The following is a 461,373-nucleotide window of genomic DNA, read 5'->3' as shown; positions in this document are numbered from 1 at the left end:
GGATAAAGAAGCGTTGCCGGAAGATTTTCAAGCAAGAGAAATTCCGTCTAGCCGCCGTCCGTTAGAGGAATCGATTTTGCAAGGTAAATATAAAAAATAAATAAGGAAAACAGACGCTTTGTATCATACAGGCGTCTGTTTTTTCTAATGTAAACAAATATTATGTTCGCTTAATAAATCTATAAGAGCAGGTCGTTCATTCCCGTCTCGTCCAATTACATGGGTTGCAGTTATCAAGGAATTTAGCACAGCTTCTTCTGTAGCTTCTCCAACGGCTCTAAATGCAACATCGATATCCTCTTCATGAATGGTTGAAATAGGGACACTGGAATAAGGATTTTCATGTGGAATTTTTGTTGCCGTAGAAAAACCAATGACTACTTCACCGCTTCCAGTTGTAATAATCGAACCTGTTCGTGATAATCCTGTTACTGCGCGCTTAATAATTCGATTTAATTGTCTTTCCGAAACGGGAAGATCAGTAGCTACGATGATGATGACAGAGCCCTTATCTTTATCTTCATTTGCTTGTGTAAGCTTTTTTTTGAGCTGTTGTCCGATTGGATTCCCTGCTATTACTAGATCACTCAGCGTACCAAAGTTGGTCAGAGCCAGTACTCCTATTGTATAGCTACCATGTTCCATATGTATTATTCGGGAAGAGGTTCCAATTCCACCTTTTAAAGAATAGCACAGCATGCCGCGGCCAGCACCAACTGATCCTTCATCAAATTCCGCAGAAGCATTAGCGATTGCCCCGAAAACATGGTCTTTCTTAATCTTTCTTGCTCTCACATCATTAAGAAACATATCGTTACACTCACACACAATGGGATTAACAGTACCTGTTGTTCGACCAATATCCTCGTTATGCTCTAGCATATATTCAATTAATGCATCAGCTGTCACACCGATACTTAATGTATTGGTTAAAAGAATAGGTGTTTCAATTGTTCCTAATTCTGTTATTTGCATTAAACCCATTGTTTTACCAAACCCATTAATTACATGGCTTGCAGCGATTACCTTTTCTTTAAATATATTGCCTGGATGGGGCATTATTGCGGTAACACCTGTCTGAGTGTCCCTATTATTTAAAGTAGCATGGCCAACTGTGACACCTTCTACATCTGTAATGGCGTTTCTTTTACCTGTTTCTAATTTTCCAATTGTTATTCCATAATCTCGAAGCCTCTTTTGTCCATTCACTTAAAAAAACCGCCTCTCCTTTTTATTATTTTTATTTTTTCAAAAATCAGTCAGTTAATCAAGTTTAAGATAATTTATCTCTCTATGATGAAATTCTTAAGTATAATAATAATAAGTAACTAGCTAGAATATGGCTTTAACGAAGGAGAGAGATAAAATGCAAACCGACCAATGGAAAATAGGGATATTTCTATTCAATGATGTGGAGGTATTAGATTTTGCTGGCCCGTTTGAAGTGTTTTCTGTTACAGCAAGAGAGGATGGGTCTAAACCGTTTATCGTGCAGACTATTTCGGAAACGGGACAAATGATTCGAGCGAGAAATGGATTAAAGGTATATCCGGATTATAGTTTCCAAACAATGCCTAAGTTCGATCTTTTAATCATCCCAGGGGGACTAGGTGCAAGAGAACGAGAAGTACATAATAAAACGGTGATTAATTGGATTAAGGAACAAATGGGAGAGGTTCAATGGATGGCTTCTGTATGTACGGGAGCGTTATTGCTTGCTGAAGCAGGGCTGCTTGATGGATTGAACGCGACAACACATTGGGCGAGCCTCACAAGGCTTAAGGAGGAATACCCACAAGTGAATGTGGTAAAGAAGGTGAAGTTTGTCGATGAAGGGCGCATTATTACTTCAGGTGGCATCTCGGCAGGTATTAATATGTCCTTTCATCTTGTCAAACGTTTAGCGGGTGTGAAAATAGCGAAAGAAACAGCAAAAAGAATGGAATATGATGTGGAACTTTCATAAAAAACTGCTTATATAGCAATTTTTTTATGAAACGAAAGATGAGAAATAAACTAACAAGAAAAAACAATTGTAGAACAGATGTTCTGTGGTGGTAAAAAAGGCATAATACGGAATGAAACAGAAGGAAAACGAAAAAATATTTGACAAAACTTAATGAAACGGAATAAGATGAATTTAGATTTTAATGGGAAAGGGAATAGTATGCTAGCGGAGGAAAGAAGAAAATTAATTTTAGAAATAATTTCTAGAGATGGGAAAGTTATTGCTAAAGATCTAGCAAGTAAATTTGAGATGTCTCTTGATTCCATTAGAAGAGACTTAACAATCATGGAAGAACAAGGGTTGCTGCAAAAAACATATGGTGGTGCCATTCTCTCTGAACCAATACCTAAAGTAAGAACAATGCCGCCGCCGTCATCTATTCGATATGGAACGGCTGCCCAACACGAAAATGCTATTTCAAAATTAGCAGTATCATTTATTAAAGAAAATGATACGGTTTTTATTGGAGGAGCAGGTATCCATTATGGAATGGTAAAATATTTGCCAACTGATTTCCCTTATACAATCGTTACAAATTCATTGAAAATTGCCGACCTTATTAGAATGAAAGAAAACATAAGTTCTTATTTAATCGGAGGGAAATTAAGAGGAGCTTCATCAAGCAGTATAATTGATTGTATTGCAATGGAAATGATGCGCAAATTTTCCTTAGACATTTGTTTTTTAACTGGTGGAGGAATTAATGCCAAAGGTATAAGTACCTCTACTCCTGAAGCAGCTGCATTTGCTCAGACAGTTGCCAGTGTTGCTCAAAAAGTGGTCTGTTTAGCACCCCATGAAAAAATCGGTCGTGAAATGTTTATGCAATCCGTACCAATCGAAGAAATTGATATCCTTCTAACAGATCTTGGTGCACCGCAAAAAACGATTGATGAAATGAAAAAGAAACAACTAAAAATAAAATTTGCTGATTTACGTTGATTAGATAGATTGGAATAGGAGATTTAAAATGAGATGGATGAATATAGAGGGACCTTCTAAACTAGAAGGATCCTTATCAGTACCAGGTTCGAAAAATAGTTCTTTGGCAATTCTAGCTGCTGCATGCTTAGCTAGTGAGCCTGTAACATTAAAGAACATCCCAAACATTGCTGATTTCAAAGTACTTCGTCAAATTGGAGAAGAAATAGGATGTATCATGGAGCGAGATAGCCGCGGGGATGTTTATATTGACCCGACTAAAATATATAATCCGATAATTGAACCTGAAAAGTCAAGGAAGTTTAGAACAGCTTATTATTTCATTGGAGCATTACTTGCTAAATTCGGAAAAGTATCACTTGGCTATCCTGGCGGGGATGATTTTGTAAGCAGACCAATTGATCAGCATATAAAGGCGTTTGAGAAAATGGGCGCAACTTTTACTTTTCATGAAGATTATTATGTGGTGGAGGCCAAAAAATTAAAAGGGGCAACAATCTATTTTGATACGATTACATCAGGTGCCACTATTAATAGCATGCTAGCAGCTGTATTAGCTGAGGGAGAAACAATTTTATTAAATGCTGCAAGAGATCCAGAAGTAACAGATACGGCATTATTTTTGAATAAAATGGGTGCGAGAATTAAAGGTGCTGGTACGGATACAATCAAAATTAAAGGTATAAAAAGCTTGAATGGTTGTAGTTATACCGTAATTCCTGACAGGCTAATTGCTGGAGCTTTCCTGATTTCATCAGGGATTACAGGTGGAACGATTACAGTGAATGATATTATCCCAGAACACCTAACATCTTGTCTCACGAAACTGGAAGAGATCGGTGTCGGTTTGGAAATAAAAGAGAATAATATTACGTCTTTTCTAGATGGTAGTTTAAAAGCATCGAGGGTAAGAACTGCTATGTTCCCTGGATTTCCAACGGATTTGCAACAGCCATTAACCGTTTTGTTAACACAAGCACAAGGGAAAAGTATACTTCGCGAAACTGTTTATCCGAACCGATTTAATCATGTATACCAATTAAACAAAATGGGTGCATCTATTGAAGTATCAAATGGGATTGCCCATATAAAAGGAAAGTCAGCTTTACACGGAGCCTTAGTGCATGCTTCAGATGTCCGTGCAGGTATTTGTCTAATGTTAGCTGGAGTAATAGCAGAAGGGACGACAACAATTACTGGAATTGAACATATTGAACGAGGATATGATGAGGCAGTTGCAGCTTTTAACAGCCTTGGTGCGAAAGTCTCTTTACATCATTCTGATGAAATTACAAATGATCTATTAATGATGCAAGAATTCGAAAAAATAATGAGATAGATAATATATTTTTCCTAAATTGATAGATAACTAGGGGAGAATTAACTGACCAAAAAACCAAAGATGTTCTTTGTATAGACGTCTTTGGTTTTTTGAATGATTTTAGCTATAATATATTTCAACTTGCAGTATAAAGACATTTCATCCTTTTAAAAGTATAGAATATTTATCAATATACGTGAGTGGCGGATTTATGATTTTTTATAGATCAAAAAAAACTAGTTTTAATCGTTTTTTTTGACGAAAGATGAAATTAATTTTTAGTAGTTTTCAATGAAAAATTATATAGAGCATATAAAAAACTAATAATAATTTTTAATAAGCTAACTAAATAAATTTCAAATGTCCATATAGATACGATGCAGTTAGTTAATAATAGATTGTAAGAGATAACAATTTTTTAATTTTGTCTCACTATCTAGAGTATACTTTGGAATGAGATGTGATTTATTAAAATTTTAATCACTGTGTATAATATATATTATGTAAACTAGAATAAAAAATAATTAAAGTCCTTATAATCCAATTAGTAATCATTCCCCTTTTTTTACGATAAAGATGATCCTAATAAAGAATCATCTTTATTAAATATTAAATAATTTTAACAATCATTTGTACCATCAATGCACTTATGATAATTAACAAAAGAGTTTTTGCTGCTTTTTGAGAAACTTTTGGCAATACGAGCAATCCAATTTGTGATCCAATAATGGAACCAACTGCCATGCAAATGGCATAATACCAATTAATAAAACCGTTCTGGTAATAAATAATAAATCCTCCCATACAGCTGCCAAGAATAATAACTCTTGTCATTTGCACAGCTTTCATATAGGTGAAATTACTTTTTAAATAAAATAAAATACTAAATGTGGCGGATCCTGGTCCAAATCCCCCATCATATGCTGCAATAAAGAAAGGAATGTATAATCTTTTCTTTATTGTTTTTTGTTGTTTTTGCTTTTTATCTTGTTGTATAGTAGCAGTCCATTGTTTATTTTTCATTGTCACTATTAAGGCAAAACAAAGTAATGCAAATGCAATGATATTCATCGTTTCTTCCTGTATATTAGTAGTTACTAGTGCTCCCCCTATTCCACCTAAAACAGCGATTAGGATAGTAATTAATAGAAAGTGGACACTTAGCTGTTTATTTCTTATTAAATAGAAAACACTAGAAAGTGCCGCAATTCCTGAGGAAAACTTATTTGTAGCGATACTTGTTTGAATAGGAATACCTGTTAACATCATACCAGGAACGGTAATTAAGCCACCCCCTCCTGCTAATGTTCCAATAAAAGAAGCTCCTAAGCCAATTAGCATTAATGTAAAAAGTTGATAATTCCCCTCCCTTCTTCCTAAAAATGCTGTTGTTAGTCCGATTGATACTAGTATGATTAGAATAATACAGAAAAAGATTTTTTGACGTTTTATTTGTATTTGTTGTTCGCTTTCTTCTTTTATCATTGGTAAGTTCATGATTATAGGCTCCTTTTTACCATTTCTAATAAAAAGGTTATATAATTATAATAGATAAGTCTAATATATATTTCTTGTGTATATATAAATAATATTTATAGGAGTGAAGATTAGTGAACCTTCATGCTCTGCGTATATTTATCACCGTTGCCTCTGCAAAAAGTGTTACAGATGCAGCAAGAGTTCTTTCTATTAGTCAGCCTGCGGTAACTATGCAAATCCGAAATTTAGAAAAAGAAACAGGATTGACATTAATTGAGTCAGCGGGAAGAGGAATTAAATTAACAAAGGAAGGAGATTTTTTATATAAGCAAGGGGAACGTTTATTTGATTTAGAAAGAGATATTGAGGGGAAAATAAACAAACTGAAAGCTGGAATACTAGATAATATCAAAATAGCATCCACGCATTTACCGGCTAATTTTTTATTACCATCTCTATTAGCAAAATTGAAAATAGATAATCCTTTACTCCATATAGAGTTATATAGTGGTAATTCAAACGAAGCGATTGAGAAATTACTCCGCTATAAAGTAGATTTAGCACTTGTTGTAAAAGAACGGTGGGAGCAACCGGAATTGCATGTCACACACATAATGGATGTTGATTTTTGGTTCATCGTGCCGCGAAAGCATAAATTTGCTGGTGAAGAAGTTTCGTTTTCACAGTTGGTTCAAGAGCCTTTTTTAGTAAGAGAAAATGGAAGCTCAACAAGAGACATGTTATTTTCTTTGTGTAAAATTCATGGTGTGAACCACCCTCCTATTGGATTGCAATTTCATGGCTTAAACGAATCTATTCATTCAGTTATTGCTGGTTATGGAGTCATGTTAGCTCCTTCACTTGCAGTTAAGGAACATGTGCTTCGTAAGGAAGTAGGTGTGGTTAAAGTGAAAGGAGTTGAAATTAAACGGCCGATATTCCTTTGTAGACGCAATGAAAACGTAGAGCTTTCTCCTCTCGTTAATCAATTACTGGATACAATAAGAAATATGGATTATATGAAATAAAATGGGGGTTTTTAGATTTTCAATGAAGTTAAGGATTTTAGCTGTCGTTTTTTAATTCTTATTGTTTTCCAAGGAACGACTGGTGAAATTCGTCTATTTAATCTCACCAGTCCCGCTAATCCTTAGGAAGTCTAAAAGACAAAATCATTAATAGAAAATTAGGGGTTATTCGATATATTACTCCTTATCTTTTATATCCCTCTCTCTATTCAGGTCTCTAATTAATTTGTGTTTCTACTTTCTCAAAGTGATAAATCAATGTTTTGTAATCTTCTTTTACCCGTGGGATGGTTACTCCTGCATAGTTAAGTTCACTGCCGGAATATAGTCTTCCGGTTGCTACATCCTTATAGATTGCAAGATCTTCCAGATAATAAACAGGGAGATAGTTAACTGGCACAGCAGGCCGTGCTATCCCGTTAAAATAAACAACGATCGCTTCTTTTTCATTTTTAAACATCCATGCACTTTCGAAATATTCTCCTGGCGCTTTCAATCGGTAAAATTTTCCGAACTGAAAAAGCTTTCTCTGTTGTTTATAAAAAGATATTTGGTTTTCTATTTCTAGTAGTTCCTCTTCCTCTGCTTCTGTTAAATCTAACTCGTATCCAAGATTGCCACTCATTGCAACCCTTCCCCTTGTTTCAAGTGAAGTGATTCTTCCCACCTGATGGTTAGGTACGCTAGAAACATGTGCTCCCATCATAATCGGAGGATAAAGCAAACTGTAGCCATATTGAATCTTTGTCCTGCATAATGCATCTGTATTATCGCTTGTCCAAGTCTGGGCCATATAACGCATCATTCCAGGGTCAAATCTCCCCCTCCGCTTGAACAATTTTCAAATAGTACATTTGGAAATTGATTCACTAATGTATCTAGGATTCGATATAAGCCTAGTATATATCGATGGGAAATCTCTCCTTGCTGATCTATAGGAAAAGAGGTACTGCCAATATCGGTTATATGTCGGTTCATATCCCATTTAATATAATCAATTTTGCCTGTTACTAAATATTCCGATAATACGCTTATTAAAAAGTCTTGTACTTCTGCATTAGATAAATCTAGGACTAACTGTCTTCTTCCTTCTATGGGCTTATATCCATGGGTATGGATAATCCAGTCTGGGTGTGCTTTAAATAGCTCACTATTGGGGGAAGTCATTTCTGGTTCGAACCATAAACCAAACTTCATTCCTTTATTTTTCACCATCTCAGCTAAACCAGCTATTCCGTTTGGCAGTTTATCTTTGTTCTCGATCCAATCACCAAGTGAGGAAGTATCGTCATTTCGGTTTCCGAACCAGCCATCATCTAATACAAACATTTCTATGCCTATTTGTGCTGCTGTCTCCGCTAATTTCCAACTTTTTTCTTCTGATATATCAAAATAATTGGCTTCCCATGTATTCAATACGATTGGCCGTTCTTGATTTCGAAATGACTTAGGGCATAGATATTGTTGATAAAGTGTATGGAAAGTATGACTCATCTCATTTAACCCAAGATTAGAATAAACCATCACAGCTTCTGGGGTATCAAAGCTGCCTCCAGGTGAAAGCTTCCATGAAAATCCTTCCGCATTTATGCCAAGTTGTACACGTGATGAACCATATTGTTCTACTTCAACTTGTGCTTGGAAATTCCCACTATAAATAAGATGGAATGCACGTACTTCTCCGCTGAATTCATCTGTATTCGGATTTAAAAGGGCTAAAAATGGTTGATGCTGCGGACTGCTTGCACCACGAGTACTTTCTATTTTTTGAATTCCGTTATGCAATTTCCTTCTACTTATATTAGCCTCATTTGTGTGAGACCCGTAAAGAGTTAATAAATCAAAAGTAGCTGCCGCGATATCTACTTGAAGACTTCCGGCATTATCAAGGAATACCTCTTGTTCCCCATGATTGAGAAAAGCAACATGTCTTGTTATAACCGGTAGTTGTTCATAAAGATGATAGTAAAGCTTCATTTCCAGCTGCTGAATATCATCATATAGGGTTATAATTAATGTCGTAACATTGGTATCTTCTCCTTCTAATGTAGGTAAACCTTCCAGTGGCTGTTTCCCAGTTATGATATCAAATTTCTTAAAAATAAAATCAGTGCGTGTTTGATTGGTATGCGAACGTATTGTATAATTCGAGATTCGATGATCACCGCTTTGTTGCGTACTTGTTTCCAGAGGGAGTGCATTTAAGCTAAACACTCTCTCCTCAGGAAACGGATTAGTGGCAAAGCCGCGATCTATCATTTGAATCTGAGTGCTTCCATTAAAACTTTCTAGTCTTCTTCCCCAATATCGATGACAGACATATTTATCTTTTTCTATGGAGAGAACATAACTTATTTTCTTGTTTTGTAAATGAAGTGTCTTGCCATCTTTTTCAAGAAATATAGGCAATGAAGTACCTCCTTGCATACGTTTTTCTTTCTATACCAGTCTATTTCACTAATTAAGAATTAAGGGACGAACATTAGTTCCTTTCTGATTGTATTAAGGTTAAAGCTTTCTCTCCTACCTTAATATCTGTATCCTTAATGCTACTAATCTCTAAGTATTCACTAGAATTGGTGATAATCATCATCACAGTAGAATCAAACCCTGCTTCTTTGATTTTCGCCATATCAAATTCTCCTAGCAAATCACCTTTTTTCAACTTTTGACCTTGCTTAATATAGGTTTTAAACCCATCTCCTGCCATTTTTACTGTATCTATACCGATATGCAGAAGAATTTCTGCACCTTTTTCCGATTGAATTCCATATGCGTGGTTAGAATCACTAGTAACTGTCACAACTCCATCAATAGGAGCATAAATCTTCCCTAAACGCGGAATAATGGCAATTCCTTTTCCCATTGTACCAGAAGCGAAAACCGGATCATTTACACTCGTTAAATCAACAGCGTTCCCCTCGACTGGTGCCGCAATCTCTTCACTTAATGCTATTTGTCTATTAATCGTAGAATCTTTTTCTGTTGTTTCAGTACCTTGAGAATTAGTAGATGGAACATTCAATTTTTTTCGTCCATAAAGCATTGTAGCTGCAAAGGCGAGCACAAAACTAATAACAACTCCAATCAAAAACATGGGAATTGCTTTAGGGCTTATAGCGATAAAGCCAATTATTCCGGCAGGACCTAAAGATACATTGCGCACTCCAGTGAATCCCATAAATGCTGCTCCTACACCTGCTGCAACAAGGCCGATAAAAAATGGGAATTTAAGTTTTAAATTAACCCCAAATAATGCTGGCTCTGTTATTCCTAACATAGCTGAGAAAGAAGCTGAGGATGCTAATCCCTTTTGCTTTTGGTTTTTTGATAAGAAGAAGATCGCTAAACATGCCGCTCCTTGTGCTACGTTAGCTGCTGATGCAATTGGAAATAGAAAGCTTCCTCCAGTTTTTGCAATATCCGCTAACAATTGTGTTTCTATCGCTGGGAAGGATTGATGCAAACCTGTTAATACAACTGCAGAGTAGCCCAATCCAAATAAACCATAACCAACTCCACCAAGTGTATCAATTAACCACAGTAATCCATCTGTTAATTGATTGGAAACACCACGTAATAATGGACCAACAAATGCAAATGTGACAAAACCAGTAATAATTACGGAAAACAATGGTGTAAAAGTAAAATCAACTGCATTGTTTAAATGCTTATGAAAGAACTTTTCAAGTGTTGCCAAAATCCAAGCTACTCCAATTACAGGTAAAACTTGTCCTTGATAGCCGGCTTGAGCGATATGTAAGCCGAATACATCCCAATGCGGCATCTGCCCTGAAGCAACAGCTTCTGCTACTCCATAGCCATTTACCAGTTCGGGCATAACAAGCATCATCCCTGCCGCTGCTCCAAGATAAGGATTTCCGCCAAAACGTTTTGTTGCAGAAAAACCAATTAAAATTGGTAAGAAGGCAAATGGTGCAGAGGCCATTAAGTTGACAATTTCTGCGAAGCCTTTAATACCTGGGACCATTTCAACAATAGATTTTGGCCCAAATAAACCCTCTCCTGTTAAGACATTATTTAAAGCCATTAGTAGCCCGCCGGCAACTAAAGCTGGAATTAGCGGAACGAAGATATCGGATAAGAGCTTTACTAATTTCATGACAGGATTCGTTTCTTTTTGTGCCGTTACTTCTTTTAAATCATCTTTTGTTGCTTCCCCAACACCTGTGATGCTAATTAATTCTTTATACACTTCATTTACGTCACCAGGACCAACGATAATTTGAAATTGACCATTCGCTTCAAATGTTCCTTTTAAATCTGGATCATCATCTAAAGCTGCTTGGTCAATTTTTTTTGTTTCTTTTAAAACAAGTCTTAATCTAGTTGCACAGTGTGTAGCAGCAATTAAGTTATCTTCACCCAACGCTTTGGCTACACGTTCAGCTACTTCTCTGTGTTTCATGTAAATTCCCCTTTCTATTAAATCGCTTTCAAATCCTTTTGCACGATTAATTTAACATCGTTTTCATTTTATGTCAAACGTTTATCATAAAATTTTATTTTATTTAGATAAATGTAATAATTGAACTGATAGTAAGTGAGAAAACGTTTGACATATTTTTGAGAACGTTTTAAAATTCCCTTAAGTACACTTATGAACTACAATGAAGGAGTTTTAATTACATGACAGATATTGTTAGCAATTGGACACGAGATCTTAGATATAAACCCTATTCAGAATGGGACATTGACTATAAGAATGCTTTAAATAAATCAGTGGAAAACTCCAAGTGGCGTACCGGATATCATATTGAGCCCAAAACAGGTTTGTTAAATGATCCAAATGGCTTCTCATTCTTCAATGGAAAATGGCAGCTCTTTTTTCAGTACTATCCATTCGGCGCTGTCCATGGTTTAAAAAGCTGGTACCATTTAGAAAGCAAGGATTTAGTACATTGGCAAGAAAATGGGATTGCCCTACAATCGGACAATAATTTTGATTCACATGGGGTTTATTCAGGTTCAGCATATCCCATTGATGAAGACAAGCTCTTCCTCTTTTACACTGGTAATGTTAGGGATAAAGATTGGAATCGTTATAGCTTCCAAAATGGGGCCTTTATGTATAAAGACGGAACCATTCATAAATTTCCTAAACCATTGATTAACCAGCCAAATGAAACAACAGATCATTTTAGAGATCCGCAAATTTTTTGTTATCAAGATCAACTGTATATGATTATTGGTGCCCAAAAACAGTCAGATAAAAAAGGGGCTATCTTTCTCTACAAAGCATTAGAAAATGATATTAAAAATTGGACATTGGTTAGTGAATTAGCATTTTCTGATCAAGAACTTGGCTTTATGATTGAATGTCCGAATCTTATCTTTATTGAGGATGTGCCTGTTCTCTTATTCTGCCCACAAGGCTTATCTAAGAAAATTCAATCCTATGAAAATATTTATCCAAATATGTATACCATTGGAGATACGTTTGACCCTGTTAAGGCGGCGATCACTAAAACTACAAATTTGCAAAATCTTGATGAAGGCTTCGATGTCTATGCAACACAAGCATTTAATGCTCCTGATGGCAGGGCCCTTGCGATTAGCTGGATTGGATTACCGGAAGTTAATTATCCGACAGATCAAGAAGGTTATCAAGGTGTATTAAGTTTAGTGAAGGAACTTACATTACAAGATGGGAAACTGAAACAATATCCAGTAATAGAAACAAAAAAATTGCGGGAAATGGAGACGTCTTTTCATGAGTCATTTGACACGAAGACCAATCGATTTGAACTTGAAGTAATCATACCTGAAAATGAAATTGTGAAAATATTGCTCTTTTCAAATGTGGATAAAACGCGTTATTTAGCCTTTACACTCGATTCGGTAAATGGTAAAGTTTCTGTAGACAGAGAATATGCAGGCGAACGCTTTGCACAAGAATATGGTTTCCAGCGGGAAGCATATGTTTCGAAAAATACAGATATAAAAGTAAATATATTTGCTGATACCTCCGTTTTTGAGTGCTTTGTAAATGAAGGAGAACGAGTTATTACAGGACGTGTTTTTCCAGATGATTCACAAACATTAATTTACCTGCATTCTAAACGTAATGTCAGCGGTACAATATGGAGACTAAATAATCAGAAGAGGTAAATTAAAATGGTTGCAAAATTAACCGATGTAGCCAAATTAGCTGGGGTGAGTCCTACAACGGTCAGCCGTGTTATTAATAAAAAAGGCTATCTATCAGAAAAAACAATTGCTAAGGTTCATGATGCAATGAGAGAGCTTCATTACCAACCAAATAATCTTGCTCGCAGTTTGCAGGGGAAGTCCACAAAGCTAGTGGGATTAATTTTTCCTGCTTTAAATAATGTCTTCTATGCGGAATTGATTGATCATTTAGAACGAGAACTTTTCCGTGCAGGGTATAAAACAATCCAATGTAATAGTGAACATAATTCAGATAAAGAACGAGAGTACATTCAAATGCTCCAAGCAAATCAAGTAGAAGGAATCATTGCAGGTGCGCATAACTTAAACCATGATGATTACACGAATATCAAGGCACCTATTATAAGCTTTGACCGTTTCCTTGCTCCTAATATTCCAATTGTAAGCAGTGACAATTATCAGGGCGGTGTTTTAGCAACACGCTCCTTGCTCAACCATGGTATCCAAAAAATAATCATGTTAACTGGAAGCAATGATGTTAAATCACCAACCTATTTACGAACAAAGGGCTATATAGATGAAATGAACAATGCTGGTTTACAACCAAGAGTATTTTCTATAAATGGAAGCTTTACTCCCTTGAGAAAATCAGTTGAAATCGCTAAAATACTTAAAACAGAGCAGCCAGAGGGAATCTTTTGTTCAGATGATATGAAAGCACTTTTAGTAATAAATGAAGCGGAAAAACTTGGTTTAACACCCCCGCAAGATTTTAAACTAGTTGGATATGATGGGACTTCCTTTATAGAGGATTACTTCCCTAAACTAACTACAGTGAAGCAGCCTCTTGGAGAATTGGCTAAGCTTTGTGTAGAACTTCTTATTCAAAAAATAGACGGAGTAAATGATCAGGAAGACCGCTATGAAATCCCCGTAAAACTAATAAGCGGACAAACAAGTTGATTTTATCCTTGTTTGTCCGCTTATTTTTTCAAGTCTAGAAATCCCCTTCCTTTTCTACTGACTTTTCTCTGAAACAGTTGGCAACTTTATTCTCTAAATTGCCCACTTGGTATTGGTAATGAGAAAGACAAGAATCTAGCTAATGCTGAGTTACATTCTCTTGTTTTTTACTTCTTAAAATTCCTCATTAATTAAGTCAGCTATTACTCCTGAAGCAGCTCTGCTGCCTTGGCTTGCAGCGTTTATTAACTGTGGTGGTGTTAGTAGAGTATTATCTCCACTTGCGTATACTCCTTCTATATTAGTTCGCCCAAGAGCATCGGTTTCCACTCCACCCATCTTATTTAATGTACATCCAAGTGCTTCAGCAAAGGGAACGGCTTGTTGAAGTTCGGCTGTGACAAAGCCTCCTTCTCTATCAACCTCTTCCCCATTTTTAAAGATAATCTTTTGCAATTGTCCCTTATCACCGTACAGCCTGTCTATTTCATGTTCGATTACTTTAATATTTTTGTTATTTAGCATGTCAAGTTGCTCTTTTGTAAGTATCTTCTTGCCGTTTGTGCAAACGATAAGGTTTTTACTCCAATTAAAAAGCAATTTAGTTAAATGAAAAGCATGATCATTTTCTGCCAATACTGCTAAAGCTCGATCTTTAAGTTCCCACCCATCACAAAATGGACAACTATATATGCTTTTTCCATAAAAATGATGCAAGCCAGCAATATCGGGCAGAATATCAATCAGTCCAGTAGATAATATAATTTTCTTTGCCTGATATGATTCATTTTGATCAGTGAAAATGATGAAGTATTTATTTACCTTTTTAATCTCTGTAACTTGTTGGTGTTTAAAGAATACATCGGGATATTTTTTTAATTCTTCTTTCCCAAGTTGCTTAAATTGGGAAGGCTTAATACCGTCTCTTGTTATGAAACCATGGGATTCTTGGGTAACGGAATTTCTAGGTTTATCGTCGTCGAATAAGATCGTTTTCATTCGTGCTCTTCCAAGAACAAGTGATGCATTTAAACCGGCTGGGCCTCCACCTATTACAATACAATCTAACAATACTTTTTCCTCCTCAATAAGAATAACATATATTAAAGACTCTTAATATCCGTAATTAGACTAAAAATAAAGATGAGTTATCACCTTTATGTTTTACTTAGCATTATGTTCAATTTGATTAGCAATATCGCGTATATATTTTTGGCTTAAATGTTCACGCATCTTTGTTTCAGCCTCTAACATGACATTTTCAATTAAGCATTCGCCGTTTTTTCTATCATCATGTTCCAATGAACAGGTAAACAAAGATGTCTTTCCCTCAATAGCTGTAATAACATCTAAAAAAGAAATTTCCTCGGCCTGTTTTATAATACGATAACCGCCATTAACACCTGGTGTTGACTCAATTAAGCCTGCTTTAACAAGTTTGGTTAATATTTTCGATAGATATGTTGGTGATAAATCTTGGATTTTGGCTAATTGATCTACTCCTACCGTTTTCCCTTTTGTTGCAAGGGTTAAATAGACCATTGTGTGTAATGCATAATTCGTTGCTCTTGAATATTTCATCATACTACCTCTTTACGGATATATTAAAGACCTTTAATGTCTATAATTGATTATATAGAAAGAGAGTGAAGAAAACAAGTTTTAGAGGGAATTTCCTTTTATTAAGGAGAACTCCCTTCCTATTTACTGGTATGCCTCTATCCCTAGTAATTCATCCAGTCCGACTATTTGAAAGTCTCTTTCCTGAATAGCTTCAATTATTTTCGGTAATGCCTTTGCTGTTTCTGTTTTTTCTGAATCTGAATGCATTAAAATAATATCGCCGTTTCGCAAATGGTTGGTGACATTTCTAATAATATTGTCTGCCTCCATTTGTGACCAATCAAGTGTATCGATGGACCAAATGATAATAGAATATCCTTTTAGTTCAGCATTTTTCATTAGCGTTTCATTTGTTTCTCCATATGGTGGGCGAATCATTGCAGGTTCTTTTCCAATAAGCGATTGAAGAGCGCTACCTGCTCGTGTTATTTCCTCTAATTGCTGTTCCTTATCTAAAACAGATAAGTCAACATGATGATAGCTATGACTCAAAACTAAATTCCCATTTTTATAAGCATTTTTTACAACTTGCGGATGTTTTTCTGCTTCACTGCCGATAAAGAAAAAATTCCCTTTCACTTTATATTGCTGTAATATTTCAATGATTCTTGGTGTAATGCTATCATCAGGTCCATCATCAAAGGTTAAAGAAATTTTCTTTTCATTCCGCCCATTGAGGTATACATTTGCTTTATTCTCTTGGAATTTCACGATCTCCCTCCTCCAGTTTTGCATCATTTCCCATTGTTTATTGGTAAGTTGATTAGATTCGCCTTGGATAGTTAAGGTATATTCCTCTTGTATACTTCTAGGTTTGTGATAGACAGATAAATGTTCTACCCTATTGGTTTTATTTAATATAATAAACTTAAGCTGAATATCTTCACTAAGGTTATAGACAATTATTTGTTCGCCGTCCCCTATTCTAATTTCTGCTGGGTCCCCTATTTTCTTTTTTAAATCTGATAGAGATAATCTATTTAATCGCTTTTTATTGGAACGAACATCATAAATATCGCCTTTGGCAGTATAGCCAAACACGGTATCCTTTTCCTTATAGATGGCATAGTATCCATCTCCTACTTGATCTGTTTGATCCGGTTCTCCCCATTGGCTAATTACTTGTTCGATGGTACTGGTAAAGACATTAAAGGAACTTGTATCCGTCATGCCTTTTTTTGCAGCTTCTACTAGAACAGTTATAAAGTCAGAAGATAACTGCCAATTCTTTTGTTCTGGATTTATATGACTCTGTTTAAGATTTACTGGGTCTTCTGGTAACGGAGCACTACATGCCACAATGAAAACAGATTGTGATAGTGCGACCAAATAGAGCAAAAGCTTTCTCTTCAGCTTTTTTCACTTCCTTCCTGCTTTCCTACTATTTAATGTAAAGGTTCGTGTATTCGTTTGCAATACATAATTATCATTTGTTGTGATTCTCTTTTATTTTCATCTGATTTTAATAAATCTTCTTTATAATGATGACTTTCTGATTTTTACCAAAAAAGTAGGTGTTTAAAAAATGAATATGGAAACCTTATTACAATTAAATACGATTTTTATCAGTATTATCATTGAGGCATTGCCCTTTATTCTAATTGGGGTTCTTATTTCGGGAATAATCGAAATTTTTGTCTCAGAGGAACTTATTGCAAAAATGATGCCGAAAAATCCAATACTGGCCATTTTATTTGCTTCTTTAGTTGGAAGCATTATCCCAGCATGCGAATGTGGAATTATTCCTATTACAAGGCGGTTAATTTTAAAAGGAGTACCGGTTCCTGCCAGTATTGCCTTTATGCTTACCGGACCGATTATTAATCCAGTAGTTATGTTCTCGACATATGTTGCTTTCGGGAATAGCTGGAGAATGGTAATTCTTCGTTCTGTATTGGCGCTTGTTTGTTCCATTCTTGTTGGACTTGCTCTGCATAAATCAGTAAAGCAATCTCCGTTGAAAAGTCATGTGATTGAACATGTGCACTTTCATTCTTTTAAAGACCGAATCGAAGCAATGTTCAAACATTCGATCGATGAATTTTTCTCTGTTGGAAAATACTTAGTTATCGGCTCGTTTATTGCTGCAGCAGTACAAACTTTAGTCAAGACTTCCACCCTAGTCTCAATAGGAACCGGACAGGCTTCCTCTCATCTTGTGATGATGGGACTTGCGTACATACTAAGTCTTTGTTCCCAAGCAGATGCTTTTGTTGCAGCGAGCTTTAGAAACAGCTTCTCTGAAGGTTCTATTCTTGCTTTCCTAGTGTTTGGTCCTATGTTGGATATCAAAAATACATTGATGATGCTAAGCACTTTTAAAGCCAAGTTTGTCATTCTATTAACAGGCCTTATTACAGTTTGCGTGTTTCTCGTAACAATTTTTCTATAAAGAGGTGAAAAAAACATGTTTCGAATATTTGTATTAATAGGCTTTACTTATTTATTTCTACATTTACATGCAACTGGCGATATTTCAAAATATATTAATATGAAATATGCTTATATTTCAGAGTCTGCTATCTATATATTTGTTCTCTTTACAATTATATGTGTCTATAACTATGTAAAAAAAGATAAACATACACATGATGAATCGTGTAATCATTGTGGACATGATCATGCTCATGAAGAAAATAGTTGGTGGAAACGTGGATTAACGATTATAACCTTGCTTATTCCTATTCTTACTGGTTTAATCCTTCCAGTGGCTACTCTTGATTCGAATATTGTGGAGAAAAAAGGACTCTACTTCCCTGCATATGATGAAGGAGATGAATATAGTCAGCATCAATTCCTGCAGCCGAATACGAGTAGCTATTATGGCAAAGAAGGCTATGCAGAAGTGATGGATAAAGGCTTAGATAAAATAAAGAATCTCCCTGAAATTAAATTAGGGGAAGATAATTTTTTAAATGATTTGGAAACAATTTATAATTACCCAGGACAATTTATGGATAGAAAAATTACATTGACAGGCTTTACTTACAAGGAAGAGGATTTAACCAATAATCAGCTGTTCCTCCTGCGTTTTGGTATTATCCATTGTATTGCAGATGCGGGTGTTTTTGGAATGCTTCTTGATATTCCGGATGAATTGAAAAGAGAGAATGACCAATGGCTTCAAGTAACAGGTAAGCTTGAAACAGTGTACTATCAACCATTTAAGAAAACCATTCCGATTCTTAAAGTTACAGATTGGAAGTCCATTAATCAGCCAGATGATCCTTATGTATATAGACAGTATTAAAAAAAAGGAGAGAATGTTTGCATATATGCAGCATTTCTCTCCTTTTTTTCATATATATTTTTCCATGCGAATATCATCCCACATTCTATCTTGATAATAAGTGAAGAATTTATTTTTGCCGATTTCTTGGTATCCAAGCTTTTTATATAATTTATATGCGTTTTTATTAAATTCAAATACGCCTAATTCAATCCTGTTAAATCCTTGTTTTTTGATCTGCTCTTCTAAGTAGATTAATGATGTTGAGCCGATCCCTTTTCCTCTTGCAACTTCTTCGCCGATTGTAATAGCGATCCAGGCGGTCCCCTGTTCTTTTTTATATAAATGGACGGGATCAATCGTATAATTCATTTCTCCAACAAGTATATCATCTAAATAAATAGCATACATATGGTAATTGGTTAAACGTTTTGTTATATCCTCTATTGTGACAAGTACGCGGTTTTCTGCATCCTCTTTATCTCTGCAAGGATGAATGAATGGGATAAGTCTTGGATCATTTTCCCACTTATTTAAACAAGAAACTAATTGATCAGTTGGATTATCTATTTTTTTAAAGGAAATGTTCATATATGGTTCCCTCACCTTTGTTTATTCTTTTCTTATTATAAGCGAAGATCAAGTAAGTTTGTTTGAAAATATTTTTAAATGAATGGAAGTTTGTCTTTCCAATGCCTAGCATGTTTATCGTTCTAAATTATTTCCTTTATCCATATTAATTTTAATATCCGAAAAAACTTCCTTTAAAGGAGCGATAATGAATGATTACTGTCCATTATTTTGAAAATAGTACCAATGTATTAACCCAATTACGGCAAGACATACCGAATATTGATGAACCAGTAAAAATAAAGGGACGAAAAGGCAAGATCCTTTCCGTGAATCAACTAAAAGAAGAAGTATATCAAGTAAATGTGGAATTTGAAAAGGTGGTAAAAAAAGCCGTACTTGCAACAGATAATAAAAAAAGAAAGCGTTAGATATTGTAAAGGAGATATCATATGCATGATGTCTTCTTTTTTATGATTTCAGTCCACTTTGTATAAAATACATAATTCACAAGTGATAGACAAACGCTATTTAATAAATGGTTTAAAAGGAGAGTAGAAAATGTTAAGTAATAAAGTTAGTCGTGTAGCATTAATCGGCACTGGGTTTGTTGGATCTAGCTATGCATTTGCTTTAATGAATCAAGGAATTGTCGATGAACTATTATTAATTGATCTAAATAAGAACAAAGCATTTGGCGATGTAATGGATTTGAATCACGGCAAGGTATTTGCCCCTAATCCAATCAGTATTAAATATGGGGAATATAAAGACTGTGCTGAAATGGATTTAGTTGTCATATGTGCAGGAGCCAATCAAAAACCAGGAGAAACACGTCTTGATTTAGTGGAAAAAAATTTAAAAATCTTTAAATCCATTGTCGAACAAGTAATGGCAAGTGGATTTAATGGAATATTTTTAGTTGCCACAAACCCAGTAGATATTTTAACCTATGCTACTTGGCGCTATAGTGGTTTACCGAAAAATCAAGTCATTGGCTCTGGTACGATATTAGATACCGCAAGATTTCGCTATTTACTAGGAGATTATTTTAAAGTTGCCCCAACTAGTGTACATGCCTATATTATTGGTGAACATGGGGATAGTGAACTACCTGCCTACAGCTCGGCAGATGTTGCTGGTATCCCGGTTTATAAGTTAATGAAAAGAGCTGCTCATTATAAAATGGAAGATTTAGATAATATTTTTGTGAATGTACGGGATGCGGCATACAAAATCATTGAAGGAAAAGGGGCAACCTATTACGGAATTGCGATGGGACTTGTACGGATAACAAAAGCAATCTTAAGTAATGAAAATAGTGTATTAACGGTTTCTGCCTATTTGGATGGTCAATATGGGGAAAAGGATGTCTATATAGGTGTTCCTGCTGTTATAAATAGAGAGGGAATACGAGAAGTTGTTGAGTTGGAATTAGCTTCAGATGAACAAGAAAAATTTCATCAAAGCGCTGCTGTTTTAAAAGATATTCTCAAACCGCACTTTAGCTAATAATCTAATTCCTCTGTTAGCTGTAGCTGCAATGATAAGATATTCTCTCCAAAAATAGCCCACACCCAAATTCCCTAATTTACATACTTTATAAAGTAAGTAAATTAGGAAAGGTGTGACAGAATGGATTGGAAGAAATACCTTCTTATAGCAGCTGCTACTTTCTTGATTCTTTTTTCTGGAATTGTTACTGTTTTGCTTTTTCAAGCAAATAAAGTGGAAGCGGACAAAGAAAAAGGCAATTCAGTTAATTCCGAAAGTAATGTCACAACGGAAAGCGGTCAAGGCAATGTTAATATTTCTGTAACAAACAATATACAAAATATAGTGAGTGGCGAATCTAAAGCAACAATAGAAAATAAGGTGAAAAATGATTTAGAAGATAAAGAAGCAACAATTGATAATAGTATTGAAAATAAGACAGAAAACGAAGCATCTGTTACTATTAATAATGCTATTGAAAACTTGTTAAAAGGACAGGTAAATGGTACGACCAATAATAATATTACGAATAATATTCTCTCTAGTAATAAAGCAGAGCTAGCGAATAATATATTGAATGATTTAGATTTAAATGTGGACGTTAATGTCTCCAATGAAGTTAATACAAATGGGAAGAAAGAATCTTCCAATAATGATAATGGAGATACAAACGACAACGGAAATAATAAAGAAGATAATGGTAAGGAGGAAAACGACGGGAAAGAAACAAACGGAAATGAGGAAAACAAGGAAAAAACATCCTATTTATGGGGAATTGATTCTGCAAGTGAAACAACACAGGATTTTCTTGCTTGTGTAAGAGATAACTTTGGAAATCCTAAAGTGATTGCACGCTATCTAGGAACAAATGAAGGTGTTTCTCATGGCTTGACGGCAGATCAAGTCGATTTAATTCATTCCAATGAAGCGGATATCTTACTAATATATAATGGGTTTACAGACGCAACAGGGTATGATAATGGTGTAAGTGAAGCGAAGAAGGCAATTGAGTTGGCTAAGGAGCTTGGAGCCCCAGATGGTGTAGCCATTTTTGCGGATATAGAACCCAATTATCCTGTGGATGCCGCCTTTATAGAAGGTTGGTATGCCGAAGTTAGTAAATCTATCTATAAGCCTGCTATTTATGGTATTTTTGATAAAGATGAAGCGTTAACTGTTTCCTTTAATGAAGCTGTAAAAAACAAAGAGGAAATAAAAGATAATACATTTCTATGGTCTGCCTCTCCTAATATTGGGATAACTACAGAAGAAGATGCTCCCAAATTTAAAGTGGATGCACCGGAAGAGTCGCTTGCCTATGGCTGGCAATATGGTATTAATGATCAGACATGTAATATAGATACTAATCTATTCGACAGCAAACTGACAAATGTATTATGGAAACAATAAAAAATGGACATCTTACTAACGAATAATTCGAAAAGTAAGATGTCCATTTTTTAAATCTAGAAATGAAAATCACCGATGCCGCGTTATAGGAACTTATAAGCGTCTGCCTCTCCATCCGCCATTGATTTCCAGTCGAAATCGCATGAAGTCAGAGATCAGTCTGGCTGTCTTCCCTTCTTGAGTTCGTTCTCTAGATTTTGATTGGACACAATGGAGTAATTTTTCGTCACAATAGCGACAAGAACCATATGTCTCTACACATTGATCATGCCTTCGACAACAGGAGTCAACATAATTGATCGGTGCACCAGGGCCACTGCAGCCGGGTCCGCAATATCGATATCCGCCAGGCAAGCATAGTTTAATCGGATTTCTTTTCCTTCTTTTTTTGGCATTTTCTGATTCTCCCTTCTGTATAGATTATGATGCTTGTATGAAATAGCTTGGGGAATCAATCTAAAAAGGAAAACTTCCATATGAAAAATTGTTTCATAAAAAATAAAAGCTTGTCCAAAGGAAAACTTCGGACAAGCTTTTATAAGTTAACTTCTTTTTTTGAAGATAGTGGAAATAATTTCGTCGGTTGACATATCGCTTTTAATTTTAAACGATCCTAGTTTTAAGTATTCTGCTACGCCTTTTTTATCTACTTTTTGCGAGAATTCTAAGGCACTTTCTTTAATGATTTTTTCATCATGTAAAATGCTTCCTACATCATAACTAGTCATACCACTTGAAACTTTAACAGTAACTGTTTTAACTTCCTCTTTTTTCTTATCTTCTTCTTTTTTGTCTTTGTCATCTTTCTTTTCTTCAGAAGTATTAGATTTAGATGCTTGTTTCTTCACATCATCTTCTTTTTTCTTTGCTTCATCAGAAGTTTGAACGACATAGCCACTGCTTGTTAAGATATCTTTCATTTCTTCAACAGTTGGCGTATTTGCTGCATCACTTGCTACTTTATCTACTTTTTGGACATTATTGTTTGTTTTAGCATTCGCTGTATCATCCTTCGTAGAAAAATAGACAATGCCACTAACAGAAGTCGCTAAAAGAACCCCCGCTGCGAAGCTGGTAATTATTGATGGCTTCATTGTAAAACACTTCTCCTTTCCTCTTTTCCAGTTAAGTAAGGAGCTAACATTTCTTCTACTTCAGCTTGAGTAAGCTTTTTTTGAGCTGCAATTGTTTCAACTGAATACTTACGTCTATGCAAGTCAAGCACTTCTCGTAAAACCATTCGGTCTTTAGAAGCTAGCTGAACGCCTGTTTGTTTTTCTAATATTTCTATGTCCAACTCAAGATGGCGTATTTGTTTTTGCAACTGTGCTATTTCTTCCATCACAGAAAGGTGAATTACATCTATTTCACGTTGCTCTGATTTTGACGTTTGTTTTGCTTTAATTACGGAAGTAATGAGCAAAATGGCTGCTGCAATAAACAATATGGCTAGTGTCCATTCCATTTTAAAGATCCTCCCTCTTTCAGAATCTACTTTCCTAAGTACCTATTATACATTCTTTTTCATTATTTTTCGATGATATTCTACAAAATCCTTCAATAGTTAGATAAGTTGGGATAATTATGCAACTTTTATTATATGAAAATAGTTGCAAACAGCCCTTCTGCCAATTGAATTTTCCAAGAATCATCGAAAGTATTTAAAGATAGATTTTAATAGCGGGTCCTTGTACCTATGAACAAAAAGACCCAAAGACATTTGCCTTTGAATCAAATTTTTTATTGTTTAGTTATTTGATATCCGTTTTTCCCTGATTTTTTCATATGATACATAATTTTATCAGCATTTTGCATTAATGTTTCGATATCTTTCCCATGATATGGATAGATACTGATACCGATACTGCAAGATATAGAATAAAGTTTATTGTCCATTCGAAGAGGATGATTAAAGATAGCAAGTATTCTCTTGGCGTAATTTTCTAATTCATGTTCTGTATTCATATCCTTAATGAGAAGAATAAATTCATCTCCACCCAAACGACATAAAAAATCTGTTTCTCTGATTGATCCTTTCATCCTAGCTGCAATCAGCTTCAATGCTCGATCACCGTATTTGTGTCCTAATGAATCATTTATTTGTTTAAAGTCATCAATGTCTATAAACAGTAAAGCAAATGAATGGCTTTCATTCTGGACTTCTATTAATTCAGTCATGGTTTTATATAAATAGCGTCTATTAGGCAGTTCTGTTAATGTATCGTATAGTGCTTGGCGTTTAATAATTGCTTCATATGCCTTTCTTTCTGATATATCTCTTGCAATGGTGGAAAGAAAATGAACATTTTGATAGGTAGCTTTATGACTGACAATAGTTTGCGATACAGGAACTTGTTTCCCGAGTGCGTTGCATAGGACATTTTCTCCTTGCCATATACTTTTTTCGTTTGAAATGCCGTTTTCATTTAATTCAACAAATTTATTTGTCCAAAGTTGTGCATTCACAGATTGCAAGTCTTCCGTACTTTCAGAAATGCCAAGAAAGAATCGAGCAGAAGGATTTAAATAAGTGGTATTTCCTTTACTGTCTGCCGTCGCTATAAAATCTGGAGAAGCCTCAATTATATCTAGTAATTGTTGCTGACGCTCTTGATTTTTCTTCCATAAGGTAATATCTCGATTGATTCCTCTATATCCGATTGCTTTGTTTTGACTATTTATTATAGGCTTCGCATTTGTTTCGATCAATACATCATAGCCATTTCGGTGTATCATGGTGAAGTCCATATTATGGAGAATTTTGCTATGTTCCTTAGCGGTTGAAAATATTGTTTTTAATGTTGGAATTTCATCTGCTTTAATATAAGAAAACAGAGATTGCCCAAGTATTTCAGCAGATGAATAACCTAATATGTCTTCAACGATTGAATTGGAATACGTAAATTGCCAATGTTCGTTTAATTGCCATATCCAGTCACTTACATGTTCAACAACCATGCGAAAAAAATCAAGAGATGGCGTATCATTTTCATTCATAGTTATGTCTCCTACTAAAAAATAATTATAGGCAAATAGGTATTTTCTTTTTTAATATTATATCATTGTCAGTCTATTATTAAAAGATGTCCTCTCTTTCAATAGAAGTACTTACTATTCGATTTTGCTTTTGCAAAATATAGACAATCCAATTATGAATGGAAAAAGTTTTCTAAAAATGTGGTACATGCTCTCCTTATTGAATACGTTAATTATAGACGTTTATATTAGGAGGATCTTTATGGACAGTATTTTATATTATATTGCCTTGGGTTTATCATTAGCAGCCCCGATAGGGCCAGTAAATGCGGCGGTTATAAACAGAGGACTTAGGTATGGATTTCACCATGCTTGGGTTCTGTCGCTAGGTTCTCTCTTAGGTGATGTATTCTTTATCATTCTCGTATACTTTGGCGTGGCAAAATTGGCTAATATCCCAATTGTTCAAACCTTTCTTTGGTTGTTCGGTGCATTTGTCCTCATCTACACAGGAATAGAAGGAGTCATGACTAAAACTAGCACTATATCAAGTAGGGGTAAAGACAATAATTCTATGCTTCGGTCATTTGTTACAGGATTGCTGATGAGTATTATGAATCCGTTATCGATTATCTTCTGGTTAGGAATATATGGATCTATTTTAGCCTCTACTATACATAATTTTAGTACAAGCACGGTACTTCTATATACGGGATGCATGTTATTTGGCGTAGCAATCTGGGATATTACCGTATCGGTGCTGTCCAGTTTTTTCCGAAATGTCGTATCTGAACAGCTAATCACTTTTGTTAGTAGAATTTCTGGCCTGATTCTTGTTTTGTTTGGAGGTTATTTTGGGATTCGCGGAATTCAGTTCTTTTTATAATGTCGGCTGTTTCTTTTATTCTCCAGTAGAATCCCTTTTCCTTGTCTACATGGAGAAGCAAAACCTTTGTGGTTTAAATAATAGACTAAGTGAAAGGGAAAGTGACTATTAGAAATATCTCCTAAAAGTATGTAAAGCATTTTTAGGATTATTTCTAATAGTGCACTATTTTTAAAGAGTTTTCGTTTGAACCAAACCTTCTAATTGCTCTTGGATATTTTCTGTAACCATTCCTCCATGAAAGCAAACGACTTGTTTAATTGGATAAGCTAAAAACTTTTTGAGGGATTGAATCGCTAGCTTCATATTTGGTGTATGTACTGGATTTGGGTGCTGCAAGCGACCATTGGCAGCTATTAAGGCATCTCCAGCAATTAAAGTACCAGATCTTTTATGAAACAGGCTAATATGTCCTGGTGTATGGCCAGGTGTATGAATTATCTCTATACCTCCATCTATGTCTAATAGTTGATTATTCTGTAGAGAAGCAGTAACTTTTGCTTTAGGTGGATGGAGATAAATAAATTTTAATGAATCAGGAAGTGATTTCCATTCTTTTTCGTTAAAATTATCAGGATTTGCTTTTAATAAAGGTATATCCCCTTCTATAAAAGGTATATCTCCTTCATGTGCGTAAATCGTTAAATGCTGCGTACATGCGGTTAATATTTCTGGTAAGCTACCTATATGATCAATGTCTTGGTGTGTTAACAAAATTCCCGTTAAGTCCTCCAAGGATTTATTTGCTTTGGCCATCGCTAAATTTATATCTTCCATATACCCCGGCATTCCTGTATCTATTAATAAGGTTTGTTTTTCATCCCATATAAGGGTTGGGTGAATGACAAAGGAATTTTTTTCAATCGTCAAGATCTCTATTCCTTTTAATTCTGCCATAATATTGTTCCCCATCTCTGATAGTTTTTTTTATAAGTATAGCGTTTTCGTTTTAATTAGTAAAACATAAATTTATAAGAATAGGGATGATGTATAGTTTGAAATAGGGGCAGATGTTTTCTCCCCCATTTTCTTCTTAAAATAAAGATAACTCGAACAATTATCCGAAAATTCTCTTAGGATCTCCGTATAATCGTTCGAGTTTATATTGGTTGGAAAACTTAGTCCCAGCCAATTTCTTTTCTTATTTCATTAATTTACAAATATTATTCGTAAATTCGACAGGATCTTCAATAGACAAACCTTCAATCAATAGGGCTTGATTATATAAAAGGTTTGTATAAAGAGCCACTTTGTCTTTGTCTTTTTCATAAGCCTCTTTTAATGATTGGAAAATTTCATGATTTTTATTAATTTCTAACACTTTGTCTGCTTTGATATTTTGATTGTCTGGCATCATACTTAACACTTTTTCCATTTCAATCGAAACTTCCCCTTCTGCCGTTAAACATACAGGATGTGATTTTAAGCGGGTAGACACTTTTACGTTTTTGACTTTGCCAGAGAGAATCTCCTTCATGTAATCAAACAACGCTTTGTTCTCTTCTGTTACTTCTTTTTCCTCTTTTTCTTCCTCTTGATCAAGGCCTAAATCTCCGCTTGATACGGATTTAAATTCCTTCTCTTTATATGTTGCAATCATTTTTATTGCAAATTCATCAATATCATCTGTTAAATAAAGAATTTCATAGCCCTTATCTGCTACTAATTCTGTTTGTGGAAGTTTTTCGATACGATCAATCGAGTCACCAGCTGCATAATAAATGAATTTTTGATCCTTTGGCATTCTCTCTACATATTCGTCTAATGATACTAGTTTTTTCTCTTTAGATGAATAGAATAAGAGAAGATCCTGTAACATTTCTTTATTCATCCCGAAATCATTGTAGACACCGAATTTGATTTGTCTTCCAAAGGATTCATAGAAGGATTCATACTTTTCTCTTTCATCCTTTAAAAGGCTGAGGAGCTGGCTCTTAATTTTCTTTGTTAAGTTCTTTTCAATCCGTTTTAATTGACGATCATGCTGCAGCATTTCTCTTGAAATGTTAAGGGATAAATCTTCAGAATCAACCATCCCTTTGACAAAACTAAAGTAGTCTGGCAGCAAGTCTGCGCATTTTTCCATAATTAAGACACCATTTGAATAGAGCTCTAGTCCTTTTTCATACTCTTTAGAATAATAATCAAACGGTGTTTTTTCAGGAATGTAAAGTATTGCATTATAACGAATTGCTCCATCTACGCTAACATGAATATGCTTCAATGGCTTATCATAGCCATAACGTTTTTCTTCATAGAAATTTTGATAGTCTTCTTCTGTTAACTCGTTTTTATTCTTTTTCCAAATGGGAACCATACTGTTAATGACTTGTTCTTCGCTAACTTCTTCATACTCATTTTCTGTGCCTTCTTTTAGCTTACTTGTCGTTACATCCATTTTAATTGGGTAACGGATAAAGTCAGAGTATTTTTTAATAATCGATTTTAAACGATAATCTTCTAAAAATTCATCATACTGCTCTTCTTCTGCATTTTCTTTAATTGTAAGGATGATATCAGTACCGATTGTTGATTTCTCCGTTTCTTCAATGGTATAACCATCAGCACCTTTTGACATCCATTTATAAGCTGTATCACTGTTCAGTGATTTAGTAATAACGGTTACTTCATCTGCCACCATAAACGCTGCATAGAAACCTACACCGAATTGCCCAATAATATCATGGCCATCCTTCGCTTCATTTTCCATTTTGAAAGCAAGGGAACCACTTTTAGCAATTGTACCTAAATTTGCTTCTAATTCTTCCTTTGTCATTCCAATACCAGTATCAGAAATGGTTAACGTACGGTTTTCTTTATTAGCAGTAATTTTAATAAAATAATTATCCTTTTCAAAATTAATAGAGTCATCTGTTAAAGCTTTATAATAAATTTTATCAATTGCATCACTAGCATTTGAAATTAACTCACGTAAGAATACTTCCCGCTGCGAATAGATGGAGTTGATCATCATTTCTAATAAACGTTTCGATTCGGCTTTAAATTCTTTCGTTTCGATCAATTTTCATACACCCTTTCTTCATTGTCTTATGTAATAATATTAGCACTTAAATGTGATGAGTGCTAATCTATTAATTAAATATCATATTTCATAAGGGATGTCAATAATTGTTATATAAAGGAAAGGAATGCACGGAATTGTCGTTAGCACAAAAAAATTCCCCGCTAAAGTCACGGTGAATGGATGGTTAATAGGTCTAATAATCCTAAAAAGGAGACACAACTTTAAATGTGTCTCCCATTAATATTATGAACTTTTAGTAGCTGTTTTTTCTATCTACCATTCCACTTATTAATAAGGATCAGCTTCATGGCTTTTCTTCACGGCATCTTTTGTAGCTTCATTGGCATCTATTGTTCCTTGCCCATATTTTGATTGACCTGCTTCACGCCCTGGAACATTTTCTTTGGCCATTTCTTTCATCTCTTTCATTTTCGTTTCGATGCCCTCTTTTACACGGCGGCCATAATCTTCATCTGCTTGTGTAAAGTGTTCAATCATTGCATTTTGAATTTTTTCATCACAGATTGCCAGTGCTTCCGATAGGTTTTTTATTAATTCTTCGCGCTCCCAATCTTCAAAGCTTCTGTATGTGTGACCAGCTTGTCCATAGTTATTAGGTCGGTCTATTGGTGCACTCATCGCCGCAGCATTATAGGTCGGCTGATGAGGCACCCGCTCTTCTTTCCCTGCCTCCTTAAAACCACCAAGCATAGATGGTTCATAGTTGATATGTGGGTTGTCCCCAGATTCTTTCGGATCACGTACATCCATTTGCCCACGATGTTGATTTGTGCGCACAGGTGCTTTTGGAGCGTTTACTGGTACTTTCAGATAATTTGCACCAACACGATAGCGTTGAGTATCAGAGTAAGAGAAGGTGCGCCCTTGTAACATCTTATCGTCAGAAAAATCCATTCCATCTACAAGTACACCAGTACCGAAAGCGGCTTGCTCAATTTCGGTATGAAAATCGACCGGATTACGATCGAGGACCATACGCCCAACTGGCAACCATGGGAATTTATCTTCTGGCCAAAGCTTCGTATCATCAAGAGGATCAAAATCTAGTTCTGGATGATAATCATCCTCCATGATTTGCACGTAAAGCTCCCATTCAGGATAATCCCCACGCTCGATTGCTTCATATAAATCTTGTGTAGCGTGGCCAACGTTCTTGGCTTGAATAGATTCTGCTTCCTCTTGCGTCAAATTGCGAATGCCTTGTTTTGGTTCCCAATGGTATTTTACTAATACTGCTTCACCTTGTTCATTTACCCATTTATAAGTGTTCACCCCAGAACCCTGCATATGACGATATGTAGCTGGAATTCCCCATGGTGAGAAAAGGAAGGTTATCATATGTGTAGCCTCAGGAGTGCGGGAAACAAAATCAAACATACGTTGTGGGTTTGGTACGTTTGAAACTGGATCTGCTTTAAAGGCATGTATCATATCTGGAAACTTCATGGCATCACGAATAAAGAATATCTTAAGGTTATTTCCAACCAAATCCCAGTTTCCGTCTTCGGTATACATTTTTACAGCAAATCCACGTGGATCGCGTGCTGTTTCAGGTGAATCCTTCGCCCCAGCAACAGTAGAAAAACGAACCATCAATGGTGTCTTCTTCCCTGCTCCGGAAAACACTTTTGCACGAGTATACTTTTCAACCGGTTCATTTCCTACTTTTCCGTAAGTTTCAAAATACCCAAATGCTCCAGACCCACGTGCATGTACGACACGCTCTGGTACTTCTTCCCGATCAAAATGGGAGATCTTTTCAATAAAATGGTAATTTTCGAGTGTGGCAGGACCGCGGTTCCCAATAGTACGGATGTTTTGATTATCTAATACAGGATGTCCTTGTCGCGTTGTTAACGTTTCGCGATCTTGATCTTGTCCCTTATTATTATTCATATCTTTTTTCTCTGTCAAATAAATAACCTCCTAGTAATTAGTCATTATTAGTTGTATCCAATAAATGTTAATTCATGCTGTTGGAAGTAAAGGATGGAGTAAAACCATTTAAATATTGGGGTTACGGTATTTTTTTTACTCTCATTCTCAAAGAACTTGCATAATACTAATAAAAGGAATGAAATAGTAAATGGATTACATACCTTTTCTTTATTTACTTTTACCCATTAAATTCTTGGTTAACCTATTTCTATACATGCAAATTCTGGTATAAAATGAAACAGATTTTTAAAGCAGTTAATAGAAAAAAGTTAAAAAAACTATGTAACATATTAAAAGCAACAATGAAAGTAAATTAGATCAATAGTAATAAAGGCTCTTCGATTTGCTGGTTATTAATCGAGTAGATGACCTAATCTATTGGTTCAGACTTTTCCTAGATGTTAAATAGTCATTTCCTTCTTCTTTACACTCCTCCTCTTTAAGTACGTAAATAGTGTTACCAGAATAAGGATGGATATGCACAAGAAAAAATAAAAAAACCACATACAAAATGCAGTTTTTAAAGATGGAGAGACATGCCAGGAGCATCTTGTTCTCTTTCTATGAATCCTAATTTTTTATAAAAGGGATGTTTTCCTTTGGCTGAAAATAATTGAATGGATTGAATACCTGATTGCTGGCATTTAGATACGAGCTTTTCAATTATTTGCTTTCCTAATCCTTTGCCCTGCTCATCAGGATGAACCATTACGTCGCAAATTAATGCTTGATATACTCCATCTGATATCATGCGACCAAAGGCGATAAGTTTTTGATCATTATAAATAGAAACAGAGTACCAGCTGTTTTTTGCTGCTTTATACAATTGTTCCCGGGTATAGTTTCCTTTTTTATTTTTTAATAAACCGCTGTCCTCATGTAATCGGGCAAACTTTATGAATGGTGGGAGCTCTTCTGTTATAATGTAATCCATGCTTCTTTTCCCCTTTAATCTTCGAATTCTTATAATTATATTTATACATTATTATGAATTAATATTCAATTATTTTTTACAAAAAAGCATATCTTTTTCAGATATGCTTTAAGAGGTTATTAAGTAGATTTTTGCGCCTTTTTTCCTTGCCAAATTATCCAGATAAAATACCCGAACAAGAATACAAAGAAAATAATGGATGATGTTATAGTCTTCATTTCTTCTGACATAGGTAAAGGTTTTACTAGAAGGTTTGGAAGATAGAGAATAACAGGGAAAAAGACAACCCATGATTTACTCCACCAAGCAAACCAGCATAAATAAACAAAAGGAATAAGAAAGAATAGTAGTTGTTTAGTTACCGTATCAATCATATATACTGGTCCATAATTATTCCCGTAGAACATTAACACAATAAACATTCCTATAATTAATAATTGTAAGGGGAATATTATGGCAAATGCTTTTTTATTAGAGACATTTCTTGATGAAATGAAACGGAATATGACAACGTACATACCAAGCATGACAACACTAATCAATAGAGAACCTAATCCAACTAATAAAGATATTTGATTTTCGCCTAAAATAACTTTTCCAATTAAGGTATAGGCAATCAAACTAATAAATACATGTGGTAATAGTTTCCCCCATTCGATTAAATCTGTCTGCATTTCTTTTGCTAAACTTTCCATATATGCTTTTGGGGAATCTCCCGTTATTTCTGATATATTCTTTCCATTTGCTTCTGCTTCTTGTAAATGATCGGTCAATTCTTCGACAATCTCTTTGATTTCTTTTTCCTTTTTTCCTGTTGTTAATAAATATAGATATAAATTTTCCACAAAAGCTTCTGCTTCTTTCGATAATTTCACTTACTTCTCCTCCCTTATATCTTTTAATAACCAATGTACACTTGTTGCCAGTTCTGTCCACGTATCAGCAAATTCATCTAGGACTTTAGTTCCTTTATCCGCAAGAGAATAATATTTGCGCTTTGGACCAGATGGAGATGCTTTTGTTTCTACTGTAACAAGCTCTTCCTTTTTCATTCGTAAAAGTACAGGATAAATACTTCCTTCACTAATCATGGTAAATCCATAAGCTTCTAATTTTTCAATCATTTCATAACCATAAATCTCTCCTTTGGATATAATTGCAAGTAAACATCCTTCCAAAACTCCCTTTAACATCTGACTTTTTGACATGGACATATATCCTTTCTATTCAGACTATATTGTATAGCAAGATAGACGCTATATTGTATAGCAACATTCTATCTTTAAACTTATCTTACCATATGGTATTTTGCATTGCAAGATACTTGTAGAAAATTAGGCTCATCTTTTTCCAATTAGCTTTCATAGTGGACTTCCACTCCCTCATACAGTAAGGAGAAGGAGGTGGAGTAGTGAAAAAAGTTATTAAAATCTTGTTTTTACCCTTTCTGTTTTTAATTACAGCTTGTTCAACGGATCCAGTTCGAGAGGATTTACTTGAATATGTAAATGAAGATATGAAAACAGCGTTTGAATTAGAAGTAAAGGCTGTTTCTGCATACGATTCTGTTTCGGGTATTAATTATACGGATGATTGGACCATGTATGATACAATCCAAACTACGGTTATACCCAATTATAATGAATTTATTAAAGAGTTGAATTCAGTACAAGTGGAAACAGAGGAATTAAGAGAAATTCATGAAATATATATTGAAGGTGCTGACACACAATACAATGCATTTGTGAAAATACTTACAGCGCTAGAAACACAGGATATCGCGCTAATAGAAGAGGCAAATGCTATGCTGGAGGAAGCTCGTAAACTGATTCGACAATATATGAATGAATTAGATAAACTTGCGAAAGAGCATGAAGTGGAATGGGATGATAATACAGTGAGTGAATCACTTTAATCCGTTATAAGAAAAAATCCGAGAGGTAAAAACAAAGTTTTTACCTCTCGGACAATTGTGTTATTCGGGTTTAGTTCCTTTATTCAATTGGTTATAGAAAAAAATTCCACTTAATAGTAAAAGTACTCCGAAGCTAAATGTTTTAATATCTGCAGTTCCTGCAATAATTACCCATATAGAATATATCGTTGCAATGATACCAATAACAAAGTCTACTCTTCTCGATTTCATGGAAGTATACGTTTCTCCTGACATAACTAATTTTAATTGGAAAATAGACGAAATTAAATAAGGAACAAGATAGCTTAATGTCGCAATATAAATGATAAAGTCAAATGCCTGCGAAATACTCTTTGAAACGGTGGAGAAAATAAACAATTGCCCTAAAATATTGGTCACGACTAAAGAAAAGGTTGGAATACCCTTTTTATTTTCCTTTAAGAAAGCAGGAATAAAAATTCCTTGTTTAGCAGCAGCATAAGGTACTTCTGCGCTTAACATAATCCATCCGATCGTAGAGCCAAATAAGCTGATTAACCCGATAGCTGCTAGTACTTTACCGGCAATTGGTCCCAGTACAGTTTCGATCGCATCGATTAAAGGTTTCTGCGAAGCAATTAGTTCATTTTGGGAAAGAATTCCCATAACAAGTGTGCTTATACCAATATAGATTGCTAATGCAATTAATAGTCCAATAATGGTTGCTTTTTTAACATCTGACTGTTTTTTTGCGCGAGAGGCAAAAACGACGGCCGACTCTACCCCGATAAATGCCCATAATGTGGTGATAGCTGCACTGTTGATTTGTCCGAACAGACCAACCGAATGACCTGATGCATTTACTTTAGGTTCAGCAAATGGAAGGATATTGCTTGTTTCAAATGCAAATAAAGCAATAATAATAAATAGCATAAAACCGATTACTTTTGCTGAAGTAGCGAGTATATTTAATTTTCCTGCATTCTCTAGACCGTTTAAAATGATCCAATGGGTTCCCCATAATAAAATGGTACAAACAAGAAAGGTTAACGCATTTCCCACGTAAAGGGTAAAAGAGCCAATATTTATTAATGCTGCTTCACTTGTTAGAATAGGGAAAAAAGTGGATAAATAGCCTGCAAAAGTAGTGATAATGGCAACATTACCCGCTAAATTTCCAATCCAATATCCCCATGTTGACATAAAACCAGATAAAGTAGATTTTTTGGACCCTCGTTTAAATAACTCTTTCGCATAAATTTGTGGACCACCTGTTAATTTTGGTTTGCGTATAGCTAAATTTCCAAATACTAAGGCTGTAACTAACACACCAAATCCGGTTAATAACCATGCAAGAATAACCCCAGCTGGACTTGCGACTTCCGCTAATGAGCGTGGCAGCATAAATATTCCCGAGCCAACCATATTTCCAACGACTAAGGATATTAATATCCCCAATCCTAATTTTCCTTTTGTGTTCATATTTGTCTCCTTTATGATGTATTTTGCTCATGCTAGGACATAGGAGATTTACTTGAAGCCTTATATCTGTATACAATCAATTGTATTTTTATTATTTCTAAGGCATAAAAAAAACACACCTTTAAATGGTGTGAAACGCTAAAACACCATCAGATAAACAGGATAGTTCATCATAGTAAGATCCTATGACAGTTCTGCACCTATTCGTATGCAGACCCAGCTACTATTATCAGAGAATAATAGTGCTTCGGCGATATTTCCTTTCAAAAGCAATCAATAAGCTCTCTGGCTTTCCCTCTTTTTACTAATAAAAATCGCGACCTCTACCTCATCTCGAGCTGATAAGGATTTTGTTATGAAATTACATGTACTAGGTTACGGGATCTGACCATCAATGTCAATGGATATATAAATAGAGGGAAATGTCGCTAAATTCACAATTATAGATTCTTTTATCGTTTATTCGTTTTAAGAACTTTCTAAAAAGCACTGTCAATTGCTTTATTATGTTTTTCCCAATTTTAAATTTTTCTAAACAAATAAGCTCTGCTTTAAAACAGAGCTTAAGTTTACTGTGAAATCGATGGAGTTCAATTGTTTAATGAATCGTGAAAGTATCCTCATATGTCTCTCCCTCTTTCTGCCATTTTACAGCCATTTTATAAATATGCCCTCTTTTCGGACTATTTCCTAAATAAAATTCTGTAGCAAAAGGATGCAGAGTAGTGACTGACCCATCTATGTCTGTTCCTTCCACAAAGGAATCAGTTTGTGCTAATATCTCATCGTTGTCTGTAAATGTTAATTCTTTTACTTCCACTTTTTGTTTATCTAATTGTTTTAATTTACCCTGCCAGCCTGTAGGCTCACTTAGATCTAAATTTTTCTTATAGGTATACTTCCACATGCCATTGTCTGACTTACCAGAAATGGACAGAGTTGAAGCATATGCATAGAAACTTGAAAAAATAACTATAAATAAGACTAAGCCGGTGATTAGAAACTTCTTCTTCAAAAAAATTCTCTCCTTTTCAAGCGGTAAAGCAATTCTCTACTTTGAATTTAGCACCTCACTACTCCTAATTCGAACTATTAATTTACAAATATTTGTCTGCGTGAACACATAAATACATTGTATCACCAGTTTTTCATAAATGAACATAGAATAGGGATATCTTACAATCTCAAATTGAACTTTTTCAGTGTCTTCCCTGTAGCAAAGTAGTCATCCTTGTCCTTGTCATAGTGAACAGTTGTCGCAAAAAGGAATAAAAAAAGACCATAGGCGAAGACCTTGAATTGTAAGGTGTTTGTCTATGGTCTGGTACTTTATTTTGGTACAGAGCTTGCATCTTTATATTTATAAAGTTGTTATAATTGGTTTATCTTTTGTAATAATTACAGTGTGCTCATACTGGGCAACATAGCTTTTATCTTTAGTAGTAAATGTCCAGCCATCATTTCCTTCATCTACTTCCTCTGAACCGGTTGATATAAATGGTTCAAAAGCGATTACCATTCCATCTCGAAGCAGTTCTGTATCCCATGAATCAAAATAATTTAGAATATGATCTGGTTTCTCGTGAAGAGATGTTCCAATTCCATGTCCTGTCAGGTTTTTAATTACCGTAAATCCGTTCTTTTTTGCTGTGTTGTATACAAACTTTCCAATACGATTCTTCTTCGCTCCTGGTTTGAAGCATTTAAGCCCTTCCTCAAAAGCTTCTTGTGCTACTTCACAGAGTTTAATAAGCTTAGGATCGCCATTTCCTACTACAATCGATTTTCCAGTATCAGCGAAATATCCATTTTTGCTTGCAGAAACGTCAATATTAACTAAATCTCCTTCTTGAATGACACGATCTCCTGGGATTCCGTGAGCGACCTCTTCATTTACAGATATACAAGTATATCCTGGGAAATCGTACATTTCTTGAGGGGCAGAAACCGCACCATGTTCGGCAAATAACTTTCCAGCCAGATTATCTAATTCTTTTGTCGTCACTCCCGGTACTGTATTTTTTATTAATTCCTCTCTGATAATGCTTACGATTTTCCCGATTTCTTTTAAACCGTTAATGTCTTGTTCACTTTTTACTATCATGTAAATTCTCCTTGTTTATATCAGTTCTCGAATCTTTTTCGCGTATACTATTATATGCTAAATAAAGCACTAAGTAAAAGAAATTCCATTATTATCGCCAAATAAAAAAGAAGAACAGAGAGATGGCTTATTCTTTTTTAACGTTCTCAATTATGTTGGTTTAAATATTTAGTGAAGTTATTTTGCTAATAAAGCGTTGTTATCCATTGGTTATAAATAAGTTTTCATTTTTCTAATTAAAATCACATATCATCTATTTTTTTTACATAGCATGTACAAGAAAGGATGTGGGAGAAACGAATGTTCAGTATGACCATCTTACTTAGCTATATCTTATTAGGATTAACATTAGCTGCTCCGATTGGTCCAGTAAATTCCGCTAGAATTGATAAAGGAATTAAAAATGGCTTTTGGCATGCTTGGATTGTTGGTTTTGGATCCATGCTTGCAGATGGTATTTTTATGATAATGGTATACATAGGAATGGTTCATTTTCTTGAAATAGAAATCATTCAAATATTTCTTTGGCTATTTGGGGGCTTTATTTTGATTTATACGGGGATGGAAAGTATTGTAGGTGCCCAGCATCTTAAATTGGATTCCCTTCGAGGAAAAGATTCTTTGTTTAAATGTTTTTTAACAGGTTTTATCATGTCTATAACAAGTCCATTATCCATTTTATTTTGGTTAGGCATATATGGCTCGATATTAGCAAAAACGGCCCAAGAAAATGGGACTAGTTCTTTATTGATATATAGCAGTATGATTTTTCTTGGTCTTACTTTATGGGATTTGATTGTAGCTGCTTTAACAAACGGCTTTAGACGTTTTCTTACACTTAGAACTTTAAGAGGCATTTCCATTATTTCTGGTGCTTCCTTAGTTATATTTGGCGTGTACTTTGGTTATCAAGGAATGATGAAATTATTCTTTTCCTCATAAAAAGTGTGGGGATGTTGTTTTTCGCAATATCCCCACACTTTTTTAATCAGCTAATCCCCATACGGAAACACTCTTCGCATTAACAGGAAATTCGCCGTATCCATCTTCATCAATTGTCACGCGATCTTTTCTTGTATTTGTAAAATCGATCCATTCTTCACCACTTCGTGATTCACCAACAAACATTTTTTTGTTTCCATCATCCTTATTGGATATAACAACAGCACATCCGGATTTTTCCATTTCAGCTTCTCCATGGCGAACCCAACCAATTATATTTGGATTATCAAAATAGTCATCCTGTTTGCCGTAAGCCTTTTTCTTGCGAACATATAATAAGGGGTCGATGGCTGCCTTTTTTCCATCTATTGGCTCGTCCCCGCTAATTCCAAAATAATCTCCATAAAATATGGTTGGGTAGCCGTCTTTTCGAAGTAAAATAAGGCTGTAGGCAATTTGCTTAAACCAATCTTCTACCCATGATTCTAATGATTCATTTGGCTGTGTATCATGATTATCAACAAATGTTACACAATTAAGAGGATTTTCTTTTACTAACGTTCCCTCGAAAATTGTTGTTAAATCAAAGTTACTTCCTTCCATGGAGGCAGTATGCAATTTATAGTGTAGTGGGACATCAAATAAATCGATTTTGTAATCCATTTGCTCTAAAAATTCCTGACATTCTTGCAGATCAGCTTTCCAAAATTCACCTACGAAATAAAAATCGTCTTTTTCTTTCAGCAAGGAAGTGGCGAATTTTTTTATAAAATCGTGGTTTATATGTTTAATGGCATCTAATCGATAGCCATCACAATTTAGTGTTTCGTAAAGCCATTTTCCCCATGAAATCATTTCATTTTGGACTAGCTCATTATTATAGTCAATGTTTGCAAACATTAAATAGTCATAATTTCCAAATTCATCATCGACGTTTGAATTCCACATTTTATTATCGCCTACAATGCGGAATACCCCTTCTTTTTTTGTCTTATTATCATAATCGGTTCCGTTAAAATGCTGGAAGTTCCACTTAAAGGATGAATAAGTATCTCCTCTTCCTGGAAAAGTGAATTTTGTCCATGCTTCGATATCATGTGGTTCTGATATCTCTTCTTCTCTATTTTCAGGATTTACTTCAATTGCTTTAAATGTTTCTTTCTCATCTGCTGCTGCTTTGTGATTCATTACCACATCCACATAGACTTGAATTCCGACATTATGACATGCCTCAATAGCTTCCAGTAATTCCTTTTTCGTTCCATATTTTGTACGAATACTGCCCTTTTGATCAAATTCCCCTAAATCATATACATCGTAAACGCCATATCCATTGTCTTCATTGGAGGCAGCTTTCGTCACAGGTGGAATCCAAATGGAATCAATACCAGCTTCCTTTAATTCTCCAGCTTTTTCTTTCAATCGGTTCCAATGTTGACCATCGGCGTCTAAATGCCATTCGAAAAATTGCATCAATGTCTGATTTTCCATCTATCATTTCTCCTACTCCATATAATTTGTAGCTTTTCTCACAATAAAAATTATTGAGAAGCTTTCATATGAAGTAATACTACCCAAAAATACTATATTTCAAGCCTACTTGAAATATAGTATTTAAAGAAGTAATTTTATTTAATGGATAGGAAGACATTTCTTATTATTAATAATGAAATTGACTGATTAGATTTTTTAAATGATCAGCTGTTTCAGCAAGTGTAATGGCAGAAGCAGATACTTCCTCAAAGGATGCGAGCTGCTCTTCAGAAGCTGCTGAAATTTCTTCTGATAATTCAGCATTTTGTTTGCTAAATAAAAGTAATGTATCAAAGGTTTCAGAAAGCAATTTAATGTGTTGATACACCTCTTCAGAAGAGATAGTTACTCGATTAATAATCGGCGTCGTTTCATTCATACTAGTGGAAATAGAGTGAAATGCTGATTTGACCGAAGACATAATGGATAGTCCCCCATCTACTTGCTGATGAACACTTTTCATTCGATCTACTGTTGAATGTGTATCCGTTTGAATCCCTTTTATTAGGTGCTCAATTTCTGTGGCAGAGTGTTGCGTAGTTTCCGCTAATGTTCTAATCTCCTCTGCTACTACCGAAAAACCTTTTCCGCTTTCCCCTGCTCTTGCTGCTTCTATTGCAGCATTAAGAGCCAATAAATTCGTTTGGTTTGCAATGGAACTTATCAATTGAATAATTGATTCCACTTCTTTTGAACGCTTATTCAGATCATCAATTTGTTTATCAGACTTATTGACTGATTCCACAATTAGCTGCATTTGTTCTTCTGCTTGATAGATGGCGCGTTCTCCTTCTTTCGCTTTTTCAACTGTCATTGTGCTTAAATTGGACATGGACAACGAGTTTTCTCTAATAAATCCCGTTCTCTCGGTGATCTCTTTCAGCTTAGTAGAATTTGCTTCTATCTGTTGTTTTTGATAATCAGCTTTAGATGCTATTTCTTGGGTAACAGACACTAAATCTTCAACAACCTTCGTTGATGAAGTAGAGCTGATGGTAAGATTCTCACTAGAGGCAGCAACTTGGCTGATACTTTTTTCCATATAGATAATAATGTGCCTTAAACTATCTTGCATTTTCTGAAAGGAAGAAGTTAAATGACCAATTTCGTCTTTCCTTTTAACAATTAGTTTTTGTGTTAAATCACCTTTCCCAACTAGTCCTGCTTTTTCTTTTAATTGATTTAGTGGCTTAAGGATAGATTGGGTATTGAAATAAATAAGAATGGAACCAATGAAAACAAAAAGAATGATGGCCCAAAATGATGCTTTTAAGATTGGAGATGAAGCCTCTGATACTTCTTTTGCATACATGGACCCTGCTATTTTCCAGCCTGTAAGCTTATTGGTGAGATAAGTAAGTTTTTTTTCTTTGTTATCCAAACTATATGTAAAAGTCCCGTATTCTTTCCTATTCATCTGCTCGATATAGTTTTCTGTACCGATTTCTCCAATTTTTTCACTAGGATGTGCCATATAAGCATTATTTTCATCAATAAGGAAAGCATATCCTTTTTTACCTATTGTGACATTGCTCACAATAGATTGTATGGCACTAAGTTTAATCTTTAAACCAATTACTTTATCGCTATCTTTGGTGCTTCCAGCAATCGTAACAACCATTTCATTTGTACTTGCAGATATGTATGGATCAGAAATATAAATTTCTTCAGGGTTCTCTTCTGCTTTAATAAACCATTCACTTGCGGTTGGATCGTAATTATCTGCCATTTGCCTATCTGGCTTTTGTATATATTGTCCTTGCTTTGTAGCATAAAATATGCTGTCAATGTCATCATAAAAATAATAATAGTCTTCTAGTGTAGCAAGTATTTGCTCGTTTGATACAGGTTTACTTTCTTCTCCCCAATCTTTTCGAAGTTTATCCACTTGCTTTATTTTAGTGGATAATTCGCTGTTGATATTTTCGTCTAACCGTTTAACTTGCTGGGAAGCATTGTCCATTATTTCTTCCTCTAGCTGATTTTTGGAATTGAAGTAGGAAAAGCTCCCAATAAAGATAGTTGGAATAAATAATAGAACAAAAAAGCTTGCATAAAGTTTCTTTTTAATCGTCATGCTGTAATGAAATCGCTTTAGTATTTTTCTCATTTTGATTAATAGCTCCTTTACGATTGAGAATAGGACCTATTTATTATAAATGAATCTTTTTCTTCTATATCGAAAGAAGGATAAATGTCATAAAAATGCCTTAATTTAACAAAAAAAACCTTACATTCAAATTAGGTTATCATTTGAATGTAAGGGAAAAGTACTAGTTTTTATTTTTTATAAATTCGGCTTTTATTTCTGCGAGTAATTCTTTATTCGTAAGAATTTCTAAACCTGTAAGAGCCATTGATTTTGCACCTAAAATCATGGCATCTCTACCTTGATCAGACATAGCAGCTTCTCTAAATTCATGAGTATGACAAGCGTATGCCTCATTACAGATTTTTACATAGGGATGAATAGATGGAACTACTTGGCTGACATTGCCCATATCAAGGGATCCTGAACCATCCCGCTGCTCCTGTATTTCAGATGCATCTACGCCTAAATCAACAAGCTGTTTTGTAAATAAATCAGATAAAGTTTGGTTGGTAATCATATCATCATAGGAGAATTCATAGAAACTAGATTTAACTGTAGCACCTGTTTGCAGGGCAGCTCCCTCTGCACATTGTTTTACTTTTTCTACTAATTTATTAACTTCTTCTCTTTTTCCTGCTCGGACATAAAACTGTGCAACAGCATAGTCAGGGACAATATTTGCCGCTTTTCCACCTTCTGTGATTACTCCATGGATACGCGCATCTGACTTTATATGCTGTCTTAGAGCATTGATACTATTAAAGGTCTGTAATACAGCATCTAGTGCATTAATGCCTAAATGCGGGCTTGCTGCAGCATGAGCAGCTTTGCCGAAAAATTCAAATTGGATAGCGTCCATTGCAAGTGAATCGGCGCTCGTCATATAATTATCTAATGGATGGACCATCATTGCCACATCTAGCTCCTCAAAAATTCCTGCTTCTGCCATTGTTACTTTCCCGCCTTTTGTTTCCTCAGCAGGCGTACCGTAAACAATCACTTTTCCTCCTGTTTCGCTTAAAACTTTACTAAGACCAATTCCAGCAGCAATTCCCATAGTCCCGATTAAATTATGTCCACATGCATGACCAAGCTCAGGAAGTGCATCATATTCTGCCATATAGCCGATAACGGGACCATCATTGCCGCTGTCAAAGGTTGCTTTAAAGGCAGTAGGTAAATCACAGATCCCTATTTCAACGTTAAAACCATGCTGTTTTAAGGTATCAGTTAAAATTTCACAAGCTTTAAATTCTTCATGGCCTAACTCAGGATTTTCTCCAATATAAATACTTATATCTTTAAATTTTGCTTCGTTTTCATTAATTGTATCTAGGATGATTTGTTTCATCATTTTCGCACCTTTCTATCTTTCTACAATAATAGTTTACCAATTTTTTATAAAAAAGCTAGAAAAATATGTTTAAAAATAATATCGTTAGTATATTTATACATTAGATTTATAAATATCTTACGATAAATGAAGAAACTGGCTTCGCTTTATTTAAAAGTTGTCGCCAGTTTTGTAATAGATCACTTTATATTTTTCCCATAAAAAATTTCATTCATTTCCTGTGTGAGTTTTGCTGTTATCATCATACGATCATCTTCAGTCAGTTCTTCTTCTTTACAGGCAAATAAATAATTATTTAAATGGAATTGTTTTAACTTGCATTTTGTATGAAATATATTTTCTTGATAGATATTAGCATCAATCATATCAAATTGTGATTTTGCTTCTTCGGGAATATAGTTTTGAATGGAATTGATATCATGATCGATAAATAGTTTATGCCCAAGTATATCACGGGTAAATCCCCTTACACGATAATCTATAATCATTATATCTGTATCAAAAGAGTGGATTAAATAGTTTAGTGCTTTTAATGGCGAAATTTCTCCACACGTCGAAACATCAATATCGGCACGAAATGTACTGATTCCTTCATCTGGATGATATTCAGGATATGTATGGACCGTTATATGGCTTTTGTCGAGATGCATAACAACGGAGCCTGGAAGTGGTCCAGGTGATTCCTTAAATACTTCTTTTGAAGTATCAGCAACTGGTCCCTCAGATACGAGCAGTGTTACACTTGCTCCTTGTGGTTCATAGTCTTGCTTTGCAATATTTAGAACATGTGCGTCAATAATATCGGAAACATTTTTCAAGATTTTTGTCAGCCGCTCAGCGTTATACTGCTCATCGATATATTGAAGATAAGCTTCTCTCTCGCTTTTTGTTCGAGTATAACAGATATCATACATATTAAAGCTCAATGACTTAGTTAAATTGTTAAAACCATGTAATTCTATACGCTGCTGAGGTGTTAAACTCATGTTTATCCCCCTTTTAAACAATTGGTACAGTTATGTTACCCGAACAGATTGGGGAATAACCAAAAAATCACTAATCCTCATTTTTAATAGAAAAGATTAGTGATAAGCTTTATTATTAGAACATACTTAAATCATATTTTTTTGCAAGAATTTCTAATAGTTTTAAGCCCGCAACACTATTGCCTTTGTCATCTAGTGCGGGACCAGAAATGCCAATTCCAAAGCGAGAAGGTACTGCGCCTAAAATTCCGCCGGAAACACCACTTTTTGCAGGGATTCCGACCCGAACAGCGAATTCTCCAGATGCATTATACATGCCGCATGTAACCATAAATGTTTTGCAAATACGAGCTACATGTGCTGGCATTAACTGTTTGTTTGTGACAGGTTCCTTACCATCTAAAGCAAATACGATCCCGATTCGTGCTAAATCTAAACAATTTACTTCGATTGAACATTGCTTTGTATATAAATCCAATAATTCTTCCACATCTTCATTAATGATGCCATGTTGTTTCATAAAGAAACAAAGTGCTCTATTCAAATGCGATGTATCAAATTCTGATTTAGCCACCTCTGCTGAATAACCTATATCACTATTTCCTGATAAGAGCTTAACAAATTCAATGATCTTCTGGAATCGTTCATCGACTGTGTTCCCTTCAATCATATGAGTAACAGCAAGAGCGCCTGCGTTTATCATCGGATTTAATGGCTTCGATGGGTTACTCATTTCTAGTTTTACAATAGAATTAAATGGATCGCCAGTAGGCTCATAGCCAACTTTACTAAAAACATACTCTTCTCCTGATTCAATTAGTGCTAATGCTAAAGTAATGACTTTTGAAATGCTTTGTAAAGTAATTTTCTCATGAATGCAGCCTGCTGAATAACATGTACCATCAGAGTGATAAATAGCTACAGATAAATCATCTGGGTTTGCTTTGCTAAGTGCTGGGATATAATCAGCAACTTTCCCATTATGTGTATATTGTTTTGCTTCTAACAAGATACTTTCTAATTCTTCATTAGATTGACAAGGCATTTTTTCACCAACTTTACGAAAAATTTTTGCATCCCTTTTTATAAAATATAAAAAAGAATTTCTTTATGATAATAGTATATCCTTAGAAACAAAAAATGAAAAAGATTTCTCGTTTATAAATAGTACTTTTCTAACTCAGATGAGGTCAATGGTTTGCTAAAGTAATAACCTTGTACGATATCGCATTGATGTTTAATGAGAAAATCGATTTGATTTTCTGTCTCTACTCCTTCTGCAATGACAAAAAAATTCATATTATGTCCCATATCAATAATGACTTTAGCTAAAGAGCCTTTGTGGATAGGATGGCCTATATCATCAATAAAAGTTTTATCAATTTTAATGGTATCAATAGGCAGTGATGTTAAATAACTTAACGAAGAATAGCCTTTGCCAAAATCATCAATCGATATTTGAAAGCCAAGGTTTTTAATATTAGCTAATTCGATTTGGGCTAATTCAATATTTTGCATAATGCTTTCCGTTATCTCTAACTCGAATTTTTCTGGATTTATTTCTAATCTTGTTATTTCTTTTTGTAGAAAAGGTATGAAATCAGTGTATTGAATTTGACGAGCCGAAATATTGATAGCAAGTTTTAAATCTTTTTTTCCTTCTCTTTCCCATTTCTTTTTCTGCGCAAATGCCTCCGTTATGACCCATTCTCCAATCGATAGTATTAGATTAGATTCCTCAGCAATTGGGATAAATTCATCTGGAGACAAATAGCCGTATACCGGGTGTTTCCAACGTAGCAGAGCTTCGACACCAAATATGCTGCCAGTATAGATATTGATTTGCGGCTGATAGTACAACTCTAGTTCTTTATTGCTAATAGCTCTTCTTAGTGCCATCTCCAATTCCATTTTTCGCGCTCCTTTTTCTGCAATGGAAGCGGAGTAAAATTGAAAATTATTTTTTCCCTGGTCTTTGGCAACATACATCGCTGTATCGGCATTTTTTATTAATGATTCTTGATCTTTTCCGTCTAATGGATACATACTGATACCGATACTTGGTGTCACGAAAAATTCGTCATCTTTCACTACAATAGGATAAGAAAAGTGGTTTATTATTTTTTGGGCAGTCTCAGCTGTTTCTAATTTTGTTTTATTCTCTAATAGGATTAAAAATTCATCTCCCCCCAGGCGAGCAACAAAATCATTTTTTTCGATAGCTGATTGCAAAATAGTAGATACTTCTTGTAAAATGATATCTCCTATCCCATGTCCTTTCGTATCATTTATTCGTTTAAATTGATCCAAGTCTAAAAACAATATAGACATTCTTTCCACTTCTTGGTTATAGAGTCGATCATTTAAATGATGCATACAACTGTTTCGATTTGGTAATTTTGTTAGCGTATCTGTGAAAGCTAGTTCTTTAATTTTTAATTCCGCCTGTTTCCGGGATGTAATATCTCTTCCAACAACCAAAACAGCTTCTTGTCCGCCAAAAAGAATTGGCATGCAATTGATTTCCAAAAATACGTTTTTCGTTAATTCTTTCGTCAATTCAATTTCCATCTCAACGACATTTTGGTTTAACTTTTTGCTTTTCTTATATTGTTGCACAATATTTTGATAAGTATCTGCAAAAAGTAAATCGCTTATGGCTAGTCCCTGTAAAGAACTATAGTCTTTACCTAACATTTTGGTGCCAGCCTTATTTATATATTGAAACTTGTAATCAACTACTACTGCAATAATATCTGGTGAAATATCGACCAGTTTACTGAATTTATCTTCGTTTTCTTTGCTATCCGTTATATCAATTAACACGCTTGTAAACTCGGTCATTTCCCCAGTTGTTTTATCAAATACAGCGATTCCTCTATCTTTTATCCAGCGGATTTTTCCATCTGGTTTAATAATACGATAAGTGCTGACAACGACATCTTGATGGGTTAAAAGCTCTGCTCGTTCCGTCAAAACTTCTTGATCAGCTGGGTGGATTACATCTTTCCACAAATTGTAATTTTTATAAAATGCCTCTGCTGAATAACCATAAATAGCTTCAATTCCAGCTGTTACCATTAATTTATTTGTTTTCAAATCATGAAACCAAATCGCAATGTCCAGTGTGTCAAAAATAGACTGTAATTTTTTATTGCTTTGAGCAAATTCGCCAAGTACATAGGTGAACTTTTTTATTAATTGATAAAAAACATATAGTAAGCCACTAGTAATAATTAATTGCAGTAGAATAAAAAGCTCTTTATTTATAGAAGCAGCAAAGATATTTAAAATTACAGATAAAAGTACAAAAAAACAAATGGCTACCATCCATTTTGTTTCACTGTGTTTATAATCCATAGAAGAACTCCTTACGTTTATTTATGTCAAGAAAATTTTTATTAAAATTATTACTAGGTAATATAACAAAAATACTTCTCCCTTACTATCCATAATTCCATAAAGTTAAACTATTGACAATAAGTTTTTAAGTATACGTATACATAGAATACACTTATTAGGATTCGTTTATAATTTTTATTTGAGAAATCTATTTATTGGGGAAAGATAGTGTGGATATATGCAAAATGGGAATGGACATGGGAATAAGAACAAATCTAAATCTTTTTATAGTCACTTCCATTTTTAAAATATAAGTCAGATGGAAAATCAATTTTCAAATGAATAAAAAACCCAAACAATCATACGAAATAACACAGCAAGATTCGTAGATTATTTGGGTATAGCTTTGACAGGAAAATTAGTTTAAACCATTCTATCTTAATTTAGATTCGGTGCTTCCACATGAACGCGGGGCGTATTCCAGGTGTCAAACCATTTTTTGGTTGCAGCTATAATTATGATAACCCCTAATATTAGCATGATGATTGATAGTACGGCATTAAGCACATTATAACCTGACGCTTCTGGGTTTAAATAAACGTTTTTAACCATCCACACCCCAGCATAATTTACTGTTACAAATAAATATGCCATCGGTATAAGACAAGTCAGCATATATCTACGTTTATCAGCCACTTTTAAAATAACGGTTGCTCCAACAATCAGCCCGATCGTTGCCATGAGCTGATTTGAGACACCGAATAGTGCCCATACCGAGCTAATATCTCCTGAAAATAAGAGATATCCCCACATTAAACATGCTAATGCACTTGCGAAAATAGAACCAGGCAGCCAATCCACTCTTTTTAGTGGTTTGTAGAACTCACCAAGAAAATCTTGAATTAAATAGCGTGCAGTTCTCGTCCCTGCATCAATGGCTGTTAATATAAAGACCGCTTCAAACATAATCACAAATTGGAAGAAATAAGATGCTAGATGGGAGAACCAAGAAATTTCTGTGAAAATATAAGACATTCCAACTGCTAATGTAACTGCCCCTCCCGTTCTTCCTTCTAAATCAATGCCGATTTCACGACTTAATTCTGGTAAGTTTGATACACTCATGCCAAGTGTTCGAAATACTTCTGGGCTAGAATTGATCGCGAAATAATCTCCGGGATGAAGAGCAGTTGCAGCAATAAGTGCCATAATCCCTACTAAACATTCGACGAGCATCGCACCAAAACCAACTACTTTAATATCAGTCCACTTATCAAGCATCTTTGGTGTTGTGCCAGAGCCGACAAAGGCATGAAATCCGGAAATAGCACCACATGCAATCGTAATGGAAATAAACGGCCATACTGGTCCTGCGATAACTGGTCCCCCTCCATTTACAAATTCCGTAAATGCAGGAAATTCAATAGCAGGGTTAATAATAAATACACCAATAATAAGGGCGATAAATACACCGATTTTCATAAAGCTACTTAAATAATCTCGCGGTGCCAATAACAGCCATACAGGTAGAGCAGCTGCAAAGAATGCATAAATAGGAAGAATAATAGCTAATGTTTTTGTATCAAGAGTTAACCAATCTCCCATTACGGTGTCTTGGATCATCGGTCCTACAAATACACCTATCATTAACAGAATAAATCCAATGGTTGTGCATAGTTTGAGATTACCTGTTTTTTTATAAAATATGCCTACACCCATTGCAATTGGGATAGTAATTCCTACCGAGAATGTCCCCCATGGATTTCTTTCTAAAGCATGTAGAACTACCATCGATAAACCAGCCATGGTAATGGTGATAATAAATAACATAGCAAGTCCTGTGCAAAAACCTGCAACGGGGCCAAGTTCTTCCTTTGCTACTTCAGATAATGATTTTCCTTTTTTTCTCATACTCGCAAATAATACGACCGCATCATGTACAGCCCCTCCGATAACAGCCCCAATCAACAGCCAAATCAATCCAGGCAAATAACCAAACTGTGCAGCAAGAATAGGTCCTACAAGGGGACCAGCTGCCGCTATTGCTGCGAAATGGTGTCCAAAGGTCACCCATTTATTGGTCGGTACATAGTCTTTTCCGTCATTAAGTTCATGTGCTGGAGTTTTTTCTTTATCGTTAAGCTTTAATACTTTTACAGCCATAAAAGTCCCATATAACCGATAAGCAATCATTAAAATACAAGCAGATGCAATAACGATTGTAACCGCATTCATTTTATCTACCTCCTTTAATGGTTTTATTATAAAAAATGAAAAGGATAAAAAAGCGTTTTCAAGGTAAAATGCATAGAAAACTAGCTGAAATGCAAAAATGACTGGATAAAATACAATATCCAGTCTGTATATATAACAATTAAAATTACTTAAAATCCGAATAATTGTTTAATCTCTTTTGTATAGTTTCTACTTAAAGGCACTTTTTCGCCATTATTCATGCATAGTAAATACGTAGAATTAAACCATGGTTCGATTTCACAAATTTTTTCTTTATTAACTAAAAAAGACCGATGTACTTTCATAATGGGACTATTTACTAACTTTTGCTCTAATTGCGTTAATGTAAAAGTAATGACCAATTCCTCTTCTTCTGTAATTAGCAATGTTTTGCCATTTTGTGCACTTATATAGACGATTTTATCTAAATCAATAATCTTTATTTTGTCATTGGCTGTGACGGCTAACTTATTACTTTGAAGAGACGGTTTGCTTGGCGCTTTTCCTTGTGTTTCTTCTTTAGTTTCGCTCCGCTGATTCTGGATCTTTAAAATCGTTTGATTAATTCGTTCTTCTTCAAACGGTTTTAATATATAATCGACAGCATTTACGTCAAAAGCTTGAAGTGCATATTCATCATATGCAGTTGCAAAGACAATTTCCGGGCGATTTGCGGTATGCTTTAACTGTTCCGCTAAATTCATTCCATTATCTTCCCCAAGTTGAATATCTAAGAAAATAACGTCTATTTTTTGATTATCAATTATGTACAGAGCTGTTTCCAAATCATCACATTCGGCCACTATCTCTATTTTGCTGCTTCTTTTCAAGAGATATTTTAATTCATCTCTTGCTAATGGTTCGTCTTCGACAATTAATGCTTTAATCATCTACTTCCCTCCATATGCTTGGTTCCTTAGAAGGCAATGTAATCATCACCTTTGTTCCTCTATTCCATTCACTTTCAATGGTGAATTTGCCTTTCTCCGCATATAACTTTTTCACTCGTTCCTGAATATTCCAAAGTGCCGTACCTGTTCCTGTACTGGAGGATATATTTTTTTGCCCAATCATGTATAGAGTGTCCTCACTCATGCCTTTCCCATCGTCTTCTGTAATTAATACCATCCTATCTTTCTCTCTATATGCACATATCGTGATGGTCCCAACTGTACCCTTGGAAAAACCGTGACGAATGGAGTTTTCTACTAGAGGTTGTAATGTAAACGGCGGAATAAGGACTTTTTTTAATTCCGGCTCTATGGACTCTTTTATAATAAACTTATTGGGAAATCTCGCTTCTTCTAATGCTAAAAAGGCATGAACATGCTCTAATTCTTGACTTAAAGGGATCAGCATATTTTTAGCCCCTTGTATGTTGCTGCGGAAATAAGTAGATAATCTTTGGATCATCTGCCGCGCTTTTTCTCCATCTGTACGAATTAGCGCAGATATGGTGTTCATACTGTTAAAAAGAAAATGAGGATGAACTTGTGCTTGCAATGCTTTAATTTCTGCATCCTTCCATAATTTTTGTTGTAATTCTGCTTCTGCTAATTCAAGCTGTAAAGAAAATAACTTGCTTAACCCTTCTGCCAAAGTATATTCTACTAATTGAATATTTTTGGGATTGGCAAAATATAATTTAAGAGTGCCGACAGTTTTATTATTTGCTTTCAATGGTAACAAAATGGCAGCGTGCAACGGACATGCTTGATTGCTGCATTGAATCTCGTCTTTCTTTTTCGCTATAAGAATATTTCCTTCCCTTAACACTTTTTCTGTTAGTTTGGTAGAAGTTTTCTCTAATGGGATATGATGATCTCCGCCGAGCCCCTCATGTGCCAAAACAATGGATCGATTCGTTATGGATACTGCATCAGCATTAGTAGCTTTTAGCATAATTTTAGCAACTTGCTTGCTAGATTCAGGATTTAGTCCTTGACGAAAGTAAGCAAGCGTAGATTGAGCAATATTTAAAGCAATATTCGTTTGTGCTGCTTTCGTTTTTTCTTCCTCTAACAGAATATTTTGAATGATATAGATGAAAATCAGCATTCCAAACCCATTAATGACAATCATTGGAAAAGCAATGATTTTGACAAGTTCGAATGCAAGCTCAAAAGGGACAGCAATTAAAAGGATAAATAGCATTTGAATAATTTCCATGGTGATGCCGATAATCACTGCTTTGCTTGCGGAATCCTGTTTAATGGAGTATTTCCTCCCAAGCAGTCCAGTCAATAATCCAGCAGCAATGGTAGATAATCCACAAGCTAGTGCAGTGAATCCACCTAAAGTTAATCGGTGAAGGCCAGCTATTAATCCTACTCCCAGGCCAACTAATGGGCCACCAATCATTCCACCAATGGCTACCCCCATAATTCTTGTGTTAGCAATAGCACTTGAAACATCTAATTCATGCTGCCATGTATGGGTGCTAATACTTCCTTTTAATATTTCGACTCCAGTATAATTACTAATTATTCCGAAGACGCCAAAGATAAGAATTAACGATAGTTTATCGTGCCATTGTGACTCATGATGAATAATCGATCGGAAAATCTTTATTCTCGATAATAAGAAGGCAAAAATAACTAAAATACCGACTCGTTCAATCATTAGTGGAAGTAATTGCAGCAATTTATTTCCCCTCCCTATTTTACTCAACATCATTATAGTAAATTCCTAGATTTATAGAAAGCCTTTTCAAACATATTGTGGAGATCTGTCAGCATTTTCGTTTCGATCCCTTCCTGTGATATGATTATTTAATAGTTGTGAAAGGTTGGATGAAAATATGGCAGCAAAAAAATATTATGTAGTATGGAATGGTAGAAAAACAGGGATTTTCTCTACTTGGGCGGAATGTGAAAAGCAAACAAAAGGTTTTAAAGGAGCTTCTTTTAAGTCATTTCCTACTTTGGAGGAAGCAGAAAAAGCCTTTAAGCAAGATGGAAATATATCAAAATCAGCATCCAAAAGTTCTTCCGCTCAAAAACAATCTAATCAAACATTGGCGGCGATTGAGGAAAATAGCATTTCTGTTGATGCGGCATGTAGTGGTAATCCTGGAATGATGGAATATCAAGGCGTTGATACGAAAACAGGAGAAGTTCTTTTCCATTATGGTCCAGTATTCGGTACGAATAATATTGGCGAATTTTTAGGAATTGTACATGCATTAAGTCTTTTGCAAAAACAAGGCAAGAACACCACCATATACAGTGATAGTATGACGGCGTTAGCTTGGGTACGTAATAAAAAGGCTAATACAACATTAGTAAGAGATAAGCGTACAGAAGAATTGTGGCAATTAATTGAGCGTGCCGAAAAATGGCTGAAGCAAAATAACTATTCAAATAAAATTCTAAAATGGGATACGAATAAGTATGGTGAAATCAAAGCAGACTTCGGTCGTAAGTAAGGCTGTTGTTAATAATTATATTGTTTTGAGAACTTGGAGGTTTTCCAAGTTCTTTTTCTTCATTAAACATTCTTGTCACTTAAAGCTTAAATTGAATATTATTAATAAATAGATATTTTATTTAATTTACTAATTATTCACATTGATCTGATAGTATTATAGAATAGGTATAGAAAATAACTAGTTTATAAGTTTATTTACATAGGAGTGAATTTTTTGAAAAAGAAAGTATATTTTAATCATGATGCCGGAATTGATGATTTAGTTTCTCTGTTTCTTCTCTTACAAATGGATGAAGTAGACTTAATTGGTGTATCAGTTATCCCAGCAGATGGCTATTTAGAACCAGGCATCAGTGCAAGTAGAAAGATTATTGATCGATTTGGTCAAGGACCAGTAGAAGTTGCTAGATCTAATTCTCGCGGGGTTAATCCATTTCCGAAAGAATGGAGAATGCACACGTTTTATGTGGATGCCTTGCCGATTTTAAATGAAAGCGGTGAAATAAATACCCCTGAAAGTGAACTTCCAGCACATGAACATTTAATTAAAACAGTAAGGGGAAATCCCGATAAAACAACACTCTTATTTACTGGACCGCTGACAGATTTAGCAAGAGCACTTGAAATCGCTCCAGATATTCAAGAAAAAATTGAAAAATTAGTCTGGATGGGTGGAACATTTTTAGAGGTTGGTAATGTACAGGAACCAGAACATGATGGAACTGCTGAATGGAATGCTTTTTGGGATCCTTGGGCAGTTGCAGCTGTTTGGGCTAGTGATTTACAGATTGAAATGGTAGCGCTAGAAAGTACGAATCAAGTTCCACTAACCCTCTCTGTCCGCAATCATTGGGCATCATTAAGAAAATTTACAGGGATTGATTTTGTTGGTCAATGCTATGCTGCATGTCCTCCTCTTGTTCATGTAGAAACGAACTCTACCTATTATCTTTGGGATGTACTAACAACAGCAACGATTGGAAAAAAAGAACTAGTTAAAATGAAAGAAGTTAAATCAATTGCTTTAACAGAAGCGCCGTCCCAAGGGAGAACCTTAATAAGTGACAATGGCCGGGCTGTTTCTGTTGTATATGATGTAAAGAGAGATGACTTTTTCGCATACATTACCGACTTAGCAAAAATGGCGAAAAATAATTTATAAAAAATATCCGTTCCTATTTGAAAAAATAGGAACGGATATTTCAAAGCAGCCACCTCAATATTCTGCCAATGTTTCCATTATCTTATCCTCAATCTTTTTTCCCTTATCTTCATCCGTTAGATGGTTCAATAAAATAGAAAAAATATATTTCTTGCCTGTTTTGCTTTCCATGTAGCCAGATAATGAACTTACAGAGGTAAGTGTCCCCGTTTTTGCGAGGATTTTTCCTTTAGTATTCTCAGAATTCAATCGATGGCGCAGTGTTCCGCCAATCATTTTTTCCTCGTGACCTGATACAGGTAATGATTGACTAAATGAGGGAAACCATGGTTGTGCTTGTACTTCATATAAAAACAAACTTAAGTCGTTTGCTGAAATAAAATCTATAGGCGATATACCGGACCCATCTCGAATAACCATCTTAGTTGGATCAAGATGAAAAGCCACTAATTCTTCTTCTAAGGCCTCGAGTCCTTTTGCAAAGCTACCTTCTCCTTTTTTGACTACTCCCAATTCCTTGATTAATGTCTCAGCAATTGTATTATTACTTAATTTCAGCAATGGAAGTAGCAATTCACGGAGAGGAATCGAAGAATGAGTGGTAAGGATAGAAGCAATTTGTGGTGTTCTTCCTTTTTTGACCACCCCTTTCCACTGTATTCCTTCTTTCTTTAAAGCTTGTTGAAACACATCTAATGTATAGCTTGTAGGATCATGAACAGATACCCACTCTTTTTTTAAGGAATCGTCAATTGGAAGGCTTCCTGTTATTGTTACTACTTTACTGTTATGTTCTCTGTTAACTTTTAAACTTGCAGCAGATTCTTTATCTGCTGTTATACCATTATTGACAATTTTAATTTCGCTTGTTCTTGGCAAAGTATTGATTATGACGGGTTCATTTTTTTTCTTACCAGGTTTTATTTCAAGCAATACAGTACCTGCGTCATATTCTTTATCTGGTGATAGTGTTAAAGCGGAAATTGGGGCCCCGTAATAGGTAGATTCATCACTCCATGCCAAATCACTTGAAAAAGGAATGTTGTCATACCAGGAGTCATCGCCTATTATATCTCCATCTATATAGCTAATCCCTTTCCTTTTAATTTCTTTCGAGAGTTTTGCTAAATCAGAGGCTAAAAGGCTTGTATCCCCATTTCCTTTTATGTATAAGTTTCCTTTTAAATGAGCATCTTCTACTCTTCCATCTCCATAAATTTCTGTAATAAATTGATAGTCTTCTCCTAAAATGTTCAATGCTGCTGCTGAAGTTAGTAACTTCATATTAGAAGCTGGCGTTAGTCGTAAATCGGCCATATGTTCATAAACAATTTTCCCTGTTTCTTGTTCGCGAATGCTAATTCCTGCTAAACTTCCTTTTAGTTCTGGTTCTATATTTAACAGTGATTCAAGTGCCGTGGACAATGTAGCTTTTTTATGATCTTCTGCTGCGAATACTTTCGGTGAAAATGTGTTAGGTGTGCTTCCAGACAAGAATATAGAGAATAACATTACTACTATTATTCCCTTTTTCCATAAAGTCATCTTCTCACTCCTTATACTTCTCCTTGATAAAAGTGCGTTGAGTTGTTAAAAGTATATTATGTCCAGGAATTGCAGAATTATCCGCATGAATAATTAAAACTGACAACCTGGACAATAAAAACACTTTTTAGAAGATACTTTTATAAATACTATTTTGTGCTGACACCTTGGACATATTTCTCCTTCTCTGTCATATACTTTGCAAAGCTTATCATATCCTCCGGTTTTTTTATCCCCTATATAAAGGGGATGCTCCATATAACCACCCATATGAGTTGCCGCTCTTAATATTTTCAGTATGGAATTATAGAGCTTATTTAGCTCCATTTCTTTTAAATCCTCTAGTTTCCGAGTCGGTAAGATTTGCGCATCAAAGCAGATTTCATCGGAGTAACAATTGCCAATACCTGAGATAAAATGTTGATCGACTAATTTAAGCTTTATTGTCCCCTTCCTAGAGTTAATGATGTTTTGAAAGCTGTTTTCAGTAAAATGAGGTTCAATAGGATCTGGACCTAAGTCGTTCAGCCTTTCTTTACATTCTTCAAGAGTTAGTAAATGTAGATAACCTAATCGGAGTCCAATAAAATACAAGTGATTTTCTCCAAATGTTAGTTGGATTTGAATGGTTCTATTTGGTTTTTCTTTTTCGGTTCCAAAAAACATCCATCCACCTAACATTAAATGCAATAGAAGAACCTTTTGATTGTTTAAGTAAAAGAGTAGATGTTTCGCACGCCTTTCCACGCGAAGAATAGTAGTATTCACTAATTGATTCTCAAATGATTGTTTCGTAATATTAATGGACTTTTCTCGGTTAACGGCTATCGAGGTAATGGGTTGAGTGGTAATCAATTTATTTAATAAGATTTTATAGTTTTCCATTTCTGGCAATTCCGGCATTTATTCATTCTCTCCTTTTTATTTCCTCCCTTATTTTTGCCAAAACCATGAAAAACTATTTATGACACTTTATGATCAATATGTAAAGTTTGTAAATCCTTTATTTAGATGAGAAACTTGCTCGTATTCAACATCCAGACTAACTACTGGGTTCGTTGTTTCTCTTCCTCTTATAAATTACTCACCTGTAACCCCTATTCTTTCTTGAAGTATCATATATTCGCAGTTATACAAGATTTACGTCCCAACCAGTCTCAAACACTTTCTGCAAGCAGGGGGGCTGACAGTTTAGTTGAGGGTTCAATGGCTCATGCCCCCGTACGTCCTGCTATGGCTACTGATATAAAAGATTTTGTTAATAAAAGGTCAACCATTAAAACTGGTTAACCTTATAATACGTACGCACCCATTTCTTTAAGTACATTTTTTCAGAAACGTTGTCTTTTCCGTCCATTCTACTTTAAATTTCTTGGGTTATTTCTCTTAAAAATTGCTTCCTCTTCTCATCTGTTGTTAAGTTAACTCTAGAAAAATGAATCCATTTAGTGTATTCGTTTTTAACTCCCAGGTCAGCTAAAGTTCGGTTAATGAAAACTCCTTGAATAGCATTGCCTCCTTCAGATTCAATATAATCTTTATCCGTTGTAGAAGTTGAAATCACAGTTGTTTTTTCTATATTTGTCAATAACCCTTTCAAAGCACCTGTTGTTTTATCCTCTAGAAAAGCGAATCCGCTCAACATCACTTTATCAATAAACCCTTTTAGAATAGCAGGTAAGTCCCACCACCAGACAGGAAATATAAAAATCAACTCAGTTGCCTGACTCAATTTTTTTTGATAGTCCTTAACTAATTCGTAAGGTGTTTCTCCTCTATTAAATTGCGCCAATTCTGCTGCTGTAAATACGGGATTAAACCCGTCTTTATAAAGATCGATCACTTGAAATGTTTCTTTCTTAGCTTCTAAGTCTTTCATGATAGAAGTTAAGATTGCATGATTATAGCTTCCTTCCCATGGATGTGCATAGACAATTGTTTTCATTACTAGTTCACCCTTCTCCCTTTTTTGCATTATATTTTGATGTACATTCATCTTATTGTATGCTATATATTTTTACAAGTACGGTAATTAAAGTGCGATACTAACCTAAAGGAGAGTGCATAATGGAAAGAGAATCTTATCTATTTGAAGGGAATTTGAAGGATACTGGTTTTGGATATACTTTGTCATTAATTGGTGGAAAATACAAAATGACAGTTTTATATGCTTTATATTTAAACAATAACCCTATTCGCTATAACCAGTTGAAACGGAGGCTTGGCAATATTTCTTTTAAAACACTAACCAATACATTAAAGGAACTAGAGAGTGATCAACTAATTAATCGGAAGGAATATCCTCAAGTGCCTCCAAAAGTAGAATATTCTTTATCAGATAAGGGTTTGTCACTGATTCCTGTATTAGATGCAATTTGCTATTGGGGGGAAGAACAATTGGATAAAAGGAAGGAAGTCACGATGAAAGGGAACAATAACTAAATAAAGCTGTCTGGTCAGCAGCTGTAGATTTATTTTGCATAGTCTTAAACAATAAACATACTCAGGATTATGAAAAAGAATTGATCATTTACAAGCTGCTGTTTATTGTTTAATAACAAGCAAACAACAGTGCCTTTTACTAGAGTATTAATAAATTGAATATATGAAGTTATTTTAGGTGAAAATACCAATGTTTATAATGTAGAAAGTATATTTTCGGAGGTTGTTTTACGAAAGGAAATGGAAAATGTATGTTTAAGTGTTGTTTAAACCAGGGGTTTCTTCTATTGTCTCAGCCACACAAAGAATGCAAATTATGTTAACCTAATCTTTCGCGTTAATATCTGAGCAAAAAGGTAGCTTGGCTACCTTTTTGATTAACACTCATTAATAAAATAAGTTAGTCTCTTATAACTGTAAACTCATAGTAATTGTCCTGATGTTAAATCCCAATTTCTCATACAGTTTAATTGCGTGATTCCCTGAAAATGCACTTAGACGGATTTCTGAATATCCATCTTGTTTTAGATGGTCAATACCTGCTCTCATTAACAGTTTGGAGATTCCTTTCCCTCTGAATTCTTCTATAACAAATAGCTCGTAAATAAATCCATTCATCCTATCAGTAAATTGGTCTTTGCTTGTCCCTATAAAAATCCAGCCCATTATTTTGTTGTTTTTTGTGGCTATTAAATAGTAGCTTCCTTTTTCCAAAAGTGGTTTAACAAGCTGGTCAATTTTTTCCTTCGTAGTTTCAACTTGTCCTAAAGTACCATCAAAAATAGCTTGTGGCGAAAGAGATAATACCATTTTTAATTCAAGATCATTAGGTTTTCTAATATCCATTAATTGCATCAGTCCTTTCATTTTCTTTTATTCAAGTGTAGCATAAATATTCTTAAGGCTATTATGCTACACTTGAATTCTAATTGAGCTTACCTGTCATATTTGTGCATATGAAATCTTCTCTTCACTTATTACAGGAATGAGCCTGTTAGTAATAGTGCAAAAATAGCATATTACTCGAGCTCCCCAGACTTCTCTTTTTCTGCAATTATTGAATATTTAAGAATCCTAACATGATTGAAAAAGATAATATGCTGCAACTCTTTTTATTAATCCGTTATAAACTTGTTAACTAATTCATAACATCGTTCTTTGGTTAATTCGTAAGATGATATATAATAAGCAACCCACTCATTGGTTTTTCCAGCATATTTTTGTCTCTCTTTATCTGCCTCAGCTTCTTTCTGTTCTATCCATTTGATTTCTTCCATTTGTAAACTCTCCAATGTCTTAGGAGATAACTCTTTCTTTAGTAAATCATATATCCTATTTAAAGCAATGTCATACTTCTCATCAGAAATTCCATAATAGTTTTTCATGGCATTAGTTGTACCTGTATCTGAATATTTTTTATCTGGTAAGGAATCCAGTTCTCTCTGGATGCTATCTAGTCTCTCTAAAAACTCTTGTCTACTTCCCTCTATTTTGTCGGGTAAGGCAGTAAGTTCTTTTTGAATATTATCTAAAACCTCTTCCCTTTTTTTGTTCATTTTATCTGGTGTGCTTGTTTCTGGCTTAATTTCATTTTCCTTTACTTCACTAATTGAATTTGTCGAAAATTCTTTGTCTGAATTATTATTTGGTTCAATATGATCTTCTTTCTCCGGATTGTTAATACTATTTTCATCAGTTTCTGAATCATTAAATGTATCCGTATTACTTGATGTATTATTTGGTTCAGACTTATTATTGTTTGAATCATCAATAGATGATTTGCTACAAGCTGTTATGCCTAGTAAAAAAACGATGAATAGGGTTATTGAAATTTTCTTCATACTTCCAACTCCATTTTCTGTTTAAAATAAATCACACTAAGTATTGGGCTTTCTCTCTACTTAATAGGCAAATAGCCACTTCTTTAGGTCTACCTCTATAAATAACAGATTATCAACAATGATTTGCCTTCTTCAACACGACTGCGCATGATAACAGAAATGCTTTTCTTTAATTTAAGAAAGCACCCGATAGTTTTTTGTTTTTTAAATTATAGAAAAACTAACAGATAGATTAAATTGTGTTAGTTTTTCTATTTTTTGTTAAAACGAGCCTTGTAATATATATAATAGGAATCAATAGAAATGCCAGTGACATTATGTTTGATTTACTATAAAACCATAAATAAAAATTACTGTACAAATAGCTAGGATAATAAGAGTGATTCTTTCTAATAAAGATAACTTCATGGTTTACACGCCGCCCTTGCCTATTTTAGATGTAAATATGGTGAAATAGGATAAATATATATGCTTAGTACTACTAAGATTGTTTTTTAAAAAGTTCCCGTTATTTATTAGTTAATATATGTATTGTGCTCCAACGCAAGTTTCTTAAGGTTAGAAATAGTTTCTTCCAATGTTTTAACTGGCATATATCCTAATCCTTTGATTTTTTTATTAGAATAAATTGGACGTTCTAATCTGCGCTCTGGTAGTATATATTTTTTACCTATAGCATTTATTAATTCTAATCTATATTCTTTATCAGGATAGTTTCCATCAATTGCATTATAAATTTCACCACTAATACCCTTTAATATAGCGACAAAAATCATTTCAATCAAATTATCTCTATGTACCCATGGTATAAGGTCATCTGGATTTACCCAGTTAACAATGTCGGTATTTATCATCCGTTCAACTTGTCTATCACCCCAATAGGAGTTTTTCTCTGCACAAATCGCTCCAGGTCTTAAAATGATTAAGCCGAGTCCATTATTTTTATACTTATTAAGAATTCTTTCAGAATGAGCTTTAGTCTTAATATATACTTCCGGATGACTTTCTGTAATTGGTAAATTTTCATCAAAATATCCCTCTGTTGGCTCGCCATAAACGGATAAAGTTGATATATGTACAAATCTCTTTATACCTAATTCTATTGCTACGCTCGCTAAATTTTCCACACCAATTACATTTGAATTCATCGCTTTCTCTAAATCCTCGCCTAAATAAGCCGCACAATGAATAATAATATCAATATCTTTAGCTGCTTCTACTAATGAACCTCGATTAGTAAGTTCTCCTATAATTGGTTCTATGCCGATTTCTTTCATTTCTTTATAACTCTTTTCGTCTCTTACTAACCCTTTGACCATTGCACCTTCCTTTAAATATCTTTTTGCAACCTCACCACCTAAAGTCCCTGTTACTCCTGTAATCAATATCTTTATATCAATTATTGACATTCAAATCTTCCTTCCTATTTTAATATTTACCTGTAAGAAGAAAAAGCTTCTTCACTAACCAGTAGTACAAAAAAATATATCTAAACTCAAAGCAGAACTATCTTCTAAGCTATAGCTCTTTAACTATTTCTAACTAAATATAACAAAATATTCTAATTTGAGTAGTAAGTATAAAGCAAGTTTATTTCCTATGGTAGTATAAATTAACTGTTTTCATTATTTCTTGTGGTGAATCAGCTAAATTAATGATTAATGATTGCTTTACAATTGCAAGAAATCTCCAAAGTATTCATAAACATAAAGAAGATTGCTAAAACCTAAAAGTAAATAATTCTCCACAAGCGAAACGGGACCAATTGTTTTATACCACCTAGGAAAATTAGAGACTATGAAGAAGAGAGAGGAATATTACCCTTAAAATTGAAACTTATCTATCCTATTATTCGTAGATAGATTACAAATAGAAAATGAGGGAGATTGTCTTGAAAATGACACTATGGATTACAATAGGTATTATCGTTTTGCTAAGTTTCATGATCGGAATGGGAATTTATATGTTTAAGAAGGAAATTAACAAGGAAGATCCTGATTATATTTTTCAATTTATTAAGGAAAATGCAAAAAGTGAAAGAGTTGCGCTTTCGATCAACTATAATAAACAAAAGTGGGTAAAAGTTAATCAAAATAAACAGTTACCTTTAGCAAGCACCGTTAAAATTATTATCGCCATGGAATATGCACGACAGGCAGCAGAGGGGAAAATTGATCCGTTGCAGGAAGTTAGTTTAGAGGAACTAAACAGCTTTTATATTCCTAAAACAGATGGTGGAGCACATGAAGCTTGGATTGCTAACCTAAACGATGGTAAAGAGACAGATAAAGTTCATTTAAGTGAAGTAGCTAAGGGAATGATTGCTTACAGCTCAAATGCAAATACCGAATACTTAATTCATGTGCTAGGGCTTGAAAATATTAATACTTCTCTAGAAAGCCTAGGGATTTCAAATCATGAACCTTTGTATCCGATAGTAAGTGCGTTGTTTATCCCTACCCAGCTAATGAAGGAGCAAAATATAACTAAACAAGAAATGCTCGAAGTAATGAAAAGTATGGATATTTCTGAATATCGTAAAAGAGCGATGGATATACACAATAAATGGCTGAACCACCCTCCAGCTGCTGAAGAAAAAAAACAAATAGTGAATACTTTAGACATGGATGTTCAAAGAATATGGTCTAATCGTTTACCGCGATCAACTTCAGAGGATTATGTCTATATTATGGAAAAACTAAATAACAAAACATATTTTGATGAAAACACCTATAAATATCTTGATCCAGTAATGGAACAGTTAATGGAAAATCCAAACAATCGAAAATGGCTTGTTCATGCAGGGCAAAAGGGTGGATCTACTGCATTTATTATTACAACGGCAATGTATGCTACAGATAAAGACGGTAACCAGACTGAGTTGGCCTTTTTTGCAAATGATTTGACTTCATTTGAACAAACAAAACTATCTCGAAATTTGAATGGCTTTAAACTGAAATTTTTAAAAGACGCTGAATTCCGAGCACTAATACAAAAAGAATTATCTGCTCTAGAAAGTCGAATTCCTTAATGTTGATAGGAATTCGACTTTCTAGATTGTAACTTACTTCGTATGATATCCTCATTTAGTCGGCAGATCCCATTATGTTCTTAAAATATTAATTACTCCTGCCAAATCTAGATAAGAGAGTTTAGTGTTTTTCTTTAACATATTCTACAAGAAGTTTAGAATCTTCTTAAGTTAAATTCTCTCAGATTCAATCTGTTTAAGAGAATCCATAGCCTGTGGGGATAAGACATTTGGAGAATAATTCTAAATGATGCATGAATGTAATTGCAGGCACTCTCTTAATCGGATAAACCAAAACCCATAGTTTAGCAGGAAGGTTAATTCTCTTAAGCTATGGGGATGGATACTATTTTATTTCGTTAACTCAGGGTTGTTTCTCAATCCGATAACCAAGAGCTTCAATTGCATATTCAATGCCTTGTTCTAATGTCGCAAAGGTATGGATATATTTTAAATCAACGCCTGATTGAATAATTTGCACACTTAAATGTGGATTAATCCCTACGAGGATGCATTCCCCGCCAATTAATTCAATTGCTTTTACCAATTCCTGCAGTCGAAAAATAATAAACTGATCGAATTCGCTTATTCCAGTTAAATCAAGAAGTAAATAACTTGCTCGACGCTCGGAAAATTCCTGCAAACCTTTTTGCAGTAAATCTTCAAAACGCTCTTCATTAAATTTCCCAATTAGCGGTATAGCGAGGATGCCTTTCATGACAGGCATGACTGGTGTAGATAAATGCCTGATCAAAGTGGATAGCTCTTTCGTGCGGTCCTCAACTATTGTTTCTAATTCTGTAATGTATTTTGTTTCTTTCCCTCTTACTAGTTCATGGACACTTTGATGGGGAGTGTGGTTAGAAACGAATATGTTTAATTCATCATATTCATCTCCCCTCGTTTGACTTTTAGTTAACTCATACCACATCTTTTCTTTAAATAGTCCGCTAAAAACACCTGCCCAATGACTCGGTAATAATACAGCAGATTGGCTTGGATTTAAAGATTGGAAGATTCGGTGCTCCCATGAATTTTTCAAACGTACCGTTACCGTTTGCTTGTCTTTGTTAAACGATGTTATCGTTACATTTCCCCAGCCCGCACTTGAATATATTTCACTATATTTCTTGATAATTTCTTCAATGGAAAAGCGATTTTGATAATAATCATTTACTAGCAGTCCCATCCGGAAACCAGTTGTCTCAAAAACGGCATTAGATGCATCAGGACCGGAAATTTCCATAATGGTGCTTAAAAAAATCTCAAATGCATTATCCCAAAATAATAGTGCTGGAGCGCCGTCAAAGTGGAATACACCGTTTTCGCTATTCCATGAAAATTCGCTAGATTTGATCTGTATTTTTTGATTTGATTCTTTTGTCAAGTCTCTCCCTCGCTTCCAAACATTCGAAATGTATCTAATTTTATCCGGTTTCAAAACAAAAAAGTGCTATGCTGATAATTTTTCATTTAAAGAGAATAAAAATAAATAAGCTAATTTTAACGCATCCCCGATTTGCATTTCTTTATCGAAGCCGTTGATTTTTTCTAACGGGAAATTGACATCCCAAACGCCATCGTTACCATTGAACATTAATTGGTAAGGCGTGTCATCACCTATTAGTTGATTCTCCATAAATGCTCGAATTTCTTTTTCTGTTTTTTTAGGACTCTTTAATCCACATAAAACTTCATAGGTACCAAAAACAGAATCAACTTCTATGGACATAGAATCGATAGAGACAATGTCAAATGCTTTTGTCTCTACATAGAGATAAATGTCTATATTTCTCTCTAAATAGTCTACAGTATCCTCAAGAATCCTCTCTTGAGCATTTTCCTGCACCACTTCGTCTGTTTCTTTATTGGCAAGCTCCATATATAAATCAGAAAAACGCTCAGCTGTCTGTTCCATCACCATATGATCGTCTGCAAGGCCTTCTTTTCTAACATAATTCATTTCCTCTTCGAAAAGAACTACTTTTCCTGAATTTAGTGATTTGCACTCTTCTATATACTTATTTATTTCTTTTTTTAACAATGGAATGAACTCCCTTCATTATACAATCGTTTTTTCTGGTAGAAAATTAGGATAGCTAAGCCTAAAATTCTCCCTTTAAATCCTCAAAAGGAACCTAAAGCAAAGGGGAACCTTCTTTATCTTTTTCCATCTCGTTTTTTAGGTTTCGCCCATTTTTTTGTTGGGGATTGACTTGAATTACCCCTATGTTTATTGTTTGTTGAAAATGACTTACGCTTATTGTCACTTCCCTTTTTATCTGATTGAGACGAACGAATAACTTCGTCCTTCTTTTTTGTATGGCTTTGTTTTTTGTATGGCTTTTTCGCTGGTTTAGATTCTTCGCTTTGTTTAGTTGAATCTGTCTTTTTGGGTTGCTGTATTTTTTCTATTTTTATATCTAATTGATTCTCTATTGAATCTAACAATGGTCTATCATCAGATGAATAAAAGGTAACTGCATATCCTTCTGTACCAGCTCTTCCTGTTCTGCCGATTCGGTGGACATAAGACTCCGCATCTTGCGGAATATCATAATTATATACATGTGTAATTCCATCAATATCTAAGCCTCTTGCTGCTACATCTGTCGCAATTAACAATTGGAATTTTCCATCACGAAATGCTTTCATTACTTGCTCTCTTTTTGTCTGCGATAAATCCCCATGTAATTGACCACAGCTAAATTTATTTGCGAGCAATACTTCATATAATTTAGTTACTCGACGTTTCGTCCTGCAGAAAATGACTGCCATATACGGATTTGCTTCCTTCACTAAGGTCATTAATGTACCTTGCTTGGCACGATCAGTTGTATGTATACTTACTTGCTTAACGGTTTTTGCTGGTCCTTGTTTTGCTTCAACAGTAAAATAGTCGGCGTTTTTCGTATATTTCTTCGCAAGTTTTTCGACTTCCCTTGAAATAGTCGCGGAAAATAGCATTGTTTGTCTTGACTTAGGGATACGTCGCATAATATAGCTAATTTCTTCTAAAAAGCCAATATGAAGCATTTGATCTGCTTCATCTAAAACAAAATAGGAGATTTTGCTTAAATCAATTGTTCCTCGTTTTATATGGTCAATTAATCTTCCTGGTGTCGCTACGACAATGGAAACGTCTTTTTGTAAGACTTTCAACTGTTTGTCGACATCTTGTCCCCCGTATACAGCAAGAACATTTACTGCTTCCTGTTTCATTTTCATGATTTCATTCGTTATCTGAATAGCAAGTTCTCTAGTTGGGGTTAAAATTAGTGTTTGTATATGATTTGCATCGATAATCATTTTTTCTAAAATCGGCAATATAAAAGCAAAAGTCTTTCCTGTACCTGTTTGTGCTTGCGCAATTACATCGCTTCCTTTAAGGAGTGGTGCAATAACCTTTGCTTGAATAGGGGTTGGCTGTTTTATTCCTTGTTTATGAAGTTTTTCAATAATTGTTGAAGACAATCCAATGTCTGTAAATGATTGCATGGATTTTACCTACTTTCCGTTCAAATATACGAATTCCATTTTCTTATTTTGGCTTTTTCTATCAAAATTATCAAGTGAAATCATCTTCTGCATAATGAAAAAGACTACAAGTAGAGAGGAAGATGCAAACTCTACCTATAGCCTGATACATGTATATTAATAGCGATTTAATTCTTTTATAATTTCTTCTAAAGCATTTTTGCTTTTGTTCTTTTCCATCTTTTCTGCCATACCTTGCTTATTTTCTTGCATTTGTTTTAAGGTATGAAGAAAATGCTCTTTTGTTAATGCTTCCTCTTCTATCATATAGGAGTAACCATTTTCCGTAAAGACTTTCCCATTTAATATTTGATCTCCTCTGCTTTGCTGTTTGGTTAATGGAATAATAAGCATAGGAATTTTTAAGGCAAGAAATTCAAAAATAGAATTAGATCCGCCTCTCGTAATAACGAATTCTGTCGCTGCTAGGATATCAGCTAATTCATTATAGACATACTCAAATTGTTTGTATCCATTTATCCCTGCATGATCTTCTGAAAGATTTCCTTTCCCACATAGATGCACAATTTGATAGGATTGTAATAATGTATCTAAATTATCACGAACGATTTCATTTATTTTCTTGGCCCCTAAACTCCCCCCCATAATTGTAAGAATCGGCTTATGACTAGTAAAACCAAGGAAGAACTTCCCTTTAGAGGCAGATCCAGTTAGTATTTCCTTTCGAATCGGAGAACCGATTGCTTTACTTTTTTCTTTTGGCAGATAATGTAAGGTTTCTTCAAAAGATGTAAAAATTTTTGAAGCAAAACGGACAGACAATTTATTGGCTAAACCTGGTGTTAGATCACTCTCATGCAGAATGACAGGAATTTTCAACTGGCGGGCTGCGATGACAACAGGTACAGATACAAATCCACCTTTTGAGAAAACAACATTTGGTTTGATTTTCTTTAAAATTTTTCTTGCGTCATAACAGCCTTTCATTACTTTGAATATATCTTTTATATTTTCTTTTGATAAATATCTTCTTAATTTACCACTCGAAATAGAATAATATGGAATGTCAATCTTTGCGATTAAGTCCTTTTCAATCCCCGCTTTACTGCCAATATACAAAATATCCCAGTACTGTTTATTTAATTCATTTATGATAGCGATATTAGGGGTAACATGGCCGGCAGATCCCCGCCTGTAAACACAATTTTCTTCAAAGTAGATTCGACTCCTATTCTTCGTATCGATTTTCACAGCGAAAAAGCCAGAAGTTAGTATAGAGATCCCGGCTTTAACTAGTCTAATATATGATGGTTACACTAATTTCAGAATCTTTTCAATGGCGTATGCAAACCCATCCTCATTATTACTTTTCGTAACGTCGCTTGCTCTTTTTTTGATTTCTTCAGGAGCATTTTCCATGGCAAAAGATCTTGTTGATACTTCAAATTGTGTAATATCATTACCTCCGTCACCAAATGAGTAAATCTCATTAAAAGTAAGGTTCCGAAGATTTTCATACCGTCTAATCGCTTTCCCTTTTTGTGCATCAGTTGATGTGATTTCACAGTTGTTAGGAAAAGAAGAGGAAAACGAAATAGCCTCATATTTTCTAAGCATTTCTTTAACGTGGTCGATTTTATCTAGCTGTGTTTCATCGACAACGGCGATTAACTTATAAATTTTTACATCCTTTAAATGCAGGATCGCCTCATAATCTTGTTGATCAAAGAGTGTTTGAATCTCATCCCATGATTTGCCGCGAAGCATTGGCAATGTTCCTGGAAATCCACCTTGATTCGTATAAACTAGAACTCCTACTTCCAAGTTTTGTAATACTTTAAGTAAAGTTTGATATAAATCAATGGAAATTTGTGTTTCATATAGTAGCTTTCCTTTTTCGTCGTACATCATGCTGCCATTTAAACAAAAAATGGGAAGTTCTAATTCTTTTACGCCGTCTACTTTAATAACATCTGCGTATTGACGTCCTGTATTTAAAATTACTTCTATATGTTGATCCTTTAATTTCTGAATAATCATTCGGTTTGCTTCAGATATTTGATGATGGTCATCTAGCAAGGTACCATCTAAATCTATTGATACGCATTTCATTATTCATTTTCCCCCTAGTAATTCCAACAATTGTTTCTTTCAATATTGTAGCATATTTGCATACTACTTTGTTTTTTCGTTTATCGTTTCGGTTAGCTATTACTTTTCTTTTCTATTTGTGTCTAATGGTTCTAGGATTGCCTCAATATCTGACCGCTTAGACTCTAAAAATGGTGGAAGTGCAAGAGATTCCCCTAAATGTTTTAGATCTTCGTCTGTTGCAAAACCAGGGCCATCTGTAGCAATTTCAAACAAGATTCCATTCGGATCTCTAAAATACAGTGATTTAAAATAAAAACGATCTACATATCCTGAGTTTTGGAAGCGAGCTTCATTCACCTTTTCAATCCAATAATAAAGTTCTTCCTCATTATCCGCTCGTAAAGCTACATGATGAACACCGCCTCTACCAAGGCGCTGCACTTTCAAATCGTTTCGCTCCTCTAGATGTACCTCCGCCCCAGAGCCACCCTCCCCTGTTTCGAATACCAGAATAGGGGGTTGATTCTCCATAGTGGATGGATACGAAGTTTTTAAGCGGAATCCAAGTAAATCAGTTAAAACGCTAATAGTCGCTTCTGGGCGTCTTACCGTTAATTGTACTGGTCCAAGACCTGTAATCGCAAACTCTGCTGGTATAGGACTTTTTTCCCAAGGAATACCAGCCTTCACTCCATTATCGTTTTCATCAGATACTAAAAAGAACCGTTGTGTTTCAAAATCTCTAAATTCTAATGTTAATCTGCCTGCTCCCTCTAAGATTTCTCCGTGTTTAACATTATATTCTTCGAAACGTTTTAGCCAAAATTCTAATGCTTTATCACTTGGAACACGTAAAGAAGTAGCAGAAATGCTGCTTACTCCTTCTCTGTTAAGAGCCATATGGGGAATTTCAAAAAATGTTAGTTCTGTTCCTGGGCTGCCTTGCTCATCCCCATAAAACAAATGATAGACAGAGGGGTTATCTTGATTGACTGTTTTCTTTATCAGCCGTAGACCTAAAATATTTGTATAAAATGAGTAATTTTCTTTTGCTTTTGCCGTCATCGCAGAAACGTGATGAATTCCTTTTAAATTCATTTGCGGTTCGCTCCTTCTAAATATGTATAATGAAACGATATAAATTTATTTTAAATGGATTGATATCTGCACAACAAAACAGGGCATCTGTACCATATTTGTTTTCTAACATGATAGCATGATAAAAATGCCCTGTTTATTAAATTATATTTCTATATCAAGTTGTACAGGGCAATGATCGCTTCCCATTATATCACAATGAATAGTTGCATCTTGGATGCGCTCTTTTAATTGATTAGAAACGATAAAATAGTCAATACGCCAGCCAATATTTCTCTCTCTTACTTTCGCCATATAGCTCCACCATGTGTAGACATCGGTTCGCTCTGGGTATAGATATCGAAAGCTATCAACAAATCCTAATTCAAGTAAGCTTGTCATTTCGTTTCTTTCTTCAGTTGTGAATCCCGAATTTCCAATATTCGGCTTCGGATTTTTCAAATCTATCTCTTGGTGAGCCACATTTAAATCCCCACAATAAATAACAGGTTTAATAGCTTCTAATGATAATATATAGTTTTTTAGTTGTTTTTCCCATTCAACTCGATAAGATAATCTGCTTAAATCTCGCTTTGAATTAGGGGTATATACATTCAGTAGGAAAAAGTCTTTAAATTCTAAGGTAATGGCTCTCCCTTCCAATTCCTCAAAGTCTTCTCCAATGCCATATTGAACAGAAAGTGGCTTCTCCTTTGTAAAAACGGCTGTTCCTGAATACCCCTTTCTTTCTGCATAATTCCAAAACTGATGATAGCCTTCTAATTCTAGTTTAATTTGTCCTTCTTGTAGTTTTGTCTCTTGAAGACAAAAGATATCTGCATCTATTTGCTGGAAAAAATCTAGAAAGCCCTTTTTCACACAAGCTCTAATTCCATTAACATTCCAAGTTACTAATTTCATAAAAATACTCCTAACTATATCAATCTTCTAATTATTAAGGGTATCATGAAATAGCTATTCGTTAAAGGATTATATCTTGGCAGAAAATGACGCTATAGCCATATCAAAATGATAGAGAAAAATAAAAAGACAAATCGTTTTTTTCCAAACACCTATAAATATGGGATGGCAAAATAATGATTTGTCTACTTTTAGTTTACATAACTATATTATGATTAATTAAATTTCTTTTACTAAATTCTCTGTATTATACTGATAAAGAAGTTCCCTAATTCCCTCCCTTATTTCAGCTCCGTACATTGGCATACCATGTCCTGTATATAAAATTTGCGGATCTAGTGCTAATAGCTTTTCTATCGATTGGAAGCTGGTGTTTATATCTGGTGTAAAATATGCGGGTGGACCATGAATCTTTTTTTTCTGGGTTAAAACGGCAAATAATGACTCTTGTTTGACTGTAATCAGCGCATCCCCTGCTAGAAGCAACCGATCCTTTTCTCTAAATAAGGAAATATGTCCTTCCGTGTGTCCTGGCGTATGAATCCATTTCCAGTCATCTAAATATGGTAAAGAACCATCCCATGGAATAGGCTTGATACTGGAATGAAAATCAATGCCATCTCGCGGGTAAAATGGTGAAAGAAAGGACATCATCCCTTTTTCCCTTAATGGCGTAGGTGGCGGATATTTCTTCTTACTTTCCAAATAGGGAATTTCTTGTTCATGTATATACACAGGTACATTCCATTTCTTAACAAGTGTTTGTAATGCACCGATATGATCAAAATGAGCGTGTGTTAGAATGATTGCTAATGGTTTCTTTCCCTTGAAAAGTTGGTCTGTGTTTTTCAAAATAAATGGAGCAGAATAAGGAACGCCTGTATCGATAAGTACCCATTCCTCTTTCCTATTTCCTAGTCCTGCTATATATGCTATATTCGCAATTGCTGTACGATAGCCAAAAACATTTTCTGTAATTTTCATTCTTGTGCCACCCCTTTTTCTTTTAGTGTGACCAATTCGATAAAAGAAACACCTTATTGAGATTATTTTTCCCTTTACTCGAAGTGCAAAGATGGTGCTTGAAAGAAAATATTTGATAATTAAAAGGAAAAGGTGTACGATACAGTTAATTAAATAGTTATGATTACACACTATGTGTGATCGCCTTCGGGGTCGGGTGAAATTCCCAACCGGCGGTGATGAGTGGACGTAAAACTCTAAGCCCGTGACCCGTTTTGTAAGATTTAAATTTATAAAACGGTGGATTTGGTGAGAAACCAAAGCCGACAGTAAAGTCTGGATGGGAGAAGGCAAATAACAATAAACAAAATGGTATGATTGATAGAATGAAAAGAATGAGTCTCCTTTCTTTTTCTGTTTCTGTTTTTCTATAGAGATGTTTTGTTGTATTTGAGATGCAGTAATAAGGGCGCTCACAGTTGAAGTGATCACTGCTAAATATACTGAAGCTTAGAGTGGTCTTTTTTGAAAAGAATGGTGAAATGCCCATTGACAGCGTTAAGTACAAACAACAATCCATAAAAAACAGCTATTCTATCGTCCACATGTTTATTTAAGTATGTATTTGACCCCGTATAAATTTATTATACGGGGTTTTATTTTGTATTTTTATGGACTTTAAGGAGTGTTTTTTTCTATCCATATAATGTTTGACCCCCTGCTATTTAAGAGCTATAAATACACTCTGCAGAAAGGAGGAATTTCCATTGTTTACTGGATTAGTCGAAGAATTAGGTGTTGTAAAGCATAGTAAAAAGACGGGGCACACTATTTCTATAACGATTCAAGCAGAACAGATTCTCGAGGATATGAAAATTGGTGACAGCATTGCCGTAAATGGGGTTTGTCTAACAGTTACTGCCTTCCGTGATTGTTTGTTTACAGTCGATGTTATGCCAAACACGTTTAACGATACGACTTTAAGGCTTCTAAATAGCGGCACAATTGTTAATTTAGAACGAGCAATGGCTGCCAATGGAAGGTTTGGCGGGCACTTTGTGTCTGGGCATGTTGATTGTACGGGCATGATTATATCAACAAAAAAAATAGAAAATAGTACATTAGTTGAAATTCAGATGCCAGAGGAGCAAATACACTTAGTAATGGATAAAGGTTCTATTACCATTGATGGAACGAGTTTAACGGTTTTCCAAACGACTCCAACCTCTATTTTTGTATCACTCATCCCGTATACTTCTAAGGTAAGCGTGATTGGGAATAAGCGAAAAGGTGAACTAGTGAATATTGAATTTGATCTTTTAGCTAAGTACTTTTATTCCTTTATGAATAGAGACAAAAATCCAGCTATAAAAAAAGATTCAACATTAACTGCTTCATTTTTAAGAGAAAATGGTTTTTAATCATAAATTTATTAAACGAAAGGAAGAAAACGATGTTTGATTCCATAGAAGATGCATTAAACGATTTAAAAAATGGCAAAGTGGTAATTGTTTGCGATGACGAAGATCGTGAAAATGAAGGAGATTTTATCGGCTTGGCAGATCACGTTACACCAGAAATGATCAATTTCATGGCAAAAGAGGGTCGCGGTCTAATCTGTGTCCCTATTCAACAAAATTTAGCAGAAAAACTACACCTTCCTGCAATGGTTACTAATAGTACAGATCCGAGAAGCACTGCATTTACAATTAGTATCGACCATAAAGAGACAACAACAGGGATTAGTGCATATGAACGAGCTTTTACTATAAGCAAAATGGTTGATTCAGACGCTAAAGCCGATGACTTTACAAGACCTGGTCACATCTTTCCTCTCATTGCAAAGGATGGCGGTGTGCTAAATCGCAATGGACATACTGAAGCTGCTGTTGACTTAGCGATACTAGCTGGTGCTAATCCAGTTGGAGTGATCGTGGAAGTATTAAAGGAAGATGGAACAATGGCAAGAGTGGATGATTTAAAGCAAATCGCTGAAGAATTTGCTTTGAAAATGATTACGATTCAAGATTTAATTCAATACCGACAAAATTTATTACAAAAGGTGGAATAAAGAATGAAACAAGTATTTGAAGGAAATTTAATTGGGACTGATTTAAAAATCGGGATTGTTGTATCCCGTTTTAATGAATTTATTACAACAAGGCTTTTATCTGGAGCAGAAGATGCATTAAACCGACATGGAGTAAACGAGGATAATATTTCTGTTATGTGGGTGCCTGGTGTATATGAAATTCCCTTAGCAGCCAAAAAAATGGCCGCGTCTGGTAATTATGATGCTATTATTACATTAGGTACTGTTATTCGGGGTGCAACACCTCATTTTGACTACGTAAGCAATGAAGTAGCAAAAGGCGTAGCAAACGTTTCGTTAAGTACAGAAATACCTGTTATCTTTGGAGTTCTTACAACAGAAAACATCGAGCAAGCAATTGAACGAGCAGGTACAAAAGCTGGAAATAAAGGCTGGGAAGCTGCCGTTAATGCCATTGAAATGGGAAATTTATATAACCAATTAACACAAGCTTAAAACACCAAAAAACCTATAAACGAGGCTCTCTCGTTTATAGGTTTTTTTAGAAAAGTTATAACTACAAATAAGGAAGCAGCATCCCGCCCAATGCACCCGTTATAACAACAATCCATGGCGACAGTTTCCAATAGACTAACATCGAAAATAAAATGGCTGCAAAAGCAAAATCACTCGCATCTGAGATACTGCTTGTCCAAATAGGCTGGTAAAAAGATGAGACTAGAATACCAACAACCGCAGCATTTACACCCATTAAGACTCCTTGGATTTTTGGATTTTTTCTGACAAAATTCCAGAATGGCAGTGTTCCCACAATTAATAAAAAAGCTGGCAGAAAGATGGCGAATGTCGCGAGTAGTCCCCCACCCCATCCATTTAAGACGGTTCCAATATAGGCAGCAAAGGTAAACAAAGGACCAGGAACTGCCTGGGTTGCACCATATCCAGCTAGGAATGATGCTTCACTCAACCATCCACCTGGGACAAATTCGCGCTCTAAAAGTGGCAATACTACATGTCCTCCTCCAAACACTAAAGACCCAGAACGATAAAAACTATCAAACATAGCAATCCATTGGTATGAAAATACCTCGCGAATTATCGGTAAAAGAAACAGAAGGGAAAAAAATAAGACTAAAGAAACACTTGCTACTTGTTTTGAAATTGGAAAAGAAATATCCACCTGATTTTGTTGTCTCACTTGCTGCTTATAAAGAAAATAACCAATGATAGCTGATAAAATAATTACTCCTACCTGGGAAAAGACACTTTGCCATAAAAGTGTGAGTATTAATGCAAAAAGTGCAATGGTCTTCCTTTTTAGGTCTGGTGTTAAGTTCTTTGCCATACCAAATATCGCATGGGCAACAATGGCTGTCGCAACTATTTTTAGACCGTGTATCCAACCCGCATTCCCTATGTCTAAGAAATCTATCATCCTAGCAAAGATTATTAGAGCAATAACAGAAGGAAATGTAAATCCTAAAAAAGAAATAATCCCACCGAGGAGTCCTCCCCGTAAAATTCCTATCCCTATCCCAACCTGACTGCTTGCTGGACCAGGCAAGAATTGACAAAGGGCAACTAAATCAGCATAGCTTTTCTCATCCAGCCATTTCCTTCGACTTACGTACTCATCGTAAAAATAGCCTAAATGTGCAACGGGGCCACCAAATGATGTCAATCCTAGCTTTGTGGAAATAAGGAAAATTTCTAAAAAATTTGTCCTATTCTTCAATTGTTGTCCTTTTTTCAATGACAAACCTCCAAAATAATTAGTAATCTTTATCATAATGGACAATGCCTATTTAACCAAGTATAGGAAAGGGAAATTTACATAAAATTTAGAAAAGCATTAAATGATTAAAAGAATATTCCTTTATCACTTAATGCTTTAAGTTAACATAATCATATTATTGCAAATCCTCAATAGCCTTACTAACTGCAATTGTCAATTCTTCTGCGATTTCTTCTAGCTTGGGCTCCATAAGATTATTTGTTATAGTAGGAAAAGTACCAGTTGAATTAATTTCTAAATAGCCTGTCATTTTCGTATAATTAGCATCCTTTACCTCTACCATAAAATAGCCATTTCCTTTAAAATGATCATTAATTCCTTCTAAGTCAAAGGTAACCTTTGTAGGTTCTTTCCACTCTAATATCGTTACCTTCATTTCTATTTTTTTCTTAAAAAGCCCCATATCAATTTTAAATTCCCAAGTTGATACTGTGTCGTTGATGATTTCATGGTTCACATATCCTGGCACTAATGGTGCCCAGTTGTTCATAGAGCGAACAAAATCCCAAACCTTTTTTGCATTTGCATGGACGATAATTGAATGCTTTTTACTTGGCATCAAAACACTTCCCTTATCTTTCATTGACAAACTAATCTTACTTTTATCGTCATTCTTTTTCTGTTCTAGCAAATAAAAGAGATTGCTTTTTAACATACATCATGGATATATATATGCTGTCAAATGTCCGATTATGAATAAGAAAGTCATTTAGTTTACATAATAAAGTTATGATAAACTTATATGTATTCTGAAATTTCCAAGTCCATTGCTTGCTCTTTTTGTAAATCAGATACATGCGTATATTTCTGTGTTGTATTTAAATTAGTATGACCGAGTAGCTCTTGTACTGTTCGGATATCTCGTCCTTCTCTAACTAAATGTGTCGCAAAACTATGTCGTAATTTATGACTAGAAATCCCTTTTTCCTTCCATTTTAGCTCCGGATATTCTTTTCGCATTTGATCAATGATCCGCTCCGTTATTTCTTGAATACGTCTTCTAGATATTCGCTTCCCTCTCCTTGAAATAAAGAGTGCATCTTCCTGTCCTTTCATGGGGAAAATCCTGTTTTCTTCTATATATAATTGTAATTCTTCCATCAACTTTTTCGGTAACGGAATATAACGAGTTTTATTTCCCTTTCCCAGTACGTGAATCCCCCTGTTTTGATTAATGGACGACAGATTAAGAGAGTGTATTTCCATTACCCGTAATCCTGCAAATGCCATGAGTCCAAGGATGACTTTGTTCCGTCTTTGATGCTGCTTTTGGGATACCTTGCCAATCATCTCAAAAAAAGATTTTAATTCGTCTTTTTCCAAATAACTTGGTAGTTTTCCTTTTTGTTCTTTCGCGCTCTCCAAATCAATAGCGGGATTTTTTAGGACAAGCTCATAATCCACTAAACATTTATAAAAGGATCGAATGGCTGTCAATCTTCTATTTCTCGAACTAGCAGAATTTGCGCGCTTAGTTTTTAGTTCGTTCATAAAAAGGGTAACCTGTAATTTTTTTACTGAATTTAAGTCCATATATACTTCTTTTTTTCGTGTAATAAATTCGAGGAATAAATAGATGTCCCGTAAATAATTATCGATCGTAAATATACTGTAGTCCTTATTATCCATTTCTGTTCGAAAGAGCGTTAACTCTTCTTCATACCAAGAAAATAATGTTTCTTTTGTGATCATATGTATTGCCACCTAATCTATATAGTAATAATTCTAGTATACAATAATTCTTAAAAAACCGCACATAAGAGATATTATGCGCGGTAATGATGAGAAATTAATTAGAAGAGATTTAAAACTTTAATGACAGGTATACATTTAGATAGCGGAGTGGCAAATAAAAAAAGAACAGTACCTTTAAATGTACATGTTCTTTCTTTTCACTATATTTAAAATTCTCGCTTACTATAAAAGCTCAGTGAGATAAAATAGGATACTAGAAGAAGAAGAAGAAGTGGAATTATCAGGATTAATCCCAGTTCTGCTTTTGATAATGTCGATAAACGAATCATCGTTTCTTGGATAAATTGATTATCTAGTTTTGCAAAATACTTCATTATACCAGTTGTTCCAAACACTATTACGAAAAGAAGAATAAAGTTAGCCATTTTGGCTTTTAAATAGCCAAATTTAAAAATCATAGGTAAAGAAATAGAAAAACATATTGTTACCATTATTGCTCCCCCTATGAGAATGATATAACTAAAAGGAACATCCAACGGAATGTGAAATAGTTTCACAAGAACATGGATCAGATAAAAGCCAATTGCTGCAAAAGCTGCATAAACATAGATGGACACATATTTTGATAATACTATGGTAGATAGTTTTATCGGAAGACTAATAAGAACTTTATCACTGTTATTTTTATCTTCTAATGCACTTGCTCCCAGAAGGAGTTGATAAGTAATTGCTAGTATTCCAACCATTAGTCCAACTTCTCCAAGACTGGAAAGAGAAACAGAGAAGAAACAAATTAACAATAGTGATAAGGCTATTGATCTTTTTTGGATAAGAATGTCTTTTTTAATTAGATGATACATGACCACCACTCCTTCTTGTGTAAAACACCATAATATCTTCTAAAGTTGGCTTTTCATAGAAATAAGAATTTCCAAATTGCTTTCTTACCTCTTCTTTGTTTTTACATAATGCTTCAAAACCAAAATCATTACTCTTTAAACCGATTAAATTTTTATCATTGATAATCTGTGTGCTATCTTTGCCTTTAACCATAGTATATTCTTCTAACAGCTCATCCTTCGTTTTATTTAAAATGATTTGTCCATTATTAATTAAAGTAATATAATCGGCTATCTTATCTAAATCTGAGGTTATATGAGTCGAAAAAAAGATTGCCTTATTTTCGTCTTGTATTAATGTTTGCAGTACATCTAGCAATTCAGTCCGAACCAGTGGATCTAAACCAGAAGTTGGTTCATCCATAATCAAGAGTTCAGCTTGATGAGAAAGAGCGATAGCTAATGAGAATTTCATTTTCATCCCTTTTGACAGCTCGTTGATTTTTTTATCCATTGGTAGAGAAAAATCCTTAACATATTTAAGGAATGTGCTTTCTTCCCATTGTGAATAAAATGGGCGGATGATGTTCTTCATTTCTTTTATTGTTAACTCTTCATAAAAGTGATTATCATCATAAACAAAGCCAATTCTCTCTTTAATTTTCATACTATGCTTTTCATTATCTAATCCAAAGACTTTAATCATGCCGCTATCTTTTTTGATTAAATTCATAATTAGTTTGATTGTTGTGCTTTTTCCAGCTCCATTTGGACCAATAAAGCCCATTATAAATCCTTTTTTTAAGGTAATATTAATCTTGTCTAAAGAAAAACCTTGTCGGCTCTTCGATACATTGATAAGTTCTAATGTGTTTTCCACTGTGCTCATCCTTTATAAATAATTTTTAATATTTCTTGTAATTCTTCTAATGTTAACCCGATTAGCTTAGCTGTACTGCTGGCTTCTGTTAAATGTTCCTCGATTGTTGTCAATTTGTTTTCACGAAGTATTTCTTTGTTTATTGCTGCAACATATGAGCCCTTTCCAGCGACTGTAACAATAAAACCGTCTTTTTCAAGTTCATCATAGGCTCTTTTAGTTGTAATAACGCTAATTTTAAGTTCTTTTGCAAGACTTCTAATAGAAGGAAGAGATTGTGTTTCTTTTAGTTCACCTGCTACTATTTGCTCTTTTATTTGCTTTACTATTTGCAAATAAATAGGCTCCTCTGAGGAATTGGAGATAAAAATATTCATTAGAAACACCTTTCAACTGTTATATCTGTATATAGTCAGTATATACAGATATAACAGTTGTGTCAACCCTCATAATTAGACAAGTTTTTAATTCATCATAATAATATTATGTAAACAAACAGTTTCTTCTATTTTTATCATTAGTATCTAAAATAATATACAAAACATGCAGGAAGAACTAAATGGGGAAAAAATAAATTCACGCATGAATCAATTTAAACAATTAGACCAAAGTCGCGAGTCTCTTATTGAAGAGGCAATTATACTTTGCAAAACTGGAGAGACACAAATAAATGAAGTTACAGAGCGAATAAACGAATTGGCAAGACATGGTGTCATTCAATTAGAGAAAATGTTACATAAGCAATGGTATGTGAATTTGTAAATCGTTCTAAATAAAAAAACAGTTCTGGACGTGAGCTCCTATCCAAGACTGTTTTTTTATTAATTAATAATTTTCCATAACAGGATAAAATCGAAAAACAGCTTTCCCGACAACAGCATCCTCTGATATACAACCAAGCTGTCTACTATCCATACTATTTTGCCTATTATCCCCTAATACAAATAGATGCCCCTTAGGTACTGTAACTTTAAGATTTTCCGTCAATCTCTGATTAGGAAGTAAATGCTTCTTTTTCTCTTGAAGATATGGTTCGTCATATTTTTCGCCATTAATATAAAGTGTATCATCATAAATTTCAATCGTATCATCAGGTAAGCCGATTACTCTTTTTATATAATCTTCTTTTTCTATTGGTGAATGAAAGACGATGGTATCAAAATGCTTGATTTGGCCAACTTTAGAGACAATCACTCTATCTTGATTTTCATATGTTGGCTGCATGGATTGTCCTATTACCTTAACAGGGGCAAAAATAAAGTTACGGCAAATAAACACAAATAGTAATGCGCAAATAAGTGCAATAATCCACGACTTTAGCTCTCTTTGAAAAGCTGATTTCTTATTAATATTGCTTCCCTCTTTTCTCTTTAAAAATTAGTTGGTTCTATTTAGATCACCATTTTATACATTAAAATATCATCTATATATTCATTTTCTGACAGTTTGATTTCTTTTATTTTACGACCTTCTTCTATAAATCCCATACAAGTATATAAAGAAATAGCCCTAGTATTTGTTGAGAAAACACCTAAGCTAACTTTTTCAATCAGCGGGTTTTCTTTGGCCCATGCTAGTAGTGCTTTTATAAGTAATTTTCCTATTCCTTTACTTCTATGCTTTTTACTTATCATCATCCCAAGTGATCCTGTGTGATTAAGTCTTTGTCTATTTTTTGTTTGAAAGACAATAAAGCCAATTACTTTATTGGTTTCTTCCGCAATTAGGATAGTTTCTCTCTCATTATGATGCAAAATTTTAGCGACCCATGCCTGTTGATCTTCCAGTGTTTGATTAAACTCTTCGATAGTAGTTATCAGATAATCTTCTTCGGCAATCACAGATTGCTGAATAGCAAAAATTGCTTCTGCATCTTCTAGTTTCGCATGGCGGATAAGATATTGATCAGCTGATTTCAATTTCTTTAGCCACTCCTTAATAAATATGAATGTGATGATATTAATAGATTAAACTCCCACTGGAGGAATTTAATTCCATTATAGCATAGCCACGATAAAATTACTCTGACCTGTTTTTCTTTTTTCTATATATAATCCAAGCTATTACAATAACTACAACAGGAATTAAAATTGGTGATAATCCAACAATCATCACGATGACACTTGAAAGGAAGGAAATTAACCCGTTAATCGTGCTCACGAATTGACTTTTTGCTTTTTCCCATGTATTTAAAGACTCTTTATCTTGAATAGAACCCACTTTTACTAACTCTTCTTCCAGTTGGATCGTGACAGTCGAATAGTCTACGTTATTTTTTAAGTATTTCATTCTACCTAATATTTGTTCTTTTTCTGCCTGCACAGTTGCAAGATCATTTGAAATTTTAAGAAGGTCTTCTGTTTTTTCTGCTTGTTCCATTAAAGCTAGTAGCCTTTTTTCCACTGCTTCCTTAGCTTTTAGCCGTGATTGCAAATCCACATATTCTTCAGTCACATCGTTGCCGGTGATACTCTTCTCTGTAACCTTTATACTTTTCTTTTCGATATCGTTTAGGTAAGTTTGGAAATGCTTTTGAGGTATTTTTACGATAATAGTTCCGTTTATATAATCAGTACCACTATCATGAATGGATGATTCCACTATATACCCGCCTAGCTCTGCTGCTTTTGATTGGATATGCTTCTCTACGTTGTGATAGTCTTTCACCTTTAAGGATAGATTCCCATTATAAATAACTAATCGGTCATTATTACTAATTGCTTGACCGTTATTTTCTTTTACCGTTTTACTATCTGTTGCGGGTAGTTCTCCTATTTCATTCTGGGCATCGATGACATTGGAATCAGCCTTTTCATAATCTCTGCTATCAGCTGCTTTATCTTCGGAATTTTGTGAGCATCCAGTTAATAATAATAGAAATAATAACGACCAATTAAATATAATTAGAAATTTTTTCATTTTTTTCCTCCTGCGTTTTGTTAATGATTAGACGGATAAGAAGAAATTAAGTTTCAGTTTAATTCCATTTTTTATTATAAAACTCATTATTATGTTCATCTAAATAAAGACCATTTTTTACACCAATTCAGTATTCTTTGTATACGATAATACAAATTTAGTTACAGGGATAAATCCATTTGATTATCATACAATGTTATAAAAGTGGTGGAAATAACGTTTATACGGAGGGATTCTTTGTGGAGTTAGACAGGCATATGGAAATGACTTTTCAAAACTTACAAGAGAAAAATATGACCTTTGATATCGTTTTTCAGCGTATCCTTGCTTTTATGTCTAGAAGTCCTTCGGGAAATTATCAATTAATGATTGGTACAGATTCACAAGTGCATTCCAAACATACGAAGTTTATTACAGGAATAGTCATTATGAATAAAGGAAAAGGTGCTTGGGCATGTATTAGAAAAGTGATCATACCAAGGAAGATTCTAAGACTTCATGAGAAAATCTCCTATGAGACAACACTTACAGAAGAGGTAGTTAGTCTGTTCACAGAGGATAGGAAAAACCAACTAATTGATGTTGTCCTCCCCTTTGTTTATCAAGGAGCAACTTTCTCGATAGAGGGACATATAGATATTGGAGCAGGCAGAAGAAATAAAACAAGAGAATTTGTCAATGAAATGGTAGCAAGAATGGAGTCAATAGGTATCGAACCAAAAATTAAGCCTGATTCATTTGTTGCTTCATCCTATGCTAATAAGTATACGAAATAATTAAATAAAAAAAACCTGTCCACAAACGGAACAGGCAAAATACATTTATTTTTCTTTTGAAGAAGCAACTTCTTCAGAAACCTTTTTATTTTTGTTAATAAAATGAATGATAAATGTGATAATAAACGCAGCAATTAGAATCCCAAAAAATACATAGTGATCTAATTCATATCCAAAAATGCTAGCAAACATCTTTACCGCGATTATCCCAATTAATACAAAGGCGGTATTCTCTAATTCTGGAACTTTTTCAATGAGAACTAAGAATAATTTGGCAACAGTTCTCATCATTAAAATACCGAGCATTCCACCAATCAGTAGAATCCAGATTTCATTTGAAACAGCCAAAGATGCTAATATGCTGTCAACCGAAAAGGCTAAATCCATTAATTCTACGGAGATAACAGTTGCCCAGAATACGCCGAACAATCTTATTGTCCAACTGTCTTTCTTCATCGCTGAGGCATCTTCATCTTCCTCACCAAGCCAGAAATGCTTAATTACAATCCATGCTAAGTATGCTGCTCCAATTACTTTTATCCAGGTAAAATGGATTAAGTAAACACCAATTCCAATAAAGAAGAAACGGAAAAAATAGGCTCCGAATAAACCATATGTCAATGCTTTTTTTTGTTTATCTGGCGGTAAATGTTTTACCATTACTGCTAATACGAGCGCATTATCTGCTGATAATAAGCCTTCTAAAATGACTAACGATCCGATTAATCCCCATGATACTGGATCTGTTAATACTTCTGCCCACATCTTCCAATCAAAAAATGAAGCATAGGTTGATAATATCTGATGTAAAACGTCCACTTAATGAGCCTCCATTATTATATGTAATCATATGGAAGCTATTATACTCCTATCATTTTCAGATAGCAACTGTAATAAAGGAAAGAAGAAAAAATACCTTCTATTATTCTTCATAAATCATTTTTACTGTCATACCACCGTCTACCATAAGATTCGTTCCTGTAATAAAATCATTTTGCGGATTTGTGAGGAAAAGACATGCTCTCGCAATATCCTCAGGTTTACCTACTCTTTGTGATAGATGCTGTTCATGATCGCTTTCTCGCAGATTTTCATAATCTTTCGTTTCGATCCAGCCTGGTGATATGCTGTTAACTGTTATATGTGCATCAGCTAAACTATTTGCCAAAGCATGAGTAATAGCCATAATTCCACCTTTGCTAGCACTATAGCTTTCTGTATTAGGTTCCGACATATAGGCTCTGCTAGATGACATGTTAATAATCGACCCTTTTGCGCCTTGAGTTCGCATGATTTTTGCGACTTCTCTTGAACAAAGAAACACGCTGCGGAGATTCGTATTTATCACATCATCCCATTCTTCTATCGTTAAATCGTAAAATGATTTAAAAATGCCTTTACCGGCGTTATTAATTAAGATATCAATCTTTCCAAATTTCGCTTGTGTTGTCTCAACCATTTGAATGATATCTGCTTCGTTTCGAACATCGGTTTTTATAAAAATTGCTCTCTCTTTTTGCTCTATAGAATCAAGTACATGTTTTCCTTGCTCTTCATCTATATCAGCTAGGATAACATAGGCATCTTCTTGCAAATAAGCTTTTGCAATTGCTTTGCCAATACCATTACTAGCCCCAGTTACAATGACAACTTTATCTTTGTACATTCTAATCACCAACCATTCATATAAAAAAGCAAGCCAATTTCTCAGCCTGCCTTGTTGTATTTATTCTTCAGTGATTTCCACTTTTTCCATAACATCGCCATTTTTCATTGCTTTTACAGCAGCAATACCGGACGTAACTTGTCCAAATACTGTATGAACACCATCTAAATGCGGTTGTGGCTCATGTACGATAAAGAATTGGCTTCCGCCTGTATCACGGCCAGCGTGTGCCATAGAAAGAGCTCCTTCCACATGTTTGTGAGGGTTTCCTTCTGTTTCACATTTGATTGTGTATCCAGGTCCTCCTGTTCCATTTCCATTTGGGTCGCCGCCTTGGCTGACGAAACCAGGAATTACACGGTGGAATGTTAAACCATTATAGAAACCTTTTTTAATAAGTTCCACAAAGTTAGCTACTGTTCCAGGAGCTTCGTTTGGATATAATTCGAATTCAATTTTTTCACCATTTTGCATTAATATGTATCCTTTAGTTGCCATGATCAACATCTCCTTATTTCAAAATCAGCTTTTATCATATCATCTTTTCGGAAAGAAAGAAAATATTACGTTCCTTTTATCCATTATTCTTTTATTTTCTTTGGTTCTTCATAATCGATACCTTTTGTATCTACAGTAACTTGTTTCATTTTTATCTCTTCTACTGGTTTGTCATTCTTATCTCTTTTTGAAGAGACTATTTTATCGACGACATCCATGCCTTCTATCACTTTCCCGAACGGAGCGTATTCTCCATCCAAATGAGGGGCGTCTGCAACCATAATGAAGAATTGTGACCCAGCAGAATCAGGCAGTTGAGACCTTGCCATGCTAATTACGCCTCTTTCATGCTTTAAGTCATTTTCAAACCCATTCTCTGAAAATTCTCCTTTAATCGAATAGCCTGGCCCGCCTGTTCCATTCCCATTGGGATCGCCGCCTTGGATCATAAAATCAGGAATAATCCGATGAAAAATTAATCCATCATAAAAACCTTTATTCACTAATGATACGAAATTATTGACTGTATTAGGGGCTTTATCAGGATAAAGTTCTAATGTAATGGTCGAATTATCTTCCATCGTAATCGTTACAATAGGATAGTCGTCTGGTGAAATCACTTTTGCTTGTGTTGTATTTTCTTCATTTGATGGCTCACTTTTCGTTGTGCCACAGCCTGACAGTAGTAAAAGAAGGACTAAACTCAAGAAAAATACTATACCACCTCTTTGTTTTCTACTCAAATAACATCATCTCCTCTGTATGGATTCTTTCCTATTTTAACGAAAACGTTTTTATTTGTACAATGAATAACTGATAATAGCTAAAGAAAGAGCATTATCCCAAATCTTCGGATAATGCTTTTTGTTCATGATATATATTTTAATAGATAACTAGCTAAATAAGGAGAATGTATACGCACTGCTAGTGACGGTGGAGTACTGCCATTCACTAATTCCGACGGCAAACCAAACCAAATAACTTTTTCATCAATAATAATGAAAGGAAACGGTATACCAGGAGCTGAACCTATACTCCCTCTATTAAGAAGCTGTTTCCATTGTTGTTTTAATATCTCGTTCTGTTTTGGAAAAGAGGCTATTATTGTATGGTTGGATCGTTTGATATCTTTTTCTAGTAATTCTACTCTTTGTGCGTGCGTCCAAAATAGCTTAGGATTCTTCTTTTGAATCCACTCGCCAATTTGTTGGTTGGTTACCACTTTATTAAAACTTTCTTGATGATTGACAAGCTGTCGGATCGTTTTCTTCCTATCTATTTTTGTTTTTATATAGTTCCTGTTTGCTATATGAATAAATTTTCCTTTTGCCCTGCTGATCGCCACATTTATTAACCGACCGCTTTCTTTACCAGTTAAAAGCATTCCAGGCTTTAAAAATGCCTGTCCTTCTACACTATCAAAGATGATTATATCTCTTTCGCTTCCTTGAAAACGATGAACTGTAGCCACAATTAGTCGTTTTTCCATGATGGCTTCCGGGAAAAATTCTGCTGCCATTGCTTCCATTATTTCTGCCTGCGCTCGATATGGAGTAACATAGCCGATACTCGTTGTTCCTTTTTCACTTAAAGCCTCATTTATAACTTGCAGAGCTAATAATAGATGGATATAATTCATACGGGACTTCGAAGCTCTCTCAAAGGTGGCATATGCGCCAAATTGACTTGAATCTAATAAAATATTGGCATCTCCTTGGAAAGGTAGTTTTTCTGCGATTGCTTTTCTGTTTCTTTCCACCCTCTTATGATCTCCTACAAGGGAATGATAGATATATTTATTGGTAAATTGAGAGATGCTTGGATGCATCCTTCTTTGTTCGTTTAATAACAAAAGCTGAGGATGAAGCGATGAACTATGAACCGTTTTGGCAACGCCTGTCGCGTGGAATACGTCTTCTCTTAACCATTTATCTACTAAAGCATGACGGCTAGTTGCGATAGGAGGTAACTGTTTAAAATCTCCACAAATAATGATTCTTTTTGCTAGTGATGCAGAAAAAGCGACTTGTGGAATATATGCCATGCTCGCCTCATCTACTATTACTAAATCGTATTCATCTTCATAGATGGCTGGATCTGTGGCAGCTTTTACTATTGTCGTGCCAACAATTTTTGCTTTTTGTACAAATTGCAGTTCCCTTTTTCTGATTTTTTCCATCACATTTGCTAATTTCTCTTCCATCTCTAATAACTGAGCAGAATCTCTTGTTGTAAACGAATAAGAAAGGTCTTGTTTAAGTTTTAGTTTTTCTTCAAAAAAATACTGTTTTTGCTTGGCAAGATCCATATCCTTTTTATCTAATAAGGAACTTGTTGTAATTTTTTCTTGTTCAAGTGATGCATTATTGCTATTTCCCCCATAGCGAAGGATATCCCCTATTTTAAATCGGTCCTTTTCTTTAATCGTTGTCGTTATTTCCGTGAGTAGAACATCTACAGCCTGGTTACTTTGTGCTAAGAGTAAAATCCTCTTACCTTTCCAATAACGTTGTAGAGCAACTCTAGCTAATGTATATGTTTTGCCTGTTCCAGGCGGCCCCCACACAAAGGAGACGGGGTTATATTTGCATCTTAAAGAGAGCTCATGAACATGATTTTTCAGTTGCTCACTTGGGTGCTTTGTTTCTTCACTAGGTTGCATTAATTTAACGATTCTACTAAGCTTACGTTTATTTTTTTTAATAGTATCAAAACGGATTTGCAGCTGTTCTAATAGCTCCCAAGGATCATGGGATAAATATGCTTCTGAGACATCCTCCCCAATCTCCTTTTCCAAAATAATAAGAAGGCTCTTGCCATCTGCCGACAATACTCTCCCCCTTACAGCCTGACTTCCCCAGTGGATCATTACATTTGATCCAATTGGAACCTTTAGATTGCTGATGCTTTCAAAATAATACGTAAAGTCATTTTCTGTGTTTAGGAGAATTCCATTATATAAAGCAACTTTCGATTGCCCGTATTTTTTTAAATGATTGATCTCGATTTGTAGTGCTTGCTGCCATTGTTTAATGGTAGTGATAATGTTTGTCATTTTCCCCTTTAATTCCTTTTCTAAAAAAGTCGATTTTTCTATTATAGCATTTAAAAGAAAAGAAGAATAGAAACAGGGAAATCCAGTTCTATCCTTCTAGTTCTTTGCTATTCTTCGTTTGTTGTTCTATATATTCATCAATTTTTGCATCTAATCGTTCTAAACTCTTTATTGCCCGTTCCTTTGTTATCGTACGATAGTGATGATGTCCCCCAGGCTCCTCGTCCTTTTCATCAGCTAGTTTAACAATTTTTTGTAAGGGGGTTAAAATCACGGAACCACCAGGAATGAAACTATCTGTATGGAAAAGAACGGCTAAAGCTATTTCTTTTGCTTTAATTGGATTTTCTCCTAAACGGATTAATAATTTATGTGCTCTTTCTGCCCCTTTTATTGGATGAATGTCATTTTGTCTATATAATTTATAATCCCATTTTCCATCTTTATACCATGTATAGTGTCCCATATCATGTAAAAATCCGGCTTTAGCTGCATTATCGACATCGACATTTGATTCTTTTGCCATTTCAAAAGCATGATAAGCAACTGCCAGAGCATGAGCTAAACCTGAACGTGTAATATATTTTTGTGCAATATGATGATTATATATATCGAGAAGTTTAACGTCTCTCATCTCCGACACTTCCTTTCTTTATATACAATAACACTCGATATTGAGAGAGTGTCTGATAAACTTTATTTGCTTTATCCTACCCGTATTAATCCGTTTAAAAAAGTATTTTTCCTATTATATTATATTTTTTGTAAAATGATAATAAAAAACACTTGAAATAGCTAAATGGCTTAGATTATAAGTTGATTATTAATTGTTTTAAGGAAAGCGTTTATTTGGAATTTTATTAATATTTTGAATGCGTAAAATTTTCTTCCTTTGTAAAAGAGATTTTATAGGTTAGATATTAACGGATATAGAAAAAAGATGTGATATCTCATTAATCACATCTTTTTTCTCGTTTTATGCATTTACAGTGGGTAAAATCGAGGTTCCCATTAAGTATTCATCAACTTTTCTGGCAACTTCTCTGCCTTCGTTAATTGCCCATACGATTAAGCTTTGCCCTCTGCGTGCATCACCAGCAGCAAATACACCTTCCAAATTCGTTGTGAAATCGCCATATACCGCAGCAACTTTACGACTTGTTGTTTCTAGTCCAAAATGTTTCAGTACTGGTTGTTCTGGACCTTCAAAGCCGATTGCAATAAATACTAACTGTGCTGGCCATACTTTTTCCGTACCAGGAATTTCTCTGAAAATAAACGTTCCGTCTGCTTGCTTTATTTTTTCCATCGAAACAGTATGAAGCTCTTTTAGCTTTCCGTCGCTATCTTTTACCATTCTTTTTGTTTGAATACCATATTGTCTTGGATCTTCACCAAACTTTTGTTCAGCTTCTTCGTAAGCATATTCTAATGTGAATACATTAGGCGCTGCTGGCCACATATTTTCACTTGAACGCATTATCCCAAGCTTTGGATGCTTCCCAAATTGAACTACACTTTTACAGTTCTGACGTAATGCAGTTGCTACACAATCTGCACCTGTATCGCCGCCACCGATGACGATCACATCTTTTCCAGCAGCATCAATGAAGTTTTTATCTTGAAAATTGGAATCTAGTAAACTTTTGGTTACACCAGATAGATAGTCTATGGCAAAATGCACACCTTCAGCATCTCTGCCTTCCATTACTAAATCTCTTTGTTTCTGCGCGCCAGTACATAGAATAACAGCATCATACTGTTCTCTTAATTCTGAAGCTGTTATATCTTTCCCTACTTCTGTATTAGTAATAAAATCAATACCTTCTTGTGTAAGTAGTTTCACTCTTCTTTCCACATCTTTTTTTTCAATTTTCATGTTAGGTATCCCATACATTAATAATCCGCCTGGTCTATCTGCACGTTCATACACAGTTACGGAATGCCCTGCTTGATTTAACTGATCTGCACTAGCTAGCCCTGCTGGTCCTGAACCAATAACGGCTACTTTTTTCCCTGTTCTCTTTGCCGGTATCCGCGGCTGGATCCAGCCCTGTTCAAATCCTTTATCAATAATAGTCCGTTCGATATTTTTAATCGCCACAGCAGGATCTGAAATCGCTACAGTACAGGAACCTTCACAAGGAGCTGGACAAGCACTACCAGTGAATTCAGGGAAATTATTTGTTTTCAATAAACGATCTAATGCCTCTTTCCATCTTCCTCTATAAACTAAATCGTTCCATTCAGGGATTAAGTTATGGATTGGACAGCCGGATGTACTTCCCGCAATTTCCATCCCGATATGACAGAATGGTGTTGCACAGTCCATACATCTTGCCCCTTGTCTTTGAAGTACATCATCAGAGAAAGGAGCAGAATATTTCTTGAAATCTTTTAGACGGGAAAGCGGATTTCTTTCTTCCGCTTCCTCCCGATTATATTCGATAAATCCAGTTGCTTTTCCCATTCTGTTCTCTCCTTTCTACTGCACTAATACGCTAATTTTATTTGCTTGTTTTTTTTTGTCTTGTTTGGAATTATTCGCAAAAGCTTCCATTGCGGCATCTTCTTCCGATAAACCATTTTCAAGTCCCTTTTGAATGTTGGCGATCATTCGTTTGTAATCTTTTGGAATAACTTTGACAAACTGTTGAACGTATTTATCCCAATTAGCAAGTACTTGTTGACCTGCTAAACTACCTGTTAATTCAATGTGCTTTTTAATAAGCCCTTTTATTCTCTCTATTTCTGCTTGTTCTTCTAATTGTTCAAAGATTATCATTTCTTTATTACACATTGCTTTAAATTTGTCCGCGTCTTTCGATAAAACATAGGCAACTCCACCTGACATACCTGCAGCAAAGTTTTTTCCGACATCACCTAAAATAATGACTTCTCCGCCAGTCATATATTCTAAGCCATGATCACCGATACCCTCTACTACAACACTCGCTCCACTGTTACGAACCGCAAATCTTTCTCCTGCTTTTCCGTTAATAAACGCTTCCCCACTTGTAGCACCGTAAAATGCAACATTTCCGATAATAACATTATCTTGCGCAATAAATGAATTGTCTGCTGGTGCCTTTGCCACAATTCTTCCTCCAGAAAGCCCTTTGCCAATATAGTCGTTTGCATCACCTGTTAAGTACATGCTCATGCCTTTGGGAATAAAAGCACCAAAGCTTTGACCCGCTGAACCTGTGAAATGTAAATTGATTGTATTGTCAGGAAGTCCTTCCTCTCCATATAATTTTGATACTTCACTGCCAACAATTGTACCTGTTACACGATTAGTATTTTGGATAGTATAATGCAAGTGGAGCGCTTCTTTATTGACAATAGCTTTTTGAACTGCTGGAAGTATTTTTTGAATATCTAAACTTTCATCAATTTTATGGTTTTGTGGTGTTTCGAATGTTCTTGGTCCATCGACTTGATACAATAGTTTCGATAAGTTTAAATCTTTTGCTTTCCAATGCGATTGCGCCTGTTCACTTACCTTTAATACATCTGTTCTTCCAACCATTTCTTCTATTGTGCGGAATCCTAATTGTGCCATTAGTTCACGTACTTCTTCTGCAACAAAACGCATGAAATGGACAATATGATCTGGATCTCCAGCAAATTTATAGCGTAATTCTGGATTTTGGGTAGCGATCCCCACTGGGCATGTATCCAAATGACAAGCTCGCATCATCACACATCCCATTACAATAAGTGGTGCTGTAGCAAAGCCGAATTCTTCGGCTCCCATAAGGGCTGCAAGTACTACGTCTTTTCCTGTCATCAGTTTACCATCTGTTTCTAAAACAACACGATTTCGTAAACCATTTAGCATCAACGTTTGATGCGCTTCTGCTAAACCTAATTCCCACGGAAGCCCAGTGTGTTTAATACTTGTTTTCGGTGAAGCCCCTGTACCTCCATCGTATCCACTTACAACAATTACATCGGCAGCACCCTTTGCAACACCAGCAGCGATGGTACCAATTCCGCCTTTTGAAACTAATTTTACTGAAATACGTGCGTCTCTATTGGCGTTTTTCAGGTCATGAATGAGCTGAGCTAAATCCTCGATAGAATAAATATCGTGATGCGGGGGTGGGGAAATTAATCCAACGCCTGGTGTAGAACCGCGAACTTCAGCAACCCACGGATATACTTTATTCCCTGGCAATTGACCTCCTTCACCGGGCTTTGCTCCTTGAGCCATTTTAATTTGCAATTCTTTTGCGTTTATTAAATAATGGCTCTTAACCCCAAAACGTCCAGAAGCTATCTGCTTAATATTACTTCTTCTGTTATCGCCATTTTCATCTATCATATATCGAGAAGGATCTTCTCCGCCTTCCCCACTGTTACTGCTGGCACCTAATCTATTCATGGCAATTGCTAATGTTTCATGTGCTTCTTTACTTAAAGAACCGAAGGACATTGCACCAGTCTTAAATCGTTTTACGATAGATTCTACTGATTCCACTTCCTTCATATCGATAGGCTGTCGTGCTGAATCAAACGCAAATAAATTTCGTAAAAAACTCATGCTTTCTTCATTTGCAGCCTCAGAAAACTGTTTAAATAAGGAATAATCTCCTTTGCGGCATGCCCATTGTAAGGTGTGGATTGTTTTCGGATTAAAAGCGTGATGTTCCCCGCCTTTTCTCCATTGAAAATCGCTCCCCGAATCTAATGTTTCGTCCATCCCATCTTGATAACCCCATTCATGTCTTTTCGTTGCTTCTTCGGCAATTATATCTAATCCAATACCGCCAAGCTGTGAAACAGTACCAGTAAAATAACGGTCGATAACTTCTTCGCCGATACCGACAGCTTCAAAAATTTGAGCTCCTCGGTAGCTTTGGACAGTAGATATACCCATTTTAGACATTACTTTTACAACACCTTCTGTAATGACTGTATTATATCTTGTTACCGCCTCTTCATAGGAAAGGGACAGCATCCCATCTTTGATTGCTTGATTGTAGGTTGCGTATACTAAATAGGGATTAATTGCATCGGCTCCAAAGCCTATTAAACTTGCAAAATGATGAACCTCTCTTACTTCACCAGATTCTACGATAATACTTGCTTTCGTCCGCAGACCTTTTTTAATTAAATCCTGATGTAAAGCACTGACAGCTAATAAAACGGGAATCGCTTTTTCTTCTCGTTTCATTGCACGGTCTGAAAGAATAAGCAAGGACACACCTTGTGCAATTGCTTCTTCTGCCTTTTGCATGAGCTGATTTAAACTGCTTTCTAAATCATCTGTAAACAAACTATCTAGTGTTCGGGCTGTAAATTCAGTAAATGTATGAGATCGTAATTGTTCTACATCACTATTTGATAATATTGGTGTTTTCAATTGGATTCTATGACAATTACTTGCATCAGGATGTAACAAATCACCTTCAGCACCTAACCAAGTTAAAGTAGATGTAACCAAATGTTCCCGAATAGCATCAATTGGCGGATTAGTTACTTGTGCAAATAGCTGTTTAAAATAATTAAATAAAGATTGCGGCTTATTAGACAAGACAGCAAGCGGCGTATCATTTCCCATCGATCCAATCGGGTCTTTGCCCTCCAAAACAACTGGAAGTAGATTTTTTTGGACATCTTCATACGTATAGCCAAATGCTTTCTGCCTTGCAAGTAAATCCGTAAAGTCTTCTGCTTTTTCTTCTACATTCTCCTCTAGTCGAATAACTTCATCTAACCACTCATCATAAGGATGTGCCGAAGCAATGGTATTTTTTAATTCCTCGTCTGAAACAATACGACCTTCTTCAAGATCAATTAATAGCATTTTCCCAGGACTTAAACGCTCTTTATAAAGAATATTCTCTTCTTCGACTGGAACAACTCCCACTTCTGAAGAAAAAACAATATAATTATCTTTCGTTACATAATATCTTGCTGGACGCAAACCATTACGATCCAATATAGCACCGATTTGTTTACCGTCCGTAAAAGTGATTGCCATAGGGCCATCCCATGGTTCCATTAAGCTACTATGATATTCATAAAAATCTCTTTTCGCCTTTGAAATATGGGGATTCTCAGTCCAAGGCTCTGGGATCATCATCATAGCTGCATGAGCAGGTGTGCGTCCAGAGAGGATAAAGAATTCAAGTGCATTATCGAATACAGAAGAATCACTACCATTTGCATCTAATATCGGCAGTACCTTTTGCAAATCCTCTCCAAAAACTTCTGATACAAATTGCTGCTCTCTTGCTTTCATCCAGTTGAAATTTCCTCGTAAAGTATTAATTTCTCCGTTATGAATTAAGTAACGGTTTGGATGTGCTCTTTCCCAGCTAGGAAAAGTATTTGTGCTAAAGCGGGAATGAACAATAGCAAACGCGGATACAAAAGCCGGATCCTGCACATCTAAATAAAAGCTTTCGACTTGGTCTGATGTGAGAAGTCCTTTATAAACAATGGTGCTAGATGACAAACTTGCGAAATAAAATTCTTTTTCTTCTGCTCTTCCCCAATTTTCAGCAAGTTTACGGATAATATATAATTTTCGCTCAAAAGCTAATTTATCTTTGTTTTCTATGCTTGATTGAATGAATACTTGGCGGACAATCGGACAACTTCCTTGTGCGACTTTTCCGATTTTTCTGAAATCTGTTGGTGCAGTTCTCCAGCCAATAAGTTCTTGACCCATTTCTTTAATATATTCGTTAATTTTTGCTTCGATTATTTCTCTGTGAGGATCATCTTTAGAAAAAAAGATCATTCCTACTGCGTATTTTCCGCTTTCGGGAAGATTGAATTCCTTAAGTTCTTTTCGAAAAAAGGTATCAGGTATTTGAACCATTAATCCAGCTCCGTCTCCTGTTAAAGGATCGCTCCCTTGACCGCCGCGATGATCCAATTTACAAAGCATACTTAAACCTTTTTTCACAATGTCATGCGTCGCTTCCCCTTTTATATGAGCGTACAGTCCGATTCCACATGCATCATGTTCAAATTCCGGTCTATATAAGCCCTGTGCCTTTTCCATTTGGTTGTACGTCATTTCAACCACCCCTGTCAGATTTTCTAACAAATTTTTTTATTCAGATAATTTAATTATACTATACAAATTCATATGTACAATATATCATTTAGATAGAACTAATCTAAAAAAGAGATTATTATAAAGAAGGTCGGTAAAAATGGAACTTAGACAACTAAAATACTTTATTGAAGTAGCTGAAAGAGAGCACGTCTCAGAAGCTGCTGAGCATCTTCATGTTGCTCAATCTGCTGTTAGTCGTCAAATTGCAAATTTGGAGGATGAATTAGGTGTTCAATTATTTGAACGAGAAGGAAGAAATGTTAAATTAACTCCAATTGGAAAAATTTTTTTAACCCACTCCCAATCAATCCTGAAATCAGTTGATCGAGCTGTAGAACAAGTTAATGCCTATCTGGACCCAGAAAGAGGTTCGATTAAAATTGGCTTTCCAACTAGTCTTGCAAGCCACTTACTGCCTACTGTCATATCAGCATTTAAAGAAAAGCATCCACATGTAAAGTTTCAATTAAGGCAAGGCTCTTATCACTTTTTAACCGAAGGTGTAAAAAATAGAGATATAGATTTAGCATTTTTAGGACCTGTACCAACAGATGACTTCTTATTAACAGGAAATATTCTATTTACAGAGAAAATCTTCGCACTATTACCAAGCAATCATATTTTGAGTGAAAGAAAATCACTACGCTTACGGGATCTGCGAAATGATGAATTTGTTTTATTTCCCGAAGGATATATATTGCAAAAAATCGCGATTGATGCATGTAAACAAGAAGGATTTTTACCTAATATTAATGCTGAGGGGGAGGATTTAGATGCAATCAAAGGGTTAGTTTCCGCAGGAATGGGTGTAACTCTTCTTCCAGAGAGTACATTTTATGATACTGTTCCCAAATTTACAGTGAAGGTTCCTATTGAGGATCCAATTATTAGTCGTACAGTTGGTATCATCGTACCAAGTAATCGAGAATTGCCACCATCTGTACAAACATTTCGTCGATTTATCATCGACTTTTTCACGATTCTAGAAAAATATCAGTAACAAAGAAGCAATAAGGGCCACACCTTTGCAAAAGGCAATGGACCCTTATTTTTTTGTGAAAACTTTTTTATTTTTTTAATACTTCCTTCACTAAAGAATGAAAAATTGTTAATGCATGATTAATTGGTTCAGGACTGGTCAAATCGACACCGGTTTTCTTTAGAAGTTCAAGAGGATAATCCGAACTTCCGCTTTTTAAAAACTCTAAATAGTTCTCTACATCTTCTTTCTTTCCTTCGAGAAGTTTATCAGCAATATTAATCGCAGAAGCAAAGCCAGTCGCATATTTATATACATAAAATGGACGATAGAAATGCGGAATTCTTGCCCATCCATATTTCACTTGTTCGTCTATTACTAAAGCACTGCCATTGTATGCTTTAAATAATTCTTCATAGGTTTGATTGAAAAAATCCAAAGACAGTGGCAACCCTTTTTCTGCTTGTTCATGAACCGCTTTTTCAAACTCACCAAACATAACTTGTGTAAAGAAGGTTCCTTTAAAGCTATCAATAAAATGATGCAATAAATGCTCGCGTTTTGTTTCGTCATCTTCTGTTTTTAACAAATGACGAATTAATAAGACTTCATTAACAGTAGATGCTACTTCCGCAACAAAAATACTATATCCTGCACTTATTTGCGGCTGATGCTTACTACTAAAATAAGAGTGCATACCATGTCCGCATTCGTGAGCTAAGGTGAATAAGCTATCTAAATCATCTCGATGGTTCAGTAAAATATACGGATGGACGCCATATAAGCCTAAATTGTAAGCACCTGAACGTTTCCCAGGAGTTTCACGTACATCTATATATCGTTTTTCTTTAAATGTTTTTAACACACTTAAATATTCTTCACCAAGAGGCTTCAGCGCCTCCAGCATAATCTGAAAAGCATCATCATAGCTGATCTCTTCTTTAGCGGCCTCGCCAACTAGTGGAACGCTTAAGTCATAAGCATGAAGTTCATCAAGTTGCAGCCGTTTCTTACGAAAATTCATATAGTCATCCATATAAGGTAAATTTTTTCTCGTCGTACTAATTAAATTATCGTAAACCTCAACAGGTACTTGATCACCAAATAAACTTTTTTCTAAAGCAGAAGGATAATTTCGAAGTTTTGCTGTTTTTACATTGTTTTTAACGGCGGCGCTAAAGGTCGCAGCAATTGTGTTCTTAAGACCAATATATGGCTTATAATACGCCAAATAAGCTTCTTTTCTAACATCTCGGTCCTCATCTTCTATTCTTTTTGCATACATTCCTCTTGTTAATTCAATCTTTTCACCATTATCAGTTGTTACTTCCCCAAAGGTTATATCTGCATTATTTATCATACCGAACACATTACTAGGAACAGATAACGATTCTCCAAGTTCAGATAGTACCTCTTCTTTCTCTTTGCTTAATACATGTTTTTTATAGCGGAAAGATTCCAAGAGATCTTTTTCAAAATACGCTAAGCCCTCTTCTTCTTGTATGTAAGTATTCAATTCCTGCTCATCTAAGGATAATAAATATGGCATAAAAAAGGCAGTGGCACTACTATATTTTTGGCCTACTAACCGAGCTTTTTCAATAAGACTTTGAGCATGTGTATTCCGTGTATCTAGGTCTAAAAGAAGCATGCCATATGCGTAGACTTTCCTATATAAATAACTAACTTTCTCTGATAATGTTAGATATGCTAATAAGGTTGTTCCGTTTGTAATTTTTCCGTTGAATCCTGAAAGAGTCGTTATTTTTTCTTTTACCGCTTCTAAATCGTTATCCCACGCAGCCTCTGATTCGTATATATCACGTAAATTCCATTTTTCACAATCAGCAACTTCTTCCCTTGTTTTATATGTTTGCATAAACTTCCTCCCATTCTTTCTGTTTCTATTTTACCCTTATTTATAAAAGTCTTATCATTTTGTTTAAAATAGAAGAGATTTTATGTATATGCAATAATGATACATAGCAGAATGCTTTTATGTAAAGCAGAAAAGACTAATACTACTCTTTCTTCTATTTTGGAATGACGATCAATATCTAATTTAGTTTTGTGACAATTAATAAGCTCCATTGGCAGTTTTTTAACATGTTCAAAAGCAATGCTAATTTTTCGGAAAACAATGCAGTCCGTATGCTCAATTGGACAATAAAACTACTATTCTTTTAAAAAGCTTGTCAGCATCATTTATATGTGATATATTTATCAAGCGATGAGCTATATTGAATAAGTCAATGAACGTTATTGCGCTATGTGGAGCGTAGTTTATTGCCTCAATACGTAGGACACACTTAAGTGTCCCTTAAACTGCTGATAAACATATTGTTTATCAGCAGTTTTTATTTGTTCTGAAATTAGGTAATGGAATAAAAAAACTATCCTTTTTCAGGCGAAAACCTCGCTTGAATTTCTTCTCAGAAATATAGCGAGGTTTTTCTCCTCAAGGATAGCGAATATGAGTATATTATATATTTTACGGTAGTTATTTTGCAGTTAATTGATTTAATTCTTTTGTTAAACGATAAAATAATTCTTTGTCACCAGCAATTAATGTTTCATCGATTTGTTTTTTTAGTGCAGCTTTTTGAAAGTCATAAAGGGCCTTTTCCAATACCATTTCTGCAAATAAAGAATCCACAACATTTCCTACAGACTGTTTTGGTGCATTTAATAAATATTTTTCCATTTGAATCAACCCCTTGTTCTTTTTTATAGTATAGCAGTAATATTCTGATAATTCAAATACTTTTTTGAGGTAATTTATTCCATTTTATTTTTTTATTTAACTCCTAATTAGTAACTGTATTTAATTACTTCCCACTAGAGAAATTTATAAACATAAAATGGTGAAATTCGAAGTTTTGTTTCGCTCTTTTATCACCAATTTGATATTGGCTATTTCTCTATTTTCATGTATTCTGTAAAGAGGTTATGAAAGGGGAAATACAGATGAGCTATAAAATGATCGTATTAGATATGGATGATACTTTATTAACAGATGACCATATTATTTCAGAAGCAACCAAAACTGCTTTAATGCTTGCACAAGAAAAAGGTGTAAAAGTAGTTCTCGCTTCTGGAAGACCAACATATGCAATGCTGGACGCGGCAAAAGAATTAAGACTTGCGGAATATGGCAGTTTTATTCTTTCATTCAATGGAGCAAAAATAACTAACTGTCAAACAAACGAAGAATTATTCAGCAGTACACTTTCTCCCGAAACTGTTCACCAGCTATTTGATTTGAGCCAGAGAGAAAACATTTGGATTCATACTTATATGAATGACGAAATTATTACGCAAGAAAATAATCCTTTTACTGAAATCGAAGGAAAACTTACAGGCTTGCCGATAAAAACAGTTGCGGATTTTAAGCAGACCGTTTCTTCTCCTGTTGTAAAAGTATTAATGGTGAAAGAAGAAAATTATCTTAAAGAGGTAGAAGCAAGACTACAAAAAGAATTGGCTAATGATTTAAGTGTCATGCGCTCTAAGCCATACTTCCTTGAATTTACTGAATTAGGTGTTACTAAAGGGACAAGCTTAGCGATACTTATTGAAAAACTTGGTATCTCTAGAGAAGAAGTGATTGCAATAGGTGATAGTTATAACGATGTTGCCATGATTGAATTTGCTGGCCTTGGAGTTGCTATGGGCAATGCGCCAGATGATGTAAAGCAGCTTGCAGATTACGTAACTGATACAAATAACAACGATGGTATAGCAAAGGTAATCGATATGTTTATTTTAGAACCCTTGGTTACGAAATCTGTTTAATGATTTATTTTATTCGCATATAAAAGAGATAAAGCTTCGATTATAAATCGAAGCTTTATCTCTTTTAAGATTTCCGTTATTCTTCTTTTAAAAATTTACTGGTTCATTCTTCTTCATCAGGCTCATTAAACACCTTGATTGTTTTAAAAGCTAAATTTACTTTAAAATGAAGATTCCAATTACTACGAAGGATTTCAATCTCATGGTCTTGAACAGAAACACATAAGACAACGTCCCCATCCCAATCCATTAAAACATATTCATTTTGATTAGAGAAAAGTTTATAATCTTTATGTGCTATTAAATTCCATCCAAAATTTAGCGTGTGGCTTTTATTCACCATTAAGATACTCCTTTATTTTCCTCGCAAAAGGAATTATTTCACTTCAACAGCCCATCCAAATGGATCTTCTTGTCTTCCATTTTGAATATCTGTAATTGTATTATATAATTTGGATGCTAACTCCCCTGTTTCTCCATTATTTAAAACGATTTTTTCCTCGTTCCAGAAGAACTCACCAATCGGGGAGATAACAGCAGCTGTTCCTGTACCAAATGCTTCTTCTAATTGACCATTTTTATGTGCTTCAAAGATTTCAGCAATAGTTATTTTTCTTTCTGTTACAGGAATATTCCAATATTTCAGCAACTCCATAACACTGCTTCTGGTTACCCCTTCTAGTATGCTTCCATTTAATTCAGGGGTATATACTTCCCCATTAATTTTAAAGAAAACATTCATCGCTCCAACTTCTTCAATATATTTCTTTTCTACGCCATCTAGCCAAAGAACTTGGGAATATCCTCTTTCATTTGCAATTTGCTGCGCTTTTAAGCTTGCTGCATAGTTTCCAGCAGTTTTAGCAGATCCTGTACCACCAGCAACTGCACGAACATATTCATTTTCCACAAAAATTTTAACCGGTTTAACTCCTTCTTTATAATACGAACCAACAGGAGATAAAATGATCATAAATTTATAGCTAATTGATGCAGCAACTCCTAAGAACGGCTGTGTGGAAATGATAAATGGTCTTATGTATAAAGAAGTACCTTCCCCTTTCGGAATCCACTCTCTATCAATATTAATTAATTGTGTTAAGGCATTTAGGGCAAACTCTTCATCTATTTCTGGAATACAAAGTCTGTCATTTGATTTATTTAAACGCTCCATATTTTTCTTTGGTCTGAATAATAGCACTTTACCTTCTTCCGTTAAGTATGCCTTCATGCCTTCAAAAACTGCTTGGCCATAGTGGAAAATAACAGAAGCAGGATCTAAAGTTATTGGTTGATATGGCAAAATTTGAGCATCATGCCAACCTTTGTCTACTGTATAATCCATCATAAACATATGGTCTGTAAATACTTTACCAAATACTAATGTAGAAGGATCTGGTTTCGGTTTTTTATCTTTTGCTAAAGTCACAGTAATTGTTTGATCTGTCACGTTTCCATTCTCCTCATCTTAAATATTATTTCTATTTATTATAACGCAAACTTACTGTAGTGAAAGTAATTTCGAAAAAAAGATGTAAAAATTTTTACTAATAGTTATTTACAGCACAAAAAAAGCAACCAATATCTACAAAATTTGTACATTTGGTTGCAACAATTAATTCCAATGCTTTGTGTCTTCTAAAAGTTCATCAATTTCTATGTCGATTAAATTCCATGTGGATATTTCCTGCTCTAAATCGGCTGTGTTTGTTAAAATCTCATCGATGTCGGTTCTAATTAAATGCATAGTAGCCTCCTTTAAAACCGTCTTAAATCTGTCTAGAGTGCTTATAACTAAAATTTCCCAAATGGGAACGGTTATATTCATTATAGCAGTTTATACTGTTTACATATAATAAAGATGCTTTACAAATTGATTACACAGTCTAGACAAACCAATTAGGACGTAATGACATGGTATAATAATTAAATAGGATAAAAAGTGAAAAACAATCTATCTCAATATACCCAGATAAAATAGTTTTAAACCTAATTTTTTTGGTTATAATTAGAAGACTATTGGAGGTTACTATCAATGATTAGACTATTAAAATGGGTTATTACCATTCTCCTTATATATGGGGCATATAATTTTTATCTTAAAGACAATGGACATAATGCTGAAGAAAGCAAACCTTCTGGTTCCATGGAAAATCGCATAAATCAAGATTCGATCACTTCCTTTTTCCAATCTTTTACTGATGAGTTTGAAAAAATAAAATCCTTTTTTAAAGATGCAGAGGATATGTTACCAGACTGGAATTTTGAAGAAAATACTGAAGATACAGAAGAAATTGATAAACCAGAATTAGTTACACCGCAAGACCATCCTTTTTCGATTCATAATATATCTCTCGGCGATGATAAAAAGTCGGTTGAAAAGTCACTGGGATCACCAAAGCGTGAAACAATTAATGAATACGGCATCTCTTGGTATGCCTATCATCAAAATTATCACAATTTTGTTATGGTAGGCTATGATGAACATAATCAAGTAGAAGCTTTATATACCAATCAAGATTTAATTGCTTCAACAAACGGGATAAAAAAAGGAACAAAGAAAGAAGTTGTCTTAAAAACATTAGGAAAACCATTAACAGAGATAAGAAAAGGACTTGTTTTTTATAAAATGGCAGAGGACAGGGATTACGAAGTGTTCGCACTTGATGATTCATATGTAACGGTATTCTTTGATAAGCATGAAAATAACACCGTAACTGCTCTGCAAATTATCAGCTCTTCCTTAGAAGAAAATCGCAAGGATTTTTATGTGGAAGGAAATGAAAAATTAAAAGAAGGCTTTGAATACCAATTATTTGATTTAACTAATGCCAGTCGTGTCAATAACCATTTAAAGCCGCTGACTTGGAATGAGGCAGTTCGTGATACGGCTCAAAAACATAGTTTAGATATGGCAGAAAATAATTATTTCAGCCATACTAATCTGGAGGGTGAATCTCCATTTGATCGCATGCTTAACGATGGTATCCGTTACACGATAGCAGGGGAAAATTTGGCTTATGGCCAAAACAGCAGTATATTTGCTCACGAAGGCTTAATGAATTCGAGCGGCCATCGAGAAAATATTCTTCAAAAAGATTTCGCCTCTCTCGGCGTAGGAGTTGCCTTTAACAATAAGTCTCAACCATATTATACCGAAAACTTCCTGACAGAATAAAAAACGAGGCTGGAAAATTGATTCCAGCCTCGTTTTTACGATTAACAAACTTTCTATTTATACAATTAAATTACCAATCATCCAAATTAAAAAAAAACTAATGACTATCGATAAATTAGCAGCAGTTCCTACAAATCGTTGGTTATATTTAAACTCCACACTATACGGTAAAACACTTGATGCCATCGGCAAGATTAAGCAGATTAAAATGGTATAACGAAACATATCTTCTGCTGGCCATAAAAAATATGCTAGTACGCCTAAAAAAAGCCCTGTCCCGTACCGAATCCCTAGTACCCTTCCAATTCCTTTCCAGTGACTCTTTTCAAAAGAAAAGTTCAAATAAATACCGAGAAGCAGCAAAGAGAGTGGCATATTAGCCTTCGAAATGGTAGATGTCACATCAATTATCTGATGGGGTATCTCGATACCTACAATACTGATGAAGAAAATAAGTACATAGGTCATCAGCGGGATCGATCGTCCCAGCTTCCCTACCACTTGCTTCGCTGAAAGTTCGGATCCTTCTTGTGAATAATAGCTGCCAATTAAATAACTAATTCCGAAAGTGACAAGGGCATTCCCAATATCGAACATACCAAAATATTTTATCCCTTCAGCCCCCCATATACCCTGCACCAAAGGATATGCAAAAATACCAATGTTAAATCCGGGTATCAACATACCTAACATCCCTTTTTGCTTATTCGCTTCATTTCGGAACAGAAATAGTCCAATTATGGAAATAAGAACACCATAGAATAAACCAAGAAATACCAATATTAACAAAGATTTTTCAATTATGACATTATGTAAGGTGGTGATGATTAAACAAGGTAAAGTAATATTGAAAATGATCCTTGCAAGCCCTTCTCCATCTTTTTCTTTAATAATATTTCTTTGTTTAAAGAAATACCCCATGCCAATAATAATCACGGAATACAAAAATTGCGTATTAAAATTTTCCATTTTCTAATTTCCCCTAACTAAGCTGCAAATTTCCAATGAACCTACTATACTACTAATCCGTATACTTGCAAAGACTTAGATAGAAAAAGACTTATTACGTTTGAGAAAATTTTAGATGCATCAAACGTGATAAGTCTTTTTTAAATACTATTAGAAGCTATTACTTTCTGTCACTGATTTATTCAATTCTTTTAATCTGCGAATATCTAAACGAATAAGTAAAGAAACAGCCAGAGATACAATAAACATACAAGAGAAAACAAGTAATGTTCCTTGATAGCTTCCTGTTGTGTCACGAATCCATGATACAATGCTAGGTCCAGCAACACCTGCAGCTGACCAAGCTGTAAGAATATAACCATGAATAGCTCCTAGCTGTTTTGTGCCAAAAATATCACCAATATAAGCTGGAATGGACGCGAAACCTCCACCATAGCAAGACATAATTATAAAAATAATGATGGAAAAGGCAATATAATGATGTAAATGTGGCAGTGCAAAGAATGCAACTACTTGAACAGCAAAAAACAAAGTATATACATTGGGTCTGCCGATATAGTCAGAAATTGTAGCCCATGCAATTCTTCCAACTCCATTAAATACACCCATAATCCCAACTAGGGTCGCAGCACCCGCAACTGACATGCCTGCCAATTCCTGTCCCATGGGCGAAGCAACGGCAAGAATAGCAATACCACATGTGATGTTGATAAATAGCATAATCCATAACGCCCAAAATCTTTTTGTTTTAACTGCTTCATTTGCTGTTAATTGTGATAAATCTTCCTTTACTATTACATTACCAGCTTCAACTGATTGCTGAAAACCTTTCGGCAAATAGCCTTTTGGAGGTGCTTCTAAATATTGTGCTGAAACAAATATAATAACAAAATAAACAGCTGCAAGAATATAAAAAGTATTAGATATACCAACTGTATTAATTAAATGATTCATAACTGGGCTACTGATCATTGCAGCAAAACCAAATCCCATAATAGCTAATCCAGTTGCCAATCCTCTGCGGTCCGGAAACCACTTAACTAATGTGGATACAGGAGTAATATACCCAACCCCTAAGCCAATCCCCCCAAACATTCCATAAGTAATGTAGAGAAGTGGTAAAGATTCGATACTTGTAGCAAATCCAGCACCAGCCATCCCTAAACCGAACATACAAGCAGACAACATGCCGGAAGTTCGTGGTCCGTATTTTTCAACAAAATGTCCTAAAAACGCCGCTGATAATCCTAAAAATAAGATCGCAATACTAAAAGTCCAGGAAATACTCGTTAATGTCCAATTATACTGTGATTCAAGCGGCTTTGTAAATACACTCCATGCGTATACAGATCCGATTGAAATATGAATACCAACTGCAGATAAAGCAATAAGCCAACGATTTTTTGTTTTCATTGTAATACCCCTATTGTGTTTATTTGTAAATTATCTTAAATTACATTTTCTAGTCAGCTAGAATAGGTGATGGAAAGTGGCGCGGAAGCTTTCCTTACCCCTTCTAACGCTAAATCCACCGTTTCATTTGTATGCAATACTACTGCCATTCTCCGCCCTTTTGTGGTCTTTGGTTTTCCAAAAATGCGTATTTGGGTATTTTCAAATGATAGCGTTTCTTCTATCCCCTGAATGAAATAGCTGTTACTTTCTTCAGTTGCTTTTAATGTTTTACTAGCACCTGGGCTATGTAGTTTCACTCCTGAAACTGGATACCCTAAAATCGCTCTAACATGTAACGCAAACTCAGAAAGGTCTTGAGTAATCATTGTTACCATTCCAGTATCATGTGGACGTGGTGAGACTTCACTAAAATAAACATCATTTTCCGTTAAAAATAACTCCACACCAAAAATTCCATATCCACCCAGACTATCCGTGATTTTCTTAGCAATCATTTCTGCCTCATCTAATTGTTCAGCCGACATGAAATGAGGCTGCCATGATTCTATATAATCTCCGTCTTTTTGGGTATGCCCAATTGGAGGACAAAAGGTAGTGCCATTAACTGAACGTACGGTTAAAAGCGTAATCTCTGATTCAAATTCAATAAACTCTTCCACTATGACTCTTGTTTTCTTTCCTCTTCCGCCATCAACAGCTTCTTTCCAGGAAAATTCAATTTCATCTATGCTCCGGCAAATACTTTGCCCTTTTCCAGAAGAGCTCATGACTGGCTTTATTACACAAGGAAAACCTATATTATGTACGGCATCTTTCAATTCTGTTATGTTATTGGCAAAGGCATATTTTGCAGTCGGTATGTTCAACGTTTCACTTGCTAATCTTCTTATACCTTCACGATCCATCGTTAAATAGGTAGCTTTAGCAGTTGGAACTACCGAATACCCCTCTTCTTCTAGCTCCATAAGCGCACTCGTTGCAATCGCCTCAATTTCAGGAACAATATAATCTGGTTTTTCTTTTTCAATTATTGCTTTTAATTGGTTAACATCAAGCATATCTACTGTATATGCGCGGTGGGCAACATGACTTGCTGGTGCTTGTTCATAACGATCGACTGCGATTGTTTCTAGTCCCAGTCGCTGCGCTTCGATAATAACCTCTTTACCCAATTCTCCAGAACCTAATAACATAATCTTTCTTGCTTGTGAAGTATTTGGTGCTCCTAACACGATTGCCAATCCCCCTAAACAATTAATTATTCCTTTATTCTGCATAATATCGTAAAAATCTCTTCTATTCAAGTATTTTTTTCTCCATTTCCGAACGTTTTTATAATTTAGTTATTAATAATTCGTATTTTGTTATAATGATGGAAAAATTAATTGTTGATAAGTGTTAGTGCATTTAGGGAAGAGGAACGCTGCTTTTCGTGGAAAGGATGGCGTAAGTGGATTTCATTCAACAAATGAACGCTTTTTTTTGCGAAAAAGATAGCATAATTGGTTTTCATTCAACAAATGAACGCCACTTTTTGCGGAAAAGATAATATAAGTGGTTTTCATTCTCCAGATGAACGCCACTTTTTGCGATAAAGATGGCGTAAGTGGTTTTCATTCAACAAATGAACGCCACTTTTTGCGAAAAAGATAGCGTAAGTGGTTTTCATTCTCCAGTTGAACACCACTTTTTGCGGAAAAGATGGCATAAGTGGTTTTCATTCAACAAATGAACGCCATTTTTTGCGGAATAGATAATATAAGTGGTTTTCATTCTCCAGATGAACGCCACTTTTTGCGGAAAAGATGGCATAAGTGGTTTTCATTCAACAAATGAACGCCACTTTTTGCGAAAAAGATAGCGTAAGTGGTTTTCATTCTCCAGTTGAACACCACTTTTTGCGGAAAAGATGGCATAAGTGGTTTTCATTCAACAAATGAACGCCACTTTTTGCGAAAAAGATAGCGTAAGTGGTTTTCATTCTCCAGTTGAACACCACTTTTTGCGATAAAGATGGCGTAAGTGGTTTTCATCGGCCAAATAAATACTTTCTATAAAAGAGGAAACAAAACAATCCATGATTAGAGGTTTTTCCTCCTCAATCATGGTTAATTACAGACACTAAACACTCCTGTATCCTTATTAATAAATTGTGAAAGTCTTGCTATCCATTAAGAGTTGAATAAACTATTTCTCCTTTGCAAATAGTTGCTTTCACTTTACCCCTAAACGTTTTGCCTATATAAGGGCTTATTTTATGCTTATAATACAGATCTTCCTTTTGGAGTGTATAGGTTTCATTTAAATCAACAATAGCTATATCTGCATCACTTCCATTTGCGAAACTTCCTTTTTGTGGATAGAGACCGAAGCGTTTAGCTGGGTTCGTACTTGTTATTTTTGCGATAAGCGGAAGAGAAATTCCTCGTTTCCAATAGCCTTCTTCTAATAAAACAGACAGGGTTGTTTGACAGCCGGCAATTCCACCCCACGCTTCTAATAAATTGCCATTTTTCATCGATGGCAGAGATGGTGAATGATCAGATCCAATCATATCAATTTCCTCTCGTTTGATTGCTTTCCACAAGTCATCTACTTCCTTATCAGAACGCAGGGGTGGAGCACATTTTGCGACTGCTCCTAATTCTTCTAAGTCATCGATTGTTAATGACAAATAATGAGGACATGTTTCGACGCTTATGTCCAGCCCTCGCTTCTTTGCGGAAACTATTGGTTCCAATACTTTCGAACTGCTAATGTGAACAATATGCAGTTTACACTTTGTGGATTCGGCATAAGCAATGATGCGTTGAACAGCCTCCACTTCCGAAAATATCGGTCTTGCATTGGAAAAAGCAAGTCCAAGATTCGTCTGTTGATGGATGATTTCTTTGCTTAAAAACTCTGTAATCGTATCACTTTCTGCATGTACAGCCAAGATACTATGTAAGGCTGCGATTTTTTGCATCGCTTGATATAAAGTGCGGTCATCAGCGCTTTGGAAATCTTCTATCCCGCTATTCGACATAAATGCTTTAAAACCAATGACACCACATTTTACTAATTTTTCAATCTCATCATAATTTCCTGGAACAATTCCGCCCCATAAACGGTAATCAATAATTGATTTTTCCTTTGCTAGCCTTTCTTTTTGCTGGAAACCATATTCTGTTGTTGTAGGTGGATGACTATTTAGAGGCATATCAAAAAATAATGTTGCACCACCAGCAGCTAAGCTTTTGCTGCCTGATTCAAGCCCTTCCCAGTCGCTTCTTCCTGGCTCGTTAAAATGGACATGTGAATCAATAACACCGGGAAATAGATATAGTCCATCCGCATTGAAGATTTTTGTAGCGTTATTTCCGTTAATTTCCGAACCAACCAGGACTATTTTCCCACCCTTTACTCCGACATCAGCTTTATATAATGTTTCCTCATTTACAAGGATTCCATTTTGAATGATTAAATCTAAATCCACCAAGTCATCAGCTCCCCCGATAGGTTTGATATCCCCAGCCAGATAATAATAAAGGAATATGATAATGCGGCTGGGTTTCATCTGTATAAAAACGGATAGGAATCGTGGTGAAAAATGGGTGTTGTTCTTCTAAATGACGATAATACTCTTGTATATGAAATACTAATTCGAATTCTCCAGTCTCTACTTTTTCTAATAGGATAGTGTCGACTCTGCCGTCTTGGTTGGTTATTCCGCTTGCTAAAAAAATTCTTTCAGAATCTAGTAATCTCCACAGCTCAACTTTTATCCCTTTTCCTGGTTTCCCCTTGGATAAATCTAATACATGAGTTGTTATGCCCATTTTCATAATCTATGCACCTTGTCCTTCTGTTTCTAGTTTGACTATTTCCTCTAATCGGAATTTCGATATAGAAAATATCTCGGTTAATGCAGTTTGAAATTCCTCTTCCTTTGTGTGGTTTACACGTTCTTTCATGGACTGATAAACGGAATCCTTGGTATGACCTTTGACAGCTAAGATAAACGGAAAGCCGAATTTCTCGGAATAGGTCTTATTTAAGGCTGCAAATTGCATGTATTCTTGCTCCGATAATTGATTCAAGCCAGCACCTTTTTGTTCCTTACTAGAAGAGGAGGTCATTTTTAACTTCCCGCCTAAATCAGGATGTGCCCGGATTAAATCAAGCTGATCTCCAATTGGCGCTTCCATTACTGCCTGTACCATTAGTTGATAGAGTGTATTTAAGCTTGGAAAGGGGCGATAATTCCAAGTTTTATTGGCAATCCACGGACTATGCTCGAACACCCAGCCAATCTTTTCGATGAATTCCTGTCGATTCATTTGATTAATTTCTGCTATCGTATACATATATTCATCCCTTTTCATCCCGTTTATTAGTTAACAACGTAACAGCTCTTAAAATTCCTTCATATCCTGTACAGCGACAAAGGTTTCCAGATAAAGCAGTCAGTACTTCCGCTCTAGAGGGATGCTCGTTTTCATCTAGTAAACTTTTTAATGCCATTACCATCCCAGGAGTACAGTAACCACACTGTAGTGCGCCCGCCTGTAAAAATGCTTCTTGGATGGGATGAAGATTTTTTTCTGCTAAGCTTTCAATCGTTAAAATTTCTGCATTTTCTAATTGATATGCCATTACTAAACAGGAATTCACCAGCTTTCCGTTCATGATGACTGAGCAAGCACCACACCTACCAGCTTCGCAAGCTATTTTCGTCCCAGTAAAAGTTAAAACCTCCCTAAGAATATCAACAAGGCGAAATGTTGGAGGAAGACTTAGCGTTAAAGATTCTCCATTCACCTTAAAAGTGGTTGTTTCCGTGATTTCATTTGTATCCATTTGCCCCCTCCTAATCTAGTAAACCTTGTTGTTTTTCCAATGCTTGTAATAGTATATCCGCACGCACTGGTAGTTGATTAAGCCATATGCCTGTTGCGTCATGAATGGCGGAAATGATAGCAGGAGCAACAGCAACTGTGCCGATTTCCCCCACACCTCTTGGCCCATAGTCATCTCCGGGGACTAATTCTTCTATGGCTGTTACCGTTGTCTCTATCGGAATATCGAGTATCGTTGGAATAAGATAGGTATCAAAATTTTCATTCATGTATCGGCCATTTTCCATTACTGCATCCTCCATAATCGTAAATCCTAACCCCATATTAGCTCCCCCTTCAATTTGCCCTAAATATCCCATTGGGTTCACTACAGGTCCAGCTGAAATAACATGGTCCATCCTAGTTACTGCAACGATCCCGGTTAAAATATCTATTTCGACCTCTGCTGCTACTCCAGCAAAAGTATATAGGAAGTGACCGCCGTCAATCGAGTTTGGCGTAGTAGGAAAGTGATAGCTTGCTGAAACAGTTGGTAGCTCTTCACATGAATCTGCTAACTGTTTATAGGAAAGAATAAGCGCTGGTCCCTTGTTTTCTTCTTCCTTTTTCCAAATGCCGTTTTTACCAAGGTATAAGCTTTCTTTTGAGCATTTAGTTTGTTTTTCTGCTAATGTAAGGAGTTTTTCGCTAAATGGAGCTTTTAATTTACTGATCCCTAGCCACACCATATTTGTTGCTCGTGAGGCAGTAGAAGATCCAGAATGAGGAACTTTAGCTGTATCACCAATAATAATTTCAATATCACTAGACACGCAAAAAAAGGTATCTGTCATAATCATTTCAATGGTTGAGATTAATCCTTGCCCACATTCTTCGAAACCAAAAGACACCTCTATTTTTCCTGCACTGTTTAAAGCCAATCGGGCACCAGAAGCATCTGCTCTTCCATATCCCAACCCCCCTCCATGCATGGTAATACTATATCCCCTTCCTTTTATTTTCCCATCTCCATCCATCGCATTGGTGTCCAAGTTTTTTTGAAGTATTGCTGACTTGGTAATTTCAGCAAGGACAGCATAAGCACCAGTTGTTGCAACAATAGGCTGATCTACCGGGCCAAAATCTTCTGTCTTGCGTAAATTAGTGAAGCGTAATTTAGTTGAATCTATTTTTGCTTTTTCCGCTAAGCGTTCAATTTGCGTTTCTAATGCAAAGGTGATTTGATTGCCGCCAAATCCTCTGAATTCACCGGCAACGCCGTTATTCGTATAAACGGAATAGCCATTAACATCTACATTTTCGATTATATATGGACCAGTACTATGCTCTACAGCAAAGTCAAGTACTGCCGGTCCTAAAGTCGCATAAGCACCAGTATCTGCCGTAATCTTCACTTGGTGGGCAATTATTTTTCCAGATGCATCGGCACCTGTCTTCATATAGATTTTCATTGGATGTCTTTTTAAACCAGCCTTAATCGATATTCTTCTTGATTGATGGATTTTCACCGGTCGCTGTGTTTTTAATGCCAGCAAGCTGATATAGGGCTGAACATTTAATTCGTCCTTCCCTCCAAATGAGCCCCCAATCGGGCTAGAGATAATCCGGATTTTTTCCAGCGGGAGTGTTAAAATTCGAGAAAGCTGCAGCTGATCTTTAAAACCATGCTGGGTTGGTGCATAAATGGTAATGCCTCCTGCTTCATCTGGTACAGCCACACCACCTTCCGTTTCCATATAAGCATGCATTTGTCTTGGTGTCTGATACGTTTCTTCTATGATCCATTCACACTTATTAAAAGCTTCCTCTATATTGCTTTTTCCCTTCTTAAAAGCAGCATGGTGAAGGAGATTTCCTTCTTTATGCAGCCTGATTGCAGTGTCTTTTAAGGCTTCATCTGGATCTGTTATTGTCTGCAACGGCTGATACTTTACTTTAATTAAGGAAATGGCTTTTTGTGCTATTTCCTTTGTTCTAGCCGCAACAGCGGCAATTGCGTCGCCTACATATCTGACTTTCTCTTCACAAAAGACAGGTTGATCCTGTATAACAATCCCAAAGCCATTTAAGCCTGGTACATCCTTATAGGTGATAACAGCAAAAACCCCAGCAAGCTCTTCTGCTTCTTTAGTATCAATCGATTCAATTTCCGCATGAGGATATTCACTTCTTAGAACGGTTCCATAGAGCATATTAGGAAACGTTAAGTCTGTTAAATACTTAAGTTTTCCGGTCACTTTAGGCTCGCCGTCTCTTCTTATTTTCCAACGACTACCAGCGCTTTCGATATCAAGAACCATTTTAACAACTCCCTTCTTCTCTATTGGAGTAATTCTTTCATATTAGCAACAATTACGTTTGCTGCGACTTTTTTGCGATAAGCTTCTGATATAAAGGGATCTGTATAAGAAGAGAAATCTTCCTGAATTACTTTAAAGATGCGGGACCAATCAATAGCACTATGTGAGCGGGTAAACTCCCTTTCTGTGCTTATAAGACGAGTCGGAATGTGACTGCCGCCGCCAATTGCAATTCTTATTATTCTTATATTTTTTTCTTCAAACTCTAGATACCCTGCAATCGAGATAATAGCGGCAGTAAAACTGGCCCGTCTACCAATCTTTTTAAAAAAAGAATATGTTTCTGTCTTCGGTGCTGCTATTGGTATGAGCACTTTTGTTAACAATTCAGATGAGTGGCTTTTTTGTGATGCCAGCCAATCCTTTAATGTGACCAAGTAGGTCTCCTTGCCATTAAAAAATGTTAATTGTGCCTCCAAAACTAATAAAGCAGGAATGCAATCACCAATTTTGCTGCATATATTTCCGCCAATTGTTCCTCTGTTACGGATAGCAGGAGCTGCTATCTTTTCACATGCTGCTACTATAAGCGGAGCCTTTTTTTGTACCAATGGGTTGATTAAACAATCAGAAATAGACATGCCTGCACCAATCTGCAAGAAATATTGACCATTTCGCTCTACTTCTGAGATTCCTTTTAACTCTATTAATTTTTCTGTACTAATAAGATGGTTTGGCTTGTCATGACCTGCTTCCCAATTTACTTGAAGGATCGTTCCGCCAGAAATGAAGGCATAATCTGATTCATTCCATTTATTAATAGCAGCTAAGGTGGTAGGTATTTCCACAGTAGTCGGATAATTGAGTGTTGAAACATGCATGTTATTCCCTCCTTTTCAGCACTTTTTCATAATCATTTTTTGTATCAATATCAATAAAATATTCTTCTTCAGAAAATTCAATCTTTTCTCCTTGCAATATACCATCTTTTAATAATTTTCTAGCTCCTTTATCTCCTTCTAGCTGGTTTACATCTGATAATGCGCTCTGATGGAACAAAATCGGTGGTTTGTATACTCCATTATGCATGCTTGCTACATATTTATATGGAGGGTGTAATGGAGTAGTCACGATTTTATCAATCATATCATGGGTAATGAAAGGTTGATCTGCTAAACATACAAGAATCTTTTCAGCTTGTTGCTCGATAGCTGCTCTAAACCCTTTTTTTAAGGAATAAGATTGTCCTAGAGACGATTCGTCACAATTAATCACTTTCCCTTTTTTTCCATTTAATAAGAGTTTATTGACAGGAGTTATCCAGTTTAAGTCATCGTCTGGTTGGGTGATAACAATTACAAAATCAACAAATGGCGAGGTCAGCAACACGGATAATGCATGATTACCTACTGGTTCATTCCGAAGAGGAAGGGACAGTTTATGTTCACCCATCCTCTTGCTATTCCCTGCTGCTAAATATAGAGCTGCAATCATCCAATTTTCCCCATAACAGAATTCTTGCTATTTTTTATCTTAATTAATTGTGCTGTTATACTAATGGCGATTTCTTCTGGGCTTTCTGAATGAATAGATATCCCCACTGGATAGTGGACCCAATCTGGCTTTATTTTTTCTGCCAATAATTTTTCCGATCTCTTTTTGGAGCCTAATAAGCCTAAGAATTTCACCCTTCGTTCCAAAAGTAAATGTACGAATTCCTGATCTTTACTAAAGTTGTGTGTCATCAATAATAGATAATCATTTTCTGAGGGATTTATTGCGTCTAGTACCTGAGTCGGAGAACCTATTTGGTATTCTTTTGCATCAGGGAAATTATCTACTGAACAATTAGCTTCTCGCCAATCAGATAAAATGACATAAAACCCAGCTTTGCTTGCAAAATAAACAACTGGCCTAACATCAGGTCCTGCCCCATAGATAATTAATCTTGGTTGAGGAGAGAGAACTTGTGTAAATATATAATTATTTCCGGTATCCAAAAAAGAAGTTAATGCTGGATTTGTTTCTTCTTTTCCTAGTGGAATAACCGTATTAACAAGGAATTTATTTATTTTATGGAAACTCTTAATAAGTTTGACACTTTCTCCTTTTTGCATATATGATTTTAATTGCTGAAAAACAGCGCTTGTTGCTGGTGTGATCGGTTCAACCATAATATAAATTTTCCCATCACATCCAACGCCTTGCCCCATGTTAAGTCATCTTCAGATCGCAGATCGTATTCCATCAGAAAGGCTTTTGCTTCTTTCTGCATTTCGATTCGTGCGAGTAAATCCTGTTCTACACATCCGCCTGTTAGTAATCCCTCTTCTTTACCGGTCTCTGTGATGTACATCAAAGTTCCTTCTTTTCGGTAGGCTGTTCCTTCCACATTCACAATTGTCGCTAAATAATTGTTTTTTTCCATTGCAATAACCGCATCAATAACAGCATAATGATCGGAAGACATGCTAACTCCTCCATTCCAATCAAATTTTTAGTCGGATCGAAAATAATTGTTACCTTTTATTACATTGGATGTTATTACATCATATTAATTCCTTCCCTTTTATATGTCATTGGACTAATTAAATAATAATCAAAGAGGTAATTAGATAAATTGAACAAATTATCTAAAAATTACAAAAGAATTGTTGAGGTTTCAAAATATTTGTATTCATTTTTTACTAGCTTTATATATTTACATTTCCTTGATTATCAACTATAATTCTCATATCTTGGATTAAAAAATTCTTCTTTTCGTCTTTCTTATTTATTCTTTTATTTAATTAAATGAGGTGGACTATGAATAAAGAAATTATTAAATTTATTAGGAAAAATTACGAAATGACACAGAGAGATTTTGCCCGTGTTTTAAATTGCAGCTTTGCATTAATTGCTTTAGTGGAAGTCGGAAAGCGAAGAGTTAGTAAAGATTTAGAAAATAAGATTAGACAAACGTTTAACATTGACGATCAAGATATCGCCTCCATTACATCCATAATATCAGAAATTAGTAAAGGAATTCCTCCGTTTATGTAATTTCTAGAAGAAAATAGCAAGTACATACAGATCCCTCATGTTGTGTTTTATGTAGATACTTTCTATTTTCTTCTATTTAAAAATTATCCTCCCTGCACCCTTTTTTCTCTCTCCCAATAGGATAAAGAAGGAGAAAGGAGGGGAAAAATGCCTATTAATGAACATCACAGCAATTCTTCAAAAATTTATCTTCCCAAACTTTCTGCAGAAAGTTTAAATAATCAATCCCGTTACCACCATAATTATTTACAGGAATATCTTTTTAAACAGCACAAACAAAATGAGCAACTAATGACATTATGGAATAAATTTCAGGAAGATTCGATTGAGAAACAGAAGAAGCATCTTCAACAATTTAACGAAATCGATTCAAAATTAGAACTTAATGATTCAGCTACAAAGGAGCTTTTAACTAAATTTACTGCTTTGGATAATGAAACATCCAAAATAGAAGAACAACTTGACACTATTATCTTACTAGCGCAGGAGCAAAAAGATTTAACAGAGGAAGAATCTCTGCGGCAAACAGCTTTATTTGACCAGTTATCTTTTCAGGAGAAAGATATTGCGATGATTTCTAATAAAATGGAAGACTTTAATCAGCTTGCTACAGATGTGAAAACAAAAATCACGGAAACAGAAACGAACTATCAACATATTGCAGAAAAGCTGGATTTACAAGAAATATTTCAGCAAACCTTATTAGAAAGCATGAAGGAAACAACTGGGAGCGTCAATAAAATCAGTCGACAGCTCGACTATCTAAAAGAAGTTATCTTCGAAAGAATACACTATTTAGCGGAAAAAATAGAAAACAATATCAAAAGCATCTCACAGCCAATTCAGCGATTCTTCGTTTCTTCTGAAAAGGATGAAACGATAAAAAAATAAAATGGTAACTGGTTTATAACCAAATAAAAAAACCTAAACAATTATACGAAGATGCTAATAAAAACATTCGTATAATCGTCTAGGTTTATTTTTTGTTGGAATACTTTCCAGCACTATTTACTTAATCAAGAATTTTTACTGATACTTGTTTTCTTCCCCACTCTAATGCTTTCGCTTGAGATGGAACAAAAACATCGATTTTCTTCCCTTTAATTGCTCCACCTGTATCACCAGCAATTGCAGTACCATATCCTTCAACATAGACCTTAGAGCCAAGAGGAATTACGTTAGGATCAACTGAGATAACCTTTTTATCTGGATTATCCTTTAAATTAATTCCAGTTGCTGTAACACCAGAACAGCCTTCACAATTTGCTGTATATGCTGTTGCAGTGACTGTGATTTCTTTTGCTGCTGAATTTGTACTTTCAGCCTTTACTGTATTATCTGCTTTAACCGGCTTGTTAACTGGCTTTGATTCTGACGTTTTTTGTTCAGAACCTTCTTTGGAAACAATCAATACATCATCCTTATGTATTGTATCACTATTCAGCTTATTCCAATCCTTCAACTGATCTACAGTTGTATTATATTTTTTAGAGATTTTCCATAGATTATCTCCCGCTTTTACTTTGTATTTCTTTACCTCTTTAATAGTAAGTGTATCATCCACTTTAATGATATCACTATCTAAATCATTCCATCTTTTTATATCATCAACACTTACCTTTTTTTCTTGTGAAATAGACCAAAGGGTATCTCCTTTTTCAACTTTCATTTCTTCTGCACCTACAAACGGAGCAGCTGTAGTTAGTATTGACGCACAAGTTAGAATAGAAAAGATTTTTTTCATTTTATACCTCCTAAAATAGCTCCAGTTGAGCTAACAGGTATAATCTTAACATGAAAAACGTCAAAAAAAAGAACAGGCAGTTGTTAATTCGATTACGTATATGACAATCCAATAACAAACACAATACGAATCGTCAGAATAATCAACTAACTTACACCTGTTTTCTTTTTAAACATATTTTTTAATGAACGGAAGGTAAGGTTATATGGAAGCTTGTTCCTTTATTTAATTCACTGTCAACATATACTTTTCCATTTAAATTCTCAATTATTTTGAAACTGACCATTAGTCCAAGTCCATTGCCTTCTTTTTTAGTTGTAAAGAAGGGCTCACCTATTTTTTTTAGTTGCTCTTTTGACATGCCAATTCCGCTGTCTTTGATTAAAATGGAAATATTCCCCTTTTCTTTTTTTACATTTATATCAATAGATCCCCCATCAGGCATTGCTTCGACCGCGTTCTTTATAAAGTTCAAGAAAACCTGTTTTAATTTATTCTCGTCACATTCTACGAAAGGATTGGAATCTTCGTAGTAGCGATTCAATTGGATTTTATTTTTTCGCAGCTGGTAATCTAAAATCGAAAGAACATTATCTATAATAGGAAGTAGCGGTTTTTTCTCTAATACAGAAACAGTCGGCTTAGAAAGAAGCATGAATTCCTCGACAATAGAGTTTACTCTTTCAATTTCATCTAGAATAATCTCAAAGTATTCCTGTCGATCTTTCTCGGTTTCATCCATACTCAAAAATTCCGCATATCCTTTTATGGAAGTTAGAGGGTTGCGGATCTCATGAGCAACACCAGCTGCTAATTGACCAATCGCGGCTAATTTATCTTGTCGATGAAGAACTTCTTCTGTTCGTTTCTTTTCTGTAATATCATTTCTAATAGCTAAGTATTGATAAGGCTTATTGTTTTTATCTAAAAAAGGGACTATAGTTGTGTCCACCCAATAATAGGAGCCATCTTTCCTTTTATTTCGGATTTCCCCCTTCCAAATTTCTCCTTTTCCAATTGTTTGCCAAACATTTCGGAAAAAATCTTTTGAATGATAGCCAGAATTTACAATACGATGGGTCTTCCCGATTAATTCCTGTCTACTATATCCGGATATCTCACAAAATTTAGAATTAACATTTGTAATAATTCCTCTTTTATCTGTAAATGCAATAATACTTGATTGTTCTAATGCATAGGTAATGTCACTTACTTCACGTACAGACTCTTCCAGTTGATGCTGAACCATTTTTTGCTCTGTAATGTCACGTCTTATTGCTACATACTGATAAGGTGCCCCCTCCTTATTTAAAAAAGGGACTATTACGGTATCAACCCAATATAGCGTACCATCCTTTGCTTTATTGAGTATCTCCCCTTTCCATATCTCCCCTTTTTTAATCGTATTCCATAATTGTCGAAAAAACTCAGGCGAATGATGGCCAGAATTCAAAATACGATGATTTTGTCCTAACAATTCCTCACGACTATACTTCGATACTTCCACAAATTTATCGTTTACATATGTAATCATTCCATTATTATCAGTAAAAGCAACGATTGCAGACTCATCCAAAGCATGCTGCATATCTCTCACATTAATTGCTCCTACATCCATTCGTTCTCCAATTAAGGTACTTGTTCCAATTAACCCACCTAAAACTAAGACAGAAACAAATAATGCAATGTAAATAATGAAGCTGCTTTGATAGGAATCCCTCACAACGGAAACTTCTGGTGCACTTACATCACTTAAGAGAATGAAATGACTGATCATACACACTCCTGTCATTAGTAAACTACATACAGGACGTATCCATTTTTTAAAAACGGCAGAGATATTAACAGGATAAAATGATAGCCATATCGAAATAAAAAATACAAAAAATAACAATAAAAAACTGATAAATAATTGCGGAATTTGATAATATACTATACTGCCGATTGAATAAAAACCAATAATGGATACTGATAATAAAGAAAGACTAAAAAAGAAAGCAGATACATAAATCCTTCTCTTCTTTTTTTTCTTATCTAATAGCGCATAAAATGCCATACCACTAAAGCATATGCCTACTACCATTGATAAGATAGTGATAGGGATATTATAGTTAGCAGTTGCATACACATTTTTAATCATCATATCAATAAAACTTAAAATCCAAAATCCAAAACCTATCGTAAATGTGCTTGCTAAAAACAAAAATCTACTATTTTTCTCTCCATTTTTTACTAATTGAAATAAATCAAACGAAGAATAGCATGCCATATATACGATTAGGATACTAATGAAAATTAATATGGAGTTATACAACAAAAATCCTCCTAATCTATTTTTTGCATTCTATTTGATTGTAAATCAAATAAAACAGATAAGAAAGCATTTTTGTATAAATGATTCACAAAATAGCCACATAACCATTCGTCTGTGGAGAGATTTAATAGTGGGATATGAAAGGACTTGAATATTTTATGAAGAAAGTCGAAGAGTTTCCTAAATAAGGATATTGATTAGGAAATCTCGACGACTTGGCACAACAAAAATAAATATATTTATCAAGTTTTCGCGATTAATAATTAATTACTGATTTGAGGAAGCTCTCTCATTTCAGCTGTTGTCTGATCTCCGCATAAAGGACAAAGAAGATCGTCTGTAGCAAAATCCTTTCTCATCCACCCGTTACAGGAATTACATGCATATACTTCCATACTCATTAACACTTCTTCCGGTTTTTCTTCCACACCTTTCCGATTAAAAAACATATGAGCACGCCCCCTTTTTAAACTATTATTGCCAGCACTGCTAATAATTATGTATGTAAACCAAAACATTGAAAGAAATAAACCACCTATTACTACTTACAATCATAATGGGTAGTACCCATTTACCATCCATTTTCTTTAAAGCGAAAAAATGAACAAATATTTTTCAAAATCTGTAACTAAGTGTAATCGTTATGGTAATATGATGAAAACTCAACGTGAAGGAGCTAATAATGTCTACAAAGTTATTTTATTCAACTCCATATGAAACAAAATGGACAACCACCATAAAGGAAGTTATCGAAACGAAAAATCAAATTTATGTCCTTTTAAAAGAAACAGCGTTTTATCCAGAAGGTGGAGGTCAACCAGCAGATACTGGATTCATTGACGGGATTCGTGTCGTAGATGTACAGATGAAGGATAATCAAATTTATCACCTTATGGAAAGAAAACCAGAAAATAAACTCGTATCATGTGAATTAGATTGGGATAGACGATATGATCATATGCAGCAGCATACTGCTCAGCACATGTTATCAGCTGTTTTGGAAGAATTATATCAAATTCCAACAGTTAGCTTTCATTTAGGAAAAGAGTACACAACAATTGATATAGATACAGCTGATCTAACAAAGGAACAAATGACTCAACTAGAAAAATCCTGTAATTCCTATATTATGAAAAACTTAGAAATCAAAACGCATATTACAACCTATGAACAAGTGAGTAAATTTCCTTTAAGAAAGCTGCCAAAAGTAACTGGTGATATAAGAATCGTGGAAATCGATAATTGGGATTTTTCTGCATGTGCTGGAACACATGTAGGCAGAACTGGAGAATTAGGCGTCTTTAAAATATTGAAAACTGAAAAACATCGTGGTCAAACGAGGATTTTCTTTTTAAGTGGGTGGAGAGCCATTCGTGACTATCAAACAGCACAATCTATATTAGATAACTTAGGAACGTTTTTTAAAACAAATAAACTGCAGCTTGAAGATCGTGTAAATAAAGTGGAATTAGAGAAAAAGGCATTAACTAAAGAATTAGAAACACTAAAAAGAGAAAATATAGCGTTTTTAGCAGAACAAATTCTTTCGACACATACAGAAAAAGTAATTTTCCTTTCATTTGCAGACAAAACAATCAAGGATTTATCTATTCTTGCCAAATATCTATTGCAAAAACAATCTAGCAGCATTATTCTCCTGAGTTCGGAAACAGATAAAAAAATACTAATACAGCAGAATGGTGATTATCCTCTTCATTGTGGAAAGTTTCTTAAGGAAACAATCCAAGGATATGAAGGGAAAGGTGGTGGCAATGTACTGCAAGCACAAGGTACGTTCTCTTCCGTTTTACAATTAAATGCCTGCCTAAAGGAACTAAGACAAAGATTAGATGAGAGTATATAAAAAACTAAAAACGTCCTCGAGATAACGGCTCTGCCAAGATCTAGAGGTCGTTTTTGTTAATTTCGAATTTGTTGGTTTCTTTTTTCTAGCATTATCGCAACTTTAATCATAAAATAACTAATCTCTTCTGGAAGTTCTTCTTTAATGGGCTTTAATTTATCCATGCCCACTTTTTGAATTGCTTCCACTATCTTCGTTTTATTTTCTGGCTTTAGAAATTTTGTCCAATCAATCTCTATTTCTTCTTCTCCGCAGCGTAGCAGATGGTTTTCTACCGTTTGAACATTTAATTGTCTTTCTTTTGCGATTTCCTTAATGGATAATCCGCTTTTCCATAACTCAAAAGTATGGAGATGGGAATTTTCCACCTGTTTTTTTGCTCTTTTGTCTTTTTTGTCCTTACTTCGGAAGAATGAATATCTTCCCTGTCAGCTGAATAAGTCTCCTCTTTTTGAAACGCTAAAATATGATCAATGATTACATCTCCATATTTTTGTAACTTATGGTCTCCTATCCCTTTTATCTCTCTAAATTCTTCATGCGATGTTGGCATTAGCACTGAGATATTTCGCAATGTTTGATCGGAAAATACCACAAATGGAGGAACGTTTTCTTCCTCTGCCAATTGTTTGCGAACACCTCTCAAGTAATCAAATAATGCGTTATTTTCACTAACTTTTACTGTCTCTATTTGTTCTTTTCGGACCACCCTTATTTTTCCTAAAAGAACTTCTTTTCCTTTATTGGAAACTTTTAATATTGGCATCGTACCTGTACTTACATCTATATATTGTTCAGAAATAAGGAACTCGATAAAATCACTAATTTCTTTTGCTGATTGCTCTTTCATAAGGCCATATGTTTTAATTTGATTTAATTGAAAATCCATTAATTTTTTATTTTTTGAACCAGTTAATACTTGTGCAATCATTGTTTTTCCGAATCTTTCACCCATTCTTATCATGCACGACAATACTTTTTGGGCATCCACTGTAACATCGATTACCGTCCTTTCATCTGTACAGTTCGAACATTGGCCGCATTTCTCTGTATATTCTTCACCAAAATAATGCAAGATATATTCTTGAAGACAATCTTCTGTATGACAAAAATTTATCATGGATTGTAATTTATCGAGATCTTGCTTCTGTTTATCTGGATCGCTTATTGTCTGATCAATTAGAAAACGCTGAATCCGAATATCTTGTGCTGAATATAACAATATACACTTACTCTGTAGACCGTCACGTCCTGCCCTTCCCGCTTCTTGATAATAACCCTCCATATTTTTTGGAAGCTGATAATGAATGACATACCGAATATTACTTTTATCAATCCCCATACCAAATGCATTTGTGGCAATCATAATGGATACATCATCTTTTATAAACGCTTGCTGTTCAGCCTCTCTTTGCCCATCGTTCATACCGCCATGATATTTTGCAACTGAATAGCCTTTTTTTGCTAATCTTTCATACAGTTTTTCCACCTCTTGTCTAGTCGCTGCATAAATGATCCCAGATTCCTCTTTATTTTTCTTTAAAAAGGATTCGAGAAACTTCCCTTTATCTTGCCCTTTAATAATGGAAAAAGATAAATTATCACGAGCAAAACCTGTCTTAACTGTATTTTCCCAAGGAATATTTAATAATTGACAAATATCTTCATGAACTTTAGGTGTTGCCGTTGCTGTTAACGCAGCGACAAGTGGCCTTTCCACTAATTTATTGATGAGAAAGCCAATCTTTGCGTAGCTTGGACGAAAATCATGTCCCCATTGTGAAATACAATGAGCTTCATCTACAGCAATAAAAGATAGGGAAACTTCCTTTAATAAATCTGTAAAATAATCTGCTTCTAGTCGTTCTGGTGCAATATAAAGTAATTTATAATGACCGTTTTTTATATCATATATCCTTTCCTGCACTTCTTCATTATGTAACGTACTATTAATATAAGTCGCTGGAATGCCAACTTCTGTTAGTGCATCTACTTGATCTTTCATTAAAGAAATTAAAGGGGATATAACTATCGTCAATCCAGGGAAAATCATCGCGGGCACCTGATAACAAATAGATTTCCCCCCGCCAGTTGGCATAATTCCTGCAACATTTTCACCATTTAATAATAGGCGAATAATATCTTCTTGTCCTTTTCTAAAATGGTCATATCCAAAGTACTCTTTTAAAATACTACGTGCTTTATCCATCATTACCTAAATCTCCCCACTTTTATCCGAACATATCTTTAAAATATTGTAACATTAATTGGATGAATTTTGAATGAAGCTTTATCGCTACAAGTGCTTGTCCAAATAGAAGTGTTATAGCACTCCGACAAAAAATAATAAGCAGCTTGCTAATTCCCATATAGATGAATTAGCAAGCTATCAATTATGCTAAGCTACACCTCTCCTAACGGCATTAATCGAAAGTAGAGGATCAGCCTTTAATTTAAAATTATAGCCAAGCAGCTCCAACGATGATTAACAAAATGAACAGTACTACGATTAAAACAAAACCATTTCCGAATCCAAATCCTCCGCAACCCATTTTATGAAACACTCCCTTTTTCTATCTTTATTCCTATCAGAAACCGACGTAGCAAGAACCTACAATTATTAATAAAATGAATAGCACTACTAGTAGAGCAAAACCTCCACCAAAACCAGCTGTATGGCCACCACTCATTTATTCCACCTCCCTCATACACATAAGCATCATATGAGTCTAGAGTTTGTCCTGTTTGGGCGTTTGAAGAAAAAGCTGAAAATATATTATAGTATGTAGACAGATTCCTTTCAGAAAGAAATCTGTCTTTAATAATCGTTTAAAAGAAAGGAATAAAGGCCAATGCAGCGATTAACCCTAAAGATACTCCTACAGCGGCTGCACCAAATCCCCAGCCCCAACCCCAGCCCCAGCCGGGTCTATTACCACGTCTATAACCATATCCGAATCCACCATGGCTCCGACGATTTCCACCTATTGGTCGAATATACACTTTATTAGGAGTGACTCTTTCGATGATTCCGGTATGAACCTCACCACTATGGGTACGGATTCTTACACATCTTCCAACACCGTTTGAACACTGATTATAAAAATTCTTAGCAGACATTTATCACACCTCCAACCATTCATCCCTATTATCCTATGTACAAGTCTAAAAAAAGAATGGACAACTATCATAAAAGGAGAGCGGATATTTTGACTGATCATTTCATAAAATTAAATCTGAAAAATTTCCCTTCAATTACAATCAGCTTGAGGTGAACAGAATGAAAAATTGCATATTCCAAAATAGGAATACCCAATTTAAAGTAGCTTCTAAATGTGTAAATTTCAAAATAGTTGGGTAGGAATAAGAAAAAAGGAGATTTCATATGTTAGTTGCAGCAATGTGGGGGGCAATAGCAAGCCTTTCCTTACTCGTGGGATCTATCGCTGGTTTGTTTTTAATGATACCCAAAAGGATTATTGCTTATTTTATGGCTTTGGGTACTGGTATTTTAATAGGGGCCTCTTCTTTTGAGCTTTTAATTAAATCTGTACATAAAAGTGGAATCATTACAACAGCTATTACTTTTTTAACTGGTGCAGGTTTATTTACTTTAATTGAAATATTTCTCTATAAAAAGGGCGGATCCAATCGGAAACGATCACATAAAAATCCAGAAGGTCATTCCGGACTAGCTATTTATATTGGCACTCTGATGGACGCGATACCAGAATCAATGATTATAGGATTAAGTCTATTAATAACACAGAAGGTGGACATGCTCTTTTTGATCGCCATTTTCATCAGTAATTTTCCTGAATCCCTTTCTTCAACGGTGGGTCTAAAAAAAGACAACTATTCAAACAAGAAAATTTTATTTTTATGGAGCAGTGTCATCCTTATTTCCGCGATAAGCAGCTCAGTGGGATATTTATTTTTAGAGAACGCATCAGCAGTAATGCTTTCTGGAATTCAGTCATTTGGTGCCGGTGGATTAATTGCAATGGTTTGCTCCACTATGCTTCCCGAAGCTTTTGAGCAAGGAGGACCAACAGTTGGATTTGTTGCATGTATGGGATTAATCTTCTCTCTAAGCATGAGTCATCTAGGATAGAAACTGAAACTGTCGAAATAAGATTTCGACAGTTTTCTGGTCAATAAAAAATGGCTGTTACTTTGCTAATGATTTAGGTGTAGTAACACGTAAAGAGGATTCATTCGTTTTTCTTTTTTTCTTAGGAAAAATATAGAGGTTTAATGCGCCAACAAAGAATGCTCCGCCAACGATATTACCGATTGTAACAGGTATTAAGTTATGTAAAGCATTTGCCAATGTAATTGTCTCTGGATGTGGTACGATGAGGGCAATAGAGAAAAGCGCCATATTAGCGACACTATGCTCATAACCAGAAATCATAAAGGCAAAGACAATTAATAATGTGGCAATTATTTTTCCGACATCCCCCTTCACATTCATCGGTATCCAAATAGCCAAACAAACCAACCAGTTACAAAGGATGCCTCGAACAAATAATTCAACTGTTGTAGCACTCATTTTAGAATTAGCAACATCCATAAGCCAAGTTGTTTTAGGAACTAAGCTAAATAAGCCTGAGTAATAGATTAGTAAAGCAAAAAATAACGCTCCAACCAAGTTGCCAAAATATGTACTAACCCAATTATAAATAGTATCTTTCCAACTAGTTGCTCCTGACAAAGTACTCATAGCAAATGCCATTGTGTTTCCTGTAAATAACTCCCCACCACCATACGAAATAAGGACTAGCGCCAACCCGAAAAATAAACTAGTCATCATATAGGTGGCAGGCGAATGAATATCGAAAAATGGTTGTGCTAAACGATAACACAGCATTAAAGCAAAACCAATGTAGATTCCTGCTAAAATGGCTTTTACAAAATAACGAAAGAAAGAATCGTCGATTGTTTCTTTCTTTTTCAATGCATAATTAATAGCCTTATCAACTGGATGAATTTCCATTGCAATACCTTCCTTTCTGTATAACATTATTATACAAAAGGAAAAGCGAATTACCTTGTGAAAAAATGAACAATTTTTAACAATTTGGTTTATAGAAAAAAACATCTCATTTACAAAAACAAATATATATTATGTACTATTCAAATAGAAATAAGCTTATAAACTCACTGTGTCGTAGTCGATAATTTACTATTCTGTTGAATTGCTACCGAAAACTGCGATCTTGGCTTTGTAAAGCTAATTTTTATACCAGATTTTTTCATTTTATTAACTAAATCAACTAGCTGTTTTTTAGCCATCATATACGACTCCTTTTTTCTTAATAGTTTTAGTGTACTAGAAATTTATGAAAAAATTATGAACAAATCATAAATAATTTTAGACAATCGTTTATTAGTTTAGAGACATATTAAAACACTATCATCTCTTCTTAATAAATTCTCTTTATTAGAAGAAAACCCTTTATTTTATGATATTTTTTTACCCTTTGGTTCTATTATCGTAAACATTTTTTCATTTTTCTATCGGGCATTTTTCATATTTTTGGTTTTTTAAGCATAAATGAATCCATAAATACTAGATTCTTATCTTGCTAAAGCAAATTATTTATTTTGGAATGCGGATAACTTTCATCTGAAAAATTCATCTAAAGAAAGATTTATTTAAAATAATTCGCGCTCTGATAGGAAAAATGATATAATTTTAAGGATATTGGAGTTTGGAGGATTTTTAAATGATAACAGTTACGAATGTAGGTCTTCGATACGGCGATCGCAAATTATTTGAAGATGTTAATATTAAATTTACACCAGGTAATTGCTACGGTTTAATCGGAGCAAACGGTGCAGGAAAATCTACTTTCCTAAAAATACTATCTGGTGAAATAGAAGCTCAATCAGGGAATGTTTCTTTAGGACCTGGAGAAAGACTTGCTGTTTTAAAGCAGAATCACTTTGAATATGAAGAACATGAAGTATTAAAAGTGGTAATAATGGGGCATGCAAGATTATATGAAGTAATGCAAGAGAAAGATGCGATTTACATGAAAGAAAATTTCACAGATGAAGATGGCATGAAAGCCGCAGAGCTTGAAGGAGAATTCGCCGAATTAAACGGATGGGAAGCAGAATCTGAAGCTGCGATTCTTTTAAAAGGATTAGGCATTGGTGAGGAGCTTCATTATAAGACAATGGCGGAATTAAACGGTTCCGATAAAGTGAAAGTGTTATTAGCGCAAGCACTTTTCGGTGAACCTGATGTTCTTTTACTAGATGAGCCTACTAACCATTTGGATATTAATGCAATTAAGTGGTTAGAGGAATTTTTAATTAACTTTGACAATACTGTAATTGTTGTGTCCCATGACAGACATTTCTTAAACAAGGTTTGTACACATATTGCAGACTTAGACTATAGTAGAATCCAAATTTATGTGGGTAACTATGATTTTTGGTATGAATCAAGTCAATTAGCTTCTAGAATGGCAAACGATGCAAACAAAAAGAAAGAAGAAAAAATTAAAGAACTTCAAAACTTTATTGCTCGATTTAGTGCAAATGCTTCTAAGTCGAAACAGGCTACTTCTCGAAAAAAATTACTTGATAAAATTTCGTTAGATGACATTAAACCTTCATCACGAAAATATCCATATGTTGCATTTACTCCTGAGCGTGAAATTGGTAATGACTTATTAAGAGTTGAAAACCTAACAAAAATCATTGACGGGGTTAAAGTTCTTGATAATGTAAGCTTTATTATGAATAAAGATGATAAGATTGCCCTAGTTGGTCCAAATGAAATTGCTAAGACTACTCTATTCCGTATTTTAGCGGGCGAAATGGAGCCAGATAGTGGCACTTATAAATGGGGAGTTACTACTTCTCAAAGTTATTTTCCAGCTGAAAACTCGGAGTATTTTAATAACGATGACGAAACTCTAGTAGACTGGCTTCGCCAATATTCTCCCAATGATCAAACAGAAAGCTTTTTAAGAGGATTTTTAGGCCGCATGTTATTTTCTGGAGAAGAAGTATTGAAAAAACCTAGCGTTTTATCAGGTGGAGAAAAAGTTCGTTGTATGTTATCTAAAATGATGCTGAGTGGCGCAAATGTTCTACTTCTAGATGAACCTACTAACCATTTAGATTTAGAATCCATCACAGCTTTAAATAATGGATTAATCAACTTTAAAGGTTCATTAATTTTCACTTCTCATGACCATCAGTTTGTATCAACAATTGCAAATCGCATTCTTGAGATTACCCCACAAGGACTTGTTGATAAGCAAATGAATTACGATGAATATTTAGAAGATGAAGCATTACAAAAAAATATTGCAAATATGTATAAATAAAAAAACTGGGATTCCCCGTTTTTCAGACTGTCGACAAACTCCTAATTCAGTAATTAGGAGTTTGTCTTAGTTTATTAAATATACATTTTTTAAATAAGAGTTGATTTCCGTTGCAGGGGTTCGCTTTCCGTGGGGCTCGCGCTGAGCCGCTTCGACCTAAAGGTCTACAGGATCTCAGACTGTCTTCGCAGATCCCAGCGGAGTCTCACCCCTTCCACTAAAAACCGGGATTCCCCGTTTTTTTAACGTTTAATTGCCTTTTTTCTTATCACATAGATGAAATAAATGGCGAACGGAATAAGGAAAACTATTCCTGGAAACGAAGATTTCTTCTCGTCTCTTCCTGCTTCATCCGAAATATTCTTTTTAAACGTTTCCTCTGCTGGCTCAGCATTTGCTAATTGTACCGATTGAATAATATCATCGTTCTCATTTTTAATCATTAAAACACCGGAAGAGCTAACCTCTTCTTTTCCTTTTGTGCGTGGAACCGTTATGTTAACTTCATCTGAAGTTTCATAAGTTGTCCCCTTAGCAAAAAATGATTTTCCTCCTGGAACTAATTTATGCATATATTGACTAAAGCCATAATCCATTAGTTCTTCCGTATCATTATATACATCCTGCTTATATGTCCCTTTTAAAATAATAGCAATCAAACTTAGCTCCCCATTCTCAGCGGTAGTAGCCAAAGTCTGTTTTGATTCGTCTACAAAACCAGTTTTCCCGCCAGTCACTTTGTCGTATGGGCGACTACCGTTTACCATTTGATGATGGCTTACTAATGTAGTATCCCAAGACAGACCATCCCACTTTAATTCATCTGTGCCGAATATTTCTCTAAATGTTTCATTTTTCATGGCGTACTGGGTGATTAATGCTAAATCGTTTGCAGTTGTGTAATGATCTTTATCAAATAAACCATTTGGATTTTTGAAATGCGTGGAATGAACATTGACTTTTTCCTTTAAGTACTTGTTAATATTTGTCTCAAAATTACTAATAGAACCATCTAGGTATTCAGCAATAGCTATCGCTGCATCATTACCAGAGTTAATTAGCATTCCATCAAGTAAATGTCTCAGTGTTACTTGCTCGCCTTTCTCTAAATAAACTCTTGTCCCTTCCGCTGAATACGCGTTCTCACTTACTGTAACAATATCATCTAATTTTCCATGCTCAATCGCATAAATGGCAGTCGCTATTTTTGTTAAACTTGCCGGATACATTTTTTTATACCCATTCTTTTCATATAATACCGCTCCAGTATCACTATCTAATAAGAAAGCTGCCTCACTTATTAGTTCAGGTTCCTTATTATCTTTAGCATTACTTATAGCAGGAAAGCAAAATAATAATAATACGAAACAAAATACAATGGTCGTTTCCTTCATTTTCCCCCACCTATTATTTTCTATGTTTTAAATACCATGACTATTGTACCAAATAATTGAGAATAATAAAGGTCAATCGGGATTTTGTCACAAAAATGAAACGCTTCTGTATTTTTTTATCATTATTCAAGTATACTTTTATTGCTAAACATATAGATTATTCACTTGAAAAAGCCTTTAAATAGGCTGCCGCATTTTTCTTAATGTTTTTTCCAATTTCTATTATAAATAAAAAAGCTGCCAATAAAAATGGTAGAAGATAATATCCAATCCGATATAAAAATAGGACTATCAACATTTGTTCTGATTCAATCCCTAAAGATTCAATCCCCCATAAAAATACTAATTCAAAAGAACCCATCCCACCAGGTATCATACTGATTATTCCAGTACAAGCAGCAACTAAGAAAAGCAAGAAAAAATCCCCAATAGAAACTGGCAATACTATTATTCTAGCGATAGAATATAAATATGCAAATAAAAATATCCATTCCAACAGAGAAACAATTATCAAACCAACTATCTGATTTTGGTCAAAGACAAAGTTATGCTGCTTGGCTTTCTGATAACTTACGAGGAGCACTGGAAATATTAATCCTACTATAATAATGGCTGCAAATATCCAAAAATGATCTTCCATTAAATTCAGTCTTCTACTATAAAGAATAGCAATCCAAGACAATAAGCTAATACCAGATAAATAAAATATCGTTACTACCGCAATCCCTTTAAATAGTTTTTTTCGGTCTTTTTCATATCTTTTATAAAAGAAATTTCGTAAGGCAATACCAATTAAACCACCAAAACCAATTAAATTTGAAAAAGAATTACTAATAAATGAATATTTACCTACTTCTACAATTGGAACACGCTTCTTTAAATGCCTTACAAGAAAAAAATCATAAAAAAACATGGGAAGAGTCGCCATGAATCCGCCTATTGCAATGTAAAACAAACTATGAAATGGGATAGTCTGTAAATATTCATATAATTGGTTTATATCCGCTGATACAATCATGTTTTTAATTTCTCTTAAAACGATGATAAATATAACAATCGGCAGTAGTATCTTCGCTATATTAATCAAGATTTCTTTTTTTCTGATTGACATATTTACACCTCATACATTTCGCTTATGTTAATTCTAGTATTAGAGACCTAAAATTAATCTTACCTTATATATGGAAGAAAAGAAACGGAACTTTTTTCAAAAATTTTTATGTAAATAGCTTTATTACTTTCCAATAGTATGGACAAAATGAATAGCAATATTCTATTACAAGGAAAACATCTCCACTTCCTTTCTCTTTCCTCCACGATGAATACTTACCCTATTGTATAACAGAATAGAGAAAAAATCATAAATTTATATAACAGATATAAAAGATATTTTCCAACCTTCTTCTTTTACCCTTTTAAAACCACCTCTATAAACCCTTGGTATTATTAGAGTTCACATATACGACACAGAAAATTCGCAAGATGTACACAATTATTGTGATTGTTCTCACATATTATCTGTTATAGTTAAAACAGAAAGAAAAAAGCTTTCTGTTATATATTTTATTAAATCATGAGGTGATTATAATGGAAAAAGTTGAAACAACTAATTATTGGGAAGGCTTTAAAAATGGATCTTGGCAGAAAGAAGTAAATGTTCGTGATTTCATCCTGAAAAACTTTAAACCATATTATGGAGATTCTGCTTTCTTATCAGGTCCTACATTAGAAACTACACAATTATGGGAACAAGTAATGGAATTAAGTAAACTAGAAAGAGAACGAGGCGGTGTTTATGATTTAGATACTGATATCGTATCAACCATTACCTCTCACGGCCCTGGCTATTTAGATAAAACAAAAGAAAAAATCGTCGGTGTACAAACAGATGAACCTTTCAAACGCTCTTTCCAACCTAACGGCGGTATTAGAATGGCTGTTCAAGCTTGTGAATCATACGGCTATAAAGCGGATGAAGAATTAGTGAAATTCTTTACTGAACATCGTAAAACCCATAACGCAGGAGTTTTTGATGCTTATACAGATGAAATGAGATTAGCTAGAAAAGCTGCAATCATTACAGGTCTTCCTGATGCATATGGTCGTGGAAGAATTATTGGTGACTATCGTCGCGTTGCACTTTATGGTGTCGATTTCTTAATTAATGAAAAACAAAAAGACAAAAAAGCAACAAGTTCTGTTATGACAGAAGAAACAATCCGATTAAGAGAAGAACTTTCTGAACAAATTCGTGCTCTACATGAATTAAAAGAATTAGGTGCAAGCTATGGCTTTGATTTATCACGACCAGCAGCAAATGCCCAAGAAGCATTCCAATGGGTTTATCTTGCCTACCTTGCAGCAATAAAAGAACAAAACGGTGCTGCAATGAGCTTAGGGCGTGTATCTACCTTCTTAGATATTTATGTAGAAAGAGACTTAGAAAATGGCACATTAACAGAAAAAGAAGTACAAGAAATAGTGGATCACTTTATTATGAAGTTACGCCTGGTAAAATTTGCTCGTACACCTGACTATAATGAATTATTCAGCGGCGACCCTACTTGGGTAACCGAATCAATTGGCGGTATGGCTAATGACGGTAGACCTTTAGTAACAAAGAACTCTTTCCGTTTCCTTCATACTTTAGATAACTTAGGACCTGCACCGGAGCCAAACTTAACTGTTCTATGGTCTACACAGTTACCAGACAACTTTAAAAAATTCTGTGCGCAAATGTCGATTCAAACAAGTGCAATCCAATATGAAAATGATGATATTATGAAACCTCAATGGGGCGATGATTACGGAATCGCATGTTGTGTATCAGCAATGGAAATTGGTAAACAAATGCAGTTCTTTGGAGCTCGTGCCAACCTTGCTAAATGTTTATTATATGCAATTAATGGTGGTAAAGATGAGAAATTAAAAATCCAGGTTGGACCTAAATTTGAACCAATCACTTCTGAATACCTAGACTATAAAGAGGTTACCGAAAAATTTGATAATATGATGGAATGGTTAGCTGGCCTCTATATCAACACATTAAATGTTATCCATTATATGCATGACAAATACAGCTATGAAAGAATTGAAATGGCTCTTCATGACACAGAGATTCTTCGGACAATGGCTACAGGTATTGCAGGATTAAGCGTAGTTACAGACTCATTAAGTGCCATAAAACATGGAAAAGTTAAAGTTATTAGAGACGAAAACGGTCTTGCTGTAGATTTCGAAATGGAAGGAGATTTCCCTAAATACGGTAACAACGATGATGCAGTGGATAGTATTGCAGTTGAGATAGTTGAAAGCTTTATGAAAAAACTACGTAAACATCAAACATATCGCAATTCTATGCATACTATGTCTATCTTAACCATCACTTCTAACGTTGTATATGGTAAGAAAACAGGTAATACTCCAGACGGCCGTCGTGCAGGGGAACCTTTTGCTCCAGGAGCTAACCCTATGCATGGCCGTGATACAAAAGGAACTTTAGCATCTCTATCTTCTGTTGCTAAGTTACCTTACGATTATTCATTAGATGGTATTTCGAATACCTTCTCCATTGTGCCAAAAGCTTTAGGTAAAGAAGAAGATATTCGTGCAAATAACTTAGTATCAATTTTAGATGGCTATGCAACAAAAGCTGGGCACCACTTAAATGTTAACGTATTTAATAGAGAAACATTATTAGATGCTATGGAACATCCAGAATTATACCCGCAATTAACTATTCGTGTATCTGGATATGCAGTTAACTTTATCAAATTAACTCGTGAGCAACAACAAGACGTTATTAGTCGTACTTTCCATGAATCCATGTAATTCTTAAAGACTGGGCTGAGGGATTTTCTTATTCCCTCTCCCCCTCTTCTTACAGTGCTACTACTATACTGGATTGCGGGTTTATTATAAGGAGGAAAATAATCATGAACGGCAATATACATTCAATAGAAACATTTGGAACAGTAGATGGCCCAGGCATTCGCTATGTAGTGTTTACCCAAGGCTGCTTACTTCGCTGCCAATTTTGTCATAATGCAGACACTTGGGAAATTGGTACAGGAAAGCAAATGTCTGTTATGGACATTATCAATGATTTAAAAACATACCTTCCTTTTATCGAACCATCTGGTGGTGGTATTACTGTAAGTGGCGGGGAACCTTTATTACAAATACCATTTTTAATAGAATTATTTAAAGAGTGTAAAAAACTTGGTATTCATACAACGATTGACTCTTCTGGTGGTTGTTACTCAAAAGCCCCTTCTTTCCAAGCACAATTAGATGAATTAATGCAATATACTGATTTAGTCTTGCTTGATTTAAAACATATCGACCGTAAAAAACATATTAAATTAACTGGTATGGGAAATGATCATATTTTAGATTTTGCAACCTATTTATCAAATAAGAAAATCCCTATTTGGGTAAGACATGTTTTAGTACCTACAATTAATGATACAGAAGAAGATTTAACGAGACTAAGTGATTTCATTGCAAAACTTGAAAATGTAGAAAAAATTGATATACTCCCCTATCATAAGTTAGGTGTATATAAATGGGAGACGCTCGGATTAGAATATCCTTTAAAAGACATCGAACCACCTACACAAGAATCAGTTGATTTTGCGACTGCTATTTTAAATAGAATGATGTAAAGATTTAAAAACATAGATAAGAGGCATTAATTCACAATGTGATATCAATGCCTCTTACTAGCTATTCTCCTATTTAAGCATCACGATTAGCGTATGGGGGGTATGGCGGATATGGCGGTTTTGGTGGTTTTGGTGGTTTGTGTGGACAACATGACTTCTTCTTGCAGCCTACAGATAATTCAGATTCAAAGGATATAGGGATATTTAAGAGTGTAACTTCTACGTCTAAACCTAGAATTTTAATCATTTATTTCCCTCCTATAATTTTTTTCGTACAAAATATTGTTAAACAACATTTACATATTTTGTACTTACATTATAGAGTATGTTAATTATTGGTACATGTTTGTGCTGTGTCATTAATTTAAGAGAGAAAATTGCCAAGAAAAAGAGACCGACAATTAATTTATCGGTCTCTTTTTCTTTTCTACTATTCTTTCCACCATTCATCAAACATTGATGCAGGTACTTGTCTCTTATGCTCTGTCAATAAGTACCGAGCTTCAATCTTCTCTGCCACATCTTGTGTAACTTCTTTTCCTTCTAAATAATCATCTAATTGGTCATAAGTAATACCAAGTTCGGTTTCATCTGCTTGCCCTGGTTTATTATCTAATAAATCGGCAGTTGGCACTTTCAAATAAAGAGCCTCTTCTGCATTCAACTCTTTTAATAATTGTTTTCCTTGTCTTTTTGATAATCCTGTTAATGGTAGAACATCCGCACCGCCATCTCCATACTTTGTAAAGAATCCTGTAACAGCTTCGGCAGCATGATCAGTACCTATCACTAGTAAATTTTCTTGTCCGCCAATTGCATATTGTGCAATCATTCGCATTCTAGCTTTTACATTTCCCTTATGATAATCAGCTAATGGCGTGTCACTCATGTCATCATAAACAGTTTTCACGTCGTCAACAGGATTTTTAATATTAAATACATATTCCTTATCCGCTTTTATAAATTCCAATGCACGTTTTGCATCTACTTCATCTGCTTGAACTCCATATGGCAATCTTACAGCTACAAAAGTTGCATTATAGCCTTCTGCACGTAATTCTTCTACTGCTAATTGTGCCAGTCTTCCTGCTAAAGATGAATCTTGGCCACCACTAATTCCCAAAACAAATCCTTTTGCTTTCGCTTTTTTAGCGTAATCCTTTAAAAATTGAACTCTTTTTTCAATTTCTTGTTTTGGATTAATTTCAGGTTGTACATTTAAATCCTTCATAATTCTTTCTTGTAAATCTCGCATGCTATTTCCTCCTCATTTGCGATTTTGAATAGATACTTTGACCTTTTCTATATGACTCATTTTATTTTCCCAGCATAATGGGCTTAAATCTACAGGATATTCCTCAGGATTTAAGGAACGCTTATATTCATCCCAAAGTATTTCTAAGCTTTGCTCTGAGTACTTTTGAATGCTCATGATATCAGGGGTTGCATATATTAACTTACCATCCTTAAAAATATCTTGATGGATATCTACTGCAGTAAAATTAGTCACAAATTTGCTTATATACGTATGGGTTGGATGAAACATCTTTAAGCGTTCTTCGTTTTCAGGATGTTCGGATTCTAAACAAATATAATCCCCTTCTGATTTACCATTTATATCATTTATAATTCGATATACCCTTTTTAACCCAGGTGTAGTCACTTTTTCTGGATTCCCGCTAATTTTAATCGTATCTTGCATGTTGCCTTCTTCATCTTCAATAGATACAAGCTTATATACGCCCCCAAGTGCTGGCTGATCATATGCTGTAATTAATTTGGTTCCTATTCCCCAAATATCTATTTTTGCCCCTTGTGCTTTTAAGTTAATTATCGTGTATTCATCTAGATCATTACTTGCAACTATTTTTGTATCATAGAAACCTGCTTCATCTAGCATTTTTCTTGCTTCTTTTGATAAATAAGCTAAATCACCGCTATCCAAGCGAATCCCTCGAAAGTTTATGCTATCGCCTAATTCCTTTGCAACACGAATAGCATTAGGGACGCCTGATCGCAAAGTATCATATGTGTCTACCAAAAAAACGCACTCCTTATGTCTTCGCGCATATTTATGAAAAGCTATATACTCATCATGATAGGCTTGAATCATAGAATGAGCATGCGTTCCAGAAATCGGAATACCGAATAATTTACCCGCTCTGACATTTGAGGTGGAATTAAAACCACCGATAAAAGCAGCTCTTGTTCCCCATAGTGCTGCATCTAGTTCATGTGCACGTCTACTTCCAAACTCCATTACGATTCCATCACCAATAACATTTTTAATTCTGGAAGCTTTCGTTGCAATTAATGTTTGGTAATTCACAATGTTTAAGATGGCCGTTTCGACAATTTGTGCTTGCGCAAGTGGTGCTTCAATTCTCATTAATGGTTCATTTGCGAAAACCACTTCTCCTTCTGCTGCTGACCGTAGACTTCCAGTAAAATGCAGATCTTTCAAATAAGCTAGGAAGTCTTCTTTAAAGCCTTCTTGTCTTAAATACTCAATATCCCCTTCAGAAAATTGCAGATTCTCTAGATATTGAATCACTCGCTCTAAACCAGCGAAAACAGCATAGCCATTATTAAAAGGTAATTTTCTAAAATACACTTCAAAAACAGCATTCTTTTCAGCAATGCCATCCTCCCAGTAAGTTTCAGCCATATTAATTTGATATAAGTCCGTATGTAACATTAAACTGTCATCTTTAAAATTAAAACTCATTATAGTCCTCCTGCAACCCCTAAACGACTAAAGGATAGTAGCCCCTAGTACATTTTTAAAATGTTCCAATGCCCATTGATGGCCAATTTCATTAAATGAAGCAACGGCATTTTCATATATATGAATATTATAACCAAGATTATAAGCATCTACAGCAGTATGTAGCACACATATATCTGTACAAACGCCAACTAGATAAATATCTTTGATGGATCTCTCTTGCAATTTTATATGTAAATCGGTGCCTGCAAAAGCACTGTATCTAGTTTTATCCATCCAATACACATTGGTTAAATCTTTGTGATCTTCATAAGTCTTTTGAAGTGTTCCATATAAATCTCTTCCTCTTGATTCAGCAATATTATGAGGTGGAAATAGCCTTGATTCTGGATGATATGGATCATTTAATGTATGCAAATCAATTGCAAATACAGTTAAATCATCATTATCGATAAAATTCTTCGTAATTTTTACTATTTCATTCTCAATTGCAATGCCTGGTTCACCACATGGTAGATTGCCTTCTACGAAGTCAAAAGTGTAATCAATATTAATTAGAGCTTTCATTAAATCCCCCCTTAATTTTTACAGAACTTATTAAAAACATCCTATAAGAAAACACCTTGATTATATTAAAACTATCATTTATTATACCATTCATTTTATTTTTTCCTATTGTAAATACTTAATTATTCCTGATTTTATGCAAATAGTACCTCTTGAAGGGTAATATCTTTTATCATTCAGCATTAAAAAATGTCATAAAATATACTTAATATTTGTAATCTTGACCTTTATCTCTAGTTGTTAATTGCTTTTCAGCCCTAGTTTCGATATAATTTTATTTGTTCACTAATAATGAGGTGTATAAATGATTGATTTATTATTAGACTTAACGTTTTTTCCTAGTTATCAAACGGTTTACTATACATTTTTAGTAGGTCTAGTACTGAAATATTTATGGGATTGGAACATTAAGACAACGGTTCAGCAAGAATTCTTTGCAACAGATCAAAGGTTGTCATTAGATGTTTCCATTACAACGATAAATATGAATGTTCAAAAATATAATACTCCTATTTTGCACTGGATTGTTAAAAATATCCGTAAAAGAATAGAGAGTTCACATGATGATCCAGAGAAACCAATTACCTCCTTTGTTAGCTAGTATTTAATTAACAATTTGGAGGAATTACAATGAAAAAATTATCAAAAAATACATTACTAATCATGCTATTAGGTTTATCAACTATTCTACTGAGTGCTTGTTCCTCATCAGCAAGTGGAAATAATGATGGGTTTTTCCATAAAATATTTGTTGAACCATTCACGGCAATTATTCACGGAACAGCAGATGTATTTGCTGGAAGCTACGGCCTTGCGATTATTCTGATCACTTTAGTAATTCGACTTGTCTTAATGCCTTTAATGCTGAAGCAATATAAAAAACAACAATTAATGAAATCAAAAATGGATACAATTAAACCTGAAATGGAAGCAATTCAGAAAAAGATTAAGGCCACTAAAGATCAAAAAGAACAGCAAAAACTGCAAATGGAAATGATGGATCTTTACAAAAAAAATAATATTAACCCACTTAATATTGGATGTTTACCAATGCTGATTCAAATGCCGATTTTAATGGGATTCTATTATGCAATACGTGGTTCTCAAGAAATAGCTAGCCACTCCTTTTTATGGTTTAATTTAGGACAGTCAGATTTAATTCTAACCGCGTTAGCAGGTATTGTTTATTATTTACAATTTAGAGTATCGCAAAGTACCATGACACAAGAACAACAAAAGCAAATGAGTAAAATAGGATTGATTTCTCCTATTATGATTGTAATAGTGTCTTTAAATGCTCCAGCAGCTCTACCACTATATTGGACAGTCGGTGGAACTTTCCTTATCTTCCAGTCTTTAATCGGAAGAAAACTATATCCACCTCAACCTAGTAATACAAAGGTAGCTACAGACAAATAAGTAATAAAGGACAAATTTTACGTGATAAAGCATTAAGCCACGCGTGAAATTTGTCCTTTTTTTAGATAATAAATGTTTCTTTTATAAATGGAGACCAACGTTCCACCCTGCAAAACAGAATAAAATTCCCCCTAAGAATGTCCCTAATATATATATATATAACCCCATTCTTCTCTTTTCTCGATATAATGTTACTGCCTCAACAGCAAAAGTAGAGAAGGTTGTAAATGCTCCTAAAAAGCCAATTGCTAAAATAAAATAAACACTGGCGGTCACATCCATTCCAACGATTAATCCAAGTAGAAACGACCCGCCTATATTGACAATCATAGTCGGGATTGGGATAGAAGCTTCCATTATTTTTTTTAGTTCATTTATAAAAAAGTAACGAGAAATAGCGCCAATAAAACCGCCAACTCCAATCAATAAAAGATTACTAACCATTTGATTTGCTCCACTTTCTTTCTCCAATTTTCATTCCTACATACGCAAAGCTAATTCCGAAAACAGCACTACCAACAACGTAACAAATAGCGAGCAGATCACTACCATCAATTAACAAATGGACTGTATCCATACTGAAAGTTGATAAGGTAGTAAAAGAACCAATCATGCCTGTTCCAATGGCTGCGGCATACTCTGATTTTAGCTTTTGTCTTTTTATAATGGCACTTGTAAACCATCCTAGCATAAAGGAACCAGCAATATTTATTCCCAATGTTTGCAAGGGAAAATCATAGACAAAAGGAATTTGTCCTACAATATACCGCAAAATGCTCCCAATCACACCGCCAATCCCAACAAATATATAGTTCATTATTATTCATTCCCTTAACAATTCAATAATATCAAATCAGAATTATAATTATAATAAAAAAAGATGTCTAATGAAAAGAATCGTTATGATCATCAAAGGATTTCTATTAATCCATTCATCCACTAAAGATCCATAACTTTTCTATCATAAAAGACATCTTATATTCTTATATTGTTTGAAAATAGTCTTTGTAAAAACCGCCAATTTTACCAGAGTTATCTACAACAAAGTAAAATTCCTCTGTCTCGTTCTTTACTTCATACTCTTTCCCTACTGTTAACACTCTATTAACAATGTATTTGTTTGCATCGGTATGTATACATTTTACTTTTTTAACAGATGGTTTCTTTTCCCAGTTTTCATGTATCATTTTATTGCTCCTTTCATTCTAGTACTATCCTAGTATAAAGGGAAACCGATACATAGTGCAATAGATTCTCATTATGAAACTAAATTCTGTAGTTCCTTTTCCATCCACATTATCTTATTTCTTTCAAATGTAAACCATTTTCCTGTATCTACTTGTAAAAAAGTCATGTAGCATTTGCCATTAATCCAATCCAAGCGTTTGAAATCCAATGCATAATACGATGTATGATTATATTTGATGACATAAAAGTTTTTATGTTCTTGAATATACATTTTATGACCTTCTTTCTAAGATGTAGTTACTATTCTATACCACAGCTAAACTGTCCCTTAAACCCCAAAAAATATTATATTAGTGTAACATTATATTTAATTTTTGTTTCGATATGCTCTTCATCTGCCTCCTGTAATTTCCTTTTTGAGCATTTCTGGTTTATTGCAAACATAAGTAAATACCTCCCCAGTAATTTCTTTTTGATGAACAGTAACGATCTTTCGAACATATAAATTATCAATGCCGTTTTGGTAATGGTCAGCAAATCCATCTAAAATCAACAAATCCGCAAATGGTACAGCATATAGTTCTCCATACACTTTTTATGATCAGCTAATATTAAAAATGGATAATCAATGTTTCCATCGTATAATTTTCCATGTACCAAGCTTCTTCTGTCAGACACGGGAAATTTTCTACCATATAATGATTTATTTCTTCTTTTAGCAAAGCCTCCTAGACATGTTTCTCATCCAGAAAACTCCTTAGCTATTGGTTCGAATCAACACTTTTTGTGCGATTTCAAATACTATTCTATTATAAAAAGATACAGGGAGTTTCCGGTAGTAGAAACTCCCTGTATCTATATTTAGCAAAGTAATTAAGCTTCAAACAATAGGGACTCAGGATCTTCTAGTAGATCTTTTATTCTTGCTAGGAATGTAACTGCTTCTTTCCCATCAATGATACGGTGATCATAAGAAAGAGCCAAATACATCATTGGTCGATTTTCCATTTTCTCTGCATCGATCGCTACAGGTCGCAGCTGGATTTTATGCATTCCAAGTATACCGACCTGCGGTCCATTAAGAATTGGAGTAGATAACAAGGAGCCAAAAACACCGCCGTTTGTAATAGTAAATGTCCCACCCTGTAAATCGCTTAAAGATAGTTTGTTACTTCTTGCTTTACTTGCAAAGTCTAATATTTCACTTTCTATTTCAGCGAAGTTTTTACGGTCAGCATCTCTTAAGACTGGTACCACAAGCCCTTCATCTGTTGATACAGCAATACCAATATCATAATATTTTTTTAAGACAATTTGGTCACCTTGGATTTCAGCATTTAATAATGGTGCTTTCTTTAGAGCTGCTACGACAGCTTTTGTAAAGAAAGACATAAAGCCCAGCTTCACATCATTCTCTTTTTGAAATGCATCTTTTCTACGATTTCTTAATGCCATAATATTAGTCATATCAACTTCATTAAAAGTAGTTAGCATTGCCGTATTTTGTTTAACCTCTAATAATCGATTAGCGATCGTTTGTCTTCTTCTTGTCATTCTCACTCTTTCCACTCGATTATCTGATTCTACAGCAGGTGCTTCCTTTTCCACTTTCGGCGTTTGGGCTGACTGTGGTGAAACTGATGAAGCCGCCTTTTGATCATGTGCTGCAACATCTTGGGCTCTTACTCTTCCTAATGGATCATTCGTTTGGACTGCTGTTAAATCGATTCCTCGCTCTCTTGCCAGCTTGCGAGCAGCAGGTGAAGCAATTGGATGTTGTTTATTAACTAGTTCTTCTTTTTGTTCTTTTGGCTCTTCTGCACTTGGAGTTTCTGGTTCAACCTTTTCAACTTTTTTTTCTTCTGCTGTCTGTGGTTCTTCAGCAGCTCCTTCTGCATTTACTATCGCAATTGTTTCACCAACTTGAACAGTATCTCCTTCATTTGCTTTTAATTCTTGAATGATTCCACTTTCTTCTGATATAATTTCCACATTTACTTTATCTGTTTCCAATTCAACAATATAGTCGCCCTTTTCCACATATTCCCCTGTTTTCTTTAACCATTGCGCTACAGTTCCTTCGGTGATTGATTCAGCTAATTCTGGTACCTTAATCTCTGCCATTTTAATTTTCCCCCTCAATTCATTCCATAGTCAATGCTTCATTTATGATTCTTGCTTGATCTTTACGATGAACAATTGGATCCCCTTCAGCAGGACTAGATCTTCTTCTTCTACCAACATATTGTAAGGAAATAGAATTGGAAATTAGCTTTCTAATTCTTGGTTCCATAAAGCTCCATGCTCCCATATTCTTTGGTTCTTCTTGCACCCATACTACCTCTTTTAAATTTGGATAGCGTTGAATAATTTCTGTTAGCCTCTCTTCTGGGAAAGGATAAATTTCTTCAACTCTTGCAAGATGGATTGCTTCTCCATTTTCAAGCTTTTTGTGTGCTTGATATAAGTCAATCGAAATTTTACCTGTAGATAGAACTATGCGTGTAACAACATTGTCATTTTCACCAGTATTATCTACTTCCAAAACAGAATGAAAAGCACCTTCACTGAATTCTAATCCATTAGAAGCAACATCAGCATTACGCAGTAAGCTTTTTGGTGTCATAATAACTAAAGGTCGTACTTCTTCTTTGTTTAAAATTGCTGCCTGTCTTCTTAAAATATGAAAGTACTGAGCAGATGATGATAAGTTTGCAACAGTCCAGTTATTTTCAGCTGCTAAAATTAAGAATCGCTCCAATCTTGCACTTGAATGCTCTGGTCCCTGTCCTTCATAACCATGTGGCAAAAGCATAACTAAACCAGATTTTTGTCCCCATTTCGCTCTGCCAGCTGCAATAAATTGGTCAAACATTACTTGTGCTGCATTAGCAAAATCACCAAATTGCGCTTCCCATAACACAAGTGTTTCGGGAGCATGAACATTGTAACCGTACTCAAATCCTAATACAGAACCTTCAGACAACGGACTGTTATGAACAGCAAATGATGCTTTCGCTTTAGATAAGGTATGTAAAGGTGAATACTGGTTGCCAGTTACATAGTCATGTAAAATAATATTACGATGAGCAAACGTACCACGTTCCGAATCCTGCCCAGAAAGTCGGATTGGTGTTCCGTCTTCTAAAATCGTTGCAAAAGCCAATGTTTCCGCTAAAGACCAATCGATTTTACCTTCCCCTTCCAATGCAGCATTTCTCCGCTTTAAAACTTTTCCTAATTTATCAAAAACTTGAAATTGAGATGGATAGGAAAGCAACTCATTATTTATATGTTTTAATTGATCAATCGGAACAGCCGTATTAACATTCGGCAATTGTCGCTCCACAGAATTAGGCGGATTAGTAATAACCGGATCTTCATTTTTCTTCGGTACTCTATCATGTGCTTCTTTAAGTTTTCTTGTAACTTCTTCTTTCAAAGCTTGGATTTCTTCTTCTTTTATCACATCCTCCGCAACTAGCTTTTCCCCGTACAGCTTAGTAATGGTTGGATGTTCGTGAATTAACTTGTACATTAATGGATTTGTCGTCATTGGTTCATCCATTTCATTATGACCATATCTTCTATAGCCAATTAAATCGATTAAAAAGTCCTTCTTAAACTTCTCTCTGTATTCGATAGCTAGTTTTGCAGCTTTTATACATGCTTCTGGATCATCTGCATTAACATGGATTATTGGAATCTCAAATCCTTTTGCAAGATCACTAGCATATCTAGTAGATCTCGAATCACTAGATTCTGTTGTAAATCCAATTGTATTGTTAGCAATAATATGGATCGTTCCACCTGTTCGATAACCCTTTAATCCTGTTAAATTTAAAGTCTCCGAAACAATTCCTTGCCCAGGAAAAGCAGCATCTCCGTGGATTAGAATAGCTAGTGATTTAGTAGAATCTTCCTCTGGAAACCCAGGTTTTGTTCTGTCATCCTGTGACGCTCTAGTAAATCCTTCTACTACTGCACCTACAAACTCAAGATGACTTGGATTATTTGCAAGAGTCAGCCGAACATTTGAAACATTATTTGATTTAATTTGTCGATCTAAGCCTAAATGGTATTTTACATCCCCAGTCCAGCCAAAGCTAATACCTATGGACCCTTCAGATGGTACCAACTGTTTATTAGGAGCATGCTGAAATTCTGCAAATATCATTTCATAAGGCTTTTCTAATACATGTGCTAACACATTTAATCGCCCTCTATGCGCCATTCCTATATTAATATTTTGAGCACCATTTACTACTGATTCAGATATAATCTTATCTATCATCGGGACCATTGTATCAAGACCTTCAATCGAAAATCTCTTTTGACCGACATATGTTCTATGTAAAAAACTTTCAAATTCTTCTACTTCTATTACCCTTTTTAGAAGCTTTCTTTTTAACTCTCTATGACATGCTGGTTTTAAGCTCCCTGATTCTACTTTAGACTGCAGCCAGTTTTTTTCTTTAATATCATTAACATGATAGTATTCAAATGCAATGGTCTTTGTATAAATTTCTTTTAAATATTGAACCGCTTCATAGCCATTTGATATATGGTTAGGAGCATCTGGACAAATTAAACGGGCTGGAATCTTTTCTAAATCTTCTTTCGTTAAATCAAAACGAGCTAAATCAAATAACTCATACTCTCTCTTATGATCCTTTAATGGATAAATATCAGCCGCCAAATGTCCATAGGCTCTTATCTTATTCACTAATGTTACTGCTGCAATAATTTTTTCAACTTGAACTTCGGATTGTAGAGATAAATGATTCGTGTTAGTTTTCTCTTGATTATCAATCGGGGGTCCCCATTGATCAAAATGCCTTTTCATTTCTTCATCAACTGAATTTGGATCTTGAACGTATTTCTCATAAAGCTCCATTACAAGCCCTAAATTCGGCCCATAAAATCTTGGTTGGTATGAGACTGTACCATCAGATGGCTTCTCCATGAAAATTTCCCTCCACCACTTTAATTATCATTTTTATCTTCCCTTTGTTATTGCGCTTTACACCTTGTAGTGAAAAAACTTTTTTAAAACGTTTACATTTCTATTCTATCATGGTTTAATTACAGCTTCAAAAGTTTTACACATTTTTATGGTAAAAAAATTAAAAATATTTTTTATCGGCCTTATCTTCAGAAAAAAAACAATCTTACTAGTAATCTTATGCAGCATAAAATTTTACATGACAAAGGAAAAGAATGTGAAATATAATTAACTTGGATAAAAAAGCCAGACAAACATTGTTTCATCTGTTTGTCTGGCTTAGTTAGTTGCTCTTAATATGAATACTTCAAAAGAAATTGCAGGCGCTTCGCTCAGGCTATATTCGGCGCCCTGCTCATCTTCCCCCTTTTTCTTTAGTAGTAACTATATATTAAAGCGAACAATTACTTTTGTTCCTTGACCAACCTTACTTTTAATTTCAATTGACCCATTATATAAGCTTACAATTTGCTTTGCGATGGCTAATCCAAGTCCTGTTCCACCTTGTTCTCTACTCCTAGCTTTATCTACTCGATAAAACCGATCAAATACTTTTTCAAGATGTTCTTTCGGTATTCCAATTCCATGATCGGTAATTTCTAGGATAAAATGGTTGCCTGTTTCATACGTATGCAGAAAAATATTTTTTTCATGTACAGAATATTTCACCGCATTATCAAGTAATATAGTAGTTATTTGCTGCAAATGTTGTTCAGATACCTCATAAAGATGGAGAGAGTCAAGCTTTACCTCGAAAGTAAAATCATCATGAAGCATTACAAAATCACGAATAGTATGCTCAAAAATCCACTTTACCCTCTCTGGCGTTAAATCTGACTCCATTCTATTTTGCTCTAATTTGGATAAGTCTAATAAACTGATAATTAGTTTTTTTAGTCGAGCAACTTCTTCAGTTGATGTTTGGAGTGACTCTTCTAATATATCTTGATTATTCTTCCCCCATCTATTCAGCATGGAAAGATGACCCTCTAAGACAGAAACCGGTGTTCTCAATTCATGGGAAGCGTCTTCAATAAATTGTTTTTGCTGCTGAAAGGATTGTTCAATCACATCCATCATCTCATTGAAAATATGAGATAAATCAGCGATTTCGTCCTTTTGAGGATAGACTGGCATCCTTTCCTTAAAACCACTGTTTTTAATTTTTTTCATTGTTTTTGTCATCGAATTAATTGGTCGTAATAATAAATAGGAAATAAAATAACCAATAAGGGCACTGATAATTAGTGCAGCAATTGCAAACATTGTCATGGCAAACCATAAGTGTTCTCTCACTTTATCTAAGGATTCCAGGGAACGAATAATTTCTACTCTGCCATTAAATGCTTTTGTCTTAATTTCCTTACTATAAACTAATGAATTATGATCTCCAATTGAAATATAATGAAACTGTTCATCATTATATATTTGATTTGGCTCAATAATTGGGAAATCTCCATTCATATCTGCAAGGATGGCTTGTCCATTTTTATCTAAAATACGAATAAGCTGGTTATCGTTATTGAGTTTTTCTAATAAAGTGACATTTGCAGTGATTTCTTCGTCTGTAGGATGCTTTTCTTGCAGGTTCAATTGTTTAACAACTTGATTCATTGTTTGTTTTACATCTGTTTCTTCCTGATTTAATAACCAAGAAGAAACAGTGTGAAATTCAAAAAAGGAAAAAATAGAATAAGTTAAAAAAATACTAAATGATAATCCAAGCGTTAATTTCCATTTCCAAGGTAAAAGAGATATTTTTTTTATCCATTTCATCTCATCACATATCCTATCCCTCTGACCGTTTCGATATATACTTCTTGTCCAGATGGATCAAGCTTATTCCTTAAATACCTAACATATACATCGATTACGTTTGTTTCTACTTCTGATTCATAGCCCCAGATTTTTTCTAATAATATATCTCTTGATAAGACAATATTAATATTGGTCATGAACATATAAAGCAAATCATACTCTCTTTTGGTTAAGGACAGAATCTCTTCTCCTTTTTTGGCGATATGTGATTCCACCTCCAGTGTAATATCTTTATAAGTCAACTTTGTCATAATTTGATTGGAAGTATTTGTTTGTGGCTCTATACGGCGAAATAATGCACGTAATCTAGCAAGCAGTTCTTCAATCGCAAATGGCTTAACCAAATAATCGTCTGCGCCACTATCTAATCCAGAAACTCGATCTAAAACGCTATCCCGTGCAGTTATCATTAATATTGGGGTGTTTTTTGTTTGACGGAGTCTTCTACATACTTCAATGCCATTTAATTCAGGTAGCATTAAATCTAATAAGATAATATCCCAATCTTCCTCTAGTGCCTTTTGAAGACCGCTTCTACCATCTGAGCAAACCTCTGTTTTATATCCTTCATATGTTAATTCTAACTCGATAAATCTCGATAAATTTTTTTCGTCTTCTATAATCAAAATTTTTTTCATTATACCACGCTCTCTATTTTACATAAGCAATGTTACAAGCGGAATGTTGAAATTTGATTTATAATGAAAGGAAATTTCAACAAAACTGCTTTAACCTGCCTAAAGATATGATTATTTTATCATGTTAGAAGCTTGATATACAAAATTTACCCCGTAATCTTTAATTTTGCTTCGAAAACATTGAATCCATAATAGCATGTGCCATTTCTACAAATTGAAATCCGAATAAAGACGCTGCAGTTATGGAACTAAAAACAATCATCGCAATGCGAAGAAAATGCATGTTTCATCTCTCCTTTGAATTGAACTTTTGCATTAAAGTATGGAGAATTATTATTCCATTCCCCATTAATACATATAGTAAGCACTTTTTCTGTTAACTTTATAAGTTAAAAAACTTTTCTAATGTGCTTAAGTGAATAAAACTTATGGTATACCTCTTTTTGTAAAAAAGCATGAAAGTAACATTAAAATTTGATGAGAAGAAAAAAATAAGGCATATAATTGATGGAATGAGCCATTATAATGTTAGAAACCTTTCGGATAACTATCAGCCCTGACAACAGATTTAGTACATTCATACGAAAGAATCGAAGTGATCATGAAGATATAATTATCTATATGAACAATCGTTAATTACTTTTCATTAAATAGAGAGTTTTTGGTAAGTTTAGGAGGTCGATCAATGAATATTGGACGTGCGATTGAAATTATGAATGCTGCAGATATGGTAGATGTTAGTTATCAAGGAGAAAAGATCATTATCCAGAATGTAAATGAAAAAACAAAAAAAGCAACTATCTATACGAAAACAAATCCAGATTACGAGTTAGATGTTGATGTGTACCAGCTTATCGAAGAAATGTGATGATATATTCACCTTTATTACAATAGGTAGAATATAGTTTCTTTTCAGAAATAACAAAATATTTCTTGCCAACAAACGAAATATATAGTAAATTAATAGTCAATTACATAAGTAATTCTTATCAAGAGAGGTAGAGGGAATGGCCCAGCGAAACCTCAGCAACCTTCAGTATTTTTACATACTGAAAAGGTGCTAATTCCATCAAGCATTTAAGCTTGAAAGATAAGAAGAATGACCATTAATAATCAAAGTCTTCTTCTTATAACGAAGAAGACTTTTTTCATGTCATTTTTCTTGACCACTTCTTGATTTGTTTTGATTACATAAAAATTCCAAATATGAGAATAGGAGAGTTATAGAATGTATAGTTTAGAAACAAAGTTAGCGCAAATTGGTAATAGAAGTGAAACAACTACTGGTGCAGTTAATCCGCCCGTTTATTTTTCCACTGCCTATCGTCACACAGGTATTGGAGAGTCGACTGGCTATGATTATACACGGACAGGAAATCCTACACGAGAAATATTAGAAAATGCAATTGCCGAATTAGAAGAAGGCGACCGCGGCTTTGCGTGTAGTTCAGGAATGGCAGCAATTCAAACAATCCTTTCCCTTTTTCAAAGCGGTGATGAATGGATTATTTCTAAAGATTTATATGGCGGCACATACCGTCTATTAGAACAAGGTTATAAAAAATGGGGCCTTCGATGTACGTACGTTAATACTTCAGATACAGATGCTGTGCGTGCGGCCATCTCCTCAAAAACAAAAGCAATCTTCCTTGAAACTCCTACGAATCCTTTAATGGAACAAACGGATATTTCTGTGATTGCTTCCATCGCAAAAGAACACAATATTCTGCTTATTGTTGACAATACATTTTATACTCCTATTATCCAACAGCCGATCCGTTTAGGTGCTGATATCGTTATCCACAGTGCAACAAAATATTTAGGTGGGCATAATGACGTTCTTGCTGGTCTTATTGTTGCAAAAGGAGAAGAGCTTTGTAATGAGCTCGCCTTACACCATAATTCTGCTGGAGCTGTTTTAAGTCCCTTTGATTCTTGGTTATTGATGAGAGGAATGAAAACACTGGCGTTAAGAATGGAAAAACATGAAGAGAATGCGAAAATACTGTCTACTTTTCTGCAAAAACATGAGGCTGTTGTAGATGTCCTCTACCCTGGTCGTGGCGGAATGATCTCGTTTAGAATCCAAAGTGAATCTTGGGTAAATCCATTTTTGCAAAGCTTAACGTTAATCTCATTTGCCGAAAGTCTTGGAGGGGTGGAAAGTTTTATTACATATCCTGCCACTCAAACTCATGCAGATATTCCATTAGAAGTCAGATTAGAAACTGGTGTCGATAATCGACTATTACGTTTTTCAGTTGGTATTGAAAATGCAAATGATTTAATCAAAGATCTAGATAAAGCTTTCTCTATTGCAAAGGGAATTGCACAGGAGGTAACAATATGACAACATCATATACATTTGAAACAAAATTGCTTCATAATAAACATAAATTCGATCCAGACACTGGAGCTGTCAGCGTGCCAATTCAGCACGCTTCCACCTTTCACCAAAAGGATATTGATGAATTTGGAAAATATGATTATAGCAGAAGCTTAAATCCGACAAGAGAAGCACTAGAAGAAGTGGTGGCAGAATTAGAAGAAGGAACGCATGGCTTTGCCTTCTCTTCTGGAATGGCTGCAATTTCAACTGCTTTTCTATTATTATCACAAGGTGATCATGTCGTTATTTCTGAAGATGTATATGGTGGAACATATCGTATGGTGACGACCGTATTGAACCGATTTGGAATCGATCATACCTTTGTAGATATGACGAATCTAGAAGAAGTTGAAGCAGCTATTTTACCAAACACAAAAGTGCTTTATGTAGAAACTCCTTCCAATCCTTTATTAAAAGTAACAGATATTGAAACAATTAGCTTACTTGCCAAAAAATACAGTGCACTTACTTTCGTGGATAATACGTTTTTAACACCAGCCTTACAAAAACCATTAACGCTAGGTGCGGATGTTGTACTTCATAGTGCTACTAAGTTCTTATCTGGTCATAGCGATGTAATCGCTGGAGTAGCAGTAGTTAAAGATGCAGAGCTCGCAAAGCAAATTGGTTATTTACAAAATTCGTTTGGCGCAGTTCTTGGTGTTCAGGATTGCTGGCTACTCCTTAGAGGAATAAAGACCTTGCATGTTCGGATGAAGCATTCAAGTGAAGGGGCAAGAGTGATCGCAGAGCATTTGCAAAACCACCCATTAATAAAAAAAGTGCATTATCCAGGATTCGAAGACCACCCTCAATATGCGATCCAAAGAAAACAAGCGCTAAATCCAGGCGCGGTTTTCTCCTTTGAGTTATATTCAGAAGAAGCAATGCGTACTTTTGTAGAGAATGTAAAACTGCCTGTATTCGCCGTTAGTCTTGGTGCGGTTGAATCGATTCTATCCTATCCAGCAAAAATGTCTCATGCTGCGATGAATCCTTTAGCTAGAGCAGAACGGGGAATTACAGATTCCCTTCTACGTTTATCCGTTGGATTAGAAAATCCACTAGATTTAATCAATGACTTTGATATAGCTCTTAAGAAGACAGCAGAGTTACATTTTATTTAACTGGAGGCTTACAATGAACTTTCTCGATAGGCTAAAAAATGAAATCTTAATTGGTGATGGTGCTATGGGCACCCTCCTCTATTCTTATGGAAAAGATACATGCTTTGAATCTTTAAACCTTTCTCACCCTGAACAGATTGAGCAGGTTCATCAAGCATATATCCATGCCGGCGCAGATATTATCCAAACCAATACATATGCTGCCAACTATTTAAAATTACAAAGATACGGATTAGAAGATAACGTGAAGGAAATAAACAGCGCAGCCGTAAAAATTGCCAAAAAAGCCGTGGAAAATAAAAATGTAAATGTACTTGGTACAATTGGTGGAAATAGAGGAATGAAGCCTCAAGCTATTAGTTTAGAAGAGTTGAAGCGCAGTTTCCGTGAACAGCTTTACTGCTTGTTATTAGAAGATGTCGACGGCATTCTTTTGGAAACATTTTATGATTTGGAGGAACTCGAAACAGTCCTGGAAATTACGAAAAAAGAAACAGATATTCCAGTCCTAGCCCAGCTTTCCATACACGAAATAGGGATTTTACAAAACCAAATATCCCTTGCTTCTGCTTTCGATAGATTAGAGAATTTAGGTGCTGATATTATTGGGTTGAATTGCAGATTGGGACCACACCATATGATTGCTTCACTTGAACAAATACCATTACCGAGGAATGCATACTTATCTGCCTTTCCAAATGCTAGTTTACCAAGTTATATTGACGGAAAATTCGAATATAAAGACAATGCGGAATATTTCCAAAGATCAGCAGAAGAATTTAGAAAGCAAGGCGTTCGACTTTTAGGAGGCTGCTGTGGAACAACACCTGAACATATCAGAAATTTCGCAAAAGTGTTGAAGGATGCCTCTCCTATTACAGAAAAAACAATTGAAACTAATAAGGCTGTTGTTGATTCTATATTGGAGCATTCCCCTCCCCCTAGGGATTACACCCCTTTGGAGGAAATTGTAAAAACCAGAGCTTCTGTTATTGTGGAATTAGATCCTCCAAGAAAACTAGATACGACGCGCTTCTTTGAAGGTGCAAAAAAACTTAAAGAAGAAGGTATAGATGCATTAACACTTGCAGACAACAGTTTAGCCTCTGCACGGATTTCCAATACAGCAATTGCTACATTAGTAAAGCAAAACATTGGGCTTCGCCCTCTCGTTCATATTGCTTGTCGGGATCGTAATATAATTGGTTTACAGTCTCACTTAATGGGACTACATACATTAGGAATTCATGATGTCCTAGCTATTACAGGAGATCCAGCTCGAGTTGGGGATTTTCCTGGTGCTTCTTCTGTCTATGATATGACTTCATTTGACTTAATTTCGATGATTAAGCAATTAAATGAAGGTCTCTCTTTCTCTGGGAAAAATCTAGGACAAAAAACGACATTTTCTGTTTCAGCTGCATTTAATCCAAATGTACGTCAGGTAGAAAAAGCGGTAAAACGGTTAGAGAAAAAAATAGAATGCGGTGCTGATTACATTATAACCCAGCCTGTTTACTCCGAACAAAAAATAATCGAATTATATGAAGCGACAAAACACATTGACACACCTATCTATATTGGTTTAATGCCATTAACAAGCAGTAACAATGCGGAGTTTTTACACAACGAGGTTCCTGGCATAAAAATAGATGACTCCATTCGGCGCACCATGGCACAATTTAAAGACAACCCAGTACAAGCAGCACAGCAAGGTCTCAAAATCACCAAATCTTTAATCGACACTGCAGCCAATTATTTTAACGGTATTTACTTAATAACACCGTTTTTGCGGTATGAGCTTTCTGTAGAATTAGCTCGCTATACGAAATTACGAACTGCTGCACTTAGGAGGACAACTGATGCAACAAACTTCATTAGCTGAACAGCTTAAACGAAAAATTATCATTATGGATGGCGCAATGGGAACAATGCTCCAGCGAGAGAACTTAACGGCAGACGATTTTGGTGGAGAAGAATTAGAAGGATGCAATGAAAATCTTAATCTAACAAGACCAGATATTATCACGAAAATTCATGAATCCTATCTCCATGCCGGAGCAGATATTATTGAAACCAATACATTTGGTGCAACTAAAATTGTCCTAGATGAATATCATCTAGGACACATTGCTTACCAGCTAAATGTTAAAGCAGCAAAACTTGCCAAAGAAGCAGTCAGGAAATATTCTACACCTGATTGGCCAAGATTTATTGCTGGTGCAATGGGCCCAACAACGAAAACATTAAGTGTCACTGGCGGCACTACATTCGAAGAACTCATTTCTTCTTACGAAGAGCAAGCATTAGGATTAATCGACGGCGGTGTTGATCTTCTCCTTCTAGAAACAAGTCAGGATATGCTGAATGTTAAAGCTGGATTTTTAGGTATTAAACAAGCATTTACAAAAACTGGGAAAGAACTTCCGCTAATGATTTCTGGCACGATTGAACCAATGGGGACTACTCTTGCCGGACAGTCGATCGAAGCATTTTACATTTCCGTTGAACATATGCATCCTATCGCTATTGGCTTAAACTGTGCAACAGGCCCAGAGTTTATGCAGGATCATATTCGCTCACTTTCAAGTCTGTCTAAGTTTGCTGTTAGCTGTTATCCTAATGCTGGCTTGCCTGATGAAGAAGGAAACTATCACGAAACTGCCTCCTCTCTAGCCAATAAACTCGTTGGATTCGCAGAAGAAGGCTGGCTAAATATTGTTGGAGGCTGCTGTGGTACTACACCTGAGCATATTCGTGTAATTGCCGAAAAAATGAAAGAAATCTCCCCGCGAAAAGTTGCAGAAACTAATTTTCACATGGTTTCTGGAATTGAGCCCTTTATTTATGATGATCCTACATTAAGACCAATTATGGTTGGAGAACGGACAAATGTTATTGGTTCTAGAAAATTTAAAAGGTTGATAAAAGAAGGAAAATACGAAGAAGCATCAGAAATTGCCAGAGCTCAAGTCAAAGGCGGAGCCCATGTTATTGATATTTGCTTAGCAGATCCCGATAGAGATGAAATGCAAGACATGGAGCTTTTCATGAAAGAAGTTGTAAAAAAAGTCAAGGTACCACTTGTTATTGATTCAACTGATGAACAAGTAATAGAAAAGGCACTCTCCTACTCACAAGGAAAAGCAATCATTAATAGTATTAACCTGGAGGATGGCGAAGAAAGATTTCAAGCTATCGCCCCTCTCATCCATAAGTATGGAGCCGCTGTTGTTGTTGGAACTATTGATGAAGATGGCATGGGAGTTACTGTAGAGAAAAAACTACAAATAGCAAAGCGATCATATGATTTGTTAACGAAAAAATATCAAATTAATGGTCAAGACATAATATTTGATCCCCTTGTCTTTCCTGTAGGAACGGGAGATGAACAGTACATCGGCTCAGCATTAGCGACAGTTGAAGGAATTAAGGAAATAAAGCAAGCATGCCCGGACGTCCAAACTATTCTTGGCATAAGCAATGTTTCCTTTGGTCTCCCTCCTGTCGGTCGAGAAATATTAAATAGTGTCTTTCTTTATCACTGCACACAAGCAGGCCTTGACTACGCAATCGTTAATACAGAAAAATTGGAAAGATTTGCGTCCATTAGTAAAGAAGAAATTGAATTAGCTGAAAAGCTATTATTTGAAACAACAGATGAAACGTTGGCTATTTTTACGGACTTTTATCGAGATAAGAAAAAAGAAAAGATCAATTCACTTGAAAATTTAACATTAGATGAACGGTTAGCTTATTATGTTGTTGAAGGAACTAAAGAAGGATTAATAGCTGATTTAGCCATTGCACTTACTACATATAGTGCCCCACTAGATATTATTAATGGTCCTCTTATGGATGGAATGAAGGAAGTTGGCCGCTTATTTAATGATAATCAGCTAATTGTCGCAGAAGTGCTGCAAAGCGCAGAAGTAATGAAAACGGCTGTTTCCTTTTTAGAAGGATATATGGACAAAAATGTTTCTACCTCTACTAAAGGGAAAGTTATTTTAGCAACTGTTAAAGGAGATGTTCATGATATCGGCAAAAATCTCGTTGATATCATTCTCTCTAATAACGGATATGAAGTGATTGATCTCGGCATCAAAGTTCCCCCAGCAGATTTAGTTTCTGCTATTAAAAAGGAACAACCAAATATTGTTGGCTTGTCTGGCTTACTTGTCAAATCGGCACAACAGATGGTACTAACAGCTGCAGACATGAAACAAGCTGGCATAGAAGTTCCTATCTTAGTAGGCGGAGCAGCATTATCAAGAAAATTTACCGACACAAAAATTTCACGTGAATATGATGGATTAGTGTTATATGCAAAAGATGCTATGAATGGCTTATCTCTTGCAAATCAGCTGACTAATAAAGACGAATTCGATTTGCTTAAACAGGAACATGAAAAGAAAAAGCAATTACTTTCAGCTAGTCCTGTAAAAGAATATACAAAACCTGTTATCACTGGTATTAAAAGAAAAACTGTTAACACAGAGGCTCCCGTCTTTGTCCCGCAAGATATCAAAAGACATATATTAACGACTTATACGACTAGTCATATTAAACCATATATTAATAAACAAATGCTCTTAGGTCACCATTTAGGAGTTAAAGGAAAAATTGATGTTTTGCTAGAAAAGAAAGACGATAAAGCTGTCCAATTAAATAATATGATTGAACAACTGTTAAATGAGGCTGAACAAAATAATTGGATACTGCCAAAAGCGGTTTATCGCTTCTTCCCTGCTCAATCAGATGGCAACAAGATCTATATCTATGATTCAAAAGACAAAACGAAAATAATCGAAACCTTTGATTTTCCAAGACAAGAAAGAGAACCATTTTTATGCTTAGCAGACTATCTAAAATCAGTGGATAGTGGAGTGATGGACTATGTTGCTTTTTTTGCTGTAACAGCTGGTACTGGTATACGGGAAGCAGGAGAACAGCTAAAACGAGATGGAAGATTTCTTGAATCCCATGCCCTTCAATCCCTTGCACTAGAAACAGCTGAGGGGTTAGCAGAATTAATTCATCGTCAAATTAGAGATAGATGGGGATTCCCTGACCCGGCAACTTTTACAATGAAGGATCGCTTTACAGCAAAATATCAAGGACAAAGATTTTCATTTGGATATCCAGCTTGTCCTGAATTGGAAGACCAGAAAAAATTGTTCAGCTTATTGTCACCCGAAGATATTGGCATAACCTTGTCAGAAGAATGTATGATGGAGCCAGAGGCATCTGTTTCAGCAATGGTATTTGCCCATCCAGATGCACGTTACTTTAACGTCTTATCCAGCAATTCCTATTAATATTATTCTCTAGTAAGATGTTTACTAACTTCAAAAATCCAATCCAGCTGATAGCAAAGCTGGATTGGATTTTTCTTTCCTCTGTCTGTGTTCATTTTTTAACTGTAAAATACTATTTATAATTATCCTATTTTTATCCTTTTAGTTCTATATACATTCTTAATATTATGATAAACTTACAATTAACTATTTTCAGAAAGCAGAAAGAAGGTTATACAATGATTCGAGAACTTACAGAGCAAGATCATGCTGAGGTAATGAGATTTTTGCTTCAAGACCCTTCAATGAATCTTTTTATTATTGGCGATATTGAGGCATTCGGGTATCATTCTGCATTTCAAAAACTTTGGGGAGAATTCCATAGTGGAGAGATAAAAGCAGTACTTCTCAAATATTTTGAAAGCTATATATTTTACGCTGTCGATAAAGATCATTTTGATGTCCAAGCTTTTGCAGCTATAATGGAAACCAATACGAATCCAGTAACCTTATCAGGAAGAGCTGATTTAGTAGACAAATTTGAAAAGCTTCCCTCTTTAAATTTAGGAAAGAAAAAAGTGACTTATTTTGCTCAATGCGGCAAAAAGCGAGAGATCAAACAAATAGATATGATCAAAAAGGCTACCCTTGATGATATTGATCGCATTGTCACATTACGGAATTCTATTGCTGAATTTACTACTACAGAAGATTCGAAAAATATGCTCAAGAAAGCGATCGAGTCTCAAACTGGGCGGACATATTTTCTGGAAAACGATAAAGGAGAAATTATATCAACGGTCTCCACTACGGCCGAAAATTCCCATTCAGCAATGATTGTCGGCGTCTGTACACATAAAGGCTACAGAAATAAAGGATTGGCAAGTAAGCTAATGACGGCTCTTGTTAATGATATATTAGACGACAAACAGTTTGTCTGCTTATTTTACGATAATCCTGACGCTGGTAAAATTTATAAAAAAATCGGCTTTGAAGATATTGGATTATGGACTATGTATCGCTAAATCCTTCCGATATTTCCCAAATGATTCCTAAGATATTTTCCACCTAACACGTATGAAATAATCTAGAAAACGAACTATTTCTAATATGAAACAAAATAAAAAGCCAAACAATTATACGAAGTTGTGTATAATTGTTTGGCTTTGTTATCCCTATTATAAATGAATGGTTGCAGCTAGCCTCTTTACCTTATCAAGGGACAATAACTGCGTCTATTTATCACTCATACTTCCCAATCGATTAACTTATTTAAGCAATAATTCTAAATCAGTAAAAAGAGAAATCATTTTCTGCAGTTGTCTCCATTCCTTTGATTGCATATTCACTAAATCGACCGTATAAGTCGAGGTTACAGTAACCAATCGGGCAGTACATTTAACTGTTTCAATTCCTAGCATTTCTTCTTCCCAATCCCACATTTTCAAGCGATATAATTCCATCCTTAAAGCATCAAACTCTTCCGGTTCAATTTTATTAAAAACCGGAGGAATCACAATTGGAAACTGACTCCATTCTTGAATTAAGTAGTTGCGAAGATCAAAATCGATATGAATACTGAAAGAATGTTCTTGATTTACTTTATATTCAACAATTAGTTTTGTAATTTCTTTTTCTGGGTGAATGGATACTATATCATCGTAAACCTCAAACAAGTCTTTTTTTCGAGAAAGTACAGACTTTATGGAGGACATAGAAATAGGTGTTTCTTCCTCTCCTAAATAACTATTTAATTCATTAAAAATAGCGGAAAGGGTTGTCGGTCCTTTTTGTTGCAAAACATCAATTATTTTTTCGTACAATGTGCTCATCTGAATTTCCTCCACTATTTAAATCTACCTATTGATGACTGCTTGTCCCATTATCTTATCGCAAATTCCAAAAATATTCCATACCTAGTGTGTATAAAAACTATTTCCACTATTTTCTTACAAAAAAAGATAAGTTACGATAATTGTTCGTGTTGTCTGCCGGTTAATCGATTCATCTCCTCAAAAATGAAATAACTCATTTTCTTGTAACCTTCAGCATTTAAATGAATTCCATCATCACTGATAAAATCAGCAATATTCCCAGCCTTTTTAAGAGCTGAGCGAACATCAATACTTGGAAGATTTAATTGCTCAATTAATTTGTTTAAATGAAAATTATATAAACCATGCCAATGCTCTATCCCACCACAGCAGCTAATCCAATGACTAATAGTTGTCCCATATCTTTCTGCAATTGATTTATAATATCTTACTGGATCAAGTGGTGGCAAAGTTAACAATATTGGCGTGATATTAGATTGCTTCATTTTTGTGACCATTTGAGCAATGTTTTCGATATATTGATTTATCGGAACAATCGGCTCATGATTACTATCAGGATCTTCGGCTACTTCTTGCCATTGAAAATTGCAATCATTCCCACCAACGTTTAATAAAACATAATTCGGCTCCTCAGAAAGAACATCCTTCTCTAGTCGCTTCAGTAATAAATCAGAATTGTCATTAAATACACCTTTATTTAAGACAATCGTATCATCCGAATTATTTAAGGCAAATAATTTTCCAAGCAAAGCGGGATAATTATCTTTAATAATTCTTATCCTACCTTTTACAAATGAGACACCTCTAGTTAGGCTATCTCCAAAACAGATAATTTTCATTTAACATCCCTACTTTTTTCATTCTATTACTATAACTTATTATAACAGAAAAAAGGTTGTGCGAGAAAATTTCAGCTTTTTCCAAAAATAGGTTGCAATTTGTGTTCTTGTCATGAAATAAGCAAACAAAAGGCTGTCTCCAAAAATTTGGAGACAGCCAAATCGCATTCGTATTAAGATTTTTGTCTATCTAAAACGATATTTTCTTCCTTCTTTTCTTCAGGAGCTGCTTGATTAGATGTTCTTAAAGGAATTTCTTTTAAGAAGAATACTAATAAAAAGGCAACAACTAATACGATGGTTCCAGTTAAGAATACCGTTGATAATGTATCTCCTAATGCATCTCTGATTCCTTGAATCATTTGTGCAAATATCGGTTGTACATCTGCGGGTAAATTTGCTTCTGTCTGTTCAAGTAATGGTTTATTCATCAATGCTTGTGGATTGGCGAAACCAACCATTTGCTCTGTTACTTTCGGATCTAATGTTGCTAAATCTTTCACTACTGGCGAGTTTTGCATCGTATCTTGCAAGTTTGTCTTTAGATTATTTGCCATAACGGTACCCATGACAGCAATACCAATTGTACCACCTAGATTACGGAATAATTGAGTGGAAGCAGTTACTACTCCCAATTCTTTATGGGAAACGGCATTTTGGGTAGCAATTGAAAATACCGGCATACCAATACCTAATCCCAAACCAAACACAATCATACTTAAAATCGCCATTGGTACACTATTCATAAAGATCATAATGGCCATACCAGCGATCATTGTTGGAACTCCGATTAATGCAAAACGTTTATATTTCCCTGTTTTTGAAATTAACTGACCGATAATGGTACTGGAGATAACCATAACAATAGACATCGGCATTGTTACATAACCAGCATAAGTAGGAGAAATCCCTAATACCCCTTGAACAAAGAAAGATAGATAAATCATGGCACCCATCATTCCAAAGTTCATAATAAAACCAATTATATTAGAAACAGTCACAATATTATTTTTGAATAGATGTAATGGTAAAATTGGATTTTTTGCTTTCTTTTCCACCAATACAAACACAATAGCAAAAACAATACTAGCTGCAATCAATCCGAGAATTTGTACAGATCCCCATGCATACTCTGTTCCTGCCCATGAAAAGGCCAATAATAATGGAACAATAGCAACAGTCATAAATAAAGATCCAATATAATCAATACTTTGTTTTCCGTTTCCTTCAACTTTAGGGAATAGTGCCATAATCATACCGAAAGCAATAATACCAATTGGTAAGAAAATCCAGAATAACCAGTGCCAATCTAAATGATCAACTAAGTAGCCTCCTAATAGAGGTCCTAGAACACTGGAGAAACCAAATACAGCTGTTAATAATCCCATCCATTTTCCACGTTCACGAGGCGGGAATAAGTCACCAACTGCTGTAAAAGCGGAAGATTGAATAATACCAGCACCTATCCCTTGGATACCACGGTAGGCAATAAATTGAAATACGTCATTGGAAGTACCTGTTAAGAAAGCACCAACCATAAATAATAATATCCCGATTAATAAAAACGGCTTACGTCCATACATATCGGATAGCTTGCCTACAAGAACTGTGGCAATTGTGGATGTAAGCATATAAATATTAATGGTCCATGTATAATAGTCCATCCCATCTAGGATAGAAATAATTTTCGGCATTGCAGTACTAACGATTGTTTGGTTAATCGCTGCAAAAAACATAGCTGCCATGATAGCTATCATAATTGACAGTTTTTTCTTGTGTGTTAAATGTTCCATTGCATTCTCTCTTTTCTTATAAAATTTTAGAAATTTTCGTTTAATAATTTAAAGATACGTTTTAAATGTTGAATATCTTCCTCTGTTAGCTTATGAAAGTGTTCCTTCATTTTATTCTGCTGCTCTTTTTTCATATTATTAACGATACTTCTTCCTTTATCGGTAATGGTAATATTGACCACTCTTCGATCAGTTTTTGATCGATCTTTTGTAATATAGTCTTCCGCCAATAGCTGATCGGTTATAGTTGTTACAGCAGCATTTGTAATGTGTACGCTTTTAGCAAGATCTGAAACATTTAGGGATCCTTCCTTATCTAAATGAAAAAGCAGTTTATATTGAGTAATATTTAAATTACTGCTATTTTTATTAAAATCACTAGTTATATTTTTAATAAAGTTGCCAAACATCGCTGCAACTTCAAAAAGCTCTTCGCCATTATGCACCTATCCCCCGTCCTTTCTAAAATTACTTAATAAATAAATGTTTAACTTCTTAATTATTAACCATTTAATAATATATAACTTAATTAATTACATGTCAATTATTTTTGTTTTATTGTTTTTTCCTCATTATATAAAAAAAGACTTTATCCCAGTTTATGCTGCTTTTTTCGTACAAGAAGCTTTTAAATTATAGAAATTAAACTCTATTATGGTAATCGGAAAAGAATATAAAAAGAGGGTTAAATCTAATGGCTTCAAATGTGTAATCTCGAACAACGTCTTGATTAAACGATTCAAAGAATCGGTAAAGGCTTTGTAATTAGCACTTGTACCTTATTATTGGTAATGAGGAGAGGATAATAAAGTATTCTCTCCTCAGATATTTATAATCAGATTTACTCTCCTTCCTATCAAGAATCTTAGAGCATATTGGTGATCATTATTTCATTTCCTTTATTGTATTGGTTATATTCAATAAAAATCATTTATGAATTGCTTAAACAAGAAAAGAGGGTGGGGCAAAAGGATTTTACACAAAGAAAAACCGAACTATAATACAATAAAACATTGTAATAGTTCGATTTTTTCATTGATTTATCCTTTTTATAGCTAAAAAACAAGTTCGTTCCATTGCGCTCCAGTAACCAAATGATTATTCAGCTTTAAGCATAGCCTTTTTAGTTTTGTCCCAGCCCCTCATATAAAAAAAACGATTTAAGAAAACATTTCACAATTGTTTAGTATTTCCTCTGCACTAAGTAAGGTTGCTTCTCCTATCCCCACATTATTGGTTTTTATGAAGGACTGTACTGCATGATACCCAACTGCATATCCCGCAAACGGTGATAGGCCAACAGGTTGATATCCCTGTTCTATTGCAATGGTGTCACCAAACATATAACTGCTAACCTCCGCAAATCCCTTAACATTTAATGCATCTTTTATTACTTCGATTGAGTATTCTAAATCCTCTTTATGAAAAGAAGTAACCCAAGGACCTAAATGTTTTTCTCCGTATAACTCTTTTGCAAATGACTCTGCTAAACCTTCTATTATTAGGTAATCTCCAACCGTAACATTACCATGATCCCAATCAAAATAAGAGAAACGGAGATTATGATGAAATTCATGTGCAATGACAGCAGGGATTTTAGGTATATTATAAGAGTTGGGGAAAATTGCCACTTGAATAAACCCAGGAATTCCCCCAAAGCCACAATAACCTTTTTGTAATTCTAGCTTTTTAGGATCAGCTATATACATTCCAAATTTCAATTCATCAGTATTTAATTTTAAGTTGTTCTCTTGTATAAAATCAACACAGTGATTTAAGGTATCATATGCCGTTTGAAGTGCTTGAATCTTCTTTAGATTCTCTAACGCTATCTTTCCGATTTCGGTTTTCGTAACATCAAGATACCCAAGCATTTTTGTAGCCAATATTACGTCATATCCATTAGATTGATTAGCTTTTAAAGGAACATTAATAGTATTCCACATTTTTTCAAAAGGTTTCATCATGGAATACCGAAAGTAGTTTTCTTTTTCATCCTCCATAGAGAACAACTTTTCATATTGCTCGGTTGTATTTTCGATTACTATTTTCATTGCTACCACCTTTTTTGCTTATCTGAATACCATATTTATCAAAGTTTTTCGGTAAATCGTTAATATGGATTGTCTATCCATAAAGGGAACAGGATAGTATTTGGCAAGTTTTTCATTAAAAAAGTCATACCATTCTTTAATTTTACTTATATTTTTTTAGATTCGGGAGATAGATCACAAAGGGTGCAAGTTTATTGAAAATTATATCCCGCTTCAGCTACTCCTTTTACTCTCCTATCCATCTTTTTGTACCTCCTTCAACTGCTACTGTAAAGAATTACGCAACGTAAGTGTCAATAGTTAGAGGATATTTTTTATGAGATTTTCTATATGAATGGGGAAATTGTGACTATTATCCGATTAATGTTAGGTGTTTTCTTTTAAGTAGGAAATCTCAACCATAATCCGAATACCTTAAATAATAAAAAATGTCTCACTCGATCTTAAGAGGAGTAATCTATTCACTCCTCGAAGATCAAATAAGACATTCGCTGTTTTATATGTTTTGAAAGGGATTTTTCCATTCCATTAATACGGCATAATTTAAAGAATCTTCATCGTCCAAGTAGTTAGACAATATCGTTACTGGCGTTCTTCCGCATCGCAGTAAAAACGTTAGAACAGGGTCTTGCAATTTACCTGCCATCACATAGTCTAAATATTTTGCGGGAGAAAGTTTGTCGGCCACTTTTCTGTAACCTGGCATTCTTCCACCACCAAGCAATCGCTCTATGCCTAAGTGTATAACTAAATAATAGGCACTTTGTATTAGCACTTTACCTAAACCGAGCTTACGATATTTTGGCCGGATACTAATATCGACTACATATAAGGCATTTCCATTCTCATCATGTGTGGTAATATAGCCATTATCGGTTATTTTCCCCCATGTGTGCTGGGAATGTTCAGGATCATAAATTGTACGGAGACTTGTTAATGATCCAGCAAGTTCTCCCTCCACTTCCACACAGATTGCCCCTTGTGGGAAATAAGCAAGATGATTTGCTAATTGTTCATCGTTCCACCAGAGATCTTCTGGAAACGGGGCAGGAAAACATTCTGCTTGAATAGCCATTAGTTCGTTAAAATCCTTTTCTTGATAATTTCGGACCGTACATCGAATCGGTTTTTCCTCATCATAAAGAAAAAACTCACTAAAGATCATGCAGTAATCATCCTTCCACAGTCGAATTCCAGTCTGGATAAAGATCTGTTCTTCTATCTCTCCATGTTGTGACAGAACCTTTTTCTCTTACTTCATATAATAAGGAAAGATCTAAATCTGCTGTTACAATCATATCATTATTTAATTCCCCTTCAACGAGAATTCCTTGTGGGGGGAATGGGATATCATTAGGAGTAATGACTGCTGCCTGCCCAAAGTTGGCTCGCATAAAATCCACATTCGTTAAGCTTCCAATTGTTCCTGTTACAACTACATATACTTGATTTTCAATGGCTCTTGCATGACAAGTATAGCGAACACGATGAAAACCATGACGATCATCTGTACAAGAAGGACAAAAAATCACATCTGCTCCTGCTGCTTTTGCCATACGGACAATTTCTGGAAATTCAATATCATAACAAGTTAGAATGGCAATTTTTCCTTTCTCTGTATCAAAAATACGGAAGGAGTCTCCTTTTTCCATATTCCATTCATATTCCTCTGTAGGTGTGATATGAAGCTTTGCTTGTTCTTCTATTCTTCCATCTGGATAAAACAAATGCGCTACATTATATAATTTATCTTCTTTGCGAATGACATGAGTTCCACCGATAATATGCATTCCCGTTTGCACAGCAAATGATCTGAATAATTCCTGATATTGCTCCGTAAATCCTGGAAGCTCATTAATTGTTAAAGCGTTATTTTCATCTCCCATGGATAAAAGCTGTGTTGTAAAAAATTCAGGAAATAACACAAATTCTGCACCAAATTCAAGTGCTGTTCGAACATAATGCTCACATTGTTTAGCAAATTCTTCAAATGACTTAATGTTTTCTAATTTGTATTGTACGGCAGAAACTCTTATTTTCATCTTCCATCTCCCTTTATATGTTTATTTTATATCCTTATATAGGTAAAGCACTTTTTTATAAATGTGTTTAAAATTCTTAAAAACGATTATTCAAGATATGATTATGCGTTATTCTTCTATATTTTTCAATGGTTTCGCACTACTTTTTTATTGGAATTTACTATTTATATTTATGTTCTTAAAAAGATAGATGTTCATATTATTTTATGATAGTCCATTGTTTTGATTTTCGAAAAAAAAGGAATAGAAATAGAAGTTATAAGCTTGCTGAAGGAGGGATTTTTATTGAGTATTTTCATTTTTGCATTCCTTGGTTTAATTTTGATAGAGGAATTGGTAGTGATTGGATTAAAAAGATACATAAATGGTGCGTTTAAAATAGAAAATTATTTTCTACGCCTTTATCAGACGTATAGAATAAAGGTTGACAGGAAAAAAGTTAGCTAAACATATGTTTGTGGTGGCTGGGATAGTAGTATTCCAGCCACCATCTATTTCCAAAACAAACATCCGTTGTTTCCTAATACGCTCGACTCCGATGATAGATAAGTTTTTTTCAAAAATTCCTTTTGAAATATTATTTAATATTCATTAATAGACTTTTGCGCCAGCTGATCAAGTGTCATATCATCCATTGGTGGGTTATGTAAGCCTGCGCGTACATCTCGGTAATAGCGTTGAAGCGGACTTTTTGCAGAAAGACTGCGGGCGCCGACGATGCGCATTGCCATATCTACCACTTCAATGGCAGTATTCGTGGCTACTAACTTAACAGCACTTAATTCTGGCTGCATATGGGATTGTTGCTCTTTATTTGCTTCATCCCATTTTTTACTTACAGAATATAGAAAGTGTTTAGCCGTTTGCATTTTTAACTCTATGTCTCCTATTTTAGATCTTACACTCGGAATATCGCTGATTGTTCCTTTAATACTATTTGGAGAATAGTTTTTCGCAAAAGTAACTGCTTCTTTTTGTGCAGCACCGGCGATTCCTAAATAACATGCCGGAATATGCAGAAGCCATGGATTGATTTTTTTTCGACTATCTAATTTTTCAACAAAATAACGAGCTGGAATTTCCACATTTTCAAAATAAACATCATTGCTTCCTGTTCCTCTTAAAGCAATGCTATCCCATGTGTTTTCAATACGAATGCCTCTGCACTCTTTAGGTATTAAGAAATTCCCTACATTATCTGTATCTTTTATGGATGCTGTTACAAGAAAATAATCTAAAACAGGAGACATTGTTGTAAAGGTTTTATGACCATTTATAACCCAATCCTCGCCCTTTTTTTCAGCGGTTGTATGAGGTTTTCCACCTCTAGTGGGACTACCAGTTTGCGGTTCTGTCGCAGCTCCATTTATTAAGGAGCCAGTTAATAATTTCTCATATATCTCTCTTAATGTATCTTTATTCCAATTTGCTTCTTGGATATTTCTTACGATTCCCATGTGCCAACCGATGGATAAAGCAGTAGACCCATCACCTTGGGCAATCACTTCTTGTAGTCTTACCATTTCATATAAAGAAATTTCTTGACCGCCAAACTCTTTTGGTATGGTTAAACTTGTGTAACCTGATTCCTGTAATTCTTTAACATTATCAAAAGGAAAAGATGCACTTTCATCTATTTCCTTTGCTCTTTCTGAGAATCCCCTGCTCATTTCCTTAAGTTTATTTATTTTTTGTGCTAAATCTTTTTCCAAACTGAAAAATCCAGTCACTATAGCGCCATCTCCCTTTAACAAGATCATCTATATGGTATATCATAGCACTATTTCTATATACTGATAAGTAAAATGCCATTCCCTTTAAATAGGAAAGAACTATTTTCTGTTTATTAAATTTTGACGATTCTCCATTGCTGGCGGCTCTTCTGTATATCCTTTTTCAGCCATTAACTCCGCCCCTTGTACTCCATAATCATAAATCTTCGCAATAAGAGGAATAAAGGTTGCTGACAAATCTTTGCGCAAGCTAAAGGTCGTACCAATGGCATTGCTGCCAAGTCCAAAACTACAAAATAAACTTATACAATAAAGCATTAATTTATCGGAAAATGGAGCAATCGTAGAAAGCGTTGGACTACCAACCCACCCTAATGGAACTTGTATATCATCATCCGTTAATTTCTTTGAAAGTTTCGCAATTATTTTTTTGGAAAGTTCTTTACCTTGTGTAAAGAATTTTTTTAACTCAGGATCTTTTGTTACTTGAGCGAATCCAGTTATTAATTGTTGCCCAATACTATTGCTTTCAATTGATTGATAGAGAAAAGAAACCTCTACCGTATTTAAAACTCTTTTATCACCTAATATGTTTGTACCTTTCAAATATTCCGTACTAACAACCACTTCTACTTGTTCAGGCATTGCGACTTGAGGCGGGCGGCTTAAGGCTCCTTTATCTATTAGCAGTTCAGTACATTCTTCATAACAATGCTGGGTTGTAACAGATAAATCTTGGTATAAACGAATTATATCCTTTCGATAAGATCTTGCTAAATGTAAAGCGTGTAGTCCCATGCCTATTTCTGCGAGCATTCTTACGATTTGCAAGGCGAAAGTTGGCTGAAATAAAGGCGGTGCTTGTTTATTCACATCTTGGTCAGAAAACCCATGCGGAATAATAGCTCCTTCCGCTGTCAATATTGCTTCAATTTTCTTTATTTCTTTTGCTAACTTGGTGAGATGACTTTCATAGAAGTTCTTCTCTTTCTTGTCTTCATTAACAGCATGGAAATATTCAACAAATCGAAGAAACATTGTTTTTTCTTGATAAGTCATCCATAATGTTGCAAGCTCTGATGAGGTTAATATATCTTTTTTATTCATTATCTTTCCCTCCGTTTCCGTAATATTAGTATTTGAAAAGGATCAGAAATTATTAATTAATTTAATAAGTCGTAAAGCCTAGCATCCTTTGCAAACGATAAATAATATAGCGAAAAATGGGGAAGTTTTTTTGCCTATCAACTTCTTTTGTAAAATCAGCCTGCTCATTTTCCCATAATTTTTGGAAATACCTCTTTGTATCTCTCATAATTTTTTCTTTTTGTCTCGCGATAATTTTTATATCTGTCTCCAAATTAAAGTCATAAAGATTTCTTTGCGTAAGATTGGCTGAGCCGCTTATAATGGTGCTTTCTCTAGCTTTCAATCTTTCTATATATAAGAGTTTCGGGTGAAATTGCTCTTTTCCTGCGTTATACCATTTAATGTGAATGTTGTTTGCGGCTTTTGCTTTTCTTAGTTCAGCTACAACGGGGATATTGGGTAAGCCTGTTTTTTTATTGCCAAATGCATTTTGATTTGGGTCTAATATTATATATATCTTTACATCTCTTTTGGCAGCTGCCTTTATTTCCTTGATTACTTTTTGATCTGCTAAATAGAGCATGCCAATCCAAATAACTTCACTTTTTTGGGTATTTTTAATTTCTTGTAGTATATGCTTACCAATTTTTCCTTCTGTTAATAATTGAATTTTCACATTAGTATTTTTTGTTTCAGCTTGTTCTTTTATTCTCGGCAAATCAATCGGTTCACTTAATCTTGCTGCACTCTCCTCACTTTTCAGCAATTCGTTAAGGATATTCCCATGCAATTTAAAGGCAACATTTGAATGATAACCGCTTGCATTATGAATATTACCACTCGAGATAATTGCTGTATTTTCAGTAATCATAACTTTACGATGATTTGCTTTTATGTTTAGTAACTCTAAATAGGATATAGCTGAAACTTTTGGAGCGCTTTTTGCAAGAAAATTTGGCAGATGTCCATTTCCTCTTGTTTTTACCCACTGTCCAAACATACGCCAAAAGCCAGAGTAAAGTGGATTAGAATCTCGCAAATCGTTCAGCTCAGTTTCAATCACTTTCACTCCGTTTTCTTTTAATTGTTTAAATTCTTCTGACGGATACGAATCGTACACAGTATTAATTTTATCCGTTATAAAAATAATATTTATCATTGGGTTTTCTTGCTTTTTCTTAATTAACGCTTCTGTAAATTTTTCTACTATCTTTGGATATTGTTGGTCTTCATTTGTATCATTATTAAATAAAAACATATCAATTATGATAAATTCATTTGCCTTCTCTACTTCCTTTAACATAGAATTAATTATTTCATGTTGAACCATTCTGTTTTTTTTATTGTTTTTGTAGGTTATATCTATTAATAGTTCAACATCCTTTACCTGATGAATAACACCTTCTATAGACAACCCTTTAGGCAGTGGCTTTTTCAAATGATGATAAATGGTACCACTATAAAACATGATAAAAATAATAAATAGAAGAAAGAATATTCGTTTCATCTCTTCCCCTCTTCTCACCAAATTTCAGCTTGTATTCCTTTAGTTTTTACCTTTAATGGCAAGATATATAGATTATTTTTTTGAAAAAATGATGAGTTTTAGCAATTACATGGTACAATATAAAGGCAAATAGTATACATACGTGAAGGAGAATACGAAATTGATTATTGGACTTTTAATTATACTCGCTTATTTAATTGGATCTATTCCTTCTGGACTAATAATAGGCAAATCCTTTTACAATATAGATATACGAGAACATGGCAGTGGAAATTTAGGTGGTACAAATACATTTCGCGTTCTTGGAAAAAAAGCAGGCTTTGCTGTTACAATCTCCGATATACTGAAAGGAACGATTGCAACAGTCCTTCCACTGTTGGTCACACTTATTTGGAATGTGGAAATGGATATAAATCCACTTATAATTGGAGTATTTGCTGTTATTGGCCATATGTATCCCATTTTCGCAGGTTTTAAGGGAGGAAAAGCAGTTGCTACTTCAGCAGGAATTCTTCTTGGACACGAACCTATCTTATTCCTGATTATTGTTGCGGTCTTTTTTATTTCCCTCTATTTATCAAAATATGTTTCGCTGTCCTCTATGGTTGCTGGTTTGGCAGGTTTAATATATTCCTTTATTCTATGGGAAGATAAATTACTCATTATCATCTTGGCGATTCTTACTATTTTTGTTGTCTATAGACATCGAGCGAATATTAAAAGAATTATTAATAAAACAGAGCCAAAAGTAAACTGGTTATAAGAAAAAAAGACCGATTATGGTCTTTTTTTCTTGGTCGAATATTTATTTGACATAAAATGATTTATTTCGTCATACCTTTTACTATAATTGTTAAAGGAGCGAATGCGAAATGACCTTACCAACTACATCTTTTCATGAACCCGAGGCAACTTTTCAATGTTTTATCAATAAATGGAAGCGTGTGGAGGCAAAGCTGCAAGAACAATCAGCAACCATGGAAGCACTAACTGATAGTTTGCAATCACTGTCCCTTTCCACCACTTACAGTGAAAATATCGCTAAAATGGTTACTAGTATTACACATGAAGTGCGTAATCCATTAACTACTGTAAGTGGCTTCCTTCAATTAATAAAGCAAACAAATAATGTCGAACTTATTCACCAGTACACTGCTATCGCTCTGGGAGAATTAGCACGAGCAAATGAGCTAATCACAAACTTTTTAACACTTTCGAAAACACAAGGAGACGATATTACTCCATTATCTATAAACGAATTACTCCTAAATTTAATACCTATTTTTAAATGTGAAGCTAATTTAAAAGACATAAATCTAATAACGAAATTTTCTAGAGATGAACTTTTATGTAAAGGCACTAAACACCATTTCACACAGGTGTTTGTTAATATAGTGAAAAATGCTTTTGAAGCTACAGAAGCAAATCTTTCATCTGTTCCAAAAGAAGTAGCAATTGTCACAAGAAAACAAAAAAATCAATTAGTTATTGAGATTAAAGACAATGGCTGCGGAATACCGAAAGCACAATTAAACAACTTATTTACACCACTGCAAACAACTAAAAAAAACGGAACAGGCATGGGACTATATGTATGTAAACAACTAATTGAGAAATATGATGGAAAGATGAAAGTCTGGAGTTTACAGGACAAAGGTACAACTATGAGTATCTGTTTTCCGTTGTATATTTCTTAAAGAAAATATGAAACAAAAAAGTTACTGTTAGCCTATTTTATGTAAAAATCCCCTATTTTCCTTACAAACTAGTATTTTTTTGGTATGCTATTAATTGTAAAGAAACAAATAAAATTTAGATTAGTAAAGAGGCTAGTTATGCAGAAAAAAACATATCTACTATTCGTTTTCATCCTTCTTCTTTTTGGTATAATCGGCATAATACTTATAAATACAATCGACAACTCCTCTTCTACCTATAAAGAAGTACGTTCTAATTCAGGGAGAGACAAAGGAAATTTAGCAAAAGAAGAATCCAGCGAAATAACATTAGCTGCTATCGGCGATATTTTAATCCATGATCGTGTCTACAATGACGCACGAGAAGGAAATCGGTTTAATTTTGATAAAATGCTAGATAATATAGCAAGTGAATTAAAAAAACCTGATTTGCTAATAGCAAATCAAGAAACAATTGTTGCCGGAGAATCGATTGGTTTATCCGGATATCCTGCTTTCAATAGCCCTCATGAAATTGCCGATAGTTTAAAAAAAGCAGGCATCGATATTGTCACAACGGCTAATAATCATGCCCTCGATCGAGGAGTTGATGCACAAAAGCTCTCCCTTGATTATTTAAATCAAATTGGTCTCCCTCATGTTGGAACTTACTTGTCTAAGGATGATCAAGATAAAGTCGTTGTCTTAGAGAAAAAGGGCATTAAAGTTGCTTATTTAGCCTATACTTATGGGTTAAATGGAATCCCTATTCCTGAAGGAAAAGAGTATATTGTAAATATCTTGGATAAAAAAAGAATGAGCAATGAAATCCAAAAAGCAAAAAAAGAAGCAGATGTTGTCGTGATGATGATTCATTTGGGAAACGAATATCAACGGTTCCCATCTAATGAGCAAAAAGAATTGGCACAATTTTTTGTAGATGAAGGTGTGCATATTATATTCGGCAGTCATCCACATGTTTTGCAGCCAATCGAGTGGGTAAAAGGTCATAATGGACATAAAGGATTAGTAGTCTATTCATTAGGAAACTTTTTATCTGGTCAGGACGAAGAGTATCGGGATATTGGTGGAATGGTAACTGTTACAGTCAAGAAAAAGCAATTAGGAAAGCAGACATCTATTACGATGGAAGCACCTTCTTTCTATCCCACTTTTGTTTCTAGTAAGGCTGAAAAAGATTATAAAATGTATCCATTGCAAGATTCACAGCATGCAATCAATAAATACAGTCCTTCTATTTATAAAGAAATCATGGAGCATATGCAAAAAGAGGGACAGGCAGACTAAAATAAAACTTGCAGCTCTTTACAAACATTTTAAAATAATCTTAAATTCAAATATTAGATAATTCTCGTCCATTCCTTTATAATGAACATATAATTAGAATAGAATTAAAATGCTTCCAATGGTCGAAGCAAAATTCATAAGAGGTGTTAATATGAAAATTGTAATTAGTGATAAAGCAGCTGAATGGTATAAAGATGAAATGATGTTAAAAGACGGTGACTATGTACGCTTCTTTGCACGTTATGGTGGATGCAGTACTGTTCAGCAAGGATTTTCATTAGGAATCTCTAATGAGCAGCCGGTTAACATTGGAGTAGAAACAGAAAAAGATGGTATCCATTACTATATCGAAGAAAAGGATTTATGGTATTTTGATGATCATGATCTATTTGCAGATTTCAATGAAGTTGCAAATGAACCAGAATACCGTCATGCTCATTAAGCACTATTATTGTTTAGTGGTACGAATGTTAAAAAACAGTGAGATACATCTAGTGTCTCACTGTTTTTTTATAATAACATTTTTTCTAGCTTTATCTCGATCAAGTGTAAAAAAAGTTACCTTCCAATACCTAATCTCTATCGTAAAGGTTGGTCAATCCCTTCCTCTTTTAAAATCTTCTTTTGAGTATCGCCTAATAGGTCAAAATGGGAATAGCCGTCATGACGATAATGTATCCATTCCTCTTTTAAGCCATATTTCTTTCCCCAGGTTTTTAATTTCTCTAGATCCGCACAGCCAACTTTCGTAACAGTCTTACAGCCTGGAAAACGATCATCCAGCCAATAATGAGTTAAAAAAGCAATTTCTCCATTATCAATTTTTCTTTTCCATTCTCTTAGTTCGCTTTTCTTCAAACCAAAGGCCATATCGGCAACTCCCTTTTGCTATCCTTACTTGTCAGAAGGTTGCTTTTTAATTTCTTCATATTTATTAAACCATTCTGGAAACATCTTTTTAAACGATTTAGGACGAAATGTTTCTTTTGAAACGATAATATGCGTAGTAGTTCCCTCTACGCAAACTTCTTCGTCCTGATTAATTATCTGATATCCATAAACTGTTTTTATGCCATCGTTTGTTTCTACCCAGGTTTTCACCTTTGCCTGATCTCCATAGCGTAATGGCTTTTTATATTGGGCATACACATCATAAACAGGTGCAAAATACCCCTTGTTCTCCATTTCTAAATAGCTATACCCAAGATCTTCAATTAAACCAGTTCTTCCTCGTTCAAAAAATTTAAGATAATTCGCATGATAAATAACCCCCATCATATCGGTATCAGCATAATACAATTCAATATCCCTAGAACTCACATATACCACGGTTTCTAGCACTTCCTTTTTCTCAACTTTTTATAAAATAATCACCATTTTTATCACTCTGTGATAACGTTAAATTTCTTAACTGCATCAGATATGGCAATTGATGCATTATATGACCATAGGTTCTTAAAAAGATTTTTATTGTCCAACATTATATATAAGCTGTTTAATTTAATAACTCTTTCACCTAGTCTCATAAATTCATCAACTAAATTACTTATAATAGAGACTTACACTTTCTCTTTTTTATTTATTCAACAAATTCTTTTAATACAGTCATAATATTACTCATTTTATGTATGTAAATATGGTATCAACTAGAATTTAATTTTTCATTAGAAAGCATCTTAAGTAGTCCAATTCCCTGGTTATTACTGCTTCAAAACAGAAAAGACCAATGAATATTATCCATAATACTACATCTTTTAAATAAATCCAATCGCAATATAGTAAATAAAAGGTCAGGGCTATTATCACCCTAACCTTTATAAAGGAAATTGTCATATCTAATTCATTCACACAGATTGTAGTTTGAAGGAAGATATAACATAGCCTTAATTAAACAATCGGGGAATTTGCTCATCTAATTCAGGAAGATGGATATAGAAGGAAGACAAGCAATAGCCCAATTTTAACTTATAAATATTGTGACACAATTACATCCTGGTCAAAAGGAGTAACACCTTGATTTATAGAAAATACAATATCTGCCTCTTCTATATTATCACATTTTTCCCCTCTTGCCTTAATATTCAATTCTATTAACTCATAAAGATTAGGTTTAATTAAAGTAGTCATTGCTTTACCCATTAATACCATACCTATTTTATTACCTTCCACATTATTGTAATAATCAGGATTGTTTCTAAGTGCTATATCTGTCCATATCACTTTGTTTTCATGAAGATCGATTATCATAGGTATACTTACTCTAGCTTCAGAAGTTACATCCATTCTGTTCTCCACTGTTTTAGGTTCGTAAATTTCTCCAGAATTGGGATTTTCCCTGCTCATCCATCCCATAAAACATTCGGGTAACTCACTAAAAGTTTGACCTGTAAAGGATTGGATTGAAAGCACTATATATCTTCCTCCAAATTTTCTAACAGATTCAATTTCTAAATCGATAAATTCACTTGCTCCATGAGAAGCTGAAGTAATATCACCACTATGAAAAGCTTTATACTTTGATGATCTCAGATTTGTATAGGACACATGCTCTAAGTAATCCCAATTATCATCATACATTACTGCAGACAAATCTATATCGGCTCTATCCAAATTATTTTCTTTCCAATAAATAAAGGAGCGAATAGTACTGGTTGAATCGCTTATATCTAATTTTGAACCTCTTACTACTGATTTAAGTGACTTACTTGCTGAACGTTGCGAAAAAGGCACAAGATAATTTTTTAATGATTCATCTAGATAAACCTTACCAAGATAGTCCCTTTTCTTATATTCATTTACTAAACTATTTTCGCAGATTTGTACTATGCTATTGCATATATTCTCCTCAATCTCAGGAAGGTTATTATCAATGACAAATAATTTAGCAACATTACCTTTAGGGAAAAATGTTCTTTTCTCTTTTTGATTATTTCTATTTTTAAAGTGCTCCCTAACTTGCAATAGCACTGTAGTTTCAACACTATCCGCCACAATTTTAAATTCATTTAGTATTACATTTGGGTTAGTATGCAATCTTATTAAATGATCTAATTTACGTGCGAATTCCCCTGGTCTTTTCACTAATAAAGATAATGCTTGATCCATTCTATTATTTTCTAGCGCATTAGTTAACACACCATTAAAAGTTTGAATTGGTTGATTATTTCTCAGCTTAGTAAAAGCCTCTTTTACTTTTTCATATTTTTTAAATTCTGTAGGATGTAATCTTTCACCTAATCTAATCCATCTATTCTTATATCGTTTCATATCCTCTTCAATATTAGAACAATTTTCTAATAAGGACATTAATAAACGTCTTTGCTTACGTTTGAAACTTTTAAACTTTGTATTAGTTGCTAAACTAATATCGCCTTCTGACATAGCAACGGCAATTCTTAATACATCAGTAGCTGTCTTTACATAATCAAATAATACAGAAGTATTTATGTTATTATGCAGTAACAATATAGATAACAAAGCTACATTTTCTTTTGAAGGTATTTCTTTAGGTAAGATATTGTTAACTTTGTCAGGATATTCATTGAAAAACCAACTTAAATCCTCTTTATCAGTTTCAGAAATAGAAGTTTTAGAAGATAATAGATTTATAAAAATACTTTCAAATTCTTCCTCGGTACCCGTCTCTATTACTTTCTTGGTTGTTATATCATATAATGGTAATCTCTCTTCTTTGTTATAATTAGGAAGTAATGATCCAAAAGACCAGTAATGAAAAATAGCATTAATGAATAATTCTGAGGCATCTGCATCCATTACTTGGTGGGGAAAATTAGGATACATTGGATTGTATTGTTTGTTTGCTCCTACTAACTCTTTTAAATTTTTAACTAAAGCAATGTAGAAACTATTTAATTGACTTATGGAATATGTATATAGGATTTCAATAATATCATTTGATAATGTAAATCCCAAATTATCAATGTTTAATAATATTGTCGCAATGTATTTTTTCTGTGGAGTTTTTTCATTACCTTTATTCAATAGTAATTTGTTTTTTCTTCTTAGGTAAACATCATTTATAACCATTTAATCACTCCAATTGAAAATATTCCCTAAACCATACTTCTTTTAGTTTTACACTTCATTTTCACTCTGTTTCTATCGTACTATATCCATAATTTTCTTGCAGGCTCTGTAGATTTGTATTTGTTTTACTTTTTGTTGTAAATTCTATAAAAAGTACCAACATATAATAAAATTTAGCAAATGTCGTATTATGGAGCTATTATATACCTTTAAACTCATCAAGTTCGATTTTAATTCTGTTTCTTTTAAGTCTATGGCTAAGGAGTTCTAGGGTTAGGATGAGGATTCCTTATGTTTATTTCCTAATAATGCAAGTGCTAATATAAGTTATTTATTTTTTCTCTTTCAGCCTCAGTTTTTTTTTATACTTATAGGCAACAAATTCTTGCGCACGATTTCTAATGTTTAGTATATCGTTTATTTTTCTTTATTCACTTTCAAAAATCCCCCCCTTCTAACCTCTCCCTCCTACACTTACAACTAGGTCTCTTCTGGCAACTAAAATTCCATCATTAAACAAATGATGTATATTTTTTACCAACTTGTTGTCACGGTGATTATCTTGGATTGACTATAATCACCGCAATTTGTTAATTACAAGAATAATTCAGGATAAGTTAGGAAAAATCAGCAAGTTAAAAAACAAATAAAAAACTCCAATAAATCCCTATATATCAAGGTTTATGCTCTAATTCAACATTTGAAGCTTGACTTTTTTAGCAATTGTTTAACGAGCACCCTATCATATCGATATCAACATAATCCATTTCAATATCCCTTATTGAGAGAAAGTAATTGTCCATCTGTATTCGTCACCAGCCTATTCGTCGATTCTCCTTTTCTCTTTTAGTACACTTTCAATATCCTCAGCAGTTATCGTAGAAACATCTGCATCTATTCCTTGTTCTAATTGCTCAGATAGTCGTAAAGCCTGTAATTGAACTGCTTCATCGATTAAATTAGTTGCAAATCGTCCATTTCCATCCGTAGATACTGTCGGCAGCATATTTTGCAGTAATTGGATTGCATCTGTTGATAATAAATAATCGTATTTATCTGCATATAACTTCATGATTTCAACCAATTCTGCTGCAGAATAATCTTCAAAATGGATAAATTTTTTAAACCTTGAAGTTAATCCTGGGTTGCTTTGTAATAGAGTATTGGTTTCATTCGGATATCCTGCAAGAATAACAACTAAATTCTCATTATGCTTTGTCATTTCCATGACTAATGTATCAACAACCTCTTTCCCAAAATCCTGACCACTATTTCCTAACAATGAATAAGCTTCATCGATAAATAGCACCCCGCCAAGGGCTTCTCTTATTTTTTTTCTTGTCTTAATAGCTGATTGGCCAACATAGCCGGCGACAAAATCTGCCCTGCTTGTAACAACTAAGTGACCTCTTTTTAATATTCCGCAATCCTTAAGAAACTGGGCGTATAGTTTAGCTACCGTAGTTTTTCCGGTACCTGGATTTCCCGTAAAGACAGCATGCAGTTGAATAGGCAGATTCTTTTTGGCTTTAGTCTGTCTCAATTGCTGCACCTTAACAAGCGCAATAATTTTTTTTATTTCATCTTTTACTTTTGCTAATCCAATCAATTTATTAAGCTCTTTTGCAGGATCAAGTTGTTTGTCATCTTCTTCACAAACAAAATCAGCCTCTTGCAATAGAGTATATTTAAATATTTCTTGTTCGTTTGCTTTGCGAGAACCTTTGCTAAATATTGCATCCAGCACAATATTGCGAACAGCTCGAGCATTTCCGAAGCTCTCATCTACCTGTTCTCTCTCAAGCCTTTTTAGCAATGCTTTTTTTCCGTCCTCAGTCATGACATAGTCATTCGCTGAAGCAATTCTTTCTCCTATCACCAATAATTCCGTTGGTGTATAATCTGGCAAATGAATCATATTAGAAGCAGGAAAGCGACTTCTTAAACCATGGTTTCCGTCTAAAAATTGACGCATTTCTTCAGGATATCCTGCTAAAATGACAGCAAATTTACCACCAAATTCTGAACCTGTCATTAAAGATACAAGAGTATCTATTGCCGTTTGACCATAATCATTTCCAGACTGTCCTTCTCTTTTTAGGCTATAGGCTTCATCGATAAATAAGACACCGCCAACCGCTTGTTTTACCACAGAACGGACATTTTCCTCTGTTTGTCCCATAAAGCCGCCGATTAATTGAGACCGATCTGTCTCCACAACTTCAGCGCTTGGCAATACGCCCAATTCATGATAAATCTTTGCCATCAATCTTGCCAAAGTAGTTTTCCCAGTACCTGGATTTCCTGTAAATATCATATTTAAGCTTAATTCATCTTGAATATTATAGCCTAGCTTTTTCCGAGACTTTTGATAATGTAAAAATTGATAAAAATCATAAACTCTTTTTTTTACAGCATCCAATCCTACCATTTGCTCTAGTTCCTCTAAAGAGGAAAGAGACTTATTATCTTCCTCTACATCTTCTACAAAAAGGCTTGTCCATTCATCCTTTAATTCAGTCAATTCTTCAATTAATTCTTTTACACTCTCATAATAAATCGATGTGTGAAACACGCCGCTAATAGACTCTTCATATTCTTCTGCTGATTTTAATAACTGAGACGTTTTCTCCATTACCTTTTGTAATAATTCTTCAATTGCTTCATATTTTGCAACAGCATCCCTATTTTCATATAGGGATGCATTTTTCTTCTGATTTTGCAGATGGGTAGCTTCCTCATCCATCTGTTCTAAAAACGAGCGGCAATTATTAATATATTGCTCAGCAATTTTTCGTTTGGCGGTCCGATTATCCGTTTCGCGAATATTAGGAAAAACCAGTGAATCCAGTAAGCCGCTGAAATTTTTCCAATCGAATTGGGAAAGGTATTTTAGAGCTGTTTTATTCTCTTCATCCAGCTCAATCGCTTTATTCAACCAGGCAACCGCTATCGTATCTTCTTTATCGGTGTACATTCTTGATAAAGCAGCAATCGTTAATAACTGAGAGATTTCTTTTCCATTCTCACCCTCAGTTAATTTTTGTATTTCATCTAAAATCTTCTTTTCATCTTGCACAAATCCATGTTCTTCAAATTCCTTTTCTATCAGAAAAATTTCTGGATATTTTCTATTTGTAATTATTTTCTCGTTATTCAATATATTCACATCTCTTAATAAATTTAATTCCTTATTAATACTAACATATTCCTTCTTTTTCGTTAATGATTATGTACTTTTCACACTGTGAATATCTGATAACCATAATATATGCAGGATGCAAATTGCTATCCTTGAAAAATGTGTAACTCAATCATAGAAGGCAAAAAAAGCAATAGCCTCAATTAGAAAAGAAGCCATTGCTTTTTATTCATCTTCCTTTATTCGATAGGAAGGATTATTCGCCCTTTGTTTGTATTACTTGAGCATGTTGTCCTGATTTGTCCTGCATTTGCTTTCCTTTGTTCCCACCAAAGCTTCTAGATTTAGTTCCGATATGACTTGGAACAAAGTGTTTGCTGTCTTTTTTAGGATCACTCATCAAATCAACTCCTTCAACTATAGTTTGTACAAAAGAACAAGCAGAATTGATGGTAATTTCTTCATTAACGTGCTTTTTTCAAATGTTTTCTTTCTAACCGTTCTTCTATTTTTTCAATCGCTTCTCGATCCTTTAATAACTGCATTTTATTTTCTAATACGAGTTCTTGAAATGAACGTTTACGAGGTTTTCTCATCTTCATTCTCCTTTAATAAGTATTTTGTATTCACATATTTCCCAAAAAGTTAGATAATTATTACAATAAAAAGAAATAATCTTTAAATCTATTTGAAAAGTTTGTTTTTTCAGAAAATAAACAAGGTGTGCACTCCTTTGCTACATTTGTAATTATAGTATAGGTTGCTCCCTTTGTAAACCGCTTACATTGTTAATTTTTTGTGAACTTTACTCTGTTAATCTTGTGTCATTTTCATCATTTGTTGAAGTGTTAACATACTGAAACCCTTATTAATAATGATTCCCTCTTCATTAAGAAAAAACGTTGTGGGAATACTAAGAATGTGATATTGATTTGAAACCATATCGTTATTATCTATTAAGACAGGGAATGTTAAATTTCTTTCCTTTACAAACTGTCTAACTCCTCTTTCATTTCCACCATCCACATTAACCGCGAGAACAACCCAATGATCTTGCATTTTTTTAGAAAAAGTTTCTATATCAAGCATCTCTTTTTTACAAGGTGGACACCAAGTTGCCCAAAAATTTATCATGACAGATTTTCCTCTATAATCAGACAACCGCACTGTCTTTCCATTTAAATCGTTCAGTTTAAAATCTGGCGCTTCCTCACCAATATTTAAACCTGTTTTTGCTTCTACATTAGTGGACATAATAAGGAAAAAGCTAGAAAAAAACAGAAAGATAAATATTGTTTTTTTTAGTGACATATGCCCTCCTCCTCTTATTTGGTAAAGTATTTTTCTAAGTTCTACTGTTAACCTTCTTATAGATTAACCAATTAATTTATAATTATTAAATTGAGTGCGTAAAATTTGTTGAATTTTTAACAGGAAGATAATTTGCATTCTAGTTACAATGACGGCTTTTTTGACTCCCATTAAAAGTATAAGTAGTTCTTTGGAAATGAAATATATATAATTCAACTTACATATTATAGAAAAAACGTCGACAGAATCACTTCGCTTTCCATAGATTAAGCCACAACAACTTCAACGTTGCACTGCATCCCGATTATTTTAGTGTACAAAAAATGGAGTGCAGTTCACATGTATCTTCACCACAGCACCCTGTTAATGTAAAAACAATAAATATCCCTATAAACAATTTGAATATTACTTTCATATCACGCCCTCTTCATTTACTTTAAACGTATCATATATCCCAACAAAAATTCACCAATTAATTACATAACTAATAGGACAGCAGTATTTCAACCAATTACACTTAGACCAATAAAAAAGGCAGAACCGTTCACAATGCGAACAGACCTGCCTCTTATGCTCTAATTCACTTGTTTGCTTTCCCAATCAGCACCATTTATTAAAAGACCATTTGAACAAGTGATTATAGCGCTTCAAAAGTCTCTGTTAAAACTGGTACGATTTGTTTTTTACGAGATACGACACCTTTTAATAAGGCACTATTATTTTCTAATAATACATTAAATGCCTTCTCTACTGTTTCTGCTTTATTGCCTAAAGCAACAGCAACAGAATCGTTATTTAAAATATCCGTTACGACAAGCAAGAATAAATCTAATCCTTTTTTGTCGATAATTGCTTGAATAGACGTTTCTAATTCAGCTTGTTTGGAAATGACATCATTTGTATCAACTGCATTCACTTGCGCAATTTCTACTTTATATGTACCCATTGTAAATTCTTTTGCATCAATACTTAGTAATTGATCAACTGTTTTATCACTTAAATCAGCACCAGCTTTCAGCATGTCTAATCCATACTGTTCTGCATTTACACCAGCAATTTCCGCTAATTCCTTGGCAGCTTGTACATCTTGTTCTGTGCAAGTTGGTGACTTAAATAATAAGGAATCAGAAATAATAGCTGAAAGCATTAATCCAGCAACTTCTTTCTTAATTTCTACATTATTTTCTTTATACATTTTATTTAATATAGTTGCCGTACAACCTACTGGTTCAGCACGGTAGTATAAAGGATCACTTGTCTCGAAATTAGCGATACGATGGTGATCAATAACCTCTAAAATTGTAACATCTTTAATGTCTTCCACACTTTGTTGGAATTCATTGTGATCTACCAAGATAACTGAATTAGCTTCTGTAGCTGCCTTTTCAATAAAACGAGGAGCCTCTGTTTTAAAATAATCTAATGCGAATTTTGTTTCTCCACTAACGTCACCAAGACGAACAGCCTCTGCTTCTACTCCAAGTGCCTTTTTTAATTCTGCATACGCAATCGCAGAACAAATAGTATCCGTATCCGGATTTTTATGACCAAATATCAATACTTTTTCCATTTAGCAAATCTCCTTATTACAATAATCTGATGACGTATCCATTCTATTTCATACATCCTTCTTTATTTTATCATAACTTACCGGAAATTAAAGAAAAGAACATAAAAAAGAGAAGGAATTCCCCTAGAGGCATAGTGAATATTACGCTTATTGCTTGAATAAAAAGAAAAACTGCAAATCAGCAACCCGAAAAGGTGGTTATTTGCAGTTTATGGAATCTATTAACTTATAAATTAGAATTTATATTGATAGTTTTCAATTTCCCAAGTATGGATTGTTGTACGGTAGCTATCCCACTCTTCTTTCTTCGCAGCAACATACTCAGTGAATACATGCTCTCCAAGTGTTTTAAGACCAATTTCTCCTGCTTCTAGTTCAGCAATAGCAGCTTCTAAACCACCAGGTAAGCTGTCAATTCCAAGTTCTTCACGACGATCATCTGTCATATGGAAGATATCTTCGTTAATTGGTGCTGGTGCTCTTAAGCCTTTTTCCACTCCATCTAAACCTGCTGCAGCGATAACAGCAAATGTTAAATATGGATTAGATGATGGGTCTGGACAACGAAGCTCCACACGAGTAGCCATTCCGCGTTTGGCAGGAATACGGATTAAAGCAGAACGATTGGATGCAGACCATGCTAAGTAGCAAGGTGCTTCATATCCTGGTACTAAACGCTTATAAGAGTTTACTAGAGGATTTGTAACAGCTACGAAACTCTTAACATTTTCTAAAACACCCGCTATAAACGAATAGGCTGTTTCAGATAATTCTAAATCATCGTCCGCATCATAGAAGCAATTTTCTCCATCTTTAAAGAATGACATATTAACATGCATTCCTGAACCATTAATTCCGAATACTGGTTTTGGCATAAATGTTGCGTGTAAACCATATTGAGAAGCGATTGTTTTCACAACCCATTTATATGTTGTAGCCAAGTCAGCTGCAGTTAATGCATCTGCATATTTGAAGTTAATCTCATGTTGACCTTCTGCTACTTCATGGTGAAGTGCTTCGATAGTGAAGCCCATTGCTCTTAATGTTTTGAAAATTTCAACGCGGACTTTTTCTCCCAAATCCTTTGGTGATGGTTCAAAATAGCCGCCTCTATCTCCTAATTCTGTAGTTGGATATCCATTTTCGTCGGTTGCAAATAGGAAGAATTCTAACTCTGGTCCGACAGAAATACTATATCCATTTTCAGCAGCGCGCTCGACTGTTTTCTTGAGAACATTACGAGTATCACCTTCAAATAAAGATCCATCAGGATTTGTTACAGAACAAAGGAACCGCGCTTCTGAATATCCTTCTGTTTCAGTCCAAGGTAAAACTGCGAATGTGTTTAAGTCTGGTAATAAATAAGAATCTGATTTGTTAATAGGAGAAAATCCTTTAATGGATGAACCGTCAATCATGATTTTTCCTTCAACAGCATCATCTAATTGTTGAGCAGTAATTGTAATATTTTTTAAAATTCCTTCAATATCCACAAATTGTAGATGTAATAATTCTACATTTTTTTCTTTTACAATACTTTCAATTTTCTCTAATGTAATTTCACTCATGTTAACTTACCTCACAATTCATGTTCTATTATCTAACTTGATTTCATTATAAGAAAAAAATTCTGTTAAAACAATGTTTTTTTTTAATTTTTTAAAAATTTTATTAGGTAGCGTTTACATTTATTTCTTACCGTATTGTCCGTTTTTCCACCTATATCCTGTTAGATAGTTTTTGCAATTTTTGTCGAAAGATGGTCATATGTAAGATTATTGACCGAAACAGATATTTACCTATATGGATAGCAATAACAAATATTTATTATAAAAATAACAAAATTCCGAATATTCGTTATTTAACTGTGTTTTTATCGAGCTATCTCTTGTTTTCTCTCATTTTTAGGCATTTTTAATATTTCCCATCACGAAATAAATAGCTTATATTTATTAAAATCTATCTTTATAAAGCTTTTAAATAATCTTTGGACGGTGATACGCATGCAATTATTAAAACCTTTTTCCTATAGTAGAAGATTTCCTGACATCGAGGTAATCGGTTCCGCCTTCGCTCAAAATCAAGAAAATCTGATTCCCTTATCATTTGGTTTTCCAGCACCCGAATCACTTCCGGTTGATAAAATGACCGCCGCTACAGAAGCTGCCATGCAAACACAAGGAAGACATGCATTAGCTTATAGTGGCGGAACAGGAGTAAACGCTGTTATTAACTGGATTAAAGAAAGATCAAAGTTACGTGAGATAAAAGCCACAGAGAATGAAATACTTATAACTGCAGGCAGTTCACAAGCAATAGATTTAGTTACAAGAACCTTAACCGACCCTGGCGATGAAGTATGGGTAGAAGCCCCTACATTCTTCGGCGCATTGAAAACATTTCAATTAGCAGAAACAAAATTAGCTTCTTTTCCTATTGATGAAAATGGCTTAAGAGTCGATTTAGTGGAACAAGAATTAAGCGAAAGAGTAAAAAACAATTTACCGCTCCCCAAATTAATGTATGTAATACCGAATTATCAAAATCCTGGTGGGGTTAATCTATCAGTAGACAGAAGAAAACGACTTGCTGAATTAGCCTATGAGTATAATTTCTTTATTATCGAAGATGATGCTTATGTCGAGCTTTCTTTTGACGGAATATATAATCCTGCTATCTATTCGTACGGACCTGAACGAGTCGTTTACTTAAGTACTTTTTCCAAAATTATCGCCCCAGGTTTACGACTCGGCTGGGCTATTGGCTTAACAGAAATTATCGAAAAAATGAGAATTTTAAAAATAGATGGGTTAACAAGCGTCTATGTTCAAGAGGTTACAAAAAATTTACTTGATCAAATCGGTATGGATGAACATATTTGCTATTTAAATTCTCTTTATTTATCGCGTAAAAACGCCATGGTTTCCGCCATAAAGCAATATTTTGGTAATGATGTTACCTTTCATGAAGCAAATGGCGGATTTTTTCTTTGGATTACCTTTCCTTGCCATATTGACACAAGTGAATTTATAGATGCTGCAGCATCAGCCGGAGTTTCCTATATCGCTGGTAAGCATTTCTTCTTAAAAGACGAAGGATATAATCATATGCGATTATGCTTTACTTTCTGTCAGGAGGATATCATTGAAGAAGCCATTAAACGACTCGCAAATACTTATTATGAGTATGTAAATAGCAAACAAATGATTAAGGGAGTAAATTAATGATAAACAGGAAAACAATTCCTAAAATATATATCAGAAGAACTATTCCACAAAAGTATTTAGATAAAATAAAATCTTCAGGCGCGGAATATATAGTAGATCCATGGCAATTCGGGGAGCCCGAACCGCCAATAAAGCAAGATATTAGTGATTGCAACATAGTCTTGACTTTGGGATTAACAGATTCATTAGCCATCACTGAACAAGCGCCCTATATTAAATGGGTTCAATCTTTAAGTGTTGGCTTAGATGCACTTTTGACAGAGAAAATGAAAAAGAATGATATCATCATTACAAATACAAAAGGATGCACTTCTGTACCTATAGCAGAGCATACAATTGCAATGATGACAGGTTTAGCGAGGGGAATTTCTTATATGATTCGGAATCAGCTAAATCGAAGTTGGACATCTACCCCTATAACCGATCTTTCAGGGGCAACCGTTGCGATTATTGGTTATGGGGAGATTGGCAAGCAAATCGCGAAACGTGCTAAAGCACTTGATATGTTTGTGATTGGCTGCAAAAAAAGACCGTCCATACGTGCAACTGACGATCCTGCCGACAAAATTGTCGGGCTTGAACAGCTAGAATCAGTGATGGCAGAAACTGATTTTTTGATCCTAGCCTTACCTTCAACGCCAGAAACGTACCATCTTATTAATAAAGAAAAATTAGAAAGCATGAAAAAAACTAGTTTTTTAATTAATATCGGAAGAGGAAATACAATTGTGGAAGAAGAGCTCATTAATCACTTAAAAGAAAAGAAAATTGCAGGAGCAGCTCTTGATGTCTTTGAAACAGAGCCATTACCACCACAACATCCTATTTGGCAATTGGAAAATCTGATTATTTCCCCACATAATGCATATTTTTCTCCCAATACTCTTGAGCGTTACATGGATGTATTCTTAGAAAATATCGAGCGCTTTAAAGAAGGCAAGGAACTTTTGAACCTCGTAGATAAACAATTGGGGTATTAATAACATAAGGAAAAGACTATTACTGCCGATAAACATTTGTTTACCGGCAGATTTAATAACATATCTTAATTAAACTGTTTCAAAACCCTCTTTTTTCCACGCGGTAGTTCCACCCTCAATGAAGGCTACATCTGTGAAGCCCATTTGCTTTAATAGGTAGGCACCAAGTGACGCTTGTCCACCAAGACCACATGTAACAATAACTGGACGGTTACGATCCGCTAATTCTGGATCTCTTAATTCTTCAGGTAATTCCAAATCTGCGCGAATTGGAAGCATTCCTAAAGAGATATTAACAGAACTAGGAATTAAACCACAAGCACCAGCATCTGCAGCATCTTGAACATCAATTATGTAAGTATTTGGGTTTTCTTCAATTTTCTTTTTTGCCTCAACAGAAGAAATACCAGGAACATTTTTTCTAGCCTCTTCTACCAATTTTCCAAAAGTTAATGCCATATCTTCATCACTCCTTTATTATCTAACATATACATAGTAACAAAGTTTATTCTAAATTACTAATGAATCGTTTTCCATACCATTAGGAGAAAAATCGAGACATTAAAATGGTAGAATAATATTTCCCGTTAGTTAATCGTTTATCTTTTTTTAAGACTCCTTCTATTTCAAAGCCAAATCGTTTATATAGTTTAATCGCTTTTTCATTTAACTCTATAACCGATAATGTCATTTTTGTAATATCATTTTCCGCTCCCCAATTTATGGATTCTTCTAATAAATGGGTACCTATTTGATATCCCCAATATTCTTCTAAGACAGCAATACCGAACTCGACTTTATGCTTAAGACGTCGCAAACTAGAACCCTCACAACGAGAAAAGCCAATAATTTGCCCATCTTCTCTCTCTGCAAGTAAAAACAAATGATTTGGCGCTTCGCTATCTGAGCGGATTAAGTGTTTAAATTCTTTTTCAGTAAGTAAGCCCTCTCCAGGTTCGCGATCTAGAAAAGTTGTTTCTCCATCGATCTGTAACCTAACACTAGCAAGCTGTTCTGCATCGCTTTCCTCCGCACTTCTTATTATATAAGGAAGCTTATTCACATCATAACGTACAGGAATTATTTTCATAAAATAGCTTTCTCCTTAAGTTATAGTTTCTATTAAGTAAAATAGACTTTTAGTTAGAATGACAAAACTCTCTCTATAGAGAGACTTTTTACTAACTTGTGAGCAAAGAATTTCACCCAAAGATTAGAAAATAAAGTCAACTTTAAATAGAGAGAGTTTTTCTCTTAATCTATTAATTTTTTAATTTATCACGTAATACCATTGGTAAAATACCACCATGGCGATAGTAATCAATCTCTACTTCTGAATCGAAACGTACTAATGCTTCAAAAGTGATTTTCTTACCATCTTCCGTAGTAGCTGTAACTTCTAAAAAATCACGTGGTTTAACTGTTTCATCTACATAAACATTGAATGTTTCTTTTCCAGTTAATCCCAAGCTTTCCGCATTCTCGCCTTCTTTAAACTGTAGTGGAAGTACTCCCATTAACACTAAGTTAGAACGATGAATTCTTTCGAAGCTTTCTGCGATAACCGTCTTAATGCCTAACAGATTTGTTCCTTTTGCAGCCCAGTCACGAGATGATCCCATTCCGTAATCTTTCCCTGCAATAACCATTAAGCCAGTTCCTTCGTCTTTATACTTCATACATGCATCATAAATGGAGGTAACTTCCCCAGTTGGCCAGTGCGTAGTGAAACCACCCTCTGTACCTGGAGCAATTTGGTTACGAATACGGATATTCGCAAATGTCCCTCTCATCATTACTTCGTGGTTACCACGACGAGAGCCATATGAGTTGAAATCACGTGGCTGTACACCATTATCTTTTAAGTACTTACCTGCAGGAGTATTTACACCAATGGCACCAGCTGGAGAAATATGGTCAGTCGTTACAGAATCACCGAATTTCCCTACAACTCTTAAGCCTTTTAATGGTAATACTTGCTCTGGATCAGGTTTTAAGCCTTCAAAGAATGGCGGGTTTTGAATATAAGTAGACGTATCATCAAAGCTATATAAAGAATCACTGCTAGTTTGAATTTCATTCCAGCGTTCGTTATCATCAAATACTCTTTCATATTCTTTATTAAATAGTTCAGGTGTAACTGTACGATGTACTACTTCATTTACTTCTTCTGTAGATGGCCAAATATCCTTGAAGAATACATCATTCCCATCCTTATCTTTTCCAATTGGTTCTTTTTGCAAGTCAATATCAACAGTACCAGCAAGAGCATATGCAACTACTAATGGCGGTGAAGCTAAATAGTTTGCTTTAACTAGTGGGTGGATACGTCCTTCAAAGTTACGATTACCAGATAGCACACTTGTTACAAGTAAATCAGAATCCGCGATAGCCTTCTCGATTTCCTCGCGAAGCGGACCAGAGTTACCGATACATGTAGTACATCCATATCCTACAAGGTTGAATCCAATTTGTTCTAAATAAGGAAGAAGGCCAGAATCTCTTAAATAACCAGTAACAACCTTTGAACCTGGTGCTAAAGAAGTTTTTACAAATTTAGGTACTTCCATTCCTTTTTCGACTGCTTTTTTCGCAACTAAGCCTGCACCAACTAATACATATGGATTCGATGTATTTGTACAGCTTGTAATTGCGGCGATAGCAACAGAACCTGTCTTCATTGTAGTAGAATCCCCATTTGCAAAGTTCACTACTACTTCTTTATCAAATTCGTCTGCTTTTAAGCCAAACCCTTGGTTTCCTTCTGGAGCTGTTACAGACTCATTGAATACCTCTTTCAATTTAGAAAGTGGAATTAAATCTTGAGGACGCTTTGGACCAGAAAGATTTGGCTCAATTTCTGCTAAGTCAATTTCTACAATATCTGTATAAACCGGTTCTAAGTTTGGATCGAAGAATAAACCGTTTTCCTTACAGTAAGCTTCAACCACATTGATTTGCTCTTCAGAACGACCAGTTAGTCTCATATAAGCTAAAGATTCTTTATCAACTGGGAAGAAACCGCATGTTGCTCCATATTCTGGTGCCATATTCGCAATAGTTGCCCGATCAGCAAGTGGTAATTGCGGCACACCAGGTCCGTAGAATTCAACAAACTTTCCAACTACTCCTTTTGCACGAAGTACTTGCGTTACCTTTAAGGCTAAGTCTGTTGCAGTAGAGCCATTTGGCATTTCGCCAACAAGTTTTACCCCTACAACTTCCGGAACTGGAAAATAAGAAGGTTGTCCTAACATACCTGCTTCCGCTTCGATACCACCAACACCCCAGCCAAGAACACCAATACCATTAATCATCGTTGTATGAGAATCAGTACCTACTAACGTATCAGGGAATGTTTCATACTCGCCTTCAGCTGTTTCATTTACATGTACTACATTTGCTAAATATTCTAAATTCACTTGGTGAACGATACCAGTTGCTGGTGGTACAGCACGATAGTTATCAAATGCCTTTTGCGCCCAGCTTAAAAATTGATATCTTTCTGCATTTCTTTCAAATTCTAATTCCATATTTGCTTTTAATGCATCCGGTGTTCCATATTTATCAACCTGAACACTATGGTCGATAACTAAATCAACTGGTTTCTCCGGATTAATTTTGCTAGGATCTCCCCCTAGGTCAGCCATTGCTTTACGTAAAGATGCAAGGTCAACCACTGCTGGAACACCTGTGAAATCCTGGAGGATTACCCTCGAAGGTTTGAAAGGAACATCAATTTCCTTTACCTCATCTGTTCCCCATTTTGCGAGATTTTCTACATGCTCTTGTTTAATAACAAAATCATCCATTTGTCGTAAAACTGATTCTAGTAATACCTTGATAGAATACGGTAATTTCGATACTTTACCGATTCCTGCTTTTTCTAAAGCTGCTAATTGATAGTAGTGATAACGCTTCCCACCCACTTCAAACGTTTGGCGGGCATTATAAAAATCTTTTGCCATATGTATTACCCCCTCATTGTAATCATATACCAACAATAGAAAAATAGTCGAACAATTTGATCTCTATTATCTATTTACCATTTATAATTTTAATACAAGGAATGTGATAAGTAAATAATAAGAAAGTTATCAAATACGATAAGTTTATCTTATGGCATTTCTTTTCAAAGCAAAAAGTAGACCATCGAAAAAGCTGCAAACTTTCTGATGGTCTACTTCTTTAAATTTCATTTACTTCATCCACAATGCTTTTTAAGTCTCTTTGAAAGCTTTCTAATTGCTGTCTTTGATGCTCAGATGCTACTTCCAGAGCATTCTCAATTTGTTGATAGGTCTCATTAATTTCTTGTTTTAAATGCTTTAGTTGATGTCCATAGTTTGCAGAATCTTTTACGATATCTTGATAAAGATTTTGTGTTTCAAATAAATTCCGTTGAGCATCTTGAAAAGCTTCTTGTTTATTACTATGATAAGGCATATTCTTATCCTCCTGCTAGTTATATTCATGGTGCTTACCAATAAGTTGTGCAGAGAATCGTGAAAATATGCGGTATAAATCAGTGTATAAAAAACCATTCTATAAAGGATAGTATTGCATTACCTCTTCATGATAATAGAAAGGAGAGAAAAAAGTGAACAAAAATGATAGCAAAGATATGCACAGAAATGCTCCTAAAGGAAATCAATCTGGTCAGCCAGAGCCACTTAGCGGGAGCAAAAAGGTGAAGAACCGTAACCATTCTAGACAAAAACATAATAATCATCACGATATGTAAGAAAAGTACACTAATTCACTCTACAACATTCTAGTTAACAAAGCAGCTTATATTAAAATGTTTTTCAAGTATTTACCCTAATTAATGCATATGTGTGGTCAAATGTGTGGTCAATATGCGGCCACTCATTTGGCCTTTTTAATTAAATAGCCTAACCAACATCAGTCAATAAGGATAAAAATGCACACCCTTCCTCTCCATCATTTTAAATTGACTGTTTTTCAGTAATTAATCCATGAAATAGTTTTTATACTAATAATAAGAATACAAATACAAATTTACAATCCTTTTATGTATGATGAATGAGCATCTTAAGAAAAAAGAGACCGAATCCTTAAGGAAACGATCACTCTATATTTGAGAGTACTATTTAGCTAACCCAACACTAGTTTCCGTTGTAAAATTCGGCAGCCAGTCACCATGTGCTTCTATTAACTCGTCACATAAGGAGATGATATCGTCCATCGATAACTCAGAAGCTGTATGTGGATCAAGCATTGCCGCCTGGTAAATATATTCCTTTTTCAATGTCATTGCTGCTTCAATTGTCAGCAATTGTGTGTTAATATTTGTCCGGTTTAAAGCTGCAAGCTGTTCAGGGAGATCTCCTACATAGGTTGGAGTAATCCCGCTTCGATCCGCAATACAAGGAACCTCTACACATGCTTTTTCCGGCAGATTGCTGATCAATCTTCCTGTATTAAGCACATTGCCACCAAATTTAAAGGGGATATCTGTTTCAATCGCTTCGATAATGCGTGATCCATATTCACGGGAACGAACATGTTCCAAGGCTTTATTGTTAACTAGATCCTCTCTCATTGCAACCCAATCATTAATTTGCTTTTCACAGCGACGAGGATATTCATCTAATGGAATATTGAAACGGTCAATTAACTCAGGATAACGAGATTTAATAAAATACGGATGATATTCCGCATTATGTTCAGATGACTCTGTTACATAATAACCAAACTTATCCATCAATTCAAATCGAACCATATCGCCATGCTTTGTATTTTGCAATTCACGAGCTCTCCGCTTAATTTCTGGATATAAATCAACTCCATCCTTGCTTACTTCAAGAAGCCATGCCATATGATTTATACCGGCAATTTTCTCTTTCACTCCTGTTCGGTCCATCCCTACTGCTTCAAATAATTCTTTTATACAAATTTGCACACTATGACACAGTCCAATTGTTTTAATCGGCGTGAAACGATTCATAACTCCGGTTAGCACAGCCATAGGGTTTGTGTAATTTAAGAATAAGGCATCTGGACAAACTTCTTCCATGTCTTTTGCAAAATCAAGCATAACGGGAATAGTTCGTAAATTTCTAAATATCCCCCAATACCGACTGTATCGGCAATCGTTTGTCGTAAGCCATATTTTTTGGGGATTTCAAAATCAATTACCGTACTTGGTTTATAGCCGCCTACCTGAATCGCATTGATTACATACTTAGCTCCTCTCAAAGACTCTTTTCGATCCGTATACGCTTTTACGATAATGTTTTTTCCTAGACTTTCCTGCAAATTAGTAAGCATTTGTTCCGAATCCTGTAAACGCTGTTTATCAATATCATATAACGCAAACTCATATCCTTCTAAGGCATCAACGAACATACAATCTCCAAGAACATTTTTAGCAAATACGGTACTTCCTGCACCAAGAAATGTAATTTTCGACATAGTAATCCTCTCCTCCCAGCATTCTTTGATTTTTCCGTTTACTGATATTCCTTTCGCATTCATTCCTATCCCTGTGCCACAGTCCATTCATAAAAGATGCTATCAAATAAATTTTCTTTCTTCCTAAATTGCTGACAGATTATCTTTAGGAATATAAGCTTCTGCTTTTTATGCTCCTCCATTCTTTAAAACCAATAACGCAGCTCCCTGTGTAAGTAACATTTGACTGATTCGCTATGTTCAAACTTTCAGCATGTTGAATCTTACAGTTCTTCCTTCAGCGAATTGTTTATGTAATAAAGTTTTCTATCTGACTAATAATCACAGCTGGTATATAGGCATATTAACATTAATTGTAAGGGGTTTCAATAATTATTCTCACTTTTCAAAAAGTTACTTTACTAATCAGCTTTTATACTACATTACAAGTAAATATTTTAACTATTCTCCCTAATTACTTTGTTTTATAGTTACAACTTTTCCCAAAAGAAAAAAGGAACTGTTCAAACAAACGAGTTCCTTCTATATCTTAAAGTATCGGTAAGTTTAAAGCAGTATGAATGTTTTGCAAATTAAAGTTCACTTGTTCCTTTGGATCCCATGCATGGTACCACCCTTTTTCAGCCATATAACTGGATAGTTGTTCATGTAAGTCAAGTGCTTCATTTAGATGGCGGACAAGGATTTCTTTTATCTCCGGATGTCCCGTTTCTGTGATGGCCATAGAATAATTTCTAATTCCGCTCTTGGCAGAAATTAATAGATCTGTTGCAATCATTTGATCTGTTAATGCATCCATACCTGTAAAATATTCAATAATGGAATTCATCCGTTCTCTCCCCCAATTCCTGGCATTTCTTGCGCCTTCGATAAAATAGATGAAAATTCCTGTAGCTGCCTTGTTGATATATCCACATCTTGCAGCATTAATTCTTTTAATTGTGGATCGGAAACAAGTGCGCGCATCGTTTTAGCTTTTGTTATGCAAATCGTTTTGAATGTAGCTAGTTCTTGAACTTCTAATACTTCATGTAGTACATAATCCATTTCATACTCCTGCCTTTCTTATGGTTTTAAGACAACTTTTATACAATTATCCATTTTCGTATCAAAAATTTCATAGCCTCGTTTTGCTTCACTCAATGGTAATACGTGACTTACGACATCACTCGGATCAATTTTTCCAGTAGAAACTAATTCAAACATATATGGCATGTAATGAATAACAGGTGCTTGTCCAGTACGAATATTGACATTGCGCTGCATGATATCTCCTAATGGAAAAGCATTATATCTGCCGCCATAAACGCCAGTAATTTGAATGGTTCCACATTTCCGAACCGCTTGGGCAGCCATCACAAGAGCGCTCATTGTACCGCCTTGCAGCTTCATGCCGCTCGCTAGAAATTCCATATCACTCATTTTTCCATCCATGCCAACAGCATCAATCACCACATCGGCACCGCCTTTTGTGAGTTCTTTTAAGTAAGCACCCACATTTTCTACCTGTTCAAAATTAACAATTTCTACCTTATTTGTACGTTTCGCATGCTGTAGACGATAATCAACATAATCGACAGCAATGACGCGTTTTGCCCCTTTCAGCCATGCGAATTTTTGCGCAAATAATCCAACTGGTCCACACCCAAACACTATGACTGTATCTCCATCTTTCACACCTGCATTATCTACACTCCAATATCCAGTTGTCATTGCATCGGCAATAACCGTCAATTTTTCATCCGGTTCTTCACAAGTTTCTGGAATCTTAAAGTGAGTGAAATTTGCGAAAGGAACCCTTAAATACTCTGCTTGTCCGCCTGGATAATCACCAGCATTGCCTGAATAGCCAAAATAAGCACCAACATCTCCATTATCATTGGAATTGTCACATTGACTTTCTAAATTACTTTTGCAGTACTGGCATTCCCCACAGGCAATATTGAAAGGAATAATAACCCGGTCACCCTTTTTAACTTTTGTCACTTCTGGTCCAACCTCTTCAACTATTCCCATCGGTTCATGGCCAATCACATAATTTTCTTGTAAGTTTGGCATCATTCCATGAATTAAATGTAAATCAGATCCGCATATTGCAGTACTTGTCACTTTAATGATCATATCATCAGGTTTTAAAATCTTCGGATCTTCCACTTCTTTTACTTCTACATTTTTAATCCCTTGGTACGTTACTGCTTTCATTCTATCTAACCTCCTTATTTAATGCTGATCAGGCGTCCGATCAAACATTCCTTTTCGATTCGTTTCACCAGTAAACAAATGCATATTTCCAATCATAATAGTATTCTTTGCCGAAAGTTGATCTAACTTATATTGTTGACTCAGATCATGGGGATGGAACCATTTTTTTTCTACCATTAAATCTGTTATTTCTTGGTGCATCTGGATTGCTTGGTTAAGCTGTTTTCGTAAAAGTACTCTTAAGTCTGGTGAAGCTGTTTCAGTTAACGCTGTTGCTATATTTCTCACTCCTTCTTTTGCGCGAATAAGAAAATCAACCGCAAATGTCATATCAGCAAGCTCTGGCATATTTAACGCATTAATGGGATCTAAGTAGTCATTATTCAATGGATAACACCCTCCTCTCCACCTATAATTGGCGTTGGACGCATTTGAGGAATTTCTGCTGCGAATGGCACATCCTTATATGCTTCTTGTAACTCGCTAAGTGCTTGAATAGACTGTTCTACATCTTTTTGCATTAATTTTTTTAAATCTTCATCAAACACAAGCCCTTGCATTAACTTGGATTTTGCTACACAGAGTGTTTTAAAATTTATTACTTCATGTAAATCTAATGATTCGTGTGGAGCAAAGCTTTTCCTTTCCATGATCAATTACCTCCTATTCAAATAAGAAATACTATGCTATTTTCCCCTACTTTTTTTCTCAATTCGCTAGCAATATTTAACGATTTTTTTTGGAATAAAAAACATCTTTATTTTCGTAGAAATTGAATTATGTACATATTTCCTTTAATGTTATCGTTTCTTTTGCTCATACTAATAAAGCAAACGACTTCTTGAAAGGATTAGGTTATTATGCTAAATAAACAACAAATGTCCCATTTTCAAAAAGTATTAACGGAACAAAAACGTGATTTAGAAGTGAGATTTGAACATAATGATAACTTAGATTTGAAAGATGGACATTACCATGAGTCTCTTGGAGAGCTATCCAGTTATGATAATCATCCAGGAGATGAAGGAACGGAGCTTTATGAACGCGAAAAGGATATTGCCCTTGCTGAACATTACCATCATGAATATATGGGTGTGTTAAATGCTTTAAAGGCAATAGATGAAGGAACATACGGAAAATGTGCGGAATGCTCTCAAGATATACCAATAGAAAGATTGGAAGTTATCCCTACAACACTTTATTGTAAGGAGCATTCTCCTGATCAGAAAATTTCTGAGAAGCGACCTGTGGAAGAAGAAATATTAATGCCTCCTTTCGGAAAATTCGATATGGATAATAAAGATGAATCTGTCGTATATGATGCAGAGGATTCTTGGCAGGAAGTATCTAGCTGGGGAACATCGGAAACGCCATCTGATTTTGCACATCCTGTTTATGACCATTATAATGACGTCTACACAGAAAGTGATGAGAACATTGGCTATGTGGAAGATTACGAAAACTTTGTCGGTGTGGATATAGAAGGGAAAAATATAACGGTTTATCCAAATGAACAGCATAAACGCTATGAAGAAAGCTTGGATGAAGAAGGCATTATGACAACGTTCGGTGACTTGCCTGCATACGAGCATGAGCCTTATGTGGAAAATGATGAGTAAAAAAAGGGTTGTCTTAATAAGGTGTAATGCCTTTAGACAACCTTTTTACATTTTTCATCACGCTTTCCTCCTTATCAGAATATGTTAAATATACTAAGGAGGATTATATATGAATGATGATAACAGGTTAAGTTTAATGGATGAATGGCTGAAAAACCATTTTCTTGATCCGTTGACTTCGGTATTAGATGAAACTGAGTTTCGAATTGATGTGTACGAAACGGATAAAGAATTTATTGTGGAAGCATTATTAACGAATTGCCAGAAGAGCAGCATCTATCTTTCTGTAAATAAAAATGTGCTTACTATTAAGGCAATGATTCATGATTCTAATCTTTTTGAAGAAAAACAAAGATCAATTGAATTTCCAGTTTCAATTGATCAAAATCCCATTCATGCTGTATTCGCAAATGAAATTCTTGAAATTTTTATTCAGAAGGAACAACAGCAAAACAAGAAACTAACATCTATTATTGACATTCAATTTTTATAAGGCGAATTCTCTTTCATATGTCTTTTTTAAGATATAATATTGGATTCCTTTCGTATGCTTTAAAGCACTTTTAGCATGCTTTTTCGCTACATCCTTTTCTTCTTTTTTTAATGCAATTTCCGCTAATAGTGCTTCTTTCATCCATTTCTTATTTACCCTTTCTATCCATTGCCAGGCAGCATTAAATTGCCGCTCTTCAATATTTATTAAAGCTAAATAATAGGACTTCATTTCCGAATCTTTTATTTTCTCAGCTTCTTCTCTAAGGCCTAGAGTTTTTCCAAAATAAAGAGAAAATAAAATCGTAAATAACGGATAATGAGCTTGATATTTTTTTCGTTTCATTAGTTTCCGGTAGCTTATAATTACCCTTTTATCCTCTTTCAAACTTAAAGCATAAACAAAGCTATAATAGGGATGCTTTTTATTCTTTCTAAAAAGTTTTTCCAATTTCTCAATATTTCTAGTTGTATGAATACGATACCAGGTTGTCATTAACATCGTAACAAATACAAGTACATAACATATAAAAATATTTAGAAATAGAGGAGGTGTAAAATTGTCGAGTACAAAAAAAGTAATAATTGCTACAGCTACTCCGATTATAAATGTGCCAAAAGATACCAAAAATATTCCTCCTCTACATAAACCATGCGTCTGCTAGGCTTATAATTCCTTCTTCTATTTCCTTTTCTTCTAATCCTCCAAACCCTAATAACAGAGGATAACACTCTCTTTCCTCAGCAAAATATGGTTTTGTAGAATAAACCTTAATCCCTATTTTTTCTGCTTCTGATAGCAGAATGGCTTCATTTTTAAAAGCTATACGAATAAGCAAATGTAAACCTGCTTTTTCACCAATTATTTCTACCTTATCTCCCATATACTGCTTGATGCATTGGATCAAAAAAGTATATTTTCTTTCATATACTTTTCGCATACGCTTAATATGCCGTTCAAATCCTCCTTTTTGGATAAATTTCCCTAAAGCTAGCTGTAATAGCGGGGAGCTCGATTGAGTCTCGTTATACCTTTTCGTTTTCCATTTTTCCAGTAAAACATTAGGTAATACCATATAGCTTATTCTTAATGTTGGTAAGAATGATTTAGAAAAAGTCCCCATATATATAACTCGATCATGCTGGTCAATTGCTTTCATACTTGGGATTGGCGAACCTTGAAAACGAAATTCGCTGTCATAATCATCTTCTACTATATAACCGTTCTCCCTTTCTGCCCACTCTAATAGCTCAATCCGCTTTGAAATAGGCATAATCTTTCCTGTAGGAAACTGATGGGAAGGGGTAATATAGACCAAATTACAAGAACTATTTAATAAGGAAGATAAGTCATGTCCTTCTGTTTCTAATACTGGAATAGAAGATATGGCAAGCCCTTTTTCCTGGAATACATTGCGCACGTCATTATAACCTGGCTCCTCCATCCCTATATGTAATGGGCAATCATTTAAAAGTGATAATACAACTCGGATTAGCTGCTCTGTCCCCGCTGTAATAACAAGCTGATCGGCTGTCGTCTGAATTCCACGTGACCTATATAAGTATCCAGCCACTTCTTCTCTTAATTTTAATTCTCCCTGCTTATCTCCATAATTCATCCACCTATTATGCTTGTCCTCCATTATTTCTTTAAGGGTCTTTTTCCAAGCATTTGTTGGAAAATTAGTTTGATCAATATCTCCATAATGAAAATTAACGGAATACGGCTCCATTTGCTTCTCATTATTTTTATGCTCTGACTGATTTTGTCCATCTTTATACTCATAACTAGGTAAGGAAACAACCGTATACCCACTTTTTTCTTTACTTTCTACATACCCTTCCATCCATAATTGCTGGTATGCATCAATAACAGTATTTTTACTAATCTGCATATAATTTGCTAAATATCGAATGGATGGTAGTTTTGTGCCCGCTTCTATCTTCCCTGTTAAAATCTCTGCTTTAAAATAATTATATAATTGCATATATACTGGCTCCGTGCTGTCTTTATGCAAATGAATAGCCATATTCATGCTCTCCCTCTCCTTTTTCTCTCGGTTTTGTACCCTTAAAATATCTCCTAACTGTACCTATGTAATATACTCATTTCATTTTAAAATAAAGGGACAAGAAATAGAAGGAAATGATTTTAATGTGTGACAAATTATTTTTGGTGGAGGTAAGCGTAAAATGAACATATCGCAAGCAACAAAGAAAGACATCGAAGGAGTAGCTCGCTTATTTAATGAATATCGCATGTTTTATAAACGAGAAGATGATATCGTGAGTGCAGCAAGTTATATAAAAGAACGAATCGAAAACAGCGAATCTGTAATCTTCGTTGTTCAAGACGGTGATGATTACATAGGCTTTACTCAACTTTATCCTACCTATTCCTCTTTATCGATGAAAAAAACATGGATATTAAATGATTTATATGTTCAAAAAAGAGCAAGGAAAAAAGGTATCGGAAAAATGTTATTACAACAAGCAAAAGAATACGCAAAGAATAACGGAGCCAATAGTCTAAGTCTTAGTACAGCTGTAGATAATTTAACTGCCCAAAGATTATATGAGAAGAATGGCTATAAAAAGGATACGCAATTTTTTCATTATGAATTAGATTTGAATAATTAATCGATTTTATGTTTACTCTAGTTTAAATAATTTTTTATATACAAAACCCGCTTTACGGGTTTTGTATTTGTTATGCTTTGGCTGATATTTTTGTGCTTTGGCTGATTCTTTCTCTCCTTTGGCTGATTTCCTCCCCACTTTGGCTGATTCTTTCTCTCCTTTGGCTGATTCCCTCCCCATTTTGGCTGATATTTTCCGCTTTAGTCTAGAAATCCTCTCGACTTTCGCCAATAATCTTTCACCACCTAAAAAAATCGTCCCTATTTCCAAAATCTCTTCTAATATGCACGTATTATTTTCATAAATTAACAAACACTACCAATACAAAGATGATGGAGGGTTTGTCTAATGAAAAAAGTTCTTTTTTCTTTTCTTCTTTTTTGGGGTTTATCTCTTCAAGCTTCTTCAGTTGCCGCCTCTCCAAGTGAGAAAGAGATTGAGAGCTTAGCCAATAACTTAGGATGGAGCACAGAAGACTTAGAAGAGTATTTATCCTTTAAAGGATTAAAAATAAGTGATTTTGATAATATTCGTGTTTTGAAAAAACAACTTGGAACTCCAATCACGCCAGCTAATCTCGATAAATTGCTTGTACAAAATTCGATGACACAGGAAGAATTAGATATTTTATTGGCTGGATTTCATGAAAGTGTAGATGATTTCTGGTTTTTAGAAGATTTAGAAGTAGCGATTGATTTTTATAAAAACCATGAAGATAAGATGCTGCAATTAGAAAAATTTCTTGAGAATATTGGTTTTGATGATAAGGAGAAGCAACAATTTTATGGCCATCTGAATAAATTGGACCCTGCTTTCTTAGCTGCAAAAGTGGAGGATTGGAAAGTAAAATTATCAACATTTCAAGCTATGGATCAAGAAGGCGGAATAAGCAAGGAAGGAAACCATGCATTAACTGATTTCTGGAAAGATTTTTTTACAGCAACTGCTTTAAAGCCAGTCATCATTAGTATCGATGATAATGGAAAAAGAAACGAACTTTCCTTGAATGATCTAAAACATAAACAGATGGATACGACAGTTGCGATTGAATTATACGATCATGATCAATTTTTAATTGGAGATGCAATTGTGACATCTGATATGGTATCTTCTGTAGATGCTATCGACAAAGTAGTTGAATTGACGGAAGTGACAGAAGGTTTAGCTAATTTATATGCTGCTCAGCTTCCTAATACGGCATCTTCTCTTCCCATTATGCTTTGCATAGGGTATATGCTAGTATTACTAGGGTTGTTTGTAACCTTCAGGAAAGTTCCCTATGAAAATTAGAAAGAAAATGGGGATACTCTCTATTTTGATAGGATTAGGAATGATTTTCTATACTTTGTCTTGTTATATGAAAGTGGAAACTATTACAAAACAACCATTCCTTCCTAAAGATAGTCAAGTAGTTTTCTCTCCATCAGTATTTTTAAAAGAAGGAGAAAAAATGGGAGTCATCCTCGTGCCGAAATCAGAGAAAACGATTCCTATTTATGAGGGGATAAGTACGGGGATTTTAACTAAGGGAGCAGGTCATTACCCCAAAAGTGCTTTACCTGGCGAAAACAACAATGTTGTATTGTCAGGACATCGTGACACCTTTTTCCGATTCTTGAGAGATTTAAAAAAGAATGATTCTCTTATAATTCAAACAATGGAAAAAGAATATGAATATAAAATTACGAAATTCTCTATTGTCTCGCCTAATGACCGAACCATTCTTACTCCTAAATCAAGACCTGTCCTAACACTAACTACCTGTTATCCTTTCTCCTTTATAGGACATGCACCAAAAAGATATGTAGTAACAGCTACGTTAACACATTCAGAGGAATTCGGAAAAAATAATCGATCAGAATAATCCCCTAACTAGTTAGAATGATTTTTACATATGCACGTACCACAGCCAATTAAATCCCAAACAAACACACGAAGGTTAAAGTTGTACCTTCGTGTGCTATGGCGGAATTTCATAAACTTAGGCTATTTCCAAGTTTTTAAAAACTTCCTTATTCTATTTTTCCACAAAAGTATTTTTGTGAATATTTTTGGTTGTTTTCCTTGCTTTTGCATTTCATACATACTTGCAATGGTAATTAGAATAGTTCCAGCGATTAATAAATATACCCACCAAGGAAAATTACCCCAATATGGTCTAGTTTGCAATAATACATTTAATATTAATACACCAATTCCCACAAAGAAATAAGATTTATAGCGGAAATAAAATCCTGATAAAATGGATATTACCGCAAGCCCACCCAAAATGATGGCATCATAGATTGTATGAGAGAGATAGCCATCCATTGCTAAGAGCAAGGCCGAAATGGTTACAACGCCCCATTCGATCTTCGTTAGTAGTCCGGACGCATGCTTGACGATCTTCTTTGCGGCAACCATGACGACAAGTACTGGTAATACTTTTAGCTCTGTCTCGATATATTCCTGGATAGAAATAATTGATAACATAGAGTAATATGGCAACAGGAGTGTAACCAACCCAATAAGTTGAGGTACCCATTTAATTTCTTTCCCCACCCTATTTTTTTGGATAAATACTAGCAATGCGAGTAACACTCCCGGAATAACATTATCCCACTTTAAATTTGTTTCTATTACGTATAAAGAGAAAATGGTAAGAAAACTTGCTAGGAAATAAAAATCAATCCACTTTTCTCCTTCTTCCTGCCACTTTGTAATGAATGGATATACAATAGTGCTAATAAGCATAAATATAACTCCCCAAACCAGCGTAAACAGATACCGATCGATTGGCAGAAAATCATGCATGAATACTTCATTATTCATAAATAGGAAAACTATTCCAATAAACGAAACAAGATATAATTTTTCTAGATGGATAATAAGTAGCAGGAGTGCAATATAAACAAGGATGATGGTGTAAGTTATGATAGTAAAAGGTGATGCAAACATCCAATATATTATCCCAACTGAACTAAATGGTAAGAAAAAGAAAACAAGCTCTTTCTTTTCTTTTTTCAGATAATAAATCCCAAATAACGCCATTGACATTACCGTAAATGCGATGTTATAAGCATTCCCTCCTGCAAAGCCAAAAGGAAAAGCCGCTGCTATAAAGAAATAACTAGATAGATAGCTACCATATCGAAATGTCATTTTTACATATTTATTCGCTACTAAATAGACACTTATACTATAAGCAATGAATAAATAGATAAACGGCAGGAAGGAATTATTTTCTATTATTAATCGATCAATGATAATACTTCCGATAATATAAATATGGGAAAGTGTGAGAAACGGTAGCTTGAATGATGTGTTTTTTAATCCTAAAGACAGCATAAACAGACCAATCCAGCCATACTTCATAAGTAGTTCAAAAACAATTGTATCTGTGTTCCAAATAGAACCTACAAGACTGAAATAGCTAATCAAACTAACGATTCCGATTAACCAGGCTATAAGGATGTTTTTTATTTTTCGGTACAAATCATAAAAAATAAAAATTGACGCTAAATATATTCCTGTAGCCACCCATTTGTTTAGTATGAAATATTCCAAAATTAACAGCAATCCAAATCCGTACATGATTTGTCCAATGAAATAGCCGTTTCTCCCCATCTGCTTATCGATTTTTTCATATATACTTCCCGTTAAGATGGTAACTAAACTTCCTAATGCTATTGACAATGGAAGTCCTTGCTTCTGGATTAAGCTAATGGATTCTGCTGTTGTAAAATAAACACAAAAAACAGTAAACGGAATTATATAGGCAAGAAGTTGCTGCTGCCTTTTATTTTTTATGAAACGACTGCCGCTATATAGACTTAGGGCAATTCCTGCTATCATAAAAGGTATATACCATTTCCCTAAAAAGATTGCTGTTGATAAAAAGGCTATTAGTACCATCCAGGCAATATTATAAATGGCAGAAGGTTTTCTAATATCCTGTAATGGATACCAATTATTAAAAATCCCTAGCAAAAATAAAAGCCCGATATTAATCCCGTAGCTGACAAGGAAAAAACTGTCGAGATCTTTTATTAATGGAATTAACAGAGCAAGATTCCATAAAGCTAGGTTGATAAAGAGAACCGGCAAATAACGAATAATTACATATGTTAGCCTTTTTGCTAAAAGGATGAATTCTACAGCCAGTAAGAGATAGGCAAACACTAAATACAAACTTCCAGCGAGAAAAAGTTCCCAATAAAAAAGAATGGTTACGAAAAATGTTGCCAGAGCAATGACAAAGCTTGTAAACTCCCAAACTTTCCCCCACTCTATCTTTCCTTTTAAGATAAAGACAAAAGAAAGAAGGAAAATACTAAAGCAAGCAAAGGCTATTGGCAATAAGTCTTCTAGAATTGGATAGGTAAAAATTCGATAAAGCCCAAAGGCTATAGCAGTAGTTATGTAAAAATGATCATGCTTTCGTTTCGTTAATGCTACGGTCATAATAAATAGACTGCTGATTATCAAATAGTAAAAGCCATTTATCACACTGCTCTCAAACAGAAAAGTCATAAATAAAGCAGTTAAGATTAATTGCACTTGAACAATGGGTGTGAGTTCCTTCTGAAAATAATTAATCCATTTCAAGTGCTGATACCTTAATAAAACATAGATGGTTATAAATTGATAAATGATCATAAAGAAGAAGAATCCATCTAGTGCTAATGGTAAAAAAGCAAGCAGAAAGGCAATCGTTCCAGTGATAGTCCCAATCGTTAGTATTTTATAGAGACGGGACTTTAAATAAATCGCTAAAGCTGCATATATAGGGAATAGTACCAAACCAGCGATTACTCCTAATAAGAAACGTCCCTCGCCATATATAGAAAGATAGTCACCTGCTAACTGAAAAAAGCTTATTGACAAAAATCCTATTGGAAGAAAAAGACTCCCCAGAAGAAAGAAAGCAAAGGCTGTATGGTCGATCTTTATTATTTTTTTCGATAACATGGCAAAACCAAAAAATAAGATCGAAACAAAGAAAATAGATACTGCCTTCAACCAACCGGGCATAGAGTCCCAATTACTAGTTGCAACCACTAATCCACCTATTAATAATAGAAAAACTCCTAAATAAAGCAACACCCCTATATTTCGTTCGCGCAGCTGTTCAGGAGTATGTTGTTTCTTTTGTATGGAAGGCTGCTTTTTCTTTTCTTGTTTCTCCATTACTTTTACTTTTACTTTTTCTTCTATTTCTCCATTTTCTTTTATCGCCTCGTCCTCTAAATACTTTTGGAAACCAGACTTAATATCGGTATAACTCGTTTCTGTTATATATTCCTTCGAATACAATGATTCTACCATCCGATTAAAAAAAATAACCATATTTTTTTGCATTTTATGCATCCTTTCTATAATCACATGCATTTCATACCATTTAAACTAATGGTGTAATTTTACAATAAAGTTATTTATTTTTCAATATATTTTATTTTCAAAAAAAGAGGATATTCTTCTTATATAAGCGAATTTATTTTCCATATCGAAATAATTGGAGGAATGGATAGAATGGATGTTATTCAACAATATTTAAAAGAAAAAAGAAAAGAGCACTTAGAGGAATTATTCTCCTTTTTATCATTAGAAAGTATTAGTGCCCTTCCTGAACATCAAACAGATATTGAAAGAACCGCAGAATGGTTAGTGCACGCTTTAACAAAAGCTGGATTAGAGAATGCTGCCATTCATCAAACAAGCGGCAATCCTGTCGTTTATGCAGATTGGCTACATGAGGAAGGGAAGCCGACCGTATTGGTGTATGGACATTATGATGTTCAGCCAGTTGATCCCCTCGAATTATGGGAATCTCCTCCCTTCACACCCGAAATTCGTAACGAAAAGCTTTATGCTAGAGGAGCCAGTGATGATAAAGGCCAAGTTTTTATGCATATTAAAGCAATCGAAGCAATTCTTAAAACGACAGGTTCAATACCAGTAAATATTAAATTCTGCATCGAAGGAGAAGAGGAAATCGGCAGTCCAGCCTTACCGTCTTTTGTAGAAGCAAATAAAGATTTATTAAGTGCCGATGTCATCGTTATTTCAGATACAGGGATGATGGAAAAAGGGAAACCAACGATTTGCTATGGCTTAAGAGGATTATGTGGGATGGAAATCTATGTAAAAGGTCCAAAAAGTGATCTGCATTCTGGGTTATTTGGAGGAGCAATTCAAAATCCTATTACAGCTTTAAGCCACCTATTAGCAAGTTTTCATGACGAGAATGGAGTCATTTCTGTCGAAGGCTTTTATGATCGGGTAACTCCTTTAACAAAGCAGGAAAAAGCTGCTTTTACAGCATTGGATATCACAGATGAATCAATTATCGAACAAACCGGCTCTCCTTCCCTGTTTGGAGAAAAAGAGTTCACTACTTTAGAAAGACTTTGGGTACGCCCAACCCTTGAGATAAATGGAGTTAAAGGTGGATTTCAAGGAACGGGCGTCAAAACAGTTATCCCTTCTGAAGCGAGAGCAAAAATAACATGTAGACTAGTTCCAGTGCAAGATCCAGATGAAATTGTTGCTTTATTGAAGAAGCATATTGAAAAGCATAAGCCAAAAGGAGTGGATGTAACGGTTCAATTATTTGATAAAGGCAATCCCTATGTTACTCCCTTTGATCATAAAGCTATTCAAGCAGCTGGAAGAGCGTATGAAAAAGTATATCAAGTACCTACTTCCTATACACGCGGTGGAGGTTCTATTCCTATCGTAGCCGCTTTTGATCAAATTTTGCAATTACCAGTTGTCTTAATGGGATTCGGCTTACCAGATGAAAACTTCCATGCTCCAAATGAACATTTTCATCTCGAAAACTATGACAAAGGCTTAGAAACCATCTGTCATTACTGGTTCGATCTGGCAGAGGTTTGGTAAAAATAGCGCGAACTAACACTAAATATCAAATCAGCTCCCGTCTCCCTGCTCCTTTGAAGGATAATCCGCCATTAGCATAGATAAAGGGAGCTGTATTTTAAACTACAAATTTAGCTAATTAATTTCCAATTCTTCATAGACATAGGTTGTATGATCTATTTTTTCAAAATACTCATTTTGTTTTCCGTTTTCTATATACATAGTCAGTTCATGCATTGCTCTTGTACAAGCTGTGTAAAATAATTCTTTCTCTAATTCGCCTTCATAGCTGGAAGCATTATAAAGGATAACTCCATCAAACTCTATTCCTTTTGCTAAATAGGCTGGTATCACAGATATACCTTTTTCATAAGAAGTCGTTCCTTTTTGAATCAAACGAACATCCAATTTTGCTTTAAGTCGCTTATATACTTCCTTACTTTCTTCAATTGTTTTGCAAATGATCGCAATTGTTTTATGGCCTTTTTCCATCCACTCTTCTATTTTCTTTTGGATGTTCTTTATTTTCTTTTCACTATTTGCCGCATTTACGACTGCAGGTTTTTCACCATGGCGATTAAATGGTTCAATTAAGTCTCCATTTACAGTCAAGCCTCTTGTAAACTCAATTATTTCCTTTGTTGAACGATAACTTTTCATTAACTCTATTCGTTCAACTTCTTCACTCTCTTCATTTCCAACAATCTCATTGTGATGGTGTGCATAGATAGCTTGGTTAATATCGCCCAAAAGCGTCATTTTACTATAGGGAAAAAGTTCCTTCAAATAGTTAATTTGGAAATCAGAATAGTCTTGTGCTTCATCAATAAATACTTGGCGAATACCAGACGTTGATTTTTTGCCTTCTAGTTTATCTTTTAAGTAAGCAAAAGGAGTTCCATCCTCATACGCAAGGAAGCTTTGATTAAGATTAGCAATCGTTTGTATTCCTATCGTTTGCCACTCTTCCTTTGATAACTCTTTAGGACATGCTAAATGAAAAATATTTTTGTATATAGCAGCAAAATCAATAAACCTCATTTTTTTTACGGCTGCATAAATAGATTTAAAATGTCGGTTTACAATAATCTTGCGTAAAAATTTTTCCTCTTCCTCAAAATACGCAAATTCTTGCTCTTTTCCATTTTTCGTTTCAGATGCATGGAATGCTTCTAAATATTCCTCTTTATCTAACAGCTGAATTTCTTCATCCACCCAAGGTTGATTTCTTTCTGCTTTAGCATGTTTTTTCATTTCCTTTTGCGCCCATTCAATTAATAATTGCATTCGATTGGGAATCGTAATAGTGCTATCCATTTCGTAAAATTTTCGCGTCAGTTCTTCGCTAGAGATAAATACTTTTTTCCGAAACATAATATCCTTAAATACAATCCCATCATTCTGCAGATGTTGAAGATATTCATCGATTAGCTCTTTAAATGCAGCACTACTTTTATATTGAATACTTATTAATCTTTGCGCTTTTTTTGCCTTGTTTGTTTCTGTTAACAAATACTCTAATTGAGAAAAGGAGTCTTCCACTTGATAAGATTTGCCAATCCTTGATTGCAAATACTCATAAAAGGTAGACTGACGCATATTCTCTTCTCCCAGCTCTGGCAGGACAGTGGAAACATAACTATTAAATAATGGGTTTGGCGAAAATAGCATAATATTATCCGATTTTAATGTATCTCGATGTTTATATAGTAAATAGGCAACTCGTTGCAAAGCCGCGGAAGTTTTCCCACTTCCAGCAACTCCTTGTACAAGCAAATATTTACTTTTATCATTTCGAATAATTTGATTTTGCTCCTTTTGAATAGTAGCAACAATTGATTTCATCATGGAGTTGGCATTATTACCAAGCACTTCTAGTAATAATTCATCTCCAATAGTAACACCAGTATCAAATAAGCTGATTAGCTTTCCATCACGGATAATGAATTGTCTTTTTAACAATAATTCCCCATTAATTTTACCACCTGGTGTTTGATAAGACGCTGGTCCTGGTGAATAATCATAATAAACACTAGAAATCGGTGCCCTCCAATCATATATGTAAAACTCTTCATTCTTTTTATCCATAAATGAACGTATGCCAATATAAACTGGTTCAGTTTCCTCCCCCTCCTCCTTAAAATCAATCCTTCCAAAGTAAGGAGAATCCTTTAATTTATGAAGAATCTTTTGTTGTTTATGAATCTGTCCATATGTTCGCTCCCGCTCACCAAGTAGTTCTGCTTGCTGCTTAATACTTGTAAATGTTTCAATGACATCATCTGGTTCATCTAAATTTACAGTAACATCTTCCCAGAAACTAGAACGCAGCTGACTTACATCACCGCCAATATGGTTAATATCAGTTTCTAATACTGTTAGCTTCTCTTCAATTTGTTTACGAACGAAATCTATTCGTTTTTGTTCCTGGTCTTTTTCTAGTTGTTCCTTATTGTTCATAGTGTCTCCACCCCTAATAAATTATCTTGACAAGCAGAATCATTTTGTGATATCATTATTATAGAAATAATATATTCTTTTCTAAAAATGAATTCACTAACAGATTCATTTATTTTAACATATCTATCAACAAATTACCATTATTATAATAAAAGACATCCCATATCCTTTACGGATATGGGATTTATTATGTGTTTAGTTATATTTTTGCCATGTTCCGTTTGATTAAACCTAACTCCTTCGCTCATTTTTAAGCAGAAAGACAAAAATGGACTCCTACACGTTCATAAAATCTTGATAGATCCATAAGCCGAAATAATGATAAATAGCCTGCAACCTAAAGAAAATATTTCAACCTCTCCTGTCTGATAACCAGATATAGCAAAAATGATTATAAAATATTTTTATGTTTATTAGCAAAAAAATCTCTTTCCACTCACTGGAAAGAGACTTTTTTTGCTTATTCTTCCGCTGATTCCTCTGAATCAGCCTTGCTAGTATTACCTTTTATATAATTATAATCCTCACGATTTATTGGTTTAAATCCATCTGGTTTATGGAATCGCAATAAATCCTTCGTCACGATGCTATCAGATGCTTGTAATTCAGCAGCTGCTGCTTCCGCTTGTTCTTTTCCTTTTTCTTCATCCACTAACTCGCCATTAGCATCATAATAGTTATCGCCTATCTTCGTTAGTGTAGGAGAAACAAAGTCACCATTTCTAAATGGAACAGTTTCACGATGCTGCTTAGAAAGCAAATCAGAACCAACTTGTAAATAGTCCTTTGTATCAATACCGAGAAGATGCATTAACGTTGGCATTACATCTACTTCGCCACCGTATTTACTTACGACATTTCCTTCTACACCTGGTACATGAATAAATAATGGTACACGTTGTAACTGCGTGTTCATAAATGGTGTGATTTCCTCTTCACCAAGTACTTTTGCCATTGCTTTATTATGATTTTCAGAAATTCCATAATGGTCACCATACATAACAATCACTGAATTATCATATAAACCAGATTCTTTAAGTTCTTTAAAGAATAAACGGATTGATTCATCTAAATAATGAGCAGATTGGAAATAATGGTTTACAGCATTGTCACCAAAGTCACCTGCTGGGAAGTCAGTATCCCCCTCATCCATTTCAAATGGATGGTGATTAGATAGTGTAATAAACTTTGTATAGAATGGCTGCTTTAACCCTTCAAGCAGAGGCATACTCTGTTCGAAGAACGGTATATCCTTCATACCATAGTTTTTTGTATTTTCTTCTGACATATCATAATACTCTGCGTCAAAGAAATAATCATATCCAATCGTTTTATACATTTCATTACGATTCCAGAAAGTTTTATAATTTCCATGGAATGCAGCGGAGGTATATCCTTCCCCTTTTAAAATAGCTGGTGCTGATTGCAGTGTATTTTGCGCTTTGTTTACAAAAACAGCTCCTTGGGACATTCCATATAGAGAATTTTCCATCATAAATTCTGCGTCAGATGTTTTTCCTTGTCCTGTTTGATGGAAGAAATTATCAAAATAGAACGTATTGTCATCTTTGATAAGTGAATTTAAAAATGGTGTTACTTCTTCTCCATTTAATTTGTAATTAATAATAAAGCTTTGTAAAGACTCTAATGAAACATAAATAACGTTTTTACCCTTTGCAGCTCCGAAGTATTTGTCATTTGGCTCTGCATAATTAGCACTAATAAAGTTTTGTACTTCCGTAATATCGCTGCTGTCCGCCAATGCTCTTTGACTTTCTGAACGCGCATTTTGGACGATATCATAAATTGTGAAGTTATATGCACCTAAATATTTCACTAGATAGTTTCTATCAAATGAACGACTTAATAATTGCGGGCGATCTGCCTCCGCTAAACCTAAATTAATAACAAATGTTAAAATAGCTAGTGCAAAAACGGATTTTGCTGCTCTTCTATTTTTTTGTACCGTAGGTTTATACGCTTTAGTTGCAAGTAATACGATTAAAATAATTACATCTAGGAAATAAAGTATATCATAAGGTTTAAGTAACGATAGAATACTATCACTTAATTGTCCACCATTTACCTTAACCTGCGTTATTACCGGAACTGTTATAAAGTCCGTAAAGAAGCGATAATACACTATATTTGCATATAATAATGCTGACATTAATGCCGTAATAATCGTAATATAGATAGGCTGTGCTTTCCCTTTAACAAATAAAGCAAGTCCAATAAAGAGCAGCGCTGAGCTCAATGGATTAATAAATAGTAGAAATTCCTGCATAGGTCCCTGTACGCCAATGCTGAACTCTACTTTATATCCAATATACGTTTTCATCCAAAATAAAAATATGGCGATTAAAAAGAAAGAAGAATGTTTTGTTAAAAATTTGCGAAATAATTCTACCGTACCTTTCAATCCCGTTCACCTCAATTCAAATAATTAATACCTCTTAATATAATGTTTATTTTCCCTTAATTAGTGCTACCTTATCTACATATGTTACTGCCCTTCTTTTTGTTCATCTTCTTTCAGAAGTAGCAGATGATGAAATGACGTAATCCATTATAACACATCATTTTCAAAATGGTCATTTCTTTTCCTTCCTATTAATGTAAATTTACATTAAGAAGATTTCAAATTAACCACATCTTACATTAAATTAATGAATATTACCAGCAATATCTATATTTATACGAAAAAAAGAAAGAAAAGCACATGTTTTGTGTTTTTTCGACAAGAATTTATACTAACATTTTTTTCGCAAAAGGAAAATGGTAAATACTCACAGTTCTTTCTTACTACCCTAGGAATAAGTAAGTTAAACAGCGGATAAGCATATTTAATCTTTCCATTATTAATAGTATAATGATTAGGATATTAAAAGGAGGAATTCTACTTGGTACAAATTGATCAAAAAGAATATTTCGATTTATTAGAACAAATATTGAATGTTACAAGTCCTTCAGGAAACACAGAAACCATTATTCAATTAATGGAAAAATACTTACATAGCGCAAATATTTCAACATATCGAAATAATAAAGGGGGATTAATTGCAACTATTCCAGGCAAAATCTCAGAAAAGCAGCGGATGTTGACTGCGCACGTTGATACACTTGGTGCTATGGTGAAAGAAATCAAAGCAAATGGTCGCCTCCGCTTAGATTTAATTGGCGGATTTACGTATAACAGCATTGAAGGAGAAAATTGTATAATTGAAACTTCTTCTGGCAAGACATATACAGGGACAATTCTCCTTCATCAAGCATCAGTTCATGTATATAAGGAAGCAAGAACTGCTGAGCGCAATCAAGCTAATATGGAAGTTAGAATTGATGAAATCGTAAAAAACCAAGAAGATGTTAAAAAACTAGGCATTTCTGTTGGTGATTTTGTTTCTTTTTATCCGCGGGTGGAGATTACCCCATCTGGATTCATTAAATCTAGGCATTTAGATGATAAAGCTAGTGTGGCCATTCTGTTATTATTAATGAAAAAAATAACGGAAAATAATATTGAGCTTCCGTATACAACTAATTTTCTTCTTTCCAATAACGAGGAAATTGGCTATGGCGGCAATTCAAATATTCCAATCGAAACAATCGAATATATGGCTGTTGATATGGGGGCAATGGGAGACGGACAATCCACAGACGAGTATACTGTCTCCATCTGTGTGAAAGATGGTAGTGGACCATACCATTATGCCTTACGAAAAAATCTTGTTCAATTAGCTGAAAAACACGAAATTCCCTATCAATTAGACATTTATCCATATTATGGATCGGATGCATCTGCCGCAATACGATCTGGTCATGATATTAAACATGCATTAATCGGACCAGGTATCGATTCCTCTCATGCATACGAACGCACCCACTTTTCGTCTATTGAGGCAACTGGTCAATTGATTTATCATTACCTGTTAAGTGATTTAGTCTAATTTCTAGCCAACTACCAATGAGCTTTAAGACGTTCACATAATGTAATTGTAATGCGTCCGGATAGATAGATGGTGGTTTCTTAATAGAAAAAAGAGGATGACATCTTTTATTATGAGTCACCCTCTTTTTTGTTATTCAGGCCTTTTCCCTTTTTGCAATTCCTCAATTGTTAAACCAAAATCCATTTGAAAATGGGGATAATCTTTAAAGTTTGCCCAATCGCCACCCCATTGAAAACCTAAAGATTTCGCTATTTCAACCACTTCTGACCAATCGCTTTTGCCATTCCCATTACCATCATATTTCATATCCCAAATAACGACTCCATTAATATCCATAAGAGCAAAATCAATCGCTAGTCCATAATTATGATACGACTGGCCTCCTTTTGCATTTGTGACAATGGAACCTTCTCTCGTTCTTCCTTGTTCATATAAGCGATTCTGTTCCTCTACACTCCTGAAGTCCTCTGTGATAACTACCCGAATTCCAATATCACCAGCTTTTTTAACAAGAATATCCTTCTTTTCATTTACAACCGGGTTTAATTCAACAGGCATTGGAACATCCCTATAATCAGGCTGGTTTAATTTCCAATATAATAGAAGAATAAAGAAAAAAATCAATATAATTAATAGGCTTCTTCCATGCTTCTTTCTTTTTTTTCGCAAAATACCGCTCCCAGCTTCTAAAGTTATTATTAGGTTTTCCTCCAAAATGATTCTTTCATTTCGTTATCGTAAATATTCAAATCGCGTAGTACTTCCCGTTTGCCCAGCGATTACCTCGAGTCTAATTTCCATTCGATCTTTCAATTCTGGAACATGGGAAATCACCCCAACTAATCGACCTGAATTTTGGATGTCCATCAATGTTTCAATTGCTTGATCCAATGATTCTGGGTCTAATGTACCGAAACCTTCGTCAATAAACATCGTTTCAAGGGAAATACCACCAGCAAAGTTTTGCACAACATCACACAATCCTAACGCTAGGGCAAGTGAAGCTTTAAAGCTTTCTCCTCCTGACAGTGTTTTCACATGCCTTTCTTGGCCTGTATACTGGTCAAATACGAGTAACTCTAAACCACTTTGGACATTTCCTTTTGATCGGTCACTCTTGCGGACAAGCTGATATCGTCCGCTTGTCATTTTATTTAATCTGCTATTGGCTTGAAGCAATATTTCATCCAGGAAAGAAGCCAATACATAGCGTTCAAAAGTAATTCGTTGAGCATTTTGTCCTCTGGAAATATCATATAAGTGACCGACAAGTTTATACTGATTTTCCAGATCCTTTACTTGTCGATTTATTGAAATCACCTGATTATATATTTCTTTATTTTCTTTTTGCTTTATTAACATATTTGTATGTTCTTCCTGCAATTTATTTGCTTCTTCGATAATAGTCTTAAGCTTATTTTGAAGATCTTCCATGCTCGGAATGGTAATATCTTTAAGCGTATTTTCTAAATCCTTTAATCGATCGGAAACAGACCGACATTCTTCTCGGTAAGCTTGTACTGACTCTTTGAGCTTCTCTACTTCCTTTTCCAACAATTTACTATCTGAATAAGAGCGATAGGTTGGAAAACCTTGCTTTGTCATGCTTTCTAAAAAAATCTCTCTTTCTGTCTGCAAGCTATCAGTGAGCTGTTTAATTTGTTTTTGTACACTTTCGAAACGGACGGATTCTTTTTGCCAATTTTCTTTCGTCATCTGCACTTTTTCTTGCGCTAACTTTAATTGAGCTTCTAACTTCTCTAACTGAAGCGAACTTTCCTTCCACACTGTTTTATACCGAGATAGATCACGCAGTTCAGCTGGAATAGCATCTTTCATATTTTTCCATGTGGTATTATGTTCTGTGTATTGGATAGTAGTCTCTCGCATCACCACTGCTATTTTTTCAAGCTCAGATTGCAATTCATGATAGCGGCGCTCAGCACTAACAAGAGATTGTTCCATCTTATCTCTTTCTGTCAATTGTTCCTCAAGTCTCTTCTGTTCGGTATTAATTCTGTGAAGTTCGCTTTTAATCGTATTTACTGCTATCGTACTTTCTTCATTAGTAAAATCCGGATAAATATCTTTCACTTTCATTAGCTTATTTTGAGCATCTTCCTCTAATAATTTCCACTGTGTATTTGCTTCAAGCCAAGCCGCTTCTGCTTTTGCCTTTTCCTTCTCTATTGCTTCAAAATCTTTTTTCGCATTCTTACGGTCTTCTTCCGTTGCATTGTCTTCATGATTTCTATTTGTTGCCGGATCAGGGTGATGTACACTTCCACAAACTGGACAAGCCTCGTCTGGCTTTAAGCTGCTCGCTAAAATATATGATTGATTGATAAGCCATTTATTTTCCAGTTCTTCTACTAGTTTTTTTGCATCTTCCACTCTTCTTAGTGTATTGTCTAGCATTTTTTCCTTTGATTCCGCATCTACTTTTTGTCTCATCGTGCGATTTAGTACTTCTAAATAATCATTCATTTTCTCTAAGATAGATTGTAAATTCCGGAGCTTGTCTTTGTTTTCTAGCAGCATTTCCTTTATTCCGTCTAACTGCTTTAAACGTTCTTTCACATTTTGTATCATTACTTCTTTCTCTTTTCGTTGATTTTGAAGTAACGCTTCCTTAGCCCCTAGACTATCTAAATCTTTTTTTATAATGCTTAGTTTTCCTTCTACTTCCGCAAAACGAAAGACATCCTTCTCCATATTTTTTAAATCGACAAGATAATCAGACAACTGTTTTCGTTCTACTTCTTTTTCTACCTCTTGATTTAGTTGTTTTTCTGCCTCTTTTAATTGACTATTAAGCTTTTCTAACTTGAATTGAATCATTTTCTCTTCTAAATTTCTTTCATCGATTTGTTTTTTTAAATGATGGCAAATTTCTTCCTGTTGGGCAAGAAGCGCTGCTTTTTGCGCCATATTAATTTTATTTTCTGTTTCTGCATATTCCTTCTGTTGATTATTTAGTTCTTTTAAACGGGTAGAAAGCTCTTCTTTAAGCTTTATTTGTTTTAATATAGATTCTGCTTCATATAAATGTTGCTTCAAACTATCTCGATCTGTGTTTTTCCGATCCAATTTTTTCTGTAGCTTTTCTATCTCTTCTCCCATTAATACAATTTCTTCTTTTAATAGAGGAAGAATCGCCACATCATTATCACGATCTGATTCCAATTGAGTGATGAGATCCTGATGATAAACTGCCGTTATTTTCGATAAGGCATTGGTACGTAACAGCACTTTTTGTTCTACTTCTTTTTTTAGTGCTTGTGCTTGTTCCTTTAACTTCTCTTCAATCCGCTTATACATTTCCGTATGAAATAATCGCTGTAGGATATTTTCTTTTTCTTTACTATCGGATGTAAGCAATCTACGAAATTCTCCTTGAGGGATCATTAGAATTTGCCGAAACTGATTGCTATCTATTTGCATGATTTCTTTTACTTTTTCATCGACATCACGGATAGAGGAGGCAACAAGTTGTTCATTTCCATCTGCATCAAACGTATATAATTCTGCCTTAGCACCGATAGTTGTATATCCATCTCCTCTTTCCTTTTTCTTCTCTTGCTGAGGTGCTCTTGTAATTAAATATCGGTTTTCTTTTAACTTAAACTCAAAACTGACTTCTGTTAATAAGGAGTCTTCAGCGAACTGGCTTCTTAATTCTGGACCATTGCGGTCTTCTCCACTTGCTTTCCCGTATATCGCATAACTAATTCCGTCAAAAATCGTTGTTTTCCCAGATCCCGTTTTTCCTGAAATAACAAACATAGTACGATTTCCTAAAACAGTAAAATCAATGACTTCTTTTCGTGCATATGGGCCAAATGCTTGCATCGTTAGCTTTAATGGTCTCATTTCGCTCCCTCCTCTCTTAGAACCTGGTTAATGACCGTTGTCATCCATTCCTGTTTTTCTTGCGTAAAATCGGCTGTTGTCATTTCTTCATAAAAAGAAGCGAATAACTCTAATTCATTTTTTTGAACTTCTTTTTGAACTTGTAAAATACTCTTTTCTTTCCGGTCTTTATTTTCTATTTTTCTTTCTAAATGAAGAACATTGGGATAGACTTGTCTTAATTTTTGAATCGGATCAAGAATTGCCCCTTCATCAAGTAATGTAATTTTTAAATAATCATCTACTTTTTGCTGCTGATAATAGGAAACGTCTAGCAATTCTTCTAAGTATCCTTCCATTTCTCGCATATCTCTTTTCGGCATTAATGTTTGATAGCTTTGCGTGAAATTCCCTTTTTCATCTATTTCAATGATAGATACTGATTTCTTCTGTTTTGCTTCAGAAAAAGAATATTTCATCAATGATCCCGAATACTTTACAGTTGGATGATGTATAGCATCTGGACTGTGCAAATGTCCTAAAGCTGTATAAGAGAAGGGCGCAAATAATTCTGCACCGACACAGCCAGATCCGCCAACAGATAATATTCTCTCAGAATCTGTTGTTTTTCCGCCAAGTACAAAGCTATGTCCGATGAATACATTTGGCTCATTTATATTTAAATTACTTTCGATCTTGCTAATAATTGCTTTCATTGCATCATGATGATTAAGAATAGTATCATCCGCTAATAATTTTCTTACCACTACCGGCTCACAGTATGGCACTAAATAAAAATTCACACCAGAAAATGAAATCGGAGTAAAGCTATTTTCTATTTTACCGTTTAAATAAAAACGATTCTTCTGATACCAAGAGCTTCCAAAAGATAATCTTTCGGCACTATCATGATTTCCGGAGATCGCAAGAATCGGAGTATTTAACTCGACATTAATAAAATATAATACTTCATCCAATAAATTCACGGCATCAGTCGGAGGGATCGAGCGATCATATAAATCACCGGCTATAATAACTGCATCTGGTTTTTCTTTCTCCACTAGGTCCATAAATTGTTTCAGCATAAATCGTTGATCTTCTGTCATATACAAACCATGCACTAATTTTCCTAAATGCCAATCGGCTGTATGAATAAATTTCATTACTTTCACCTCTATGTTTATGAAAAAAACTTACGCTTTTTTAGTATATTAATTATAAATAAAAGAATATATTCTATTATTATAACAAACTATGAAAAGATGAGGATATCAGAGAAGGAGTAAACCAATTATTTCTATAAAAGAAGACATTATTCATTTGACAGATTACCAAAAGAAAAAGGCCAGACCATTTTTTGGTCTGACCTTTTATATATGAAGAGTAGCTATCCTTATATTTTAGTAACGTTAGCAGCTTGTGGTCCACGTGCACCTTCAACAACTTCAAATGAAACGTCTTGGCCTTCTTCTAGAGATTTAAAGCCTTCAACTTGAATCGCTGAGTAGTGTACAAATACGTCATTACCATCTTCAGCTTCAATGAATCCAAACCCTTTTTCTGCATTAAACCATTTTACTTTACCGTTTTTCATGTAAAAAAATCCTCCTAAAAAAGCTTGCTAGCTTCATCTTTTAATTACCATTTTCACGCATAAGCATTTGGCTATTAATCTATCATTTTAAGTTGTTGATTGAATAAATAACATACTAAATACGTCAATAACGGTTAATGTAAATTTAACAGTTTTAACTATTATTGTCAATAGAAAACCCTTTCATTTTTCGGATAATTATAAATTTCGGTTATTTTTTTAGCGATATACTACTTTTTGATTAATTCTGGTAAACTCTGAATAGATTTTATCATTATATCTAGCTTTGTTTCGATACGATTCAGCAGATAAAAGCTGACAACTATCGGAAACCCTACTTGGCTTATAAATGATATAACCTCATCCACTCTGTACGCCTCCCAATAAAGTTTACCTATTACGTTTCAGGCGGATTAATTATTCCCAGACGCAATAGGTAAGCTGTTTAACTTGCTATTTATGCGTTAGATTTTATAATCTGTTACCATTCTTTCCACTAATCGAATTCCTTTTACCGCCATTAAATCACCATTATTTGAAGTAAAAACCTTGGATGCAATAATACTTTGCATGACAGTTAATACTTCTTCAGAATTAACTGGTTCAATCGGGCTTTCAAGGGATAATTTTGAAGTTTTTCCATTACTCGTTTCAAATGTGATCTCTAATGTTTTTGCCATTATAATTTCTCCTTTCTATTTTTTTACTATTGCTGTGAAAATCACTATGCTTCTACTATTTCAGAAGTGTCATTTCGTTCAACCGAGTACAAAGAATAGGTCACTAATGATGCCATCCCTTGTGCAGCTGCAAAAATTTGTTCTGGAGTTGCCATTTCATTTAAATTTCTAAACGTCTTTGTTACAAGATTCGGCTCTCCATTTTCTTTCATTCCATTTAGAAAAGCCAACTTTAAACTTGCTTCATTCCAAAGCGCTTGGGCCATCAACTCTCACCTCCTTTCAACTTTTAAATAGAGAGAAAAAGTCAAAAAGGACAGTTGTTTTTTTAGAAGCATGAAAATAGTACTTTCTGCAGATGACAATGGTTATGTAAACAATCCGATTTTCTCATCTGTGCATACGATAATCATATAAAATAAAGGAGGGAAGATACTTTGGAATGGTTACAGAGTTTTCTACTGGAACATTATTATATATTAGTACCGGTCCTATGGATTATTGGTTATGCACTTAAACAAACACCCATTATCTCTGATTGGTTGATCATTTGGATTCTTCTTCTAACCTCCATTTCTTTAGCAGCTTTTGCTTATGGAATGACATTTGAAGCTATCACAAATGGAATTATCGCAACAGGCGTATCTGTATTTGGACACCAGCTTGCAAAGCAGACTATATTTAAGGATAAATCTAAATGACAATAATGACAGATTAAAGCAGAATAACTTAATGAAGGATCAATCACCTAAATAGAGTCGATTTTCCTTTTGTTGTTGCAAAAAGAATAATCGACTCTATCATTTGAATTAGTGAATTCACTTATTGTGTCATTAAAATATTATGAAAATTTACATATAATTGGAGTGATCTTGTTGAAAAAAGTTTATATTATAAGACATTGCGAGGCTAAAGGCCAACCATCGGAAGCGCAACTTACTGATAAAGGTTTTAAACAAGCAATAGAAATATCTAAATTTTTTGCCGGAATTAAAATTGACCGTATTATTTCGAGTCCTTATAAGCGTGCTATTCAATCGATCGAGCCACTTGCAACGCGATTAAATTTAGAGATAGAGATTAATAGAAAATTAATAGAACGTGTATTAAGCACAGAAAGTCTTTCTGACTGGTTGGATAAACTAAAAGCAACTTTTGAAGATTTCGAATTAACATTTGAAGGTGGAGAGTCAAGTCAGGAAGCGATGAAACGAATAGTAAAAATTATTGAAGACGTTTTTAATAATGAACATGAAAATACAATCATTGTTACACATGGGAATCTAATGTCATTACTTTTAAATTTTTATAATAAAAATTTCGGGTTTGATGATTGGCAAAATCTTAGTAATCCTGATATATACCTTTTAAAAAATGTTGGTAATAAAGTAATTTATGAACGGCTATGGAAACTATAAGAGCTTTAAGTACAGGTAGATTATGAAGAGATCTTCTATTATCGTCTGCTTTCGTTTAGTCAAAAACAAAATCAAATATAAGAAACTTGCTGCTGTCTAATTATTTATCGCCTTTATTTATTATTTCTAATCTTTGTGCATATGTTGACCACTTTCTTCATCTCTTCTAGCTAAAAAACTAGCTGGATGACTACTCTACTCATCCAGCTAATTTTTCTGTATATCCTGTTAGTTAGTTGTACTTAAATTCTTTGTTAATTTTTTATAGTTTATAAACATGGCAATTCTCCAAGGAACAATCATACAGAAAGCAAGCATCCAAAACATACCGCCTAATGGGCCAACATCGATGGAACTACTTAGAATAAACTTTGCCACAATTCTAATTGCTAAGAGTCCAAATAATATATAGATAAATGCCTTTGAATTAATTAAATATATATCATTATCTTTTATTTCAAATTTTGTTGTTTTAATTAATAAAAATGAAAACAAGATTCCAGCAATAGCTGCTTCTAAAATTTCTTGTCCGCTAATACGAAAGTATGGAAAAATAAACATTAAAGCTCCAGTACTCATAAAAAAAGGCGGCAATATAATTTTCTTTGGTGAAACTGGCTTCTTAGCCGCTTTCATTCTCATAACCATAACGGAGACGCCCATAAACACTGCAATACATGTTGAAATTATGACAGAAGTCATAGAAAAACCCCTTTACTAACCTTTTATCATTGCCTTAAGAATACTTTTAATCTTACCACTAAGATCAGCACACTGTCTATTTATATAAATAGACACAAAGAAAAGATAGGATATGATTATATCATATCCTATAAAAGCATCTACTATATTTGTTATTTTAAAACTCGATTTATTGCATCTAATACTCGCGTATCATCAAAAGGCTTTACGATAAAATCCTTCGCACCAGCTTCAATTGCTTCCACTACCATTTTTTGCTGGCCCATTGCTGAACACATAATAATTTTTGCTTGGGGAAATTCTTTCTTAATTTCTTTAACTGCGTCTAATCCGTTCATCTCTGGCATTGTAATATCCATTGTGACCAAATCTGGATCCAGTTCGCGATATAATCTTATTGCTTCCTTCCCGTTTTCCCCTTCTCCGATAACTTCATGATTCGATCTAGTTAAAATATTTGAGAGTGTTAGTCTCATAAACTTTGCGTCATCCACAATCAATATTCGCGCCATCTTACTTCCTCCTCAACAACCGAAAACACAATATCTAATAGGTAAATAAAATACTAATACTATTACTATTACTATTACTATTACTATTACTAATCCAATATAGCGAATCTTTATCATAATTTCAATGTATTTCGGCATCAAAGTTGACAAATCATGGTATAAAATTATGTAATTCATCCTATTTTAAATCTCTTGCCATTGTGCTTGTTAAATATTATAGCATGGAGTAATGATTAAAAACCTTGAAAATCACCAAAAATTGGTGATATAACACGTGTTAACCATTTCATCCCATCTACATACAATAAAATTCCCATCACAATCATAAAGAATCCGCCAAATTTCGTCCACTGTACACTATACTTTTTAAGTTTGTTCCAATGAGAAATAAAAAAGGATAAAAAAATAAACGGAAGTGCAAATCCGATAATATATGCTCCTAAATATAGTAAGCTTGTTTCTGGATGCAGGCTTGCTAAAGATAGAACCGCTGCTAGAATCGGACCGTTGCAGGGAGTCCATCCTGCCGCAAAACTTAATCCAATCAAAATGGATCCCAGATAACCAGTTGGTCTGGTCTTAAAAGAAAACCGATATTCTTTCATTAACCATTGAGGCTTTATTAAGCCAATGATAGTTAGACCAAAAAATATGATGATAAGCGAACCAATCTTTCTTATTTCTTCTTGATAGACTTTAAAATATTCTCCTATCAAGGAAGAACCAAAACCAAGGGCAATAAAAATAATCGAAAATCCAAAAAGAAATAGAATTGTATGAATTAAACTAGCATTATTAAGTAGTTTCTCTTCTTTTAACTGTCCGCTAGACATTCCAGTTATATAGGATAAATAAGCAGGATATAATGGTAAACAGCATGGAGAAATAAAACTCAAAAAACCTGCCCCTAATGCAAGAAAAAAATTTATATCTACCACTATCTATCTCTCCTTTCTCCATTTCTTATAACTATATGCTTGTACAGCCTATATATGTATCTTTGCGATATTTTTGCATTTACTTCCAAAAATAGATATAATTAAGTAAATTAATTTCCACTTTAACATTTATTAAATAACAGAATTTAGACGGAAAGGAAAATTAACCATGCTAAAAAAGCAATTGCTTACTCAAATTGAATTAAAGCGTACAGAGCTTATTGAAATTGCTATGAAACATGGTTTTTCATCTTCCTCAGCCATTATATGCAGTCAAGAATTAGATGTATTACTAAATAAATATAATGAAATAAATTTAAAAAATAAGTTTCCTGCTTTCCCAAAATCAAAAAACAATGGAATATCTAAAAAGAGAAAAAGCAAAAAAACCGAAGTTCACTGCTAGATTAGCGAACTTCGGTTTAATTTTATCATTCTAAAGTTAAATCACCTTTCTATGTGAGTTCCACTTTATGCTCTACTGTCTCTTCAATAGAATCGGCAGCTCCATTTTGTAGTAGATACATTTTATAATACAATCCTTTTTGTTGCAGAAGTTGTTGATGGTTACCCTTTTCCACAATGTTTCCTTTGTGAAGCACTAAGATTAAATCTGCATCTTGGATGGTAGAAAGACGATGAGCGATGGCGATGGTTGTTCTGCCTTTACGCATTTTCGATAATGCAAGTTGAATAGCTTCTTCCGTTTCTGTATCAATATTGGCTGTTGCTTCATCCAATATTAGTACTTTCGGATTTGTCAAAATGGTTCTCGCAAATGCAATAAGCTGGCGCTGTCCACTTGAAAAAGCAGAACCTCTTTCTACCACTTTATGATTATATTGATCTTCTAGCTTTTCAATGAATTGATTAGCTTGCACAAACTTAGCTGCTTCGATAACTTCTTTCTCCGTTACTTCCTTATTATATAAACGAATATTATCTGTTACTGTTCCATAAAATAGGAATGGATCTTGAAGTACTAACCCCATTTTTTCCCGAAGTTCTCTTTTACTGAAAGACTTTAATGATTTGCCGTCAATCAGAATTTCCCCTTTTCCAAAATCGTAAAACCGCATAAGTAGATTGACAATAGAACTTTTTCCACTTCCTGTATGTCCTACTAATGCAACAGTTTCCCCTTCTTTAGCCGTAAATGAGATGTTTTTCAACACATCTTGTTTCCCATCATATGAAAAAGTGACATCCTTAAATTCAATCACACCATTCTCAATTTTACTTTTGCTATCAGCAACTAAAGATGGCTCTATACCTTCTTCATCTAATACGGTAAATACGCGAAAGGCAGATACAATTGCTTGTTGATAAAGTGATAGGCGCATCATCATATTATTGACTGGCTCAAAAAAACGATCTAAATAACTTACAAAGGCATATAATACCCCAATTTCAATCGGATTGTTAAAAGAAGATATCCCAAAATAGCTTAAAACAAGAATAAGCCCAAGTACGTAAACAAGGTCAATGGCAGGTCTGAGGAGTAACCCTTCTAACTTAATATTACGCATTCCTGCTTGATAGTGCTTAGTATTAATATCATCGAACTCATTTTTCAATCTTCTTTCTTGTCTAAATACTTGGATTATATTCATTCCTTGTAAAGATTCACTAAGTTTTGCATTTAATTGGCTTAATCGTTCTCTTATATCTTGGTAGAAGCTTGAGCTATATTTCCGATACGTATAAATAATAAATCCTAAGATTGGCAGTAAAATTAAACAAATTGCCCCAAGCTTAACATTCAAAACAAACATAGCAATGATAATACCAAAAATCATAAATCCGCTTTGAATAAAGGTTGCAAGGACACTGACAAACATATCTTTAATTGCTTCTGTATCATTTGTTACTCTCGAAACGATACTTCCAGCGGGTATTTTGTCAAAATAGCGGAGTCCAAGTGTATGAATCTTCGAAAATATATCAACCCGAAGCTGCTGAATAATATATAAAGCAATTTCTTGAAACTTATATAATTGAAAATACATAATTACTACATTCATGATTTGAATGAAAATATAGGTAATTCCCAAAACAGTTAATGGCTGAACGGCTAAATTTCTTGGTGTTAAATAATCATCTATGAAGACTTTAATTAAATATGGTCCAGCTAATTCTCCCAATGTCGATAAAATTAAGAGACAGAATGCAATCATTACCGCTTTTTTATGTGGTTTTATATAACCTAGTAATCGAAATAATACTTTTCTTTGCTGTTCACTTGTGAGTTTAATAGTTTTATCCATTTGTATCCCCCATGCTTACCATTACTTCTAAAGCCTGGCGATGGTACATTTCTTTATACCAGCCGCTTTCCTTCACAAGCTGTTGATGGTTCCCACTTTGAATAATTGCCCCTTCATCTAGTACGATAATAAGGTCAGCATGTTCAATAGCGCTTAATCGATGGGAAGTGATAATCGTTGTTTTACCTTCCCTATTTTCCTTTAGAGCTGTCAGAATACGTTCTTCCGTTTTTGCATCGACTGCTGATAAAGAATCATCTAAGATAAGTATTTCCGGATTCATCAGGAGTGCTCTCGCGATTGAAATGCGTTGTTTCTGCCCCCCTGATAAAGATACTCCTCTTTCGCCAACTACTGTATTATAACCATCTGTGAATCCAAGAATATCATCATGAATATTTGCTAATACAGCGGCCTTATGAATTTCTTCCTCTGAAGTATTGGGATTAGTAAAAGCAATATTATCTCGGATGCTGGCAGAAAACAGAAAATGTTCCTGTGGTACATATCCAATGGATACTCTCAATGCATCTAAACCCATTTCCTTTATTTCTGTTCCATTAATCATAATTTTTCCATCATAATGGTCATATTCTCTAAATAACAATTTTAAAAGCGTCGTTTTTCCAGCTCCTGTTTTGCCGACAATCCCTAGAGTCTGCCCTCTTTTCAAACAAAAGTGAATATTTTTCAGAACATCAATTTTATGGTTATAAGAGAAAGATTTTAAATCATACACAATATCCCCCGCTGGCGGTGTTGTAATAGCTGCGGGCTTATTGATAATATCTACCTTAGTTTCCATTAATGCCGTAACACGGTCATATGAAGCTCTCCCTCTCTCCATAATATTAAAGAGCCATCCAAATGCCAGCATTGGCCAAATTAACAGTCCTAAATAAGTAGTAAAAGAAACGAGCTGTCCTAAACTAAGTTCTCCATTAATAACATACCGTGACCCAAATACAATTGCTAAAAAGAAAGAAATACTGACAATAATGGATATAGTAGGGTCATATAGAGCATCTACACGAGCTACTTTAATATTTTTATCAACTACATCAAGAGATGATCTGCGAAAGTCTTCAACATCTTCTCTTTCTTGGCCAAATGTTTTTAATACTTTCATTCCAGAAATACTTTCTTGCGTTTTATCATTTAACGATGAAAAAGCAGCCTGAGCTTGATGAAAGTACTTATGTATTAAAGAACCATAATAGCTTGTTAATATCGCCATTAATGGCATTGGCAATAAACAAATAAGGGTAAGCTTCCAGCTAATTGTTGTAGCCATTGCAATAATAACAAAGCCACCTGTTGCTAAAGAATCTACTAAAGTGAGCACCCCTTGCCCTGCTGTCTGTTGAATCGCCTGTATATCATTTGTTGCATGTGCCATTAAATCTCCAGTACGATTTCGCTGATAGAAGGACTGAGACATTTTTGTAAAATGACTATACAGCTGATTTCTCAATAATCTACCTAACTTTACAGCGGACCCGAATATCAGTACTCGCCAATAATAACGAAGTACATACATTGCTAATGCCGAAACAACTAAAACGCCTGTCCACTGTAATAAATTGCTCCAATTTAATGTTTTTCCTTGAATATGATCAACGACTATACCAACTATTTTCGGAGGAATCAATTGAAGGATAGCAACTAAAATCAACAGAAAAACCCCTCCAAGATAAGCTTTCTTCTCCTGGATAAAATACCATTTTAAATTTAAAAAAACTTTCAACCCATACACACCTCTTATCTGTTGGCAACTAAATATGTAAAAATACCCTTCACTAGTTTAGCAAAATATTTAGGAACTGGAAAGAAATTTTATTATATTTTCAAAATATTTAATAGAGTGGAAATATTAGTTTTTCTTCCTATAATTAAAGAGGGTTCCTAGAACGAATACTGTTCTTTTGCTTGAATGGCTGTTTGTCTTATTATTCTCCTCCTTCCTTTATAACCGAATGTACGTTCGTATACCTCTTAAGTTTAATATTGTCATAAGTTATCTGTCAACTAAAACAGAAGTGTCGTTGTATTATTTTAAAACAAATGTAATTCTGACAAAAATAAAGTCGAACAATGACAAAATTTTTGTGATTGTTCGGCTTTTTTAGTCACTAAAAAAATGTAATATCCAGCTGCTATAGAGCAAGGCTGTCTTCATAAAGTATCTTTCACATGATTGACGAATCTATTGAACCTTTTGTCATATCTTGCGGTTTCCGGGGAAATGATGAGTTGATTTCCATTATGTCTTGTCGCCCTCTGCCTTGAAATTTTGTCTTCTTTTTATTGAAAATTATTATCAAAATACAAATAAACCACTTTTTTCATATTTAATCAGAAAAAAGTGGTTTAGAAATTCTGATGAGAATTACCATTTATTTATAAATAATGACAGAATCCTCTCTTATCAAAACAGAAAAATAGGTTTTACTGAATGCTTGTCCTATTATTTCCCTTGTTGTTTGTTCATTGCTGTCATCATTTGATTGATTTTCTTTTGAGAAGGTTTCATTCCCATTTGCATCATCATCATTTTTAACATTTGTTCATTAATTGGTGGGTTTTTCTTTAAGTAGTTCATCATGTATTTACGCGCAATAAAAAATCCGATAACGATACCGGCGATTAGTGCTACGACAATACTTAACCATGCGTACCAAGGCATATCTTTTTTCCTCCTTCATGTTGTCTATACTTTAGTGTACTAGACCAGATAATATTATACAATATCTGTTACAGAATTTCTCCATTTTAGACAAAATTTCTTTCCTTAATTGGTTTTAACCAGCCAAATCGGCCATTTTCCACATCAATTGCTAAGAAAGAAGGTTCATATTTCCTTATAATTTCAAAGAAAATGGATTCCGCATCATAGTAACCCTTTGCTTCTATAAATAAAGAATCATCTTTTATCGTTAATGTTGCACTGCTTAAATTTCCGTTTTCAATATAAAAAGTACCATCTTTATATCGGAAGCTCTTGTTTCTTTGTAAAGCGGAGTATAGTTGATTTTCGATCATCCATCTAGAAATAGGAAGCGTAATAAAATCCACTTGTTTTTGCAGGATCTCCTTTAATGGTCCATCGTCTGTTTTAGTATGGTCCGAAAATAAATTGTAAAACAAACGTTCTCTACCATTATAGTGAATAGCGATTTTTTCTTTAATTAAATACAATTGATATCTTCTCATACTGAATCTTCACCAACCTGTCCACTTCTTTTCCTTCTATTATAAAGAAGGATATCTCCAAGATGTGTCTCAAGGTGTTAAAAAAACAGACTTATTTTGTCGAACGAAGAAAATAGGATGGAATGGAAAATGCGATCCCCCCATTGGTTGGTGAAGAATTCTTTTCCAGCCATCCTTGATGAGTTAACTTTCTAGTAATGATTTTAACCGTTTGACCACATTGGACACTGTAAATCCATATTCCTCTAATACTTTATTTCCTGGCGCAGATGCTCCAAAAGTTTCAATTGAAAGAACATCTCCTTCATCTCCAACATATTTATGCCAGCCGAGAGAACTTCCCATTTCGATTGCTAATCTCTTCTTTATGTTTTTTGGAATAACGGTTTCTTTATACTCTTTTGTTTGCTGTTCAAAACGGTCCCATGCTGGTAAACTGACAACTGAAACATTGATTCCGTCTTTTTCTAATTCTTTTTGTGCATCGACTGCTAAGCCGACTTCTGAACCTGCTGCTATTAATAATGCATCAGGGGTTTCCGTTTTAGAAGGAGATATAATATATCCACCTTTCGATACACCTTCATATGCATTATCTTTTGTCCCTTTAATAGTCGGTAAATTTTGTCTAGTTAAGACTAAAGCAGTTGGCTTATTTGTAGACTCAAGTGCAATTTTCCAAGCAGCAGCTGTTTCGTTTCCATCCGCTGGACGAATGACAGAAAGATTAGGCATTGCTCTTAATGAAGCTAATTGCTCAACTGGTTCATGAGTTGGTCCGTCTTCACCTACCGCAATACTATCATGGGTGAAAACATACGTAACAGGTAATCCCATCAAAGCAGCGAGACGGATCGCAGGTCTTAAATAATCAGAGAATACAAAGAAAGTACCCCCAAATATTTTTAATCCTCCATGAAGAGCAATTCCATTCAAAGCTGCACCCATTGCAAATTCTCTAACGCCAAACCATATATTTCTTCCATCAGGCGTTTCAGGAGTAAAATCCTTTCCTCCTTTAATCATTGTATTATTACTTCCTGCTAAATCGGCAGATCCTCCAACTAAAAATGGCAGCTCGCTTGAAATGCTATTAATAACTTCCCCTGAAGAGGCACGACTTGCTAGACTGCTGCCTTCCTCATATACAGGTATTTGATGATCCCAACCTTGTGGTAATGTATCTGCTAGAGCAGTTTTTAATTGCTGAGCTAGTTCCGGAAATTCCTTTTCGTAATTTGCAAAAAGTTCCTTCCATTCCTGTTCTCTTTTCTCACCATTCATAAAGACTTTTTCTTTAAAATGATTATAAACTTCTTCTGGAACATAAAAATCTTCATCAAACGTCCAATTATAGGCTTCCTTCGTTAATTTTAATTCATCTGCACCAAGTGGCGCTCCATGAACTAATGATTTTCCAGCTTTATTTGGTGCGCCAAAACCAATAATCGTTTTCACTTCAATTAATGTAGGCTTTGATTGATCTTTCTTTGCTTCTTCTATTGCTTTTGCAATTTGATCTGTATCATTGCCATCATCGACACGGATATATTGCCATCCATATGCTTTAAATCGCTGTTCTACACTTTCGGAAAACGATTTATCCAAATCACCATCTAAAGAAATATCGTTGGAATCATATAGCACAACTAATTTCCCTAACTGTAAATGTCCAGCTAGAGAAGCCGCTTCTGCAGATACTCCTTCCATTAAGTCCCCATCGCCACAAATACTGTATGTAAAGTGATCGACAATTGGATAATTATTTTTATTATATACACCTGCCAAATGTTTTTCTGCAAGTGCCATACCAACCGCCATCGCAATTCCTTGTCCTAAAGGTCCAGTTGTAGCATCCACTCCTGCGGTATGTCCATACTCTGGATGTCCTGGTGTTTTGCTTCCCCACTGTCTAAACCCTTTTAAATCATCAAGGGATAGATCATAGCCTGATAAATGTAATAAGCTATATAGTAAAGCAGAGCCATGTCCTGCAGATAAAACAAAGCGGTCTCGATTAAACCACTCTGGATTTTTAGGGTTATGATTCATAAAAGATGTCCATAACGTATAGGCCATCGGTGCAGCACCCATCGGCATTCCTGGATGGCCTGATTTAGCTTTTTCGATTGTGTCAATAGAAAGTGTTCTAATTGAAGCAATAGATAAATGATCTAATTTTGTATTCAATGTTCAACATCCTCTCATTTCCTTGATTTTAGTAGCCAATATGATTCTTTTTCTATATATGTACACTAGAAAGAAGCACCACTATATAATTTCGACATTTATTTTGTATTTTACCCATAATTTCCTTTAGAAAACATAAAAAACCTTAACATATAAATGTTAAGGTTAGATTTAAAGAAAAAAATCAGTGTAATTTCTTTTTATTTTGAATATCTTTAATCTTTTGAGGTGTTACATCCGTTCCATTTGGATCAAGAATTTTTACATTTTCAATTGTATTTACCATAGTTGAACGGAAATTTTTTAAATAATCTGCGCGTAATTTTGTTTGTTCTTTTGCTTCTTCTAGCGTTAAGCCAGTTTCCTTTTTCTTTTTTGCGAGTTCATTTATACGATCAAGTTTATTTTTAGGATACATATTATACTCCTTTTATTAAAGTTTTCATGGTTGTGCGATAAGATAACTTGTTTCATCATCTGTCAATCATGCACTAACTGTGTATTTTTATTTTGGCAAAATAAAATAAAAAAGCCCAGTTTACTTGTAACTGGCTTGATGAAATCTATTATAACATAAATAAAAGCAGTTTCCTATTGTAAAGACTGACATGAAGATTTCTCATTACTTTTCTTTTATTTGCTCGATATAATCTTGATATCTCCTATGAATAGTAGCTTTAGAAAAGCTGTATCCTAATCCTTTTAAAGTAGATGTTATTTCGGCAAAAGTTAACCCATTTTGCTTTAATTTCACCACTTCTTCAATAGGAACATCTATCTTCTGCCTTCCTGAATGATCTCCTAAGTTTTTTAAGTTTCTATCAGGGCGATATCCATTTTCTACAGCTCTTCTCATGCCTCTTTTTATCTTTAAATTATGTATCTTTCGCTGATATTCTTCTACAATACTTACAATTTTTAATACCATTTCATCTGCTTCAGAAAGTGTAAGTTCTCCTGATGAAGAAACACTATAAACTTTGACATTTTCCTTTAATATACAATGTAAAATCGCTATTCTAGCATTTCCCCTGCCTAATCTTGTCTCATCTTGGATAAGAATGGACGATATATCCTTTTCCTTTATCCTTGATAAAAGTTCCAGTAATCCTTCTCTATCTAAATCATATCCACTTGCTCTTTCGGAGATGATTTCTTTTACTTCAAAGCCCATTTTACTTGCCAATTGTAATAATTCCTCTTCCTGTCTTTCAAGGGATGTGGTCTGTTCTTCTTTATCTGTACTTACACGACAATAGATAATTGCATTCTTTTCCTTATTCATTACTATTATAATTCCTTTTCTATTATTCTGATGCTAACATTAGTTGATGATCCTCTTCACGTACTGGGATAAGTATTTCTTTTCCTGCCGAAATATTATTTGCAGAGATATTATTTTGTTGTTCTACCCATTTAATAAATTGCTTTTTTGACATATTATAAGAGCCTGCATATTCATTAGATATTTCCCAGACAGTTTCCCCATTTTTCACGGTAACCGATAAATATTTGCTAGAATCTGCTTCACCTGTATTAACTACAATTATTATACACGCTATAAAACCACAAATTAAAAGAATAATAGTATATGAATATTTTTCCCACAATTTAGACATCTATAATTCCACCTTTTTTAGAATGTATGTTCGTTTATATTTTTAGTTTAATACGAACAAACGTTTCCTGTCAACAATAAAATAGAACTTATGTTTGTATCCTGTTCTTAAACATGCTATAATTAATGCAAGAATAAAATAACGAGGTGCATATAATGCAGAAGCTTTCAAAGAGGCAATTAGACATACTAGAATACATAAAAGAAGAAGTAAAGCTAAAAGGATATCCACCTTCTGTTCGTGAAATTGCAGAAGCGGTTGGTCTTGCATCGAGTTCTACGGTACATGGCCACTTGGCAAGGTTAGAAAGTAAAGGGTTAATTCGTCGTGATCCAACGAAACCTAGAGCAATTGAAATTTTGGATTTAGAAGAAAGCAATATACCAAAATATAATATTATTAATGTGCCTGTTGTCGGTAAGGTAACAGCGGGTATGCCTATTACGGCAATTGAAAATGTAGAAGAATATTTTCCACTGCCTGAAAGACTAGCACCAAGTGATGAACAAATTTTCATGCTTGAAGTAATGGGAGAAAGTATGATTGAAGCTGGGATCTTAGATGGTGATTATGTTATTGTGAGACAGCAGCATTCAGCAAATAATGGAGATATAGTGGTGGCAATGACAGAGGAAGATGAAGCTACTGTTAAAAGATTCTTTAAAGAACGCGATTTTATCCGCCTTCAGCCAGAGAATAGCACCATGGAACCGATTATCCTACGAAATGTAAGTATTCTTGGAAAAGTAATTGGTGTATATCGTCATATTCAATAATATTTAATAGTAGAATAAGAGGCAGAAAATAGAGAAGCTTGTTGACAAAAGGAATTTAGGAAATGCAAATGGTATTATTATGCATTGATTGGAGTGAAAGGGGTGAGACTCCTGTGGGATCTGCGAGACAGTCTGAGACCCTGCAGGCCTTTAGGCCGAAGCGGCTCAGCGCGAGCCCCACGGAAAGCGAACCCCTGCAACGGAAATCAACTCTTATTTAAAAGAATGTATATGTATAAACTAAGACAAACTCCTAATTACCGAATTAGGAGTTTGTCGACAGTCTGAGAGAAGCTTATCACATAGTGATAAGCTTCTCTCACGATGCAGTCCCCTTTAAAGCTACTAAATTATTCTCATATTAATAAAGTCCATAAGTTCCTATATATATATTGCACAATTACCTATTTGGCTAATACAAAAAAAGAGCTGATGATTATTTTTCTAATTAATGCTCAAACAATTTCTTTTTTGTATCACTCCCAACCCTTACATACATCCACCCATTCCTCTACATTTCCGTATATATAAAGTTCTTCATTGGTTAATTCAATAGCTGAATTGCTACTGCCGCAAGCCGGAAAGACCGTATTAAATCGCTTCAATGATTCATCCATGTAGACAGGTAAATCTTCCGTTAATCCAAAAGGACAAACACCGCCTATAGCATGACCAGTTTTCTCTAAAACTTCTTCTGGTGAAAGCATCCTTGGTTTTTCCGAAAAAGCTTGTTTGAATTTTTTATTATCAATTTTAGCATCACCTGCTGTAACAATTAATATCGCATTATTATCCTTACGAAATGACAATGTCTTCGCTATCCTTTGTGGTTCTACCCCTAAAGTTTCAGCTGCCTCCAAAACCGTTGCACTAGAAGTTGTAAATAGTCGTATATCTTTCTCTTTATTCCATTTACTTAGATATGCTTGTACATTTTCTAACGACAATGACGGACCCCCTTTAGAATTTTCATAATATTTTAAATATATCACTTAACAGATCTCAGCTCAAATACTTTTTCCTGCACTCCATTACGCCTAAAAAAAAGTGTCCTCTAACTAACAAAGGACACTTTCTATATTGTGTAGACACAATATAGACAATTGGTTTAGAAAGTAATTAGTTTTTTGAATTCCTTAAACCCAATAATATAGCTTGCTGCAATTAACGCATTAATAAAGAGGATATAAAATAAGCCAATAATATAAACTTTGTATTTTTTCCACTTTTTTTCATTTGTTGTCCCACCTTTATAACTATTAATATCCTCTTTATTGGTAAATTTATGTATACATAAATTAATACTAATAATAATTTTTTAATACACTCATACTAATTTTATAAAATCTTCTTCAAATCAAGGATAAAAAGTGGTGACATACATGTTAAGTTTTATCTTACACTATCCTAGCAATATTGAAATCGAACAAGAAAAAGAAAAATTAACTCAACTTTCCATCGATCATTGGCTGCAGCATGACTTTTTGTCGACGAACTGGTGGATTCTATTTCTCGCAACCATTATTCCTTATTTTATTTGGTGGAAACTTGTAGATAAAAATCGTTTTTTTGAAATTTTTTCTTATGGGATGGTGTGTGCCACTTTTTGCATGATCCTTGATGTTATTGGTACTGAGTTTATGCTATGGAGCTATCCAGACAAAATTATCCCCATTATCAGTCCTCTCATTCCTGCTAATTTGGTCATTATTCCGATAACGGCTATGATTGTCTATCAATATTTTACAAATTGGAAACACTTTATGTTAGCGACATTAGGTTGGTCGATTCTATTCTCTTATATTATTGAACCATTATTTATGCTTCGAAAAATGTTTATATTAGGCGAGTATTGGTCCCATACAAGATCTTTTATTGGTTTTATCATACTAGGCGTTATCTTAAAAAGTATTTTTGAAAAGATAAAAAAGGCACTTCCTAATTAACCTTTTCTTTTATATCACATATAATTTTCATTTTTTCACAAACTAACGAAAGTAATAACTTAAAAAGGAGGGAACAAAGATGAAAGATCCTAATGTAAAAAATGCGAACTTTCAAGATCGATTAGGTCTAGATGAAGATGAACAAGAAATGAATGGTTTATACGGCATGGCGGAAACAAAAGAAGAAGATGTGCGTCATAACTCAAATAGTCAATTAAAGCAATAACTAAAAAAGCCCCTGCAGCATACATATTAGACTACAGGGGCATTTAATCTTATATTTTTTTTCTTTCTATCGCTTTTAACATCGCTGTTTCGATCTCTTCATAACTTGTACAGCGACATATATTCGATTCTAGCCATTCTTTTATTTTTTCTTTATCAGGATTCATTTCATTTAGAAGCAATGCATGGCCGTTCATAATAAACCCAGATGTACAATACCCACATTGGAAAGCAAATTCCTCGATAAATGTTTGTTGAAGAGGACTATTCTCTAATCCTTCTATAGTTATTACTTCCTTTCCAACAGCTTCTATTGCAAGCATTAAACACGATTTCATCGCCATTTGATCAACCATAATGGTACATGCGCCACAATCTCCATTGAAACAGCCAGGCTTAGATCCTGTTAAAAATAAATCTTCCCTTAATACTGCTAGTAGGGTTTTATATGGAGGAATGACTACTAAATGATTTTCCCCGTTGACACGTAACTTCATCGTCAGCAAATTAGGTTCTTTTTCGACCATTAATCTCCCTCCAGTCGTGCTATTACTTTTTCTAAAAGATCTGTAAGCACAAATATACGGTATTCATCTGATCCCTCGACATCATTTAAAATGGGTCCAGGTAATTGATTTACGATTTGATTGATTCGTTCTTGCCGACTGAGCACTCGATTATTGATTATATTTTCTAATATGAGGGAACGGAACGGATAAGGGCATAAACCACTAAAGGCCATTCGAATTTCACCATCTATTTCTAAGGCAGCAATGGTAATTAACGGATAACCGGTTTCCCATTGCTGCCTCACTTTAATGGCAATGTACGCACAAGTTATGTACCTTTTTTCAATAAATGCCTGCACAAATAATTCTCCATCTGGAAGCTGTAATTGCTGATGGAAAACATCATGAATATATTCTGTTCTCAATCCATTTTTGCCAGCAAGCACAAGAATGCTGTCTGTCAAAAGAAAAGGTAAAACAGCCTCTCGATAAAAAATAGCACCGCAAATATTACCACCAACTGTTATTTTATTTCTCGCAGTACGATCGGCAATTTCTTTGCAGACATCTGTTAGTAATGGAAAATGATTATGTTCCTCTATTTCAGTTAGAGTGAGACAGGAACCATAAACAAGATAGTCTTCTGTCAGCTGATGAACAAGGCAAGCTGGAATATCTTTAATATCAATGGCTACATCAATGTTTAACTGTTGAACTCTTTGTAATGTGAGGATTTCTGTGCCACCAGCATAATAAGCAGGTTTTCGGTTTTCCGTCTTTGTTTTGGCAAACTGTGCAAATGCTTGACCGATAGTAGAAGTCTTCTTAAATTCAAAGTCCATGTACTTCCTCCTTTGTCTGCCGCCAGATGGATTCTGGAGTCAAAGGCAGCCGGACTAATTCATGATTAACTGCTTTTGAAAGTGCATTTGCTATTGCTGCAGGAATACCGATCAAACCATGTTCGCCTGCTCCTCTTGCTCCAAACGGCGCTTCTAAATGAGGTGTTTTTATTATTGCTACCTCATATTTAGGATGTTCGCCAAACCTTAGAGGCCGATAGGTTCGTAATTGCAGATTAAGAATCCTCCCATTCTCATCAAAATAAAAGGCTTCCCTTCCAGCCCAAGCAATGCCCATGCTCATGGCCCCTTTAATTTGTCCCAGTACTCCTTTGTAGTTCAATACCTCGCCAATATCTACAACGGTTATTGCTTTAAGGATTTTGTAGCGAAATGTTTTTATGTCTATCTCTATTTCGACTCCTTGTGCTGCGACTGCCCATTCAGGACCAGGATTCCCTGCACCAGTTTCAGGGTCTAATTTCGTTAATCCAGTAAGTGTATAGCTTCCATTTGCAATAATTTGCCCACCAATAGAATTGCCATTGGGAAAGGTGTAACCATAAACAATATCTTTAAAAGGCACTAATTTTTGCGGATTATCTCGTAAATATACCGTTTCATTAGCAACCTCTATGTCATCTTCTGAAGCCCTTAATACGATTGCTCCCATTTTTTTCAGTTGGCGAATGGCATCATCTGCTGCAGCCATTACTGCTCTACCGGCCATTAACGTACCCCTGCTTGCTACTGTCTTCCAATGCTCTGGTTCTGTTTGTGTATCCACCGTCATTCTTACATGAATTCTCTCCACCTTCATTTGCATCTTCTCTGCTAAAATTTGTGCCAAGACCGTTTTTGTTCCCGTACCTATTTCCACTAAGCCTGACATAAGATTGATGCTCCCATCGGAGTTAAAGGTAATAACGGCACCCGAACTGACACCAGGACCAATAGTTGAATTTTTCCAGCTGCATGCGATTCCTTTTACGCGTACTTTATTAGGAGAAATTTCTTCTAATTGTCCTTTTTCCCATTCCATCATTTCATGTAATCGATCAATGCATTTTTCAACATTTCCAACTTTACTGCTTGTTAACAACACTTGTGTTGGTGTGGTATCACCAGGACGGATTGCATTTATCCTGCGAAACCGAAGAGGATCCATTCTCACTTTTTTTGCCAGCATATCCATTGCTCTTTCAAAAGCAAAATGTACCTCTCCATGACTGAAGCCCCTATATGGAGCAGGATATGGATGATTGGTATATATACATAAAGCATCACACCAAACATTCTCTATTTTATAAGGTCCTGTACAATCAACCGCTCCAGCTGTACTAAGATGTGGAGATTTATCGGCATATGCGCCCCCATCAAATACGTATTTCAGTTTTGCAGCTGTTAGTTTTCCGTCCTCTGTGCAAGCGAGCTGAATGGTTGCTTCTAAACCGATATGTACTGGCGAAACCGCAATATCTTCTTCTCTTGTATTAAATAAACGAACTTTTCGCCCACCGACTGCTCTTGATGCAATAAAAGCAAAAATTTCAAGCTGTACAGATGCCTTGCCACCATAGCCACCACCAACAAAGGGGGTTTCCACCACAACCTTCCCTGTTTCCACCTTGAAATCCCTGCTGATAATTTTTTTCACCATATAAGGGGCTTGAGAGCTGGTTACAATTCGAACAATCCCGCTTTCGGTAATTTCACAAAGAGCTGCTCTTGTCTCCATTGCGGCATGATCGGATAAAGGAATGGAAAAATGAGATTCTATTTTGACTTCCCCTTCTTGCAAACCTGCCTGAATATCCCCTTTTCTGATCTTAGTATGATTAATAATATTTGTTCCTTCTACAGGGTATATTCCTTCGTCTTTTGTATAATCAAGCATATTTTCATGAAGAAGAGGTGCGTTTTCTTCAAGACCTTGAAGCGGTGAATTTACAATAGGTAGAGGGTCGTATTCAATGCGAATAAGCCGTGCTGCCTTTTTGGCAATAGGAATGGTTTCCGCTACAACAAGCGCAATTACTTCCCCATAATAACGAACTTTATTAACTGCAAGGGCCGGTCGATCAATTACTTCCTCCCCAATTAGAGGAAGATTATCTCCGAGAATTATTGCTCGTACGCCATCTAGCCTTTGTGCTTCTTCTATTTCAATGGAGCGAATATTTGCATGAGCATAAGAGCTTTTCACCATTTCCACATGTAGAGCATCACTAGCGAGATAATCAGCCGTATACCTTGCTCTCCCTGTCACTTTTTCGAGGGATTCTTTTCGAAAAACACTTTTTCCAATATACGTCACAGTGCCCCTCCTCTTCTATTCCTCGAGATTATTCTAGAATGGATTTTATGAGATTATTCAATTATAAAAAAACTTGGTCAATAATAAACAAATCTCTATATGTATATGAGGATATTTTCAAAAATATAGGTGGTGTAAGCAAAAAAAAGGAAATTTATGAATGGTTGAGGAAAATCCGTTAACCATTCTCATTGTCTAATGAAGAAAATAAACAAAAAAGAACAGTCTATAAATTTTGTAAAGGTTAATGAGGTAATGGCTACTATATAATAATTAAGTAGCTAGAACAATACAATCCATTACTTTTTTATTCTGAGGAGAATTCCATTATAAATGAAAGGATTAAACGGAGTAACCGGAATACACATAAAAAACAGCGCAACAAGACTGGAGAGCCTGCAATCATAAAGTAATCGCGACTAACCCAATCCTTCTGTATTCCGGCTCCGGTTCAAACCTTCATTATCTTCTCGAAATCTATTTAAGCACAGAGACGAAATTAAATTGTCCTTTTCGGAAAACTATTCAGATTCAAATAATCCCTTGTTTACTGAGAAAGAGCTTTCCTACTATCTTCTTAATCCCACCCCATCTTTTTACATAAATTGATAATGTGAGCAAGATGGTGCCGACCATGCCAGGCATACGTTCCCATTAATAATTCAATCGACTGCTTACCATTTTCAGGATGTAAAAATTCTTTTTTTCTATCATCAGTAAAGAGAATGGAGCGGAGTAAATACGTCCATCTTTCATGAAGTGAAGTAAGCAATTGGAGCGAGACAGAAAGAGGCAGTGCAGAATCGGCGAGCTCTGCCCATTGTGCTTCTTCATACGGCTTAATCGTCGGCTCTTTTTCTGTTAAAGTTAATTTTGTTCTGATATAGGCATTCATATGGCTATCTGCTACATGGTGCACCACTTGACGAATTGTCCAGCCGCCATCCCGATATGGAGTATCTAACTGTTCTTCATTTAAAGACACAACTGCTTTTGCTAGTTTATCAGGATATTCCTCCAATTCAGCAAGCCACTGTTGTAAGACTTCTTCGGTAATTTCGCTTTGCCATTCAAATAATCCAATTGGATATTTTTCATCCATATTTTTTATTCCTCCTTATTGACGTTGTAATTTTGAAAAGAGCTTCATTTCTCCAAAAATAATAAGATAGAATCGATCTTTGGCTCATATCCAATTTCCATGTAAATCTTATTGGACGTAGGATTTGTTATATCCGTATAAAGACTCGTAGAGGAAAATCCAGAGGATAATAATCGTTGTGTAAGCTCTGCAACACAATTTGATGCATACCCTCTTTTTCGGAATTCCTTTGGTGTATAAACAAAATTTATCGTTATATTATTTTTCGTCGGTCTGCTTGCATTAGCCATGCTGACTACCTGATTATTTACTTCCCAGAACGCTAGCCGATTACTATCAATCAGTTCTTCTGCCCGTTTAGCAGCTTGGTCCATTTCCATAGGCTCATTGATTGAAACTGCGAAATCATAAACCCATTGCTGGGTGATGGCCTGATCGCTTTTATTCGCCCATCTAAAAATACCAGTATGATCTGCCTTTTTCTTTAATTCCTTCAATTGATAAATACGTTGATCCATGCCAAGAACAACTTTTAAGTTGCGTAATGAGGCAATATGAATGGCAAGTTCTTCTACAATTGCTTTCTCTCCAATTAAACCAGGAATATCCGTGATACTTTCATGTACCAACTTGCTAATAAGTGGTAAATCATTAGGCAAAATCCTCTCAAATACTGCGACGATGATTTGTTTTGGATGTGTTTGCAATAACATGAGAACAGGTTGTTCATTATCATATAAGCCAGCCATTACAGGTGGCTTTACATCTTGATTAGCGTTCATTAAAATTCCAAGAGGCAATCCATTTACCGCTTCATCTTTCTCTAAATGAGGAATCATCACGTTCTTGAAATCTTCTAAATCATAAAACTTCTGTACTAGATACATAGCTGTTCTACTCCTATCATGAATAAATTTAAAGGTAAAAAAATTACGATTGACTTACTTCAATGAACGTTTTAATGGCTGGCGGGGTATAAGTAGTGAATTGATCAAGTAATTGTTTTGGATTAGAATCTACTATCGCAATGGAACGGTATTGCTCTTGTAAAAATTCCGCATCCGCCATATGATTAATTAATCCCACAAGAGGATCGTAATAATGATTAATATTCAAAATTCCTAAAGGTTTTTTATGTAATCCAAGCTGTGCCCAAGTAAAAATCTCAAAAAATTCTTCCATCGTTCCTGCACCGCCAGGAAGAGTAATAAAGCCATCTGCAAGCTCAGTCATTTTTGCTTTTCGTTCATGCATGGACTTAACAATAATTAACTCACTTAAAGCTGGATGTGCTATCTCTTTTTCTTGCAAAAAGTCTGGAAGCACACCAATTACTTTACCACCAGCTTCCACCACACTGTCTGCAATGGCTCCCATTAAACCTACGCATGATCCACCATATACAAGTTCTAAATTTCTTCTTGCTAATTCCTTCCCTAACGCAATTGCTTCCTCCGTATAGATTGGCGAAGCACCTGTACTTGAACCACAGAACACAGCAATTTTTTTCACCTTGATCCCTCCATTTTAAGAATAGTACACTTTCTATTTACCAACCTGTGTTCAACAATGTTGAAATGGAAAAATTTTCTCCTTCCTATTATTCTAACTGGATTAACGGCTTAAAAGAAGTCTTATTTTCACTAATTTCCTATTATATTTTTATGATTTTCCTAAGATTCATAGCACATAAGAAAACGGGAACCTGTTTTTCAAAAAAAAAATAATAAAAAATAGGTTTATTTTATTTCAAGATTGGGTAATTGAAACTAGAAATCATCTCTAAGTACACCTAATATCAAGGAGGTTTATAATGGAAGAAGGGAAGGTTTTGTATAAAGGCAGAGTGTTCAAAGTTTTATTTTGCTATGATACAGGTTACTGTGAAATTAGGGATATTTATAATGTTTTTAAGGTAGAACTCGTACATAATTCTCAGCTTACACAATTAGAAGATGTCTGCACACAATAGGTTTATTTTTTTGATAAAATGGAACACTTTTCTTTTCAGATATAAAAGTAAGCGCTATCCAGTTATTTTTCCCTAGATCAACTCCTTTTTAAGATTATTGGCCATTTTACATATTTAACAATTTTTGATGAACTTGTCCACACCATAGTCGGTCACTTTCATATCATATAGTAAATCTATAGGTGGAGGTGACTGATATGTCTGAATATGGAGGCGGATTTGGAAGTAACTTTGCTTTAATCGTCGTATTATTTATTTTATTAATTATCATCGGTGCATCTTATGTAGGCGGTTATTAATTCATGTAACGATTACTAAGGTCTCAAGAACAATCATATATGTGATTGTTCTTGAGGCTTTTTTCGTTTTTAGTATATCTAGTCTATTATTTATTAGTTGTAAGCCTTTAATGAAAAAGCCTTTTGTTCTACCTATGGGATTCTTGTCCATTCACTCTTCTACTTGTTTACATAGGATATATTGTAACTAGTAGAAGGAGGTGGCACACATGTCAGATTGTTATGGCGGTGGCGGCGGTTACAGTAGTAACTTCGCTTTAATAGTTGTATTGTTCATTTTATTAATTATCATTGGGGCTTCCTATTTAGGAAGTTATTAATCCGTAAAAAGAAAGCACGGTTTGTGCTTTCTTTTTTTGTCCTTTTTTGAATACAGATCCTCGCTTATACAAAAAAGGGCACCTATATATATTTAAACAGGTGCCCTTTCCTACTTGCATTAGAAGAATCTTCTTCTTGGTCTACAGTTATTTGAGTTATTAATGTCAGCTCCACAATCAAAATCTTCCACTACTGTTTCGTTTACTTGTCTTTCTGTTACAGGGAAAAAGTTTTCATTACGAACTACAGTTCTGTTTACATTGATGATTTCTGTTGGATGAATATTACGGATTCTGCGTTCATTTGTTGTTGTACGAACAACTGTTTTAGTTGGATGGATGATATCTTCTACTGGGGAAACACGATTAGAACATTTATTGCAATGTTTGTTATTACCTGAACCACCTACATTATTATTATGACGACCCATTCTCTTTCGCTCCTTTCAAATTTTGAATTTCACTTACAATATATATTATGTAAGGAAACAATGCTTGTCCGAGCTTTTATACTATTCTTTGTCAAAATATGCAGAACTACTAAGAGAAAAGTCTATTAATAGAAACGCGGATAATATGTCTAGTAAATATAGATGATTTTAATAAAGCTAAACACAAGGAAATCGGAGCATTTTATAATACCAGCAAACGATCTCAGCTAATGATTCACTAATTAGAACAAAAGCTTATAGATTCACAATCTAATATGATAGATTCTCCTTTTTTAGAAAGGACCCTACAAGTCTGAAATATCTATACTGGCTCCCATTCATCTGCAACAACATTCAATCTTATCTGTTCAAAAATAAAAAGCTATCTCCTCAGGAGAAAGCTTCTAAGCATACAATGGATGTCTCTTTTTTACAAAGGAGGCTGCTAAGATGGAACCCAACTTGAAAATGCGTGGCTGCTTCTTTTTTAGACAATAGGCCATTATGTATATGTCTGTGACTCCATACACCAGTATTGTACGCTGGGAGACAGTATTATCCTTTTTTACATAGATAATCTCAATTGGTCTTTTTTCTTTCCATGCTTTTTCTAATTGCTTTACCATCGTTAACTCCTCCTTCTTTTTCATTATACAAGAACATTCGTTCTTATTCAAGTCGTTCGCGAACTAATGTTCTATTTTAAAAACTTTTTACTCTTTCGGGGGAGATTTTTTTATCTTTGCTGTTAGACACCCATTTTAATAAAGACAACCAACTTTCCACAGAACTAAGAATAAGATAAAGCAAAAACAAAGGAGTTTTAAGATGAACCTAGCTATACCGCATAGGCTGGAAGGATATCCATTTTCCTCTCATAGCCAATGGAGCCAACTATCCAATTCTCCTCATCAAAAATATTTTACACCTTTTAATCTACCATCATATTCCTACAGTCTTTATAGGCAACCTAATCAAACTTCTATCCGAAAGAACCATTTACTTTCACAAATTACAAAAGCAATTAATGGAGAATATGCAGCCATTTCTTGTTATCATACCCTAAAAAATATCGCTCCTTCGAAAAAGGAACAAACAGTCATAACAGAAATTCGAAAAGATGAAATTAGACATTATAATACTTTTTCCAATTTATATACTCAATTAACAGGAAAAAAACACACACCAATAATGAAAGAAAAATGTCCAACTAATTATCGAAAAGGAATCGATGCTGCCTTTCTTGATGAACAAGAGACTGTCGATATGTATTTAGAAATCGCCTATAATACAACGAACCATCAAGTAAAAGAAGCTTTTTTAAGAGCCGCGCATGATGAGCAAAATCATGCCGTTTGGTTTTTATATTTTATGAAATAAAAGAGGTTAATCTATAATTAATAAGCTCCCCGGAGAAGTTATTCTTCAGTCATAGGGAGCTATCTTTCTTAAATTCAGCTTATTTTCCAATATAATGTAAGACAGTCGGAATACTAAATGAGAACAAAACAACTAAGCTAAAGAGTGTGCCGATTAACAAATAGCTATTTGTAAACTTCCCAGACAAAGTAAACCCTTTCAATTTTGAAAATAGGACAACTATAAAAAAAATTAAGATAGGTAAAAACGAAAATATAAATGCTACTAATAACGCGGCAATCAATTGAAAAAACACTAATCCACTCATATTAGTAAAATGGCACCTCCACTTTTTCTATGATTACACTCGTACTATATGATAGATATAACGATTTATTACTGTTTTTCATGAGAACTTGACAAAGAAAAAAAATAATCGTTTCTCTTTTTGTATGAATCCGTTTACATATATAATTATATAATTTCTTATTTCTACCTCTTTACTTATTATCTATCTAACTTATTATACCATTTAACTAAACGAATTTTCTGATACGTAATCGTTTTTTTTAAATGATGGATTACTAAACTCCTATTTACAGGTTTGTCTATAGTCTGAAATAATTATTATCATTTAGTTGTCATGAGACTACCTGTAATTAAAATAGCTTTAATTAGGAGGTGTTTCCATTGATTAAATTATTTAGAAAACGATGGATGCTCTTTGATCAAATAGTGAAGACTTATAAACCTTTTGTTACAGTTGATTATGGTGTCATATCTGTATCTCCAAATGACATCATCGGCCTTTCTACACCAGTTAATCAAGTAAAGAACAGCGATAAAATGAAAGAACTTCGAAATTCACTTGAACAAAAGGGCTGGCATGATGAATGTCCCGTCGATTTACATTTATATAGGCTTCCTAATGGGAAATATACAGTTGCAACAGACGGGAATCACCGTACCTATTTAGCAAATCAACTGGAGATACCAAAAATAAAAGCAATGGTTTCGCTCCTTATTCCAGAAACCTATATCCCGGAAAATATCAAAGCAAAAATCGAGGAATATGAACAGAAGGAAAAAACATACCGTTTGGAAGTAGAAAAGCTTAGTAAATCATTGCAAAGTCTTGGAGAAAAACGCAAAAAAGCTAAAGACGAATTCGCTTATAAAAACTTTTGTAAACTAATAGATGATATGTATAGTAAACGACAATATATGCTTCTTGGATTTGCCCGTTTTTTAAATTTAGTACCAAATGAAACAGCGGACTAATCCGCTGCTTTAGTGATTACTTCTCATCGTTACTCTTCTAGGCATACATGGGAAAGGCTATAAATAGACCATATTTATAGCCTTCTTAAACCATTATAATTATGCTTTTACAGGAAGATGATGATGATCATGATGATGTTTCCCTTTGTGCTCTTTACCAATAGTAATACTATATTCTGCATTAAAAGGAATATTTAAAATAGTAACAGTTAAATCAAAACCGAAAATTGTAAATGGCATAAATTTCACCCCTTTATTAAAAGAATACCTCCAAGCAATCAAAGGATTTATTAATTGCTTGTCCTTTCCATATATAGTATGAAAATGGTGAAACAAATGATTGTGCCATTAATAATTTTTCTATAAAGAAAACCATAAAAAATAAGAAAGCAGCAGTACTGCCTTTGTTTAAATATAGATTTCTTAATTTTCCCTATAATTAGTTTATATTGCTCAAATTCGGGTAAATATACATTAATTAACAATCAAAGGAGATTGTAACGATGGATTCATTAAGAAAATTAAGTAATGATCACTTAATGACTGCATACTTTTCTGCAGTTAAACTCAAATTATCAAATGAATTTGTAAAAATACTAAAAAATGAAATTACAAAAAGAAACCTCTTAATCATCAAAAAGACGAATGGTACTTACTTTAAAAAGAAGTATCATTTTTTTATTATCAGCTGTTAATCATGTCATCCCCCCTCATTAACCTCTTACCATTAGACTTCTTTCATAAATATAGTGGTTGTTAATCGCATTTTGGTTAGTTTTATTTCTTTCTCATAACAGTCCTGTTATAATAAAAAAAGATCAATACGAAGGGACTGAATTATGCACAGATATCAATATATAACCCCAAACTAAACTTATAAAATGGAGGGAAAATATTGATTACAGAATTACACACTACAAGACTATTATTAAGAAAAATGAGAGACTCAGATTCAACTAGTTTATTTCCGATTTGGTCGGATCCAGAAGTGACAAAATTTATGAATATCGACAGTTTCACAGAGGAAAGTCAAGCAAAAGAAATGATTTTTTTCTTAGATGAGCTAGCAAAGGAAGATAAAGCCATTCGCTACGCCATCATTGAGCGGGAATCAAACCAAATTATCGGTTCTTGTGGCTTTAATTTTATTGATTTTGACAATGCGAAAGCGGAAATAGGATATGAATTAAGCAAACTCCATTGGGGACAAGGATATGCAAAAGAAGCAATTTCATGTTTAATTCAATCTGCTTTTACTGATTTAAACCTAAATAGGATTGAAGCTAAAATCGAACCTGATAACTTTAATTCAATCAGACTTATAGAAAAGTTATCTTTCACTTACGAAGGAACTTTAAGAAAAGCGGAAAAGGCTAAGAATCGTTTTATTGATCTCCAATTGTATTCACTTTTAGCTTCAGATTAGATTTTTATTAATCAAATTCCTTCAAAAGCGGAGTGATTTATCATACGTTGCTTTTGAAGGATTGTTCACACTTCGTTTATCCCAGTAAGCAAAGCCGCTTAGAAGGAGGCTTGCATTATTTTTTCATACTATTATTGTAAACAACTGTTATATATCCTTTGAACCTTTATTTTTTGAAAAAACTTTTCTAGTAAGACGTTGTTCCAAATCCTCATAATAGGCTAAAAATTGATTAGTCAACTTTAATTTTGGTAAAGTCAAATATACTAAAATGGATGACATAGTCGCAATGAATGCCCCAACGAAAACATCCATTGGATAATGTACTCCAACCCATATACGCGATATCCCAACAATAAGTGCAAGAATAACCCAAAACAACCAAATCCCTCTTTTAAACAAATAAAAGGATAGACAAATGGAAAAAAATAAAATTGTATGATCGCTTGGAAAAGAATTATCCACAGCCTTTTCAATCAATTTATTTACATTTAACAACTCTTCAAAAGGTTGATAATTTGAATGCAGTAATCCAGCTATTTTCCCTCCAATTTCTGCAAATAGGAAACTAACCACGGCACATAATACCATCATCCTATTTTTCTTCTTGCTACTGAACCAGAGCAGCAAAGTTGCAATAGCTAAGAAATAAACCATATACTCGGCAATGAGTATCATTGGTATATTCAAAAAGGTGTATTGCTTTCCTAAATCATTAATGTACCTAAATAAGTGAATATTAACCTCTGAAAAAATCATAAATATCTAAATCCTCTCTTTTGATATACTATGACTTTTAATTTAAAGTAAAATACGATTTTTCTCCTTCCAAATAGATAACATTTTTCTTTATACACGAACAGTACTGTAATTTTAATGTGACAATAATGTTTGATTTATAGCTGGATTATTCAAAAATTCGACAATTTGAGCTTTTTCTTTTTTAAATCGTGCATTTTACTCTCTAAATCAACATGTCGTAAACTGCGAGGAGGTGCAATAATGCAGAATTGAATAAAAAAATAACTTGGTCCTGTCTGGAATTTTTTTGCATATAAAAAGCATCCATTTGAGGATGCTTTTTATGCTTTAAATTTTATTTACTATTTCTGAATATTTTTTAAATAGTTCTTCAATTTCTTCTGGTCTGACATCTTCTCCAAAAAGGTCTGCCTGTTTCACATGTAAGGCTAGTAACTCCATAATCATATCGTATTTATTTCTTCCTGTTGTTTTTAATTCCATCATTCCACCTCACCTCTTTTTCATATTTCGTCATAAAATCTTTTTATGTTTTAAGGTTCATTCCAAAACAAGGTAGAAGCATAAGGGATTACAATTGTTACAAAAACAATCAGAGAATTTCCAACAAGAGCAAAAGTCTTAAATATTCCTTTTTTGCCAACTATTCCTAAAACAAGACCGATTACAGGTAATACCCACATAAAGAATATAGCGAATTCTCTTTTAAAATTACTTGCGTCCCAAAAAAATCTTATAACACCTGTTAAAGATATAAAAAAGATAATAAAAGAAGCAATGCTAAAGAACTTTTTCATAGTTTCTCCCCCTACTGTTAAATATTACCACAAACACAGTTTTATAAAAATAGGGAATATTAAGTTACTATTCTTTTTATTTCTCTTTTATTCATCTCATTATGCGCTTTAATTCTGCTATATACTGCTTTATTCTTTTTAATAAAAATCAACACAAAATTATAGATTTCCTTACTCTTTATTTCTCTTTCTAATTTTCATCATTGTATTTGCATTTCTTTGAAATTCATATGGCACGCGAACTTCTTCAACATCATGACCATTATTTTTGAGTATCTTCACAATCTCATCTAAATGCTCGTATCTGTTTCCAGTAAGATCAACAAGTGGAAAGATACGAATTTCTTCTTTTGCTATCCGAAGCAATTCTGCAATCACATCGAGGTGAAATACTTTATTAAGACGATCACCGTATGTAAACAAAAAGTGTGCAGAGAGAATCAAGTCAAATTGTTCACTTTCAAACGGGAGTGAAGGCAATGTCACAGGAATATAGCAGCCAGGATTCTCTTTCATATCAGCTGCACAATCATTAAGTGCTTGGGTTCGGTGCTGCGCTAGATCTTTAACATCTTTAAAATAATCAAACACGTACTGTTCTTTTGCTTTTTCTACACTCTCCATTGCGTGTTCAAGATCTTTTCTCCCCTTATTGGCAAGCAATTCACCCGGATGATAATAAGCGATATCACATGCGGTGACTTCCAGTCCTTTTTGCTTGCCGATGGCTGTAAAAGAGCAGGCTCCTGCCGGACAGTCTAAAATCTTTTTTCCTTGTAATTCGTCTAACGAAAGTGAAAACATCTCCATATATTCCTCAAATGTTCTTCCGATAAAAACGATCCGTTCTAAATCTAACCCATTTTTACTCATATCTACTCATCCCCTTAATTTATAAAATAAAAAAGGGTCCTCATCCTAATAAAGGACGAGAAACCCCGTGGTACCACCTTCGTTCGTTTATTAAAAAATAAACGCACTTTACTATACAGAAACAATTTATAATTGCTCCATATATTGTCCTTTTTATCGGTAGGACATTCCGCCATAACCTACTATTCATTCAGCTTGGTTGCTCAGAAGCCCATTCAACAAAATTCCCATACCGATTCTCACCAACCATCAGCTCTCTAAAATGTTCCTAATGTTTACTCTTCTTCATCATCACATAATATATTTGGTTTTTATTTACCATTTTTCAAAGTGTTTTTTTTTATTTTATTACCCATTTAAAAAATTGTCAAAATATTTTATGATTCACTAACTACACCATTGTATTACAATTCATTTAAGAGGTTAAATGACTTAACTTACTGTCAAAGATCCACTGAAAAACTGGATGGAATTCCATCATTCCATTCTACTAAAACTTTTTAAAACATCTGCATTTATTCAGATGAAACTGATTAGGATAAACACAGAGAATTTAGTGAAGACTAATATTCCTAAATGATTAATAACCAAAGTTTATGCAAGCTTTCTTTTAAAACCATCACATATAAAAAGTCTCGGTATTTTATTAAATACCGAGACTTTTACTAATCAATACATTTCCATATACTGGTCGCGCTCCCATGGGTGCACTTGGACACGGAACATATCCCATTCAATCTCTTTAGCTTCTACAAAGTGATCAAAGATATGCTCGCCTAGAGCGTCAATCATTGTTTCATTTTGCTTTAGCTCATCTAATGCTTGCGCTAAAGTTGATGGTAAATCAACAATGCCTTCCGCAATTCTTTCTTCTTTGCTCATGATGTAGATATTTCGATCTACTGGAGCAGGAGGAGTCATTTGGTTTTCGATTCCGTCTAAACCTGCTTTTAATAAAGCTGCCATTGCTAAGTATGGGTTAGCAGCTGGATCTACACTACGTACTTCTACACGAGTACTCAAGCCACGTGAAGCTGGAATACGCATTAGTGGAGAACGATTTCTAGCAGACCATGCAACATAGCAAGGTGCTTCATAACCAGGTACTAGACGCTTATATGAGTTTACAGTCGGGTTAGTAATGGCTGTAAAGCTAGTAGCATGTTTACCGATACCAGCGATAAATTGCAATGCTGTTTCACTTAATTCTAATTCACCTTTTGGATCATAGAAAACATTTTCGCCATTTTTGAATAGAGAAAGGTTGCAGTGCATACCTGAACCATTCACACCAAATAATGGTTTTGGCATAAATGTTGCATGAAGTCCATGCTTGCGAGCAATTGTTTTAACAACTAATTTAAATGTTTGAATTTGATCACAAGCTGTAATTGCATCCGCGTATTTAAAATCAATTTCATGCTGTCCTGGTGCTACTTCATGGTGAGATGCTTCAATTTCAAAGCCCATCTCTTCCAATTCTAACACGATATCACGACGACAGTTTTCTCCTAAGTCTGTTGGTGCTAAATCGAAGTAACCACCATTATCATTAAGTTCTAAAGAAGGTGCGCCTTTTTCATCCAATTTAAATAAGAAAAATTCCGGCTCAGGCCCAAGATTGAAATCTGTGAATCCTAGATCTTCCATCTCTTTCAAGACTCTTTTAAGATTATTACGAGGATCTCCTCCAAATGGTGTTCCATCTGGATTGTAAATATCACAAATCAAACGTGCTACTTTTCCTTTTTCAGCAGTCCATGGGAATACTACCCAAGTGTTTAAATCAGGATATAGGTACATATCTGATTCTTCAATACGTACAAAGCCTTCGATAGAAGAACCATCAAACATCATTTTATTATCCAATGCCTTATCTAACTGACTAATTGGAATTTCCACGTTTTTGATTGTTCCTAGGATATCCGTGAACTGTAAACGGATAAATTTCACATCACTTTCACTTGCAAACCTTTTGATATCTTCTTTAGTGTAATTTTTAGCCACGACTATTCCTCCACTCCCTACTTTTCTTCTTATCTATTTTTGAAAATAACGAGACATGTCTCCTTGTCTCATAGAGGGACGATGAGTATCATTAAAGCGACCTGCATTTAATAATTCTTTACGCAATAATTTACGCAAATCCTCATCAGATAATTCTCTGCGTGCTTTTTCTGCTTCTTTCTTTACTTCATCTGTCAGCACTTGTTTTTCTTGAACAGAGAATATTTGTTTAATTCCAGCAAGGTTTACTCCTTGATCAATTAGATCTTTAATCTCCAATAACTTATCAATATCCGATAATGAAAAAAGTCTTCTATTGCCATCCGATCTTGCTGGAGCCACTAATTCGTGTTCTTCATAGTAACGAATTTGTCGAGCAGACAGCTCTGTTAATTGCATGACAATACTTATTGGAAAAAGAGGCATCGATCGACGAATTTGACTACCAGACATAGCATTCGGCTCCTTTAAATTGATTTAATTCCCCTTCATTATATGATTGGGGAAAAAAGATGTCAACTAATGTTACAATTTCTTCCCAACTGATGTAACAGATTGTTATACTCAAATAGTAATCAGTTTTTGTTCTAATAATTGATTAATGGCAATACATATAGCAATTTTAACATGCGAGTACGTTAATCCCCCTTGAACATAAGCAACATACGGAGGTCGGATAGGTCCATCTGCTGTTAATTCAATACTTGCACCTTGAATAAAAGTCCCAGCTGCCATAATGACATCATCTTCATATCCTGGCATGTAATTAGGATATGCCGTTACGTGGGAGTTTATCGGCGAAGCATATTGAATGGCTTGGCAAAAAGCAATCATTTTGTCTTTATCATCAAATTGAACAGATTGAATAAGATCCGTTCTTTTTGCATTCCAGCAAGGCGAAGAATTCATCCCCAATTTCTCCAGCATAGCTGCTGTGAAAATTGCTCCTTTTAAGCTTTGACCAACTATATGTGGAGCAAGAAAGAACCCTTGATACATTTCTTGTAAACTGTAAAGTGAAGCCCCTGCCTCCGCCCCAATACCTGGAGACGTCATGCGGTAAGAACAAGCTTTAACGAATTCCTCTTTTCCGACAATGTAGCCGCCTGTTTTAGCAATTCCCCCACCAGGGTTTTTGATTAAAGAACCTGCCATTAAATCAGCACCAACATGGCACGGCTCCAAATCTTCGACAAATTCCCCGTAGCAATTATCAACAAATACAACTACATCACTTTTAATTTCTTTAACAAAAGCAATCATTTTTTCTATTTCTTTAATGGAAAAGGAAGGTCTCGTTGCATAGCCCTTTGATCGCTGTATCCCAATCATTTTTGTATTTGCATGGATAGACGCAGCGATTTTTTCATAATCTGGCTGTCCATCTGGAAGTAAATTAACGCTGTTATATCCGATGTTAAACTCTCGCAGCGACCCAGTCCCTTCCCCTCGTATCCCAACAATTTCTTCTAATGTATCATACGGTTTGCCTGTAATATATAGAAGTTCATCGCCTGGTCGAAGGATTCCAAATAGCGCCGTACTGATAGCATGTGTTCCTGATATAATTTGTGGTCTCACTAAACCAGCTTCCCCGCCAAACACTTCCGCATAAATACTTTCCAAAGTATCGCGACCAATATCATCATATCCATACCCAGTAGACGGAATAAATGTGATTCACTTACTTTGTGATTTTGAAAGCTTGCTAAGACACGAAATTGATTGGAATCAATTCTTTTATCGATTGATTGATGTACTTCCTTTATTTGTTCTTCCACTTCCATTACTAATGTTTCTAGCTGTGTTCCATATGTTAACTGTTTATACATTTATTTCTCCCATTCCTCTTTTTCTATCGACTTTTTATAGTTTAAAATAGCATGTTCTTTAAACGCATACCCTTTACACAAATAGTTTTGCGTTTCTTCATCAAAAATTAAGCTGCGCAGGACTGTTTCATTTTTTAGCTGCGACAATAATTTCCCGTTATTACTTTCAACCGTTGTTTCATAATATTCCATGTTTTCCATCATCATTTGTTCAATTGTCTGCTTTAGCTGTTCCCGGTCTTCTTTATCAAAAGCACTGATTAAAATACTTTCTGTTTTGGATGTAGGGACAAATTTTGGATGCACTAAATCCTTTTTATTATAGACCGTTAAATGCGGAATTGCAGGTATTTCCAAATCTTCAAGTAATTTATGTACGGTTTCCTCATGCTGATAATATTCCTCATTGGAACTATCCACAACGTGAAGCAATAAATCAGCTTCTCGGACCTCTTCTAAAGTAGAACGGAAAGCAGCAACTAATGTTGTTGGTAAATCTTGAATAAAGCCTACTGTGTCCGTAATCAGTGCCGAAAATCCGCTTGGCAAAATAATTTTGCGTGTCATTGGATCTAAAGTTGCAAACAAAATATCTTCTTCAAATGAATCTGCTTCCGAAAGGCGATTAAATAGTGTCGATTTACCGGCATTTGTATAGCCGACTAAGGCGATTTGGAATGCTCTGTTTTTCTTTCTTCTCTCTCGATAGCGATCACGATGCTCGACAATCACACTTAATTGCGTTTTAATATCATCAATTCTCCGTCTAATATGCCTTCTATCTGACTCAAGCTTTGTTTCACCAGGACCTCTTGTCCCAATCCCCGCTCCTAGTCTCGATAATTGCAGACCTTGACCGCCTAAACGCGGCAATAAGTATTGTAATTGAGCAAGCTCTACTTGCAGCTTTCCTTCTTTCGATCTTGCTCGCGAAGCGAAAATATCTAAAATAAGCTGTGTACGATCAATAATTCTAGCGTCCAAATTTTTTGATACATTACGCACCTGACTTGGCGATAACTCATCATTAAAAATGATTAAGTCTGCTTCTAACTCCTCTGCAAGCATTTCTAGCTCTTCTACTTTTCCTTTGCCAATATATGTAGAAGGATGAATTCTTTCTCGCATTTGGGTTAGAGTAGCGACAACTTCTCCATTTGCTGTTTTCGTTAAATTCGCAAGTTCTTCCATCGAATATGCAAATCGGGCAGCATCATTTTGTGTCTCGCAGCCGACCAGGATTACTTTTTCTTTTTCTATTTTAGTTTCTTTCAAGTATGTAAACCTTCTTTCCATGTCGAACTTTATCTATTATAGCAAACAAACAATGTTTCTTCTATTTGCTCCTTATAAGGTTACCCAAAATATGTCTTAGTAAAAATGCCTTTTTAGAAAAATACAGAAAAAAGGTTATTCCACGAGAATTACTTCTTGTAGAATAACCTGCTATCCTTATTTTTCATGGGAGTTTAACATTAAATCATTACTTCTAAGAGTCATAAGTTCGTATTTATCATAATTACTTTCTAATAGTAGCCTCATCGCTTGTGCTCTTATCGATTTTTCAATGATATTACGAATATAGCGGCCATTCGAAAAACTTTTTGGATGCTGGACATTTCGTACATATGAAAGATGTTCTTTAAGTTTTTTTTCTGCCTCATGACTTAAAGCATACTCCCTTTCTTTTAACATTCGATCAGCAATTTCCATTAGCTGATCTGTCGTATAATCGGGAAAGTCAATGACAAGCGGGAATCTGGAGTGAAGGCCAGGATTTAATGAGAGAAAAAAATCCATCTCTCTAGAATAGCCTGCTAATATTAGTATAAAATCATGCTGTTTATCTTCCATATGCTTGACTAATGTATCAATTGCTTCTTTCCCGAAATCCTTCTCTCCACCTCGACCTAAAGAATAGGCTTCATCAATAAATAAAATTCCGCCCATTGCTTTTTTCACGAGATCCCTTGTTTTTTGTGCTGTATGTCCGATATATTCACCAACTAAATCAGCACGCTCGGCTTCGATTAAATGCCCTTTTGATAAGACATTCATTTTTTGAAAAAGCTTGCCAATTAACCTCGCAACCGTTGTTTTACCAGTTCCTGGATTCCCTTTAAACATCATATGCAATGCTTGTTTTCCAGTTTTCAGGCCACTTTCTTCTCTTTTTTTATTTACATAAATCCATGCGTATATTTCTTTTATCATTTTTTTCATTTCATCCATGCCAACAAGACTTCCTAATTCCGCTTCAATTTCCCTAAGTGCTTCATGTTCACTCGGAACATTTCTGGGGATTGACTCAGCTTCTGGCTTTTCCTTTGGAAGAACCTTCTTTTTCTGTGAATTGATTACTACGCTGATCTGTCCATTATTCTTCATCCGGATTGGATGCTCCAAAAGCCACACCTCCTCTTAAAACAAAACGCTTTAAACACTTGCCCAACAAAAGCATTATTTATCACTATTTATAAGCCTTTTCATTGATTCATACTGTTTGCTACTATTCCCCATTGTTAATGTATATTCAGAACCTTTACTATTCATTAAACTATTTTAGATTATTTTTTTAGTGCTTTCGAGGAGACTTCTGGAGAGTCCATTCTATGGAGTAAGTTATTATGCTGAAATAAAGAAATATTTCAAATATTATATTTAAGCAAAAAAGGAGATAAAATGGCTAGCATATTTTTAACTTCAAACGTTTTTTTACCGAAACAATTAAAGCTGAATTCTTATCCATACTAAATCAGTATAATTTGAACCCAAAAACTGTTATCAGACGACCAATATATTCTTTTTCATACACGAGAAAGGATAAAAAAACAGACTAAACCTATATTTGATTTAGTCTGTTTCTCATTAAGCTATTCCATATTCATTTCCTTGCAAATGCCTATGTATCCCTATCTTTAACTCGATTGAACAATAGGACTTATATTTGCCCTATAATGAGACTATTTTACTGAACTTGCGTGCCTTCTAAATCAATCTGTACATTTTTTTGTGGAGCAAACGTAGAAATTGCATGCTTATAAACTAACTGCTGCTTACCTTCTGATTCAAATAATACCGTGAAATTATCGAAACCTTTTATAAATCCACGTATTTGGAATCCGTTTAATAAGAATACCGTTACGTTTGTGCCATCTTTACGTAATTGATTTAAAAACTGATCTTGAATATTAACTGATTGCTTCATGAAAATCCTCCTCTTTTCTCTCTACTATTATGTATTCGATTTAATCTCTAGCATTCCTTCTAAATAAGAAGAAATTTCCTGTATTTTTTTTGTTATGTCATTTGTTTTGACGGTTTCTGTCATATCATACCATTGTACATCCATTTTATTGCGAAACCAAGTTAATTGCCTTTTGGCATATCTTCTTGAATTTTGTTTTAACTCTTCAATCGATTCATGTAAGCTTAGAAGTCCATCGTAATACTTATAGATTTCCTTATAGCCAATTGCTTGAATGGACTGACAGTCTCTTATGCCTTGATGATAAAAATGCTCCACTTCCTCTAACAATCCATTTTCAAGCATTTGATCGACTCTTTTGTTAATTCGCTCATAAAGAATTTCTCTATCCATTGTCAAACCAATTAATGCTGTATCATAGAGTGGCTCTTGCTTCTGCTCTTTTTGGATTTCAGACATTTTTCTTCCCGTGACATGAAAGACCTCGAGTGCTCTTATTACACGTCGTACATTATGGTGATGGATAGCAGCTGCAGCCTCAGGATCTATTTCCTTCAGCCTGTCATGAATTCTTAAGCTTCCTTCTCTCTGCGCCATTTCTTCCAGTTTCATCCGAAACGCTTGATCTGAAGCTGTTTCTTGAAATTGATAATCGTATAAAACCGCTTGAATATACAAACCAGTTCCGCCTACAATAAATGGCAACTTTCCTCTTGCTGTAATCTCTGTTATTTTTTTGCGCACAAGCTCTTGAAATTGGGCAACGGAAAAACTTTCGTCTGGTTCTACAATATCAATTAAATGGTGCGGAACCCCTTGCATTTCTTCTGGAGAGATTTTTGCTGTCGCAATATCCATCCCCTTATATATTTGCATGGAATCTCCACTTATAATTTCTCCGTTGTATTTTTTAGCCAGTTCAATACTAAGATTAGTCTTTCCTACAGCAGTAGGTCCAATTAGCACCACAACTTTTTCTTTAATTGTCAAATGATTCAACTGCCTTTTACTAACATTTAGCCAAAATATATATAAGCTATTATTATTATTTTATCACATTCTTCCGCGCAGTTTAACCTGTAAGCATTATTACCAATCCTTTATGAAATATACGGAATTTTATCAATCAATTTTTATTTTTTCCTTCTCTGCTGAGTAAATGGTTACATTATTCTGTTACTTTCCCTTGTTCGGAAAAATCCCCTAGCCATAGTTTTATCCCTTTTTTCTCCGCTTCTGTAATAACTTGATAAGCTTCTTTCTCTTCCCCCAAGAGTATCTTCCCGATAATATTATTGGACGATGTAGGATGTATTTTTCTTTTTCAAAAAATCAGTGACAAAGCGAATGATTTCTTTTACTTGGAGCTTGCCTCGATTTATTCATTAGGACCCCTCCCTAATATTTGTGTTAAATATCGAATTCTACTTCTTTTCTATTATTTCCATATATTTTTATAACATAGGGAGCATGGTTAAAGAGTTTTTGAATGTCTTCATGTTGGAAAAAGAATTGTATAGATCTTTTTAACTCTTTGGCTGTTTCGATGTTTTTCGCCCGATCTTCATCGGTTGTGAAGGCTAATTCAGTATATATATCGAATTTCAATTGCTCGTCTTCATATGTTGGATAGACATCATATACTTTATATTTGTCGCCGCCAAACATATAAGCTTCTAAAAGAGCTGGTACAATATTCCACATTGCTTTTTCCATCTCTACAACTTCTGCATCGACCTTTCCGAATGAGAAGTTCCATTCACTATCAAATTTTGTCATAATATTTTTGATTTCTTCCTTGATCATCGTTTCTTCTTCTTTTGGAATAGACTCAGATAAAAGGATTTCCCTTGATTCGCCAGATGAATCACTTACATAGTTTTGCATATAATAATAGGTATTTGATGTAAGTAATTCGTATATTTCTTGTTCCATTTCCAGCTGTTTATTCTCTGCTGTTTGTTCATCTGTTTGTTCTGCTTCAATCACTTGGTTCATCTCTTCATATCTAATTTCGTAATCCAAGTCCCTTTCCTTTAAATAAGATTCGATGAACATTGTTACCTCTTCTTTATTTTCTAAACTCTCTGCTGTGCTAAATTGGACATATAAAATATTATTTTCCTCTTCTGGATAGGCATAAATATCGGTATAGCCTTTTTGTTGAATCTCCCTTCCTAGCTGAAACACGCCTCCCTCCTTATAAATTTTATATACATCCGGTCCGAGACTGACTCTCGTCTTTCCTAGCGTTTTCTGATTAATGGATCCACCAGCAAATAAAACAACTATCGTAAAGATAAGGAATAGTGCCTTTCGCTTACCTTTAAGGCGAGTTTCTATGTATTGGTTTTTCTTTTCAAAACGGAAAGAATCTAGTAAAAAATTTTTTGCGAGATTTATATCTTTATTTATAGCAGCTTCCACTTGTTCAATGGGAATTAACTTGCCATTATTTGTCCATAGAAGAAGGGCATCATAAATTATTATTTTCGCTTTTCTCTCAGAGATATGTAGATTCCGCGCTATTTTCTTATAAGAAAAGCCGTAATAATACTTTAGTAAAAAAGCAACTCGGGCATTTCCTTCCAGCAAACCTATTCGATTTAATAGTGTGCTAAAATCCAAATATTTATCATTACATTCATTATTTCGACTAAATTTAATATATTCCTTGATTACTGGTTTTGCCCATAAACGCTCAAAATGGCGATAGGACCACTTATCCTTTACTTGTTCTACCGCCATATTTAACAATTGTTCTGCTGTTACTCTATCTCCAGTTAATAAAAATGCTAGAAGATACCATTCATTTATATAGGCTTGTATTTGTTTCTTCCATTGTCTATGACGTCTATTCAGCGTATATTCCACCTTTCGCCATTCTCCATATATTACCTATATTTTAAAGGAAGATAGAATACTTGTCATTAACCATCTGTTTGAAAATTCAACTTTGAATAAATATTCTGGTTAAATTATAACTTACTTCTTTTTATTGTTGCGATATGTAATGGCATCTTAACTTAACCAAAAAAACTGCCTTTATTTTACAAAGCAGTTTTCAGCTTAGAATTCAGGATAATTCCAACATTCTATCCAATGCTATTTTTGCATTAGACGCTATTGGCTCTTCGACATTAATTCGATTCCTTTCAAAATTGTCTTCAATTGATTCTAAACACCATACGAGATGAGGTAAATCAATCCGATTCATTGTTAAACAAGCACACATATATGGGTTAAGGGAAATAATTTCTTTATCCGGGTGTTCTTTCATAATCCGATTAACTAGGTTCATTTCCGTACCAATAGCAAAAGCACTTCCAGACTCTGCATTTTCGATTACATCAATAATATAATTGGTTGAACCAGCTAAGTCAGCTGCCGCGACAACTTCTCTGCTGCACTCTGGATGGACAATAATTTTCATGTAAGGATATTGTTTTCTAACTTGCTCGACATTTTTCACGGTAAAATTTTCATGTACAGAACAATGACCTTTCCAGAGTATTACTTTAATATCTTCTATCACGCCTTCATAAACAAGTTCATTTTTAGCCGGATCCCAAATGGCCATTTGCTCTAAAGGAACCCCTAAATTATAGGCAGTATTTCTTCCAAGATGCTGATCTGGTAAAAATAGTAATCTTTCCTTTTTTGTAAAGGCCCAGGATACCATTTTTTCAGCATTAGAAGAAGTTACGGTTGCTCCCCCATTTTCTCCGACAAAGGCTTTAATGGCTGCTGTTGAATTTACATAGGTTAGTGGTATGATCGTGTCTCCGAACAATTCCTGCAGCTTGATCCATGCTCGATTAGTCTGATAAATATCGGCCATATCCGCCATCGAGCAACCCGCCCGCATATCTGGCAAGTAGACTTTCTGCTTCTCTGTAGTAAGGATATCAGCTGTTTCTGCCATGAAATGAACCCCGCAAAAGACAATAAACTCTGCTTCTGTATTTTCAGCCGCAACTTGCGCTAGCTTTAAGCTATCCCCTGTAGCATCAGAAAATTGAATAACTTCATCCTTTTGATAATGGTGACCTGGAATAAATAGTTTTTTGCCTAATCGATTCTTTACACTAACCACTCTTTCTTCTAATTCCGCATTTGACATGGCCAAGTATTTCTCTGGTATTGTATTTGATGCTTGCAGCCCCTCTAAAAGGTTCATTTTCCTCTCCCCTTTTTACTCTTTAATCAAAGCTTACTTTCACACTAATATCTACTGCTTTCACCGAATGGGTTAAAAATCCTAATGAAATATAATCCACTCCACACTCTCGATAGGAAGCAAGATTTTCTAATGTAATTCCACCAGATGCTTCTGTCGTTACAGTTTCTGGAACATGTGTAATCCACTCCACAATTTCTTCAGGCTTTCGATTGTCAAACATAATTACATCAGCGCCAGCAGCTAGAGCTTCAAACATTTGTTCCTTTGTTTCCGTTTCAACTTCTACCTTAACCATATGACCAATTGACTGTTTAACCGCTTTTACAGCATTAGCGATCGAACCGGCGAAAGCAATATGATTATCTTTAATCAACACCGCATCATACAATCCGAAGCGATGATTATGCCCTCCGCCAACTGTTACCGCATATTTTTCTAACATCCTTAACCCTGGTGTCGTTTTTCGCGTATCACTTATTTTGGTGTAGCCACTATTTAAAGTTTCTACTGCTTCACATGTTTTTGTGGCGATACCACTCATTCTTTGGACAAGATTTAAAATAACACGCTCCCCTTTTAATAAATCACGAATCTTTCCTCTTACCGTAGCCAATTTTTGACCTACTTCCATTCGGTCTCCATCATGGATACGCATTGTGACTTCTGTTGCCGGATTCAAAACTTGGAATCCTACCTGAATAATCTCTTCCCCACAAAAAATTCCATTATCCTTCGATAAAATCACGATTTCTCCTTGCTGCTCTTTGGGAAAAATCGCATCTGTCGTCACATCACGTTCACCGATATCTTCCATAAAAAATGCTTCCAGCAGTTTCTGCAATTTTAATTGGTTCATTTTGATTCTCCTTTGTTTGTTCACGATTCATGAAGATCTTTTTTTTCATCCATTCATTCTTTTCCATAGGATAATCAGAACGAAAGTGGCCCCCTCTGCTTTCTTTTCTTTCCAATGCAGATTTGGTAATTAGAAAAGCTGTTAAAAGCATAAAATACTTTTCTATCTCCTCGACTGACTTATTTTCTAAAGAGATCTGTTCCAGATTGGTTATTCTGAAACCTTCAAGCCATTCAAGATGCATCCGTAAGTGGATTCCATTACGGACAATGCCTACATACTCCATCATTCGATCTTGAATCTCTGCTTTTTCTGGCAAAATCGGAAAGAAATTCTCATTTTTTTCTTCGTTTTTCCATTGAATCGTTTCCGTTTTTATTCTTTGCTTTTTATGAAGAAGTGTCGCAAGGTTTTTCCCCATATATAAACCCTCTAAGAGAGAATTGCTTGCTAAACGGTTCGCTCCATGAAAACCTGTGCAAGCTGCTTCACCAATTGCATAAAGATTATCGATATTTGTTCTTCCATGCAGGTCTATATCAATTCCCCCCATTAAAAAATGACTGCCTGGCGCAACTGGGAGCAGACCTTTCTGCAAATCAATGCCTGCTTTTAGACACATATTTGTAATTGTAGGAAATCTCTCTTGAAAATTTGCAATCATGGAAATATCTAAATAGACTGGTTCCCCTTTCGATAAATACTGATAAATTGTTTGGGAGACGATATGCCGTGGAGCTAAGTCTTTATAAGGATGGACATGTTCCATCACGTACTCTCCAAAAGCTGTAACTAGTCTTGCACCCTCTCCTCTGACAGCTTCTGAAATCAGTCCAATCGTTTTTCCGTTAACATAAAGCAGGGTAGGATGAAATTGTATAAACTCCATATCGCTAATATTTGCCCCTGCTAAATAAGCAAGCGCAATTCCATCTCCCGTAATGGTGGAAGCACTACTCGTATAGGTGTAAAGATTTCCACACCCACCTGTTGCAATAACAGTATGAGCGCTATAAAATTCTGTTCGTGTTCCATCTGAAAATATGCCTTTTGCGCCAAAGCATTGTTTAGTATTAGTATTTACCATTAATTCATAGACGAAAACATTTTCGATGATTTTGATATTATTAGTCTTTGTTTCCACTAAATACTGCATCAACTGTTTTCCAGTAGTATCACCGCCACTGTGTACTACTCTGTTTTCCGAATGAGCACCTTCCATTCCTAATGCAAGATTTCCTGACATATCCTCATCAAATTTGCATCCCCCCTGCCGCAATTCATTTATTAAGATGGGTGCTGCGTTTGTAATTTTCGTTACTACTTCAGGATTATTGTGAAAGCGTCCAGCTTCAAATGTATCAAGTGCGTGCTTTCTATAATCATCTGAATCTCCCATGCTTGCAGCAATTCCACCTTGAGCTAAATAAGAATTGCTGCTTTCTATTTTAGATTTTGTGAGAATTATCACATTGAAATCTGTTGAAAGTTTTTTAGCTAGCTGCAAGCTAGCGATTCCACTACCAATAATCAATACATCGGTGTCCATTTTTCACCATCCTATTTTACAGGTGTCTTGACACTTATATTTACATAGTTTTAAAATTAAGGCAAGGGTTTTTTATGGATAGATTTTTAGCTTATTAATCTGGTTCCCGTAAACAACTGATTTTTTTGGAGGAATTTTTGATGAAATATTTTGATTATGCAGCAACTACTTCTTTAGATTCCGATGCTGCTTCTACTTATGTCGAAGTTGCTTGTAAATACTTTGGAAATTCGAACAGTCTTCATGATATGGGAGATACAGCTACTAGAATCGTCGAGAATTGCCGTGAAGAATGGGGAAGATTAATAAACGTAGATAAAAAAGGCATTTACTTTACAAGCGGTGGTACAGAAAGTAATTTTCTTATTTTGCAAAGCTTACTTAAGGGGACAAAAAAGGAAGGAAAACACCTTATTACATCAATAGCAGAGCATGCTTCAATTCACGGTACGATGCATGTCTTAGCAGACAAAGGCTATGAAATTACGTATTTGCCATTATCAGAAACTGGCTTAATCGATACTCGGTTACTAGAAGAAACAATTCGTCCTGACACCGTGCTTGTTTCTATCCAACATGTGAATTCTGAAATTGGTACAATCCAACCAATAAAAGAAATCGGAGCGATTTGTAAAAAGCATCATGTTCTTTTTCATAGTGATATGGTGCAAAGTATTGGAAAAATAGAGGTTAAAAAAGTAACCCCCTATGTCGATGCATTATCCCTTTCGAGTCATAAATTTTATGGACCCAAAGGTGTCGGTCTTGCCTATATTAATCCAAATGTTCCTTGGATTCCAATCGTATTAAATGGTAGCCACGAAAATGGCTTTCGCTCTGGTACAGTTAACACAGCTGGGATTGCAAGTATGACCGTCGCTGCCCAAAAGGCATGCTCTACAATTTCGGAGAACGAAACGAAGCATTCTAAGTTCCGAAGGTTATTTACAGAGATGCTTCCGAAAGAAACCGTTACTGTTTTTGAATGTACGGATCAATATCCAGGAATTATCGGATTACGAGTTAAAGGGATAGAAGGTCAATGGCTTATGCTTGAATGTAATCGTCGTGGATTTGCCATCTCCACAGGCAGTGCGTGCCAAGTCGGAAAACAAGCCCCTTCCAAAACCATGAAGGCGTTAGGATTGGCTGATCAAGAGGCAAAAGAGTTTGTTCGGATATCGATGGGCAAAGACAATATGGAAGAAGATGTAAGAGATTTAGCCAATACGATTAAACAGCTTGCACTAAACAGTTCACTTCCTAAGTAAACCATTTTACTCGTATAAATTGTGTATCTATTATGGAAACATCTATTATAGCCTACTCACTTTAACCTATTTTCGTTTCTTTAACATTTTGTTTAATTCTTACATAGAAATGGCGCAACTATGAAATATTAATATAAAATCAAAAAATAAAATTGTATTTGATATATGCACTTGTTGGAGGAGCTTTTATGAAGAAGATCAGTCATGATGTAGAACTAACCACAGCTGAAATAGCGAACCTTTGGACTCAATACATAAATGATTCTTTATCCATATGTATTCTTACCCATTCAATTGAAAAAGCAAAAGACGAAGACATTAAAGAAGTACTCTACTTTTCCCTTAGCATTGCTGAAACCCATATCACTAAAATTACTGATTTCTTTACTCAAGAGAACCTTCCCATTCCCAAAGGTTTTTCAGTGGAGGAAGATGTTAATTTAAATGCTCCTTCTATCTTTACAGACGCTTTTATTATAGCGTATTTACATATTATGACCTTACTAGGATTGACTGGATATGCAGGTGCCGTTTCTACATCATCAAGAGCTGACCAGTTAGATTACTTTATCCAATGTAACAAGGAAACGATGGAGTTACATAAACGGATCGTTTCCATCATGCTAAATAAAGGATTCTATAGTAAAACTGCTAGAATTAATACACCAGAGCAAGTCAAATTTGTCGATAACCAAAGTTATTTAGCTGGATGGTTTGGGAAAAAACGACCATTAAACGCTATTGAAATAAGCGGTATGAGCTTTAACATGAAAAAAGACGTAGTAAAAACAGTTTTAGAATTAGGCTTTGCTCAGGTTTGCCAAACAAAAGATATTCAAAAATATTTTGAAAGAGGCAAAAAAATTTGTTTGAACCACTTCACTACTTTTAATACTATCCTTACAAAGGAAGACTTATCTTCTCCAAAAACATGGGTGTCGGAGGTAACAAATTCCACCGTTTCTCCTTTTTCTGATAAATTAATGTTATACCATATCGTTACATTGGTTTCTTCTGCAGTTGGCTATTATGGTGCTGGCTTATCTGTTTCTCAAAGAAGAGATATTGCGGCAGAATATACAAAATTCATGGCTGAAGTAGGTTTATACGCTGAAGATGGATGTGAGTTATTAATAAAGTATGGATGGCTAGAGCAACCTCCTTTAGCTGATAACAGGCAGACTTTAGCAAATAATAAGGAATAATTCTTATTACTAAATTTACTATTTAGGGAAAAAGTATATGGAGCATTGTCTTCTAGACTTTGCTCTACTTTTAGAATCCATTTGAAGATTGCTCTTTATTTCATTTCGCTCATGTTTACTTACTCATTTTCAAATCCTGTCTTTCTATTAATTGTAGAAATTTATTCTTTGTTTCTGGATGATAAGTTATGATTTCCCCATTATATATAACAGTAAATACGCCAAAAGGTGTCGGAGACAGATGTTGTACCATTTCATTATCGTTCATTTCAAGGACAGTTACTTTTAAGCCATGCTCATCTGCTGCAGCTTGCAAATTATCAACAGCATCTTGCGTGAACGGACATTGGTCTGACTTGAACACCGTAATCCCATTATCATATTCGTTTGCTATCAGCGACCAATCGATAAAGCTAGGTTTCCGATCATTTTGAAAAGCATAAGCCATTAATTCAAAATCCCCTCTTTTATCCACTTGATTAAAACCCTTTTTTTCAAAGAGAGTTTTGTCTGGTAACCAGCTTTTCTTACTGGTGACTATTGCAACACCATCCAAATGTAATTCTCTCGCATCCTTTATACATTCCTCTAAAAGCTTGCTCCCATAACCTTTTCCTTTGCTCTTGCCAACGATCCAGAAGCAGTGAATCACCATATATTTCTTGGCATTTATCGCTCGCCATGTAAATTCACTGGGAATATACTCAATAAAACCTCTTTGTTTACCGTCTTCTAAAAGGATTTTTACTTTTAACCCTTCTTTAAACCGTTTCTTCATCCACGCTAGTTTATTTTGATACCCTTTTGATTTCGGTTTGCTTCTCATACAAAAAAATCCGTATTCATCCACGTTTTCAGCATTTACATTCAAGATTTCAAACATCGTCTCTCCTCCTTATCTTTTAAATGGAATGTTCATCAACTATATACATTCTCCTACAGATTTAATGCTTCTCTATTGATAACAGCCGAACCACTTTATCTCTCCACCCTCCTTGCTATAGTTTCATTTTCAGCCCTTCATGTGTTGCTTGAAAGCCTAATCGTTCATAAAAACGCATGGCATCTGGTCTTTGTTTGTCAGTCGTAAGCTGAATCAAATGACAGCCTCTTTCTTTAGCACGCTCGATTGCCCAGTTAATTAGTTGAGTACCTACCCCTTTTCCTCTTACAGAAGAAACAGTTCTTACCCCTTCAATAGTCGCTCGCCATCCTCCTTGATGGGTAATATATGGAGAAAAAGTAATTTGTTGAACACCAACTACTTCATTTCCAAAGCAAGCTACCACTAATTCATTATTGGGATCTTCTGCAATAGCTTGAAACGCTTGCAGGTAACTGGCAGGAAGCGGCTGTTCATAGCGCTCTCGCTTACTACCTAACATATCATCAGCAAGCATAGCTACAATTTGATCTAAATCTTGTAATGTCGCTAACCTAAACTCTAATGACACTGTCATTTTTAATTCCTCCTTTAGTAAAAATTATTTTGATAATTCTCAAATGTTCTTCCATTCGTTTGAAAAGCTAATAGATCTAACGACAATTTTATTGATGGCGGTAATTTACTTTTCAGCTCCTATTTTAGATTAAAGCCATTCTGCAAACCAAGCCACATAATAAGCTGCAGGCAAAAAGATTATTTGCGCTACTATCGTGCCGATAAATTTAGAGCTAACCATTGTTAATGAGTAGCTTTTCAAATAAATATAGTCCGTTTGTTTTTTCATGACGCGATCAGCTAACACAGACGCCTTTGGATCAATAAATAAGGTCAGAATGATGGTGGCAATCCCGTTTATTACCCCTGAGGACATTAAAGCTGCCTGAGAAACTTTTGCTGGAACTAACATGGAAGCATATATGGAGGATATGACACCCGTCGTAAATATAGCTGAAATAATGACATTTAATACAAATAAACGCTTTGGAACTGTGTTTAAGGTAATTCCTTTAAAATAGGATAATCGCGGTAATTTAAGACATTTTAGAAGCTTGTTTAGGTTGTTCTTCTTGAATAATTTAGAAAAAAGAGCTAGCATGGACCCTCTTTCATTTGCTAATTGGACAATTGCTCGTGAAAAGATATTTATAAATGTTGGAAACAACAGGATACCAATTAATACCCCCATTGATGTTACTCCTATTAAAATTCGATATTGCGCCGCAATAAAAGTTAATTTGTCTGCCCCTTTGGGAACTTCTGCTATCAATTTTGCTGTTAATGGCTGTTGAAACATAGTAGAAAATCGCGAAACAATAACCATCGTGCTAAATAACGATATTGCAGTAGCTATTAACTTAACTCTCGTACCAGATATTCTCGTTGAATAGGCTAATGTTTCTATCATTGTAATCACTAACAGTAAAATAGATATGATGATGACCTTTGATGTTATTAATTCCATAAAAACTCCTTTAATTTTTCTTCTAGCTACATTATAACTCTTTTTTTGGAATTAACTAGAAATATTTGCTGAAGTTGATTTTACATTAAGTAGATGTTGTTAAAGTAATAAAAGGACACCGTAATAAGTGTCCTTTTTCGTTTATATGTATTTATTTTAAAGGCTATTTTGCTGTAACTTTACGATATATAATATAATTCGCCGTGTTCAAAATATTGTCACAGAAAGGAGAACGGCAGTCGCAACCACTACCCCACCTGATGTGTCCATCATTGCACTCCAATCCTCCATTTTTACAAGATAATAGCTATAGAAAATCTGAAAAGAGATAGAAATCGCACAAGCACCCATGCTAAGAAAACAAATCATTAGCCCATTTCTCTGAACTTTCTTTTTATCTCTCATTAAGTTTGTAGCCGGCAATATCCAAGCAATTAAACCAAGCACCAGGCTCCCAATATTCAGTAACCCCATCCTATTTTAATGCCTCCTATTATATACATTCCACATTTAATAGCCCTAGAAGTATATTCCCTTATTTTAGTATAAAGCTAGCTATTTATCATAGAACTTAATTACTTCCTTATCTAGTATCATTTTTTAACCATTTAAACCATCGTCCATGTCCGTCTGTTTCTGCAATGCTATTTTCACTCTTCTTACCGGCCATATAATAATCTAAGTGTAAGTATCTATCTTGAATATTATTATAAAGATGAAATACTTCTCTGTGCTTCCCAATTTCTTCCACACCTTGTAACAGAAGCTCCTTCCCTTCTCTTGGTATTTGATTCGCTACATGGGTATGAAAGATGCAAATAGCACTGCCCTCTGGAATAGTTTCGGCATAATATGGCAGCAAGCTTACTCCATCACCGCTCACTACGTTCAAAGCACCTTCTCTTCTGTAATCTGCCGCTTTTTCAAATAAGAATAATCTCTCTCTATGTTCTGGCCATATCAATGCTTTTAGCCATAATTCTTCGTCTTTGTCATGTAAATCTATCGTATGTAAATCAAAACCAATCCTTATCGTAACAGGAGGAGAAGTTTTCAATAAGAATGGCATATTTTCTCCTATTACAGTCGCAGTAATTGGCAGTTCTGACTCTGAATTTCCATACCATTCTTTACCGTATGAATAGGCATACTTATCCCATTGAAGCTGAAAGCCTGCGCTAGTGCCTATTTCGATTAACGCTAGCGGTTTCTTAGCTAGATTATATATCATGCAAAAAGCAGGATAAAGGTAAGAACATCTTCTCACCTCATTCGTTTGAACTAACTTCGTTTGGAGAATCCATGCAATCTCCTTTTGATATTTGAGGCAGAAATCTTTAAAAATAGGAAACGAAGCCTTAGCTGTTTTGGGATTCTCTGTGATACTAGGGTAATAATCTTTTAGCGAGTGATTGGTCCCCTTTAACAGAAGGTAGTGAACGGCACCAAATAATAGATTAGGGACAGGCTGCCCAACTCTAGCACATTTAGCAATATTAAGAAGCGTTTTATCCATTGCAATTTGTTTAGACAAAAGTGCGTAGAGGACGCTTGATCCCTTACATTCCTTTTCTGCAAAGGTTAAAAATGTTTGAGACAGCATTTCATTAGTACGCATTCTCCTAATCATCCCCTCATATGAATTGGTAATCTATCCTGTTTAATGCTGTATGTGCAAAAATGCTTTAAAAATTTCTCTACTTATTATATGCAGTTCGGCCTGATCCTCTTCTTTTTTGGCTGATAATTTCGGTGTTTGGCTGATTCTCCTCTAATTTTGGCTGATAATTTCCTTGTTTGGCTGATTCCCACCTTACTTTGGCTGATAATTTCCTAGTTCGGCTGATTTCCCTCTTACTTTGGCTGATAATTTCGTAGTTTGGCTGATTTCCCTCTTACTTTGGCTGATAATTTCGCAGTTTGGCTGATTTCCCTCTTACTTTGGCTGATAATTTCCTAGTTTGGCTGATTCCCACTATACTTTGGCTGATAATTTCCTAGTTTGGCTGATTTCCCTCTTACTTTGGCTGATAATTTCGTAATTTGGCTGATTCCCACCTTACTTTGGCTGATAATTTCGCAGTTTGGCTGATTCCCACTATACTTTGGCTGATAATTTCCTAGTTTGGCTGATTCCCACCTTACTTTGGCTGATAATTTCGCAGTTTGGCTGATTCCCACCTTACTTTGGCTGATAATTTCGTAGTTTGGCTGATTCCCACTATACTTTGGCTGATAATTTCGCAGTTTGGCTGATTTCCCTCTTACTTTGGCTGATAATTTCCTAGTTTGGCTGATTCCCACTATACTTTGGCTGATAATTTCCTAGTTTGGCTGATTTCCCTCTTACTTTGGCTGATAATTTCGTAATTTGGCTGATTCCCACCTTACTTTGGCTGATAATTTCGCAGTTTAGCTGATTTCCCTCTTATTTTGGCTAATAAATTCGTTATTCAGCTGATTCCCTTCATATTATGGCTGATATTATATACTTCTCTATTTAATTGAGAGCCTATTAATTTATCCACCATAACTCCCCATTATAATTTCAACTCCAAATATCTAGGCTTCTCATATTAAATAGAATAAAGCATAGTAGACTCCATTTAAAAAGATTTATTGATATTCAACTTCTTTATTACTCGTATTGCTCGTTCCCCAAAGAGCTGAATAATTAAATTAGACTTAACACTTAGACAAAAATAAATACTTATTCCCACAACCATACAAACAATCACTATAATACATGCGTCTACCTTAGCTTGAGCTGATAAAAATAAAGTTAATAGCATATAGGTAAATAGTGTTCCAATAAACATAGCGAGTGTAAAGAATCCGATTTGCAGTACTCTTTTGATAACTAATCTTAAAGAATAGCCAGCAAACTTTTTTATCACATAAAAATTAATTATAATTGCCATTAAATACCCAATACTAGTAGCTATTACTGCCCCACTGGTTGCAAAAATTTTGATAAGTGGTATGTTCAGACATAATTTCACCATTAAACCTAACAGCAAACTTATAATAGTATATTTTTGCTTATTTATTCCTTGAAGAACCGCTGCTGTAATAGAGAAAAGGGAAAATAGAATAGCTACCGGAGCATATATTCTTAATATGTCCGTACCAAGTTCTTTATGATGATAAAATACGGTATAGATCGGTTCGGCAAGCAGCGAAAGACCTACAACAGCAGGTAATGTAAAGAATAGAACAATCTGAATTGTTTGATTCACTTGTTGAACTAAACTGACATGATCTTTTTCTGTGTATGCCTTCGTAATGGCAGGAACTAGCGTTAACGAAAAAGCAGTTGCTAAAGAGACTGGAATAATGACAAGTTTATGAGTATTTAAAGTCAAAACACCAAATGCAGTTACTACTTGATCTTTTAAGCCAATAGATTCCATTGCACCTTTGAAAGTAAGTTCATCAATAAACTGGAATAATGGATTTGCAAGCCCTACAAAAATAAAAGGGATTGCATATACGATAATCTCTTTATATGTTTCCTTAAGTGAAACATCAATGACTCCTTTATCTTCTAAAAGAAGCTTATCAAGATGGGGTTTTCTTTTATACCAATACCATAATAAGACTACTAAACTTCCAACTGCACCAATAAATGCCGCAAAAGTTGCTACACTGACCGCAGTAACCAAACTTCCTTTTAAGAGATTTAGTATGATATAAGCACCAGAAAGCATAAAAATAACTCGTACAATCTGCTCAACTACTTGAGAAACTGCCGAAGGTCCCATTGATTGATGCCCTTGAAAAAAACCTCTAATTAAACTCATAAATGGAACTATGACTAAAGCAAAGCTAACCGCACGAATAACAGTCGTCCCATCTTGAACACTTACATCGGCGTTATCAGGTATGCTAGCTGCTGCTAAAATGGGCGCAAAGAGATATAAAATAACAAATGCAACAATTCCAGTACAACTCATCATAATAAGCCCAGATTTAAATAGTTTTCTCCCTACTGCATACTCCTCTAGAGAATTATATTTAGAAACAAACTTTGCCACTGCTAATGGCAAGCCAGCAGTGGCTATACTGATAAAAATAGAATAAGGGATATAAGCCATCGAGTATAAAGCATTTCCTTTTTCCCCTACTATATGATAAAAAGGAATAACATAGAGCATACCAAGAACTTTTGAGATAATTGTTCCTAGCGTTAAAAGAAATGTTCCTCTTAGAAGTTTTGATGATTCCATTAAATCCATCCTTTTAATTATCTTTTCAAATAACCATTAAAATTAAGCCAGCAATAATTTTTATTTTTCTGAAATTCCATTTGCCAGCAACAAAAAATATGTCCAAATGGTTATTGGAATCAACAAAATAATATTAGATAAAATACTAAAAATTTTTATGTTTTTATTTTTAGATTGTACACCTATAATAAGTGAAACTAGTAGGCCTAAGTCTATTAATAAATATAAGGATATTGGTATCCACAGAGTTAAATTAGACCCCCTTACAAAAAGAAAAACTGCAATTGAGGCTAAGAATAAGAATAATGTTAAAATAATGGATATAAATTCTTTCTTATTTTTTTGATTCAAGTTTTCCCCTCCTTTATTAATAGATTATAAAATACTTGTTGAAAAAAGACCAATATATGGTAATAAAATATTATGCAAATTAAATAAGATATAGAGCCTTTAAAAAGTGATGGAATTAATCGCCCCTAGAAGGATTCCTCTTGGTGCTGTAATAACTATGAAGTAAAAAATGTCTTGAAGATTGAGCTTAATAAATGTTTCGTTTTTTATCCTATCATATTACCTGCAGGATATAATTTTTCGATTGTCTTACGAAAACTGTTTATAACTTCTCTCCCAAATGCTAAAATATGGTAACAACTATGTAGTGCTTTCAACAAATATCCGGCATGATGCTGAGTTAATAAAATTAGCAGATTAATAAGTAAACCTTTTACATCCTCATACATAACAAGAGATTACCTTATTGCATTTGAAGGGAGTATATATGAAGAAATGGACTAGAAAGTTATTAAATACCTCTAGGGGAAAATTTGAAATTTTTATTAAAGGGCAAGGTGAACCTCTTTGTATAACCCACCATTATGCAGAATTTAATGAGACAGGAGATTATTTTGCAGAATCCTTTGTCGATACGCATAAAGTATTTCTAATTAATCTCAGAGAAGCTGGTAGCTCCGATAAGGCTACTCAACCATATGAACTAGGGTTACTAGAGTCTATCTTCGACTTAGAAGCAATACGGGAAGCATTAGGATTTAAAAAATGGAACTTGGCAGGACATTCCACTGGGGTATTCTAGGAGTTATTTATGGGATATATTACTCTAACAGTTTGAACAAACTTGTTTTAGTAGGAGCTGCTGCAAGAGAATATATGACATTTTCTCCTGACTGTATATACAATGATAAACACCCATCTTTTAAGAAAATGCAAGATTTGATAGAAAAGCTAAAACGATCTGATTTAACAATTACAGAAAAGATGAGAATTACGAAAGAACGAACAAAGTTATCCTTATATACTCCTGAAAACTACGAAGAGTATTTTTCCCTTCCTATTCAAAAGAAAATATCCTCGATTAGACTGAACTATTTTAGCCGGGAAGTGCAACTTTTTGATGTTACTAGGAAGCTTAAATTGATTTCAACTCCAACATTAATCATTTGTGGAAAATTCGATGTTCAATGCCCTCTTTCCTATTCGCTTGAAATGAATGAGTGCATTCCTCATTCAAAATTATTGATATTTAATCAAAGCAATCATTATCCGTTTCTAGAAGAAGCTTCACGATTTAAGGATGAAATAGATGCATTTATGGGGGAAATTTCATGCAATTAAAGAAGATAGATATTGATATGATCGCTCACTCATTGCTTACTTCTCTGATAACCGCTATTTGCATTAGTACGATTTACCTTATTAATTCCTCTTATTTTAGTTTGTTGGGAATACTAATATTTAGTTTTATTTTCTTTTGCTTTTATCTGGTTATTGCGTCGCCGCTGCAAATTTTGCTAAATCAAAGACCAAAGAAATTTAGCATTTTCTACCTCGCGATCTATAATGTTTTTTCTGGTGTTGTCACATGGATTGTTGCCATGTTTTTGATATGGAAGATCCTTTCCATTCTTCCATCTTTTATTTTGTGTGCATCTCTTTTTTGGAAAGTTGATTCTCTGTTACTTCAGAAAAAAGCGGAATAAATATTGAAATCTGCTGTGAGAAATTAGGAGGAAACGTATGAAAAACTCATTACAAATAATAGCAGAAGCTTCTTATTCATTAAATTTTTTGGTTTATGTTCAAAATATCTTTCTCAACCAAAATGATAATAAGGATAATTGGAAATTCCCCTATCCGCTAACAACTTGCGAGTTTCGAAAGGATTTTTTATTACAGTATCGCGACTTATGGACTAAGGTAACGAAAAGTATTTCTGAGAATAGAGATATTGACCAGGATATTTTCTATAATGAAAAACACTTATTTTATCATGAATTGTGTGATGTTAATGTCGATAATCTAACTGCTTTTGATCAAATATATGATTCCTTTTTCACTTGGTGGACTAGTCTAGCAGGTGGATTTTCCATTGAAAGAGCTATGGGCGAAACAATAGAGCATATCTATCATGATATTTCAACTATACTATTAGAAGAAAAAATCATCCCCAAAAAACCATTACATATTAACTTTATTTATGATAATTCTATAATAGAAGATTTAACCTCTTTTTCCTATTTCGCTGTATTATCAATAAATGATTGTATACTTCATTATAAAGAGGCCGTTGCTCGAATTAAGATTTGTGTAGATTAATTAGCTTCTATAATGGATTCAAAGTTATTTTTCATTTATAGAAGCCATAACTTAATAACAACCTACCTACTTGTTCCCAGTCCTTCACTTTCGTTATTCGTTCGTGCTTACACATTTGATTGTATGGCTTATCAAGTAGCAATACATCTATTCCACTATTTGCAATAGATAGTGCATGGGTAGGGTTGTCTTCAATAAATAGAGTAACATTATGAATGAAAGCACATTCAGGCTTACCATTTATATATTCTGAAGCGCATACTATATCATCTATGGGCAACTTATTTTTAACTATCCAAAGTTCCGCTGAATTCATCCACGCTTTAGGCCTCCCCGTCATGATTGATAGTTTTGAAGTTTTGCTTAGTTCACTAAGTACATCAATTAAAAATGGATATGGTTTAGCTGAATGCAGTTCCTTTTGGTTGATTGTAAAAAAATCTACAAATGCTTCAAAGGAATATCCATATAAATCCGAAACTCCGTACTCTACCATTTCTTCGTAATCCCAATTTTTGTTATGTATTTTATTTAAAAGTTTTACAATCGATTTTCTCATATCAACAAGTGTATCATCAAAATCTATTCCAATATGGTTCATATAGCCCCTCACATTTTATTTACTCTTAAAAGATTATAGAGCACCAGTATATTTGTTTTATTTTGGGCTCTAAATCCCGAAAAACTGTGGCACTTTTACTCCCCAGTCAAACAAGATTGCCATTATCGTACATACAAAAAACACCACAATGCAAAGGTTTACAATTAATTTTCCAATTCGGTTGTCGTTTTTATCTTTACTTTTCTGTTTTACTCTTTCTCTATATAGTTCTTGGACCATTTTCTGTTTTTGTAATTTCTCTTCTTTATCTCGCTTCATCCCTTATTCCACTCCTTTTTCAAATCCTTTCTTTTATACGCTTCTCGACTTAAAATATCATTCCATTTAGCATCGTTCTATTTTTACATTAACTTTTCTATAATGAAAGGCAATTCTCCTAAATCATCTACAATATAATCTGCTTCGGCATTTCTCCAATGCAAATCCTTCTTCCAAATCCCTTTCATCCCTACTTTTTTCGCAGCAAGCACATCATTTTCTGGATGGTCTCCGACAAATATAGCTTCATTTGGCTGCACATTCAGTATGTTTAAAGCTTTATTAAATATCCTAGGATCCGGCTTTTTTATTCCTTCCCATTCGGAAACCAATATGACATCAAAATATTTTTCAATCTGCAAAGACTTCATATTATCCATTTGAAATTGTCCAAACCCATTGGTTATCATTCCTAAAAGAAGATTCTGGCTTTTTAATCCCTCCAACATCTTCTTAAGATTGGGAAAAGCCATGCAGTGATTTTTAAATTGGCTAAGATAATCTTGTAAGAGCTCTTCCCATGTTATCTCCTTAAGCTCGAATTCAGCTGCTAATTGTTGATATACCTTATCCTTCCAAACATAGCCGCGTTGATCCAATTCAATAAATCTCTTGGTATATGTATCTTTGGGAATATGGCCAAGCTCTATATTCAATCTATCATATTGACAATCCACAAACATTTCTATTGATGCATCTCTATTCAATAAGGTACCATCTAAATCAAATATAATCGCTTTAATCATGGTTAATTGTCGATCCCTCTCCCTAATGTTAAAATTTTTTCTCTGTTTCTAAATTCATTTTTTTTAAACGATTCTCCTTTTTAATTACATTATTTGTTAAAATAAAGAAAGTGAAGAGAATTGGAGGAAGACAACATGCTTAAAAGAAAAGTAGTATCAGTTATTCTGACTTTATTTTTATCCACTTTTGTATTTACTGTTTTTCTTCCACTAGACTCATTTTTTACTCAACCGGTTATTCAAGATGTTGATTTAAAAGAAGATCTTATAAGCTATACTCTTTTTTTCAGCTTAGGTTTACTTCTATATGGGCTTCCGATCTCCATCTTAATAGAGAAAATAACAAGCAAACTTCCTCAAGGCAGGCTTGCATTCAGCTTTATATTATATGTTTTCTTTGGTTTTCTACCTTTCTTTTTTCTTTGGATTTTCACTATCTACTCCTTAAGTATATCTATTATGTTCTTTCTTATAGATGAATCCATAAGGCGATTTAGGCAAGAAAAAGATCGTATCATAAACAATGTTTATTGACTTTTTAATTGTCGGTAAGTCTTATTAAAGGAGGAGCAAACATTTGAAGAAAAAAGCGCTTATTATCTTTACTACCGTGACTTGGCTAATCATACTATGTCCTTTTGCTATATTAGGATATATCAACTATCAAAAACATTCATTAAAAAATGACGTATATGCATATCTTTTAGAAAAATATCAAGAAGATGACATACTAGAAATTGATACTACCTTGACAAAAGCAAGCTATCACTTTACCACGTTTGTGACTTTTAGAGATGAACCGGACCAAAAATATGAATATATACGAGTTGATAAGGAAATTAGACAAGCTTCCCCCAATCCTAATGAAGAGGAGGAACATTTATATAAACACCTTGATTTTAACAAATAAATTAGTTAAAATACAAATTTTCCCATCTCCTACACTGTTTTGCTGGAGAATGTTTTGTATTAGAGTAAAAGGGATTAGTTCGATATGTAACTTCTATTATTGATAATGTTCGTTGTATTTTCCTTCTTCATAAATTTCTCTTGCGCCAAGAGCTGTCCATTCTTGGGGTGTGAAATCTGGATGTAAATCTAAATAGGATCTCATCATTTGATAACCGACATTGTAACCATAATTATAAGGCAGTCCATTCCCGCCCGATATTATTTCTGCTGCCCTGTAGGGATCTTCTTGGAATAAATCTGGTTCAATTTGATTCCAATCATCCTTATTAAAATTGTAATTAACAGTAGTTAGAGTAATATCTGGATATACAAGCTTTTCAAACATTACTGCTTTTCCTTCAAGAATTAAGTTATCCAATACGGTATGAGAGTGAGAATTATTAAAGTACTTTTCCGTCCACACACTATGATGATATTCGTGAGCAATTCCTGCTTTAAGAGTTTCCTCATTAAAAAATTCATTGTATAATACACTGATTTTTCCTGCTCCCTCTGTAAACATTAAAGTTGTACTCTTAGTTGCCTCTGTAGGATAAATACATATATTCGTTTTTTGATTTGATGGTATATAATTAGAAGATTTTATTAAACTTTCCTCAATGGCTGAATTTATAGCCTTCACATCCATTGTTTGAATGATATTATTAACTTCTTCTCTATTTTCTGGTGCTTTAACAGTCTCTGTGAAATACTCTGCATCCTGATAACATGCCTCATAAATAGGATTAATTACTTCCTCTTCAAACACCTGACTTTCTGACATATTTACATCTTTTTTCATCCTTTTCTCGAAGTTCTCATATAGTTTATATACGTGAATTATATTGTACGCTTGACCAGTTTCAGAATGTTGGAATGAGTATGTAAGTCCTTCTTTTACCTTTTCTTCTTGTTCTACTACCTCATTTTGTTGACATGATGATAAGAAGAATATTGTAAATATCAAAAGATAGTATTTGATTCCCCGCAAAGTTATCCCTTACCTCCCATAGATTTTTCATTATTTGCACGTTCTAATTACATAAAAGTTCCCGAACATTCTAATAATTCTTTATATGAAAATAGAAGAAAATTTTTAAAATCCTCCTCTATTCATCTTAGAAAGAATATGTTACCAATACAGTTAGATACTTATATAATAGTAGAACTATTTGTCCAAAGTAAACTCGAATTCAAGACCAGTTGGCTTTCTTTTGAGAGGCTCATTGTATTCCTTAAATATTAATATAATGTTTGACATATTATCAGGCAAGGGCGGTGTTACAATGAATTCGAATGATATATGCCCACCGGAAGCTCCACCATGATCGTTTCGACAGTCGTAAACAATATTGGTGCCATTGATGGAAAGTTCTATAAATATAAAATGGTGCATATCTCCAGGCTTCTCTTCGGAGACGTCCTTATCAATATTCAAGTGAACCACGCTGGCATTTTCATATTGACGAATAAATGGTACTGAATAGAAAACATTATTATCTTCATACGATTTTAAAACTGGTTTATTTTTCAGAAATCCTTTAGGTACTTCTATTGGTTTATATATATCCTCTCTTAGTAAATGGCTAAAAACATCATTTAAAAACTCCCCATTCAAATTATATTTTTTAGACCAAATAGCTATATGCTGCGAAGTTGGATCTCCAGGATCACTTGATATTATTTTTCTTTGACTTATTAATTCACATATTTTTTCATCAATTGACTCCACACGTTTATCATAATAGTTACCATACGATTCAAGTGTCATTTTGTACTCTCCTATACTCACGTTTTCATTTCCAATATAACACATTATACGAAATATTTTAAATTGGATAACAAATCACTTAAAGTGTAAATTTTATTAGTCTTTCATTCTTTTTTATTTTTTTGTGAGCAAATAAATAACCGTATTATCTTACCTTTTATCAAAACTTTTCTCCTTCCATCTAAATCCTCACTAATTTCAGTAAAATAATTTAAAACGCCCGCTTACATAGACAAATTTTAACAGATAATAAAACTAAAAAAGCTAGGAAATTTTTAAAATTTTCCTAGCTATCATGTTATTATTGTTGCGTTGCTTTATTCTCTTCCCAGTACAACCTGCTATAAATCTCTGCAAACGCCTCAATACTGCGGTTTATTTCTTCATTATTATTATCCACTCCCCCTACTTCTAACAATAATGCTCTTTTAGAAAAATTTTGATTGTAAACCCCATTCCCCGTATCGGCTCCTTTTAAGAAAACTCCTCTAGATATACCAGGATACTTCCTAGTTAATTCCTTATGGATCTTAACTGCAAATTTTTGGTTTTCTTCGTAGTTTTTATGTTCTTTGCCTATTACAAAGTAGAGTTTGGCGTACCTTTTATCATTTATAGATGCTGTTGTATGCTTTTTTCCTGCTGCATCGCGGTGTATATCTATTAAATATCCAAGTTTGTTGTTATTGCTTAGGGCCGTTTCAACTACTTCTTTTGATACAGTATAGGAATAAGTATAATTCCACTTTCGATCCAATATTAATTGATTAATGTTTGTTTTATCTAATTCAACACCGATTCCTTCTTGCTCGAGTAATTTAGTCAACTTTGCACTTACTCCAACCACATTGGCTCTTTCATCCGCACTTATAACATTGGGGTTGTTAGCAGTGTCTTTTAACAATGGGCGATATGCCTCATAATTATGTGAATTGTAAATAAATATTGTCTTATTCTTTGGTTTCCCAGCTACCTTTTTATTTTCATCTTTGTTTGGCTGTTCCTTCTGCTCTTCTTCCTTAACTTTTTCTTCATCGACCACTAATGGATTTTCTAGCATATCCTTTGAGGGAGTTGATTCAAATGGTAGATTAGCAAGAGTTGTCCCTTCCTCAGCCACGACAATTTCTGTATGAAAGTTCGCCAATGTAGGTAGTTCGCGACCAAGCAAAGTCCTTATATCATCAAGTCGCACATTAGCTGATAGTTGTAAAAAAAGAGTTGAAACTGTATGCTCACTAGCATTAGAGGGGGGAAATGAATGATTCGAGATATGAAAAAATCCAGAAAATAATTCAGTGGAGTTAACTGGCTTTAATAAATCCATCATATTATTTGAAGTTAATTTCAATGAGAAAACTGATGTTGTAGTAACTGCTATACAGACAAACATTACAATAATCCCCATAATACTAATATTTATGTAATATATTAAGCTATGAGACTTGGATATTTTCATCTTCCATCCCCCTTTCAAGTATATATGTATGTTTTTGTAACGGAAGTTATTCTATTCATCTATTGAATAGATATATACAATCTTTAAGGTTTTACTCACAATACTATGCTATCCAAGATAAACAGTAGCGATTTGTTCTCTAAATCAGTATTTTTATACCAATATATAAACAAAAAAACCTCCAATAGGAGATCTTAAACTTTTACTTCATACTCTATTTCACCTTATGAGAAATCATAACAACTTCTGTCTTTATATCAACCGGCTTAGACATATCATCTATACGTTCATTCCAAAACTCAATATGCTATTTATCAATCAAATGCTCTGATTGTTCTACTTCTTGTTCACCTTCCCCTTGGATAGAATACCAGTAGAGATATTCTTCTCCATTTAGAGTTTCTCTAAAAATAGTTTCGAGAAACATTTTTTCTATTTTTAGCGAAAGAAATCTTAATAACCATCCTAATGTTTTGAATAGGAGACACTGTGATTGATTGTTTTACTATTAATATTTAGAAAAATAATAATACTAATTTCCTAATAAATTCTAAGTTTTACCTTATTTAGATAACTTTCTTTTTGAGCTTAGTTATTTACTTCATAAAAACAAAAGCCATTAATCATCGCATTTCAACAATGATTAATGGCTTCCTAATAGAATACTTAGTGATGTACTAAAAATGAATAATTAAATCAGGTATTATTTCTATACAATAGGAAAAGTAACAGTAACTTCTGTTCCGTTTCCTTCCTTACTCTTAAAATGAATGGTTCCATCATACTTTTCGATAATATTATAGCAAATCATTAATCCAAGCCCTGTTCCTTTCGCTTTTAAAGAATAGAAAGGTGTTCCAATCTGCTCTAATTGTTCTTCGTTCATTCCTGTACCCTTATCGATAATCACAATTTTTAATATGTCTAATTCTCCTATTAATTTTACATGAATTGTATCACCAGGCTGGGAGGCTTCAATCGCATTTTTCAATAAATTTACGAATAATTGTTTAAATTCCATGATATTACATTGAATCTTATAGTCCGTTTCACTTTCTAATTCAATATGTATCGTATCATTCATTGCATATGAATTCAGTAAGTCCATCACAGTATGCAGAGCTAGTTTGACTGAAATAATCTCCGTCTTCGTTTCGCTTGGTTTTGCTAATGATAAAAAATCAGTAATAACCGTTTCGGCTGCTTCTAGCTCATCTAACATTAGCTTATATTGTTTTTTTATATGTTCTGGTATTTCCTTATCCTTTTCATGAAGCTGGATAAATCCTTTTACTACCGTAATAGGATTACGAATTTCATGTGCAACAGCTGCCGCAAGCTGCCCTGTTGTCCTCAGCTTTTCAGCTTGCTTAACTTGAACATAATATAGCTCTTGATCTTTCATTCTTTTTGAAAGAGCAGGAAAAGAAACAGCAGCAAAAGCTGTGTCCCCAAGAAATTAGTGATAACTCCTATAAAATCCAAATAGCTATAACTATGTATGCCAGGGGATTTATTCATCATCAAATAAATAATTACGCATAACATAATAGTAATATTCCCTAACAATGTGATATAAAATAATCTAATATGTAAAAACAAGACAGGAATAACTGGTATAAAACAAATCAGCAATATCAAAGCAAATCTGTCAGGAAACCGTAAATACATAAAGAAAAAATAGGCAGACATCAAAAATATAATCGTTGCTCTAAAATTTAATGTATCTTTTTTGGGAAAAATGACTAGTAGAATAGAAATACTTACAACGAATAAAAATTGCAAGATTAAAGACATCGAAATAATTCGATTATCCTCTATGTAAACTATCACTATCCCTGCGCTCATTAATATGATGAATAAGCCAATAATCATACGATAAAGCTTTATACTAGGTAAAAATTCATTGTCTATCATTAAAACAGTCCTCACATTTATATTAAATCGTAGGTTATTTAAAAATGGTACATCATAATCATAACTGAAGTTTTTATAGTATACAATTTGTAATCTTTATTCACTAAGCCGTTCAATTACTTGTCATAAGAAGGGTCTAATAGGTAAGCTTTTTATCCTCACTACTATGTAAAAGTCTATTTTACCTTATTGTTCCAACTTTTTGTAGTCTAATCTGACTATTCCTTTTTGATAATTCTATATTATTGCTGTGATCATCATTTATTTAAAAATCGCCATAATTCATTTATTAGCATTATTCGATCATTGTTTCCGTTTAAAAGAATTCAAAAGACCACCTAAGAAATCAAATTAGATGGTCTACTTGAATACATATAGAAAAATGTGTACATTTATAGTTAATTTCTTTCTGCTTTTAAATTACTCGACAATATCGCAAGGAAGTGTAACTCTCTCCTTCTACATTGCCGTATGTATCTTGTTCCTTCTTAAAAATAAATCCTTTCGCTTCATAGAATGGGATTCCTTTTTGATTACCTTTCGCTACTGACACCCATTGCTCACTTGCAGCGAACTCTTCCTTCTGCTGTTTTGTGAGAACATCTAATAATTTTGTACCAATGCCTTCATTCCGCCTATCCGGATTGATGTATAAAACAAACACTTCGCTAGCGGTATCATTTATCATGCCACCACCAATGGCACCGACTACTTCATCATTATCAATGGCAACAAAATAGCCTCCCCATTCTCTACTTGTTTCCGTAACTTCCTTGTGAATTCTTTCCCGATTATAAAACGTTGAAATAATTCTAGTAATATATTCTTTTGAACTGAGATCTTCATATGTTCCCCAGTAGCCATCCCTGCATACCTTTGCAATTCCTTCGACATCTTTCGGTTCCGCTTTTCTAACTTTAATCATAATCTCACCCCCTATTTTTTATGTTAAATCCATTATCTCAAAGGTCAGAAATCTATATATTATATCCTCTAGATCTTCAATAATCGCCTCTACTACTCTATAATTTCTTATCATCATTTTCTTGGTCAAGATGCACTATCAGATTATAAATCTCTTTTCTAGATTTCTCTATATGATGTATCTTTCTAAAGGTAAATAATGAAGGGAAGGACGCAACTAGATATTTAATATTTAATTCGTTATAATTTTGAATGATAATCTTTTGCATATAATTCTCTTTTGGCAGTATACCTTATGAATAAAAAAATATCCAATAGCGTTTATTTATCCCCGAATCTGCAACTCACTATGCCTATCTCGCTTTTTATATTTTCATATTTCTCTCCATTATAGGATTATGAGTTTGCAGCCATTTTTCCGTGATACTTATCATCCAGTCTCCCATTACATTTAAAAAGTTTATGATTACTTCTGAATTAGTTATTGGGTTAACCGCATACTCCAGTGCTTGTTTCATTTCAGATTGTTTGCTTGGAAAGTGTTCAGAAAATAGTTTATATGCTGGGTACAAATCCCTTGTGTATTTGTTTTCTTCCACTAAAACCAAGGCTAGTCCTGCCCTAATTATAATTTTCATAATCCACCTGCAGCAATCCACTACATCTTCAACATCTTCGTTCCCAGAAAGTTCTTCTTTTGCCTGTTGAATTTGACTTTTTAAATTGACAAGATGTTCATTGGCAAGTGTTTTGTCTGCTTTATAGTTAGGTAAAAAATCCCTTATATCTTCTCCATAAACACAAATACTATGAGTTTTTATCATAAATGGTATTATCGAAAAGTTAGTAGTCTCTAAAATATCTTCAATAAAATAAAAACTAAGTTCAACACCATCAACTGCTTTAAAGTTTTCATTTAAGACTTCTTCTGCTCTATCAACCCAATTTAAGTCAATGGAATCAATATTTTTATTGGTAATAGCTATTGTATCCAAATCTGATACATTATCTATTCCTAACCCACGAGGAATAGAACCTCTAATATACACACTATGTAAATGTTCTCCTAAATGAGATACATATGTTGCTACCGCCGCTTCTATAATACATTTAAATTCTGGCTTTATGGCATTTATAGTCGAATCATTTATGATATTGCCTCTTGAATCTGTCCGACAAATACGCCCAATATTTTTAATTTCTATCAATAATCTCTCCTTTTAAAAAAATTCATGATTCTTCCAATTAAATTATGATACTATCATATTAACAGATTTTTCTAAACTCATGAACTAGGAGTATTGCTTATGAAAATTATCATATTAGGATCTACTGGATTTTTAGGATCTTCCTTATTTGCACTTGCCTCATCCATACCTGATTTTTCCGTTTACGGGACTTCTCGTTTTGCAAATGCCCATTCACATATTTTACAACTGGACACGAATAACAAACATCAAGTAACCCAACTAATGAACCATATTAATCCTGATGTTGTTATTTGGTCTTTGATGGATGGAGAAAATGAGAAGCAGCTTATTGAAATTGGCCTCCACAATATATTAACTGTCATTTCTCCAAAAACAAAATTAATATATTTGTCAACAGATGCAGTTTTTGTGGACGGCAAAGGTAACTATTCTGAAACAGATCTACCAGGATTTCTACCTAGTGGAGCACCATTATCTACATATATAAATGCCAAACACATTGGGGAAGATTTACTCCTTACAAATCACACAAACCATCTAATTATTCGGACAGGTCCTATTTATGGCAAAGATGCTAATCAAGAGATTGAAGCTAGAACAAAACGACTCGTTCATGAAATTAAAATACATGGATATGCGCATGCCCCTGCCAACACATTCAAAACTTTTGTTCATATTGATGATTTATCAAACGCAATAATCGAAATCATCAATATGAATTTAACAGGAATTTTACACTTTGGTCCAATACAAAAGGAAAGCTATTATTCTTTTTATGGCAAAAGATTATTGCAACTTGGATTTGCAACTACAAATCTTCTGCCCTTTTCCATTAACAAGTACGAAAAACCTTTTCATGCTTTTGATACTTCTTTAAATACTAAAAAAGCCACTAGCTTACTTAGAACTAACTTTCGCAATGTTGATGAGCCAGGCGGTATAAAAAAGATCATAGAAACAAATAATTATGAATCACGATGGAAATAAATAGAAAAATCCCCAATACAGAAGAGAATATAAATATCATGCTCACAATTATAAAATTACAAGGAAAAGAATCGTGGGAAAAAGAACAATGATTTTGTGATTGAAAAGGAAAATAATTCCCTTCCATTATAACAAGGCTACATGCTCTTTTTTATCCTAAATGCAAACCAAAATGAAATTAACGGTACAATCACTAATAATCGAAACCAATTATTCGCTCCTAAAAAATAAAGGGCAGGCACAAAAAAGAGAATTCCACTAATTAAAACAATTTTCCAAGATCGACACCGTAATCCTATTAGGAAGAATAAGAAGGCGCCACCAGTTAATAACCAGAAAAGTTGACCGAACCAATAGACATTCAATAGGCTGCCTCCTAAATATTTTAATTTCAAATGTATGATATTGCATATTACCAGTTCGAAAGGTTCTATTGTATTTCAACTAAAGCTATAAATGAAAAAAATAGCAATTATACATTTAAGACAATGGTTGTTCAAAATATGCATTTAGAGAAAAAGAAGAATTATTTTTTATAAGATTGTTATGCATATAACACTATTTCCCTTTATATGAAAATTACATCAGCTCGATAGAATTGGGTAAATGCTCCTTACCCTCTTTTTCCAACTGTATATTTCCAAAATAATAACAAAAGCTAATCATAATACAATATTTATAGGAGAAAATTTTTATTATGAGAACCCCTTTTTTATTATTACTTCTTTTCACATCTTTACATCCTGTGGTAGATGTAACCACCATATCAGAAGGCATTCCTCCAAAGGTAAACTCTGCATTAACAGAGTCTGCTTTTTTAAGATTTCTCAGTCCAACCATACTTGAAATCATGGAGAAGCATGGCGATAACCAGCTTTATATGAATGAAAAAAAAGGAGTCGATTACTTTTAACGAACATGAAGATTCGTATGATGTCACATTACATGTAGTTGGGTTTGAAGGAGCCCATAATCCTCCTTATAATTTCATTCGAATGGTCATTCGTATCCCGGGGAGGAAAAATATAACTGGTTATTATGATGTCGTCTCCTATAAGAAGCATTTGGTTGATAATGCGGATTACAAAGAATAATTATAGATTAGCCATTCTCCCTATTCCTTATCTTCACTTTGCTAATAAACTCCATTAATTTTTCTACTAGAATATTATCAATCATCATCCAGTTAGGTCGCTAGCAGTAATTTAAAGGTTTCTTAAGTTTCATACCTGGGATGTCTTAAAGTGGATTATCTTTCTCGATATGCTTCATACCAATGATATGGTTGTACTTCTGTTAATGTCTTAAAAATAATTTCATTGCCAGGATTCGTAATAGCTACTTTCACATCTGATCCCCAATAAAAAAGCCTTTCCTGGCATATTCCACATGGCGTGAGGATTGTAAAAGCAGCTTTTTCATTTTCCCTCACTACACAAATGGAATGGGTAATTCGGACAGCAAGTTTATGTGCTTCTAGTACAGCACCTGTTTCTATACATAATTCTGTAGAAGCATTAATAATTTCAGGAGCAACACTAGTCAATATTTCACCTTCATTTGTATACATAGCAGCAGCGCCTCCCCAACCTACTGGATACCTTTTTTCTATTAACGCTACTGCTTCTTCATATAGTCTTTTCTCTATATTCATTCTGTACCTCCTAAGTATCTGAATCTATTTTTGTAAAAATTATATTAACAGCGCAATTCATTTCGAAAAATTCTGTTAAAAACAGTTTATCATATAGTGTAATAACGGAAAATCAAATAGTTCCATTAATGCGCAGAAAACCTAAAAAAGCAGTAATACACCTTAATACAGATAAAACGCTTGAAAAAAATTCAAGCGTTTTGTCATCTTGCTATTTTTCGTTGTAAATTAAAGCATTCGATAGCTTAAGTGAAAATACTCTTACTCTTTTTACCTTAACAAATTCTGATACCTTTATGTATAAAGCATTTCAAAGTATGACTTCTTACTAAGGGTAAGCCTATATAGAGCAATAAAATAAAAGTTACTTTATTTAATCTCCTTTAAGATTAGTTTTCCAACTTTTTTGCAGTTTCCGAATATAAACGATTTGTCCAATGTGGTATGCATTATGAGTGGTCAAATTGCTTAGAACCTCCCACCACTTTGCCGTCTCCGGGAACCCAATTACATCATTATCAACCTTTTCTTGTGTCAGTAGGTCTTGCCATTGAAGCAGAACAGCTAAAAGAGACTTTTTTAAATCAGCAAACGTTATATTTTCTGGAATAACAAAGCTTTCATTATTATCATTTATAGGGGCAACAGCATTGACATGAGATTCTTTGTATCTTGTTTGCCAAGTTTCATTCCAGTAAAGAAGATGTTGTACAATTTCTGCAATACTGTTGCTTTCATCATTAGGTTTCCAAAACGCTTCTTCCTCTGTTAAATTTACAACAGATTCCGAAAACGATACGTACCAGCTAGGATCATTCGCATTTGCTAACAATTGATCCTGCAAAACGTCTTTCGCGCGAGACATAACTAATCACACTCCTTCTGATTATAGATAACTATTTCGACGACCTTCTGAAAACTCCTGTATATTACATTATTATATATTTTTTTCCTGCTTCACTGCGGAAGACAAATCGCTATTACTTACAAATCTGTGAAACATAGTCAAAAAGGAATACACTAATTCATCTTAATAGAATGTACATTAAGGATCACTGGCTTTTTTGACAAACAGAACAAATACAGAACGGCAGCTTAATATATAAAACCCTCTATTTAGAGGGTTTGACCATTATCTATAGTAAATACTTGTCCGGTTATAGATTTTTGAATTAGTTGAAAAACTATTGCTTCAGCTATATCTTCTGGTGTGGAAATTCTTTGTAGTGGTAATTTGCCTGCAAGTTGATACATCTTCTCTTCATTACCAGCCCACCACCTTGTTTCAACTGCTCCAGGAGAAATGCTATTAACTCTTATGGAAGGTGCCAATGCGATAGCCAATGACCTTGTCATCGTATGTATAGCAGATTTTGTTGCTGCATATGGGATAGACGAACCTATACCAGTCATTCCTGCTACACTCCCCATATTTACAATTACTCCAGAATGTTGTTTTTTCATAAAAGGGACAACGGCTTTTATGCAATGGAACATTCCCTTCACATTTACACTGAAAAGAGAATCCCATATTTCATCTGTTAATGCATCTAAGTTATCCATAGCTATTTGCGCTGTGATACTCGCATTATTTACTAATCCATCTATAGATCCAAAAGTTTGAACAGTTTGGGATACTAATTCCTTTACTTCCTTTTCGTTTGCTACATTTGCTTTATAAGCAATAGCTATCCCGCCATTTTGTTTTATTTCATTAACAACTTTATGAGCTTCCTTTTCAGATTGGTTGTAATTTATCACTACTTTTGCACCTTCAGAAGCTAGTTTTACAGCTGTAGCTCTTCCTACTCCAGTTCCAGCCCCGGTAATGATTACTACTTTATTCATTAATTCCATTTCCGTATCATCCTTACTTATTTTTATTTGTACTATTACATTATGCTTTAATTAAAATGAGGAGTATAATACAGAATAATGAATTAGGTATCATTTTAAATGATACCAGAGAGAAGGCGAAACTATTGGAAAGTCATGAATTAAAGATTTTCAAACATGTTGCAGAATTGCAATCAGTATCAAAAGCAGCCGAAAAATTAGGATATGTACAACCAAACGTTAGTCAACGAATAAAAAATTTAGAAAATGAACTAGGCGTGCGATTATTTATGCGAAATAATCGGGGAGTAACATTGACTGAAGAAGGGGAAAAATTATTAGATTATACAAATGAAATTCTACAATTGATAGACGAAGCTAAAACAGCTATTAATCCTAATAAGTGGAGAGAATCATTAAAAATAGGAGCTTCTCAAACAATTTCTGCCGTTAAGATTCCTTCCTTACTTTCTGCATTTTTAAAAGAATCTAATAATCTAGATGTGAAAGTAAGAACAAGTAATAATTTGATGTTAGAAGAAATGCTTTTCTATGGTGAAGTGGATGGTATATTTGTAAATAATAGTAGTAAAAATACATCTGATTGCGAGATTGTTTATAGTTACTTAGAGAAAATTATACTAATTTCCCCTATACTTAACCCCTTTCATATTAATTCTAATCAGACGTTGATAGTTAATAGTGATAGAAATTGCATATATAGAAAACAATTATTGGAGTGGTCCAAAGAAAGCAATTTTCATAGTTCTCACATCATTGAATTTGATTCTCTCGAGTCTATTATTCAAGCAGTTTACGATGGATTGGGTATCAGCATAATACCTGCAGATATTGCAGAAACTCGAAAAGGTACCAAGGAAATCATATTTACAGAACTACCTAAAAAGATAAAAATAGACTTTTTAATCAAAAACAAAAAACAGCAAACACCAGGTTTTAAAAAATTTATTCGCTTTTTGCGAGAAAATAATGAACGAAAATAAAATAGATTATTTTAGGTGGTTTATTGATTTATCTAACTAATTCTTAGATGCTGCTACTTTTAACTTCTAAAGTGTATATTCAGGCCGAACAATATATTACAACTCTCTTTAATTTTGAAAGATATAAGCAACAGCTAAATGTTTTATAATATTTAAAAAGAGAATCTCTCACTTTTATTAAGTAGGAGATTCTGCTTTATATATTCCTTTTATCAATTTCTTTCCATCTTTAATATTTTTCTTTTATACTTTCTGGTATTATTTGATTTTTGTTCAGCTTTGTTAGTAAATAAATTCATAAAAAAAGCATTAATCCTTCTAGAATCAATCCCCCACATTTTTACTAGTTATTTGTTTCTTAATTCACATTAGTACCTATTCTACACCTGTAGATTATGCACCCAAACCAGTTATCTAAAATCAGTATTTTCGGAAAAATCAAGCTGCATCCCTATCCGTTTCAGCATTTATGAATTATTATAGTGGTATGACACAATAAAGGAGAGAATAATGACTACTATACAAAAGATAAATCAAATCGGAGTACCAGTTAAAGACATTAATAGAGCAGTAAAGTTTTACAAGGCTCTTGATCTTCCCTTACTTTTTTCAACAGATACAATGGCATTTTTCGATTGTAATGGAACAAGAATTCTACTCAGTTTACCTGAAAAAGAAGAGTTTGCTCATCCAAGTTCTGTCCTTTACTTTCAAGTAGAAAACATAAAGGAAACCTATGAAAAATTTACAAATGAGGAAATATCCTTTGTCGACGAACCACATATTGTGGCAAAGATGAGTGGAATGGAAACTTGGATGACTTTCTTTAAAGATACAGAAGGCAATACGCATGCATTTATTAGTGAAGTGGAATCTAAATAAATTTTCTTCAATGGGTACCTTATGATTTTATGGTATCCATTATTCTTTTATAAAAAAGTTTTTTATTAGCTAAACTGTCCCTTTTGTGACATAGAGCAGTCCTCTCCTTGTTTAAGGAAAGGATGCAAAACTTTGTTGAATATATAAATTACTTCCAAGTTTCATCTAGTTTATCTGAATAGAAATTTATAGCTCTTTTATAACTTAGTAATTCAGTGTCATTTGTCGTATTAATTAAACACTTTAGTATCAGCTCCATCGCTTTACTATGTTCTTTTAAATTGTATAAGGTCATGGAATAAAATACTTGAATTGCATGATTATCTGGGAATAATTCCATTCCTTTTAAGAATACATCTTTTGAATTTTCATATTCTCCTAAAGCTCTATATGTACTCCCTAATCCCAATATTGCACCTTCCATATCCTTAGAAGGTAATCCTATTTTTATAGCATTTTCGTAATATGGCACTGCCTTTTCTTCTTCTCCCAATATATCAAAGCTCCAGGCATATTGATAATTATATATAGCATCCTCTGGGAAATCCCTTACCAATTCACCAATCAGTTCGTTAGATTCTTTGAACTTTCCATTTTTCCGTAGATCTATAGCTTTATTAAGTTTGATATTCATTACATACAACTCCAATGTTTTTTCCTCTACGTCTTTTATCCTAACGCAGTTCTATTAGTAATTCTATTTGAATCAGAAAATTCCTTCCTTCGGCTACACCATTTGTTCTATGAAGAAAAATAAACTAAAATAGAGTATTCAACAAGAAAAATCATTCTAAGGAGTACTTGAAATGACCTTTATTGAAAGAGAAAAATGGATATTGCTTGATGGTAATTCTAGTATTAAGAGAACTAGGTCTCAAATAGATCCACTTCCCACCTTTAAGAAGGATTAATGAGAAGAAATATTGATCTAATTTATGTGGGTTAGAAGAATGTACTACGGATGTGTTTAGACCTGGAAAAGGAAAAAATATCATTACATTCGTTTATGATATAGAAAATCTACTAAAATTCGGAAAATAGAACTTTTTCCTAATGGAATGTTATTTATATTTAACTAAACAAAATTTCAAGTTATATACAACAAAAATTTTAACTTGCATAGAAACTTTTACACCAATAATCATATAGTTTAAGAGCAGATTTTATTTTTTTAAAATGATGTAGATCGTGCTCCATTAATCCTTTTAAGTACTCATAAAGTGTTAGTTTAGATTGATTAATCTGTAATTCAATTAACCAATTATCATCAGATATGTTGCTTAATTGATTGATTAACTCGTATCGAATATGTATGCATTTTTTAAAGGTACTCTCTATATCTTCGGTTCTAGCAATTAATTGCAGATTGAGAGTTTAAATCATCAGCTTTAGGACCTTTGGGCAAATCTTTAGCTGATAATAAATATGGAATTCTGTATTGTAAAACAAATTCATCCTAAGCATAAAAGTGACCTATGATTTCTATAACAGACCATTTTCCTTCTCCAATTGGTTTTCTAAGCAAATTTTCATTAAAATTTGCTAATTTTTGTATAAATCTATAAATTTCTGTTGATGCTCTAAAATTCCTAATTTCTGTTTTAGCAATTGTACCACCCATATATTTATTCGCATTTATTTGCGAGAACCTCGAATAAATATTTCAAAGTCCCAAAATCTTCTTTTGGTAACATTTCATAAAAGAATGGTATTCAAAATAAGGCTCGATTATTGAATAACCGATAAAAATCCTTCTTGAACTTGCCCCTTTAGATGAATATCAACCTTGTTTAATAAATCAATGTTTCTTTAAGAAGTTTAGCATTTCATTGAAAGCTTGTTGGGATGATTTCTCATTAAATTTTATAGAGTATGGGTCGCTAAATCCGTGATGTCCAAAATATTTATGTACTTCTATATTCTTTTTATCTAAATTTAAAATTAACTCATCCACATTAAATGATTGCTCCTCTTGAGGAAAGAATAAAATTATAGGACATAGTGGTACTATTTTCGTGAAATTCCTTATTCTCGAACCATAGTACCCCACAACCCCATCAAGACAATCTTCCTCGCTGCACAACCAAGCAATCGTTGCCCCTACACTAAATCCAATAATATATATTTTTTGATATTTATTTTTAACACCTGCTAATAAATTCTTTATTTTATCTGCAGCATCGGAGAATCCTACAGTCTCCATAAAATTGTGATAGGCAATTTTCTCCTCAGAATAATTAAATGGTTGTTCCCGTTCTAATAAGTTTGGGCAGATTACATCAAAATCCTGATTTGATAAAATATCACAAAAATTCTTTATATGTTGATTAATGCCATAGATTTCATGTATGACAATAATTAAATTATCTGATATTCTCAGTATTTGAAGCATCTTTATTCCTCCACAAAGGTAATCTACAATTATATAACCAATAGAGATTAAATCATTTCTTATTCAACTATCCTCCCTCAATAAATAAACACTTATCTCTTAATGCGCAGCTATTCTCACTATTACTATATAACTGGGTTATTAAGGTTCTCGGAAACCATACAGAGCAACAAATGTTACAAATAGACTAGTTAATATCATTGAAATACTAAAAACAAATAATAAAATTCTATACTTATTCCTTTCTGCGAAAATAGCAAACAAGAAACCTATAATATTGTATAGATTTAGTAAAATAATAAAGGGATATCCCTTAGTTCCAAAAGATAAAGCGGTAAGAAGCTTTTCATCATTTTGTAACAACGAAATAAACAGAAGTAATCCTAATAATGTGGAAATTACAGACAAAATCGAAAAGAATTTTCTCATTTTCCTCCTCCAAATATTTTCTCTTTATGACTAAAAGTAAATTTTTTACATAGGTTATATTTAGTATATCATACTGCCATTATTTCCAAAGACACTATGTTTGCTTCTATTTGATCTAACTCTGCGGTAAGTTCTTCCGCCAGTGGTTTTTAATGAAAAAATGATTGAAAGTCTGAGTTTTTCTTTTGTTGTAAATATAATTAGAATATATGCCAGTAAGATATTCAAACTCAACAGTTAACTATCTCTATCCCTCACATAAGTCTCGTCAAATGGTCTTTCTTAAATTTGTTCAAAAGTTTTGATGTGTTTTTCTAAATAAACATTCATTGGTTCCATTTTTAATTTAAATTTATCAAAGGCTCTGTCATCTGTTGATCAAACATCATTCTTCTTGCAGATTTAAGCAATTGCAGGGAGTGAATTAGCCAAATTGGTGAATTTATCAGCCAAAACTAGAAGCTTATCAGCCAAACTTTGATTTTATCAGCCAAAACTGGGGGCTTATCAGCCAAACTTCATTTTTATCAGCCAAAACTAGGAGCTTATCAGCCAAACTTCATTTTTATCAGCCAAAGCTAGGGGCTTATCAGCCAAACTTCATTTTTATCAGCCAAAGCTAGGGGCTTATCAGCCAAACTTCATTTTTATCAGCCAAAACTAGGAGCTTATCAGCCAAACTTCATTTTTATCAGCCAAAGCTAGGGGCTTATCAGCCAAACTTCATTTTTATCAGCCAAAGCTAGGGGCTTATCAGCCAAACTACATTTATCCTTAAACTTATTTCTTCCACACCTCGTTATTACTATATAAATCTCACTTCAGCTTTAGTGTTTACATAGTTTTACGCTAATAATCTATGTTGCCATTTACTAGTAAACACCATTAAAAGGAGATGATATAAGTATGTTTACTATTAGAGAAATGAATAGATCAGATATAGCTTCCATCCGGAAAATTGCTGTTGTCACTTGGAAAAATACATATAGTGAAATCATTCTAGAAGAAATACAAGCGAAAGTTTTAAATGATGCCTATTCAGATGTTGAAATGGAGAAACGTCTTAACTCTTCTTTAACGCTTGTTGCAGAAAATAACGATAAAATTACAGGATATGCATTTTTTCAGGAGAGTACTCTTTCGTTAATGGTTTATAAAGGAAATCCTAATTTATCATTTTATGAAAAGGAAGGATTTAGAGTTATCAAGGAAAATGCTGGAGATTTCTATGGAATTCAATGATTTTTACTGTAATGACGAAAGTTTTAAAAAATCATAGTGCTTAGTAGGTTAAGAGGAGAAAATTCCCGAGTATTCCTAAACTTTGGGCAAGACTTTCTAGTATTTTCACATATTTTCTTTCGTTTTTGCTTTAGATAAAAAAAATAATGCTACAACTGCCAAAATAGTTATAGAATTATACGCATCACCTGATTTAAAAAGCTAGTATTAGCTATCCAGAAAATGGTAATAAACCCCATCTTCATTTGATTATATTGTATAATACAATTACTACGACAAATGAATGGAGTGCTTTAAATGACTAAAAATGGATGGTTGTCGCTACTTATGGTAGGTATTTGTATTATATTATCCTTATTTCTCAGCACCAAAAACGCAGGAATTTTCTTCTTGCTATTCCCTATTTTATCTCTTTCGGGCATTATCTTTGCTATTTTTTCGAAAAAATGGAGCAATATTATTCTTGGAGTGCTTTTAAATGGGGCAGCAGGTGTGTTTTTTACATTATTAGCATTCGCAGTAGGATTTGGTGAGGCTTAAAATCCACATCTCATGTTGGCTCCAATATTCTTTGGTTCGATGGAGCAAAAATCATTATCGTGCATTTAATGGGATATGCATGATAATGTTTTTTTGCAATAATTTCCCCTCCTTTCTTATTTAACTGGAAACCCCCTTCCAAAAAACTTCCCACAAAGCTTCTAGCTTATCATCTACTCTTTTTTCCGAATGAAAATAAACTATTTCTACCATAATAGCCATGATGATCCCTGTGAATGCTAGGTTAAAAGTGTTTGTATCTTTTACATGAATTTGGCTATGTTTGATCCATTTGCTGCTTTTTTGGCCAATTAGTTCTTCTTGAAATTGCTCTGCTTCAAAAACCTCTCTTTGGATGACATCATATAAATGTAAGGGTGGGAAAAATCCCATTCTTAGCCAAAACTTCAACATTTCATTTTCTTGGAACAATTCTTTTGTGTATAGTAAATATTCGTAAAGAAAAGTTTCGGGATTATGACTGTCTTTTTTTTCAAAAAAATACGCTTTGCGTTTTATCTCTTCTGCTTTTGCTTCCCTTAATACTTCAAGAAATAATTCATCTTTCCCTTTAAAATGAGAATAAATAGAAGCTTTCTTTATCCCAGCTTCCTCAGCAATTTCTGAAAGAGAGGCTCCTTCAAAGCCATTTTGCAAAAAGAACTTAATTGCCGCTTTTTTTATTTCTTCTTTTTTCATCGGACTCTCTCCTTTACGAGATTAGTTTTAAACCTACAGCTGCAACAAGTATCATCGATATAAATAAAATTCTTTTGCCATCCTTTGGTTCTCCATATACAAACATCCCTAATAGAGCAGAACCAACTGTACCAATTCCTGTCCATACACCATATGCCGTTCCCATTGATATAGTTTTCATTGCATAAGATAACAAGGCAAAGCTGCACATAAACCCAATGATTAAATAAAGGAAAGCATCCCACTTTTTCATCGTTAATCTTTTAATATTTATAACGCCAATTATCTCACAACAACCTGCTGCAATTAAAGCTAACCATGCCATCTATTCAAGCCTCCTCTTGATTTGCTGCTTCATCTGTTACTATTTTCAAACCAATTACCCCAATTAGTAATACAAGCATCAATATTATTTTTGCTATGTTAATTGGTTCATTAAATAAAACTATTTCTGCGATCACTGTTCCAGCAGTTCCCAATCCTGTAAATACAGCGTAAACTGTTCCAATTGGCAAATATCTTGTCGTATATATCATTAGATAAAAACTAATAGCAATTGCGAAAATGGTTCCACTCCATTCCCAAAGATTTGATGCATGTTTTAAGCCTGAAACCCATGCCACCTCGACGATTCCAGCACTAAAAACCATCATCCAATATTTATTCAAATTAATTACCTCCCCTATATAACTACCAACCGTTCGGTAGTTTATTTTGTCACACAATAGCATCCACGTCAAGAAAGAAACTTGTCTTTAGGGAAGATTTTGTTGAATGATAAATTGCGAAAGTGGATTAACATAAAAGGAAGATCATTGGAAGATAACGCTAAAATGGGTTTTAGATTATATCTCAATCATAAATTCAAGTGGAAAGATCTATTTGTTATTCCAAACAAAAAAGAGAAATTATGTGTGCTAATTTCTCTTTGCAGGTTTTCGTTTTTAGTATGACGTCATTATCTTATCTAATTCACTTACTAATAATTTTTTCATTGCAGATAGTTCTTCAGCATTTGGTTTCACATTCTCAGCATACATTTGGTCTCTAGGTGTCCACCATACTGGGTGGGTTGGATTAGGTTCTTGTTCGCTCCTTGGGAATATGTGCCAGTGCATGTGAGAATCACCATTTCCTAAAAGCTCATAATTTAATTTGATAGGCTTAAATGCTTTATATACTGCTTCTGATACCCTACTCATTTCGACAAGAAACTTTTCTTTAAAATCACTATCCAACTCATGCAACTCATTTTTATGTTCTTTACAAAGGAATAATGTATAGCCCTTAAAATATTGATGATCACCAATAACGATATAACCTGTTTCCAGTTCTTTGACGAAATACTTATTGGTTCCTTTTTTAATCATTTCTATCCGATTGCATATTAAACAATCTTCCACTAAAGTTACCTCCGTTAATTTACAAATATTCAATAGTTATCTAAGAATTGATGAGAAAACTTATTTCTAATTGGAATAATTGCTTTCTCTTCCAGTGAATATAAATTTTATTTAGCTACGCCCTTTTTTAATGGTATATAATAAGGTACCTACCAGCATTCCTAAAGCAGCTCCTGCTCCGTAGCTGCCTATTGCTATAAATACATGCCCTGAAATCATTGCAAATGTACCTAATAAAGAACCAGCTAATAATCCAAAAATCATTCCATATATTAAATAGTTTTCCAATTTGGGATGTTTATTCCCTTTGTTAGTAGGCATTTTTGTCCCCTTTGTTAGTAGGCATTTTGTCCCCTTTGTCAATCGGCATTTTCTTCTGGAATTGAGGTATCTGGCTATTTTTTTGTATTTATTAGGAAGTATGAGCTCCCGCCCGTCATAATGCCTCCTACAACAGTGAGTGCTGTACCAATCATTACCCAATTTGCGGATAGAAAAGCAGATACGTAAATTCCTGTCATAAGTAGTAGTATGCCAACGATTATCAAGATTGCAACTTTATTCATTTTTTCCCCTATCAGCTAACTTAGTTTCGTTGTTTGAATTCCGTTCAAACGTTATTTTTTATATATTTATACATACGTTTATGGGAGCATTTAGTTTCACTAAGTTTGGATATATTTTTATTAAATAGGAATGTTTCCTTCCCTTAAATTTCTATTTAAAGTATCATAATCCTTCTTTTTAAAAGAAACAGCTATACTAGCCACTCTCCTCGAGTTCGGAAAGAGCATTAATTGTTGACGAAACTTTATTCCTAATGAGGCTATTATTTGGTATACCCAGTTCAATATGAAAAAACAGTCGGAATCTACGCCATCTTTTAAGTGGTTTTTATTATTTATCACAACTAAGTTGTCAATGAGTTCAAATCTCGGTTTCCTTGGAGAAATATTATTAAGTTTGCAGAGCTTCTTTATTGCTAAATTAAAAATATCTGTTTGTTCTTCATTCTCTATCATAAGATATTCTCCTTATGTTAATTGACAATATGAAAGATTTTACTACCTATAACCTTCTTGCAGCTTAACACTGTAATACCGCATAGCTTTAGGAACCCCTTCTAGTTCAAATATCCCTTTTAATACTAATCGGATTAATCGATATTCGAAGTAAATATCTCCGATCCTTTGATTGAGATTTCCAATAATCTCTCCTATTAGCCGCGCAGATTTTATAAAATCTGCATTATTCTGTTCTTTATGTAATAATTTAGCTGTTTTTATTATATAATTATCGTAATAGTCTTCGCCAACACTATCAATTTTCTTATCCGCCCAGATTCTTAAATTTTTATTCTGTTGGGATATCTTCTTCCACTCATTGATGTACTTTAATCGTGCACTCTTTGTAAGTGGCTGTTTCCAGTTATTTTTTTGATAAATGACTTGTAACTCCTCAGATGTAAACTCGCCAGTATGTATTGCATGGACCTCTGCATCCGATTTGGAAGCTATCTCTTTATTGTATTCCAAGGGGTTAATTAAGAAAATATCATTCGTTTTATGTTGTAATAAAGAAAGAACAAAGCGTTGTGCCGTTTGTTCATTAGCATTTTCACCTGCCCAAATGATGATATGCGCCTGTTCTTTGATATTCTTTACTTCTAAAATTGTTTTATGGAATTTTCTCTTATAGCTAAATAAATACTCATCATCATAATTAATATGGTTTATTAACCATTTATGCCTAAGTGCGAATCCTATTTCCTCCTCTATCTTCCATAATGGTCCAAAGGAAAAATCATCTGAAAAATAGATAACCTTTTCCTCTTCTTGCACTCCCATTTCTTTAAGTGCCATTCTTAAACTACCAGCAGCAGATTCACCAAAAACAATGTGTACGACCTTATAATCCTTTTTATTTTCAAGCTTTAGTTGATCAATTTTAGTTTGTAAATAATCTTGATAAGTTTTTCTTAGATTTTTCGCAAGTTCCTCATCTGGCTGTTCTTCCACACTTATTTGTAGCAGAATAAGAAATAACAATGACCTTACTTCTTCTTCACTTGCATTCTCTACGTATTCTTTTAATTTATGAATCATAATTTTTCACCCTTTTGACTTGTTAAAATAATTTTGTATTTTCAGTTACTTCTATTTCTAGCTTCCCTTTTTCATCAACAGATAAGATATTAATTTTAGCTTCTCCATAATACCCCTTTTCAAAATAACCAATAATATACTCTGTTTGTTGATTCCCTTCATTGTCTTCATAGACTAGTTTTAATGCTGCTTCTTCAAAGTTATCGGAAGAATTATCTTTTACACTCACCTGAAATTCTTCTTTTTCTCCTGCCATAATGGTTGGAATTTCAATATCTTTTTTAATATTTTCATAGGTCAAATACAAACCGGATATATCCTTGTTTGCTTGATTTTCGATTTCTATATCAAAACCCTCTCGTGGCAGAAAAAGAACGAGAATTCCGATTACTCCTAGTATAAAAACAGTTGGAACTATTATCCTTTTCATTTATTGGATCCTTTCATTTGGCATCTTTAAACGAGGAACTCATTCCTCGGCATCATTTTGAGTCTGTTTGAATGTACTTTCTATGAAACTTTGTTCATCCTCTGCAGTCATAATGCCAGTTGCTTCCCCAACGTTTCCACCTTGATATTTCCAAAAATAATTATGATCTTTATCAACCGTGCTAAAGTCTCCAACCTTCCATTTTTCCAGAATCCCTAAGAGGTTATCTTTATTGGAAAAACTACTGTTTTTTACAATTTCATAAAGCCGATTTACTCTATCATTTGTCATTTGCACTGCGCCCCACTTATCGGATGCGTACACTTTTTGGTGTGTCATTTTATGCAGAGTTGATATTGCCCGATCTTCGTTCCAATAAGAATAATCAATGCTCTCCTTCCCTGTTTCATCAAGAATCTCTCCTTCTTTAGTTTCTGCCACAAAGGAATCATTATTTGTTTTTACTATAAAATGCTTATATATAACAAGAGATCCCCCCATAATTGCTAGTAATACAACAACTCCGATTGAATAATTCACCCATTTACTACGTTTCTTTTTTCGCTTTTCTGATTCCACTACTTTGACCACCCCCATTGATTCATCAACCTATACTTTTACCTAACAACCTCTTTAGTTTCTATCCGAAATAGACTTTATTATTATCTTTCTATATCAATAATAACATAATATTCCAACTATTGAATTATTTATAAACAAAAGATACATCTAGCTAGAGATAATCATATATTTATCATGTCACTATGCAAAGGAGGAAAAAGGGATGATACTTGCTTAATGTAGCTTATTAAAATCAATGGAAAATTATCAAAATGTACACTATGAGGATCTATTTATTTAACTTTGACTGCAAACTAGGGGTGCATGGACGTTGCAGAAAAACTAGAGGTAACTGTCATTCCCCCACTTGAGCTTACTTTCCTTTCAATTTCTATTGTTTCGTTGCATGATTATTTCAATTTGTCACAAACAAAAATGTAAAAACAATTTGACATATATTAAACTCATGATAAAATTAAAATGTAAAATACTTTTTACATTTTAATAAAGGAGATTGAATGATGAATTGGATAGTTGCTTTATTACTTATTATTTTAGCGATATGTATTCTATTAATTGTAACGAATCTTGTGTCATTACCAAAATTAGGAGATGAAAGAGCAAATTACATTAAAATGAGAGCACAATCATACACCTTTGTAGTTGTAATCGGGATTTTATTGTTAGAGATTATGGAGTCTATCTATGTAACAACTTGGACGAACAGCCATTATGAGGGGATGAAACCATTTAGTTTTCTTGTTACAATTTCAGTTATATATTTAATTTCATTATTATTATCTAAGAGGAAATATGGTGGATAAATGAAAAATCGTATTAGAGAATTAAGAAAATCGGCAAAATTATCTCAAGAAGAATTAGCAAAACTATGTAATGTGACAAGACAAACGATAAATGCAATTGAAAATGATAAATATGATCCCACTTTACAATTAGCATTTAGCTTAGCCGTTGCATTGGCTACAACGGTAGACGACCTTTTTATATACGACACTGTTATAAAATAATGAGGCAGTTAAAAAGAATAAAAACCCAATTCGGGTTTTTATTCTTCTTATGAAAGAAGATAAGTAGAAGTTATGCGCAGACTGATTAAATGTCTTTATTTTCTTCTAAAAAAATTGATAATAACCTTTTACGCAAAGAGATTTTCAACATTATTATATAATTTAAATACCATCACTCGTTCACCTGTGCGAGAGCTTAAGTCTGTATGAAAGCTTTTTACTTCCTCTCCCGTAATGGTTAATATACATTTTTTTAGTTCTTCAACACCTGATTCCACTAATTCGGAGCGTGTTTTCTTAATGGTTAATAGTCCTTCTTTTGTTTCACACACCGTATATTCCGCTGGGGTTAGAATGCCCTGCAAATTCACTATGATCATGTCGCGTAATATATCTGTTTTAACAGATAAGGATCCCCGACCAAGGAAATCCTTTTCCCATTGTGTTATTGCTTTACTTATTTCCGCTTCACAAGCACCTTTTGTTAATTTCATTTTATTATGCATCCCCTATTAAACAGATAAAAACTAATTTTTCTATATTTGCCATCTAAGATGATTTAACACTTGAACATCCTTTATTATTAAAATTAATACAAATCGATTAAAACCTCTTATATAGAAATGAATATATACCATTCTGATTTGCAACACCATCAGCATTAGCATATTTCAACATTTTTAAGCTGTTTTATTTGTATTTATTTCCACAACAGAAGACTTTCCATCTTGATTATTAATCAGTAAACCTCGCACTTTTACCGTTGGTGGCACTAATGGATGATGACAAATCATCTTAACACAATTTTTGATATTGTCACCAGTATTTTGTTTTCCATTTAGCCATTCATTAATCGTTTCACCAGTAAATTCAGGCATGCTATTTTGAAACAGATAATCCAATGTCTGTATTCTTGACTTAAATTGTCCATCTATCGAAATAAAACGATCGGCCTCACTGCTTGTTCCGACAACAAAAATTTCTTCTACTTTTTCCTGAAAGACAGCAATAATAATTGACCTCATTATATCTCCAAAAGGATTGGAGATAACAGGACCAAAGCATTTTATAGTTAGCATGTTTTCAGGCTGTATATTGGTTTCCTCTTTTATAATTGATTCCAATCCATCTCTAACATCCATCAAAAATAATACTTTTTTTGTCTTATCTAAAATCATCTCGAACCCTCCTTTACCAATTCTCCCAATCGCCTTCTGGGCTGACACTTGCTAAGCGAACCCAGCCATTTTGGACTTTTTCTTGAAACGCAGCATTAGTTTGCAATAATCGCTCTACATAATTTTTTGGTGCCTGAATTATAATCAGTAAGCGAAGTGGTGAATGAAATGCAGCTTCATCTGATTGCATAACAGATTGCCACGGTAAGCCCGTTAACAAGTCACTCGCATTCCCCTGCATAACACCAAGACCTGCTGTTACGGTTTGTGTTGCCTTATTGCCACTTCCATAATAATGTGGAGCTACTGTTGATGCGTAATATTCTAGATTTATCCATTGAGTAACCGTTCCTGGACCTGAAATAATATTATCTAAGATTTCTCCGCTTTCATCCTTCTGCCAATTATAGTTATGAAGAAAGACTCTTCCTTCCAAGTCACAGCCATTTGTTAAATCACGTTGACCAATTATAAAAGCTGCATTCCCAGCTAAGCCCCATTCGGGACGGATCACACTCCAATCCTCTGCCAAGCAATAGGCCTCAGACTGAGAATTTTTGCGTTGAGATGGGAAATGCGGTATTTTAGCTAAACGCTCTGTATTTGCCTGTTTGCTTACTTTTGGCAAAATGGCTTTAATCCGACGAAAAGCCTCTTGTGCTGATTTGGAAAGCTCTGGAACATAAATCCAGTCTAATTCATCAACGGTTGTATTATGCTCAGCAGCTGCGAAAACCGTTTCCTTAGGAATGTCTATTCCTTCTAAAGACAATGCTCTTCTTACTTCAGGCAGGTTGCACAAAGTTGCTAAGACTCGCGCGTTGAATCCACCTGAAGCCCCGCCACAGGCACCACAATCAAGAGAAGATGCATAAGGGTTATTAGTACTGTGGCTTCCATGTCCACATATAACAACTAACGGGCTGAAATTCTCTGTTATCCCCATCATTTTTAATGCTTGGCGGGCATAATTAACTTTCTCTTCCTCGGTAAACCCAATTGGTATCCCGTTCTCTGTTTGATGAACATGATTAAGAACCAGTTTTGTATTTGGTTTACGCAGCCAATTTTTGCGTAGATTATGAATGAAGCGATCGGCACTTTTTGGGACAAAACTGCGTGCTGCCATTTGGAGACTTAGCCAAGGACCACTTAATTCTGGTAATAGTAAGTTTGCAAGTAAATTCTGTTTCATCGATTTGAAAGTATCGCTAAAGGAATGAACGGTCTGCTGACGTTGTTGAAAGGCTTTAAGTTCATTCTCATCCGTACTCTCCATGATTTTATGCAATGGCTTTTGCATAATTGGCAAGGATGGGTGACTGTGTTCGCTTCCTAATTTATTCGTAGCTATCGGTACTCCAAAGAAACCAGCCATTCCTATTGTTTCAAATGGTCCCTCTTTTTCAAGCTGACGGCGAAATGGCTCGGAGCGAACATCTATACAGAATACAAATTGTGCTAATGTTGTTGCCTTATCGTTTGTACTGAATTGTTTCGCACTAATTTTTTGACTTAATTGTTCAGCATGTGTTTGCTCCCAAGCTTCCAGCCAGAGTTTTCTGCAAAGCTTCTCATCAAATTTTGCTGCAAATAACAAGTATTCTTGTTGTTGTGCACTAGACAACTGAGACCATTCCTCTAATGACAGACTCCCCCAATGAATCAAAGCTGCTAAAAGACCATCTATGGACTGATTATTTTCGTAGCTTTTCGGAATAAAAGGAAGCTGCGGATTGATAAGCACCCATTCTAAGGAAATTCTTACTGCTAAATATTCGGTTAGCAGGTTATTTTCCTCACTCGATTGTTTAGAACGCCAGAGCATCATTCCTGCCCATCCAGGCAAAGATAGTAAATGTGCTTCAAGATATTTCTGTTTTTCTGGTTCAGGAATAGAAAGAGCATTTAATCCTTTATTCAAGGCTATTTCTGCCTCTTCTGGCCACTTTTTTAAACTTTCACGTTGTTTTTTTGTAAGGGCAGGATCATAACAAATCAGCCGGCGCCAAGAACGATAAAAACCTTCCTCTCGATGTGGCATTGTCCAGGCAGCCTGCGACTCATCAAGATATAATTTACACCACTTAATAACATGGTAATCGAGTATATTGATTAATCTTTCCTTATCTTTACTTTGTAGATGTGAACTGATTGGCTGCACAGACGAATAATGGGCAAAATCTGTATGATGCTTCCTATATTCTTCTGCTTTTTTCTTTAATTCATGAGATGTGAGCAAGCTGGATGGAATGGGTTCCAAATTTAATGCCGCATGGCAAAAACGCTCTGCCACATCTTGTGGGATATTAAAGGGATTTGATGCAAGCCATTGTTTAAAACCTTGTTTAACAAATACCTCTTTAATCTCTCCCTTTTTTTTCGCTGAAAGGATCATAGAGGCACTAGGATAAATATCAACATCACGAGTCTGTTTTAACCAATCTGCCACTTGATCAAAGGTTTGTTTTTCAAGTCCCATCCACGGATGACGGGCTGCGAACGTAGAAATTGGCCAAAGCGGCGCAATTACTTTGCTGGCAGCTTCAATGTAACTACTAATATCGCTTTCTACAAAATTATCTGGTATATTTTTTTATTTGAACTAGCTTTTGTTAATACAGATGTAATACTCATCACACATTACCTCCTTTTATGGTAATTGTTGTTTTAGATAGCTCGGATGACTTTCTACTGCTTTTGGCTTTGCTTCTCCTAATCGCACTAACCAAAGATATAGGACAGTAAAGAAGATGGACGAACGATTTCTAGCAGCGATCGCCCCTATTACAGTGCCAACTAATAAAAGACAACCAACGATAAGAACAACAGCTAATGGCGGCTGCGAACCTTGGAAAACAGCAGTCTGTAATATGTCATAGAAAAAATGATGAATAAAAGAATAAATAGCAGCGGTTCCTCCTACAAAAATTAAACCAGCAATCCGGCCAATGCTCCCTTCTCCAAAAGCAACAAGCTGTCGCCAAGAAATAGAAATAGACCAAACTAAAATTAACGCACTAATTATTTGATAGCCTTCTCTTGGTGCTTGAAGCCAAAAAACTAGCCCCACAGCAAAACTTAAAATCCACCCTGCGATCGTCCATAAAAAAGCGGGCTGTGTTTTTCTGTAACTAGACTCTTCCTTTCGTCGCACTGCTGAACCCGACTGTAAAAATAGCGTCGCTTTGAATAAACCATGTAGAATAAGGTGGATAATGGCAGCAACATAGGCACCTAAGGCACACTGAATGAGCATGAAACCCATTTGTCCAATCGTCGAGCCAACTAACTGACGTTTATAGTCAACTTGTACTAAACTAATTCCTGTACCAACCAAGACAGATATCCCGGCAAATATTAGTAATAAAATAGTGGGAGCTAAATCGCCATTAAATAGTGGAGAAAAACGAGTAAGCATGATTCCACCTGCATTGACAATTCCTGCATGCATTATCGCTGAAACAGGTGTTGGTGCCACAACAGACTCTACTAACCATCTTTGGAAAGGCCATTGGGCTGCTGGAATGATAACCGCTAGGACAATCAATAAATTAATTCCAGTTCTTTCCCATGCCGAAATTCCAGCTAGATTTTCAATCGATAGTGCGGTTGATAATTGCCAAGAATCAGTACTGTGAGATAACCAAACTGCTGCCAATAACAAGGACACCCAACCGATTAAAAAATGATAACCAGATAATTTAGAAGCCTCAGTAGCTACTTTCCAGCCATTATTTAATCTTATAAGTAAGGTTAATCCTGCTAGCGTTACTCCCCAGAATAGAACCAACCATCGCAGATCTCCACTTAGCCAAGCAATGGAAGCGGCAGTTGTGGTAAAAGTGAAAAGGGTAAAATACTTACGATAAGATCGATCTCCCATTAAATAGCGGATTGAAAAACGTTGAACAATTAAACCAATGACAAGAACAAAAAAAGTCATCAGCCAAGCCAAGGAATCCATATGAAAAGGACCTGCATTTTCTGCTCCATTCGGATTCGCAAGCGCGATTAAAGCGAACAAAGGCGGTAAAGACACAATCCAGATATGAATCCTTACATAGCTTAATGGCACTTTTTGATGCAAAAATAATAGTCCACTCAGCATCGAAACAATAATCATCATAAAAAACACTAACAGTAATGATGGCATACTGTGCAAAAGAAACATTTTAAAAACTCCTTTAACTAACTTACTTCAAAAAACCTTTCATTTTTCCAATAAAAAAGCCGACAATCTTTTAAATTCACCATGATCTGCAAATCATGAGAACTCAAAAAATTGTCGGCTTCTCTTCAACTAATTACATCGAATTGTTTGAAGAGCTACCTCTATTTGGTTTTATATTTTCATTTAATTAATAAAAGACATTCATACAATAATTTAGGATACTTATTTATCAAATCACTTTTCCTTACTTTATTAAGTTACTTTTTCATTCAGTCAATATCATTATTAAAAGAATGCTAAAGTCTTAATTTTTAAGCGAAAATTAATTTATAACTAAGTATGAAACTAACTATAAGATATGTCAAATTTTTATATTTGTCAATAAGAAAGCCTAATCTGCGAAGAAAAATCAAATTAATTCATGGGAAAGGAGAGAAGGTAATTCATCCGATCATGCTAAAACTTGATTCACGTTCGGATACGATTTCTTTTTTATCTTCTACCAACTAAATAACACTTAACACTTTCATTCATTAGTAAATTGGTACATAATTAGTATAGTCTATCATACTCGAAGGGATCGGTATCATGCTCCGAATCGAACTTATTTGTAACGAAATCAAACGTTTAATGGCTGATTATTATAAATGTGAAGATGCACAACTTAAAAAGCAAATACATAGTGATATTAAACTTTTAAGCAACGTTCTCTACCTTAGTGATCTGCCAGACGAATATCACGAAGCAGAACAGGAAAAGAGAGAAACTATTTAGCCGATGCTTCCACATCTGAAACTCACTTTATACTGCTGGAAATAAACAAAGAAGCATCTTGATTCATAAAAATACGATTACCTTGATAAAATGTTTTCCTTTTTGATGAACGAAAACCTACTTCCGACAATATTTCATTTAATTCTTCCTCTGTAAAACCGTTATGCACTTTTGGATGGTTTATTTTATCATTTTTTTCAAAGTCGATGATAATTAATTTGCCATCCTGATTTAAAATTTGGAATAACGCTTGTAAAATCTTCTTAGTATTTGGGATATGAAGAAGAACTAATGACATTAAAATAACGTCTGCCTTATGTTTCGGAGTGTCTTGCGTAAAATCAGAATATAGGATATCTGCATTCATAATTCCTCTATTAGCTATTTTTGCTTGGGCAACCTCCAGCATCTGTTCGGATGAATCTACTAACAAAATCGAAGCTACCAAATCCGATAATTCTAAACTAACGAGACCAGTTCCGCTCCCATAGTCCATTAAAGATAGAGATGTACTGTTTTCAAGTTCTCTTCTTACTTCCTTCACAATCACATTAGCTAATTCTCTTCTTTCTTCTGTATCATATCTTTTGGCCAGCTGTTCAAAAACATTCGTTTCCATTTTCCAGTCTCCCTACTTTATCGATCGTTTATTATATCAATATAACAAAGTATTATTTGAGGTTGCACTTTTTATATAATTCCCAATAGCATAATCGTTATTTATTACCACAATATATTCCTTCCACCTATAATCCACCATAGCGTCTTTTTCGTTTACAGAAATCTTCCAACGCATATAGAAATTCCTTCTCCGAAAAATCTGGCCATAATACATCCGTAAACCAAAATTCTGTGTATGCCAGCTGCCATAGGAGGAAATTACTTATTCGCTTTTCTCCACCTGTTCGAATAAGGAGGTCTGGTTCCTTCATATCAGCTGTATATAGATAGTCTGAAAACTTCTGTTCATCCAATTCCTGTAGCGAAAATTCATCATTGTTAATATCCAAAAATATCTCTTTCATCGCATGTAAAATCTCTTGTCTGCTTCCATAGTTAAGCGCAAAATTCAGCAAAAGTCCGTCATTATCACGCGTACGTTCGATTGCGTCCTCAACAGCTTCACGGGTATGTGCTGGAAGCTTTTCGATATCTCCTATTAATTCTATGCGAACATTACTAGCTATCAGATCTGGTAGATATATAGATAGAAACTCTTTAGGAAGCCTCAATATGAACTCAACCTCTGTCTTTGGTCGTTTCCAATTTTCTGTAGAAAATGTATATAGCGTAAGAACCTTTACCTTCCATTTAACGGCGGTCTTTACAATTTTCACTACAGTTGATATCCCTTCTTTATGACCAGCAATTCTAGGCATTCCTCTTTTCTTTGCCCAGCGTCCGTTTCCATCCATAATGATGGCAACATGTTCCGGTATCGTTTCGTTCAGAAAAAGGTCGGATACTGCTGCTTGTTTCTTGCTGAAAAAAGGTAGTTTCATTCCTTTCCCTCCTTCCGAAATGTTTTTAATTTCTCTATGTTAGAAAATACGTCACAATACTTTTCAAATAGCCTTTGCAATTTTACTTATTCATTTTCTTGGCTCTTACGATATTCTAAAATATCTCCTGGTTGACATTCTAGAGCTTTGCATATCCCCTCTAGTGTTGAAAGTCGAATAGCCTTTGCTTTTCCATTTTTTAAAATAGATAGATTCGCCATTGTGATTCCAACCTTCTCTGAAAGTTCAGTTACACTCATTTTCCTTTTTGCTAACATCACATCAATATTAATTACAATTGCCATTTCATTCACCTCAGACTGTTAACTCATTTTCTGATTTTATATCAATCGCTTGTTGTAAAAGCTTTTGTAGAACAGCTGCAAACACCGCAATTACAATGGAAGCAAAAATCGGAATCATTCCAAATAGGATAAGACCTGGAGCATCGTCTGTCTGAGCTAAGAGAAAAATAAAAGGCGTCATTAGAACGTATAAGATACTAATGCTGATTGCATCTTTCTTTATATGGCTTAATGCCTTAACAGACATTTCAGAGAATGCTTCATTCCTATCAATATTCCCCAAAAGTCTAAAAGCCTGATAAAGTGCCATATAAAATGGGATTGCAGATAGATAGATTCCCAATACAATCGGATATAGTATATGTGCATAATCTGGATTTACTGGGTTTTTAGCCAAGCCATACATTCCCCATAATCCTAAAGCAAGAACTGGAATTCCAATAAGAACAACAGCAACCCTTAAAAAAAGGGTAGTTCCTCTTTTCATAAAAAAACACCTCTTCTATATATTATCTTATTGAAATTTACCACATGTTTTATCGTTTTACAATAAATTTTTATTCATTTTTATACTTTTTTTATTGATAAACAGGTTGAACGATTATTTCAAACCATATTCAAATTCATTTTTTTGCTAAAATAAGCTCCTATCAATAAAAAAGCAGTCCATTTCCGAAGCGAAGTGGACTGGTGTTTTTTTTATCTTTTTTACTCTATAAAGTGACTTGCTTCTAAATAAAGATTACTCTTTGAAAATCCTCTTCATCATATACACCAAATAATATCTCACCAAAATTGCTGAAGGTATTAACTTCATTTTTATAATCTGTCACTAATCTTTCAACAAATCGAAAGCCTTCTTCCTTGCTTTGCTCTACTAGACTATCTAACTCAAAGTTCATTAGATTTTTTATTTGTTCGATCATATATTTTTTCATCTGTATCCCCTCTCAAACTTGCTATGTGATTTTGGTCATTTACTCATACATAGCAAGGATTGACTCCTTACGAGGCATATTTGCGTTTCTAATCTTATCTATGTAAGTATGAAATTCATATGGAACATATTGTTGCATAATATTAAATTCTCTCTCCCTAATATCTATAATTCCATATCGAGCAAATGGCTGATTGAAACAACCAAGAGAACCCGCATTATAAAAGGTTTTATTTTTACTTAAAAATTGATGGGAGCAATGGTAGTGTCCAAAACAGACTAAAGAGGCAAAATCAAGTCCATCTAGGATAGAAAAATTTTCTAAAGAAGGTATACCAATTCGATCAAAAGGATCTTTACTTATATGCATATTATATATGGATTGTTTCATTGGGTAATGAATGAAATGAAAACTTTGTTCATGGAAAGTAGGATTAATTATTCGAGGCAGTTTCTTCAATTTATCAATATACTCTTTATTTAACCTTTCTGCAATCCATTGATGGTGTGGAATAACATGGAATCTGCTTTTAGGATAAGGTTCATTGTTAAGTATTGCTAATACAGATTCATCATGGTTACCAGTTAATATTTCCGTATTATCCAATTCGAATAAGGAATGTAATACTTCATTCGAGTATGGACCGACTCCAATCATATCACCAAGACAATAGATGAAATCAACTGATTTTTCTTTCATATCTTTAAGTACCGCTTTCAATGCATATATATTCCCGTGAATATCTGAAATGATTGCTATTCTATACATATAGTCTCCTCCTTTTTAGAGTTAAGTAAATATTATAGAAAAATCATCACACTTAGGATAAAAATGTTAGTATAACTTTACCTAATTTCAATCCAATACCGCTGAACAATCTCCTTCCCATCTGTGGAAATTACTTCATTCTCTAACACTCCCCCAACTTTTTGAATCGTTTTAGCAGAAGCGGTATTTTCTTTATCGCAGGTTACTAGCACTTTATTTAAACCAAGCTTTTTTGCTTCTAGTAAACTAAGTCGCAGTTGTTCTGTCGCATACCCTTTCCTTCGTTTGGCTGGATGGATACTATAGCCAACATGCCCACTCTCCATCAATAGTTCTGGTGTTAATCGATGGCGGATATTAATAAGTCCCATTAATTCCCCATTCTTTATGCTTAAAAATTGAGTGGCAGGAACCCGATTAGGTGGGAGGTTTTCACCTTTTTCCTGGCTGTTTACTTTATTAAGCCATTCATGAAAATCTGTATAATTTTGCAAAGAGCTTCCACCATATGGCTGTTCTTCTATTTGTAAAAAAGCTGATCTATATTCCATTAATTGTTTGCTATATTTCTTTGATGGTCTTACTAATTCCATTAAAATCCCCGCCTCCATGCTATTTCCTTTTACTGATTGAGAAGAATCAGATTTCTTAGTCACTGTTATCAGAAGATAATACAGAAAAATTTCCAATTAAAAGGAAATAACGATATAATTAAGTCATAATAATCCATACAAGTTTGAAGTAATGACAAAAAGATAAAATAGGAACGAAAAGTGGTGAGGACAATAAAAACACATGAAACACAGAAGAATGACGCTGATTTCTCAAATGACGATGAAATTTTTGTACCTAAAGAATTTGCTCATTTGCAAAAAGCAACAGGCGACCAAATAGGAGTTACAAACTATAACATTAACTCTTTTCCAAAGTTTGTAAAAATATCGGCCTATTTATTTGTTGGATTATTATGTTTATTTGTTTTAACATCTATCATAGTGATGTTTGCTTTTTAAATAGAAAGAAATAGGGATAAATTAATTCACCCTATTTCTTTCTATTTAATGTACAGATTACTGATGGGCAATACATTTTAAAATGACTTTATAAACACATTCAAAAACATAATAAGTAGAAAGAGCAAACTAAAAACAATTGCAATCTTTTCCGTAATATTATCTTTTTTATTATCTTCATTTTGTAATTCTCTATATTTAGCTTGTATTTTTCTTTGTTTCCCATTATCTATTTTCATGGCATTTTGTCCTTATAAATCTTTCTGATCCACATTCAGTTCAATCAAATTACCATCTGGGTCTGCACAGAATATTTGGGCAAATCCGCTTATTCCATAAGGCTTTTCTAAAAATTCCACGTTATGCTTCTTTAACCAACTACGCGTATCATAATAATTTTCAACTCGGAGAGCAAAGTGCCCTTCCCGACTGTTTATCGATTTATCTTTGCGAATTGTCTGGGAATTTGGATAGACAATTAAATGAAGTTGCTGATCCTGTATTTGGTACCAGGCACCAGGAAAATCAAAATTAGGGCGGGGAAGTTCTTTTAGGCATAATATTTTCTCATAAAAGTGTTTAGCCTTTTTTAAATCGGTTACAGTAAGACTTACATGATGAAGGGATTCGTATTTAATCAAGCGATTCACTTCCTTTTTATTATTATAAAACGAAATGATGGTTCATTCTTATCTAATGCTTTGTTCATAAATAATTCCATTTATAATGGTATATCAACTTAAAAAGTACTGCGACACTATTCCTCTAAATAAGTATATACCGAAAAGAATAAAAGTTAGAATAGAAATTACTAAATTATTTTAACTATATAAATTTAATGTTCAACACATTAAAACAATAGAATAATGATTCCTAACGATAGCATCAAGAAATACATAACCATTAACTAATCCCCCACTTTATATCCTTATATGAAAATAGAGAGGTATAGTTTCATCGCGCTAAACAAAAAAGATCAGACCCAATGTGAGGACCTGATCGGTTTTCAACCTTATTTCGCTTTTTGCTTTACTTCCAAATGGAAAGAATAAATTTCACTTGGTCCAATTAAACGAAAGCCTTTTCCCTGCACATAGTCGAACTTTAAATCTTCATTAATATGCTTAATCGTTAATGGATCTAAATAAATCGTTAAACCATTATCCTCAAATGCCTTATCCTCTTCTTGTGGAAAATCAACCGCTAAATCAAAATTGTAAACATAGCTGCAGCCGCCACTAAAAATGGTACTTAATCGATAAACTGCACCCTCAGGAACTTCATAGCTACGGAATTTCTCAACAGCTGCATCGGTGATTGTAACCTTCATCATGCCATCTCCTGCCTTTGTAACATTCTTATATATATAAGAATGGAAATAAACTTACTTTCAGCTTAACGGATGACATGGTTTCTTGCAAAAATTCTGCTTTCAGTAGCTAGAAAGAGTGGAAACCATTGTTTTAATGTTACTTTTCTTTTTTCACAATCCGCAAACGATATGATACCTGTGCAGACACTATTCTGCACAGGTTAATGGCTAATTGCGATTGATATTATCCACACAAATCGTACAAATTAGCCAATTGTCATTACATATGAAGTGATAAACCATCTACTGCCAAAGCAGCTTCTCCTAATACTTCTGATAAGGTTGGATGGGCATGAACGGTATGGGCAATTTCCCAAGGAGTTGCTTCGAGCATTTGACCTAATGCAGCTTCGCCAATTAAATCTGTAGCATGTGGCCCAATAATCGTTAACCCCAGAATATCATCTGTATTCTTATCGGCAATTATCTTGGTAAACCCCTCTTTCTCTCCATGAACAAGTGCTTTTCCAATTGCTTGGAACGGAAAATATCCAACTTTGACTTCATATCCTCTTTCTTTAGCTGTTGCTTCAGATATCCCTACACTTGCAATTTCCGGTGCGGTATAAATACAACGGGGTATTTGTTCATATGGAATCAAATATGTTTCTTCCCCGACAATTGTATCCACTGCGAGAATACCCTCATGCATGGCAACATGGGCTAATTGAAGTGTTGGGATACAATCTCCAATTGCAAATATTTTATGATCATGTGTACGACAATTTTCATCTACAACGATTGCGCCTTTTTCCAGTTTAATTGCGGTATTTTCTAAACCAATTCCCTCCACTACAGGACTTCTTCCAACGGAGACAAGCAGTTTTTCTGCGGAAAAGATGTCTTTTTTTCCATTTACTTCGGCGCTAATTTGCACCCCTTTTTCTGTTAATCTACAACTCTTTGCATCAACTAAAGCATTGGTTACAATCTGTACTTTTTTCTTTGTATAAATTTTTTGTAATTCTTGTGAAATGTCCTCATCTTCTGTCGGGACAATTCGCGGACTATATTCTAAAACTGTAACTTTTACACCGAAATCATTAAGTAAAGAGGCCCATTCCATGCCAATAACCCCTCCACCAATAATGATGATGCTTTTAGGTAATTCTTTAAGTGACAGCGCCCCATCTGATGAAAGAACTTGCTTTTCATCTAATGTTAGGCCTGGCAAGGATCTTGGTTTGGAACCTGTCGCAATAATTGTATTTTTTGCTTCAATACTTGTTTCTTTTCCTGCTCGATCAGTGATTTTTAAAATGGAATTAGAGTGAAAGAAACCGGTCCCTTCATAGACATCAATTTTCCCTTTCGCCATCAATCCTTTTATTCCAGCTTCTAATTGGCGCACAATCATTTCTTTTCTTTTTTGCGCTTTTTGAAAATTCACTGCTATATTTCCACTTACTTCTACTCCAAAGCTTGCAGCATTTTTAAATGTAGTAAATACTTCTGCTGTACGCAATAATGCTTTACTTGGAATACAGCCACGGTGAAGACAAGTTCCACCGAGCTTATCCTTTTCTATTACTGCAACTGTCTTTCCTTTTTGAGAAGCACGTATTGCTGCTACATACCCTCCCGTACCTCCACCTAGGACTACGACATCATATTTTTTCATTCTTGATTCCCTTCCTTCTACAGAGAGGCAACAGAAAAATGGTGCCTATTGCCGACAATTAGTATCCATGCTTCGAACCAAAGCAATCATATTGAATTTGTCTTTTAAGTTAGCAGCACGATCACAGAGAAAAATCGCACTGCTCCGCTTCTTAAATTTTCTCAAACACTCAATAAATATTGCTTCCTAACAGGTATAGAGCTGCAATCATTTTTCATTTGTGTGCCTATCTACTTTTTACACTCTTTTTATCTATAACACTAGTAAATATGGATGTTCTAGATAATAAACAACTCGGTTCAAGAAATCTCCTGCTGGTGCTCCATCAAGCACTTGGTGATCAAACGTTAAGCTTAAAGGTAATTTTTTCACTGTTTTTACTGTTCCATTTTCTAGTTTTAATTCGTCGATAAATGTTCCTACACCAAGAATTCCTGTTTCAGGGGTATTTAGGACTGGGGTAAAATATTCAATTCCCTGTTGGCCTAAATTAGAAATAGTAAAAGTTGATCCCGTTAGTTCATTTCCTGGTAATTGTCCATTTCTTGCTTTTTCCGTTACAGACGATATAGCTTTTGCTAATTCCCCGAGTGGAAGCCGTTCTGCATTTTTTACTACCGGGACGACTAATCCGGCATCTAAAGATGTGGCAATTCCTAAATGCACCTCATCAAATAAATATAATTTGTCATCAATTAAATGAGTATTCATAAAGGACTTATCACGCAAGCTTAATGTAACGGCTCTGGCAATAAGCACCGTTAAAGTTAATCGGACATCAAGTTCACTTTCCATTACTTGTTTCTTAATATCCTTTTGAAAATCTAGCAGGGCATTAATTTCTGCTTTTCGATGCAATGTTAATTGTGCAGTTGTAAACAGGCTTTGCTGCATTCGTTTTGCAATGGTTTGACGCATAACAGATAATTTTTCACCGTTTACGCCTGTTGGTTGTACAACAGTTGAAGTTTCTTGCTCCACTTTTGGTTTTGTTGGTACTTTTTCTTCTCCACGCTTGTCAGCAAATGCTTGAATATCTCTTCGCGTGATTCGATTATTTGGTCCTGTTCCTGTAACTTTTTGTGTATCCACTTGCAATTGTTGGGCAAGTTTTCTTGCAGCAGGAGAGATCCGAATTCGTTTATTTGTATCTTTCACTTTCACTTCCGCCTCTTGTTGTGCCGGCTCTTTTTCCTCTAACGTTGAATCTTTTCCTTCCTTAACATCATGATTACTTTCACTTTCCGCTTCCTTTTCATTACCTATTATTCCAATTGGCTTTCCAACTTCTACTTCATTATCGACGTCTTCGATAATTTTAAGAAGTACTCCATCTGATGGTGCCTCTACTTCACTTGTAAGTTTTTCTGAGCTAATAACAGCCACTCCTTCCCCTTCCGTGACGGATTCTCCAGGCTGTTTTAACCACTCCACGATGGTGCCTTCTTTCATGGTCATTCCTAATTTCGGCATCACAATAGCAGTTGACATATTTTCACCTCCACTTATCGAGCTAAAGTTAATTCATTAATTAATTCATATGCCGTATTGACAACTTTTTCTGCGTTTGGTATATATAATTGCTCTAAATTAGTTGCAAATGGAACTGGAGTATGTGGCGCCGTTATTGTTTTAATTGGAGCATCTAAATAATCAAATCCTTTATTAGCGACAAGTGCTGCAATATCGGTTGCTACACTACAGCGTGGATTTGCTTCATCGACAATAATTAGCCTTCCAGTTTTTTCGACAGAATCTAAAATTGGTTCTTCTTCCAGTGGAGATAATGAACGTGGATCGATTACTTCCACTTCCACTCCTTTACTTGCTAAAATATCTGCTGCTTCCATCGCAACATGGACCATTTTTCCAATTGCCACAATGGTAAGATCACTACCTGCTCTCTTCACTTCTGCTTTTCCGAGCGGAATGGTATAGTATCCCTCCGGCACTTCCCCTTTCATGCTATAAAGAGTTTTATCTTCAAAGAATACAACTAAATCATCGTCTTCAATTGCTGAAAGTAATAAACCTTTTGCATCATATGGATTAGATGGCACAACTACCTTCAAACCTGGAATAGCGGTAAACATACCATATAAAGTCTGGGAATGCTGTGCGGCCGCACTTGCACCAGCGCCATGGTTTGTACGAATAGTTAAAGGCACTCTTGCTTTTCCACCAAACATATAACGCATTTTCGCTCCCTGATTAAGCACTTCATCTAAACAGCTTCCAATAAAGTCGTTAAACATTAATTCTGAAATCGGACGTAAACCAGTAACTGCTGATGCTACAGCTGCTCCCATATATCCAGCTTCTGCAATCGGCATATCGATAACTCTTTTACGGCCATATTTATTTGCTAATCCCTTGGTAACACCAAAAACGCCACCCCATGCTTCTTCGTCTTGTAAGTGGTCAACAGTTGCACCACCCGCAACATCTTCTCCAATTAAGATAACTTTATTATCTCTCTCCATAGCAATATCCATTGCTTCATTGATAGCTTGTGAAAATGTAATCTTTCTTCCCATTCTTCCTTCACCTCATTCTTTTATTATTTGTAGTTGACATACACATCTTCTAATAACATGGATGGGTCAGGCTGTTTACTATTTTTTGCAAATTCTACTGCATTGTCCACTGCCTTTTCCACTTCGTTCTCAATCTGTTCCACTTCTTTTTCCGTTAACAAGTCATTCGCAAAAGCATACGATTTAAAGATTTCGATACAGTCTTCATCTACTGGCCACTTCTCACGATCTGTTTCCGATTTATACTTTTGGGCATCTCCTTCAAAGTGACCATAATTTCGATACGTAACCGCTTCAATAAGAGTAGGACCTTCTCCATTTCTAGCTCGTTCCACTGCATCTTTAGCAGCATTATAAACAGCTACTAAGTCTTTTCCATCAACTCTTACTCCTGGAATACTATAGCCAGGTGCACGATCAATAATTTGTTTACAGGAAGTAGAATAATGATATGGAGTGGCTTCCCCGAAACCGTTATTTTCTACTACAAAAACAACAGGCAGCTTTAAGATAGAAGCGATGTTTATTGCTTCATGAAATGTTCCATGATTATTGGAACCATCTCCAGAAAAGCAGACAGTTACGCTATCTGTTCCCTCAACATAGGCTGTTAAAGCGGCACCAGCTGCAAGGGGGAATCCTCCACCAACAATGCCATTAGCCCCTAACATGCCAACGTCAAGGTCAGCAATATGCATAGAACCTCCTTTGCCTTTGCATATCCCTGTTTCTTTTCCAAAAATCTCTGCCATCATACTATTTAAATCACAGCCTTTAGCCAAACAATGACCATGACCTCTATGTGTACTCGTTATATAATCTTTATTCGTTAAATGTGCACATACACCAACAGCAATTGCTTCTTCTCCTGCATACAAGTGAACAAAACCTGGGATAGCCCCGGTTGAAAAGATCTTATGAACTTGATCTTCAAACTTTCTAATTTCATTCATTTTCGTATAGGCCCAATAAGCAGTTTCTTTCTTCATTTTCTTTCCTCCATTCTATATTCCAGTATTAACACACTTCGATGATACAACATATTTTTATTTTTTGAAAGCGCTTAAAACATTGATAAATCAATATATATCGTATTTTTCAACTACTAAAATGAGACAGATTTTCTCATTATTTCTCACTTTTCTCACCATCATTTTGTTTAAAAAAAGACGCACATTTTCTTAGTCAATAATTACTTTGCAAAAACCTGTTTATCATTAAACAAAAAAAAGATTGGAGAATGTGAAAGACCACCATTTCGGTTGTCTTATTTATTCTCCAATCATGTAATTTTGTCTCACTTTTGTCTCACTATTTCCCAAACTGAGAATGTGAACATTTATAAAAAATTTTTTAGTTGATATTTTTTTATTTTTCTATATAGTGTTGCACGAGACATATTTAGTTCTTTTATTGCTTCTGATACATTTCCATGATGTTTTTTTAATGCGTTTGTAATTGCCTGAATTTCAAATTTAGTCTTCGGATCCTTTCTATAGTACGATTTTTGCATATGTTTTTCCGCGATCATTACTTGCTCATACAACTGTTCTTCAGTTGGCGCAACCTCTTTATATAAAATTCTGCATCGATCGAGAGCATTATATAATTCGCGAACATTTCCATACCATTGTCCCTTTGAAAATAGTAATTTCCAATTTATTCTCCACTCCGGATGCCAATTGTTTTTGTCACAATAGTAATCAATCAAAGCATTTATATCTTCGTTTCGTTCACGCAAAGGAGTAAGATAAATGGGATAGGCATAAATATAGTAGAATAAATCCTGATCTATTATCCCCTGCTCTACTAGATCACGGATATCTTTCGTGGAAGATGTGATAAAACGATAAGATTTATGATATTCCCTTTCCTTTTCCTGTAAGATGGTTAACAGCATTTGCTGAGAGGAAATCGACAGTTCTCCTATCTCTTCCAAAAAAATCGTTGCTTCCTCAACCACTTGATGCTTTTTCTTAGTCAAACGTTGCAAATCTGTAGAAAGAAATCTTTGAAGAATATCCTTAGTTAGCATCGAACAGTGTAATTTATAAAAAGGGGACGTGGATTTTGGGCTATTTTCATGAATACAACTCGCAAGAAATTTTTTGCCAACTCCTGTTTCTCCTATTAAATGCACCGTAGTATCTGTGGGTGCGACATTTTTAATAGATTCCATCACTTGCTTATAACTTTCGCTTACTCCTCTACTTCCATTTAAAACAAAGCTTGTTTCCGCACGGAGAGGTATTCGATATCCAATGAGTCGATGTTGGTGCATAATTGGGATATGTACAGCAGATACTGCGCCAGTCTCTTGCGCGAATCGACTTAATGATGTGCCAATCCACTTTTGATATTTTTGCTGAAGATTTTTTGGAAGGGCACAAATGTATTTATCAATGGTACAAACAATGTATTGTCCAGTGCTTTGGAAAGTTGTTCGCAGCAAAAACTCCATATCCTCGTGCATCTTTTTTTCCAATCAAGTGAAATGGAATCCGCAATAAGCTTAACACATGCTAACACATATGGCTGGTTAATAGATTGATAGAGACTAGATACATTCAAAACTCCTATCATATCTTTATGCTGGTTAAAAATTGGTGCGGCGGAACAATTCCATTGTTGGGATGCTTTCGAAAAATGTTCATACCCTCTAACCATCATGGGTTTTTTATATCTTGCCGCGAGACCAATTGCATTTGTTCCTACTTCTATTTCTCCCCATTTTGCTCCTTCTTTGAATCGGATCGTTTCTGCTGCAATGTTAATTGAACTTTCCCCTTCTTTATATAATATGTACCCATCTCTATCCGTTAAAATAATAACAAAACGCCAGCCTCGCAGAAACTTTTGTAAACGCTTAACATTTTGCTTAGCTAAAGTAATCAATAATTCATTTTCTACCAATCTTTCTTCGAATTCCTCTGGGGTCAAGATACAATCAGTTATTCCATCATGTGGGTTCAAGCCTTTTTGCCGACAAAGATGCCAAGATTCTTCAATCTCTGGTGTTAAATTTGCTGGTTCTAAAGATCCTTCTTGAATAAACCGAGTCCACACTTCCTTTGTATCTATTTTACCAGTCATAAGTATCCCCCTTATTCTAGTTATTACATAGAATCTTTATTTGTATTATAACAGGAGTACTTTTTTAGTAAAAGGTTTCCGTTCTTACTCTTGGTAACTTTTTTACATTTTAAAAAGGGATTTGTCTTACCCAAAAAATTTTCTTATTTCAAGAGTGATCTCTGATCCAATTGATTATTAATATCGCAATTTCCTTTCAAGCTTCTAATGGACATTTTGGAACCTTACAAAACATTAGCTTGTAGGTATAGAGCAATCTATATTGAAAAAAAGAGAGAAATTCCCATCAATGGAGACTTTCGTTTCCCCCACTGATGGATAACTTCTCTTTCACTTACTGGCTTCTCCAGTTTTTCAGTCTGTTATAGTGCTGTACCTACATTTTTGTTGGATATTGAAGGGATTTATATTAAAACACTTTTCGCTGGTAAATCACTGTCGCCACTCCCCATGAGGCTAAATAGACAACAAGAATAAAAATGGTCGCTCCTGTATATAAAGTTGGAAGGGATAAATTGATAATAAAACCTGTTATGCTGGTTAAATGTTCCCCTAGAAAGGTAACGATTCTAGGGCCTATGGCTGATAATACAAGAAAACTGATAATAACCACTGTTGTAATATAGCCAGGCTTAAGCATATAGAACAATGGAAAGGTGAAAGCAGCAAACAGCAAGAAAAAACCACTCCCAACGACAATATCTGTAAGTGTAAATGGTTTATTAAAAAGAAACAAGGCTGCACTTGTTAGTAGAATAGATGCTAACATATACACAATTGCCCCAATATAGCGTGATGCAATGATTTCCTTTCGTGTATAAGGTAAGGAATTTAATAATATATTTGTCTCTGCTTTTTCATCATATGCATATGCATTAAACGGGATAAAAATACTAGCGACGAGAAAAATGTAAACAGAGTCTAAATTCATCACAATAAAAAATATGATAAAAGGGATAAATACTAAGAGTTGCCTTTTCTGAAGGATTGCATCACGTCTTATTAAATTAAACATATTGCATTCCTCCTTTTGTGTAGTACATAATATCTTCTAATGTCGCATGTTCGATCACAACACTCTCACCAAATACCTGTTCCACTTCTTTTCGATCATCTGTTAATGCCACAAACCCCGTTGGACCACGATTTAGATGAACAAAGCTTTTTTCTGTGTCTCTATCCAGTAAATCCAGCCCTCCCTTAACAACTGCATAGTTCTCTGTGATATCCAGTGTTGATTGATTAAAAATCAATTCTCCTCTTTGTATGAAGGCAATATAATCGGCAATACGATCTAAATCTGTAGTAATATGAGTGGAGAAAAACAGAGTACGATTGCCATCGACCATTAACTCTTGTAACAGATTCAACAGTTCTCTCCTAAAGATAGGATCCAAGCCTGCTGTAGGTTCGTCCATAATGATTAATTCGGCATGATGGGATAAAGCGATTGCTAAAGATGCCTTCATCTGCATTCCTTTTGAAAAAGTCTTAATAGCTTTTTTTAGTGGTAACTCAAATTTTTCTACATAATGATAAAATAATCTATCATCCCACTGCTTGTATGCAGGTCCCACAATGCGTTTTATATCGATTAAGTTCAGTCCTTCAAAAAATACATTGCCATCATATACAAAGCCAATCCGTTCCTTGATTGCCTTTTCATGTGTTTGATAATCTAATCCAAAGAGTTTCACTTGGCCAGCATCTGGCTTTAATAAATTCATCATCATCTTAATCGTAGTTGATTTCCCAGCTCCATTTTCGCCAATAAAACCCGTTATAAAGCCTTTTTTCACTTCTAAATTTATATTATTGACAGAAAAACCCTTGAATTTCTTCGTGGCATTCCTTAGCTCTACCACATTTTCCATTCTTCTCACTCCTCATACAAAATATTGAATAACTGCAGTAAATCCTCATACGGCAAGCCGATTTCTTTACTATTGGCGATAACAGCACTTAGCTGTTCTTCAATAACCTTCAATTTCTTCTCCCTGATTACATCTAAATTCTGCTCAGCCACAAACGACCCTTTACCAACAATCGAGTAAATAAAACCAGCTTTCTCCAATTCTTCATATGCTCGTTTTGTTGTAATCACACTTATCTGCAAGTCTTTAGCTAAGTTGCGTATGGAAGGCAGCGCTGTTCCTTCCTTTAGTTCCCCTGCTAAGATAGACGACTTAATTTGATTGGTAATTTGTTCATAAATCGGCTCCTTTGAACTGTTTGAAATAATTATTTGCATGCTTATCCCTCTTCTTTTATCTTTCACACTTAATATAATGTATATATACTATATACACATTATATACAAAGTTACTATATAGTGCAACCACCATTTACATTATTTATGTTATAAGATTATTTACTAAGGATTAGCGAATTTTTAAACATCTATTTTTAGGCTATTCCAAAAATGAATTTTCTTGTTATCTAAGTGAATAAAGGAAAAAAAGAGCTTATGCGATAATTAGATTATCAACATAAGCTCTTTGTAAAAAATTGCTCGCCGTATTTCCCGTTCATTTTTTAGTTTCCGGCAAATATTTTGTGCAATAAGCTGCCAGCAATAACAAAACTACATTAATGAGCCAAACAGCAAGTCCCATATACTTAAACCAAATGGCTAATAAGCAGTTTATACTTATAAGAAAAAGGAAATTGGTGTCAACATACTTTTAAATCCAGTTACACCTGCTTTTTTTCTTTGTTTAATCACGCTAATTACTGAAATAACAAGTATGATTACAGCTACTATTGATAAAACTATCTCCATCATACTCTCACTCCTGTCTTCCCATTGTTATCTATATATACGATTCAGAATGGAATTAGTTTCACTCAACAGGAGAAGAAAACTCTGTTAATACTAAGTGGATTCCCAGCAAATAAATAATATTTTAGACAAGACACATACTACAAACGGAGGTGAAATACATGAAAACTAAGGATAATTTTCTAGAAGGTGCCAAAATTACGGATGATGCTCATACATATGGGCCGCCAAATGGTGGAAGTGAAAAACATCATTCCCCTCAATCTGTTCCAAATAGAGAAGCAGCTAAAACCGGCAAAAAACAGAAATAGGATAAGGAAGTTTCAATTTTTAACAGAGAAATTATATCCAAATGACAGACCAAATAACACAGCTTGGTCTGTCATTTGCTGTTAAAGGAAGAGTTATTTCCTTTCCTGTTGTTTATTCCTTTTAAGAAAAGGCTATATATTAGTAACTAATAAATAACTTTTCATTGTCTTTACTGTTATGATAATAATTATTTGAGGAGGTGCAGGATGATTAATCACATAAAATATCAGTGGCGTGTGACAAAATACAATCCAGCGTTTCGGGATGAAAATGGCTACTTTACCTTAACGGAGGAATGGACTTCCCCTACCCAGATTGGAGAGATCATTAACGGTAAAAAATTCACTTTAGATGAATATCTTCAAGTCGAGAATGCTTATGTTGAGGCTGTTATGAAATTCTTGGAAGAAAGCGGGATTCATTCATTAAGAATTTTAAACCTAACAAAACAGGAAGTCTCAGAAAGAGATTTAACCGCTTCCTTATATGAAGCTGCATTCGATCAGTTAGTGCTACAAGAAGACATGCTTATAGAGAGGAATGAAATACGCCTTATTTGCAAAATGGTATTGCGAAATTTCCTAGAATGTCAGTTATATGCTAAAGATAAATTCTTTGTGCATTTTGGATGGGATTACTATATGTACATAGGTTCTTACGTTAATTGCCCATCTGCTATCGATTATGCGACAAGGAACGGACTTTATGTGGAAGCATTTCAATCACCATACTATTTTTCCGAGGAAGAAACGATCAGGCAAGTACAATGGTATGAAATCAACGATCCCTCCATGATAATTGTAGGAGAAGAACAACTTCCAGCTATTCCACTTGCTGAGTATCGAAGCATTTTTAATTTATCAAGCGAACATCCCATTGTTGGAACTTTTGATATCAACGAAGGACAATTGGATTTTTTCCAAAAACATTTGCAACACACCATGAACATAAACAAATATGCCTATAGTCTTTGGGCTGGCTATTAAGCCATAAGAAGAGGAATTCGACGTTTTCCTCTTTTTAATGCCCGTTTCTTTTCTTATAATTTATCTCCTTTTCAGTCACCGTTATTCTATTCTAAATCCATCGCCATTTTCAACTTGGAAAAACATCATCAAAAGTACATCCATATTAGCTTCCCTATTCATAACTTTCGTTGTTAAATACTTATTTTATAATTCCCTTTATCCCTTTTTTCCATTATAATTCTACTTACAAATATATACATAAGGAGAGTGGGAGAATGGGAAGCTATCAAAGTGAAACCGATAATTGGAATGCAAGTTTATATGATAATAAACATTCCTTTGTTTCAAAATTCGGAAATAATTTAGTCGAGCTATTAGCTCCAAAGCAAGGAGAGAAAATTCTTGACCTTGGCTGTGGGACAGGAGATTTAACAAATACCATCCACAAATATGGGGTAGAAATATTAGGTATTGATAAATCAGAAAATATGATAAACCAAGCTCTTAATAAATACCCTAGTCTAACTTTTATGGTTCGTGATGCTACAAGCTTGGATTATCTAAATGAGTTTGATGCTGTATTCTCTAATGCCACTCTCCATTGGGTACACCCTCCAATCCAAGCATTAAAAGGTATTTACCAATGTTTAAAACAAGGTGGAAGATTTGTTGCTGAATTTGGCGGAAAAGGCAATGTAGAAACAATAACAAATGAAGTGATACAGCAAATAAAGCAAGCAGGATTCCCGTTCAGCGCAGAGCATTTCCCTTGGTTTTACCCAAGTGTCGGGGAGTATTCAAATTTAATGGAAAAAGTCGGATTCCGGGTTACCTTTGCACAACACTTTGATCGATCAACTCCCTTAATTGGGGAAAATGGCTTAAGAAATTGGATTGACATGTTTGGAAGCCAACTGTTTCATAATATTCCAACAGAAGCTAAGAACGAAATCATTGCAAAGGTTGAAAGAAATGTAAAGGATACTTTATATATTGATGGAAAATGGATGGCTGACTATAAAAGGATTCGAATAATTGGCGTGAAAGAATAATAGAGTCTAGCGAGGAAACAGAAGGTTTTCCTCGCTCTCTTTGAATAGCTGGCTGGCAAAACTCTATTATGTGTAGAAATATTATTTTCACAACTATGCTTTTATATAAATAGCGTATTTTTTAGGATTGGTAAACCCAAATTTATTAGCTAAATATGCGGATGCACGATTATCAACATCACAATCCCATCGCGGATGAATATTGATAGAAAGACAATAATCTATAAATCGTTGCGAAACAAGACTTGCAACCCCTTTTCCTCTGTACGCTGGTTCTGTTATTATATCTATTTCTGCATAGTTATTAGATTTAAAAATAGAAACCGCTTCCCCAATTATCCGATTTTTATCTTTCACACAAAAACCAATTCCGTTTTGAAGAAAATTCTCTTTAGAATCCCAATACTCCTCATAATATTTTTCATTGAATTCTAAACTATTTTCAATTAAGCAAGAATTAATTCGATAGACATCATACGGACTAGCTATTGTTGTTCTATTAATATATGTTGGTAAATCAAAGGAATAAGCAATACGTTCGATTCTTCTTACTCGCTTATTTAGAAACTTCTCTATTGCCTGCTCCCATACGATTTCATTGGAAAATAACGTAAATCTATTACCCTTTAAAACTGTTTTCTCAAAAATATCAATTAAATGCTCCATAAATAGCTCGTTCGAAGGACTACCTGTCACAAAAAACAAGCCTGAAGCTGCTTGAAAAAGCAATGAATTATAATTCGTACAATCACTGTATACAGTACCCTCTATCATGAAATCTAATATACTATGGGCAAATGTTGGAGCTTCCCTAATCTCTTTTTTTATTATAGAATACTGATCTATTGGTACCTTAATCATATTACAACACCTTTTGCAAAATAATTATCTCTATGTCATCATAATGATGAATTCTTTAATCAATACCTGAAATCTATATCTTCCTTCCTATCATTTCTTTCATTTAAGAAAGAGGTTTTGCTAAATCCATCATATTATGAAACCCTAGCTGTTCATAAACAGATCGGCCAGATGAACTGGACCATAATCTTGCTCGTTTAGCCCCTTTTTGTTTTAGCCATAAACATATTTCCTCAACTAATTGAGAAGCTAACCCATTCTTACGATGGTTTTTCACCGTATATACAGCTATGATCCACCCAAAAAGACTTTGTTCTTCCGCAAGTGGAAAAGCATACTCTGTTCTAATTAACCCTCCAGCACAAGCAACAATTTTTTCATCACTATCTAAAGCAACTCGAAACATTAAATTTCCTAATTCAAATTCTTTCCGAAATAGATTTTTCACTTCTTCCAGCCGTTGAAGACTTGGTTTTGGAATTCTGTCGATTTCTCCCATTTCACAAGCCATTTTATACCAGCATTCTGCCACAATATTCAGTTCGTTGTAAGTTGCCCATCTAGTTTCATACATTTTTAAGTCTCCTAATTAGCAATTTATTAAAAAATTAATGATTATATAACGGTAATGACGAAAAACACCCAATCCCATTCCATTTGTCTTTGCTTAAAATTGCTTAGTATTAAAGCAAGCTTCACAAATTAATTTTCCTTCATTTTGGATAAAAGCCTTTATTTCGGTCATCCCTTTTCGCTCTGGATAGCGCATTTTGACAAAAACTACTTCATTTCTTTCAATATGTTTACCGCAATTAGAACATTGGGGTTTTACTTTAAACATAGTTCCCCTCCAAAACTACATATTTAATAACTATAGCTTAAAGTTCCTGACTTCTTTAAATTAAAGTTTTTTCTATGTATCAATTTTATAACTTTGTCTAGTACTTTGAATTAATTATGCCGAATATGACTTGATTTGAAACTGTCTACAGATGATAAACATCCGTGTTTTTGAAAGCAGTTCTATTTCATGTGAAAACATCTTATCTTCCGTTATTAAAATTTCGTCATAACCCCAATTATCAATCCCACTTCTTCCATTATCCACTATTTCTTTTGTATTAACGACAATATTTCGTGTAATATCATAATCAAAGTAAAATCTTCTCACTTTATCCCAAACCAATTCATATACAGTACCATCCCAGTGCTCTATAACCACTCTAATTGATGTTGGATCATCCATTGTTTCATCTATATCTCCTTCACAATGATTGATTAACTCCATTTTTTTAAACCTTCCATCATGGAATGAATTTGTCACAAGGAATTCGCCCGTATATGGATCAAAGACATGCTGGATAGATTTTAAATATTCACAATACCCGTCATTATCCCAATTATCATCTCGTAAAAATTTCATAAAAAACATCTCTCCTCTTTAATTTCCTCTTATTACACCCATTAACTTTTTAAGAAACAATTTTGGTCCTGCGAAAAATATTTTTTAAGAAAACTAACTTATACATTTTTTTACTTTTTATACAACCATGGAATCTCAGGTGGATTTCCTGCTTCTCCTAATAGATATACAAATACAAAATAAACACAGATTAGTAAACTGAAAAGGAAAACAAAGAGTGAAAGACCATTAACCTCTTTCTTTATTAGCCCCACTAATGCACAAATTAGACTTATAACTCCTAAAAGCAACTCAAATAATGCTACAGGATAAACGGAGTATTGATTCATTACATAAACTCGAATTGGATTAAAGATAGTTATTGTGAAAACAAAAATTAATTGAAAAATTAATCCTATGACAGAATACTTCAATTCTTTCCTTTCTCTCCTTCCTCTGAATTCTATTTATTAAATCAATTAAACTTTACAATAGTACAAAGATAATCTATGTATATAGTAAAACTATGTATAATAGTAAGCTATTTCAAATCATTTGTAAATAGCTTACCAAGCATCTTACTTCTTTCTAAACCCTTATTATTCACAGCCTGTTCAGGACATGAAACCATTAACTCCTACCATGCGTGGATTTATATTAAATGTCTTTTTCCATCAATACATTTGTGGTCTCATATCCTAGTTTTTCATATAATCCTCTGGCTACTTTATTATGACCAAAAACATGGAGACCTATTTTTTTCAATCCTAGTTTCTGACCAACATTCTCTATACTCTTTAAAGCTTCCTTAGCATAGCCTTGCCCTTGGTATTTTTCTAGTATATAAATATCATAGATAAATCCTAGCTTTTCAGACTTTTGTGCAAGCCATATAATGCCGACTGTCTCATCCCCCTTTCGAATGGTGTATAAAAAATTACTCTCTGTCTTCTCGCCTTGGGGCAAAAGTCTTGTATATTCCTCCTCTGCCTTCTTAAGTGCCTCTTCTTCTTTCCAATTTCCTGCTAAAACCTTTTCTTCCGCATACGTTTTAATTGCACTAGACAGATATCCTTGATATTCACCTGCATTCATTAAAGTTAAATTAATCACTGTTAATACTCCTCTTTTCGCTTAAATCTCTATTCTTACAGTTGATTCTAGCTTTCACTATTTTGTTTCCCAAAGCTTATATAGAATAGTGCGGTCTCTCATTAAATGCCAGACAGCTTTATTGAAAGAGGGCAGCATAAATGATTACCCCCACAATTATGATAAGAATGAGTATTCCAGTACCTTTCCATCCTAATCCGCCAACTAAGTCAGCAAGATTGCTGCCGTGCATACTACTAGATGGATGTTTCAATTCTTCTTGCCTCATTTTTTCTCTTCTTATTTCAGGAGCATCTTTTTCTTTTTTCATTTCAAGCCCTCCTATAAAATTAGCATATAAGCAATTAGATTATCCCATTAATAGATGGTAATGTATTTATTGCAAACAATAGATTTTCCCTTTATGAAACCCTCGCTATTTATTCCTTTCATACGTTTGCCGCCCACGAGGGTTTCTAAAACATTCTTCTATCGAATTTTCACGACTTACTTTCATCTAAATATTCATGAATAATCTCCATTACTTCTATTCTTCCATTTATCAAAAGCTCTGGAAGTTCATTTTTTGCATTCCCCTTCCAATACTCTCTCGCTTGTTCCATTTTTTTATGGAAAGGAACAGCCTCTAAATTAGGCAGAAGCTCTCCGTCTCCTTCAAAATAATTTCCAGACACATGAAGTTTCACAATTTGTAATACTTTGCGATTATAGGAATCAAAAAGTGCTTTCCATTTTAAGACATCCTCATAGCTTTTCGCAGCATACAGGCAAGACAATCTAGACGGATGATTAGGAAAATCCTGGAGTCTCACCATTTCAGCTATTACTTCTCTAATTGCTCTCATGGTGTGCCCTGCATACTGAACAACCACTTCGGCATTCTCTTTATCTAAGTGTAAACCTGTTTCCGTAAAATGATTATTAAGTATTTGCATAAAGTCTTCATTTTGATTGTTTAATTGTTCTTTTTCAAAAAAGTAATGGTGTAAAGTATTTTTTTGATGCTCATCAAAGTTAATGATCTGTCCAAGCTTCATTTTTTTATTTGTGACAATATGGTAGGCAGTAAATTCTTTTGTCATGGCTCTTTCTCCTAATAGTTAACTAAACTAATTTTCTTATTTCATGCGAAATACTTATGCATCTAGGTTAAAGTTTCACCTTTTTAAAATGTTCAACCGTAGGAAACGGATCATAAAAATGATGTAGCTGCTTTTTCCATTCCTGATATTCATTCGATTGTCTAAAGCCAACTGTATGGTCTTCTAATGTTTCCCATTGAACAAGCAGCAAATATTTTCCCTTTACTTCTAAGCACTGCTGTAATTCATGAGAAATATACCCATTCATAGAAGAAATAATTTTCGATGCCTCGCGAAATGATTCTTCATATTTTGCTTCCATTCCTTCCTTAACTTGTAACAGCACAGCTTCTAATATCATATAACGCTTCCTTCTTTCTTTATTTTCATTCATTGATTTGTCTTACAAATGATCCAATCAAAAGGACTTTAATAAGAGCGCACAGGAGAAATCAAATGCATATATGAATTGTTTCCAACTGGTTCCATTAATATCGGTCTCATGGAACCTCCAAAACTGATTTTTATCTCTTCTTCCTTTATTGCTTTTAATGCATCCATAAGGAAGCTTCCATCTAAAGAGATGCTTAAATCTGTTTCTCCAGCAAGCTTATTGATCGGTTGTATTTCTTCTATTTTTCCAATTTCCGAGGAATTAGAGGTGATTTTTAATTTCGAACCATCTTTTATTTCCATATGGATATTGTTATTCTTCCATTCACTTGCAAAAAGACAAGCTCGATTTACTCCTTTTAACAGCTGTTTTGTATTAACTGTAATCTTTGTCCTTGCGTTATTGGGGAATAATCCAGCGACATTAGGATAATTCCCTTCGATTAATCGAGAATAAAGAGTAGTTGAATTCGTTTTAAATACAATATAGCGATCTGTAGCAAATATTTTAATCATTCCCGTTGTTTTCTGCATTAACTTGGTCAGCTCATGGAGGCTTGTACTTGGCACGATGAATGCACCTCTTACACCAGATTCAATTGGAAGCTCTCTCCATGCTAGTCGATGAGAATTAGTAGCTACACATGTAAGTTTTGTTTCTTCGAATAACATATTAACGCCAGTCAAAACGGCTCTCGCTTCACTTTTTGATACAGCAAAAGCTGTCTGGTTGATCATCTCGATTAAATCGGTGCTTTCCATTCTAATATGCGTTGTTTCTTCCATACTTGGAAGCGTTGGATATTCTTCTGCATGAAAACCATTAAGTGTTGTCACGATTTCATCCGCTTTAAGCGTAGCTATTTGCTTTTCGTTTACTGTTAGATGAATTTTACCCGGCAATTTTCTCACAAGCTCACTTACATATTTTGCTGATAGTACAACACTGCCTACCTCCTTTACTTCTAGCACTTGTACTCCATCTATTTCCATCGGAATTACTTGTTCAATTATGATATCAGCATTACTTCCTATAACAATTAATGATTCTTTAGTAGCCATTATTTTGATACCTGAAAGAATAGGAAATGGCGTTTTCTGGGATACTGCTTTGCTCACATCTGTTATCGCTCTATTAAAGTACTCACTGTCAACAAGAAATTCCATTATATGCAACACTCCAAAATAAAATTATATGTATTAAATTCGACATTTTTTGCCAATTTCCTTGTCATTATTGTTTAATATATTTTTTTTCAAAAAATGCATAAAAAAACTACTAAACTGGCAGCAGAAAATGCTTAGCCTTTTAGTAGCTTTTTATAAATTTGTAAAAATATATTTTATTTTTTAGTTAAAACATCTAGTTGAAGTGGATAGGTGCTATATGCAACCATTTTATTTTTGTACTTTTTCACTATATCTACATGGTCTTGATAACTATTCAAAAATAAGTTTATGTTCTTATTCCCTTTTTTTGTATGAATAACAAGAGAATACTCCGCATTTTTAGCGTTAAGATATGTTTCTTCACTTCCTGGATATAAACTATACTTTTCTCTAACAATCGCTTCGTTGAATATCTTAATAATTGCTTCTTTATTCTCTCCATCGATTTTCATTTCATTGTAGATTATTTCTGTTTCCATATTATTAAGTTTTAAATGCAATCTATATTTATCCAACAGCCAATCCACTACTCCTGTTGGCAAACACGTCATTAAAATTTTTATTATACAAAAGAACACTAATGCTATAATAGTAATCCAGGTCATTTCCATTCACTCCATTACTCATTCAATTAATATTTCTACGTTATTAATAGTACTAAATTTCCTCTCTAAATAGACCATCCAATTCCCATATAAGTTGACCATCCACTTTTTTCTCATGGGATAAAAATAAGATGCAAGTTTTATCCTTGCATCTTTCCCCCATTATTCTCTACTGGATTTAAGCGCTGCAGCAAATCTCCTTATCCCCTCATCAATATTGCTTTCTGTCTCTTTCGCATACGTAAAACGAACATAGTTAGCGTTTGACCCCATTGTAGATCCAGGCGCATAAATAACACCATTTTTTAACGACTCTTCTAATAAGCGATTTTCATTGACTGCGTTTTTTATTTTACACCACAGGTGAATCCCACCATTAGGTGTTAGAAATTCCACTTCTTCTTTTAAGTAAGTATCCAAGCTTTCGATGATTTGATTTCTTCTGTTTTCAAGTTGTTTAACTAAATTATCTAAATGGACTGCAAAGGAAGGTGATTCTAAGAAGTCGTTTGCTACCCATTGGGAATAACTAGAATGGCCAAAATCAATCTGCTGCTTAGCGTCGGATAACCTTTCTATCACTGGCTTAGGTCCAATAATCCAGCCAATTCGCAGACCAGAGGCGACAATTTTGGAGAGAGAGCTAATATATAATACATTGCCATTTTGATCCATCGATTTTAGCGGAAGCAATGGCTTTCCGCTAAAAGAAGTTAAACTATATGGATCATCCTCTACCACGGGAATACCATATTGAGAAGAAATTTCTAAAATCTCTCTTCTTCTTTTTTGACCGAGAGATACGCCAGTTGGATTTTGAAAAGCTGGGTTTAGAAATATCATCTTAATTCGGTGTTTTCTGTGTAATAAGATTAAATCCTCAGGTTTTATACCATTTTCATCTGCAGTCAAATAATAAGGTTTAACTCCGGCTGATTCAAATAGCGGAAGACTATAATGGTAAGATGGGTTCTCCATTGCTACCGCATCGCCAGGTTTCAGCAAGCATTGAATAACCAAATGTAAAGCCTGCTGGGCTCCAGATGTAATCAATATAGAAGAAGGCGTTGTTTGTAAACCACGATATTTCTCCATATGATTGGTAATGGTCTTTCTTAGAACTTCACTTCCTTGTGGATGATCGTACCCCAATGATCCTATGTAAGCTCGATCAGAAGTAATTTTTCGCAATGAATTTAAAGGGAAAAGATCTTCAGAAAGTTCCCCACTAGCTAAATTAATTAAATCATGTTCTGCCATTTCTTTTCGTATCCGCTGCATGACAGGTACATTAGGAAGAAAAGATCCCGCTTCTATATATCGGTTCCAGCTAGGAACACGTTTCTTGGTTATTCCCCATATATCTTTACTTATCATTGTTCCGCTGCCGCGTTTTCTTTCAATTAATCCATTCGACTCTAACTCATCATATGCAGCAACTACCGTACTTCTATTTAATTCTAGCAGTTTTGCTAGCTTTCTTTCCGATGGCAGCGGTTTATCTAAGGGAAAGGATCCATCTGCGATACCATTTTCAATGTAGTCTGCCAGCTGCTTATATATTGCTTTTTTTACTTGTCGATCAGGTTTCCACTCCATTGTATCCACACTTCTTTTCCTAATTTTGTCTCCATATAAGACAGCTATCTCGTTTTTATGTTGTTTCATTATAGCTTAATTTCTCCTCATTAAACAACACTGAGCTCTTTCGATACAACATACCTTTTTTATCTTAAGTTCATTACTCCAACCATATTTACTTATAAATTTGAGATTATTTTATAGACTTGGATAGTTTGTCAGCTAATCTTAATCTAGTTCCGCTAATACAATTGTCAGCAACCTTTTCGTAACTTTGTTATTTTTCAGGAAGGGATTTACCATGTTACAATATAATTAGTGAGCCATATAAACAAGGAGGACTCTCGTATGAAAAATAATATATGCCCAAAATGCAATAGTGAAGAAATAAAAAAAGGAGTAATGGCAGCAACTGTTGGTCAAGTTCATATGTATCCCGAAAAAAAACTTAGGAAGAATTCCTCTACAATATCAGCAAAGTATTGTGGTCACTGCGGTTATATTGTAGCCTTATATGTGGACAATCCTGAAAATTTAGGATGATTCATTTACTTAAACTAGACTAGCATACTCTACCTGTAGTTCTTGCGTCAATCAATAGTATGACAAAAAACAAACAAGCTAAAAATGTGGAGCTTGTTTCTTATGGTTGATATTTTGAATGGAGTTTAGGAACACTCTTAAAGTTTTTCACGTTGATTTCAATGTCATCAATATCTAGCGTCGGAAACTCCTCTTCTTCAGATGATTTCCATATATCCCAATGATATCGATAAAGGTAGTTCTCAAATTGATAAATATCTGCACCAATCTCTTTGCTTTTTTCATAAGAAGTGTATATTTCTTCGACAAGTTGTTTCTTTAACTGCTTTTTCATTTTATTAGCATTTGTTCTTTCATTCGAACTCAGAACAGTTGCATCTATTCTTATTTTAAGCCCAAAAGAATATTTCTTTTTATCTTTATTTACTACTTGTCTTAATTTCGGTTTAATCAATTCTATCTCCATTTCGTTATCATCATTATTGAGATTTAACTTAGTACGTTCGGTTTCATTGTTTACCCGGATATATCCAGATAAGTCATCGGTGTTTAAAAAGCCTTTCCATTCTTTCTCTTTAAATAGATGCGCTCCATTAATGGATGGAACAACATAATCTTTCTGGTCTTCTTTTATAATTTCCTTATTAACCTCTAGTGATGGCAAAAGAATGGTATTAATTTTTTCGTTAAATCGATACATGAATTTTTGTAAAGTTAAAGGAGGAACCGTAGAGCTTTGATGCTGCATGGCGTCTGGATAACTTATTTGCGACTCATTAAATGGATAATAAAAAGGAATCTTTGCCGTGAATATATCCTCAATAGCCTGGTTTGTTCCATAAACCTTCCCGGTCAATCTAATATTATAGCTAGAATCAAGGGCATTTAATGTTGGTTTTAATTTGCTTTTCAACAGAGATTTTCCGAATACAATAACTTTCACTTGGTCGAAATTCAAAGGTAATTGAATTCCTTTATTTATTTGGTCGATAGCATCTTCAATCGACTTGGCAGTCCCATTTCCTAACCACACCTTACTAGGTTGATCCCCTTTTCCCTGTTCTGATTTGGCAACATTTAAAAAATCCAAAAACTGAACGGTTACGATATATTGGTTATCTTTATAGTCAATCCCTAAACCAACCGCATATGCTTGATATTGAACTTCCTTAATATTTGTACACCCTGCAAGGAAGAAAAGAGAAACGAAAGCAATAACTATTTTTTTCATTTAGTCACCTTTTCTTTTTTCATCTTTAATGGACAAACCAGCATTTCTTTTCTTTAGAAGATTATTAGGTATCCGGAGAAACGTAAACAAAATATCTTTTCCATAAGGCGTCGTTATATTGGAGAACATTGGAACACCAAAGGATTCTAACCTTGCTATATACAAGATGATGAAAATAAAACTTAAGAAAAAACCGTAAATGCCCAAAAAATAACTTATTAATAAGACAAAAACACGAAAATAAAATAAATTTCCTGCCAAAGAGCGATTTACTAATGTAAAGCTTGTTAGCGCGGTTATTCCTATTATTACAAGCATAGATGGAGAAGTGATTCCCCCTCTTATCGCAGCATCACCGATGATTAAGCCACCAAGGACAGAAACTGTTTGTCCGATCCCTTTTGGCAATCGAGAGCCGGCTTCAAAAAACAATTCAAACATTACAACCATAAGAAGCGATTCAATTAAAGGGGAAAAAGGCAATCCTAATCTAGATACAGAGATTGTTGCTAGGATTGGTAATGGCAATTGTCCTACATGATGGGTAATAATTGCTGTATAAAAACCGGGAAGCAAAATGGTTGTAAAAATTCCAATAATCCTTAGGGTTCTCTGCAGGGAAGTATAATAAAAACTTGAATTTTCATCCTCTGCCGATTTAAATAAAAGGGATAAATCAACAGGCGCAATTAATGCTGTGGGTGAACCATCCACCACAATGGCAAATCTACCTTGATTTAGGGCCTGGACAATAAAATCCGCTCTTCCAGAATAGTGGATAGTTGGGATTAAAGAAAACTTCCGCGGTTCCAGATATTCCGTTAAAATATTAGAACTAGTTAAAACATCGATATCTACCTGAGAAAGGCGATCCTTAATATCAGCGAGAATTTCATTATTCACAATATCATTCATATAAAGAAGTCCTACTTTTGTATTTGTTCTTTTTCCAATTGTATATTCCTTTATAATGAGAGAAGAGGTACGTAGTCTTTTACGAATTAAGCCTATATTTGTATTTATATCTTCTACAAAGCCATCTTTTGGGCCGATCGCTGATACCTCTACGACAGATTCATCAGGTTGTCGACTGGGAAACTTCTTTATATCATAAAGATAAAGTTTTTCTCCTGGGGGAATAACTAGTAGCTTTCCGGAAAAAACTTCTTCTTGAATTTTTTCTCGATTAAATTCCTTTTTATTAAAGCTTTCCATCTGAACATATTGATAGATATTCGACTCTTCCGCCCCTAATACTGGAAAATGTATGGTTTTAATCATGCTTGTATCTGTTAGTGGCACACAGTAGACCATGATAATCTGTAATTCTCCCTTATCCTCTTTCACCATAATATCAGAGGATTCATTAAATAATTGTTTTAACGCTTCTGACGTAAAAAGAGGATAATCCACAAACTCAACTCCTAGTCACTTTTTTTCTTTTCCCTATAAATAGAGTTAAAGATACTATCTGGATGATCAATAATACTAAGGATACTGGTCTAAAATAAAGGAAAACAACCTCGGAAAATATACTTTGATCCACTGGAATAAGCAGTGCAATAAATAAAAAAATATAAAGAAAAGTTAACAGCTTGCTATTCTTTTCATCCTTTGTAAATATAAAGCTTGTTAGTAAAACAAATAAACTGATCCGAACCACGCCACCCGATAACCATTGATAAATCGCAAAAAAATCGGTGTGTGAAATATATTTTCCAATAGCTATTAACCGCCATTGCTCATATGCTGGATAGCGATATTGGGAAGCAAGCTCTGGTCCAAATTCGACAATCGCCCCTATTGTCGGTCCAATCATTAAACCAATAATCAAAACATTTAACACAAAGAGCTGCTTTTTTGTGATTGATTTTTTTACTATGGATGAAAGAAAAAGAATGACAAAAAGCTCTATTATTGGTAATAGCGTATATATGAGCCCTTTTGAAACAGGCATAAATCCGTTTTCTAGTACGGGCAATAATAATTCATAGTTTTTATTCTCCGTATTTGCAAAAGAAATAAAAAAACCTAAGAAAATCACTATCGGACATAAAATAGTGCTCAATATCCCCATAGAAAATAGCCCTAAATTGCTGCACAGCAAACATAAAAACAGTAAAGTGCCTCCAAGCAAAAAAATATTATAGTCTTTCATATAAGTTAATTGTGACCAGAAAACAATATCTTTCGCTGTTATAAAAGCACTAATATACATATATAAACCTAATGGTAATAAGAAATAATAGTATTGTATGGTGCTGGTATACCGTTTTACTATTTTAATAAAAGAATCTGTATGTACGATTCCATTAATTCTGTGAAGTAATAATACCCACAGCGGCACAACAATCAGCGCTATAACCACACTAATCCACGCATCTCTTTTGACTATTGTTAAAACACCTGGAATTATTTCCACATGGGCAAATAGGCCAACTGATAGAAGAACTAGATATACAATGGATATATATCGTAATGTATTTTGCATAATCATTCCTTTTTCTATTTAGTATGTATTTATTATGTGGAATATAATATTTTTTATTACTACTCGAACCAATATGGTCAATTCCCTGCCGATGTCCTTAAATTCTCAAAAAAAAGTCCATTCCTTGAAGTTAAACTTCTCTTAAGGAATGAACTCTTTAACTAGTTCTTATTTTTTTCTTATAAAAATTATTACAATTGCAGCTAATGATAAAACAATAGCGATAATCGATAATATCGTATTTACATTTGTACCTTCATTTGCATGCTCGGCATCTTTGTCTTTCTGTTGATCATCTGCTGCATCATCCGTTTTTGTGCTGTGTCCATGACTATCAACCGTTTCATTAGATTGAGCAATATTTGTGATAGAATGAGGCAGCTCAGCATCACTGTCTCCAGTCCATTCCACAATGCTGCCATCTGCATAGTACTGGAATGCATCCCATGCTATATCGCCAGGCTCTTTTGGATTCTGTGCTCTAAAAGTAAAATCGCGATATTGACCAGCCTTAATAGCAGTCTCTTCTGATTCTGCTTCCCAAGTTACAGTTGCCACTTTATCATTATCATCTTTTGTTGTAGTCGTTTTCCAGCCATCGACAGGTTCATACATTTTATACTCCACATTTTCGGGAATTTTAATCGTTACCTTTGTTGTATCCACATCTTTTTCAACTGGAATTCTTACAGTATACGTTTCCCACGCCTCTGTAGTAGATTGGGATGGATTCACGGTAACATGAGCGCTAACTGGTAATGCTATAAAGAAGACAGCTGCTAATGCTACTAATCCAGATATAAATTTCTTTTTATGTATCATTTCAAATCTCCTTTCCTTATTTCTGCAGTTTTGCAAAAAGAGAGGTTAACACTACTTTGAATGTGTTAACCTCTTTCATCATATCAAATAGGGGTACTTCGTTCAAAGAAAAAACAGCTTAGATTATGTCTATTCTGTGAACATTTTATGACAAATGTACTTTAACTGAGCTATTCCTCATTTTAGCCAAGATGATTCATCTTTAATCAAGGGATTTTCTTTCTATTACATTGCCTCTGGTGCAGCAATTCCAAGTAATCTTAAGCCTTCTTTTAAAACAACTGTTACAGCATATACGAGAGAAAGTCTCGCTGTTTTCCCACTATTTTCCTCTAAAATTTGAATATGCGCATAATACTTATTAAATGTTTTCGCTAAATCGATAACGTACTTTGCCACTTCAGAAGGATCATAATGCTCATTCGCTTTTTCCAGGGTCGTCGGAAAATCCATTAATAGCTTGACGATCGGAAAACTTACCTCATCCCACTGTAAGTTGTCTAAGTTAGCTGGTGGGACGAAATTTCCTTTCCGCAATAAAGAACAGGCTCTTGCATGTGTATATTGGATATATGGTCCTGTTTCTCCTTCAAACTTCAACATGTCTTCTAGAGAAAACTCAATATCGGTTAGGCGATAATGCTTTAAGTCATGAAAGATAATTGCTCCTGTTCCTACTTGATTTGCCACTTCTTCTTTATTTTCAAGAGAAGGGTTTTTTTCTTCGATATTTTTCTCCGCTAATTGAATAGCTGCTTGAAGCACTTCTTCCAATAAAACAACTTTCCCTTTTCTCGTTGACATCTTCTTGCCGTCTTTCAGCATCATACCAAATGGAATATGAGCCATTCCTTTTGCCCAATCATAGCCCATTTTCTCTAATACTTGAAATAACTGCTTAAAATGGAGAGTTTGTTCATTTCCAACTACGTATAAACTTTTCACAAAATGGTAGTTTTCTTGACGATAGATCGCTGCAGCTAGATCCCGTGTAGCATAAAGTGTCGCACCGTCGCTTTTTTTAATTAAACACGGTGGGAAGTCTTCAAGCTCTACTACTTGCGCCCCTTCTGATTCTATTAAAAGCTGCTTCTCCTTTAATAACTCGACAACTCTTTCCATCTTGTCGTTAAAAAAAGCTTCGCCATCATTGGAATCAAATGTAATTCCTAATAGTTTGTAGATTTTATTAAACTCTTCTAACGATTCTTTTCGAAACCATTTCCAAAGATTTATGGCTTCTTCATTTCCCTGTTCTAGATAGTTAAACCACTTTCTCCCTTCCTCATTTAGCGAGGGATCTTCTTCTGCTTTTTCATGAAACTTCACGTACAACTTTAATAATTCTTTAATAGGATTCTTCCGCACTTCCTCTTCATTTCCCCATCTTTTATAGGCGACGATTAATTTACCAAATTGCGTTCCCCAATCACCAAGATGATTTATGCGAATCGGTGTGTAACCATTTTTCTCAGCAATAAGGCCAAGAGCATTTCCGATAACGGTAGAACGCAAATGCCCCATTGAAAATGGCTTTGCAATATTAGGTGAAGACAAATCAATTGTCATTACACCCTTATTCTTAGGTAAATCTCCATAATGCTCCTTTTGTTCGAGAACTTCCTTGATTACTTTAGAGGCAATTAATTGCTGATTTAAGAAAATATTAATATAAGCTCCTACTACTTCAACATGATCAATCAGCGGAGATTCTATCTTATGAGAAAGTTCTTCCGCAATTAACGCAGGTGCCTTTCGCAACTTTTTGGCAAGTGTAAAACAGGGAAAAGCAAGATCTCCTAAATGAGCATATTTCGGTTTTTCCAATAACTGTTCAATCGCTTCTGGTGATAATTCTACATGTAATTTTGATGCTAATACGTTTGCTAGTTCTGATTTGATGTTCATCTATATTCTCCTTTTCTATATTAGATATTTTAATAAAATAAAAAAACTCCCACCCCTTCATACGAAGAGGCGAGAGTATATAATTCCCGCGGTACCACTCTAATTGTTATTTTCATAACCACTTAAATCAGTTAACGGCCTGTTACCGATCATGCCTACTCCCTTTTCAGCATGATATCTCCAAAGTGCGTTTCACTGCTTGCTCCACATTAGGCTTCCACCGTCCCTAATTCGCTATTGCTTTACAACCAGCTACTCTCTTTTTCTACGATTTCCTATATTTTTTTCTTATTATACACATACTTTTCGGAAGAATCCAATACTTTTTTATTTTTATAAAAGAAAGGCAAGCGCCAATCATTTCCGTCTACATATAGTATTGGAGGAGGTGAAACAATAATGAATTTTCAAAATCGAGCTTTTGGTGGACATATTGGTGCTGTTGGTCCAATTGGAGCCGGTGGTTTTGCAGGAGTGGGACATGGTGCAGTGGGTGTCGGGGCTATTCCTCTTGGTGCAGTTACTCCAACTGCTGGCTTTACTGCAGGTAATCCTCTAATTATTACGCCATTCCACCATGTACCAACGACTCAACAACAACATTGGAATTATGGCCAAACTTACCCTTCATACACACAACCATATGGCTATAATCCTGCTTATTCTACTTACGGATATTATCCCTTTTATTGACAACTGAAAAAAGGCAACAACTAGATTCCATCCATTTAGAGATATTCTGGTTGCTGCCATTTCATCTATTGCTATTATTCTGGCTATGCATATTTGTTTATTTTTTCGCTAATTTATGAAGATGACTGATAATCTACCATGGGAAAGAATTTTATAGAGAAGCTCCTACAGAGAAAATGAATATGCTAGGACAAACCATTAATAATGGCGGTGCATCAGCAAATACAGATGCTTGCGGCAATAATAATAGTTTTACAATAGAGAACGAGAACTGCATGGAGACAAGAGGATATGCACTGTCGGAGAACAATGGCGAAACATCCAGGTTTTGTAGGCTGAACTCCTGGGATTTTGAACACTACTTTTCCCTTGTCCCTCTGAATAATGGCTTTCATCTCCTTTTTGAACTCCACTTTTCCCTCGGTTCCTCTGAATAGTGGCGTTCATCTCCTTTTTGAACTCTACTTTTCCTTCGGTTACCTTGAATAATAGCTTTCATTCCCTTTATGAACACTACTTTTCCCTTGTCCCTCTGAATAGTGGCGTTCATCTCCTTTTTGAACACTACTTTTCCTTCGGTTCCTCTGATTATTGGCTTTCATCTTCTTTTTGAACTCCACTTTTCCTTCGGTTACCCTGAATAGTGGCTTTCATTCCCTTTATGATCACCACTTTTCCCTTGGCTCCTCTGAATAGTGGCGTTCATCTCCTTTTTGAACTCCACTTTTCCCTCGGTTCCTCTGAATAGTGGCTTTCATCTCCTTTTTGAACTCCACTTTTCCTTCGGTTACCCTGAATAATGGCTTTCATCTCCTTTTTGAACTCCACTTTTCCTTCGGTTCTTCTATAAAATGGTTTTCATTCGTATATTAAAATACTGAATCTCCCTCCAATACTCCAAATTTAGCATCCCTCTCTCTTAAACTCACATATTCTAAATCTATAACAATCACCATTTATGAAAAAAGCGATGGTATCTGAACTATGCACGCATAGTCATTCCATCGCTTTTTGTTATTTAACGGGAATCCATATTTCAGAGTAGCAATTTTCGCTTGATGAATCATCATCTGTATAGCGTTCAAAGGAAATAAATCCTGCTTGTTGATAACCACTGGACGGCATCCATTCTGAATATATTTGCTTCCAAACTTTCTGCATACTTTCCGGCATTGGTCCATTCACCTCAAAAACTGCCCACTTTGATGCTGGAATAACGAGCTGATCATATTTTTCAGATTTATCCTCTGTTGCAACCGCTATCCAGTAATCCATATCCTTACCCGCTGCTTCTGACTCCTCTACACAAACACCAAGAACGCCTGGAATTTCTCCCCTAGTCAGCAGCAAAAGCTCGTTCACTGTTCCATTCTTATTAACTTCATCCCACAGTTTTGGAATCTCACGGAGATTTTCATCTTCCTTAAAAGTATAAGATTTTTTCATTCCGACAATCGTAAATGCCTCTTTCTCCACTACTTTTACTTTCATTGGTTCTGCCCCTTTCAGCTGTACTTGAATGACTAGTGGATTGTATATTTTTAGACTACCAATTCCTCGTCTCGTTTCACTTGGTGTTACGCCATGTTGTCTGCGATATGCTTTCGTAAATGCTTCTGGTGTATCATATCCATATCTTAAAGCAATATCGATTATCTTTTCGCTCGAATGAAGCAAACTTTGTCCAGCCATCGATAATCGGCGTCGTCTAATATACTCTCCCACTGGTATATCCGTAAGAATTGTAAATGTGCGTTGAAAGTGAAATAATGAAACATTTGCGATACGCGCAATCGCTTCTATTTCAAGTCTTTCTTCCAAATTATTTTCGATATATATTAATGCCCTTTGTAACCCTTCCAACCATGTCACATTCATCACATCCTTAAAAATAGCATACAGGGATTACTGCAGGATTTCCTGTTCATTTATGCTTGCTTTTGACAGATATATTATTTGTTTTCTTCTCATCAAAATATCGGATTAAAGAAAGGATAGACCGTCCTAAGTAAATACAAAAAAAGGCACCAAAAATAATAAGTGCTGCTAGATAATTGGCGAATATCTTCTTACTGGCAATAAATAATATTAAAAATACTAGTGCGATCAACAAATTGAATATTGGATGTTTTTTCATTTATTCACCTTCCTTTTTTTACAGATTGAATATGTATCGTTACGAAAAATAGGCTGTCTACCCCTATCCCTAGCTCTAGGTTTAGACAACCTTATTCGACTCTAATAGAAAACGTATAATTGGGATTTCCTTGATCCCATTTAGCATAAATCATATAAACATGTGTGCCTTTTTTGGCTGGGACCGTCATTTTATTTTTATCTACCTTGATAAATTCCTCTTCTCCATCTTCAAACACTTCTGCAACCTGTAAAGATCCAGCTAATGGCTTTTTATTAAAATCGATGGTAATAGTTGAATTCGGTTCCACTTTGACAGAACCATTTTGTAACCCCATATCCCAAGGAGATGCATAGACATAATCAACACAAGATCCTTTTAATGAACCTTGCCAGCAATTTGAGCCAATTGTTGTCGGAATTCTATTATTCTTCCATAATACCTCAGGTTTTGGTGGTTTGGAAAAATAAATCGTATCCATTAGAACCCAAATACAGGCAAAAATAAAAGCAATTATTGTTACCACCATAAACATGCGATCTTTTTTGTCCCCTTTCATTCCTCTTTATTATTGGACGATTGATATCGTATAAAAGTTTCGATTTTTCTTTATAAATAGAAAATTCCAGCGATATTATTCCTATTCTCCACCACAGCTTCCTCCACTATCAAAGGAAGATCCGCAGTCATTTCCTCCATCAAAGATAGACGCTTGTGAGCTATCTCCTATTTCTCCTTGAAAAGGCTGATAATTATGGCTATTTATATTGTTTGTCTTTTCTTTGCGAGAAAAAATTTGAGCCACGATAATTGCCACAAATACCAACATTATAATTCCAAACATACTGTATTCCTCCCTCACTAGCTATTCTATTTTATATACGTAGGATAATTGGAAATAGTTTCATATTTTTTTCATATTAAAAGCCGAAAAGTAGTAATCTACCTTTCGGAATAAATTAATTTATGCTCTTTTCCTTATTTCCTTTACCCTTTCCATAACGGAAGGTTTCTTTTTGCTGAAATAATAAAAAATTCCTGTTATCAATAAAATAATTACGATTAATGCTAATGGATTAATATCTGTAGAGAAAACACCATAAGGAATTAACGCAAGGATAAAGAAGTAAAAGAAATTGCCTATTGCTGTGCCAATGGTAAAAGGTCGTATCGATATTTTGCTTACACCAGCAATGATATTTAAAATACTTGTCGGAAAGAACGGAAAAACCCTTCCATAGAACACATAGCGCATTCCTTTTTGTTCGATTTTATCTAACATTTCTTGGTGATTTTGCACCTTTCTAATCACGAAATCTTGGAACCAAAAACGAATGGCTAAAAAGATAATGATTGCGGCTATAATGCTAGAAAACCAACTCCATAAAAAGCCATAGATGAAGCCAAATGAGTAAAAATTGAGGGTAATTACTAAAATTAAAGGAATAACGGTAAAGCTATTTTGGATAATCATAAGGAATAAACTGACAATAAGTGCATAAGAAATATTCTCTTTAAATACAGATGTGACCGAATTTAACTCCCCTTCACGAATCGCCTGAAAAATATCGGTGTATCGGAAAAATATAATAAAGAGGCTTACTGTCACAAAAAATGTGAATGGCTTCCAAAAATGTTTTATACAAATCACCTTTTTCATAAATTATATGTCATATTCTAAAGAGTGGTACACTTTAGATGAATCATTTTACTACAGATTTCTTCCTTTTGATTTTTTTATAATTATCTATTTTCTACCCGTTTCTACTTTTTTTCAATCAGGGTATATTTCTACCCTGAAAAATAGTTAAATCATCCAAAAAAGCAGTTATATTTTACATTAATTTGCAAAATATAACTGCTCTTTTACTCCCCTTTGATCCCAATCTATCAAACTACTTTTTCCTACATCTCTTCTTCAACCCTATCTAACCACTCATTCATATGCGCAGTAAATAACTTTGTCTGTTCAATCTGCAAGTTATGCCCCGCTCGATCTAAAATGGCAAATGTTGCTCTGGGATAATTCCCTAGAATCGCAAACGCATCTTGATATCCGACTACAGAATCTTGTTTTCCTAGTAAAAAGACAGTTGGTTTCTGAAATAGAACATCATCGATCGCAAAAGAAAACCCGTAGTTCTTTTGAATTTTATCCAAAAATGCTGTGTCAGCAATATTGCATCCTGATAAAATTTCCTGCTTGTATCGTTTCCAATTGTATTCATCTAAAACTACTTGATTGGATTTGAAATCATTACGTTCTTCTTCTACTAAGTTGGATAAAAATTCATTATCGGCATAAACAATCGTGTGTTCTGGGAGTGTCCTCTTTTCTTTATCTGGTAAAATCATCGGGCAAATGAATCCAGCGCCTAATATTTGCTCTTTATAGAGCTTGATGATTCCTCTAGTTAAGTAGCCGCCATAGGATTCTCCTATATAATCAGAAATGGTTGATTGGAAATCTTTGTATCTATAAAGCTTGCAACGGCTTTTAACATCTCATCAGAATTACTGATTAAGTCATAATCCATAGTTTTCCCCATACCAGGTAAATCCAAATATATCCGTTTCCAACCGTCGTTCTCTTTAAAAACAGGCTCCATACAACCACTCATGAGTCTATGATCTGGCGTAAATCCATGTAGCATGATAATGGGAATTCCTGCGCCTATTTCTTCATAATATATGTTTGCATTTTTCACTTTGCAGTATGGCATCTTTTATCCTCCCTATTAATTAAAAATGTATGTATCTATGGAAGTTCCTTATTCAAATAATGAGATATTTAAGTCTTTTCCACAGCAGTAGACAAGTAGTGTATGTAATTGAGCTCTATGATGATAGATATGTGCGACTATTTCTAACAACCACTCGTACCTTGAATAGGTTACTCCCCAATATGATGTAGTCCTTTCTTGTAATTCTATTTCTGTGAGATTCATATAAATATCTTTTAATGTTTTATAATTATCTGCAATAGCATTCTTTATATCCTGCATGTTTAGTAATGCAACACTCGAATAATATTCATCCATCTCTTTTTGTGTTGCACCGTTTGATATCAATAAATCAGCCTTACAAATAACGGCAATATGCTCTAAGAGCTCACCTATTGAACGCTTATTATCATCTGGCCTTTGCTGTAGGTCAGCCTCTTCTATAGTCTCTACCATTTCGATTGTTGTTTTTAAAGCTATTTCTATTTGATTTAGTGCGCTACCTATATAGGTATTCACCCTAACTCCCTCCTTACAGCGAATATATGTTCGTTCTTATAATTATAGACGAATCTATCATAAGTTCAATATAAATATTCATTAATTCTGACTTTTAAACAAGAATGAATTTCAAAGCAACCATAGCTTCCATCTTAAATATCCTTGTATAGCTCTTTTTCAATTTGCTATACTTTAAAAGAAACGAACAGGAAGTGGAATTTTATGAAACAGGCTCTTATAATCATCGACATGCAAGAAATTTTCTTTAACCATCCCAAAAACTATTTATACGATAGAATTCAACTAGTAAAAAACATCAATATACTAATCAAGCAAGCACATGAAAAAAATATTCAGGTTATCTTTATTCAGCATACAGATCCGAATGAGCAGTCCGCGCTTTATGAGGGCAAGAACGATTGGAAATTGCATCAAAATCTATTGTTATCTACTACTGATAAGATAATTAAAAAATCAAAATGGGATGCATTCTACAAAACAGAACTTTTAGAGTATTTAAAAAGCAAGGCAATCGAACAGCTTATTTTCGCTGGTGCACAAACGGAGTTTTGTCTTGATACTACTATCAGAGCAGCCTATAGCTTGGGATTTCAGCAAAATCTCCTTTATCAAAACACTCATAGCACCATTAACGGCTCTATTTTAAATGCAGATAATATTATTGACCATCATGAATCTATTTGGAATAACCGTTTTTTAACGATCAAAAAGGGAGAACTGAAATTATAAATATCTTCTGGTGGAATACGCTATGTTATTTTTTTATTACTCTAGATCGTAGTATTAGGAGAAGATTAAATGAATAAATTATACTTGATTGATGGATATGGCGGATCACCAAAAATAAATTGGCTTTCTGATATAAAAAAAGAATTTAAGAATTCCTTCCATATACAAATAGTGGACTATACAGATGCCACAATTGCAAATGTTACGCAATGGGATCTTGATTTAGATAGAGCTATCAAAGAACCGAACAATGTTTATTTTATTTGCCACAGTTTAGGCTGTATTACGTTTTTAAGATACCTTTTACGTCATAATGTACAAATTAAAGGGGCTATTTTTGTTTCTGGATTTGCAGAACCCATTGCAGCGTTCCCACAATTTGATCCCTATATGCAAGAATTAAATTTGGATAAAATCAAGCATTTACTGGGTGCATCCTTTTTTATTTCATCCAGAACCGATAAAATCATCGATTGGCAAATCTCGAATTCCTTAGCAAATAAACTTGAAATTCCTTTTATTTTATTACCTTCTGGCGGACATTTTACTTCTGGAGAAGGAATTATTGAAATGCCATCTGTCAAACATATTATTAAAGCAAAATGGTTATGACATTCCAATGGTAAGTTTTCTTGTACAAGAAAACTTACCATTGGCGAATAAAACAAAGCGATCCTTCCTAAAGGAAGCATCGCTACTTTATCTATTCAGTAAGAAATCCTAAATATGGAGATTAGTTCTTTTTTTCGGTTGTAGCAGGATTGCTAGTATTTTCTGTATTTTTACGATTCTTAACCCCTTTGCTTTTATAGGGTTTGTTACTCTTAGCTTTATTGGCACTAGCCTGCCAACGATTCCAGCCTTTTTTATCTGTTCCTCTGCCTGTACCGCCTTTACCTTTAGCCTTAGCTTTACTCATAAAATCAACTCCGATTTTTCTTATATATTACGTATCATTAGTTAGTCTTATCCTTTTATTCTGGTAAAAAACGTACATAATGAACTATAAGTATATAACAGTCTGCTATTGTTTGAAACATTAACCTTTTCAAAAGTTGATTTCTCGTGCTTTCTCTTCTCTACAACTTTCGCGTTTTCTCCATAGCAAAATATGGCACTAAAAAAATGAAACCATTTTTCTATCAAATCCGTAGAATATGATGAAGATGACTTTTGTGAAGATAAAATTGATTTTAAAGTAATACGCTTTATAATAGACAGTCATCTCTTCTACAAATGATAGATCATAAAAAACTGTCCTGAGGAGTGAAAAATATGAATAGTACCGCTATCTTTATTATTGCATTAGCCGCAATAGCTGTATGGTCTATACAAATTTATGAGCTTTTGAAGCCATCGAAAGAACAAAACAATCGCAAAATCGTTTTATTAACATCTGCTGGCTCTTTATTCACGATAATTCTTACCGTTTCATTTTTTCAAAATATCCCATTTTTTCAATAAGATACTTATAATGAGTTAAAAATTATCATGATTAATTCTTCTCGATAAGAATAACAAAATAATCCTCCCTCTTTTTATTTCAAACATAACAATCCTTTAACAATTTTATTAAATTTTCTATTTTTGGAAAATTACGTCGAAAAAAAGGAGTATAATGGAAATAAAAATAGGGGGAGGTTGTTGAAATGATTACTTTATTAGAAGATATTGCCCAACATGGACTAAAAGATACGAAACTATACATCATGAAAACAACTGATTCGTTTGTTATTTCCATCCCTAAAATTAATTGGTCTACCGAAATAAGCAATGAAGGATCTCCACATGATCAATTCGACCATTTACTACATTCTTTAACTTTTCATATGTTTGAAGGAGACTGTTCCCAACTAGCTGAAAGTATCACAACTTCTATTAGTAAATATGAAACTTCATAATATATTATAACTTCCATCAAGTGGAAGTTTATCGCCCACTTGATGGTTTGTTGTAACCTTCTGATCTAACCGCGATTTTCCCATCTAATTTCCTCAAATAGTTTGACTCTTGCTAACCATTAAGAACCCATTCTACCTTTCTAATTGTATATAATTTGTTATCCTTGTGACTTTTTACGATCCCCTATTTTTCGGTCTACAATATCTCTACTAGTGCGGTCTGAGGCAATTTAATTTTGCATAAACTGGCACAAATACGCTAAAATGATTAAGATAAACACTAGAATTTTTTAAAGGAGTTTTTTTATTGGATTTACTTTTTGCAAGTGAGCGACTAGGTTTTCGTTTATTAACAATAGAAGATATAGATGCATGTGAACAATTTTGGGGAAATGAAGAAGTTATGAAATATTGTGGTGGCAGCACTTCTTCTGCATTATTGCCTCAAGTTATTGACTTTTATCAGCAATGCCAAAAAGATTTTGGCCTTTCCGTTTATGGCGTTATTGATTTGACAACCAATCTAGTTATTGGAGCAGCAGGCTTTAATATCGAAGAATCTGTTGATCAAGCTGAACTTATTTTCCATTTCTCCAAAGCTAATTGGAATAAAGGGTACGCTACAGAAGCTGGCATTGCCTGTTTAACGTTCGCAAAAGAGCAAGGGAATATCCAAAAAGTAATTGCTTCTGCAAGTATTGAGAACAAGGCTTCCTTAGATGTACTCGGCAAAATTGGTTTTCAGTATATGGGCATTAAATATTTCGAGGATACTGAGCAGGAAGAAGCTTATTTTGCGTTTGTTTTATAGGTAAATAGATAGTTATTTATTGTAAGAAAAAAGGGATAATTCCCCTTTTTTCTATACCGGATGGTTCAGCCCTTTTACATTTTCAAGCAGGTACATTTAAAAAATGTGTGCCAATCCTTATGGAAGGATACGTCTACTTCTGTTTTCTGAAACAAACATTATTATCTTATGAAAAATAATTTAATAAACAATCAAAAGAATGAATTTCGGCAAATGGCATAATCTCGGTAGGATTCTTGATCTTTCGAGGATTAAACCATACACCTTTTATATGGGCATTTTGACAACCATTTATATCTATTTCTATGTCATCCCCAACGAATAATGCTTCCTCTGGCTGAACATTCAGCATATTTAAAGCCAGTTCAAATATACGTTTGTCAGGTTTACTCACCCCCACTTCATCGGAAATAATAATTGGATCAAAATAGCTATGTAAATTGGTATTCTGTATTTTTGCTTTTTGTCTATGGATTGTACCATTTGTGATAATTGCAACCCTCGCTTGATTCTTTATCTTATTTACTATATTTATTCTCGCTTGGTTTACAGAAAAACAATAAGGAAAATGCTTATTCCAAAAAGCTAATATGTCATTATGTGGAATTCTGTATTTTGGTGGAAACATAGCAAAAAATGATTCTAAAACTTTTGTTTTATCTTTTTGACCGTAGCTTTGCTTGTCCTGTTTTTTGAATTCTAACAACATTTCCCTTTTTAAGGAATCACTAATATCTACATAACACTTTTCTAACAGAATGAAAAATAACTTTTCTACTGCTTTATCTCTATCAAGCAAAGTATCATCTAAATCAAATAGAACTGCTTTATAGCTGCTCATCATTCACTGCCTTTCTCTCATAATTATCTAAACAGACTTTTTTATACGGTTAAAATTAACTAACAAACATCATTTTAGATGCTTTGTACAATTATACAAAGTACAGTCCCAACTTCCATTCATATTATTTAAAATAGTTAGTGAAGTATTTTCTATAAAAGTATCTTGAAAAACTGCTGGAAGTATCTGTTTTAGGGTCAGTCCAATAAAAGCTCCATGACTAACGATTAATATCCTTTTTCCTGGGTATCGCAAAATTATTTCCTCTAAAAACTGCTCTCCTCTTTTTGCAACCTCTTCAAACTTCTCCATTTTTAATCTAGCTCACTCCAATTGCTACCCCATTTGGAAATCCTTTCTTCCAACGTTGTCCCTTCTATTTTGCCACAATCTATTTCGCGCACTCTTTTTTCTATATGACTTATGGGTAAGTTAATTTTTTGTCCAATTATTTCTCCTGTCTCTATTGCTCGAGACAAGTCACTTGTAATAAGAATATCCCATTTTTCTTCCTGTTATAGTCTATTTGCTATAGCCATTGCTTGTTGTTTTCCAAGTCTATTTAATGGAATATTTGAAATCCCTTGTGCTTTCCCCAGTGTATTCCATTCGGTAATACCGTGTCTTATAAGACCAATAGTTGTCATTCTTCCCTCACTTATTTTCTTGTCTTTGTTGTGATTCTTTACTACATTAAAATCCTACATAAAAAGGTTGTCGCTTCTCATCCAAACAGTATTCTATTCTTTGTCTAAAATTCTTATATTTCACCATGTTGAGCGCTTCCTCAATAGGGAAAAATCCTACTTCTAAACTTTCTGGTGATGTAGTAAATTCCCCGCCAACCGGTTTAGCTAAGAATAATGTATTGCATATAGAACCATTTACATTCTGAAAGATTCCACAAAATTTTATTACTTCAATATCAATTCCTGATTCCTCTTTTGTTTCTCTTATCGCAGCAGCTTTCAGTGACTCTCCCTCTTCCACTTGGCCACCTGGCATTTCCCAGCCTCTTTTGGGTCCTTTGATTAATAAAATTTCCTTTTGTTCATTGATGACAATCGAAGCAGCCGAAACAATATGTTTAGGCGGTGCATATTGCGGTTGTGTATTTTGAGTCAATTGCTTTCCCCCATCCCTTCTTTTTTTGCGATTTTTTGCAATCTTTCCATTATTTTACCATAAATTTCTCCTACGAAAAAATACCTCCTTTTCTAGTTGAAAAGAAAGTATTTTTTCGTATTTATTTTTTCACCATTTCAATGGCTCTATTAACTGCTTTGCGAGCTAATTCTTTCTCTCCTAGGTTATCATCAGCCTGAAGCATTTCCATTACTATTTTTGTTGCTGTCTTTTTATTGCGAGTAATCGGAAATATTAAAGCATACAGCTTGAGTGCTTGTTTTTTATTCATACTTCTTTTCACTACAAATCGCTTAGATTTAATGCGAGCGTAACTTTAAATAGATCGCCATCTGTCTCGATTTTCATCATGCCTTGGTGTAGATCTATGATTGATTTCGCAATCGCAAGTCCTAGACCTGATCCTTCTGTATGCCTCGATGTATCCCCTCGTTTAAAACGCTCATATAATTCATCAAGATTATCGTCAAGCTCATACTTAGATATATTTTTAAACTGCAAAATAGCTTGGTCTTTTTCTAGTTTAATGGAAATATAGACACGTGAATGCTCTAAAGAATATTTCAAAATATTGCCTATTAAATTATCAAATACTCTCCAAAGCTTCTGACCATCTACAGTTGCATAAATCGACGGTTCTTGATTGGTTACACGAAAATCAAGTGTTGTCGCTTTAATTGTTTCATCATATTCACCTAACGCTTGCTGTAAAAGCTGCACTAAGTCTATTTTTTCCTTCTTTAATTCCACATTGCCGCTGACCATTTTCGAAACCTCGAATAAATCATCAATTAGTACTTTTAATCGTTGGGATTTCCGATCGATAATACCTAGATATCCCTCTTTTTCTTCCTCAGATAGATTTTTTTTCTTCAATAATTCCGTGTAATTGATGATTGATGTTAAAGGTGTTCGCAAATCATGACTGACATTCGTAATTAACTCTGTTTTTAGGCGTTCGCTTTTTTCTTGAGCATTTTGGGAATAAATCACGCCATTTTTTAGTGTATTGATTGTCTCTGCTAATGCTGAAAGTTCACTAGATGTTTTTATATCTAAGTCACTTACTTTTCGACCGCTCCTGATTTCCTTTGTATATAGAACTAACTGACCTAGAGACTTTGCATTTTTCACTAAATAATGGATGGCTGGTATGCCGATAATTATGACCGCAATAAGAAAGAACAACACAAAAAATGGTTCCACAATCACTGCCATTAAACAAAATCCTAGCGCGAAAACAATCATTAAACAAAGGATTAATTTAGTCACTGGACTTCTACTTGAAAATAATAGCAGCATTGGTTTTCCGATTGTTTTAACACATTTTCCAACAAATGTTTTTGTCCAAATTGATTTATCGCCTTTTACTATTTCCTTATATAATAGAGACATTTGGATAAAGGACAAGGATATAAACAGCCAAGCTAAACAGCCAAATAATATAATTTCCTTCCAAAAGGAGCCCTCATTATATAAAGCTAATTCTATTTGATCATTTACTCCCCATACACTTATAATGGCAACAGCTATACTTATAAGGAGAAAAATAATCCCAATATCAATAGGAATTTTCTTATAAAATGGGAACTCCCATTGTGTTAAATTTCTTCTTTTTGTTAAAAGGAGAATACAGCTGGCAACTAGGCTGATGATACTAATAACACTAAAGTAGATCACTTGCTTTTGTTGCGTTTTATAATTATCCATGTCTGTATGCAGCATACTTTTGGCACTTAGATTTTCAGGAACCGCAATAACTCCTTCAAAGCTGCCGATATTCTTCTTGATGTCATTTAGAATAGACACTTCTATAGCAACATCATCGGAATCACCAAACTCATACCAAGGAGAATTTATTGAAATATAATGCTGTTCCCACTCATCTTTTGGGTCTATATGGATATCGCTAAGAAATTTTGTTTTTTTCTGTTTCAGCTTACTCTCAATCGTTTCGCCAGGTGCAAGATCAACATTTGTTACTATTTTTCCAGTTTTGTTATTTTCAAAATAAAAAAGGAAGGAATCAGTCCAGTCTTTATACTCATATTCTCTATTCTGTAATTCTTGATAGTATTCATCTAATTGCCTTGCTTTTTCTTTCTTAATCTTATCTTCTACGTATTCATCACTTTGGAAATTTTTCGTAATATCAGCTATTTTCTTATCTCTTTCTTCTGTATATAGCTGTTCTGCTTCTGAGCTTCCTGTTTCTTTAGCGGTCTGAATTTGCTCTTCATACTGACTTTTTATGTTTTGAATTTGTTCATTTAAATCACCATAATAATAACGGTATTCATTTATTTCTTTAGCTGATACGGTTATTTTTTTCTTTGCCTCTTCAATCGGAACATAATATAACTCATTTTCACTTAGAAGATCCTTATAATATTGCATTCTTTCTTGAAATATCGATGTTTGATAAAAATCCGTGTGTAAATAACGGTTAAACCACATATCTACAGATACAATTCCACTCAGCGCGAGTGTAATAAGCAGTGTCCAAACAATAAAAAAGCCTTTACTTCTCGATTTTGTAGCCAATGCCCCACACCACCTTTAAGAAGCGAGGATTTTTTGGATCCACTTCAATTTTTTCACGTATTTTTCGTATATGTACTGCTACCGTATTTTCGGCATTGTATCCAGGTTCTTTCCAAACACTTTCATAAATTTCTGCAATCGAGAATACTCTGCCTGCATTTTTCATCAATAAAACAACAATTTTATATTCAATCGGAGTCAGCTTTACACTTTCTCCATTTACCGCAACTTCTTTCGCCTCCTGGTCTAATGTTAATCCATGAAGGTCTATTTTTTTCTTCACACCATCAAAGGTGCCAAGTGTTACATATCTTCGCAACTGCGATTTCACTCGTGCAACAAGCTCCATTGGATTAAATGGCTTTGTGATATAATCATCTGCCCCTATTTGCAATCCCAATATTTTATCTGTATCCTCGCTTTTGGCTGTCAGCATAATAATCGGAATATTTTTTTGCTCGCGAATTTTATAAGTAGCCGAAATTCCATCTAAATTTGGCATCATAATATCCATTAAAATTAAATGGACTGTTTCTCCCATTAAAATCTCCAATGCCTCTATTCCATCACTTGCTTTTAATACCGTAATCCCTTCGTTTTTAAGATAAATTTCAATAGCATCTCTTATTTCTTTTTCATCGTCCACCACGAGCACATTGACATTCTCCACCTTAAAACCACCTGCTTTCTCTCTCTTTCGCTGTCTCTATCATAGAAAAAAATTCTTAACATCTGCCAAGCAAAATTCTTAAGAATTTCTTAATATTGTATCTACCAATTCGATTCTCTTATTCTATCAAAGGAAAATGCTGTTCACATCCACATTTTTCTGCTTTTTTAATAAAAAAATTAAAAAATGGTTTTCAACAGTGACGATGAAAACCATTTTTTTTATTGCTTTGCCTTTATTTGTTCCCGTATCTTCTCCAATTCTTCAAGGGATAATTCCCCTAATGACTCTTTTATTTCTTTCTCCATGCGTTTGCGGTTTTTCTCTCGGTATTGATTCCACCAGTCGCGTAGTCCTTCTGTCTGATCCAATATGTAATCAATGTCGATTTCTTCTACTTCATCATCGGAAATATACTCCAATACGGCTGCCAGCATCCGGTTTAATTTATCTTCTTCTCCTTCTTTCTTTTTCGTATTCGTCTGTTCCTTTTCTACTTCTTCACTAATCTCTACATCCTTGCGAGGCATTGTTCTTCTCCTAACTGTAATTCTGTTTTTTCTAGTATTTCCGCTAGACAAATCTCTATTCTTCCAGTGCAGGAAAAAACAAAAATACAGCGAATGTTTAGAGTAAATTAATGTTTAGGGAGTGGATAAAATGAAACCACGTCAGGAAGTTTTGCTTAAACAATTAGAAACCTATCGAAAGGAACTTTTAGGGACTGTTGAATTGGTGACAGAAGAACAAGCAGAAATCATTCCAGCGGGCTTTAGGAATAATATCCGCTGGAATCTTGGTCACCTATACGTTGACCAGTTATTATGGATTGAGGCATTGACTAAAGTACCCACTGCTATCTCAAAACAATTCAATCAATGGTTTGGTTTCGGTACTACGCCAGCCAACTTTACAGTGGAGACACCTTCTTTTACGGAATTAAAAGTACTTTTGCAATCACAACCACAAGCAATATTAGAGAAATATGGAGCTATTCTCGAAAAAGAATATCCACCAATTGATATGGGCATGCATACAATCGAACAAGTGCTGGTTCGTACGATTTTTCACGAAGGCATGCATTTACAGGTGATTAATGATATAAAAAAACTTATCTAACTAAAAATAGTCGGTCTCCAGCAAGTCTTAGCTTTCCCTAGTCGCATTTATGTAGAGTAATATATCAGACTAATTGATTCCATAACAAGAGGGATATCCCCACCAGTTTGTACAAATGATTTAGTATACTTAAAAACTATATGTTCAACAGCATGGTCAGTAAATAAAATACTCCTCTCCTGTAGCAACTGTTAAAATTGATCTATCCTAATACAGCTGTTTAAAAAAATTTTGTAAAGTTTATATGCAAACCAGATTCCTTGAGGATATCCATTAAACTCGTCATTGGCTATCATTTCTAATTTCAGCTTTTGAGGCGTGACCGATTAACTAGCTCTCGCACCCACCTCAAAAGGAGAAATAGAAATTCGGGCGTTTTCATTTCCCTTACTTAATACGAGCCTTATTCTTTAAGGATTCCTTGATCTAACGAATAAAGATAAATAATAATATGCTCCTGAGTTAGCAGATATCGCTACTACCGTCCTAAAATTAGAATCTGACTCTAGCTTTTGGAGGCATTTAGATAATCAGGATATATTTTTACTATTGTTTTTTGCTATATTGATTGTATTATTTTTTATTAAATGAACTAATAAGGCGATTAAAGGCAAAGCTGTTCCAATTAGCAATGGTACTTCACTATTAAATTTATAGTATGAATAACTTCCAATCCATGAACCAAATGCTCCTCCTAAAAAGAAAATAGTCATATATAATCCATTAAGTCTATTTCTTTCCTCGGGGTTCAAACTAAAAATAACTTTTTGACCTAATAATAAATTTCCTGATACCCCAACATCGATGCTAATGCCTGAAATTAAGATCAGAATTATACTCAATGGTGAATGATCTTGAACAAAAAATAATAGTACGATAGATAATAGAACGAGTGCCATTGATACATTAGTCATTGCAAAAATATAGCCTTTATCTGCTAGTTTACCAATAGTAGGAGTTAATAAAGCACCAGCAATTGCAACAAATCCAATTAATGCAATTTCATTATTTGAAAAATCTAATGGTTCCGACCTTAATAAAATTGGGAGTACCGTCCAATAAAGGCTAAATGTTGCAAATAAACATGCGTGATAAAATGCTCTTTGTTGTAAAGGAGAAGTATTTATTAGCAGCTTCACCATAGAAGCAATTAAATTGGAATATGACATATTACTATTTGATACAACTTCATAATTAGGCAAAAATTTTAAAATAATCAGTAATACAGCAACAAGGATTATTAATGAAAATAGAAAAACCATTCTCCAGCCGTACCATTCAGTTATTCCGATAGATAGTGGACGAGCAATCATAATTCCAATCAATAAACCACTCATCACTTTACCTACATATTTACCTGTCTCCCCAACAGGTACAATCCTTATAGTTAGTGGAACTAATATTTGAGCTGCACAGGCCCCAATACCAATGATGATTGTTAATAACAAAAAGACAATTCCATTAGAAGAAATCAGTGTACCAATTAATGAAATAACGGTTAGCCCGATCAGAATAGTAATTATTTTTTTGCTTTTAAATAAGTCAGCCATTGGAACAATAAAAAATAATCCCAATCCATATCCAATTTGGGTCAAAGTAGTGAGCAATCCTGATAAATTAGAAGAGATGTTTAGATCTTTTGCAATGAACTGTACGATTGGTTGAGCATAGTAAATATTAGCAGCAAGTGATCCGCAACTAATTGCCAAAATGAAAATTAGAAAATTTGTTTTTTTAATCAATTTTATCAATCCTTTTGTTTATTTTGGTACGATCGTTCCGAAATACTAAAAAAAGAAAGACTATAGGTCTGCAATAGTCTTATCCACTAGATTATAGGCTAGATTTTTCTCTTTTTTGTATCTGGACATTAAATTAATGCTATGATTTAAACTTAATAAAGAATATGCAACTAATTCAGAGTCAGCCTCTTGTGAAATTTCTCCTTTCTTTTTTCCTTCTTCAATGACTTGCTTAAATACTTTTTCTAATTCATTAAAATCATTTATAAGTATTTCTTCTATGGAAGGATCAATATGTCCAATAAGCAGTGAAGAATTAGTTATAATACAACTTTTTGGATTGTCATCTGAATAGCATTTTTCAATATGTTGATAAAAAAAAGATTTAAGTGATCCTTTAGTGTCTATTCCGCTAAAAAGTAAATTTCTTTTTTGGCGGCCATAGTTTTTATAATGTTCTAAAACCAGTTTAAATAGTTCATCCTTATCTCCAAAACTCTCATAGAGTGTTGATCGACTTATTCCCATCTTTTCAATAAGATCTGATATGTATGTAGCATCATAGCCTTTTTCCCAAAATAAATACATAGCTTTATTCAAAGCCTGTTCTTTATTAAAGCTAATCCTTCTACCCAATTTATAACACCCCCATTCATATAAAGTAGTATAAAGTTTCCGGAACGAAAAGTCCAGAAAAAACATATTCTTAATCAAATCTTATGTTAAGAGCGCTTTTCTGGAACAATGAAAAATGTTCTTTTGTGCTTTAGAATACATTGAATTAATAAATTTGCGACATAAGGAGATGAAAAAGATGAGTTAAAAAACTCACCTTAGCTTGTCGACAAAAAGATATTGGAGAAGTAAAAATGCATTTTCATGCGTTGCTTGGAGTGGAGGGGGTGAGACTCCTGTGGGATTAGCGAGACAGTCTGAGACCCTGCAGGCTGTAAGCCGAAGCGGCTCAGCGCGAGCCCCACGGAAAGCGAACCCCCGGAGCGGAAAGTAACGTCTAAATTCAAAGAGATTAATAAATATACTTTACTCAAACTTCTATTTCCAAAATTCAGGAGTTTGTCTACAGTCTGAGATGAGTTAAAAAACTCACCTTTTTTCATACTGAACAGAGTAATATTAGTATGCTTGCACAATGATGCATTCAAAAACTTCATAAGCATTTTAGCTGGGTTGGACAATTTTAGTTCAACCTCAAGACTTTCATTAGTTTCAATTTATTTAGTACAAATAGAACATTTTAATTGTTTATTTTTATTCACAAAAGCACTATGTATAAATATTAGGCTTTAAAATAATAGTGGTGCGCAGTTCGCATAAATAGTAAAAGAGTGATTTTCAGTAAACAACACGAAACAGAAACAGAAAGCATACCCTCTTGATATTTGACGAAGAGTTGTTTAATAAAGGTGCTAGAAAATAGTCGGTACCATACCTCCATCCATACGGATCGGAGAACCTTTGAAGGCGGATGCATAAGGGCTGCATATAAAGGCAGCTAATCTACCTATCTCAGTTGGTCTGATAAATCGCTGGATTTCAGACTGAGGTAGATTTGTAGTCATAAATTTTTTCTCTTTTTCTGAAAATGTCATATCTTCATTAGGATACATCCCCTCAATTATTTGATGAACATTTTCGGAGAGTGTTGGACCTGGCATAATCGTATTAACAGTGACTTCTTTTCCTATTGTTAATTTAGATAGACTTTTTGACAATGATAAAAGCATTGTTTTTGTCATACAATATTGCGGCATTTGTCCCGAAGGCATAACTGCTTCTTCACTCGCAATAAAAATAATTCTACCAAAATTATTTTTTATCATTTTCGGTAAGTAAAATTTAGATAATCCATTTGCGGCAAGAACATTGGTATGGATATACTTTTCCCATACTTCATCGTTGACGTCCTCGTATTTCATTATTTCATAAATCCCCATATTGTTAACTAAAATATCAATTTGAGGATGCTTTTTAAATAATGCTTCCCTTTGTTGAATATCTACTATATCAACAGTGGCATTTTGAGGGAAGGTATCAGGGAACTCTAGTTTAATTTCATTTACAGTTTGTTCCACCTCCTCGTAATTTCGGCCATTAATTAGTACATTAACACCTTCTTTTGCTAGTTCAATGGCAATTCCTTTGCCGATCCCTCTTGATGATCCAGTGACTAAAGCTGTTTTATTTTTTAAATCTAGCTGCATAATCCATTGCTCCTTTTAGTTTTAAGTAAATTCTAGTTATTATTAATACTTATCCGACTGTTAATACAGTTCTAAAAGTAAACGGTCAATTAATCAAGTTTAAACCGAAATATTCAGTGCGCCATTTTAAAGGAGTAGCGCCTTCCCAAAGATGAAAGGCTCGATAGAAGGAGCTTTGGTCTTCATATCCAATTAAAAAGGCGACCTCTTTAATATCAAGTGAGGGGTCTGCCAGGTACTCTTTTGCCTGCTCATGTCGAACTTTTGTTAACAAATGCTTAAAGCTCGTGCCTTCTTCCATAAGCCGCCGCTGCAAGGTACGATCGCTTACCCCTAACTCGCTCGCGATAGTCTGAATATCAGGGCGACCTCCTGTTAGGCTGCGTTTCATGATCCACTTGACTGTCTCAGTAATAGAAGGTCCTCGTGCCTGCTCATTCAACGACTGTTCCAGTACGGGAGTTAATATTTCTAGCAATTCTGCATTGTATGAGACAAAGGGACGATCTAGATCTGCTCGATGTATAGTCAACCTGTTACAATTTGTACCGAGCTGAATTCGGCAGCCAAAGTAAGCTTCAAGTAACTGTAGGTCGCCAATTGAATGGGTCGAAAATTCTACGAAGCTTGCTGTCAAATGTTGACCTGTACCCCGACGTCCCAGTTCGAGAAGAAATGCCATCGTAATACCAATTAATATGGTCAGACCGGGTTGTTCACTATGCAATGATTTTATTTCAATTGTACAGTGTTCCCCTTCCTCGGTAATATGTAAGCTTTCAGGAGGGCACAGTTGTTTATACCTAGCCATCCGCTTTAAGGCATCACGGTAGTCACGAGCATGGTAAGTTGCTAAGACAGTCGGTGGGAAATGATCTGTTTCAAAGGATGTCGCAAGCTTGATGATTCCTTTCGCAGTGTCATCAATGAGAGCGGCATAAGCCTGCCATATCGCAAAATATTGGGCTGTGGTGACAACTGAATCAGAAATAATGGTTAATGGCAATTGTGCTTTTCGAACTACATCGAGAGCGTCTATCCCCAATTGACTTAATCCTGTCCAAAATCCTGCCGGAACTTTAATACGGTCAGAAGCATACAACGTCATATATGGGCCTCCTTTCTCTATTTACATTAGTAGGTTTTAAGTGTAATTGTGTCCTTCTTTACAAATGGTACCGTTTAATAATACCTCCCCGATAATGTCTTGTAACTAGCAAACCGCGACAAATCACTTGCAAACTACGCCAATATTATAAATAATGATTTTTTATTAGTCGTTACTATTCCATTTTATTTCTTATTGTTGGCGTATATAGGATATGAAAAACGGCCAGACAGAAATCCGGTCGTTTTTCATGTTAATTACATATCTAATTGGATTGTCTTTTCCTTTTTGTGTTCTAAAAGAGAAACCTATTATACTTGAAATCTTTTGTTCCTTTCACCTTGTTTTCAACTTTTTATGTAGCTGCCACGCGAAGACTTTAATACCATAAAAATAGCTATAGCTAATCCAAGTACTCCTACCCAGGTTATGGAACCTAGCGATACTTTTTCTACAAATATCCCACCAATTCCTGCCCCTGCAGCCATCGATAATTGCATCATTGACTGGTTTAGTCCTAGAAGCACACCTGATGATTCTGGTTTTATGGTTGCCAAATTGAACTGTTGTGCTGGAGCTGATGTCCACGCAGCAAAGGACCACAATATTAGGATGATTACAACACCAACATAAATGTGCGTGATTAATGATAAAAGAATAAGCATAACAATGTGTAGTAGCATTGAACCTATTAATGTACGTGATACACCCCATTTGTCTGTACTATAACCACCGAATTTCGAGCCGAATAAACTAGCAACTCCGAATATAAGCAGAACACCACTTAATAATTTTTCATGGATACCCGAAATGTTCAAAAGGTAAGGAGATAAATAGGTATAAGCAACTGAATACCCGCCAAGCCAGAAGAAGGTGATGGATAAACCAATCGCTACTTTTCGATCCTTTAGTAGAGAAAGTTGTTGTATTAATGGAACCGGTTCATCCCCTTTTGTTGGTGGTATTACAAATGAGATGATGATCATCGCTAATAATCCAAGTAACGCAATTCCGCCAAATACTGCTTTCCAGTCAAATGCATCTGTAATAATTCGCCCTAGAGGAACACCAATGATTAAAGATGCTGTAAAGCCCATGACTACAGTAGCTATTGCACTACCTTGTTTACCATCAGGTGCTATTTTTGCCGCGATAGTCAGAGCTGTAACAACTACCATTCCAGCACCTAGTGCCATTATTATTCTTGAGAAAACAAATAACGTGTAACCTGGCAATAAGAATGCAAGTATGTTTGCTATCACAAACAAGCCTAATGATACGATTATAAGCTTTCGTCTATCCATGCTTGACGTAAGTGCCATAAGAATGGGTGTAAAGATTGCATAGACAAGTGAAAATATCGTTATTAATTGTCCTGCAGCCGCCAAAGTAATTCCTAGTGAATCTGCAATGTTATCCAATACACCAGAGATAATATACTCCGATGTTCCAACTAAAAAACTAATAAGTGCTAAAATATAAATTTTAAATGTGTTAGACAAAATAATCTCTCCTTCGTATAATATATTCACATATCTAGAAAAGACGATATGATAATCATAATTATAAACATATCGTGATATGTCGATATGTTTAGCGTAAATAAAGCTGAATTCTCCGAGAGAATTCAGTTACATTTACTTTAGATCTCTTGCTCCAAAATAGCTGCAATATTTTTTATTGCTTCTTCATCTCTTTTGTAATACGTATACTTTCCAATACGCTCTGTCTTAATCAAACCAGCTCGCAAAAGTATATTTAGGTATTGAGAAGCTGTCGATTGCGTCATTTTTAATTGCTCTGTTATTTGACTAACGCATACCCCTGTTTTTCTCATATCAATCCCTTCATGGGGTACAAAATGACGTTCAGGTTCTTTTAGCCAGTGTAAAATTTGCAGCCTTGATTCATTTGATAAGGCTTTAAAGATTTCAATAGGTTTCATGTCTTTTATTATATCTAAAAAATGCGATATGTCAATTTGTATTTAGTTAAATTTACAGATGAGGGAAGTGTTATAAAATATAAACATCTATTCTTGCGTTGACAAAGCAACTGCTAGTATCCCGAAAATTGCTTTTGTAGAGCTATTTATCTTTTGTATATGACTTATCCTATCAACTAAATTTTTTCTATTATTGATAATTCCGTTGTTAGCAATCGGAACAGACCATTTTATAATAGGTATCTTCCTTTAATTTCTTTTCTCCTTTTTCCTTTCAACAAAAACATCCTTCGAGAATAAGACATACACTAAATATGGTCTTATTCTCGGAGGATTTCTTCTTCGGTACGTTTTTATCCTGTTTTGTAAATTTTCAGTAGTGCATTATTTTTTATTATCTTTTGCAATCTTCTTAATCAAAGCTGGCAGCCAATCATCCAGATTCGTAAACGTAAATCCTGCTTTTTCTGCCTTTTCCGTATTCATATACCATGATGCAGGAATAGCATACGGAGAGAAATTTTCTTCATCTCCGTCAAGGGTAATTTTTGCAGTATGCCCTGTAACCTTTTCGATTATATGGATTAATTTTTTCATTGTAATCTTCCCATTTGCTGTCGCATTAAATGGCCCTTCCACCTCTGAAAAACCTGCCCACTTTAAAAATGCGGCCGCTTCCGAAGCAAGAATAAAGGACATTTCTGCCTCCGTATTAACAAAGCCGATCATTCTATCCTGTTGAATCCGCTCAACATGAAAATGCAGGCGGCGCGTGTAATCATCTTCCCCTAACACAATTGGAAATCTTACCGCAACAACGGGGAAATCTGCATAATGGAAAAATGCTGCTTCTGCCTGCCGCTTTCCTTCATCATAAACAAACTCGTTCTTCTCAAGTTGTATAGGATAGTTGTATGGATGAAAATCTGCCTCCCTTTTTTCGTTTCCATCTACAGAATAAGTAGATAAAGAGGAAGTAAACACCAGCTTTCCAATTTTCCCATTAAATACTTCACAAAAGTCTTTTGCTTCATTAGGCGTATAACAGATATTGTCATAAACAATATCATAGGTTTGACCTGCGAAATGATGTTGTAATTGTTCCTTTCTAGAACGATCAGCAATAATATGTTTCACTTCGTTGCCAAAGGGATGACTTACTGTCCCCCGAGTCAGAATCGTAACACGGTGTCCCTCTTTCAAAAGCATTTCCACAAGCTTCCTTCCAAAAAAACGGGTGCCGCCTAGCACTAATATATTTTTCATCTTTTTCTCCCAGTCTATGACGTTATTTAAAAAATTCCATAGAATGAAGCTAATTCCTCTTTTTAATCCATGATTTTATTTCGATAAAACTATTATTTTGCAATAAAATATTCTATATTTACAATCTGTTCTTTCTGGATTATGGGTGTCACCCCTTGAACAACTTGGTCCCCGTTATTCCACATTTCTGAGCTACGCAATTTAGCTAAATCGAAAATTCTTTCCCAGCTTTGTTCCTTTGTAATCGTTAATCTTCCCTCGTCGAATAAAGTATCTTCCTCCTCAGTCATAGGGCAAAAACCGTTATTTAACACACAATGCCAAGCATAAAAATCAGAAAACAGAATTTGATTTTTTGGTATCTCGACTGTTAAACATACAGCTTTTGTTCCTCTATTAAAATTCCTTCCCTCTGTAAATTTGGTTTGGTCGTCCACACCCAAATAGGATAGGAACCATTATGATTCAGCCTCTTACTCATTTGTTCTATCATCCATTTATAAGCAGGAAGAAAATCTTTATCTACAAATTCTGCGTTTCCAGTTAAATAGCCAGTTTTATTTAATCGATTTACCACTTCGATTGTTTGGTTGGTGAAATATATAGGCATTTATCTATCAAGCTCCTTCTCATTTTTATAAAAGCTGCAAATACAGCCATCAAATAAGGACATTTGCTTTCTTCTATTTCCGAAAAAACAACAATATGGTAATATTAAACAAAATAGGAAAGGAGATGATATAATACAGATTTTCTTTGGCGTTGGATCTTTTGTTATTTTTATTATATTGCTGATGGCTTATATCCTTGAATTTTTTATGGATTTCTCTATTCCCAATACTCTTTCTATTATACTCCTTTGGCTTCTTCCTCTCATTGGGATTAACTTTGGTTTCTTAAAAAAAGGAGTCATTCAAATTAGCGGCCTTATCGGCAATGTCCTTATCTTTTGTTACTTCAATTTTTTAGAATGAACCTTGATTTCCAATTATAATAGATTTTTTCTGGAGATGTTTATTTGCCGCAAACGCAATCATACGTACTCATCTTACTAATAAATGCCGCTATTTTTTGCCTACATTTGTATTTGTTCTTTTATTTGAACGATATCGATTTTCTTTTACAGCTTTTCTTTTTTATCATTATTTTTTTGCCTATAAATTTATGGATTTAGCGCAGTAACTGGTAGATAAGTTTTTATCATCACTGGATATGTATATATGTATTACTCCTTTTCGTCACGCTTATATTCTTTCTATTCCAATTATTGCTAACAGATAAGACGGAATTTATTCCTAAAGGAGAATTCTACTTTGATTTATTTTTAGCTCTTTATGTTTTTTCTTTGATAGAGTTATTACTACTAATTTTTTTAAACGAGGTTACTTTTATTAAAAAAAATGGTTAGGAGTGTTTCATAATGAATAAGTTACATTTATTGATAAAAATTTTGATTACTGGTTTAGGTCTTCTATTAATCTTAACAAACATTGATACTCTTTGGTACAACGTTTTTATTGCATTTGTCATTGTCTATCTAATCTGTGACTTGCTTTTAAATATGTTTCGCAAAAAGGATAATGATGAAAGAGTGCAATAAATAATTGCACTCTTCCATCATTTTGGCGGCTATGCTTGAAAAAATATCCTCAAAACACTAGTTAACATAATAATATTATTATAAATTATTCTAGTGACCTATTTATCAAGCATTCTTCTTTTGCTCTTTTCTCGACCATGAAAAATAGAATAATAGAAAGCTGGTGAATGAATTGAAGTTACCACTAAAGCAACTAGAGAAAATAATTGGATCACTTCCATCTATTTCTCTTGTTGCTGAACAAGGCAGTACCTCAACCGTTTATCAAGTGGAAACTAGAAGTGGCACCTATATACTAAAAAGTGCTTTTGAAGAAAAATATCGCGATTGGCTACAGACAGAAGCAAGTGTTTTAGAAAAGTTAATCGGGAAAGAATTTATTCCTGTTCCGTATTACTATGGTTTTTTAAAGGAACAAGCCAGCAGTCATTTAATCATGTCCTATGAACAAGGGATTACCTTAACGGCAGCTTTAAACCAAGCAAAAACAGACACAGAGAAATGTGCTTTAGTTCAAAGCTTTGGCCGACTTTTACATAAACTGCATACTACAGAAATATTGGATCCTTTCCATTATGCAAATGAATGGCTATCTGAACGTCTCCTAAAAGCAGAGTATTATGTAAAAAAAGGATGGACAGAAGGATCCATTGAACTTCTCACTTTGTTGAAAAATAACAAGCCAGCGCCAATAAACCAAACGATTATACATGGAGATTGCACAACAGACAATATTCTTGTTGTGAATGGTGCTGCAACAAAGTTCATTGATGTCGCTGGCATGACAGTTGGTGATCCTCGCTATGATGAAGCATTGGCCATTAGAAGCTTTGTTCATAATAAAAAGTTTAAAGAAGCGTTTTATGCAGGCTATAAACACTATCAGATTACCATAGATGAATTTCGATATTTTGACGAAGGCTTGTATGAATTTTTCTAATACCAAAACAAATTGGTTAATGAGTGGCACACTATTTATAGGTATTAAAATGTCCTCTCAGAAAGGACATTTTAATACCTTTTGTCTTTTTGTGGTGCCAGGCACTCTTAATGGACACTCTTAAGAATCCGTTGCTCAAACCCTTTTGTAAGTGGCACGACGATGATGCCGGCGATGACAAGTTGCATGATATTACCTGGCACGGAACCGAATGGCTGGATCCAGTTGCCATAAAGGATCACTTCTGTAAAATAGTAGCCGACAACTTTGATGATCATGGCAACTGCAACTGCCAGTATATATACAAAAGACTTTTTGCCGGGCATCTTTTCCGCGATAAGTCCAGCTATATATCCCATAGTACCAACGATAATAAATGTAAATGGAGCCCATAATGTCCAGCCTGACATAATATCGAATAAAGCCATTCCAAAAGCGCCTACAATCGCACCTGATTTCTTGCCAAAAAGAAATGCAGCAATCAAAAACGGCACGTTACCCAAATGGATTAGCCCCCCATTTCCCATCAATGGCAGCCTGATGTTGATAAACATTGTAGCAAGAAACGTTAAAGTAATAAAAAGTGCATTGAGAACCAGAATTCTCGTTTTGTTTTGTTTAGTCGTATACATGCATATTCTCCTCTTCCTTCGAGTATTTGTTTTTCAGTTAAAAAAAGAATATCCTTTTCTTCATGATTACTAGTATAATAAAATCTGACAATATAAAAAGTGTCAATTTTTATAAAAATAACATGGTCAGAAAGGATAGTTCCCGAATGGATATGCTTATGTTTGAATTGAATAAAAACACAACAAAACCCTTATATGAGCAGCTTTATATGGGAATCAAATCTGCTATTTTAAGCCAACAAATTGGAGTTGGAACGCAACTCCCCTCCAAAAAAAAATTGGCCGATTTCTTAAATATCAGCCAAACAACCATCGAAGTGGCATATGCTCAGCTGCTTGCAGAGGGATTTATTGTCTCAAAACCACGGATCGGTTTTTTTGTAGAGGATATAAATGAATTGCCTTATATTGAAACAGAACATGATGAGTTGCCTATAGAGGATACAGGGAAAGAAGTGATCCGAATTGACTTTCATCCTGGAAAAATCGATACAGATTCCTTTCCTTTTTCCCAGTGGAGAAAGTATGCAAAAAATTTATTTGATACACCGTCAAAGGAGTTGCTACAGATTGGAGAACCACAAGGGGAATACACTTTACGGGCGGAAATAGCCAAATACCTGTATCAATCACGAGGGATTGTATGTAAGCCAGAACAAATTGTGATTGGTTCAGGAACAGAACAACTCTTCCCCATGATTTTACGGTTGCTTGAAAAAGATTCAACCATAGCCCTTGAAAATCCTGGCTATTCAGCAAGCCCAAGAATTCAATTGCAAAATAAAACGATCCCTGTTCCAGTTGATGAAGACGGATTGATAGTGGAACAGCTTGAAAAAACAATGGCGAATGTAGTCTATATTACACCTTCTCATCAATTTCCGACAGGTGCGATTCTTTCCGCCACAAGGAGAACACAGTTAATGCAGTGGGCAGCAAAAAGTAAAACTCGCTATATCATTGAAGATGATTACGACAGCGAGTTTCGTTACACCGGTAAACCCATTCCCGCCTTACACGGGATGGACCAAAACGACAAGGTGATTTATCTAAGTACCTTCACCAAGTCATTAATGCCCTCATTGCGATTGGCCTATTTTCTTTTGCCTTCCACATTGCTGAAGAAATATAAGGAAACATTCAGTTATTATTCGGCAACTGTCCCTAGATTCGATCAGCATATAGTAGCCAGCTTCATGAGAGACGGTTATTTTTCAAAACACTTAAATCGGATGCGGAAAATTTACCGTAAAAAACTTGATAGACTGACCCATATCTTTAAAACAGATTATCCTGAAGTCATCATCACTGGAGATCAAGCCGGGATGCATATTTTAATTTCCCTTCCCTTGCAAAAAAGTGAAAATGAGTTAAAAGCTATCGCAGCAAAAAGCCACATCTCCATTTATCCTTTAAGCGATTATCTGATAGAACCAATCGAATATAAGTATCCAACATTCCTGTTAGGATTTGGAGGCATCCCCTTAGAAAAAATCGAGGAATGCATTCATCAATTAATGCAATGCTGGGAAATGGCAAAATAATCTAGCTTGTCCTAACTCCAGCTAGACTCTCTATTTGGTTTATACTAATGCACAGTATTATTTAAGAAGTAGTGTTCATTTTTCTATTAACTAGATTATTGAATAATAAAGAAACGTCTAGACCTTATTTAGCATGGTTTTAGACGTTTAATGATTTAAGCGTTCATACGATAAGTACAATCCATCGAACGATACATTAGCTGCCATTACTAGAAAGTCGTCGGTAACTTGATAGGCCAGCATAGGTAACTTAATTTGATTACTATTTTTTTCAAAGCCAAAGCATTTTCTCCTAAAAAAAATAAAATGCCGCACCTTGAACCGCATTATTTAAGAGTTATGGTGGGTTTTGGCACATTAGCATAATATAGCTTTAGCCATGGCAAGTAACAGCCTAGTTTATTAAACTAAAGCACCTGTTACTTTAAGTACAATAGTTTACAAACTCATATCTATGTTGATATAACAAAAGGCTTCAGGATATGAGTCTTTTTGTATAGGTTATCTTTTAAATCCACCTTCTGAATGAATAATCCGACCTGTAATCCAAGCTGCTTCATCACTCACTAGAAATTTAATGGTTTTTGCAACATCTTTCGGCTCACCTATTCTACCAAAAGGAAACATCGGTTTTAATTGAGTTTTTATTTCCTCTGTCATCCAGCCAGTATCAGTTGGACCTGGATTTATTGTGTTGACCGTTATACCTAACGGGGCTAATTCATTTAACATATACCATCTATATTTTTAAAGGATGTAGATGTTTTTTTATTTCCTAAAAAGCATTCATAACCTATCTCGTGATGTAGAAATAGTTATTGAACTAAACTCATCCTTTATCACCTTAATAGATAAAAGTGCATTCCTCCATCTTGAATCAATGTAACACTTAGCTGAAGAACTAGCGTATTATCTCTTATCTCTTTAAAGTCCCTATCCAAACATCACCCTTGTCGAGACTATATTGCAGGAAACTCCCCTCTTCATCTTTAATTCTTACGGCATCATAGGCTTTTCCCTTAATTCTTGATACTTCTTTTTCGGTTAAAGCACCTTCTTCTAACCATTCATTTAAGTCATTTTCATCGTAATAATCACTCTCTATATGCAAATCCCATTCAAATTGTTCTAACTTGTCTCTCAAAGAATGAAATTTATCAAATGGAAATCCCTTATTTTCTTGCCTTCTTTTGAAGGTTTCATCATAAAAATCAAGACAATTTCTATATGCGACAACAATTTGTGAGTTAATAAAATGAGGGTCATAAAGCCAGAGTTTCAAATAAAAGTCTTCCTCTTCTTTTTTCATTTTTTGATGCCACTCTAGGTAAACCTCGATCATTGCATCAAGTAAAAGGCTTTGATACCAATTAGGAGGGTTTCTTCGTTCTAATTTATAAAAAGGATGAATCCATAATTTTTCGTATTGTCTTTGATAATTCCTTAAGTAGTCCATATCTAAATTGATTGCATTTTGCTTCCATCTTTCGATTTTTCTTTTATGTCTTTTCCAACCTCGTATTTTCTTCTTTTTTGAAAAATAAAACACTTATACACTTCCTTTATTGATTTATATAACTCAATGATACCTTATCTTCTTGTTTAACTAACCTCCTTTAGTTCGTAAAGTTAAGATACTTCTTTGGGGGCAAATAATCTCCAGTTCAGTGAATCAACTATAAGTTATTGAAAAAACTCAGTTGCAATTCTATTAAGTTCAGAAGGATTCTCTATAATAGCCCAGTGACCACAGTTTTCAATCTCAATCAGTTCAGCATGAGGAATATAATCTAAAAGCAGCTCCTTTATCCTCTTTGGGTTTAAAATATCATCACTTCCTTGTACTACAATAATAGGTATCTTTGATAATTTATTGATTTGGGGAATTAAATTATAGTTATTTCTAATGTCATCACCTATTCGATTATTTACTATATTATTAATGGGTGATTGATCTTTTTTCTGAATGTTGTCATATGAATATACATAATAAGGATCGATAACTTTCAACATTTCTGTCATCAGACTTACCTTTTTTCATTCTATTATGGATTATGAAAAGTTTAATTTTATCTAGTATTGACATTCTTTTTAATAATTCTTTGGAGAATTGTCTGTAACCGCTGGAACTAATACCAATTGCAGCCGTTAAAAACAATTTATTTACATTTTCAGGGTACTCAGTGGCATAAAGAAGTGCAAGTATAGAGCTCCATGATTCACCAAATAAATGTATCTTATCTAACTTCAGTTTTTTCCTCAACATCTCTAATGTTTCTACTTCATCAGCCATTGAATATTCGTTATTTAATAAATGTTCCGATTTACCACAACCAGTTTGATCATAAAGTATAAGTTTATAATTCTTAGATAATGGTAGTACATGAGGAAGAAAGAATTTATGATTACTACCAGGACCACCATGAAGAAAAATAATAGCATCTCCTTCGCCTACTACATTTATAAAAATTTTTCTGTCATTCACTAGAACATAATCTTGCCAACCTCTATTCATAATCCCCCTCCAGTATTACTTTTTAAAAATACAACTTATTTTTATATCTTATCATTTTCCTTCTTAACCTGTCCTTTTAGTGCCTGATTGTGGAAGATGATAATCGCACCCTGTACTTTGATGTTTTTCAATTCATAAATCTTATTTTAATACCTTTTACTGGTTTAGAATAACCAAAATATTCCTCATTTTTCTACAAACCTTCTAACTTAATTTTAAATCCATATTTTTAATATCCTTCTTCCTCAAGCTTATTTAATCAATAAAGTAATGATCTATATTTTATAAAAGAAATTTGACCTTATTAGTGCTGCTCAATATTTTCTTTCAATAGGTATTAGAACGCTGGCAGTTCTTTATTAATTCGTAATTAAAAATTCACTAGCAATAGTGTGTTGACGTTAGTCTAATTAGACTATATAATATGGAAATCTAATTAGACTATCGACTATTATGTAAAGGATTGAAATTTAAATGATAAAATCTTTTTTAATGTTAGGTCAATCGAATATGGCAGGTCGAGGATTCTTGCATGAGGTAGAACCTATCTATAATGAAAAAATAAAAATGCTTCGCAACGGTCAGTGGCAAATGATGACAGAGCCTATTAATTATGACCGCCCTGTTGCTGGTGTAAGTCTAGCAGCATCTTTTGCACAGGCTTGGTCGAATGCCAACCCGGATGAAGAAATTGGTTTGATTCCTTGTGCGGAAGGTGGCAGTTCTTTGAACGATTGGCATCCGCAGGGTATTCTTTTTCAACATGCTTTATCTGAAGCTCGATTTGCACTTGAAACTAGTGAAATTTGTGGCATCCTCTGGCATCAAGGTGAAAGTGATAGCAATAATTCTCTACATGAAACGTATTATGAAAAGTTATCTCTTATCATGGAAACTTTACGTAAAGAATTAAACCTTCAAAATGTTCCATTAATCATTGGTGAGCTTGGTGATTTTCTAGGAAAATCTGGTTTCGGAAAGTACTCATCAGAGTTTCAAGAAATAAACGACCAATTACGTCGATTCGCTCACGAGCAGCAAAATTGTTATTTTGTATCAGCAAAAGGTCTAACTGCCAATCCAGATGGTATTCATTTGAACGCCGTTTCTCAACGAAAATTCGGTTATCGCTACTTCGAAGCATTTTCGAAAAAATGTCATATCTTAGAGCCTCTTTCAGATGAAAATCAATCACTAAAAATAAACAATAACTATTCAAAAACAGAACAAATTTATATTCACAGTATGAATTTGACTCTAGGTAAAATCACATACGCTGAATTTGAAGCCCAAATGACGAAGGTGATGCGCCCTTGATTCCCTTACTTATCCTTGGCTTACTTATTCAAAACCCTGGCGCTCATGGATACGAACTATTAAGTTTAATGGAAAAACGACACTATAAATATATCGTTAACTTCACTAAAGGATCATTTTATTACAATTTACAACAACTTGAAGAAAAAGGCTTGATTGAACAAACACATCAAATAAGTCCAAACAATGGGCGTGAAATGCACCCCTTTAAAATCACGTCTTTAGGAAGAGAAGAATTCGATAAATTAATGGTCAAATATGGGACTAAATCCGAGTATGTAAACTTACAATTCTATGGGTCGTTACTCTTTGCAGATGAATTCGATAAAAATAAATTATTAGAATTAATCCAATCACAAATTGATCAAACTGAAGCCAGAATTGCTCTTCTCGATGAATACCTAGCTATCACTAAAGAATTACCTGGTAAAATTGATTATTTTCGTCGCATGAACGAAAATTCTCGTTCACACCATTTAGTGAACTTAAAATGGTTTAAAGAATTGAAAGCAGACATAGAAGAAGCAACTGTGTAAATAAACACTAAAATCCCGTATCAATATTACTTAGTAAAATTGATACGGGATTTTTCATGTAATTTTTTGTAGTCCAGCAACTTTACAGTTACGTTCTGGCTAACTACTTCTAAACTAACATCAGAAAATGAATGTGCTAAGGCAACAATTAAACTAACACAATACTTAATAGTATATTCACAATATAGTATTCCTGAATATAGCCCGATTGTTGAACACTAGTTAAAAATCACTGTTGAACTGAGGCTGCCCGTTTTGTGGTACAAGAAAATTATTTATAACAGGAGTGCTAAACTTTTAATATAAAAAACAAGTTGCTATATTCAACTTGTTTTTAGGAATAGGGTACAACTATTAAATTAAAAGTTACTTATTATTCTATATCATTTAATTGCTTATTTAGGATATACCTTTTTAATTCGTTCACACACAACTAACATATCTTGTGTAAATGCTATATCATATTCCTTTAATAATTCTGTAAAGAACTTCTCGTGAGCATCCCACCAGAATTGATAATCACCTTCACCTTCGGCTAAAGCAAATTCCTCGGTTACCTCATTCATTGGAACAATTTGAACTGATTCAATTTCAATAATAGCAACTGGATTTTCCTTACCATTTAAAATAATATAATATTCACCAACTTTAGGAATAGCTTCTTTTTCAATTTCGTAAAACACATAACCCGAAGTTGTAGCTGTCTTTTTTCCATTTACAACTAATTCTGCTAACCAATCAGCCGAAGCACCAAATTGAGTAGCATCTTTATATTGAACCCCTTCTTTTTGGGTGTCTATACAAAATTGATTCCAAAATTCATTAACTCTGTTATTCATTTTCCTACTTCTTCCTTTATTAATATTTTAACTCCTTTAATCTAAATACTTATTCTAGGTTACTTTGAATTATCCTTCTTGCACCAACCTGCTCCGTTCGTACCATAGCAAAAAAAGGTAAATCCTTCATGGATTAATTCCTCGATAGTTCTATGAGCTCCCAAATTTATTGTAAATTCTTTTTAAATAAAACTCTATCTTGATTTGGTCCGTCATAGTCCTTATAAACAGTAACTCCATCTACGACTGCATTTCCTTGTTCAATATCAAAACCCATATTAGTATGAAAGGAAATTGAAATTTTATTAATAGGTGAGGTTACACAACGGATTATACTAGCACCTTTTTGTTTAACCACATAAAAAAATTTATTGTAGAGTGTTTTTCCTACATTGTGTTTTCTATATTTTGGGTGCACTCCAACGAAATGAATATATGCCTCTTCAGGCTGTGATTGTGATAAAAACCCAATTAGAAACCCCACTATTTCCCCATCTTTTTCAGCAATAAAACTTGTATCTGTAAAATGATCAAAAAAGAGCTTTGGTAACTTATCAGCCATTTGTCTTCCCCCCACCATTGATTTAGTAATGGCGAGATTTCATAGTAATCTAAACTGTTTACTGAACGAATCTTCATTTTTAATCCCCCTACACTTGTATGCTATATTTACCCAATCCCACACTTATTACCAATTCTAGCACATCTATTATTCAATTTAATCAACTATCCTACTTTAGCAAGAAATACGATATCTCTTTGTTGAGGTATCGCACTCACAATCATTCCATCTCTTAAGAAAAAAAGAGCTGACCCAAGCAGCTCTTTGATCTAAAAAATAAATTTATTTTTTTATAACTGCAATCCAAATTTTGCTTTTCACAAATGGTGAAGTTAAATCTTTGGTTTTAATCGACAAGATTTGGGTCCTTCTGTTACTTGATAATTAGAAGATGGAAACCACTCAGAAAAAATCCTCCCCCAAGTTTCCTGTAAAGTACTAGGAAAAGCTCCCGTTGATTCAAATATCGTCCAGGTTAATGCTACACCAGCTCGTACAGCAAGTTCTACGTACTTTTTAACTATGGTTCGCTTAAATTCAATATTCCTTTAATCATTTAATATCTCCCCTGTTGCTCTTGTGTAATTTTACGCAGAACCCTGATCTACATAAAACTAACCTGCTTCGTTTCTACATGAGTAAGATTTCACTTATTACAGGAATGCTGCCCCGTTAGCTTAACAAGATAAAGGTAGATCACATCAATTGAAGTTCAAGAAAATCTAAATTATAATCTATAGAAAAAAGAAAAAAATACCATCTGTTCTCTTTGCTAAAATCTTCATCTGATCTTCCATCCTTCTTATCTTTACAATTCTCCCTCAAGATACTTTATTAGGTACAATTCAGGCTGTTCGAGGAACTCTGTAAAGCTGCATAAATCCAGATACGTCTGATGCTCTACATCATAACATCCTATCAGGCCTTTATTCTTTGGGTTCCAAACCAACTGTAGGTCAGAGTAATTGTCGATATCAGCTGAAAGACGAAGCAGCTTTTGTCTACCGATTTTCATCTCAATTGTATCGTTCAGCGTAAAAAAATCTATATACTCGATTTCATATTCATTTTGCGCTAGCTCAATGCGTAGCTGATTTCCTGTAAGAAAGCAGACCAGTTCATCGGGTAATTTATATTTTTTAAGCTCATTTTTCTTGTTCGCTGGATCATGGAATTCAGCCGGCTCCAGCGATTTCAAATAATTAGCCATGACCGTATCCTTATTGCTGACCGCAATCGTATATGGCCGATCGCCGTCTTTTTCCGCTTTAGTAACATCTGCGCCGTGTTCAATCAAAAATTTAACCATGCCCATATTCCCCATACGAGCAGCCACCGTTAATGGAGTAGCTTGATAAGGATAGACCATATCCGGTTGATTATAATTGATGTCCACCCCATGATCGAGCAAATATTTGAGTGTCTTCAGGTCATGGTCCGATGCAGCTTCACGTATGATGGCACCGCCGTACAGCTTAATATCTAATCCCAGCTCATGAATAAACGGGATGTTTTTTTTGTTGCCATAATAGGCTTCTGAATATGCACCCGACCCCGTTTGATTATGCTTGTCCATCTCAGCTCCTTGCGCTGCAATGTAACGGACGATATCCTCCCCGCAATAACGTACAGCTCTCAAAAAAGCCGGATTATGATGAACATTCAGGTTAACGCCATGCTCTACCAGCAGCTTTATAACCTCCTTTTTCTGCAATACTAGCGCCAGATCTAACGGACTAAGAGAAATACGCTTACTAAGTACGATCCCCTCCTCAATATCCCAGCCTGCTGCGATTTCCGCCTCTAAAGCCGGAATATTTCCTTTATAAATATGCATCGCCATTTCCGGCAGCTCCTGAAACCTTCCAATACCTCTCAAGACGATCAACCTTATCACTCCTTAGCTCAAAATTTTATGACACACCTTATCCGGATCTTTGTTTTTTTATTATTATAAAACTTAAACATAGTTAAATTGGGGTATTTTTTCTTTTTTTGATTATAACAAGCCTTGTAATATATATAATAGGGATCAATAAAAATACTAGTGACATTATGTTTTGATTTACTATAAAACCATAAATAAAAATTACTGTACAAATAGTTAGGATAATAAGAGTGATTCTTTCTAATAAAGATAACTTCATAGTTTTCACGCCCTTGTCTATTTTTGATTTAGTTATGGTGAAATAGGATAAATATATATTATTAGTATTACTACGATTAGTTTTAGAAAAAGTTCCCGTTATTTAACAAATCTTTACCAATAGCAAGATTTCACTTATTGCAGGAATGCTATCTCGATAGTAAGGTAATCTCATTGTCTAGTTTTTTCTGTATATCAGCATTCGTCTTTTCCAACTCCATCTATATTCTTAGGTAAAATCTGTACTTGTAAGTAGAAAACTTCCCTTGAATTCCTCCTATATTTTATGTAATTAATGCTTCGTTTCGCCAATACAATGTAATAAAAAGAAAAACGGAGTGATAGCCATGGTCCAATTACTCGTTGAATTTGTATGTAACTTCATCTCATTCTTTATAAAAGATAAGTATAAAATTTGATTTTCTCCCGCACGATATTAATTAAATAAATGAATTGCAGCACCCACTGGTGAGCAATTGAAACTCCGTCGAAGTCACTATTTTCAACCTTCTCCACATCTTTTATTGAAAGTTGGTCAGAAGTTATTTTAACTGGATCATCTAAGCCCACTACACACTAATAGTGATGAAGTCCTTATCCCCTAACCTACTTCTTTAATATCTTAATAGATAAAATTGCATTCATCCGTCTTGATAAATACATCAGTTTCCTGAAGAACTAGCGTATTATAGTTATTCGCAACTTTATTTATTACAGGAAAGTTGACCCTTAAAACCATAAAAAAAACAGCTGCCTATAGCAACTGCCCCTCCCAAGATCATTTCACATTTCATTTACTTTAAGGGAAAATTTTTTTAAGTTTTTCATCTAATCCAGTAAAAAGCATGAATGCTGTTATTGGTATGCCCAGAAGTAGCACAAAAGGTAGGGATGTATGTTCATTTGGTCCTAAAACTAGGTAAGCTAATAACATAATTGCTGCTAATCCTATATAATTCTTTAAAAATGATGCCATTGAAGCTTTCCTCATATTTATTACCTCACTTAGTATTTATTGTTAAAGATATCAACATAAAATAATCACCATTTTTCCCCTTATATTTTAAACTATAACACAAAATTCATGAATTCCTTAGCAATTATTCTAATGAGATGTAAATTAAAATTCCTTCTAGCTATTTAATTAACCAGCCCCCTTTAGTGCCTGCATAAATAAAAAAGCATTCATCCGTCTTGGATCAATGCCCCGGTATAGTTTAAGAACAATTCTTCACTTACTTTAGTTTCTTACAATGATGCTACCTATTTTAAGCAAGTTCCCCTTTGTGTAAACTATATAGTGATATATTTGTAATCCTGATCTATATGCTTTCTTGTAACAATTTCATTTTCATCTAAGCCATTACATATTGCAAAAAAACCTTCATTAGTTTCAAAACCGACGCCAATCAATTGTTCCATCCATTGAATAATTTCAACAGTATTTATTTCTTTCTTAAAAAATTTATTAAGCTCTACCAATTTGTTCTTTTTCCAAACTAGTTTTCTACCAAAGTAATTAATCTCTTGTAACAGGTCAATGTGATCAAAAGTCACAGCATATTGATTAGTCTTGTATGCACATAGTTCTAACTGGCAAGTTTTAAATTTTAATATTACTGGCAGGTCATTAAACCATTCATCATTAATACTATCCCAGGACACCCATAGTTCTTCTATTGTTTGCCCTTTCAGAGATTCCAGCTTATATTTATATTCTGCTATGATTTTAAATGATTCTTCATACAATTTGGGATTGTAATTTTTTATTCCTAAGATAAAATTCCCTCCTTCTCCATGTTCCTTTATAGTGCTCCGTTATTAATTAAGGCTATGCCTTAATTGGTGCGGTTGTTTCAATATATAAATTGACTTTCTATGAAAAAAAATGCCCCGATAGTTCAAGAAAAATGAACAAATTTTAGTTCTCTGCCAACAAAATTAGAAGATGGAGGTTGTAGTTTTAATTCTCTCGACCAAACTGAAAGTTGTCCGATATGATGAATTTCGTGTGCAATAATATGGTGAATAATATCATTCACAGCATATTTTTTTTCATCCCAAGGGACACTGACACTCTGTTCCTTCAAGTCATCTGTGTTTTTCAAAAATTCAGCGATTTCATTCCTTAATTTATCTGAAAGAGTTTTAACCTTTTCAAGTGTATGATAGTCATCAAACTGAAATACTACATCCTCTTTCCCTTGAATACCACGAATCCAACTATATTCCACATCAATTATATGGAAAAGTGTAAATAAAATATTTCCTACTCCGCCAATACGATTTTTTAATAACTCTTCAGTTGTTAATTGATTACACCAGTCAAACCATTCATCTCTTACTTGCCAGTTATATACAAAGAATTTTATTAATATTTTGAACACCCCTAATTTAGCTTAATATTATATCTTTCGCTATAAAGTCATTATTTCCTTCTTCCACTAACCTCCCTCTTCAGTAAAAAATGCGATACCTTTTTGTAAAAGTATCGCAACCATTAGTGAAATAACCCATTAATTTTTTTGATTGTGTTAATAGGGAAAGAATAAATCGTATGTGTGTCTTCTGTATTCATAATGGTTCCTGACTTTTCATCAACCAAAATTTCAATTGTTTCTATATCCTGTATAGTCTCTTCTTGAACTCCCCTGCTTCTACAGCAAAATATGAGAAATACTTCCCTTTAATTAAAGGAGAGTCCCTTATAGTTTTTTATTTTTTAAATTATAGCAAAACTAATCGTTCCAATGGAAGGACTTTAAATCTTTGCTTTAAATAACCAGAAAATGATATTAACAGCTCTTTTTTAGAGCATTTTATTTCTTCCAAATGTTTTAAACGCATTTATCATACTTTCGATAACTCTCTTTTTATAGAAGACTTATCTGAAAGAAAATAAATTCTTCTCTACCTTTAGATATATTAATAGCAAAAGTTAGCTCACAAAAAATGAGTGAAGCAACTTTCATTTTCATGCTGTCCATAAAACAAATCGGATGACGATAGAGATGCTTAGAAGGACAAAAAATGCAACTGATAGTATCAGCTGCATTTTTTAATTAACGCTCCTCATTTCATCGTAAGTTCATGCGATTTATATGTGTTTACAGAGAATTCCTTCGCTACCGGAGTCCGATTTTCTCTTACTACTTTTACCAACACCAACTACGTGTTAATCAATAGTTATTATTCGGACTTTTTATCTCTTACTTCGATGCCTGAATTTAAATAATTCCTCCTAGTATAAGAGGAGTTTTCCAATCTCCTAAAGTTCTAGCGGCTTACTCCCCCACCATACCGTCGTTATCATTATCGCGCATATATTTGTACAGCCAGTGATCACTTGTTATAGGCATGCTATATCCTGCTGCTTTTGCTTCTTTAATTGTTACTTGACCATCACCGTTTGTATCAATAGTTGAAATATCCTCTTTTTCCTTTGAAGTAGTTGACTCGGAAGACTTACTACCAGTTAGTCCAAGTGATTTATTTACTTCATCAGGGTTCATATTGTCGAATTCATCCTTAATGACATTTCCTTTTATAGTATAGGTATACTGATATCTAGAAGGAATCTGCGTTTCTGTATTAGGATAGGTGATGATGGCTTCAAAGTTCGTAGCTCCACCTGCCTTACGGATTGCGTCTTCCATATAGGCTTGATCACCATGGCGGTTAAGCGTACTATCTTGTGGGGTAATATTATAAGCATTCGACACTCCGCCTAGTGAATCTGCAATGATATGTCCTTCATCTAAATCTGCTCTCTCGACACCAGGAACCTTTGCTTCATCAGAATAGTATCTGCCAGACGATGTTACTGGTTCATTTTTGTCATCTTGTAGAATGATTTTCTCAGCAACGACACGGACTAGCTGCCCATGCTTATTTGTAAATGCCCAATATTCACGATCCCCATATCCAACGTCAACAACAACATTTGGTTCACGATGCCCAGACAAATCACCGCCATCCACTTCAATAAGCTTGTATCCTTTAAACAGTTCATTTTTTGATTGGGTTACCGTTTCCTCTACTACTTGTTTTCCAGTCGATGTTTTTTCTTTTTCACTATTTTTAGTAGTTACTTCTTGTGAATTAGCATTCCCATCCGTATTCGATACATCTTCTACGTTGGAGCAACCAACTATAAAGATGGCAGTTAAAAGTAAGATTAAATAGTTCATTTTCTTTTTCATGTCAAGACTCCTCATGGTGTTTTCTTATAAATCATTCTAGAAATTTTTGACGAAAGCAGAATTAACAATGTTAACCCGTTTATAATAGTATATTACAATTTTAATATTATTACAGTAGATACTCAGTTCAATTACGTAAAAGATTAAGAGAGATATTACATTTTTTTCTAATTAGAAGTTTCACTAGTATTCGCTTTTCGATTCAACAAAAGATGCTATTTAGTATGATTAAAAAAGCACTATTCCAAGTCAGGAATTGCCCCATTTAATATTACTTAACATCCACAGTAGAAAATTTCTTTTTATTTACCTTAACTAAGGTAAACGATAATAAAGCAGAAATAAAGATTAAGATAGCGGCAAATATATAAACGGCTCGTATTCCAACAAAGTCAGCAATGAAACCTATTAGAAAAATGGATAAACCTGAAACAGTTGATAATAGAATACTTTGGGATGCAAACACCTTGGGTAAGTCTATGGTTTGAATATTTATTTGAAATGCAGTTTGTTGAGCCACATCTCTTATTTGGTAGGCGGGACCCATTGCAATACAAAGCAGAAGAGCCAATATAGGACTACTGGTCAGCCCATAAATTAAAGTAAAAATACTAAATACTAACGAACCAATCGCCATACTAAATATCAAATGCTTCTGAATTGTTTTAGCTATGAATATGGTGATTATCCCCCCAAAATAGCGCCAACATAATAGCTTGCATTAATAAAACCCCACCATTGCTCTCCTTGGTTTAGGGCTTCTTTTACATACACCAATGTTATTGCTCCAACCCAAATGGAACCTGCCATTCCCTCAATAACATCCATTAAAGTAACCATTCTAAGCGTCTGATTATGCCATAAAATCTTCCATCCTTCATTCATCAGCGCCCACTTGGATTTATTTTCGACAGGAACTTCCATATTAGAAACGAAATGTTTTGATGTAATATATAAAGCCAATACAGAAAGCCAGAGCAATACTACATTAAACGCCAAAGTAGAATTATGCCCCCAATTTATTACCGCAAAACCTGTAAAGCTATAACCAGCTATTTGAACAGATTGAGTTGTGATGGATAAAGAACTGTTAGCTCTCACAAGATTTTCCTTTGATACAATTTTAGGTGTAACAGAGTTAAGTAATGGGTTCCCCCATCCTTCCATAAAAGATATAACTAAAATAAATAGCAGCAAAACATAAATATGATTCGTTATCGGCAAAAAACCGAGTAGTAAAAAAGTAAGTAATAATGCCTTCAACCCCTGAAACTTTACCATTAATTTAGCGAAAGCAAACTTTCTATAAATTAATGGGGATGTTAGACCAGCAGTTAAATTAGCCAAAGCTTTGAATAAAGGAAACAACGAAGACATTAATGCAGAGTCCGTTTTTTGATATATGTATGTGGTAATAACCATAATGTAAATGACATCTGCTAAGGCTATGCTTGTCTTAGCAAACCAGAAACTATAAAAACGTATACTATTCATACTATCTCCTCTCTTGATTAATCGAAAACAACCCTATGATTATATCATTGGAAATGCAAGTTTTGCCTTCTTCTTTTTGTTTATTACACACATATCAAAAGATTATATCCATTCCAACGCATAAAAACGCAGCTTTTATATAAGCTGAAAGTTAATTTAACTAAATAGTCAACTTTTTAGTTAAATTATAAAATTACGCTCTTACTTCTTCATGACTTTTTTAAAGTGGAAAAATTCATATTCTGTATCTGGTTTCGTTTCATCCACTTCAAAGTCTGGGCCTGGGTTACCTCTATGCAAAAATTCCACGATATGAAAACCACATTTATTCACATAAAAGTGAATATTGCGTTTTTCAAAATAAGGTGTATATAGCTCCCAAACTTTTGTTTCTGGGTATGCCGCCTCTATTGCTTGCCATGCTTTTGTCCCGATACCTTTTCCATGTGCATTCGCATTCATATATAAAAATACAACTTCATTATGCTGTGTGTCTTCATCAATTTTTAATACTGCCCCACCCAGCTTTTCTCCGTTCATTACGAGATGATAAATCTCTGCATCTGGTTCTGTGAGCATTTTGTCAACATCCTTTTCAGGTGGAACCGGTGCTATTTCGGTTGGATTGTCATGCTCTGGAAAACTATCTTTTAACCCTTTTAAAAAGGCTTCGTGTAATTCCTGCTTAAAATCAACCAGCATATTCTTGTTTACCGGAAGTAGTGTAACAAATTGTTCTATATTACCTGTCATCCTATATCACCCTTTCCGCACATCATTGTGCTTTACCTTATTCATTATCCTCCAAGTAACTATTAGCAAAAGGCATACAAGCACCTAATCTACTGTCCCGTATACTCCATGTTTACTATACATCGATAATAGCTATTGAAGTAATCAACATCAGATCATATTCAAGTAATCCCCCGCCTCGCTTATGCAAAAATCGATTGCACAATCTTGTCTCCATATTATGTAATCGCTACTTTTCCTTAAACTTTAAACACCATATTTGCTCGTTCTTTGGGATATTCTGTGTTTACATAATAATCCTCTGCCTTCCAGTATCTATTCTTAAATTTATTTAGATTCTGCTGTGTTTCCTTGCTTTCTCGAGCAAATCTAGTTTCCTTGGAACAATCTAAATAGAGGATAAAATCGAAGAATTCTCTCCATTCTTTTCGTTGTAAGAAAACTCCTTCCATTATGATTAAGTCGGTATGCAATAAGGAAATCTTTTCTATTTGGTGGGTATCAGAGTCCGGATTATATTTACACAGCTGTAATACTGTTTTATCTTTTAGTTTCTTAAAAAGTGATTCTTGTAAAGCTTGGACATCCCATTGTAAATGATAGTATTCATGCCATTCCTCATAGCTGGTATGATAACGCCGATTTCTTTGTACAATATAATCATCTAAGTGTAAAACTGTTACAGAAAATCCTTTTTCATGGAGACATGCTTGTAGTTTTTTCACTATGGTTGTTTTCCAGACCGGCTTAGCCCATCTATCCCAACCACAACTCTTTTCCCTTTTGCGGGTGTTGGGATGCTTGCTGCGATAGCATTTATATGATCTTGCAAAATTAGTCCCTCTTTTCCTTTACAGCTGTTTCACTATATTTGTTATCATTCTCTCATTCTTCTTTTTCATTAGATTTTAACAGACCAATCTGATTCCATCCAGTTTTTTGGAAAACATATCACCTATTAGGTATCTCTTTTTTCAATCTAGAAATCAATTATTTTTCTTTTTATCAGCTGACCTCTCCTACTTCAATTAAATAAGCGTTTTAAATTTCCTAATCTAAAGCAATGGAGACCAAAACTTTTTGGTCTCTATTGCTATTTTACTAAAAAGGTATGCTTACTGCTTTTCTTTTGTAAAATTCCATTAAACTTTTTTCGTTAATGGAAATAGTGCACAATCTTTAATTGTCTCACTGTCCGTTAATATCATTAAAAGCCGTTCAATTCCAAATCCCCAACCAGAAATTGGCGGCATTCCATATTCCATTGCCAATAGGTAGTCCTCATCCATTTCCATCGCCTCCAGATCACCGCCGCTTTTCAACACAGCCTGTGCCTCTAATCTTCTTCTTTGTTCAAGAGGATCCACTAATTCTGAATATGCATTGATAATTTCAACCCCATTTACTACTAGTTGAAAGCGATCCGTAATTGCGGGATTATAATCATTTGCTCTTGCCAAGGGTGACAAATCAATAGGATGATTGATTAAAAAAGTTGGCTCTATTAGTTGCGGACGACACATTTTTTTATATAGCAAATCGATAAAGTTCCCTCTCCCTAAGGTCTCGATATTGTCTTGTTCTAAATAGATATTTCTCCGCTTTGTTTCTTCATACAAGTCATCTACATTTGGATATAAATCAATATCAATGCCTGTATCTTGGAGGATTAGCTCTCTAAAGGAGACGACTTTCCAGTCTAAAGAAAAATCAATTGTTTTTCCTTGGACTGGAATAACGGTTGTTTGAAAAGTCTCATTCAGAACATATAGAAGTAGATCACGCATAAGTGCCATTGTATCCTCATAGCTCCAATAAGCAGCATAGCCTTCTACCATTGTAAATTCTTGAAGATGCTGAGGACTGACTCCTTCATTTCGAAAGCACTTAGCAAACTCATATATTTTTGTAAAACCTCCTACTATTAATCTTTTTAAGTAAGTCTCTGGTGCAATTCGTAAATTTAGTTCCGAATCCAATGCATGATGATACGTTCTAAATGGACGAGCTAATGCCCCGGAAGAAGTATGCTGTAACACAGGTGTCTCCACTTCTAGAAAATCTCTTTCTTCTAAAAATCTCCGAATCGCACGCACTAACTTTGTTCGTGTTAACATTCTTTCTTTTGTTTCCTTTGTCATCATTAGGTCTAAATAACGTTGTCGATAACGGGTTTCTACATTGTTTAACCCATGCCATTTTTCTGGCAGAGGATGCAGAGCTTTTCCTAGTAAAACATATTTTTCTATTCGCAGCGTTTTTTCCTTTGTTTTCGTCGAATACATTCTCCCTTCCACACCAATAAAATCTCCTACATCTAAATAGTAAGCGAAATCATTAGCTGACTGCTCTCCGACCTCTTCTTTTTTCAAAAGCAGCTGCAGACTTCCTTGAATATCTGAAATCGTCAGGAAGCTAAATTTACTAAACTGGCGAATCCCCATGATTCTTCCTGCCACCCGCACTGCTTCTGTGCCATCCTCCAGTAAAGCTGCTTCATAAAGTTCATAATTTGTCGCAAATCTTTCTGGATATACGAAAACTCCCTGTGATCTTAATGCCGCTAATTTTTCTATTCTCCGCGTTGTTTGTTCCTGGCTCATTCTATGGCCCTCCAGTCCTTTTATTGGATTATTTACTTATACTTATAAAATAAAAAAACTCTCACCCCCAAGATTATTCATCTTGAGGACGAGAGTTATTATTAACTTCGTGGTACCACCCCAGTTTATTGATATGTTGCCATATCAACCTCTTCGGGTACGGCAATTAAAAAATTGATTATACCCTATCTCTATAACGGGAGATCCCGTCGCAGTATCACAAAGAGGGTTTCTTTGATCCGTGCGAAAGCTCCAAGTCTTTTTTCATTAAGATTCTTATTACCCCTTTTCACCAGCTGGAGCTCTCTTTAAATAATGAATCAAAATTACTCTTCTCTTCTTAGCCAACTATTCCGTATTTATTTTAGAAAATATTACCTTAAATTAAATTTATAGTCAATAGTTAGAGCTAGTATACTAGTTTTTTTATTTTCATTATTACTGGCTCTAAAACAGTTATACTATTTGGCTGAGATAACTCACTTATAAATTTCGTGAATTCTTCCCCACTTTTTAGTAATTCTTTTAGAAACATTTGCTCTGCAACTGCGAATTTCCCCTGCTTGTTTCTGATACTGAACAATATTTGATTTTCTGGCTTTGTGTTGATTCTTTCCATTTTCCAAGTCTGATCGTTCATAAAATAACTCGTTTCTCCGCTGCCATTTTCCAAGTATTCTAACGTCATTCGCAGGAGACCAATCCATATTAATTCTACATCATCATTGTTTTCCTCTGATGTTATATTATGATCATAATACGTTATTTGGATGAAGCCGTCTATATAGCCATTATTTCGCACTTGATAGTTATTTGCTATGCTTATTGCTTTCTCTTCTGAGATAGCTATTTTTTCTCTTTTGAATTAAATATATATGTATGTATATTTATAGCTCTCTCCTCCCAAATGTTAAAAGAGAATATCCACCACTTGAATATTCTCTTTTATTTCCCTATTTAAAAAGTAGGCAAATTATCTAAGTTATTTTCTTTAATCCCATCTGGTTCACTACGGATAATATCCCTGCCATATTTATGAAAAACATCCACATGCGCTAATTTTCCTGCTTTAGCTTCATCAAGGGCAGTAATATAATCTAATTCTCTACCACTGTTTGTTTTAAAAGCAATAATATCATCATCCTCATTTTTACGAACAGCCACAATTTGTTCTATATTGGGATCGATTTCTTCGGCCGCTTCTATTTGAGCTTCGCTACTTGCTTGCTGCAAATAATCATCGTAAATTTTTTGATAGTCTTTTTCATCCATTACAGCCACCTCCAAAACATTAGTATGCTCTGGAGTTTTCGAATTATGTATCATCTATCTTTCACTATCGTTAAGCAAGTATTTTTCTTTAAAGCTCGGGCTTAACTGACTCCACACATCAAATTTATTTCCATCAAGATCGTAAAAGACAAAATTGTTGCCTGGATGTCCTCTATCCTCAATATCGTCAACCGTAACACCTTTTTCTTTTAAGGAGTAATGAAGTTTCTTTAATTGGTCTATCCCATCGACTTCAAATGTCAGAAAAAAATGCTCATTTCCTGCATCATCTTGAAAGGCTGCTTTTTCTCCTTTTTTTGCTTTAACAAGAAAGAAACTTTGATTCGCAAAATCTAAAATAGCTTTATCTTCATTTCTGAAATTTTCTCTTGCTCCTAATTTTTCTTGATACCAGTTTGAGGCTAATTCTGGATTTTCAACTGGCAGATAAATTGTTCCCACTCTGTGGATGATTGTATTCATTATTTTTCTCCTTTTCGATAGAATAGCTTGCTTTTATATTCGGCGAAAAGGAAAATATATCCTCTTCTTTGTATGTGGTTTGGCTGATATTTGGTTGCTTTGGTTGATTTCTTTTTAGTTTGGCTGATTTCCCCGCTGCTTTGGCTGATATTTTTTTAGTTTGGCTGATTTTCCCGCTACTTTGGCTGATATTTTTTTAGTTTGGCTGATTTCCCCGCTGCTTTGGCTGATTTCCTGACTAAGTTTCTATTTTCCCAAAGAAAATTCATGAAATGATATGAAAATTTTCTCTTTTTATGAATGATAATCCTTAAATAGTTGGCCTATCACCTGAATTTAATAATTGTTAGTTCTACTCCACTCAAAAATCAAAGTTTACATCCGAGATAGTAATTATATAATTACCTATAGGATAATGATCACTTCCTGAACCAAATAACTGTTCATGCTAACCTTAAAACGAGATCTATAGCATTTAATCATCCCAATTTATACACTTGCTTTTCTCTTTTTTCTAATAAATGAAAGGAGAAGAAGACTAAGTGGAATTAGAACATACAGCCCAATCTCTAATACAGGTATTGTGCTTTCGATGAATTTATTTAAATCTGCTAGGTTCGTACTAACCCATAAGGCTATGATTATGATTAAAATACCATATGGAAAGACAAAAGTTTTTTCTTTTTCAACACCTAACCATTGAGCTGTTCCTAAACACAAAGTAAAGTAAAATAACGAAATTTTAATAAATACACCTAATACCCAAATAACTACAAGAACTGATTCAAAACGTTCAAAAAACGGAGGGATATAAATATAGCGAAACGCTGTAAATACAGGAAATTGGTAACTATCCACATTCTCGCCAAACAAAAAAAGACAAATAATATTTAAAGAAAACATAACTATCAAGCTATATAAAATTACTTTATACCCCACTACTTTTTTTGTCGCTTTATCCTTGACATATGGCAATAATATCCCCATATAAAAAATTTGATTAAACCAAAGTGCAGGCTGCAACGCACCATGAAGCATCGATTTCCATTTACCCTCAAAAAGCGGCAGCATATTTTTCACATCAAATTCATGAAATAACAATAATAATACTAATAAAGAGAAGATATAAATTGGCAAAAATACTTGTGATGCCCGTGCAAATACTTCCAATCCACTTTTAACCGAATAGGCACAAAGAATAACCATTACTCCTATAATTACCACTAAAGGGGTAGAATATAAAAGAGAAGTTAAGATAAAGTCTGCATATTCTCTTACAATAATGCTTGTGACCAATAGAATGTATAGCAAATAAGCTAAACCTATACACTTCGATAAAAAAGTCCCCACAATATGCTTACTATACTGGAAAATGGTTTCATTGGGATATAATTTATGAAGTTGTAAAATAATAAATGCCGTAATTAATCCACTTATACTTGAGAATATAGGAGAAACCCACATATCATGCCCAGCATGCTTTGATGTAACTGCCGGAATCGAAAGAATAGCTGTTGAAATAATAGTCATCATTAATAAAGACATCATTTGTTTAGCTGAAATTCTTATTTTGTTATTCATCTTCTTAATCTCCTTTATAGAAGAAATATAAAAACAGCTTAAATCATTCAAATCTAGCTCTTTGTTAATGGAAACAGCTTTTCTTTTCAAATAGGGAGATAGCATATTACGGTTAAATGCTATGAAGCAATCACACACCATTATTTAGTTTCCCTTGCAAAAGTCCTAAGCATAATACAAAAAAATATTGAGGAGTTAAAAACGGTCAAGAAACAACACTGCAACATTCATAACCCAATTTTTTTCTGGCACATATCATCATTATTCTAAATACTTACTTATTGGTCTGAAAATGGTATGAACCCATTCAATCGGACCAGGAAACTGAGGAAAAAAAAGTAAAACAATAGATAATGCTCCACCTATAATCGTTAGAAATAAAAAAACGACTTTCCCCCTTTTTTCTGCTATTTTTACCCTCGGCCACTCATAAATAACTATAAGAGCAATCAAACACGTAATCCCTAATAAAGAAAGCCACTTCATTTGACTCACTCCCTCTATTTTAAACTTGATGATGATGTGGTTAATCCAGATCGCAATACAGTTGCCTTTACTTTCGTTTTTGTCTTGATATTTGAAAAATAATATTCCCAATCGCTTTCCGCTTGTTTCCAATCCTTTGGATATTTACGATGGAATGCTTCGCCAAAACCTATAACATCTACCTTGAGGTCTTGTTGAACAGCTTGAAGTGCTACTTCTATTTTTTTCCTCGTTGCCTTTTCTAACTCCTCTTCTAATGTTGCCACTATTTTAGGGTCAAACACATTTAAATTTGTCCCATTTTGAGTAACTTCACATTTGATCTGCACATTTATATCCATCCTCCAGTTTCCGTTAATGATTTTCGGTTTCAAGCTAGTCTTTCCTGAAGTCACTCTGACAGATATATATTCTCGCTCTTTTAAAGGAACTGTAATACTATTTATCTTGACTTCATTACGGAGCCAGAGAACTCCCCTCATTGCATCATTATTAATAACTCCGACCATCTTATCTCTATTAAAAATAGAAGCTTCGGTAATAACAATAGATGCCTCTCCCTTTTCACTTTTTTCTATGTACATATAAGGCAAAATAATTGATTTTGTATCACTTGTCAGCATTTCCTCTACATCTTTAATTGTTTGTTTCACAACTATTTGCTTTTCTACTAACCTTCTCATTCCTTCTCCAACATATAACTCTAAATCTGGAGTTACTTCTAACATATCCTTAGCAAGCCCTTTTGCTATATAAAGATACGCTCTTTCTCTAGGCTTGGGATGGCGAATAAGATATTCTAGCTCCTTTCTAATTCCATTTTCTTTAGCGAAATTCTCACTAAAAATATACATTTTGCAATGTCCCCAAAATATATTTCTAGATAATTGCATCTCTAAATTAGATGTAGCATCTGAAATAGTTTTCCCTTTCCCGTTTTTCACCATCACAATCTCTTTATTACCACCTTGTCCACCAGATTCGGAACTCCCTCCTATTGATTGGGGAATTAAAACCTGAATACTTACTTCTATTTGTCCGTCATCTGTCTTATCGATTGCTGTTCCTAAGACAATAGCCATATCAAACACTTCTCTTCTATCCCAGCATCCAGTTAAAAATATTGAACTAAAAAGAATAAGCATGATCATTTTATATTTAATTGCTTCAGATAGAAATTGCTTATCCATATAAGTAAGTCCTTTCATAATAGAGTTTTTAATAATAAAGCAATAATTCGATCCTTTAGCTTCTATTTACTAAATACTCAAAAACAAGATCCAGGAAGCAGATTACATCTTGTTAATTGGTTTTGGCATTAATTTCTTTTTGTTTTTGGTTTCTGGCTTGCCCTCTGTCGATACTTATTAACATTTCCCGTTAAACTTGGTCGTGTATCCATTTTCCACCATGGAGCTCTAGCAATCGCATCCTTTAATTCTGTGTTTTTGACTGGCGCTAGTGGTGCAAGATACGGAAGACCAAATGAGCGTAAACTACATAAATGAATGATAATAGCAATCACACATAGCATGATTCCGAGCAAGCCTAACATACTTGCAAACAACATAATCGGAAATCGTAATAGTCTTAATGCTGAGCCAGTAGCTGTATAAGGGGACATAAAAGATGCAATTCCAGTTAAAGCAACTACAATAACCATTGGTGCAGATACTAATCCAGCCTGAACTGCCGCTTGCCCAATAACTAGTGCTCCGACAATACTTACCGCCGAGCCGATTTGCTTTGGCAGTCGAACTCCTGCCTCTCTTAGCGCTTCAAAGGATATTTCCATAATAAGTGCTTCAACAACCGCTGGAAACGGAACAGCTTCTCTTGCTGCTGCAATACTAATTAATAAATTTGTCGGAATCATTTCTTGATGAAACGTAACTATTGAAACATAAAGTGACGGTAATAAAAGCGAAATAACCATAAACACAAAACGTAGAATTCGTACTGCTGTACTTATTATGAAACGCTCATAGTAATCTTCAGATGAATGCAATAAGCTTATGAGGCTGATTGGAACAATCAAAACAAAAGGCGTTCCATCTACCAAAATAGCCACTCTTCCTTCTAATAAATGCGCTGCAACTACGTCCGGTCGCTCTGTATTGAGAATTTGTGGGAATGGAGAATACGAGTTATCTTCTATTAGCTCCTCTATATATCCACTCTCTAAAATACTATCTACTTGAATACTATTTAGTCTTCTTTTTATCTCCTCTAAGAGATCTACCTCTACTAGACCGTCGATATAGGTGATTGCCACACTTGTATTCGTATATCTACCAAGATTGATTAATTCTGCTTTTAACATAGAACTTTTAATCTTTCTTCTAATGAGTGATAGATTAATCTGCATAGTCTCTATAAATCCTTCTCTTGGTCCCCTAACAACACTTTCACTGGATGGCTCTTCAATTGATCGTTTCTGCCAATTAGCTAAACCAAAAGTATATGCTTTATTGATAGAATCCACCATTAATACAGGTTTTCCATTTAATATTTCCTTAACCACTTCCTCTACTGTAGTGACTTCCTTTACATCTGTCGAAAATACGCTTTCTTCTATGTTCTCTTTTAAGCTTGTTGTATGTTTATTTTTCCTTTGCTGCAATGGTTTTAATACATGATCTTCTAATACCTCTTTATTATTCAACCCATCTATATAAATAACAATCGCATTTATTTCATTGAAAATTTTAAATGAATGGAATACTACATCAAAGCATGAATGAAAAATCGATTGTAGTATATTTTGATTTTCATGAAGAATTGTTGAAAGAGTCGTCTCCTTTTTCTCTTCTGTTACTTCTTGTACTTTACTTCGAGTGATTTTCCTTAACAAATGATCATCCTCTTCCTATTGAAGATAAGTGAAATATTTTATATTCTTTATCCTTTACGCTCATTTATTCATAAACACGAAATATGAGGAGAACGCTTCCTGAACTTTAGCTTTTAAGAGGATGGAGACCTAGACTTGTTCCCTATTATTAGTATTAAAATTAAGTACTCAGCTAGACGAGGTAAAGCCCATGTTTAATCTTGCTGATTGATTAAGAAACAGTGATGAAACTGAGTTAATCAGAATCCTTACAATGAAAAGAGTTAGATTTTTATGATTCCATTTCAAAAAATGGGAACTTTTTGGGTCAAGGTGGATGGATGCCTAATATCGGGGGAGAGAAAAAATGAGTTTATTAAGATGATTTTTAATGCATAATTTGCCAAGAGAACAAAGCTAAAATACTAATACTTAGATTTTAGCTTCCCCTCATTGTAAGAGGACTTTATGCTACTTCTTTTTATCATTATTCCACTAGTCTTTCCCATAGCAACGTAAAAAAAGCTCCCTTTTATTTAAAGGAAACCACCTAAACGTTAAATCCATTTAGTTATTTTATCGTGGACAAGATTACTAGCTAATACTGTTTTTATTGCTGAGGATAACTCAATTGGAAAATTAATCTTTTCCTTACTATTTACAAATCTAATTCCTATTATTTTATCCATTTCATTCATCACAGGTATTCTACCAACAGACGCTGCAAAATAGAAATAGTCCTTCCACTTAGTATGTCCGAAATAAAAATCTCTGTAAGTTGATGAATATAAAGATCGAGTTCTTCTTGTATTTCTCGTTTTGCACATTCCTTTCCTAATTCCTGTCTGCCCCCTGGGAAATTCCAAATGTTTGCTCAAACCTTGAACTACTAACATATGATGACCATCATCTTTATAAGGACAAGAAAAAATCCCAGCATTTTTTGGAATAGCAATATTAGTGATGGTTTCAACTCTTCTTCAATTAATCTGTTTCTTCTTTCTTCAGCATTTATGTCCTTTTGAATCATACAAACAGTCCATATTTTATAATTTACAATATCCACCATCGTTTCTTCCCTTGCTTTAATTTTACTAAACCGTCTCTTTTCTTCCATAAGACATCCAAACGAAAAAGACATTAATCTTTTTTAGATCAATGTCCTTTATGTTTAGGATAACCTTCGAAATTTCTTATGGCAAATCCTTGCTTTCGTGCATATTCATTAATAGCTTGAAGTAATTTATTTTTAGCGATAGAAAAAGACCCGTGAATTTCTCTCTTATCATCTATAACATACTCTACATAAACGACAAAATTTAAAAGATCCATTTTCCGAATGACAAATTCATTGCATTCATATTCTCCACATCTTATATTGCCATTATAAATAAAATCAATAATGCCGTCATAAAACTCTTGATCTGAAATTTCCGCTTCTAAAAATGATTGCAGTATCCCTTCCATCGTACATCATCCCCTTGTAAATTCTCGCCTTTTATATTCTTTGTTCTCTCGTTGTACTCCTTCTTCAACATAAGTCATTTAAGTACATATTGGACAACTTTTGTTTTCCAAATACCATATCCTATCCATGCACCTAACATATTTAAGATAAAATCATCAATATCGAAACTCCCTAATCTTGTAACTACTTGTACTACTTCAATAACTATTAGTAAGGAACACATCGAAATAATAAATTTGCTAAATTTGTTTAAATGCTTGAATAAATAAGGTAAGTATATACCCATTGGCATGAACATCATAAAATTACCAAAAAGATTTTCGATAGGTATATACATATTCATACTTCCGTTAAACATTGCTAGAATATAGGTAGTGATCGTTTTAAATGGGACAAAATTGGATGAGTATTTTATATATTCTATCCATGATATATCTGACCAGAAGATCGCTCTTGTGCCTAAGAATAATAAATAAACTAGTGCTAATAAATAAAACACGAAACTTATCTTTAAAACTACTTTTCCTATTTTCTTCATTTTCCCCTCCATTACTTTTCTATGTTTTGTAAGCTGGTACATCCCTTTATTTACTCTCTTTCAATGATTAGACGATTCTCAACCAAGGGAAGTTTTACCTCTACTAATATTTTTTTGTTTATTCCAGCATAAAAAAAGGCTTCCCTTTTATTTAAGGAAAGACCTGTTAAATCCCGCAAGCATACCCTATTAATAGTTCTCTCTCTCTGAACTTCAAGGTTAAATCTATCTATTCCAATTCTTCTTGCTTCATATAAAATTCCATTGCTTGATTAATCCATTGTTGTTCTTCTTCTGTAAAAGGAGATGGTGTCATATTTTCAATTTCTTGAATATCAAGCTCTTCCATATTAGTATCAGCCAGCTTTTGCATCAAATCCTCCCCAAGAAATGCCAAGGATGCTTCTATATAGGTCTTTATCATTTCTTGGACTTCTGGATCCTCTACTGGTTTACCATATAATCGTTTTACTTTTTTAGACATCTGAATATATGTTTTATCTAAAGTGATTTTATCTTCTTCCGATTTCTTTGATAGCTCTTCAACAACATCTGTTAACATATGACGCTCCATCCACTCTTCTTGGATATATTCGGTACGCATGCTATGAATGAGGCTAAATAAAACAGCACTATCTACTTCTCCTTCTTCCTTGACTAGCTTAATTACTCTTTTAATAGATTTTATGGATTGTTCAATTTGTTCTTGTTCTTTTTCTAACACTTGCAATTGGAGAGACAAACTTTCATTCAAATCAGTAGTAAAACTTGATTCATATAACAAATTAGCAATATTATCTAGACTATATCCTAGAAATTTTAGGCTAAGAATTTTCTGTAAGGTTACAATATCCTGATAATTGTAAATTCGGTGACCGGATGATGGATTCTTTTCGGGTCGTAATATACCAATCTCATCATAATAATGTAATGTAGGAATTGATACTCCTGTCTTTTCTGAGAATTCCCCAATCGAAAACTTGTTATTTTTGTCCATTAAAATTCCCCCTATTCAAAGTTTAATCTCATTATAACTCCTCAAGTAACTGGAGGTTCAAGGGAGAATTGGAAAAATTCTACCTAATGGTTGGCTATTGGGGAATAAGTTAAAAATTCCCCAGCTTATAGACTGTGGATATACTTCTTCTAACAACAAATAAACCCCACTTTCTGAATGGCTCTCATCCATCCAAAAGTGGAGGGTATCATTTATTCTTATCCAGCTTACTCGCCTAAATCCACATTGTGGTATACTTGCTGCACGTCATCTAAATTAGGGCTAATAATACTACTATATCAATGTTTTCACTAATCATTTAGTGTATGAAGTTATTAACATTTATTATAATTTAAAAGATGGGTTATTACTCTACTTTATTAAAAGTATTTCGTATAATTTTTATTGTTACCAAACAATATTGTGGTCAGTGTTAAAAAACACTCCCTATATCTTTTAACATCTCCATTATTAATGGACTAATTTGAATCAATCCATAACCTAATCCAGCATTCATTATCGAACTCCATCCCTTTTCACTCTTTCCAAGCATAAAGAAGAAACATCCACCTACAATAATTACTGAAGCAACTGAAATAAATAGCGCAACAAGGACATCAACTAATAGATTTAAAGCATGGCTAGTGTTTCCATTGCAGTATGACCAGCAAACTCAGTAGCTGCATTAACTGGAACAGCTGCAGGACTAGCAGCAAAGGTAGCTTTAGCTATTAATAATGGATGTTCATATTCTCCTAATTACTTAATCTAAATCATTTTTTTACTACTCTTTTTTTGGATGCGTAGTATTTTTCTTTCTTGTAATTTCCACTCATAAAGTCATTATAACGATAGTCTCCATTGTAATCTCTCCTTTTAAGTAACCCCGATTCAAAATTGAATATAGTTGATTTCTAATAGTTACTTTTATAATTATAAGTTGACATCTTCTTCTATTTGTTAAGTGTCCATATTAACATTTAAAACATACTTTATCCTTAGTTTTTTTTGCTAAAAGGTTAAAATCCCTGTTTTAATTGTTATCTTCCTACCTCATAAATTAACATAAACATTAATACTCTTCTCCCTCAGCGTCATTCGAGTACATTTCTTTATCAACTTGTATCCACTTAATGATATCTTTCTTTTTTTTCGGATAAGACTTCTCTAACTCCTTGTATTCCTCTACAAGATCATGTCCCTTTTTGGTTAATCTCGCTGGCTTCAAAGAGAAAAACGTATCCATTCTAAGCACTCTTTCAACATATCCCCCTTTTTCCAAATCAAATATGAAATTTTCAAATTCTCTCTGCTTAAATCCATAGTCTTCTGCAGTCGGTAAAGATTCACCTTTATCAATTTCTCTTAATACACTATAAATAACTCTCATAGAATATCTCTCCTATTTTTAAATACTCTACACATTTTTTAAAATATCCACCATAATTTACAATATATTCCAATATAATTACAGAAGCTTCCTTGGTAAATACTGCTGATTTTGAGGGTATAATAAAGAATAAAAGTATAAAGTTCCTTTTAGTGACCATATCTATAGTTGTTTTATGTTACTCTTTATTACTATCAAGTATTTTCGCAAACGAAAATCAAATCAAAAATAATACAGTTCTAGCTAGCAATCAATTGAAAATTATGACAAAGAAACATCCTCTTTAATCTTAGGAGAACAAATTACTCCACTCTCATTGAATGGCTATTTAGATGATCTGATATTATCAAGTGATGATATTAACGCATCTTACGAATTAGTTTCTCTTGAGCCAAGTGAATTACAAGAAATAAAAAATCTCAATCCTAAATGTAAACCAACTAATGGTTTACATTTAAACTATACTGATTTGGAAGACAATATCCAACAAGTAAAATACTACCTATCTACTCAGTTAATAGAAGCTCCAATTAATTCTGATGTCAGTCTGTTCGCAGTAGATACAATTTTTGATACTGCTAGTTTTACTTAAAAGACACTGAAATTCAAGTATCTTAAATAGTGTATTAAAATCATCTTACATCTGCATATAATTTGTTATTCATAGAGATAAGTAAATTAACTAGTGTACCTAGCGCAATATAAAATATACCGCGAACACATTTAGGAACATTATTTATGTACAACATGCTCAGTCCTTGATTCTTTAAAAGCATTAGATATGCTAAAATTAAATTCATTTTTCAAGTAATTTAAACATGAATTATTGTTATTTGTATATCCTTTAATAGTTCTGGGTGAGCAATTTTTAATCTTTAAATCGTATAAAAATTCTTGGTAAGCATCTGCTAATAACAAAGTAAAACCCCACTTTCTGAATGGCTCTCATCCATCCAAAAGTGGGGGGTATCATTTATTCTTATCCAGCTTACTCGCCTAAATCCACATTGTGGTATACTTGCTGCACGTCATCTAAATCTTCGATTGCATCAATCATTTTCTCGAATTGCGCCTGTGCCTCTGGATCTAATGTTACATCGTTTTGAGCAAGCATTGTTAACTCGGCTACAGTGAATTCTGTTACACCAGCTTGTTTAAATGCTTCTTGGACAGCGTGGAATTGATCTGGCTCTGCGTATACAATAACAGAATCTTCTTCTTCCATGATATCACGGACATCTACATCTGCTTCCATTAGTAGCTCTAATGCTTCTTCTTCTGTTTTTCCTTCTACACCGATAACAGCTGTTGCATCAAACATATAAGAAACAGATCCACTTACTCCCATGTTTCCGCCATTTTTGCCAAATGCGGCACGAACATCTGAAGCAGTTCTGTTTACGTTATTTGTTAAAGCATCAACGATTACCATCGAACCGTTAGGGCCAAAGCCTTCATAGCGAAGCTCGTCATATGTTTCTTCGGAACCGCCTTTTGCTTTTTCAATCGCACGATCAATGATGTGTTTTGGTACACTATATGTTTTTGCACGCTCTAGTACAACTTTTAATGCTTGGTTAGATTCTGGATCTGGTTCCCCTTGTTTAGCCGCTACATAAATTTCACGTCCGAATTTTGCGTAAATCCGACTAGTATTTGCATCTTTTGAAGCTTTTTTGTCTTTAATATTGTTCCATTTACGACCCATTATGAACACTCTCTTTCTGCTTATACATTCAACTTATTCATTATAGATAAAAACACGGTACTTCTTCAACTTTTAGTTACTGTATTTAAGCGCTTATCTATCTGTCATTACTTAAAGCCACTAATATTATACATGAAATGACCATTTTATTCAGCTTTTTGAAAAAAACTTTGTGGCAAACCTTGGACATTTTTAATGGGAATGCAAAAAAACTTGCAACCAAGGTTACAAGTTTTTACGATCAATTACTGTTTTTGCACAAATAGCTTTTCTCTTGTTTCTTTCGCTGCCTCTACCATCACTTCAAGTGCACGAATCGTTTCTTCTTCATTTCTAGTCTTCAAGCCGCAATCAGGATTAATCCAGAATAATTGTGGATCCAAAACACCTAAGGAGTTTCCGATTGTTTGCATTATTTCTTCTTTTGTTGGCACTCTAGGACTATGTATATCATATACACCAAGGCCAATTCCTTTCTCATATGTTTTATTTGCAAATGTTTGAATAAATTCACCGTGACTTCTCGAAGTTTCAATAGAAATGACATCCACATCGAGGGCATCAATAGCATCGATAATGTCTTCAAAATTCGAATAACACATATGGGTATGAATTTGTGTTTCCTTTTCCACAAAAGTGGTAGCAAGTTTAAAAGAATAGACGGCAGTATTTAAATAGCCCTGCCACTTTTCTTTTTTCAATGGCAGCCCTTCACGAAGTGCCGGTTCATCTACTTGGATCATGCGTATATCGTTTTTCTCCAGCTCCTCTACTTCATTCTTAAGGCTGAAGGCAATTTGTTTGGCAACTTCTGCTCGTGAAATATCATCTCTTACAAAAGACCAGTTTAAAATCGTAATGGGCCCTGTCAGCATTCCTTTCACAGGCTTATTCGTCAGACTTTGGGCATAAACCGTTTCTTTCACCGTCATTGGATTCACATAGGCCACATCTCCATATATAATAGGCGGCTTCACACAGCGGGAACCATAGGATTGAACCCAGCCGAATGTTGTAAACTGAAAACCAGCTAGTTTTTCGCCAAAATATTCAACCATATCGGTTCGTTCGAATTCTCCATGTACCAATACATCTAATCCCAAGTCTTCTTGTATTTCCATCCATTTTTTTATTTCTGCTTGAATAAAAGTCTCGTACTCCTCATTCGTTATTTCTCCTTTTCGCCATCGCAAGCGTTCCTTCCTTACTTCCTTTGTCTGCGGAAAACTTCCGATTGTAGTGGTTGGAAGAATAGGGAGTTTAAAAGCTTCTTGTTGTGCTTGCTGTCTGATTTTTGCATTTTCGCTTCTTTCCACTTTATCAGGAAGCCATTTTAATTCTTCTTGAAGGCGTTGATTATTTCTTGCTGAGGAGGCATTCAATTGACCGATTGCTTCTACGCTTTTATTGATTTCTGCTTGAATGACTGCTTTTCCTTTTCTAATTCCTTCTGTTAATGCATTTAATTCTTGTAGTTTTTCATCTGCAAAAGAAAGTGCTTCTTTTAAAATGGGAGTGATTTGCTCTTCCTTCACTGTTACCGGTACATGAAGTAAGCTTGATGACGGCTGAACAATTAACTTATCACTTCCGATTGCTTTCTGTATCTCTGTAAGCAGATTCCACTTTTCCTCTAAATTAGCTCTCCATACATTTCTACCATCAATAATGCCTGCCGCTAGGATTTTATCTTGGGGAAATCCGTATTGCTGGATGGATACTAAATTCTCTCCATCATCATGAACGAAATCTAAACCGATTCCTGCAACAGGCAACGAAACAATTGTTTTATAATCTGTTACAGAATCAAAATAGGTTTGGAGAATTATTTTTAAGTTTGGAGCCGCTTCTCGCAATGTTTGATATATTTGCTGCGTGATCTCCCATTCTCTTGCTGTGACATCTGTTACTAAATATGGTTCATCAATTTGAAGCCATTGTACCCCTTCTGCTTCTAGCTCTTTTAAAACCTGCGCATATAAAGGAAGATAGGATGCCACTGTTTCTGCAAGCTTATCTTCTTCATAGCCTTTTGCTAATTTGACAAAGGTCAGCGGTCCTAATAATACTGGTTTCCCCTCGATTCCTAATGCTGCTTTTGCTTCCCGATAAAAAAACAGCGGGCGATTCTCCGTTAATGTTGGTGTTCTCTCCCCAAGCTCTGGCACGATATAGTGATAATTTGTGTTAAACCATTTTTTCATGGCTGCTGCTACAGCAGCCGGATTTCCGCGAGCTATCTGAAAATAAGTTTGTAACGGGACCCTGCCCCCATCATAAGCAAATCTAGCTGGCACTTGCCCAAACATTGCAGCCGTATCTAATACATGGTCATAGAAACTAAAATCGCCAACTGGAATCAAGTCAATTCCTTGAAGCTTTTGCTTTTGTAAGTTTTTCAATCGAAGGTTTTTCGTTTCTTGTAAAAGCTCTTCTTCGGAACACTCTCCCTTCCAATAACGTTCCAATGCTTTTTTCCATTCTCGCTTTTCTCCAATTCTCGGATAGCCTAAATTAGAACTTTTGTACATTTCTTTTCCCCATTTCTTATTTTTTCTCAGCCGAAAGTTAGTAAAAAAAGAGTCTGACATCCACATTCTCTTTACAGAAGCTTCCTACATTCTTGCTTCTTGGATAAACAGTGGAGTCAGACTCTTATGAGATTTTCTCTCATTTTAGTCAGCACTAACTAGAGTTGAGATACGCTTTGTCCCAACACATGGTCTCCCTCCTCTATATCCACGTAGAGTAGCTTACTTACAAAATAGGCAGGTCTCCTGACTTAGAATCATCACTCTTTCTCCCCTTCCCATCTAAAAAGACAGTGGATATTGAGAAATTGCTCCTCTTTACAGTGGCGGGACCGTGCCGGATTCTAACCGGTCTTCCCTTTTAAGCTATGAATACTTCATTCACAGCACCTATTTGCGCTATTCAATTGTCCTGTGTAAAAAATAAAAAACCTCCCTTAAAAAAAGAGAGGTTTCACCTTGTATCCTTATCCCCCTCTTATCTTTCAAAGCATAGTAGCTTTGCTGGAATTAGCACCTTTTCTTTAAAAAGAATGGTTGCTGAGGCTTCGACGGGCCAGTCCCTCCACCTCTCTATATAAGAGTTTTTATTCGATTTTGAATTAACAAAATATTAGCACGATAATTTCTTGTTGTCAATTCTTGTTTTATAGACGTTGAAAGTTTTTTTACTTTTTGGATACGTAAAATTTTTATTCTCTAATAATTCATTTCCTTCTTTTACCTCTTATTTTTCTTGTTCCCCTTCTTGTTTACGAACGTTTGTTCTGATATGATAAAACCATTAAGGAGATGATGAATACGTAATCGAGGTTCGATTAAATGGACAGCGATGCTGCCGCCGGAGCATGTTCAAAGTATAAAAGAGATTTTAGAGTAACCCGAAAAAATATCAATTCTCATTTTAGAAAAAGATAAAATACAGAATAGAACTACTCTTACTAGAAGGACTCGAATATAATCTTTTGCTTCACTACGATCTTTTTAACCATGGAACGATCGATCGTTTAACTGGCAAAACCATCTAAAACAAGAGTTTCGTATTCAAGGATAAGAATAATCATATGCACTCTATTCCTTTTCACAGCTTAGTAAACATACAAAACAATAAAAAAAGGAGCACTACCGTGTTTGATTATGACCAATTGGCCAATAGAGCGATTCTTTGCGTTGATATGAAAAGCTTTTATGCAAGTATTATAGCGGTCACTAAAGGTTTAGACCCTCTAACCTGTCATCTAGTTGTTGTCGGCAATACCGATCAAAAAGGCAGTGTCGTACTTGCGGCATCTCCTGCTATGAAGAAGGATTTTAAGATAAAGACTGGCTCCCGCCTTTTTGAAATACCAGATGATCCACGAATTATTGTAAGTAATCCCCAAATGGGACTATTCGTTCGGGTGTCAACGGAAATAACGAAATTATTTTTTCGATATGTCCCTGTGACTGCTGTCCATACCTATTCTGTCGATGAAAGCTTTCTGGATGTCAGTGGAATGGAAAAAAGCTTGGGCACTCCCTTCCAAATAGCACAAAAAATAAAAGCTGATATTATGCGTGAGTTTGGGCTGCCTTCAACAATCGGCATCGGTCCCAATATGCTGATGGCGAAGCTTTGCCTCGATTTAGAAGCAAAAAAAGCAGATGGTGGTATAAGCAGATGGACTTATAAAGACATTCCAGATAAACTATGGCCTATCTCCCCTTTACGCGATATGTGGGGGATTGGGAAGCGAACGGAAAAAACATTAAATAATATGGGCATATTCTCTGTTGGTCAACTTGCACACTATGATTTAGGCTTACTAGAGAAAAAATTTGGAATTATGGGCAATCAACTTTACCATCATGCTTGGGGCATTGATTTATCGGAAATTGGCGCACCTATTATGCAGGGACAAATCAGCTATGGGAAAAGTCAGATTTTATTACGGGATTATAAAGAGATTGATGAAATCAAATCAGTTCTTCTTGAAATGTGCGAAGATGTTGCCAAAAGAGCACGAAGTAATCACCATGCAGGGCGCACCGTTACATTAGGCATTTCCTACAGCAAAGATGAGTTCGGCGGCGGTTTCCAGCGCTCGCGAACAATCGAAAATCCGACCAATGTAACCATGATTATTTATCAAGTTTGTCTTGAATTATTTCATGAGCATCACCGAGGACAAACCGTTAGACAAATTTCTGTTTCTATTACAAAATTAGAGAATGATAATGAAATGCAATTAGATTTATTTGATACAGGAGGCTGGAAAAAAAGAAAGCTTGGGTATGTTGTCGATACTATTCGAAATCGCTATGGATCGACCGCCCTTTTACGTGCTGTTTCCTACACTTCTGGCGGTACAGCCTTGCAGCGCGCACAGCTGCTTGGCGGTCATAAAAAATAAACAAAAATGAGGTGTTTCAAATGCTAAAACAAATTCGCTTAAAAGAAGAAAATATCCCATCAAAAAATAGCTATCCTTTTACAATCCCTGCTATTAGCCATTTCAGCTCCCTCGATTTTCAAAATAAAGTGACTTTTTTTGTAGGGGAAAATGGTTCTGGAAAGTCGACCTTGCTTGAGGCAATTGCCTATCAATGTCAATTTAACACAGCAGGCGGCGGAAGAAATAACCGCTATGAGGTTCATGCTTCTCAATCAGATTTAGGAGAATATCTGCAGCTATCTTGGTCCCCGACTAAGCTCACCAATGGATTCTTTCTGCGGGCCGAATCCTTTTATCAATTTGCCACCCATATTGATCAACTAGATGAGTTCGATAGTAATAAAAAATTCGCGAGCTATGGCGGAAAGTCCTTATTGCAGCAATCTCATGGCGAATCCTTCTTATCCCTCTTTCTCCATCGTTTTAGAGGGGAAGCCATTTATTTGCTCGATGAGCCTGAGGCAGCGCTATCGCCGCAGCGGCAATTAAGCTTTCTCCGCATCCTCCATGATTTAGCAGAAACAGAAGAATGTCAATTTATTATTGCCACCCATTCTCCGATTCTATTAGGGTATCCAAATGCAACAATTCTAAGCTTCGACGGGGATCAAATCGAAGAAATAGCATATGAGGATACAGAACATTATCAAATTACTAAATACTTTTTGCAATATCGGGAGAAAATGTTAAAAGATATATTTACAGAAGAAGAAATGTAAAAAAACATATATAGGATAATCTAATCAAAGTAAGTAAATAGTATAACTATCTAATTACTTCCAGGAGGATGTTATGCTTGGATTATTACTCTCTGTCTTTTTATTTAACTTGATTGCTTATAAAACAAATAAAAAGTTAACAGTAAATCAAATCTTACATATATGGATCTTCACGATTGCATTTCAACAGCTATTTGACTTATATATTGATATTGGATATCATGCCTACTGGTACTTCAGCAAAACCGAAGTAGATTGGGAATCCATCATTCATATTCTATTTTTAGTACCGCCTGTAAATATTATTTTCTTAAACCTTTATCCGATGAAAAAGCGGATTCTAAATAAAATTTTGTTTATTTTCCTATGGAATTTTGTCATTGTGGGATACGAGTGGCTTACTTTACTCCCTTCCCCATGGGGATTCTTTCATTACGGCTGGTGGAAACTCGCCTACTCCTTTCTTATTAATCCGTTCTTATTATTTATTTTAATTAAATATTATAAGCTAATAAATAAGCTCGAGAAGAAATCCTTTTTGGCGTAATTATAAAGAAAGCGCGCCCTATTGGATTGCTACTCGGCTTTTTTGTTGGGGTTTTATTTGGTTTGGCTGATATATCTGTAATTTGGCTGATTTCCTCCCACTTTGGCTGATATACCCTGTGGTTTGGCTGATTTTCTTTCCACTTTGGCTGATATATTCTGTAGTTTGGCTGATTTTCTCTCCACTTTGGCTGATATATTCTGTAGTTTGGCTGATTCCCCCTCCACTTTGGCTGATATATTCTGTAGTTTGGCTGATTCCCCCTCCACTTTAGCTGATATAGTGGCAATTCATCCTCTTTCTTCGTCACTTTTGGCCGTATACCCAAAAATCCATCCCGTTTTCCTCTGCCACATTCATGAATATAATCGAATATATATCTGAAATTAGTATTTACGCGCGTCTATATTTCCTATTTGACAGCAAATAGGACTATAAACTCATTTTTTTTACAAAAAACATTAAAAAATCATGACTTTATACCTTGAATTAACAGAGGAACATGGTAGAATTAAGTTTGGGCAAATTTTACGAAAGTAAAAGACGCAAAGCCACGGGCCTAAAGCGAAATGCTATGGCAGCCGGGTTGCCAAGATTATTGTATATCTTGTTAATAAATCTTCCTGTCTAATTTGCCTTATAAAATTAGAAAAGAGGAATGTTAATGTTTTACCCAACTGTAGTAACGGATGAAAAGCCTTGTCTTAGACATGTTGTAAAGGACAAAAATTATTGTATGTGTGGATCAAAGTATAAATCATACTCCACCTTTAAAAAATCAGACTTTAAACGAATTGAATTTAAGCAGTTAACTGATATCACCTGTCCTTACTGCCAGTCCATCATTAATTAATGATGGATTTTTTATTTTCTGCTGTTCCATCCCCTTTAGCAAATCAAACTTTATTCTGCAATTTTCCGACTCTACTGAGAATAAAATTATTATTATAGAAGAAAACTAAAGATATTTCATATTTAAGAAAATTTCAAAATGGAGATGAAATCCAATGTCGATTGTTATTTTACGAATTTTTATGGTTCTGATTAGTTGGGGAAGCTTGTTTTTTCTTCCAAAATCAGCAATTAAAAAATTTCTTCCGGTTACTTTTTTCTCTGCTTCTATCCTCTTAATTGAAACGCTCTTATCACTTATCTTTAAATGGTGGGAGGTCAAAGGCGGATTAAAATCATTGGTCGCAGACGCATTAGGGTTTATATTCGGACCTTTCGCCGCCATTAATATTTGGATATTTCATTTAACACAAAAAAGATTCCTTGTGTACACATTAGTAAACTTAATCATGGATCTTATTTTTTCGTTTCCACTAAATTCCTTTTTTCAAAAAGTAGGCTTTTATAAATTAAAAAAATTCACATCCATTCATTTATTCTTAATTGCATATGGCCTCTCTTTTCTTAATTACTGGTTTCAAAAATTTATCATCTCCGATAAAAAGATAAGGACTGCTTCTTAACGAGCAGTCCTTATCTTTTTAATTATTACTTTCCCATTCGGCAATTTCTTTGCGGACAATTGGGGCAACTTCTGTTCCAAGCAATTCGATTGAACGCATCACTTGGTCGTGTGGCATGCTGCCAACAGGAACATGGAGCATAAATCGTGTGATTCCCACATTTTTGCGCAGTGCAATAATTTTATCTGCGACAGTACGCGGATCTCCGACATATAAGGCTCCAGTTTCACTGCAAGCGGCATCAAAAGTTTCTCGAGTATATGGTTCCCATCCTCTTTCTTTCCCAAGCACATTCATGGCATATTGAGTAGATGGGAAGAATGCATCTGCTGCAAGCAGTGGATCTTCTCCTACAAATCCATGAGAATGAGACGCGACCGTTAACTTTTTCGGATCATGACCGGCATGCTCCACTGCACGGTAATACAGGTCGACAAGCGGGGCAAAGTTTGCCGGGTTTCCTCCGATAATCGCTAACACTAGTGGTAATCCAAGAATCCCAGCTCGTACAACAGACTCACTATTTCCTCCACTTCCAATCCATATTGGCAGTGGATCTTGCACTGACCGTGGATAAACACCACGATTTTGAATAGCTGCACGATGCTTTCCACTCCATGTTACTTTCTCGGATGCTTGCAATTTTAAAAGCAAATCTAATTTTTCATCAAATAATTCATTATAATCATTTAAATCATAGCCAAAGAGCGGAAATGATTCAATAAAAGAACCTCGGCCGGCCATAATTTCGGCACGTCCATTTGATAGCCCGTCCAATGTTGCAAAATCTTGAAACACCCGAACCGGATCATCAGAAGAAAGAACCGTCACCGCACTTGTTAACCGAATCTTACTTGTCTGTGTGGCTGCTGCTGCTAAAATAAGCGCAGGTGCGGACGCGGCATAATCTTTTCGATGATGTTCTCCTACGCCAAAAACATCTAACCCAACTTTATCTGCTAAAATAATTTCCTCCACTACTTGACGAATTCGCTCTGCATGGCTTACTACCTTCCCTGTATGCGGGTCTGGAGTTGTCTCTACAAACGTACTAATACCTATCTCCACTATGAATATATCCTCCTTAATAATGACACAAAAATCATATCTTCTTCTCTATTAAAACAGGAGATGTCTCGAATTACAACTATTGTGTTAGCGAAGAAAAAAGTAATGAACTTCTGATTCACTTCCCTTACAATGAAAGAATATACATAATCTAACCGCGGAGGGATACATATGTTTGAACATACAATTGATGAAGATTTAGCACTGAGAATGTTCCGTTTAGATGATGCCGAAGAATTTTTCCAATTAACGATGAAAAATAAAGCCTATTTAAAGGAATGGCTCGGCTGGCTCGATTATACGCGAACAGTAGAAGACACAAAAGAAAATATTCGGCAAAGACTGCAAGAAATTATTGAAATGGGCGGCTATCCAAAATCCACAGCCATTCTCTATAAAGGAAAAATTGCCGGAACCATTGGTTTCAACGTGATTAACCGTACAAGTAAGATTGGTGAAATTGGCTATTGGTTAGGGGAAGAATATCAGGGAAAGGGAATTATGACAAAGGCATGCCAAGCAATCATCCATTATGGCTTCACTGAATTAAAGCTTAATCGTATTCAAATTGCAGCAGCAAGCGAAAATAAAAAAAGCAGAGCACTTCCAGAAAGACTTGGATTTACAGAAGAAGGGATTATTAGACAAGCAGAATGGCTTTATGACCATTATGTCGACCATGTTATCTATGGTTTGTTGCGTGAAGAATGGGAAAACTCAAAATAAAGGACGGGATACCATGTTTTATAAATTGACTAGAGAACAACAAAAAGCAATGATTGCAGACATTCAATTCTTTTTTTCTCAAGAGCGAGAAGAAGAGATTTCGGAATTTGCTGCCGAACGAGTGTTAGACTTTGTGAAAGACTCCCTTGCTCCCCATTTTTATAATGCTGGAGTAAAAGATGCAAGAAAAATCGTGGAAGAAAGAGCCAGCTCTCTTGAAGACGAATTATTGACACTGGAAAGACCGATTAAATAAAAAGGGAAGGCCCACTGCCTTCCCCTTCTTTTCGTTTTTTTCAAAAACTAGCTCCATTGTTAAAAGCAACTCCACCGTTTCTTGCATATTCATGAACAAATTGGTTGATAATCCATTTTGAGTATTCCACTCAATCCTTTAACGGGAATGGAAACAAATTGATAGTCAAACATATAATCAGCTCCTCCACGTTTATTAGCGAAACCGAAAATCCCCTACTCTCTTCGATCACCCTCGCTTTTATGTTTTATACGCACTCACCTAACCAGTGGTTTCCTATACGCTACGATTTTTTCTAACTTCACATATATATAATCATTATGTGCATATTATAAAACGAACAAACGTTCTCAAAAAAGTATTGAAAAGAACGTCTGTTCGTTTTATTATAATAATATAAGGAGAGTGTTTACATGATTAAAGACCGTGGAACAAAAAAATGGGTAGCAATGATGCTGCCAGAACATGTTGCTGCTGTGAAAGAAGAGCTATTAAATGAGAAAAAAATAAAAAAGCCAGAATTAGATCAAGAAAAATTAAATGATATCGATTTACTTATTCACGAGGGAATGGAATATCATTTATTTCTGCAATTTTCATTATTTAAAAATGGATTTATCGAAACATTCATTGGCAGAACTGTTTTTATTGACTACTTAAAAAAGGAACTTCGGATAGAAGACGAAACCAATGTTATTCACTACATTCCATTCCATCTATTAATCGATGTGGAACGCCTATAATTTAAAGGAAATCACCATGAATAGACTATCAAAGGAAGACATAAAAATACTGGAACATCTCATTTATTTGCCTCTCTTGCTAACTGTTTTAGAAAGAGATTACCAGCAAGCAAAAACAACTCCCTTTAAACTTAATCAAGTCTATCTAAACTTAATCGAACATACGATGAAAAAAGTCCAAGATGATTTAAAAGGCTTCAAAGAAAAAATGGATAGAAAGAAATTAAAACTAATAAAAGGCAATATGGATAAAAACTTTACCGAGTATCATTACTATGTAGCCAACTATCACGAAGTTCACCGATTTGCTAATACAGAATTAAAAGCAAATACAGAAAAGCTATTATCTTACTATTTATTTAAGGAAAATGCTGTTTTTTAAGTTGCCTTAAATAAATAAAATCCTGAGATTAATGGTCATGAAAAATGGACTCCATTCATCTCAGGAATCAATTTTTTTAGCCTACTTAAATATACTAACAATCAAATCCCTCGTAACTGAGATATCTGCTTCCTGCTTTACCCTATATAAATAATCCGCTACCCCTTCGCTGCTTATTTATGCTGACGCTCAAGAAGCGACTTCGTAAGTGGCTGCTGTTCTCAAACGTAATTTTCCCTGCTTGCTTCTCGCAATTCTCTCCTTTAGCAGCTCTATCGGCAGATCAAAATGGACAAGAATCGTCGTGAAACCATGTGTTTTATACTATTGAAGCAGTTCCATCCGACTTTCGCGATTGCTATTACTCAAAATGAGATGACAGTCAGAGTGATGGACGGCATAATCAACAATTGTTTTTGTGAGAGCATGCTTAATAAGATTAGGCCACTTCTTTGGCAAAAGCTTTTCATAATAGGTCTGCAAAAATTCTGCATGATTATCTTGATCCATGACAATCGCGTTTTCAAGTCTGCTTTTAACGTTTGCGTAAAAAGTGGACTTTCCGCTATGTGTCACGCCCACTGTCATGATGACTAATCTTTTCATGTTCCCCCATTAGCAAAATGCTTCCTTCACTCTAACAAAAATCATCATCTTTTCCTATCAAAAAATTTCCAACTCTCTCTAGTACAGAATAGATTCAGCTACTTTTGGAATCATAAAAACGATATGCAGATTATCAAAAAGGAGCTAGATGATGTATGTATTTTTATAAAGAAGATTTAATCAATATGATCGTCCCAGACAAACCAGATCCAAATGCAGCAAAAGTATTGCAGGAGGCATTAGGCGGACAGTTTGGAGAAATGAGAACACTAATGCAGTTCTCCTTTCAAAGCGCTAACTTCCGTGGAAAAGCAAAACAGTATCGTGATCTTATCCGCGGCGTATTCTTGGAAGAGCTTAGCCATGTAGAGCTTGTACAATCCACTATCAATCAGCTTCTAAACGATTCTGGTGGTAGCATGCCAGGAAATATGGCAAGTGATGGAGCTCCTTTAGATGATGTCATCAAAGGCGGGGCAAACCCTCACCATTATATAATTGGTGCAAAAGCTTCTCTTCCTGTCGATGCAGGCGGAAATCCATGGAATGGTTCTTGGGTGTACGACCATGGAAACCTCGTTGCTAATCTTCTCAATAATGTAATGTTAGAATCAACAGGAGTTCTTCAAAAATCAAGAATTTATGAAATGAGCGATAATAAGACATTAAGAGAAACGATTGCTTTTTTAATCGTTCGTGATAATGCTCATCAAAATGCTTTTGCCAAAGCATTAGAAACATTAGGAGTAGATTGGGGGAAAATTCTGCCTGTTCCAAACTACGATATTAATAAATATCCTGAATGCCGCAAATATGTAGAGATGGGCTTCCACAATGCCCAATTTAATTTCCGCCTAGACGACACGAGAATCGGTGAGATTTTTCAAGGCACAACCCCTAGCCGAAATAATGGCGATTTAAATGTCGTTCCACCACCGCAAGGCTATCCAGTTCCAGAACTGCCAGATATGCCAAATGAGCATGCATCAGGCCTTATGGATTTAAATAATTAAGCTTAAAAAATGGGAGAAGCATTATGGCATCTTCCATTTTTTCTTCCTCTTTTCTTGCTCTCCTTAACACCATCGTCATTCCATGTGCATATTAAAAAATAGGATCTATTCCTTAAAAATTATGTATTGGAGGAAAATCGCATGTCAAAGTCAGGCTATATTCCTGATAACACGAATATTCATTCATCAAGTGGCACTCCTAATCTTATTTATAACACTCGTGATAATGTATTTTTTGAAAGAAATCCCGAAAACATTGCCTATAAAGTTACTTCCACACAATTACCAGCTATGATTGGTGGAGCCTTTGTCGATTTATTTTTAACAAGAGGACATATGCGAGAGCCACATTGGCATCCAAACGCATGGGAATTAGATGTCATTGTATCCGGAGAAGCAATGATTTCGATTGTTGATCCAGATACAAGAAAACTTCATCATTACCATGCGAAAGTTGGGGATGTCGTATTTATTCCAATGGCATGGTGGCATTGGATACAGCCGACGACAGAGAAATTGCACTTACATCTCTTCTTTAATAATGACCAGTTTGAAAGTGCGGAAGGCTCCGATACATTACGCTTAACTCCACCAGAGGTTTTTGAAGCAGCATATGGAGTGGATTCAGAAAAGGTTGCCAATGCTTTTTCTGCGCTGAAGGAATCTGTTGTCATTGGTCCACCAGATTCCCATCGCCTCCAAACTTCCTCCGTCTCCAATCTGGAACAAACAAAAAAAGAAGTTCCCGATAAAATATCTATCCAAATTAATCATAAACAGATTGATTATTAATTTTTTGCTAAAAAAAACTCTGCTCAGGATGAAATGAGCAGAGTTTTTCGCGTTCCTAGCTGGCAAGTTATTGGTTGTCCATCCACTTTATCATATGCAGTCTTAACAATTTGGTTATAGAAAAAACAGCATTTTTCTCATTCTTGGGGAAAGTTTGATAACGAAAGGAAACTTTCTCATCCACTAGCGCGTATATGTAATAAACAAACTATTTGGAGTGGTACAAATGAACATAGATAAAAAGTATTGGCTATTAATGCCTTCTTTTTTAATAATAGGAATTGTACTTATTCTCTTTCTTCCACCAGAAAAGAGTTATATTCCCTTATCTTTGCCGATTGTATTTTGGTGCATTTATTATGTTTGGAAACATTACGGGAAAGCCAGAGAACGCAAGCAATAAATTTGTTTGCTGCTATTACTTCTCTATCTGCCAATGGACAGTTGCTTTCCACCTGCCTTCACTTGTTAAGGGTAGAATAATCTAGAAGTCTTCCATTTTATTTTTCTGGATAAATTCTGTCCCCGCGGCAATACTATGAATAACTATCTATTTGAGCAGGTGAAATTCCCCATGAATATGGAAAGATGGATTTTAGTTGGGATTATCGCAATCAGTATCCTTGCCATTTTCTTACTTGTTCCCAAACAGAAAACGAGAGATGCGTGGGTGATATTTTTATCTCTGCAGATTATTACCTGGCCTGCCGGATTACTTGCTGTGGAATGGAATATGATTGACTACCCTGTTCAACTCTTCTCCTCCGCAAACGAATTTAACCGGTCTAGCTTTACATTTGAGTTTTTCCTTTTCCCTGTGACAGCGATTATGTTTAGTTTATACTTTCCCAAAAAATTTAAAAAAACAGGAAAATTCTTCTATTATTTTCTCTTTGCTGGATTCTTTACTTGTCTTGAAGTAGTAATAGAGCGCTACACCGAACTCGTGGACTATCTTAGTTGGCACGGATATTATACGCTGCTAAGTGTTATGGTCACATTGTATATTAACCATACTTACTATAGTTGGTTTAAAAAGGAACTGAAATACAATGAATAAGGAACTAATTATTTTAATTGTTTCATGGGTTGTCTGTTTGTTTTTACTCATTCGCTTTATTCCGAAAGAGAGAAAAAGATATTTTCAAATTGTTTTTTTATTTGCCCATGCAACTGCTTGGATCTTTACACATATACAAGTATCGATGGACTTGGTGAGATTTCCATATAGAGAATTTTCGCATGCAACAAAAATGAGTTTCTCCCTCTACTACATAGTATTGCCAACCTTCGCTGTTCTTTTTCTTCTCTATTATCCGGAAAAGAAACATCGGCTAAAAATTTTCCTCTATTACTTAATCTTTAGCAATGGCATACATCTTTATATGTTTTTAGTAGAGAAAAATAGCAATCTTATTCATGATCTAAACTGGCATTGGTGGCTTGCTGTCAGTATCGACTTCCTCGTTTTATATATGACTAAGACATTTGCCTTCTGGTTTAGAAAAGGTTTTTCATAAATACAAAGGATAAATAAAAGGTCAAATTCCCCCTGAACATGAAGGAATTTGGCCTTTTTCTTTAACATCTTACATATTTCCGCTTGAACCCAAGCATTCCCCTGTCCAGCTCTTTTTGTATTCTGTCTGCTACAATCGAGGTCGTGCTTTTTTTCTTGCCTTTCTTGATTTCCACTGGACCTACTGCTTTAGCTGTTGCTACTGCCAGCTCATGTAAGGGAACATAGGAAATGGCCACAGTGGCAATAAAGTTGTTCATAGAGGATTTCACAATATCTGGAGCTTGATGAATCGTATTTTTCACTTGCTCCAACATGCTTGCAAGCTTGGTTTCACTAAACTCCTCGTCCTTGCGGTTTCCTAACAGCCAGCAATAACAGCTCCATCCGGCTGACATACGAAATTCTTCTCCGCTTTCGATCCACTTATCAGCAACAGCTTGGGCAAAATCAGTTTCCGCTAAAGAAACGGCTACTATGTAATCGGAAATCATGTAAAAATAAGCTGCATCAATCCACCGTTCAAAATCTTCCTCTGTCATGCTCTTTGGATCACAAATAACCCCTGCAAAATACATGGCATCATAGTTACCCGTTGCATATAGTTCTTCTGCTAAGGGCTGATTTTTCTTAATTATCCTGGAAAGTGGCTTCATCGCACCTGTTGCAACCCCAAAAACCGGCTCCTGCGCTCCGTTTCCCATATAAATCTTTTTCGTTCTTTCCTTCCCTAGTGCTTCTAGTTCCTGCATAACTGTTTCCAAATCCATTGTTTCACTTCCTCTTCTATTATTTTAATTCAAATATATATTCTGTGGACTTTTGACAATTGAAGGAATTTATCTGTTTCTTGTTGAAGTATACACCTATCCATTGTATTTAGAAAAAAGGAGTATTGTCAATGAAGCAGCCATTCCCTATCATAGAAACAGAGCGTTTGCATTTAAGACAGGCAACAAATGAAGATGCAAAAGATATGTATATCTACTTATCGGATCAAGAGGTAGTGCAGCATATGGGGCTTGAACCTTACAAGTCAGCAGATGATGTATTAGAAGAAATAAATTGGTACAAATCAATCTGGGAAAAAGGCACTGGCATACGCTGGTGCATCACATTGAAAAAGGAGAACATCGTTATAGGAAGCTGCGGCTTTCTGAATAGACAGCCAAAGCATTATAAAGCAGAAATTGGCTATGAATTAAGCAGAAGCTATTGGGGGCAAGGAATCGCAGGCGAAGCCCTCAACGCTGTTCTCGCCTATGGATTTCAACAGCTTAGCTTAGAAAGAGTCGAGGCCTTAATCGAACCAGCCAATACAGCCTCGCAAAAATTAGTCGAAAAACACGGCTTCTTAAAAGAAGGCCTATTAAGGCATTATGAGTATACACGCGGAAAGTTTGATGATTTATATATGTATTCGATCCTTAAAGGAGATTTTAAAAAAAGCCCTGTGTAAGAAGCAGGGCTTTCGGTTTGTCGATATAAAGATATTAGAGAAGAAACATCGTTATCCTTCTTAATAGCTACTTTTATAGTCATTTACTTGGATGGTTTAGGAATAATAGGCACCCAGAGTTCATGGCGAGGTTTATGTCCTGGGCCATAATAACATTCTATACATGGTAAATTAGCAAGCTCATATCCAGAGGTAGGAACCCACTCGGAATATAATCGTTTCCATGCTTCTACGATATTGGGAAAAACAGCCCATGTTGCTGGAGGAATTAAGATGGTTTCCATCCCATTTTTTGCTTCTCCCTCATACCGGACACCCGTAAAATAATTGAATTCCTCGTCCATTATGGCGGCTTCTTTCCCACAAATACCTAAAATGCCTTCCAGTAAGCACTTCGGATTTTCCCAAGATAGATCAATCAATTCCTGCATAAATCCATCTTTTTTCGCTTTGCTCCAGATGGTCGGGATTTTTTTAAAAGCTTTACTTGTTTGAACCGGATTGCTTTTCCCAACAATCTTTACTTCAAAGTCTATATTTTCGATTCGATATTCCATTTCTGTGTCCCCTTTCATAGCGATTTGAAAGGAGATTTTTGGAAAGGCCTTTAGCTGTGTTCCTTGATGGCGGCATTCAGAAGGCTTTATTCCATGCAGTTTCTTGAAAGCGCGAGAAAAAGAATCAGCCGATTCATAACCATATAATTGAGCAATTTCAATAATCCGCCTATCGCTTTGTTGTAATTCAAAAGCAGCAAGCGTTAACCGTCTGCGTCTAATATATTCAGATAGGGTAAATCCAGATATAGATGCAAACATTCTCGAAAAATGGAACTCGGAACAGTACGCAATTTTGGCTAATTCTTTGTAGTCTATCTCTCCTTCTAGATTTGCTTCTATGTAGTCTAGTACATTATTCATTCTATCCAGCCAGTCCATAGATTCCCTCCTTTCACTTCCTATGTTATAAAACTTAGAGACATTTTGTCCGACATATGTTGCCTATAAATGTCGTATCCAGGTGGCATTGATAAAGACGGCTAATCTGCCATATATTCATTCACTAATTCATAGCATCTTTTCTTAGTTGATTCGTATAAAGAAATATAATTGGCAACATTCTCAAACGTACCGCCACTATATTTTTCTCTCTCTTCCTTTGCTGCCGCTTCCTTTTGTTCAATCCACTTCATTTGTTCTGTTTTCAAATCATTCATTACCTCTGGTGCTAACTCTGCTTTTAAAATGCTATAAATCTCGTTCAAAGCCTCATCGTACTTTTCATAGGATACACCATAGTAATTTTTCATTGCATTTGTTACGCCTTTATCTGAATCCTTCTTATCAGGCATAGCATCTACTTCTTTTTGGATGTTATCTAATTTTTTGATAAACTCCGCTTTTCTTCCCTCTACTTTATCGTCAGCTTGCGATTTATCTTCGCTGGCCGGTTCATCCATCTGGCTATCCTTACTATTTTCAGCAGTTTCTGTACTATCTGCAGGTGACTCATTAGACGGAGAAGAAACGTCTTTGTTTTCTGCTTTCTGATCAGTTTCTGACTGCTTATTATTTGTGTTGTTCGCTGAATCACTTTCAGATGCATTGCTGCATGCAGACATGCCTGCTAATAAAAGAACAAACAGGGTTGCTGCAAAAAATATACTGCTTTTTTTCATTTTTTAAAACTCCAATCTCTTTATGTCTTTTCCGAAAAGTTTAACCTTCCCTATTCATTTTAACATAGATTCCCATATTTCTTCCTTTTTCGCTAATAAATAACTGTTTAAATGATAGAAAAGGAGTTTTATACATGTCTTTGATTCATAAAACAATGTTTTACTCTGACAATGGTTTGGGATAGCGGAGGAAAATGTTTATTCTTGGATTTAATTCACTTTTTCTCCTGATAAAGATACTGATAACGCAAGATTAAATAAAGTGACTGTTGATTGAATCTTTGGTGAGAAGAAAATACGGATACGAGAAAATTGATTGGTGGATTGGCTTTTTTGGGGCTAAATTCCTTTTCTTCTAATCTATTTTGTAGTTGTAATAGAAAACGAGATAAAATGAAGATTTTATTGGAGGATAATGGAACGGTTTATGGCTCTATTAATATTATCTAGAAAGGCGCCAATTTAGGTTACGATAAATAGACTATTTCTGCGCGCTAATAATTAGAAGGTAGACAACCGTTTGAAAAGAATAGTATCGATAATAACGAGTATAGAAAGAATAAGTAGAAAACAGCTGGACAATGAATTTTGAAGCTGCTGTCTGCATTTACAAACAGCAGCCTCTCTAAAAGTTATCTAATCAAACTTTAGAAAATTAACGATAAACTAAGCCACCATCTGTTAAGATTGCTTGTCCTGTAATATAATCGGCATCATCAGAAGCTAAAAATGATACTAAGTTTGCTACATCTCTTGGTGTTTGGTAACGTTGTAATGCAATATCTGCGCTATACTGAGCAAATGCTTCACCTGGTTGTAAAGCACCATTACTATAACGTACCATTTCTTCATCAATTCGATCCCACATTTTTGTTTTCGCAATCCCTGGACAATAAGCATTAACTGTAATTTGATATTTGGCAAGTTCTTTCGCAGCAGAATGTGTAAATGAACGTACTGCATGTTTTGTAGCAGAATAAGTACCTAACATTTCAAAAGATTCATGACCTGCTATACTGCAAGCGTTTATGACTTTACCTTTTGACCCTTGCGCTATAAATTGTTTAGCAGCAGCTTGTGTACCAAAAACTACACCATTTACATTGATGTTAAATAGGCGGTTTAATTCATTTTCTTCAATTTCTAAGAAAGGTTTAACTGCATCAATACCTGCATTGTTTACAAATACATCTAAACGTCCAAATGCGTCTACTGCTTTTTGGACAAGATTAAACTGATCTTCTCGTTTTGAAACATCTCCCACAACACCAATTACATCAGCATTTTGAGATTTCATTTCTTCCAGAGTGGCATTCAATAACTCTTGATTGATGTCATGTATTACTACTTTGAAACCATCTTTAAGTAAACGCTCTGCAATACCACGCCCTAAACCACCGGCTGAACCTGTAATAACTGCAACTTTACTCATTGAATAAACACCTCTTGTAATAAATTATTACTGAAAAATCAGTTTTTTGTCACTTTATTATATTAATAAACTATAAAATAAAAATCAAATCATTTGAATTCAAGCAATTTTCAAATTTGGTCACCACTCCCCTCGAAAAATCATGTTTCAGAGGATGTGTTTATGAGCGTTTTTGTATAATTGATGTTGGAATTTGTTGAGCATCTATATAGGCTATACCTTTATCGCTAAATTAATCAAACAAACGTTTAACGAAAAAAACAACAGGGTACAAATTAAACATAACCTGAAATAAGGAGTGTTGAATCATGGCAGAAAATAAACATAGTATAGCGGATAAAGTTAAAAGTGGCGTATCGAAAGTAAAAGGCGAAGTAAAAGACCAGCTTGGTAATGCAAAAGGCGATACAAGCATGCAAGCTGATGGTAAAAAAGATAAACTGAAAGGAAAAATGCAAGAAGCCGCAGGAAAATTTAAAGAGGATGTAGACCGTAAGTAATCAAAACAAAAACATACTAAAAGAGCCCTTCCATGCTTATACTACACATCAAAGGGCTCTTTATTGTTCTTATCTTAATTGGTGTTTTTTCCTCCACCATTTAAACCTTCTTTAATTAACTCATTTACCTGACTATTTACAACTAATCCCAAATGGCCAACACCGCTTATTTGTACGTTTTTAGCGCCTTCCAATTTTGAAAGCATATTAGGAACTAAATAATCATTTTTGCTGTAAATAGAAGTGTATAGGATTTTGTGATTAGGATCTTCCCCTACAGGTGCTTTTGATGTGATGAATTTGTTGGGAGATCCCAATGTAATCACATCATTTACCTTCGTTCCGCCCGTATTTTGGATATACTTAAGGGTATTGATTCCACCAGCACTGTGAGCGATAATATCCACTTTATTTTTTCCAGTTTCCTTTAACACTTTATCTACATATGATTCAAGCTGCTTTGCATTCGTCAAGCTGTTGCCTGTTTTATCAATTAATTCAATAGCGAATAATTCATCAGAAGACCAGCCTTGCTTAAGTAAATAATTTTTTATTGCAAGAAAGTTTGTACTGTTGCCGCCAGTTCCGTGAACATAAATTACTGGATCATGTCCAGTTGTCTGAGCTTTTAAAACAGTTGGATTCATACCCATAACAGAAATGATAATCGCGATACTCATAGTTAGTGATAATAATAGTTTAGTTTTTTTCATGATATTCCTCCCTGTTTGGTTGACTGCTATCTTGCTATATCATTGTTATATATTTTAAGAGCAGAAACAACCGGTAACTTTTTCTAGTCTGTTCAAAGATTAGATGAATACGCCTTTCGGATACACAACTCTACTTGAAAATACGTGGTATTAAACTCCTTTTCTCTTTTATTATTATAATAAACCTTTTTTATTCATTTCCTCTTCTTCAAAAAAAGTAGGCTATGTTAAAGATAAAGGTTGTTTTAAAATTATCAAATAAAAAACTCGCTAAATTCCATTTGGAAGGCGAGTTGTTTTAATTTACTCTTTTTAAACCACAGGCTCTGCCTGTGTGAAAATAAAACTTGTAGAGTCGTATTAGAAAAAACTCCAATCGTTATAATAGAAGATGGCCGTCAAACCAACTTCAAATAACGAGAGGAGTTCTGCTCATGTCGAGCGACAATAGTTTATCACATACAAGATGGAATTGTAAGTATCATATCGTATTTATTCCCAAATACAGAAGGAAAGTAGTATATGGGAAATTAAGAAAAGATATAGGTGCTATATTGAGAAAACTATGTGAAATGAAAGATGTAGAAATAATGGAAGCACATGCCATGCCAGATCATATACACATGCTGGTAAAAATACCACCGAAAATGTCTGTTTCGTATTTCATGGGATATTTAAAAGGTAAAAGTTCATTGATGATCCATGATAGACATGCAAATTTAAAATATAATCATGGAAATCGAACGTTTTGGGCGAAAGGATATTACGTAAGTACGGTTGGATTAAACGAAAAAACAATTGCAAAGTATATACGAGAGCAAGAAGCAGAGGACCGTTTGCGAGATAATATGAGCAAACGAGAATACGTCGATCCATTTAAAGATAAGTAGGGAGAGTAAACGGTTGGCGGTCAATTTAGAGGTCCCTTTAGGGGCTTCGTTGGTAAAGTGCCCTTATAGGGCGAAATTAAAACCGCCGGTTCTACCGGCGGATACTTACTTTTAAATTAATCTCTCTGAATAAAATATGGACCACATTCAGTTTCATGCGTCATAATAAATGTCCATTTGTAATTCCAATCCATTACATAAATGTCACTATAGTACATGTGGCGTTCGATATATGGTAGTTCATTGATTGAAAGAGTGTCTCCATTTTCAAGAAGGTAAGCATCGTCAATAAATTGATAAAATATTGTACATTTATTCTTTGATTGATTAAGAAATGCTGTTATTGCTTCATCCTTCTCAAGGCACTTAACCTTTTCCCAACTACATAAGTGCCAGAGGAAATTATCCATCCAAATCTCTTTTTGTTCCTCTTTTGAAAGATGACTTGCAAAACATTCACGCCATCTCCCTCGCAAATAGTTTCCCCACTTCGGTATTTCAATTTTCTTTATTTGTTTATTTCTCATATTTTTAAAATTCCTCTCTACCTATTAAAAAGCAATCTCTCTTAATCTCAACATCTTTGCAGTTTCCAAGGTTCAGTTCACACTAGCTATAATTAGCATTGATTTTTTCTTACTTAAATCGTTTTCCATTCTTCTATTATCAAGGAACTGAAACCAAACTAAATAGAGCTGCAAATATTTTGTTGATACACCATTAAATCGATTAATCCATTTCTTCAATCTAGAATGATAATTATTGATGTTGTTCAAATTGTAAATGCCTTTTTTGACATATTCATTCTTGTTTCCATTGATAACAACGTGCTCTATATCGTTTTTAGTAGTATAAAATTTATATGAATTATGGGCATCGGAAATTAACACTGTATCACTAGGAAGATAGGGTGTAAGAATTCCATCGATTTGTTCAGTTAAAATCCTTCCTGACCCAACTTGTCTAGATAGGGTAGTCTTATTTCGGTCTCTTGCTACTAATACACAAACATGTTCATTGGATATTCCTCTTTTAGTAGCGGATCCGCCCCGTTTTCTGTGCTTATGACGTGAAATAATATTTCGACCTTTTGAACTTTCCAAGAAATAGGTCTCATCAACTTCTACAATTCCTTCAAATGAATCTAACCCTTCTTTAACTAATGAAGATAAAACTTTATGTCTCCAATAAAAAAACAGTAACGTGGGTAATGCCAACGATTTTAGCTGTTTTTCGTAACGATAAACCTTTCAACATACATTCAATAAAATTCACCCATTTGTCTGCTTTTTTGGTTCTATACATAGGCAAATTTGTAAGGTGGTTGCTTAATTTTGAGCAGTCTTTGCATTTGTAACGTTGGCGACCATTTCTTTTACCAAAAAGGCTTACACAATGGCGACAATGAAAGCCACTAGAAATTTTTCTTTCTCTTAATTCGTCAATTAATCCACCGTGCTGAGAAGCAGAAAGCGTAAATGGCGAGTTAAAAAATCTAAAATATACTTTTTTCTTTGTCACTTAAATTAGCAATATCAGATAGTATGGTCGAAACAGTCATTTTAAGTACCCCACTTGTATTTATTAAATTCAGGATACCACAATTAACAAAACAGAGACTATATTATTAAACACTACTATCTTTTATGTATTTACAATTCTCTCATCGATCTAAAGCATCAATTTTGTGAATAGCTCGTTAGCTAGCAAAACAAAAAACACGGCTAGTATTAACCGTGTTTGAGAATTAACAATCACCATGTTTATTAAGATGTAATGGCGGTGGGATAAGCCAGCCTTTTTCTTTATTTAAGCGAAGAACTTTTGCTCCAAGAGCTGCCTTTTTGGTATGAAATTGACCATACATAGCAGCAACGTCTTCTCTGATGGATTTACCAATTATTTGACTGCAAGTTACTAAACCTGCAGCAATATCAGCAGAAAGTGTTGCGGCTATTGCAGGATCTGGTATTCTTGCACCGACTGGAATATCCTCTAAACAAGCATCAGGAGGTTCGGGTGCAGCCGGTGGTAAACCGACACCATTTTCTTTTAAAAGCTCTTCCAGCTGTTTTTTTTCTTCTTTGCAAGTTTCAATAACTTCGACTAATAACTTCTTTAAATCCCCATCACCAGCATGATTCAACATCGTTTGATAGCCTGCTGTCATACTATTTCCGACTAGTTGCGATGCCCAAATATCAAAAACTTCCCCATAGTGTAACGGCTCTTCCTTTGGATTTCCAGATAAAATCCCCATCAATAATCCTCCTTCATGTTTAGTAACTCTATAGTTAGTGCGTCCGTTCGCACTTCCATAGCTTTTCCAACATAAGAGAAGAATATTGATAATTTCACTTTCATCTATATAACGAAAACGATTACAACAAGTAAGTAAATTAGGGATTATAATATCATCAAATACCGTCTCTTCCATAACTATAAAGATATCCATGCTTATTCACATATATGTTTTATTGATATAAGGTAAGTAAATTAAATATATCCTCCAACAGTAAGTTGGCAAAGGATTCATCGATCTTTTTACCGGATTGTGCTTGAATTAATTTTGTCATGGCATGTAAATTATTCCTGATTTGTTTGTTATTCATCTTTTCCTTTTGAATAATATGGTTAATCTTTACATGTAGATTATTAGCGATCTCATTATTTATCCATTCTTTGTCTCTTCCATAATTAATCGCTTCCCTTAAATGATTGATATCCATTATAACGTTTAGCTGATATATTTCTTCAGCCACATTTCCAGCCTGATCGGTAGCGAGTACCTTAATGGTATGTTCTCCTAAAGATAGAGAATACGGTTTGATTTCTATCGGGTTGCTTACAGCCACATCATCTAAGTAAAACTCTTTACTTGCTATATCGCTATAAGAATCAGACATCGCAAATGCTAAATTGACGGTGTCGGTTCGATAAATATCCTCCGCTTCTGGCGCTGATATAGTTGGAGATTCTTTATCGATAAATTGAATAGAATGTGTTTTGCCAATCGAATTGGCCACATTCACTTCCACCTGAATGGTTGGGGAATTCTGCAGAACTTTTATTTTATCATCTTTCTTATCTACTTCTAGTCCTGTTTTATTCATCTCGATTACGATTTTATCCTGTTTTTGTGTCGGATCTGAGACGGAAAGTGTCAAGCCATTTTTCTCTTCTTTTACCATTACAGATGCAGCGCTCCCTGCTTTAATGAAACCTACTGTGTCTTTTTGATAAAAGTTTGCTGCTGTTAGCTTAAGTGTTTCCTCTCTAACTGCCTGAACAGATGCTGTATTGGCAAGAATAGTAACATCAGGTTTCTCGCTGTAATTTTTTGTTTGTTCCACATCCTTATTAGGTAAAAGAACATAGGAGTAAGTTTCATCTACAGGCTGTTTGCCATGGTCAAAGGCTAAACTTAAATAATTTCTTGTAATGGATTCGGTAGATCCTCCACTATTAATTTCATTCCAAGATCCTGTTCTTGATTCCCGTAAACCACGGAGACTAGGTGAATTGGGAAAATAATAGCCTATATCTGATCCTTGAACATTTTTCTCTAAATGAGCCCATTGAACATCGTTTAAGACCTCTGAATCACCAAGTTCTTTTATCTTTTCTTCTCCATTGATCAGCAGCTTATTATTACCGTTGGCATTTAATTGTCGATTTTCAACAATTGTTTCTACTTCAGATTCTCCCGTGCTATTAATAGCTGCACCTAATGCCACAATTTCATCATCAAACATAAACCATGATTTTTTTCCTTTTAATGAACTTCCCGTTAACTTCTCAAGGGAAAAATCCATTCCTGCTGCACCATAAAGATCATCCAGATTAGAACCGCCAACCCATGACCTTGGGTTATAGTAGCTTTCCCAATCTTTTAAAGTTCCTTTCGATTGATCGGTTGTTGTTCCTGGTAATCGATAGCTGTCCACAGTTGGCCAGTAATCATTGCTGAATTGCTTTAAATCATTGTTATATAAATATGTAGCACCAGCCCCTGTGTACCAGCCTTTTTTATTTTCTCCATTGCCATATTCGAAACCTGAAATTCTATCAGAAAACATACTGATTCCAAAACCAAAATCAGGACGCAAATGAACAACACGGTCCATGCCTGCAAACACTTGATTCTTGATTAACTCACCCCTCGGTTCGATCGTTGTGTCATTCACCAGTGTATGGACAAGATGGATTTGATAAATGGATAAACCATTAACATAATTGCTAAAGGTCGTATCTGTTTGAATCCACTCTTTGACCATTTGTTTAATGGACAATGCATGTTCTTGTGGAGCTGCATCTGCTAACCGAAGCAAACTCAAAATCGTCGATCTGCCTGTTGCATGATCATTGGTGCTCTGCCTCGAAACACCTCTGCCTGACACCATGTCCATCATGGCGCCTTTATAAATAAGTGGTTCAAACGAATCGCTCACCCAGTTAAATACGTTGTCAACGTTTGAATCCTTGACCTCCCATGGTGAATCTTTTAATAAATACAACATATCAGCTGTTCGGCCGACCCATGTTGCTCCATATCCCCCTGTGTATGCAACATTAAAGTGTTGAACAAGTGAACCGTCTCTGTATACACCGTCCCCGCTGTTAACATAGATATATTCTTTACTAATGGAATCACGCCCTTTCAGTACCTTTCCGCTATTTTTTTCGATAATACCGCGAAGAGAAACAACTAAAGCCTTATCCAAAAGGTTTGCGCCTGTTTCACGGAAGTTTGGGTCACCAAGTGAAACCCGTTTCGTAGGATCAGGAACAAACCTGTCAATTGCTTTAATATAATTATTAATTTGAAGCGATGATAAATCGTTATACATTAACACCATAATATCGTTCAACGTTTGGGGAATTCCAATTTCCCAGTCCCACCAATTACCGTATTCTTCTTTATCAGCATTGTATCGATTATTATGCAACCAATCTAATCCAATAATAATATCAGTCTTTAAAGCTTGATTGCGAAACAATGCTGAACCTTTACTTGAATAAGCAAGAGCCATATCCTTTAAGCGTTGATAGGAGGTAGTAATTTGAGCTGAATTAGTTGTACTTTCATTATCTGCCCACAAGGAATTTCGATTCTCCATTTTATTCATCATATCCCATATACCTGTTCCATCCTTATTTGTAACTTTCTTTTCTAAGCCACTCATATAGGCGGCTGCATCCTGATCAGCCGGATTATAAAGCTCATTTCCTGTAAGTTTATGGAACCAACTTAATCGGAGCTCATCATAGTACCCAATGTCCTCCACAGAATCTACACTAATTAGACATTCTGCCGTAAAACCGCCATCTTTTGATGTTGCTTTAATAGTCGCAGCTCCTGACTCTGCGCCTGTAACAACGCCCGCGCTATTAACAGAGGCAATTTCAGGGTTGGAGGATGTCCAAGTTACCGTTTTGTCTGTCACATCAGCCGGTGTAAAAACAGGCTCCAAAGTCACTGTCTCTCCTATTCCTACCTTAACGGCATTTTGCTTTAACGAAAAATCCGTTACTGTTTTATCTGATTCTTTCAAAGCCACTTCATCAAACCAAGCCTGTCCTTTTGCTGTTTCAAAAAATAACTCTATTCTTACTTTACTTGCATTATTAGGAATCGTTAAACCAAGCCGTTTTGTGTTCCAATCCTGTGAACCTTTTAATTTTTCAGTAGAAGGTCCATCGCTGATTTTTTTGTTTGCACTATCTAAATATTGTGTTCGGACAAATACACCTCCACCAGAGGCTTCAATATTTTCTGTTTTGACCCAGAAAGATAATTGATAAGTGAAGCCAGACTTGACAGAAACATCTTGGAGAACATCCGCTCTGCTAGTTTCTGTGGCTTTGATAGAAATAGATTTTTCACCCTCGTAAAATACACTATCGTCCATTCGCAGCTCCGGGGTACCACTTGGAATCCAGGTGCTCCATTTTCCTGGCCCCTCACTATTTGCCCAAGAACTATTACTCGTTACCGTCTCAAACCCACCATTCTGGATCAAATTCTCGTTTATCGTTTCTTCAGCTGTGATGTTACGAGCAGGGAGAACGAAACTAATTATCATGAAAGTGAATAAAAAAACACTAATTCCTTTTTGCATTTTCCCATCCTCCATATACAGTTTTGTAATCAAAACGTGGATTATAGCTTTTAGTTAGAATCGTATTTTTATTAGATAAAGTCATGAGAGTTAAACTAGGTATTATTAAGCTCGACATTAACTGGTCGACAGTTAAGTAATCTTTGAATTGTCATTAGAGCAAAACAAGTTCTATAAGGAATTTGTTCAAAAAAGTCCCCTGATCTTGACATTATTATTTTCTATCTGTCTAATCAGGGGAGATAAAGTATATGGTAATCTGAAATTATTTTATATATATTGGTTTATTAGCAAAATGGATTTCTTCTGAGTAGATACCTTCTGTTTCAAATATAATTAAACGGTTCATTCCTTTTTTAACAAAGGAGCCGGTATATACAATGAACCGGTTGGGCCTACATTCCAAAAACGCCCTAAATGAAAACCATTTAATTCTGCCATCCCTTTCCCGAAACCCGAACAGTCTAGAAATGTATCCACACATTCTTCTAATTCAAACACATATTCATAAAAACCTGGTTGATTTTTCTCCCAGCTGCGAGAAAAGTCTACCTTGCTTAAGTCATCTAATGTTAATGGATAATGATCAAAATAATGATGAAAATGAATGTCAATCATCACTCCAGAACGAATTCCTTTTCGTTGGGTTGGCGAGAGTAATCTTCCTCCATAATTTACCCGTCCAACATTTTCCACTAAAATACTCAATTCCTTTGTTTCTTTTGGTAAAACAAAAGAACTGCCGAGTGTTTCCTGATATTCAGTGTGAATCCATTGTTCATCCGCAAAAATTTGTACTCGATCGTTTGCCTCAACGACTTGACAGTTGTCGATTTGCTCTCTATTGTCTATTTTTGTTTGATAGAGAATATAGCCATAATTCTGATCTAATTCTTCCATTGTTAGTGTATGTGAATGAGTTATCTTTTGGCTTAAAGTCGGAAGCGTACTAAATAAAGAGACTTTTCGGTTTAGTTTGACGCTCCCTAAATCTTTTCTGACTAAATCTCGCGGTTGATCTTGCCAGCAGTTTTCAACTACTTTTTTTATGGCCTTTTGGACAGCAAAATATTTTTCTGTTGGTTCTCCCCACTCCGTTAGAAGGGCATCGTAATCATAGGAGGTGATTTGCGGAAGGTCAATGCCGTTACGGCTTGAACAACCATTCATAAAACCAAAGTTCGTTCCACCATGAAACATGTAAAAATTGATGCTTCCAAGTTGCAGTAGTTCCTCCACTTCACCAGCTAGCTCATCTGGGTCCCGTCTGATAATTTCGTTTCCCCAGCGATTAAACCAGCCATCCCAAAATTCCATACACATTAACGGCCATGCTTTATTATTTTCCTGATGGAAAGCAGCTAACTCTTTGAGATTATGACTTGACTTGGATCCAAAGTTTCCTGTAGGTAGAATATCATCCTCCAAAAGACTTCCCGCTTTTAAAGCCTCATGCCATGTGCCATCAGAAGTAAATAGTGGTACTTCTGCCCCATGCTTAACCATTAAATCTTTTATTCTTTTCACATACTCTTTATCATTTCCAAAGGATCCATACTCATTTTCCACTTGCATCATAATAACAGGACCACCCTTTGTAACTTGAAGTGGTCTAATCACATCAAATAGTGATTGATAATAAGTATCTACTTTTGATAAAAAATTGGATGAACGACTGCGGATTCGCATTGTCCGATCTTTTAAAAGCCATGCTGGTAAACCTCCAAATTCCCATTCAGCACAAATATAAGGAGAAGGTCTTACTATGACATATAATCCAAGCCTTTCAGCTGTCTTTATAAATTCTTTAACATCTGCAATCCCGTCAAAGTTGTATATTCCTTCTTGTGGTTCATGTAAATTCCAAGGAATATAAGTCTCTACCGTATTGCAGCCGAGTGCTTTCAAATTAAAGAGGCTGTGCTCCCAATACTCAGGCACAATCCTAAAATAATGAACTGCACCTGAAATAATTTTAAATTCCTCTCCATTTAACAAGAACTCTTTACCAATTTGAAAGCTTGTCATCTTATCCTCCCATCTTATTTCATGAACATCGTTAAACATTTTATTACCAATATGTTTCCCAGGTAGGTCTTAATAGACGAAATAATGCCTCCATATAGAAGTAATCTCCCCATAGATTAGGTTCGTCTACGCCTTTACCCTCTTGATATGCATAAACACCATGTAATAGTAAACCTTCATTCCCTTCCACATTTTGAGAAGTATACGAATCTCGTAGCACTTTCACCATTCCAGCAGCTAATTTGTCTGCATCCGGATAAAGACTGACTTTCTTCGCAGATAAAAGACCACAGGCCGCTATAGCCAATGACGAACTATCGCGTACTTGACCATCTTCCTTCGTAAAGGCAAAATCCCAGTAAGGTACTATATCATCAGGAAGGTTTGCCAAAAAATAATCAACCGTTTTTTCATAGACGAATTCATTTCGCAGTGATGGATTGTATAAGCTGTTAAGCGGCAATCCTAAAACAGCCCAAGCTTGCCCTCTTGCCCAGCATGAATCATCACGATAACCTTGGTGCGTTGCTCCAGATAGAGGTTCCCCATTTTCATGATTAAAATAGTACGTATGGTATGTTGAATAATCTTCTCTAAAGATGTGGTTGCACACTTGGTGATAATGGTTCACTGCTTTTTGATAATATTTCTCTTCCCCTGATAACCGCCAGACATCGAATAATAAGGGCAAATTTATTAAGGAATCAATAATAAGGCGATATTCTTTTTCATTGTTTAATGCACCCCATGCTTGCAAAAACTTGCCCTTAGGCTGGTATCTCTCTAATAATTTATCTGCTGCTCCTTTTAACAGTGGAATAAAATCTTCCGTACTAGTAACACGATAACCAGCACCTACTGATAAACTATATAAAAAGCCGAGATCGTGATGATCTAACACAATATTCTCTTTTAAGCGAATTTTAAAGCTTTTTATTTGTTCAAGTGCAGCATTTTTAAAGGCTGCATCCTGAGTATATTCATAGGCGATCCACAGCATCCCTGTCCAGAAGCCGTTTGTCCAGTCATCATTGTCTTTCAAACGATATTTTCCATTTGTCGCTTCTGCAGAGGGAAATTTATTCTGATATCGTGCTAGATTCGACTTTAGCTTTGCGCAAATCCAATCAAGCTCTTTCTCGATATCATCATTTGTTAATAGGTTGCCTGATTCTAATAACTTCTCTTTGATACTTTGTAACTCTGCCATTTATTCACCTCATAGGTAGGAAATAATATTGGCTGCTGGATCATCAGGCACCATTTGGGCTGTCACCTCAACACCCTTTTCGATTAGGAAGTCTACTGCTTTTCTCTCTGATTCTGACAAACTAACAGATTTCTTAATTTGTAACGTATTCGGTCGATTCGAGAGATTTCCAATATTCACTTGTTTCACATTTAATCCTGCCTTCAATAGCTGAACTGCCACTTCAGGAGTTTTGATTACAACGAGAACACGCTGTCCTTGATAATTTCCATTTTTAATATTATTTACAGCCTTTTCAACATCTAAAATCGATGTATTTACACCGGAAGGAGCTGCCATTCTTAACACCGATTTCTCCAATTCATTCGCTGCCACTTTATCATCAATAACCATAATCCGATTAACTTTTAAACCTGTTGCCCATCGTGTAGCCACTTGACCATGAATTAAACGATCATCTACACGGATATGAACGATTCCTTCCATCCTGCACACTCCTTTTTAAGCGAAAATTTTTAAATTATAAGCAATAATACCAAAAGCAATTAACATAAAAATAACCTTTGTTGAATTCATCTTCTTACGACCTAAAACCCAGTAAGTTAGTAAGACAATTAATGCAGGAGCAAGCCCTGGCATTATTTGATCAGCAATGTCCTGTAAGTTTAATTTGACCTCACCTTGTGTAAATTGATAGCCAAAGGTTGCTTTCACAACACTTGGAATGAGCGCACCAACCACTGTTATTCCAAGAATATTGGCTGCACTTGTTACTTTTTTCAAGCGATTTCCTATTTCACTGATAAGTTTCGTGCCCTCTCTATGTCCAGCCTTTACAAACAAACGCATACATATTAGTCGAACTATTCCGAAAACTATCCACAATATTAATCCTGCTGGATTCCCCTTAAGAGCAAGATAAGAAGCAATTGAACCTATTATAGTGGTTGGAATCATAAAAAACAGGGTGTCTCCAATACCAGCAAGTGGTCCCATTAAGCCTGTTTTAATAGATGTTACTACTTCTTTGGCCTTAATTCCTTCTTCACTTTCAATAGCTGTATTTACCCCTAATATCATCGGAGCCATAGTATTATTGGTATTGAAGAACTGGAGCTGATTCAATGATGCTTCTTTCAATTCTTCTTTATTCTCTTGCTTCCCATAAACCGATTCCAATAATGGATAAATGCTATAATAATAACCTAAACCTTGCATCTTTTCATAATTCCAGCCGGCCTGCCCTAGGAAATACCATCTCCAAAAGACACTGTTTAATTCTTTTTGATTATTACTCATCACCCATTCCTCCTACTGGTGTAACTTGTTCTTCTTTCTCTGCTTTCGCAAAAAATTGTAAGTAAATAAGCGCAAGTGCTACCCCAACAATCGCTACTCCAAGTACCGGTACTTTTAGATAGGCTGCTAAGAAGAAACCAATTAACAGAAATGCAAAGTTTGGTTTAATCGGTAAATAACGTAATAAAATTGCTATACCTAATGCTGGTAAAATGCCACCCGAAACTGATAATCCTTTCATTAACCATGTAGGAATCCAATCCACAACATCTTGAACAAAATGAGATCCTAGTACAAGTGCTAAAAAAACAGGGATCATTCGCGAAAGAGAAGTTGGTACTATTCCCCAAATATTCATATACGTTGCCTTCTTTGTTTTCCCTTCCTTGACTAACTTTTCTGCACGATGTTGAAAAAAAGTATTCGTAAAACGGGCTAATACATCTAATTGAACCATTAACAAACCGATTGGTACTGCTAATGTTGCCCCAAACTCTGCACCTTCCCCACTCAATACTGCAAATGTTGTACCAAGAAGCGCACCTGTCATATAATCTGGAATCGATGCTCCGCCAAAATTTCCAACACCAAGAACAAGAAGGTTTAATGTACCACCAACAATTAGCCCGGTTTGGATATCACCTAAGATTAATCCTGCAAAAAATCCTGCCATCGTAGGTTTAACAAATCCAAACGTCGTGTTATTTCCATCATAAATTGCAAATGCAGCATAAAGGGTTAATAAAATTATTTGCCACCATTCAATACCAGCCATATACCATTCCCCTATTCATCTAAATTAGATACATTCATTTCCAACTGACAAAATTCAATTGCTCTTTTTCCTTTTTTCTCTAAAATGGTCAGATCATCCTCTTCGAAATAAAACGCTTCTAAAATTAATGGTAAATTAACACCTGAGATAATTCTCACCTTATCAGCAAGGTTTAATCTCAATGTTTCCTTTACAATTTGGTTATAGGGGGTGCCCCCCTTTAAATCAACAAAGGCTAAATATTCCTTTTGTTTATCTATGACCTCATTTTGCAGAAACTGCTGTACTTCATTCGTAAAAGTTTCTACACCCATTTCTGTTAATTCAATTGTTATGAGAGGGTTGAATTCTCCTACTATCATTTGTGCAGATCTTTTCAACCCTGATGCAACGCCTTGATGAGAAAGTATAACAATATTTTTCATTTTTTCAGCTCCCTATACTAAACGGAATCAATTCTTATATTAAAATAGTCCCAACGTTTGTAACTCTCGATATACTCCACCACTCTACCATTTGCAAGATACGTATGCCTTTTTGTAAAAACAACAGGAGCAGCTTCTTTAAGATCTATTTCTGCGCAAATTTCATGTGGAGCTGGAAAGATTATTTCGGTTGTTTCCGTAAATTCTGCCTGAAATAGATTGATGCCAAATTTATTTTTTATCATTTCATAAATTGATTTAAAGTTTTCCAGATTTTCGATCTCTTCATTCCCGATGAATTCGGGTAAAATAAAGGTATTTTGCAATATAAAAGCACACCCATCACTATACCGAATCCGTTTTACGGAATAAAAAAGCTTATCCTCTGCAATCCGTAATTCTTTTGCGATCCGTGGGTCTTTCATTAATTCCACTTCTATTACTTTTACATCCTCTTCATCATACTGAATATTTTCTTTTTCCGTAAATTTAACAATTTTCCCCCGTCTTGCCTTCGATACGAAAGTGCCTTTTCCCTGGTAACGTACCAAATACCCATCATTCACTAACTCTGTAATTGCTTTAATTACAGTGATACTGCTTACATTAAACTCTTTTTTAAGCTCCGACTCACTATAAAACTTATCACCAGGTTGAAATTCACCATTTGTCAATCTTTCCAGCAAACTATTTTTTATTTTTAGGTACTTAGGCATCCTAATCCCCCCGATCCAATTAAAATATGTATGACTTAACTTAATAGGTTAATATGTTAATATATTAAGTTAAGTAAATCTTATTATAATTATCTAATAATTGCAAGCGGAATCAAAAAAATAAATAAAATTTTTTTGGTAAAATATTTTCCTTCTCTTGTAGTGTCCCTCCATAACAAAAAACCAGCTGTCTCTGGCAGCTGGTTTTTTAAAGGTGTATTCAATTTTAATATGAAACAAGCTAAAATCTTATTTTTGTATAATGAAAGCTCTCTAGTAACGCAAGTATATCTGTGTTTTTTTGTATGTATCCGCGTAAGCGAAGCATTGTTTGTTTTACCCATTCATATTCTTCCTTTAATTCATCATAAGCATATGATGGTATACAAAAAACGTCTAAGCCTTATGGTATAACGATTTTAAAAGTTTTTTTAAACATTGGAGTCTTAATCATAACATATGAAAAATATCTTTATTCTATTCACCATTTGTATAGATTTAGCAGATTCTTCTAAATTGTCTTTAGCCTATTATAAAGAGATTTCAGTTCTTCTTCAATCTTAGTAAGTCTATTTTCTAAAGGGCGTATATTTCCATTTACATATTCCAATTTTTCTAGATTGTCTTGTACCTGTAAATATTCGTTCTTTAATTCCAAAATTTTATATTCAATGTCTGTTTTATTCATATTCTCGCACCTCCCTCCAGAAGAAGATATCGATATAACCTCTTTTTCGCTTAATTTTTGTTCGCACAAATCAATCCCAAACTCTGTTTAAGCACCAGCGATTTAGACATAATTTTATTCAAAGTAATCATAATCCTTTTATCATTTTCTTGTAAAGATAATAGATTGCTTCTTTTTTTCGTTTCCAGCTATATTTTAAAGTATTTTCTCTTTTATCGGATTGCTTTTATTCCTCTCCATATTTTCTATTAAGTCTTAAATAGTATCTAAATTGATTGATCATTCTTAGGTAATGTTTACCGTGCTTAAACAAATGCACCCAATTATTTAAGCACAACCTTTATAGTGAAGAAAACGATTGTATAAAAACCAAATTAAAAACCACAATAATTTAATGAAGAAAGGTGGTGTAATAATGAAATATGTTAAAGCTTTTGCGATAAAATTTCTTTCAACACTTGTTCTATTATCGTTAATTTTAATGATTCTATTTAATTTGCCATTTACAAATGTCTTCATGATTACGGTTGTATTAGGAGTTTTAGCATACATTATTGGCGATTTACTTATTCTTCCGCGCACCAATAATCTAGTTGCTACCATTTCGGATTTCGGATTAGCTTTCTTTGTTATATGGCTAATGAGTGAAAATTTCACATATAGAGGGAATACGGTTATGATGTCGTTAATTGCCTCTATAGGCGTTTTAATTTTCGAATACTTCTTTCATAAGTACCTTATTCAAAACTTTATACAGGAAGCGAAATCCAATCCACGACAGGAAAAACTGCAGTTTCAAACTGAAATGGCTGAAGAATTTCATCCAAACTCAAAAACAGATAATGATGAATCTTAGTATTACTTTTTTATCCCCAAAAAACATCCACTCTGATTTTTAAGTGGATGTTTTTTCTTTTTCAATACTTTATTCCAATCATATGGATAGTTCCCTACCTTTAGCATTACGTTCCCTTCAGCCTATTATAAATCTTTTAAGTTTATCTCTCCAAGTATATAATTCACCTGCAATTATTTTAGTATCTAATCCGCAGCTTAGCAAAATTCTCTAACTCTGGTTGTGTAAACTTGATATTCTGCCCTTGCCTAAAAAAATTACAAAAGCGGTATATTACTTTCTTTACAAGCAGTAATAATAGCATCATTCCAAACAGATACTTGAACTTCGCCAATATGTGCTTTCTTTAACAGAAACATCATTAATCTCGATTGGCCTATCCCGCCACCGATTGTATACGGAAGTCTTTTATTTAGTATGCCTTGGTGATATTCTAGATCTTTCCGATTTTCATTCTTTGAGCATTTTAATTGTTGCAAAAGTGTCTTCTCATCCACACGTATCCCCATAGAAGATATCTCGATAGACTTTTCTAACAGAGGATACCATAAAATAATATCTCCGTTTAGATTCCAGTCATCATAATCAGGCGAACGTCCATCATGCTTGATACCAGATAACAATTCCCCTCCAATCTTCATAATGAAAACTGCCCCAAACTCCTTGGCTATTTCATCTTCCCGCTGTTTTGGTGTTAGAGATGGATATATATCCTCAAGATCTTGTGTCGTAATAAAATGAATATTTTCTGGCAGTGTGGGTTCGATACGAGGATATAACGTATATAAGAAATCTTCCGAAGACTTTATAGCACTATAAATTTTTTGGACCTCTAATTTTAGAGTCGCTAACTGACGTTCATCGAAGCTGATAACTTTCTCCCAGTCCCATTGATCAACAAACATAGAGTGTAGATTGTCTAAAACCTCATCTCTCCTAATTGCATTCATATCAGTGTATAACCCTTCACCATAACTAAATCCATACTGTCCTAGGGCCATTCTCTTCCACTTGGCCAATGATTGAACTATTTCTATTTGTGAATGTTCCACATCCATTGCATTAAAAGTAACAATGCGCTCTACTCCATTTAAATTATCATTAATACCACTTCCTGCCTTTAATATAATCGGGGCGGAAATCTTTGTTAAATTTAACTCTTTAGAAAAGTGATTCTCAAAGTGATGTTTTAATTTATTTATAGCGATTTGGGTTTCGATAAAGTTCAAATTAGGTTGATATATACTTGGAACAATAAGTGATTCATTCATAGAAAAGTACCTCCATTTATATCTAGGGTTGTTCTTTATAATTGGGTTTTTATTCTGTTTACTATATGATGGAATCCTCCAGTTGATATCCGCTCCTGCCTAATTATTGATTCAGAGGATTAATTCCCCTTAACACTTGCCAGTTAAGACATAATTCGATACAGATTACTAAAGGAACTTGTATTAGAAAAGATCCGTTAACTATGCTAATTATTTCAACAAAAGAGACTGCTAAAAAAGCAATCTCTCCGAAAAATTGTTTACCTATAACTCCTTTATACCGAATGGTTTGCTCTGTTAACCAATTAGAATCCTCACTAGCTAGAAAGTCTTAGATTAATAGAATTAACCGGACTCCTTCTTTTCCTTCTTAACCTTAAATAAGGTATAATAAAGAAAACATCTAATCCCTTATGTATCAGCGTTTTAGACGTTTATTATTAGAAATTTTTGAAGCTTGAGTTTCAGTAATAAAATGATTCATATCATTTTACATTCTTTTAACGAGGCAACTATAACATCCTGGTTTAGCGTAATGAATGTGAATATATGCTACTTCTTCATTATCAAATACATCATCTATCATTTTCCTCACATTCACACCTTCTGTAACCCTAGCATCTACTAACATTGCGTCAATATTGTAACCGCGTAAAGAAAGAAGCCTATGATATATGATATCCGGAATTTCATTTACATCTAACATAGCGGTAGTTGCTTCTTTTCGTATAAATATGGGTCCATTTGCTTTATAAGGTGAATTAACAAAATGATATTGGTAATTCAATAATATAACTTCTTCTCCTATTTCTGCATCCTTCAAGCTTACCCTGCAAGGAAATCCAGGCTTCTTATCTGCTATCATTTTGACTGCTCCAATATTTATTAGTTCTTCTTCATCCATTAAGAATAGGTCATTAAACTCATTATCTTGTAACGCAATGAATTGAAAATTATTTCTCATATACTTATCTCCTTCAGTTTAAATTTATCTAGAGGGAATAATGCATTATATGGAATAACTACCATATAAACACTTCATTCTATATTCTTTTGGTGTTAAGCCTGTTCTCGTTTTAAAAATCTTGTAAAAATTAGACATACTTTGAAAGCCAGCTTCAAAGGCGACTTTCGTAATTTCTGTATCTGTACGAGTCAACAACCTAGTTGCTTCTTTTAATCTCAACTCAATTAAGTATTCAGAAATTGTCTTGCCATAATACTGTTTAAAAAGTCTAACTAGATGATTATTACTCACTCCAAGCATCGGTGCTATTTTCTTAGTTTCAAAAGATTTACTGTAGTTGTTAGAAATTAGTTCTTTTACTCTCTCTACCAAATCTTTATTTGGGTCGTAAATTGTTTCACTAAGATCTGGTCTACACATTTTACATGGTCTAAACCCATTCTTTAGTGCATCCTTTATGGAATCGAAGAAAATAATGTTCTTCTGCAAGGGTGTCTTGGCTTTACAGGATGGCCTACAGAAGATTCCTGTTGTAATGACTACATAGTAAAACATGCCATCATAATAATTATTACAGGTACTCACTGCTTTTCATTTTTCTTCCCAAATCATCCATTCATTACCTCCTATCTTTTACTTCCTTTATTTATTATATATCTGTTATAGCAGAAACTTCTTCCTGTTTTTAACCAACCTATTTTTATTTAGATAAGATCAATAATATCGGAACAAATGTATAAATCCACCATATTCTTTATTCTCTTCTTTTTAAAATTCCAACAATTTTGACTAACATATCTCATTTTTTAACGAATTGATTTTTTTTAATAACAAGCTGTTAATATTTTTTATCCTTCTCTTTTAGTCATGTTTACATATTAGGACTTATAGTGATACAGCCAAGATACGCATAAAAATAGGTCATAAAATCATTTATTCCACATTACAAGCGGTGAAAAAGTTCACGGTTTTCCAAACTAAAAGTTTATCCTTCTAGTAAACGGAAATAATAATGTTAAAAACTATTAAATGGAGGAGTTAAAGTGGCCGAAAACGCTAATTATAAGGAAAAATTACCACCTAACGCTGAATCTTATTGGACAAACACTATTCATTTACCAGAGTACCCCTGCCTTGAGGATGACATGCAAGTTGATGTAGCTATTGTAGGTGGCGGAATTACAGGCATTACTTCTGCCTATCTGTTGGTAAATGAAGGGCTGAAAGTTGCTATAATTGAAGCAGACAAATTACTGAACGGAACAACGGGACATACCACAGCTAAAATCACTGCCCAGCACGATTTAATTTATGAGGAACTAATCCGCTATGCTGGGAAAGACACGGCAAGATTATATTATGAGGCGAACACCGATGCTTTAGAATTCATTCAAGAAACGGTTAATAAGCATCAAATTGATTGTGATTTCACTCATCAAGATGCCTATGTGTATAGCACAACAGAAGAATATGCCCGTAAACTAGAAAAAGAAGCAGAAGCCTATGAAGAGCTTCATATTGAAGGAAAACTCGTAAACAAACTTCCTTTCGATTTAGAAATATATAATGCACTTGTTATGGAAGATCAAGCTCAATTCCATCCACTTAAATACTTGGCTCATCTTACCAAAATAATCACCGAAAAAGGAGGATACATCTTTGAAAATACAACGGCTGTAAATATCGATACTGGCGAACACCCCGCAGTCCTTACCCGTGGAGGAGCACGAATTACAGCGAAATATGTTCTTGCCTGTTCTCATTTCCCTTTTTATGAAGGTGCTGGACTTTATTCTACAAGAATGCATGCAGACCGTTCTTATATTATTGCTGCAAAAGCAAAAACAGACTATCCAGGTGGTATGTATATTAGTGCAGATGAGCCGAAAAGATCTCTACGCTATGCAATAATTAATGGAGAAGAAATGATTCTCATTTCTGGAGAAAGTCATAAAACAGGACAAGGTGGAGAAACATTGAAGCATTACGAGGCCTTAGAGACTTTTGGTCAAAAAGTATTCGGAATTGAGAATATTACCTACCGATGGTCAGCGCAAGATCTAACTACTCTGGATAAAATTCCATACATTGGCGAAATTACTTCCGGTCAAAAAAATATCTTAATCGCTACTGGATACCGGAAATGGGGAATGACAAACGGAACTGCAGCTGCGCTTTTATTCCGAGACACCATACTTGGTAAAAAGAGCAAGTACCAGAAATTGTATACTCCTTCCCGTTTCAATTTGAATCCAAGTCTAAAAAATTTCTTAACGCAAAATGCGAACGTTGTTAGTCACCTAATTAAAGGAAAGTTGGAAATTCCTCAGAACGATATTAATAACCTATCCCATGATGAGGGAGCTGTTATTGAAATTAATGGGCACAAAAAAGGAGCGTATAGAGATAAAGAGGGTAAGCTTCATATTGTCGATACAACTTGTACGCACATGGGGTGTGAGGTTGCATGGAATGATGGTGAACGATCTTGGGATTGCCCGTGTCATGGTTCTAGGTTCTCGTATACAGGGGAAGTGCTTGAAGGACCCGCTGAAAAGCCATTAAAAAAATATGATTATAAAATGACCGATAACCTTACCTCAGAAGACTCCGGTTATTAACAAAAACTAAGTAGGTGAAAACAAACGATCTTCAGTTGTTTTTACCTACTTTTTTTTATTTAGCTTCCTATTAATTTTATTCTCACTCAGAAGTAATCTTAGTTTTCTATCAAACTCGTATAATGAACACATCATTAAATTAACTAATATAGCTTTACTATATCAAAAAACAGCCTAGTTTATTGACCAAATCACCCATTAATTCAAGGGTGATTTTCCTTTATTATTGAATAAATACAAATGTCAGTTAGCCTGCTACCATCCGCAGACAAATCATCATTTCTTAAGGTTCCTTCTAATTTAAAACCTAGTTTTTCTGGAATTGAACGACTTTTAACATTTGTTGATTCACATCTTATTCCAATCCTGCTAAATTTGAGTTGTTGAAAGCCATGATTAATTAACGCTCTTACTGCTTCTGTCATATATCCATTGCCAGTATATGTTGTATTAATCCAGTATCCAATTTCACCTTTAGCAATCTTCCAATTAATTCCGTGAAGGCTAGCAGTTCCAATAAATTCTTTAGTTTCCTTATGAAAGATAAGATAACGAAAGCTTTCTCTTTTCAGAAAATCAATATGGGCATTTCTCAAGATAATTTCAATTTCATCCACAGTAGGAATTGTTTGGAATAAGCTTAACCATTGCTTTAACTCATGAAATGAATCCTTTATAGCATGAAATACGACATCCCCGTCACCAGCTTGATGTGGTGCTCGAAGAATAAGTCTATCTGTTTCGATTCGTAACGGAATATCTAATAAAATGGGATTTATATAAATTCCCCCTATAATACTTAAATTATGATTGTATTTATTATATTCTTTGTGTAACTAACTATTCCTGGTAGTACCAGAACAAAAAAGAAGCATAAAAGATATAGATTAAATAGCGTACACTTTTCAGGATTCCTTTCGGGCAGTTAATGAAAGTTCTAGTCTAGGATATCCGGCAACTTTATAACAGAGGTTATTAGAAACTGCAAAAGTTAAAAAAATTATATTTTTAAATTAGACTGACCTAGCCAAATGGGGCAGCCTATGTTTTTTCGTTATGATCCTCATAAATTGTTCTACATGTTCTGTTACTTCTTTGAAACCTCTCTAATTTTACATTCGAATGAAAAGACTCAATGACTGTGTTTTCCCAATAGTCCCTCGGCGTGACATACTAATGACTAAATTTTTTCTTTAATCCTATTTTTTGATATGTATAAGAAGCGTAGACGCTGCATTGATCAGAATGGATAATTATGCCTTCATGGTTTGCTCGTATTTCTAACGCTTCACCCAAGGGGCAATCACCAAAATTGATGATATAGCTTATAAGCTACGATTTATTTATTAAGCAAGTCAATAATCTTTGAAAACCACTTTTATTTCCTGCCTGTCCAATTACTATTTCTAGACAGAGAAAATTTAATCATTTTTCTTTTTGATAAAATCGGCGGGCTTTAGCTCGATTGCCACAATCAGCCATTGAACACCAGCGGCGGCTCCTGTTCCGACTCGTATCAAAAAATAACCATCCACAAGAATCTCCCTCACATTTTTTGACTCGTTCTAAATCGTTTTTAGAAACAAGTAAATCAACAGCAGATTGCAAAATTGGAGGCAGCATAGTGTCCAAGTTTTCCTCGTTATCCATGAACTTCAATGTGTAATGATCCTTTTCCTGGATTACACGCAAAGTTTGATAGAATTTACTTACAGATTCATTGAAACATTCAAGGTCAAGCGGTTGTGGCGATGTCCCCTTTGAAACGGACTTGAAGATTCGATACATGACTTCCCGCATTTCGATAGTCTGCTTTAGAACTTCTCCCGCTTCAGACGGTTTCTCCTCAGCCTTTAAAAGAAGTACTTTTGCTTGTTGCTCGGTCAAGACGTCAGCATGGATGCACCAGTCGACTATTTTAGCGTAACTCGTAAACCAATCCCGCCTTTTCTCATCACTTTCACGCCAACTGACGGTATTGATAAAATCCATACACAAACGTTCTCCGACCATCATATAAGAGTTCATTTCCGGCATATTCAAAGCTCCTTTACTATAACTATCATAATACAAATTGACAGTTAGAATCAACCCAGCTATAATTTAACCATCAAAAATATTTTTGATGGTTAAACACTAAATTCAGGAGGTACTGAGATGGACAATCCGATGTTGGTAGCTGTTAGAACATTGTTGAAGGAAACATATGATGGACCTGAAAAAAACGCAAGCTGGTACACAGAAGCGAAACCTGGTAGTGGTCTATTCGGAACACTTGAAAAGATATCGGCAGAAGATGCTTCATTGCCTGTCAACGGTACGACAATCGCCGCACAAACAGATCATACCCGCTATTACTTATGGGTTGCGAACTCTTACTTAAATGGGGAAGTACCCAGTAAGGACTGGGGAGCATCATGGAAAATCACAACCGTTGATAAAATCACATGGGCTCAATTTACTGACGAACTTCAACAAGAATACACTAAACTAATAAAAAAGATTGATTCTCTTCGCTCCTTAGATAAACAAACATCGAATGGTTTGTTGGGGGCGCTCGCTCACTCCGCCTACCATCTCGGATCAATACGACAGATGATAAAATCGATTAAAGTCCCAAACCAAACATAATTCAGAAAAAAGCCTGTCACTAAAGAGACATATGTATCCCTTAGTGACAGACTCTTCCAAAAAAGTAAAGGTATTTAATCTAGTATTAAATTCTCCTAATCTAGTCATCTTTAAAATATTCAAGCCGCTATAATTTTCATGTATCATACTAGGTTTATTTAGAAAATATTTTTGTCATGTAATATTCGTTTTGCGATATTAGCCGCCTTTTTTCCATTGGCTTTTCCAGTTTTATTTTGAATATTTATCGAAAAATAATAACTATAGCCATCTTTTTTCACAAAGCCAACAAACCAACCATTTATTTCTTTTCCATTAATTGTACCAGTTCCTGTTTTTCCATATAGCTGTGCCTGCTTTTGTTCATCTATGAAAATAGCATTATTTACTGAACGAATATTTTCCTCTTTAAAGCCCAATTTATTTTCTTCTAATGCAAATAATAATTGAACTTGCTCAATTGGAGAAATTTTCAAAGAAGATTCCATCCAATAGTTATCTATATTACCTGACAGATTTTCATTCCCGTAGTTTAGTTTGTGAAAATAACTTTGTAGCTTTTTCTTCCCAACTTCACGATCAAGTTGTTGAAAATACCAGTTAACAGAATTTTCCAAAGCGGTTGATAAATTCTGATTGGTATTCCATTTTTCAAAAGGATATGCCGTTCCATCCCACAATTGCTCGTTGCTTGTAGTGGAAATTACATTCGTTTCTAAAGCGAATAATGCAGAATAAATTTTATATGTGCTATTTGGGGAAACCCTCTGTTCACTCATTTCACGATTATATATTTGATATTGTTTTTTGATAGGATCATATAGAACAAAACTACCCTTATACCCATTAAAATAAGAACTAAGATCTTCATAAGTAACATTTTTCTCATTAAAATGATACTTATCGTCTGAACTAGCGAGTGCAGAGGAAAGCGAAGTAAAGAGTAACACAACCATTGCCAATAGTGCATAAATAACTTTACTCTTCCATTTTAGTAATGGAGAATCCACTCTATAGTTAGCTATACTCTGAATTCGTCGTTTAAGTTGTTCTTTCGTTCCTCCTATTCCAGTGGAAAACTGTTTATATGGTCGGTTAAACTTTTTATCCGCAAAATGAATGATTGTATAGCCATATTCGGTGTATCTACTTTCATCCAAAAGACTTAGAACAGAAGCATCACATGCTAACTCTCGATCGATTCGCATTTTTTTTAAAGCCAGCCATACTAATGGATTAAACCAATAAATAATTTGAACTAACCACATTAGGTAATTAACGAAACTATCTTTACTTTTTTGATGGCATAATTCATGTAAAAAGACATATTTTATTTTACTTAACGAGAATTCTTCTTTTGTTTTTTGGGGTAAAAATACATATGGCTTCCACAATCCTAATGTAATAGGAGAGTTAATAAGCGCGGTCTCCCGTAAAATTATTTTTCTTTTTACCCCGACAATCTCCTTGCACTCTTCTAACAATTCATTTATATTTTGATCTTTAATGCTCGTAGATGACTTTTTAATTTGCCTAATTTGATAAATTGCATAAATGGCACTCGCAATGAAAACCATGATGCCAATGATCCAAATTACAAAAAAGAACTGTTGAAAAAATTCTGTATTTGTTTTATTCACAGAAATAGAGAAATCATTCAAAAAATCATGATTGGATGTCTGTGAAATGTCCAAACCACTGAACGTTTGATTGCCCCTAGTTGTCTCTTTCTCGTTGAATAGTAAGTTTTGCATATATTGAAATATTTCTTGAAACCGTAAAAAATCCCATGGAATCACGCAAGTAATTATTGGAGCAAAAAGAAAATACCAAATTTTATAATGTGATTGCTGGGATAACTGGTTGTAAAATACTCTTTTGATTAACAGAATTATTAAAATAAGGAGGGATACAACAAGCGTACTTAATAATAACCGGGTTACAACCATTATTTTTCCCCTTCTTTCTTATCCCTCTCAGCTAAGATGCTCTTTAGTTCTGAAATGTCTTCCTTTGATAGCTGTTCATTTTCAATAAAATTTAATACCATTGAGTTTAATGTACCACCAAAAAATTGTTTCAGGAAAGATTTACTTTTCTGTTCCACATATTCGTTCTCTTTAACAAGTGATGTATAAATAAATGCTCTGCCATCTTTTCTTGTTTGTAATACTTTTTTCTTCACTAGACGTACAAGCATTGTATGAATTGTATTCGGCTTCCAATCGCTATTTTTTAATACTTTCTCCACGATTTCAGGAGTGGAAATCGGTTCATAGTTCCAGACTACCTTCATCACTTCATATTCAGCTTCAGAAATTTGCGGAATTTCCTTCATCATGACCCTCCTGCTTTTACATTTGTAGTATTTATTATAGCAGGTTGACCCAAATTATTAAAGCATCAGAAGGACTGAAAATATTCATACAACTCATCAATGAATGATTTATTTAATTGAGTAGCCGAACCACCTTTTGAATAGTGTTCCACTAATGAAAGTAAAAGAAACTGATCATTCCCTGTATCAAAAGCTAGTAAAAAGCTATTTTCATCCCCTTTCTCTCCTTGGTTCATCTTTAATTCAGCGGTACCCGTTTTGGCTGCTAACTGATACTGTTGATTATAGAGTAGATGAGCCGTTCCATTTGGGTTGCTCACAACAGCTTCTAAAAAGGTTCTCATTTCATTTGCTGTTGAAGGGGTAATCGCTGATTTAGTTTTTGGCCTGCTATTGTCTTCTAGCAATCTCGGATAAACGATTTTTCCTTCGTTTTGGAAAACAGAATACATGGCAGCTTGTTGAATAGGTGAAAGTAATAATTCTCCTTGTCCATATCCTGTATCAGCAAGAAGGATATCTGAATTAAATGTCCTGTGATTTGAAATTTGCGCTGGATTCATTGCGATTGGTAAATCTAATTCCTCGCCAAAGATAAATTTATCCAGCCCATTTCGAAACGTTTTTTCTCCCAGTTCTAACGTTTCTTGAGCAAAATAAATATTATCGGAATAAATAAGTGCCTTTCTCATATCGACATGTTGTACATTAGAAACACGAGTAACGGAATACCCTCCCCAAGATTTATCCTTTTGCCAACTAAACCCATTTATTATTCTTCGCTTTTCTGGATATGTCACACCCGCATCAAGCCCGATACTAGCTGTAATCGTTTTAAAAGTGGAGCCTGGAGCATAAGCTGAAGCAAACCTTGAAAGAAATGGCTTGTTTTCATCCTTAGCATATTTATCATATTCATTCTGTGATATGCCACGAACCATTTTGTTCGGATCGTATGAAGGAGAGCTAACTACAGCATAAAGACCACCTTCTTTCGGATTCATGACTACAGTAGAACCTGGATTTTCTTTCAAATGATTGTATGCCTCCATTTGAATATAAGCATCAATGGTTAGTTTAATATCTTTTCCATCTATTTTTTCAGCTTTTTGAATTGTTTGCTTGGTTTTGCCATTTTCATCGACAATCAGAATTTCTCCACCATCTTTCCCACGCAGCTCTTTATCAAGAGCTCTTTCTAATCCGGCTTTCCCTATCATGTCTCCTTCTTTCAAATCAGAATTTTTATCTAAATCTTCCCTTGTTACTTCTCCGATATAACCAATTAAATGTGCCGCAGCTTCTTTTAAAGGGTAATAACGGAGGTTCGTATTTTGATAGGAAATCCCAGGTATGACTTCCGCATTATTGGCTTCGATAATTTTAAGAGGAACAAATAGGTTATCCTTTACCCATCCTTGTTTCAGTTTTTGTTGAATCTCTTCTATAGATATATTTAATTGTTTGCTAATGTTTTGCAGTCGCTTCGTTTTTTCATTTCCTTTGAGTAAGTCTTTCGGAACAATCCCTGCCTCCTTAAAGTTTTCATTCACGGCAATGCCATTGCCAAGGCGATCTTTAATTTCTCCACGTTCTGCTCTCCATTGATGAAAAGCTACCTTATCTTTTCCCTCCATATTAGGAAAAATTAATGAAGGGTCCCATTTTATCAAATACTGATCTCCTGATTTGATAATCCTTGCTTGGTAATTAATTTTATCTAATCTACCTAAAGGAGTTGTTAAGCTTAATTGATAGGTTAACTCTTGCTCATTGCGATTAATTTTTTTTAGGTCCATATTGGATGCGTGAATCCCATCAATATTAATTCCATTAAATATATGATCATATTTGTCGATCACTTCCTTCAACGTATAACCTAATGAGTCGTATGAGTCTTTTTCGAGAACTTCTCCTAATTTTTCATACTCTTTGTTCACTAATATTTGAATAAAGGCATTAGCAACTTTTTGTCCTTGGCTATTCTCACTATTATTCGTAATCATATATAGACTTAAACTGATAATCCCAGCTAAAGAGATCAATATCAATATGATATAGGGTCTGATTCTTCTCTTTTTTCTTTCTACTCTGCTACTCAACTCTCTTCCCCTCATTTCCTTCCACTTAATTACTACATTTGTAGTAATTAAGGTAAATTAAACACAATAATTATTCAGAATCATACCGCTTTTCCTTTAGTTCAAAGTAAGCTTTAAACACATCATTCGCTATTTCTAAATTAACATGTGATTGGTCTGTTCGTAACCAAGGGACAGTGACAGAAACAGCAATTTCCGGGTGATCATAAGGTGCATACCCTCCAAATGTAATATTCCAGAGCATTAGGCCTTGGCTATGTGGTAGCGGGCCATTATATAACGCCTGTGCAGTCCCTGTTTTCCCAGCAATCTTATATTCTTTGTTCTTTATTCCATATCCGGTTCCAAGTGGCTCATTCACTACTTGCTTAAAGCCAAGCTGCACACGTTTAATCCACTCTTCCTTCATGTCAATTTTATTGTACACCTTTGGTTTCATTTCCTGAATAATAGGTCCCAATTCATTTGCTTGGTTAGGTTCACGTACTTCCTTGGCAATATGCGGCTGGATTCGATATCCCCCATTTGCAATAGTGGAAATATATTGGACAATTTGCAATGGAGTATATGTATCATACTGCCCAATCGCATAGTCTAATACTTTTCCGGATTCAGGAGGAATTTGACCGCCACCATAACCACTGTGTTCACCAGGTAAATCAATTCCTGTTCTTACTCCTAGCCCAAATTGAGAGAAATTGTATCTGAATGTTTCAATCGCAGACACTTTATCAATACTTAATAGTCCATTGGGAATATAGGTTTGCTGTCCACCTAATTTCATGGCCGTTAAAAACATATATCCATTAGAAGATCGTTTCAATGCATAAAGATCATTAATTGGACCGAATCCTGTCTTATTCCAAGATTTTTTTGCATTCGTTCCTAAAAATTTTAAAGGTCGATCATTAAGTACCTCACCTGGAACAATTGCACCTGTTTGATAACCCGTTAATACAGTAGCTCCTTTCACAACTGATCCCATTTCATATGAGGTCGTTATATTTCCTAATGCAAAATCATTTACTTCCGTTTTACCTGTTTTTTTATTTTGCTCAAATTGTTTTCCCGCCATGGAAAGAACTTCACCGGAATACGGATTCATAACAGTAACAAATGTTCGATCGAGATAAGGCTCACCAATTCTAGCTTTACCTATTTTTTCTTCAATTATCTTTTCAATCTCACGCTGTAAATCGATATCAATTGAAAGGATTAAATCATCACCTCGTTTTCCTTCTTGCACGACTTCAGACTCTAATATATTTCCGTTTTTATCGATTATGTTTTTGATTTTTTCTTTCTGCCCTTGCAATACATCCTCATATTGATTTTCAATATAACTTTTTCCTACTCGATCATTTCTGCTATAGCCTCTTGCTAAATAATAATCAATAGAATCTTTAGGCAAGCCTTCTTTAGAAGAGGAGACTTTACCAATGACTGAGTCTAAAGTTTCATTCCCTTCTGTATCTTTATAAAGATTATAGCGATCCCAATCTATCGTTGTATCAACACCAGGCAGGGAATCTAAATTTTCACTAATCATTGCAACTTCTTTAGTTGTAGCATCTTTTTTGATAATCTGTGGTGTTAACGGATATCCGCTACTCATTTCACGATAAATAGCTAATACTTCTAGTTCTTGCTTAGTAAATGAGTTTACTTCTTTACTTGTTATACGGTCTAAGGTTAGCTGATAAATTTTTGTATCGTAATGTTCATCATGTTTAAGCTTTTTCTTGTCAGCTACAGTAATTTTCGCTTCTGCTTCATTTGGGTGTTTTATCATCCAGTAATCTTTTTTATCTCTTTCTGTTATTGCTTTTAAATCCTCTTTAGAATCCTTTTTAATAAATATCGCTAGCTTTTCTGCAATTTTTAACATTTCTTCAGTTTTACTATTTTGTGCTCTTGTGAACGTTATGGCGTTAGACGGCTTATTCCCTACAATTAACTTCCCATTTCGATCTAATATTTCCCCACGCGGCATAGCAATTTTTACAGTTACATTCTCCTTTCTGTCAACTTCCCGCTTATAGTCCTCTCCATTTACTATTTGCACAATTCCAAGCCTTAAAATAAGAAGCGAGAACAGCAAAAAAACAATTAAAAATAATATATTTATTCGGAAGGAGGAAACAAATGGCTTTGTCCTCTCTTTTTTTTTCTTCAACGGCACCCTCCCTTTCATAACAATGAATATACGTATTTTGACATTTGTTCTTCCATATTGGATATAGATTCTCTTTTCTCTAAATACTACATTTGTAGTTTTTAAAACTAAAAAAATTATTTAAAATAATTCGTTAGTCATTTAATGATCATAAAATTCTATAATTAGCTTATTTTCTATGTTTAGATTTTTTAAAATTACATTCATCACTTCCCATCTTTTACATTTGTAGTATTTACTATAACATGACTCTTCAAATGATTAAAGTACTTTAATCTATAAAATTTTCGTTAGCTGTATGCTTATTATTTGAAAGGAATTAAGTCTGTTCATCCACATGGACAGCATTTAAACGACATTTAGCTCTTTAAGCTCAGTATCCACTTGTTGATGTAAAGCCGCATTGGTTTTATCTATTTTCAAGAAGAATTTCTCTTTTCTATCCTACAATTAACTCCGTTTTACTATTCTAGATTGCTTTAAATCATCCTTCTTGCGCTATACTACACCCCGTTCGTACAAGAACAAAAAAGAAGCATTATCCCTTATTGGATTAATGCGCCATAGTAATTCTTTTATCTAATCTAAATAAAACACTTATACTTTATAGTAAATATCGTTGACTTACAAATATGCCGTTGCTGGGTCATTATTTAGCTCTTCAATTGTTATAAAATCAAAACGAACTTCTTGTTCTCTTCCTTGAGGACTGCAAGCATAGACTCCTGCTAAAATAGTTGAATTTTCTGCCACATCTAAGTGGGCAATTCTAATTTGGTTCCATACTTCCCCGTCCCATGAAAAATCCACATAACAATTTTGTCCAATTTTGGATATACGGTAATATATTTGAACTTCTTCACAGTCTACATATTGAGTAGACCAATCGGAATAGCCCTTATTAGTGACAACTGCACCCAGCTTGCTTAACCCATCTGGAATGTACTCTAGAGAAGTTTTCACCCATACCTCTTCCGAAAATCGAATCATCAGTCCAGCTTGGTCATATTTAGATTTTGGAATAGCTTTAACTCTTGTTGTCATTCTGAAATTCTTGTTAGTTTTGGTAAAGAGAAAATGGCCATTATCTACTTCAAAACCGTAGTGAGTTTTTTGCCAATAATCGGTTTCTTGATCTGTTTCTAAAACAAGTTGGGAAGATTTCGTGTCTATAAACCATTTCTTTGGTTCACAACGCCACTCCAGATTTTCATTTAAACTCTTATCTGCAAAATCCTCATATAATATCCAATTTTTATGCTTCAATGATTCCCCTCCTAAATAAAATCGAATCTTATAATTACATAAATCAAATTTTATTAATTCTTAACTATATTAGGTTCTCTTTTGCCTATAACTTACAATACTCCTATAACTGCCATTCCCTTATTTGTTTAGCAAAGACTACAAAAGCATAATATTATATTTTATCTTAAATATCCTCCATTATTAATATCAAATGTGGCACCAGTATAATGTTTAGCTTTATCTGATAATAAAAAAACAACCGTATTAGCCACATCTTCCGGTAAGACAGGCTTATCAATAAGCTGGTGGCTTAGATATGCATCTTTTCTCCAATTCGGTATTGTATCCATCATAGATGTATCTACCATCGTGGGTGCAACGGCATTAACTCGAATATACGGTGAGAAATTCATGGCACAGCTTTTAGTTAACCCTATTATGGCAGCTTTGGAGAGCCCGTAAATTGCATCTGAACTGCCTTCCATGCCTGACACGGAAGACATATTTACGATTACTCCATTTGACTTGCTTTCCATCAATTTCTTACCAAACATTTGCGAAAAATAAATAAATCCCTTTACATTTACATCTAAAACTCTATCAATTTCATTTACTTGATAATCCAAGATATTTTTAGCTAAATAAATTCCTGCATTATTGACCAAACCATCTATATCAGAATGCTCTTTATCAATATATACAAAAAATTTATGAACCTCTTCATAGTTACTTATATCCAAATGATACGTATGTAGATCATAGCAGTCACCCATTGACTGTTTCAAGCTATGCAAGGAGTGTTTATTAATATCGCAAGCAATGACGGAAGCACCTTCATTTAAACATTTTCTGACGCTTTCCTTTCCAATCCCAGAGGCTGCACCTGTTATTATAACTTTTCTATTTTCGAGCATTTTTTAACACTCCTTTCTTTCAATATTTTTATTAACTAATATTTCATTGTAATTATTACTATCATAAACTATTTGGTTATTAAGATATACTATAAGGGTCGATTAGAAACCTTTCTTTCCAAGTGAATCAGCTATGTTTATGTTTTATAAGCTGTCAAATGCATATTCCCCTGATTGACGTAATCTCCATAAAAAATCCCTCCAATAAACTTCTGCTTGGGGGGATTATCTAAGTATATTAATTTTATTGATAGTTAGCCAAACATAAGGACAATGGGACCCATTCCCTTTTAGTGATGAAACCCATTATTAGACTTTGAATCATGTGGCATGGGTCCGTCTAGAGAATCTAAAAAAGCAACAGCTTGTTTGAGATTCATCATAAACAAATGCGCGAGATCCATGGAAAATCCATTGCGAACCACAATGCGCATTATCGTCACTTCTTCCATATCTGGAGGCAATGGATAGGCGGGTACTTGCCAGCCGAACACGCGTAATTGTCGGGATAAATCATAAAGATTCCAGTTCAATGTATAACCATCTTTGAGTCGCCAAGCAAAAACTGGAATATCCGAACCATCAGATAAAAGTTCGAACGGTCCCATCTTTTGAATAGCCTCACTTAGAAAAAGAGCGACTTTCTGAGAAGCCCTTTGAACTTCATAGTAGCCACTTTTCCCTAAACGCAGGTAATTATAATATTGAAGGAGCACCTGTGCGCCAGGACGAGAGAAATTTAAGGCGAAAGTCGGCATGTTCCCACCTAAATAAGAGACACGAAAGATGAGATCCTCAGGGAGATCTGCAGCTTCCCGCCAAATTATCCAGCCAAGCCCAGGGTATACTAACCCATATTTATGTCCAGATACATTGATTGATTTCACTCTTGGCAATTGAAAATCCCAAACTAAATCTGGTTGAAGAAACGGCGCTATAAATCCTCCAGAAGCCGCATCTACATGAATGGGAATGTCAATACCCGTTCTTTTTTGTAAATCATCCAACGCTTTTGCAATAGCAGCAACCGGTTCGTAAAGCCCTCTATAGGTCTCACCGAGGATTGGAACCACACCAATTGTATTTTCATCCACTGCGGCGAGGACCCCTTGAGGATCTAATAAGGGATGATCAGGGTTAACCTTCACATAACGTGGTTCAACCTCCCAATAGTTCGCGAATTTTTCCCAAACAACTTGAACAGCAGAACTAAATACAATATTGGGACGCTCCACCGATTTCCCTTTGCTTTTGCGTATGTTCTGCCAGCGTCTCTTTAACGCAAGCCCTGCGAGCATACAGGCTTCCGATGAACCAGTTGTAGAAACACCCATCGTCGTAAGTGGGTTGGGCGAATGCCAGAGGTTGGCTAAAATGCGGACACATCGCTCCTCAATTTCGGCTGTCTGTGGATATTCATCTTTGTCAATCATATTCTTATCGAATGATTTAGTATATAAGTGCTCTGCAGCTGGTTCCATCCATGTGCTAACAAATGTGGCAAGATTTAAGCGAGCATTGCCATCAAGTGCAATTTCATCATGGACGATTTGATAGGCTGTTTCTGGTAACATGCCTTTATCAGCCATGTGGAAACGCGGAACGTCCGATTCCCCTTCACGGGCAAATAGAGGATTTACCGATAATTCATGCGGCAGCTCCATTTGCATGTGACGAGGTAGACTTTGTGAATTATCTGAAATCATCTCTTTTTCTTCGTATGTATCATTTTGAAGTTCTGCTTTTCGATGGTGTGGCATAGATGTCCCCCCTTAAATAAAATGGTTTAACCATTATATTATTTACTAAAAAGCATTTTTTTTATTCTAATTAACGGCACTTCCACCACCCAGAAAGAATTATGGACGTAATACACTCAAATTAATAACAAAACAGGCCTTTAAGTGCTATTTATTTAAGAAACCACTTCTACTAAACTGCACCTTCTATCAAAAGTAAGGTTTTACTTACTAAAGGAATGCTCACGAAGTTACACAGGAGTCTTCTTCTTTTTACATGAAGTACATGTTATTCCTTTTTAAACTGAAATAAAAAACGTCTAATTCCTTATATATCAGGTTTTAGACGTTTTTTATTATAAATCTTTGAAGCATTACATTAATATGTATTATATAAACGCACTCTATTTATGATCATAAAATAAAGATGTCTATTTAATAGAACTTCCTATACTCCCCTCCGTGCAACTATTTATCCTCTACATAAACCACCCTATAGTTGAACACGAATATCACCTATTTAAAGGCTAAATATCTTTCTACTAAACTTTTAGCAAGAATTTTTGATGAATCGAAGAAATTTAAAGAAGTATAAGATCCACAAAAATATAGATCAGTACATACACAAACTACATCTGTTACACCATTTTCCGCAAGATCCATTTCTATATTTTTCCATTGTTGAATAAGCTCTTCCATTTCGCGATTCTGTTTAACATCATAAATTAATTGATCAACCTGGCTTTGAATACGTTCTGTCCAATAAATATCTTTATTATTATTGTGTAGGTAAGGCTGGTATAGCTGATTTTCTACTGTACTTCTGGTACCAATTAAACCAACTTTTGAACTTTGGACACCAATAGCGTTTATTGTTTCTTGGATAATATTAAGAATAGGTACATTGGTCATCTTTGTCATATCTTCATAAAATTGATGGACTACATTACAAGGAACAGCAATAAAATCGCAATTAGCTTCTGTTAAAGATTGTATTCCTATTTGTAAAGTTTTCACCATATCTTCTTTAATAATAGGTTCTTTTGGATGAAAGGGTGTAGGTAATGAATAAATAATCATATGGGGAAAATCAATGTCATTTTTTGCACCATATTGTCGTTCGCATTCATCTAAAACCGACTCAATAAATGGAGCAGTCGAACGTGGACCCATCCCCGCCAAAATACCGATTCTACAAAATTTATTGCTTAGCATTATGAATCTCCTCCTTATTTCTTGTCCATTATATATCATGAGATAGCGTTTTTTTCATACACCTATTGTTCAATTAAAATACGATACTTCATTATTAAGTATCGCACAGTGTGTATGATAAAGGCTTAATATCTCCTATTAACTATTAGAACATAAAGCAAAAAAAGTTAAATAAGAAATGACATTAATTAAGTTATTGTAAAGCTAGATTTTATTTTTATAGTACCCTCTATATTAATTATACCATACAAAAAATGGTTATTATAGACTATTTATTCTCCTTTATTACTGCTAAAATCAATAGAACATTAATGGTTAGGAGAGATGCGAATGAGTTCTTTGGTCCTCGATCTGAAAGAAGTTGGAAAAACAGAATATATGCTCGTTGGTGGAAAGGGAGTTAATTTAGGAGAATTATCAAAAATTCATGGAATACAAGTACCAGATGGATTTTGTGTTACAACAGCAGGCTATCAAAAAAGCATCGAACATAACGAAACATTTCAAACATTAGTAGAAAATCTTATATGCTTAAAAATAGAAAATCAAAAGCAAATAAGTGAGATTTCTAAGAAAATTCGGCAAATCATCATGGCAACGGATATTCCCTCCGATGTTGTTAGTGAAGTTGTCACCTATCTCGCCCGTTTTGGCGAGAAACATGCATATGCAGTACGTTCTAGTGCAACTGCTGAGGATTTGCCGCATGCTTCTTTTGCCGGCCAGCAAGACACTTATTTAAATATCATCGGCAAAGAAGCCATCTTGGAGCATATCAAGAAATGTTGGGCTTCTCTATTTACAGATCGCGCTGTAATCTACCGAATGCAAAATAGCTTCGACCATCAGCAAGTTTATTTATCTGTCATTATTCAAAGGATGGTTTTTCCACAGGCTTCTGGGATTTTATTTACAGCTGATCCCCTTACCTCCAACCGAAAAACACTATCGATTGATGCCAGTTTTGGACTTGGAGAAGCGCTAGTCTCTGGCTTGGTATCAGCCGATAATTATAAGATTCAAGAAAATGAAATTGTCCATAAAAAGATCGCTGCCAAAAAGTTGGCTGTAACTGCTGTTAATGACGGCGGAACAAAGACGCAAGCCGTTAACCTTGAACAACAAAAAACACAATCACTGACTGATAAGCAAATCTTGCAACTGGCACGCATCGGAAGAAAGATTGAAGATTATTTTGGCTGTCCTCAAGATATTGAGTGGTGTTTAGTTGATGATAAATTTTATATGGTTCAGAGTCGTCCCATTACCACGCTTTTCCCAATTCCGGAGGCGAATGATCAAGAAAACCATGTCTATATCTCTGTCGGTCATCAGCAAATGATGACTGATGCAATTAAACCACTGGGATTGTCTTTTTTTCTGTTAACGACAAACGCACCTATGCGTAAAGCGGGTGGAAGGTTGTTTGTTGATGTCACCCAGCAGCTTGCTTCACCTGCTAGCAGAAACGTGTTATTAAATGGCATGGGACAGCACGATCCACTCCTAAAAGACGCACTCATGACCATCTTGGAGCGGGAAGATTTTATAGAGCGATTACCTGATAATGATCAAGCTCCGAGTCAGAGAAGAGGCAGTACGGCTAGGCAGGCACAATTAGAAAATAATAATCCATCCATCGTTGCTGATTTCATAAAGCGTAGCCAAATATCCATTGAAGAGTTAAAACATAACATTAAAACTAAATCAGGATCAGCGTTATTTGATTTTATTCTGGAAGATATTCAGGAATTAAAGAGGATATTATTTGATCCGCAAAGCACTGCTGTATTTATGGCTGCTATGAATGCAGCAACATGGCTCAATGAGAAGATGAACGAATGGCTGGGAGAAAAAAACGCGGCGGACACCATTTCCCAATCTGTCTCGAATAATATTACTTCAGAAATGGGTTTAGCTCTCTTGGATGTCGCAGATGTGATTCGACCTTTTCCAAAAGTAATTGATTATTTGCAAAGTGTAAAAGATGATAACTTTTTGAATGAAATGCTCAAGTTACATGGTGGTCAGAAAGCAAGCGATGCCATAAGGGCATTTCTCAACAAATACGGAATGCGATGTGCTGGAGAAATTGATATTACGAGACCACGTTGGAGTGAAAAACCACTTACACTTATTCCCATGATTCTTGGTAATATCAAAAACTTTGAACCCCATGCTAGTCAGCAGTTATTTGAACAAGGGCTTCATGAAGCTATGCAAAAAGAAAAAGAGTTATTGGAGCGTTTAAAACAATTACCGGATGGTGAACAAAAAGCAAACGAAACAAAACAGATGATTGACCTAATCCGAAATTTCATCGGTTATCGTGAATATCCGAAATTCGGTATGATCAGCCGTTACTTCATTTACAAGCTGGCCATATTGAATGAAGCTACCCAGCTCGTGCAAGCGGGAGTTATTCATGAAAAAGAAGATATATTCTATCTCACATTCGAAGAACTCCACAATGTAGTACGCACAAATAAGCTGGATTATCAAATTATCAGCAAGAGAAAAGAAGATTACAACATATATGAAAAGCTGTCTCCCCCACGTGTGATAACATCTGATGGCGAAATCATTGAAGGTAAGTATAAACGTGAAAATCTGCCAGAAGAAGCAATTGCAGGTCTACCTGTTTCTTCAGGAATTATGGAGGGCCGCGCTCGCGTTATCTTAAACTTGGAAGACGCAGCTTTAGAAGATGGAGATATACTAGTCACCACCTTTACTGATCCTAGCTGGACACCATTGTTTGTATCAATAAAGGGTCTCATCACCGAAGTTGGTGGACTTATGACGCATGGAGCCGTTATTGCACGGGAGTACGGATTACCAGCTGTGGTTGGAGTAGAAAATGCCACGAAACTAATAAAAGACGGACAAAGGATCAGGGTGAATGGGACAGAAGGATATGTAGAAATACTATAATTCATTACCTTTAAATCATAATATCAAGCATTCAAACTAGAGAATGCTTGATATTATGGCTCTTTACTATCTATGGTAAGAACCTCGTTACTTGGACATATAACGGGATAGCAACTGATGATTATTATTAAAGTATGTTAAAATAGATAAGTTTTTCCAAAGAAAGAAGCCATGTTATTTATTCTTTATTCAAAATGGCTTCTTTTGATTTTAAGGTGAAATCGTTTTATGTTGTGTTTTCGGTCAAACTTTATCTTTATGCTCCCTTTCATTCAATACATAAACTGCCCCGATAGTTATATAAGACCACTTTCTTTTTTTAAAATAGAACAATCGTAACTTCTAAATAAAAGTTAATCCTAAAAACGTCTAATCCCTTATATACCAATGTTTTAGACGTTTATTAATAAAAGTAATTAAACTAATTAATGGTCTCGATATAACCTGTCATCTTTTTGCTGACAAGATCTTCTCCATTTGTCCAATTATGAAAATTAAAATCGAGAACGTCCCTTCCTTGCGCTAGAGAAGTAAGAATTCTTGATTCTTGGAAAGAGTAGGAAAATGTGTGTAGTGTTCCGAATAGTTGGTCATAATTCCGAAAAAATAAAGGAGAACTTTTCTTTGCAAAAATGCTAAACATCTCTTGCTGTGTCCGTTTCTTCCCTTGAAATGATTGTAAATAATTATTTCTTTTGACGGAACCATCAATGGCTAATCTGTTTTTATCTTGGAGTTCCGAAGTTTGAAAATGATTAACACATGATAAGAGCTTCTCATCCTTTCTAATGCACACTTTTTCTGGAGTAGCTTCTATCACCGCGATGTTTCCTTTTTTATCTCCCACCGAAAAATTATAGCAGGCTGAATGAGGGATTTCTTTTAGCAGAGCAGATGCATCATCGACCGAAGAACAAGTATCCAAGGCCATCCGTATTGCAGCCCATGGGGAAATACCCTTTGTATAGCCACTATAACTTACAAAATGAAACCCCATTACTAGCCCTTCCTCATTTACTCCATCATGTCTCCCTAAAATTTGCAAATTATATCCTGCGGTGGTCAGCGCATCCTCCGCTTGGATACAACTAAAAATACCATCGTATAGATCAGGGGAAAAATCGTAGTTGCGAACATATGTTTCATCTGTAAGAATAGCCGTGCATCCCATCGCATCTATCTTGGGAACTTGATAACCGCTGAACATGGATGCAGCTCTGATAGACGAAATCCCCAGCCCCTGTGCCAACCCTTCTAATTCTTCTAAAAGATGTGGAGCATAAGTGGAATAGATGGAATGCATGTTTTCATAATCAATGTCTTGTTCGAAAACCTCACTCCACATCTTAATAATAGAACGATCCAATATTCTCTCAGCAGTTTTTAAACCAATATGAAAAGATCGATCCCTAATTTGAATTATATCCACCTCAAAATTAATCATGAAATCCTCTCCATTCTTGTTTCTAAATCTGACTATACTTAAAAAGAAAGATAATTTCCTGTCTTTTTATGCTCTTTTTGGACTGTTATGAAATACATTTTTTATCCAATAGGACCTCTATGTAATAATGTTGTTATTTATTGGAAGTCACTTTTAGTCTATAATATTAGACGAGGAGGTAATATGATGGATTACAAATAGCTCTATTTTTAAAGGAGGGAAACATGTTAAATTTCAACTGGATTAACGAAAGCACTATCATGGAAGAAGACGGCAGAATAAAAATATACGCTCCACAAGAAACTGATTTTTTCTGTAACAATGGCGCAATTGGAGCAGAAGGTATCACGCCTCAATCATTGTGTAATGCTCCGTTTTATTATACAGAGGTGGTCGGAGATTTTATCATGAAAGTTAAAGTTTCTCATGATTTTAAGGACACTTATGATTCTGCTTCCATAATGGTGATGAAGGATATGACTTATTGGGCAAAGGCATGTTTTGAATTAACTGATTTTGATACCCATGCAGTTGTAAGCGTTGTAACGAAGGAAGAGTCAGATGATGCGAACGGTTGCAATATTGATGGTAATGCTGTATGGCTACAAGTTTGTAGAAGTGGACATTCTTTTGCATTCCATTATTCCATAGATGGGGAAAATTATTATATGATGAGATTTTTCAGCTTGCCTGTTGATGAGATTGTAAAGGTCGGACTATTAGCACAAGCTCCCTTAGGAAGTGGCGGAATGAGAATTTATGAAAACTTGAGCATTGAAAAGAAGACTGTAAAGAATATTCGTATGGGTAAATAGCTAATTCCAGATATCTTCTTCGATTGGTGTAACAATCAATCGATTTTTTTTACGTTCCTCGCCTTTGAATCTCCATAATGTTTCTCAATCATCCTCTAACGAATAACACTTCAATATCCACTCTCCTTTTCTTTAAGAACAGTCTATAGTTAGTGATTTATTAGAATTATTTTCGTTCTTCTCGTAAATCCTTATCTTATCAGTTGAAACATTTATAAAAGCTAGAGAATGCACTTTATTAATTGTAGAAATCTCATTAGAAATATAGGGATATTTTTATGAATAATAAATAATCTTAAAAAGAATCCTATAAAAAACAGGGAGGATTCTCGGATGTCAATACAACTACAACGGTTATTCAATATCTTAATGCTTGTTCTGTCATGGTTCTCGTTAACGCTTATAGGCTTTCGAGATATAAAAAGATTTTTTCCAGCAACACTACTAATCGGTGTCATCGAAATTTTAACAGCACGAATTGGGAAAAAACGTAGGT

General features: G+C 34.6%; 463 protein-coding genes, 17 pseudogenes, 6 riboswitches and 3 other annotated features (2 of these 489 cut by a window edge). Of the genes and pseudogenes, 126 read left to right on the top strand and 354 right to left on the bottom strand.

Features of this window, described 5'->3' with window-relative positions; all coding sequences use genetic code 11:
• Positions 1–100: the 3' end of a nitroreductase family protein gene (locus C2I06_RS06495; protein ID WP_095328859.1), read on the top strand. 470 nt of this gene lie to the left of the window's left edge; 100 of the gene's 570 nt are visible here — the last part of the coding sequence; its start codon lies off the left edge, out of view; the stop codon is at positions 98–100.
• A gap of 44 nt (positions 101–144) precedes the next feature.
• Here the strand turns inward: C2I06_RS06495 and C2I06_RS06490 are convergent, their stop codons facing one another.
• On the bottom strand, positions 145–1,209 hold the full coding sequence (locus tag C2I06_RS06490) for a DmpA family aminopeptidase (protein WP_095328858.1): 1,065 nt from the start codon (positions 1,207–1,209) through the stop codon (positions 145–147).
• A gap of 157 nt (positions 1,210–1,366) precedes the next feature.
• On the opposite strand from C2I06_RS06490, the gene C2I06_RS06485 reads away from it, so the two are divergent.
• The 3 genes from C2I06_RS06485 (at position 1,367) to murA (ending at position 4,289) form a co-directional block, all read left to right on the top strand.
• Positions 1,367–1,966 (top strand): DJ-1/PfpI family protein, encoded by a 600-nt coding sequence (locus C2I06_RS06485; protein WP_095328857.1) that lies wholly within the window; start codon positions 1,367–1,369, stop codon positions 1,964–1,966.
• Positions 1,967–2,134: 168 nt separating this feature from the next.
• Complete coding sequence (locus tag C2I06_RS06480; protein WP_235850207.1) at positions 2,135–2,950, top strand: DeoR/GlpR family DNA-binding transcription regulator; 816 nt, start codon at positions 2,135–2,137, stop codon at positions 2,948–2,950.
• A gap of 28 nt (positions 2,951–2,978) precedes the next feature.
• Positions 2,979–4,289, top strand: a complete 1,311-nt coding sequence (gene murA, locus C2I06_RS06475) for a UDP-N-acetylglucosamine 1-carboxyvinyltransferase (RefSeq protein ID WP_095328856.1) — start codon at positions 2,979–2,981, stop codon at positions 4,287–4,289.
• Positions 4,290–4,880: 591 nt separating this feature from the next.
• Here murA and C2I06_RS06470 read toward each other — a convergent pair.
• Positions 4,881–5,768 carry a sulfite exporter TauE/SafE family protein gene (locus C2I06_RS06470; protein ID WP_095328855.1) on the bottom strand — a complete coding sequence of 296 codons (888 nt, stop codon included), beginning with the start codon at positions 5,766–5,768 and terminating at the stop codon, positions 4,881–4,883.
• A 113-nt stretch (positions 5,769–5,881) separates the two neighbouring features.
• Between C2I06_RS06470 and C2I06_RS06465 the strand changes: the two genes are divergently transcribed.
• Positions 5,882–6,778 (top strand): LysR family transcriptional regulator, encoded by an 897-nt coding sequence (locus C2I06_RS06465; protein WP_095328854.1) that lies wholly within the window; start codon positions 5,882–5,884, stop codon positions 6,776–6,778.
• A gap of 217 nt (positions 6,779–6,995) precedes the next feature.
• On the opposite strand, the gene C2I06_RS25930 is transcribed toward C2I06_RS06465, so the two are convergent.
• The 3 genes and pseudogenes from C2I06_RS25930 to C2I06_RS06455 form a co-directional block, all read right to left on the bottom strand.
• A complete protein-coding gene (locus C2I06_RS25930) occupies positions 6,996–7,238 on the bottom strand; it encodes a GH36 C-terminal domain-containing protein (RefSeq protein ID WP_338134287.1) in 243 nt (80 codons plus the stop codon).
• A gap of 108 nt (positions 7,239–7,346) precedes the next feature.
• Positions 7,347–9,205, bottom strand: a pseudogene (locus C2I06_RS06460) (alpha-galactosidase); the annotation flags it as partial.
• A 55-nt stretch (positions 9,206–9,260) separates the two neighbouring features.
• On the bottom strand, positions 9,261–11,207 hold the full coding sequence (locus C2I06_RS06455; RefSeq protein ID WP_123257713.1) for a sucrose-specific PTS transporter subunit IIBC: 1,947 nt from the start codon (positions 11,205–11,207) through the stop codon (positions 9,261–9,263).
• Positions 11,208–11,428: 221 nt separating this feature from the next.
• Between C2I06_RS06455 and C2I06_RS06450 the strand changes: the two genes are divergently transcribed.
• A complete protein-coding gene (locus C2I06_RS06450) occupies positions 11,429–12,910 on the top strand; it encodes a sucrose-6-phosphate hydrolase (RefSeq protein ID WP_095328851.1) in 1,482 nt (493 codons plus the stop codon).
• A gap of 6 nt (positions 12,911–12,916) precedes the next feature.
• Positions 12,917–13,894, top strand: a complete 978-nt coding sequence (locus tag C2I06_RS06445) for a LacI family DNA-binding transcriptional regulator (RefSeq protein WP_123257712.1) — start codon at positions 12,917–12,919, stop codon at positions 13,892–13,894.
• 174 nt (positions 13,895–14,068) lie between these two features.
• Here C2I06_RS06445 and C2I06_RS06440 read toward each other — a convergent pair whose 3' ends face one another.
• The 3 genes from C2I06_RS06440 to C2I06_RS06430 form a co-directional block, all read right to left on the bottom strand.
• Positions 14,069–14,965, bottom strand: coding sequence for an NAD(P)/FAD-dependent oxidoreductase (locus tag C2I06_RS06440; protein ID WP_123257711.1), 897 nt, complete (start codon positions 14,963–14,965; stop codon positions 14,069–14,071).
• Between the two features lie 93 nt (positions 14,966–15,058).
• On the bottom strand, positions 15,059–15,475 hold the full coding sequence (locus tag C2I06_RS06435; RefSeq protein WP_123257710.1) for an RrF2 family transcriptional regulator: 417 nt from the start codon (positions 15,473–15,475) through the stop codon (positions 15,059–15,061).
• A 123-nt stretch (positions 15,476–15,598) separates the two neighbouring features.
• Complete coding sequence (locus C2I06_RS06430; protein WP_123257709.1) at positions 15,599–16,855, bottom strand: polysaccharide deacetylase family protein; 1,257 nt, start codon at positions 16,853–16,855, stop codon at positions 15,599–15,601.
• Positions 16,856–17,042: 187 nt separating this feature from the next.
• Here C2I06_RS06430 and C2I06_RS06425 point away from each other — a divergent pair, with 187 nt between their 5' ends.
• Positions 17,043–17,909, top strand: a complete 867-nt coding sequence (locus C2I06_RS06425; RefSeq protein WP_095328846.1) for a permease — start codon at positions 17,043–17,045, stop codon at positions 17,907–17,909.
• Between the two features lie 15 nt (positions 17,910–17,924).
• Positions 17,925–18,767, top strand: coding sequence for a TIGR03943 family putative permease subunit (locus tag C2I06_RS06420; protein ID WP_095328845.1), 843 nt, complete (start codon positions 17,925–17,927; stop codon positions 18,765–18,767).
• Between the two features lie 48 nt (positions 18,768–18,815).
• Here the strand turns inward: C2I06_RS06420 and C2I06_RS06415 are convergent, their stop codons facing one another.
• Positions 18,816–19,337, bottom strand: a complete 522-nt coding sequence (locus C2I06_RS06415; RefSeq protein ID WP_095328844.1) for a GNAT family N-acetyltransferase — start codon at positions 19,335–19,337, stop codon at positions 18,816–18,818.
• Positions 19,338–19,528: 191 nt separating this feature from the next.
• Here C2I06_RS06415 and C2I06_RS06410 point away from each other — a divergent pair, with 191 nt between their 5' ends.
• The 3 genes from C2I06_RS06410 (at position 19,529) to C2I06_RS06400 (ending at position 22,220) form a co-directional block, all read left to right on the top strand.
• Complete coding sequence (locus C2I06_RS06410) at positions 19,529–19,747, top strand: hypothetical protein (RefSeq protein ID WP_095328843.1); 219 nt, start codon at positions 19,529–19,531, stop codon at positions 19,745–19,747.
• Between the two features lie 130 nt (positions 19,748–19,877).
• Positions 19,878–20,828, top strand: a complete 951-nt coding sequence (locus tag C2I06_RS06405) for an L-lactate dehydrogenase (protein ID WP_095328842.1) — start codon at positions 19,878–19,880, stop codon at positions 20,826–20,828.
• A gap of 123 nt (positions 20,829–20,951) precedes the next feature.
• Positions 20,952–22,220 (top strand): glycoside hydrolase domain-containing protein, encoded by a 1,269-nt coding sequence (locus C2I06_RS06400; RefSeq protein WP_123257708.1) that lies wholly within the window; start codon positions 20,952–20,954, stop codon positions 22,218–22,220.
• A gap of 254 nt (positions 22,221–22,474) precedes the next feature.
• On the opposite strand, the gene C2I06_RS24915 is transcribed toward C2I06_RS06400, so the two are convergent.
• From C2I06_RS24915 to C2I06_RS06380, 4 genes are all read right to left on the bottom strand, one after another.
• On the bottom strand, positions 22,475–22,615 hold the full coding sequence (locus tag C2I06_RS24915; protein WP_164463634.1) for a hypothetical protein: 141 nt from the start codon (positions 22,613–22,615) through the stop codon (positions 22,475–22,477).
• A 147-nt stretch (positions 22,616–22,762) separates the two neighbouring features.
• Positions 22,763–23,314, bottom strand: coding sequence for a hypothetical protein (locus C2I06_RS06390; RefSeq protein WP_123257706.1), 552 nt, complete (start codon positions 23,312–23,314; stop codon positions 22,763–22,765).
• Positions 23,311–23,685, bottom strand: coding sequence for a hypothetical protein (locus C2I06_RS06385; protein WP_047940673.1), 375 nt, complete (start codon positions 23,683–23,685; stop codon positions 23,311–23,313). The genes C2I06_RS06390 and C2I06_RS06385 overlap by 4 nt, the downstream gene beginning before the upstream one ends.
• A 275-nt stretch (positions 23,686–23,960) precedes the next feature.
• A complete protein-coding gene (locus C2I06_RS06380) occupies positions 23,961–25,217 on the bottom strand; it encodes a sensor domain-containing protein (protein ID WP_123257705.1) in 1,257 nt (418 codons plus the stop codon).
• A 241-nt stretch (positions 25,218–25,458) separates the two neighbouring features.
• Between C2I06_RS06380 and C2I06_RS06375 the strand changes: the two genes are divergently transcribed.
• Positions 25,459–26,082 carry a LysE family translocator gene (locus C2I06_RS06375; RefSeq protein WP_095328837.1) on the top strand — a complete coding sequence of 208 codons (624 nt, stop codon included), beginning with the start codon at positions 25,459–25,461 and terminating at the stop codon, positions 26,080–26,082.
• 171 nt (positions 26,083–26,253) lie between these two features.
• Here the strand turns inward: C2I06_RS06375 and C2I06_RS06370 are convergent, their stop codons facing one another.
• From C2I06_RS06370 to C2I06_RS06345, 6 genes are all read right to left on the bottom strand, one after another.
• Positions 26,254–26,979 carry an MBL fold metallo-hydrolase gene (locus C2I06_RS06370; protein ID WP_123257704.1) on the bottom strand — a complete coding sequence of 242 codons (726 nt, stop codon included), beginning with the start codon at positions 26,977–26,979 and terminating at the stop codon, positions 26,254–26,256.
• Between the two features lie 244 nt (positions 26,980–27,223).
• Positions 27,224–29,101 carry a molecular chaperone HtpG gene (htpG, locus tag C2I06_RS06365; protein WP_123259124.1) on the bottom strand — a complete coding sequence of 626 codons (1,878 nt, stop codon included), beginning with the start codon at positions 29,099–29,101 and terminating at the stop codon, positions 27,224–27,226.
• Between the two features lie 294 nt (positions 29,102–29,395).
• Complete coding sequence (locus C2I06_RS06360; protein ID WP_123259123.1) at positions 29,396–31,024, bottom strand: catalase; 1,629 nt, start codon at positions 31,022–31,024, stop codon at positions 29,396–29,398.
• Between the two features lie 562 nt (positions 31,025–31,586).
• Complete coding sequence (locus C2I06_RS06355) at positions 31,587–32,000, bottom strand: GNAT family N-acetyltransferase (protein WP_095328834.1); 414 nt, start codon at positions 31,998–32,000, stop codon at positions 31,587–31,589.
• Positions 32,001–32,119: 119 nt separating this feature from the next.
• A complete protein-coding gene (locus C2I06_RS06350) occupies positions 32,120–32,875 on the bottom strand; it encodes a DUF1048 domain-containing protein (RefSeq protein ID WP_123257703.1) in 756 nt (251 codons plus the stop codon).
• A complete protein-coding gene (locus C2I06_RS06345; RefSeq protein ID WP_095328832.1) occupies positions 32,876–33,208 on the bottom strand; it encodes a PadR family transcriptional regulator in 333 nt (110 codons plus the stop codon).
• 203 nt (positions 33,209–33,411) lie between these two features.
• Here C2I06_RS06345 and C2I06_RS06340 point away from each other — a divergent pair, with 203 nt between their 5' ends.
• A complete protein-coding gene (locus C2I06_RS06340; protein ID WP_095328831.1) occupies positions 33,412–33,915 on the top strand; it encodes a hypothetical protein in 504 nt (167 codons plus the stop codon).
• 60 nt (positions 33,916–33,975) lie between these two features.
• Here the strand turns inward: C2I06_RS06340 and C2I06_RS06335 are convergent, their stop codons facing one another.
• The 3 genes from C2I06_RS06335 to map form a co-directional block, all read right to left on the bottom strand.
• Positions 33,976–35,376 (bottom strand): amino acid permease, encoded by a 1,401-nt coding sequence (locus tag C2I06_RS06335; RefSeq protein ID WP_095328830.1) that lies wholly within the window; start codon positions 35,374–35,376, stop codon positions 33,976–33,978.
• A 155-nt stretch (positions 35,377–35,531) separates the two neighbouring features.
• Positions 35,532–35,710: riboswitch (Lysine riboswitch) on the bottom strand.
• A gap of 264 nt (positions 35,711–35,974) precedes the next feature.
• The gene (locus tag C2I06_RS06330; RefSeq protein WP_095328829.1) at positions 35,975–36,391 is read right to left on the bottom strand and encodes a hypothetical protein; all 417 of its coding nucleotides are present in this window, start codon (positions 36,389–36,391) and stop codon (positions 35,975–35,977) included.
• A gap of 345 nt (positions 36,392–36,736) precedes the next feature.
• Complete coding sequence (gene map, locus C2I06_RS06325) at positions 36,737–37,480, bottom strand: type I methionyl aminopeptidase (RefSeq protein WP_095328828.1); 744 nt, start codon at positions 37,478–37,480, stop codon at positions 36,737–36,739.
• A 300-nt stretch (positions 37,481–37,780) separates the two neighbouring features.
• Between map and C2I06_RS06320 the strand changes: the two genes are divergently transcribed.
• Positions 37,781–38,422 (top strand): LysE family transporter, encoded by a 642-nt coding sequence (locus tag C2I06_RS06320; protein WP_095328827.1) that lies wholly within the window; start codon positions 37,781–37,783, stop codon positions 38,420–38,422.
• Between the two features lie 42 nt (positions 38,423–38,464).
• Here C2I06_RS06320 and C2I06_RS06315 read toward each other — a convergent pair whose 3' ends face one another.
• The 9 genes from C2I06_RS06315 to C2I06_RS06275 all read right to left on the bottom strand — a co-directional run bounded on the left by C2I06_RS06315 (position 38,465) and on the right by C2I06_RS06275 (position 52,607).
• On the bottom strand, positions 38,465–39,913 hold the full coding sequence (locus C2I06_RS06315) for an alpha-amylase (protein ID WP_095328826.1): 1,449 nt from the start codon (positions 39,911–39,913) through the stop codon (positions 38,465–38,467).
• A gap of 169 nt (positions 39,914–40,082) precedes the next feature.
• Positions 40,083–42,065, bottom strand: a complete 1,983-nt coding sequence (locus tag C2I06_RS06310) for a methyl-accepting chemotaxis protein (RefSeq protein ID WP_095328825.1) — start codon at positions 42,063–42,065, stop codon at positions 40,083–40,085.
• A gap of 163 nt (positions 42,066–42,228) precedes the next feature.
• Positions 42,229–43,398 carry a M20 family metallopeptidase gene (locus C2I06_RS06305; protein ID WP_412973414.1) on the bottom strand — a complete coding sequence of 390 codons (1,170 nt, stop codon included), beginning with the start codon at positions 43,396–43,398 and terminating at the stop codon, positions 42,229–42,231.
• 182 nt (positions 43,399–43,580) lie between these two features.
• Entirely contained in the window at positions 43,581–44,387 is an 807-nt protein-coding gene (gene speD, locus C2I06_RS06300) for an adenosylmethionine decarboxylase (RefSeq protein ID WP_095328823.1), read from the bottom strand.
• Positions 44,388–44,502: 115 nt separating this feature from the next.
• Complete coding sequence (glsA, locus tag C2I06_RS06295) at positions 44,503–45,432, bottom strand: glutaminase A (protein ID WP_095328822.1); 930 nt, start codon at positions 45,430–45,432, stop codon at positions 44,503–44,505.
• A 113-nt stretch (positions 45,433–45,545) separates the two neighbouring features.
• Positions 45,546–47,747, bottom strand: coding sequence for a sensor domain-containing protein (locus C2I06_RS06290; RefSeq protein WP_123257702.1), 2,202 nt, complete (start codon positions 47,745–47,747; stop codon positions 45,546–45,548).
• A 420-nt stretch (positions 47,748–48,167) separates the two neighbouring features.
• On the bottom strand, positions 48,168–49,964 hold the full coding sequence (gene cstA / locus C2I06_RS06285; RefSeq protein ID WP_123257701.1) for a carbon starvation protein CstA: 1,797 nt from the start codon (positions 49,962–49,964) through the stop codon (positions 48,168–48,170).
• Between the two features lie 149 nt (positions 49,965–50,113).
• Positions 50,114–50,854 (bottom strand): LytR/AlgR family response regulator transcription factor, encoded by a 741-nt coding sequence (locus C2I06_RS06280; protein WP_123257700.1) that lies wholly within the window; start codon positions 50,852–50,854, stop codon positions 50,114–50,116.
• Positions 50,847–52,607 carry a sensor histidine kinase gene (locus C2I06_RS06275; RefSeq protein ID WP_123257699.1) on the bottom strand — a complete coding sequence of 587 codons (1,761 nt, stop codon included), beginning with the start codon at positions 52,605–52,607 and terminating at the stop codon, positions 50,847–50,849. Before C2I06_RS06275 ends, C2I06_RS06280 begins: the two co-directional genes overlap by 8 nt.
• 157 nt (positions 52,608–52,764) lie before the next feature.
• Here C2I06_RS06275 and C2I06_RS06270 point away from each other — a divergent pair, with 157 nt between their 5' ends.
• Together C2I06_RS06270 and C2I06_RS06265 are read left to right on the top strand one after the other, a co-directional pair.
• Positions 52,765–53,391, top strand: a complete 627-nt coding sequence (locus C2I06_RS06270) for a ribonuclease H1 domain-containing protein (RefSeq protein ID WP_123257698.1) — start codon at positions 52,765–52,767, stop codon at positions 53,389–53,391.
• Positions 53,392–53,607: 216 nt separating this feature from the next.
• Positions 53,608–54,555 (top strand): nucleoside hydrolase, encoded by a 948-nt coding sequence (locus C2I06_RS06265; protein WP_123257697.1) that lies wholly within the window; start codon positions 53,608–53,610, stop codon positions 54,553–54,555.
• A 54-nt stretch (positions 54,556–54,609) separates the two neighbouring features.
• On the opposite strand, the gene dacB is transcribed toward C2I06_RS06265, so the two are convergent.
• The 3 genes from dacB to C2I06_RS06250 all read right to left on the bottom strand — a co-directional run bounded on the left by dacB (position 54,610) and on the right by C2I06_RS06250 (position 58,045).
• Positions 54,610–56,100, bottom strand: a complete 1,491-nt coding sequence (gene dacB / locus C2I06_RS06260) for a D-alanyl-D-alanine carboxypeptidase/D-alanyl-D-alanine endopeptidase (protein WP_095328813.1) — start codon at positions 56,098–56,100, stop codon at positions 54,610–54,612.
• 93 nt (positions 56,101–56,193) lie between these two features.
• Positions 56,194–57,003, bottom strand: coding sequence for an Fpg/Nei family DNA glycosylase (locus C2I06_RS06255; RefSeq protein WP_123257696.1), 810 nt, complete (start codon positions 57,001–57,003; stop codon positions 56,194–56,196).
• Between the two features lie 460 nt (positions 57,004–57,463).
• A complete protein-coding gene (locus C2I06_RS06250) occupies positions 57,464–58,045 on the bottom strand; it encodes an NAD(P)H-dependent oxidoreductase (RefSeq protein ID WP_123257695.1) in 582 nt (193 codons plus the stop codon).
• Positions 58,046–58,167: 122 nt separating this feature from the next.
• Here C2I06_RS06250 and C2I06_RS06245 point away from each other — a divergent pair, with 122 nt between their 5' ends.
• Entirely contained in the window at positions 58,168–58,542 is a 375-nt protein-coding gene (locus C2I06_RS06245) for a winged helix-turn-helix transcriptional regulator (protein ID WP_123257694.1), read from the top strand.
• 408 nt (positions 58,543–58,950) lie between these two features.
• On the opposite strand, the gene C2I06_RS06240 is transcribed toward C2I06_RS06245, so the two are convergent.
• From C2I06_RS06240 to C2I06_RS06230, 3 genes are all read right to left on the bottom strand, one after another.
• Complete coding sequence (locus C2I06_RS06240) at positions 58,951–59,388, bottom strand: GNAT family N-acetyltransferase (RefSeq protein ID WP_123259122.1); 438 nt, start codon at positions 59,386–59,388, stop codon at positions 58,951–58,953.
• 269 nt (positions 59,389–59,657) lie between these two features.
• Positions 59,658–60,383, bottom strand: coding sequence for a lysozyme inhibitor LprI family protein (locus C2I06_RS06235; RefSeq protein ID WP_123257693.1), 726 nt, complete (start codon positions 60,381–60,383; stop codon positions 59,658–59,660).
• A gap of 515 nt (positions 60,384–60,898) precedes the next feature.
• Entirely contained in the window at positions 60,899–61,792 is an 894-nt protein-coding gene (locus C2I06_RS06230; protein ID WP_123257692.1) for an NAD-dependent epimerase/dehydratase family protein, read from the bottom strand.
• A gap of 488 nt (positions 61,793–62,280) precedes the next feature.
• Here C2I06_RS06230 and C2I06_RS06225 point away from each other — a divergent pair, with 488 nt between their 5' ends.
• Entirely contained in the window at positions 62,281–63,414 is a 1,134-nt protein-coding gene (locus tag C2I06_RS06225; protein WP_338134272.1) for a serine hydrolase, read from the top strand.
• Between the two features lie 364 nt (positions 63,415–63,778).
• Here C2I06_RS06225 and C2I06_RS06220 read toward each other — a convergent pair whose 3' ends face one another.
• The 8 genes and pseudogenes from C2I06_RS06220 to C2I06_RS06185 all read right to left on the bottom strand — a co-directional run bounded on the left by C2I06_RS06220 (position 63,779) and on the right by C2I06_RS06185 (position 71,988).
• Positions 63,779–64,801: an STAS domain-containing protein gene (locus C2I06_RS06220; protein WP_123257690.1), complete on the bottom strand. Its 1,023-nt coding sequence runs from the start codon at positions 64,799–64,801 to the stop codon at positions 63,779–63,781.
• Positions 64,802–64,867: 66 nt separating this feature from the next.
• Complete coding sequence (locus tag C2I06_RS06215) at positions 64,868–65,458, bottom strand: branched-chain amino acid aminotransferase (protein ID WP_095328806.1); 591 nt, start codon at positions 65,456–65,458, stop codon at positions 64,868–64,870.
• 116 nt (positions 65,459–65,574) lie between these two features.
• Positions 65,575–66,912: a DEAD/DEAH box helicase gene (locus C2I06_RS06210; protein ID WP_095328805.1), complete on the bottom strand. Its 1,338-nt coding sequence runs from the start codon at positions 66,910–66,912 to the stop codon at positions 65,575–65,577.
• Positions 66,913–67,068: 156 nt separating this feature from the next.
• Positions 67,069–68,126 (bottom strand): annotated as a pseudogene (locus C2I06_RS06205) (undecaprenyldiphospho-muramoylpentapeptide beta-N-acetylglucosaminyltransferase).
• Positions 68,127–68,223: 97 nt separating this feature from the next.
• Positions 68,224–69,024, bottom strand: coding sequence for an HAD family hydrolase (locus C2I06_RS06200; RefSeq protein WP_095328803.1), 801 nt, complete (start codon positions 69,022–69,024; stop codon positions 68,224–68,226).
• Positions 69,025–69,123: 99 nt separating this feature from the next.
• Complete coding sequence (locus tag C2I06_RS06195; RefSeq protein ID WP_123257689.1) at positions 69,124–70,104, bottom strand: ring-cleaving dioxygenase; 981 nt, start codon at positions 70,102–70,104, stop codon at positions 69,124–69,126.
• Positions 70,105–70,248: 144 nt separating this feature from the next.
• Positions 70,249–71,004, bottom strand: a complete 756-nt coding sequence (locus tag C2I06_RS06190; protein ID WP_095328801.1) for an exodeoxyribonuclease III — start codon at positions 71,002–71,004, stop codon at positions 70,249–70,251.
• Positions 71,005–71,223: 219 nt separating this feature from the next.
• Entirely contained in the window at positions 71,224–71,988 is a 765-nt protein-coding gene (locus tag C2I06_RS06185; protein WP_095328800.1) for an MBL fold metallo-hydrolase, read from the bottom strand.
• Positions 71,989–72,166: 178 nt separating this feature from the next.
• A riboswitch (FMN riboswitch) is annotated at positions 72,167–72,323 on the top strand.
• A 411-nt stretch (positions 72,324–72,734) separates the two neighbouring features.
• Between C2I06_RS06185 and ribE the strand changes: the two genes are divergently transcribed.
• The 3 genes and pseudogenes from ribE (at position 72,735) to ribH (ending at position 74,515) form a co-directional block, all read left to right on the top strand.
• Entirely contained in the window at positions 72,735–73,388 is a 654-nt protein-coding gene (gene ribE, locus C2I06_RS06180; RefSeq protein ID WP_123257688.1) for a riboflavin synthase, read from the top strand.
• 32 nt (positions 73,389–73,420) lie between these two features.
• Positions 73,421–74,011: pseudogene (gene ribB / locus C2I06_RS06175) on the top strand (3,4-dihydroxy-2-butanone-4-phosphate synthase); the annotation flags it as partial.
• Positions 74,012–74,041: 30 nt separating this feature from the next.
• Complete coding sequence (gene ribH / locus C2I06_RS06170) at positions 74,042–74,515, top strand: 6,7-dimethyl-8-ribityllumazine synthase (protein WP_095257294.1); 474 nt, start codon at positions 74,042–74,044, stop codon at positions 74,513–74,515.
• Between the two features lie 61 nt (positions 74,516–74,576).
• Here the strand turns inward: ribH and chrA are convergent, their stop codons facing one another.
• The 6 genes from chrA to C2I06_RS06140 form a co-directional block, all read right to left on the bottom strand.
• Positions 74,577–75,773, bottom strand: coding sequence for a chromate efflux transporter (gene chrA, locus C2I06_RS06165; protein WP_235850205.1), 1,197 nt, complete (start codon positions 75,771–75,773; stop codon positions 74,577–74,579).
• 157 nt (positions 75,774–75,930) lie between these two features.
• On the bottom strand, positions 75,931–76,374 hold the full coding sequence (locus C2I06_RS06160; RefSeq protein ID WP_123259423.1) for an SRPBCC family protein: 444 nt from the start codon (positions 76,372–76,374) through the stop codon (positions 75,931–75,933).
• Between the two features lie 179 nt (positions 76,375–76,553).
• Positions 76,554–77,507, bottom strand: coding sequence for a tyrosine-type recombinase/integrase (locus C2I06_RS06155; protein ID WP_095328795.1), 954 nt, complete (start codon positions 77,505–77,507; stop codon positions 76,554–76,556).
• Between the two features lie 209 nt (positions 77,508–77,716).
• Positions 77,717–78,370 carry an ABC-2 transporter permease gene (locus tag C2I06_RS06150; RefSeq protein ID WP_095328794.1) on the bottom strand — a complete coding sequence of 218 codons (654 nt, stop codon included), beginning with the start codon at positions 78,368–78,370 and terminating at the stop codon, positions 77,717–77,719.
• Positions 78,354–79,238, bottom strand: coding sequence for an ABC transporter ATP-binding protein (locus tag C2I06_RS06145; RefSeq protein WP_204259877.1), 885 nt, complete (start codon positions 79,236–79,238; stop codon positions 78,354–78,356). Before C2I06_RS06145 ends, C2I06_RS06150 begins: the two co-directional genes overlap by 17 nt.
• Entirely contained in the window at positions 79,235–79,606 is a 372-nt protein-coding gene (locus tag C2I06_RS06140; protein ID WP_095328792.1) for a GntR family transcriptional regulator, read from the bottom strand. Before C2I06_RS06140 ends, C2I06_RS06145 begins: the two co-directional genes overlap by 4 nt.
• 205 nt (positions 79,607–79,811) lie before the next feature.
• Between C2I06_RS06140 and C2I06_RS06135 the strand changes: the two genes are divergently transcribed.
• Positions 79,812–79,991 (top strand): DUF2533 family protein, encoded by a 180-nt coding sequence (locus tag C2I06_RS06135; protein ID WP_235850203.1) that lies wholly within the window; start codon positions 79,812–79,814, stop codon positions 79,989–79,991.
• Between the two features lie 63 nt (positions 79,992–80,054).
• Here the strand turns inward: C2I06_RS06135 and lepB are convergent, their stop codons facing one another.
• From lepB to C2I06_RS06120, 3 genes are all read right to left on the bottom strand, one after another.
• Positions 80,055–80,534, bottom strand: coding sequence for a signal peptidase I (lepB, locus tag C2I06_RS06130; RefSeq protein WP_328587973.1), 480 nt, complete (start codon positions 80,532–80,534; stop codon positions 80,055–80,057).
• Positions 80,535–80,620: 86 nt separating this feature from the next.
• On the bottom strand, positions 80,621–81,148 hold the full coding sequence (locus C2I06_RS06125) for a GNAT family N-acetyltransferase (RefSeq protein ID WP_095328790.1): 528 nt from the start codon (positions 81,146–81,148) through the stop codon (positions 80,621–80,623).
• 100 nt (positions 81,149–81,248) lie between these two features.
• Complete coding sequence (locus C2I06_RS06120) at positions 81,249–82,148, bottom strand: DUF4349 domain-containing protein (protein ID WP_123257686.1); 900 nt, start codon at positions 82,146–82,148, stop codon at positions 81,249–81,251.
• 257 nt (positions 82,149–82,405) lie between these two features.
• Between C2I06_RS06120 and C2I06_RS06115 the strand changes: the two genes are divergently transcribed.
• Positions 82,406–82,924 carry a ribonuclease H-like YkuK family protein gene (locus C2I06_RS06115; RefSeq protein ID WP_123259121.1) on the top strand — a complete coding sequence of 173 codons (519 nt, stop codon included), beginning with the start codon at positions 82,406–82,408 and terminating at the stop codon, positions 82,922–82,924.
• Between the two features lie 45 nt (positions 82,925–82,969).
• On the opposite strand, the gene C2I06_RS06110 is transcribed toward C2I06_RS06115, so the two are convergent.
• From C2I06_RS06110 to gltB, 8 genes are all read right to left on the bottom strand, one after another.
• A complete protein-coding gene (locus C2I06_RS06110) occupies positions 82,970–83,743 on the bottom strand; it encodes a TerC family protein (RefSeq protein WP_095328788.1) in 774 nt (257 codons plus the stop codon).
• A 103-nt stretch (positions 83,744–83,846) separates the two neighbouring features.
• Positions 83,847–84,590, bottom strand: coding sequence for an SDR family NAD(P)-dependent oxidoreductase (locus tag C2I06_RS06105; protein WP_095328787.1), 744 nt, complete (start codon positions 84,588–84,590; stop codon positions 83,847–83,849).
• 60 nt (positions 84,591–84,650) lie between these two features.
• A complete protein-coding gene (locus tag C2I06_RS06100; protein ID WP_047943443.1) occupies positions 84,651–85,088 on the bottom strand; it encodes a peptidylprolyl isomerase in 438 nt (145 codons plus the stop codon).
• An 83-nt stretch (positions 85,089–85,171) separates the two neighbouring features.
• On the bottom strand, positions 85,172–85,831 hold the full coding sequence (locus C2I06_RS06095) for a peptidylprolyl isomerase (RefSeq protein WP_123257685.1): 660 nt from the start codon (positions 85,829–85,831) through the stop codon (positions 85,172–85,174).
• A gap of 125 nt (positions 85,832–85,956) precedes the next feature.
• Complete coding sequence (locus tag C2I06_RS06090; protein WP_123257684.1) at positions 85,957–88,143, bottom strand: AAA domain-containing protein; 2,187 nt, start codon at positions 88,141–88,143, stop codon at positions 85,957–85,959.
• An 88-nt stretch (positions 88,144–88,231) separates the two neighbouring features.
• A complete protein-coding gene (locus tag C2I06_RS06085) occupies positions 88,232–88,777 on the bottom strand; it encodes an HD domain-containing protein (RefSeq protein WP_095257302.1) in 546 nt (181 codons plus the stop codon).
• Between the two features lie 342 nt (positions 88,778–89,119).
• Positions 89,120–90,613 (bottom strand): glutamate synthase small subunit, encoded by a 1,494-nt coding sequence (gltD, locus tag C2I06_RS06080; RefSeq protein WP_123257683.1) that lies wholly within the window; start codon positions 90,611–90,613, stop codon positions 89,120–89,122.
• A gap of 15 nt (positions 90,614–90,628) precedes the next feature.
• Entirely contained in the window at positions 90,629–95,182 is a 4,554-nt protein-coding gene (gltB, locus tag C2I06_RS06075) for a glutamate synthase large subunit (RefSeq protein WP_123257682.1), read from the bottom strand.
• A gap of 139 nt (positions 95,183–95,321) precedes the next feature.
• On the opposite strand from gltB, the gene gltC reads away from it, so the two are divergent.
• Entirely contained in the window at positions 95,322–96,224 is a 903-nt protein-coding gene (gene gltC / locus C2I06_RS06070; protein WP_095328783.1) for a glutamate biosynthesis transcriptional regulator GltC, read from the top strand.
• A 67-nt stretch (positions 96,225–96,291) separates the two neighbouring features.
• Here the strand turns inward: gltC and pepF are convergent, their stop codons facing one another.
• Together pepF and C2I06_RS06060 are read right to left on the bottom strand one after the other, a co-directional pair.
• Positions 96,292–98,082 carry an oligoendopeptidase F gene (gene pepF, locus C2I06_RS06065; RefSeq protein WP_095328782.1) on the bottom strand — a complete coding sequence of 597 codons (1,791 nt, stop codon included), beginning with the start codon at positions 98,080–98,082 and terminating at the stop codon, positions 96,292–96,294.
• 621 nt (positions 98,083–98,703) lie between these two features.
• Positions 98,704–98,907 carry an IDEAL domain-containing protein gene (locus C2I06_RS06060; RefSeq protein ID WP_095328780.1) on the bottom strand — a complete coding sequence of 68 codons (204 nt, stop codon included), beginning with the start codon at positions 98,905–98,907 and terminating at the stop codon, positions 98,704–98,706.
• Positions 98,908–99,170: 263 nt separating this feature from the next.
• Between C2I06_RS06060 and C2I06_RS06055 the strand changes: the two genes are divergently transcribed.
• Positions 99,171–99,998, top strand: coding sequence for a Cof-type HAD-IIB family hydrolase (locus C2I06_RS06055; protein ID WP_095328779.1), 828 nt, complete (start codon positions 99,171–99,173; stop codon positions 99,996–99,998).
• 103 nt (positions 99,999–100,101) lie between these two features.
• Here C2I06_RS06055 and C2I06_RS06050 read toward each other — a convergent pair whose 3' ends face one another.
• From C2I06_RS06050 to C2I06_RS25765, 3 genes are all read right to left on the bottom strand, one after another.
• A complete protein-coding gene (locus C2I06_RS06050) occupies positions 100,102–100,341 on the bottom strand; it encodes a hypothetical protein (protein ID WP_047943433.1) in 240 nt (79 codons plus the stop codon).
• A gap of 33 nt (positions 100,342–100,374) precedes the next feature.
• Positions 100,375–101,448, bottom strand: coding sequence for a branched-chain amino acid aminotransferase (locus C2I06_RS06045; protein WP_095328778.1), 1,074 nt, complete (start codon positions 101,446–101,448; stop codon positions 100,375–100,377).
• Positions 101,449–101,613: 165 nt separating this feature from the next.
• Positions 101,614–101,745 carry a hypothetical protein gene (locus tag C2I06_RS25765; protein WP_268874827.1) on the bottom strand — a complete coding sequence of 44 codons (132 nt, stop codon included), beginning with the start codon at positions 101,743–101,745 and terminating at the stop codon, positions 101,614–101,616.
• Between the two features lie 288 nt (positions 101,746–102,033).
• On the opposite strand from C2I06_RS25765, the gene C2I06_RS06040 reads away from it, so the two are divergent.
• Positions 102,034–103,176 carry a CAP domain-containing protein gene (locus tag C2I06_RS06040; protein ID WP_123257681.1) on the top strand — a complete coding sequence of 381 codons (1,143 nt, stop codon included), beginning with the start codon at positions 102,034–102,036 and terminating at the stop codon, positions 103,174–103,176.
• A gap of 57 nt (positions 103,177–103,233) precedes the next feature.
• On the opposite strand, the gene C2I06_RS06035 is transcribed toward C2I06_RS06040, so the two are convergent.
• The 12 genes from C2I06_RS06035 to C2I06_RS05980 all read right to left on the bottom strand — a co-directional run bounded on the left by C2I06_RS06035 (position 103,234) and on the right by C2I06_RS05980 (position 115,172).
• Positions 103,234–104,145, bottom strand: coding sequence for an AEC family transporter (locus C2I06_RS06035; RefSeq protein ID WP_095328776.1), 912 nt, complete (start codon positions 104,143–104,145; stop codon positions 103,234–103,236).
• A 150-nt stretch (positions 104,146–104,295) separates the two neighbouring features.
• Positions 104,296–105,558 (bottom strand): L-lactate MFS transporter, encoded by a 1,263-nt coding sequence (locus tag C2I06_RS06030; RefSeq protein ID WP_171509630.1) that lies wholly within the window; start codon positions 105,556–105,558, stop codon positions 104,296–104,298.
• 53 nt (positions 105,559–105,611) lie between these two features.
• Complete coding sequence (purT, locus tag C2I06_RS06025) at positions 105,612–106,793, bottom strand: formate-dependent phosphoribosylglycinamide formyltransferase (protein WP_123259120.1); 1,182 nt, start codon at positions 106,791–106,793, stop codon at positions 105,612–105,614.
• A gap of 932 nt (positions 106,794–107,725) precedes the next feature.
• Positions 107,726–109,039 (bottom strand): allantoinase, encoded by a 1,314-nt coding sequence (locus tag C2I06_RS06020; RefSeq protein WP_338068395.1) that lies wholly within the window; start codon positions 109,037–109,039, stop codon positions 107,726–107,728.
• A 7-nt stretch (positions 109,040–109,046) separates the two neighbouring features.
• Complete coding sequence (gene uraH, locus C2I06_RS06015) at positions 109,047–109,388, bottom strand: hydroxyisourate hydrolase (protein WP_204259879.1); 342 nt, start codon at positions 109,386–109,388, stop codon at positions 109,047–109,049.
• A gap of 3 nt (positions 109,389–109,391) precedes the next feature.
• Positions 109,392–109,910 (bottom strand): 2-oxo-4-hydroxy-4-carboxy-5-ureidoimidazoline decarboxylase, encoded by a 519-nt coding sequence (uraD, locus tag C2I06_RS06010; protein ID WP_123257678.1) that lies wholly within the window; start codon positions 109,908–109,910, stop codon positions 109,392–109,394.
• 4 nt (positions 109,911–109,914) lie between these two features.
• Complete coding sequence (locus C2I06_RS06005; RefSeq protein WP_123257677.1) at positions 109,915–110,403, bottom strand: (2Fe-2S)-binding protein; 489 nt, start codon at positions 110,401–110,403, stop codon at positions 109,915–109,917.
• Positions 110,404–110,413: 10 nt separating this feature from the next.
• On the bottom strand, positions 110,414–112,702 hold the full coding sequence (gene pucD, locus C2I06_RS06000; protein WP_123257676.1) for a xanthine dehydrogenase subunit D: 2,289 nt from the start codon (positions 112,700–112,702) through the stop codon (positions 110,414–110,416).
• A gap of 20 nt (positions 112,703–112,722) precedes the next feature.
• Complete coding sequence (locus tag C2I06_RS05995; RefSeq protein WP_123257675.1) at positions 112,723–113,583, bottom strand: FAD binding domain-containing protein; 861 nt, start codon at positions 113,581–113,583, stop codon at positions 112,723–112,725.
• A gap of 1 nt (position 113,584) precedes the next feature.
• Positions 113,585–114,196, bottom strand: coding sequence for a nucleotidyltransferase family protein (locus tag C2I06_RS05990; protein WP_095328767.1), 612 nt, complete (start codon positions 114,194–114,196; stop codon positions 113,585–113,587).
• Positions 114,193–114,876, bottom strand: a complete 684-nt coding sequence (locus C2I06_RS05985; RefSeq protein ID WP_164463633.1) for an XdhC family protein — start codon at positions 114,874–114,876, stop codon at positions 114,193–114,195. The genes C2I06_RS05990 and C2I06_RS05985 overlap by 4 nt, the downstream gene beginning before the upstream one ends.
• Positions 114,828–115,172 carry an XdhC family protein gene (locus C2I06_RS05980; RefSeq protein ID WP_123257673.1) on the bottom strand — a complete coding sequence of 115 codons (345 nt, stop codon included), beginning with the start codon at positions 115,170–115,172 and terminating at the stop codon, positions 114,828–114,830. The genes C2I06_RS05985 and C2I06_RS05980 overlap by 49 nt, the downstream gene beginning before the upstream one ends.
• 377 nt (positions 115,173–115,549) lie before the next feature.
• On the opposite strand from C2I06_RS05980, the gene C2I06_RS05975 reads away from it, so the two are divergent.
• Together C2I06_RS05975 and C2I06_RS05970 are read left to right on the top strand one after the other, a co-directional pair.
• The gene (locus C2I06_RS05975) at positions 115,550–115,744 is read left to right on the top strand and encodes a helix-turn-helix domain-containing protein (protein WP_235973392.1); all 195 of its coding nucleotides are present in this window, start codon (positions 115,550–115,552) and stop codon (positions 115,742–115,744) included.
• Between the two features lie 147 nt (positions 115,745–115,891).
• The gene (locus tag C2I06_RS05970) at positions 115,892–116,635 is read left to right on the top strand and encodes a hypothetical protein (protein ID WP_123257672.1); all 744 of its coding nucleotides are present in this window, start codon (positions 115,892–115,894) and stop codon (positions 116,633–116,635) included.
• 121 nt (positions 116,636–116,756) lie between these two features.
• Here C2I06_RS05970 and C2I06_RS05965 read toward each other — a convergent pair whose 3' ends face one another.
• The 3 genes from C2I06_RS05965 to C2I06_RS05955 all read right to left on the bottom strand — a co-directional run bounded on the left by C2I06_RS05965 (position 116,757) and on the right by C2I06_RS05955 (position 120,251).
• A complete protein-coding gene (locus C2I06_RS05965) occupies positions 116,757–117,488 on the bottom strand; it encodes a 3D domain-containing protein (protein ID WP_095328764.1) in 732 nt (243 codons plus the stop codon).
• Between the two features lie 181 nt (positions 117,489–117,669).
• Positions 117,670–119,802, bottom strand: coding sequence for a PAS domain S-box protein (locus C2I06_RS05960; RefSeq protein ID WP_235850202.1), 2,133 nt, complete (start codon positions 119,800–119,802; stop codon positions 117,670–117,672).
• A 263-nt stretch (positions 119,803–120,065) separates the two neighbouring features.
• Positions 120,066–120,251 carry a cold-inducible protein YdjO-related protein gene (locus tag C2I06_RS05955; RefSeq protein WP_095328763.1) on the bottom strand — a complete coding sequence of 62 codons (186 nt, stop codon included), beginning with the start codon at positions 120,249–120,251 and terminating at the stop codon, positions 120,066–120,068.
• 233 nt (positions 120,252–120,484) lie between these two features.
• Here C2I06_RS05955 and C2I06_RS05950 point away from each other — a divergent pair, with 233 nt between their 5' ends.
• Positions 120,485–121,666 carry an alanyl-tRNA editing protein gene (locus C2I06_RS05950; protein ID WP_095328762.1) on the top strand — a complete coding sequence of 394 codons (1,182 nt, stop codon included), beginning with the start codon at positions 120,485–120,487 and terminating at the stop codon, positions 121,664–121,666.
• 56 nt (positions 121,667–121,722) lie between these two features.
• Here C2I06_RS05950 and recQ read toward each other — a convergent pair.
• The 4 genes and pseudogenes from recQ to C2I06_RS05930 form a co-directional block, all read right to left on the bottom strand.
• A pseudogene (recQ, locus tag C2I06_RS05945) lies at positions 121,723–123,878 on the bottom strand (DNA helicase RecQ).
• A gap of 247 nt (positions 123,879–124,125) precedes the next feature.
• The gene (locus C2I06_RS05940; protein ID WP_123257671.1) at positions 124,126–124,218 is read right to left on the bottom strand and encodes a YjcZ family sporulation protein; all 93 of its coding nucleotides are present in this window, start codon (positions 124,216–124,218) and stop codon (positions 124,126–124,128) included.
• 36 nt (positions 124,219–124,254) lie between these two features.
• Complete coding sequence (locus C2I06_RS05935) at positions 124,255–124,356, bottom strand: YjcZ family sporulation protein (protein ID WP_082138378.1); 102 nt, start codon at positions 124,354–124,356, stop codon at positions 124,255–124,257.
• Between the two features lie 139 nt (positions 124,357–124,495).
• The gene (locus C2I06_RS05930) at positions 124,496–124,786 is read right to left on the bottom strand and encodes a hypothetical protein (RefSeq protein ID WP_095328759.1); all 291 of its coding nucleotides are present in this window, start codon (positions 124,784–124,786) and stop codon (positions 124,496–124,498) included.
• Between the two features lie 265 nt (positions 124,787–125,051).
• Between C2I06_RS05930 and C2I06_RS05925 the strand changes: the two genes are divergently transcribed.
• Positions 125,052–125,780 (top strand): ZIP family metal transporter, encoded by a 729-nt coding sequence (locus tag C2I06_RS05925; protein WP_123257670.1) that lies wholly within the window; start codon positions 125,052–125,054, stop codon positions 125,778–125,780.
• A gap of 57 nt (positions 125,781–125,837) precedes the next feature.
• On the opposite strand, the gene C2I06_RS05920 is transcribed toward C2I06_RS05925, so the two are convergent.
• Positions 125,838–126,665 (bottom strand): formate/nitrite transporter family protein, encoded by an 828-nt coding sequence (locus tag C2I06_RS05920; protein WP_095321507.1) that lies wholly within the window; start codon positions 126,663–126,665, stop codon positions 125,838–125,840.
• Between the two features lie 164 nt (positions 126,666–126,829).
• Positions 126,830–126,964 (bottom strand): hypothetical protein, encoded by a 135-nt coding sequence (locus C2I06_RS25760; RefSeq protein ID WP_268874828.1) that lies wholly within the window; start codon positions 126,962–126,964, stop codon positions 126,830–126,832.
• Between the two features lie 434 nt (positions 126,965–127,398).
• On the opposite strand from C2I06_RS25760, the gene C2I06_RS05915 reads away from it, so the two are divergent.
• Positions 127,399–129,018: an ABC-F family ATP-binding cassette domain-containing protein gene (locus tag C2I06_RS05915; protein ID WP_123257669.1), complete on the top strand. Its 1,620-nt coding sequence runs from the start codon at positions 127,399–127,401 to the stop codon at positions 129,016–129,018.
• Between the two features lie 242 nt (positions 129,019–129,260).
• Here C2I06_RS05915 and C2I06_RS05910 read toward each other — a convergent pair whose 3' ends face one another.
• Together C2I06_RS05910 and C2I06_RS05905 are read right to left on the bottom strand one after the other, a co-directional pair.
• Positions 129,261–130,412, bottom strand: a complete 1,152-nt coding sequence (locus C2I06_RS05910; RefSeq protein WP_095328754.1) for a D-alanyl-D-alanine carboxypeptidase family protein — start codon at positions 130,410–130,412, stop codon at positions 129,261–129,263.
• A 157-nt stretch (positions 130,413–130,569) separates the two neighbouring features.
• Positions 130,570–131,523 carry a lysylphosphatidylglycerol synthase domain-containing protein gene (locus tag C2I06_RS05905; RefSeq protein ID WP_123257668.1) on the bottom strand — a complete coding sequence of 318 codons (954 nt, stop codon included), beginning with the start codon at positions 131,521–131,523 and terminating at the stop codon, positions 130,570–130,572.
• 476 nt (positions 131,524–131,999) lie between these two features.
• Here C2I06_RS05905 and pflB point away from each other — a divergent pair, with 476 nt between their 5' ends.
• On the top strand, positions 132,000–134,243 hold the full coding sequence (gene pflB, locus C2I06_RS05900) for a formate C-acetyltransferase (RefSeq protein WP_095328752.1): 2,244 nt from the start codon (positions 132,000–132,002) through the stop codon (positions 134,241–134,243).
• Between the two features lie 104 nt (positions 134,244–134,347).
• Complete coding sequence (pflA, locus tag C2I06_RS05895; RefSeq protein ID WP_095328751.1) at positions 134,348–135,079, top strand: pyruvate formate-lyase-activating protein; 732 nt, start codon at positions 134,348–134,350, stop codon at positions 135,077–135,079.
• A 430-nt stretch (positions 135,080–135,509) separates the two neighbouring features.
• Here pflA and nadE read toward each other — a convergent pair whose 3' ends face one another.
• From nadE to C2I06_RS05880, 3 genes are read right to left on the bottom strand one after another with little or no spacing between them, the layout of a single operon-like run.
• Positions 135,510–136,334: an ammonia-dependent NAD(+) synthetase gene (gene nadE / locus C2I06_RS05890; RefSeq protein WP_095328750.1), complete on the bottom strand. Its 825-nt coding sequence runs from the start codon at positions 136,332–136,334 to the stop codon at positions 135,510–135,512.
• Between the two features lie 12 nt (positions 136,335–136,346).
• Entirely contained in the window at positions 136,347–137,807 is a 1,461-nt protein-coding gene (locus tag C2I06_RS05885; protein WP_123257667.1) for a nicotinate phosphoribosyltransferase, read from the bottom strand.
• A 27-nt stretch (positions 137,808–137,834) separates the two neighbouring features.
• Entirely contained in the window at positions 137,835–138,374 is a 540-nt protein-coding gene (locus tag C2I06_RS05880) for a cysteine hydrolase family protein (RefSeq protein WP_123257666.1), read from the bottom strand.
• Between the two features lie 304 nt (positions 138,375–138,678).
• Between C2I06_RS05880 and C2I06_RS05875 the strand changes: the two genes are divergently transcribed.
• Positions 138,679–138,975, top strand: a complete 297-nt coding sequence (locus tag C2I06_RS05875; protein ID WP_095328747.1) for a hypothetical protein — start codon at positions 138,679–138,681, stop codon at positions 138,973–138,975.
• Positions 138,976–139,004: 29 nt separating this feature from the next.
• Positions 139,005–139,793 (top strand): membrane protein insertase YidC, encoded by a 789-nt coding sequence (gene yidC, locus C2I06_RS05870; RefSeq protein WP_095328746.1) that lies wholly within the window; start codon positions 139,005–139,007, stop codon positions 139,791–139,793.
• 81 nt (positions 139,794–139,874) lie between these two features.
• On the opposite strand, the gene C2I06_RS05865 is transcribed toward yidC, so the two are convergent.
• From C2I06_RS05865 to C2I06_RS25755, 10 genes are all read right to left on the bottom strand, one after another.
• The gene (locus C2I06_RS05865) at positions 139,875–140,237 is read right to left on the bottom strand and encodes a fluoride efflux transporter FluC (RefSeq protein WP_095328745.1); all 363 of its coding nucleotides are present in this window, start codon (positions 140,235–140,237) and stop codon (positions 139,875–139,877) included.
• Positions 140,230–140,610 carry a fluoride efflux transporter FluC gene (locus C2I06_RS05860; RefSeq protein WP_123257665.1) on the bottom strand — a complete coding sequence of 127 codons (381 nt, stop codon included), beginning with the start codon at positions 140,608–140,610 and terminating at the stop codon, positions 140,230–140,232. Before C2I06_RS05860 ends, C2I06_RS05865 begins: the two co-directional genes overlap by 8 nt.
• Positions 140,611–140,776: 166 nt before the next feature.
• Positions 140,777–140,980 carry a DUF6501 family protein gene (locus C2I06_RS05855; RefSeq protein ID WP_095328743.1) on the bottom strand — a complete coding sequence of 68 codons (204 nt, stop codon included), beginning with the start codon at positions 140,978–140,980 and terminating at the stop codon, positions 140,777–140,779.
• A gap of 71 nt (positions 140,981–141,051) precedes the next feature.
• Positions 141,052–141,252 carry a hypothetical protein gene (locus tag C2I06_RS05850; RefSeq protein ID WP_095328742.1) on the bottom strand — a complete coding sequence of 67 codons (201 nt, stop codon included), beginning with the start codon at positions 141,250–141,252 and terminating at the stop codon, positions 141,052–141,054.
• Positions 141,253–141,372: 120 nt separating this feature from the next.
• Positions 141,373–141,573, bottom strand: coding sequence for a gamma-glutamylcyclotransferase (locus C2I06_RS24910; protein WP_164463632.1), 201 nt, complete (start codon positions 141,571–141,573; stop codon positions 141,373–141,375).
• Positions 141,574–141,854: 281 nt separating this feature from the next.
• Positions 141,855–143,105, bottom strand: a complete 1,251-nt coding sequence (gene odhB / locus C2I06_RS05845) for a 2-oxoglutarate dehydrogenase complex dihydrolipoyllysine-residue succinyltransferase (protein ID WP_095328741.1) — start codon at positions 143,103–143,105, stop codon at positions 141,855–141,857.
• A gap of 19 nt (positions 143,106–143,124) precedes the next feature.
• Positions 143,125–145,947: a 2-oxoglutarate dehydrogenase E1 component gene (locus tag C2I06_RS05840; RefSeq protein ID WP_123257664.1), complete on the bottom strand. Its 2,823-nt coding sequence runs from the start codon at positions 145,945–145,947 to the stop codon at positions 143,125–143,127.
• A gap of 423 nt (positions 145,948–146,370) precedes the next feature.
• Positions 146,371–147,762 carry a HAMP domain-containing sensor histidine kinase gene (locus C2I06_RS05835; protein WP_095328739.1) on the bottom strand — a complete coding sequence of 464 codons (1,392 nt, stop codon included), beginning with the start codon at positions 147,760–147,762 and terminating at the stop codon, positions 146,371–146,373.
• Positions 147,759–148,442: a response regulator transcription factor gene (locus C2I06_RS05830; RefSeq protein ID WP_123257663.1), complete on the bottom strand. Its 684-nt coding sequence runs from the start codon at positions 148,440–148,442 to the stop codon at positions 147,759–147,761. The genes C2I06_RS05835 and C2I06_RS05830 overlap by 4 nt, the downstream gene beginning before the upstream one ends.
• Positions 148,443–148,602: 160 nt before the next feature.
• Positions 148,603–148,725 carry a hypothetical protein gene (locus C2I06_RS25755; RefSeq protein WP_268877103.1) on the bottom strand — a complete coding sequence of 41 codons (123 nt, stop codon included), beginning with the start codon at positions 148,723–148,725 and terminating at the stop codon, positions 148,603–148,605.
• Between the two features lie 402 nt (positions 148,726–149,127).
• On the opposite strand from C2I06_RS25755, the gene C2I06_RS05825 reads away from it, so the two are divergent.
• From C2I06_RS05825 to C2I06_RS05800, 6 genes are all read left to right on the top strand, one after another.
• The gene (locus C2I06_RS05825) at positions 149,128–149,310 is read left to right on the top strand and encodes an H-type small acid-soluble spore protein (protein WP_095328737.1); all 183 of its coding nucleotides are present in this window, start codon (positions 149,128–149,130) and stop codon (positions 149,308–149,310) included.
• A gap of 115 nt (positions 149,311–149,425) precedes the next feature.
• Positions 149,426–149,539: riboswitch (SAM riboswitch) on the top strand.
• 131 nt (positions 149,540–149,670) lie between these two features.
• The gene (locus tag C2I06_RS05820) at positions 149,671–150,792 is read left to right on the top strand and encodes a methionine biosynthesis PLP-dependent protein (protein WP_095328736.1); all 1,122 of its coding nucleotides are present in this window, start codon (positions 149,671–149,673) and stop codon (positions 150,790–150,792) included.
• Positions 150,789–151,958 carry a cystathionine beta-lyase gene (gene metC / locus C2I06_RS05815; protein ID WP_123257662.1) on the top strand — a complete coding sequence of 390 codons (1,170 nt, stop codon included), beginning with the start codon at positions 150,789–150,791 and terminating at the stop codon, positions 151,956–151,958. The genes C2I06_RS05820 and metC overlap by 4 nt, the downstream gene beginning before the upstream one ends.
• 13 nt (positions 151,959–151,971) lie before the next feature.
• A complete protein-coding gene (locus tag C2I06_RS05810) occupies positions 151,972–153,843 on the top strand; it encodes a bifunctional homocysteine S-methyltransferase/methylenetetrahydrofolate reductase (protein ID WP_123257661.1) in 1,872 nt (623 codons plus the stop codon).
• Complete coding sequence (gene metH, locus C2I06_RS05805; RefSeq protein ID WP_123257660.1) at positions 153,821–157,279, top strand: methionine synthase; 3,459 nt, start codon at positions 153,821–153,823, stop codon at positions 157,277–157,279. Before C2I06_RS05810 ends, metH begins: the two co-directional genes overlap by 23 nt.
• A 218-nt stretch (positions 157,280–157,497) precedes the next feature.
• A complete protein-coding gene (locus C2I06_RS05800; protein ID WP_123257659.1) occupies positions 157,498–158,283 on the top strand; it encodes a GNAT family N-acetyltransferase in 786 nt (261 codons plus the stop codon).
• 243 nt (positions 158,284–158,526) lie between these two features.
• On the opposite strand, the gene C2I06_RS05795 is transcribed toward C2I06_RS05800, so the two are convergent.
• The 7 genes from C2I06_RS05795 to C2I06_RS05765 all read right to left on the bottom strand — a co-directional run bounded on the left by C2I06_RS05795 (position 158,527) and on the right by C2I06_RS05765 (position 165,821).
• Entirely contained in the window at positions 158,527–159,090 is a 564-nt protein-coding gene (locus C2I06_RS05795; protein WP_095328731.1) for a hypothetical protein, read from the bottom strand.
• Between the two features lie 134 nt (positions 159,091–159,224).
• Positions 159,225–159,932, bottom strand: coding sequence for an SGNH/GDSL hydrolase family protein (locus C2I06_RS05790; protein WP_095328730.1), 708 nt, complete (start codon positions 159,930–159,932; stop codon positions 159,225–159,227).
• Positions 159,933–160,105: 173 nt separating this feature from the next.
• Complete coding sequence (locus C2I06_RS05785) at positions 160,106–161,725, bottom strand: MDR family MFS transporter (protein WP_123257658.1); 1,620 nt, start codon at positions 161,723–161,725, stop codon at positions 160,106–160,108.
• A 26-nt stretch (positions 161,726–161,751) separates the two neighbouring features.
• Entirely contained in the window at positions 161,752–162,171 is a 420-nt protein-coding gene (locus C2I06_RS05780; RefSeq protein ID WP_123257657.1) for a MarR family winged helix-turn-helix transcriptional regulator, read from the bottom strand.
• Between the two features lie 714 nt (positions 162,172–162,885).
• The gene (locus tag C2I06_RS05775; protein WP_123257656.1) at positions 162,886–163,779 is read right to left on the bottom strand and encodes a DUF2268 domain-containing putative Zn-dependent protease; all 894 of its coding nucleotides are present in this window, start codon (positions 163,777–163,779) and stop codon (positions 162,886–162,888) included.
• Between the two features lie 496 nt (positions 163,780–164,275).
• Complete coding sequence (locus C2I06_RS05770; protein ID WP_095328727.1) at positions 164,276–164,944, bottom strand: GNAT family N-acetyltransferase; 669 nt, start codon at positions 164,942–164,944, stop codon at positions 164,276–164,278.
• A 7-nt stretch (positions 164,945–164,951) separates the two neighbouring features.
• Positions 164,952–165,821, bottom strand: coding sequence for a carbon-nitrogen hydrolase family protein (locus tag C2I06_RS05765; protein ID WP_095328726.1), 870 nt, complete (start codon positions 165,819–165,821; stop codon positions 164,952–164,954).
• Between the two features lie 285 nt (positions 165,822–166,106).
• On the opposite strand from C2I06_RS05765, the gene C2I06_RS24905 reads away from it, so the two are divergent.
• On the top strand, positions 166,107–166,268 hold the full coding sequence (locus C2I06_RS24905; RefSeq protein ID WP_163186902.1) for a hypothetical protein: 162 nt from the start codon (positions 166,107–166,109) through the stop codon (positions 166,266–166,268).
• Positions 166,269–166,402: 134 nt separating this feature from the next.
• On the opposite strand, the gene C2I06_RS05760 is transcribed toward C2I06_RS24905, so the two are convergent.
• The 3 genes from C2I06_RS05760 to C2I06_RS05750 form a co-directional block, all read right to left on the bottom strand.
• Positions 166,403–167,491: an acyl-CoA dehydrogenase family protein gene (locus C2I06_RS05760; RefSeq protein ID WP_371471412.1), complete on the bottom strand. Its 1,089-nt coding sequence runs from the start codon at positions 167,489–167,491 to the stop codon at positions 166,403–166,405.
• 162 nt (positions 167,492–167,653) lie between these two features.
• A complete protein-coding gene (locus C2I06_RS05755) occupies positions 167,654–168,661 on the bottom strand; it encodes a DUF3231 family protein (RefSeq protein ID WP_095328724.1) in 1,008 nt (335 codons plus the stop codon).
• Between the two features lie 61 nt (positions 168,662–168,722).
• A complete protein-coding gene (locus tag C2I06_RS05750; RefSeq protein WP_095328723.1) occupies positions 168,723–170,150 on the bottom strand; it encodes a phospholipase D-like domain-containing protein in 1,428 nt (475 codons plus the stop codon).
• A gap of 160 nt (positions 170,151–170,310) precedes the next feature.
• Between C2I06_RS05750 and plsY the strand changes: the two genes are divergently transcribed.
• The 4 genes from plsY to C2I06_RS05730 all read left to right on the top strand — a co-directional run bounded on the left by plsY (position 170,311) and on the right by C2I06_RS05730 (position 173,576).
• Positions 170,311–170,913: a glycerol-3-phosphate 1-O-acyltransferase PlsY gene (plsY, locus tag C2I06_RS05745; protein ID WP_095328722.1), complete on the top strand. Its 603-nt coding sequence runs from the start codon at positions 170,311–170,313 to the stop codon at positions 170,911–170,913.
• Between the two features lie 109 nt (positions 170,914–171,022).
• Entirely contained in the window at positions 171,023–171,847 is an 825-nt protein-coding gene (locus tag C2I06_RS05740; protein WP_095328721.1) for a sensor histidine kinase, read from the top strand.
• Positions 171,848–171,985: 138 nt separating this feature from the next.
• Entirely contained in the window at positions 171,986–173,134 is a 1,149-nt protein-coding gene (locus C2I06_RS05735) for a CapA family protein (protein ID WP_123257655.1), read from the top strand.
• Positions 173,135–173,285: 151 nt separating this feature from the next.
• Complete coding sequence (locus C2I06_RS05730) at positions 173,286–173,576, top strand: HesB/YadR/YfhF family protein (RefSeq protein WP_095328719.1); 291 nt, start codon at positions 173,286–173,288, stop codon at positions 173,574–173,576.
• Positions 173,577–173,713: 137 nt separating this feature from the next.
• Here C2I06_RS05730 and C2I06_RS05725 read toward each other — a convergent pair whose 3' ends face one another.
• From C2I06_RS05725 to glnA (C2I06_RS05685), 9 genes are all read right to left on the bottom strand, one after another.
• Positions 173,714–174,004 carry a hypothetical protein gene (locus C2I06_RS05725; protein ID WP_095328718.1) on the bottom strand — a complete coding sequence of 97 codons (291 nt, stop codon included), beginning with the start codon at positions 174,002–174,004 and terminating at the stop codon, positions 173,714–173,716.
• Between the two features lie 24 nt (positions 174,005–174,028).
• Entirely contained in the window at positions 174,029–174,475 is a 447-nt protein-coding gene (locus C2I06_RS05720; RefSeq protein WP_275068591.1) for an acyl-CoA thioesterase, read from the bottom strand.
• 624 nt (positions 174,476–175,099) lie between these two features.
• A complete protein-coding gene (locus C2I06_RS05715) occupies positions 175,100–177,181 on the bottom strand; it encodes a TerD family protein (protein ID WP_123257654.1) in 2,082 nt (693 codons plus the stop codon).
• 820 nt (positions 177,182–178,001) lie between these two features.
• On the bottom strand, positions 178,002–180,341 hold the full coding sequence (locus tag C2I06_RS05710) for an AAA family ATPase (RefSeq protein WP_095328541.1): 2,340 nt from the start codon (positions 180,339–180,341) through the stop codon (positions 178,002–178,004).
• Between the two features lie 238 nt (positions 180,342–180,579).
• Positions 180,580–180,723, bottom strand: coding sequence for an acid-soluble spore protein N (locus tag C2I06_RS05705; protein ID WP_123257653.1), 144 nt, complete (start codon positions 180,721–180,723; stop codon positions 180,580–180,582).
• Between the two features lie 64 nt (positions 180,724–180,787).
• Positions 180,788–180,919 (bottom strand): FbpB family small basic protein, encoded by a 132-nt coding sequence (locus tag C2I06_RS05700; RefSeq protein ID WP_031540139.1) that lies wholly within the window; start codon positions 180,917–180,919, stop codon positions 180,788–180,790.
• Positions 180,920–181,136: 217 nt separating this feature from the next.
• Entirely contained in the window at positions 181,137–181,634 is a 498-nt protein-coding gene (locus tag C2I06_RS05695; RefSeq protein WP_171509616.1) for a redoxin domain-containing protein, read from the bottom strand.
• Positions 181,635–182,271: 637 nt separating this feature from the next.
• Positions 182,272–183,204: a manganese-dependent inorganic pyrophosphatase gene (locus C2I06_RS05690; RefSeq protein ID WP_123257652.1), complete on the bottom strand. Its 933-nt coding sequence runs from the start codon at positions 183,202–183,204 to the stop codon at positions 182,272–182,274.
• A gap of 233 nt (positions 183,205–183,437) precedes the next feature.
• Complete coding sequence (glnA, locus tag C2I06_RS05685) at positions 183,438–184,772, bottom strand: type I glutamate--ammonia ligase (protein WP_123257651.1); 1,335 nt, start codon at positions 184,770–184,772, stop codon at positions 183,438–183,440.
• A gap of 435 nt (positions 184,773–185,207) precedes the next feature.
• On the opposite strand from glnA (C2I06_RS05685), the gene C2I06_RS05680 reads away from it, so the two are divergent.
• Both C2I06_RS05680 and C2I06_RS05675 read left to right on the top strand, forming a co-directional pair.
• On the top strand, positions 185,208–186,428 hold the full coding sequence (locus C2I06_RS05680; protein WP_095328537.1) for an aminotransferase-like domain-containing protein: 1,221 nt from the start codon (positions 185,208–185,210) through the stop codon (positions 186,426–186,428).
• Positions 186,428–187,411: a D-2-hydroxyacid dehydrogenase gene (locus C2I06_RS05675; RefSeq protein ID WP_123257650.1), complete on the top strand. Its 984-nt coding sequence runs from the start codon at positions 186,428–186,430 to the stop codon at positions 187,409–187,411. The genes C2I06_RS05680 and C2I06_RS05675 overlap by 1 nt, the downstream gene beginning before the upstream one ends.
• Positions 187,412–187,480: 69 nt before the next feature.
• Here the strand turns inward: C2I06_RS05675 and C2I06_RS05670 are convergent, their stop codons facing one another.
• From C2I06_RS05670 to C2I06_RS05655, 4 genes are all read right to left on the bottom strand, one after another.
• The gene (locus C2I06_RS05670) at positions 187,481–187,870 is read right to left on the bottom strand and encodes a rhodanese-like domain-containing protein (protein ID WP_095328535.1); all 390 of its coding nucleotides are present in this window, start codon (positions 187,868–187,870) and stop codon (positions 187,481–187,483) included.
• An 82-nt stretch (positions 187,871–187,952) separates the two neighbouring features.
• Positions 187,953–188,501 (bottom strand): GNAT family N-acetyltransferase, encoded by a 549-nt coding sequence (locus C2I06_RS05665; RefSeq protein WP_095328534.1) that lies wholly within the window; start codon positions 188,499–188,501, stop codon positions 187,953–187,955.
• 172 nt (positions 188,502–188,673) lie between these two features.
• Positions 188,674–191,379: an aconitate hydratase AcnA gene (gene acnA / locus C2I06_RS05660; RefSeq protein WP_123257649.1), complete on the bottom strand. Its 2,706-nt coding sequence runs from the start codon at positions 191,377–191,379 to the stop codon at positions 188,674–188,676.
• A gap of 220 nt (positions 191,380–191,599) precedes the next feature.
• Entirely contained in the window at positions 191,600–191,857 is a 258-nt protein-coding gene (locus C2I06_RS05655; protein WP_095328532.1) for a hypothetical protein, read from the bottom strand.
• Positions 191,858–192,011: 154 nt separating this feature from the next.
• On the opposite strand from C2I06_RS05655, the gene C2I06_RS05650 reads away from it, so the two are divergent.
• On the top strand, positions 192,012–192,155 hold the full coding sequence (locus C2I06_RS05650; protein ID WP_082138385.1) for a small acid-soluble spore protein P: 144 nt from the start codon (positions 192,012–192,014) through the stop codon (positions 192,153–192,155).
• 366 nt (positions 192,156–192,521) lie between these two features.
• Here C2I06_RS05650 and melA read toward each other — a convergent pair.
• From melA to C2I06_RS05620, 6 genes and pseudogenes are all read right to left on the bottom strand, one after another.
• A pseudogene (gene melA, locus C2I06_RS05645) lies at positions 192,522–193,849 on the bottom strand (alpha-galactosidase).
• Positions 193,850–194,378: 529 nt separating this feature from the next.
• The gene (locus tag C2I06_RS05640) at positions 194,379–194,678 is read right to left on the bottom strand and encodes a spore coat protein (protein WP_095328531.1); all 300 of its coding nucleotides are present in this window, start codon (positions 194,676–194,678) and stop codon (positions 194,379–194,381) included.
• Complete coding sequence (locus C2I06_RS05635; protein ID WP_095328530.1) at positions 194,675–194,896, bottom strand: hypothetical protein; 222 nt, start codon at positions 194,894–194,896, stop codon at positions 194,675–194,677. Before C2I06_RS05635 ends, C2I06_RS05640 begins: the two co-directional genes overlap by 4 nt.
• Before the next feature lie 18 nt (positions 194,897–194,914).
• The gene (locus C2I06_RS05630; protein WP_123257648.1) at positions 194,915–196,051 is read right to left on the bottom strand and encodes a zinc-dependent alcohol dehydrogenase; all 1,137 of its coding nucleotides are present in this window, start codon (positions 196,049–196,051) and stop codon (positions 194,915–194,917) included.
• 18 nt (positions 196,052–196,069) lie between these two features.
• On the bottom strand, positions 196,070–196,438 hold the full coding sequence (locus tag C2I06_RS05625; RefSeq protein WP_095328528.1) for a spore coat protein: 369 nt from the start codon (positions 196,436–196,438) through the stop codon (positions 196,070–196,072).
• Entirely contained in the window at positions 196,435–196,701 is a 267-nt protein-coding gene (locus C2I06_RS05620; RefSeq protein WP_095328527.1) for a spore gernimation protein GerQ, read from the bottom strand. The genes C2I06_RS05625 and C2I06_RS05620 overlap by 4 nt, the downstream gene beginning before the upstream one ends.
• Before the next feature lie 210 nt (positions 196,702–196,911).
• On the opposite strand from C2I06_RS05620, the gene C2I06_RS05615 reads away from it, so the two are divergent.
• Both C2I06_RS05615 and C2I06_RS05610 read left to right on the top strand, forming a co-directional pair.
• Positions 196,912–197,670 (top strand): TraR/DksA C4-type zinc finger protein, encoded by a 759-nt coding sequence (locus C2I06_RS05615; protein ID WP_095328526.1) that lies wholly within the window; start codon positions 196,912–196,914, stop codon positions 197,668–197,670.
• A gap of 109 nt (positions 197,671–197,779) precedes the next feature.
• Positions 197,780–198,163, top strand: a complete 384-nt coding sequence (locus C2I06_RS05610) for an Hsp20/alpha crystallin family protein (protein ID WP_123257647.1) — start codon at positions 197,780–197,782, stop codon at positions 198,161–198,163.
• Here the strand turns inward: C2I06_RS05610 and C2I06_RS05605 are convergent.
• Positions 198,158–198,790, bottom strand: a complete 633-nt coding sequence (locus tag C2I06_RS05605; protein ID WP_123257646.1) for a hypothetical protein — start codon at positions 198,788–198,790, stop codon at positions 198,158–198,160. The genes C2I06_RS05610 and C2I06_RS05605 overlap by 6 nt on opposite strands.
• A gap of 13 nt (positions 198,791–198,803) precedes the next feature.
• A complete protein-coding gene (gene pdxR / locus C2I06_RS05600; protein WP_095328523.1) occupies positions 198,804–200,198 on the bottom strand; it encodes a MocR-like pyridoxine biosynthesis transcription factor PdxR in 1,395 nt (464 codons plus the stop codon).
• Positions 200,199–200,355: 157 nt separating this feature from the next.
• Here pdxR (C2I06_RS05600) and C2I06_RS05595 point away from each other — a divergent pair, with 157 nt between their 5' ends.
• Entirely contained in the window at positions 200,356–200,802 is a 447-nt protein-coding gene (locus tag C2I06_RS05595; RefSeq protein WP_123257645.1) for a GNAT family N-acetyltransferase, read from the top strand.
• A 12-nt stretch (positions 200,803–200,814) separates the two neighbouring features.
• Here the strand turns inward: C2I06_RS05595 and C2I06_RS05590 are convergent, their stop codons facing one another.
• Positions 200,815–201,033: a hypothetical protein gene (locus C2I06_RS05590; protein ID WP_123257644.1), complete on the bottom strand. Its 219-nt coding sequence runs from the start codon at positions 201,031–201,033 to the stop codon at positions 200,815–200,817.
• A gap of 117 nt (positions 201,034–201,150) precedes the next feature.
• On the opposite strand from C2I06_RS05590, the gene C2I06_RS05585 reads away from it, so the two are divergent.
• Together C2I06_RS05585 and C2I06_RS05580 are read left to right on the top strand one after the other, a co-directional pair.
• Entirely contained in the window at positions 201,151–202,092 is a 942-nt protein-coding gene (locus tag C2I06_RS05585) for a processed acidic surface protein (protein ID WP_095328522.1), read from the top strand.
• The gene (locus C2I06_RS05580) at positions 202,082–202,666 is read left to right on the top strand and encodes a class D sortase (protein ID WP_095328521.1); all 585 of its coding nucleotides are present in this window, start codon (positions 202,082–202,084) and stop codon (positions 202,664–202,666) included. Before C2I06_RS05585 ends, C2I06_RS05580 begins: the two co-directional genes overlap by 11 nt.
• 122 nt (positions 202,667–202,788) lie before the next feature.
• On the opposite strand, the gene C2I06_RS05575 is transcribed toward C2I06_RS05580, so the two are convergent.
• Positions 202,789–206,142, bottom strand: a complete 3,354-nt coding sequence (locus C2I06_RS05575) for a hypothetical protein (RefSeq protein ID WP_164463631.1) — start codon at positions 206,140–206,142, stop codon at positions 202,789–202,791.
• 171 nt (positions 206,143–206,313) lie between these two features.
• Between C2I06_RS05575 and C2I06_RS05570 the strand changes: the two genes are divergently transcribed.
• Positions 206,314–207,684 (top strand): dipeptidase, encoded by a 1,371-nt coding sequence (locus tag C2I06_RS05570; protein ID WP_123257642.1) that lies wholly within the window; start codon positions 206,314–206,316, stop codon positions 207,682–207,684.
• A gap of 114 nt (positions 207,685–207,798) precedes the next feature.
• Here C2I06_RS05570 and helD read toward each other — a convergent pair whose 3' ends face one another.
• On the bottom strand, positions 207,799–210,123 hold the full coding sequence (gene helD / locus C2I06_RS05565; protein ID WP_123257641.1) for an RNA polymerase recycling motor HelD: 2,325 nt from the start codon (positions 210,121–210,123) through the stop codon (positions 207,799–207,801).
• Between the two features lie 460 nt (positions 210,124–210,583).
• Positions 210,584–212,545, bottom strand: a complete 1,962-nt coding sequence (gene ltaS, locus C2I06_RS05560) for a lipoteichoic acid synthase (RefSeq protein ID WP_123257640.1) — start codon at positions 212,543–212,545, stop codon at positions 210,584–210,586.
• Positions 212,546–213,026: 481 nt separating this feature from the next.
• On the opposite strand from ltaS, the gene C2I06_RS05555 reads away from it, so the two are divergent.
• Positions 213,027–214,073: a M42 family metallopeptidase gene (locus tag C2I06_RS05555; RefSeq protein WP_123257639.1), complete on the top strand. Its 1,047-nt coding sequence runs from the start codon at positions 213,027–213,029 to the stop codon at positions 214,071–214,073.
• A gap of 132 nt (positions 214,074–214,205) precedes the next feature.
• Here C2I06_RS05555 and C2I06_RS05550 read toward each other — a convergent pair whose 3' ends face one another.
• From C2I06_RS05550 to C2I06_RS05520, 7 genes are all read right to left on the bottom strand, one after another.
• Positions 214,206–214,745: a M15 family metallopeptidase gene (locus C2I06_RS05550; protein ID WP_420915961.1), complete on the bottom strand. Its 540-nt coding sequence runs from the start codon at positions 214,743–214,745 to the stop codon at positions 214,206–214,208.
• A 63-nt stretch (positions 214,746–214,808) separates the two neighbouring features.
• Positions 214,809–217,949 carry an AAA family ATPase gene (locus C2I06_RS05545; RefSeq protein ID WP_123257638.1) on the bottom strand — a complete coding sequence of 1,047 codons (3,141 nt, stop codon included), beginning with the start codon at positions 217,947–217,949 and terminating at the stop codon, positions 214,809–214,811.
• Positions 217,946–219,091 carry an exonuclease SbcCD subunit D gene (locus C2I06_RS05540; protein WP_095328513.1) on the bottom strand — a complete coding sequence of 382 codons (1,146 nt, stop codon included), beginning with the start codon at positions 219,089–219,091 and terminating at the stop codon, positions 217,946–217,948. Before C2I06_RS05540 ends, C2I06_RS05545 begins: the two co-directional genes overlap by 4 nt.
• Positions 219,092–219,321: 230 nt before the next feature.
• Positions 219,322–219,522: a cold-shock protein gene (locus C2I06_RS05535; protein WP_031537602.1), complete on the bottom strand. Its 201-nt coding sequence runs from the start codon at positions 219,520–219,522 to the stop codon at positions 219,322–219,324.
• Between the two features lie 230 nt (positions 219,523–219,752).
• Positions 219,753–219,890, bottom strand: a complete 138-nt coding sequence (locus C2I06_RS05530; protein ID WP_095328512.1) for a YvrJ family protein — start codon at positions 219,888–219,890, stop codon at positions 219,753–219,755.
• 96 nt (positions 219,891–219,986) lie between these two features.
• Entirely contained in the window at positions 219,987–220,202 is a 216-nt protein-coding gene (locus C2I06_RS05525; protein WP_095328511.1) for a DUF2922 domain-containing protein, read from the bottom strand.
• A 44-nt stretch (positions 220,203–220,246) separates the two neighbouring features.
• The gene (locus C2I06_RS05520) at positions 220,247–220,468 is read right to left on the bottom strand and encodes a DUF1659 domain-containing protein (protein WP_095328510.1); all 222 of its coding nucleotides are present in this window, start codon (positions 220,466–220,468) and stop codon (positions 220,247–220,249) included.
• 171 nt (positions 220,469–220,639) lie between these two features.
• On the opposite strand from C2I06_RS05520, the gene C2I06_RS05515 reads away from it, so the two are divergent.
• Positions 220,640–220,903, top strand: coding sequence for a phage holin family protein (locus C2I06_RS05515; protein ID WP_095328509.1), 264 nt, complete (start codon positions 220,640–220,642; stop codon positions 220,901–220,903).
• Between the two features lie 165 nt (positions 220,904–221,068).
• Positions 221,069–221,620, top strand: coding sequence for a histidine phosphatase family protein (locus C2I06_RS05510; protein WP_338134286.1), 552 nt, complete (start codon positions 221,069–221,071; stop codon positions 221,618–221,620).
• Between the two features lie 228 nt (positions 221,621–221,848).
• Here C2I06_RS05510 and C2I06_RS05505 read toward each other — a convergent pair whose 3' ends face one another.
• From C2I06_RS05505 to C2I06_RS05495, 3 genes are all read right to left on the bottom strand, one after another.
• Positions 221,849–222,322, bottom strand: coding sequence for a CcdC family protein (locus C2I06_RS05505; protein WP_095328507.1), 474 nt, complete (start codon positions 222,320–222,322; stop codon positions 221,849–221,851).
• A 152-nt stretch (positions 222,323–222,474) separates the two neighbouring features.
• On the bottom strand, positions 222,475–222,834 hold the full coding sequence (locus C2I06_RS05500) for a response regulator (RefSeq protein ID WP_095328506.1): 360 nt from the start codon (positions 222,832–222,834) through the stop codon (positions 222,475–222,477).
• 233 nt (positions 222,835–223,067) lie between these two features.
• On the bottom strand, positions 223,068–223,772 hold the full coding sequence (locus tag C2I06_RS05495; RefSeq protein WP_123257636.1) for a cytochrome c biogenesis CcdA family protein: 705 nt from the start codon (positions 223,770–223,772) through the stop codon (positions 223,068–223,070).
• 169 nt (positions 223,773–223,941) lie between these two features.
• Here C2I06_RS05495 and C2I06_RS05490 point away from each other — a divergent pair, with 169 nt between their 5' ends.
• Positions 223,942–224,178: an aspartyl-phosphate phosphatase Spo0E family protein gene (locus C2I06_RS05490; protein WP_123257635.1), complete on the top strand. Its 237-nt coding sequence runs from the start codon at positions 223,942–223,944 to the stop codon at positions 224,176–224,178.
• A gap of 49 nt (positions 224,179–224,227) precedes the next feature.
• Here C2I06_RS05490 and C2I06_RS05485 read toward each other — a convergent pair whose 3' ends face one another.
• The 8 genes from C2I06_RS05485 to yneA form a co-directional block, all read right to left on the bottom strand.
• Positions 224,228–226,039, bottom strand: a complete 1,812-nt coding sequence (locus tag C2I06_RS05485; RefSeq protein ID WP_123257634.1) for an ABC transporter ATP-binding protein — start codon at positions 226,037–226,039, stop codon at positions 224,228–224,230.
• Entirely contained in the window at positions 226,032–227,786 is a 1,755-nt protein-coding gene (locus C2I06_RS05480; RefSeq protein ID WP_123257633.1) for an ABC transporter ATP-binding protein, read from the bottom strand. The genes C2I06_RS05485 and C2I06_RS05480 overlap by 8 nt, the downstream gene beginning before the upstream one ends.
• A 720-nt stretch (positions 227,787–228,506) precedes the next feature.
• Positions 228,507–228,725, bottom strand: coding sequence for a YneF family protein (locus C2I06_RS05475; protein WP_016205025.1), 219 nt, complete (start codon positions 228,723–228,725; stop codon positions 228,507–228,509).
• An 86-nt stretch (positions 228,726–228,811) separates the two neighbouring features.
• Positions 228,812–229,252 carry a sporulation inhibitor of replication protein SirA gene (gene sirA / locus C2I06_RS05470; RefSeq protein ID WP_095328497.1) on the bottom strand — a complete coding sequence of 147 codons (441 nt, stop codon included), beginning with the start codon at positions 229,250–229,252 and terminating at the stop codon, positions 228,812–228,814.
• A 183-nt stretch (positions 229,253–229,435) separates the two neighbouring features.
• Positions 229,436–231,442 (bottom strand): transketolase, encoded by a 2,007-nt coding sequence (tkt, locus tag C2I06_RS05465; RefSeq protein ID WP_123257632.1) that lies wholly within the window; start codon positions 231,440–231,442, stop codon positions 229,436–229,438.
• A gap of 184 nt (positions 231,443–231,626) precedes the next feature.
• The gene (locus tag C2I06_RS05460; RefSeq protein ID WP_047944818.1) at positions 231,627–231,860 is read right to left on the bottom strand and encodes a DUF896 domain-containing protein; all 234 of its coding nucleotides are present in this window, start codon (positions 231,858–231,860) and stop codon (positions 231,627–231,629) included.
• 204 nt (positions 231,861–232,064) lie between these two features.
• Positions 232,065–232,727: a YneB family resolvase-like protein gene (locus C2I06_RS05455; protein WP_123257631.1), complete on the bottom strand. Its 663-nt coding sequence runs from the start codon at positions 232,725–232,727 to the stop codon at positions 232,065–232,067.
• Positions 232,728–232,749: 22 nt separating this feature from the next.
• A complete protein-coding gene (gene yneA / locus C2I06_RS05450; protein ID WP_095328494.1) occupies positions 232,750–233,061 on the bottom strand; it encodes a cell division suppressor protein YneA in 312 nt (103 codons plus the stop codon).
• 155 nt (positions 233,062–233,216) lie between these two features.
• Here yneA and lexA point away from each other — a divergent pair, with 155 nt between their 5' ends.
• Positions 233,217–233,837 carry a transcriptional repressor LexA gene (lexA, locus tag C2I06_RS05445; RefSeq protein WP_047944821.1) on the top strand — a complete coding sequence of 207 codons (621 nt, stop codon included), beginning with the start codon at positions 233,217–233,219 and terminating at the stop codon, positions 233,835–233,837.
• Positions 233,838–234,313: 476 nt separating this feature from the next.
• Here the strand turns inward: lexA and C2I06_RS05440 are convergent, their stop codons facing one another.
• Entirely contained in the window at positions 234,314–234,784 is a 471-nt protein-coding gene (locus C2I06_RS05440; RefSeq protein ID WP_095328491.1) for a YbaK/EbsC family protein, read from the bottom strand.
• A 435-nt stretch (positions 234,785–235,219) separates the two neighbouring features.
• Between C2I06_RS05440 and C2I06_RS05435 the strand changes: the two genes are divergently transcribed.
• Entirely contained in the window at positions 235,220–235,783 is a 564-nt protein-coding gene (locus C2I06_RS05435) for a CBO0543 family protein (RefSeq protein WP_095328490.1), read from the top strand.
• A 79-nt stretch (positions 235,784–235,862) separates the two neighbouring features.
• Positions 235,863–236,009 (top strand): DUF4021 domain-containing protein, encoded by a 147-nt coding sequence (locus C2I06_RS05430; RefSeq protein ID WP_095328489.1) that lies wholly within the window; start codon positions 235,863–235,865, stop codon positions 236,007–236,009.
• Positions 236,010–236,058: 49 nt separating this feature from the next.
• On the opposite strand, the gene C2I06_RS05425 is transcribed toward C2I06_RS05430, so the two are convergent.
• From C2I06_RS05425 to C2I06_RS05400, 6 genes are all read right to left on the bottom strand, one after another.
• Entirely contained in the window at positions 236,059–236,535 is a 477-nt protein-coding gene (locus tag C2I06_RS05425) for a (2Fe-2S)-binding protein (protein ID WP_123257630.1), read from the bottom strand.
• The gene (locus tag C2I06_RS05420) at positions 236,535–237,359 is read right to left on the bottom strand and encodes an FAD binding domain-containing protein (protein ID WP_123257629.1); all 825 of its coding nucleotides are present in this window, start codon (positions 237,357–237,359) and stop codon (positions 236,535–236,537) included. Before C2I06_RS05420 ends, C2I06_RS05425 begins: the two co-directional genes overlap by 1 nt.
• Positions 237,349–239,676 (bottom strand): xanthine dehydrogenase family protein molybdopterin-binding subunit, encoded by a 2,328-nt coding sequence (locus tag C2I06_RS05415; RefSeq protein ID WP_123257628.1) that lies wholly within the window; start codon positions 239,674–239,676, stop codon positions 237,349–237,351. The genes C2I06_RS05420 and C2I06_RS05415 overlap by 11 nt, the downstream gene beginning before the upstream one ends.
• Before the next feature lie 577 nt (positions 239,677–240,253).
• Positions 240,254–240,778: a YfiT family bacillithiol transferase gene (locus C2I06_RS05410; RefSeq protein WP_095328486.1), complete on the bottom strand. Its 525-nt coding sequence runs from the start codon at positions 240,776–240,778 to the stop codon at positions 240,254–240,256.
• A gap of 44 nt (positions 240,779–240,822) precedes the next feature.
• Entirely contained in the window at positions 240,823–241,665 is an 843-nt protein-coding gene (locus C2I06_RS05405; RefSeq protein WP_123257627.1) for a GNAT family N-acetyltransferase, read from the bottom strand.
• A gap of 43 nt (positions 241,666–241,708) precedes the next feature.
• Entirely contained in the window at positions 241,709–242,290 is a 582-nt protein-coding gene (locus tag C2I06_RS05400; RefSeq protein WP_095328484.1) for an LOG family protein, read from the bottom strand.
• A gap of 301 nt (positions 242,291–242,591) precedes the next feature.
• Between C2I06_RS05400 and C2I06_RS24900 the strand changes: the two genes are divergently transcribed.
• The 3 genes from C2I06_RS24900 (at position 242,592) to C2I06_RS05390 (ending at position 243,369) form a co-directional block, all read left to right on the top strand.
• Positions 242,592–242,750, top strand: coding sequence for a hypothetical protein (locus C2I06_RS24900; protein ID WP_164463630.1), 159 nt, complete (start codon positions 242,592–242,594; stop codon positions 242,748–242,750).
• Positions 242,751–242,947: 197 nt separating this feature from the next.
• Positions 242,948–243,049: a YjcZ family sporulation protein gene (locus C2I06_RS05395; protein ID WP_095328483.1), complete on the top strand. Its 102-nt coding sequence runs from the start codon at positions 242,948–242,950 to the stop codon at positions 243,047–243,049.
• 209 nt (positions 243,050–243,258) lie between these two features.
• On the top strand, positions 243,259–243,369 hold the full coding sequence (locus C2I06_RS05390; RefSeq protein ID WP_095328482.1) for a YjcZ family sporulation protein: 111 nt from the start codon (positions 243,259–243,261) through the stop codon (positions 243,367–243,369).
• A gap of 119 nt (positions 243,370–243,488) precedes the next feature.
• Here the strand turns inward: C2I06_RS05390 and C2I06_RS05385 are convergent, their stop codons facing one another.
• Both C2I06_RS05385 and C2I06_RS05380 read right to left on the bottom strand, forming a co-directional pair.
• Positions 243,489–243,800: a spore coat protein gene (locus C2I06_RS05385; protein WP_095328481.1), complete on the bottom strand. Its 312-nt coding sequence runs from the start codon at positions 243,798–243,800 to the stop codon at positions 243,489–243,491.
• A 404-nt stretch (positions 243,801–244,204) separates the two neighbouring features.
• Positions 244,205–244,426, bottom strand: a complete 222-nt coding sequence (locus tag C2I06_RS05380) for a WYL domain-containing protein (protein ID WP_095328480.1) — start codon at positions 244,424–244,426, stop codon at positions 244,205–244,207.
• 202 nt (positions 244,427–244,628) lie between these two features.
• Between C2I06_RS05380 and C2I06_RS05375 the strand changes: the two genes are divergently transcribed.
• Both C2I06_RS05375 and C2I06_RS05365 read left to right on the top strand, forming a co-directional pair.
• Positions 244,629–245,180: a ferritin family protein gene (locus C2I06_RS05375; RefSeq protein WP_123257626.1), complete on the top strand. Its 552-nt coding sequence runs from the start codon at positions 244,629–244,631 to the stop codon at positions 245,178–245,180.
• 669 nt (positions 245,181–245,849) lie between these two features.
• The gene (locus tag C2I06_RS05365) at positions 245,850–246,440 is read left to right on the top strand and encodes a hypothetical protein (protein WP_123257624.1); all 591 of its coding nucleotides are present in this window, start codon (positions 245,850–245,852) and stop codon (positions 246,438–246,440) included.
• A gap of 99 nt (positions 246,441–246,539) precedes the next feature.
• Here C2I06_RS05365 and C2I06_RS24895 read toward each other — a convergent pair whose 3' ends face one another.
• Positions 246,540–246,680 carry a hypothetical protein gene (locus tag C2I06_RS24895; RefSeq protein WP_163188593.1) on the bottom strand — a complete coding sequence of 47 codons (141 nt, stop codon included), beginning with the start codon at positions 246,678–246,680 and terminating at the stop codon, positions 246,540–246,542.
• Positions 246,681–246,943: 263 nt separating this feature from the next.
• On the opposite strand from C2I06_RS24895, the gene sda reads away from it, so the two are divergent.
• Both sda and C2I06_RS05355 read left to right on the top strand, forming a co-directional pair.
• Positions 246,944–247,135, top strand: a complete 192-nt coding sequence (gene sda / locus C2I06_RS25750; protein ID WP_123257623.1) for a sporulation histidine kinase inhibitor Sda — start codon at positions 246,944–246,946, stop codon at positions 247,133–247,135.
• A 200-nt stretch (positions 247,136–247,335) separates the two neighbouring features.
• Positions 247,336–247,866: a GNAT family N-acetyltransferase gene (locus tag C2I06_RS05355; protein ID WP_123257622.1), complete on the top strand. Its 531-nt coding sequence runs from the start codon at positions 247,336–247,338 to the stop codon at positions 247,864–247,866.
• Positions 247,867–248,013: 147 nt separating this feature from the next.
• Here the strand turns inward: C2I06_RS05355 and C2I06_RS05350 are convergent, their stop codons facing one another.
• The 15 genes and pseudogenes from C2I06_RS05350 to nadB all read right to left on the bottom strand — a co-directional run bounded on the left by C2I06_RS05350 (position 248,014) and on the right by nadB (position 263,933).
• Positions 248,014–248,625, bottom strand: a complete 612-nt coding sequence (locus C2I06_RS05350) for an undecaprenyl-diphosphatase (RefSeq protein WP_123257621.1) — start codon at positions 248,623–248,625, stop codon at positions 248,014–248,016.
• Positions 248,626–248,955: 330 nt separating this feature from the next.
• Positions 248,956–249,114 carry a hypothetical protein gene (locus C2I06_RS24890; protein ID WP_164463629.1) on the bottom strand — a complete coding sequence of 53 codons (159 nt, stop codon included), beginning with the start codon at positions 249,112–249,114 and terminating at the stop codon, positions 248,956–248,958.
• A 47-nt stretch (positions 249,115–249,161) separates the two neighbouring features.
• On the bottom strand, positions 249,162–249,425 hold the full coding sequence (locus C2I06_RS05345) for a hypothetical protein (protein ID WP_123257620.1): 264 nt from the start codon (positions 249,423–249,425) through the stop codon (positions 249,162–249,164).
• Between the two features lie 171 nt (positions 249,426–249,596).
• Complete coding sequence (locus tag C2I06_RS05340; protein WP_123257619.1) at positions 249,597–250,298, bottom strand: class I SAM-dependent methyltransferase; 702 nt, start codon at positions 250,296–250,298, stop codon at positions 249,597–249,599.
• 48 nt (positions 250,299–250,346) lie between these two features.
• Positions 250,347–250,599, bottom strand: a binding site (T-box leader).
• Between the two features lie 368 nt (positions 250,600–250,967).
• Positions 250,968–252,305: a type I glutamate--ammonia ligase gene (glnA, locus tag C2I06_RS05335; RefSeq protein WP_123257618.1), complete on the bottom strand. Its 1,338-nt coding sequence runs from the start codon at positions 252,303–252,305 to the stop codon at positions 250,968–250,970.
• A gap of 33 nt (positions 252,306–252,338) precedes the next feature.
• Positions 252,339–252,758, bottom strand: a complete 420-nt coding sequence (locus C2I06_RS05330) for a MerR family transcriptional regulator (protein WP_016204997.1) — start codon at positions 252,756–252,758, stop codon at positions 252,339–252,341.
• A gap of 111 nt (positions 252,759–252,869) precedes the next feature.
• A pseudogene (locus C2I06_RS05325) lies at positions 252,870–254,137 on the bottom strand (methionine gamma-lyase family protein).
• Complete coding sequence (hflX, locus tag C2I06_RS05320; RefSeq protein ID WP_095328469.1) at positions 254,138–255,433, bottom strand: GTPase HflX; 1,296 nt, start codon at positions 255,431–255,433, stop codon at positions 254,138–254,140.
• Between the two features lie 156 nt (positions 255,434–255,589).
• The gene (gene spoVK, locus C2I06_RS05315) at positions 255,590–256,543 is read right to left on the bottom strand and encodes a stage V sporulation protein K (RefSeq protein WP_095328468.1); all 954 of its coding nucleotides are present in this window, start codon (positions 256,541–256,543) and stop codon (positions 255,590–255,592) included.
• Positions 256,544–257,105: 562 nt separating this feature from the next.
• Positions 257,106–257,345, bottom strand: coding sequence for an RNA chaperone Hfq (gene hfq / locus C2I06_RS05310; RefSeq protein ID WP_031538267.1), 240 nt, complete (start codon positions 257,343–257,345; stop codon positions 257,106–257,108).
• Between the two features lie 27 nt (positions 257,346–257,372).
• Entirely contained in the window at positions 257,373–258,335 is a 963-nt protein-coding gene (miaA, locus tag C2I06_RS05305; RefSeq protein WP_217279891.1) for a tRNA (adenosine(37)-N6)-dimethylallyltransferase MiaA, read from the bottom strand.
• Between the two features lie 420 nt (positions 258,336–258,755).
• Entirely contained in the window at positions 258,756–260,219 is a 1,464-nt protein-coding gene (locus tag C2I06_RS05300; protein WP_123257617.1) for a sigma factor-like helix-turn-helix DNA-binding protein, read from the bottom strand.
• A 202-nt stretch (positions 260,220–260,421) separates the two neighbouring features.
• Positions 260,422–261,525 carry a quinolinate synthase NadA gene (nadA, locus tag C2I06_RS05295; protein ID WP_095328465.1) on the bottom strand — a complete coding sequence of 368 codons (1,104 nt, stop codon included), beginning with the start codon at positions 261,523–261,525 and terminating at the stop codon, positions 260,422–260,424.
• Positions 261,526–261,547: 22 nt separating this feature from the next.
• On the bottom strand, positions 261,548–262,384 hold the full coding sequence (nadC, locus tag C2I06_RS05290) for a carboxylating nicotinate-nucleotide diphosphorylase (protein WP_123257616.1): 837 nt from the start codon (positions 262,382–262,384) through the stop codon (positions 261,548–261,550).
• Positions 262,326–263,933, bottom strand: coding sequence for an L-aspartate oxidase (nadB, locus tag C2I06_RS05285; RefSeq protein ID WP_123257615.1), 1,608 nt, complete (start codon positions 263,931–263,933; stop codon positions 262,326–262,328). Before nadB ends, nadC begins: the two co-directional genes overlap by 59 nt.
• A 140-nt stretch (positions 263,934–264,073) precedes the next feature.
• Between nadB and C2I06_RS05280 the strand changes: the two genes are divergently transcribed.
• Together C2I06_RS05280 and C2I06_RS05275 are read left to right on the top strand one after the other, a co-directional pair.
• On the top strand, positions 264,074–265,204 hold the full coding sequence (locus C2I06_RS05280) for an IscS subfamily cysteine desulfurase (RefSeq protein ID WP_095328462.1): 1,131 nt from the start codon (positions 264,074–264,076) through the stop codon (positions 265,202–265,204).
• A gap of 188 nt (positions 265,205–265,392) precedes the next feature.
• Positions 265,393–266,409, top strand: a complete 1,017-nt coding sequence (locus C2I06_RS05275; RefSeq protein ID WP_095328461.1) for a DUF3231 family protein — start codon at positions 265,393–265,395, stop codon at positions 266,407–266,409.
• A gap of 115 nt (positions 266,410–266,524) precedes the next feature.
• Here C2I06_RS05275 and C2I06_RS05270 read toward each other — a convergent pair whose 3' ends face one another.
• From C2I06_RS05270 to C2I06_RS05235, 8 genes are all read right to left on the bottom strand, one after another.
• Positions 266,525–267,292: a GNAT family N-acetyltransferase gene (locus tag C2I06_RS05270; RefSeq protein WP_123257614.1), complete on the bottom strand. Its 768-nt coding sequence runs from the start codon at positions 267,290–267,292 to the stop codon at positions 266,525–266,527.
• A gap of 115 nt (positions 267,293–267,407) precedes the next feature.
• Positions 267,408–267,869, bottom strand: a complete 462-nt coding sequence (locus C2I06_RS05265; RefSeq protein ID WP_123257613.1) for a GNAT family N-acetyltransferase — start codon at positions 267,867–267,869, stop codon at positions 267,408–267,410.
• 129 nt (positions 267,870–267,998) lie between these two features.
• A complete protein-coding gene (locus tag C2I06_RS05260; protein WP_095328458.1) occupies positions 267,999–268,817 on the bottom strand; it encodes a lipid II flippase family protein in 819 nt (272 codons plus the stop codon).
• 207 nt (positions 268,818–269,024) lie between these two features.
• Positions 269,025–269,291, bottom strand: a complete 267-nt coding sequence (locus C2I06_RS05255; protein WP_206427986.1) for a hypothetical protein — start codon at positions 269,289–269,291, stop codon at positions 269,025–269,027.
• Between the two features lie 109 nt (positions 269,292–269,400).
• Entirely contained in the window at positions 269,401–270,435 is a 1,035-nt protein-coding gene (locus C2I06_RS05250) for a DUF2332 domain-containing protein (RefSeq protein WP_123257612.1), read from the bottom strand.
• 338 nt (positions 270,436–270,773) lie between these two features.
• Positions 270,774–271,121 carry a hypothetical protein gene (locus C2I06_RS05245; protein WP_123257611.1) on the bottom strand — a complete coding sequence of 116 codons (348 nt, stop codon included), beginning with the start codon at positions 271,119–271,121 and terminating at the stop codon, positions 270,774–270,776.
• Between the two features lie 302 nt (positions 271,122–271,423).
• Complete coding sequence (locus C2I06_RS05240) at positions 271,424–273,046, bottom strand: putative polysaccharide biosynthesis protein (protein ID WP_123257610.1); 1,623 nt, start codon at positions 273,044–273,046, stop codon at positions 271,424–271,426.
• A 60-nt stretch (positions 273,047–273,106) separates the two neighbouring features.
• The gene (locus C2I06_RS05235) at positions 273,107–273,397 is read right to left on the bottom strand and encodes a hypothetical protein (protein ID WP_095328450.1); all 291 of its coding nucleotides are present in this window, start codon (positions 273,395–273,397) and stop codon (positions 273,107–273,109) included.
• Between the two features lie 427 nt (positions 273,398–273,824).
• Here C2I06_RS05235 and C2I06_RS05225 point away from each other — a divergent pair.
• The 3 genes and pseudogenes from C2I06_RS05225 (at position 273,825) to C2I06_RS05215 (ending at position 275,659) form a co-directional block, all read left to right on the top strand.
• A pseudogene (locus C2I06_RS05225) lies at positions 273,825–274,678 on the top strand (alpha/beta fold hydrolase).
• Complete coding sequence (locus tag C2I06_RS26010) at positions 274,669–275,043, top strand: UPF0715 family protein (RefSeq protein ID WP_123257608.1); 375 nt, start codon at positions 274,669–274,671, stop codon at positions 275,041–275,043. The pseudogene C2I06_RS05225 and the gene C2I06_RS26010 overlap by 10 nt, the downstream one beginning before the upstream one ends.
• 37 nt (positions 275,044–275,080) lie before the next feature.
• Complete coding sequence (locus tag C2I06_RS05215) at positions 275,081–275,659, top strand: hypothetical protein (protein ID WP_123257607.1); 579 nt, start codon at positions 275,081–275,083, stop codon at positions 275,657–275,659.
• Positions 275,660–275,690: 31 nt separating this feature from the next.
• On the opposite strand, the gene C2I06_RS05210 is transcribed toward C2I06_RS05215, so the two are convergent.
• The 3 genes from C2I06_RS05210 to C2I06_RS05200 form a co-directional block, all read right to left on the bottom strand.
• A complete protein-coding gene (locus C2I06_RS05210; protein ID WP_095328446.1) occupies positions 275,691–276,260 on the bottom strand; it encodes an HAD hydrolase-like protein in 570 nt (189 codons plus the stop codon).
• Between the two features lie 69 nt (positions 276,261–276,329).
• Positions 276,330–276,539 (bottom strand): hypothetical protein, encoded by a 210-nt coding sequence (locus C2I06_RS05205; RefSeq protein ID WP_095328445.1) that lies wholly within the window; start codon positions 276,537–276,539, stop codon positions 276,330–276,332.
• Between the two features lie 83 nt (positions 276,540–276,622).
• Entirely contained in the window at positions 276,623–277,285 is a 663-nt protein-coding gene (locus C2I06_RS05200; protein WP_095328444.1) for an HAD family hydrolase, read from the bottom strand.
• A gap of 135 nt (positions 277,286–277,420) precedes the next feature.
• On the opposite strand from C2I06_RS05200, the gene C2I06_RS05195 reads away from it, so the two are divergent.
• Both C2I06_RS05195 and C2I06_RS05190 read left to right on the top strand, forming a co-directional pair.
• Positions 277,421–277,819 (top strand): hypothetical protein, encoded by a 399-nt coding sequence (locus C2I06_RS05195; protein ID WP_123257606.1) that lies wholly within the window; start codon positions 277,421–277,423, stop codon positions 277,817–277,819.
• 43 nt (positions 277,820–277,862) lie between these two features.
• Positions 277,863–278,195, top strand: coding sequence for a DUF3139 domain-containing protein (locus C2I06_RS05190; RefSeq protein ID WP_123257605.1), 333 nt, complete (start codon positions 277,863–277,865; stop codon positions 278,193–278,195).
• A 96-nt stretch (positions 278,196–278,291) separates the two neighbouring features.
• Here the strand turns inward: C2I06_RS05190 and C2I06_RS05185 are convergent, their stop codons facing one another.
• The 8 genes and pseudogenes from C2I06_RS05185 to C2I06_RS05150 all read right to left on the bottom strand — a co-directional run bounded on the left by C2I06_RS05185 (position 278,292) and on the right by C2I06_RS05150 (position 285,515).
• The gene (locus C2I06_RS05185) at positions 278,292–279,227 is read right to left on the bottom strand and encodes a DUF2268 domain-containing putative Zn-dependent protease (protein ID WP_123257604.1); all 936 of its coding nucleotides are present in this window, start codon (positions 279,225–279,227) and stop codon (positions 278,292–278,294) included.
• A gap of 177 nt (positions 279,228–279,404) precedes the next feature.
• A complete protein-coding gene (locus tag C2I06_RS05180) occupies positions 279,405–280,007 on the bottom strand; it encodes a hypothetical protein (protein WP_123257603.1) in 603 nt (200 codons plus the stop codon).
• Between the two features lie 301 nt (positions 280,008–280,308).
• Complete coding sequence (gene spoIIP, locus C2I06_RS05175; protein WP_123257602.1) at positions 280,309–281,466, bottom strand: stage II sporulation protein P; 1,158 nt, start codon at positions 281,464–281,466, stop codon at positions 280,309–280,311.
• 214 nt (positions 281,467–281,680) lie between these two features.
• Positions 281,681–281,902 (bottom strand): annotated as a pseudogene (locus tag C2I06_RS25455) (DUF6176 family protein).
• Between the two features lie 273 nt (positions 281,903–282,175).
• The gene (locus tag C2I06_RS05165; protein ID WP_123257601.1) at positions 282,176–282,871 is read right to left on the bottom strand and encodes a sensor histidine kinase; all 696 of its coding nucleotides are present in this window, start codon (positions 282,869–282,871) and stop codon (positions 282,176–282,178) included.
• Positions 282,868–283,383 (bottom strand): hypothetical protein, encoded by a 516-nt coding sequence (locus tag C2I06_RS05160; protein ID WP_123257600.1) that lies wholly within the window; start codon positions 283,381–283,383, stop codon positions 282,868–282,870. The genes C2I06_RS05165 and C2I06_RS05160 overlap by 4 nt, the downstream gene beginning before the upstream one ends.
• Positions 283,384–283,798: 415 nt before the next feature.
• Positions 283,799–284,308: a GNAT family N-acetyltransferase gene (locus C2I06_RS05155; protein ID WP_095328436.1), complete on the bottom strand. Its 510-nt coding sequence runs from the start codon at positions 284,306–284,308 to the stop codon at positions 283,799–283,801.
• A 364-nt stretch (positions 284,309–284,672) separates the two neighbouring features.
• A complete protein-coding gene (locus tag C2I06_RS05150; protein WP_123257599.1) occupies positions 284,673–285,515 on the bottom strand; it encodes a nucleotidyltransferase in 843 nt (280 codons plus the stop codon).
• 99 nt (positions 285,516–285,614) lie between these two features.
• Here C2I06_RS05150 and C2I06_RS05145 point away from each other — a divergent pair, with 99 nt between their 5' ends.
• Positions 285,615–286,505 (top strand): sugar nucleotide-binding protein, encoded by an 891-nt coding sequence (locus C2I06_RS05145; RefSeq protein ID WP_123257598.1) that lies wholly within the window; start codon positions 285,615–285,617, stop codon positions 286,503–286,505.
• A 137-nt stretch (positions 286,506–286,642) separates the two neighbouring features.
• Here C2I06_RS05145 and C2I06_RS05140 read toward each other — a convergent pair whose 3' ends face one another.
• Entirely contained in the window at positions 286,643–286,870 is a 228-nt protein-coding gene (locus C2I06_RS05140; RefSeq protein WP_123257597.1) for a hypothetical protein, read from the bottom strand.
• 332 nt (positions 286,871–287,202) lie between these two features.
• Between C2I06_RS05140 and C2I06_RS05135 the strand changes: the two genes are divergently transcribed.
• Positions 287,203–287,418 (top strand): hypothetical protein, encoded by a 216-nt coding sequence (locus C2I06_RS05135; RefSeq protein WP_123257596.1) that lies wholly within the window; start codon positions 287,203–287,205, stop codon positions 287,416–287,418.
• A gap of 336 nt (positions 287,419–287,754) precedes the next feature.
• On the opposite strand, the gene C2I06_RS05125 is transcribed toward C2I06_RS05135, so the two are convergent.
• The 3 genes from C2I06_RS05125 to C2I06_RS05115 all read right to left on the bottom strand — a co-directional run bounded on the left by C2I06_RS05125 (position 287,755) and on the right by C2I06_RS05115 (position 290,016).
• Positions 287,755–288,159: a cytidine deaminase gene (locus C2I06_RS05125; protein ID WP_095328432.1), complete on the bottom strand. Its 405-nt coding sequence runs from the start codon at positions 288,157–288,159 to the stop codon at positions 287,755–287,757.
• 373 nt (positions 288,160–288,532) lie between these two features.
• Positions 288,533–289,024, bottom strand: coding sequence for a DinB family protein (locus C2I06_RS05120; protein WP_095328431.1), 492 nt, complete (start codon positions 289,022–289,024; stop codon positions 288,533–288,535).
• 251 nt (positions 289,025–289,275) lie between these two features.
• Positions 289,276–290,016 carry an SDR family NAD(P)-dependent oxidoreductase gene (locus tag C2I06_RS05115; RefSeq protein ID WP_095328430.1) on the bottom strand — a complete coding sequence of 247 codons (741 nt, stop codon included), beginning with the start codon at positions 290,014–290,016 and terminating at the stop codon, positions 289,276–289,278.
• Positions 290,017–290,141: 125 nt separating this feature from the next.
• On the opposite strand from C2I06_RS05115, the gene C2I06_RS05110 reads away from it, so the two are divergent.
• Positions 290,142–290,999: a LysR family transcriptional regulator gene (locus C2I06_RS05110; protein WP_123257594.1), complete on the top strand. Its 858-nt coding sequence runs from the start codon at positions 290,142–290,144 to the stop codon at positions 290,997–290,999.
• 510 nt (positions 291,000–291,509) lie between these two features.
• Positions 291,510–291,881, top strand: coding sequence for a VOC family protein (locus C2I06_RS05105; RefSeq protein ID WP_123257593.1), 372 nt, complete (start codon positions 291,510–291,512; stop codon positions 291,879–291,881).
• Positions 291,882–292,029: 148 nt separating this feature from the next.
• On the opposite strand, the gene C2I06_RS05100 is transcribed toward C2I06_RS05105, so the two are convergent.
• From C2I06_RS05100 to C2I06_RS05090, 4 genes are all read right to left on the bottom strand, one after another.
• Positions 292,030–292,515, bottom strand: coding sequence for a tetratricopeptide repeat protein (locus C2I06_RS05100; protein WP_123257592.1), 486 nt, complete (start codon positions 292,513–292,515; stop codon positions 292,030–292,032).
• An 822-nt stretch (positions 292,516–293,337) separates the two neighbouring features.
• The gene (locus tag C2I06_RS24885; protein ID WP_163188531.1) at positions 293,338–293,502 is read right to left on the bottom strand and encodes a hypothetical protein; all 165 of its coding nucleotides are present in this window, start codon (positions 293,500–293,502) and stop codon (positions 293,338–293,340) included.
• Between the two features lie 177 nt (positions 293,503–293,679).
• Positions 293,680–294,273, bottom strand: a complete 594-nt coding sequence (locus C2I06_RS05095) for a dienelactone hydrolase family protein (protein ID WP_123257591.1) — start codon at positions 294,271–294,273, stop codon at positions 293,680–293,682.
• 141 nt (positions 294,274–294,414) lie between these two features.
• The gene (locus tag C2I06_RS05090; protein ID WP_123257590.1) at positions 294,415–294,702 is read right to left on the bottom strand and encodes a hypothetical protein; all 288 of its coding nucleotides are present in this window, start codon (positions 294,700–294,702) and stop codon (positions 294,415–294,417) included.
• A gap of 906 nt (positions 294,703–295,608) precedes the next feature.
• Between C2I06_RS05090 and C2I06_RS05085 the strand changes: the two genes are divergently transcribed.
• Entirely contained in the window at positions 295,609–295,944 is a 336-nt protein-coding gene (locus tag C2I06_RS05085) for a GNAT family N-acetyltransferase (protein WP_095328423.1), read from the top strand.
• A gap of 297 nt (positions 295,945–296,241) precedes the next feature.
• Complete coding sequence (locus tag C2I06_RS05080) at positions 296,242–296,484, top strand: hypothetical protein (RefSeq protein ID WP_123257589.1); 243 nt, start codon at positions 296,242–296,244, stop codon at positions 296,482–296,484.
• A 120-nt stretch (positions 296,485–296,604) separates the two neighbouring features.
• Here C2I06_RS05080 and C2I06_RS05075 read toward each other — a convergent pair whose 3' ends face one another.
• The 10 genes from C2I06_RS05075 to C2I06_RS05030 form a co-directional block, all read right to left on the bottom strand.
• Positions 296,605–297,183, bottom strand: a complete 579-nt coding sequence (locus tag C2I06_RS05075; protein ID WP_095328421.1) for a TetR/AcrR family transcriptional regulator — start codon at positions 297,181–297,183, stop codon at positions 296,605–296,607.
• Positions 297,184–297,196: 13 nt separating this feature from the next.
• Positions 297,197–297,508, bottom strand: coding sequence for a DMT family transporter (locus tag C2I06_RS05070; RefSeq protein WP_095328420.1), 312 nt, complete (start codon positions 297,506–297,508; stop codon positions 297,197–297,199).
• Between the two features lie 4 nt (positions 297,509–297,512).
• On the bottom strand, positions 297,513–297,851 hold the full coding sequence (locus tag C2I06_RS05065) for a DMT family transporter (RefSeq protein ID WP_095328419.1): 339 nt from the start codon (positions 297,849–297,851) through the stop codon (positions 297,513–297,515).
• A gap of 276 nt (positions 297,852–298,127) precedes the next feature.
• A complete protein-coding gene (locus C2I06_RS05055) occupies positions 298,128–298,586 on the bottom strand; it encodes an HIT family protein (RefSeq protein WP_235850188.1) in 459 nt (152 codons plus the stop codon).
• 111 nt (positions 298,587–298,697) lie between these two features.
• Entirely contained in the window at positions 298,698–298,907 is a 210-nt protein-coding gene (locus tag C2I06_RS05050; RefSeq protein WP_095328417.1) for a hypothetical protein, read from the bottom strand.
• Between the two features lie 74 nt (positions 298,908–298,981).
• The gene (locus C2I06_RS24880) at positions 298,982–299,152 is read right to left on the bottom strand and encodes a hypothetical protein (protein ID WP_164463628.1); all 171 of its coding nucleotides are present in this window, start codon (positions 299,150–299,152) and stop codon (positions 298,982–298,984) included.
• Positions 299,153–299,272: 120 nt separating this feature from the next.
• Positions 299,273–299,608, bottom strand: coding sequence for a hypothetical protein (locus C2I06_RS05045; protein WP_123257588.1), 336 nt, complete (start codon positions 299,606–299,608; stop codon positions 299,273–299,275).
• Between the two features lie 42 nt (positions 299,609–299,650).
• Complete coding sequence (locus C2I06_RS05040; protein ID WP_095328415.1) at positions 299,651–300,691, bottom strand: DUF1835 domain-containing protein; 1,041 nt, start codon at positions 300,689–300,691, stop codon at positions 299,651–299,653.
• Between the two features lie 22 nt (positions 300,692–300,713).
• On the bottom strand, positions 300,714–301,121 hold the full coding sequence (locus tag C2I06_RS25450; RefSeq protein ID WP_235850187.1) for a hypothetical protein: 408 nt from the start codon (positions 301,119–301,121) through the stop codon (positions 300,714–300,716).
• A gap of 39 nt (positions 301,122–301,160) precedes the next feature.
• Positions 301,161–301,718, bottom strand: a complete 558-nt coding sequence (locus C2I06_RS05030) for a DUF6241 domain-containing protein (protein ID WP_123257587.1) — start codon at positions 301,716–301,718, stop codon at positions 301,161–301,163.
• Positions 301,719–302,200: 482 nt separating this feature from the next.
• Between C2I06_RS05030 and C2I06_RS05025 the strand changes: the two genes are divergently transcribed.
• Positions 302,201–302,506, top strand: coding sequence for a DUF2178 domain-containing protein (locus C2I06_RS05025; RefSeq protein WP_123257586.1), 306 nt, complete (start codon positions 302,201–302,203; stop codon positions 302,504–302,506).
• The gene (locus C2I06_RS05020; RefSeq protein WP_095328412.1) at positions 302,507–302,710 is read left to right on the top strand and encodes a helix-turn-helix transcriptional regulator; all 204 of its coding nucleotides are present in this window, start codon (positions 302,507–302,509) and stop codon (positions 302,708–302,710) included. It abuts the gene before it with no gap.
• Positions 302,711–302,838: 128 nt separating this feature from the next.
• Here C2I06_RS05020 and C2I06_RS05015 read toward each other — a convergent pair whose 3' ends face one another.
• The 4 genes and pseudogenes from C2I06_RS05015 to C2I06_RS05000 form a co-directional block, all read right to left on the bottom strand.
• On the bottom strand, positions 302,839–303,204 hold the full coding sequence (locus C2I06_RS05015) for a Na-translocating system protein MpsC family protein (protein WP_047940244.1): 366 nt from the start codon (positions 303,202–303,204) through the stop codon (positions 302,839–302,841).
• 186 nt (positions 303,205–303,390) lie between these two features.
• A complete protein-coding gene (locus C2I06_RS05010; RefSeq protein WP_095328411.1) occupies positions 303,391–303,888 on the bottom strand; it encodes a carbonic anhydrase in 498 nt (165 codons plus the stop codon).
• Between the two features lie 13 nt (positions 303,889–303,901).
• Positions 303,902–306,525: pseudogene (locus tag C2I06_RS05005) on the bottom strand (DUF2309 domain-containing protein).
• 16 nt (positions 306,526–306,541) lie between these two features.
• Entirely contained in the window at positions 306,542–308,062 is a 1,521-nt protein-coding gene (locus C2I06_RS05000; RefSeq protein ID WP_123257585.1) for an NADH dehydrogenase subunit 5, read from the bottom strand.
• Between the two features lie 588 nt (positions 308,063–308,650).
• Here C2I06_RS05000 and C2I06_RS04995 point away from each other — a divergent pair.
• Positions 308,651–308,836, top strand: coding sequence for a hypothetical protein (locus tag C2I06_RS04995; RefSeq protein WP_095328408.1), 186 nt, complete (start codon positions 308,651–308,653; stop codon positions 308,834–308,836).
• 22 nt (positions 308,837–308,858) lie between these two features.
• Here C2I06_RS04995 and C2I06_RS04990 read toward each other — a convergent pair whose 3' ends face one another.
• The 7 genes from C2I06_RS04990 to C2I06_RS04960 all read right to left on the bottom strand — a co-directional run bounded on the left by C2I06_RS04990 (position 308,859) and on the right by C2I06_RS04960 (position 312,942).
• Positions 308,859–309,455: a class I SAM-dependent DNA methyltransferase gene (locus C2I06_RS04990; RefSeq protein WP_123257584.1), complete on the bottom strand. Its 597-nt coding sequence runs from the start codon at positions 309,453–309,455 to the stop codon at positions 308,859–308,861.
• Between the two features lie 127 nt (positions 309,456–309,582).
• Complete coding sequence (locus C2I06_RS04985) at positions 309,583–310,338, bottom strand: undecaprenyl pyrophosphate synthase (RefSeq protein WP_123257583.1); 756 nt, start codon at positions 310,336–310,338, stop codon at positions 309,583–309,585.
• A gap of 86 nt (positions 310,339–310,424) precedes the next feature.
• Positions 310,425–310,643: a helix-turn-helix domain-containing protein gene (locus C2I06_RS04980; RefSeq protein WP_095328405.1), complete on the bottom strand. Its 219-nt coding sequence runs from the start codon at positions 310,641–310,643 to the stop codon at positions 310,425–310,427.
• 10 nt (positions 310,644–310,653) lie between these two features.
• Positions 310,654–311,130 carry a DUF2975 domain-containing protein gene (locus C2I06_RS04975; RefSeq protein WP_123257582.1) on the bottom strand — a complete coding sequence of 159 codons (477 nt, stop codon included), beginning with the start codon at positions 311,128–311,130 and terminating at the stop codon, positions 310,654–310,656.
• Between the two features lie 244 nt (positions 311,131–311,374).
• A complete protein-coding gene (locus C2I06_RS04970) occupies positions 311,375–311,581 on the bottom strand; it encodes a hypothetical protein (protein ID WP_123257581.1) in 207 nt (68 codons plus the stop codon).
• A gap of 39 nt (positions 311,582–311,620) precedes the next feature.
• Positions 311,621–312,349 carry a metallophosphoesterase family protein gene (locus tag C2I06_RS04965; RefSeq protein ID WP_123257580.1) on the bottom strand — a complete coding sequence of 243 codons (729 nt, stop codon included), beginning with the start codon at positions 312,347–312,349 and terminating at the stop codon, positions 311,621–311,623.
• A 77-nt stretch (positions 312,350–312,426) separates the two neighbouring features.
• Positions 312,427–312,942, bottom strand: coding sequence for a GNAT family N-acetyltransferase (locus tag C2I06_RS04960; RefSeq protein ID WP_171509583.1), 516 nt, complete (start codon positions 312,940–312,942; stop codon positions 312,427–312,429).
• Between the two features lie 183 nt (positions 312,943–313,125).
• Between C2I06_RS04960 and C2I06_RS04955 the strand changes: the two genes are divergently transcribed.
• On the top strand, positions 313,126–313,362 hold the full coding sequence (locus C2I06_RS04955) for a hypothetical protein (RefSeq protein WP_095328402.1): 237 nt from the start codon (positions 313,126–313,128) through the stop codon (positions 313,360–313,362).
• 77 nt (positions 313,363–313,439) lie between these two features.
• On the opposite strand, the gene C2I06_RS24875 is transcribed toward C2I06_RS04955, so the two are convergent.
• The 13 genes from C2I06_RS24875 to C2I06_RS25745 form a co-directional block, all read right to left on the bottom strand.
• A complete protein-coding gene (locus C2I06_RS24875) occupies positions 313,440–313,601 on the bottom strand; it encodes a hypothetical protein (protein ID WP_164463627.1) in 162 nt (53 codons plus the stop codon).
• Positions 313,602–313,613: 12 nt separating this feature from the next.
• Positions 313,614–314,003: a VOC family protein gene (locus tag C2I06_RS04950; protein ID WP_095328401.1), complete on the bottom strand. Its 390-nt coding sequence runs from the start codon at positions 314,001–314,003 to the stop codon at positions 313,614–313,616.
• A gap of 371 nt (positions 314,004–314,374) precedes the next feature.
• Positions 314,375–314,692, bottom strand: coding sequence for a HesB/IscA family protein (locus C2I06_RS04945; protein ID WP_164463626.1), 318 nt, complete (start codon positions 314,690–314,692; stop codon positions 314,375–314,377).
• A 262-nt stretch (positions 314,693–314,954) separates the two neighbouring features.
• Positions 314,955–316,355 carry a dihydrolipoyl dehydrogenase gene (gene lpdA, locus C2I06_RS04940; RefSeq protein ID WP_123257579.1) on the bottom strand — a complete coding sequence of 467 codons (1,401 nt, stop codon included), beginning with the start codon at positions 316,353–316,355 and terminating at the stop codon, positions 314,955–314,957.
• Between the two features lie 252 nt (positions 316,356–316,607).
• On the bottom strand, positions 316,608–317,846 hold the full coding sequence (locus C2I06_RS04935; RefSeq protein WP_123257578.1) for a dihydrolipoamide acetyltransferase family protein: 1,239 nt from the start codon (positions 317,844–317,846) through the stop codon (positions 316,608–316,610).
• Positions 317,847–317,860: 14 nt separating this feature from the next.
• Positions 317,861–318,892: an alpha-ketoacid dehydrogenase subunit beta gene (locus C2I06_RS04930; RefSeq protein WP_095328397.1), complete on the bottom strand. Its 1,032-nt coding sequence runs from the start codon at positions 318,890–318,892 to the stop codon at positions 317,861–317,863.
• A 23-nt stretch (positions 318,893–318,915) separates the two neighbouring features.
• Entirely contained in the window at positions 318,916–319,881 is a 966-nt protein-coding gene (locus C2I06_RS04925) for a thiamine pyrophosphate-dependent dehydrogenase E1 component subunit alpha (RefSeq protein ID WP_095328396.1), read from the bottom strand.
• Between the two features lie 350 nt (positions 319,882–320,231).
• On the bottom strand, positions 320,232–321,341 hold the full coding sequence (locus C2I06_RS04920; protein ID WP_249928307.1) for a sigma-54-dependent transcriptional regulator: 1,110 nt from the start codon (positions 321,339–321,341) through the stop codon (positions 320,232–320,234).
• On the bottom strand, positions 321,224–321,985 hold the full coding sequence (locus C2I06_RS25445; RefSeq protein ID WP_123259117.1) for a GAF domain-containing protein: 762 nt from the start codon (positions 321,983–321,985) through the stop codon (positions 321,224–321,226). Before C2I06_RS25445 ends, C2I06_RS04920 begins: the two co-directional genes overlap by 118 nt.
• A 409-nt stretch (positions 321,986–322,394) precedes the next feature.
• Entirely contained in the window at positions 322,395–323,000 is a 606-nt protein-coding gene (locus C2I06_RS04910; protein ID WP_123257576.1) for an ABC-2 transporter permease, read from the bottom strand.
• Positions 322,993–323,859, bottom strand: a complete 867-nt coding sequence (locus C2I06_RS04905) for an ABC transporter ATP-binding protein (RefSeq protein WP_095328393.1) — start codon at positions 323,857–323,859, stop codon at positions 322,993–322,995. The genes C2I06_RS04910 and C2I06_RS04905 overlap by 8 nt, the downstream gene beginning before the upstream one ends.
• 5 nt (positions 323,860–323,864) lie before the next feature.
• The gene (locus C2I06_RS04900) at positions 323,865–324,236 is read right to left on the bottom strand and encodes a GntR family transcriptional regulator (protein ID WP_047940229.1); all 372 of its coding nucleotides are present in this window, start codon (positions 324,234–324,236) and stop codon (positions 323,865–323,867) included.
• A 399-nt stretch (positions 324,237–324,635) separates the two neighbouring features.
• Positions 324,636–324,770: a hypothetical protein gene (locus tag C2I06_RS25745; protein ID WP_275068588.1), complete on the bottom strand. Its 135-nt coding sequence runs from the start codon at positions 324,768–324,770 to the stop codon at positions 324,636–324,638.
• Between the two features lie 158 nt (positions 324,771–324,928).
• Between C2I06_RS25745 and C2I06_RS24870 the strand changes: the two genes are divergently transcribed.
• The 3 genes from C2I06_RS24870 (at position 324,929) to C2I06_RS04890 (ending at position 327,099) form a co-directional block, all read left to right on the top strand.
• Positions 324,929–325,078 (top strand): hypothetical protein, encoded by a 150-nt coding sequence (locus C2I06_RS24870; protein WP_163185526.1) that lies wholly within the window; start codon positions 324,929–324,931, stop codon positions 325,076–325,078.
• Positions 325,079–325,285: 207 nt separating this feature from the next.
• Positions 325,286–326,065 carry a DUF7683 domain-containing protein gene (locus C2I06_RS04895; protein WP_123257575.1) on the top strand — a complete coding sequence of 260 codons (780 nt, stop codon included), beginning with the start codon at positions 325,286–325,288 and terminating at the stop codon, positions 326,063–326,065.
• Positions 326,066–326,322: 257 nt separating this feature from the next.
• Positions 326,323–327,099, top strand: a complete 777-nt coding sequence (locus C2I06_RS04890; RefSeq protein ID WP_123257574.1) for a class I SAM-dependent methyltransferase — start codon at positions 326,323–326,325, stop codon at positions 327,097–327,099.
• Positions 327,100–327,192: 93 nt separating this feature from the next.
• Here the strand turns inward: C2I06_RS04890 and C2I06_RS04885 are convergent, their stop codons facing one another.
• The 12 genes from C2I06_RS04885 to pdxR (C2I06_RS04830) all read right to left on the bottom strand — a co-directional run bounded on the left by C2I06_RS04885 (position 327,193) and on the right by pdxR (C2I06_RS04830) (position 335,324).
• Complete coding sequence (locus C2I06_RS04885; protein ID WP_123257573.1) at positions 327,193–327,960, bottom strand: GNAT family N-acetyltransferase; 768 nt, start codon at positions 327,958–327,960, stop codon at positions 327,193–327,195.
• A 103-nt stretch (positions 327,961–328,063) separates the two neighbouring features.
• Complete coding sequence (locus C2I06_RS04880) at positions 328,064–328,534, bottom strand: GNAT family N-acetyltransferase (protein WP_123257572.1); 471 nt, start codon at positions 328,532–328,534, stop codon at positions 328,064–328,066.
• A gap of 93 nt (positions 328,535–328,627) precedes the next feature.
• Complete coding sequence (locus C2I06_RS04875; protein WP_123257571.1) at positions 328,628–328,801, bottom strand: Fe3+ hydroxamate ABC transporter substrate-binding protein; 174 nt, start codon at positions 328,799–328,801, stop codon at positions 328,628–328,630.
• Between the two features lie 114 nt (positions 328,802–328,915).
• On the bottom strand, positions 328,916–329,383 hold the full coding sequence (locus tag C2I06_RS04870) for a hypothetical protein (RefSeq protein WP_095328387.1): 468 nt from the start codon (positions 329,381–329,383) through the stop codon (positions 328,916–328,918).
• Between the two features lie 110 nt (positions 329,384–329,493).
• Entirely contained in the window at positions 329,494–329,796 is a 303-nt protein-coding gene (locus C2I06_RS04865; RefSeq protein ID WP_095328386.1) for a hypothetical protein, read from the bottom strand.
• 223 nt (positions 329,797–330,019) lie between these two features.
• A complete protein-coding gene (locus tag C2I06_RS04860) occupies positions 330,020–330,475 on the bottom strand; it encodes a GNAT family N-acetyltransferase (RefSeq protein WP_420915960.1) in 456 nt (151 codons plus the stop codon).
• Positions 330,476–330,593: 118 nt separating this feature from the next.
• On the bottom strand, positions 330,594–330,785 hold the full coding sequence (locus C2I06_RS04855; RefSeq protein WP_095328385.1) for a DUF6366 family protein: 192 nt from the start codon (positions 330,783–330,785) through the stop codon (positions 330,594–330,596).
• Between the two features lie 169 nt (positions 330,786–330,954).
• Positions 330,955–331,557, bottom strand: a complete 603-nt coding sequence (locus C2I06_RS04850) for a DUF2441 domain-containing protein (protein WP_123257570.1) — start codon at positions 331,555–331,557, stop codon at positions 330,955–330,957.
• A gap of 67 nt (positions 331,558–331,624) precedes the next feature.
• Positions 331,625–331,918, bottom strand: a complete 294-nt coding sequence (locus C2I06_RS04845) for an antibiotic biosynthesis monooxygenase family protein (RefSeq protein WP_095328384.1) — start codon at positions 331,916–331,918, stop codon at positions 331,625–331,627.
• A 68-nt stretch (positions 331,919–331,986) separates the two neighbouring features.
• Positions 331,987–333,117 (bottom strand): DNA polymerase III subunit beta, encoded by a 1,131-nt coding sequence (gene dnaN, locus C2I06_RS04840; RefSeq protein WP_123257569.1) that lies wholly within the window; start codon positions 333,115–333,117, stop codon positions 331,987–331,989.
• Positions 333,118–333,293: 176 nt separating this feature from the next.
• The gene (locus C2I06_RS04835) at positions 333,294–333,725 is read right to left on the bottom strand and encodes a YfmQ family protein (RefSeq protein ID WP_095328382.1); all 432 of its coding nucleotides are present in this window, start codon (positions 333,723–333,725) and stop codon (positions 333,294–333,296) included.
• A 162-nt stretch (positions 333,726–333,887) separates the two neighbouring features.
• Positions 333,888–335,324: a MocR-like pyridoxine biosynthesis transcription factor PdxR gene (gene pdxR / locus C2I06_RS04830; protein WP_123259115.1), complete on the bottom strand. Its 1,437-nt coding sequence runs from the start codon at positions 335,322–335,324 to the stop codon at positions 333,888–333,890.
• A 330-nt stretch (positions 335,325–335,654) separates the two neighbouring features.
• On the opposite strand from pdxR (C2I06_RS04830), the gene C2I06_RS04825 reads away from it, so the two are divergent.
• Entirely contained in the window at positions 335,655–335,849 is a 195-nt protein-coding gene (locus C2I06_RS04825) for an acetyltransferase (RefSeq protein ID WP_123257568.1), read from the top strand.
• A gap of 100 nt (positions 335,850–335,949) precedes the next feature.
• On the opposite strand, the gene C2I06_RS04820 is transcribed toward C2I06_RS04825, so the two are convergent.
• From C2I06_RS04820 to argS, 5 genes are all read right to left on the bottom strand, one after another.
• The gene (locus C2I06_RS04820; RefSeq protein WP_123257567.1) at positions 335,950–337,080 is read right to left on the bottom strand and encodes a Ger(x)C family spore germination protein; all 1,131 of its coding nucleotides are present in this window, start codon (positions 337,078–337,080) and stop codon (positions 335,950–335,952) included.
• On the bottom strand, positions 337,081–338,493 hold the full coding sequence (locus C2I06_RS04815) for a spore germination protein (RefSeq protein ID WP_249928281.1): 1,413 nt from the start codon (positions 338,491–338,493) through the stop codon (positions 337,081–337,083).
• A 4-nt stretch (positions 338,494–338,497) separates the two neighbouring features.
• On the bottom strand, positions 338,498–339,571 hold the full coding sequence (locus C2I06_RS04810; RefSeq protein WP_164463624.1) for a GerAB/ArcD/ProY family transporter: 1,074 nt from the start codon (positions 339,569–339,571) through the stop codon (positions 338,498–338,500).
• A gap of 168 nt (positions 339,572–339,739) precedes the next feature.
• Positions 339,740–340,393, bottom strand: a complete 654-nt coding sequence (locus C2I06_RS04805; RefSeq protein ID WP_095328376.1) for a YcnI family copper-binding membrane protein — start codon at positions 340,391–340,393, stop codon at positions 339,740–339,742.
• A gap of 225 nt (positions 340,394–340,618) precedes the next feature.
• Positions 340,619–342,301 carry an arginine--tRNA ligase gene (gene argS / locus C2I06_RS04800; RefSeq protein WP_123257565.1) on the bottom strand — a complete coding sequence of 561 codons (1,683 nt, stop codon included), beginning with the start codon at positions 342,299–342,301 and terminating at the stop codon, positions 340,619–340,621.
• A 62-nt stretch (positions 342,302–342,363) separates the two neighbouring features.
• Positions 342,364–342,578 (bottom strand) — a binding site (T-box leader).
• A gap of 122 nt (positions 342,579–342,700) precedes the next feature.
• Between argS and C2I06_RS04795 the strand changes: the two genes are divergently transcribed.
• Complete coding sequence (locus tag C2I06_RS04795) at positions 342,701–342,994, top strand: hypothetical protein (RefSeq protein WP_095328374.1); 294 nt, start codon at positions 342,701–342,703, stop codon at positions 342,992–342,994.
• Positions 342,995–343,145: 151 nt separating this feature from the next.
• On the opposite strand, the gene C2I06_RS24865 is transcribed toward C2I06_RS04795, so the two are convergent.
• The 8 genes and pseudogenes from C2I06_RS24865 to C2I06_RS04760 form a co-directional block, all read right to left on the bottom strand.
• Positions 343,146–343,304, bottom strand: a complete 159-nt coding sequence (locus C2I06_RS24865; RefSeq protein WP_163185588.1) for a hypothetical protein — start codon at positions 343,302–343,304, stop codon at positions 343,146–343,148.
• Positions 343,305–344,008: 704 nt separating this feature from the next.
• Positions 344,009–344,872 (bottom strand): AraC family transcriptional regulator, encoded by an 864-nt coding sequence (locus C2I06_RS04790; protein ID WP_338134270.1) that lies wholly within the window; start codon positions 344,870–344,872, stop codon positions 344,009–344,011.
• 46 nt (positions 344,873–344,918) lie between these two features.
• A complete protein-coding gene (locus C2I06_RS04785; protein ID WP_095328372.1) occupies positions 344,919–345,131 on the bottom strand; it encodes a hypothetical protein in 213 nt (70 codons plus the stop codon).
• Between the two features lie 91 nt (positions 345,132–345,222).
• A complete protein-coding gene (locus C2I06_RS04780) occupies positions 345,223–345,690 on the bottom strand; it encodes a hypothetical protein (protein WP_095328371.1) in 468 nt (155 codons plus the stop codon).
• Positions 345,691–345,771: 81 nt separating this feature from the next.
• Positions 345,772–345,975 carry a hypothetical protein gene (locus tag C2I06_RS04775; RefSeq protein ID WP_095328370.1) on the bottom strand — a complete coding sequence of 68 codons (204 nt, stop codon included), beginning with the start codon at positions 345,973–345,975 and terminating at the stop codon, positions 345,772–345,774.
• A 120-nt stretch (positions 345,976–346,095) separates the two neighbouring features.
• Positions 346,096–346,791, bottom strand: coding sequence for a TVP38/TMEM64 family protein (locus C2I06_RS04770; RefSeq protein ID WP_095328369.1), 696 nt, complete (start codon positions 346,789–346,791; stop codon positions 346,096–346,098).
• 245 nt (positions 346,792–347,036) lie between these two features.
• Positions 347,037–347,854, bottom strand: a pseudogene (locus C2I06_RS04765) (alpha/beta fold hydrolase).
• A gap of 48 nt (positions 347,855–347,902) precedes the next feature.
• The gene (locus tag C2I06_RS04760; RefSeq protein ID WP_095328367.1) at positions 347,903–348,373 is read right to left on the bottom strand and encodes a DinB family protein; all 471 of its coding nucleotides are present in this window, start codon (positions 348,371–348,373) and stop codon (positions 347,903–347,905) included.
• 204 nt (positions 348,374–348,577) lie between these two features.
• Between C2I06_RS04760 and C2I06_RS04755 the strand changes: the two genes are divergently transcribed.
• Together C2I06_RS04755 and C2I06_RS04750 are read left to right on the top strand one after the other, a co-directional pair.
• On the top strand, positions 348,578–349,105 hold the full coding sequence (locus C2I06_RS04755; protein ID WP_095328366.1) for an isochorismatase family protein: 528 nt from the start codon (positions 348,578–348,580) through the stop codon (positions 349,103–349,105).
• Between the two features lie 69 nt (positions 349,106–349,174).
• Complete coding sequence (locus C2I06_RS04750) at positions 349,175–349,717, top strand: RBBP9/YdeN family alpha/beta hydrolase (RefSeq protein ID WP_095328365.1); 543 nt, start codon at positions 349,175–349,177, stop codon at positions 349,715–349,717.
• 121 nt (positions 349,718–349,838) lie between these two features.
• On the opposite strand, the gene C2I06_RS04745 is transcribed toward C2I06_RS04750, so the two are convergent.
• Positions 349,839–350,024, bottom strand: a complete 186-nt coding sequence (locus tag C2I06_RS04745) for a DUF3934 family protein (RefSeq protein WP_095328364.1) — start codon at positions 350,022–350,024, stop codon at positions 349,839–349,841.
• A gap of 356 nt (positions 350,025–350,380) precedes the next feature.
• On the opposite strand from C2I06_RS04745, the gene C2I06_RS04740 reads away from it, so the two are divergent.
• From C2I06_RS04740 to C2I06_RS04730, 3 genes are all read left to right on the top strand, one after another.
• Positions 350,381–350,569: a hypothetical protein gene (locus C2I06_RS04740; protein ID WP_095328363.1), complete on the top strand. Its 189-nt coding sequence runs from the start codon at positions 350,381–350,383 to the stop codon at positions 350,567–350,569.
• A 185-nt stretch (positions 350,570–350,754) separates the two neighbouring features.
• Positions 350,755–351,006 (top strand): YueH family protein, encoded by a 252-nt coding sequence (locus tag C2I06_RS04735; protein WP_095328362.1) that lies wholly within the window; start codon positions 350,755–350,757, stop codon positions 351,004–351,006.
• A gap of 307 nt (positions 351,007–351,313) precedes the next feature.
• Entirely contained in the window at positions 351,314–351,817 is a 504-nt protein-coding gene (locus C2I06_RS04730) for a GNAT family N-acetyltransferase (protein WP_095328361.1), read from the top strand.
• A 166-nt stretch (positions 351,818–351,983) separates the two neighbouring features.
• Here C2I06_RS04730 and C2I06_RS04725 read toward each other — a convergent pair whose 3' ends face one another.
• The 8 genes and pseudogenes from C2I06_RS04725 to C2I06_RS04700 all read right to left on the bottom strand — a co-directional run bounded on the left by C2I06_RS04725 (position 351,984) and on the right by C2I06_RS04700 (position 357,548).
• A complete protein-coding gene (locus C2I06_RS04725) occupies positions 351,984–352,658 on the bottom strand; it encodes an HAD family hydrolase (protein ID WP_123259113.1) in 675 nt (224 codons plus the stop codon).
• Between the two features lie 69 nt (positions 352,659–352,727).
• On the bottom strand, positions 352,728–352,970 hold the full coding sequence (locus tag C2I06_RS25740) for a histidine phosphatase family protein (protein WP_275068586.1): 243 nt from the start codon (positions 352,968–352,970) through the stop codon (positions 352,728–352,730).
• 2 nt (positions 352,971–352,972) lie between these two features.
• A pseudogene (locus C2I06_RS25735) lies at positions 352,973–353,305 on the bottom strand (histidine phosphatase family protein).
• Between the two features lie 46 nt (positions 353,306–353,351).
• A complete protein-coding gene (locus C2I06_RS04715) occupies positions 353,352–353,783 on the bottom strand; it encodes an NUDIX hydrolase (protein ID WP_095328360.1) in 432 nt (143 codons plus the stop codon).
• A gap of 121 nt (positions 353,784–353,904) precedes the next feature.
• A complete protein-coding gene (locus C2I06_RS24860) occupies positions 353,905–354,075 on the bottom strand; it encodes a hypothetical protein (protein ID WP_164463623.1) in 171 nt (56 codons plus the stop codon).
• Positions 354,076–354,086: 11 nt separating this feature from the next.
• Positions 354,087–356,348 carry an MFS domain-containing histidine kinase gene (locus C2I06_RS04710; RefSeq protein ID WP_123257563.1) on the bottom strand — a complete coding sequence of 754 codons (2,262 nt, stop codon included), beginning with the start codon at positions 356,346–356,348 and terminating at the stop codon, positions 354,087–354,089.
• On the bottom strand, positions 356,326–357,018 hold the full coding sequence (locus C2I06_RS04705) for a response regulator transcription factor (protein ID WP_095328358.1): 693 nt from the start codon (positions 357,016–357,018) through the stop codon (positions 356,326–356,328). The genes C2I06_RS04710 and C2I06_RS04705 overlap by 23 nt, the downstream gene beginning before the upstream one ends.
• A gap of 221 nt (positions 357,019–357,239) precedes the next feature.
• A complete protein-coding gene (locus tag C2I06_RS04700; RefSeq protein ID WP_095328357.1) occupies positions 357,240–357,548 on the bottom strand; it encodes a hypothetical protein in 309 nt (102 codons plus the stop codon).
• Between the two features lie 130 nt (positions 357,549–357,678).
• On the opposite strand from C2I06_RS04700, the gene C2I06_RS04695 reads away from it, so the two are divergent.
• Positions 357,679–358,137 carry a DinB family protein gene (locus tag C2I06_RS04695; RefSeq protein WP_095328356.1) on the top strand — a complete coding sequence of 153 codons (459 nt, stop codon included), beginning with the start codon at positions 357,679–357,681 and terminating at the stop codon, positions 358,135–358,137.
• Positions 358,138–358,667: 530 nt separating this feature from the next.
• Here C2I06_RS04695 and C2I06_RS04690 read toward each other — a convergent pair.
• The 10 genes and pseudogenes from C2I06_RS04690 to C2I06_RS25435 all read right to left on the bottom strand — a co-directional run bounded on the left by C2I06_RS04690 (position 358,668) and on the right by C2I06_RS25435 (position 367,030).
• Positions 358,668–359,879, bottom strand: coding sequence for an MFS transporter (locus C2I06_RS04690; RefSeq protein WP_123257562.1), 1,212 nt, complete (start codon positions 359,877–359,879; stop codon positions 358,668–358,670).
• Between the two features lie 60 nt (positions 359,880–359,939).
• Complete coding sequence (locus tag C2I06_RS04685) at positions 359,940–360,515, bottom strand: TetR/AcrR family transcriptional regulator (protein WP_095328354.1); 576 nt, start codon at positions 360,513–360,515, stop codon at positions 359,940–359,942.
• A 791-nt stretch (positions 360,516–361,306) separates the two neighbouring features.
• Positions 361,307–362,101: an SDR family NAD(P)-dependent oxidoreductase gene (locus C2I06_RS04680; RefSeq protein WP_123257561.1), complete on the bottom strand. Its 795-nt coding sequence runs from the start codon at positions 362,099–362,101 to the stop codon at positions 361,307–361,309.
• Between the two features lie 85 nt (positions 362,102–362,186).
• The gene (locus C2I06_RS04675; protein WP_095328352.1) at positions 362,187–363,209 is read right to left on the bottom strand and encodes an AraC family transcriptional regulator; all 1,023 of its coding nucleotides are present in this window, start codon (positions 363,207–363,209) and stop codon (positions 362,187–362,189) included.
• A 347-nt stretch (positions 363,210–363,556) separates the two neighbouring features.
• On the bottom strand, positions 363,557–364,711 hold the full coding sequence (locus C2I06_RS04670; RefSeq protein WP_123257560.1) for an MFS transporter: 1,155 nt from the start codon (positions 364,709–364,711) through the stop codon (positions 363,557–363,559).
• Between the two features lie 140 nt (positions 364,712–364,851).
• Positions 364,852–365,154 carry an ArsR/SmtB family transcription factor gene (locus C2I06_RS04665; protein WP_047940192.1) on the bottom strand — a complete coding sequence of 101 codons (303 nt, stop codon included), beginning with the start codon at positions 365,152–365,154 and terminating at the stop codon, positions 364,852–364,854.
• 384 nt (positions 365,155–365,538) lie between these two features.
• Positions 365,539–366,420, bottom strand: coding sequence for an NAD-dependent epimerase/dehydratase family protein (locus C2I06_RS04660; protein WP_095328350.1), 882 nt, complete (start codon positions 366,418–366,420; stop codon positions 365,539–365,541).
• Positions 366,421–366,512: 92 nt separating this feature from the next.
• Complete coding sequence (locus C2I06_RS25440; protein WP_249928280.1) at positions 366,513–366,710, bottom strand: hypothetical protein; 198 nt, start codon at positions 366,708–366,710, stop codon at positions 366,513–366,515.
• A 27-nt stretch (positions 366,711–366,737) separates the two neighbouring features.
• Positions 366,738–366,782 (bottom strand): annotated as a pseudogene (locus C2I06_RS25925) (hypothetical protein); the annotation flags it as partial.
• Positions 366,783–366,790: 8 nt separating this feature from the next.
• Positions 366,791–367,030, bottom strand: coding sequence for a DUF3841 domain-containing protein (locus C2I06_RS25435; protein ID WP_249928279.1), 240 nt, complete (start codon positions 367,028–367,030; stop codon positions 366,791–366,793).
• An 810-nt stretch (positions 367,031–367,840) separates the two neighbouring features.
• On the opposite strand from C2I06_RS25435, the gene C2I06_RS04650 reads away from it, so the two are divergent.
• Both C2I06_RS04650 and C2I06_RS04645 read left to right on the top strand, forming a co-directional pair.
• Positions 367,841–368,020 (top strand): hypothetical protein, encoded by a 180-nt coding sequence (locus C2I06_RS04650; RefSeq protein WP_123257559.1) that lies wholly within the window; start codon positions 367,841–367,843, stop codon positions 368,018–368,020.
• A 163-nt stretch (positions 368,021–368,183) separates the two neighbouring features.
• The gene (locus tag C2I06_RS04645) at positions 368,184–368,960 is read left to right on the top strand and encodes an aminoglycoside phosphotransferase family protein (protein WP_235850185.1); all 777 of its coding nucleotides are present in this window, start codon (positions 368,184–368,186) and stop codon (positions 368,958–368,960) included.
• Positions 368,961–369,067: 107 nt separating this feature from the next.
• Here the strand turns inward: C2I06_RS04645 and C2I06_RS04640 are convergent, their stop codons facing one another.
• The gene (locus C2I06_RS04640) at positions 369,068–369,592 is read right to left on the bottom strand and encodes an ECF transporter S component (RefSeq protein ID WP_123257558.1); all 525 of its coding nucleotides are present in this window, start codon (positions 369,590–369,592) and stop codon (positions 369,068–369,070) included.
• 146 nt (positions 369,593–369,738) lie between these two features.
• Here C2I06_RS04640 and pdxR (C2I06_RS04635) point away from each other — a divergent pair, with 146 nt between their 5' ends.
• Positions 369,739–371,136, top strand: coding sequence for a MocR-like pyridoxine biosynthesis transcription factor PdxR (gene pdxR, locus C2I06_RS04635; RefSeq protein ID WP_206427985.1), 1,398 nt, complete (start codon positions 369,739–369,741; stop codon positions 371,134–371,136).
• A 501-nt stretch (positions 371,137–371,637) separates the two neighbouring features.
• Here pdxR (C2I06_RS04635) and C2I06_RS04630 read toward each other — a convergent pair.
• The 4 genes and pseudogenes from C2I06_RS04630 to C2I06_RS04615 all read right to left on the bottom strand — a co-directional run.
• Positions 371,638–371,859 (bottom strand): annotated as a pseudogene (locus tag C2I06_RS04630) (SDR family oxidoreductase); the annotation flags it as partial.
• A gap of 193 nt (positions 371,860–372,052) precedes the next feature.
• Positions 372,053–372,628 carry a hypothetical protein gene (locus C2I06_RS04625; RefSeq protein ID WP_420915965.1) on the bottom strand — a complete coding sequence of 192 codons (576 nt, stop codon included), beginning with the start codon at positions 372,626–372,628 and terminating at the stop codon, positions 372,053–372,055.
• 191 nt (positions 372,629–372,819) lie between these two features.
• Positions 372,820–373,158 carry an alpha/beta hydrolase gene (locus C2I06_RS04620; RefSeq protein ID WP_123257556.1) on the bottom strand — a complete coding sequence of 113 codons (339 nt, stop codon included), beginning with the start codon at positions 373,156–373,158 and terminating at the stop codon, positions 372,820–372,822.
• Entirely contained in the window at positions 373,109–373,651 is a 543-nt protein-coding gene (locus tag C2I06_RS04615; RefSeq protein WP_095328342.1) for an alpha/beta fold hydrolase, read from the bottom strand. The genes C2I06_RS04620 and C2I06_RS04615 overlap by 50 nt, the downstream gene beginning before the upstream one ends.
• 474 nt (positions 373,652–374,125) lie before the next feature.
• Between C2I06_RS04615 and C2I06_RS04610 the strand changes: the two genes are divergently transcribed.
• Positions 374,126–374,968, top strand: a complete 843-nt coding sequence (locus tag C2I06_RS04610) for a sialate O-acetylesterase (RefSeq protein ID WP_095328341.1) — start codon at positions 374,126–374,128, stop codon at positions 374,966–374,968.
• A complete protein-coding gene (locus C2I06_RS04605; protein ID WP_095328340.1) occupies positions 374,965–375,504 on the top strand; it encodes a PadR family transcriptional regulator in 540 nt (179 codons plus the stop codon). Before C2I06_RS04610 ends, C2I06_RS04605 begins: the two co-directional genes overlap by 4 nt.
• A gap of 395 nt (positions 375,505–375,899) precedes the next feature.
• Here the strand turns inward: C2I06_RS04605 and C2I06_RS04600 are convergent, their stop codons facing one another.
• From C2I06_RS04600 to metE, 28 genes and pseudogenes are all read right to left on the bottom strand, one after another.
• Positions 375,900–376,343, bottom strand: a complete 444-nt coding sequence (locus tag C2I06_RS04600; RefSeq protein ID WP_123257555.1) for an ASCH domain-containing protein — start codon at positions 376,341–376,343, stop codon at positions 375,900–375,902.
• Positions 376,344–376,509: 166 nt separating this feature from the next.
• Positions 376,510–376,982: pseudogene (locus tag C2I06_RS04595) on the bottom strand (GNAT family N-acetyltransferase).
• Between the two features lie 205 nt (positions 376,983–377,187).
• A pseudogene (locus tag C2I06_RS04590) lies at positions 377,188–377,387 on the bottom strand (GyrI-like domain-containing protein); the annotation flags it as partial.
• Positions 377,388–377,713: 326 nt separating this feature from the next.
• Entirely contained in the window at positions 377,714–378,793 is a 1,080-nt protein-coding gene (locus tag C2I06_RS04585; protein ID WP_123257554.1) for an ankyrin repeat domain-containing protein, read from the bottom strand.
• A 1,057-nt stretch (positions 378,794–379,850) separates the two neighbouring features.
• A complete protein-coding gene (locus C2I06_RS24855; RefSeq protein WP_164463622.1) occupies positions 379,851–380,027 on the bottom strand; it encodes a hypothetical protein in 177 nt (58 codons plus the stop codon).
• 317 nt (positions 380,028–380,344) lie between these two features.
• On the bottom strand, positions 380,345–380,716 hold the full coding sequence (locus C2I06_RS04580; RefSeq protein WP_141231311.1) for a hypothetical protein: 372 nt from the start codon (positions 380,714–380,716) through the stop codon (positions 380,345–380,347).
• A 236-nt stretch (positions 380,717–380,952) separates the two neighbouring features.
• Positions 380,953–381,423, bottom strand: coding sequence for a DinB family protein (locus C2I06_RS04575; RefSeq protein ID WP_095328337.1), 471 nt, complete (start codon positions 381,421–381,423; stop codon positions 380,953–380,955).
• 912 nt (positions 381,424–382,335) lie between these two features.
• The gene (locus tag C2I06_RS04570; protein WP_095328331.1) at positions 382,336–383,253 is read right to left on the bottom strand and encodes a DNA/RNA non-specific endonuclease; all 918 of its coding nucleotides are present in this window, start codon (positions 383,251–383,253) and stop codon (positions 382,336–382,338) included.
• Between the two features lie 271 nt (positions 383,254–383,524).
• The gene (locus C2I06_RS25430; RefSeq protein WP_249928278.1) at positions 383,525–383,890 is read right to left on the bottom strand and encodes an MFS transporter; all 366 of its coding nucleotides are present in this window, start codon (positions 383,888–383,890) and stop codon (positions 383,525–383,527) included.
• A 47-nt stretch (positions 383,891–383,937) separates the two neighbouring features.
• Positions 383,938–384,747: an MFS transporter gene (locus tag C2I06_RS04565; protein WP_249928277.1), complete on the bottom strand. Its 810-nt coding sequence runs from the start codon at positions 384,745–384,747 to the stop codon at positions 383,938–383,940.
• A 201-nt stretch (positions 384,748–384,948) separates the two neighbouring features.
• Positions 384,949–385,500 (bottom strand): GNAT family N-acetyltransferase, encoded by a 552-nt coding sequence (locus C2I06_RS04560; protein WP_095328329.1) that lies wholly within the window; start codon positions 385,498–385,500, stop codon positions 384,949–384,951.
• Between the two features lie 239 nt (positions 385,501–385,739).
• Positions 385,740–386,320, bottom strand: a pseudogene (locus tag C2I06_RS04555) (kinase).
• Positions 386,321–386,642: 322 nt separating this feature from the next.
• On the bottom strand, positions 386,643–388,103 hold the full coding sequence (gene lysS, locus C2I06_RS04550; protein WP_123257553.1) for a lysine--tRNA ligase: 1,461 nt from the start codon (positions 388,101–388,103) through the stop codon (positions 386,643–386,645).
• Positions 388,104–388,184: 81 nt separating this feature from the next.
• Positions 388,185–388,454 (bottom strand) — a binding site (T-box leader).
• A gap of 58 nt (positions 388,455–388,512) precedes the next feature.
• Positions 388,513–388,905: a hypothetical protein gene (locus C2I06_RS04545; protein WP_095328326.1), complete on the bottom strand. Its 393-nt coding sequence runs from the start codon at positions 388,903–388,905 to the stop codon at positions 388,513–388,515.
• A 155-nt stretch (positions 388,906–389,060) separates the two neighbouring features.
• Positions 389,061–389,375 (bottom strand): DUF3892 domain-containing protein, encoded by a 315-nt coding sequence (locus tag C2I06_RS04540; protein ID WP_095257469.1) that lies wholly within the window; start codon positions 389,373–389,375, stop codon positions 389,061–389,063.
• Between the two features lie 54 nt (positions 389,376–389,429).
• Positions 389,430–389,858: a VOC family protein gene (locus tag C2I06_RS04535; protein ID WP_095328325.1), complete on the bottom strand. Its 429-nt coding sequence runs from the start codon at positions 389,856–389,858 to the stop codon at positions 389,430–389,432.
• 489 nt (positions 389,859–390,347) lie between these two features.
• Positions 390,348–391,439, bottom strand: coding sequence for a GerAB/ArcD/ProY family transporter (locus C2I06_RS04530; RefSeq protein WP_164463621.1), 1,092 nt, complete (start codon positions 391,437–391,439; stop codon positions 390,348–390,350).
• A 261-nt stretch (positions 391,440–391,700) separates the two neighbouring features.
• Positions 391,701–391,925 carry a hypothetical protein gene (locus C2I06_RS04525; RefSeq protein WP_095328323.1) on the bottom strand — a complete coding sequence of 75 codons (225 nt, stop codon included), beginning with the start codon at positions 391,923–391,925 and terminating at the stop codon, positions 391,701–391,703.
• Between the two features lie 14 nt (positions 391,926–391,939).
• The gene (locus tag C2I06_RS04520) at positions 391,940–393,115 is read right to left on the bottom strand and encodes a Ger(x)C family spore germination protein (RefSeq protein ID WP_164463620.1); all 1,176 of its coding nucleotides are present in this window, start codon (positions 393,113–393,115) and stop codon (positions 391,940–391,942) included.
• Between the two features lie 128 nt (positions 393,116–393,243).
• A complete protein-coding gene (locus C2I06_RS04515; protein WP_249928276.1) occupies positions 393,244–394,779 on the bottom strand; it encodes a spore germination protein in 1,536 nt (511 codons plus the stop codon).
• Between the two features lie 536 nt (positions 394,780–395,315).
• The gene (locus C2I06_RS04510; protein ID WP_249928275.1) at positions 395,316–395,654 is read right to left on the bottom strand and encodes a hypothetical protein; all 339 of its coding nucleotides are present in this window, start codon (positions 395,652–395,654) and stop codon (positions 395,316–395,318) included.
• Positions 395,648–395,875: a hypothetical protein gene (locus tag C2I06_RS04505; RefSeq protein ID WP_123257550.1), complete on the bottom strand. Its 228-nt coding sequence runs from the start codon at positions 395,873–395,875 to the stop codon at positions 395,648–395,650. Before C2I06_RS04505 ends, C2I06_RS04510 begins: the two co-directional genes overlap by 7 nt.
• Before the next feature lie 38 nt (positions 395,876–395,913).
• Positions 395,914–396,225 carry a hypothetical protein gene (locus C2I06_RS04500; RefSeq protein ID WP_123257549.1) on the bottom strand — a complete coding sequence of 104 codons (312 nt, stop codon included), beginning with the start codon at positions 396,223–396,225 and terminating at the stop codon, positions 395,914–395,916.
• A gap of 74 nt (positions 396,226–396,299) precedes the next feature.
• Positions 396,300–396,764: a VanZ family protein gene (locus C2I06_RS04495; protein WP_123257548.1), complete on the bottom strand. Its 465-nt coding sequence runs from the start codon at positions 396,762–396,764 to the stop codon at positions 396,300–396,302.
• Positions 396,765–396,993: 229 nt separating this feature from the next.
• Positions 396,994–397,761, bottom strand: coding sequence for a MerR family transcriptional regulator (locus tag C2I06_RS04490; RefSeq protein ID WP_123257547.1), 768 nt, complete (start codon positions 397,759–397,761; stop codon positions 396,994–396,996).
• A 1,072-nt stretch (positions 397,762–398,833) separates the two neighbouring features.
• On the bottom strand, positions 398,834–399,151 hold the full coding sequence (locus C2I06_RS04485) for a hypothetical protein (protein ID WP_123257546.1): 318 nt from the start codon (positions 399,149–399,151) through the stop codon (positions 398,834–398,836).
• A gap of 988 nt (positions 399,152–400,139) precedes the next feature.
• The gene (locus C2I06_RS04475) at positions 400,140–400,859 is read right to left on the bottom strand and encodes a YebC/PmpR family DNA-binding transcriptional regulator (protein WP_047940162.1); all 720 of its coding nucleotides are present in this window, start codon (positions 400,857–400,859) and stop codon (positions 400,140–400,142) included.
• 245 nt (positions 400,860–401,104) lie between these two features.
• Positions 401,105–403,390, bottom strand: a complete 2,286-nt coding sequence (gene metE / locus C2I06_RS04470) for a 5-methyltetrahydropteroyltriglutamate--homocysteine S-methyltransferase (RefSeq protein ID WP_123259110.1) — start codon at positions 403,388–403,390, stop codon at positions 401,105–401,107.
• A 219-nt stretch (positions 403,391–403,609) separates the two neighbouring features.
• Positions 403,610–403,799: riboswitch (cobalamin riboswitch) on the bottom strand.
• A 66-nt stretch (positions 403,800–403,865) separates the two neighbouring features.
• A riboswitch (SAM riboswitch) is annotated at positions 403,866–403,974 on the bottom strand.
• A gap of 591 nt (positions 403,975–404,565) precedes the next feature.
• Here metE and C2I06_RS04465 point away from each other — a divergent pair.
• The 3 genes from C2I06_RS04465 (at position 404,566) to C2I06_RS04455 (ending at position 407,091) form a co-directional block, all read left to right on the top strand.
• Positions 404,566–405,783 carry a Y-family DNA polymerase gene (locus C2I06_RS04465; protein WP_217279845.1) on the top strand — a complete coding sequence of 406 codons (1,218 nt, stop codon included), beginning with the start codon at positions 404,566–404,568 and terminating at the stop codon, positions 405,781–405,783.
• Positions 405,784–405,803: 20 nt separating this feature from the next.
• A complete protein-coding gene (locus C2I06_RS04460) occupies positions 405,804–406,544 on the top strand; it encodes an AAA family ATPase (RefSeq protein ID WP_123257544.1) in 741 nt (246 codons plus the stop codon).
• Between the two features lie 73 nt (positions 406,545–406,617).
• On the top strand, positions 406,618–407,091 hold the full coding sequence (locus C2I06_RS04455; protein WP_123257543.1) for a hypothetical protein: 474 nt from the start codon (positions 406,618–406,620) through the stop codon (positions 407,089–407,091).
• On the opposite strand, the gene C2I06_RS24850 is transcribed toward C2I06_RS04455, so the two are convergent.
• Entirely contained in the window at positions 407,039–407,419 is a 381-nt protein-coding gene (locus tag C2I06_RS24850; protein ID WP_164463619.1) for a hypothetical protein, read from the bottom strand. The genes C2I06_RS04455 and C2I06_RS24850 overlap by 53 nt on opposite strands.
• A gap of 182 nt (positions 407,420–407,601) precedes the next feature.
• A riboswitch (cyclic di-GMP riboswitch) is annotated at positions 407,602–407,685 on the top strand.
• 70 nt (positions 407,686–407,755) lie between these two features.
• Here C2I06_RS24850 and C2I06_RS24845 point away from each other — a divergent pair.
• A complete protein-coding gene (locus tag C2I06_RS24845; RefSeq protein ID WP_141231309.1) occupies positions 407,756–407,944 on the top strand; it encodes a hypothetical protein in 189 nt (62 codons plus the stop codon).
• Between the two features lie 154 nt (positions 407,945–408,098).
• Entirely contained in the window at positions 408,099–408,566 is a 468-nt protein-coding gene (locus tag C2I06_RS04445; protein ID WP_123257541.1) for a hypothetical protein, read from the top strand.
• Positions 408,567–408,584: 18 nt separating this feature from the next.
• Here C2I06_RS04445 and C2I06_RS04440 read toward each other — a convergent pair whose 3' ends face one another.
• Positions 408,585–409,634, bottom strand: a complete 1,050-nt coding sequence (locus C2I06_RS04440) for an LLM class flavin-dependent oxidoreductase (RefSeq protein ID WP_123257540.1) — start codon at positions 409,632–409,634, stop codon at positions 408,585–408,587.
• A gap of 171 nt (positions 409,635–409,805) precedes the next feature.
• Here C2I06_RS04440 and C2I06_RS04435 point away from each other — a divergent pair, with 171 nt between their 5' ends.
• The 4 genes from C2I06_RS04435 to C2I06_RS04420 all read left to right on the top strand — a co-directional run bounded on the left by C2I06_RS04435 (position 409,806) and on the right by C2I06_RS04420 (position 411,741).
• Positions 409,806–410,360: a GNAT family N-acetyltransferase gene (locus tag C2I06_RS04435; RefSeq protein ID WP_095328308.1), complete on the top strand. Its 555-nt coding sequence runs from the start codon at positions 409,806–409,808 to the stop codon at positions 410,358–410,360.
• A gap of 13 nt (positions 410,361–410,373) precedes the next feature.
• Positions 410,374–410,616 (top strand): DUF2164 domain-containing protein, encoded by a 243-nt coding sequence (locus tag C2I06_RS04430; RefSeq protein ID WP_095328307.1) that lies wholly within the window; start codon positions 410,374–410,376, stop codon positions 410,614–410,616.
• A gap of 413 nt (positions 410,617–411,029) precedes the next feature.
• Positions 411,030–411,359: a YolD-like family protein gene (locus C2I06_RS04425; RefSeq protein WP_095328306.1), complete on the top strand. Its 330-nt coding sequence runs from the start codon at positions 411,030–411,032 to the stop codon at positions 411,357–411,359.
• Between the two features lie 16 nt (positions 411,360–411,375).
• Positions 411,376–411,741 (top strand): YhjD family protein, encoded by a 366-nt coding sequence (locus tag C2I06_RS04420; RefSeq protein ID WP_095328305.1) that lies wholly within the window; start codon positions 411,376–411,378, stop codon positions 411,739–411,741.
• A 324-nt stretch (positions 411,742–412,065) separates the two neighbouring features.
• Here the strand turns inward: C2I06_RS04420 and C2I06_RS25425 are convergent, their stop codons facing one another.
• Positions 412,066–412,347 carry an ATP-binding protein gene (locus C2I06_RS25425; protein WP_235850182.1) on the bottom strand — a complete coding sequence of 94 codons (282 nt, stop codon included), beginning with the start codon at positions 412,345–412,347 and terminating at the stop codon, positions 412,066–412,068.
• 155 nt (positions 412,348–412,502) lie between these two features.
• On the opposite strand from C2I06_RS25425, the gene C2I06_RS04410 reads away from it, so the two are divergent.
• The 5 genes from C2I06_RS04410 to C2I06_RS04395 all read left to right on the top strand — a co-directional run bounded on the left by C2I06_RS04410 (position 412,503) and on the right by C2I06_RS04395 (position 415,672).
• The gene (locus tag C2I06_RS04410; protein WP_123257539.1) at positions 412,503–413,360 is read left to right on the top strand and encodes a manganese catalase family protein; all 858 of its coding nucleotides are present in this window, start codon (positions 412,503–412,505) and stop codon (positions 413,358–413,360) included.
• A gap of 141 nt (positions 413,361–413,501) precedes the next feature.
• Positions 413,502–414,152: a cupin domain-containing protein gene (locus C2I06_RS04405; RefSeq protein WP_123257538.1), complete on the top strand. Its 651-nt coding sequence runs from the start codon at positions 413,502–413,504 to the stop codon at positions 414,150–414,152.
• A 226-nt stretch (positions 414,153–414,378) separates the two neighbouring features.
• Positions 414,379–414,555 (top strand): hypothetical protein, encoded by a 177-nt coding sequence (locus C2I06_RS24840; RefSeq protein ID WP_164463618.1) that lies wholly within the window; start codon positions 414,379–414,381, stop codon positions 414,553–414,555.
• 171 nt (positions 414,556–414,726) lie between these two features.
• Positions 414,727–415,212, top strand: coding sequence for a CBO0543 family protein (locus C2I06_RS04400; protein ID WP_095328302.1), 486 nt, complete (start codon positions 414,727–414,729; stop codon positions 415,210–415,212).
• Positions 415,205–415,672: a CBO0543 family protein gene (locus tag C2I06_RS04395; RefSeq protein ID WP_095328301.1), complete on the top strand. Its 468-nt coding sequence runs from the start codon at positions 415,205–415,207 to the stop codon at positions 415,670–415,672. The genes C2I06_RS04400 and C2I06_RS04395 overlap by 8 nt, the downstream gene beginning before the upstream one ends.
• Positions 415,673–415,733: 61 nt before the next feature.
• Here C2I06_RS04395 and C2I06_RS04390 read toward each other — a convergent pair whose 3' ends face one another.
• Positions 415,734–416,441 carry a DNA alkylation repair protein gene (locus tag C2I06_RS04390; protein WP_095328300.1) on the bottom strand — a complete coding sequence of 236 codons (708 nt, stop codon included), beginning with the start codon at positions 416,439–416,441 and terminating at the stop codon, positions 415,734–415,736.
• A 131-nt stretch (positions 416,442–416,572) separates the two neighbouring features.
• Between C2I06_RS04390 and C2I06_RS04385 the strand changes: the two genes are divergently transcribed.
• Positions 416,573–417,130 (top strand): GNAT family N-acetyltransferase, encoded by a 558-nt coding sequence (locus tag C2I06_RS04385; protein ID WP_095328299.1) that lies wholly within the window; start codon positions 416,573–416,575, stop codon positions 417,128–417,130.
• A gap of 83 nt (positions 417,131–417,213) precedes the next feature.
• On the opposite strand, the gene C2I06_RS04380 is transcribed toward C2I06_RS04385, so the two are convergent.
• The 3 genes from C2I06_RS04380 to C2I06_RS04370 form a co-directional block, all read right to left on the bottom strand.
• A complete protein-coding gene (locus C2I06_RS04380; RefSeq protein WP_095328298.1) occupies positions 417,214–418,068 on the bottom strand; it encodes an AraC family transcriptional regulator in 855 nt (284 codons plus the stop codon).
• Between the two features lie 101 nt (positions 418,069–418,169).
• Entirely contained in the window at positions 418,170–418,808 is a 639-nt protein-coding gene (locus tag C2I06_RS04375) for a lysozyme inhibitor LprI family protein (protein WP_095328297.1), read from the bottom strand.
• A 655-nt stretch (positions 418,809–419,463) separates the two neighbouring features.
• On the bottom strand, positions 419,464–420,240 hold the full coding sequence (locus C2I06_RS04370) for an acetoin reductase (RefSeq protein WP_095328296.1): 777 nt from the start codon (positions 420,238–420,240) through the stop codon (positions 419,464–419,466).
• Positions 420,241–420,548: 308 nt separating this feature from the next.
• Here C2I06_RS04370 and C2I06_RS04365 point away from each other — a divergent pair, with 308 nt between their 5' ends.
• Positions 420,549–420,740, top strand: a complete 192-nt coding sequence (locus tag C2I06_RS04365; protein WP_095328295.1) for a CsbD family protein — start codon at positions 420,549–420,551, stop codon at positions 420,738–420,740.
• Between the two features lie 74 nt (positions 420,741–420,814).
• On the opposite strand, the gene C2I06_RS04360 is transcribed toward C2I06_RS04365, so the two are convergent.
• Complete coding sequence (locus C2I06_RS04360; protein ID WP_123257537.1) at positions 420,815–421,453, bottom strand: esterase/lipase family protein; 639 nt, start codon at positions 421,451–421,453, stop codon at positions 420,815–420,817.
• Positions 421,454–421,887: 434 nt separating this feature from the next.
• On the opposite strand from C2I06_RS04360, the gene tnpA reads away from it, so the two are divergent.
• Complete coding sequence (tnpA, locus tag C2I06_RS04355) at positions 421,888–422,343, top strand: IS200/IS605 family transposase (protein WP_095330205.1); 456 nt, start codon at positions 421,888–421,890, stop codon at positions 422,341–422,343.
• Between the two features lie 116 nt (positions 422,344–422,459).
• On the opposite strand, the gene C2I06_RS04350 is transcribed toward tnpA, so the two are convergent.
• The 13 genes and pseudogenes from C2I06_RS04350 to C2I06_RS24835 form a co-directional block, all read right to left on the bottom strand.
• On the bottom strand, positions 422,460–422,870 hold the full coding sequence (locus tag C2I06_RS04350) for a DUF4275 family protein (RefSeq protein WP_095328293.1): 411 nt from the start codon (positions 422,868–422,870) through the stop codon (positions 422,460–422,462).
• A gap of 72 nt (positions 422,871–422,942) precedes the next feature.
• Positions 422,943–423,904, bottom strand: a pseudogene (locus C2I06_RS04345) (IS1595 family transposase).
• 186 nt (positions 423,905–424,090) lie between these two features.
• Positions 424,091–424,603: a DUF3231 family protein gene (locus C2I06_RS04340; protein ID WP_095328291.1), complete on the bottom strand. Its 513-nt coding sequence runs from the start codon at positions 424,601–424,603 to the stop codon at positions 424,091–424,093.
• 214 nt (positions 424,604–424,817) lie between these two features.
• Positions 424,818–428,465: a polysaccharide lyase family 8 super-sandwich domain-containing protein gene (locus C2I06_RS04335; RefSeq protein WP_164463617.1), complete on the bottom strand. Its 3,648-nt coding sequence runs from the start codon at positions 428,463–428,465 to the stop codon at positions 424,818–424,820.
• A 345-nt stretch (positions 428,466–428,810) separates the two neighbouring features.
• A complete protein-coding gene (locus tag C2I06_RS04330) occupies positions 428,811–430,493 on the bottom strand; it encodes a glycoside hydrolase family 35 protein (protein ID WP_420915959.1) in 1,683 nt (560 codons plus the stop codon).
• 43 nt (positions 430,494–430,536) lie between these two features.
• Positions 430,537–431,703, bottom strand: a complete 1,167-nt coding sequence (locus C2I06_RS04325) for a glycoside hydrolase family 88 protein (RefSeq protein WP_123257535.1) — start codon at positions 431,701–431,703, stop codon at positions 430,537–430,539.
• Between the two features lie 9 nt (positions 431,704–431,712).
• Positions 431,713–432,189 carry a PTS sugar transporter subunit IIB gene (locus C2I06_RS04320; RefSeq protein ID WP_123257534.1) on the bottom strand — a complete coding sequence of 159 codons (477 nt, stop codon included), beginning with the start codon at positions 432,187–432,189 and terminating at the stop codon, positions 431,713–431,715.
• 15 nt (positions 432,190–432,204) lie between these two features.
• Entirely contained in the window at positions 432,205–433,002 is a 798-nt protein-coding gene (locus C2I06_RS04315; RefSeq protein WP_095328286.1) for a PTS system mannose/fructose/sorbose family transporter subunit IID, read from the bottom strand.
• The gene (locus tag C2I06_RS04310; protein WP_095328285.1) at positions 432,995–433,777 is read right to left on the bottom strand and encodes a PTS mannose/fructose/sorbose/N-acetylgalactosamine transporter subunit IIC; all 783 of its coding nucleotides are present in this window, start codon (positions 433,775–433,777) and stop codon (positions 432,995–432,997) included. The genes C2I06_RS04315 and C2I06_RS04310 overlap by 8 nt, the downstream gene beginning before the upstream one ends.
• Before the next feature lie 11 nt (positions 433,778–433,788).
• Positions 433,789–434,202 carry a PTS sugar transporter subunit IIA gene (locus C2I06_RS04305; RefSeq protein ID WP_095328284.1) on the bottom strand — a complete coding sequence of 138 codons (414 nt, stop codon included), beginning with the start codon at positions 434,200–434,202 and terminating at the stop codon, positions 433,789–433,791.
• Between the two features lie 17 nt (positions 434,203–434,219).
• Positions 434,220–434,918 carry a GntR family transcriptional regulator gene (locus tag C2I06_RS04300; RefSeq protein WP_095328283.1) on the bottom strand — a complete coding sequence of 233 codons (699 nt, stop codon included), beginning with the start codon at positions 434,916–434,918 and terminating at the stop codon, positions 434,220–434,222.
• An 89-nt stretch (positions 434,919–435,007) separates the two neighbouring features.
• Complete coding sequence (locus C2I06_RS04295) at positions 435,008–435,262, bottom strand: hypothetical protein (protein WP_123257533.1); 255 nt, start codon at positions 435,260–435,262, stop codon at positions 435,008–435,010.
• A gap of 167 nt (positions 435,263–435,429) precedes the next feature.
• Positions 435,430–435,606, bottom strand: a complete 177-nt coding sequence (locus tag C2I06_RS24835; RefSeq protein WP_164463616.1) for an SE1832 family protein — start codon at positions 435,604–435,606, stop codon at positions 435,430–435,432.
• A 415-nt stretch (positions 435,607–436,021) separates the two neighbouring features.
• Here C2I06_RS24835 and C2I06_RS04290 point away from each other — a divergent pair, with 415 nt between their 5' ends.
• Positions 436,022–436,462: a YndM family protein gene (locus C2I06_RS04290; protein ID WP_164463615.1), complete on the top strand. Its 441-nt coding sequence runs from the start codon at positions 436,022–436,024 to the stop codon at positions 436,460–436,462.
• Positions 436,463–436,719: 257 nt separating this feature from the next.
• Here C2I06_RS04290 and asnA read toward each other — a convergent pair whose 3' ends face one another.
• The 3 genes from asnA to C2I06_RS04275 form a co-directional block, all read right to left on the bottom strand.
• The gene (gene asnA, locus C2I06_RS04285) at positions 436,720–437,706 is read right to left on the bottom strand and encodes an aspartate--ammonia ligase (protein ID WP_412973417.1); all 987 of its coding nucleotides are present in this window, start codon (positions 437,704–437,706) and stop codon (positions 436,720–436,722) included.
• A gap of 517 nt (positions 437,707–438,223) precedes the next feature.
• Entirely contained in the window at positions 438,224–438,697 is a 474-nt protein-coding gene (locus C2I06_RS04280) for a DUF1203 domain-containing protein (RefSeq protein ID WP_123257531.1), read from the bottom strand.
• Positions 438,698–438,742: 45 nt separating this feature from the next.
• Positions 438,743–439,285, bottom strand: coding sequence for a bifunctional transcriptional activator/DNA repair enzyme AdaA (locus tag C2I06_RS04275; RefSeq protein WP_123257530.1), 543 nt, complete (start codon positions 439,283–439,285; stop codon positions 438,743–438,745).
• A 458-nt stretch (positions 439,286–439,743) separates the two neighbouring features.
• On the opposite strand from C2I06_RS04275, the gene C2I06_RS04270 reads away from it, so the two are divergent.
• Positions 439,744–441,321, top strand: coding sequence for an FAD-dependent oxidoreductase (locus C2I06_RS04270; RefSeq protein ID WP_095329309.1), 1,578 nt, complete (start codon positions 439,744–439,746; stop codon positions 441,319–441,321).
• A gap of 203 nt (positions 441,322–441,524) precedes the next feature.
• On the opposite strand, the gene C2I06_RS04265 is transcribed toward C2I06_RS04270, so the two are convergent.
• Both C2I06_RS04265 and C2I06_RS04260 read right to left on the bottom strand, forming a co-directional pair.
• A complete protein-coding gene (locus C2I06_RS04265) occupies positions 441,525–442,100 on the bottom strand; it encodes a GNAT family N-acetyltransferase (protein ID WP_095329308.1) in 576 nt (191 codons plus the stop codon).
• Positions 442,101–442,746: 646 nt separating this feature from the next.
• Positions 442,747–443,358 carry a CGNR zinc finger domain-containing protein gene (locus tag C2I06_RS04260; RefSeq protein ID WP_095329307.1) on the bottom strand — a complete coding sequence of 204 codons (612 nt, stop codon included), beginning with the start codon at positions 443,356–443,358 and terminating at the stop codon, positions 442,747–442,749.
• A 120-nt stretch (positions 443,359–443,478) separates the two neighbouring features.
• On the opposite strand from C2I06_RS04260, the gene C2I06_RS04255 reads away from it, so the two are divergent.
• On the top strand, positions 443,479–443,952 hold the full coding sequence (locus C2I06_RS04255; protein WP_095329306.1) for a hypothetical protein: 474 nt from the start codon (positions 443,479–443,481) through the stop codon (positions 443,950–443,952).
• A 158-nt stretch (positions 443,953–444,110) separates the two neighbouring features.
• Here C2I06_RS04255 and C2I06_RS04250 read toward each other — a convergent pair whose 3' ends face one another.
• From C2I06_RS04250 to C2I06_RS04215, 8 genes are all read right to left on the bottom strand, one after another.
• The gene (locus C2I06_RS04250; RefSeq protein WP_123257529.1) at positions 444,111–445,901 is read right to left on the bottom strand and encodes a BlaR1 family beta-lactam sensor/signal transducer; all 1,791 of its coding nucleotides are present in this window, start codon (positions 445,899–445,901) and stop codon (positions 444,111–444,113) included.
• Positions 445,901–446,290, bottom strand: coding sequence for a BlaI/MecI/CopY family transcriptional regulator (locus tag C2I06_RS04245; RefSeq protein WP_095329304.1), 390 nt, complete (start codon positions 446,288–446,290; stop codon positions 445,901–445,903). Before C2I06_RS04245 ends, C2I06_RS04250 begins: the two co-directional genes overlap by 1 nt.
• 65 nt (positions 446,291–446,355) lie before the next feature.
• Positions 446,356–448,392, bottom strand: a complete 2,037-nt coding sequence (gene pbp4, locus C2I06_RS04240; RefSeq protein WP_176474178.1) for a penicillin-binding protein PBP4(5) — start codon at positions 448,390–448,392, stop codon at positions 446,356–446,358.
• Positions 448,393–448,462: 70 nt separating this feature from the next.
• Entirely contained in the window at positions 448,463–450,568 is a 2,106-nt protein-coding gene (locus C2I06_RS04235; protein ID WP_476739128.1) for a peptidoglycan D,D-transpeptidase FtsI family protein, read from the bottom strand.
• Between the two features lie 624 nt (positions 450,569–451,192).
• Positions 451,193–451,834 (bottom strand): DUF1349 domain-containing protein, encoded by a 642-nt coding sequence (locus C2I06_RS04230; RefSeq protein WP_123257527.1) that lies wholly within the window; start codon positions 451,832–451,834, stop codon positions 451,193–451,195.
• 161 nt (positions 451,835–451,995) lie between these two features.
• The gene (locus C2I06_RS04225) at positions 451,996–452,730 is read right to left on the bottom strand and encodes an SDR family NAD(P)-dependent oxidoreductase (protein WP_123257526.1); all 735 of its coding nucleotides are present in this window, start codon (positions 452,728–452,730) and stop codon (positions 451,996–451,998) included.
• Between the two features lie 290 nt (positions 452,731–453,020).
• A complete protein-coding gene (gad, locus tag C2I06_RS04220) occupies positions 453,021–454,490 on the bottom strand; it encodes a glutamate decarboxylase (RefSeq protein ID WP_123257525.1) in 1,470 nt (489 codons plus the stop codon).
• Positions 454,491–454,985: 495 nt separating this feature from the next.
• The gene (locus C2I06_RS04215) at positions 454,986–455,684 is read right to left on the bottom strand and encodes an aspartate/glutamate racemase family protein (RefSeq protein WP_163187574.1); all 699 of its coding nucleotides are present in this window, start codon (positions 455,682–455,684) and stop codon (positions 454,986–454,988) included.
• Positions 455,685–456,014: 330 nt separating this feature from the next.
• Here C2I06_RS04215 and ppsA point away from each other — a divergent pair, with 330 nt between their 5' ends.
• Positions 456,015–458,618 (top strand): phosphoenolpyruvate synthase, encoded by a 2,604-nt coding sequence (ppsA, locus tag C2I06_RS04210; protein WP_123257523.1) that lies wholly within the window; start codon positions 456,015–456,017, stop codon positions 458,616–458,618.
• A gap of 421 nt (positions 458,619–459,039) precedes the next feature.
• Here ppsA and C2I06_RS04205 read toward each other — a convergent pair whose 3' ends face one another.
• Positions 459,040–460,062, bottom strand: coding sequence for a C45 family autoproteolytic acyltransferase/hydrolase (locus tag C2I06_RS04205; protein WP_123257522.1), 1,023 nt, complete (start codon positions 460,060–460,062; stop codon positions 459,040–459,042).
• 224 nt (positions 460,063–460,286) lie between these two features.
• Here C2I06_RS04205 and C2I06_RS04200 point away from each other — a divergent pair, with 224 nt between their 5' ends.
• A complete protein-coding gene (locus C2I06_RS04200; protein ID WP_123257521.1) occupies positions 460,287–460,877 on the top strand; it encodes a DUF1349 domain-containing protein in 591 nt (196 codons plus the stop codon).
• A 333-nt stretch (positions 460,878–461,210) separates the two neighbouring features.
• Positions 461,211–461,373: the beginning of a hypothetical protein gene (locus C2I06_RS04195; protein ID WP_123257520.1), read on the top strand. The gene runs 320 nt beyond the window's last position; 163 of the gene's 483 nt are visible here — the first part of the coding sequence; its start codon is at positions 461,211–461,213; its stop codon lies beyond the right edge, outside the window.

Origin of the sequence: Niallia circulans, assembly GCF_003726095.1 — a bacterium.
In the GTDB taxonomy this organism is placed as follows: domain Bacteria; phylum Bacillota; class Bacilli; order Bacillales; family Cytobacillaceae; genus Niallia; species Niallia circulans_A.
This window is presented reverse-complemented; position numbering and strand designations above follow the sequence as displayed.

Bases quoted from the DNA above. Each gene is read 5' to 3' on its own strand.
- C2I06_RS06485 (WP_095328857.1), top strand. From the start codon at position 1,367: ATGCAAACCGACCAATGGAAAATAGGGATATTTCTATTCAATGATGTG.
- C2I06_RS06480 (WP_235850207.1), top strand. From the start codon at position 2,135: ATGAATTTAGATTTTAATGGGAAAGGGAATAGTATGCTAGCGGAGGAA.
- murA (WP_095328856.1), top strand. From the start codon at position 2,979: ATGAGATGGATGAATATAGAGGGACCTTCTAAACTAGAAGGATCCTTA.
- C2I06_RS06470 (WP_095328855.1), bottom strand. From the start codon at position 5,768: ATGAACTTACCAATGATAAAAGAAGAAAGCGAACAACAAATACAAATA.
- C2I06_RS25930 (WP_338134287.1), bottom strand. From the start codon at position 7,238: ATGTTTAAAAATGAAAAAGAAGCGATCGTTGTTTATTTTAACGGGATA.
- C2I06_RS06455 (WP_123257713.1), bottom strand. From the start codon at position 11,207: ATGAAACACAGAGAAGTAGCTGAACGTGTAGCCAAAGCGTTGGGTGAA.
- C2I06_RS06450 (WP_095328851.1), top strand. From the start codon at position 11,429: ATGACAGATATTGTTAGCAATTGGACACGAGATCTTAGATATAAACCC.
- C2I06_RS06445 (WP_123257712.1), top strand. From the start codon at position 12,917: ATGGTTGCAAAATTAACCGATGTAGCCAAATTAGCTGGGGTGAGTCCT.
- C2I06_RS06435 (WP_123257710.1), bottom strand. From the start codon at position 15,475: ATGAAATATTCAAGAGCAACGAATTATGCATTACACACAATGGTCTAT.
- C2I06_RS06425 (WP_095328846.1), top strand. From the start codon at position 17,043: ATGAATATGGAAACCTTATTACAATTAAATACGATTTTTATCAGTATT.
- C2I06_RS06420 (WP_095328845.1), top strand. From the start codon at position 17,925: ATGTTTCGAATATTTGTATTAATAGGCTTTACTTATTTATTTCTACAT.
- C2I06_RS06415 (WP_095328844.1), bottom strand. From the start codon at position 19,337: ATGAACATTTCCTTTAAAAAAATAGATAATCCAACTGATCAATTAGTT.
- C2I06_RS06410 (WP_095328843.1), top strand. From the start codon at position 19,529: ATGATTACTGTCCATTATTTTGAAAATAGTACCAATGTATTAACCCAA.
- C2I06_RS06405 (WP_095328842.1), top strand. From the start codon at position 19,878: ATGTTAAGTAATAAAGTTAGTCGTGTAGCATTAATCGGCACTGGGTTT.
- C2I06_RS06400 (WP_123257708.1), top strand. From the start codon at position 20,952: ATGGATTGGAAGAAATACCTTCTTATAGCAGCTGCTACTTTCTTGATT.
- C2I06_RS24915 (WP_164463634.1), bottom strand. From the start codon at position 22,615: ATGCCAAAAAAAGAAGGAAAAGAAATCCGATTAAACTATGCTTGCCTG.
- C2I06_RS06390 (WP_123257706.1), bottom strand. From the start codon at position 23,314: ATGAAGCCATCAATAATTACCAGCTTCGCAGCGGGGGTTCTTTTAGCG.
- C2I06_RS06385 (WP_047940673.1), bottom strand. From the start codon at position 23,685: ATGGAATGGACACTAGCCATATTGTTTATTGCAGCAGCCATTTTGCTC.
- C2I06_RS06380 (WP_123257705.1), bottom strand. From the start codon at position 25,217: ATGAATGAAAATGATACGCCATCTCTTGATTTTTTTCGCATGGTTGTT.
- C2I06_RS06375 (WP_095328837.1), top strand. From the start codon at position 25,459: ATGGACAGTATTTTATATTATATTGCCTTGGGTTTATCATTAGCAGCC.
- C2I06_RS06370 (WP_123257704.1), bottom strand. From the start codon at position 26,979: ATGGCAGAATTAAAAGGAATAGAGATCTTGACGATTGAAAAAAATTCC.
- C2I06_RS06360 (WP_123259123.1), bottom strand. From the start codon at position 31,024: ATGAATAATAATAAGGGACAAGATCAAGATCGCGAAACGTTAACAACG.
- C2I06_RS06355 (WP_095328834.1), bottom strand. From the start codon at position 32,000: ATGGATTACATTATAACAGAAGAGCTCCCACCATTCATAAAGTTTGCC.
- C2I06_RS06345 (WP_095328832.1), bottom strand. From the start codon at position 33,208: ATGTCAAAAAGTCAGATGTTAAAGGGAGTTTTGGAAGGATGTTTACTT.
- C2I06_RS06335 (WP_095328830.1), bottom strand. From the start codon at position 35,376: ATGAACACAAAAGGAAAATTAGGATTGGGGATATTAATATCCTTAGTC.
- map (WP_095328828.1), bottom strand. From the start codon at position 37,480: ATGATAGTAAAAAGTGAACAAGACATTAACGGTTTAAAAGAAATCGGG.
- C2I06_RS06320 (WP_095328827.1), top strand. From the start codon at position 37,781: ATGTTCAGTATGACCATCTTACTTAGCTATATCTTATTAGGATTAACA.
- C2I06_RS06315 (WP_095328826.1), bottom strand. From the start codon at position 39,913: ATGGAAAATCAGACATTGATGCAATTTTTCGAATGGCATTTAGACGCC.
- C2I06_RS06310 (WP_095328825.1), bottom strand. From the start codon at position 42,065: ATGAGAAAAATACTAAAGCGATTTCATTACAGCATGACGATTAAAAAG.
- C2I06_RS06305 (WP_412973414.1), bottom strand. From the start codon at position 43,398: ATGAAACAAATCATCCTAGATACAATTAATGAAAACGAAGCAAAATTT.
- speD (WP_095328823.1), bottom strand. From the start codon at position 44,387: ATGAGTTTAACACCTCAGCAGCGTATAGAATTACATGGTTTTAACAAT.
- glsA (WP_095328822.1), bottom strand. From the start codon at position 45,432: ATGCCTTGTCAATCTAATGAAGAATTAGAAAGTATCTTGTTAGAAGCA.
- C2I06_RS06290 (WP_123257702.1), bottom strand. From the start codon at position 47,747: ATGGATTATAAACACAGTGAAACAAAATGGATGGTAGCCATTTGTTTT.
- cstA (WP_123257701.1), bottom strand. From the start codon at position 49,964: ATGAATGCGGTTACAATCGTTATTGCATCTGCTTGTATTTTAATGATT.
- C2I06_RS06280 (WP_123257700.1), bottom strand. From the start codon at position 50,854: ATGATTAAAGCATTAATTGTCGAAGACGAACCATTAGCAAGAGATGAA.
- C2I06_RS06270 (WP_123257698.1), top strand. From the start codon at position 52,765: ATGGCAGCAAAAAAATATTATGTAGTATGGAATGGTAGAAAAACAGGG.
- dacB (WP_095328813.1), bottom strand. From the start codon at position 56,100: ATGACTTTATGGAAAAAGGGAATAATAGTAGTAATGTTATTCTCTATA.
- C2I06_RS06255 (WP_123257696.1), bottom strand. From the start codon at position 57,003: ATGCCGGAATTGCCAGAAATGGAAAACTATAAAATCTTATTAAATAAA.
- C2I06_RS06250 (WP_123257695.1), bottom strand. From the start codon at position 58,045: ATGAAAACAATTGTCTATGCACATCCATGGGAAGGAAGCTATAATCAT.
- C2I06_RS06245 (WP_123257694.1), top strand. From the start codon at position 58,168: ATGGAAAGAGAATCTTATCTATTTGAAGGGAATTTGAAGGATACTGGT.
- C2I06_RS06240 (WP_123259122.1), bottom strand. From the start codon at position 59,388: ATGGATATTAGAAAACCTAATGATCTTGAATTAAAAATGGTATTATCT.
- C2I06_RS06235 (WP_123257693.1), bottom strand. From the start codon at position 60,383: ATGAAGAAAATTTCAATAACCCTATTCATCGTTTTTTTACTAGGCATA.
- C2I06_RS06230 (WP_123257692.1), bottom strand. From the start codon at position 61,792: ATGTCAATAATTGATATAAAGATATTGATTACAGGAGTAACAGGGACT.
- C2I06_RS06225 (WP_338134272.1), top strand. From the start codon at position 62,281: ATGACACTATGGATTACAATAGGTATTATCGTTTTGCTAAGTTTCATG.
- C2I06_RS06210 (WP_095328805.1), bottom strand. From the start codon at position 66,912: ATGCAATCATTTACAGACATTGGATTGTCTTCAACAATTATTGAAAAA.
- C2I06_RS06200 (WP_095328803.1), bottom strand. From the start codon at position 69,024: ATGAAATGCGTATCAATAGATTTAGATGGTACCTTGCTAGATGACCAT.
- C2I06_RS06195 (WP_123257689.1), bottom strand. From the start codon at position 70,104: ATGAATTTAAAAGGAATTCATCACGTTTCTGCGATGACGGCAAAAGCA.
- C2I06_RS06190 (WP_095328801.1), bottom strand. From the start codon at position 71,004: ATGAAATTAGTAACTTGGAATGTTAATGGAATTAGAGCTTGTGTGAAA.
- C2I06_RS06185 (WP_095328800.1), bottom strand. From the start codon at position 71,988: ATGAAAATTACAGAAAATGTTTTTGGCTATCGTACAGCAATTGCGAAT.
- ribH (WP_095257294.1), top strand. From the start codon at position 74,042: ATGAAACAAGTATTTGAAGGAAATTTAATTGGGACTGATTTAAAAATC.
- C2I06_RS06160 (WP_123259423.1), bottom strand. From the start codon at position 76,374: ATGCCAAGTAAAAAGCATTCAATTATCGTCCATGCAAATGCAAAAAAG.
- C2I06_RS06155 (WP_095328795.1), bottom strand. From the start codon at position 77,507: ATGATCACAAAAGAAACATTATTTTCTTGGTATGAAGAAGAGTTAACG.
- C2I06_RS06150 (WP_095328794.1), bottom strand. From the start codon at position 78,370: ATGTATCATCTAATTAAAAAAGACATTCTTATCCAAAAAAGATCAATA.
- C2I06_RS06145 (WP_204259877.1), bottom strand. From the start codon at position 79,238: ATGAGCACAGTGGAAAACACATTAGAACTTATCAATGTATCGAAGAGC.
- C2I06_RS06140 (WP_095328792.1), bottom strand. From the start codon at position 79,606: ATGAATATTTTTATCTCCAATTCCTCAGAGGAGCCTATTTATTTGCAA.
- C2I06_RS06135 (WP_235850203.1), top strand. From the start codon at position 79,812: ATGAATCAATTTAAACAATTAGACCAAAGTCGCGAGTCTCTTATTGAA.
- C2I06_RS06120 (WP_123257686.1), bottom strand. From the start codon at position 82,148: ATGAAAAAATTTCTAATTATATTTAATTGGTCGTTATTATTTCTATTA.
- C2I06_RS06115 (WP_123259121.1), top strand. From the start codon at position 82,406: ATGGAAATGACTTTTCAAAACTTACAAGAGAAAAATATGACCTTTGAT.
- C2I06_RS06105 (WP_095328787.1), bottom strand. From the start codon at position 84,590: ATGTACAAAGATAAAGTTGTCATTGTAACTGGGGCTAGTAATGGTATT.
- C2I06_RS06100 (WP_047943443.1), bottom strand. From the start codon at position 85,088: ATGGCAACTAAAGGATACATATTAATGCAAAATGGTGAAAAAATTGAA.
- C2I06_RS06090 (WP_123257684.1), bottom strand. From the start codon at position 88,143: ATGACAAACATTATCACTACCATTAAACAATGGCAGCAAGCACTACAA.
- C2I06_RS06085 (WP_095257302.1), bottom strand. From the start codon at position 88,777: ATGAGAGACGTTAAACTTCTCGATATATATAATCATCATATTGCACAA.
- gltD (WP_123257683.1), bottom strand. From the start codon at position 90,613: ATGGGAAAAGCAACTGGATTTATCGAATATAATCGGGAGGAAGCGGAA.
- gltB (WP_123257682.1), bottom strand. From the start codon at position 95,182: ATGACGTACAACCAAATGGAAAAGGCACAGGGCTTATATAGACCGGAA.
- gltC (WP_095328783.1), top strand. From the start codon at position 95,322: ATGGAACTTAGACAACTAAAATACTTTATTGAAGTAGCTGAAAGAGAG.
- pepF (WP_095328782.1), bottom strand. From the start codon at position 98,082: ATGCAAACATATAAAACAAGGGAAGAAGTTGCTGATTGTGAAAAATGG.
- C2I06_RS06060 (WP_095328780.1), bottom strand. From the start codon at position 98,907: ATGGAAAAATATTTATTAAATGCACCAAAACAGTCTGTAGGAAATGTT.
- C2I06_RS06055 (WP_095328779.1), top strand. From the start codon at position 99,171: ATGAGCTATAAAATGATCGTATTAGATATGGATGATACTTTATTAACA.
- C2I06_RS06050 (WP_047943433.1), bottom strand. From the start codon at position 100,341: ATGGTGAATAAAAGCCACACGCTAAATTTTGGATGGAATTTAATAGCA.
- C2I06_RS25765 (WP_268874827.1), bottom strand. From the start codon at position 101,745: ATGCATTTAATTAGAACCGACATCGATGAGATTTTAACAAACACAGCC.
- C2I06_RS06040 (WP_123257681.1), top strand. From the start codon at position 102,034: ATGATTAGACTATTAAAATGGGTTATTACCATTCTCCTTATATATGGG.
- C2I06_RS06035 (WP_095328776.1), bottom strand. From the start codon at position 104,145: ATGGAAAATTTTAATACGCAATTTTTGTATTCCGTGATTATTATTGGC.
- C2I06_RS06030 (WP_171509630.1), bottom strand. From the start codon at position 105,558: ATGAAAACAAAAAATCGTTGGCTTATTGCTTTATCTGCAGTTGGTATT.
- uraH (WP_204259879.1), bottom strand. From the start codon at position 109,388: ATGAAAATGGGCATAACAACTCATGTATTAGATTTATCCAAGGGGAAA.
- uraD (WP_123257678.1), bottom strand. From the start codon at position 109,910: ATGTATACGATAGCAGAAATTAATCAAATGAATCGACAGGAATTCATC.
- C2I06_RS06005 (WP_123257677.1), bottom strand. From the start codon at position 110,403: ATGGATACAAATGAAATCACGGAAACAACCACTTTTAAGGTGAATGGA.
- pucD (WP_123257676.1), bottom strand. From the start codon at position 112,702: ATGGTTCTTGATATCGAAAGCGCTGGTAGTCGTTGGAAAATAAGAAGA.
- C2I06_RS05995 (WP_123257675.1), bottom strand. From the start codon at position 113,583: ATGCATGTTTCAACACTCAATTATCCGACTACTGTGGAAATACCTACC.
- C2I06_RS05990 (WP_095328767.1), bottom strand. From the start codon at position 114,196: ATGATTGCAGCTCTATATTTAGCAGCAGGGAATAGCAAGAGGATGGGT.
- C2I06_RS05985 (WP_164463633.1), bottom strand. From the start codon at position 114,876: ATGGTTGAACCGATCACACCAGCAACAAGCGCTGTTTTTCAGCAATTA.
- C2I06_RS05980 (WP_123257673.1), bottom strand. From the start codon at position 115,172: ATGTCTTCCGATCATTATGCTGTTATTGATGCGGTTATTGCAATGGAA.
- C2I06_RS05975 (WP_235973392.1), top strand. From the start codon at position 115,550: ATGACACAGAGAGATTTTGCCCGTGTTTTAAATTGCAGCTTTGCATTA.
- C2I06_RS05970 (WP_123257672.1), top strand. From the start codon at position 115,892: ATGCCTATTAATGAACATCACAGCAATTCTTCAAAAATTTATCTTCCC.
- C2I06_RS05965 (WP_095328764.1), bottom strand. From the start codon at position 117,488: ATGAAAAAAATCTTTTCTATTCTAACTTGTGCGTCAATACTAACTACA.
- C2I06_RS05955 (WP_095328763.1), bottom strand. From the start codon at position 120,251: ATGTTTTTTAATCGGAAAGGTGTGGAAGAAAAACCGGAAGAAGTGTTA.
- C2I06_RS05950 (WP_095328762.1), top strand. From the start codon at position 120,485: ATGTCTACAAAGTTATTTTATTCAACTCCATATGAAACAAAATGGACA.
- C2I06_RS05940 (WP_123257671.1), bottom strand. From the start codon at position 124,218: ATGGGTTGCGGAGGATTTGGATTCGGAAATGGTTTTGTTTTAATCGTA.
- C2I06_RS05935 (WP_082138378.1), bottom strand. From the start codon at position 124,356: ATGAGTGGTGGCCATACAGCTGGTTTTGGTGGAGGTTTTGCTCTACTA.
- C2I06_RS05930 (WP_095328759.1), bottom strand. From the start codon at position 124,786: ATGTCTGCTAAGAATTTTTATAATCAGTGTTCAAACGGTGTTGGAAGA.
- C2I06_RS05925 (WP_123257670.1), top strand. From the start codon at position 125,052: ATGTTAGTTGCAGCAATGTGGGGGGCAATAGCAAGCCTTTCCTTACTC.
- C2I06_RS05920 (WP_095321507.1), bottom strand. From the start codon at position 126,665: ATGGAAATTCATCCAGTTGATAAGGCTATTAATTATGCATTGAAAAAG.
- C2I06_RS25760 (WP_268874828.1), bottom strand. From the start codon at position 126,964: ATGGCTAAAAAACAGCTAGTTGATTTAGTTAATAAAATGAAAAAATCT.
- C2I06_RS05915 (WP_123257669.1), top strand. From the start codon at position 127,399: ATGATAACAGTTACGAATGTAGGTCTTCGATACGGCGATCGCAAATTA.
- C2I06_RS05910 (WP_095328754.1), bottom strand. From the start codon at position 130,412: ATGAAGGAAACGACCATTGTATTTTGTTTCGTATTATTATTATTTTGC.
- C2I06_RS05905 (WP_123257668.1), bottom strand. From the start codon at position 131,523: ATGTCAATCAGAAAAAAAGAAATCTTGATTAATATAGCGAAGATACTA.
- pflB (WP_095328752.1), top strand. From the start codon at position 132,000: ATGGAAAAAGTTGAAACAACTAATTATTGGGAAGGCTTTAAAAATGGA.
- pflA (WP_095328751.1), top strand. From the start codon at position 134,348: ATGAACGGCAATATACATTCAATAGAAACATTTGGAACAGTAGATGGC.
- nadE (WP_095328750.1), bottom strand. From the start codon at position 136,334: ATGCGAGATTTACAAGAAAGAATTATGAAGGATTTAAATGTACAACCT.
- C2I06_RS05885 (WP_123257667.1), bottom strand. From the start codon at position 137,807: ATGAGTTTTAATTTTAAAGATGACAGTTTAATGTTACATACGGACTTA.
- C2I06_RS05880 (WP_123257666.1), bottom strand. From the start codon at position 138,374: ATGAAAGCTCTAATTAATATTGATTACACTTTTGACTTCGTAGAAGGC.
- C2I06_RS05875 (WP_095328747.1), top strand. From the start codon at position 138,679: ATGATTGATTTATTATTAGACTTAACGTTTTTTCCTAGTTATCAAACG.
- yidC (WP_095328746.1), top strand. From the start codon at position 139,005: ATGAAAAAATTATCAAAAAATACATTACTAATCATGCTATTAGGTTTA.
- C2I06_RS05865 (WP_095328745.1), bottom strand. From the start codon at position 140,237: ATGGTTAGTAATCTTTTATTGATTGGAGTTGGCGGTTTTATTGGCGCT.
- C2I06_RS05860 (WP_123257665.1), bottom strand. From the start codon at position 140,610: ATGAACTATATATTTGTTGGGATTGGCGGTGTGATTGGGAGCATTTTG.
- C2I06_RS05855 (WP_095328743.1), bottom strand. From the start codon at position 140,980: ATGATACATGAAAACTGGGAAAAGAAACCATCTGTTAAAAAAGTAAAA.
- C2I06_RS05850 (WP_095328742.1), bottom strand. From the start codon at position 141,252: ATGTATATTCAAGAACATAAAAACTTTTATGTCATCAAATATAATCAT.
- odhB (WP_095328741.1), bottom strand. From the start codon at position 143,105: ATGGCAGAGATTAAGGTACCAGAATTAGCTGAATCAATCACCGAAGGA.
- C2I06_RS05840 (WP_123257664.1), bottom strand. From the start codon at position 145,947: ATGGAGAAGCCATCTGATGGTACAGTCTCATACCAACCAAGATTTTAT.
- C2I06_RS05835 (WP_095328739.1), bottom strand. From the start codon at position 147,762: ATGAAATGGATAAAAAAAATATCTCTTTTACCTTGGAAATGGAAATTA.
- C2I06_RS05830 (WP_123257663.1), bottom strand. From the start codon at position 148,442: ATGAAAAAAATTTTGATTATAGAAGACGAAAAAAATTTATCGAGATTT.
- C2I06_RS25755 (WP_268877103.1), bottom strand. From the start codon at position 148,725: ATGCATTTTCTTCGCATTGCGATGATTGTTTTTAGTTCCATAACTGCA.
- C2I06_RS05825 (WP_095328737.1), top strand. From the start codon at position 149,128: ATGAATATTGGACGTGCGATTGAAATTATGAATGCTGCAGATATGGTA.
- C2I06_RS05820 (WP_095328736.1), top strand. From the start codon at position 149,671: ATGTATAGTTTAGAAACAAAGTTAGCGCAAATTGGTAATAGAAGTGAA.
- metC (WP_123257662.1), top strand. From the start codon at position 150,789: ATGACAACATCATATACATTTGAAACAAAATTGCTTCATAATAAACAT.
- C2I06_RS05810 (WP_123257661.1), top strand. From the start codon at position 151,972: ATGAACTTTCTCGATAGGCTAAAAAATGAAATCTTAATTGGTGATGGT.
- metH (WP_123257660.1), top strand. From the start codon at position 153,821: ATGCAACAAACTTCATTAGCTGAACAGCTTAAACGAAAAATTATCATT.
- C2I06_RS05800 (WP_123257659.1), top strand. From the start codon at position 157,498: ATGATTCGAGAACTTACAGAGCAAGATCATGCTGAGGTAATGAGATTT.
- C2I06_RS05795 (WP_095328731.1), bottom strand. From the start codon at position 159,090: ATGAGCACATTGTACGAAAAAATAATTGATGTTTTGCAACAAAAAGGA.
- C2I06_RS05790 (WP_095328730.1), bottom strand. From the start codon at position 159,932: ATGAAAATTATCTGTTTTGGAGATAGCCTAACTAGAGGTGTCTCATTT.
- C2I06_RS05785 (WP_123257658.1), bottom strand. From the start codon at position 161,725: ATGGAACATTTAACACACAAGAAAAAACTGTCAATTATGATAGCTATC.
- C2I06_RS05775 (WP_123257656.1), bottom strand. From the start codon at position 163,779: ATGAAAATAGTAATCGAAAATACAACCGAGCAATATGAAAAGTTGTTC.
- C2I06_RS05770 (WP_095328727.1), bottom strand. From the start codon at position 164,944: ATGATCTTTAGTGAGTTTTTTCTTTATGATGAGGAAAAACCGATTCGA.
- C2I06_RS05765 (WP_095328726.1), bottom strand. From the start codon at position 165,821: ATGAAAATAAGAGTTTCTGCCGTACAATACAAATTAGAAAACATTAAG.
- C2I06_RS05760 (WP_371471412.1), bottom strand. From the start codon at position 167,491: ATGAGCAGGGGATTCTCAGAAAGAGCAAAGGAAATAGATGAAAGTGCA.
- C2I06_RS05755 (WP_095328724.1), bottom strand. From the start codon at position 168,661: ATGAATAAAAAAGATATATTAACCTCATCAGAGCTTGCAACATTATGG.
- C2I06_RS05750 (WP_095328723.1), bottom strand. From the start codon at position 170,150: ATGAAACGAATATTCTTTCTTCTATTTATTATTTTTATCATGTTTTAT.
- C2I06_RS05740 (WP_095328721.1), top strand. From the start codon at position 171,023: ATGACCTTACCAACTACATCTTTTCATGAACCCGAGGCAACTTTTCAA.
- C2I06_RS05735 (WP_123257655.1), top strand. From the start codon at position 171,986: ATGCAGAAAAAAACATATCTACTATTCGTTTTCATCCTTCTTCTTTTT.
- C2I06_RS05730 (WP_095328719.1), top strand. From the start codon at position 173,286: ATGAAAATTGTAATTAGTGATAAAGCAGCTGAATGGTATAAAGATGAA.
- C2I06_RS05725 (WP_095328718.1), bottom strand. From the start codon at position 174,004: ATGGCCTTTGGTTTGAAGAAAAGCGAACTAAGAGAATGGAAAAGAAAA.
- C2I06_RS05715 (WP_123257654.1), bottom strand. From the start codon at position 177,181: ATGGTTATAAATGATGTTTACCTAAGAAGAAAAAACAAATTACTATTG.
- C2I06_RS05705 (WP_123257653.1), bottom strand. From the start codon at position 180,723: ATGAGTGATCCTAAAAAAGACAGCAAACACTTTGTTCCAAGTCATATC.
- C2I06_RS05700 (WP_031540139.1), bottom strand. From the start codon at position 180,919: ATGAGAAAACCTCGTAAACGTTCATTTCAAGAACTCGTATTAGAAAAT.
- C2I06_RS05695 (WP_171509616.1), bottom strand. From the start codon at position 181,634: ATGTCACTAAAAAAAACAATATTTATCTTTCTGTTTTTTTCTAGCTTT.
- C2I06_RS05690 (WP_123257652.1), bottom strand. From the start codon at position 183,204: ATGGAAAAAGTATTGATATTTGGTCATAAAAATCCGGATACGGATACT.
- glnA (WP_123257651.1), bottom strand. From the start codon at position 184,772: ATGAGTGAAATTACATTAGAGAAAATTGAAAGTATTGTAAAAGAAAAA.
- C2I06_RS05680 (WP_095328537.1), top strand. From the start codon at position 185,208: ATGCAATTATTAAAACCTTTTTCCTATAGTAGAAGATTTCCTGACATC.
- C2I06_RS05675 (WP_123257650.1), top strand. From the start codon at position 186,428: ATGATAAACAGGAAAACAATTCCTAAAATATATATCAGAAGAACTATT.
- C2I06_RS05670 (WP_095328535.1), bottom strand. From the start codon at position 187,870: ATGGCATTAACTTTTGGAAAATTGGTAGAAGAGGCTAGAAAAAATGTT.
- C2I06_RS05665 (WP_095328534.1), bottom strand. From the start codon at position 188,501: ATGAAAATAATTCCTGTACGTTATGATGTGAATAAGCTTCCTTATATA.
- acnA (WP_123257649.1), bottom strand. From the start codon at position 191,379: ATGGCAAAAGATTTTTATAATGCCCGCCAAACGTTTGAAGTGGGTGGG.
- C2I06_RS05655 (WP_095328532.1), bottom strand. From the start codon at position 191,857: ATGCCTTATCATAGTAATAAACAAGAAGCTTTTCAAGATGCTCAACGG.
- C2I06_RS05640 (WP_095328531.1), bottom strand. From the start codon at position 194,678: ATGAATTCCATTATTGAATATTTTACAGGTATGGATGCATTAACAGAT.
- C2I06_RS05635 (WP_095328530.1), bottom strand. From the start codon at position 194,896: ATGGATTATGTACTACATGAAGTATTAGAAGTTCAAGAACTAGCTACA.
- C2I06_RS05630 (WP_123257648.1), bottom strand. From the start codon at position 196,051: ATGAAAGCAGTAACGTACCAAGGGATTAAAAATGTAGAAGTAAAAGAA.
- C2I06_RS05620 (WP_095328527.1), bottom strand. From the start codon at position 196,701: ATGGAAAGGAAAAGCTTTGCTCCACACGAATCATTAGATTTACATGAA.
- C2I06_RS05615 (WP_095328526.1), top strand. From the start codon at position 196,912: ATGCTAAATAAACAACAAATGTCCCATTTTCAAAAAGTATTAACGGAA.
- C2I06_RS05610 (WP_123257647.1), top strand. From the start codon at position 197,780: ATGAATGATGATAACAGGTTAAGTTTAATGGATGAATGGCTGAAAAAC.
- pdxR (WP_095328523.1), bottom strand. From the start codon at position 200,198: ATGAATATGGCTATTCATTTGCATAAAGACAGCACGGAGCCAGTATAT.
- C2I06_RS05595 (WP_123257645.1), top strand. From the start codon at position 200,356: ATGAACATATCGCAAGCAACAAAGAAAGACATCGAAGGAGTAGCTCGC.
- C2I06_RS05585 (WP_095328522.1), top strand. From the start codon at position 201,151: ATGAAAAAAGTTCTTTTTTCTTTTCTTCTTTTTTGGGGTTTATCTCTT.
- C2I06_RS05580 (WP_095328521.1), top strand. From the start codon at position 202,082: ATGAAAATTAGAAAGAAAATGGGGATACTCTCTATTTTGATAGGATTA.
- C2I06_RS05575 (WP_164463631.1), bottom strand. From the start codon at position 206,142: ATGCAAAAAAATATGGTTATTTTTTTTAATCGGATGGTAGAATCATTG.
- C2I06_RS05570 (WP_123257642.1), top strand. From the start codon at position 206,314: ATGGATGTTATTCAACAATATTTAAAAGAAAAAAGAAAAGAGCACTTA.
- helD (WP_123257641.1), bottom strand. From the start codon at position 210,123: ATGAACAATAAGGAACAACTAGAAAAAGACCAGGAACAAAAACGAATA.
- C2I06_RS05545 (WP_123257638.1), bottom strand. From the start codon at position 217,949: ATGAGACCATTAAAGCTAACGATGCAAGCATTTGGCCCATATGCACGA.
- C2I06_RS05540 (WP_095328513.1), bottom strand. From the start codon at position 219,091: ATGAAATTTATTCATACAGCCGATTGGCATTTAGGAAAATTAGTGCAT.
- C2I06_RS05535 (WP_031537602.1), bottom strand. From the start codon at position 219,522: ATGAAAAACGGTAAAGTAAAATGGTTTAATGCAGAAAAAGGGTTTGGA.
- C2I06_RS05525 (WP_095328511.1), bottom strand. From the start codon at position 220,202: ATGGCAAAAACATTAGAGATCACATTTGAAACGAGTAATGGAAAAACT.
- C2I06_RS05520 (WP_095328510.1), bottom strand. From the start codon at position 220,468: ATGGCCCAAGCGCTTTGGAATGAAGCAAGTTTAAAGTTGGCTTTTCTA.
- C2I06_RS05505 (WP_095328507.1), bottom strand. From the start codon at position 222,322: ATGACTTCTGTCATAATTTCAACATGTATTGCAGTGTTTATGGGCGTC.
- C2I06_RS05500 (WP_095328506.1), bottom strand. From the start codon at position 222,834: ATGGCGCGAATATTGATTGTGGATGACGCAAAGTTTATGAGACTAACA.
- C2I06_RS05490 (WP_123257635.1), top strand. From the start codon at position 223,942: ATGCTAAAAAAGCAATTGCTTACTCAAATTGAATTAAAGCGTACAGAG.
- C2I06_RS05485 (WP_123257634.1), bottom strand. From the start codon at position 226,039: ATGGATAAAACTATTAAACTCACAAGTGAACAGCAAAGAAAAGTATTA.
- C2I06_RS05475 (WP_016205025.1), bottom strand. From the start codon at position 228,725: ATGCCTTGGTACGCATGGTTAAGTATTGTCGTAGCACTAATCGCCGGT.
- sirA (WP_095328497.1), bottom strand. From the start codon at position 229,252: ATGAGAAGATATCAATTGTATTTAATTAAAGAAAAAATCGCTATTCAC.
- C2I06_RS05460 (WP_047944818.1), bottom strand. From the start codon at position 231,860: ATGTATCCTAAAAATAAACTTGATCGTATAAATGAACTCGCAAAAAAG.
- C2I06_RS05455 (WP_123257631.1), bottom strand. From the start codon at position 232,727: ATGAATAAGGAAAAGAATGCAATTATCTATTGTCGTGTAAGTACAGAT.
- yneA (WP_095328494.1), bottom strand. From the start codon at position 233,061: ATGTCTAAATTGTGGGAAAAATATTCATATACTATTATTCTTTTAATT.
- lexA (WP_047944821.1), top strand. From the start codon at position 233,217: ATGCAGAAGCTTTCAAAGAGGCAATTAGACATACTAGAATACATAAAA.
- C2I06_RS05435 (WP_095328490.1), top strand. From the start codon at position 235,220: ATGTTAAGTTTTATCTTACACTATCCTAGCAATATTGAAATCGAACAA.
- C2I06_RS05430 (WP_095328489.1), top strand. From the start codon at position 235,863: ATGAAAGATCCTAATGTAAAAAATGCGAACTTTCAAGATCGATTAGGT.
- C2I06_RS05425 (WP_123257630.1), bottom strand. From the start codon at position 236,535: ATGGTCGAAAAAGAACCTAATTTGCTGACGATGAAGTTACGTGTCAAC.
- C2I06_RS05420 (WP_123257629.1), bottom strand. From the start codon at position 237,359: ATGGACTTTGAATTTAAGAAGACTTCTACTATCGGTCAAGCATTTGCA.
- C2I06_RS05410 (WP_095328486.1), bottom strand. From the start codon at position 240,778: ATGGATGAAAAATATCCAATTGGATTATTTGAATGGCAAAGCGAAATT.
- C2I06_RS05405 (WP_123257627.1), bottom strand. From the start codon at position 241,665: ATGTATCTAGTACAGAAGTTTTATGATTTAGAAGATTTCAAGAACGTG.
- C2I06_RS24900 (WP_164463630.1), top strand. From the start codon at position 242,592: ATGGAAGAAGGGAAGGTTTTGTATAAAGGCAGAGTGTTCAAAGTTTTA.
- C2I06_RS05395 (WP_095328483.1), top strand. From the start codon at position 242,948: ATGTCTGAATATGGAGGCGGATTTGGAAGTAACTTTGCTTTAATCGTC.
- C2I06_RS05390 (WP_095328482.1), top strand. From the start codon at position 243,259: ATGTCAGATTGTTATGGCGGTGGCGGCGGTTACAGTAGTAACTTCGCT.
- C2I06_RS05385 (WP_095328481.1), bottom strand. From the start codon at position 243,800: ATGGGTCGTCATAATAATAATGTAGGTGGTTCAGGTAATAACAAACAT.
- C2I06_RS05380 (WP_095328480.1), bottom strand. From the start codon at position 244,426: ATGGTAAAGCAATTAGAAAAAGCATGGAAAGAAAAAAGACCAATTGAG.
- C2I06_RS05375 (WP_123257626.1), top strand. From the start codon at position 244,629: ATGAACCTAGCTATACCGCATAGGCTGGAAGGATATCCATTTTCCTCT.
- C2I06_RS24895 (WP_163188593.1), bottom strand. From the start codon at position 246,680: ATGCCATTTACAATTTTCGGTTTTGATTTAACTGTTACTATTTTAAAT.
- sda (WP_123257623.1), top strand. From the start codon at position 246,944: ATGGATTCATTAAGAAAATTAAGTAATGATCACTTAATGACTGCATAC.
- C2I06_RS05350 (WP_123257621.1), bottom strand. From the start codon at position 248,625: ATGATTTTTTCAGAGGTTAATATTCACTTATTTAGGTACATTAATGAT.
- C2I06_RS24890 (WP_164463629.1), bottom strand. From the start codon at position 249,114: ATGATGGAATTAAAAACAACAGGAAGAAATAAATACGATATGATTATG.
- C2I06_RS05345 (WP_123257620.1), bottom strand. From the start codon at position 249,425: ATGAAAAAGTTCTTTAGCATTGCTTCTTTTATTATCTTTTTTATATCT.
- C2I06_RS05340 (WP_123257619.1), bottom strand. From the start codon at position 250,298: ATGAGTAAAAATGGGTTAGATTTAGAACGGATCGTTTTTATCGGAAGA.
- C2I06_RS05330 (WP_016204997.1), bottom strand. From the start codon at position 252,758: ATGTCTGGTAGTCAAATTCGTCGATCGATGCCTCTTTTTCCAATAAGT.
- hflX (WP_095328469.1), bottom strand. From the start codon at position 255,433: ATGGAAAGAAGGTTTACATACTTGAAAGAAACTAAAATAGAAAAAGAA.
- hfq (WP_031538267.1), bottom strand. From the start codon at position 257,345: ATGAAGCAATCAGTTAATATTCAAGATCAGTTTTTAAATCAATTACGT.
- nadA (WP_095328465.1), bottom strand. From the start codon at position 261,525: ATGAACCTTTTAGAGGGGCTGCAAGCATCAAATACAATACCAGAGAAA.
- nadC (WP_123257616.1), bottom strand. From the start codon at position 262,384: ATGAACCAATTAAAATTGCAGAAACTGCTGGAAGCATTTTTTATGGAA.
- nadB (WP_123257615.1), bottom strand. From the start codon at position 263,933: ATGGACACCGATGTATTGATTATTGGTAGTGGAATCGCTAGCTTGCAG.
- C2I06_RS05280 (WP_095328462.1), top strand. From the start codon at position 264,074: ATGAAATATTTTGATTATGCAGCAACTACTTCTTTAGATTCCGATGCT.
- C2I06_RS05275 (WP_095328461.1), top strand. From the start codon at position 265,393: ATGAAGAAGATCAGTCATGATGTAGAACTAACCACAGCTGAAATAGCG.
- C2I06_RS05270 (WP_123257614.1), bottom strand. From the start codon at position 267,292: ATGTTTGAAATCTTGAATGTAAATGCTGAAAACGTGGATGAATACGGA.
- C2I06_RS05265 (WP_123257613.1), bottom strand. From the start codon at position 267,869: ATGACAGTGTCATTAGAGTTTAGGTTAGCGACATTACAAGATTTAGAT.
- C2I06_RS05260 (WP_095328458.1), bottom strand. From the start codon at position 268,817: ATGGAATTAATAACATCAAAGGTCATCATCATATCTATTTTACTGTTA.
- C2I06_RS05255 (WP_206427986.1), bottom strand. From the start codon at position 269,291: ATGGGGTTACTGAATATTGGGAGCCTGGTGCTTGGTTTAATTGCTTGG.
- C2I06_RS05250 (WP_123257612.1), bottom strand. From the start codon at position 270,435: ATGCGTACTAATGAAATGCTGTCTCAAACATTTTTAACCTTTGCAGAA.
- C2I06_RS05240 (WP_123257610.1), bottom strand. From the start codon at position 273,046: ATGGAATCATCAAAACTTCTAAGAGGAACATTTCTTTTAACGCTAGGA.
- C2I06_RS26010 (WP_123257608.1), top strand. From the start codon at position 274,669: ATGCAATTAAAGAAGATAGATATTGATATGATCGCTCACTCATTGCTT.
- C2I06_RS05215 (WP_123257607.1), top strand. From the start codon at position 275,081: ATGAAAAACTCATTACAAATAATAGCAGAAGCTTCTTATTCATTAAAT.
- C2I06_RS05210 (WP_095328446.1), bottom strand. From the start codon at position 276,260: ATGAACCATATTGGAATAGATTTTGATGATACACTTGTTGATATGAGA.
- C2I06_RS05205 (WP_095328445.1), bottom strand. From the start codon at position 276,539: ATGAAGCGAGATAAAGAAGAGAAATTACAAAAACAGAAAATGGTCCAA.
- C2I06_RS05200 (WP_095328444.1), bottom strand. From the start codon at position 277,285: ATGATTAAAGCGATTATATTTGATTTAGATGGTACCTTATTGAATAGA.
- C2I06_RS05195 (WP_123257606.1), top strand. From the start codon at position 277,421: ATGCTTAAAAGAAAAGTAGTATCAGTTATTCTGACTTTATTTTTATCC.
- C2I06_RS05180 (WP_123257603.1), bottom strand. From the start codon at position 280,007: ATGACACTTGAATCGTATGGTAACTATTATGATAAACGTGTGGAGTCA.
- spoIIP (WP_123257602.1), bottom strand. From the start codon at position 281,466: ATGAAAATATCCAAGTCTCATAGCTTAATATATTACATAAATATTAGT.
- C2I06_RS05165 (WP_123257601.1), bottom strand. From the start codon at position 282,871: ATGAAAGATCAAGAGCTATATTATGTTCAAGTTAAGCAAGCTGAAAAG.
- C2I06_RS05160 (WP_123257600.1), bottom strand. From the start codon at position 283,383: ATGATAGACAATGAATTTTTACCTAGTATAAAGCTTTATCGTATGATT.
- C2I06_RS05155 (WP_095328436.1), bottom strand. From the start codon at position 284,308: ATGATTAAAGTTAGAAAAGCGGAACCGAAAGATGTCGAAGGAATTGCA.
- C2I06_RS05145 (WP_123257598.1), top strand. From the start codon at position 285,615: ATGAAAATTATCATATTAGGATCTACTGGATTTTTAGGATCTTCCTTA.
- C2I06_RS05135 (WP_123257596.1), top strand. From the start codon at position 287,203: ATGAGAACCCCTTTTTTATTATTACTTCTTTTCACATCTTTACATCCT.
- C2I06_RS05125 (WP_095328432.1), bottom strand. From the start codon at position 288,159: ATGAATATAGAGAAAAGACTATATGAAGAAGCAGTAGCGTTAATAGAA.
- C2I06_RS05120 (WP_095328431.1), bottom strand. From the start codon at position 289,024: ATGTCTCGCGCGAAAGACGTTTTGCAGGATCAATTGTTAGCAAATGCG.
- C2I06_RS05115 (WP_095328430.1), bottom strand. From the start codon at position 290,016: ATGGAATTAATGAATAAAGTAGTAATCATTACCGGGGCTGGAACTGGA.
- C2I06_RS05105 (WP_123257593.1), top strand. From the start codon at position 291,510: ATGACTACTATACAAAAGATAAATCAAATCGGAGTACCAGTTAAAGAC.
- C2I06_RS05100 (WP_123257592.1), bottom strand. From the start codon at position 292,515: ATGAATATCAAACTTAATAAAGCTATAGATCTACGGAAAAATGGAAAG.
- C2I06_RS24885 (WP_163188531.1), bottom strand. From the start codon at position 293,502: ATGGGTGGTACAATTGCTAAAACAGAAATTAGGAATTTTAGAGCATCA.
- C2I06_RS05095 (WP_123257591.1), bottom strand. From the start codon at position 294,273: ATGCTTCAAATACTGAGAATATCAGATAATTTAATTATTGTCATACAT.
- C2I06_RS05090 (WP_123257590.1), bottom strand. From the start codon at position 294,702: ATGAGAAAATTCTTTTCGATTTTGTCTGTAATTTCCACATTATTAGGA.
- C2I06_RS05085 (WP_095328423.1), top strand. From the start codon at position 295,609: ATGTTTACTATTAGAGAAATGAATAGATCAGATATAGCTTCCATCCGG.
- C2I06_RS05080 (WP_123257589.1), top strand. From the start codon at position 296,242: ATGACTAAAAATGGATGGTTGTCGCTACTTATGGTAGGTATTTGTATT.
- C2I06_RS05075 (WP_095328421.1), bottom strand. From the start codon at position 297,183: ATGAAAAAAGAAGAAATAAAAAAAGCGGCAATTAAGTTCTTTTTGCAA.
- C2I06_RS05070 (WP_095328420.1), bottom strand. From the start codon at position 297,508: ATGGCATGGTTAGCTTTAATTGCAGCAGGTTGTTGTGAGATAATTGGC.
- C2I06_RS05050 (WP_095328417.1), bottom strand. From the start codon at position 298,907: ATGCCTACTAACAAAGGGAATAAACATCCCAAATTGGAAAACTATTTA.
- C2I06_RS24880 (WP_164463628.1), bottom strand. From the start codon at position 299,152: ATGAATAAAGTTGCAATCTTGATAATCGTTGGCATACTACTACTTATG.
- C2I06_RS05045 (WP_123257588.1), bottom strand. From the start codon at position 299,608: ATGATAGAGAATGAAGAACAAACAGATATTTTTAATTTAGCAATAAAG.
- C2I06_RS05040 (WP_095328415.1), bottom strand. From the start codon at position 300,691: ATGATTCATAAATTAAAAGAATACGTAGAGAATGCAAGTGAAGAAGAA.
- C2I06_RS25450 (WP_235850187.1), bottom strand. From the start codon at position 301,121: ATGAAAAGGATAATAGTTCCAACTGTTTTTATACTAGGAGTAATCGGA.
- C2I06_RS05030 (WP_123257587.1), bottom strand. From the start codon at position 301,718: ATGGGGGTGGTCAAAGTAGTGGAATCAGAAAAGCGAAAAAAGAAACGT.
- C2I06_RS05025 (WP_123257586.1), top strand. From the start codon at position 302,201: ATGATGAATTGGATAGTTGCTTTATTACTTATTATTTTAGCGATATGT.
- C2I06_RS05020 (WP_095328412.1), top strand. From the start codon at position 302,507: ATGAAAAATCGTATTAGAGAATTAAGAAAATCGGCAAAATTATCTCAA.
- C2I06_RS05015 (WP_047940244.1), bottom strand. From the start codon at position 303,204: ATGAAATTAACAAAAGGTGCTTGTGAAGCGGAAATAAGTAAAGCAATA.
- C2I06_RS05010 (WP_095328411.1), bottom strand. From the start codon at position 303,888: ATGATTTTAGATAAGACAAAAAAAGTATTATTTTTGATGGATGTTAGA.
- C2I06_RS05000 (WP_123257585.1), bottom strand. From the start codon at position 308,062: ATGTTTCTTTTGCACAGTATGCCATCATTACTGTTAGTGTTTTTTATG.
- C2I06_RS04995 (WP_095328408.1), top strand. From the start codon at position 308,651: ATGCTCCGAATCGAACTTATTTGTAACGAAATCAAACGTTTAATGGCT.
- C2I06_RS04990 (WP_123257584.1), bottom strand. From the start codon at position 309,455: ATGGAAACGAATGTTTTTGAACAGCTGGCCAAAAGATATGATACAGAA.
- C2I06_RS04985 (WP_123257583.1), bottom strand. From the start codon at position 310,338: ATGAAACTACCTTTTTTCAGCAAGAAACAAGCAGCAGTATCCGACCTT.
- C2I06_RS04980 (WP_095328405.1), bottom strand. From the start codon at position 310,643: ATGGCAATTGTAATTAATATTGATGTGATGTTAGCAAAAAGGAAAATG.
- C2I06_RS04975 (WP_123257582.1), bottom strand. From the start codon at position 311,130: ATGAAAAGAGGAACTACCCTTTTTTTAAGGGTTGCTGTTGTTCTTATT.
- C2I06_RS04970 (WP_123257581.1), bottom strand. From the start codon at position 311,581: ATGAAAAAATATATGATCGAACAAATAAAAAATCTAATGAACTTTGAG.
- C2I06_RS04965 (WP_123257580.1), bottom strand. From the start codon at position 312,349: ATGTATAGAATAGCAATCATTTCAGATATTCACGGGAATATATATGCA.
- C2I06_RS04960 (WP_171509583.1), bottom strand. From the start codon at position 312,942: ATGGAATTAGTAAGACCATCAAAGAAATATAGCAAACAATTAATGGAA.
- C2I06_RS24875 (WP_164463627.1), bottom strand. From the start codon at position 313,601: ATGAAAATAGATAATGGGAAACAAAGAAAAATACAAGCTAAATATAGA.
- C2I06_RS04945 (WP_164463626.1), bottom strand. From the start codon at position 314,692: ATGAAGGTTACAATCACCGATGCAGCTGTTGAGAAATTCCGTAGCTAT.
- lpdA (WP_123257579.1), bottom strand. From the start codon at position 316,355: ATGAAAAAATATGATGTCGTAGTCCTAGGTGGAGGTACGGGAGGGTAT.
- C2I06_RS04935 (WP_123257578.1), bottom strand. From the start codon at position 317,846: ATGTCAACTGCTATTGTGATGCCGAAATTAGGAATGACCATGAAAGAA.
- C2I06_RS04930 (WP_095328397.1), bottom strand. From the start codon at position 318,892: ATGGGAAGAAAGATTACATTTTCACAAGCTATCAATGAAGCAATGGAT.
- C2I06_RS04925 (WP_095328396.1), bottom strand. From the start codon at position 319,881: ATGAAGAAAGAAACTGCTTATTGGGCCTATACGAAAATGAATGAAATT.
- C2I06_RS25445 (WP_123259117.1), bottom strand. From the start codon at position 321,985: ATGACTGGTAAAATAGATACAAAGGAAGTGTGGACTCGGTTTATTCAA.
- C2I06_RS04910 (WP_123257576.1), bottom strand. From the start codon at position 323,000: ATGTTTAATTTAATAAGACGTGATGCAATCCTTCAGAAAAGGCAACTC.
- C2I06_RS04905 (WP_095328393.1), bottom strand. From the start codon at position 323,859: ATGGAAAATGTGGTAGAGCTAAGGAATGCCACGAAGAAATTCAAGGGT.
- C2I06_RS04900 (WP_047940229.1), bottom strand. From the start codon at position 324,236: ATGCAAATAATTATTTCAAACAGTTCAAAGGAGCCGATTTATGAACAA.
- C2I06_RS25745 (WP_275068588.1), bottom strand. From the start codon at position 324,770: ATGATGGAGATAGTTTTATCAATAGTAGCTGTAATCATACTTGTTATT.
- C2I06_RS24870 (WP_163185526.1), top strand. From the start codon at position 324,929: ATGAAAACTAAGGATAATTTTCTAGAAGGTGCCAAAATTACGGATGAT.
- C2I06_RS04895 (WP_123257575.1), top strand. From the start codon at position 325,286: ATGATTAATCACATAAAATATCAGTGGCGTGTGACAAAATACAATCCA.
- C2I06_RS04890 (WP_123257574.1), top strand. From the start codon at position 326,323: ATGGGAAGCTATCAAAGTGAAACCGATAATTGGAATGCAAGTTTATAT.
- C2I06_RS04885 (WP_123257573.1), bottom strand. From the start codon at position 327,960: ATGATTAAGGTACCAATAGATCAGTATTCTATAATAAAAAAAGAGATT.
- C2I06_RS04880 (WP_123257572.1), bottom strand. From the start codon at position 328,534: ATGTATGAAACTAGATGGGCAACTTACAACGAACTGAATATTGTGGCA.
- C2I06_RS04875 (WP_123257571.1), bottom strand. From the start codon at position 328,801: ATGTTTAAAGTAAAACCCCAATGTTCTAATTGCGGTAAACATATTGAA.
- C2I06_RS04870 (WP_095328387.1), bottom strand. From the start codon at position 329,383: ATGAAATTTTTACGAGATGATAATTGGGATAATGACGGGTATTGTGAA.
- C2I06_RS04855 (WP_095328385.1), bottom strand. From the start codon at position 330,785: ATGAAAAAAGAAAAAGATGCTCCTGAAATAAGAAGAGAAAAAATGAGG.
- C2I06_RS04850 (WP_123257570.1), bottom strand. From the start codon at position 331,557: ATGACAAAAGAATTTACTGCCTACCATATTGTCACAAATAAAAAAATG.
- C2I06_RS04845 (WP_095328384.1), bottom strand. From the start codon at position 331,918: ATGATATTAGAAGCTGTGCTGTTACAAGTTAAGGAAGGAATGGAAGCA.
- dnaN (WP_123257569.1), bottom strand. From the start codon at position 333,117: ATGGAATTTCTTGTTGACAGTGAGTACTTTAATAGAGCGATAACAGAT.
- C2I06_RS04835 (WP_095328382.1), bottom strand. From the start codon at position 333,725: ATGACCTGGATTACTATTATAGCATTAGTGTTCTTTTGTATAATAAAA.
- pdxR (WP_123259115.1), bottom strand. From the start codon at position 335,324: ATGGAGTGGAAACCTGATCGACAAGTAAAAAAAGCAATATATAAGCAG.
- C2I06_RS04825 (WP_123257568.1), top strand. From the start codon at position 335,655: ATGAAAAATAATATATGCCCAAAATGCAATAGTGAAGAAATAAAAAAA.
- C2I06_RS04820 (WP_123257567.1), bottom strand. From the start codon at position 337,080: ATGAAAAAAATAGTTATTGCTTTCGTTTCTCTTTTCTTCCTTGCAGGG.
- C2I06_RS04810 (WP_164463624.1), bottom strand. From the start codon at position 339,571: ATGCAAAATACATTACGATATATATCCATTGTATATCTAGTTCTTCTA.
- C2I06_RS04805 (WP_095328376.1), bottom strand. From the start codon at position 340,393: ATGATACATAAAAAGAAATTTATATCTGGATTAGTAGCATTAGCAGCT.
- argS (WP_123257565.1), bottom strand. From the start codon at position 342,301: ATGAACATCAAATCAGAACTAGCAAACGTATTAGCATCAAAATTACAT.
- C2I06_RS04795 (WP_095328374.1), top strand. From the start codon at position 342,701: ATGAATTTTCAAAATCGAGCTTTTGGTGGACATATTGGTGCTGTTGGT.
- C2I06_RS04790 (WP_338134270.1), bottom strand. From the start codon at position 344,872: ATGAATGTGACATGGTTGGAAGGGTTACAAAGGGCATTAATATATATC.
- C2I06_RS04785 (WP_095328372.1), bottom strand. From the start codon at position 345,131: ATGAAAAAACATCCAATATTCAATTTGTTGATCGCACTAGTATTTTTA.
- C2I06_RS04780 (WP_095328371.1), bottom strand. From the start codon at position 345,690: ATGAAAGGGGACAAAAAAGATCGCATGTTTATGGTGGTAACAATAATT.
- C2I06_RS04775 (WP_095328370.1), bottom strand. From the start codon at position 345,975: ATGTTTGGAATTATAATGTTGGTATTTGTGGCAATTATCGTGGCTCAA.
- C2I06_RS04770 (WP_095328369.1), bottom strand. From the start codon at position 346,791: ATGAAAAAGGTGATTTGTATAAAACATTTTTGGAAGCCATTCACATTT.
- C2I06_RS04755 (WP_095328366.1), top strand. From the start codon at position 348,578: ATGAAACAGGCTCTTATAATCATCGACATGCAAGAAATTTTCTTTAAC.
- C2I06_RS04750 (WP_095328365.1), top strand. From the start codon at position 349,175: ATGAATAAATTATACTTGATTGATGGATATGGCGGATCACCAAAAATA.
- C2I06_RS04745 (WP_095328364.1), bottom strand. From the start codon at position 350,024: ATGAGTAAAGCTAAGGCTAAAGGTAAAGGCGGTACAGGCAGAGGAACA.
- C2I06_RS04740 (WP_095328363.1), top strand. From the start codon at position 350,381: ATGAATAGTACCGCTATCTTTATTATTGCATTAGCCGCAATAGCTGTA.
- C2I06_RS04735 (WP_095328362.1), top strand. From the start codon at position 350,755: ATGATTACTTTATTAGAAGATATTGCCCAACATGGACTAAAAGATACG.
- C2I06_RS04725 (WP_123259113.1), bottom strand. From the start codon at position 352,658: ATGAGCAGCTATAAAGCAGTTCTATTTGATTTAGATGATACTTTGCTT.
- C2I06_RS25740 (WP_275068586.1), bottom strand. From the start codon at position 352,970: ATGGAGAAGTTTGAAGAGGTTGCAAAAAGAGGAGAGCAGTTTTTAGAG.
- C2I06_RS24860 (WP_164463623.1), bottom strand. From the start codon at position 354,075: ATGAATAAAAAACAAGCACTCAAGCTGTATGCTTTAATATTTCCGATT.
- C2I06_RS04700 (WP_095328357.1), bottom strand. From the start codon at position 357,548: ATGCCTCGCAAGGATGTAGAGATTAGTGAAGAAGTAGAAAAGGAACAG.
- C2I06_RS04695 (WP_095328356.1), top strand. From the start codon at position 357,679: ATGAAACCACGTCAGGAAGTTTTGCTTAAACAATTAGAAACCTATCGA.
- C2I06_RS04680 (WP_123257561.1), bottom strand. From the start codon at position 362,101: ATGCAGCTAGATTTAAAAAATAAAACAGCTTTAGTCACTGGATCATCA.
- C2I06_RS04675 (WP_095328352.1), bottom strand. From the start codon at position 363,209: ATGACGTTGTATGCTTCTGACCGTATTAAAGTTCCGGCAGGATTTTGG.
- C2I06_RS04665 (WP_047940192.1), bottom strand. From the start codon at position 365,154: ATGAAACCTATTGAAATCTTTAAAGCCTTATCAAATGAATCAAGGCTG.
- C2I06_RS04660 (WP_095328350.1), bottom strand. From the start codon at position 366,420: ATGAAAAATATATTAGTGCTAGGCGGCACCCGTTTTTTTGGAAGGAAG.
- C2I06_RS25440 (WP_249928280.1), bottom strand. From the start codon at position 366,710: ATGACTGAGGAGGAAGATACTTTATTCGACGAGGGAAGATTAACGATT.
- C2I06_RS25435 (WP_249928279.1), bottom strand. From the start codon at position 367,030: ATGCCTATATATTTCACCAACCAAACAATCGAAGTGGTAAATCGATTA.
- C2I06_RS04650 (WP_123257559.1), top strand. From the start codon at position 367,841: ATGAATAAGTTACATTTATTGATAAAAATTTTGATTACTGGTTTAGGT.
- C2I06_RS04640 (WP_123257558.1), bottom strand. From the start codon at position 369,592: ATGTATACGACTAAACAAAACAAAACGAGAATTCTGGTTCTCAATGCA.
- pdxR (WP_206427985.1), top strand. From the start codon at position 369,739: ATGGATATGCTTATGTTTGAATTGAATAAAAACACAACAAAACCCTTA.
- C2I06_RS04620 (WP_123257556.1), bottom strand. From the start codon at position 373,158: ATGACAGAAATGTTGAAAGTTATCGATCCTTATTATGTATATTCATAT.
- C2I06_RS04615 (WP_095328342.1), bottom strand. From the start codon at position 373,651: ATGAATAGAGGTTGGCAAGATTATGTTCTAGTGAATGACAGAAAAATT.
- C2I06_RS04610 (WP_095328341.1), top strand. From the start codon at position 374,126: ATGATAAAATCTTTTTTAATGTTAGGTCAATCGAATATGGCAGGTCGA.
- C2I06_RS04600 (WP_123257555.1), bottom strand. From the start codon at position 376,343: ATGAATAACAGAGTTAATGAATTTTGGAATCAATTTTGTATAGACACC.
- C2I06_RS24855 (WP_164463622.1), bottom strand. From the start codon at position 380,027: ATGGCATCATTTTTAAAGAATTATATAGGATTAGCAGCAATTATGTTA.
- C2I06_RS04570 (WP_095328331.1), bottom strand. From the start codon at position 383,253: ATGAAAAAGAAAATGAACTATTTAATCTTACTTTTAACTGCCATCTTT.
- C2I06_RS25430 (WP_249928278.1), bottom strand. From the start codon at position 383,890: ATGGCGATTGGTTCGTTAGTATTTAGTATTTTTACTTTAATTTATGGG.
- C2I06_RS04565 (WP_249928277.1), bottom strand. From the start codon at position 384,747: ATGAATAGTATACGTTTTTATAGTTTCTGGTTTGCTAAGACAAGCATA.
- C2I06_RS04560 (WP_095328329.1), bottom strand. From the start codon at position 385,500: ATGACAGGTAATATAGAACAATTTGTTACACTACTTCCGGTAAACAAG.
- lysS (WP_123257553.1), bottom strand. From the start codon at position 388,103: ATGAGCCAGGAACAAACAACGCGGAGAATAGAAAAATTAGCGGCATTA.
- C2I06_RS04540 (WP_095257469.1), bottom strand. From the start codon at position 389,375: ATGGATGAAAAAGACTATCAAAAAATTTACGATGATTATTTGCAGCAA.
- C2I06_RS04535 (WP_095328325.1), bottom strand. From the start codon at position 389,858: ATGAATACAATCATCCACAGAGTGGGAACAATTTATCTGCCAGTTGAA.
- C2I06_RS04530 (WP_164463621.1), bottom strand. From the start codon at position 391,439: ATGAATAACAAAATAAGAATTTCAGCTAAACAAATGATGTCTTTATTA.
- C2I06_RS04525 (WP_095328323.1), bottom strand. From the start codon at position 391,925: ATGAAGTGGCTTTCTTTATTAGGGATTACGTGTTTGATTGCTCTTATA.
- C2I06_RS04520 (WP_164463620.1), bottom strand. From the start codon at position 393,115: ATGGATAAGCAATTTCTATCTGAAGCAATTAAATATAAAATGATCATG.
- C2I06_RS04510 (WP_249928275.1), bottom strand. From the start codon at position 395,654: ATGTTAGTAGTTCAAGGTTTGAGCAAACATTTGGAATTTCCCAGGGGG.
- C2I06_RS04505 (WP_123257550.1), bottom strand. From the start codon at position 395,875: ATGGAAGAAAAGAGACGGTTTAGTAAAATTAAAGCAAGGGAAGAAACG.
- C2I06_RS04500 (WP_123257549.1), bottom strand. From the start codon at position 396,225: ATGGAAGGGATACTGCAATCATTTTTAGAAGCGGAAATTTCAGATCAA.
- C2I06_RS04495 (WP_123257548.1), bottom strand. From the start codon at position 396,764: ATGAAGAAAATAGGAAAAGTAGTTTTAAAGATAAGTTTCGTGTTTTAT.
- C2I06_RS04490 (WP_123257547.1), bottom strand. From the start codon at position 397,761: ATGGACAAAAATAACAAGTTTTCGATTGGGGAATTCTCAGAAAAGACA.
- C2I06_RS04485 (WP_123257546.1), bottom strand. From the start codon at position 399,151: ATGAGAGTTATTTATAGTGTATTAAGAGAAATTGATAAAGGTGAATCT.
- C2I06_RS04475 (WP_047940162.1), bottom strand. From the start codon at position 400,859: ATGGGTCGTAAATGGAACAATATTAAAGACAAAAAAGCTTCAAAAGAT.
- metE (WP_123259110.1), bottom strand. From the start codon at position 403,390: ATGTACAAAAGTTCTAATTTAGGCTATCCGAGAATTGGAGAAAAGCGA.
- C2I06_RS04465 (WP_217279845.1), top strand. From the start codon at position 404,566: ATGAAAAGCTTTTATGCAAGTATTATAGCGGTCACTAAAGGTTTAGAC.
- C2I06_RS04460 (WP_123257544.1), top strand. From the start codon at position 405,804: ATGCTAAAACAAATTCGCTTAAAAGAAGAAAATATCCCATCAAAAAAT.
- C2I06_RS04455 (WP_123257543.1), top strand. From the start codon at position 406,618: ATGCTTGGATTATTACTCTCTGTCTTTTTATTTAACTTGATTGCTTAT.
- C2I06_RS24845 (WP_141231309.1), top strand. From the start codon at position 407,756: ATGTTTTACCCAACTGTAGTAACGGATGAAAAGCCTTGTCTTAGACAT.
- C2I06_RS04445 (WP_123257541.1), top strand. From the start codon at position 408,099: ATGTCGATTGTTATTTTACGAATTTTTATGGTTCTGATTAGTTGGGGA.
- C2I06_RS04435 (WP_095328308.1), top strand. From the start codon at position 409,806: ATGTTTGAACATACAATTGATGAAGATTTAGCACTGAGAATGTTCCGT.
- C2I06_RS04430 (WP_095328307.1), top strand. From the start codon at position 410,374: ATGTTTTATAAATTGACTAGAGAACAACAAAAAGCAATGATTGCAGAC.
- C2I06_RS04425 (WP_095328306.1), top strand. From the start codon at position 411,030: ATGATTAAAGACCGTGGAACAAAAAAATGGGTAGCAATGATGCTGCCA.
- C2I06_RS04420 (WP_095328305.1), top strand. From the start codon at position 411,376: ATGAATAGACTATCAAAGGAAGACATAAAAATACTGGAACATCTCATT.
- C2I06_RS25425 (WP_235850182.1), bottom strand. From the start codon at position 412,347: ATGAAAAGATTAGTCATCATGACAGTGGGCGTGACACATAGCGGAAAG.
- C2I06_RS04410 (WP_123257539.1), top strand. From the start codon at position 412,503: ATGTATTTTTATAAAGAAGATTTAATCAATATGATCGTCCCAGACAAA.
- C2I06_RS04405 (WP_123257538.1), top strand. From the start codon at position 413,502: ATGTCAAAGTCAGGCTATATTCCTGATAACACGAATATTCATTCATCA.
- C2I06_RS24840 (WP_164463618.1), top strand. From the start codon at position 414,379: ATGAACATAGATAAAAAGTATTGGCTATTAATGCCTTCTTTTTTAATA.
- C2I06_RS04400 (WP_095328302.1), top strand. From the start codon at position 414,727: ATGAATATGGAAAGATGGATTTTAGTTGGGATTATCGCAATCAGTATC.
- C2I06_RS04395 (WP_095328301.1), top strand. From the start codon at position 415,205: ATGAATAAGGAACTAATTATTTTAATTGTTTCATGGGTTGTCTGTTTG.
- C2I06_RS04390 (WP_095328300.1), bottom strand. From the start codon at position 416,441: ATGGATTTGGAAACAGTTATGCAGGAACTAGAAGCACTAGGGAAGGAA.
- C2I06_RS04385 (WP_095328299.1), top strand. From the start codon at position 416,573: ATGAAGCAGCCATTCCCTATCATAGAAACAGAGCGTTTGCATTTAAGA.
- C2I06_RS04380 (WP_095328298.1), bottom strand. From the start codon at position 418,068: ATGGACTGGCTGGATAGAATGAATAATGTACTAGACTACATAGAAGCA.
- C2I06_RS04375 (WP_095328297.1), bottom strand. From the start codon at position 418,808: ATGAAAAAAAGCAGTATATTTTTTGCAGCAACCCTGTTTGTTCTTTTA.
- C2I06_RS04370 (WP_095328296.1), bottom strand. From the start codon at position 420,240: ATGAGTAAAGTTGCAGTTATTACAGGTTCAGCCGGTGGTTTAGGGCGT.
- C2I06_RS04365 (WP_095328295.1), top strand. From the start codon at position 420,549: ATGGCAGAAAATAAACATAGTATAGCGGATAAAGTTAAAAGTGGCGTA.
- C2I06_RS04360 (WP_123257537.1), bottom strand. From the start codon at position 421,453: ATGAAAAAAACTAAACTATTATTATCACTAACTATGAGTATCGCGATT.
- tnpA (WP_095330205.1), top strand. From the start codon at position 421,888: ATGTCGAGCGACAATAGTTTATCACATACAAGATGGAATTGTAAGTAT.
- C2I06_RS04350 (WP_095328293.1), bottom strand. From the start codon at position 422,870: ATGAGAAATAAACAAATAAAGAAAATTGAAATACCGAAGTGGGGAAAC.
- C2I06_RS04340 (WP_095328291.1), bottom strand. From the start codon at position 424,603: ATGGGGATTTTATCTGGAAATCCAAAGGAAGAGCCGTTACACTATGGG.
- C2I06_RS04335 (WP_164463617.1), bottom strand. From the start codon at position 428,465: ATGCAAAAAGGAATTAGTGTTTTTTTATTCACTTTCATGATAATTAGT.
- C2I06_RS04330 (WP_420915959.1), bottom strand. From the start codon at position 430,493: ATGACAAGCTTTCAAATTGGTAAAGAGTTCTTGTTAAATGGAGAGGAA.
- C2I06_RS04325 (WP_123257535.1), bottom strand. From the start codon at position 431,703: ATGGCAGAGTTACAAAGTATCAAAGAGAAGTTATTAGAATCAGGCAAC.
- C2I06_RS04320 (WP_123257534.1), bottom strand. From the start codon at position 432,189: ATGGAAGGAATCGTTCATATCCGTGTAGATGATCGTTTAATTCATGGT.
- C2I06_RS04315 (WP_095328286.1), bottom strand. From the start codon at position 433,002: ATGAGTAATAATCAAAAAGAATTAAACAGTGTCTTTTGGAGATGGTAT.
- C2I06_RS04310 (WP_095328285.1), bottom strand. From the start codon at position 433,777: ATGGCTGGTATTGAATGGTGGCAAATAATTTTATTAACCCTTTATGCT.
- C2I06_RS04305 (WP_095328284.1), bottom strand. From the start codon at position 434,202: ATGAAAAATATTGTTATACTTTCTCATCAAGGCGTTGCATCAGGGTTG.
- C2I06_RS04300 (WP_095328283.1), bottom strand. From the start codon at position 434,918: ATGCCTAAGTACCTAAAAATAAAAAATAGTTTGCTGGAAAGATTGACA.
- C2I06_RS04295 (WP_123257533.1), bottom strand. From the start codon at position 435,262: ATGGGTAAAACAAACAATGCTTCGCTTACGCGGATACATACAAAAAAA.
- C2I06_RS24835 (WP_164463616.1), bottom strand. From the start codon at position 435,606: ATGAATAAAACAGACATTGAATATAAAATTTTGGAATTAAAGAACGAA.
- C2I06_RS04290 (WP_164463615.1), top strand. From the start codon at position 436,022: ATGAAATATGTTAAAGCTTTTGCGATAAAATTTCTTTCAACACTTGTT.
- C2I06_RS04280 (WP_123257531.1), bottom strand. From the start codon at position 438,697: ATGAGAAATAATTTTCAATTCATTGCGTTACAAGATAATGAGTTTAAT.
- C2I06_RS04260 (WP_095329307.1), bottom strand. From the start codon at position 443,358: ATGCCGGAAATGAACTCTTATATGATGGTCGGAGAACGTTTGTGTATG.
- C2I06_RS04255 (WP_095329306.1), top strand. From the start codon at position 443,479: ATGGACAATCCGATGTTGGTAGCTGTTAGAACATTGTTGAAGGAAACA.
- C2I06_RS04250 (WP_123257529.1), bottom strand. From the start codon at position 445,901: ATGGTTGTAACCCGGTTATTATTAAGTACGCTTGTTGTATCCCTCCTT.
- C2I06_RS04245 (WP_095329304.1), bottom strand. From the start codon at position 446,290: ATGAAGGAAATTCCGCAAATTTCTGAAGCTGAATATGAAGTGATGAAG.
- C2I06_RS04225 (WP_123257526.1), bottom strand. From the start codon at position 452,730: ATGCTCGAAAATAGAAAAGTTATAATAACAGGTGCAGCCTCTGGGATT.
- gad (WP_123257525.1), bottom strand. From the start codon at position 454,490: ATGCCACACCATCGAAAAGCAGAACTTCAAAATGATACATACGAAGAA.
- C2I06_RS04215 (WP_163187574.1), bottom strand. From the start codon at position 455,684: ATGCTAAGCAATAAATTTTGTAGAATCGGTATTTTGGCGGGGATGGGT.
- ppsA (WP_123257523.1), top strand. From the start codon at position 456,015: ATGAGTTCTTTGGTCCTCGATCTGAAAGAAGTTGGAAAAACAGAATAT.
- C2I06_RS04205 (WP_123257522.1), bottom strand. From the start codon at position 460,062: ATGATTAATTTTGAGGTGGATATAATTCAAATTAGGGATCGATCTTTT.
- C2I06_RS04200 (WP_123257521.1), top strand. From the start codon at position 460,287: ATGTTAAATTTCAACTGGATTAACGAAAGCACTATCATGGAAGAAGAC.